Origin of the sequence: Faecalibacterium sp. I3-3-89 (genome assembly GCF_023347275.1) — a bacterium.
GTDB classification, from domain to species: Bacteria; Bacillota; Clostridia; order Oscillospirales; family Ruminococcaceae; genus Faecalibacterium; species Faecalibacterium butyricigenerans.
This window is the reverse complement of sequence record NZ_CP094468.1, coordinates 1,372,467-1,824,890: the sequence shown is the minus strand read 5'-3', so window position 1 is coordinate 1,824,890 and position 452,424 is coordinate 1,372,467. Positions and strand designations below refer to the sequence as shown.

General features: G+C 57.4%; 457 protein-coding genes, 2 tRNA genes, 11 pseudogenes, 1 riboswitch and 2 other annotated features (2 of these 473 running past the window's edge). Of the genes and pseudogenes, 340 read left to right on the top strand and 130 right to left on the bottom strand.

Annotation, left to right across the window (positions count from 1 at the left end):
- A protein-coding gene (locus MTP38_RS08740) for an alpha/beta hydrolase (protein ID WP_249233322.1) crosses the window boundary here: on the bottom strand, nt 1-85 show its 5' portion. The gene continues 656 nt to the left of window position 1, outside the view; only the first 85 of its 741 coding nucleotides appear in the window; the start codon lies at nt 83-85; its stop codon lies off the left edge, out of view.
- Here MTP38_RS08740 and MTP38_RS08735 point away from each other — a divergent pair.
- Nucleotides 86-763 (top strand): annotated as a pseudogene (locus tag MTP38_RS08735) (purine-nucleoside phosphorylase); the annotation flags it as partial.
- A gap of 66 nt (nt 764-829) precedes the next feature.
- Here MTP38_RS08735 and MTP38_RS08730 read toward each other — a convergent pair.
- Together MTP38_RS08730 and MTP38_RS08725 are read right to left on the bottom strand one after the other, a co-directional pair.
- A complete protein-coding gene (locus tag MTP38_RS08730) occupies nt 830-1,165 on the bottom strand; it encodes a type II toxin-antitoxin system RelE/ParE family toxin (protein WP_249233321.1) in 336 nt (111 codons plus the stop codon).
- A complete protein-coding gene (locus MTP38_RS08725; RefSeq protein WP_249233320.1) occupies nt 1,158-1,424 on the bottom strand; it encodes a type II toxin-antitoxin system Phd/YefM family antitoxin in 267 nt (88 codons plus the stop codon). Before MTP38_RS08725 ends, MTP38_RS08730 begins: the two co-directional genes overlap by 8 nt.
- A 363-nt stretch (nt 1,425-1,787) precedes the next feature.
- On the opposite strand from MTP38_RS08725, the gene MTP38_RS08720 reads away from it, so the two are divergent.
- Both MTP38_RS08720 and MTP38_RS08715 read left to right on the top strand, forming a co-directional pair.
- Nucleotides 1,788-2,255, top strand: coding sequence for an Hsp20/alpha crystallin family protein (locus MTP38_RS08720; RefSeq protein ID WP_249233319.1), 468 nt, complete (start codon nt 1,788-1,790; stop codon nt 2,253-2,255).
- A 148-nt stretch (nt 2,256-2,403) separates the two neighbouring features.
- The gene (locus tag MTP38_RS08715) at nt 2,404-2,583 is read left to right on the top strand and encodes a desulfoferrodoxin family protein (RefSeq protein ID WP_442900518.1); all 180 of its coding nucleotides are present in this window, start codon (nt 2,404-2,406) and stop codon (nt 2,581-2,583) included.
- Between the two features lie 72 nt (nt 2,584-2,655).
- Here MTP38_RS08715 and MTP38_RS08710 read toward each other — a convergent pair whose 3' ends face one another.
- The 3 genes from MTP38_RS08710 to yedE are packed head-to-tail and all read right to left on the bottom strand — an operon-like array spanning nt 2,656 to nt 4,245.
- The gene (locus MTP38_RS08710; protein ID WP_097778274.1) at nt 2,656-2,892 is read right to left on the bottom strand and encodes a DUF3343 domain-containing protein; all 237 of its coding nucleotides are present in this window, start codon (nt 2,890-2,892) and stop codon (nt 2,656-2,658) included.
- 9 nt (nt 2,893-2,901) lie between these two features.
- The gene (locus MTP38_RS08705; RefSeq protein ID WP_097778273.1) at nt 2,902-3,123 is read right to left on the bottom strand and encodes a sulfurtransferase TusA family protein; all 222 of its coding nucleotides are present in this window, start codon (nt 3,121-3,123) and stop codon (nt 2,902-2,904) included.
- 21 nt (nt 3,124-3,144) lie between these two features.
- A complete protein-coding gene (yedE, locus tag MTP38_RS08700) occupies nt 3,145-4,245 on the bottom strand; it encodes a YedE family putative selenium transporter (RefSeq protein ID WP_249233318.1) in 1,101 nt (366 codons plus the stop codon).
- A 166-nt stretch (nt 4,246-4,411) separates the two neighbouring features.
- Between yedE and MTP38_RS08695 the strand changes: the two genes are divergently transcribed.
- Nucleotides 4,412-5,308, top strand: a complete 897-nt coding sequence (locus MTP38_RS08695; protein ID WP_118528153.1) for a selenium metabolism-associated LysR family transcriptional regulator — start codon at nt 4,412-4,414, stop codon at nt 5,306-5,308.
- Between the two features lie 133 nt (nt 5,309-5,441).
- On the opposite strand, the gene MTP38_RS08690 is transcribed toward MTP38_RS08695, so the two are convergent.
- Nucleotides 5,442-6,323, bottom strand: coding sequence for a DUF5131 family protein (locus tag MTP38_RS08690; protein ID WP_442900517.1), 882 nt, complete (start codon nt 6,321-6,323; stop codon nt 5,442-5,444).
- 114 nt (nt 6,324-6,437) lie between these two features.
- Here MTP38_RS08690 and MTP38_RS08685 point away from each other — a divergent pair, with 114 nt between their 5' ends.
- Together MTP38_RS08685 and MTP38_RS08680 are read left to right on the top strand one after the other, a co-directional pair.
- Nucleotides 6,438-7,469 (top strand): macro domain-containing protein, encoded by a 1,032-nt coding sequence (locus MTP38_RS08685; protein WP_249233317.1) that lies wholly within the window; start codon nt 6,438-6,440, stop codon nt 7,467-7,469.
- Between the two features lie 90 nt (nt 7,470-7,559).
- Entirely contained in the window at nt 7,560-8,219 is a 660-nt protein-coding gene (locus MTP38_RS08680; protein WP_249233316.1) for a vWA domain-containing protein, read from the top strand.
- Between the two features lie 113 nt (nt 8,220-8,332).
- Here the strand turns inward: MTP38_RS08680 and MTP38_RS08675 are convergent, their stop codons facing one another.
- Entirely contained in the window at nt 8,333-9,925 is a 1,593-nt protein-coding gene (locus MTP38_RS08675; RefSeq protein WP_249233315.1) for a recombinase family protein, read from the bottom strand.
- A gap of 47 nt (nt 9,926-9,972) precedes the next feature.
- Nucleotides 9,973-10,536: a helix-turn-helix domain-containing protein gene (locus MTP38_RS08670; protein ID WP_117505100.1), complete on the bottom strand. Its 564-nt coding sequence runs from the start codon at nt 10,534-10,536 to the stop codon at nt 9,973-9,975.
- A gap of 185 nt (nt 10,537-10,721) precedes the next feature.
- Between MTP38_RS08670 and MTP38_RS08665 the strand changes: the two genes are divergently transcribed.
- The 11 genes from MTP38_RS08665 to MTP38_RS08615 all read left to right on the top strand — a co-directional run bounded on the left by MTP38_RS08665 (nt 10,722) and on the right by MTP38_RS08615 (nt 17,300).
- The gene (locus tag MTP38_RS08665; RefSeq protein ID WP_129872737.1) at nt 10,722-10,934 is read left to right on the top strand and encodes a helix-turn-helix transcriptional regulator; all 213 of its coding nucleotides are present in this window, start codon (nt 10,722-10,724) and stop codon (nt 10,932-10,934) included.
- A gap of 76 nt (nt 10,935-11,010) precedes the next feature.
- Nucleotides 11,011-11,502, top strand: coding sequence for an XRE family transcriptional regulator (locus tag MTP38_RS08660; RefSeq protein WP_249233314.1), 492 nt, complete (start codon nt 11,011-11,013; stop codon nt 11,500-11,502).
- A gap of 3 nt (nt 11,503-11,505) precedes the next feature.
- Nucleotides 11,506-11,694, top strand: coding sequence for a hypothetical protein (locus tag MTP38_RS08655; RefSeq protein ID WP_117505095.1), 189 nt, complete (start codon nt 11,506-11,508; stop codon nt 11,692-11,694).
- A 7-nt stretch (nt 11,695-11,701) separates the two neighbouring features.
- Nucleotides 11,702-12,295: a transglycosylase SLT domain-containing protein gene (locus MTP38_RS08650; RefSeq protein ID WP_249233313.1), complete on the top strand. Its 594-nt coding sequence runs from the start codon at nt 11,702-11,704 to the stop codon at nt 12,293-12,295.
- Complete coding sequence (locus MTP38_RS08645; protein WP_249233312.1) at nt 12,296-12,523, top strand: hypothetical protein; 228 nt, start codon at nt 12,296-12,298, stop codon at nt 12,521-12,523.
- A 15-nt stretch (nt 12,524-12,538) separates the two neighbouring features.
- Nucleotides 12,539-12,736, top strand: coding sequence for a DUF6011 domain-containing protein (locus MTP38_RS08640; RefSeq protein WP_249233311.1), 198 nt, complete (start codon nt 12,539-12,541; stop codon nt 12,734-12,736).
- An 89-nt stretch (nt 12,737-12,825) separates the two neighbouring features.
- The gene (locus MTP38_RS08635; protein ID WP_249233310.1) at nt 12,826-14,418 is read left to right on the top strand and encodes a D-Ala-D-Ala carboxypeptidase family metallohydrolase; all 1,593 of its coding nucleotides are present in this window, start codon (nt 12,826-12,828) and stop codon (nt 14,416-14,418) included.
- Between the two features lie 17 nt (nt 14,419-14,435).
- The gene (locus MTP38_RS08630; RefSeq protein WP_243114925.1) at nt 14,436-14,792 is read left to right on the top strand and encodes a serine/threonine protein kinase; all 357 of its coding nucleotides are present in this window, start codon (nt 14,436-14,438) and stop codon (nt 14,790-14,792) included.
- Nucleotides 14,793-14,807: 15 nt separating this feature from the next.
- Complete coding sequence (locus tag MTP38_RS08625) at nt 14,808-15,062, top strand: phage holin (RefSeq protein ID WP_117504969.1); 255 nt, start codon at nt 14,808-14,810, stop codon at nt 15,060-15,062.
- Nucleotides 15,063-15,638: 576 nt separating this feature from the next.
- A complete protein-coding gene (locus tag MTP38_RS08620) occupies nt 15,639-16,733 on the top strand; it encodes a hypothetical protein (protein WP_249233309.1) in 1,095 nt (364 codons plus the stop codon).
- Nucleotides 16,734-17,090: 357 nt separating this feature from the next.
- Nucleotides 17,091-17,300, top strand: a complete 210-nt coding sequence (locus MTP38_RS08615; protein ID WP_249233308.1) for a hypothetical protein — start codon at nt 17,091-17,093, stop codon at nt 17,298-17,300.
- A 41-nt stretch (nt 17,301-17,341) separates the two neighbouring features.
- Here MTP38_RS08615 and MTP38_RS08610 read toward each other — a convergent pair whose 3' ends face one another.
- The 13 genes from MTP38_RS08610 to MTP38_RS08550 form a co-directional block, all read right to left on the bottom strand.
- Nucleotides 17,342-17,551 carry a helix-turn-helix transcriptional regulator gene (locus MTP38_RS08610; RefSeq protein WP_249233307.1) on the bottom strand — a complete coding sequence of 70 codons (210 nt, stop codon included), beginning with the start codon at nt 17,549-17,551 and terminating at the stop codon, nt 17,342-17,344.
- Between the two features lie 135 nt (nt 17,552-17,686).
- On the bottom strand, nt 17,687-17,827 hold the full coding sequence (locus MTP38_RS08605; protein WP_129872799.1) for a protein phosphatase: 141 nt from the start codon (nt 17,825-17,827) through the stop codon (nt 17,687-17,689).
- A 138-nt stretch (nt 17,828-17,965) separates the two neighbouring features.
- Nucleotides 17,966-18,427 carry a hypothetical protein gene (locus MTP38_RS08600; RefSeq protein ID WP_249233306.1) on the bottom strand — a complete coding sequence of 154 codons (462 nt, stop codon included), beginning with the start codon at nt 18,425-18,427 and terminating at the stop codon, nt 17,966-17,968.
- A 13-nt stretch (nt 18,428-18,440) separates the two neighbouring features.
- Nucleotides 18,441-18,647: a hypothetical protein gene (locus MTP38_RS08595; RefSeq protein ID WP_129872801.1), complete on the bottom strand. Its 207-nt coding sequence runs from the start codon at nt 18,645-18,647 to the stop codon at nt 18,441-18,443.
- Nucleotides 18,629-19,051 carry a hypothetical protein gene (locus MTP38_RS08590; protein WP_249233305.1) on the bottom strand — a complete coding sequence of 141 codons (423 nt, stop codon included), beginning with the start codon at nt 19,049-19,051 and terminating at the stop codon, nt 18,629-18,631. The genes MTP38_RS08595 and MTP38_RS08590 overlap by 19 nt, the downstream gene beginning before the upstream one ends.
- Nucleotides 19,052-19,061: 10 nt before the next feature.
- Entirely contained in the window at nt 19,062-19,448 is a 387-nt protein-coding gene (locus MTP38_RS08585; protein ID WP_249233304.1) for a hypothetical protein, read from the bottom strand.
- Nucleotides 19,448-19,777, bottom strand: a complete 330-nt coding sequence (locus tag MTP38_RS08580) for a hypothetical protein (protein ID WP_249233303.1) — start codon at nt 19,775-19,777, stop codon at nt 19,448-19,450. Before MTP38_RS08580 ends, MTP38_RS08585 begins: the two co-directional genes overlap by 1 nt.
- Nucleotides 19,777-20,316, bottom strand: coding sequence for an LPD11 domain-containing protein (locus tag MTP38_RS08575; RefSeq protein WP_249233302.1), 540 nt, complete (start codon nt 20,314-20,316; stop codon nt 19,777-19,779). Before MTP38_RS08575 ends, MTP38_RS08580 begins: the two co-directional genes overlap by 1 nt.
- Before the next feature lie 12 nt (nt 20,317-20,328).
- Entirely contained in the window at nt 20,329-20,598 is a 270-nt protein-coding gene (locus tag MTP38_RS08570; protein WP_249233301.1) for a hypothetical protein, read from the bottom strand.
- 31 nt (nt 20,599-20,629) lie between these two features.
- Nucleotides 20,630-20,809 carry a hypothetical protein gene (locus tag MTP38_RS08565; protein WP_249233300.1) on the bottom strand — a complete coding sequence of 60 codons (180 nt, stop codon included), beginning with the start codon at nt 20,807-20,809 and terminating at the stop codon, nt 20,630-20,632.
- Between the two features lie 14 nt (nt 20,810-20,823).
- Nucleotides 20,824-21,246 (bottom strand): hypothetical protein, encoded by a 423-nt coding sequence (locus tag MTP38_RS08560; RefSeq protein ID WP_249233299.1) that lies wholly within the window; start codon nt 21,244-21,246, stop codon nt 20,824-20,826.
- A gap of 73 nt (nt 21,247-21,319) precedes the next feature.
- Nucleotides 21,320-21,478, bottom strand: coding sequence for a hypothetical protein (locus MTP38_RS08555; protein ID WP_249233298.1), 159 nt, complete (start codon nt 21,476-21,478; stop codon nt 21,320-21,322).
- 22 nt (nt 21,479-21,500) lie between these two features.
- A complete protein-coding gene (locus tag MTP38_RS08550; protein WP_154251261.1) occupies nt 21,501-21,668 on the bottom strand; it encodes a hypothetical protein in 168 nt (55 codons plus the stop codon).
- 209 nt (nt 21,669-21,877) lie between these two features.
- Between MTP38_RS08550 and MTP38_RS08545 the strand changes: the two are divergent.
- The 17 genes and pseudogenes from MTP38_RS08545 to MTP38_RS08470 form a co-directional block, all read left to right on the top strand.
- Nucleotides 21,878-22,639, top strand: a pseudogene (locus MTP38_RS08545) (ADP-ribosylglycohydrolase family protein); the annotation flags it as partial.
- Nucleotides 22,640-22,804: 165 nt separating this feature from the next.
- Complete coding sequence (locus MTP38_RS08540; protein WP_097785016.1) at nt 22,805-23,629, top strand: purine-nucleoside phosphorylase; 825 nt, start codon at nt 22,805-22,807, stop codon at nt 23,627-23,629.
- A 373-nt stretch (nt 23,630-24,002) separates the two neighbouring features.
- On the top strand, nt 24,003-24,512 hold the full coding sequence (locus MTP38_RS08535) for a carboxymuconolactone decarboxylase family protein (protein WP_097778866.1): 510 nt from the start codon (nt 24,003-24,005) through the stop codon (nt 24,510-24,512).
- 24 nt (nt 24,513-24,536) lie between these two features.
- Nucleotides 24,537-24,659 (top strand): annotated as a pseudogene (locus tag MTP38_RS13720) (cysteine synthase A); the annotation flags it as partial.
- A gap of 115 nt (nt 24,660-24,774) precedes the next feature.
- Nucleotides 24,775-25,236, top strand: coding sequence for a pyridoxal-phosphate dependent enzyme (locus tag MTP38_RS08530; protein WP_249234681.1), 462 nt, complete (start codon nt 24,775-24,777; stop codon nt 25,234-25,236).
- Nucleotides 25,237-25,473: 237 nt separating this feature from the next.
- The gene (locus MTP38_RS08525) at nt 25,474-25,938 is read left to right on the top strand and encodes an Hsp20/alpha crystallin family protein (RefSeq protein WP_156057597.1); all 465 of its coding nucleotides are present in this window, start codon (nt 25,474-25,476) and stop codon (nt 25,936-25,938) included.
- A 237-nt stretch (nt 25,939-26,175) separates the two neighbouring features.
- Entirely contained in the window at nt 26,176-27,210 is a 1,035-nt protein-coding gene (locus MTP38_RS08520; RefSeq protein WP_249233296.1) for an alcohol dehydrogenase, read from the top strand.
- Nucleotides 27,211-27,381: 171 nt separating this feature from the next.
- Nucleotides 27,382-29,121 carry an adenine deaminase gene (gene ade, locus MTP38_RS08515; protein ID WP_249233295.1) on the top strand — a complete coding sequence of 580 codons (1,740 nt, stop codon included), beginning with the start codon at nt 27,382-27,384 and terminating at the stop codon, nt 29,119-29,121.
- Nucleotides 29,122-29,315: 194 nt separating this feature from the next.
- On the top strand, nt 29,316-29,573 hold the full coding sequence (locus tag MTP38_RS08510) for a hypothetical protein (RefSeq protein ID WP_249233294.1): 258 nt from the start codon (nt 29,316-29,318) through the stop codon (nt 29,571-29,573).
- A 210-nt stretch (nt 29,574-29,783) separates the two neighbouring features.
- Complete coding sequence (locus MTP38_RS08505) at nt 29,784-30,266, top strand: peptide-methionine (S)-S-oxide reductase (RefSeq protein ID WP_097774964.1); 483 nt, start codon at nt 29,784-29,786, stop codon at nt 30,264-30,266.
- 26 nt (nt 30,267-30,292) lie between these two features.
- Nucleotides 30,293-30,646, top strand: a complete 354-nt coding sequence (locus MTP38_RS08500; RefSeq protein WP_249233293.1) for a DUF554 family protein — start codon at nt 30,293-30,295, stop codon at nt 30,644-30,646.
- Nucleotides 30,643-30,978, top strand: coding sequence for a hypothetical protein (locus MTP38_RS08495; RefSeq protein WP_207676259.1), 336 nt, complete (start codon nt 30,643-30,645; stop codon nt 30,976-30,978). The genes MTP38_RS08500 and MTP38_RS08495 overlap by 4 nt, the downstream gene beginning before the upstream one ends.
- A 159-nt stretch (nt 30,979-31,137) precedes the next feature.
- Nucleotides 31,138-31,629: an HD domain-containing protein gene (locus MTP38_RS08490; protein ID WP_249233292.1), complete on the top strand. Its 492-nt coding sequence runs from the start codon at nt 31,138-31,140 to the stop codon at nt 31,627-31,629.
- A 2-nt stretch (nt 31,630-31,631) separates the two neighbouring features.
- A complete protein-coding gene (locus MTP38_RS08485) occupies nt 31,632-32,144 on the top strand; it encodes an NAD(+) diphosphatase (protein ID WP_249233291.1) in 513 nt (170 codons plus the stop codon).
- A 139-nt stretch (nt 32,145-32,283) separates the two neighbouring features.
- On the top strand, nt 32,284-33,477 hold the full coding sequence (locus MTP38_RS08480; protein ID WP_249233290.1) for a Fic family protein: 1,194 nt from the start codon (nt 32,284-32,286) through the stop codon (nt 33,475-33,477).
- A 21-nt stretch (nt 33,478-33,498) separates the two neighbouring features.
- Complete coding sequence (locus MTP38_RS08475) at nt 33,499-33,954, top strand: (deoxy)nucleoside triphosphate pyrophosphohydrolase (RefSeq protein ID WP_249233289.1); 456 nt, start codon at nt 33,499-33,501, stop codon at nt 33,952-33,954.
- Between the two features lie 11 nt (nt 33,955-33,965).
- Nucleotides 33,966-34,118, top strand: a complete 153-nt coding sequence (locus MTP38_RS08470; RefSeq protein WP_249233288.1) for a hypothetical protein — start codon at nt 33,966-33,968, stop codon at nt 34,116-34,118.
- On the opposite strand, the gene MTP38_RS08465 is transcribed toward MTP38_RS08470, so the two are convergent.
- The gene (locus tag MTP38_RS08465; protein ID WP_249233287.1) at nt 34,106-34,420 is read right to left on the bottom strand and encodes a hypothetical protein; all 315 of its coding nucleotides are present in this window, start codon (nt 34,418-34,420) and stop codon (nt 34,106-34,108) included. The genes MTP38_RS08470 and MTP38_RS08465 overlap by 13 nt on opposite strands.
- Nucleotides 34,421-34,455: 35 nt before the next feature.
- On the opposite strand from MTP38_RS08465, the gene MTP38_RS08460 reads away from it, so the two are divergent.
- Nucleotides 34,456-35,004 carry a DUF6551 family protein gene (locus MTP38_RS08460; RefSeq protein ID WP_330221130.1) on the top strand — a complete coding sequence of 183 codons (549 nt, stop codon included), beginning with the start codon at nt 34,456-34,458 and terminating at the stop codon, nt 35,002-35,004.
- Here MTP38_RS08460 and MTP38_RS08455 read toward each other — a convergent pair.
- The 11 genes and pseudogenes from MTP38_RS08455 to MTP38_RS08405 all read right to left on the bottom strand — a co-directional run bounded on the left by MTP38_RS08455 (nt 34,976) and on the right by MTP38_RS08405 (nt 39,338).
- On the bottom strand, nt 34,976-35,338 hold the full coding sequence (locus MTP38_RS08455) for a DUF4368 domain-containing protein (protein ID WP_249233285.1): 363 nt from the start codon (nt 35,336-35,338) through the stop codon (nt 34,976-34,978). The two genes, MTP38_RS08460 and MTP38_RS08455, sit on opposite strands and share 29 nt — an antisense overlap.
- A gap of 79 nt (nt 35,339-35,417) precedes the next feature.
- Nucleotides 35,418-35,708: a CD1845 family protein gene (locus tag MTP38_RS08450; protein ID WP_009901657.1), complete on the bottom strand. Its 291-nt coding sequence runs from the start codon at nt 35,706-35,708 to the stop codon at nt 35,418-35,420.
- Between the two features lie 175 nt (nt 35,709-35,883).
- A complete protein-coding gene (locus tag MTP38_RS08445; RefSeq protein WP_015564333.1) occupies nt 35,884-36,225 on the bottom strand; it encodes a plasmid mobilization protein in 342 nt (113 codons plus the stop codon).
- Nucleotides 36,225-36,407 carry a DUF4316 domain-containing protein gene (locus MTP38_RS08440; protein WP_023042373.1) on the bottom strand — a complete coding sequence of 61 codons (183 nt, stop codon included), beginning with the start codon at nt 36,405-36,407 and terminating at the stop codon, nt 36,225-36,227. The genes MTP38_RS08445 and MTP38_RS08440 overlap by 1 nt, the downstream gene beginning before the upstream one ends.
- 12 nt (nt 36,408-36,419) lie before the next feature.
- Nucleotides 36,420-37,043, bottom strand: a complete 624-nt coding sequence (locus MTP38_RS08435) for a hypothetical protein (protein WP_442900516.1) — start codon at nt 37,041-37,043, stop codon at nt 36,420-36,422.
- 99 nt (nt 37,044-37,142) lie between these two features.
- Nucleotides 37,143-37,484 carry a cysteine-rich VLP protein gene (locus MTP38_RS08430; protein WP_442900565.1) on the bottom strand — a complete coding sequence of 114 codons (342 nt, stop codon included), beginning with the start codon at nt 37,482-37,484 and terminating at the stop codon, nt 37,143-37,145.
- Nucleotides 37,485-37,544: 60 nt separating this feature from the next.
- A complete protein-coding gene (locus MTP38_RS08425) occupies nt 37,545-37,736 on the bottom strand; it encodes a hypothetical protein (protein WP_003500082.1) in 192 nt (63 codons plus the stop codon).
- Between the two features lie 2 nt (nt 37,737-37,738).
- Complete coding sequence (locus MTP38_RS08420; protein ID WP_249233283.1) at nt 37,739-38,386, bottom strand: DUF4366 domain-containing protein; 648 nt, start codon at nt 38,384-38,386, stop codon at nt 37,739-37,741.
- Nucleotides 38,373-38,639, bottom strand: coding sequence for a DUF4315 family protein (locus tag MTP38_RS08415; RefSeq protein WP_249233282.1), 267 nt, complete (start codon nt 38,637-38,639; stop codon nt 38,373-38,375). Before MTP38_RS08415 ends, MTP38_RS08420 begins: the two co-directional genes overlap by 14 nt.
- 22 nt (nt 38,640-38,661) lie before the next feature.
- A pseudogene (locus tag MTP38_RS08410) lies at nt 38,662-38,859 on the bottom strand (C40 family peptidase); the annotation flags it as partial.
- A 197-nt stretch (nt 38,860-39,056) separates the two neighbouring features.
- The gene (locus MTP38_RS08405; protein ID WP_249233281.1) at nt 39,057-39,338 is read right to left on the bottom strand and encodes a DUF6061 family protein; all 282 of its coding nucleotides are present in this window, start codon (nt 39,336-39,338) and stop codon (nt 39,057-39,059) included.
- A gap of 29 nt (nt 39,339-39,367) precedes the next feature.
- Between MTP38_RS08405 and MTP38_RS08400 the strand changes: the two genes are divergently transcribed.
- The 4 genes from MTP38_RS08400 (at nt 39,368) to MTP38_RS08385 (ending at nt 41,797) form a co-directional block, all read left to right on the top strand.
- Nucleotides 39,368-39,622, top strand: a complete 255-nt coding sequence (locus MTP38_RS08400; RefSeq protein ID WP_249233280.1) for a DUF6551 family protein — start codon at nt 39,368-39,370, stop codon at nt 39,620-39,622.
- Between the two features lie 85 nt (nt 39,623-39,707).
- Nucleotides 39,708-40,091 carry a type II toxin-antitoxin system PemK/MazF family toxin gene (locus tag MTP38_RS08395; RefSeq protein WP_227621904.1) on the top strand — a complete coding sequence of 128 codons (384 nt, stop codon included), beginning with the start codon at nt 39,708-39,710 and terminating at the stop codon, nt 40,089-40,091.
- Nucleotides 40,092-40,151: 60 nt separating this feature from the next.
- A complete protein-coding gene (locus tag MTP38_RS08390) occupies nt 40,152-40,361 on the top strand; it encodes a hypothetical protein (RefSeq protein WP_227621905.1) in 210 nt (69 codons plus the stop codon).
- A gap of 359 nt (nt 40,362-40,720) precedes the next feature.
- Nucleotides 40,721-41,797 (top strand): hypothetical protein, encoded by a 1,077-nt coding sequence (locus MTP38_RS08385; RefSeq protein ID WP_227621906.1) that lies wholly within the window; start codon nt 40,721-40,723, stop codon nt 41,795-41,797.
- A gap of 122 nt (nt 41,798-41,919) precedes the next feature.
- On the opposite strand, the gene MTP38_RS08380 is transcribed toward MTP38_RS08385, so the two are convergent.
- Nucleotides 41,920-42,261: a helix-turn-helix domain-containing protein gene (locus MTP38_RS08380; RefSeq protein ID WP_249233279.1), complete on the bottom strand. Its 342-nt coding sequence runs from the start codon at nt 42,259-42,261 to the stop codon at nt 41,920-41,922.
- Nucleotides 42,262-42,443: 182 nt separating this feature from the next.
- A pseudogene (locus MTP38_RS08375) lies at nt 42,444-42,545 on the bottom strand (sigma factor); the annotation flags it as partial.
- Nucleotides 42,546-42,557: 12 nt separating this feature from the next.
- On the opposite strand from MTP38_RS08375, the gene MTP38_RS08370 reads away from it, so the two are divergent.
- The 3 genes from MTP38_RS08370 (at nt 42,558) to MTP38_RS08360 (ending at nt 48,609) form a co-directional block, all read left to right on the top strand.
- Nucleotides 42,558-42,716, top strand: coding sequence for a hypothetical protein (locus MTP38_RS08370; protein WP_249233278.1), 159 nt, complete (start codon nt 42,558-42,560; stop codon nt 42,714-42,716).
- 403 nt (nt 42,717-43,119) lie between these two features.
- Nucleotides 43,120-46,332, top strand: a complete 3,213-nt coding sequence (locus tag MTP38_RS08365; RefSeq protein ID WP_249233277.1) for a hybrid sensor histidine kinase/response regulator — start codon at nt 43,120-43,122, stop codon at nt 46,330-46,332.
- 222 nt (nt 46,333-46,554) lie between these two features.
- On the top strand, nt 46,555-48,609 hold the full coding sequence (locus MTP38_RS08360; RefSeq protein WP_249233276.1) for a TIM-barrel domain-containing protein: 2,055 nt from the start codon (nt 46,555-46,557) through the stop codon (nt 48,607-48,609).
- A 294-nt stretch (nt 48,610-48,903) separates the two neighbouring features.
- Here the strand turns inward: MTP38_RS08360 and MTP38_RS08355 are convergent, their stop codons facing one another.
- Nucleotides 48,904-49,848, bottom strand: coding sequence for a bile acid:sodium symporter family protein (locus MTP38_RS08355; RefSeq protein ID WP_227621708.1), 945 nt, complete (start codon nt 49,846-49,848; stop codon nt 48,904-48,906).
- A 107-nt stretch (nt 49,849-49,955) separates the two neighbouring features.
- Nucleotides 49,956-50,215, bottom strand: a binding site (T-box leader).
- Between the two features lie 394 nt (nt 50,216-50,609).
- Between MTP38_RS08355 and MTP38_RS08350 the strand changes: the two genes are divergently transcribed.
- The 10 genes and pseudogenes from MTP38_RS08350 to MTP38_RS08300 all read left to right on the top strand — a co-directional run bounded on the left by MTP38_RS08350 (nt 50,610) and on the right by MTP38_RS08300 (nt 56,939).
- The gene (locus MTP38_RS08350; protein ID WP_044953414.1) at nt 50,610-50,987 is read left to right on the top strand and encodes a desulfoferrodoxin family protein; all 378 of its coding nucleotides are present in this window, start codon (nt 50,610-50,612) and stop codon (nt 50,985-50,987) included.
- A 111-nt stretch (nt 50,988-51,098) separates the two neighbouring features.
- A pseudogene (locus MTP38_RS08345) lies at nt 51,099-51,230 on the top strand (DNA/RNA nuclease SfsA); the annotation flags it as partial.
- A 313-nt stretch (nt 51,231-51,543) separates the two neighbouring features.
- The gene (locus MTP38_RS08340) at nt 51,544-52,527 is read left to right on the top strand and encodes a Gfo/Idh/MocA family protein (protein ID WP_249233275.1); all 984 of its coding nucleotides are present in this window, start codon (nt 51,544-51,546) and stop codon (nt 52,525-52,527) included.
- An 88-nt stretch (nt 52,528-52,615) separates the two neighbouring features.
- Nucleotides 52,616-53,092 (top strand): NUDIX hydrolase, encoded by a 477-nt coding sequence (locus MTP38_RS08335; RefSeq protein WP_055191196.1) that lies wholly within the window; start codon nt 52,616-52,618, stop codon nt 53,090-53,092.
- Between the two features lie 58 nt (nt 53,093-53,150).
- Nucleotides 53,151-53,918, top strand: coding sequence for an EFR1 family ferrodoxin (locus MTP38_RS08330; RefSeq protein WP_249233274.1), 768 nt, complete (start codon nt 53,151-53,153; stop codon nt 53,916-53,918).
- 27 nt (nt 53,919-53,945) lie between these two features.
- Nucleotides 53,946-54,572 carry an alpha/beta fold hydrolase gene (locus tag MTP38_RS08325; protein ID WP_249233273.1) on the top strand — a complete coding sequence of 209 codons (627 nt, stop codon included), beginning with the start codon at nt 53,946-53,948 and terminating at the stop codon, nt 54,570-54,572.
- A 32-nt stretch (nt 54,573-54,604) separates the two neighbouring features.
- On the top strand, nt 54,605-54,994 hold the full coding sequence (locus tag MTP38_RS08320) for a C-GCAxxG-C-C family protein (RefSeq protein WP_249233272.1): 390 nt from the start codon (nt 54,605-54,607) through the stop codon (nt 54,992-54,994).
- A gap of 220 nt (nt 54,995-55,214) precedes the next feature.
- Complete coding sequence (locus MTP38_RS08310) at nt 55,215-55,742, top strand: isochorismatase family protein (RefSeq protein WP_249233271.1); 528 nt, start codon at nt 55,215-55,217, stop codon at nt 55,740-55,742.
- 26 nt (nt 55,743-55,768) lie between these two features.
- Nucleotides 55,769-55,876: pseudogene (locus MTP38_RS08305) on the top strand (low molecular weight phosphotyrosine protein phosphatase); the annotation flags it as partial.
- A gap of 304 nt (nt 55,877-56,180) precedes the next feature.
- Nucleotides 56,181-56,939: a cyclase family protein gene (locus tag MTP38_RS08300; protein WP_223387926.1), complete on the top strand. Its 759-nt coding sequence runs from the start codon at nt 56,181-56,183 to the stop codon at nt 56,937-56,939.
- Between the two features lie 216 nt (nt 56,940-57,155).
- Here the strand turns inward: MTP38_RS08300 and MTP38_RS08295 are convergent, their stop codons facing one another.
- Nucleotides 57,156-57,992, bottom strand: coding sequence for a hypothetical protein (locus tag MTP38_RS08295; RefSeq protein ID WP_249233270.1), 837 nt, complete (start codon nt 57,990-57,992; stop codon nt 57,156-57,158).
- Nucleotides 57,993-58,280: 288 nt separating this feature from the next.
- Between MTP38_RS08295 and MTP38_RS08290 the strand changes: the two genes are divergently transcribed.
- The 5 genes and pseudogenes from MTP38_RS08290 to MTP38_RS08270 form a co-directional block, all read left to right on the top strand.
- On the top strand, nt 58,281-59,063 hold the full coding sequence (locus MTP38_RS08290; RefSeq protein ID WP_249234680.1) for a ZIP family metal transporter: 783 nt from the start codon (nt 58,281-58,283) through the stop codon (nt 59,061-59,063).
- Nucleotides 59,064-59,310: 247 nt separating this feature from the next.
- Nucleotides 59,311-59,922, top strand: a complete 612-nt coding sequence (locus tag MTP38_RS08285) for a class I SAM-dependent methyltransferase (RefSeq protein WP_249234679.1) — start codon at nt 59,311-59,313, stop codon at nt 59,920-59,922.
- A 22-nt stretch (nt 59,923-59,944) separates the two neighbouring features.
- Complete coding sequence (locus MTP38_RS08280) at nt 59,945-60,628, top strand: class I SAM-dependent methyltransferase (RefSeq protein WP_249233269.1); 684 nt, start codon at nt 59,945-59,947, stop codon at nt 60,626-60,628.
- A 19-nt stretch (nt 60,629-60,647) separates the two neighbouring features.
- Nucleotides 60,648-61,490 carry a class I SAM-dependent methyltransferase gene (locus MTP38_RS08275; protein ID WP_249233268.1) on the top strand — a complete coding sequence of 281 codons (843 nt, stop codon included), beginning with the start codon at nt 60,648-60,650 and terminating at the stop codon, nt 61,488-61,490.
- A gap of 20 nt (nt 61,491-61,510) precedes the next feature.
- A pseudogene (locus MTP38_RS08270) lies at nt 61,511-61,681 on the top strand (L-2-amino-thiazoline-4-carboxylic acid hydrolase); the annotation flags it as partial.
- A gap of 62 nt (nt 61,682-61,743) precedes the next feature.
- Here MTP38_RS08270 and MTP38_RS08265 read toward each other — a convergent pair.
- On the bottom strand, nt 61,744-62,877 hold the full coding sequence (locus tag MTP38_RS08265; protein ID WP_249233266.1) for an SLC13 family permease: 1,134 nt from the start codon (nt 62,875-62,877) through the stop codon (nt 61,744-61,746).
- Between the two features lie 65 nt (nt 62,878-62,942).
- The gene (locus MTP38_RS08260) at nt 62,943-63,875 is read right to left on the bottom strand and encodes an AEC family transporter (RefSeq protein WP_249233265.1); all 933 of its coding nucleotides are present in this window, start codon (nt 63,873-63,875) and stop codon (nt 62,943-62,945) included.
- Nucleotides 63,876-64,040: 165 nt separating this feature from the next.
- On the opposite strand from MTP38_RS08260, the gene MTP38_RS08255 reads away from it, so the two are divergent.
- On the top strand, nt 64,041-64,334 hold the full coding sequence (locus MTP38_RS08255; protein WP_249233264.1) for a carboxymuconolactone decarboxylase family protein: 294 nt from the start codon (nt 64,041-64,043) through the stop codon (nt 64,332-64,334).
- A 305-nt stretch (nt 64,335-64,639) separates the two neighbouring features.
- On the opposite strand, the gene MTP38_RS08250 is transcribed toward MTP38_RS08255, so the two are convergent.
- Nucleotides 64,640-65,863 (bottom strand): argininosuccinate synthase, encoded by a 1,224-nt coding sequence (locus MTP38_RS08250; RefSeq protein WP_249233263.1) that lies wholly within the window; start codon nt 65,861-65,863, stop codon nt 64,640-64,642.
- A 203-nt stretch (nt 65,864-66,066) separates the two neighbouring features.
- Between MTP38_RS08250 and MTP38_RS08245 the strand changes: the two genes are divergently transcribed.
- Nucleotides 66,067-66,819, top strand: a complete 753-nt coding sequence (locus tag MTP38_RS08245) for a DUF4866 domain-containing protein (protein ID WP_249233261.1) — start codon at nt 66,067-66,069, stop codon at nt 66,817-66,819.
- Between the two features lie 112 nt (nt 66,820-66,931).
- Here MTP38_RS08245 and MTP38_RS08240 read toward each other — a convergent pair whose 3' ends face one another.
- A complete protein-coding gene (locus tag MTP38_RS08240; protein ID WP_249233259.1) occupies nt 66,932-68,266 on the bottom strand; it encodes a threonine/serine ThrE exporter family protein in 1,335 nt (444 codons plus the stop codon).
- A gap of 22 nt (nt 68,267-68,288) precedes the next feature.
- On the opposite strand from MTP38_RS08240, the gene MTP38_RS08235 reads away from it, so the two are divergent.
- On the top strand, nt 68,289-68,516 hold the full coding sequence (locus MTP38_RS08235) for a hypothetical protein (protein ID WP_249233258.1): 228 nt from the start codon (nt 68,289-68,291) through the stop codon (nt 68,514-68,516).
- On the opposite strand, the gene MTP38_RS08230 is transcribed toward MTP38_RS08235, so the two are convergent.
- The gene (locus MTP38_RS08230; RefSeq protein WP_249233257.1) at nt 68,517-69,182 is read right to left on the bottom strand and encodes a Crp/Fnr family transcriptional regulator; all 666 of its coding nucleotides are present in this window, start codon (nt 69,180-69,182) and stop codon (nt 68,517-68,519) included. It abuts the gene before it with no gap.
- 98 nt (nt 69,183-69,280) lie between these two features.
- Here MTP38_RS08230 and MTP38_RS08225 point away from each other — a divergent pair, with 98 nt between their 5' ends.
- Nucleotides 69,281-70,000 carry a 4Fe-4S binding protein gene (locus MTP38_RS08225; protein ID WP_249233256.1) on the top strand — a complete coding sequence of 240 codons (720 nt, stop codon included), beginning with the start codon at nt 69,281-69,283 and terminating at the stop codon, nt 69,998-70,000.
- 21 nt (nt 70,001-70,021) lie between these two features.
- Entirely contained in the window at nt 70,022-71,635 is a 1,614-nt protein-coding gene (gene hcp / locus MTP38_RS08220) for a hydroxylamine reductase (protein WP_249233255.1), read from the top strand.
- Between the two features lie 123 nt (nt 71,636-71,758).
- Here hcp and MTP38_RS08215 read toward each other — a convergent pair whose 3' ends face one another.
- Nucleotides 71,759-72,715, bottom strand: coding sequence for a pyruvate kinase (locus tag MTP38_RS08215; protein ID WP_249233254.1), 957 nt, complete (start codon nt 72,713-72,715; stop codon nt 71,759-71,761).
- 253 nt (nt 72,716-72,968) lie between these two features.
- On the opposite strand from MTP38_RS08215, the gene MTP38_RS08210 reads away from it, so the two are divergent.
- Both MTP38_RS08210 and MTP38_RS08205 read left to right on the top strand, forming a co-directional pair.
- Nucleotides 72,969-73,409, top strand: a complete 441-nt coding sequence (locus MTP38_RS08210) for a GNAT family N-acetyltransferase (protein ID WP_249233253.1) — start codon at nt 72,969-72,971, stop codon at nt 73,407-73,409.
- A gap of 435 nt (nt 73,410-73,844) precedes the next feature.
- The gene (locus tag MTP38_RS08205) at nt 73,845-74,267 is read left to right on the top strand and encodes an alpha/beta fold hydrolase (RefSeq protein ID WP_249233252.1); all 423 of its coding nucleotides are present in this window, start codon (nt 73,845-73,847) and stop codon (nt 74,265-74,267) included.
- A gap of 152 nt (nt 74,268-74,419) precedes the next feature.
- Here the strand turns inward: MTP38_RS08205 and MTP38_RS08200 are convergent, their stop codons facing one another.
- The 3 genes from MTP38_RS08200 to MTP38_RS08190 form a co-directional block, all read right to left on the bottom strand.
- Nucleotides 74,420-75,097 (bottom strand): hypothetical protein, encoded by a 678-nt coding sequence (locus MTP38_RS08200; RefSeq protein WP_249233251.1) that lies wholly within the window; start codon nt 75,095-75,097, stop codon nt 74,420-74,422.
- Entirely contained in the window at nt 75,087-75,536 is a 450-nt protein-coding gene (locus MTP38_RS08195) for a MarR family winged helix-turn-helix transcriptional regulator (protein ID WP_227621020.1), read from the bottom strand. The genes MTP38_RS08200 and MTP38_RS08195 overlap by 11 nt, the downstream gene beginning before the upstream one ends.
- 218 nt (nt 75,537-75,754) lie before the next feature.
- The gene (locus tag MTP38_RS08190) at nt 75,755-76,876 is read right to left on the bottom strand and encodes an AI-2E family transporter (RefSeq protein WP_249233250.1); all 1,122 of its coding nucleotides are present in this window, start codon (nt 76,874-76,876) and stop codon (nt 75,755-75,757) included.
- Nucleotides 76,877-77,005: 129 nt separating this feature from the next.
- On the opposite strand from MTP38_RS08190, the gene MTP38_RS13715 reads away from it, so the two are divergent.
- From MTP38_RS13715 to MTP38_RS08100, 18 genes are all read left to right on the top strand, one after another.
- Nucleotides 77,006-77,299, top strand: coding sequence for a hypothetical protein (locus MTP38_RS13715; RefSeq protein ID WP_442900515.1), 294 nt, complete (start codon nt 77,006-77,008; stop codon nt 77,297-77,299).
- A 178-nt stretch (nt 77,300-77,477) separates the two neighbouring features.
- The gene (locus MTP38_RS08180; RefSeq protein ID WP_249233249.1) at nt 77,478-77,945 is read left to right on the top strand and encodes an Hsp20/alpha crystallin family protein; all 468 of its coding nucleotides are present in this window, start codon (nt 77,478-77,480) and stop codon (nt 77,943-77,945) included.
- A 123-nt stretch (nt 77,946-78,068) separates the two neighbouring features.
- On the top strand, nt 78,069-78,971 hold the full coding sequence (locus MTP38_RS08175) for a hypothetical protein (protein ID WP_249233248.1): 903 nt from the start codon (nt 78,069-78,071) through the stop codon (nt 78,969-78,971).
- A 103-nt stretch (nt 78,972-79,074) separates the two neighbouring features.
- Nucleotides 79,075-79,617: a nitroreductase family protein gene (locus MTP38_RS08170; protein WP_227621016.1), complete on the top strand. Its 543-nt coding sequence runs from the start codon at nt 79,075-79,077 to the stop codon at nt 79,615-79,617.
- Nucleotides 79,618-80,451: 834 nt separating this feature from the next.
- Nucleotides 80,452-81,126 carry a sugar transferase gene (locus MTP38_RS08165; RefSeq protein ID WP_249233247.1) on the top strand — a complete coding sequence of 225 codons (675 nt, stop codon included), beginning with the start codon at nt 80,452-80,454 and terminating at the stop codon, nt 81,124-81,126.
- A 944-nt stretch (nt 81,127-82,070) separates the two neighbouring features.
- Complete coding sequence (locus tag MTP38_RS08160; protein WP_249233246.1) at nt 82,071-82,679, top strand: DUF1972 domain-containing protein; 609 nt, start codon at nt 82,071-82,073, stop codon at nt 82,677-82,679.
- 89 nt (nt 82,680-82,768) lie between these two features.
- Nucleotides 82,769-83,899 carry a glycosyltransferase family 4 protein gene (locus MTP38_RS08155; protein ID WP_249233245.1) on the top strand — a complete coding sequence of 377 codons (1,131 nt, stop codon included), beginning with the start codon at nt 82,769-82,771 and terminating at the stop codon, nt 83,897-83,899.
- A gap of 3 nt (nt 83,900-83,902) precedes the next feature.
- Nucleotides 83,903-85,117, top strand: coding sequence for a glycosyltransferase (locus tag MTP38_RS08150; protein WP_249233244.1), 1,215 nt, complete (start codon nt 83,903-83,905; stop codon nt 85,115-85,117).
- A 79-nt stretch (nt 85,118-85,196) separates the two neighbouring features.
- On the top strand, nt 85,197-86,165 hold the full coding sequence (locus MTP38_RS08145) for a glycosyltransferase (protein ID WP_249233243.1): 969 nt from the start codon (nt 85,197-85,199) through the stop codon (nt 86,163-86,165).
- Nucleotides 86,166-86,319: 154 nt separating this feature from the next.
- Nucleotides 86,320-87,501: a radical SAM protein gene (locus MTP38_RS08140; RefSeq protein ID WP_055260470.1), complete on the top strand. Its 1,182-nt coding sequence runs from the start codon at nt 86,320-86,322 to the stop codon at nt 87,499-87,501.
- On the top strand, nt 87,501-88,511 hold the full coding sequence (locus tag MTP38_RS08135; protein WP_249233242.1) for an acyltransferase family protein: 1,011 nt from the start codon (nt 87,501-87,503) through the stop codon (nt 88,509-88,511). Before MTP38_RS08140 ends, MTP38_RS08135 begins: the two co-directional genes overlap by 1 nt.
- A gap of 2 nt (nt 88,512-88,513) precedes the next feature.
- Nucleotides 88,514-89,074: an acyltransferase gene (locus MTP38_RS08130; RefSeq protein ID WP_249233241.1), complete on the top strand. Its 561-nt coding sequence runs from the start codon at nt 88,514-88,516 to the stop codon at nt 89,072-89,074.
- 39 nt (nt 89,075-89,113) lie between these two features.
- Nucleotides 89,114-90,262, top strand: a complete 1,149-nt coding sequence (locus MTP38_RS08125; RefSeq protein WP_249233240.1) for a glycosyltransferase WbsX family protein — start codon at nt 89,114-89,116, stop codon at nt 90,260-90,262.
- A 34-nt stretch (nt 90,263-90,296) separates the two neighbouring features.
- Complete coding sequence (locus MTP38_RS08120) at nt 90,297-92,234, top strand: capsular polysaccharide synthesis protein (RefSeq protein WP_249233239.1); 1,938 nt, start codon at nt 90,297-90,299, stop codon at nt 92,232-92,234.
- Between the two features lie 29 nt (nt 92,235-92,263).
- The gene (locus MTP38_RS08115; protein WP_249233238.1) at nt 92,264-92,863 is read left to right on the top strand and encodes an acyltransferase; all 600 of its coding nucleotides are present in this window, start codon (nt 92,264-92,266) and stop codon (nt 92,861-92,863) included.
- 1 nt (nt 92,864) lies between these two features.
- A complete protein-coding gene (locus MTP38_RS08110; RefSeq protein ID WP_249233237.1) occupies nt 92,865-94,052 on the top strand; it encodes an O-antigen ligase family protein in 1,188 nt (395 codons plus the stop codon).
- 40 nt (nt 94,053-94,092) lie between these two features.
- Nucleotides 94,093-95,193 carry a polysaccharide pyruvyl transferase family protein gene (locus MTP38_RS08105; protein ID WP_249233236.1) on the top strand — a complete coding sequence of 367 codons (1,101 nt, stop codon included), beginning with the start codon at nt 94,093-94,095 and terminating at the stop codon, nt 95,191-95,193.
- A gap of 50 nt (nt 95,194-95,243) precedes the next feature.
- Nucleotides 95,244-96,779: a lipopolysaccharide biosynthesis protein gene (locus MTP38_RS08100; RefSeq protein ID WP_249233235.1), complete on the top strand. Its 1,536-nt coding sequence runs from the start codon at nt 95,244-95,246 to the stop codon at nt 96,777-96,779.
- Nucleotides 96,780-96,881: 102 nt separating this feature from the next.
- Here the strand turns inward: MTP38_RS08100 and MTP38_RS08095 are convergent, their stop codons facing one another.
- Entirely contained in the window at nt 96,882-97,940 is a 1,059-nt protein-coding gene (locus tag MTP38_RS08095) for a recombinase family protein (RefSeq protein ID WP_249233234.1), read from the bottom strand.
- On the opposite strand from MTP38_RS08095, the gene rfbC reads away from it, so the two are divergent.
- The 6 genes from rfbC (at nt 97,912) to MTP38_RS08065 (ending at nt 101,945) form a co-directional block, all read left to right on the top strand.
- Nucleotides 97,912-98,511: a dTDP-4-dehydrorhamnose 3,5-epimerase gene (gene rfbC, locus MTP38_RS08090; protein ID WP_249234678.1), complete on the top strand. Its 600-nt coding sequence runs from the start codon at nt 97,912-97,914 to the stop codon at nt 98,509-98,511. The genes MTP38_RS08095 and rfbC overlap by 29 nt on opposite strands.
- Before the next feature lie 166 nt (nt 98,512-98,677).
- Complete coding sequence (locus tag MTP38_RS08085; RefSeq protein WP_249233233.1) at nt 98,678-99,580, top strand: sugar phosphate nucleotidyltransferase; 903 nt, start codon at nt 98,678-98,680, stop codon at nt 99,578-99,580.
- A 6-nt stretch (nt 99,581-99,586) separates the two neighbouring features.
- Nucleotides 99,587-100,198: a VanZ family protein gene (locus MTP38_RS08080; RefSeq protein ID WP_249233231.1), complete on the top strand. Its 612-nt coding sequence runs from the start codon at nt 99,587-99,589 to the stop codon at nt 100,196-100,198.
- A 154-nt stretch (nt 100,199-100,352) separates the two neighbouring features.
- Nucleotides 100,353-101,051 carry a hypothetical protein gene (locus MTP38_RS08075; RefSeq protein WP_249233230.1) on the top strand — a complete coding sequence of 233 codons (699 nt, stop codon included), beginning with the start codon at nt 100,353-100,355 and terminating at the stop codon, nt 101,049-101,051.
- Nucleotides 101,052-101,056: 5 nt separating this feature from the next.
- The gene (locus tag MTP38_RS08070; RefSeq protein WP_249233229.1) at nt 101,057-101,548 is read left to right on the top strand and encodes a hypothetical protein; all 492 of its coding nucleotides are present in this window, start codon (nt 101,057-101,059) and stop codon (nt 101,546-101,548) included.
- Between the two features lie 67 nt (nt 101,549-101,615).
- Complete coding sequence (locus MTP38_RS08065; protein ID WP_249233228.1) at nt 101,616-101,945, top strand: hypothetical protein; 330 nt, start codon at nt 101,616-101,618, stop codon at nt 101,943-101,945.
- A gap of 154 nt (nt 101,946-102,099) precedes the next feature.
- Here MTP38_RS08065 and MTP38_RS08060 read toward each other — a convergent pair whose 3' ends face one another.
- Nucleotides 102,100-102,567, bottom strand: a complete 468-nt coding sequence (locus MTP38_RS08060) for an ImmA/IrrE family metallo-endopeptidase (RefSeq protein WP_249233227.1) — start codon at nt 102,565-102,567, stop codon at nt 102,100-102,102.
- Between the two features lie 100 nt (nt 102,568-102,667).
- On the opposite strand from MTP38_RS08060, the pseudogene MTP38_RS08055 reads away from it, so the two are divergent.
- From MTP38_RS08055 to MTP38_RS08010, 10 genes and pseudogenes are all read left to right on the top strand, one after another.
- A pseudogene (locus MTP38_RS08055) lies at nt 102,668-103,009 on the top strand (nucleotidyltransferase); the annotation flags it as partial.
- Between the two features lie 13 nt (nt 103,010-103,022).
- The gene (gene glmM, locus MTP38_RS08050) at nt 103,023-104,408 is read left to right on the top strand and encodes a phosphoglucosamine mutase (protein WP_442900514.1); all 1,386 of its coding nucleotides are present in this window, start codon (nt 103,023-103,025) and stop codon (nt 104,406-104,408) included.
- An 89-nt stretch (nt 104,409-104,497) separates the two neighbouring features.
- Nucleotides 104,498-106,366, top strand: coding sequence for a glutamine--fructose-6-phosphate transaminase (isomerizing) (gene glmS / locus MTP38_RS08045; protein ID WP_249233226.1), 1,869 nt, complete (start codon nt 104,498-104,500; stop codon nt 106,364-106,366).
- A gap of 22 nt (nt 106,367-106,388) precedes the next feature.
- Nucleotides 106,389-107,291, top strand: coding sequence for a sugar phosphate nucleotidyltransferase (locus MTP38_RS08040; RefSeq protein WP_249233225.1), 903 nt, complete (start codon nt 106,389-106,391; stop codon nt 107,289-107,291).
- The gene (locus MTP38_RS08035) at nt 107,292-107,909 is read left to right on the top strand and encodes a VanZ family protein (RefSeq protein ID WP_330221113.1); all 618 of its coding nucleotides are present in this window, start codon (nt 107,292-107,294) and stop codon (nt 107,907-107,909) included.
- Between the two features lie 192 nt (nt 107,910-108,101).
- Nucleotides 108,102-108,695, top strand: coding sequence for a hypothetical protein (locus MTP38_RS08030; protein WP_249233224.1), 594 nt, complete (start codon nt 108,102-108,104; stop codon nt 108,693-108,695).
- An 18-nt stretch (nt 108,696-108,713) separates the two neighbouring features.
- On the top strand, nt 108,714-108,905 hold the full coding sequence (locus MTP38_RS08025; protein ID WP_107000188.1) for a hypothetical protein: 192 nt from the start codon (nt 108,714-108,716) through the stop codon (nt 108,903-108,905).
- Between the two features lie 48 nt (nt 108,906-108,953).
- Nucleotides 108,954-109,274, top strand: a complete 321-nt coding sequence (locus MTP38_RS08020) for a hypothetical protein (protein ID WP_249233223.1) — start codon at nt 108,954-108,956, stop codon at nt 109,272-109,274.
- A 131-nt stretch (nt 109,275-109,405) separates the two neighbouring features.
- Nucleotides 109,406-109,789, top strand: coding sequence for an SMU1112c/YaeR family gloxylase I-like metalloprotein (gloA2, locus tag MTP38_RS08015; RefSeq protein ID WP_249233222.1), 384 nt, complete (start codon nt 109,406-109,408; stop codon nt 109,787-109,789).
- Between the two features lie 2 nt (nt 109,790-109,791).
- Nucleotides 109,792-110,379, top strand: coding sequence for a hypothetical protein (locus tag MTP38_RS08010; RefSeq protein ID WP_249233221.1), 588 nt, complete (start codon nt 109,792-109,794; stop codon nt 110,377-110,379).
- A gap of 157 nt (nt 110,380-110,536) precedes the next feature.
- Here the strand turns inward: MTP38_RS08010 and MTP38_RS08005 are convergent, their stop codons facing one another.
- The 13 genes from MTP38_RS08005 to MTP38_RS07945 all read right to left on the bottom strand — a co-directional run bounded on the left by MTP38_RS08005 (nt 110,537) and on the right by MTP38_RS07945 (nt 122,956).
- Nucleotides 110,537-111,721 (bottom strand): nucleotidyltransferase domain-containing protein, encoded by a 1,185-nt coding sequence (locus tag MTP38_RS08005; protein ID WP_249233220.1) that lies wholly within the window; start codon nt 111,719-111,721, stop codon nt 110,537-110,539.
- Between the two features lie 11 nt (nt 111,722-111,732).
- Entirely contained in the window at nt 111,733-112,686 is a 954-nt protein-coding gene (locus tag MTP38_RS08000) for a hypothetical protein (protein ID WP_249233219.1), read from the bottom strand.
- Between the two features lie 4 nt (nt 112,687-112,690).
- Nucleotides 112,691-114,406 carry an ABC transporter ATP-binding protein gene (locus tag MTP38_RS07995; RefSeq protein WP_249233218.1) on the bottom strand — a complete coding sequence of 572 codons (1,716 nt, stop codon included), beginning with the start codon at nt 114,404-114,406 and terminating at the stop codon, nt 112,691-112,693.
- Complete coding sequence (locus MTP38_RS07990; protein WP_249233217.1) at nt 114,403-114,774, bottom strand: hypothetical protein; 372 nt, start codon at nt 114,772-114,774, stop codon at nt 114,403-114,405. Before MTP38_RS07990 ends, MTP38_RS07995 begins: the two co-directional genes overlap by 4 nt.
- Nucleotides 114,775-114,838: 64 nt before the next feature.
- A complete protein-coding gene (locus MTP38_RS07985; protein WP_249233216.1) occupies nt 114,839-115,096 on the bottom strand; it encodes a PqqD family protein in 258 nt (85 codons plus the stop codon).
- 77 nt (nt 115,097-115,173) lie between these two features.
- Nucleotides 115,174-115,659 carry a hypothetical protein gene (locus MTP38_RS07980; RefSeq protein ID WP_249233215.1) on the bottom strand — a complete coding sequence of 162 codons (486 nt, stop codon included), beginning with the start codon at nt 115,657-115,659 and terminating at the stop codon, nt 115,174-115,176.
- A 268-nt stretch (nt 115,660-115,927) separates the two neighbouring features.
- Complete coding sequence (locus MTP38_RS07975) at nt 115,928-117,460, bottom strand: hypothetical protein (protein WP_015573038.1); 1,533 nt, start codon at nt 117,458-117,460, stop codon at nt 115,928-115,930.
- A gap of 131 nt (nt 117,461-117,591) precedes the next feature.
- Nucleotides 117,592-117,876, bottom strand: coding sequence for a DUF6809 family protein (locus MTP38_RS07970; protein WP_005944778.1), 285 nt, complete (start codon nt 117,874-117,876; stop codon nt 117,592-117,594).
- A 13-nt stretch (nt 117,877-117,889) separates the two neighbouring features.
- Entirely contained in the window at nt 117,890-118,267 is a 378-nt protein-coding gene (locus MTP38_RS07965; RefSeq protein WP_009259855.1) for a TnpV protein, read from the bottom strand.
- Nucleotides 118,268-118,271: 4 nt separating this feature from the next.
- On the bottom strand, nt 118,272-121,205 hold the full coding sequence (locus MTP38_RS07960) for a DUF4368 domain-containing protein (protein WP_249233214.1): 2,934 nt from the start codon (nt 121,203-121,205) through the stop codon (nt 118,272-118,274).
- On the bottom strand, nt 121,202-121,678 hold the full coding sequence (locus MTP38_RS07955; RefSeq protein ID WP_055214164.1) for a PcfB family protein: 477 nt from the start codon (nt 121,676-121,678) through the stop codon (nt 121,202-121,204). Before MTP38_RS07955 ends, MTP38_RS07960 begins: the two co-directional genes overlap by 4 nt.
- A 41-nt stretch (nt 121,679-121,719) precedes the next feature.
- On the bottom strand, nt 121,720-121,941 hold the full coding sequence (locus MTP38_RS07950; protein WP_002569164.1) for a DUF5348 domain-containing protein: 222 nt from the start codon (nt 121,939-121,941) through the stop codon (nt 121,720-121,722).
- Nucleotides 121,942-121,972: 31 nt separating this feature from the next.
- Complete coding sequence (locus MTP38_RS07945; RefSeq protein WP_055214162.1) at nt 121,973-122,956, bottom strand: DUF6017 domain-containing protein; 984 nt, start codon at nt 122,954-122,956, stop codon at nt 121,973-121,975.
- Between the two features lie 233 nt (nt 122,957-123,189).
- On the opposite strand from MTP38_RS07945, the gene MTP38_RS07940 reads away from it, so the two are divergent.
- Nucleotides 123,190-124,665: a recombinase family protein gene (locus tag MTP38_RS07940; RefSeq protein WP_330221112.1), complete on the top strand. Its 1,476-nt coding sequence runs from the start codon at nt 123,190-123,192 to the stop codon at nt 124,663-124,665.
- A gap of 104 nt (nt 124,666-124,769) precedes the next feature.
- On the opposite strand, the gene MTP38_RS07935 is transcribed toward MTP38_RS07940, so the two are convergent.
- Nucleotides 124,770-125,249 carry a flavodoxin gene (locus MTP38_RS07935; protein WP_249233212.1) on the bottom strand — a complete coding sequence of 160 codons (480 nt, stop codon included), beginning with the start codon at nt 125,247-125,249 and terminating at the stop codon, nt 124,770-124,772.
- A 184-nt stretch (nt 125,250-125,433) separates the two neighbouring features.
- Here MTP38_RS07935 and MTP38_RS07930 point away from each other — a divergent pair, with 184 nt between their 5' ends.
- The 9 genes from MTP38_RS07930 to MTP38_RS07890 all read left to right on the top strand — a co-directional run bounded on the left by MTP38_RS07930 (nt 125,434) and on the right by MTP38_RS07890 (nt 131,419).
- On the top strand, nt 125,434-126,015 hold the full coding sequence (locus MTP38_RS07930; protein ID WP_249233211.1) for a type IV toxin-antitoxin system AbiEi family antitoxin domain-containing protein: 582 nt from the start codon (nt 125,434-125,436) through the stop codon (nt 126,013-126,015).
- The gene (locus MTP38_RS07925; RefSeq protein ID WP_249233210.1) at nt 126,016-126,855 is read left to right on the top strand and encodes a nucleotidyl transferase AbiEii/AbiGii toxin family protein; all 840 of its coding nucleotides are present in this window, start codon (nt 126,016-126,018) and stop codon (nt 126,853-126,855) included.
- 122 nt (nt 126,856-126,977) lie between these two features.
- The gene (locus tag MTP38_RS07920; protein WP_442900513.1) at nt 126,978-127,544 is read left to right on the top strand and encodes a glycosyltransferase family 4 protein; all 567 of its coding nucleotides are present in this window, start codon (nt 126,978-126,980) and stop codon (nt 127,542-127,544) included.
- 86 nt (nt 127,545-127,630) lie between these two features.
- Nucleotides 127,631-128,212 (top strand): hypothetical protein, encoded by a 582-nt coding sequence (locus tag MTP38_RS07915; protein ID WP_442900512.1) that lies wholly within the window; start codon nt 127,631-127,633, stop codon nt 128,210-128,212.
- 92 nt (nt 128,213-128,304) lie between these two features.
- Nucleotides 128,305-128,958, top strand: coding sequence for a Pycsar system effector family protein (locus MTP38_RS07910; RefSeq protein ID WP_249233209.1), 654 nt, complete (start codon nt 128,305-128,307; stop codon nt 128,956-128,958).
- Between the two features lie 16 nt (nt 128,959-128,974).
- Nucleotides 128,975-129,724, top strand: a complete 750-nt coding sequence (locus tag MTP38_RS07905) for an adenylate/guanylate cyclase domain-containing protein (RefSeq protein ID WP_249233208.1) — start codon at nt 128,975-128,977, stop codon at nt 129,722-129,724.
- A gap of 73 nt (nt 129,725-129,797) precedes the next feature.
- A complete protein-coding gene (locus MTP38_RS07900; RefSeq protein WP_249233207.1) occupies nt 129,798-130,130 on the top strand; it encodes a hypothetical protein in 333 nt (110 codons plus the stop codon).
- A gap of 129 nt (nt 130,131-130,259) precedes the next feature.
- Nucleotides 130,260-130,643 (top strand): SMU1112c/YaeR family gloxylase I-like metalloprotein, encoded by a 384-nt coding sequence (gene gloA2, locus MTP38_RS07895; protein ID WP_249234675.1) that lies wholly within the window; start codon nt 130,260-130,262, stop codon nt 130,641-130,643.
- Between the two features lie 2 nt (nt 130,644-130,645).
- On the top strand, nt 130,646-131,419 hold the full coding sequence (locus MTP38_RS07890; RefSeq protein ID WP_249233206.1) for a hypothetical protein: 774 nt from the start codon (nt 130,646-130,648) through the stop codon (nt 131,417-131,419).
- A 115-nt stretch (nt 131,420-131,534) separates the two neighbouring features.
- Here the strand turns inward: MTP38_RS07890 and MTP38_RS07885 are convergent, their stop codons facing one another.
- Complete coding sequence (locus MTP38_RS07885; protein ID WP_249233205.1) at nt 131,535-132,362, bottom strand: alpha/beta fold hydrolase; 828 nt, start codon at nt 132,360-132,362, stop codon at nt 131,535-131,537.
- Between the two features lie 980 nt (nt 132,363-133,342).
- On the opposite strand from MTP38_RS07885, the gene MTP38_RS07880 reads away from it, so the two are divergent.
- From MTP38_RS07880 to MTP38_RS07835, 10 genes are all read left to right on the top strand, one after another.
- Nucleotides 133,343-133,738 (top strand): plasmid mobilization protein, encoded by a 396-nt coding sequence (locus MTP38_RS07880; protein ID WP_249233204.1) that lies wholly within the window; start codon nt 133,343-133,345, stop codon nt 133,736-133,738.
- The gene (locus MTP38_RS07875) at nt 133,710-135,371 is read left to right on the top strand and encodes a relaxase/mobilization nuclease domain-containing protein (protein ID WP_249233203.1); all 1,662 of its coding nucleotides are present in this window, start codon (nt 133,710-133,712) and stop codon (nt 135,369-135,371) included. The genes MTP38_RS07880 and MTP38_RS07875 overlap by 29 nt, the downstream gene beginning before the upstream one ends.
- 104 nt (nt 135,372-135,475) lie before the next feature.
- Nucleotides 135,476-136,177 carry a replication initiator protein A gene (locus tag MTP38_RS07870; RefSeq protein WP_249233202.1) on the top strand — a complete coding sequence of 234 codons (702 nt, stop codon included), beginning with the start codon at nt 135,476-135,478 and terminating at the stop codon, nt 136,175-136,177.
- Nucleotides 136,174-137,010 (top strand): ATP-binding protein, encoded by an 837-nt coding sequence (locus MTP38_RS07865; protein WP_249233201.1) that lies wholly within the window; start codon nt 136,174-136,176, stop codon nt 137,008-137,010. Before MTP38_RS07870 ends, MTP38_RS07865 begins: the two co-directional genes overlap by 4 nt.
- 33 nt (nt 137,011-137,043) lie before the next feature.
- Nucleotides 137,044-137,301 (top strand): DUF6870 family protein, encoded by a 258-nt coding sequence (locus MTP38_RS07860; RefSeq protein ID WP_249233200.1) that lies wholly within the window; start codon nt 137,044-137,046, stop codon nt 137,299-137,301.
- Between the two features lie 238 nt (nt 137,302-137,539).
- Nucleotides 137,540-139,213, top strand: a complete 1,674-nt coding sequence (locus MTP38_RS07855; RefSeq protein ID WP_249233199.1) for a recombinase family protein — start codon at nt 137,540-137,542, stop codon at nt 139,211-139,213.
- Nucleotides 139,214-139,229: 16 nt separating this feature from the next.
- The gene (locus MTP38_RS07850) at nt 139,230-140,807 is read left to right on the top strand and encodes a recombinase family protein (protein ID WP_249233198.1); all 1,578 of its coding nucleotides are present in this window, start codon (nt 139,230-139,232) and stop codon (nt 140,805-140,807) included.
- A gap of 15 nt (nt 140,808-140,822) precedes the next feature.
- A complete protein-coding gene (locus MTP38_RS07845) occupies nt 140,823-141,206 on the top strand; it encodes a TnpV protein (RefSeq protein WP_249233197.1) in 384 nt (127 codons plus the stop codon).
- Nucleotides 141,207-141,213: 7 nt separating this feature from the next.
- The gene (locus MTP38_RS07840; RefSeq protein WP_249233196.1) at nt 141,214-142,824 is read left to right on the top strand and encodes a recombinase family protein; all 1,611 of its coding nucleotides are present in this window, start codon (nt 141,214-141,216) and stop codon (nt 142,822-142,824) included.
- A gap of 114 nt (nt 142,825-142,938) precedes the next feature.
- A complete protein-coding gene (locus tag MTP38_RS07835) occupies nt 142,939-144,606 on the top strand; it encodes an AAA family ATPase (protein WP_249233195.1) in 1,668 nt (555 codons plus the stop codon).
- A gap of 173 nt (nt 144,607-144,779) precedes the next feature.
- Here MTP38_RS07835 and MTP38_RS07830 read toward each other — a convergent pair whose 3' ends face one another.
- On the bottom strand, nt 144,780-145,124 hold the full coding sequence (locus MTP38_RS07830) for a helix-turn-helix domain-containing protein (RefSeq protein ID WP_249233194.1): 345 nt from the start codon (nt 145,122-145,124) through the stop codon (nt 144,780-144,782).
- A gap of 541 nt (nt 145,125-145,665) precedes the next feature.
- On the opposite strand from MTP38_RS07830, the gene MTP38_RS07825 reads away from it, so the two are divergent.
- The 7 genes from MTP38_RS07825 (at nt 145,666) to MTP38_RS07795 (ending at nt 150,906) form a co-directional block, all read left to right on the top strand.
- Entirely contained in the window at nt 145,666-146,655 is a 990-nt protein-coding gene (locus MTP38_RS07825) for an AAA family ATPase (protein WP_249233193.1), read from the top strand.
- The gene (locus MTP38_RS07820) at nt 146,639-147,130 is read left to right on the top strand and encodes a hypothetical protein (protein ID WP_249233192.1); all 492 of its coding nucleotides are present in this window, start codon (nt 146,639-146,641) and stop codon (nt 147,128-147,130) included. Before MTP38_RS07825 ends, MTP38_RS07820 begins: the two co-directional genes overlap by 17 nt.
- Nucleotides 147,127-148,950, top strand: coding sequence for a recombinase family protein (locus MTP38_RS07815; protein ID WP_249233191.1), 1,824 nt, complete (start codon nt 147,127-147,129; stop codon nt 148,948-148,950). Before MTP38_RS07820 ends, MTP38_RS07815 begins: the two co-directional genes overlap by 4 nt.
- 14 nt (nt 148,951-148,964) lie before the next feature.
- Nucleotides 148,965-149,789, top strand: coding sequence for a hypothetical protein (locus tag MTP38_RS07810; protein WP_249233190.1), 825 nt, complete (start codon nt 148,965-148,967; stop codon nt 149,787-149,789).
- Complete coding sequence (locus MTP38_RS07805; protein WP_097792234.1) at nt 149,786-150,175, top strand: hypothetical protein; 390 nt, start codon at nt 149,786-149,788, stop codon at nt 150,173-150,175. Before MTP38_RS07810 ends, MTP38_RS07805 begins: the two co-directional genes overlap by 4 nt.
- Nucleotides 150,176-150,235: 60 nt before the next feature.
- Nucleotides 150,236-150,517 carry a helix-turn-helix domain-containing protein gene (locus tag MTP38_RS07800; RefSeq protein WP_181969019.1) on the top strand — a complete coding sequence of 94 codons (282 nt, stop codon included), beginning with the start codon at nt 150,236-150,238 and terminating at the stop codon, nt 150,515-150,517.
- A gap of 158 nt (nt 150,518-150,675) precedes the next feature.
- Nucleotides 150,676-150,906 carry a DUF6718 family protein gene (locus MTP38_RS07795; protein WP_249233189.1) on the top strand — a complete coding sequence of 77 codons (231 nt, stop codon included), beginning with the start codon at nt 150,676-150,678 and terminating at the stop codon, nt 150,904-150,906.
- Nucleotides 150,907-151,448: 542 nt separating this feature from the next.
- On the opposite strand, the gene MTP38_RS07790 is transcribed toward MTP38_RS07795, so the two are convergent.
- Together MTP38_RS07790 and MTP38_RS07785 are read right to left on the bottom strand one after the other, a co-directional pair.
- On the bottom strand, nt 151,449-151,850 hold the full coding sequence (locus MTP38_RS07790; protein ID WP_249233188.1) for a hypothetical protein: 402 nt from the start codon (nt 151,848-151,850) through the stop codon (nt 151,449-151,451).
- A gap of 276 nt (nt 151,851-152,126) precedes the next feature.
- Nucleotides 152,127-152,600, bottom strand: a pseudogene (locus MTP38_RS07785) (DUF4367 domain-containing protein); the annotation flags it as partial.
- 47 nt (nt 152,601-152,647) lie between these two features.
- On the opposite strand from MTP38_RS07785, the gene MTP38_RS07780 reads away from it, so the two are divergent.
- The 9 genes from MTP38_RS07780 to MTP38_RS07740 all read left to right on the top strand — a co-directional run bounded on the left by MTP38_RS07780 (nt 152,648) and on the right by MTP38_RS07740 (nt 160,984).
- Entirely contained in the window at nt 152,648-153,142 is a 495-nt protein-coding gene (locus MTP38_RS07780; protein WP_256466361.1) for a recombinase family protein, read from the top strand.
- Nucleotides 153,123-153,995, top strand: a complete 873-nt coding sequence (locus MTP38_RS07775; protein ID WP_256466360.1) for a recombinase zinc beta ribbon domain-containing protein — start codon at nt 153,123-153,125, stop codon at nt 153,993-153,995. Before MTP38_RS07780 ends, MTP38_RS07775 begins: the two co-directional genes overlap by 20 nt.
- The gene (locus MTP38_RS07770) at nt 153,992-155,029 is read left to right on the top strand and encodes a recombinase family protein (RefSeq protein ID WP_249233187.1); all 1,038 of its coding nucleotides are present in this window, start codon (nt 153,992-153,994) and stop codon (nt 155,027-155,029) included. Before MTP38_RS07775 ends, MTP38_RS07770 begins: the two co-directional genes overlap by 4 nt.
- Nucleotides 155,013-155,504 carry a hypothetical protein gene (locus MTP38_RS07765; RefSeq protein WP_249233186.1) on the top strand — a complete coding sequence of 164 codons (492 nt, stop codon included), beginning with the start codon at nt 155,013-155,015 and terminating at the stop codon, nt 155,502-155,504. Before MTP38_RS07770 ends, MTP38_RS07765 begins: the two co-directional genes overlap by 17 nt.
- A complete protein-coding gene (locus MTP38_RS07760) occupies nt 155,501-157,351 on the top strand; it encodes a recombinase family protein (RefSeq protein ID WP_249233185.1) in 1,851 nt (616 codons plus the stop codon). The genes MTP38_RS07765 and MTP38_RS07760 overlap by 4 nt, the downstream gene beginning before the upstream one ends.
- A gap of 13 nt (nt 157,352-157,364) precedes the next feature.
- The gene (locus tag MTP38_RS07755) at nt 157,365-158,183 is read left to right on the top strand and encodes a hypothetical protein (RefSeq protein ID WP_249233184.1); all 819 of its coding nucleotides are present in this window, start codon (nt 157,365-157,367) and stop codon (nt 158,181-158,183) included.
- 14 nt (nt 158,184-158,197) lie between these two features.
- Nucleotides 158,198-158,545: a hypothetical protein gene (locus tag MTP38_RS07750; protein ID WP_249233183.1), complete on the top strand. Its 348-nt coding sequence runs from the start codon at nt 158,198-158,200 to the stop codon at nt 158,543-158,545.
- Nucleotides 158,546-158,753: 208 nt separating this feature from the next.
- Nucleotides 158,754-159,743, top strand: a complete 990-nt coding sequence (locus MTP38_RS07745; RefSeq protein ID WP_249233182.1) for an Rpn family recombination-promoting nuclease/putative transposase — start codon at nt 158,754-158,756, stop codon at nt 159,741-159,743.
- Nucleotides 159,744-159,853: 110 nt separating this feature from the next.
- Nucleotides 159,854-160,984 carry a DUF1972 domain-containing protein gene (locus MTP38_RS07740; RefSeq protein WP_442900511.1) on the top strand — a complete coding sequence of 377 codons (1,131 nt, stop codon included), beginning with the start codon at nt 159,854-159,856 and terminating at the stop codon, nt 160,982-160,984.
- 97 nt (nt 160,985-161,081) lie between these two features.
- Here the strand turns inward: MTP38_RS07740 and MTP38_RS07735 are convergent, their stop codons facing one another.
- Nucleotides 161,082-161,291: a hypothetical protein gene (locus tag MTP38_RS07735; RefSeq protein WP_227620976.1), complete on the bottom strand. Its 210-nt coding sequence runs from the start codon at nt 161,289-161,291 to the stop codon at nt 161,082-161,084.
- Nucleotides 161,292-161,476: 185 nt separating this feature from the next.
- On the opposite strand from MTP38_RS07735, the gene MTP38_RS07730 reads away from it, so the two are divergent.
- From MTP38_RS07730 to MTP38_RS07710, 5 genes and pseudogenes are all read left to right on the top strand, one after another.
- Nucleotides 161,477-162,310, top strand: a complete 834-nt coding sequence (locus tag MTP38_RS07730) for a PfkB family carbohydrate kinase (protein ID WP_249233181.1) — start codon at nt 161,477-161,479, stop codon at nt 162,308-162,310.
- Nucleotides 162,311-162,320: 10 nt separating this feature from the next.
- Nucleotides 162,321-162,827 carry a tRNA (cytidine(34)-2'-O)-methyltransferase gene (locus MTP38_RS07725; protein WP_249233180.1) on the top strand — a complete coding sequence of 169 codons (507 nt, stop codon included), beginning with the start codon at nt 162,321-162,323 and terminating at the stop codon, nt 162,825-162,827.
- Nucleotides 162,818-163,708: a DegV family protein gene (locus tag MTP38_RS07720; RefSeq protein ID WP_330221111.1), complete on the top strand. Its 891-nt coding sequence runs from the start codon at nt 162,818-162,820 to the stop codon at nt 163,706-163,708. Before MTP38_RS07725 ends, MTP38_RS07720 begins: the two co-directional genes overlap by 10 nt.
- A gap of 113 nt (nt 163,709-163,821) precedes the next feature.
- Nucleotides 163,822-163,923, top strand: a riboswitch (PreQ1-III riboswitch).
- A gap of 7 nt (nt 163,924-163,930) precedes the next feature.
- Entirely contained in the window at nt 163,931-164,458 is a 528-nt protein-coding gene (locus MTP38_RS07715) for a QueT transporter family protein (protein WP_249233179.1), read from the top strand.
- Between the two features lie 279 nt (nt 164,459-164,737).
- A pseudogene (locus MTP38_RS07710) lies at nt 164,738-164,878 on the top strand (helix-turn-helix domain-containing protein); the annotation flags it as partial.
- A 139-nt stretch (nt 164,879-165,017) separates the two neighbouring features.
- Here MTP38_RS07710 and MTP38_RS07705 read toward each other — a convergent pair.
- Nucleotides 165,018-165,290 carry a hypothetical protein gene (locus MTP38_RS07705; protein WP_249233177.1) on the bottom strand — a complete coding sequence of 91 codons (273 nt, stop codon included), beginning with the start codon at nt 165,288-165,290 and terminating at the stop codon, nt 165,018-165,020.
- A 443-nt stretch (nt 165,291-165,733) separates the two neighbouring features.
- On the opposite strand from MTP38_RS07705, the gene MTP38_RS07700 reads away from it, so the two are divergent.
- The 6 genes from MTP38_RS07700 to MTP38_RS07675 all read left to right on the top strand — a co-directional run bounded on the left by MTP38_RS07700 (nt 165,734) and on the right by MTP38_RS07675 (nt 172,426).
- The gene (locus tag MTP38_RS07700) at nt 165,734-166,363 is read left to right on the top strand and encodes an XRE family transcriptional regulator (protein WP_249233176.1); all 630 of its coding nucleotides are present in this window, start codon (nt 165,734-165,736) and stop codon (nt 166,361-166,363) included.
- A 502-nt stretch (nt 166,364-166,865) separates the two neighbouring features.
- On the top strand, nt 166,866-167,591 hold the full coding sequence (locus MTP38_RS07695) for a YkgJ family cysteine cluster protein (RefSeq protein ID WP_249233175.1): 726 nt from the start codon (nt 166,866-166,868) through the stop codon (nt 167,589-167,591).
- Nucleotides 167,592-167,760: 169 nt separating this feature from the next.
- Nucleotides 167,761-168,789, top strand: a complete 1,029-nt coding sequence (locus tag MTP38_RS07690) for an ABC transporter substrate-binding protein (RefSeq protein ID WP_249233174.1) — start codon at nt 167,761-167,763, stop codon at nt 168,787-168,789.
- A gap of 240 nt (nt 168,790-169,029) precedes the next feature.
- Complete coding sequence (locus tag MTP38_RS07685; protein WP_227621296.1) at nt 169,030-169,977, top strand: ABC transporter permease; 948 nt, start codon at nt 169,030-169,032, stop codon at nt 169,975-169,977.
- Nucleotides 169,970-170,764, top strand: a complete 795-nt coding sequence (locus MTP38_RS07680) for an ABC transporter ATP-binding protein (protein ID WP_227621295.1) — start codon at nt 169,970-169,972, stop codon at nt 170,762-170,764. The genes MTP38_RS07685 and MTP38_RS07680 overlap by 8 nt, the downstream gene beginning before the upstream one ends.
- A 273-nt stretch (nt 170,765-171,037) precedes the next feature.
- Nucleotides 171,038-172,426: an alanine/glycine:cation symporter family protein gene (locus MTP38_RS07675; protein WP_249233173.1), complete on the top strand. Its 1,389-nt coding sequence runs from the start codon at nt 171,038-171,040 to the stop codon at nt 172,424-172,426.
- 40 nt (nt 172,427-172,466) lie between these two features.
- Here the strand turns inward: MTP38_RS07675 and MTP38_RS07670 are convergent, their stop codons facing one another.
- From MTP38_RS07670 to MTP38_RS07640, 7 genes are all read right to left on the bottom strand, one after another.
- Nucleotides 172,467-173,681: a carboxynorspermidine decarboxylase gene (locus MTP38_RS07670; RefSeq protein WP_249233172.1), complete on the bottom strand. Its 1,215-nt coding sequence runs from the start codon at nt 173,679-173,681 to the stop codon at nt 172,467-172,469.
- Complete coding sequence (locus tag MTP38_RS07665) at nt 173,681-174,940, bottom strand: saccharopine dehydrogenase family protein (RefSeq protein ID WP_249233171.1); 1,260 nt, start codon at nt 174,938-174,940, stop codon at nt 173,681-173,683. The genes MTP38_RS07670 and MTP38_RS07665 overlap by 1 nt, the downstream gene beginning before the upstream one ends.
- A gap of 38 nt (nt 174,941-174,978) precedes the next feature.
- Nucleotides 174,979-175,857: an agmatinase gene (gene speB, locus MTP38_RS07660; RefSeq protein ID WP_227621291.1), complete on the bottom strand. Its 879-nt coding sequence runs from the start codon at nt 175,855-175,857 to the stop codon at nt 174,979-174,981.
- Nucleotides 175,854-176,714, bottom strand: a complete 861-nt coding sequence (speE, locus tag MTP38_RS07655) for a polyamine aminopropyltransferase (RefSeq protein ID WP_227621290.1) — start codon at nt 176,712-176,714, stop codon at nt 175,854-175,856. Before speE ends, speB begins: the two co-directional genes overlap by 4 nt.
- Nucleotides 176,715-176,724: 10 nt before the next feature.
- Complete coding sequence (locus tag MTP38_RS07650; protein WP_227621289.1) at nt 176,725-178,194, bottom strand: aminotransferase class I/II-fold pyridoxal phosphate-dependent enzyme; 1,470 nt, start codon at nt 178,192-178,194, stop codon at nt 176,725-176,727.
- Nucleotides 178,195-178,895: 701 nt separating this feature from the next.
- The gene (locus tag MTP38_RS07645; protein WP_249233170.1) at nt 178,896-179,984 is read right to left on the bottom strand and encodes a sugar kinase; all 1,089 of its coding nucleotides are present in this window, start codon (nt 179,982-179,984) and stop codon (nt 178,896-178,898) included.
- 210 nt (nt 179,985-180,194) lie between these two features.
- A complete protein-coding gene (locus MTP38_RS07640) occupies nt 180,195-181,115 on the bottom strand; it encodes a radical SAM protein (protein ID WP_249233169.1) in 921 nt (306 codons plus the stop codon).
- 133 nt (nt 181,116-181,248) lie between these two features.
- On the opposite strand from MTP38_RS07640, the gene MTP38_RS07635 reads away from it, so the two are divergent.
- From MTP38_RS07635 to glpK, 4 genes are all read left to right on the top strand, one after another.
- Nucleotides 181,249-183,255, top strand: a complete 2,007-nt coding sequence (locus tag MTP38_RS07635; RefSeq protein ID WP_249233168.1) for a fructose-1,6-bisphosphatase — start codon at nt 181,249-181,251, stop codon at nt 183,253-183,255.
- Between the two features lie 252 nt (nt 183,256-183,507).
- The gene (locus MTP38_RS07630) at nt 183,508-184,791 is read left to right on the top strand and encodes a UDP-N-acetylglucosamine 1-carboxyvinyltransferase (RefSeq protein WP_227621285.1); all 1,284 of its coding nucleotides are present in this window, start codon (nt 183,508-183,510) and stop codon (nt 184,789-184,791) included.
- 114 nt (nt 184,792-184,905) lie between these two features.
- Nucleotides 184,906-185,697 (top strand): MBL fold metallo-hydrolase, encoded by a 792-nt coding sequence (locus MTP38_RS07625; protein WP_249233167.1) that lies wholly within the window; start codon nt 184,906-184,908, stop codon nt 185,695-185,697.
- Between the two features lie 37 nt (nt 185,698-185,734).
- Nucleotides 185,735-187,234 carry a glycerol kinase GlpK gene (gene glpK / locus MTP38_RS07620; RefSeq protein WP_249233166.1) on the top strand — a complete coding sequence of 500 codons (1,500 nt, stop codon included), beginning with the start codon at nt 185,735-185,737 and terminating at the stop codon, nt 187,232-187,234.
- 76 nt (nt 187,235-187,310) lie between these two features.
- On the opposite strand, the gene MTP38_RS07615 is transcribed toward glpK, so the two are convergent.
- From MTP38_RS07615 to MTP38_RS07590, 6 genes are all read right to left on the bottom strand, one after another.
- On the bottom strand, nt 187,311-187,439 hold the full coding sequence (locus tag MTP38_RS07615) for an oxaloacetate decarboxylase (RefSeq protein ID WP_227621282.1): 129 nt from the start codon (nt 187,437-187,439) through the stop codon (nt 187,311-187,313).
- 13 nt (nt 187,440-187,452) lie between these two features.
- Entirely contained in the window at nt 187,453-188,583 is a 1,131-nt protein-coding gene (locus tag MTP38_RS07610; protein WP_227621281.1) for a sodium ion-translocating decarboxylase subunit beta, read from the bottom strand.
- Between the two features lie 290 nt (nt 188,584-188,873).
- Complete coding sequence (locus tag MTP38_RS07605; protein WP_249233165.1) at nt 188,874-190,286, bottom strand: amino acid decarboxylase; 1,413 nt, start codon at nt 190,284-190,286, stop codon at nt 188,874-188,876.
- A gap of 6 nt (nt 190,287-190,292) precedes the next feature.
- On the bottom strand, nt 190,293-191,744 hold the full coding sequence (gene scfB / locus MTP38_RS07600) for a thioether cross-link-forming SCIFF peptide maturase (protein ID WP_249233164.1): 1,452 nt from the start codon (nt 191,742-191,744) through the stop codon (nt 190,293-190,295).
- A 69-nt stretch (nt 191,745-191,813) separates the two neighbouring features.
- The gene (gene scfA / locus MTP38_RS07595) at nt 191,814-191,960 is read right to left on the bottom strand and encodes a six-cysteine ranthipeptide SCIFF (protein WP_227621278.1); all 147 of its coding nucleotides are present in this window, start codon (nt 191,958-191,960) and stop codon (nt 191,814-191,816) included.
- Between the two features lie 114 nt (nt 191,961-192,074).
- Nucleotides 192,075-192,359 (bottom strand): DUF2508 domain-containing protein, encoded by a 285-nt coding sequence (locus MTP38_RS07590; RefSeq protein ID WP_227621277.1) that lies wholly within the window; start codon nt 192,357-192,359, stop codon nt 192,075-192,077.
- Nucleotides 192,360-192,636: 277 nt separating this feature from the next.
- Here MTP38_RS07590 and MTP38_RS07585 point away from each other — a divergent pair.
- From MTP38_RS07585 to groL, 5 genes are all read left to right on the top strand, one after another.
- A tRNA-Gln gene (locus tag MTP38_RS07585) sits at nt 192,637-192,710 on the top strand.
- Nucleotides 192,711-192,869: 159 nt separating this feature from the next.
- A complete protein-coding gene (locus tag MTP38_RS07580) occupies nt 192,870-195,173 on the top strand; it encodes an ATP-dependent Clp protease ATP-binding subunit (protein WP_249233163.1) in 2,304 nt (767 codons plus the stop codon).
- Between the two features lie 68 nt (nt 195,174-195,241).
- The gene (locus MTP38_RS07575; RefSeq protein ID WP_249233162.1) at nt 195,242-196,222 is read left to right on the top strand and encodes a diacylglycerol/lipid kinase family protein; all 981 of its coding nucleotides are present in this window, start codon (nt 195,242-195,244) and stop codon (nt 196,220-196,222) included.
- A gap of 209 nt (nt 196,223-196,431) precedes the next feature.
- On the top strand, nt 196,432-196,716 hold the full coding sequence (locus MTP38_RS07570) for a co-chaperone GroES (protein ID WP_015563875.1): 285 nt from the start codon (nt 196,432-196,434) through the stop codon (nt 196,714-196,716).
- Between the two features lie 54 nt (nt 196,717-196,770).
- Nucleotides 196,771-198,411 (top strand): chaperonin GroEL, encoded by a 1,641-nt coding sequence (gene groL, locus MTP38_RS07565; protein WP_249233161.1) that lies wholly within the window; start codon nt 196,771-196,773, stop codon nt 198,409-198,411.
- Nucleotides 198,412-198,776: 365 nt separating this feature from the next.
- On the opposite strand, the gene MTP38_RS07560 is transcribed toward groL, so the two are convergent.
- The 4 genes from MTP38_RS07560 to MTP38_RS07545 form a co-directional block, all read right to left on the bottom strand.
- Entirely contained in the window at nt 198,777-199,661 is an 885-nt protein-coding gene (locus tag MTP38_RS07560) for a DUF6414 family protein (RefSeq protein ID WP_249233160.1), read from the bottom strand.
- Nucleotides 199,662-199,715: 54 nt separating this feature from the next.
- On the bottom strand, nt 199,716-200,093 hold the full coding sequence (locus MTP38_RS07555) for a type II toxin-antitoxin system HicB family antitoxin (RefSeq protein WP_015538062.1): 378 nt from the start codon (nt 200,091-200,093) through the stop codon (nt 199,716-199,718).
- Between the two features lie 140 nt (nt 200,094-200,233).
- Nucleotides 200,234-200,425: a type II toxin-antitoxin system HicA family toxin gene (locus MTP38_RS07550; protein ID WP_112114942.1), complete on the bottom strand. Its 192-nt coding sequence runs from the start codon at nt 200,423-200,425 to the stop codon at nt 200,234-200,236.
- A 113-nt stretch (nt 200,426-200,538) separates the two neighbouring features.
- Entirely contained in the window at nt 200,539-200,841 is a 303-nt protein-coding gene (locus MTP38_RS07545) for a helix-turn-helix domain-containing protein (protein ID WP_249233159.1), read from the bottom strand.
- Nucleotides 200,842-201,014: 173 nt separating this feature from the next.
- Between MTP38_RS07545 and MTP38_RS07540 the strand changes: the two genes are divergently transcribed.
- From MTP38_RS07540 to MTP38_RS07490, 11 genes are all read left to right on the top strand, one after another.
- Nucleotides 201,015-202,433, top strand: coding sequence for an Eco57I restriction-modification methylase domain-containing protein (locus tag MTP38_RS07540; protein ID WP_249233158.1), 1,419 nt, complete (start codon nt 201,015-201,017; stop codon nt 202,431-202,433).
- Between the two features lie 1,029 nt (nt 202,434-203,462).
- Complete coding sequence (locus tag MTP38_RS07535) at nt 203,463-204,488, top strand: plasmid recombination protein (protein ID WP_249233157.1); 1,026 nt, start codon at nt 203,463-203,465, stop codon at nt 204,486-204,488.
- A 76-nt stretch (nt 204,489-204,564) separates the two neighbouring features.
- Entirely contained in the window at nt 204,565-205,857 is a 1,293-nt protein-coding gene (locus MTP38_RS07530; protein ID WP_249234673.1) for a virulence-associated E family protein, read from the top strand.
- A 212-nt stretch (nt 205,858-206,069) separates the two neighbouring features.
- Nucleotides 206,070-206,357, top strand: a complete 288-nt coding sequence (locus MTP38_RS07525) for an excisionase (protein WP_390508758.1) — start codon at nt 206,070-206,072, stop codon at nt 206,355-206,357.
- A gap of 106 nt (nt 206,358-206,463) precedes the next feature.
- Nucleotides 206,464-207,618: a site-specific integrase gene (locus MTP38_RS07520; RefSeq protein ID WP_249233156.1), complete on the top strand. Its 1,155-nt coding sequence runs from the start codon at nt 206,464-206,466 to the stop codon at nt 207,616-207,618.
- 342 nt (nt 207,619-207,960) lie between these two features.
- Entirely contained in the window at nt 207,961-209,559 is a 1,599-nt protein-coding gene (locus tag MTP38_RS07515; protein WP_249233155.1) for a peptidoglycan D,D-transpeptidase FtsI family protein, read from the top strand.
- 101 nt (nt 209,560-209,660) lie between these two features.
- Complete coding sequence (secG, locus tag MTP38_RS07510; RefSeq protein ID WP_249233154.1) at nt 209,661-209,909, top strand: preprotein translocase subunit SecG; 249 nt, start codon at nt 209,661-209,663, stop codon at nt 209,907-209,909.
- A 118-nt stretch (nt 209,910-210,027) separates the two neighbouring features.
- Nucleotides 210,028-212,148: a ribonuclease R gene (gene rnr / locus MTP38_RS07505; RefSeq protein ID WP_249233153.1), complete on the top strand. Its 2,121-nt coding sequence runs from the start codon at nt 210,028-210,030 to the stop codon at nt 212,146-212,148.
- Nucleotides 212,149-212,160: 12 nt separating this feature from the next.
- A complete protein-coding gene (locus MTP38_RS07500) occupies nt 212,161-212,643 on the top strand; it encodes a GNAT family N-acetyltransferase (protein ID WP_249233152.1) in 483 nt (160 codons plus the stop codon).
- A 184-nt stretch (nt 212,644-212,827) separates the two neighbouring features.
- Complete coding sequence (locus tag MTP38_RS07495; protein ID WP_249233151.1) at nt 212,828-214,600, top strand: oleate hydratase; 1,773 nt, start codon at nt 212,828-212,830, stop codon at nt 214,598-214,600.
- Nucleotides 214,601-214,868: 268 nt separating this feature from the next.
- Nucleotides 214,869-216,632 carry a bifunctional metallophosphatase/5'-nucleotidase gene (locus MTP38_RS07490; protein WP_249233150.1) on the top strand — a complete coding sequence of 588 codons (1,764 nt, stop codon included), beginning with the start codon at nt 214,869-214,871 and terminating at the stop codon, nt 216,630-216,632.
- 504 nt (nt 216,633-217,136) lie between these two features.
- Here the strand turns inward: MTP38_RS07490 and MTP38_RS07485 are convergent.
- Nucleotides 217,137-218,300, bottom strand: a complete 1,164-nt coding sequence (locus MTP38_RS07485) for a cation:proton antiporter (protein WP_249233149.1) — start codon at nt 218,298-218,300, stop codon at nt 217,137-217,139.
- A 376-nt stretch (nt 218,301-218,676) separates the two neighbouring features.
- On the opposite strand from MTP38_RS07485, the gene rpsF reads away from it, so the two are divergent.
- Genes rpsF through rpsR form a run of 3 tightly spaced genes read left to right on the top strand, consistent with a single transcriptional unit; the run spans nt 218,677 to nt 219,782 of the window.
- A complete protein-coding gene (gene rpsF / locus MTP38_RS07480) occupies nt 218,677-218,961 on the top strand; it encodes a 30S ribosomal protein S6 (RefSeq protein WP_015563883.1) in 285 nt (94 codons plus the stop codon).
- Nucleotides 218,962-218,991: 30 nt separating this feature from the next.
- On the top strand, nt 218,992-219,477 hold the full coding sequence (locus MTP38_RS07475; protein WP_227620734.1) for a single-stranded DNA-binding protein: 486 nt from the start codon (nt 218,992-218,994) through the stop codon (nt 219,475-219,477).
- Nucleotides 219,478-219,524: 47 nt separating this feature from the next.
- Nucleotides 219,525-219,782 carry a 30S ribosomal protein S18 gene (gene rpsR / locus MTP38_RS07470; RefSeq protein WP_227620735.1) on the top strand — a complete coding sequence of 86 codons (258 nt, stop codon included), beginning with the start codon at nt 219,525-219,527 and terminating at the stop codon, nt 219,780-219,782.
- 455 nt (nt 219,783-220,237) lie between these two features.
- Here rpsR and MTP38_RS07465 read toward each other — a convergent pair whose 3' ends face one another.
- Both MTP38_RS07465 and MTP38_RS07460 read right to left on the bottom strand, forming a co-directional pair.
- Entirely contained in the window at nt 220,238-221,113 is an 876-nt protein-coding gene (locus MTP38_RS07465; RefSeq protein ID WP_227620736.1) for a UTP--glucose-1-phosphate uridylyltransferase, read from the bottom strand.
- Nucleotides 221,114-221,156: 43 nt separating this feature from the next.
- Complete coding sequence (locus tag MTP38_RS07460; RefSeq protein WP_249233148.1) at nt 221,157-222,119, bottom strand: RING finger protein; 963 nt, start codon at nt 222,117-222,119, stop codon at nt 221,157-221,159.
- Between the two features lie 363 nt (nt 222,120-222,482).
- Between MTP38_RS07460 and prfB the strand changes: the two genes are divergently transcribed.
- A complete protein-coding gene (gene prfB / locus MTP38_RS07455; protein ID WP_249233147.1) occupies nt 222,483-223,604 on the top strand; it encodes a peptide chain release factor 2 in 1,122 nt (373 codons plus the stop codon).
- Nucleotides 223,605-223,882: 278 nt separating this feature from the next.
- On the opposite strand, the gene MTP38_RS07450 is transcribed toward prfB, so the two are convergent.
- Nucleotides 223,883-224,449: a DUF1836 domain-containing protein gene (locus tag MTP38_RS07450; protein WP_249233146.1), complete on the bottom strand. Its 567-nt coding sequence runs from the start codon at nt 224,447-224,449 to the stop codon at nt 223,883-223,885.
- A gap of 140 nt (nt 224,450-224,589) precedes the next feature.
- On the opposite strand from MTP38_RS07450, the gene MTP38_RS07445 reads away from it, so the two are divergent.
- The 22 genes from MTP38_RS07445 to MTP38_RS07340 all read left to right on the top strand — a co-directional run bounded on the left by MTP38_RS07445 (nt 224,590) and on the right by MTP38_RS07340 (nt 256,863).
- Nucleotides 224,590-225,426, top strand: coding sequence for a DegV family protein (locus MTP38_RS07445; RefSeq protein ID WP_249233145.1), 837 nt, complete (start codon nt 224,590-224,592; stop codon nt 225,424-225,426).
- Between the two features lie 74 nt (nt 225,427-225,500).
- Nucleotides 225,501-227,039: a cardiolipin synthase gene (gene cls / locus MTP38_RS07440; protein ID WP_249233144.1), complete on the top strand. Its 1,539-nt coding sequence runs from the start codon at nt 225,501-225,503 to the stop codon at nt 227,037-227,039.
- A 1,351-nt stretch (nt 227,040-228,390) separates the two neighbouring features.
- Nucleotides 228,391-229,812, top strand: coding sequence for an AAA family ATPase (locus tag MTP38_RS07435; protein ID WP_249233143.1), 1,422 nt, complete (start codon nt 228,391-228,393; stop codon nt 229,810-229,812).
- 584 nt (nt 229,813-230,396) lie between these two features.
- On the top strand, nt 230,397-231,425 hold the full coding sequence (locus MTP38_RS07430; protein ID WP_249233142.1) for a hypothetical protein: 1,029 nt from the start codon (nt 230,397-230,399) through the stop codon (nt 231,423-231,425).
- Nucleotides 231,426-231,927: 502 nt separating this feature from the next.
- Entirely contained in the window at nt 231,928-232,437 is a 510-nt protein-coding gene (locus MTP38_RS07425; RefSeq protein ID WP_249233141.1) for a hypothetical protein, read from the top strand.
- A gap of 434 nt (nt 232,438-232,871) precedes the next feature.
- Nucleotides 232,872-233,717, top strand: coding sequence for an amino acid ABC transporter substrate-binding protein (locus tag MTP38_RS07420; RefSeq protein WP_249233140.1), 846 nt, complete (start codon nt 232,872-232,874; stop codon nt 233,715-233,717).
- Nucleotides 233,718-233,759: 42 nt separating this feature from the next.
- The gene (locus tag MTP38_RS07415) at nt 233,760-234,407 is read left to right on the top strand and encodes an amino acid ABC transporter permease (protein ID WP_249234672.1); all 648 of its coding nucleotides are present in this window, start codon (nt 233,760-233,762) and stop codon (nt 234,405-234,407) included.
- Between the two features lie 14 nt (nt 234,408-234,421).
- Nucleotides 234,422-235,204, top strand: a complete 783-nt coding sequence (locus tag MTP38_RS07410; protein WP_249233139.1) for an amino acid ABC transporter ATP-binding protein — start codon at nt 234,422-234,424, stop codon at nt 235,202-235,204.
- Nucleotides 235,205-235,562: 358 nt separating this feature from the next.
- On the top strand, nt 235,563-237,266 hold the full coding sequence (locus MTP38_RS07405; RefSeq protein ID WP_249233138.1) for a hypothetical protein: 1,704 nt from the start codon (nt 235,563-235,565) through the stop codon (nt 237,264-237,266).
- Nucleotides 237,267-237,291: 25 nt separating this feature from the next.
- On the top strand, nt 237,292-239,463 hold the full coding sequence (locus MTP38_RS07400; RefSeq protein WP_249233137.1) for a hypothetical protein: 2,172 nt from the start codon (nt 237,292-237,294) through the stop codon (nt 239,461-239,463).
- Nucleotides 239,464-239,714: 251 nt separating this feature from the next.
- Nucleotides 239,715-241,070 carry an MATE family efflux transporter gene (locus MTP38_RS07395; protein WP_227620750.1) on the top strand — a complete coding sequence of 452 codons (1,356 nt, stop codon included), beginning with the start codon at nt 239,715-239,717 and terminating at the stop codon, nt 241,068-241,070.
- 575 nt (nt 241,071-241,645) lie between these two features.
- Nucleotides 241,646-243,865 carry an SF1B family DNA helicase RecD2 gene (gene recD2 / locus MTP38_RS07390; RefSeq protein WP_249233136.1) on the top strand — a complete coding sequence of 740 codons (2,220 nt, stop codon included), beginning with the start codon at nt 241,646-241,648 and terminating at the stop codon, nt 243,863-243,865.
- A gap of 219 nt (nt 243,866-244,084) precedes the next feature.
- Nucleotides 244,085-245,110 carry a rod shape-determining protein gene (locus tag MTP38_RS07385; RefSeq protein WP_227620752.1) on the top strand — a complete coding sequence of 342 codons (1,026 nt, stop codon included), beginning with the start codon at nt 244,085-244,087 and terminating at the stop codon, nt 245,108-245,110.
- A 146-nt stretch (nt 245,111-245,256) separates the two neighbouring features.
- The gene (locus MTP38_RS07380) at nt 245,257-245,628 is read left to right on the top strand and encodes an OadG family transporter subunit (RefSeq protein ID WP_227620753.1); all 372 of its coding nucleotides are present in this window, start codon (nt 245,257-245,259) and stop codon (nt 245,626-245,628) included.
- Nucleotides 245,629-245,643: 15 nt separating this feature from the next.
- Complete coding sequence (locus tag MTP38_RS07375) at nt 245,644-246,852, top strand: sodium ion-translocating decarboxylase subunit beta (RefSeq protein WP_249233135.1); 1,209 nt, start codon at nt 245,644-245,646, stop codon at nt 246,850-246,852.
- A 620-nt stretch (nt 246,853-247,472) separates the two neighbouring features.
- Nucleotides 247,473-250,106 (top strand): ATP-dependent helicase, encoded by a 2,634-nt coding sequence (locus MTP38_RS07370; protein WP_249233134.1) that lies wholly within the window; start codon nt 247,473-247,475, stop codon nt 250,104-250,106.
- Nucleotides 250,107-250,112: 6 nt separating this feature from the next.
- Entirely contained in the window at nt 250,113-250,892 is a 780-nt protein-coding gene (thyX, locus tag MTP38_RS07365) for an FAD-dependent thymidylate synthase (protein WP_249233133.1), read from the top strand.
- The gene (locus tag MTP38_RS07360) at nt 250,889-251,560 is read left to right on the top strand and encodes a dTMP kinase (RefSeq protein ID WP_249233132.1); all 672 of its coding nucleotides are present in this window, start codon (nt 250,889-250,891) and stop codon (nt 251,558-251,560) included. Before thyX ends, MTP38_RS07360 begins: the two co-directional genes overlap by 4 nt.
- A 26-nt stretch (nt 251,561-251,586) precedes the next feature.
- Complete coding sequence (locus MTP38_RS07355; protein WP_227620758.1) at nt 251,587-252,402, top strand: hypothetical protein; 816 nt, start codon at nt 251,587-251,589, stop codon at nt 252,400-252,402.
- Nucleotides 252,403-252,423: 21 nt separating this feature from the next.
- Complete coding sequence (mltG, locus tag MTP38_RS07350) at nt 252,424-253,548, top strand: endolytic transglycosylase MltG (protein WP_249233131.1); 1,125 nt, start codon at nt 252,424-252,426, stop codon at nt 253,546-253,548.
- 12 nt (nt 253,549-253,560) lie between these two features.
- Nucleotides 253,561-254,781: a peptidase U32 family protein gene (locus MTP38_RS07345; protein WP_227620760.1), complete on the top strand. Its 1,221-nt coding sequence runs from the start codon at nt 253,561-253,563 to the stop codon at nt 254,779-254,781.
- A gap of 54 nt (nt 254,782-254,835) precedes the next feature.
- Nucleotides 254,836-256,863: a DUF4357 domain-containing protein gene (locus tag MTP38_RS07340; RefSeq protein WP_249233130.1), complete on the top strand. Its 2,028-nt coding sequence runs from the start codon at nt 254,836-254,838 to the stop codon at nt 256,861-256,863.
- A gap of 70 nt (nt 256,864-256,933) precedes the next feature.
- Here MTP38_RS07340 and MTP38_RS07335 read toward each other — a convergent pair whose 3' ends face one another.
- From MTP38_RS07335 to MTP38_RS07325, 3 genes are read right to left on the bottom strand one after another with little or no spacing between them, the layout of a single operon-like run.
- A complete protein-coding gene (locus MTP38_RS07335) occupies nt 256,934-257,371 on the bottom strand; it encodes an aspartate carbamoyltransferase regulatory subunit (protein ID WP_249233129.1) in 438 nt (145 codons plus the stop codon).
- A 1-nt stretch (nt 257,372) separates the two neighbouring features.
- Nucleotides 257,373-258,314, bottom strand: a complete 942-nt coding sequence (pyrB, locus tag MTP38_RS07330; RefSeq protein ID WP_249233128.1) for an aspartate carbamoyltransferase — start codon at nt 258,312-258,314, stop codon at nt 257,373-257,375.
- 19 nt (nt 258,315-258,333) lie between these two features.
- Nucleotides 258,334-259,089, bottom strand: a complete 756-nt coding sequence (locus tag MTP38_RS07325; RefSeq protein WP_249233127.1) for a GntR family transcriptional regulator — start codon at nt 259,087-259,089, stop codon at nt 258,334-258,336.
- A gap of 190 nt (nt 259,090-259,279) precedes the next feature.
- Here MTP38_RS07325 and MTP38_RS07320 point away from each other — a divergent pair, with 190 nt between their 5' ends.
- A complete protein-coding gene (locus tag MTP38_RS07320; protein WP_249233126.1) occupies nt 259,280-259,825 on the top strand; it encodes a GNAT family N-acetyltransferase in 546 nt (181 codons plus the stop codon).
- A gap of 141 nt (nt 259,826-259,966) precedes the next feature.
- Here the strand turns inward: MTP38_RS07320 and MTP38_RS07315 are convergent, their stop codons facing one another.
- The 3 genes from MTP38_RS07315 to MTP38_RS07305 all read right to left on the bottom strand — a co-directional run bounded on the left by MTP38_RS07315 (nt 259,967) and on the right by MTP38_RS07305 (nt 264,172).
- The gene (locus tag MTP38_RS07315; RefSeq protein WP_249233125.1) at nt 259,967-261,334 is read right to left on the bottom strand and encodes an MATE family efflux transporter; all 1,368 of its coding nucleotides are present in this window, start codon (nt 261,332-261,334) and stop codon (nt 259,967-259,969) included.
- Between the two features lie 194 nt (nt 261,335-261,528).
- Nucleotides 261,529-262,761 (bottom strand): 6-phosphofructokinase, encoded by a 1,233-nt coding sequence (locus MTP38_RS07310; RefSeq protein ID WP_249233124.1) that lies wholly within the window; start codon nt 262,759-262,761, stop codon nt 261,529-261,531.
- 187 nt (nt 262,762-262,948) lie between these two features.
- Nucleotides 262,949-264,172: a 6-phosphofructokinase gene (locus MTP38_RS07305; RefSeq protein WP_249233123.1), complete on the bottom strand. Its 1,224-nt coding sequence runs from the start codon at nt 264,170-264,172 to the stop codon at nt 262,949-262,951.
- Nucleotides 264,173-264,543: 371 nt separating this feature from the next.
- On the opposite strand from MTP38_RS07305, the gene MTP38_RS07300 reads away from it, so the two are divergent.
- Complete coding sequence (locus tag MTP38_RS07300) at nt 264,544-265,548, top strand: GDSL-type esterase/lipase family protein (RefSeq protein WP_227620772.1); 1,005 nt, start codon at nt 264,544-264,546, stop codon at nt 265,546-265,548.
- A gap of 130 nt (nt 265,549-265,678) precedes the next feature.
- On the opposite strand, the gene typA is transcribed toward MTP38_RS07300, so the two are convergent.
- A complete protein-coding gene (typA, locus tag MTP38_RS07295; protein WP_227620773.1) occupies nt 265,679-267,502 on the bottom strand; it encodes a translational GTPase TypA in 1,824 nt (607 codons plus the stop codon).
- 214 nt (nt 267,503-267,716) lie between these two features.
- On the opposite strand from typA, the gene MTP38_RS07290 reads away from it, so the two are divergent.
- The 6 genes from MTP38_RS07290 (at nt 267,717) to MTP38_RS07265 (ending at nt 272,649) form a co-directional block, all read left to right on the top strand.
- Entirely contained in the window at nt 267,717-269,324 is a 1,608-nt protein-coding gene (locus MTP38_RS07290) for an MBL fold metallo-hydrolase RNA specificity domain-containing protein (RefSeq protein ID WP_249233122.1), read from the top strand.
- A 328-nt stretch (nt 269,325-269,652) separates the two neighbouring features.
- Entirely contained in the window at nt 269,653-270,573 is a 921-nt protein-coding gene (locus tag MTP38_RS13660; protein WP_269076667.1) for a hypothetical protein, read from the top strand.
- A gap of 12 nt (nt 270,574-270,585) precedes the next feature.
- A complete protein-coding gene (locus MTP38_RS07280; protein WP_249233121.1) occupies nt 270,586-271,698 on the top strand; it encodes a hypothetical protein in 1,113 nt (370 codons plus the stop codon).
- Nucleotides 271,699-271,719: 21 nt separating this feature from the next.
- Complete coding sequence (locus tag MTP38_RS07275) at nt 271,720-272,067, top strand: hypothetical protein (RefSeq protein WP_249233120.1); 348 nt, start codon at nt 271,720-271,722, stop codon at nt 272,065-272,067.
- Nucleotides 272,068-272,083: 16 nt separating this feature from the next.
- Nucleotides 272,084-272,227, top strand: coding sequence for an XkdX family protein (locus MTP38_RS07270; RefSeq protein WP_249233119.1), 144 nt, complete (start codon nt 272,084-272,086; stop codon nt 272,225-272,227).
- 2 nt (nt 272,228-272,229) lie between these two features.
- Nucleotides 272,230-272,649 (top strand): YcbK family protein, encoded by a 420-nt coding sequence (locus tag MTP38_RS07265; protein WP_249233118.1) that lies wholly within the window; start codon nt 272,230-272,232, stop codon nt 272,647-272,649.
- A 152-nt stretch (nt 272,650-272,801) separates the two neighbouring features.
- Here MTP38_RS07265 and MTP38_RS07260 read toward each other — a convergent pair.
- Nucleotides 272,802-272,876, bottom strand: a tRNA-Gly gene (locus tag MTP38_RS07260).
- A 213-nt stretch (nt 272,877-273,089) separates the two neighbouring features.
- Here MTP38_RS07260 and pyrH point away from each other — a divergent pair.
- From pyrH to MTP38_RS07220, 8 genes are all read left to right on the top strand, one after another.
- Nucleotides 273,090-273,800 (top strand): UMP kinase, encoded by a 711-nt coding sequence (gene pyrH / locus MTP38_RS07255; protein ID WP_227620779.1) that lies wholly within the window; start codon nt 273,090-273,092, stop codon nt 273,798-273,800.
- 85 nt (nt 273,801-273,885) lie between these two features.
- Entirely contained in the window at nt 273,886-274,440 is a 555-nt protein-coding gene (gene frr / locus MTP38_RS07250) for a ribosome recycling factor (RefSeq protein WP_227620780.1), read from the top strand.
- Between the two features lie 87 nt (nt 274,441-274,527).
- Nucleotides 274,528-275,241, top strand: coding sequence for a polyprenyl diphosphate synthase (gene uppS / locus MTP38_RS07245; protein ID WP_227620781.1), 714 nt, complete (start codon nt 274,528-274,530; stop codon nt 275,239-275,241).
- A gap of 135 nt (nt 275,242-275,376) precedes the next feature.
- Nucleotides 275,377-276,237: a phosphatidate cytidylyltransferase gene (locus MTP38_RS07240; protein WP_249233117.1), complete on the top strand. Its 861-nt coding sequence runs from the start codon at nt 275,377-275,379 to the stop codon at nt 276,235-276,237.
- Between the two features lie 22 nt (nt 276,238-276,259).
- Nucleotides 276,260-277,411 (top strand): 1-deoxy-D-xylulose-5-phosphate reductoisomerase, encoded by a 1,152-nt coding sequence (dxr, locus tag MTP38_RS07235; RefSeq protein WP_249233116.1) that lies wholly within the window; start codon nt 276,260-276,262, stop codon nt 277,409-277,411.
- A 13-nt stretch (nt 277,412-277,424) separates the two neighbouring features.
- Complete coding sequence (locus MTP38_RS07230) at nt 277,425-278,537, top strand: M50 family metallopeptidase (protein ID WP_249233115.1); 1,113 nt, start codon at nt 277,425-277,427, stop codon at nt 278,535-278,537.
- 13 nt (nt 278,538-278,550) lie between these two features.
- Entirely contained in the window at nt 278,551-279,597 is a 1,047-nt protein-coding gene (gene ispG, locus MTP38_RS07225; protein ID WP_227620785.1) for a flavodoxin-dependent (E)-4-hydroxy-3-methylbut-2-enyl-diphosphate synthase, read from the top strand.
- 116 nt (nt 279,598-279,713) lie between these two features.
- Entirely contained in the window at nt 279,714-283,967 is a 4,254-nt protein-coding gene (locus tag MTP38_RS07220; RefSeq protein WP_431834196.1) for a PolC-type DNA polymerase III, read from the top strand.
- 90 nt (nt 283,968-284,057) lie between these two features.
- On the opposite strand, the gene MTP38_RS07215 is transcribed toward MTP38_RS07220, so the two are convergent.
- Nucleotides 284,058-285,752 (bottom strand): DAK2 domain-containing protein, encoded by a 1,695-nt coding sequence (locus MTP38_RS07215; RefSeq protein WP_227620790.1) that lies wholly within the window; start codon nt 285,750-285,752, stop codon nt 284,058-284,060.
- 52 nt (nt 285,753-285,804) lie between these two features.
- A complete protein-coding gene (locus MTP38_RS07210) occupies nt 285,805-286,155 on the bottom strand; it encodes an Asp23/Gls24 family envelope stress response protein (protein ID WP_227620791.1) in 351 nt (116 codons plus the stop codon).
- Between the two features lie 511 nt (nt 286,156-286,666).
- Between MTP38_RS07210 and MTP38_RS07205 the strand changes: the two genes are divergently transcribed.
- Entirely contained in the window at nt 286,667-287,131 is a 465-nt protein-coding gene (locus tag MTP38_RS07205; RefSeq protein ID WP_227620793.1) for a CBS domain-containing protein, read from the top strand.
- Nucleotides 287,132-287,215: 84 nt separating this feature from the next.
- On the opposite strand, the gene MTP38_RS07200 is transcribed toward MTP38_RS07205, so the two are convergent.
- Nucleotides 287,216-288,634, bottom strand: a complete 1,419-nt coding sequence (locus MTP38_RS07200) for a hypothetical protein (RefSeq protein ID WP_249233114.1) — start codon at nt 288,632-288,634, stop codon at nt 287,216-287,218.
- Nucleotides 288,635-289,707: 1,073 nt separating this feature from the next.
- Between MTP38_RS07200 and MTP38_RS07195 the strand changes: the two genes are divergently transcribed.
- Nucleotides 289,708-291,486: a Na/Pi cotransporter family protein gene (locus tag MTP38_RS07195; protein ID WP_249233113.1), complete on the top strand. Its 1,779-nt coding sequence runs from the start codon at nt 289,708-289,710 to the stop codon at nt 291,484-291,486.
- A 48-nt stretch (nt 291,487-291,534) separates the two neighbouring features.
- On the opposite strand, the gene MTP38_RS07190 is transcribed toward MTP38_RS07195, so the two are convergent.
- Entirely contained in the window at nt 291,535-291,903 is a 369-nt protein-coding gene (locus MTP38_RS07190; RefSeq protein WP_249233112.1) for a hypothetical protein, read from the bottom strand.
- A 462-nt stretch (nt 291,904-292,365) separates the two neighbouring features.
- Between MTP38_RS07190 and MTP38_RS07185 the strand changes: the two genes are divergently transcribed.
- The 13 genes from MTP38_RS07185 (at nt 292,366) to MTP38_RS07125 (ending at nt 306,002) form a co-directional block, all read left to right on the top strand.
- Complete coding sequence (locus MTP38_RS07185) at nt 292,366-294,660, top strand: transglycosylase domain-containing protein (protein ID WP_249233111.1); 2,295 nt, start codon at nt 292,366-292,368, stop codon at nt 294,658-294,660.
- Between the two features lie 164 nt (nt 294,661-294,824).
- Nucleotides 294,825-295,265 (top strand): ACT domain-containing protein, encoded by a 441-nt coding sequence (locus tag MTP38_RS07180; protein ID WP_112114976.1) that lies wholly within the window; start codon nt 294,825-294,827, stop codon nt 295,263-295,265.
- Nucleotides 295,266-295,302: 37 nt separating this feature from the next.
- Nucleotides 295,303-296,538 (top strand): homoserine dehydrogenase, encoded by a 1,236-nt coding sequence (locus MTP38_RS07175; protein WP_249233110.1) that lies wholly within the window; start codon nt 295,303-295,305, stop codon nt 296,536-296,538.
- A gap of 23 nt (nt 296,539-296,561) precedes the next feature.
- Entirely contained in the window at nt 296,562-297,467 is a 906-nt protein-coding gene (gene thrB / locus MTP38_RS07170) for a homoserine kinase (protein WP_227621132.1), read from the top strand.
- A gap of 85 nt (nt 297,468-297,552) precedes the next feature.
- The gene (locus MTP38_RS07165; protein WP_249233109.1) at nt 297,553-298,752 is read left to right on the top strand and encodes an aspartate kinase; all 1,200 of its coding nucleotides are present in this window, start codon (nt 297,553-297,555) and stop codon (nt 298,750-298,752) included.
- 171 nt (nt 298,753-298,923) lie between these two features.
- A complete protein-coding gene (locus MTP38_RS07160) occupies nt 298,924-299,730 on the top strand; it encodes a M15 family metallopeptidase (protein ID WP_249233108.1) in 807 nt (268 codons plus the stop codon).
- Between the two features lie 20 nt (nt 299,731-299,750).
- On the top strand, nt 299,751-301,034 hold the full coding sequence (locus MTP38_RS07155; protein ID WP_249233107.1) for a M16 family metallopeptidase: 1,284 nt from the start codon (nt 299,751-299,753) through the stop codon (nt 301,032-301,034).
- Nucleotides 301,027-302,337 carry an EF-P 5-aminopentanol modification-associated protein YfmH gene (gene yfmH, locus MTP38_RS07150; protein WP_249233106.1) on the top strand — a complete coding sequence of 437 codons (1,311 nt, stop codon included), beginning with the start codon at nt 301,027-301,029 and terminating at the stop codon, nt 302,335-302,337. The genes MTP38_RS07155 and yfmH overlap by 8 nt, the downstream gene beginning before the upstream one ends.
- Nucleotides 302,334-303,377, top strand: coding sequence for a prolipoprotein diacylglyceryl transferase (lgt, locus tag MTP38_RS07145; RefSeq protein ID WP_249233105.1), 1,044 nt, complete (start codon nt 302,334-302,336; stop codon nt 303,375-303,377). The genes yfmH and lgt overlap by 4 nt, the downstream gene beginning before the upstream one ends.
- A 148-nt stretch (nt 303,378-303,525) precedes the next feature.
- A complete protein-coding gene (gene rplU / locus MTP38_RS07140) occupies nt 303,526-303,837 on the top strand; it encodes a 50S ribosomal protein L21 (RefSeq protein WP_227621138.1) in 312 nt (103 codons plus the stop codon).
- Nucleotides 303,838-303,854: 17 nt separating this feature from the next.
- On the top strand, nt 303,855-304,106 hold the full coding sequence (gene rpmA / locus MTP38_RS07135) for a 50S ribosomal protein L27 (RefSeq protein ID WP_015563948.1): 252 nt from the start codon (nt 303,855-303,857) through the stop codon (nt 304,104-304,106).
- A gap of 197 nt (nt 304,107-304,303) precedes the next feature.
- Nucleotides 304,304-305,587, top strand: a complete 1,284-nt coding sequence (gene obgE / locus MTP38_RS07130; protein ID WP_249233101.1) for a GTPase ObgE — start codon at nt 304,304-304,306, stop codon at nt 305,585-305,587.
- Between the two features lie 10 nt (nt 305,588-305,597).
- Complete coding sequence (locus MTP38_RS07125; RefSeq protein ID WP_249233098.1) at nt 305,598-306,002, top strand: Mini-ribonuclease 3; 405 nt, start codon at nt 305,598-305,600, stop codon at nt 306,000-306,002.
- An 80-nt stretch (nt 306,003-306,082) separates the two neighbouring features.
- On the opposite strand, the gene MTP38_RS07120 is transcribed toward MTP38_RS07125, so the two are convergent.
- Nucleotides 306,083-306,280: a hypothetical protein gene (locus tag MTP38_RS07120; RefSeq protein ID WP_227621141.1), complete on the bottom strand. Its 198-nt coding sequence runs from the start codon at nt 306,278-306,280 to the stop codon at nt 306,083-306,085.
- A 107-nt stretch (nt 306,281-306,387) separates the two neighbouring features.
- Between MTP38_RS07120 and MTP38_RS07115 the strand changes: the two genes are divergently transcribed.
- The 8 genes from MTP38_RS07115 to MTP38_RS07080 all read left to right on the top strand — a co-directional run bounded on the left by MTP38_RS07115 (nt 306,388) and on the right by MTP38_RS07080 (nt 314,932).
- Entirely contained in the window at nt 306,388-307,932 is a 1,545-nt protein-coding gene (locus MTP38_RS07115) for an RsmB/NOP family class I SAM-dependent RNA methyltransferase (RefSeq protein ID WP_249233095.1), read from the top strand.
- A gap of 172 nt (nt 307,933-308,104) precedes the next feature.
- Complete coding sequence (locus MTP38_RS07110; RefSeq protein WP_227621143.1) at nt 308,105-308,842, top strand: YebC/PmpR family DNA-binding transcriptional regulator; 738 nt, start codon at nt 308,105-308,107, stop codon at nt 308,840-308,842.
- A 322-nt stretch (nt 308,843-309,164) separates the two neighbouring features.
- The gene (locus tag MTP38_RS07105; protein WP_249233094.1) at nt 309,165-309,893 is read left to right on the top strand and encodes a CpsB/CapC family capsule biosynthesis tyrosine phosphatase; all 729 of its coding nucleotides are present in this window, start codon (nt 309,165-309,167) and stop codon (nt 309,891-309,893) included.
- Nucleotides 309,890-310,909 carry an LCP family protein gene (locus tag MTP38_RS07100; protein WP_227621145.1) on the top strand — a complete coding sequence of 340 codons (1,020 nt, stop codon included), beginning with the start codon at nt 309,890-309,892 and terminating at the stop codon, nt 310,907-310,909. The genes MTP38_RS07105 and MTP38_RS07100 overlap by 4 nt, the downstream gene beginning before the upstream one ends.
- A 33-nt stretch (nt 310,910-310,942) precedes the next feature.
- Nucleotides 310,943-311,728, top strand: a complete 786-nt coding sequence (locus MTP38_RS07095; RefSeq protein ID WP_249233093.1) for a YveK family protein — start codon at nt 310,943-310,945, stop codon at nt 311,726-311,728.
- 16 nt (nt 311,729-311,744) lie between these two features.
- Nucleotides 311,745-312,473 (top strand): CpsD/CapB family tyrosine-protein kinase, encoded by a 729-nt coding sequence (locus MTP38_RS07090; protein WP_249233092.1) that lies wholly within the window; start codon nt 311,745-311,747, stop codon nt 312,471-312,473.
- A gap of 17 nt (nt 312,474-312,490) precedes the next feature.
- The gene (locus MTP38_RS07085; RefSeq protein WP_249233091.1) at nt 312,491-312,979 is read left to right on the top strand and encodes a hypothetical protein; all 489 of its coding nucleotides are present in this window, start codon (nt 312,491-312,493) and stop codon (nt 312,977-312,979) included.
- Nucleotides 312,980-313,228: 249 nt separating this feature from the next.
- Nucleotides 313,229-314,932: a PASTA domain-containing protein gene (locus tag MTP38_RS07080; protein WP_249233090.1), complete on the top strand. Its 1,704-nt coding sequence runs from the start codon at nt 313,229-313,231 to the stop codon at nt 314,930-314,932.
- A 342-nt stretch (nt 314,933-315,274) separates the two neighbouring features.
- Here MTP38_RS07080 and MTP38_RS07075 read toward each other — a convergent pair whose 3' ends face one another.
- The 4 genes from MTP38_RS07075 to rpmB form a co-directional block, all read right to left on the bottom strand.
- Nucleotides 315,275-316,108, bottom strand: a complete 834-nt coding sequence (locus MTP38_RS07075; protein WP_249233089.1) for a sugar phosphate isomerase/epimerase family protein — start codon at nt 316,106-316,108, stop codon at nt 315,275-315,277.
- A gap of 18 nt (nt 316,109-316,126) precedes the next feature.
- Nucleotides 316,127-316,882 carry an esterase family protein gene (locus tag MTP38_RS07070; protein ID WP_249233088.1) on the bottom strand — a complete coding sequence of 252 codons (756 nt, stop codon included), beginning with the start codon at nt 316,880-316,882 and terminating at the stop codon, nt 316,127-316,129.
- Between the two features lie 19 nt (nt 316,883-316,901).
- Nucleotides 316,902-317,078, bottom strand: a complete 177-nt coding sequence (locus tag MTP38_RS07065) for a DUF4250 domain-containing protein (protein WP_227621152.1) — start codon at nt 317,076-317,078, stop codon at nt 316,902-316,904.
- Between the two features lie 76 nt (nt 317,079-317,154).
- On the bottom strand, nt 317,155-317,343 hold the full coding sequence (gene rpmB / locus MTP38_RS07060; RefSeq protein ID WP_005932647.1) for a 50S ribosomal protein L28: 189 nt from the start codon (nt 317,341-317,343) through the stop codon (nt 317,155-317,157).
- Between the two features lie 195 nt (nt 317,344-317,538).
- Here rpmB and MTP38_RS07055 point away from each other — a divergent pair, with 195 nt between their 5' ends.
- From MTP38_RS07055 to MTP38_RS06930, 26 genes are all read left to right on the top strand, one after another.
- Nucleotides 317,539-318,213, top strand: coding sequence for a site-2 protease family protein (locus MTP38_RS07055; protein ID WP_249233087.1), 675 nt, complete (start codon nt 317,539-317,541; stop codon nt 318,211-318,213).
- The gene (locus MTP38_RS07050; protein ID WP_249233086.1) at nt 318,213-318,944 is read left to right on the top strand and encodes a segregation and condensation protein A; all 732 of its coding nucleotides are present in this window, start codon (nt 318,213-318,215) and stop codon (nt 318,942-318,944) included. The genes MTP38_RS07055 and MTP38_RS07050 overlap by 1 nt, the downstream gene beginning before the upstream one ends.
- Nucleotides 318,941-319,483, top strand: coding sequence for an SMC-Scp complex subunit ScpB (scpB, locus tag MTP38_RS07045; RefSeq protein ID WP_227621155.1), 543 nt, complete (start codon nt 318,941-318,943; stop codon nt 319,481-319,483). Before MTP38_RS07050 ends, scpB begins: the two co-directional genes overlap by 4 nt.
- Entirely contained in the window at nt 319,480-320,208 is a 729-nt protein-coding gene (locus MTP38_RS07040; RefSeq protein ID WP_249233085.1) for a DUF2953 domain-containing protein, read from the top strand. The genes scpB and MTP38_RS07040 overlap by 4 nt, the downstream gene beginning before the upstream one ends.
- Nucleotides 320,209-320,293: 85 nt before the next feature.
- On the top strand, nt 320,294-320,701 hold the full coding sequence (gene ytfJ / locus MTP38_RS07035; RefSeq protein ID WP_227621157.1) for a GerW family sporulation protein: 408 nt from the start codon (nt 320,294-320,296) through the stop codon (nt 320,699-320,701).
- 105 nt (nt 320,702-320,806) lie between these two features.
- Nucleotides 320,807-321,643: a pseudouridine synthase gene (locus MTP38_RS07030; protein WP_249233084.1), complete on the top strand. Its 837-nt coding sequence runs from the start codon at nt 320,807-320,809 to the stop codon at nt 321,641-321,643.
- 158 nt (nt 321,644-321,801) lie between these two features.
- Complete coding sequence (locus tag MTP38_RS07025; RefSeq protein WP_227621159.1) at nt 321,802-323,121, top strand: carboxyl transferase domain-containing protein; 1,320 nt, start codon at nt 321,802-321,804, stop codon at nt 323,119-323,121.
- 50 nt (nt 323,122-323,171) lie between these two features.
- Nucleotides 323,172-323,555, top strand: coding sequence for a biotin/lipoyl-containing protein (locus tag MTP38_RS07020; protein WP_015563969.1), 384 nt, complete (start codon nt 323,172-323,174; stop codon nt 323,553-323,555).
- Between the two features lie 16 nt (nt 323,556-323,571).
- The gene (locus tag MTP38_RS07015; protein ID WP_227621160.1) at nt 323,572-324,975 is read left to right on the top strand and encodes an oxaloacetate decarboxylase subunit alpha; all 1,404 of its coding nucleotides are present in this window, start codon (nt 323,572-323,574) and stop codon (nt 324,973-324,975) included.
- Between the two features lie 208 nt (nt 324,976-325,183).
- Nucleotides 325,184-326,062 (top strand): YicC/YloC family endoribonuclease, encoded by an 879-nt coding sequence (locus MTP38_RS07010; RefSeq protein WP_249233083.1) that lies wholly within the window; start codon nt 325,184-325,186, stop codon nt 326,060-326,062.
- Nucleotides 326,063-326,083: 21 nt separating this feature from the next.
- Nucleotides 326,084-326,350, top strand: coding sequence for a DUF370 domain-containing protein (locus tag MTP38_RS07005; protein WP_227621162.1), 267 nt, complete (start codon nt 326,084-326,086; stop codon nt 326,348-326,350).
- Nucleotides 326,351-326,353: 3 nt separating this feature from the next.
- Entirely contained in the window at nt 326,354-326,926 is a 573-nt protein-coding gene (gene gmk / locus MTP38_RS07000; RefSeq protein WP_227621163.1) for a guanylate kinase, read from the top strand.
- An 18-nt stretch (nt 326,927-326,944) separates the two neighbouring features.
- Nucleotides 326,945-329,206, top strand: a complete 2,262-nt coding sequence (priA, locus tag MTP38_RS06995) for a replication restart helicase PriA (RefSeq protein ID WP_249233082.1) — start codon at nt 326,945-326,947, stop codon at nt 329,204-329,206.
- Nucleotides 329,207-329,233: 27 nt separating this feature from the next.
- Entirely contained in the window at nt 329,234-329,770 is a 537-nt protein-coding gene (gene def / locus MTP38_RS06990; RefSeq protein ID WP_158403297.1) for a peptide deformylase, read from the top strand.
- On the top strand, nt 329,770-330,690 hold the full coding sequence (fmt, locus tag MTP38_RS06985) for a methionyl-tRNA formyltransferase (RefSeq protein ID WP_249233081.1): 921 nt from the start codon (nt 329,770-329,772) through the stop codon (nt 330,688-330,690). The genes def and fmt overlap by 1 nt, the downstream gene beginning before the upstream one ends.
- Nucleotides 330,687-332,012, top strand: coding sequence for a 16S rRNA (cytosine(967)-C(5))-methyltransferase RsmB (gene rsmB, locus MTP38_RS06980; RefSeq protein ID WP_249233080.1), 1,326 nt, complete (start codon nt 330,687-330,689; stop codon nt 332,010-332,012). The genes fmt and rsmB overlap by 4 nt, the downstream gene beginning before the upstream one ends.
- A 15-nt stretch (nt 332,013-332,027) precedes the next feature.
- The gene (gene rlmN / locus MTP38_RS06975) at nt 332,028-333,068 is read left to right on the top strand and encodes a 23S rRNA (adenine(2503)-C(2))-methyltransferase RlmN (protein WP_249233079.1); all 1,041 of its coding nucleotides are present in this window, start codon (nt 332,028-332,030) and stop codon (nt 333,066-333,068) included.
- A gap of 13 nt (nt 333,069-333,081) precedes the next feature.
- Nucleotides 333,082-333,831, top strand: a complete 750-nt coding sequence (locus tag MTP38_RS06970; RefSeq protein ID WP_249233078.1) for a Stp1/IreP family PP2C-type Ser/Thr phosphatase — start codon at nt 333,082-333,084, stop codon at nt 333,829-333,831.
- Nucleotides 333,824-335,722: a Stk1 family PASTA domain-containing Ser/Thr kinase gene (gene pknB, locus MTP38_RS06965; RefSeq protein ID WP_249233077.1), complete on the top strand. Its 1,899-nt coding sequence runs from the start codon at nt 333,824-333,826 to the stop codon at nt 335,720-335,722. The genes MTP38_RS06970 and pknB overlap by 8 nt, the downstream gene beginning before the upstream one ends.
- Nucleotides 335,723-335,732: 10 nt before the next feature.
- The gene (rsgA, locus tag MTP38_RS06960; RefSeq protein ID WP_227621171.1) at nt 335,733-336,614 is read left to right on the top strand and encodes a ribosome small subunit-dependent GTPase A; all 882 of its coding nucleotides are present in this window, start codon (nt 335,733-335,735) and stop codon (nt 336,612-336,614) included.
- 306 nt (nt 336,615-336,920) lie between these two features.
- Nucleotides 336,921-337,568: a thiamine diphosphokinase gene (locus MTP38_RS06955; RefSeq protein WP_249233076.1), complete on the top strand. Its 648-nt coding sequence runs from the start codon at nt 336,921-336,923 to the stop codon at nt 337,566-337,568.
- 291 nt (nt 337,569-337,859) lie between these two features.
- Nucleotides 337,860-338,102, top strand: a complete 243-nt coding sequence (locus MTP38_RS06950; RefSeq protein WP_249233075.1) for a type II toxin-antitoxin system Phd/YefM family antitoxin — start codon at nt 337,860-337,862, stop codon at nt 338,100-338,102.
- A complete protein-coding gene (locus MTP38_RS06945) occupies nt 338,099-338,476 on the top strand; it encodes a type II toxin-antitoxin system death-on-curing family toxin (protein WP_249233074.1) in 378 nt (125 codons plus the stop codon). Before MTP38_RS06950 ends, MTP38_RS06945 begins: the two co-directional genes overlap by 4 nt.
- Before the next feature lie 129 nt (nt 338,477-338,605).
- Entirely contained in the window at nt 338,606-339,229 is a 624-nt protein-coding gene (locus MTP38_RS06940; RefSeq protein WP_249233073.1) for a hypothetical protein, read from the top strand.
- Nucleotides 339,230-339,919: 690 nt separating this feature from the next.
- Nucleotides 339,920-341,452 (top strand): DUF3794 and LysM peptidoglycan-binding domain-containing protein, encoded by a 1,533-nt coding sequence (locus MTP38_RS06935; protein ID WP_249233072.1) that lies wholly within the window; start codon nt 339,920-339,922, stop codon nt 341,450-341,452.
- A gap of 135 nt (nt 341,453-341,587) precedes the next feature.
- Nucleotides 341,588-342,982 (top strand): uracil-xanthine permease family protein, encoded by a 1,395-nt coding sequence (locus MTP38_RS06930; protein ID WP_227621080.1) that lies wholly within the window; start codon nt 341,588-341,590, stop codon nt 342,980-342,982.
- Between the two features lie 61 nt (nt 342,983-343,043).
- Here MTP38_RS06930 and bilS read toward each other — a convergent pair whose 3' ends face one another.
- The 6 genes from bilS to MTP38_RS06900 all read right to left on the bottom strand — a co-directional run bounded on the left by bilS (nt 343,044) and on the right by MTP38_RS06900 (nt 348,265).
- A complete protein-coding gene (gene bilS / locus MTP38_RS06925; RefSeq protein ID WP_249233071.1) occupies nt 343,044-343,535 on the bottom strand; it encodes a flavodoxin family protein BilS in 492 nt (163 codons plus the stop codon).
- Between the two features lie 52 nt (nt 343,536-343,587).
- Complete coding sequence (bilR, locus tag MTP38_RS06920) at nt 343,588-344,706, bottom strand: bilirubin reductase (protein ID WP_249233070.1); 1,119 nt, start codon at nt 344,704-344,706, stop codon at nt 343,588-343,590.
- Between the two features lie 4 nt (nt 344,707-344,710).
- Entirely contained in the window at nt 344,711-345,118 is a 408-nt protein-coding gene (gene bilQ, locus MTP38_RS06915) for a bilirubin utilization transcriptional regulator BilQ (protein WP_249233069.1), read from the bottom strand.
- A 161-nt stretch (nt 345,119-345,279) separates the two neighbouring features.
- Entirely contained in the window at nt 345,280-345,540 is a 261-nt protein-coding gene (locus MTP38_RS06910; protein WP_249233068.1) for a TIGR03905 family TSCPD domain-containing protein, read from the bottom strand.
- 78 nt (nt 345,541-345,618) lie between these two features.
- Nucleotides 345,619-346,476 carry a PHP domain-containing protein gene (locus MTP38_RS06905; protein WP_249233067.1) on the bottom strand — a complete coding sequence of 286 codons (858 nt, stop codon included), beginning with the start codon at nt 346,474-346,476 and terminating at the stop codon, nt 345,619-345,621.
- A 79-nt stretch (nt 346,477-346,555) separates the two neighbouring features.
- Nucleotides 346,556-348,265: a hypothetical protein gene (locus tag MTP38_RS06900; protein WP_249233066.1), complete on the bottom strand. Its 1,710-nt coding sequence runs from the start codon at nt 348,263-348,265 to the stop codon at nt 346,556-346,558.
- Nucleotides 348,266-348,739: 474 nt separating this feature from the next.
- On the opposite strand from MTP38_RS06900, the gene MTP38_RS06895 reads away from it, so the two are divergent.
- Both MTP38_RS06895 and MTP38_RS06890 read left to right on the top strand, forming a co-directional pair.
- Nucleotides 348,740-349,540, top strand: coding sequence for an aspartate dehydrogenase domain-containing protein (locus MTP38_RS06895; RefSeq protein ID WP_249233065.1), 801 nt, complete (start codon nt 348,740-348,742; stop codon nt 349,538-349,540).
- Between the two features lie 18 nt (nt 349,541-349,558).
- Nucleotides 349,559-350,479: an NAD(P)-dependent oxidoreductase gene (locus MTP38_RS06890; protein WP_249233064.1), complete on the top strand. Its 921-nt coding sequence runs from the start codon at nt 349,559-349,561 to the stop codon at nt 350,477-350,479.
- On the opposite strand, the gene MTP38_RS06885 is transcribed toward MTP38_RS06890, so the two are convergent.
- Entirely contained in the window at nt 350,453-351,079 is a 627-nt protein-coding gene (locus MTP38_RS06885) for an NTP transferase domain-containing protein (protein WP_249233063.1), read from the bottom strand. The two genes, MTP38_RS06890 and MTP38_RS06885, sit on opposite strands and share 27 nt — an antisense overlap.
- Nucleotides 351,080-351,185: 106 nt before the next feature.
- Between MTP38_RS06885 and MTP38_RS06880 the strand changes: the two genes are divergently transcribed.
- From MTP38_RS06880 to yqeB, 10 genes are all read left to right on the top strand, one after another.
- Nucleotides 351,186-351,968, top strand: a complete 783-nt coding sequence (locus MTP38_RS06880; RefSeq protein ID WP_249233062.1) for an FAD binding domain-containing protein — start codon at nt 351,186-351,188, stop codon at nt 351,966-351,968.
- 14 nt (nt 351,969-351,982) lie between these two features.
- Nucleotides 351,983-352,456 (top strand): (2Fe-2S)-binding protein, encoded by a 474-nt coding sequence (locus MTP38_RS06875; RefSeq protein WP_227621090.1) that lies wholly within the window; start codon nt 351,983-351,985, stop codon nt 352,454-352,456.
- On the top strand, nt 352,453-354,750 hold the full coding sequence (locus tag MTP38_RS06870) for a xanthine dehydrogenase family protein molybdopterin-binding subunit (protein WP_249233061.1): 2,298 nt from the start codon (nt 352,453-352,455) through the stop codon (nt 354,748-354,750). The genes MTP38_RS06875 and MTP38_RS06870 overlap by 4 nt, the downstream gene beginning before the upstream one ends.
- On the top strand, nt 354,750-355,448 hold the full coding sequence (gene yqeC / locus MTP38_RS06865) for a selenium cofactor biosynthesis protein YqeC (RefSeq protein WP_249233060.1): 699 nt from the start codon (nt 354,750-354,752) through the stop codon (nt 355,446-355,448). Before MTP38_RS06870 ends, yqeC begins: the two co-directional genes overlap by 1 nt.
- Complete coding sequence (selD, locus tag MTP38_RS06860; protein WP_249233059.1) at nt 355,448-356,506, top strand: selenide, water dikinase SelD; 1,059 nt, start codon at nt 355,448-355,450, stop codon at nt 356,504-356,506. The genes yqeC and selD overlap by 1 nt, the downstream gene beginning before the upstream one ends.
- Nucleotides 356,507-356,605: 99 nt before the next feature.
- On the top strand, nt 356,606-357,208 hold the full coding sequence (yedF, locus tag MTP38_RS06855) for a sulfurtransferase-like selenium metabolism protein YedF (RefSeq protein ID WP_249233058.1): 603 nt from the start codon (nt 356,606-356,608) through the stop codon (nt 357,206-357,208).
- On the top strand, nt 357,205-358,344 hold the full coding sequence (locus MTP38_RS06850; RefSeq protein ID WP_249233057.1) for an aminotransferase class V-fold PLP-dependent enzyme: 1,140 nt from the start codon (nt 357,205-357,207) through the stop codon (nt 358,342-358,344). Before yedF ends, MTP38_RS06850 begins: the two co-directional genes overlap by 4 nt.
- A 25-nt stretch (nt 358,345-358,369) precedes the next feature.
- Entirely contained in the window at nt 358,370-358,576 is a 207-nt protein-coding gene (locus MTP38_RS06845) for a DUF3343 domain-containing protein (protein ID WP_249233056.1), read from the top strand.
- Nucleotides 358,577-358,597: 21 nt separating this feature from the next.
- The gene (locus MTP38_RS06840) at nt 358,598-359,650 is read left to right on the top strand and encodes an XdhC family protein (RefSeq protein ID WP_249233055.1); all 1,053 of its coding nucleotides are present in this window, start codon (nt 358,598-358,600) and stop codon (nt 359,648-359,650) included.
- On the top strand, nt 359,640-360,455 hold the full coding sequence (gene yqeB, locus MTP38_RS06835) for a selenium-dependent molybdenum cofactor biosynthesis protein YqeB (RefSeq protein WP_249233054.1): 816 nt from the start codon (nt 359,640-359,642) through the stop codon (nt 360,453-360,455). The genes MTP38_RS06840 and yqeB overlap by 11 nt, the downstream gene beginning before the upstream one ends.
- A 298-nt stretch (nt 360,456-360,753) precedes the next feature.
- On the opposite strand, the gene MTP38_RS06830 is transcribed toward yqeB, so the two are convergent.
- The 5 genes from MTP38_RS06830 to MTP38_RS06810 all read right to left on the bottom strand — a co-directional run bounded on the left by MTP38_RS06830 (nt 360,754) and on the right by MTP38_RS06810 (nt 363,856).
- Entirely contained in the window at nt 360,754-361,593 is an 840-nt protein-coding gene (locus MTP38_RS06830; protein ID WP_249233053.1) for an SDR family oxidoreductase, read from the bottom strand.
- A 7-nt stretch (nt 361,594-361,600) separates the two neighbouring features.
- Complete coding sequence (locus MTP38_RS06825) at nt 361,601-361,912, bottom strand: AzlD domain-containing protein (RefSeq protein ID WP_227621100.1); 312 nt, start codon at nt 361,910-361,912, stop codon at nt 361,601-361,603.
- Entirely contained in the window at nt 361,909-362,691 is a 783-nt protein-coding gene (locus tag MTP38_RS06820) for an AzlC family ABC transporter permease (protein WP_249233052.1), read from the bottom strand. Before MTP38_RS06820 ends, MTP38_RS06825 begins: the two co-directional genes overlap by 4 nt.
- A 136-nt stretch (nt 362,692-362,827) precedes the next feature.
- A complete protein-coding gene (locus MTP38_RS06815; protein ID WP_249233051.1) occupies nt 362,828-363,154 on the bottom strand; it encodes a GlsB/YeaQ/YmgE family stress response membrane protein in 327 nt (108 codons plus the stop codon).
- A gap of 18 nt (nt 363,155-363,172) precedes the next feature.
- Nucleotides 363,173-363,856: an endonuclease III domain-containing protein gene (locus MTP38_RS06810; RefSeq protein WP_249233050.1), complete on the bottom strand. Its 684-nt coding sequence runs from the start codon at nt 363,854-363,856 to the stop codon at nt 363,173-363,175.
- 175 nt (nt 363,857-364,031) lie between these two features.
- Here MTP38_RS06810 and MTP38_RS06805 point away from each other — a divergent pair, with 175 nt between their 5' ends.
- From MTP38_RS06805 to nrdR, 34 genes are all read left to right on the top strand, one after another.
- Complete coding sequence (locus MTP38_RS06805) at nt 364,032-365,306, top strand: replication-associated recombination protein A (RefSeq protein ID WP_227621104.1); 1,275 nt, start codon at nt 364,032-364,034, stop codon at nt 365,304-365,306.
- A 48-nt stretch (nt 365,307-365,354) separates the two neighbouring features.
- Nucleotides 365,355-365,735, top strand: a complete 381-nt coding sequence (locus tag MTP38_RS06800) for a Fur family transcriptional regulator (protein ID WP_249233049.1) — start codon at nt 365,355-365,357, stop codon at nt 365,733-365,735.
- A 106-nt stretch (nt 365,736-365,841) separates the two neighbouring features.
- Nucleotides 365,842-367,224, top strand: coding sequence for a tRNA (N6-isopentenyl adenosine(37)-C2)-methylthiotransferase MiaB (gene miaB / locus MTP38_RS06795; protein WP_431834212.1), 1,383 nt, complete (start codon nt 365,842-365,844; stop codon nt 367,222-367,224).
- 226 nt (nt 367,225-367,450) lie between these two features.
- Entirely contained in the window at nt 367,451-367,858 is a 408-nt protein-coding gene (locus tag MTP38_RS06790) for a YlbF family regulator (protein ID WP_227621107.1), read from the top strand.
- Between the two features lie 126 nt (nt 367,859-367,984).
- Complete coding sequence (gene mutS / locus MTP38_RS06785) at nt 367,985-370,600, top strand: DNA mismatch repair protein MutS (protein WP_249233048.1); 2,616 nt, start codon at nt 367,985-367,987, stop codon at nt 370,598-370,600.
- 25 nt (nt 370,601-370,625) lie between these two features.
- A complete protein-coding gene (gene mutL, locus MTP38_RS06780) occupies nt 370,626-372,779 on the top strand; it encodes a DNA mismatch repair endonuclease MutL (RefSeq protein ID WP_249233047.1) in 2,154 nt (717 codons plus the stop codon).
- Between the two features lie 13 nt (nt 372,780-372,792).
- Entirely contained in the window at nt 372,793-373,713 is a 921-nt protein-coding gene (gene miaA / locus MTP38_RS06775; protein ID WP_442900562.1) for a tRNA (adenosine(37)-N6)-dimethylallyltransferase MiaA, read from the top strand.
- A gap of 6 nt (nt 373,714-373,719) precedes the next feature.
- Nucleotides 373,720-375,039, top strand: coding sequence for an HlyD family efflux transporter periplasmic adaptor subunit (locus tag MTP38_RS06770; protein ID WP_249233045.1), 1,320 nt, complete (start codon nt 373,720-373,722; stop codon nt 375,037-375,039).
- A 112-nt stretch (nt 375,040-375,151) separates the two neighbouring features.
- Nucleotides 375,152-375,622, top strand: a complete 471-nt coding sequence (locus MTP38_RS06765) for a cell division protein SepF (protein WP_249233044.1) — start codon at nt 375,152-375,154, stop codon at nt 375,620-375,622.
- Nucleotides 375,606-376,424, top strand: a complete 819-nt coding sequence (locus tag MTP38_RS06760) for a YlmH family RNA-binding protein (protein ID WP_227621113.1) — start codon at nt 375,606-375,608, stop codon at nt 376,422-376,424. The genes MTP38_RS06765 and MTP38_RS06760 overlap by 17 nt, the downstream gene beginning before the upstream one ends.
- A gap of 33 nt (nt 376,425-376,457) precedes the next feature.
- Complete coding sequence (locus MTP38_RS06755; RefSeq protein ID WP_249233043.1) at nt 376,458-377,222, top strand: DivIVA domain-containing protein; 765 nt, start codon at nt 376,458-376,460, stop codon at nt 377,220-377,222.
- Between the two features lie 99 nt (nt 377,223-377,321).
- A complete protein-coding gene (ileS, locus tag MTP38_RS06750; protein ID WP_330221110.1) occupies nt 377,322-380,117 on the top strand; it encodes an isoleucine--tRNA ligase in 2,796 nt (931 codons plus the stop codon).
- 80 nt (nt 380,118-380,197) lie between these two features.
- Nucleotides 380,198-380,674, top strand: a complete 477-nt coding sequence (gene lspA / locus MTP38_RS06745; RefSeq protein WP_249233040.1) for a signal peptidase II — start codon at nt 380,198-380,200, stop codon at nt 380,672-380,674.
- 3 nt (nt 380,675-380,677) lie between these two features.
- Nucleotides 380,678-381,610, top strand: coding sequence for an RluA family pseudouridine synthase (locus tag MTP38_RS06740; protein WP_227621116.1), 933 nt, complete (start codon nt 380,678-380,680; stop codon nt 381,608-381,610).
- Nucleotides 381,607-382,440 carry an HAD family hydrolase gene (locus MTP38_RS06735; protein ID WP_227621117.1) on the top strand — a complete coding sequence of 278 codons (834 nt, stop codon included), beginning with the start codon at nt 381,607-381,609 and terminating at the stop codon, nt 382,438-382,440. Before MTP38_RS06740 ends, MTP38_RS06735 begins: the two co-directional genes overlap by 4 nt.
- Nucleotides 382,441-382,506: 66 nt before the next feature.
- Nucleotides 382,507-382,857: a ComEA family DNA-binding protein gene (locus tag MTP38_RS06730; RefSeq protein ID WP_249233026.1), complete on the top strand. Its 351-nt coding sequence runs from the start codon at nt 382,507-382,509 to the stop codon at nt 382,855-382,857.
- A 34-nt stretch (nt 382,858-382,891) separates the two neighbouring features.
- Nucleotides 382,892-385,174, top strand: coding sequence for a polyphosphate kinase 1 (gene ppk1 / locus MTP38_RS06725; RefSeq protein ID WP_249233023.1), 2,283 nt, complete (start codon nt 382,892-382,894; stop codon nt 385,172-385,174).
- 98 nt (nt 385,175-385,272) lie between these two features.
- Nucleotides 385,273-385,812: a M23 family metallopeptidase gene (locus MTP38_RS06720; protein WP_249233019.1), complete on the top strand. Its 540-nt coding sequence runs from the start codon at nt 385,273-385,275 to the stop codon at nt 385,810-385,812.
- Entirely contained in the window at nt 385,809-386,258 is a 450-nt protein-coding gene (locus MTP38_RS06715) for a metalloprotease (protein ID WP_249233018.1), read from the top strand. The genes MTP38_RS06720 and MTP38_RS06715 overlap by 4 nt, the downstream gene beginning before the upstream one ends.
- Before the next feature lie 48 nt (nt 386,259-386,306).
- Nucleotides 386,307-388,169 (top strand): TIGR03960 family B12-binding radical SAM protein, encoded by a 1,863-nt coding sequence (locus tag MTP38_RS06710; protein ID WP_249233017.1) that lies wholly within the window; start codon nt 386,307-386,309, stop codon nt 388,167-388,169.
- Nucleotides 388,144-388,788, top strand: coding sequence for a TIGR03936 family radical SAM-associated protein (locus MTP38_RS06705; RefSeq protein WP_249233016.1), 645 nt, complete (start codon nt 388,144-388,146; stop codon nt 388,786-388,788). The genes MTP38_RS06710 and MTP38_RS06705 overlap by 26 nt, the downstream gene beginning before the upstream one ends.
- Nucleotides 388,789-388,992: 204 nt before the next feature.
- Complete coding sequence (gene rplS, locus MTP38_RS06700; protein ID WP_149793326.1) at nt 388,993-389,334, top strand: 50S ribosomal protein L19; 342 nt, start codon at nt 388,993-388,995, stop codon at nt 389,332-389,334.
- Between the two features lie 132 nt (nt 389,335-389,466).
- Entirely contained in the window at nt 389,467-390,009 is a 543-nt protein-coding gene (gene lepB / locus MTP38_RS06695) for a signal peptidase I (protein ID WP_249233015.1), read from the top strand.
- Entirely contained in the window at nt 390,006-390,929 is a 924-nt protein-coding gene (gene ylqF / locus MTP38_RS06690; protein ID WP_227621125.1) for a ribosome biogenesis GTPase YlqF, read from the top strand. The genes lepB and ylqF overlap by 4 nt, the downstream gene beginning before the upstream one ends.
- On the top strand, nt 390,926-391,570 hold the full coding sequence (locus MTP38_RS06685) for a ribonuclease HII (RefSeq protein ID WP_249233014.1): 645 nt from the start codon (nt 390,926-390,928) through the stop codon (nt 391,568-391,570). Before ylqF ends, MTP38_RS06685 begins: the two co-directional genes overlap by 4 nt.
- Nucleotides 391,570-391,938, top strand: coding sequence for a YraN family protein (locus MTP38_RS06680; protein ID WP_249233013.1), 369 nt, complete (start codon nt 391,570-391,572; stop codon nt 391,936-391,938). Before MTP38_RS06685 ends, MTP38_RS06680 begins: the two co-directional genes overlap by 1 nt.
- Nucleotides 391,939-392,042: 104 nt before the next feature.
- A complete protein-coding gene (thrC, locus tag MTP38_RS06675) occupies nt 392,043-393,503 on the top strand; it encodes a threonine synthase (protein ID WP_249234670.1) in 1,461 nt (486 codons plus the stop codon).
- A gap of 28 nt (nt 393,504-393,531) precedes the next feature.
- Nucleotides 393,532-394,215 (top strand): metallophosphoesterase, encoded by a 684-nt coding sequence (locus MTP38_RS06670; RefSeq protein ID WP_227620798.1) that lies wholly within the window; start codon nt 393,532-393,534, stop codon nt 394,213-394,215.
- A 216-nt stretch (nt 394,216-394,431) separates the two neighbouring features.
- A complete protein-coding gene (tig, locus tag MTP38_RS06665) occupies nt 394,432-395,748 on the top strand; it encodes a trigger factor (protein ID WP_249233012.1) in 1,317 nt (438 codons plus the stop codon).
- Nucleotides 395,749-395,899: 151 nt separating this feature from the next.
- On the top strand, nt 395,900-396,499 hold the full coding sequence (locus MTP38_RS06660; RefSeq protein WP_227620800.1) for an ATP-dependent Clp protease proteolytic subunit: 600 nt from the start codon (nt 395,900-395,902) through the stop codon (nt 396,497-396,499).
- Nucleotides 396,500-396,539: 40 nt separating this feature from the next.
- On the top strand, nt 396,540-397,868 hold the full coding sequence (clpX, locus tag MTP38_RS06655; protein ID WP_227620801.1) for an ATP-dependent Clp protease ATP-binding subunit ClpX: 1,329 nt from the start codon (nt 396,540-396,542) through the stop codon (nt 397,866-397,868).
- A 227-nt stretch (nt 397,869-398,095) separates the two neighbouring features.
- Nucleotides 398,096-399,376 carry an aminotransferase class I/II-fold pyridoxal phosphate-dependent enzyme gene (locus MTP38_RS06650; protein WP_249233011.1) on the top strand — a complete coding sequence of 427 codons (1,281 nt, stop codon included), beginning with the start codon at nt 398,096-398,098 and terminating at the stop codon, nt 399,374-399,376.
- Nucleotides 399,377-399,494: 118 nt separating this feature from the next.
- On the top strand, nt 399,495-401,828 hold the full coding sequence (secF, locus tag MTP38_RS06645) for a protein translocase subunit SecF (RefSeq protein WP_249233010.1): 2,334 nt from the start codon (nt 399,495-399,497) through the stop codon (nt 401,826-401,828).
- Nucleotides 401,829-401,972: 144 nt separating this feature from the next.
- Nucleotides 401,973-402,434 carry a transcriptional regulator NrdR gene (gene nrdR / locus MTP38_RS06640; protein ID WP_227620804.1) on the top strand — a complete coding sequence of 154 codons (462 nt, stop codon included), beginning with the start codon at nt 401,973-401,975 and terminating at the stop codon, nt 402,432-402,434.
- Nucleotides 402,435-402,758: 324 nt separating this feature from the next.
- On the opposite strand, the gene MTP38_RS06635 is transcribed toward nrdR, so the two are convergent.
- Together MTP38_RS06635 and MTP38_RS06630 are read right to left on the bottom strand one after the other, a co-directional pair.
- Nucleotides 402,759-403,127, bottom strand: a complete 369-nt coding sequence (locus tag MTP38_RS06635; protein WP_227620805.1) for a DUF4363 family protein — start codon at nt 403,125-403,127, stop codon at nt 402,759-402,761.
- 10 nt (nt 403,128-403,137) lie between these two features.
- Nucleotides 403,138-403,830 carry a DUF421 domain-containing protein gene (locus MTP38_RS06630; RefSeq protein ID WP_227620806.1) on the bottom strand — a complete coding sequence of 231 codons (693 nt, stop codon included), beginning with the start codon at nt 403,828-403,830 and terminating at the stop codon, nt 403,138-403,140.
- 71 nt (nt 403,831-403,901) lie between these two features.
- Here MTP38_RS06630 and MTP38_RS06625 point away from each other — a divergent pair, with 71 nt between their 5' ends.
- The 3 genes from MTP38_RS06625 to MTP38_RS06615 are packed head-to-tail and all read left to right on the top strand — an operon-like array spanning nt 403,902 to nt 407,167.
- Nucleotides 403,902-405,347 carry a spore germination protein gene (locus MTP38_RS06625; protein ID WP_249233009.1) on the top strand — a complete coding sequence of 482 codons (1,446 nt, stop codon included), beginning with the start codon at nt 403,902-403,904 and terminating at the stop codon, nt 405,345-405,347.
- Complete coding sequence (locus MTP38_RS06620; protein WP_249233008.1) at nt 405,348-406,199, top strand: hypothetical protein; 852 nt, start codon at nt 405,348-405,350, stop codon at nt 406,197-406,199. It abuts the gene before it with no gap.
- Nucleotides 406,196-407,167 (top strand): hypothetical protein, encoded by a 972-nt coding sequence (locus MTP38_RS06615; protein ID WP_249233007.1) that lies wholly within the window; start codon nt 406,196-406,198, stop codon nt 407,165-407,167. The genes MTP38_RS06620 and MTP38_RS06615 overlap by 4 nt, the downstream gene beginning before the upstream one ends.
- Here MTP38_RS06615 and MTP38_RS06610 read toward each other — a convergent pair.
- From MTP38_RS06610 to MTP38_RS06600, 3 genes are read right to left on the bottom strand one after another with little or no spacing between them, the layout of a single operon-like run.
- The gene (locus tag MTP38_RS06610) at nt 407,164-408,516 is read right to left on the bottom strand and encodes a sensor histidine kinase (protein WP_249233006.1); all 1,353 of its coding nucleotides are present in this window, start codon (nt 408,514-408,516) and stop codon (nt 407,164-407,166) included. The genes MTP38_RS06615 and MTP38_RS06610 overlap by 4 nt on opposite strands.
- Nucleotides 408,513-409,202: a response regulator transcription factor gene (locus tag MTP38_RS06605; RefSeq protein WP_249233005.1), complete on the bottom strand. Its 690-nt coding sequence runs from the start codon at nt 409,200-409,202 to the stop codon at nt 408,513-408,515. Before MTP38_RS06605 ends, MTP38_RS06610 begins: the two co-directional genes overlap by 4 nt.
- Complete coding sequence (locus MTP38_RS06600) at nt 409,199-410,998, bottom strand: Na/Pi cotransporter family protein (RefSeq protein WP_249233004.1); 1,800 nt, start codon at nt 410,996-410,998, stop codon at nt 409,199-409,201. Before MTP38_RS06600 ends, MTP38_RS06605 begins: the two co-directional genes overlap by 4 nt.
- 376 nt (nt 410,999-411,374) lie before the next feature.
- On the opposite strand from MTP38_RS06600, the gene hprK reads away from it, so the two are divergent.
- The 28 genes from hprK (at nt 411,375) to tyrS (ending at nt 439,022) form a co-directional block, all read left to right on the top strand.
- Entirely contained in the window at nt 411,375-412,310 is a 936-nt protein-coding gene (gene hprK, locus MTP38_RS06595; RefSeq protein ID WP_249233003.1) for an HPr(Ser) kinase/phosphatase, read from the top strand.
- A gap of 63 nt (nt 412,311-412,373) precedes the next feature.
- Complete coding sequence (murB, locus tag MTP38_RS06590; RefSeq protein ID WP_249233002.1) at nt 412,374-413,312, top strand: UDP-N-acetylmuramate dehydrogenase; 939 nt, start codon at nt 412,374-412,376, stop codon at nt 413,310-413,312.
- A gap of 19 nt (nt 413,313-413,331) precedes the next feature.
- On the top strand, nt 413,332-414,195 hold the full coding sequence (gene rapZ / locus MTP38_RS06585; protein WP_227620815.1) for an RNase adapter RapZ: 864 nt from the start codon (nt 413,332-413,334) through the stop codon (nt 414,193-414,195).
- A 15-nt stretch (nt 414,196-414,210) separates the two neighbouring features.
- Complete coding sequence (gene whiA / locus MTP38_RS06580; protein ID WP_249233001.1) at nt 414,211-415,161, top strand: DNA-binding protein WhiA; 951 nt, start codon at nt 414,211-414,213, stop codon at nt 415,159-415,161.
- Entirely contained in the window at nt 415,158-418,658 is a 3,501-nt protein-coding gene (locus tag MTP38_RS06575; protein ID WP_249234648.1) for a DNA polymerase III subunit alpha, read from the top strand. The genes whiA and MTP38_RS06575 overlap by 4 nt, the downstream gene beginning before the upstream one ends.
- A 177-nt stretch (nt 418,659-418,835) precedes the next feature.
- Nucleotides 418,836-419,810 carry a 6-phosphofructokinase gene (gene pfkA / locus MTP38_RS06570; protein WP_227620818.1) on the top strand — a complete coding sequence of 325 codons (975 nt, stop codon included), beginning with the start codon at nt 418,836-418,838 and terminating at the stop codon, nt 419,808-419,810.
- Between the two features lie 148 nt (nt 419,811-419,958).
- Nucleotides 419,959-421,953, top strand: a complete 1,995-nt coding sequence (ligA, locus tag MTP38_RS06565; protein WP_249234647.1) for an NAD-dependent DNA ligase LigA — start codon at nt 419,959-419,961, stop codon at nt 421,951-421,953.
- Nucleotides 421,954-422,086: 133 nt separating this feature from the next.
- Nucleotides 422,087-422,968, top strand: coding sequence for an ATPase, T2SS/T4P/T4SS family (locus MTP38_RS06560; protein ID WP_249234646.1), 882 nt, complete (start codon nt 422,087-422,089; stop codon nt 422,966-422,968).
- Entirely contained in the window at nt 422,965-423,417 is a 453-nt protein-coding gene (locus MTP38_RS06555) for a hypothetical protein (protein WP_249234645.1), read from the top strand. Before MTP38_RS06560 ends, MTP38_RS06555 begins: the two co-directional genes overlap by 4 nt.
- A gap of 13 nt (nt 423,418-423,430) precedes the next feature.
- Nucleotides 423,431-423,625 (top strand): stage III sporulation protein AC, encoded by a 195-nt coding sequence (spoIIIAC, locus tag MTP38_RS06550; protein ID WP_005934292.1) that lies wholly within the window; start codon nt 423,431-423,433, stop codon nt 423,623-423,625.
- Between the two features lie 11 nt (nt 423,626-423,636).
- Entirely contained in the window at nt 423,637-424,002 is a 366-nt protein-coding gene (locus MTP38_RS06545; protein WP_249234644.1) for a stage III sporulation protein AD, read from the top strand.
- Nucleotides 423,999-425,087 (top strand): stage III sporulation protein AE, encoded by a 1,089-nt coding sequence (locus MTP38_RS06540; protein WP_249234643.1) that lies wholly within the window; start codon nt 423,999-424,001, stop codon nt 425,085-425,087. The genes MTP38_RS06545 and MTP38_RS06540 overlap by 4 nt, the downstream gene beginning before the upstream one ends.
- Complete coding sequence (locus tag MTP38_RS06535) at nt 425,087-425,560, top strand: hypothetical protein (protein ID WP_249234642.1); 474 nt, start codon at nt 425,087-425,089, stop codon at nt 425,558-425,560. Before MTP38_RS06540 ends, MTP38_RS06535 begins: the two co-directional genes overlap by 1 nt.
- A complete protein-coding gene (locus MTP38_RS06530) occupies nt 425,557-426,060 on the top strand; it encodes a stage III sporulation protein AG (RefSeq protein ID WP_249234641.1) in 504 nt (167 codons plus the stop codon). The genes MTP38_RS06535 and MTP38_RS06530 overlap by 4 nt, the downstream gene beginning before the upstream one ends.
- Before the next feature lie 47 nt (nt 426,061-426,107).
- Nucleotides 426,108-426,728: a SpoIIIAH-like family protein gene (locus MTP38_RS06525; RefSeq protein WP_227620826.1), complete on the top strand. Its 621-nt coding sequence runs from the start codon at nt 426,108-426,110 to the stop codon at nt 426,726-426,728.
- Between the two features lie 109 nt (nt 426,729-426,837).
- Complete coding sequence (locus MTP38_RS06520; RefSeq protein ID WP_149793355.1) at nt 426,838-427,224, top strand: Asp23/Gls24 family envelope stress response protein; 387 nt, start codon at nt 426,838-426,840, stop codon at nt 427,222-427,224.
- 79 nt (nt 427,225-427,303) lie between these two features.
- On the top strand, nt 427,304-427,738 hold the full coding sequence (gene nusB / locus MTP38_RS06515) for a transcription antitermination factor NusB (RefSeq protein WP_227620827.1): 435 nt from the start codon (nt 427,304-427,306) through the stop codon (nt 427,736-427,738).
- Nucleotides 427,735-428,676, top strand: a complete 942-nt coding sequence (locus MTP38_RS06510) for a glycoprotease (protein ID WP_249234640.1) — start codon at nt 427,735-427,737, stop codon at nt 428,674-428,676. The genes nusB and MTP38_RS06510 overlap by 4 nt, the downstream gene beginning before the upstream one ends.
- A complete protein-coding gene (xseA, locus tag MTP38_RS06505; protein ID WP_249234639.1) occupies nt 428,664-429,887 on the top strand; it encodes an exodeoxyribonuclease VII large subunit in 1,224 nt (407 codons plus the stop codon). The genes MTP38_RS06510 and xseA overlap by 13 nt, the downstream gene beginning before the upstream one ends.
- The gene (gene xseB, locus MTP38_RS06500) at nt 429,865-430,089 is read left to right on the top strand and encodes an exodeoxyribonuclease VII small subunit (RefSeq protein ID WP_227620830.1); all 225 of its coding nucleotides are present in this window, start codon (nt 429,865-429,867) and stop codon (nt 430,087-430,089) included. The genes xseA and xseB overlap by 23 nt, the downstream gene beginning before the upstream one ends.
- A 22-nt stretch (nt 430,090-430,111) precedes the next feature.
- Nucleotides 430,112-431,002 carry a polyprenyl synthetase family protein gene (locus MTP38_RS06495; protein WP_249234638.1) on the top strand — a complete coding sequence of 297 codons (891 nt, stop codon included), beginning with the start codon at nt 430,112-430,114 and terminating at the stop codon, nt 431,000-431,002.
- 86 nt (nt 431,003-431,088) lie between these two features.
- Complete coding sequence (locus MTP38_RS06490) at nt 431,089-431,559, top strand: divergent PAP2 family protein (protein ID WP_227620832.1); 471 nt, start codon at nt 431,089-431,091, stop codon at nt 431,557-431,559.
- A gap of 124 nt (nt 431,560-431,683) precedes the next feature.
- Entirely contained in the window at nt 431,684-433,567 is a 1,884-nt protein-coding gene (gene dxs / locus MTP38_RS06485; protein WP_249234637.1) for a 1-deoxy-D-xylulose-5-phosphate synthase, read from the top strand.
- A complete protein-coding gene (locus MTP38_RS06480) occupies nt 433,564-434,367 on the top strand; it encodes a TlyA family RNA methyltransferase (RefSeq protein WP_249234636.1) in 804 nt (267 codons plus the stop codon). Before dxs ends, MTP38_RS06480 begins: the two co-directional genes overlap by 4 nt.
- Nucleotides 434,368-434,386: 19 nt before the next feature.
- The gene (locus tag MTP38_RS06475; protein WP_249234635.1) at nt 434,387-435,238 is read left to right on the top strand and encodes an NAD(+)/NADH kinase; all 852 of its coding nucleotides are present in this window, start codon (nt 434,387-434,389) and stop codon (nt 435,236-435,238) included.
- Nucleotides 435,239-435,259: 21 nt separating this feature from the next.
- On the top strand, nt 435,260-435,748 hold the full coding sequence (locus MTP38_RS06470) for an arginine repressor (RefSeq protein ID WP_249234634.1): 489 nt from the start codon (nt 435,260-435,262) through the stop codon (nt 435,746-435,748).
- Between the two features lie 16 nt (nt 435,749-435,764).
- Nucleotides 435,765-437,432, top strand: a complete 1,668-nt coding sequence (recN, locus tag MTP38_RS06465) for a DNA repair protein RecN (RefSeq protein ID WP_249234633.1) — start codon at nt 435,765-435,767, stop codon at nt 437,430-437,432.
- Between the two features lie 54 nt (nt 437,433-437,486).
- Nucleotides 437,487-437,735 (top strand) — a binding site (T-box leader).
- A gap of 66 nt (nt 437,736-437,801) precedes the next feature.
- Entirely contained in the window at nt 437,802-439,022 is a 1,221-nt protein-coding gene (gene tyrS / locus MTP38_RS06460) for a tyrosine--tRNA ligase (RefSeq protein WP_249234632.1), read from the top strand.
- 125 nt (nt 439,023-439,147) lie between these two features.
- Here the strand turns inward: tyrS and MTP38_RS06455 are convergent, their stop codons facing one another.
- From MTP38_RS06455 to asd, 5 genes are all read right to left on the bottom strand, one after another.
- Entirely contained in the window at nt 439,148-439,615 is a 468-nt protein-coding gene (locus MTP38_RS06455) for an ACT domain-containing protein (protein ID WP_249234631.1), read from the bottom strand.
- A 43-nt stretch (nt 439,616-439,658) separates the two neighbouring features.
- On the bottom strand, nt 439,659-440,945 hold the full coding sequence (locus MTP38_RS06450) for a CapA family protein (protein WP_249234630.1): 1,287 nt from the start codon (nt 440,943-440,945) through the stop codon (nt 439,659-439,661).
- 55 nt (nt 440,946-441,000) lie between these two features.
- Nucleotides 441,001-441,759, bottom strand: a complete 759-nt coding sequence (dapB, locus tag MTP38_RS06445) for a 4-hydroxy-tetrahydrodipicolinate reductase (RefSeq protein WP_227620841.1) — start codon at nt 441,757-441,759, stop codon at nt 441,001-441,003.
- 76 nt (nt 441,760-441,835) lie between these two features.
- The gene (dapA, locus tag MTP38_RS06440; RefSeq protein WP_227620842.1) at nt 441,836-442,729 is read right to left on the bottom strand and encodes a 4-hydroxy-tetrahydrodipicolinate synthase; all 894 of its coding nucleotides are present in this window, start codon (nt 442,727-442,729) and stop codon (nt 441,836-441,838) included.
- 45 nt (nt 442,730-442,774) lie between these two features.
- Entirely contained in the window at nt 442,775-443,857 is a 1,083-nt protein-coding gene (gene asd / locus MTP38_RS06435; RefSeq protein ID WP_249234629.1) for an aspartate-semialdehyde dehydrogenase, read from the bottom strand.
- A gap of 154 nt (nt 443,858-444,011) precedes the next feature.
- On the opposite strand from asd, the gene queA reads away from it, so the two are divergent.
- The gene (gene queA, locus MTP38_RS06430) at nt 444,012-445,067 is read left to right on the top strand and encodes a tRNA preQ1(34) S-adenosylmethionine ribosyltransferase-isomerase QueA (RefSeq protein WP_249234628.1); all 1,056 of its coding nucleotides are present in this window, start codon (nt 444,012-444,014) and stop codon (nt 445,065-445,067) included.
- A gap of 171 nt (nt 445,068-445,238) precedes the next feature.
- Here the strand turns inward: queA and MTP38_RS06425 are convergent, their stop codons facing one another.
- Nucleotides 445,239-445,451 (bottom strand): helix-turn-helix domain-containing protein, encoded by a 213-nt coding sequence (locus MTP38_RS06425; protein ID WP_227620845.1) that lies wholly within the window; start codon nt 445,449-445,451, stop codon nt 445,239-445,241.
- Nucleotides 445,452-445,732: 281 nt separating this feature from the next.
- Between MTP38_RS06425 and MTP38_RS06420 the strand changes: the two genes are divergently transcribed.
- The 6 genes from MTP38_RS06420 to MTP38_RS06395 form a co-directional block, all read left to right on the top strand.
- The gene (locus MTP38_RS06420) at nt 445,733-446,695 is read left to right on the top strand and encodes a PhoH family protein (protein ID WP_227620846.1); all 963 of its coding nucleotides are present in this window, start codon (nt 445,733-445,735) and stop codon (nt 446,693-446,695) included.
- A gap of 88 nt (nt 446,696-446,783) precedes the next feature.
- Nucleotides 446,784-447,275, top strand: coding sequence for an rRNA maturation RNase YbeY (ybeY, locus tag MTP38_RS06415; protein ID WP_015564134.1), 492 nt, complete (start codon nt 446,784-446,786; stop codon nt 447,273-447,275).
- Nucleotides 447,276-447,292: 17 nt separating this feature from the next.
- Nucleotides 447,293-448,225 (top strand): GTPase Era, encoded by a 933-nt coding sequence (gene era, locus MTP38_RS06410; protein WP_249234627.1) that lies wholly within the window; start codon nt 447,293-447,295, stop codon nt 448,223-448,225.
- Between the two features lie 199 nt (nt 448,226-448,424).
- A complete protein-coding gene (gene recO, locus MTP38_RS06405; protein ID WP_227620848.1) occupies nt 448,425-449,171 on the top strand; it encodes a DNA repair protein RecO in 747 nt (248 codons plus the stop codon).
- Nucleotides 449,172-449,206: 35 nt separating this feature from the next.
- A complete protein-coding gene (locus MTP38_RS06400; protein ID WP_249234626.1) occupies nt 449,207-451,618 on the top strand; it encodes an endonuclease MutS2 in 2,412 nt (803 codons plus the stop codon).
- 4 nt (nt 451,619-451,622) lie between these two features.
- Nucleotides 451,623-452,424, top strand: the 5' portion of a protein-coding gene (locus MTP38_RS06395; RefSeq protein WP_249234625.1) for an N-acetylmuramoyl-L-alanine amidase family protein. 35 nt of this gene lie beyond the right edge of the window; the window shows 802 of its 837 coding nt (coding positions 1-802); its start codon is at nt 451,623-451,625; its stop codon lies beyond the right edge, outside the window.

Below are 452,424 nucleotides of genomic sequence, written 5' to 3'. Positions count from 1 at the left end.
TGCCGAATGCGATGCAGACGGCCAGCAAAATGGCCAGCAGGCAGAGAAAAACTCTGCGGGGAAACGATTTTTTCTTCTGGTTCATATCCCCAACTTCCCGGTATCCACGGTGGCAGGACACAAAGGTGCATTGTTGGCTGGCAAGCTGGGGGACACGGAAGTCTACGCCATGGAAAGCCGCTTCCATTTCTATGAGGGCTACTCCATGAAGGAAGTCTGCTACCCGTTCAATGTGTTCAAGCTGTTGGGCGTGGAAAAGGTGGTGTTGACCAACGCCTGCGGCGGCATCAACCGGGAGTTTGCGCCGGGCACCCTGATGCTCCTCACCGACTTCATCAACATGATGGGTACGAACCCGCTCATCGGCCCCAACGACGAGCGCTTCGGCCCGCGTTTCCCGGACATGACCGAGCCGTACAGTCTGGAACTGCGGAATCTCGCCAAACAGACCGCCGACGAGCTGGGCATTTTCTATCAAGAGGGCGTTTATCTGGGCTTCATGGGGCCATGCTACGAAACGGCCGCCGAGATCCGTGCCTTTGCGGGCGTGGGTGCCGATGCTGTGAGCATGAGCACCGTGCCGGAAACCATGGTCTGCAATTATCTGGGGATGAAGGTGCTGGCCGTCAGCTGTATCACGAATATGGCTACCGGCATCCAGACTGTGAAGCACAGCCACGCCCGCGTGCTGGAGATCGCCAATCGGGCCGGGGAGACCCTGTGCCGCTGGCTGGGCGCGGTGATCCAGAAGATGGAAGGGTGAGAACGCCTTTTTCCGAGAGACTCATAAACAAAAAATCCCATCCACACGTTATGTGGATGGGAAAAATTATTTGTCGGCAGAAGATTCTTCATGCAGAAGTCGCTTGAATAAGAGCGGATAGTTGCTTGCACCATGGGCAATGTGATAGACATAGACGGTATCTGCAATTTGCCGGTAAATACAGATATACTTTCCTGCAATCACATAGCGATAACCGTTTTTGAGAAGTTCTCTGTCTTCTGGCAGGGAGCCAGACAAGGGGAATGATTCCAAACGGGAAAGGGTATCTAAGATCAGGTTGGTGATTTTGCGGGCTGAATTGGGGCCTACAAGATTCATGTGAAGAATTGCAATTTCTTCCAGTTCACGCTGTGCAGGCTCCAGAATGATCAGTTTAGCCACGTTGATAGAGCGCCTCCAGCCGCTTTCTGGATTCGTCCAGAGTGTAGGACGGTGCTCCGGAAAGACGAGCATCCTCGGCGGCTTCCAGCTTTGCGCGAAGCCGGATGGCTTCTTCCCGCTGCTCAAATGCCTCAATGCTCATAACGACCAAATCACCTTCGCCGTTTTTGGTGATATAGATCGGTTCTGCTTCGTGATGCGCCAGATCGGAGATGGCTCCGTAATCATTGCGAAGAGTGGTCGAGGATTTAATGATCATATTCATCCCTCCTTGAATGATTCTATGATAATTCTATCAGAATAATCATAGAAGTTCAAGCCGAAACAGGATGGTTCAGAAACGAAAAAACGCTGTGGTCTGTGTAAGACCAGAAAAAGAATGAATACAGGACGGAAAATCCGAAAGATTGCATGAAAATTTATCGAAAAATTATCTTTCCGTGAATTTTAGCGCTCTACACTTGACACTGCTAACAAACGGTGCTATAACAGTGGCGTGCTCAGGAGGAAGGGCAAAAGAGAGAGCCGCAAGGTGATCGAGCGGCTCCCCGGAAAGCCTTTCCGAATGAACAACATAAAGATTTTTTACCCGACCCGAACGCCGGGATTGGAGGAATGATTTATGTTTATGCCTGCTGTTTTCCATGAGAATCTGTTTGATGATCTCTTTGATCCGTTCTGGAACGATGGTGCGCTGGAGCGTGCGATGAACCGTGAAGAGCGCGAGACCTTCGGTAAGCGCGGTGCAAACATGATGAAGACCGATGTGAAGCAGACCGAGAACGGCTACGATGTGGCCGTGGACCTGCCGGGCTGCAAGAAGGAAGACGTTCAGATGGAACTGAACGACGGTTACCTGACCATTCAGGCCGTCCGTAATCACAGCAATGATGAGAAGGATGAGAAGGGTCATTACATCCGCCGCGAGACCTTCTCCGGCACCTGCGCCCGCAGCTTCTATGTGGGCGAGGGCGTGAAGAAGGAGGACATCCACGCAAAGTTCGAGGATGGCATCCTGCACATCCAGTTGCCTGCACCCCAGCAGCAGAAGGCTCTGCCTGCAAACCCCAATCTCATCGAAATTGAATAACCGTTATGCCAGTGTGAGGAACACCGGCGCATAACCCAAGCCCCTGCGAGCAATTGCCCGCAGGGGCTTTTGCGTCTGTGCCTTTTCTTACGGGTGGCAGTATGCTATACTTGTGACAATAAATCGGAAGTTGCAGGGGGTAACAGAGATGAAAAATAGGATAATCGGTGTTATCCAGTGGCTCTATGTGGAAACGGCGCAGGGCGGCCACATCCGTTATCTCCATCCGCGCGAGGCACCCAGAGCGGCTTTTGAGCTGGGCGACGAGACACCGGTGGCGGTCTATGCCTACTGCAATCTGCATGGCCTGTGGACGACAAAACTCTGATAAAACAATAAGTCCCCTCCGCGCAGATACCCAGAAAGCGAGATCCGGGTCTGCACGGAGGGGACGATTTTGTTATAGCAGAACTTCTTTGGTCTGTTCGATTTCAACAGGGCACTCTGCAAGCAGGCCGGAATGCTGCCGGTACGCATCCGGTTCCATCCGCCATGCGATCCCGCAGCCAGCAGAAAGTTCCCGCGGAACAGGGATCAGCCTGCCGGGAATCCCGTTCTGTTTGCAAAAGGCTTCCAGTTCCATGACCGCAGAAGTAGTGTAGAATGTCAAAACCTGATAGGGCTTTTTTGCTCTCATACGCTGCCGTTATGCCTGAAAGGTGATCTCAAAACAGCCATCCGCCCGCGTGGTCGTCTGACCGTCCTTGTGTTCATATTCCAGCATTTTTTCAATGTTTTTGCGGGTGTGCGCTTCATCACCGAGAACGCGGATCATCTCGCCCGGATGCTCTTCCATCGCATCCATCGTCAGCAACACCGGTTCAGGGCAGGAAAGGCCGCGAACGTCCACTTCAACAAATTTAGCCATTGTGCTTTCTCCTTTTTCAGATCACTTTGCCGCTTTTTTACGGCGCAGGTTGGTTGCTGCAATCACAAACAACAGTACAATGCAAACGATGACTGCAATCTTGCCAGGCATGGCCGGGCCGCCGGGAACAGCGGCATCGGTCGCTGTGGCAGCTTTGGCGGCGCTGCCGATCAGATTAAAATTGTGTGCAAAAGCGGCACCCAGAAGCATACCGAGGAACGTTACCGCGCTGTCGGAGGAACCCTGCCCTGCAAGGATCAGCTGACGCAGCGGGCAGCCACCGGCCAATACCGCTGCAAAACCGACAACGTACATGCCAAGGATGTTCCACAGATGTTGCGAATGTGCAATGGGCTGGCCGGAGAAGCTCAGATGGAAATTGCCGGTGGCAATATTATAAATGGTCATGACCGCAAACAGCGCGGCAATAATGCTGAGCAGGTCGAAATTCTTCATCAGGATCACATCGCGGATGCTTCCGGCAAAGCACATACGGCTTTTCTGTGCGAGGGCACCGATGACCAATGCGACCACCAGTGCCAGCAGCAGCGGAGCGTGCTTGCTGCCGGGGCCTTCCGTGCTTGCCGCATAAGCGCCCGTTGCCACACCAATCACCAGCAGAGCAGCCAGCAGAACCGGCAGCACCGCACCGCTGAGCGACTTGGTTTCATAGGCTCTTCCCAGAGAAAAGCCTTTTTTCAAAAAGCAGGAGCCAGTGGCGACACCGCCAGCAAAGCCGATGAGCGCCACATACGCATTCAGGTCACCGGCAGACATCCGTAGCACCATGCGCAGCGGGCAGCCCAGAAAGACCAGTGCACCGATCATCATAACGGCACCCAGCAGAAAACGCACCATCGGCGCAGAACCGGCGGTAGAGCGATACTCTTTGGTTGCCATGGAAATCAGGAACGAGCCGCAGACAAAGCCGACGATCTCAGGGCGGAAATACTGAACGGGTGCAGCGGTGTGCAGTTTGAGCGCGCCTGCCGCGTCGCGGATGAAACAGGCCACGCAGATTGCCATGTTGGCCGGGTTGCCAGACATGGCCAGAAGCATGACCAGAAGTCCGATGACCACACCGGACAAGGCCAGCTTCCATGTTTTGTCGAATAATTTCATGATTGCCTCCTTTTTTAGCGGGTGAACTTTACCAGTTCAGTATAACACACACGATTTTTCAGGTGAAATTGATTTTATTGATAATCCGTATGTACTTATTGATATAATCAATGAACGGAACTATAATAAAAGAAAAAGCCTTTTCAGCACAAAAAAGGAGCGCAGCATGGATATCCGCCAACTGGAAGCCTTTGTGTATACCGTAAAATACCAGAGTTTTTCCCTTGCGGCTCAAAAGCTTTATCTTTCGCAGCCGACCGTCAGTTCGCATATCAACAATCTGGAAAAAGAACTTCATACGCAGCTTTTGAAGCGAACGACCAAGAGTTTGTCGGTCACGCCCGCAGGGCAGACCCTTTACAACTACGCAGCTGAGATCCTGAATCTCCAGCAGAAAGCGATTCTGGAACTTTCCGATAAAAATCAGAAGCTGCTGCACATCGGTGTTTCCTCCGTTCCGTCCCTCTATCTTCTGCCGGAACTGCTGTCGGCGTACCATCAGGAAATGCCGGATGTCCGCTTCCGTACCAGCTGCTCGGACAGTCTGGATGTTATTCGGAAAGTAACAGATGGAACCTGCGATATCGGGCTGGTCGGCACGAAAATTTCGGATACACCCTGCCGCTTTCTGCCGGTCACTTCGGATGAACTTGTGATCGCGGCCCCGGCTACACCGCATTTTCAGGCCTGTCTGGAATTGAAAGATCCGGTTTCCATGCTGCTGAAAGAACCGTTTCTCCTGCGGGAGGATACTTCGGGGACAAAACAGGAAACGCTCTATTATCTGAAAAACCGGGGGCTTTCGCTGGACGATCTGAATGTGATTGCTGTGATGGATGATGCCGCTTCGCTGATCCGCTGCATCACACTGGGGATGGGCATCTCCATCCTTTCCCGCGCAACGGTTCAGAACGATGCACAGCTTGGAAAGCTGTTGATCATTCCTCTGGAACAGTCGGCTTTCTTGAGGAAACTCTATATCGTGTATTCTTCCACACAGTTTATGTCGGAACAGACGGCGCACTTTTTTGCGTTTATGAAGCAGTTCTATGCCATTTCCTGAAAAAGGAACCGATGGCTCCCGGCCTGTGGATGACAAAACTCTGATAAAACGAAACGTCCCTTCCGCGCAGATACCCGGAACGTGAGATCCAGGCCTGCACGGAGGGGACGGTTTTTATAGGAGAGCAGTTCTGTCACAGGCATTTGCCGCAATTGCTGCAGCCGTTGCAGATAAGTCTGCTGCCGCAAGTGGCGCAGTTAGAGCGGAAGTGTGGCACATACAGCTCTTCCTGCGGGATGGGGTAACCCCAGTCGTCCACGAGGTCAAAATGAATGGGCCTGCCCTGATAGTTCATGCCGGATTTACAGGCCATTCGGCTTTGCAGCTGCTTGTTTGGCAGGTGGTAGCGCCTGCCGTCCTTGATGAACACGGTGCCGGTCTCGATAAAGCAGAAGGTCACGTTGGCATCCACGCATTCCTGCCGGAGAGACTTGACCCAATCAAAATTGCAGGGGCGGGCACCATCATAGTTTTCGCCGCCGCAGATGACCTGCTCGATCTGCCCGGCGGAAAGGTACTGCCGGATACTCACCGGTCCGATGAAGGGCGCGCACATGATGCCCTTGTGCTTGAAGGGCAGGTCAAACAGAATGGGAATGCGCTCATCGGCGCGGCGCTGATTTTCACAGGTGACGTTGAAAAAGATGTTGTCCCAACCGCTGCCCCAGTCCGGCGGCAGGCACTCCCGTACCCGCTGCGGCCGTTTGGTGAGCAGAAAAAACACCACATCGCTGCGCTGGCGCATGATGTCCCACGCCTCAGCCCGCCACGGGTCGGCTTCTTCCAAGAAGAAATCCGAGGTCATGCAGACCCGGATCTGCTCACCACTCTGGATTTTGTAGTGTCCGGTGCGGTCTTTCTGGAGCGGATAGGAAAAGCCGCTTTTCGTTTTGTAGATCTCGGCTCCGTTCTGGTCCCGCATCCGGTCGAGAAAATACATGTAGCAGTTCTGGCAGCCCTCGCTGCACTTGACGCAGCCGTGCCATGGATTCCAGATGTCGTGCAGAAAGCTCACCTTCTTTCGGTACCTATTATTATAATAGCTGCGCGGACAGGAAACAAGAGCACCCCTTGCACCGCCCCATCGGATGTGATAGGATGAAGAAAACCATGTGAGGGAGGAACCACCATGCCGTTTCTGATGATCCGCAACGACATCACCAAAGTGGCGGCGGATGCCATCGTCAACCCGGCGAACCGGAACCTTTTGCAGGGCAGCGGCACCAGCCGTGCCATCTATCAGGCGGCAGGGGAGCAGGAGCTGACCGCCGCCTGCGAAGCCATCGGCCGTTGCGATTTGGGCAGAGCCGTGTGTACTCCGGCATTCGGGCTGTCGGCAAAGTACGTTTTCCATGCAGTCTGCCCGGCGTGGCACGGCGGCGGGTTCGGCGAAGCTGAACAATTAGCCGGTGCATACCACTCCGCATTGGAATTAGCCGCAGAATACCACTGCGAGAGCGTGGCTTTCCCGCTGCTGTCCAGCGGAAACTATGGCTACCCCAAAGAACAGGCCTTCCGCATTGCGATGGACACCATCACACAGTACGTCATGGAGCACGACCTGACCGTGTATCTGGTGCTTTACGACCGGGACTCGCTGGCCGTGAGCCGGAAGCTGTTCGCCTCGGTGGAGGAGTACATTGACGACCACTATGTAGCACAGAACGATGAAAGCTACGGATTTGGCCGTCGGCGCAGAGAATTGTCAGAGCGGCGGAGGCTTCTGGAAGAAGATGCCGCCGTGCCGATGCTAGGTGCAGTTCCGGCACCCGCCGCGGCACCCAGGACAGCCCGCAGTCTGGAAAGCCTGATGGACAACCTTGGCGAGAGTTTCACCACCCGGCTGCTGCGGCTCATTGACGAGCGGGGGCTGAAAGACTCCACCGTGTACAAGCAGTCCAACATCTCCCGGCAGCATTTCTCCAAAATTCAGTGCAACCGCGAGTACAACCCCAAAAAGAAGACTGTGCTTGCCTTTGCGGTGGGGCTGCATCTGTCGGAGGATGAGACCATCGACCTGCTTAAAAGCGCAGGCTATGCCTTCTCCGATGGCTCCAAGCGGGATTGGATCGTGCGGTATTGCCTGAAACACAAAATCTATAACATCAATCAGGTCAATACGCTGCTGTTTGAATACGATCAGGAACAGCTGGGAGCGTAATTTGTCGCCTGCCCGTTGACCTTTTGCCCTCCGGTTTGTGGTATCCTTTTGCCAACGAAAGCGATACACCACAAAACGGAGGGCATTGTTGTGAAGAAAAATCTTACCGAGCTTGTTTTCATTCTGGACCGTAGCGGTTCCATGGGCGAGCTGGAGCAGGACACCATCGGCGGGTTCAATGCTATGCTGACCCGGCAGAAGGAGCAGGAGGGCGAGGCCAACGTGACCACCATCCTGTTTGACCACGAGGTACAGCTGCTGCACGACCGCTTTCCCCTGCACGCCGTTGCGCCGCTGACCGAAAAGGACTACTACGTCCGGGGCTACACGGCGCTACTGGACGCCATTGGTTATGGCATGGAAAAGATGGTGAATATCCAGCGCCATCTGCCGGAGGACGAGCGTGCCGAAAAGGTCATCTTTGTCATTACCACGGACGGGCTGGAAAACGCCAGCAAACGGTTTAGCTATGAGAAGATCCGCCGGATGATCGAGCAGGAAAAAGAGCAGTACGGCTGGGAGTTCCTGTTCCTCGGTGCCAACATGGATGCTGTGAAGGAAGCTGCCCGCTTCGGCATCTCGTCCGACCGGGCTGTGCGGTTCGAGAATGACGCACAGGGCGTGGCGGTCAACTACCACGTTGTCAGCGAGACGGTTTCCCGGATGCGGGAAGCACCCTGCTGCGCGTCCATCGGCGCAGAGTGGAAAGAACAAATCGAAGCTGATTTCCAGAAGCGGCATCATAGGTAAGGGAGGAAACAGCCATGTTAGGAGCAATCTTGGGTGACATCGTGGGCAGTCCCTATGAGTATGGCTAAACAGGATAACTATAAGAAAGAGAGGGCCGTTTCGGTCCTCTCTTTTCATTTTTCGGATTTTGGGATGCGCGGGTATATCTCTATGATGAAACCATCAGGGCTTTTTTTGCGCTTCTCGTTTAGCTTCTGGTAGACGACCTTTTCAAGCACCTCTTTCAGGAGGGCGTTTTTCTCCTCGGCCGTTTCGAGCAGCGGGTACACATCGAGCAAATTCTTGACTTTAGGGATGATGTCGCGGCGGCTGGTCTCCCGGAGCTTCTCCTCGGTCAGCTCGCGGGAGCAGCGAGTGACGCTATCTTTTGCGGCAGCGATTTTGTCGGAGAGCATCCGGGAGCGGGACAGAAAGGTATCTGTGTCGTAGATGCCCTGCTCGAGGAAGTCGTGGGTACGTTCGAGCTGCTGCTGTAATTTACGGAGCTCGGCCTCCGCGCTGACGAGAGCTTTTTCACGGACGCCGACCGACGACACGGAGGACGACGCGGCAGCGGAGCTCCACTCGAGCTCATACCCTTTCATCCACTCGGAGAGACCCTGTATGACACGCTCCTCGACGATAGGGAGATAGCTCGAGCAATTCGGGCAGCCGCGACGAGGACAGCGCACGACCGGCATATCTGGATGGACGGGGTTTATCATCCGCATCATCTGCCTGCCGCACTCGGAGCAGACGAGCAGACCGGCCAGAGGATTCCGGACGACCTTTTCCTTGTGCGTGGAAGTATTCTCACTCCGGGTGAGCTTATCGTTTGCAAGTTCAAATGTTTCCTTCGGAACGAGCGGAGGATGAATGCCTTTGAACACGCACTCTTTCTCTGGGTCGGCAGGACCGCGCACAGAAACGACCTTGCCGTCAACCACTTTCTTCTTCGTCTCACGACTGCCCCAGCGCACCATGCCAATGTACGTCGGATTCTTTATGATTCCGCGAATGGTGATTCTTGCCCATTGTGAACCGGACGGAGACGGGATGTGCATATCGTTGAGCCTCGTGGCGATTGAACCCAGAGACAGCGGGCGAGCGGAACCGTCCTCGTCCTGCAATCCGACCGTGTACAGGTCGAAAATCATACGGACTATTGCGGCCTGCTCCTCGATGGGCTCGAGTGAGCAGCCCTTTTCGTTTTTGAGCTTTACCCGACGATAGCCAAAGGGGGCCAGACCGGACGGCCATTTTCCCTCTTTGGCGGAGGCGAGGCGACCGCGCTGCAACCGGCGGTTGATGATTTTGTACTCGCGGCGGCTCATAAACAAGCCGAACTCAAAATACTCCTCGTCGAACTCGTTGTCTGGGTCATACGTTTTTATAGGGGTTATTATTTTTGTCCCGGAGAACTTGAATGTCTGCGCGATGATGCCTTGGTCGATGGTGTCGCCGCGCGCCAGACGCTCGACCTCCATGACGAGGACGCCGGACCAGACGCCCTGCTCAACCTCGGAGAGAACCCGTTGCATCATTGGGCGGGCAGCGATGGTGTCACCAGAGACGACCTCACGGTAAATATCGGTCACGTTGAGATGCTGCCTTTTCGCCAGCTCGAGCAGAGTGTGCTCGTGCCGGGAGAGTGTTTCTCCCTCGCCGTGCGCTTCGGCCTCGAGGTCGGAACGAGACTTGCGCAGGTATATGAGATACTGCTCCATGATGACCTCCAAACAAAAAGACCCGCGCCGGAGCGCAGGCCGAAAGGTTACTTGTTGCTATCCTTTAAGGCCGCAACGTCAGCCTGCAAGAGGCTGTCAAGGATAGAGGCGGTTTTGGCCTTGAGCGTGTTCTGCTTCTCCATAATCTGCGGGAAAGCATCTGCCAGGTCTCCCCCGCAATCCGCGAGGATGCTCTTTATCTCGCCGCGACCGGTTTGCAGCTCAGAGAACAGCTCGCGATACAGGGCCATCTCTGCTGCGTTCTGCGCGTTCATGCACCGGGAGAGCAGCACATAGACCGAATCGAACGTCGAGGAGACGACGGCGCGGAGCTCTTTCGGGAGGGCGTCATATCTGCGCTTGAAGTTTGCATTGTCCTGACGGAACGCCTCGTTACCGTGTGCGCGCTCGTCCTCGCGGCCCAGCAGATAGTCAGTGGTTACCCCGAAATAGTCCGCCATCTGGCAGAGCAGGGCGAAATCTGGCTCTTTGCCCTCGGTCTCGTAGCCGGAGACCGTAGTGCGCTGCTTGCCGCAGAGGCGGGCAAACTCGGCCTGCGTCAAATCCTTCTCCTTGCGGAGCGCGACCAACCGTTCAGAAAACTTATCCATACAGACGTACCTCCCTAAGACTTTTATATTGTATCACAAAAATCCCCTCACGGGGACAAATGACGCTAATTGCGTCACGAAAAGCAGAAATTTTTGAAAAAAACTTGACTTTGACCCAATTAGGGACTATAATAAACCACAGAAAGACCCCAAAAGGGTCACACAGAAAGGAGGAGACAGGCGGAATGCGGAAAAAGCTGCAAACGCTCCGGGAGGGAGCGGGCTACACCCAGCAGACTTTCAGCGAGAGGCTGGGCGTGAGCCGGAGCCACTACGCACAGATTGAGAGCGGAGACAAGAATCCGTCCCTCAAGCTGAGCCTGAAAATCAAGCAGGCCCTCGGCTATCCCTACGACGACCTTTTTTTTAACCCGAAGCGACCCGTTTCGCGTCATTGATACGAAATAATGACGCCAAAAGCAAACATTTTGCGTTTCCTTGTAAATATTTTAACCGAAAGGAGGCACGGAATAAATGCCTAAAATGGCAACGAAAGCCGCAGATAACGTGTTCTACAGGGCACGAATCGCAGCGGCATCGTGGAACGACCGGTTAGGCAGCAGAGAGGGTGCGTCAGAGGTGACCGGCATCGACCGGACGCGGCTCGCAAACATCGAGCTCGGAACCATCAACCCGCACCCGGAGGAGGTCCTGATGCTGTCGGACACCTACAACGCGCCGGAGCTGCAAAACCATTTCTGCTCGCACCTCTGCCCGCTCGGCATCGGGACAATTTCACCGATTGAGCTGGAAGAGCTCGAGCGGGTCACATTGCAGCTCATTTCGGCAATGAAGTCGTTGCCGGAGGTCAAGGACGGAATCATCGACATCGCGGCCGACGGCGTCATCGACGCGAAAGAAAAGCCGCGCATGGAACAGTACCTTGAAGTTCTCGACGAGATAACGAACAAGGCTCAGACCTTGAAGCTCATTTACAGAAAGCAATTCGGAAAACAGGAGGTGTAAAAAGTGTTGGAGGCGAAGCAGAGCGGGAACGTCGTGGAGGACTTCACCATCGGGAACACCCGAATCAAGATTTGCGACGACTTCTGCCGGACCCGGACGAGCGGAGAGGTCAAAGAAATCCTCGACCGCGTCGCACGGAGGACGGTCGGCTCGCTCACGGCAGCCGCCACACCTGATTATGGATGCGCTTAAAAGAAAGATGGAGATTGCGGCCGTTGCGTTTTTCTGCACAGTCACCGCACTTATTGCGGCTTACTCCTGCGCGACGACGGCCGCAGCAAACCTCGCACAGCAGACAGCGGCAGCACCGGCAACGGAATATGTGACGCTCGCCTACATGGAGGTGCAGCCAGAGGCAGAACAGGAGCCGGAGCTCCTCTACGACGTACCCATGAGCGACGAGCTGCAACGGTACGTCCGGGAGCAGGCGGAGCGGCAGGGCGTCCCGTTTGAAATCGCCATCGCCGTCATCGAGCGGGAGAGCAGCTACCAGCCGGATGCGGTCAGCGACACCGGAGACTTCGGCCTTATGCAGATTAACATCTGCAATCACCGCTGGCTCTACGAAGAACTCGGAATTACGGATGTGATGGACCCGGAGCAGAACATCGAGGCTGGCTTATACATCCTCGGGCGGGCGTTCCAAAAGTACGACGACCCGGACAAGGCTCTCATGGCCTACAACATGGGCGACAGCGGCATGAAAGCCGCGTGGAGCAAGGGCCAGCACAGCAGCAAATACAGCCGCGCAGTCATTGAGACGGCGCAGGCCCTCAAGAGAAAGGAGCACTAAATGGACTGGAAGATTCACAGAGCAATTCTCATTGCGGCCATCTGGATTGCAGAGGTCCTCTCGGCCGGTATCTGCGGATTCATCGCCGCGCTGGCACTCATTCCGGCCAGCTACGCAGCGCGCGGCTACTTCGCCTTTGGTGGCGAGTGGCTTATCGTGCTCGGCGTCACGCTGCTTGCGTTCCACGTCATCAACAACGCATTCTTCAAGATGCTCAAGAACCACTGAAAGGAGGTGAACCACATGGCTGAACAGAACCTTTTCTGCCTCTGCGGCAGATGCTCGCGCAAGCTGCGCAGCGCGGCTGCCCGTCGCGTCGGTATGGGCTCGACCTGCTGCCGCAAGGAGACAGGCAAGACCATCGCCCAGTTGCTCAAGGAGCTGGACGAGCAGGAGGCCGCAGCAGCGGCAGAGCAGCAGGAGCCGGATACACAGGCATAAAAAAAGAGCCGCGCTCGAAAGCGCGACCCTCTTGTCGGACAAGCCTATTGTATCTCGCTCCACATCAAAAGTCAACAGGAGCGTGAATTATGAACGAACAGAACAATCACGCTGCGCTCACCATTGCGCAGCAGTACCCGCCAGCTCAGTACAACCTCCTCGTCCCGATGCAGACCGTGACGGAGATTGCCGACATCCAAAAGCCGGTGATGAACTCCGTGAGCATCAGCACCAACCTCAACGACGGCGAAATCTATGAGATGGAGAAGGCCAAGGACGAGTGGCGCGACAGCAAGGGGTACGTCCACAAAGCGACCCCGGCCAAGTACGCCCTCACCAAAAAGGGCCTCACCAAGCTCATGCGAGCCGCAGGCATCAAGATTCTTTCCAGCCGCCCGGTCGTCCCGTCCACCTGCCAGAAGTGCGCGGAGGTCAACCGCAGCATCGGAAAGCCGATTCGCTGCGGAGGCTGCCCCAACAAGGACGTCAAGCACGAGGTCCGAATCAGCGTCCCGCAGCTTACCGGCGAGAACGTCACCATCGTCGCCCACAAGGAAATTGCGGTCGAGGATGTGACGGCCGGGATGACAGAGAAGCAGCGGGCGGAGTTCATGAAGTTCCGCAGCGAGATGTGCGAGAGCAAGGCCCTCAACCGCGCCCTCCGCACCGCGATGCAGATTAAATCCAGTTACCTTATCGAGGAGTTCAAAAAGCCCTTTGTCGTGGCATACCTTGTCCCGAACCTTGACAACCCGGCCGTCCGCGAGGAGGCGGTAAAGTCCATGTTTGGCGCGGCGAATGACCTGTACGGCAGCCGCCCGAAAACCAGCCATACGGTCTATGTGGACGATGACGACGAGGGGTATGCGCAGCCGGAGCCGGATTTTGAGGTCGTACCGGAGCAGCCCCAGCAGGAGCAGCAGCCCGAGAGACCGGCGCAGCGGCCTCGCCAGCAGCAGCCCGCGCGGTGGTACACGCAGAATTTTCCGTACTCAAACAGACTGATAAAGGAGACGGTGAGAATGAGCGTAATTACCTTTAAGCCGAACGACCACACGAAAATTACCACGGATTTCGAGCGGTACGAGTTCGCCTGCCCGTGCGGATGCACGGCGCAGATGATTGACCCGGAGCTCGTCCAGAAGATGCAGACCATCCGCACCAAGCTCGGCAAGGCCATCAAGGTTACGTCAGGCTACCGGTGCGTGAAGCACAACGCAGACCCGAAAGTCGGCGGCAGCCGGACGAGCCGCCACCTCTACGGCATTGCGGCCGACTGGCGCACGAAGGACCGGAGCGTCAACCCCGTCGCCCTCGGCATCATCGCGGCCGCGCAGGGCTTTGGCGCGGTCGGCATCTACTGGCACGACAAGGCCGCCATTGTCCACACCGACACGCGCGGATGCAAGGCTACATGGCTTTGCGTCCAGCCCGGCGTGTATCCCAGCACCACCTACAACAAGTTTGTCCTGCCGACCATCGAGCAGGGTTGCGAGGGAGCCGCTAACCGCGCAGCTACGGTTATGCTGCAGCGGCTCCTCGGCATCCCGCACGACGGCAGTTTTGGCCCGGCTACCACAAAGGCACTGATGACGGCCCAGCGTAAGCACGGCCTCGTCCCTGATGGCATTTGCGGCCCCAAGAGCTGGACTGCCCTGTCAGGCGCAGACAAATATCTGTGAGGGAGGAGGTGATACCAGTGGAAACATGGCAAATTCTCGTCACCGTTGGAGTGCCGTCTGGAATCTTTGGCTTTGCTGTCTGGCTGATTGAGCGCAAAATCGAGCAGCACGAGAGAAAGCGGACCGAAGAAGCCAAGAAGCGCGAGAACATTGAAGCCCAGCGCGAAAAGAGCAGAGAGGAGCTGCAAATCTGCATCTATGAAACTTCTCTCGCCGCCATCGCCCTCGGCGAGGCCACCGCAAAGGCAGTTCAGCGCATCCCTGACGCGCACTGCAATGGTGATATGCACGCAGCCTTGGACTACGCCTCTAAGGTCAAACACGCACAGCGGGAAGTCGTTTCCCGCTGCGGAATCAAATCCATTGTCGAATGAGAGGAGAACGCTATTATGAAGTACAATAACAAAGTTTCCGCCGCCACCATCGCCCGTACCGCTGCTCTGCTGCTGGCTCTGGCAAACCAGATTTTGAGCGCGTTCGGCAAGTCTCCGCTGCCCATCGAGAGCAGCACGGTGGAACAGCTCGTCACCACGGGCATCACCACCGTTACGGCCCTGATTAACTGGTGGTACAACAACTCCTTCACGCAGGCCGCTATCGAGGGCGATAAGACCTACGAGAACGTCAAGAACCAGATTCACTAAGGACGCCCCAGCAGCTACCACATAACAGCACGAGCCTCCCGGTATTCCTCGCACAAGAGGGCCGGGAGGCTCTTTTTTTATTGCTGTTTTTTGCAATATCTTCCACGGAAACGCACTTAAAACAGCATTTCCGGCGCGGTTATTCTCGTAAAAAGACATTTTCGGGACAGAAATGCACTTTTTGATACATTTTCTATCATTTCCGTGGATAACCGCAGAAAAACGGCGCGGAAATACCAGAATGACCCGAAAAGTGGAAAACTAGGTGGAAAAAGTTGATAAAAGGGTCACACGAGACAGCACACGCAGTTGTCCCAAAATACCGCGAAAAACAATATAACCGGAGCGGAAATACCGTTTTGAACACATATCCGCGCGGATATGCACTGAAAACGGCATTTCCGGGTATTTCCGGCGAATCAATCGACAAAGTAGAGTAGAGTAAAGAAGAGTAGAGGAGAGTATATATTATACTCAGCGATTTTGCAATCGCTGGCGCGAAAGCCGTTGCCATTGTCCCTGTTAGGTGCTATCATAAAAGCACGACCACCAACACAGGACAGGAGGACAACAGTTATGGGAAACACAACTGCGTCCCTCACCCACGAACAACTGTTCGGGGGGGGGGTAACAAGTAGCGGCGCGCGATTCGTAGACCCGGCCAGCATCCCAATGGACGAGGTACGGGAGAGGCTGAAACAGCAGTGCGCGTACAAGCCATCGCTCGAAATCAACTTCGTAATGAGCAGGGATTCCAAGATTGCTTGCTTTTGGGGAAAGCAATTCTACATCACGGACGATTCATTCACCCCGGAGCTTGTCTACGAAACAGAATCCTTTGTAAACGCGGCCTCCATTTCAGACGGCTCAAGATACGCCGTGTGCCAGACAGCGCACAACGCCCGGAACGACGAGGACAGCGGAACATTCGCTGTGATAGATGTTCTGCACAAAAAGGTACTAGGAAAATACCACACAGAGCATGGCTGGAAGTACATGACACGCCTGTATGTGGACGAACGGGAAAAGTGCTTTTGGGCATACTTTGGCGATGACAAAGAAAAGGTGAGCTTTGCGGACCGCGTGAAAGAGGAGCCGTCGCCGGAGCAGAAACCGGAGCAGCCCAAAAAAGAAAACCCGGCAGCGGAGCCGAGCCAAAAGCAGAACAAAAAGGCGAACATCATAGCCATCGCTGTTGCTGTGTTCTTTGCGTTCATGCTTTTTGGCGGATTCGACCTTATAGCACCCCGAAAGAGAACAACCAGCACAACCAGAGTATCGACGCCGGAGACGAACCGGAGCGTCCTCGAAGAAACCGCACTGAACGCGCTGGACAAAGAAAGCGCAGCCTACATATCGTCGATTGATGCATTCTATTACAGCGGCAAGTACACGCTCACCATCCGAACCGTTTCCTCTGGCGGCCTGTATCTCCCGATAGTGGCAGAGCAGACGGCGCAGGCAGTGTTCGACAAAGCGGCAGAGCTCGGCATCACGCTTTCGGAGTACAAGGTCGAGGAGTTCAGCGAGGGCAACAGCAGCAAGGTGGAAAACCTGATGCTTTGGAAAAGCGCGGATGGTGTAACCGGAACCTACACAGACGACACCGGCAGCAGCCCGTACATCGAGACAGATGTTACCATCGAGAGGCTGGCGGAAATCGTGAGATGACCCAGCAAGTGACAAAAGCCTCCTGCGGAGACCCGCAAAGCGTCGTGGTGGCTAGGCGGCAAACTTTACGGCCAGACCACAAAAGCCCGAAATCGAGGCCCCGGAGCCGTGCTCGTGACGTTCTACGGCTCAACGCAGGAGAAAGCACTCCGAAAAGCTACAGGCAAATAGCCAGCAAGTTAAAATCAGCCTGCGGGAGACGGCCCACAGGGAGGTGATGGAGAGGGCTGCACGGGGACCACGAACAGCCCTCCCGTCACAATGGCTGCTCCGAAACACCCGCAGCGGGAAGAACGGCGCGCGCAAATCCTGTATGCGCGGCAGCGGCTCGACCGCTGGCGGGCATAGGAGGCAAGCATGGAACAGTCTATTTATGAGATCTACATGGAGCAGGTCAACCCGCAGGACACCCGCGAAATCATGCAGGCAGAGGACACGCTCACCGCGCTGCTCAAGCTGGTGGAAAACCGCGAATTGCGCGACGCCATCGACCGCGCAGCAGGCCGCGTTGCCTACCTCCGAGAAGTAGCGGCATTTGAGGCCGGTTACGGCTTTATGCCCGAATAACAAAAAGGGAGGCCCGGCACAACGCCGGGCCTCCTGATTCATTATAGCCCAAGATAATCCTCAATGCTCATGCCGAGCGCAGCGGCGACGGCATGAATCTGGTAAACATCGCGCGGGACCCGGCGACCGGCCTCCCACTCCTCGAGTGTCCGCAGCGGGACGCCAGAGAGCTGCGACAGCCGGGTGCGGGTCAACCCGCGAGCCTCGCGCAGCCCGGTGATGCGAACGGCAACAGGCGTTAAAGCTGACATCTTGAAATCCCCCTTGAATCTGCTATAATAGAAATGCCGGAGAAGTGAGGCATCTGCAAGCTGTTTCTCACTCCCCCGGCGTTTCAGAACTCTGGCCGCCGTCATCGGCCTTTGTTCTTCATCGGAGAGCCCTGCTTACTTGTTGAGCAGGGCTTTTACTTTTTCCACGGCCTCCTCGAGCGTTTTGCTGTTACGCATAAGCTCGAGAATTTCACGGGTCCGGTTCTCCTTTGCCTCGTCGCGAAGCACCTCGGCGGTATTCATTTCGTCGTCCATTTTGTTTCCTTTCTGGCCTTGCCACCTTACTCATTGAGGAGCGGCCCCCTCAACTGACTATATTATACCACACAAGCGCGTGGAAAGCAAGAGCAAAATGGCAAAAACTTGAAATATTTTTGCGTACCTGTGAAAGATTTACTGCTCGATGTACCGAAAGAGAAAACCGCCCGCATGGGGTAACTTTCCCTTGCATACCTTTCCGATTGCGCTGTCATCCAGACCGGTAGCACGGGAGGCAGCAGCGATACTCGGATACTCATGTATGACCTGATTTGTCTTGCGGTCAATCTGGCAGACCGGAGCGAGCGTTGAGCCGTGATAGGCCCGGACGCTCCGGCCGTATCCGTCGCCCGGTTCGGGAGCTGTCTTGCCGTTCCACTTTGCGCCGGATGCAAGACCACCGAAAAGAAAACCCTGCATCTCGTAGGCGCGGGACAGACGCCCCAGCAGCGTGTCGAGCTGGTCACGCTGGTTGCGGTCGAGAGACTTGAGGAACGTGTCAATCTCCTTTTCGGCCTCGACAACCTCCTGAATCCCGACGTGCAAAACGTCGTTTTGCTCATACTTCTCATACAACGTCCGATAGACAGCAGCCACGGTACAGGCCTCCTTACATCCCGGCTATAACATCGGCGAGCTCCTCGGGAGAAGCATTCACCCAATCTGCGAGCTCTTTCTTTGTCTCCTCGTAATCTTCCAGCACGACGGCAGCAGCCTCATTCTGCCCGTCGATTGCCCGCCCGGAGGACAGGTCATCCGCAGCGACAAGACGCAGGATGGCGACGGCGCGCCGGAGGCTCATTTTCTTTCTTCCCATTCTGCGGACACCTCCCCATCTTTGTAAAAGAGCTTTGCACGGCGCAGGCGGAACGCCTCAAGAATGAGCGTGAAAGCCGTGTCACACGTTCCAGACACCATCTCAAAACCCGGCATTTCCCACAAACTAGCGTTGTAAAAAGCGGCAGCCAACTCGACGATGATGCGCTCGTTCTGGCTCAAATTGAAAGCCTCCTCTGCGGCCGTGAACATCATGTAGTCCTCGCCGATGACGGCAATGCGGAGCTCCGGCCAGCGCGTGAGCGCGGAGAGCAGGTACAGGGACGCGCCCCAATACGGATTGACGCGCCCGGATTCGGGATTTACGATGTGCGGAATCCGCTGAAGCTCAGACAGGAACGCGGCCTTGTGCTCCGGGCTTTTGTATGTGATATTGATTTCCATGCGAACCTCCTTACATATCGACCGAAACGAAGTGATAGGCGTACCAGCGGCCACGACGGCGGAAGAGCTTGACGCCGGTGGTGAAGAACTGCCCGCCGCAGCCCAACTCGTCGAAAAGGCGGTAGGACCGGTACATCTTGAACCACAAGAGAGCCCGCTCCTCGGAATAGTCGGCGGTGTAGTCGGGCAGCTCAACAAGCTCAACGAAAGAATCGAGCTCGTCGCGGACGATGCGGTAATCGGAATCCCGATGGATGTACTCCCGGATGTCGCGCTTGAGCTGAACGACGAACTCCTCGACACGCTCGCTGTGCGCCGGACCGGGAAACCGCTCGAATATGAGCAGGTCGTTGTACGCCTCTTTGAGGCTGTCATAATCGTGGATATCGCGGGACATTAGGCTCCCTCCCTTTCTTCCTTTGCCTTGCGGAGCTCCTCGAGAAACTCGGGGAGCGGCAGCCGCTCGAGCTGATACTCCCGGCGCGCGGCCGGAGACAGGCCGTTGAGCCATGTCTCGTACTTTACCCGCTCCTGCTCTGCGCAGGCCCGGATGCTTGCGAGAGCATCCGCAGGCGGGTAATCCTCGCCGACGTACCAAGTGATTTTTCCCTCGTTGGAGATGTGAGCGACCATCTTGAAATCGCCGTCCTCCATCACGGCGGAGTTGCAGACTGTTACGCCGTTTCCGAGACAGCCAAGGAACAACTTGAAATTCTGGGCAGCCATCAGTAAATCTCCTCCTCAAGCATCTTTTTGCTGAACCGCTCAATCTCCTCGAGAGAGGTCCACTCCGGCTTCTCGTCGTCGGAAAAGCTGTCCCACAGGATGCGCATGGCCTGAATATGATTCTCAACGCAGCAGCCCCAGAGGTACTTGCTAAAACGCGAGCCGCAGCCGAGGAAATACTTGCAGTCCTGAATACAGCGGCTCAAGAGCCTGTAGCGGAACTCGGCATCGGAGCCGACAAGGTCAGTAGCGATGTTGCCGAAATAATGAAATTCCGCGTCGCCAGTGAAGTAGAGCGTGACGCTGGCTTCAAGGCTGCGCGGCCAGCCGTCCGGATACGGACGGGTCGAGCCGTCGGAAAAGCGGGTCATAGCGGTTGCAGTCACCCCGATGGCGGCCTCGTTCTCACGGGGACGGCAGAAGAACGTGCGAATCTGGACGCGCTCGCACTCCATGGAACCGGCATTCCCGATACTGTCAGGGAACAGGGACACGGCCGGGTCATACCCGGCAGCTTTCAAACGCTCAAGAACGGTCATCAGAAGAACCTCCTATTCAAACGTATACACATAGCCGTTGTACGGAAAGGCAGCGGCAGCGGCGGCCGCCCGGGCGACCTCCTCGGCGAACTTCTTCGCCTCCTCCGGCGGAACCGTCCCAATGGAGGGCCAGCTCACGCCAAGATGAACAGCGCCGTCAGGAGACGGCCGGAGCTCAAAGACCTCCACATTCCCGTGGATGCGGTTCTCGTCCTGCACCTTGCGGAGAGCGGCGAGAAAATCCTCAAAGAACACGGCAGGGAAACTACTTTCGTTTGTCATAAAATACTCCTTTCAGACCTTGCTGTGGCCATCACAAGATGGGCTTCGTCCAGCCGGTCCACCAGCAGTCGAAATCTTTCAGAATCTTCTCTCGGTTCTCCGGGGTGTCAGGCAGATTGTAGCCGGAGCGGGAGTTGCCGATGAAAAGTTCCCCGAAATCGTTCAGCCCACACGAGACACCGGTACGGCTGTCCTCTTTGAAAATAAGCATGATGCAATCCCTCCTTAGTCTCTGTTCTCGCGCTTCCACATGAGGAAGTTCTGGTAATCATCTGGCCCCATCGAGACCGGCTTGGTCGTGTTGATGAAATCGGGGCAACCGAAGCAGACGAGCTCGTCGGGGTTGCTGCGGGTCTGCGTCAGAACTTTGGCAGGGACGACGGTCTTCAGCGCCTTTCCGGACGGGACGCCCGGAACCTCGATGCGCCGGAGCAGCATATTGAAGTCGTAGTACCAGTCGAGATTCATGTACCGCTCCTCGCTGTCCGTGCTCTCGATTTCCTTGATGTACTCGGCCAGAGCACCGCGCACATCAAGACGAACCGGAGCGACGCTGTCGTCGTAGCTGTCGTAGAGGGTGATGGTCTCGGCCTTGCCGAAACGAACGGTCAGGGCGGCAACGCTGCCGGTGTACTTGTAGAGCTCCATAAAAACCTCCTACCCGAAACGGGTCTTACTGCTTGCTTAACGTCCCTAAAAGGGACACACGAAAGCAAAAAAATTAAGCGACCTCAACCATACCAGCCAGACCGTAGAGGAGCTCGTGGTCCTCAAAGGAGATGCGCTCTTCCTCGAATGCACGGTCAATCTGCCAGTAGCACTCGTCGCGGTCGTTTTCGTTCTGGATTGTGGCGATTGCCTTGACCAACTTTTTGAACATATCGTTACCCCCCTATCGACCATCAACCGAAATACTTGCTTGCGAACTGAGCCTTGCTGAGGGTCTTCATGTCGTAGACGTACTCGACAGCGTCTGCAACGTCCATGTCGGCACCGGTGACGAGCTCATTGACCAGAGCGGTGAAATTGTTTTCGCGGATGAACTGCTTCATGGATTCGAGAGTTTTCATAATCTTCCTCCTACCCTTTTCGGGTCACGTTCGTTCTTACACCCTTATTATAGACCCTAAAAGGGACAATGTCAAGTAAAATCTGGCAATTTGTGGCAAAAAGTTTTCGAGAATGACGCTTTTTGCGGCATTATGCACGAAACGGCGGCAGAACAGAAAGAAAGCAGGAGCCCGGAGGCCCCTGCTGATATAGTTATCCTGTTTATCCTAATGAATTTGACCACAACAATTACAAGCACAAGGATTTTCCGCTGCTGAGCGAGAAATCGCACTTCACCGATGATACCGTCATGGCCGTTGCGGTGGCACGGGGATTGATTGCAGGTAAAGGCATCCCGGAGAGAACATTTGAAGAAACAAAGAGCGAGATGCGCATTTGGGGAGAAACATACCCTCATGCCGGTTACGGCGGGATGTTCCGCCGGTGGCTGCACGCAGAAAATCCGAAGCCCTATGGTAGTTTCGGCAACGGCTCGGCTATGCGGGTGTCAGCAGCGGGCTGGCTGTTCGATACGCTGGACAAAACATTGGAAATGGCAAAAGTGACCGCTGAAGTCACCCACAACCACCCGGAGGGCATCAAAGGCGCGCAGGCCACGGCGGCAGCGATTTTTCTGGCCCGTACCGGCCACAGCAAGCCGGAAATCAAACAATATGTGGAGCAGACCTTCGGTTATGACCTGAACCGTACCTGCGATGAAATTCGGCCGACCTATCATCATGTGGAGACCTGTCAGGAAACTGTGCCGGAAGCAATCATTGCTTTTCTGGAAAGCGTCAGTTTTGAGGATGCACTTCGCAATGCGGTCTCTCTGGGTGGCGACAGCGACACCCTTGCCTGCATCACCGGCGGCATTGCCGAAGCCTTTTATGGGATGCCGCAGGAACTGCGGGACGAGACTTTGAAACGTCTGCCGGAGGATATCCGGGAAGGATATGAACTGTTTCGGTGGAACATCGGCCAGAGATAAGACATTCGGAGAACCAAGGAGCAGATACAACACACTAGTGATGTGAAGTATCTGCTCCTTGGTTTTTAATAAGACTCGATGAAGGGCGTCTTGCATCGGCCTGAAAAATCCGATATACTAAACCCAGAGAGTATATCGAATTTTTTGGGAAAAGGAGAGAACGGTATGGAACATCTTTATGAAAAGGCACTGGAAAGTGCGGAATATATCAAGACGCACACGAAAAAGCGCCCGAAGATCGCGGTGGTGCTGGGCTCCGGCCTTGGCAAGCTGACCGCGGACTTTACGGACACGGAAGAACTGTCCTACAAGGATATCCCCAACTTCCCGGTATCCACGGTGGCAGGACACAAAGGCGCATTGTTGGCTGGCAAGCTGGGGGACACGGAAGTCTACGCCATGGAAGGTCGCTTCCATTTCTATGAGGGCTACTCCATGAAGGAAGTCTGCTACCCGTTCTATGTGTTCAAGCTGTTGGGCGTGGAAAAGGTGGTGTTGACCAACGCCTGCGGCGGCATCAACCGGGAGTTTGCGCCGGGCACCCTGATGCTCATTACCGACTTCATCAACATGATGGGCACGAACCCCCTCATTGGCCCCAACGATGAGCGCTTCGGCCCCCGCTTCCCGGACATGACCGAACCTTACAGTCTGGAACTGCGGAACCTTGCCAAGCAGACCGCCGATGAACTGGGCATTGCCTACAAGGAGGGCGTTTACATGGGCTTTATGGGCCCTTGCTATGAAACGGCGGCTGAAATTCGCGCCTTTGCGGGGATGGGAGCCGATGCCGTGGGCATGAGCACCGTGCCGGAAACCATGGTCTGCAACTACATGGGCATGAAGGTGCTGGCCGTCAGCTGCATCACTAACATGGCCACCGGCATCCAGACGGTCAAGCATAGCCACGCCCGCGTGCTGGAGATCGCAAATCAGGCAGGCGATACCCTGTGCCGATGGCTGGGTGCGGTGATTCAGAGAATGGAGTAAAAAAGATATACCGTGAATGATTGAAAGCCATCAATCAAAATTTCCGGGCATCGCTACGGACGGCAGAGGAACGCCCCGTAGCTGGTACAGGCAGTCAAGGAAAAACGCGGTGCGACCATCTGCAAAGACCTGAAGGGCATCAAGGCCGATACGGTGCTGTGCCCCTGCCTGGAGTGCGTCCGCAATGCAGTGCTGGCCTTGGGTGCTGGATGAGCAGTCGAAAATATGAAACAGGCGTGCAGAAAACAACCCTTCTGATCACTTTTTGCTGAAAAATTGCTGCGAAAAGTAATATACCTATTGACATGGTATGTAAATGGGTATATGATACAGGCAATTCGTCGAACAAAAAAGTGAAAGGAAGGGTTTTGTTATGCCCAGAATCAGCGAAATCAACCCGGAAACTGCACCGGAAGCGATCCAGAAAATCATTGCAGACCATCTGGCGGACGGCCACGCTCTGACCGCAGAAAAGCGCACATTGCTCCACAATGCAGCGGCATTCAATGCTGTGGAGGCCGGTTCTTATGCGCTGGATGATGAACTGCAGCGGCTCATCGGCAAACGTGCAGCCGATTTTTACGAATATGCTATTTCCCAGAAAAACGGCTGCCTTGTGTGCAGCATTTACTTCCAGAATCTGCTCAAGAAAAACGGCATCGACTTTGAGAATTTTGCATTCACTCCCAAAGAGGAGATCCTGATCGAATACGGTCAGGCCATTGCAGAGGACCCCAAGCATGTGCCGGAAGAGCTGTTTGCAAAGCTGAAGGCAAACTTTACGGAGGAAGAGATCGTGGTCATCACGGCGATGGGCGTGATGATGATCGCCAACAACTACTTTAACGACATTCTGGATGTGACGCCGGACAAGCTGGTTTGAGCCGAAAATCGGGAGGGGAGAGCAATGGCAGGACTGGTGCATTCCATCGAGGAACTGGTGGGGCGCACCCCGCTGATGGAGCTGGACCGCTTTGAGCGGCAGCAGCAGTGCGGGGCGCACCTGCTGGCAAAGCTGGAGTTCTTCAACCCAACCGGCAGTGTGAAAGACCGGGCTGCGCTTTCCATGCTCAATGCTGCGGAAGAAGCCGGACTGCTGAAACCCGGCGAACCCCGAGGCGCATTACCGCACCACTGGGCCGGAGATCTGGCAGGATACAGAAGGCCATGTGGATATTCTGGTCTGCATGGCGGGCACCGGCGGCACGGGTTTTGGCACAGCAAGTTATCTGCGCAGCCGCAACCCGAATCTGCAAGTGGTTCTGGTGCAGCCCCATCCGGACTCCCGCCTGACCCCGGAGCACCCGGATGCGCAGATCATAGATGGCGTTTTGCCGGCGTATGATGTGCCGGAAAGCGCACTTTCCGACTATCTGCGGCCAGACTGGAGCGATGCGTGCATCAATGTCCGCACCGAGGAAGCCTACGAAACGGCCCATGAGGTGCTGCGGGCGGAAGGACTGTTTCTGGGCACATCGGCAGCAGCGGCTTTGCACGCAGCGGTGCAGGTGGGCCGCAGACCGGAGAATCAGGAAAAGAACATCGTGGTCATCGTCCCGGACAACGGCATGAAATATCTGTCTGCGCCGATGTACCGGCAGAAATGATAAAAACACGATGATACGACTGAGTTCCGAAAAGATTGCATAGGATTTTATAAAAGTGTTATTCTTTCATGAATTTTAGCACTCTCCTATTGACACTGCTAATAAATGGTGCTATAACTATGGCGTGCTCAGGAGGAAGGGCAAAAGGAGAGCCGCAAGGCTCCCCGGAAAGCCCTTCTGAATGGACGCTTCAGATTTTTTGCCCCGACCCGAACGCCGGGATTGGAGGAATGATTTATGCTTATGCCGACTGTTTTCCATGAAAACCTGTTCGATGATTTCTTCGATCCGTTCTGGAATGACGCTGCACTGGAACGTATGATGAACCGTGAGGCTCGTGATACCTTTGGTAAGCGCGGTGCAAACATGATGAAGACCGATGTCAAACAGACGGACAACGGCTACGAAGTAGCTGTTGACCTGCCGGGCTGCAAGAAGGAAGACGTTCAGATGGATCTGAACGACGGCTACCTGACCATTCAGGCAGTGCGCAGCCACAGCAATGACGAAAAGGATAAGAAGGGCCGCTATCTGCGGCGCGAATCCTTCTCCGGCACCTGCGCACGCAGTTTCTACGTGGGCGATGTGAAGAAGGAAGACATCCACGCAAAGTTCGAGGATGGCGTCCTGCACGTCGAGCTGCCTGCTCCTCAGCAGACGAAGGCTTTGCCTGAGAACCCGAATCTGATTGCAATCGAGTAAAACGCCGGTCGTGTGCGCCAAGGCACAACGCACATAAGGTGGCCCCGGAGAGCTGTAACAAGCTCTCCGGGGCCATTTTTGTTTCGCTATCTTTTCCGCAAGGGAAAAACATGGTATACTGAGAACAGCAACTCAGAATTTATGGAGGTACCTCACTATATCCTGTGAGCCGGGTGAGCGGCTGACTTTTGCGGTATACTCCGTTCGGAAATATCAAAGCGCATGGAGGTAAAAAGCATGCTGACCTATACCTATGTTTCAGAGGGAACATTTGCCCTGATGGAAAAACCAAAGCCGGTGCTGCAGCACGAGCGGGACGCCATTGTAAAGGTGACCCTTGCCAGTATCTGCTCCAGCGATCTGCACATCAAGCACGGCAGCGTGCCCCGGGCGGTGCCCGGCATCACGGTAGGGCACGAGATGGTGGGCATCGTAGAAGAAGTGGGCAGTGCGGTGACCAATGTGAAACCCGGCGACCGGGTGACGGTGAACGTGGAGACCTTCTGCGGAGAGTGCTTTTTCTGCAAAAAAGGCTTTGTGAACAACTGCACCGATCAAAACGGCGGCTGGGCGCTGGGCTGCCGCATCGACGGCGGGCAGGCCGAGTATGTCCGGGTGCCCTTTGCGGATCAGGGACTGAACAAGATCCCGGACAGCGTCACCGATCGGCAGGCGCTGCTGGTGGGCGATGTGCTGGCCACCGGCTTTTGGGCGGCACGCATCTCGGAAATCACCCCCGAGGATACCGTGCTGATCCTCGGTGCAGGGCCGACCGGCATCTGCACGCTGCTGTGCGTCATGCTGCACAGCCCCAAGCGCATCATCGTCTGTGAAAAGGACGCAAGCCGCCTGCAGTTCATCCGTCGGCACTACCCGCAGGTGCTCACCGTGCAGCCGGAGGACTGCGCCACCTTTGTGCGCGCCAACAGCGACCACGGCGGGGCCGATGTGGTGCTGGAGGTGGCAGGGGCGGACACTACCTTCCGGCTGGCGTGGGAGTGCGCAAGACCCAACGCCATCGTGACCGTGGTGGCGCTGTACGACAAGGCACAAACCCTGCCGCTGCCGGAGATGTACGGCAAAAACCTCACCTTTAAGACCGGCGGCGTGGACGGCTGCGATTGTGAAGAAACGCTGCGTCTCATCGCAGAAGGCAAGATCGATACCGAACCGCTCATCACCCACACCTACCCCCTGCGCCGGATCGCAGAGGGCTACGAGCTGTTTGAAAAGAAACGGGACGGCGTGATCAAGGTGGCAGTGGAGTGCTGACGGTCTGCGCCAAGGCACAACGCACATAAAGTGGCCCCGGAGAGCTGCAGCAAGCCCTCCGGGGCCATTTTTGTTCCTGGCATCTTTTCCGCAGCGGCAAGGCGTGGTAGAATAATGGCAGAACCAATCCACAGGTGAGAAAATCGAACTTCAAAGAGAGGAGATGTTTCTATGCAGTCTGATGAGCTGAAACGCAGGATCTCGGCAGGCAGAGGAGATGCTCTGGCCGATCTGGTTTTGAAAAATGCCAGAATCGTCAATGTGTTTACCGATGAGATCGACACCGCTGACATTGCCATCAGCGGAAACCGGATCGTGGGTGTGGGTGCGTATCATGGCCGGAAAGAAGTTGATCTGCACGGCAAATATGTCTGCCCGGGCCTGATCGATGGGCATATCCACATCGAAAGCTCCATGCTCTGTGGTCCGGCTTTCGAGCAGGCAGTGCTGCCCCACGGTACCACTGCGGTGGTCACAGACCCACACGAGATCTCGAATGTTGCGGGGCTGGAAGGCTTGGACTTTATGCTGGAAACGACAAAAAATCTGACCCTTTCGGTTTATTTCATGCTGCCCTCCTGTGTTCCGGCCACGGATCTGGATGAATCCGGTGCGGTGCTGAACGCAGAACAGCTCCGGCCTTACTACGGCGATCCCCGTGTGCTGGGGCTTGCGGAACTGATGAATGCCTATGGGACGGTGCGCTGTGACCCGAAGATCCTGCAGAAGATCCGCGACTGCACCGAAGCGGGAAAGATCGTGGATGGCCATGCACCGCTCTTGAGCGATAAGGACCTGAATGCTTATATTGCGGCAGGCGTTCAGTCCGATCACGAGTGCTCCAACATCGAGGAAGCCATGGAAAAATTCCGGCTCGGACAATACATCATGATCCGGGAAGGAACGGCTGCCAAAAATATGGAGGCCCTGATGCCGCTGTTCCGGGAGCCCTATTGCAGCCGCTGTATGCTGGTGACGGATGATAAGCACCCCGGTGACCTGCTGGACAGCGGCCACATCGATTCCAACATTCGTAAAGCGATCCGGCTGGGCGCAGACCCAGCAGTGGCCGTCAAAATGGCAACGCTGGTTCCGGCACAGTATTTTGGATTCAAGCAGCACGGTGCCGTGGCACCGGGGTATGCTGCCGACCTCATTGTAGTATCGGATTTTGAATCCTTTACGGTCGAACAGGTTTACAAGAATGGCACGCTGGTGGCCGAGCACGGAAAAACGCTGAAACCCGCACCGCTTGACATCGACCGTGTGAGATTTTCCCACGTTATGGATTCCTTTGATCTGGATGAGATCACACTGCAGGACCTGGAACTTCGGGAAAGCGGGGAGCAGGAGCGTGTCATCTGCCTGAACCGGGGCGAGCTGCTTACGGAGGAAAAAATCATCCCGTTCCAACGGCATCCGGGCAAAGCTCCCGGTGTGGATCCGGAACACAACATCGTAAAACTGGCCGTTTTTGAGCGGCATCATCACTCCGGCCATGTGGGCATTGGCTTTTTAGGAAACTTCAGCCTGAAATGCGGAGCCGTTGCATCGAGCATCGCACATGATTCCCATAACCTGATCGTGGCAGGGGACAACGATACCGATATGATGCTGGCCGGCAACACTGTGCGGAAAAACAAAGGCGGACTTGCGTTTGTGGCAGATGGACAGGTCGTGGCAGAACTTGCGCTTCCGGTGGCCGGATTGATGAGCACCGAAAGCGCAGAGAGCGTTGCGGCGAAAATGCAGGCGCTGAACGATGCCCTCAAGGCACATGGTGTAGCGGAAGATATCGGTATCTTTATGACCCTCGCCTTCGTCAGCCTTCCGGTCATTCCAAAACTCAGACTGAATACATACGGCATCATCGATGTAGCGCAGCAGAAAGTCGTTCCGGCTGTTTTTTAATACGCGATAACAAAAATACTGCCGGAGATCGACCCGAATGGTCCGTCTCCGGCAACAGAACAGTTCGTTCCTACTCTTAGAAGCGAGCCGCATCAAGAGAAAAATTGACGGAAATTCTTATTTGATAAATCGGAATTTGCTACGTTGGTTCATCAAGTACTCATCGTCCAACTTTTTTGCATAGGAGGTTCACCATGCTGGAACGATTCTTCAAGTCACAGGTAGCAACGGTTTCGGATTCAACCTATTGTCACCGTATTACAGATGCTTTGACAGCGGCTGGAATCAAATGCTATTGCAAAACCAAAGATATGAATCAGCGAAGTGTTTTTGACGCAACACGGATGCGAGCACAAATCGGAACTTTTGGAATAAAGCCTCAGTATATTACAGAGATTTTTGTAGACAAAGAAAATGCAGAACTTGCTTCTCATATCATTCGTACCCTGTAAAATTCACGTTTGTGGAAGTTATAAAGGGGTGCATCATGGAAATCGAGTATGAGCGAGATGGCTTTCAACAATATGATAATTACTCTGCAATGGTGCGGAAGCACTTTTTGTGAGTTGGTATGATGGATCGATTTGCAGCTAGCAAGGAAACCGTAAGGAGTACAGAGCATGGATGCAAACTGTACCAGTAAAAGAAGGAAAGTCAAGAGTATGGAAACGGTATACATTGCAGGCGGGTGCCTTTGGGGCGTCCAGCATTTTTTTGACACGGTGCCCGGTGTACGGACGACCGAAGCCGGGAGAGCCAACGGAACAACAAACACGCTGGACGGCCCGTATGATGGATACGCAGAGTGCGTTAAAGTGGTCTTTGATGAGAAATGTACCAGTGTTACAGAGCTTATGGAGCATCTGTTTGAAATCATCGACCCGTACAGCCTGAACAAACAGGGCGTTGATGTTGGAAAAAAGTATCGCACGGGGCTTTACAGCACAAATCCCGGACATCTGGAAGAAGCAAGAGCCTTTATTGACAGCCGGAAGGACCGGGATAAAATCGTTGTGGAAGTGCTGCCGCTGACGAATTACGTCCGGAGTGCAGAGGAGCATCAGCACCATCTGGAGCGGTACCCGGAAGATTGCAGCTACTGTCATATCCCGGATGAAGTCTTAAACAAATACAGGAATCAGTAAGCAAAGAAAAAACGAAAATGCGGGGATTGGGAACGATCATCAATGCGCTGGCCATTGTGATGGGCGGTGTGCTGGGTATTCTGTTCAAATGCTTTCTGAAAGAGCGCTATCAGGATACAATCATCAAAGCCACGGGCTTTTCCGTGGTGTTTCTGGGAGCGGCGGGAACGCTCTCCAAGATACTGACGGTTAGGCCAGACGGAACTTTGAGCACCGGTGGCTCTATGGTCATGATTCTATCGCTGGCGTTGGGTGCGCTGCTGGGTGAACTTATGGATCTGGATGCACAGTTTGAACGCTTTGGCGAGTGGCTCAAACACAAGACTGGAAGTGACGGGGATTTTATGAATCGGAACTTGACGAGGAGTGTGATTGTATGAAAAAGAAGCTATCTGTTATAGCTGTAATCATCTTGGTTCTTGCGATATGTGTATCGGCGTGGTTTTATGGATACTACAATCACAAAAGCAACGACAATCTTCCCACTCTGGCGGCAATCGCAGAAATGAGTGAAGCCGATGTTAATAACCTTTTGCCTGGGTATCATATTGACCAGCTTAGAGAGGTATGGGGGAAGCCTGATACCAGTGAAAACGGCACAGCATGTTGGAAAATAGGAAATGATACCATTCTCGTTGTGAGTTATAAAAATAATGGTATAGTTGCGATTTGTGGTCTTAAAGACGATAGCGGTACCTCCATAGGAGAATAACAAATTCGCGTTTGTGGAGCGAAGCGGAACAATGAAAGCCCCAGTGGGGCTTTTAAGTGACAGAACGGTCTTGCGGCAGCAAGATGGAGGGGCCTCGCCCCGACAAGTTCGCGTTTATCAAGGTGAACATTTAAGTATTAAAAACGGGAGTGAAAACAAATGATGACCATTGCACAGATCATGGAAAAGATGATCGCCTTTTCCGAAGGGAATATCCATGACATCACGCACCTGAGCTGTGTGTGGACCTATGCCAAAACCATTGGTGAGCTGGAGGGGCTGGACGCAGACACGCAGTTTATTCTGGAGGTGGCGGCCATCACCCACGATATCGCCTGCCCGCTCTGCCGCAAAAAGTACGGCAACACCAATGGTAAATATCAGGAGCAGGAGGGTGCCCCGCTGGTGCGGGAGTTCTTGGCGGATACCGGCATGACAGCAGAACAGATCGACCGTGTGGCCTATCTGGTAGGGCACCACCATAGTCCGGCGCAGATCAACGGCATTGACTATCAGATTCTGATTGAGGCAGATTATATCGTCAATGCGTCCGAAAGCGGGTACGACCAGCAGGCAATCCGAACCTTTATGGAACATACGATGAAAACGGCAGCGGGTATCCGGCTGACGAAAGCAGTGTTTGGAGTGTAAAAATGATTCAGAAGCATTGCGTTGAATGCGGTACGGCATTGATTGAAAAAGAACTGGAAGAAGAGGGCATTGTGCCTTACTGCCCGAAATGCCAGCAATACCGTTTCCCGATGTACAATGTGGCGGTCAGCATGATTGTTGTGGATGAGGAGACCGGGAAAATTCTGCTCATCCAGCAGTACGGCAAGCCCTCTTATATTCTGGTGGCTGGATATGTGAACCGCGGTGAGGCAGAAGAACACGCCGTGGTGCGGGAAGTCCGGGAAGAAACCGGGTTGGAAGTAGAGCACCTCCGGTTCAACCGTACCAAGTTTTTTGAGCCGTCCAACACGCTGATGTGCAACTTTACGGCTTTCGTCAGAACCGCAAAGGCGCTGCATATCAACCACGAAGTGGACCGCTGCAAGTGGTTCACCCCACAGGAAGCCAGAGAAAACATCCGTCCCAACAGCCTTGCAGCGGAATTTTTGAATGCGTATCTGGACGAAGTGGGGAATAAGCCGATGGAGATGTGATTCGTGGCTGTGCCACGGGAATTTTGACGGAAAGTATGGAAAAAAGTTGGTTCGGCCTGTTTCGGTTGACTTTTTTTATAAAGAATCGATATATTGATACTATGTAGTATCAACAAGTATCAACTGCGAGGTGGACAGAATGGATGGGGCACAGTTTGCCAAAATGCTTTCAGATAAGCATTTGTTTGAACTCAATCGGATGGAATACAAGTACTCGACTGTCAGCGTCAAAGAATTTGCCGAATTGCTGCGGCAAAACTTTGCGCAGCCTCTGCCGTTGACTGATTTTTCTGGAAATAAGCTGTTTTACCTGCCGAACCTCGCGCAAATTTCAACAAATGGTATGAAGCAGTTGCTCTCTGTCCCTGTCAGTGGACAAAACTTCGGTTTGTCGGCGATGACCGAGGAAATTTATGCTACTTTTCAAATTGAAAGTATCCGCTCGACCCGCAGCAGTATCCGTTATATCCTCGATGGCTATGCCCCTCGTGGTGAACAAGAAGCCCGCATCTATGGTATGAAGTGCGGACTGGAGTTTATCGCGGATCGTCAGAATAGGATCACCGAGGAGAATCTGCATCACCTATATCAGATCAGCACAGAGGATTATCTCCCGGATGAAGATCGATTACTGCCAAACCACTTTTATCGGCATGGCGAGGTTTTTATTGTGGGCGGTGAAGAACCCAGACCGGGACTTCCGGCAGAGCGGCTTCCCGGTGCCATGAAATGTCTTGTCGATTTTGCGAATGCCAATGACGGCATCAATGAGCTGCATAAGGCTGCCATTCTGCACTTTGCTTTTGCATACTACCACCCCTATTTTGACGGGAATGGACGCACTGCACGGCTATTCCACCTCTGGTATCTTGTTCAGCAGGGCTATCCTGCGGCACTGTTCACGCCGTTTTCCCGATACATCGCTGAAAACAAGGACACATATTATAAAGCCTACGAACGCGTGGAGAGAAATGCTCTGATTTCCGGCTATACGGATGTGACTCCCTTTCTGTTCTACTTCTGCAATGAGGTCTATAACCGCCTGCAGGTGGATGCAGTCCCGCCGAAAACTGATCTTGAGGTATATCAAACTGCTCTTGCGGAAGGAAAAATCACAGAAAAAGAACGGCTGCTCTGGGAGTATGTTCTGTCTGCTTATGGTGCAGAGGAGTTTACCACAAAGCAGCTGGAAAAGGATTTCCGAAACGCTGCGTATGCAACCATTCGGACGTTTGTGATGAAATTCCATGAGATGGGGCTGCTTACAGCAAGAAAAGCAGGAAACAGGGTGTTCTATCGTGTCGGTGGGACTTCTGACGGTCGGCCATTATAATGAATCCAAAAGGAGAACGTTATGAAAACGATTCGTGTTGTGGCCGCTGTGATCTGCGACTCCATGCAGGAAAAGCGCAAAATCTACGCCACTGCCCGCGGTTATGGCGACTATAAAGGCCAGTGGGAGTTTCCGGGCGGCAAAATCGAGCCGGGAGAAACCCCGCAGCAGGCTCTGAAGCGGGAAATCGAAGAAGAACTGGACACGGAAATTGCTGTGGGGGATTTAATTGGTACACTCGAGTACGATTATCCGACGTTTCATCTTTCCATGGACTGCTTCTGGTGTGAAGTGGTTTCCGGCGAGCTTGTGCTGAAAGAAGCGGAAGCTGCACGGTGGCTGACAAAAGATGACATTGATTCCGTTCCGTGGCTCCCGGCGGATCAGACTATTTTGGATGTTATCAGAAGTTCAATGCAGTCAGTGAAACCACTCCATACCAGCGAATATGACAACGAACCTCTGCAGAGATGCTGAATATTCCCAGAATGAAAGATGAACTGCGCCGTCCCATGACGCTGCTGGTGAAAGCCGCTATTCCGAAAAATTGTAAAGAAGAGACCTCCAAACCTTTTTCCAAGCAGAAAGAGATTCGGAGGCCTTTATTGGTTGATTTAGCTAATTCTGTTCACGCAAGCTGATGCAGGACCTGCCGGACGCTGTAACCGTCTTTCTTGAAATCGGAGAACAGAGCATCGATGCGGGTAGGCGTCACGCAGATCAGATTCATCGGTGAGGGCAGTTTTTTCAGAGCGTCCAGCGGGATCTTCTTGAAAGCAGCATGGGCGTTGTACTCCTCCGAGAAAGGCTCGACCATCGCCGCAATGCCGGTGACCTGCAGGCTTCTGAGATTGCCAAAACCATCATACTTGTCGTAAATGGCAAGGCAGACGTGACTGTTCTTTTCCAGTCCGATGAACTTTCTCCCGCCTTCCGAGAACATCCAGAACTTGCCGTCATGTCGAAAAGGTTGCTCATATTGCGGAAAACTTTTCGGAGTACGTTGCAAACGAACCGAAGGTCAGCTTCCGGGACGGGCGCTTCTACATCTTTGATGGACAGAACACGGTAGAAGCACGTCGAACCTGCAACGGTGGTATGGAATTGCCCATCCGCTGCAAGGTCTTCTATGGCCTTACCAAAGAAGACGAAGCAACGCTGTTTGCGATTCGGACCGGCAATGCTACCTGCCTGACGGCGGGCGAACGCCTTCGTGCAAATCTGGTGGCCGAAAACCCGGATGCACTTTACTTTGTGGGGATCACGTCGAATGCCGGTGTGGAATTTGCCTATGACGGCATCCGGGCACCCTGGAAAATCTACTGCATCGAAACGGCATACGAGCTGTACAAGCAGTATGGCTGTGAGCGCTACGTCGAGATGCTTCACATCATCAATGAGGCGTGGAAGGGCAATGTGGATTCCTACCTTGCCGGTGTAATCCGTGGTGTGGCCCGCTTCTGTAGGATAGTTCTCGGAGGTGACTTTTCTGACATTGTTACTCGATGGCATCCAATGGGCCGATAAAGCGGTAGAAAATCTGGATTTTCTGGACGTATTCGCCATCGACCTTTTCCGCTTTGGATACCAGAATCTTGTCAATCAGCTGATGCAGAATCTTATAGTTCAGTTCGGTGATGCCAGCGTACTTGCTGACTTCATCAATAAAATCCTGAATCTTGTCCAGCTGATCGTGTTCAGCACGGCCTTCCCGCTCGTACTGCTCAATCTTTTCGGTCAGTTCAGCCTGTTCTTTGTCGTAGCGATCTGCAAGCATTTGAAAACGTTTCTCCGGGAGAAGTCCCTTTGATACGTCCTCATAAAGTTTTGCATGGCGCTGTAACAAAGTTGTGGTAGCCAAAAATCATTCCTCCTTTCCATGAGAAAGGGGCGGCCCATTCAGACCGCCCCGACTTCGGGCCAGTATGGCCCGAGGCTGCTTAACTTGCCAGAAACCGGTACAGAGCGGATTTGCCTCCGTCCAGCGCCCAAAGAAGGGAGCCCGCCGCCGCTTGCAGTCCATACGGCGAAAGAAGGAAGGCAAGAAACAGAAATACAATCCCGCCTATGGGCGTCGGCGTGAAAAAGAGAGCGACACCCAGCACCGCCAGGATCACAGAGGCAATCGTCAGCAGGACGGCACAAATATCAAACAGGAATACCAGCAGAGCCGCCAGAAGGGACAACGCCAAAGCAAAGGGAGCAACCAATATTTTCAGCAGTATCTTCATCTTCAAAACCTCCTTTATCTATCCTTCCTACCTCTATTTTATCATGCCTGCCCGGGGACATAAATGTTGCGAAAGATTAGTGAATCCTGTCCCAAACCTTCGGGGCATACTGGCCCGAAGTGGTAAAAAAAGAGCAGGACGGCAGGTCCCAACATCGGAACCTGCCGCCCTCTATTTACTTTGCCACCAGCTCGGAGAGCTCCCGCAGCACCTTTGACACCTCGCCCCACAGCTTTTCATAGTCCCGCTTCAATCCGTCGATTTCCTCCGGGTACACGCCATAGGTATGTGCGTGTATGGCAACCTGATTGAGATTGTTAGAACAGCGCCGTTGCAGAGAGATCAACTCTTTTACGGGTGCAAGGTCGATGTGCAGGATATACCCATTCAGAGCCATTTTCCGTACATAAGCCCCGGCGTTGGAAATGCCCACCTCGGCCATCCGTTCATGGATGGCTGCCAGCTCGTCCGGCGTTACCATGACGTGCAGATGGACATTCCGCTTGCGGTTCTCCATCAGCGTTCCAGCTCCCGGCCTTTCCGGCGCTCTTTGGGCTCTTTTACCTTATCAAGCGGTTTTGCGTCCAGCTCCGGGGGCGTGGGTTGGATGGGCGTGTTGTTGGGTACGCCGTCGATCATGTTGCAGTTCTGCTCCGTGGAGAGCTCGGCGGTTTTCAGATAGTTGTCTTTTTCGTGCATGGAGATCCTCCTTTATCGTTCCTCATGGTTTTTATGGCTCCGCTTCTGACCGGGCTCCTTTTGGGGTTCCTGCCCTCTGGTTCCTTCTTTGAGCCGGGCAGTAATGGATGGGCGCACCCGGTCAGGATTGCCCGGTGCTGGTTTCAGCTCATAATCCTCCATCTGCTTTTCGGTCAGCGGCTTTGCGTAGGTCAGTTCGCCCCATGCCATCAGCCTGCCGTCTGCCACACGACGCCGCCTGTCGTCATCGTAGTTGACGATGGAAAGAGGCTGGTTATCCGGCGGCTTCGGGTAAGTTCCTATGTCCACGGGCCGCTGGGTGGAATAATAGCGGTAAACGCCCTCCGGTCCCAGCTCGGTATGCTTGACCGCCGCATGGTAAAGCTGCTGATAGTCGTCCACCCGGCGGTCAAAGTCCCTCTGCGCCCACGCCTGACTGGTTCCATAGCGGCCCCAGTAGTAATCCCGATGGCCGTTTTCCCCCTCGGTAAACTGCCAGGTCACAAAGGGGCTCGGCGCTCCCGGATTATGCCCCAGCGCAAAGCCGTGTCCGGTTTCAAAGGTGGCAGCTTTCAAAATCACATATCCTTGTACTGTCTCCAAGAGATCCCTCCTTTCTGTGCCTCGGACCAACATGACCCGAAGTGCTGGATGTTACGAAATAAGAGGGCAGACCGGGGAGGAATGTAATAAGATATTCCCATCCCGGAAACACCCTCAAAAAAGCCCGGAATGTCAAGCCTTTGGAGGCGGCAAATCGTAACAGCCGCCCGGCCTTTTCTCCCGCATTTTCCTCATGCGTTCCCGGCTTTTCCGTCGGTTCCCTTCGGCCTTGCAGGCGTCGGAGCAGTAGGCTTGACGCCCCTCGGGCAAAAACGCCTTTCCGCAGACCGCACAGACCCGCAACTCCGGGGAGATGCCTTCCGTTGTCAGCGCCGCTTGAAGCTCCGGGTTAAGGGGCAGGACAGCCTCACGGAAATAACGGCAGTATGCCCCTGTCCAGCACTTGTGCAGCATATAGCAGGCACAGTCAAGAGGAAGGCACAGGCTGCTTTCCCTGTCATAGTTGGCACACATTCCCGTGACAAGGGAACGGATTTTCTTCTTCTCGTCACGGGTCAGCTCCCGGGAGTCCATTCAGGACTTCGGGCCACGATGGCCCGAAGGGCGGGGCTCCACGATCAGCGCCCGGAACTTCTTCCGGCACTGTTTTTTCTTTCCTTTGCACTCCTTGTAGTAACGGCATCCCTTACAAGGGTCGTCATTGTCCCAGCCGGGGTGCGGTACTTCCTTCATCATTCGTTCAAAAGGGCTGCTTGTAAAATTCATTCTCATTCCTCCGTATCTTCCTCCCACGGCGGGGTATCTTCGTCCTCGGGTTCCTCTGTGATCTCCTCCAGCTCTCCGTCCTCATATTCGCAGTAATCATCTTCCAAATCCGGGGCCTCATGCTTCGGCTTGTAAATCTTGAAATAGTAACCAATCCCACCGCCGGCCAGCACCACCGCACCGATCAGGAGCAGAGAGAGAAGGGGGCTATCCTTTTTCTCCGGCTCGGGTTCCGGTACTTTCTCCACCGGTTCGGTGGGCTTTGGCTCTGGCTCAGGGGTCACTTCTTTGGGCGGTTCCTTACCCTGTTCGGCAAGAGGCAGAAGGTCGTCTGTGGTAACGGTATTGAGGAAATAGACGTTCTCGCTGGTTTTCTGTTTGTCGATCACCAGATAAAACACGCTCTCGTCTGCTGTGGTGATGGTGTAGAACTCTTTACCGTCCTCGTCGGTGGCGTTGTCCACCACGGTTCCCGTCCCGTCCGGGGTAAAGGGGTTCTGGGTTTCCGGCTCCGCTTCGGTTTCTGCCGGGGCGGGAGCTGTCTCCGGCTGCGGCTCGCTGCTCTGGGCGTAGGCCGGGACCGTAAAGATCAGGCAACACAAAAGGCTGGCAGCCATCGCCGCCAGCCTGCGGTATTTAGTTTCCTTCATGGGCTGTGTCCTCCTTTTCGGGTGCCTCCGGCTTCGGGTCAGTATGGCCCGAAGCGGTAAGGCTGTTTTTGGGGTCATTCAGAAATGCCATCAGCTGGGCGGGCGTCAGTTTAAGGGAGCGCACCGCCTGCACGATCTGGCTGTTTTCTTCCTCCTGTTTCTGCTTTTCCAGCTCCCGGATTTTGGCCTGCCATTCGGCGGCCTTCTCCCGGGCTTTTTCCAGTTCCTTATCGAGCTTGTCGATTTTGTTCATGCAAGGACTCCTTTCCTCTGGCTCACAAACGCCCGAAGGCATAGAAATGTGTCTGCCAGTAGCTTGAATTGATGTTTGCGTATTGGATGGGCGAACCACAATGGAGCATCATCCCGTCGCCCACATAAATCCCCACATGGGATACAGGGCCGGGGCTGTCATAGGTTCCCGTGAAAAAGATAATGTCGCCGGGCTTTGCCTCGGAGGGGGAAATGATAGCAGTGTCACAAAGCTTTATTGATAGTAACTCGGAAACATATAGAATCGGCCTTATGTGTTCTAATGATTTGCGCATCTAAATCAAAAGACAGTCGATGGTACGGTTCGGAGCGAAGCATCAACAAATCAACAGCCCTCTATTTGCAACGATTGCAAGTAGAGGGCTGTTTTGTCTGCTTTGGATATTTTAATTAAAGGTCAACCTTCTAACCTGCCATGGTCACAGCCAAGTGAGAGATAATGCTCAATCTCACCACTCAGCACAAGCTGGACGTACTCCAAGGGCTTATTGTATAGCAGCCAGTCCAGCTCCGCTCGCTGTGCCGGAGTGTTGCCGTACTCGTCCTCGATGGCGATGCAGTCAATGGCAAGGGTAGTGCCATCTGCGAACCGGGCTTCCACCCGGTTGGTGTCCATGTTGTAGTGGCAGGAAAGCACTTTTTGAGAGTGATTAGGGTCGAAATTCTGATTTCGTTTCATTTAAATAGCTCCTTTAATGATTTTAAAATTTGATTTTCAACGATATGAGGTCTCTTTTTTTCTTTCTCTTAAGTCACCCAACCGCACTGCCCTGCATCATCTCCGTATACGAGGGCGAGTACAGCCGGGAGCGCCTGGTGCAGCAGCTGGCAAGGACACATCCGAAAACCATCACGCAGCTGGCACAGAAAGACACCGGCAGTTCTGCAAACCGCCACATGCGGCAGATTCTTCGCATCTATAACGGTGCCAGCCGTGAGATGAGCCTGCCGCTGAAAAACTGACAATTTCGTTCTACCTCCTGAACAACAGCCGTCGTGGTATTCGTCTGCGGCGGCTGTTTCTTACATAAAAAGGAGGTTGATTTTTATGTTACCGAACAATTGGAGATATCTCAGAGGGGACATCTACTATGCAGACATGGAGCCGCATATCGGCTCGGAACAGGGCGGGAAACGCCCTGTGGTAGTTCTGCAGAACAACATTGGAAACCGTCATTCGCCTACATTGATCGTTGCAACTGTTACCACCCGGACGGAAAAGAAGAAAAACCAGCCCACCCATGTGCTGGTGGATTCCAACCCGGCCTTTGAAGAACCGTCCATGATTCTTCTGGAGCAGATCTTCACGATCGATAAATCCTGCATCGAACGCTTTATGGGCTATGCCAGCAAGGCTGAAATGCTCCGCATTGATATGGCTTTGCTGGTCAGTCTGGCTCTGAATGTTCTGAGCGGAAACCGCAGCGAATAGCGGACAACCAGTAACCCGTAAAAATGAGGTGATAGCGATGTAATCGGAGGTGAGTGAGCCATGCGAAAGAGTGCCCCCATTGAAGTGGTGGTACATTACCCCAAAACGAAAGAGGGATGGGACGAACTCGGAAAACGGGTCGCAACCGCCCACGCCAACTATGTGATCGAAAAAATCGACCGTCTGAACTGCCCCACATGGCAGAAGCTCGAATTGCTGCAGGCGGTGATCGATACTACCAAAGGAACCTACAAACCCAAAGAACACTAAAAGCCCGGTTGGCAGCCGAGCCGATAAACAAAGCCCCACGCTCAACATATGCTTTTCTGCTCTGACCAGAGACGGTCAGATTTAGAGGCAGTGTTGAGCGTGGGGCTTTTTGTGTTACATAAGTGTTTTGAAATGCTGCCGACACAACAAAACGGTTGATTATTGGCGGCCAATATGGTATCCTATGGCATTGCATAACACGCAAAACAGTTCCACTTTTTGCTGAAAGAGCGTATCGAAACCGTCCTGATGGAGCAGCAGAAAAAGCTTTTTGAAAAGTAAAAGCTCTTGCGTCCCGTGAAAAAAGAAGGTAATATAAATACAGAGCAAGACACAGAACGCAGGGAGGGATGAAAACCATGTTTTACGAGATCATGCACCGGGAAAGCTGTGTGGCACAACTCAGCACGACAGGGGAATGCAGGGTCTGCCTCGAGGATTTCATGCCCTATGATCTGGTTCTGGTGGAATCGGATGATTTTGACGAGCGCATCAATAATGTAACGAACTTTTACTATTGGTGCGCCTCCCGGATGTTGACGTTGGATCGCACCTACGCCAAGGAAATCCTGAACAGTATCGGTGCATCGCAGAGTGTTACGGACAGGGAACGAGCACAGATTGCATTATCCTACCATTGTCTGTCTTTGCTGGATGTGTTCTGGGTGAAAGAAGAAAACGAGAAGATTCGATTCGAGGATATCAACCTTTTTGCACACTCCTTAAACAATGCGCTTGTGGATATTGCGCTGCGGGGGCACCAAATGACGGTGACAAACGCCCATCTTCTGGCAAATGACCTGTCTACGGGCGGCTTGTACCCCAAGGCGTGGGTGCGAAAAGAGGATGGCTTCTATCTTTACAAGGATGGTGGCAGGGAAGCGGTGGAACGTGAAGTGCTGGCAAGCAAAATCTGCCGGTGCTTTGACTGCCATCAGGTACTGTATGAGCAGGGGATGTTTGAAAATGAGCCGGTTTCTATCAGCAAAATCATGACATCTCAGCGATACAGTCTTGTGACCTATGCAGCCTATGACGTCTACTGCACGAACCATGATTGGAACACGCTGGATAAGATCTTAGAGTTGGATGCTCCCAGCTACTATATGATGAACATTCTGGATTATCTGGTGGGCAATACCGACCGTCATTGGGAAAATTGGGGTCTGCTGGTAGACAACGAAACCAATCAGCCCATCCGTCTGCATGACCTGATGGACTTCAACCGGGCGTTTCAGCAGTACGACACGCCAGAAGGCGCAAACTGTCTGACCGTGGGAAAACGCCATCTGAGCCAAAAAGATGCTGCAGTGGAAGCGGTGCGGAACATCGGACTGAACCAAGTCCGTCAGGTGGAGCACACCGTATTCTCCGAGCATTCGGCATGGAAAGCAACATTTGAAGAACGACTGCGTGTTTTACGGAACGCCATGTAAGTCAGAGCGAATATCAGAATAATTGAAACAGAATGATTCCATAACGAAAGCCCGTCTGCGCTGCCACATATCGTGGCTTGCAGACGAGCTTTTTCGTTTGGCCGGAGAAAAATTACCATACCTCACATGCGAAGCATAGAAAGAAAATCGGGCCCAAGATTTTCGGCCAGAAGCCGGAAACACTTCTGACTGATGGTCTTTTGTCCACTTTCCCAGCAGCGGATGCTTGTCCTGCTGACCTTTGCATGGTCGGCAAGCTGCCTGCGGGTCCAGCCTTTGGATTCCCGGTAGCGTCGGAGCAGCTCTCCACCGCCGCGGTGCAGGAACAGGGTGTAGTCATCCAGAAGGTCTTCCACCGGGATGCTGTAAAGGGCGGCGAGCTTGTCCGCAAGTTCCGGCGTAAAGCTGCGGTGAAATGTGCCGCTTTCCAGATCCCGATAGAGCCATTCCTCCATGCCAACCATGGAAGCAACCTCTTTTTGCAGCAAGTCAAGACCATAGCGGCACCAACGCAGACGGTCCCATGGGTCCGGGATGTCGGTGTGAGAGTGGGGATTCTCTTTTCCATCCCAAAGTGCGCTGGGGAGAGGATAGCATTCTCAATGCATCGGCTGGCGTAAGTCGAAAATCTGGCCCGGCGGGTGGAGTCGAAGGTGTCCACGGCCTTCATCAGGCCGATGGTGCCGATGGAGATCAAATCGTCCTGCTCACCGGGGAGAGCGTAGTATTTTTTGGCGATGTGGGCCACGAGGCGCAGGTTATGACGGATGAGCTTTTCCCGGGCGGACGGGTCGCCCTCCCGCAAAGCGGAAAAGGTCTTGATCTCCTCCTGCGGGCTGAGCGGGCGGGGAAAGCTGCCGCTTTCCAGATGAAGCGCAAGAAACAGAAACTTTGTGGCAAAAAACTGCAAAAGAGATAAAAACATGGCGAGCCCCTCCCCAAAGCATCATAAATTGTTACTATAATTTATGAAGGAGGGCTTGCCCTTTTTCCTGACGTCGGGCAGGCACACCGTCAAAAATGGTCTCCCGCTCCTGAAAATGTTGATCTGGTCCGAGTATACCGCATCGCAGGGGCGGCTGTCTATACGGATAGCCGGATCGTGGAAAAGTACAGGGATCAACTTGCGCAAATTTTTACGCAGATTGGCCTCTCTTTTTTACACAGCCAATGCCAATTAGCGCTTGAAATCGAAACGCTGCGCAAGTATACTATACTAGTTATACTGTACAAGCTTGATCACAAATCAGTATGCCAGTTGGCCATAAAAGACATACCAGAATTGAAGTGCGCGGCAGAATCAAAACCCTACGAGGATGAAAATGAAATTCGATAGAAGACTTACAGATGAAATCTACACTTCCGATACGGTAAGGCTGGGAAAAGATGCATTTCAGGCCATGCAGGAGACGATCTATCATAATAGCGGTGTCAGAACCATTACCGGGTACTATGATGCCGAATTGTCGATCCTGTCGGTCAGTGATCTGTTGCTGCATAATCTGAACCACAGCTATGCATCCCTGATGGAGCAGACAAAGGGTTCGCTGAAGAATCTTTTCTATAAGAGAGATGCCGCATTCCTTGACAATGCACGCTTTCGTCAGATTCAGGGCGGAGGAGAAAGCCAGTTCCTCACGGCAGATGGGGCTCCCGTCTATGTGCGTCTTTACAAAAAAGATGCAGTCGATACGGATGGAACACCGATCTGGGTCATGTCAGTACAGATGAACTGGGCGTATGAGAACCTTGCGTTAGTCAACGAATCCATTCATTCCGCGCTGTGGTATTTTGAGTGCAATGAAGACGGTGAGATCGTTCATGTGAACTGGAGTCATGCGTTCCGGCAGATCCTTGGATATCATGACATTCTGGATTTTCCGAACAAACTGGATTCGTGGTCGAACCTTCTGCACCCGGAGGACTATGACCGGGTGATGAAGCTGCTTTTGGAAACGATCGCGGACAAAAGCAACGCCACGAAGTTCAGCGTAGAGTACCGACTGAAAATGCAGGATGGCCAATACCAGTGGTTCCGGACATCGGCGGAGGTGATACGCCGTCTGGATGGCTCGGCCAATCGAATTGCCGGAATCATCAGCAACATTGACGCGGAAAAAAGAAGCCGGATGCAGGCGCAGCGGGCAGCGGCATTTCACCGTGCATTTACCAGCGCAAACCTCTGTGAATACTATGTAAATCTGGAAAAGAACACCTTTGATACGTTCAAAGTGGAGCCTTCTTTGATGACGGCCTTTGAGCAGAATCACACATGGGATGGACTGGTCAGATTCTTTGTGGACAACTATGTGGTTGAAGAGGACAAAAAGTCTGTAACGGATTTCTACAATCGCGCCTACATCACGGAAAAATTAAAGGGGCTTGAGACGGAGCTGCGTCAGGAGTGCCGCATCGTTCTGAATGGGGAAGAACGATGGGTCAGCAACGTGGTCATGCGCGGCGAGATCGAAGATTCCGAATATGCGATGATTTTTCTGCGGGACATCACAGAGTCCAAAGCAGAGACGGCACGGCGGATGCAGATGGCCTCAGATAACGCATCGATGGATCTTTTGATCAAGAGTATGGTGCGTCTGCTGGATCGCTTTGTCGTCTGCGATCTGGAGAATGACCGGTATCGGTTCTATAGTCTGCAAGGTGAAATGATATACGCGCCGACGGGAACATACCATGGTTTTGTGGAGCAGGTGGCTGTAAGGTATAAGACGTTGGAGCCATTGGCGGCGATGGACGCATTGTTCTCACCGGAAAATATCCGAAAGAATCTGCAGGGCGAGAACGACATCTACAAATTTGAATACTGCTCCATAGACGAAAACACCTATAAGATCGGTTCCTTCATTCCGCTGGAGTGGGATGGAACAAAGCTGGTCAAAGCACTGTTGGCATCTATGGATGTGTCACAGGAGAAAAAGGCCGAGATCGAATCCCATAAGGCACTGAAGGATGCGTACCGGGCAGCGGAAAACGCAAGCCGCGCCAAGACGGAATTCCTCTCCAATATGTCCCATGATATCCGTACACCGATGAATGCAATCGTTGGCTTGACCGCCATTGCGGGTGCGAATATCGAGAGTCAGGACAGGGTGGTCGAGTGCCTTGGCAAGATCACAAAATCGAGTCGTCATCTGTTGGGACTGATCAATGAAGTGCTGGATATGGCCAGAATCGAGAGCGGGCGAATAAGCCTTGCCGAGGAGGATTTCAGCCTGCCGGAGCTGGTCGATAACCTGCTCACCATCACAAAACCGGCAATCGACGAGCACCACCATCAGCTCGAAGCCCATGTTGAGCACATCGAGCACGAAGCTGTCTGCGGCGACAGCCTGCGCATCCAGCAGGTCTTTGTGAACCTGATGAGCAACGCCGTCAAGTACACCCCGGATGGAGGAAACATCACCCTTACGATCAAGGAAAAACCGAACGGCTTCTCGGAGCTTGGCTGCTACGAGTTTTCCATCGAGGACAACGGCATCGGTATGACGCCGGAATTCCAGAAGATCATGTTCGAGCCGTTCAGCCGGGCAGACGATCACCGGACGACCAAGGTGCAGGGCACCGGTCTTGGCATGGCCATTGCAAGAAACATCGTCAACCTGATGAATGGTGACATTCAGGTCGAAAGCGCTCCCAACAAGGGAACGAAGATCACGGTCACGGTCTATCTGAAGCTTCAGAAGAACGAGAAGGAACAGGAAAAAGAACTGCTCGATCTGCCGGTACTGGTCGTGGACGATGACAAGACCTGCTGCGAAAGCACCGTTGCGACCCTTCAGGAGATCGGCATAGCGGGCGAATGGGTCCTGACCGGTAAGGAAGCTGTGGAGCGCTGCTATGCGCGTCATGAGACCAACAGTGACTATTTTGCGGTGATCCTGGACTGGAAGATGCCGGAAATGGACGGTATTGCAACCGCCAGAAAAATCCGGGAACGGGTAGGAGAAGATGTCACGATCATCATTCTGACTTCCTTTGATTTCAGCGAGATCGAAGAAGAAGCCAGAGCGGCGGGCGTGAATGCGTTTATGGCAAAACCACTGTTCCGTTCCCGTCTGACAGCAACTCTGCGGCAGTTTACATCCGGGAAGAAGGAGGAAAACGCCCGGAACTATCTGGAAGACTTTGCGAAGGAAAACTATGCAGGTAAGCGGATCCTTCTTGTGGAGGATAACGAGCTGAACCGTGAAATCGCAGCCGAGATCATAGGCATGACGGGCGTGACCATCGACAGCGCCGAAAACGGAAAAATTGCAGTCGAAAAGGTGATGGAAGCGCCAGAAAAGTGGTACGATCTCATTTTTATGGACATCCAGATGCCCATCATGAATGGTTACGAAGCCACTGCTGCGATCCGTGCGCTTGCCGGCAGCCGGGGCAAAGTGCCCATCATTGCCATGACGGCAAATGCCTTTGCCGAGGACGTGCAGCTGGCAAAGAACACCGGCATGAACGAGCATATCGCCAAACCGCTTGATTTGAATAAGCTGAACGATGTGCTGAAACAGTGGCTGTGATCTGTGCATTGCAGAAAGGCGCGTGATATCTGGGCAAACAGGAACATCACGTTTCAAGGATCTTGTATTGAAATAGCTGCACAACCGCAGCGATTGGGTTGAAAATAAGGCTGAAGCCCCAATTGCTCCAGCCAACGTCAGAGTTTCTTGATTGTCCATCAAAAATACGTTGGTACGTTTTACACTGTGACGATTCAAAAAACAAAGGAGAGGTGTTTTGCTATGATTTACAAAAAGCAATACGGTCAACCGTTTGATACCGAAAGTGTAGTGGGTTCTTTTTTGCCCATGATGGAAACGATACCCTATCTGACCAAGGAGCCGGATGGTTTCTCCTATGCCATGGAACCGCAGGATGTTCTGTATGGTCTTGGCGAAAACGTCCGTGGTATCAACAAGCGCGGGTGGGTGTACGAAAGCAAATGCTCCGATGACGGCAACCATACCGAGGGCAAATCCTCGCTGTACGGTGCTTATAATTTTATGATCGTGTCCGGCAAGGATACATTTGGCGTTTTTATCGACTACCCGGGCAAGGTCACCTTTGACTGCGGCTACACCGACATGGATACCTTACGCATCACGGTGGCCGAGGAAAATTACGATCTCTACATCATTGAGGGCGAGAGCCTGACCGATATTGTGCACCAGTTCCGCCAGTTGGTGGGGCGCAGTTATATTCCGCCCAAATGGGCTTTTGGCAACGCCCAGAGCCGCTGGAGCTACATGAACGAGGACGAGGTCCGCGAGGTGGTGGCAAATTACCGTGCCAATCATATGCCGCTGGACGCTGTGGTTCTGGATATTGATTACATGGAGCGCTACAAGGACTTTACGGTGGATGTGCAGCGCTTCCCGCGTTTTGCAGACTTTGCCGCCGAGATGAAAGCGCAGGGCATTCATCTTGTCCCCATCATCGATGCAGGAGTCAAGGTCGAAGAGGGATATGATGTGTACGAGGAGGGCGTGAAAAACGGCTACTTCTGCACGAATCAGGATGGCACCCCCTTTGTAGCCGGTGTGTGGCCGGGACGGGTACACTTCCCCGATATGCTCAACCCGGAAGCCCGTGCTTGGTTTGGCAGTCAATATAAAGTCCTGCTGGATCAGGGGATCGAGGGCTTCTGGAATGATATGAACGAGCCTGCTATCTTCTACGCAGAGGAAAGACTGAAAAAGACCTTTGCTAAAATTGGGGAATACGACAAGCAAAACCTGGATATTTCCAGCTTTGCTGCTTTTACCGGCATGGTGGCAGAGCTTTCCAACAACGAAAACGATTATAAGATGTTCTACCACAACACCAAACAGGGGCGTATGCGGCACGACAAGGTACATAATCTTTTTGGTTATAACATGACCCGTGCTGCAGGCGAGGCTTTTGAGCGGCTGGAGCCGGACAAGCGCATTTTGATGTACTCCCGTTCTGCCTGCATCGGGATGCACCGGTATGGCGGCATCTGGACCGGCGACAACCATTCTTGGTGGAGCCACATTCTGCTTGCGCTGCGCATGATGCCCTCCCTGAATATGTGCGGCTTCCTGTACGAAGGCCCCGACATTGGCGGCTTTGGCAGCAATACCACGGAGGATCTGGTGCTGCGCTGGTACGGCATGGGCATCTTCTCTCCGCTGCTGCGGAACCACTCTGCCAAGGACACCCGCCGGCAGGAGCCCTACCGCTTTAAAAACAAGGCCGCCTTTGCCGGTATTTTACAGCTGCGCTACCTGCTGCTGCCCTACATTTACAGCGAGTACATGAAGGCTGCTCTGCACGACGGCATGTACTGTATGCCGTTGGCGTTCGCCTTCCCGGAGGACGACTTTGCCCGCCGGGTGGAGGATGAGGTGATGATCGGTGAAAGCCTGTTGATCGCCCCGGTATATGAGCAAAATGCCCGAGGTCGGTATGTTTATCTGCCGGAGGAGATGCTGCAGGTGCGGGTAAAGTGCAGCGAAAGCAACCGCATCGAAACCAGCGTACTGCCGGCAGGCCATCATTACATTCCGGTGGAGCTGGATGAAGTGGTGTTCTTTATGCGCAAGGGACACCTTCTGCCCCTTGCCAAGGACGGCAAAAAGATCCAGAGCGTTGCCGATGTGGATTTTGCAGATCTGCGCCTGCTTGCCTATGCTCCCGATGGTGCATCCTATGAATACTATACCGATGACGGCGAGACGAAGGATTATGATAAGCCGGAACATTTTGTGCATATCACGCTGGATGCGGATGGAAACGCAAAGAGCGATCGTGCTACGGTCAAAGTAGAAGGATAATCGTCAGTCATTACGCAGTTCCTACAGAGTGACAGCGTTTCAGCTTGAAATGCTGCCACTCTTTTTTGTTGTCTGAATCACAGATAAAATGTACGTGCTATCTGGGCCAAAAAGTCCAGAGCGGCGAGATCGACGCCAGCCGTGCGACGGTGATCGAAGATACCGGCATTGGCTGGGGCGCAAACCATATCTGGGCAAGCAGGAACATCACGTCTCCAGAATTTTGTACTGAAAAAAGGGGCTGCTGCACAGGGAACAGACCTTGTGCAGCAGCCCCTTATGGTATGTAGTAACTCAGTCCTTCTTCTCGGCGGTGCGGGCAAAGAAGTTGGCGAGGACGGCACCGGAAATGTTATGCCACACAGAGAACACAGCGCCGGGGATGGTTGCCAGCGGATACTGTGCAAAGTGGGCGGCAGCCAGAGAGGTGGCCAGACCGGAGTTCTGCATTCCGACCTCGATGGAAATTGCACGGCACTTGGTGGAATCCAGCTTCAGCAGCTTACCCACGCCAAAGCCGGTGAGGTAGCCCAGCAGGTTGTGCAGGATGACCACGGCAAGGATCAGCAGGCCGCTGGTCATGATCTTGGCGGAGTTTGCGGACACAACAGCGCAGATGATGAGCACGATGGCGGTGGTGGAGACCAGCGGCAGCACACGGACGGCATTTTGGGTGAAGGCATGGAAGAAGTGGTTGACCACAAAGCCCAGTGCGATGGGCACCAGCACCACCTTGACGATGGACAGGAACATATTTACAGGGTTCACATTCACGCGCTGGCCGGCATACAGCAGGGTCAGCAGCGGGGTGAGGAAGGGCGCCAGCACGGTGGAAACTGCGGTCATGCCGACGGACAGTGCAACGTCGCCCTTGGACAGATAGGTCATCACGTTAGAGGAGGTGCCGCCGGGGCAGGTGCCCACAAGGATGACGCCGATAGCCAGCTCGGTGGGCAGGTGGAACAGCTGCGTCAGCGCCCATGCCAAAAAGGGCATCAGGGTGAACTGCGCAATGCAGCCGATGATCACGTCTTTCGGGCGGCTGAACACTACCTTGAAGTCCTCCGGCTTCAGGGTAAGACCCATGCCGAACATGACGATGCCCAGCAGGGTGTTGACCCATGCGGTCTTTACCACACTGAAGGTGCCGGGGAACAGCAGAGCCAGTGCCGCCACCACAATGACGATGGCGGCCATGTACTTGCCCACAAAGTCGCTTACTTTTTCCAATGTTTTCATGATGAAATCTCCTTTTTCAAAACACTTATTTTTGCGGATGCAAAGGCAATGAAACATCCGGAAAATGGCTTTCCCGCAAACAAAAACGCCTTTGTCCCCTACGGTTCGTAAGAGACAAAGGCGCATAAACTCCTCTGCGGTACCACTCTTATTGCCGGTGCAAAGCCCGGCCCCTCAGTGCGCATCCAACAATGCGCGGCCCGTGATAACGGGGGCCTGCCGTTCCCGCTTACTGGGGCGTAGATGCCGCCCATTCAGCCGGAAAGCTCGGAGAGGATCTTCCCACGGACGCCCTGCACTGCCTTGCACCATCCGGCAGCTCTCTGCAGCATTCTTTCCGGGTACTCTTTCTCGTCATAGCCGAATATTTCACTGCCACGGAGTATACTCTTCTGCCGGGTCGAAGTCAAGAAAAACGACCCTTCTAGTTTTTCATCCGGCTCACGCCAAGAGTGAAGCCAGCTCATGCAACGGCTGCTTTGTCGTTCCCTGCGGGTATTCGCCCTTACCGTGCCGGTGGCACGGGTTATGCCCAGTACATGACGGCTTTCAACCGCAACAATGGCGGAGACGGCAGCGGCTGCGGCTGTCTCATCGCCATTGCGGTGGTGGTCGTGCTGGTGCTTATTGCCATGGGAAGCTGAGGGGCATTCCCATAGCACAAGGCTGTCTTACGTGACCCGGTCACAGAAAATCTAACTAGGAAATGTTATCATATAGCCATAGAAAACACCAACAACATTCCGATGGAGGATTTGAATATGAAGGCAAAGTTTTATATCTGTGAGCACTGTGGCAATCTGGTCACCACCATCCACAACGCAGGCGTCCCGCTGGTCTGCTGCGGCGAAAAGATGAAGGAGCTGCTCCCCAACACGGTGGAAGCCAGCGGCGAAAAGCATCTGCCGGTGGCAGAGCTTTCCGGCAGCACCCTCACCGTCACGGTGGGTGCGGTGGAGCACCCCATGGTGGATGTGCACCACATCCAGTGGCTCTTTGTGGAGACGGAAAACGGCGGACAGCTCCGCTATCTTACCCCCGGGCAGGCACCCAAGGCGGTGTTTGAGCTGGGCGGCGAAAAGCCGGTGGCGGTCTACGCCTACTGCAACCTGCATGGTCTGTGGATGACAAAGCTGTAAGAAATAAACAGGCTCCTGCCAGTGGTTAAACGCTTGCAGGAGCCTGCTTTTTGCGTGTAACCAATGGTTCTGGCGCAGGCGTATCAGACAAAAATGAAAATGGAGTAAACATTGAAATACAGAGAAATCGTGGACGGCGTTTTTCTTGACCGTCCCAACCGTTTTATTGCCCATGTAGATGTGAACGGCACAGTGGAAACCGTCCATATCAAAAACACCGGGCGGTGCAAGGAGCTGCTTTTGCAGTTCAGCGTAAGCCGCCAGTCCGGCATTTTCCATCATTTGCAGGTAGGGCAGACCGTGGGCATCCCCGGCTTGTTCAATTTCCTTCATCTGCGCAGCCGTCACAATGCGATGTTTCATGTTGGCACCTTCTTTCTATCTCTATTATAATGGATGAGAATGTTTGGAACAAGATGAAAGATACCGGTGCATAGAATCTGTCCCTGGAGAGCTGGAACAAGCCCTCCGGGGGCATTTTTGTTTTTCACTATCTTTTCCGCAGGGGAAAACCATGGTATACTGAGTTCAAAGTGATAAATCGGGAGGTACCGTTATGAAGTGGGGAATTTTAGCGACCGGCACCATTGCCAAAAAGTTTGCATCTACGGTGGAACAGATGGGCGCAGAGGGGGAGCAGCTTGTTGCCGTGGGGTCACGGCATCTGGAAAGCGCGCAGGCGTTTGCACAGCAGTACGGCATTCCCCGCTGCTATGACTCCTACGAAGCCCTTGCCGCCGACCCGGAGGTGGAGGCCATCTATATCGCCACCCCCAACACCTTGCACTACGAAAACTGCAAGCTCTGTCTGGAGCAGGGCAAGCACGTTTTGTGCGAAAAGCCCTTTACCATCAGCCCGGAGCAGGCACGGGAGCTGTACCGTCTGGCAGAGGAAAAACACCTCTTTCTCATGGAGGCATTCTGGATCTGGCTGCTGCCGCTGTACGACCGCTTGCGCGAGATTCTTGCGGCTGGCACTATCGGGGAACTGAAGCAGATCACCTGTCAGTACGGCTTTGTGGCCTCCGGTGCCCGGAAGGACCGCAAGTTTGATTCCGGTCTGGGCGGCGGTGCGCTGCTGGATATCGGCATCTACAATCTGGGCTTTCTGCGCATCCTCACCGGACAGGACCCGGAGAAGGTGGAGACCAAAGAGGTGCACATCAACGAGTACGGCACCGACGATTACAGCCGCCTTGCGCTGACCTACCCCGGCGGCTGCAAGGCGGAGTCTGTCCAGACCATCGGGCAGGAGCTGGAGCGCAATGCCCGTATCGTTGGCACCAAGGGCAGTATTTTCCTGCCGGATTTCCAGCACGCCGAGACCATGACGCTGGAAGTGGAGGGCAAAGAGCCGGAGGTCATCCGCTGCCCGGTGGACATCAACGGCTTTGAGTATGAGATACGGGAAGCAAGCCACTGCGTCAAGCTGGGACGTACCGGCAGCGACCGCTACACCCCGCAGGACAGCCTTGCCCTGACCCGCCTGATGTACGACACCCGCATGAGCTGGGGCATGAAGTTTGCGGGCGAGGTGTAAGCGCACACCTTGCCGCGGGTCTTTTGCGTGCGAAAACCATGGTATACAGAGAGTGACAACAAAATTAGAATTTAGAGGAGGCAATGCAATGGATATTTCCTATAATTGTGAAAATCAAAAATTTAATTATAGAGTATGTGCCATGATAATCGCGGAAAATAAAATTTTAGCGATGCACGATGAACGTTCACCCTATTTTTATCTTCCGGGTGGAAGAGTTAAGATGGGTGAAACTGCTGAGCAAGCAGTGGTTCGGGAAGTTCAGGAAGAACTTGGTGTAACTCCAAAGATTACACGTCCATTATGGCTCAATCAGGCTTTTTTTACCGAAGATGTGGATAATTTACATTATCATGAACTGTGTATTTATTTTCTGGTGGATATTTCAGAGACAACTCTACTGGAAAGAGGAAACGTCTTTACTCTGACAGAAGGAAAGCATATCCATACTTTTGAATGGCTGGAGTTTGATAGATTGAAAGATGAATATTTTTATCCGCTTTTCCTGAAAAAAGCGATTTACGATCTTCCCGATGAATTCACCCTTCGCACGGAATTAGAGTAACAAATTCCGGTTTGCCGAGCAGACAGGTATCTGAATAACAAAAAATGAGGGAGCAGCCATGGTACTTTATTTTACGGGAACCGGCAACAGCCGGTATCTGGCGCGGCGCATTGCCGAAGGGTTGGAGATGCCGCTTTACGACCTGAACGCCTGCATCAAGGCAGGGGATACCACCCCGGTGCAGACCGGGCGTGACGTGGTGCTGGTCACGCCTACCTACGCATGGCGCATCCCCCAGGTGGTGTCGGAGTGGCTGGGCAAGACCGCGCTGACCGGGGCAGAGCGTATCTGGTTTGTGATGGACTGCGGCAGCGAAATTGGCAATGCGGCAGGCTATAACCGGCAGCTTGCGGCGCAAAAGCAGCTGCAGTATATGGGCACAGCCCAGATCATCATGCCGGAAAACTATATTGCCATGTTCAATGCGCCCCAAAAGGAGCAGGCACGGAGCATCGTGGAGCGGGCAGAGCCTGCGCTTCAGAAGGTACTGACCCGGCTCAGAGCCGGGCAGGAATTTCCTCCGCCGAGAGAGACCCTCTACGACCGCCTTATGAGCGGCCCGGTAAACCCGGTGTTCTATCGCTTCTTTGTAAAAGCCGATGCCTTCCGGGCAACGGACGCCTGCATCGGCTGCGGTAAGTGCGTGGAGTTGTGCCCCCTGAACAATATCCATCTGGAAAACGGAAAGCCGGTCTGGGGCAAAAACTGCACCCACTGCATGGTGTGCATCTGCTACTGCCCCAAAGAGGCCATCGAGTACGGCAAAAAGAGCAAAGGCAAGCCCCGGTATCACTTTGAAGCACTGGAAAAGAAGCGGGACGTATAAAGGAAAAACGATGATGGTAAAAAGCAGATGAAGTATTTATACTTACATGGATTAGGACAAAAACCAGACAGTTGGGACAGAGTGATAAAAGAAACGACGGTCTCGGATAGCAGCGCCAGCTTGAGTCTGGCAGAGATGCTGGAAGGAAAAGCGGCCACCTATAGGGAGCTGTATACTGCATTCTCAGAAGAGTGCAACAAGGAAAATGACGAAATCGTCTTATGTGGGCTCTCTCTGGGTGCTGTTCTGGCACTTAATTATGCAATAGACCATCCGGATAAAGTAAAGGCGCTTGTGTTAATTGCGGCACAATACAAAATGCCTGAAAAATTATTGAAATTCCAGAATATGCTGTTCCGCTTTATGCCAAATGCAATGTTCAAGCAATTTGGATTCAAAAAAGCAGATGTGATCAGTTTGTGCGGCACGATGGCAGAATTGGATTTCAGAGATTCATTGTGTAAGGTGTCTTGTCCTGTATTGGTCGTTTGTGGGGAAAAGGACAACGCAAACAAAAAAGTCTCAAAGGAACTTGCCAGTTATTTGAGCGATTCCTGCTATCGTGAACTTTTGAAAACGGGTCATGAAGCAAACATAGAAGCTCCGGAGGGATTAGCGGCAGTGTTACAGAGATTTTATGACAATGTCGAATAAACTACGATTCATCAAAGAAAGAGGACTGTAAAATGAACATCGAAGAACGGGCGGCACAGGCTGCCGCATGGAAAGCTACTGGACAGTGCAACTGTGCACAGGCGGTGCTGAAGGCATTTGAGGACAAGCTGCCGGTGGATGCCGACACCCTGATGAAGCTGGGCGCAGGCTATGCCGCCGGCATGGGCTGCATGGAGAGCACCTGCGGCGCACTGATCGGCGCTGTGATGGTGGCGGGCATCGTCACCGACGGCAAGGGCACACCCCGCATTTCCAAGGAACTGCTGCAAAACTTTCAGAAAAAGTGCGGTGCTACCATCTGCAAGGATCTGAAGGGGATAGAGAACGGCGCACCGCTGTGCCCGTGCCCGGAGTGCGTCCGCAACGCTGTTCTGGCACTGGGCGAGGTGCTGGGAGAGTAACAGGAGTATATAGTTTTCCGGTGGAGCTTGCAGCAAAGATTGCGGTACATACAGTTGCCAGATTTCTGCAGGAGAATCCGGGGCAGTTTGATTTAGTGGAATGGGTGCTATTTGATTCTCATACAGAATCGGTGTATGAAGCAGAAGTTACGCTCTATTATAATATACGAATTTAGTTTATTTGAATCAAAGCAAAAAGCTCAAAAAGGAGAGATTATTCATGGTTTTATTGGTTGTAGATGCACAGAATGGTATCGTGGATGAACGCTTATATGAGTTCAGAAAGTTTGTTGGTAATATCAAAAAGCTGATTGGAGCAGCTCGAGAACAAGGCATAGAAGTTATTTATGTACAGCATGATGATGGACCTGATACCGGATTCTCTATCGGGGATGATGAGTTTGAGATTTATTCCGAGTTTCAACCGATGCCTGATGAAAAACGGTTTATCAAGTCCGTATGCAGTGCGTTCAAAAAAGAGAGTGGTCTGCTTGAGTATCTGACTGCAAAGGAAGAAAAAGACGTGATGATTTGTGGCATTATGACTGATTTCTGTATCAATGCCACGGTAGAGGCTGGTTTTGAGCATGGCTTACACATGATTGTTCCTGCCTATGCAAATTCTACGCAGGACAATGAGTACATGACTAGGGAACAGGCTTACCATTACTATAATGAATTTCTCTGGCCTGAACGATATGCAGACTGCGTACCAATGGACAGGGCATTGGAATTACTCAAAAAATGATATAGCGTAAACGGTCTTTGCTGAATACCTTTCGCCCCGGCGATGTGGCAGACCCGTGGTACACCGGGGATTTTGAAGCCACATGGCAGGATGTGCTGGAGGGCTGCACCGCCCTGCTGGAAGAGCTGCGATAAAAGGGAAAGGGGATGACGAAACGTCATTGCAAGGGCGAACGGTTTGCTGACCTGTCGTTTGCCGGGGAAGTCTTTGATAGAATAAACCTATTGACATGGTACGAAAATGGGTTTATACTATTCCAAACACAAGGAAGGGAGCGCAGACAGATGAAACATACAGCAGATGCCCGGCACAGACTACCCGGGCGAATGCGCTGCTCCCAGACAAATTCCCGGCAGACAGACTGAGAAAAACAGGAAGATGCCGTTGTCTGGGAGAAGTGCCCGAACACACATCGTCACAATAAAAGGAGAACCGACAATGGCTGATTATAAACTGTGGAACGCACTGAAGAATGCTAAAAAATATCGCTGGGTGGAACTTTCTCACTCGCTGAACAACGAAAGCCCCTACTGGTCCGGCATCCCGGAAGGCTCTGTGGAGCTGGCAAAGACCGTGTGGGACTGGGGCAAGCCGGAACTGGAATGCCTGATCCAGACCTTCAAATTCCCCGGACAGTTTGGTACCCATATCGACTTCCCGGGGCACTTCATCAAGGGAAAGGCTCTGTCCGAAAAGTTTGATGTGAACGACCTGATCTTCCCGCTGGTGGTCATCGATATTTCCCAGCAGGCCAAGAAAGACCCTCGCTACGCTGTGACGGTGGAGGACATCAAGGCCTATGAGGCAAAGTACGGTCCTATCCCGGATGGTGCGTTGGTGGCTCTGCGCAGCGACTGGTATAAGAAGTGGCCGGATATGGATGCGCTGTCCGGCATCGACGCAGAGGGCAAAGAAAATGCCCCCGGCTGGTCGCTGGAAGCATTGGAGTATATCTACAAGGTGCGCAACGCCGCCGCCAACGGCCACGAAACGCTGGATACCGATTCCTCTGCGGTGGCGGAGGAAAAGGGCGACCTTGCCTGCGAACGCTATGTTCTGGACAACGACAAGCTGCAGGTGGAGGTGCTTGCAAATCTGGATAAAGTTCAGCCTGCCGGTGCGGTAGTCATCGTTTCTTATCCCCGCATTGAAGGTGCAACTGGTCTGCCCGCACGGGTCTGGGCCATTACCGAATAAGAGCGGAGAAGTGGGAAAATGTCCTTGCGGCGGGCAACGGCCACACCGCCGTCAAGCTGACCTTGCAGGAGCTGGAAGCAGCCGCCGGAGCCGAGGGCTGGGTGGATGTCTGCAAGGAGCCGAAAGGCGAATAAAAAGGGTCCATTCCGCAGCATTGCTGTTGGATGGACCCTTTTGTGTTATATTTTACAATAAATTAGGCAGTTTCCCGTGTATTCACAGCGCCACATTGACCGGCAGGACATACACGCCGTCGGCGGCGTAGAAAGTGATCTGAGTAATCGTCTTGCCGATGATGGATGCAAAGTAAGGATCATCGGCATTGAAGCCCAGCTTGGTACCATGCCAGATGTTGGCCAAATGTTGCAGGCCGTACTCACTGCCATCGGCGGTGGTCAGAACTACACCGTAGACCTTGTTGGTCTTGTAGTCCAGATCAAAACCGGAGATTTTCATCTCGTAGGTGGCGCGGTGACCGTTGGTATTCAGCTTCACAGTGGTGCCCTCTACGGTGGTCTCGGTGGCGTGGACCTTGCCAAACTCCCACTTGCCGCTCAGCAGGTTATACCATGCGGTGATGTAGTAGGCAGGGGTCTCGCTGAGCTTGTAGTAAGCGTAGCTCTCGTTCTCAAACAAGGCATCTGCGCCGGTGTAGGTGGTGGTGGATTCCTTGTCCTTCAGGGTAACGGTAATGTCGTAGCTGTCGGCATCGGTGACCTGCTTTGCATTCTTCAGCGCCCACGGGGTCAGCACCTTGACCGGGAAGGAAACGCCGGTGATGTCGGAGCCGTCCGCGTTGACGTGGTAGGAACCGGCGACAAGGTTGCCCGCACGGGGCTTGTTCTTGGTGGCGCTGGTCACAGCGTCGATCTCAGATGCGTTGTCCACACCGGCAGCCTTGTAGAAGTCGGCGTAGGGGATGTTCATCTGGACATAGCTGGAGGTCAGGCAGTTTTCCTGTTCTACCTCTTCCGCAGCGAAGGCCGGGACTGCCACAGCGCATACCAGCATAGCGGCCGCAAGTGCACCTGCAAATACTTTTTTCAATCTCATGGTAACACACCTCTATCTCAGTTTTGAAAAACAGTTAGCTTTGTCTAACAATTGATGCAAAAAATGCAGGGGCAAAACCCCTCAGATGGTTAGGCAGAACAAATTCACGAAGTAAAAATAGCACTCCCATCGGGTGTTGTCAAGTAGAAACCGGCAAGTTTGCAGAGGTGAATTTTTCGATGCAGGAAACGATCTGCATCCTCTATACCGCAAAGCCCTTGACCTTTTTGCCAGAGCGCAGTATACTGCTTGTATGGTTAGTTATGTTTAACTGCAAGGAGGTACTACATCATGCAAGACGCATTCTGGGGGATTTTGATCCCCTTTCTGGGCACAAGCCTTGGGGCAGGCTGTGTATTCTTTTTAAAAAAGTCCCTGAGCGACGGCATTCAGCGCGCCCTCACCGGCTTTGCCGCCGGAGTGATGGTGGCGGCATCGGTATGGAGCTTGCTGATCCCGGCCATGGAGCAGGCCGCAGATCTGGGCAGGCTGGCATTTTTCCCGGCGGCGGTGGGTTTCTGGCTGGGTATCCTGTTTTTGCTGCTGCTGGACCATCTCATCCCCCATCTGCACCAGAACAGCTTGCAGGCCGAAGGGCCAAAAAGCCAGCTCCAGCGCACCACCATGATGGTTCTGGCGGTGACGCTGCACAACATCCCGGAGGGTATGGCAGTGGGCGTAGTCTATGCCGGATATCTTGCCGGAACTGCTCAGATCACCGCCGCCGGGGCGCTGGCTCTTTCTCTTGGCATTGCTATCCAGAACTTCCCGGAGGGTGCCATCATCTCCATGCCACTGCGGGCAGAAGGAATGAAAAAAGGCCGGGCGTTCTGGGGCGGCGTGCTGTCCGGCATCGTAGAACCCATCGGGGCAGTGCTGACGATTCTGGCGGCAGGCATCGTGGTGCCTGCTTTACCCTATCTGCTCAGCTTTGCTGCCGGAGCCATGCTGTATGTGGTGGTGGAGGAACTGATCCCGGAAATGTCGCAGGGACAGCACTCCAACGTCGGCACGGTATTTTTCGCGGTGGGCTTCAGCGTGATGATGGTGCTGGATGTGGCACTGGGGTGACAGTTGGGGGTTCCCGAAAGAAAAATCTCTTTCGGAATCTCCGAAAATGCCTGAAATTCTTGACAGAGGAGACGGCAGGGCGTATTATTTTGGCAGAAGGACCGCTGAGAAGCGGCTTTTTATAAGACTGAAAGTTAGCTTTACCTAACTTACGGCGCGAGGAATTGCTGGCCTGTCACCCGGAGCAGTGGGCGCATCTGGTAAAAAGTATTGCATTGTGAACGGTAAACAGAAAGAGGGTGGCATTATGTCCTTTTTTGAAAACACCCGAAAGCCCGTAGGCCTTGGCGGGAAGATCATGGTTGCTATGATGAACTTTGGACACAGCGCAATGGCAGAATGGGGGCTGCGCTTTTTACAGCCTGCCCCGGATTCCATGGTGCTGGACTGCGGCTGCGGCGGTGGAGCGAACATTAAAACGCTGTTGAAACTGTGCCCCAACGGCAAGGTGCAGGGCATCGACTACTCAGCCGTCAGCGTGGAAAAAGCTCGAAAGATCAATGCCAGAGCCATTGCGGCAGGACGGTGTACCGTGCAACAGGCAAGTGTGGCAGAGCTGCCGTTTGAAGCGGAGCAGTTTGATGTGGTGACCGCCTTTGAAACGGTCTATTTCTGGCCGGAACTTGCGCAGAATTTCAGAGAGGTCTATCGGGTGCTGAAGCCCGGCGGGGTCTTTTTCGTCTGCAATGAAGCGAACGGCGAAACGACAAAAGACGACAAATGGATGCAGATCATTGATGGCATGGTCATCTATACGGATACTGCACTGAAAGAGTATCTGGAAAAAGCAGGATTTTGTCAGATCCAAAGCCACAAAAATAAAAAGGGCTGGCTTTGCGTTACGGCGCAAAAGCGGTGAAATAGCGTAAGGAGGACGGAGCATGGAACGAAAAGAAGCGATTCGCAGCGCCTACCGGCTGACAGGCGGCAACAATTTTTATGATGGTATGATCACCTGCTCCACCCTGAGCGGGAAAGCGGTGTGCCGTCTGGTGTGGGACATGAACAAGGCGGAAAATGATGCCTATCTGGAAAAGGCACTGTCCGGCATCCCGGAGCATTTTTCCGGCAAGCTGCTGGAGGTGCCGGTGGGAACCGGCATTCTGACCATGCCGCTTTACAAGACGCTGCCCAAAGCGGACATCACCTGTCTGGATTACTCGGCAGATATGATGGGGCAGGCGCAGGAAAAGGCGGACCGCCTGCACCTGAAAAATGTGATCTTTCAGCAGGGGGATGTGGGGGCACTTCCGTATGCGGACGGTGCATTTGACATCGTTTTGTCGCTGAACGGGTTTCATGCGTTCCCGGACAAAGAGGCCGCTTATCGGGAGGCTTATCGGGTGCTGAAACCCGGCGGAATCTTCTGCGGCTGCTTCTATGTGAAGGGCGAGCAGAAGAGGACGGACTGGTTTGTCCGGCACATTTATGAAAAGACGGGGTTCTTCACATCGCCCTACGAGACGGCTTTCAGTTTGAAAAAACGGCTGGAGAAACGGTACGCAACCGTAACACTTGGAACAGTGAAGAGTATGGCATGGTTTGTCTGCCGGAAAGCAGAATAAGGAGAACAGGAAGGAACCTATGAAATACAAAATCGAGAAAAACACCGTGCAGGAGACGCTGATCCTCCCGCTGTATTCCCGGAAGCTGTGCACCGAGCTGTATCCGAACCTTTACCGGGACGAAACGGCGGTGCGTCTGATCGACCAGATCGACTACGACTTTTCAGAGGCAGAGAAAAATTCCCGCAGCCTGATGCAGCGTTTCGGTGCGCTGGAGGTCGCCATGCGGCAGAATGACCTTGCGTGGGAGGTGCGGGCATACCTGAAAACGCACCCCTGTGCGGCAGTGGTCAATCTGGGCTGCGGGCTGGATAACACCGGCAGAGCCTGCGACAACGGCAGCTGTAAAATCTACAATCTGGACTTCCCGGATGTGATCGCCTTGCGGCAGCAGCTGCTGCCCGCCGGGGAGCGGGAGCAAAACATCCCCTGCGACCTGAAAGACCCCGCGTGGTTTGACAAGATCGATGCCTCCGGCGGGGCGGTGTTCTTTGCCTCCGGGGTGTTCTATTACTTCCTGACCCAGCAGGTCAAGGCGCTGGTGCAGGGGATGGCAGATGCTTTTCCCGGCGGGGTGCTGGTGTTCGATGCCGCCAACCGCACGGCGGTAAAGATAATCGCTAAAACGTGGCTCAGGACGGCGAAAATCAAGGATGTGGGAGCATATTTCGCGGTTTCGGATGCGAAAAGCGAGCTTTCCCCATGGGACAGCCGTTTGCAAGTGTCTAGCCGGGGCTATATGCTGGGGTACAACGATTTGAAAGATCCTTCCGTCAGCGGCTTTTTCCGATTTCTCGCCAAGGCCGGGGACAACGGGATGAAAATGCAGATCGTGAAGATCGGATTTGGAGACAGGCAATGAAATATGCCGGGATGCCCTTTGGGATGTGGATGCTGATGAAGAAGCTGGGTCTGTACAACCTGACCCCCGCCCTGTGCCATCTGGACTACACCATGAGCGAAGCGGGCGGTGTGACAAATTTTGTGCGGCAGTACACCCTTGCCTCCGGCGGACCCTACTGCGACTGCGGGTACAAAAAGAAAATAAATTAGGAGGAGTGTGCGATGCTTGTCAAGTCGATAACAGAGGAAGAAATTTACGGTATCGGCCACGCTCAGCGGAGCAAAAACCACACGCCCAGCAGGAGCGCAAGGAAGATCAGGTTGGACAGGGTGAACAGCCCAAAATACTGCTTCTTCCCCTGCGGCAGCTCCCGTGCAATCTGCCGGTAGGAAATAAGACTGGCCATGGATGCGATCAAAGTGCCAAGACCTCCCAGATTGGTGCCGATGATGAGGGCTTGTGTCTCTGCCGTGAACCCGGACAGCAGCAGGGCGGCGGGAACATTACTGGTGACCTGCGAAGCAAGAACCGCCACCAGCACTTCCCGGCCGGTCAGAAACTCCTGCAGCCAGCCGGAAAAGGCCGGAATGCGGCCAAGATTGCCAATGAAGATGAAAAAAGCCACAAAGGTCAAAAGCAGGGAATAGTCCACCGTCCGCAAGGTGTGTGGGTCTGCAAAAAGGGCGCAGACGAGTACAGCGGCAAAGGCAATGCCATAGGGCAGTGCCCGGATCACGGACAGCAGGCAGACGGCAAACAGAACCAGATACAGCAGGATGATCTTCTGATCCCCCTGAGATGCAGAAGAAGAAACAAGCTCGTCCACGGAAAGGGCGGCAGAGTTTTTCCGGCAGACCATTGCTGCCCAAGCCAGCAGCAGGAGCAGAGAGACCAGGGTGTAGGGCAGCATAAGAAGCACAAATCCCCCGATGCTCATGCCGCTTTTTCCGTAAAGATAGAGGTTCTGCGGGTTGCCGATGGGGGTCAGCATACTGCCAAGGTTTGCCGCAATGGTCTGCATACAGACCACCGGGATCAGAAGGGAGCGGCGGACATCCGCTCCCAGACGGCTCAGGACCACGAACGTAAAGGGAACGAAGGTCAGCAGGGAAACATCGTTGGTGATGAACATGCTTCCGAAAAAGCACAGCCCGACCAGTACCAGCGTCAGCTGAAAGGTGCTGTGGGTACGGGACAGCAATGCCCGTCCCAGTCCATCAAAAAAGCCCTGCCGCCGTAGCCCGGCCATGACTGTCATCAGGGAAAACAGGATCGCTAGCGTGCGCAGGTCGATGTAGCCGAGATACTGCGCATCCGGCGGAACAAAGAAGGCGGAGACGACGGCCAGCACAGCGGCTGCAGTGAGGACCGTTTCCTGCTGAATGAATTGTTTGAGTAGTTTCATAGAGACACATCCTTGTAGTTGTAAAGGCAGCCCTGCTACGGTGCCGGACGGCCTTTTTTCGTATTTCAGAGCAGCAGCTCAAACGACCCGATCATCAGCGGCATGGTCAGGATGGAAAGCAACGTGCTCAGGACATAGATCGCGCTGGAATGAGAAGCATCCCGGTCATAGAGCTGTGCCATGGAGGTGACTGTTGCACAGGCGGGGGTAATGGCAGAAAGGTAGACCGTCATCAGGATGGACTTGCCGTCCGGGATCCAAAGGGATGCGTGAACTGCCCAAAGCAGCAGAACGATGACCAGCGGAACACCCAGCAGACGCAGAAATACCGGCAGATAGTTGCGCGGGGTGCAGAAAACCTTTTTGAGGGGGACATCCGCAATGGCCATGCCTGCCAGCAGCATTCCCATGGGGCCGATCATATTGCCGACACTGCTCAGTGTGCTGGTGATTGGGGCGGGCAGCGAGATGTGCAGCAGGTACAGCAGAGCACCGGCTGCAATAGCGATCAGGTTGACATTGGTAAGGAGCTTGCGCCATTCCAGCCGGGCAAACCCCTGCAGGCAGGCGCTTGCATGGGTCCAGAGCAGTACCAGCTGTACAATGACAAAGGCGCAGGAGTAGACAACATATTCCTCCCCCAGCAGGGCCTGCACGATGGGAATGACCAGCGCGGCGGCATTGCTGTAAATGATATTGACCTGCTCCACGGCGTCCAGCTTGAGAGCTTTGCGGAACAGCGCATTCAGAAGCAGAAATACAACGTGCATTCCTACGGCGATGCCCATGGAATAAAGCAGCCCGGTGCGGATCTCCGGTGTATCCTTGATTTGAAAGGCGTTCAGAACGACACAGGGCATGACCAGATAGACAAAGACCACAGACAGCACCTTACTGTCCGATGCCTTCAACAAGCCGGCTTTTACAACGGCATATCCCATCAGCAGAATCAGAAATAGCTGCGCGATCTGCTGCATCAATAAAAGGCTGATTTGCATTTGGATCTCCTCTTTTGCAATTCGTTTTTGCAGCACCATCCTACTCCATTAGCGGGGCATCGTCAAGAGAAAACAGAGAAAAAACATGTTTCAGAAGGATGGCATAGAGCATTTTTATGCTCAAAGCAAAAACCTATTGACATAATATGTAAGTGGGTATATTTTATGGATAAAACATTCACCAACGGGAAAGGAAGGGGTTACAATGTCCAGAATCTGCTCAAGAAGAACGGCATCGACTTTGAGCATTTTGCCTTTACGCCTAAGGAGGAGATCCTGATCGAGTATGGTCAGGCCATTGCGGAGGATCCCAAGCATGTGCCGGAGGAACTTTTTGAAAAGTTGAAAGCGAATTTTACGGAGGAAGAGATCGTGGTCATCACAGCCATAGGTGTGATGATGATCGCCAACAACTATTTCAACGATATTCTGGACGTAGCACCAGACAAGCTGGTTTGAGCAGAAAGGTTGGGAGAAAAGGCAGTGGCAGGACTGGTGCATTCCATTGAGGAACTGGTGGGACACACACCGCTGATCCATCATAATATTCGCTAAAGTCAAAGGGAGTTCTGCCCGGACATTTGTCCGCGACAGAACTCCCTTTTTGATTCGCAGAGTAAACCACAAGCGATGCTTGTGCATTATAGCAATTCAACTTTTTAATGCAACAGCAACAGCGTTGAATTGCATATCGCAAATATGCTGTTTAAATGTTGCACTAATTTCTTGCCTTGCGATAAAAGCACAAACTGCTATAAGCTACTTCATTCCCCTTCTTTTTCGCTGTTTACGATGGCCTGCACCTTGGTGGGCAGACCATAGATGCTGATGAAACCGGTGGCATCGCTCTGCTTGTAGTCGCCGCCTGCGGCAAAGGTGGCGATGTCCTCACGATACAGAGAGTACGGCGACCAGACCCCTGCATTGATGAGATTGCCCTTGTACAGTTCCAGACGCACCTTGCCGGTGACATGCTCCTGTGTGGAGGTGACAAAGGCGCTCAGTGCCTTGCGCAGCGGGCTGAACCACTGGCCATCATACACCAGTTCGCCAAAGGTGATGGCCAGCTCACGCTTCTTGTGGGCGGTGAGCTTGTCCAGCGTCAGAGTTTCCAGCACTTCATGGGCCTTGTACAGGATGGTGCCGCCGGGGGTCTCATAGACGCCGCGGCTCTTCATGCCCACAAGACGGTTCTCCACTACATCGTACAGGCCGATGCCGTTGCGGCCGCCGATCTCATTCAGCTTTGCGATGATGGCAGCGGGCTTCAGCTTCTCGCCGTTCAGAGCCACAGGAGCGCCCTTTTCAAATTCCAGCTCCACAAACTCGGACTTGTCCGGTGCGGTCTTGGGACTGACACCCAATTCGAGGAAGCCGGCCTTATCGTACTGAGGCTCGTTGCCTGGGTCTTCCAGATCAAGACCCTCGTGGCTCAGATGCCACAGGTTCTTGTCCTTAGAGTAGTTGGTCTCCCGGCTGATCTTCAGCGGGATGTGATGAGCCTCGGCATAGTCGATCTCTTCATCGCGGCTCTGGATGTCCCACTCGCGCCACGGGGTGATGATCTTCAGGTCGGGTGCAAAGTGCATGATGGCCAGCTCAAAGCGCACCTGATCGTTGCCTTTGCCGGTGCTGCCGTGGCAGACCGCATCCGCACCCTCGGCGCGGGCAATCTCCACCACGCGTTTTGCCAAAATGGGGCGGGCAAAGCTGGTGCCCAGCAGATAACCCTCGTAATCTGCCCCGGCCTGCATGGTGGGAATGACGTAATCCTCCACAAATTCATCGGTCAGGTCTTCGATGTACAGCTTGGATGCGCCGCTTGCCTTGGCGCGCTCTTCCAAGCCTTCCAGCTCACCCTTCTGCCCCACATTGCCGCACACGGCAATGACTTCGCAGTTGTTATAGTGCTCTTTCAGCCACGGGATGATAATCGATGTGTCCAGACCGCCGGAATATGCCAGCACGACCTTTTTGACCTCAGACATAGGAACTGCCTCCGTTCAAACCAACTTATATACTTTTCGATTTCCCTCGTGCAATTTCATGATTGCAGTGTCCATTATACGGGCACTTGGAAAATGTGTAAAAAGTGTTCTGCACATAGCAGCAATATGAAAGCAGTATTTCACAGCGGGGCATTATGAATCTATAATAGTAGTTGGAAATAAACAGAAAGAGGGTCTTTTTGATGGCAACGATATTTTCAAGAGAAGAAAAGGCAGAGGCACTGTTCGGGGAGATCCTGAAAAATCCAGAAGCCTGCCGACGCCTGATGGATACCTTCAACGACTCGCTGGACATGGCAGACGCACTGGATGCGCCGACCGTGAGTGCACAGCAGTTTGCCGCAGCGCTGTTCAATGCCTACGAGAACAAGGATCTGTCTGCCTTTCTGATGGCGATCTGCCAGCACAGTATGTTTGACCTGCTACGGAACGCTGCCCTGATCCCGTTCAAATTCAACGCCGATGGCCAGCCGAACCCGGTGATCCTGACGGATGATGCCGGCGTTCTTTTGCCGAACAACAAATTTGCCGTGAGCAGCAAAGTATACGACCGGTTCATCCGGGTGTTCCAGAAGCAGGAAAAGGTAAAAATGTACCTTGCCAGCGGCTACTGCAAGTATCACGGCTACGACGAAGGTTCGATGGATGTGGTGGAGTACCACTACAACCAGCATTTGGGGCTGCTGCTGATCTACGAACTGCCGGACACCGTGAAGCAGAAGGTAACGGAAGCGGAGGCCTACTCCACCGTCTGGGATATCCAGATGAAGCTGCAGCACGCACTGCCCCGTTCCGTGGTCTACTATGGACAGGATACGCTCAAGGACGGCGGAACCCGCTACGATGAACTTGGCGTTTTTCTGCCGCTGGAACACTTTGCCGACCGGCTGGAACGCCATGTGGAAACTGCTACCAAGATCGTTTACGGCGAGTAAACGCCCTGTAAACGAACTCCCTTTATAAGTGATTACAGCAAAACAAAACGCAGCGAACCGTTAAAAGATTCGCTGCGTTTTGCCTTATATGGGAGAATGGAAATGCTTCACATCAGGTGCAATAACGGAAAGTCTTGTCAGTGACAATACGGGCGAAGATCAGCCCTAACGGCAGTGCCACGATGATGAGAATGGCATCTGCAAACCATGTGGCAGAGTCCATCAGAGACAGGATGCCCAGATTATAGATGGCACGGTAGAAATACAGTCCCGGTACCATAATAACGATGGACGGCACGGTGACGGAGATGCGGGGATAACCGGCGGCGCTCTTCAGGCAGGAGGCCAGCAATCCGGACAGCAGTGCGCCCAGAAACGCTGCAACAGCGGGCGGAAAGCCCGCAAGGCTCACCAGCTCCAGCCGGAACGTGTTCGTTACCGCACCGATAAGGGCGGCGCAGACTGCCAGGTTCCGGGGACTGTTGAACATGAGCGAAAAGCCGAACACACCGCCAAAACTTGCCAGCAGCCGGAACACGATCTCTTCCGGGAGTGTCAGGCTCAGGGCAGGGAACTGCACCGGCTGCAAATGCAGCAGCAGTGCCATGATCCAAGCCGTCATGGTTGCCACCAGAATGATGAGGACGGCGTAGGCCAGACGTTCCAGCCCGGAGCGCATATCCAGCTTGGCAAGGTCGATGCCGCTGGTAATGAACGGAAAGCCCGGAATGATGAAGAGCATGGAGCAGATATACCCCGCCTCATGCTGCGCCGATACGGCAAACAGCACCTCTGCCAGCTTCAGCAGGATGGCATACACGAGGCTTGCTGAACAGACCGACGCCGTAATGCCCAGAAACAGGGTGAAATGGTGCTTTGTCAGCTTGCACCGTACAAAGTTGCCGATGCCTGCACCGCAGAAGGCACACAGCATTTCCACAATGCCGCCGCCAAGCAGAAAGGTGAAGCAGCCGCAGGCCAGTGCAGCTGCAAAGCCCAGTGCGATGGGCGAATACAAGCCGTGGATGCGCTCGATCTCATCGAGGCGGCTGTGCAGTTCTTCGCCGGTCATAAATTTTCCTTCCCGGTCGAAGTCGTTGACGAAATGCTCCAGTCGGTTCAGCCGGGAGGTATTCACGCCCGTATTTGTCAGACAGAGTGACTGGGTATAACACTGGTCACCGTCAAAGCAGGTGAACTCAATGGACAACAGGCCGATGTCCGCTGTTGTTGTGACTCCCAGCTCCCGCGAAAGGGTGTTCATGGAGCTTCGGACACGCCATGCGCCGGTGCCGCATTCCAGCAGCATCAGCCCGGTGCGTCCAATGACGGAGGCTTTTTCCACAAGCCCCGCCTCGGTAATGGGGACGCCCTTGCTGGCCGACGCATAGTCGTGCCAGTAGATTTCCATGTGATTTTTGATGATCTCACTTTGCCGTTGTCCCATACCGGAAAGCCTCCTTTGTGATATGGGAATGTTGCAGCTGTTTCAAGACTGCGGTGCTATTATAAGGGAAATTGCAGGGCGGGTAAAACGTATCTTGGATATGCCGGCAATGTTCGTTTGGTATTTCAAAGAAGAAAATACGTTGCGTTTTTGGCGGCTCTGCGGTACGGCGTGTCCGGCAGCGGAGTTTGCCAAACTGGGATTTTCCCCCGGAACGACTTTTGCCGCCTGCGTGCGGCGTATAGAATGATCAACGAGTCAACAGCTCAAAATGATTCCGTTTGGTGACCAGCAACCCTTCCTTTTGCAGTTTGGAAAGCTCCACCGACATGGCGGCACGCTCCACGCAGAGAAAATCTGCCAACTGCTGACGGTCAAAGGGAATGTCAAAGGAGAGGGACGCCTGCCGGATGGACTCGGCGGACAGGTAGGACAGCAGCTTTTCGCGGGTGGTCCGCTTGCTGACATGGGTGATCTTATCGTTAAAAAGCAGTATTTTGTTTGCGAGAACGCTGACCAGATTGAGGATGAGCTTTTGGTGATGGTCGCAGGCGGTGGGGCAGGCGGTGAGCAGCCGCTTGACGTTCAGCAGCAGAATTTCGCAATCCTCCTCTGCCACCACACTGATGTTCAGGATGGCACCGGGGGTGGCGGCGTAAGGCTCCCCGAAAAAGTCCCCGGTGTTGCACTTGGACAGGATGTTGCGGTGTCCCCAAAGATCCTCCTGGATCACAAGGGTGGAACCGGACAGCATGAGCCCCATGACCTCTGTGGAATCTCCGGCACGGAAAATATAGGAGCCCCGGGGACGGGTGATTTTCGCTGCACTGACGCAGTGCAGGATGGACAGAATCTCATCATCGGTAAGCCCGGTAAAGAAGGGGCAGCTCCGCAGAACAGGCAAATATTTTTGCATAAAGGCTCTCCTTGTTAGAATTCAAACAGACAAGATAACCTTAGTATACTATAATAAGGCTGCAAATGCAAAAACACCCACAACAGGAGAGTATAGATATGATTCGGAAGATCATCCATATTGACGAAGAAAAATGCAACGGCTGCGGCTTGTGCGCAACCGCCTGCCACGAGGGAGCCATCGACATCATCAACGGCAAAGCAAAGCTGGTGCGGGAAAATTTCTGTGATGGCTTTGGCGATTGCCTGCCGGGCTGTCCCACCGGAGCCATCACCTTTGAAGAGCGGGAAGCCCCCGCTTACGATGAGGCGGCGGTGCAGGAGAACAAAAAGAAAAAGGAGCTGCAGGAAAAGATGAAGCATCTCCACGAGGGCGGCTGCCCCGGCTCCCGGATGCGGATGCTGGAACAGACGGAGGCTGCCGAAAGTGTGGCTTCTGCCCCCGTGCAGCCGGTCTCCCGGCTCCGCAACTGGCCGGTTCAGATCAAGCTGGCACCCGTCCATGCGCCCTACTTTGCGGGCGCAAAGCTCCTGATTGCAGCGGACTGCACGGCCTATGCCTACGCTAATTTTCATCAGGAATTTATGCGGGGCAAAGTGACCCTCATCGGCTGCCCGAAGCTGGACGCTGTGGATTACAGCGAAAAGCTCACCGAGATCCTGCGCAGCAACGACATCCAGAGCGTGACCATCCTCCGCATGGAGGTGCCCTGCTGCGGCGGCTTGGAGATGGCAGCGAAAAAGGCGCTTCAGACCAGCGGAAAGTTTATTCCGTGGCAGGTGGTCACCATCTCCATTGACGGAAAAATTCTGGATTAAGCAAATAGAGAGGAACTCAAGATGGAACGTAAAATGTTTTGTTTTCAGTGCGAGCAGACGGCAGCCTGCACCGGCTGTACCGGAAAAGCGGGGGTGTGCGGCAAGACTGCCGATGTCGCACAGCTTCAGGATGAACTGACCGGCGCTCTGATTGGGCTGGCCAGAGCCACGGACGGCGGGATGCAGGCGACGCCGGAGGCATGGCGTCTAATGATCGAGGGACTTTTCACCACGGTCACCAATGTGAACTTCAACGAAAAAACGATTCGGGAGCTGATCGGCCGGGTACACGCCGAAAAAGCACAGCTGGTACCCGACTGCTCGAGCTGTGCTGCCCCTTGCGGACGCACCAGTGACTACGACATGAACCTGCTCTGGAGCGCCGATGAGGATATCCGAAGCCTGAAATCCCTTGTTCTGTTTGGCGTGCGCGGCATGGCAGCTTATGCGCATCACGCCATGGTCTTGGGGTATACCGATGACGAGGTGAATCGCTTTTTTGCCAAGGCACTCTTCGCCATTGGTGAGGACTGGGGCATGGAGGAACTGCTGCCGATCGTAATGGGGGTTGGCGAGAAAAACCTCAAGTGCATGGCACTTCTGGATAAGGCCAACACCGAAAGCTACGGAACGCCCATACCTGTTACCGTTCCGCTGACCGTAGAAAAGGGGCCGTTCATTGTTGTCTCCGGCCATGACCTCCACGACCTGAAACTGCTGCTGGAGCAGACTGAGGGCAAAGGCATCAACATCTATACCCATGGTGAAATGCTGCCCGCTCACGGCTATCCTGAACTGAAAAAGTATTCCCATCTCAAGGGCAATTTCGGCACGGCATGGCAGAACCAGCAGAAGGAGTTTGCGGAGCTTCCCGCGCCGGTGCTGTTCACCACCAACTGTCTGATGCCGCCGAAAGCAAGCTATGCCGACCGGGTGTTCACTACGTCGGTGGTGTCCTACCCCGAAATGATGCACATCGGAGAGGACAAAGACTTCACCCCGGTCATCGAAAAGGCTTTGGAGCTGGGCGGTTACTCCGAAGACAAGCCCTTCACCGGCATCAACGGCGGCAGCACGGTCATGACCGGCTTTGCCCGCGGCACGGTGCTTGGCGTGGCAGATCAGGTCATTGAGGCGGTCAAGTCCGGCGCGATCCGGCACTTCTTCCTAGTTGCCGGCTGTGACGGCGCACGCCCCGGCCGCAACTACTACACAGAGTTTGTAAAGCAGACGCCTGCCGATACCGTAGTGCTGACCCTTGCCTGCGGCAAATACCGCTTCAACGACCTTGACCTTGGCACCATCGACGGTCTGCCCCGTCTGATGGATGTCGGACAGTGCAACGATGCTTACAGCGCCATCCAGATCGCTGTTGCCCTTGCGGATGCTTTCGGCTGCGGTGTGAACGACCTGCCGCTGTCCATGGTACTCTCCTGGTACGAGCAGAAGGCCGTGTGCATTCTGCTGACGCTGCTGTATCTGGGCATTAAGAATATCCGTCTTGGCCCCACGCTGCCGACATTCATTTCACCGAACGTCCTTAACTATCTGGTAGAAAACTATGGCATCGCGCCGATCACAACGCCGGAAGAAGATCTGAAAGCGTTGTTGAAATATAGCAATTCAACTCTTTAATGCAACAGCAACAGCGTTGAATTGCATATCGCAAATATGCTGTTTTCATGTTGCACTAATTTCTTGCCTTGCGATAATTGGGCGTTTTGTGAGAGGCACAATCCATTTTTTGGTTCGTTTTGGTTATTCCAAGGCGGTGCGGGCAGTGCGCACAAGATACTCCATGGCTTCCACCGGGTATTGCCCGGCGGCGGTCTCTCCGGTGAGCATCACGCTGGAAGCACCGTCTGCCACAGCGTTGTAGATGTCGCTGACCTCGGCGCGGGTGGGTACCGCCCGGCTGCACATACTGTCCAGCATCTGGGTCACCACCATAAAGGGCACCCCGGCAGACCGGCAGACTGCCGAAAGCTGTTTCTGGCACCGGGGCAGCTCCCACAGGGGCATGGCGTTGCCAAGGTCCCCGCGGGCAATGACCACTTCATCCACAAGAGGCAGGAACTCCGGCAGGGTCCGCACCCCCGCAAGGTTCTCGATTTTAGCAAAAATGCGGATCTGTCCGGCCCCGGCCTGTTCCAGCGCCCGGCGCAGGGTGCGGATGTCCTCGGCACCCCGCACGAAGGGCAGCATCACCCCGGTAACGCCGCAGGCTTCCGCCAGCTGCAGGTTTTGCAGGTCTGCCTCCGTCAATGTGGGGGAGGCCACCTCCAGCCCCGGCGCTGCAAGGCTTTTGCGGCTTTGCAGGGTGCCGCCCCGCACCACGGTACACTGCAGGGCAGCGCCGTCGGCTCTGGCCACCTGCACAAAGAGCCTGCCGTCATCCAGCAGGAGATCCTGTCCCGGCCGGGCCGCCTGCACCAGCGCCGCTGGGCAAGGGACACCCCCTTGCCCCAGCCGGAGGCTCTGACCCGGTTCCAGCACAAGGGGCCGGGTCAGCGTGCCGATGCGCAGCTCCGGCCCCTGCAGGTCGATGAGCAGCTGGGGGATGCCCACGGCGTGGATAATGTCCAGCCAGTCTTTGTGGGCCGAAAGAGGCCCGTGGGAAAGGTTCATGCGGATGCCCGTCATGCCAGCTTCCACCATGCGCTGCAAGGTCTCCGGCTGGGCACAGGCGGGGCCGATGGTGCCATAAAATTCCAAAAGATCACCCGGTTTCGTTTTTTCTTATTGTAACATGGAACCGGGCCGTTGAAAAGTGCCAAAACGGGACAAGCCGGAAAGCTCTCCCGAGTGGACGCTTCAGAGGTCGTGTGCGCCAAGGCACAACGCACATAGGATGCCCCCGGAGAGCCGCAACAAGCCCTCCGGGGGCATTTTTGGTTTTCGGTATCTGTTCCGCCGGGAAAAAGTGTGGTATACTGAAACCGACAACTCGGAATTTGTGGAGATAAGTATGATAGTACCTGTAAATGAAACAAATCTTCTTCAAGCCGCAACCATCCATTCAATATCCTGGAAGGAATCGCATCGTGCATTTTGTACTCCTGATTTCATAGAAACACACACGCCAGATCGGCAACGGGAGTATTTTAGAAACAAGGTGAACAACGGAACAAAGCTCTATATGCTTGTAGAAGAAAAACCAATAGGGGTTGTTTCTGTAATAAAGGGTTTAATAGAGGATCTTTATATTCTTCCAGATATGCAAAACATGGGTTATGGAACGAAATTGTTACTATACGCAGTAGGCCAATGTACGGATACCCCTACGCTGTGGATTCTTGAGAATAATATAAATGCTGAGAGACTCTATCGTCGAATAGGCTTTAAGGAGACAGGGAGAAAGAACGCAATAACAAATAAACTTGATGAGATTGAGTTCGCATTGACATAAATTCCAGTTTGCCGGGCAGACAGGCATCTGAAAAACCACACAAAAACGAGGGAGCAGCCATGGTGCTTTATTTTTCGGGAACCGGAAACAGCCGGTATCTGGCGCGGTGCATTGCCGAAGGGCTGGGCAAGACCGAGCTGACCGGGGCAGAGCGCATCTGATTTGTGATGGACTGCAGCAGCGAGATCGACAATGCAGCAGGACGTGTGAAGGAAAGCGGAAAACAGATGAAGTTTTTATACTTGCATGGGCTAGGACAAAAACCAGACAGTTGGAACCGAGTAATAAAAGAAACGAAGGTCTCAGACAGCAGCGTCAGCTTGAGTCTGGCAGAGATGCTGGAGGGGCAAAGCGGCCACCTATGGGGAGCTGTATGCTGCATTCTCAGGAAGGTGCGACAAGGAAAATAATGAGATCGTTTTGTGCGGGCTTTCCTTGGGTGCGGTTCTGGCACTTAATTATGCGATAGACCACCCGGACAAAGTAAAGGCACTGGTGCTAATTGCAGCACAATATGAAATGCCAGAAAAGTTATTGAAGTTCCAGAATCTGCTGTTTCACGTTATGCCGAATGCAATGTTCGAGCAATTTGGCTTCAAAAAAGCAGACGTGATTCGCTTGTGCGGCACGATGGCGGAATTGGATCTCAGGGATTCATTATATAAGGTGTCCTGTCCGGCATTGATCGTTTGTGGAGAAAAGGACAACGCAAACAAAAAAGCCTCAAAGGAACTTGCCAGTTATTTGAGCGATGCCCACTTCCATGAGCTTTTGAAAACAGGTCATGAAGCAAACATAGAGTCTCCAGAGGAATTGGCAATGGTGCTGCAGAGGTTTTATGATAATATTATCGGATAGTCTACGATCTACACCCTGAAGGATCGCTGTCTGAAATACAGTACATTTAGAATAGTGTTTTCTCCATTCTGCCGGTTGAATGGCGTTTGAAGTTAAAGAGGATCTTGCTGATCATATAATAACGATTTGCATTTGGCTCTTCTGTAACACAGTCACAGAAGCTGCAGACCCATGGCGATGATCCACATATAGGAGCAGGTCTTGGGGATCATCAGCAGGCCCACTTTGGGCTTGGTCTTACTGAAAAGGGTCACAGGCAGGTAGCAGCCGAAGGAGATGAGGATGGCTGCCACCATCCGGGTCATATGGTAGTCGCCAGTATTGCCGGAGATGGCGTACAGGATGATGACGCCGAGGCCGGTAAGGGCAAACACCGCGTTGCGCAGGATGGACAGGGTGGGGTTGCCCTCATCGGTACACCAGTTGTTCTGGGGCAGCAGGCAGATCAGGATGCGCAGGATGGCAGACAGCCAGATCAGGACTTCCACAGCTACGGGAGCCTGAAGCTGAGGGAAGGTGGCCTTCCAGACATACAGCAGGATGATATAGAATACCGTCATGGTGATGGAAGAGACCTGCAGCCCGATGCCGAGCTGCTTTTTGATTCGGTCGCTGCTGCCTCGCACGGCCCGGATGATCCGGGGCACCAGATGGAAGGCGTCACCGCCGCAGAGGGTCAGGGTCAGGACGCCATATAGGATAAAAAGGCTGCGGCCCTGAGCCATCGTGAAAAAGAGGATGCCTGCGATGAGATCAAAAATCAGATAGGCGGCATCGAACACCGCCTCCATCAGGTCGGGCATTTTGGGTTGGTAGGCTTTATGATTCATGATGTGTCATTCCTTTTATTTTAAGGCATTCTTCTGCGTTGTCGCATATCTTCTGGAATGCCTGTTTACAAGCTGCGATTTGAGGCTCTGAGAGTCCCTGAAACATATCTCTGGCAAACTGCCGCTGAGCCTCAAGCCCTTCGGCGATGATCGGCTGAGCCGACGCGGACAAATAGACATCGATATGCTTTTTGTTCCCGTCGGCGACCTTTTTTTCGATCAGTCCCCGCTCCTCCAGCACTTTCAGTGAGGTGGAGACATGAGATTTGGTGGAATTGCGCACCCGTACAATATCTGCGGCGGTATGGTACTGAGGATTATGGTATAAAAACATCAGGATATCATACTCCATCTGCCGGAGCTGATATTTCTGACATACGGATGACATCAGCAGCTCATAGTAGCAGGTAATGGCTTTGTGATGATCCCAAAAGTTCATAGATACCTCCTGTGATATATTGTTCTATTTAGAACGATTGCATTATATGCTATCCCCGCCGCTTTGTCAAGAGGAAATTTCTGCCGACGATGTTCTTGACCGGAAAATAGGACTCATTGCCCTGCGGAGCCTCTTCTGCCACGTCAACACAGTGAACAAAGAATAAAAAAACAGCGACCCTGGAGAGCGGTGGGAATCACTCTCCGGGGTCGCTGTTGTCAGGACAGGGTCTCTTTTGTATGCAGGCGTCGGAAGGCGTCCTCTTTTACAAGCTCAATGACCACCGCAGTCAGAGGGATAAAGAAGATGATGCCGATGATGCCAAAAAGCTTTCCGCCGATCATGGCGGCCACAAGGGTGTAAAACGGAGAAAGCCCCACGGACTTTCCCACCACGCGGGGATAGATGAACTGGTTCTCGATAAACTGCACGGCAAGGTAGACGATGAGGCAGCGCACCGCCAGCACAGGATCCACCAGAAGCACAAGGAACACACTGACCACGCAGGAGATCAGTGCTCCCACATAGGGGATGATGGCACAGATGGCGGTGAGCATCCCCACCAGACTGCCGTAGGGGATCCGGAAAACCGAAAATGCAAGGGTCATGAGGACACCGAGGATCACGGCCTCACTGCATTGTCCCGTCAGAAAGTTTGCGAAGGACTGACGGAACAGCCGACAGAATTTCAGCAGCCCGGCGGCGTGGCTGGGCTTCAGATAGGCGCATACCAGTGTGCGGGCGTGGTGGCAGAGACTCTCGGCCCCGAGGGACATATAGATGGAGATGATCAGGGCAAAAGATGCAGTTACCACGATGTTCACGGTGGCAGATACTGCCCCGACCGCATTGACCAGCACGGTGTCGATGCTGTTGGTGATCCTGTGCAGCAGCTGCTCCCAGTCGATGCCCTCCAGCCAGTGCATCAACCAGTCCATGTTGGTGTCCTGTGCGCTGAGATAGGCGGTCCAGCGAGGGATATTGGACTCGATCTGCAGATAGAGGCTGTGAAACGACTGCACAAGCTCCGGGATCAGCAGGGTGAGCGCCAGCACCAGCACAAGAACAACGCCGAGCAGGGTGATGAAAAAGCTGAGAAGATGGATGGCGCTGCCCGAGGGCTGCTTTTTGGCCCTGCGGAACAGGCTTCTCAGCCGCTTTTCCAGTCCGGCCATAGGCACGCTGAGAAAAAGCGCCAGAATGCCACCGGCCAGAATGGGCAGGATCAGATCGACAAGTTCGGCGGCAAAGGCCAGAACGGCAGAAAGCCGCAGCAGTGCGACAAAAAGCGTTACCCCCACAACGGTCACGAGCAGATATTGTTTTGTTTTTGGTTCCATGACGACATTCCTTTCCCGGAGCCTGTAGCTGCAAATTGCAAAAGCTCCTCTGCGGACTCTTTTATCGTATTGTAATGGGAAGGAACAGGCTTGTCAAGACGCCGGGAAGGGGAGTGGCGGCCCGCAGCGATGGCCCTGCCTGTCGGCCTTGGCTGTGCGCCCATCTATCCCGGCATCATCCATGCAACGCCGAGCCACTTTGGGGCGGATCGGTCGCAGGCAATCATTGGAGTCCAGATGGCAAGTGCATACGTCGGAAATTGTCTGATGCCGCTGCTGTATCCGCTCAGCGTGATGGTTCTGGATGTGGCTCTGCCCTGTGGGAAACGGCCTGCAAGAGGCGATACTTTAATAAAATACGTATCTGGGAAGAAAAATGAGGAAGATTGCATGAAAGATGATAAAAGTATTATCTTTTCGTGAATTTTAGCACTCTATGCTTGACACTGCTAATAAATGGTGCTATAACTATGGCGTGCTCAGGAGGAAGGGCAAAAGAGAGAGCCGCGAGGTGATCGAGCAGCTCCCCGGAAAGCTTTTCCGAATGAACAACATAAAGATTTTTTACCCGACCCGAACGCCGGGATTGGAGGAATGATTTATGTTTATGCCTGCTGTTTTCCATGAGAATCTGTTCGATGATCTCTTTGATCCGTTCTGGAACGATGGCGCGCTGGAGCGTGCGATGAACCGTGAAGAGCGTGAAACCTTCGGCAAGCGCGGTGCAAACATGATGAAGACCGATGTCAAGCAGACCGAGAACGGCTACGATGTGGCTGTTGACCTGCCGGGCTGCAAGAAGGAAGACGTTCAGATGGAACTGAACGACGGCTATCTGACTATTCAGGCAGTGCGCAGCCACTCGAATGACGAGAAGGACAACAATGGCCGCTACATCCGCCGCGAGACATTCTCCGGCACCTGTGCCCGCAGCTTCTATGTGGGCGACGCCGTGAAGAAGGAGGACATCCACGCAAAGTTCGAGGATGGCGTCCTGCACGTCGAGCTGCCTGCTCCTCAGCAGACGAAGGCTTTGCCTGAGAACCCGAATTTGATTGCAATCGAGTAAAACGCCGGTCGTGTGCGCAACGCACACAGAAAGCCCCCGGAGAGCTGTAACAAGCTCTCCGGGGGCTTTTTTGTGGGGCGGAAACGTGGTACAATAGGAAAGAACGAGAGAGAAGAGGGTGCGATGAAACAAGAAAAAGCCTATTATCACCTGCCCGGTTTGTTTGAGTTTTATGAGCTGTACCGGGAGTTTCTGCCCCTGTACCGGGGGCATCGGGAATATTTCTATGACTGGTGCAGCATTGGCTCCATTTACGGAGCACCGGCCGACTGCATCTGGGGCGGGGGACGCACCGGCTTCGGCGAGAATGACCCCAGAGAGGTCCTTGCACTGATGCAGGAGTATGGCATCTCGGCCCGGCTGACCTTCAGCAACTCCCTCCTCCGGGAGGAACATCTTTCGAACCGGAAATGCAATGCGCTCTGCGCCCTCTTTGCACAGAGCGGCGGGGTGGAGAATGGCGTCATCCTCCATTCGGAGCTGCTGCTGGACTACCTGAGGACGCACTACCCGCAGCTTTACCTCGTCTCCTCCACAACCAAGGTGCTGACGGATTTCCGACAGCTCCGGGACGAGACGGCCCGGGAGGAATTTCGCTATGTGGTGCCGGATTTCCGACTGAACAAGGCCTTTGAACAGCTGGACAGCCTGACGCAGCCCCAGAAGGACAAGGTGGAGTTTCTCTGCAACGAGTGCTGCTGGGTCGGATGCCGGGACCGGAAGCGCTGCTACGAGAATGTCAGCCGCAAAAATCTCGGCGAGGACTGCCCCGACCATATCTGCACTGCCCCGGGCGCGGGGGAGGGCTACCGTTTCTCGAAGGCGATGGAGAACCCCAGTTTCATCGGCGTGGAGGACATCCGGAGGACCTTCCTTCCGATGGGATTTTCCAACTTCAAGATCGAGGGACGGGGCCTCGGTAGCGCCTTGGTGCTGGAATTTCTGCTCTATTATATGGTAAGGCCGGAGTACCAGCTGCACGTCCGGGAAGCCATCTATCTGGACAGTATGCTCGACCTGTTCTGAGCGGCCCGGCCTCCGTTTCGAAAGCATCTTGACAAAGCCGGGCGGAGTTGTAATAATAGAGAGACAGTTATATCCAACAAACTGCCGTAAGGAGAAAACAATTATGGAAGCATTGGAATGCATCAAGACCCGGCGCAGCGTCCGCCGCTTTACCGAAGAGCCTGTGACCCCGGAGCAGGTGGCCGAAGTGGTGGCCGCTGCCGCTTATGCCCCCAGCTGGAAAAATACCCAGATCGCCCGCTATATTCTCGTGGAAGATGCGCAGAAGCGTGAGAAAATCGCCAGCGATTGTGTGCTGGATTTCACCTATAACGCCAACACGCTTTCCCATGCCCCCGCACTGGTTGCGCTGACGATGGTGACGGGACGCTCTGGTTTTGAGCGGGACGGCAGCTATTCCAGCCCGCTCGAAGGCCACTGGCAGTCCTTTGACGCCGGTATTGCCGCACAGACCTTCTGCCTTGCCGCGCACGCACTGGGCCTCGGGACGGTCATCATGGGCATCTATGACCCGGACAAGGTGGCAAAGGTGCTCTCCGTGCCCGAAGGACAGACAGTGGCTGCGCTCATTGCCATCGGTCATCCTGCACAGGATCCCGCCGCACCTGCCCGCAAGAGCGTGGAAGAACTGCTGAGCGTACAGTAAATGAGATGGGTCCGGCATTCTGGACACCTGCCACAAAGTAGATAACATCACCCCGGTTTCCCTTTTTGAAAGGCAGAAGCCGGGGTGATGTTATTCTATTTCTGACCAAACCCAACGGGCAGGTTACCGGAGCCGCCTGTTGGGTTTGCTGCATCTGGCAAAACAGCAAAATTATGATAGGATTTCTCCGTCAGCAAAGCCCCGGTGGATGCTTAATCGTCTACTAATTCTACTAAAATTGAATCTGTGGCTGTTTTTTGAAGCAAATTGGACAATAAATCACAAAAAGATTGACAATATCGACCAAAATTTTCTAGGGGGGGGGGTAGAATAGTGTCAAAACCCCTTGCGTACAAGGTAACACAATGGTAAAATAAACTTATAAATAGTTTTATCGCAAGGCAAGAAATTCGTGCAACATGAAAACAGCATATTTGCGATATGCAATTCAACGCTGTTGCTGTTGCATTAAAAAGTTGAATTGCTATAGGATGTCGAACGCACGGTATCTCCCACGAGCGAATGAGAGATACCCCTTAATTGCGGAAGGGGTGATAGGTGTGGCGTTTCGACGATTTGGACATCATCCGAGAACAGGCAAAGGTGCGCTAACTGGGATGGGACGGTGCGAGGAAAAGGTGCTTGATGGAAGAATTGCAAACAAAATGACCCTTGGCGAAGCAGTCGTCAGGGGCGTTTTGCGTGCCCTGACGTATGGGGCGCTGCGGATCGATGCCAAAAAGTGACTGCAAGTGCCTCTGCCGTTGAAGCTGGATAAGAGGACGTACAGTTGGAATCGTGTGTGAGATTACATAGTGTGAGTGAGGAGAAAAAATGAGCGTAGAGGTAACTGGAATCAATAAGCCGGCTGAAATTGACCGAAAGGAAAATCTGAGAGAGCACCAGCTCTATTGGATCGGACGTCGGACGCAGGACGTGATCTTGTCATCGCTGGCACTGGTGGTGCTGTCGCCTGTCATGCTGGCTACGGCCATTGCAATTGTGGTGGATGACCCGTCCGCAGGACCTGTCTTCAGTCAGGAGCGCATCGGCCGCAACGGAAAGCCCTTCAAGTTCTATAAGTTCCGCTCCATGTGCCCCAACGCAGAGGAAAAACTGGACGACCTGCTGGATCAGAACGAGATGGACGGCCCTGTGTTCAAGATCAAGGACGACCCCCGCATTACCCGCGTGGGCAAGTTCATCCGCAAGACCAGCATCGATGAGCTTCCCCAGCTGTGGAACATCCTGAAGGGCGATATGAGTATTGTTGGCCCCCGCCCGGCGCTGCCCCGTGAGGTGGAACAGTACGGCGACTACGAAAAGCAGCGCCTATATGTGACCCCCGGCTTGAGCTGCTATTGGCAGATTGCTCCGCACCGGAATGACCTCTCCTTTGAGGAGTGGATGGATCTGGACGTGAAGTATGTCAAGGAGCGCAGCTTCTGGGTGGATTGGAAGATCATTTTTAAAACATTTAAGGTGTGTTTGCTGGGACGTGGGGAGTAATGTCTACCTCAAACTTTCAGTGGCGGCATGATGGTCTACGGTGGCGTATAAAACTCATGCAAAATACCCCTACTGCGAGCCTGTTTTATTGCAGAGCAAGGGACGGACATGATACCTTCATTTTTCTGAAGAATTAGAGGTGGAGGTTGAAAGTGTTGAAAAGCCCAAAATCTATTTTTCTGGAAAAGTTTATTGCAGACAGAAGTAGGACATGATAACTGCATTTTTCCGGGGAATTAGAGGTGGTGAGGGGAAGATGATTGTTCATGTTGCAACAAAGATGGAATATGAACTTGTACAGTTTTAACAAAGTGAGTTGGTGTACGGGTTATGACAATAAGACCCAGCACTTTGTTGGTGAGCTGGCATGAAGGTGTCTACCATAAAGTTTCAGTTGAAGCGAAATAAGTGAGTAGCCCATGACAGGTCTACATAAAAGATTCAGCGGTGGTCGGAAAAGTGGACGGTCACTGTGAGAAAAATGATAACTACAGTGCGATAGATCATCTGGCATGGATGATGAACACACTGTTTGATATAGATTGATCGGCTCAATATGAGCCTTCCATATAAGTAAGATGAATTTCAGGAGGATATAGGATTATGAAAAAGGACTATAAAATTGCGGTTGCCGGTACCGGGGCTAGAGATATAATAGGGTCAACCAAGAAAACCTACGATAACTAAATGGTTTTGACGGCTTGAGTTGTCCTTCAAATGTTTTATTTGTTGAAAAACTGCAAGAAGCGGAAAATCCTGGGGGTTATATGTAGGAGGCTTTTGGAAGCTCTGTCTTGACCCACAAAAAGGAGCAACAAATAAAGATTGAAGGAGAGTTCAAGCCTACGGTGGATTGCCTTTGTGCGACCCACTGTAGGTTTGTTTTTATCCATAAGGGAATAGATGCAATATTAGCGATAAAAATGTGAGGATGGAATAGAGGAATGAATTCAAAAAAAGAAGTGCAGCACGTATACCTTGTCGGCGCGAAGTCATTGGGGGCTTACGGAGGTTATGAGACCTTTGTCTACAAGCTCACGGAGTATCACCAGAATAAAGAAAACATCAAATATCATGTTGCCTGCAAAGCCAATGGCGATGGTTGCATGGATGAGAGCAAGTTTGAGGGCGTGACAAAGATCAATGATCACGAGTTTGAATTTCACAATGCCCACTGCTTCAAAATAGATGTTCCTCAGATTGGCGCTGCACAGGCAATTTATTATGATGTTGCTGCACTAAAGGCTTGTTGCGAACATATCAAGAAAAACCATATCCCTCATCCGATAGTTTACATCATGGCTTGCCGCATTGGGCCTTTTGCTGGTCATTTTTACAGAGAAATCCATAAACTGGGTGGTACTGTGTTCTTGAATCCAGATGGGGAGTGTGAAATAATACGCGGCTGTCATAATAGGGACAAGGGGACGGCAGAGAATGAAAGGCTCCGCGACCCGAAGTTCATATTTTCTTACCCGAAGAATAAACGAATGATCTTTCTGTGTGGCAGAAATGCCGCACAGGAAGAAATCTCGACCATGAGGGTGGGGTGACAGCCAGCGGACAGGCAAGCGAGCCTATCCGCTCTTTGTGTTGACCGAGATGTTGATGAAGAAATTGAGTGGGATTGTGGGAAAGATTTATGAGTAAAAAACTTGCGATTGCAATGTTCGGACAGAAGCGATTATCGAGAGAAGGTGGAGTAGAGATCGTTGTCAAAGAGCTCTGCACCCGAATGGCACAGAATGGTTGTGACGTGACCTGCTACAACAGAGCAGGCCATCATGTGAGTGGTGCAGAATATGACGATGCTGGTAAAACAGAGTACGAGGGAATCCGTCAGAAATCTGTTCCGACCATTGAACGGCGCGGACTTGCTGCAGTCAGCTCCTCCGCATTTGCGGCACTTTATAGTGCATTTGGAAAATACGATGTGGTGCACATCCATGCCGAAGGACCGGCGTTCTTTGCATGGCTGCCGAAGATGTTTGGGAAAAGAGTTGTAGTTACCGTCCATGGCATTGATTGGCAGCGCGAGAAATGGCAATCAGGACTTGGTTCTAAGTTTATCCACCAAGGCGAAAAAAATGCTGCGAAATATGCGGACGAGGTCATTGTTCTGAGCAAAGGAGTGCAGGACTATTTTAAGGAAACTTATGGAAGAGAAACGCACTTTATCCCTAATGGCGTGAATAGGCCGCAGATTCGGGAAGCAAGTCTGATTACAGATAAGTTCGGGCTGAAAAAAGACTCATACATATTGTTCCTCGGTCGTCTGGTGCCAGAAAAGGGAATTCGATATCTGGTTGAGGCCTTCAAGAATGTCAAGACGGATAAAAAGCTGGTTATCGCAGGCGGCTCCAGTGATACGGATTCCTTTATGGAGGAATTGAAAGAACTGGCGAAGGGTGACGATCGGATTCTCTTTACCGGGTTTGTGCAGGGAGCAATGCTGGATGAACTATACAGCAATGCTTACATCTACACGCTGCCGTCTGATCTGGAAGGAATGCCATTAAGTCTGCTGGAGGCAATGAGCTACGGCAACTGCTGTTTGGTATCCGACATTCCAGAGTGCGCAGAGGTTGTGGAAGATAAGGCGTTGATTTTCAAAAAATCGAATGTAGAGGACTTGCGAGAAAAACTGCAAGAGGCTTGTGACCATCCTGAAATGGTTATGAAAATGAAGAAGCAGGCAGCTGACTTTATCTGCGAGAAATACAACTGGGATGATGTCGTAAAAGAAACGATGAAACTGTACAGGAGAAAATAATAGATGAGAGTATTGATAATAAATAAATTTCTATATCCAAACGGTGGATCAGAAACCTACATATTTAAGCTGGGTGAGGCGCTAGAGCAGCACGGACATGAGGTTCAGTACTTCGGTATGGAGCATGAAGGCCGCTGCGTGGGTAACCGGGTCAATGCTTATACATCTGATATGGACTTCCACGGCGGCAGCAAACTGAGCAAGCTGACCTACCCGATCAAGACTATCTACAGCAAGGAAGCAAGAGTGCAGCTGCGGAAAGTTCTGGACGACTTCAAGCCGGATGTCTGTCACTTGAACAATTTTAACTACCAACTGACTCCTTCCATCATCTTGGAAATCGTGAAGTGGCGCAAGGAGACCGGAAGAGATTGTAAGATCATCTTCACGGCACATGACTACCAGCTGGTCTGCCCGAACCATCAATTAAAGAACCCTATCACACATGAGAACTGTGAGAAGTGCCTCGGCGGTCATTTCATGAATTGTGTAAAGGGAAAATGTGTTCACGGTTCTACTGCAAAATCTATCGTTGGCATGATGGAGGCGGAGTTCTGGAAATGGAACGGAGCATACAAGTACATTGACAAGATTATTTGCTGCTCGGAATTCTTGAAAACCAAGATGGATACGAATCCGCTGTTTGCAACTAAGACAATCGCAATGCACAACTTCGTGGAGAAGGTAGAGCCTAAAAAGGTTGAAAAGAAAGATTACGTCCTTTACTTCGGCCGCTTCTCTGAAGAGAAGGGAATCAACACACTCGTTGAGACCTGCAATCTGTTGCCAGATATTCAGTTTATTTTTGCTGGTTCTGGCCCATTGGAAGACAAGGTCAATCAGCTGAAAAATGTTAAGAATGTTGGTTTCCAGACTGGCGATGCATTGGACAAACTGATTCGGGAAGCAAAGTTCTCTATTTGCCCTTCGGAAGTCTATGAAAACTGCCCGTTCTCTGTTATGGAGAGTCAGCAGCGTGGAACCCCTGTCATCGGCGCAAATATCGGTGGCATTCCTGAGTTGATTACAGATGGTGTGGATGGGCGACTGTTCACAAGCCGGGATTCCAAGCAACTGGCATCTATTATCAAGGAACTTTGGAATGATCCGACAGAGACCGATAAGTACGCAAAGGCGTGCCTTAACCTTGAGCGAGATGATCTTGAAGCTTATTGTAACAAGCTCATCCCGATTTATCTGGGAGGCGATTCTCTTTGAGTATCAGCGGATGGATTATCAGCTTCGATACCATTGATGAGTATTACGAGAAAACTATGAAGGTTTATAGGGGTGAAGCATGATTTATGTTTTGTATGATAAACCCAAGAAATTGGAAGATATGTCGTTTTTGACTGCGGCATTTGAAAAAGAGTACAAGGAAATTTATCCTGAGTGGCGCTGCACTTCTATCAAGCAGATGCTCTCAGTGTGCAGTACAACCGTAAAACGTACAAAGGCGGGAGATACCATTGTATGCTGGTATGACTTTATGGGAGTACTATGTTGGTGGCTGAGTAAGTTGACCAACAAGAAGATTAAGGTTATAGCAATCAATATTTTGCTCAAAGATAAAAATACAACGAAAAACAAGGTAGCAAAGTATCTTTATAAAAAGGCATTGTGTTCGAATTCTTTTGCGGCAACAGTTACGACCGCAGAGTATGGTTGCCATATCAATCAAATTTTGAATACAAAATCGAATTTTACGCTTTTGCATGATGTCTATCATCAAAATTATACGTTGAATAAGTCAGTAGAAACCAAGGCAAATACGGTTTTTTGTGGTGGCAGAAATGGCCGGGATTGGAAACTGTTATTTGAAGTAGCGAAAAAGCTTCCAAAGGTGATGTTTAATTGTGTTATGCCAAGTGCCCTGAAAGAACAGTTTTTGGATGTTATGGGTGATAATGTCTGCGTTAAAACAGATATCCTGGAAAGCGAATTTATGGAGTTTCTGTGCGAGTCACAACTTATTGCTATGCCGTTGGATACAGAAGCACCGGCAGGCTTGACTGTGTATTTTCAGGCGGCCGCAAATAATAAAATGATTATAACATCCGATACAGTTACGACAGAAGGATATTTATCAAATGGATGCGGAGTCTTATGTAAGAATACAGTAGAGGATTGGGTGGACAAAATTCAGTATTATCTTCTGCATACAAACGATGCAGATGTTTGTGCAGCAAAGTTTAAGGATTTCCTTGAGAGCGAGTGCTCCGAGAAAAAGTATGCCGAAACACTGTGGGGGATGCTTACGGAATGAAAGCAATCTTGTTTAAATAATGAAAATGCTTTGCTGGCATATATCTTCACAGCGATTGCAGTCATCTGTGGTTCGGTTGTGTTCTCGGTATGTGCCAAGTGGTTCTTAAATAAAGTCGAAACATTCTTAAAAGAGAGAGTTAGGAGAGTTAATCATGTCTGAAGAAAAGAAGTTAAATGGTACTGTCATCGTCACTTATCGCTGCAACGCTCGTTGCTCCATGTGCAACCGTTATAAGGCACCTTCCAAGCCGGAAGAGGAAATCAGCATCGAAACCATCAAGAAGCTGCCGAAGATGTACTTCACAAACATCACCGGCGGCGAGCCGTTCATCCGTACTGACCTGAAAGATATCGTGCGTGAACTGTACAAGAAGTCTGACCGTATCGTTATTTCCACGAACGGTTTCTTCACCGACCGTATCGTTGACCTGTGCAAAGAGTTTCCTCAGATCGGTATCCGTATCTCTATCGAAGGTCTGGAGCAGACCAACAACGAGATCCGTGGTCTGCAGAACGGCTACCAGCGTGGTTACGGCACACTGAAAAAGCTGCGTGAGATGGGCATGAAGGACGTTGGCTTCGGTATGACCGTTCAGGATAAGAACGCTCCTGACCTGGTTCCGCTGTACAAGATCTCTGACGAGATGGGCATGGAGTTTGCAACTGCTTCTCTGCATAACAGCTTCTACTTCGTTGAGGCGAAGAACATCATCCACGATCGTCCGATGGTCGCAAAGAACTTCGAGAATCTGGTCAATGAACTGCTCCGCAGCAACAGCCCGAAGAAGTGGTTCCGTGCATACTTTAATCACGGCTTGATCAACTACATCTACGGCCAGAAGCGTCTGCTGCCTTGCGACATGAGTTTCGACACCTTCTTCATTGATCCGTATGGCGATGTTATGCCTTGCAATGGTACCAAGGATAAGGAAGTCATGGGCAACCTGAACAATCAGACCTGGGATGAGCTGTGGAACAGCCCGGAAGCCGAGAAGGTTCGTGCGAAGGTTCGTTGCTGTGACCGCGATTGCTGGATGATCGGTTCTGTTTCCCCGGCTATGCACAAGTACATCTGGAAGCCTGCTACCTGGGTTCTGGTTCACAAGTTTAAGGCTCTGTTCACCAAGCATCCGTACAGCATGTATGAGCTGAAAATCTGCCGTGACTACCGTGATGGAAAAGTTACCAAAGAGGAACTGGATAAGTGCAGTACCTGCGATATGAACTGCGTGATCAACAACGGTCTGAGTGAGGCATCCAAGGAACAGCTGAAGCATAAGACTGGCGAGGAAATTGTGGATGCTGATATCGCACAGCAGATGGAGACAAAGTAATGGGTGAAAAGACAGCGGTAAGAACAAGAGAAAAATGGGTCGATGATGTAAAAGTCATTGCCTGTATATTGGTTGTACTGGGCCATTTCTTCCAAAGTATGACAAAGGCAAGTATTCTGCCTGAAAATGATTTGTATGAGTGGTTTGAAACGACGATTTACTACTTTCATGTGCCGCTGTTCTTTATTTGTAGCGGATATTTGTATCAGAAGTACAGCAAGGTAAACAGTGTTAGTAGCTGGTGCAAGAATGTGGCGAAAAAGGTGTTAGCACTCGGCGTACCCTATGCGACTTTTACGACTGCTACATGGGTGCTGAAAAAGATGTTCTCAAGCAGTGTCAATGACCAGATTGGTGGTTTAGGCGATACACTGCTCCTTCATCCAACTGCTCCGTACTGGTATCTGTACGCATTGTTCTTTATTTTTCTTGTTACGCCGACTTTTAGCAGTGTGAAAGCAGCCGCAGTTGGATTGGTAGTTGCAATAGTTGTGAAAGGCCTAATTTTGACTGGGGGGGGGTACAGCGTTTACGCAGTATCAACAGTTCTCTCAAACGAAATCTGGTTTGTGCTCGGTATGAGTATTTGCGTGTTTGATGTGCAGCTGAAAGGCAGAAAAGTACAAGGAACGATATGCGGATTGCTATTTATGATTTTGAGCATTGTGGTATATACGGCGGAAATTAGCGGTAGTGCAATTTCTTTTGCTATGGGATTATTGGCTTGTGTAGCTGTAATCCTTATTGTGGCAGGTTTTGAGGAAAAGTTTGGTAGAGGTATGGACTTTCTAGCAAAATACACAATGCCGATTTTCTTGCTGCACACATTGTTTGCAGCACCGCTGAGATCGATTCTGATGAAGATTGGCATTGAAAATGCTGTGATTCATGTAGTACTGGGGCTTGTAATTAGCTTTGCAGGTCCGATTATTGCAGCTTGGATTATGAAGAAAACGAAGTGGTTGGAGTTCTTCCTGTATCCGAATAAATTTATTAGAAAGGTATCGTAAGGATGGGACTTAAAGGAAAGGCCAAGGAAATCCTTGGATTGATGAGAGCAAAAATCTTTGGTGTAACTGCTGGACAGAATGTCTATATTGGCAAGCATTGCAGCTTAAAAGGAAAACGTCATATTACCTTGGAAGATTCCGTAACGGTACGTCCCTATACCCAAATCTGGTCGGGGGGGGGTACGGTAAGAATTGGAAAGGGATCCGAAATTGGTGAGCGATGCCGGATATCTATTGCCAATTCTCTGGATATTGGAGAGAAAGTACTCCTCTCGCCAAATGTGTACATAACTGATTGCGACCATGAGTATCGTGATATAAATGTTCCTGTGATAGATCAAGGAATTGTACAAAGAGGTCAGAAAGTATCCATTGGAGGAGGTTCTTACATTGGAATTAATGCGGTGATTGTAGGTAATGTAAAGATCGGTAACCATTGCGTGATTGGAGCCAATTCAGTGGTTACTAAAGATGTGCCGGACTATTGCGTGGCAGTTGGGAGTCCAGCAAAAATACTAAAGAGATATAATCTTGAGACCCAACTGTGGGAGCCGATTAGATAAAACGCCGTTTTTGTGTGCGGCTTGTTAAAGGAGAATAAAATGGAAAGCACAAAAAAAGCACGAGTGATTGCATTGTATCTGCCGCAGTATCACCCTGTGGCAGAAAATGATAAATACTGGGGAAAGGGATTCACCGAATGGACGAATGTGGCTAAGGCAAAGCCACTATTTAAAGGGCATTATCAGCCCAGAATCCCTGCAGATTTAGGATTTTACGATTTGAGATTACCTCAAGTGAGAAAAGAGCAGGCCGAGCTGGCAAAGGAAGCTGGCATAGAGGGATTTTGCTATTGGCATTATTGGTTTGGCAATGGAAAAGAAGTTCTTCAAATGCCATTTGATGAAGTAGTGAAGAGTGGAGAACCTGATTTCCCGTTCTGCTTGGGTTGGGCACTCCATGACTGGACAACGAAAACATGGGAAAAGGGTTCTTCTATTGCAAAAGACACAATGATTTTCAAACAGGAGTTTCCTGGAGAAGAAGACGATATTAAACATTTTTATCGCTTGTTAGATGCTTTCAAAGATAAACGCTACATTAAGGTTGATGGTAAGTTACTGTTTTCTATCCTTGTACCTAGAGCAATGCCGGAACCGAAAAGATTTATGGATTTGTGGAATCGTCTCGCAAAGGAAAATGGACTGCCAGGATTCCATTTTGTTGGAATAATTGATTCTATGCCGACTATTACAAAAGATAATATCAAAAATATTGATAAAGCAGTCGATAAGAATATTTCGGAGGTTAAGGCATTGGGCTTTGATGCAGTGGGAACTACAGATCAGAAGTATGCAGAGTTGAAGACGGGCGGTAAGTTAAGAAAAGTGTGCTTTGCTGCTATTAGAAAGGTATTTCCGGGAGCATTGCTGGATAAGTTTGATTACAGCAAGATTATAGACAATTTCTATTCTCCGTCTGATAGAAGAGATGATGTTTATCCGCAGCTTCTTGCAGGATGGGACCGTTCTCCAAGATCTGGAAGAAAAGCAATTATTTATTATAATAATACGCCGGAGACCTTTGAAAAGGCGGCAAGAAAAGCAGTTGAGTGTGTTGAAGATAAGGCGCCAGAGCATCGGATTGTATTCTTGAACTCTTGGAATGAATGGGGTGAAGGTGCTTACATGGAACCGGATTTGAAGTATGGAAAAGGGAAAATTAGAGCATTAAATAAAACTTTAAAGTAAAATGATTACGCTACAAACAGGAGGAGAAAGTGAAATGAAGGATGTCTTAGTGTCAATAGTTGTTCCCATATATAATCAGGAAAGGTATTTACACACGAGTATTCCCTGTTTGATGGAGCAGTCATACAAAAATATCGAAATTATACTTGTTAATGATGGATCAACAGATAGCAGCAAGGAGATTATTGAAAACTACAGTAAAGTCGATAAAAGAATATGTTGCGTTGATAAAAAAAATGGAGGTTTGGTTGATGCAACGATTGCAGGAATTCAAGCATCGCGTGGACGCTATATCGCTTTCTTGGATCCAGATGATCGTGTAGGAAAAGATTTTATTTCACGATTTATAGATGAACTAGATCAGGATTATGATTTTCTGGCCAGTGGATTTTATTATGATAACTGCGGTAGCTTAAATCCGTATTTTATTAGCAATACGGTTGTCTATGAAGGTAACGCCCTTAGGGAATTGAGAGATACTTATTTGTACTCTGAGAAGAGCGGAAGAGTTTCACAACAAGTTTTCTTTGCACGGTGGAATAAGTTGTATAAGGCTGAGACGGTAAAAACGGCGATAGAGACATTTGAACAATGTAAGGGGATAACATTAGGAGAGGATACGATTTTTACTTTCTTGGTGTTGATGCAAAGTAAAAAGGGAAAAAGCATTCAAGGCGTTAATTCGTATTACTACAATATTGGAAATCAGAACTCGATGATGAAAAGCAAAGACATCAGTGGGTATTTGAAAAAAGCAAATAAAGCGTATACAACATATGCGGAGATATTAACGGATAACGGAGGAAAAGTTAATAACGCATTGGTATTATATTTCTTCCTGATTGAATCTCTTTATACCGGCTTAAATAATAACCTTGATAAATTTAGGGAACTGTATAGAACTTTGAAAAATGATGACGTATATGCAGCGGCTTTAAAGTATATTTTCCACACGACATCAAGTTCAAGGCAAAAGGTATCGCTTGCAATGAGATTGTACTGCCCGTTTTCATCCATATACCTCTTCGCAATGAATAATTGTGTGACTGGACTGAAAAATATCCGCAATTATGCAAGAGAATCAAAGACGTTTATTCGAGACTGCAACCGTGTTGGATTAAAAAAGGGAATATATTTAGCAAAATTCAGAAAGCAACGTAGAACAGCATTCACAGATATAAATGCACTAATGCCAGAGATGGATTCTAGGATTTCTTCGATTATAAGTGACTTGAAGTTAAAGCCTGAACAGGAAACTGTAGAGAAGAATATTTTTGTGTTCTGGTGGGATGGATTCGAAAAGGCACCAAGTGTTGTGAAAAAATGCATAAAGTCGGTTGAAGACAATTATAGTGGTTTTAATGTAATACGGATTTCAAAAGATAACTATAAAAACTATACAGATATTGATCCGATGGTGTTAGAAGGGTTTGAAACCGGAAAAATATCAGTACAGACTTTTTCAGATATTCTTAGATTTAATCTGTTAAAGAATAACGGTGGCATGTGGATTGATGCAACTATCTTTTTTGTGAATAACTACGATTTGATTGGGAGACTTGGAGAGAATCAGTCATTTAATACACTTGAATTTGCAAGTAGTAGAGAATTTTTAAACTATAAGGGGTTCGCTTGTTCCTGGTCTGGATTTTTTATTGCATCGAAAAAGAATGGTTTGTTTGTAAGAACAATGGATGCGATTTTTAGAGAATACTATAAAAAATATGGTACTTACACATTATATTTCTTCATTGATGCGGCATTTATGACTTGCAAAATTAATGGCGTAGATGATGATGTACTGATGAAGAGTCAAAAGTGTGACGGTGATATGTTTTTGCTTTCTAGAGTGGGAAATTATCCGTATAACGAAGCATGTATGACTGAAATTGGAAAACTTCCACAGAAACTTGCGTGGAATATAGAGTTATCTAAAAACGAGAGAACTTTTTATACAGTGTTGTTGAATTAATATTTTAATCCTGAAAGGGACAGGTGTGTATGGAAATATTAAAATATATTATTCATCCTAGTAGAATTATAAAAATCGTTGAATGGGCTCAGATGAAGAGAAAATTCAAATCAATAGGAGAAAATTGCAAAATTGGGTTAAATTTTTCAATTGTAGGGCCAGAAGATATCACTATAGGAAATAATTTTGTTGGCGGTGACAATATTTCTTTGTGGGCTTGGGAAAGCTATAATGGGAGAAAAAGAAGTCAGAGGCCGAACCTAATTATTGGAGATAAAGTTACGGTCACAAATAATTGTGTAATCACATGTGCGAATAAAGTGACAATCGGAGATGGGACTTTATTGGGCAGAGGAACGTTTATTACTGATAATAGCCACGGAAAGAATGAAAGTGTTGAAGAGTTAAGGATTCTGCCTAGCAATAGAGAACTGTATAGTAAAGGACCAGTAAACATAGGTAGAAATGTGTGGACAGGTACAAATGTTTGCATTATGCCAGGAGTGTCGATTGGTGATGGTGCGATAATTGGAGCCAATTCAGTAGTAACTCATGATGTGCCAGCCGAAAGTGTTGCGGTTGGTGCGCCAGCAAGAGTAGTTAGGAGTTTGGGAAGTGATAAGGTATAGTATGAAAATAAGAAAAGATAGCGCTCTATTTTTTGCATTAACACTTCCATTATTTAAACCACTATCAATGGATTTCTTTCCGGTTACGAGTTCATTTTATTCGATCCTTTCTATAGTCACTTTTGTATATGTATTGTTGGAAACCATAAAGAATAAAATAAAGATTCATTTGGTAACGCAGTGCATGATTTTATTAGAAATAATTATTTTTATTAGTACTGCTATTAATTCTGGAAGTATGAGAAATGCAGTAGACAATGCAATCTTAATAGTGTATGCAGCGATTTTTATTAATTATTGTGCTGAAAAAAATCGAATGTTTTTGCTGATCAAAAGCATGATGCTACATTTAGAGTTATGTACATATATAAATCTGGTTACAGTGATAATGAAGCCAGATGGATTTTTTACAAGAACTATATCTGCTTATGGGAAAACGCAGGAATGGTTTTTGGGCTCTGATCATTACTTTGTAGTATGGGCGATACCAGCATTTTTAATAGCAATACTCTATTGTGAACTTACAGGAGATAAAAAAAGAAGTTATTTTCTTATTTGTGCAACCATTGTGACCCAGTTTATCAAAGGATCATCAACGGGTTTGGTAGGAGTTGTTATTTTCTTATTGTGGTTGGTAATTCCAATTATTCGTAAGGTTATGACTCCATTTAGATGTTTAATTGTGGCAATAGTATTGTTCGTTTCGATCGTTTATTTGCGAAATTCGGATTTTCTAGAGCCTATTATTGTAGGAATGCTAGGAAAAGATATGACTTTTACAAATCGATTGGAAATATGGGATAATTCTATTAAAGCAATTGGAAATAAACCTTTGTTAGGCTATGGAATTCTCTATACAGATGCTGTGATTGGATTACTTGGTCGAACAGAAAGCGGTTTTATTTGGAGAGGTGCAACGCACTGCCATAACCAATTTCTGCAGATTGGTTTAATGTCTGGAATTATTGGTTTGGTAGCATATATTGCGGCAATTGTTATGGCATTTTGGGGATGTAGAAGTTGTGATAATAAAAGAATGGGACAAGTAGCAACAATATGTTTGTTTATTTTTTGTGTAATTAGCATAACAGAAGTATACCAATATCCGCAAATGTATATGCTGTTCATATTACCGTGCTACTTAAATAATGTAGAGCTGTATACTATGAGCGATGTGCTAGAGAGATGAGCCAAATAGAGATAGATAAAAGAGAGGAAGGAAATGAAGAATGAAATATGATGTCGGCATATTAACATTTTGGAATGTTCCTAATTATGGAACTTTTGCTCAGGCATATGCGCTGCAAAAAGCAATAGCAGCAATAGATGAACAAAGAGATGTTCGCCAAATAGCTTATTTAAACAAGAAACACTATAATAGCTATTACGCAAAATTACCACCAGTAGGTGTTTTTGGAAGAAGTTTTTATAGAAAATTACCTTCTTATCTTAATAAAAATTCGCCGTATAATCTAAGAAAGAAAAATTTTTTAGATGCATATAAAGTGATTCCGCATACCGAAAATTTGTCGTCGAATGACTTAAGCAATACTGAATTCAATACTGTGATTTTGGGAAGCGATATTGTCTGGGATTATTCATTTGATTTATTTGATCATGATTCTTATTTGTTTGGAAACAATATTAAGGCAACTAATATTAGTGCGTATGCAGCTAGCTTTGGTACAATAAAAAGAAATAGCAAATACCCTCAGTATGTTATCGACGGTATTAAGAAAATGAAAAAGATATCAGTAAGAGATGAAAACTCAGCGGATATTGTCGAGGAAATAACCGGAGAGCGGCCGACAATTGTTTTAGATCCGACATGGCTTTGGAATTTTAATGAAGACAAAGCAATTCCAGAAATTGATTACAAGGATTATATGATTGTATATGGTCAGGATTTCAGTAAAAGAGCAATTGATCAGATAATAGAGTATGCGCAGTCACATGATTTGAAGTTGATTTGCCTCGATTGTAATAATGACAATTATGAATGGTGCGAAATCCTTCTAAAACAATACCAGCTTTCCCCGCTTGAGTGGATTGCTTTATTTAAAAATGCGACTACTATTGCTACAACGACATATCATGGATTAACGTTTTCGTTGATTTTTAAGAAAAGATTTGCTTTCTTTAAGACAAATTTTATTATGGACAAGGCAGGAAGCTTTCTAAGAGAACTTGGTTTGTATGATTTGTTTAACAAGGAAGGTGTAACAATAGAAGAAATGCTAGGATATGAATGGAATTACGAAAAAATTAATTCTGTTATAAATATGAAACGTAAAGAGTCATATGATTTTTTGAAGCAAATAATTGAATAGCGAAATCTAGGGGAGAGTATAGTAAGTTTCCATATTAAGGAGTATAAAAGGTGAAAATAAATCGAACAAAAAACGCAGCAAGAAATATGGTGATGGGATTTATAAATAAGATTATTGTTCTACTTTTACCTTTTTTAGTTAGAACGGCATTTATATACAGTCTTGGAGCAGAATACTTAGGCTTGAACAGTCTATTTAGTTCAATCTTATCTGTATTAAGTGTGGCGGAGTTAGGGTTTAGTAGCGCTGTTGTTTTTAGCATGTATGAGCCTATCGCCAAAAATCAGCAAGCAAAAATTTGCGCACTTCTAAATTACTATCGGTCAATTTATCGGGTAATTGGAACCGCTGTCTTAATTGGTGGAGTGGTTTTAATGCCATTTCTGCCGAGATTAATTAATGGAGAATGTCCGGATGAACTCAATATTTATATATTGTTTGCCATGTACCTGTTTAATACTGTTTCTAGTTATTGGTTTATGGCGTATAAAAAATCAGTTCTTGAGGCATTTCAAAGAAATGATTACATATCGTTGAATGATACGATAACAACAGGATTGACAAATGTTATTCAGTTAATTCTTTTGATAGTTTGGAAAAGCATTTATGTGTATTATTTTTATGTTGCAACTATGCTGATTTTAACTATTACGAATAACATTCTTAATGCAAGAATTGTGGATAAAAAATTTCCACAGCTTAGATGCAAAGGAAAGATAACATCGGAAGACAAAAAAGAAATCAAAAAACAGGTATCAGGTTTAATGGTTTCAAAAATATGCTTTATGACGCGGAATTCATTTGATAGCATATTTGTTTCAGCGTTTATTAGTTTGACGATGACTACTGTTTATAATAATTACTACTATATTGTGAATGCTATCGTAGGAGTAATGAATGTAATCACAAGTGCCATGATAGGTGGAATAGGAAATAGCATTGCTGCGGAATCAAAAAAGAAGAATTATAACGATTTTACAGTTTTTAATTTTATATATATGTGGATTTCAAGCTGGGCAACTGTTACGCTATTTTCTCTCTATCAAAACTTTATGGTTTTGTGGGTCGGTGAAGAATTGATGCTGCCTCTTTTGGCTCCAGCCCTCTTTTCAATCTATTTTTATGCTTTAAAAATGTGCGATATTAGAACAACGTATACATCCGCGGCAGGATTATGGTGGGAAAATAGATCGCGCGCAATATGTGAGACCGTTGCAAACATTATATTGAATTACCTTTTGGTTCAACTTTGGGGTGTTTATGGCATTGTCCTTGCTACAATTATTCCGCTGGTTTTGATCAATTTCGGATTCGGAGCACAGGTCCTATTTAAACATTATTTTACAGAAGAAAAAATCTCTAGGTATTTTATTGATAATTTGAGTTATGCTGTAGTTACAATAATCTCAGCAATAGTTACGTTTAAAGTTACGACTTTTATTGGCGAATACACGGTGCTGAATTTGTTTATAAGAGGAATCATTTGTTGTATTCTTCCAAACATTTTACTTTGGGTTGCATATTGCAAGAGCTTGAAATTCAAGATGGCAAAGGAGTGGGTGCTTACAAAAATAAAAAGAGATTAAGAATACCCTTCATAAAAGGGAGATACTAATCAAAAACTTGTCCAAAGAATATGATTAGCGCCTATTAGGAAAACACACTGTCAAAGAGGTTTGTAGCGGGGGTTAGCCCGCTACTGCGGTATCTTCCGTAGTGTTGATTTCAATGTACTCGGCAATCTTGCGGAGCTCGTCAGCAAATTTGAATTTCACGCTGATATTGCCGTTTTCATAGACCTTGATATAGTCCACAAGTTCAACCAAGATTTCACGGTTGAGGGCTTCAATGTTCTGATACTTCATAAAGGCTACCAGTGCAGGATGCTCGTTGTCCACACCGTTTGCCAGTTCTGCGCGTTCAGTGTTCAGCCGGGTAAGCACCGCGGAAATATCAGAAGTCTGCCGTTCATAGTCAGCCTTCATATCCCGGTATTCCTGCTGGGTGATTTCACCGTCTTTCCAGTCCTGATAAAGAGATTGCTTGTAGCGTGTTATCTTTGTCAGTTCCCTCTCTTTTGCAGCTATCAGATCGTCCAGTCGGTAAGACTGGCTTTTTTTGATTGGAGCGGAATTGATCTGCGTGACGATTTCCGAGTAGGAAACAGCCAAATGTACCTGATGCTGTACAGCGAACAAAACAGCAGCCTCCAGCCGTTCATGCTTGATTGAGTGCATGGTGCAGGCTGTCCGGGAACGGTTCTTGTAGGTTGAGCAAGAATAATATACATTGTTGTTCTTGCCAACGCATCGGGTAATGGCCCGCCCGCAATCGGCACATTTCAGAAAGCCGCTGAATAAATGTACCTCACGGCCTTTCGGGGAAGTACGGGTATCACGCTGTAAGAGAGCCTGTACCTTGTCGAAAGTTTCATAGTCGATAATGGCCTCATGCGTTCCAGCCACTTCCACCCATTCCTCGCGTGGAACAGCTTCAATCTGGTGTACCTTGTAGCTTTTCACCCGGCTTCGGCCTTGGGCTAAATCCCCGGTGTAGGTCGGATTGGTAAGAATGGAGTGGATCATGCGGACTCCCCACATAGGATCGTCATACCCTCTTGTCGAAACAGGCAAGCCCTTTTGTACCTTGTAAGCCGAGGGGCTCGGTACGCCGTGTTCGTTCAGGTACAGCGCGATAGCACGTTTTGATGACCCTTGAATTAAAGTTGAGAAAAATGTAGGTGACATTGAGGGGCTTTGCGTGATTGAGCCTGCTGTTCATGGTGATGCACGTGGCTATTTCATGGAAACCTACAACGAAAAAGATATGAAGGAAGCCGGCATCGATATTCACTTCGTACAGGATAATCAGTCTATGTCCACGAAGGGCGTGCTGCGCGGTCTGCATTTCCAAAAGCAGTATCCGCAGTGCAAGTTGGTGCGCGCCGTGCGCGGCACAGTGTTCGATGTTGCTGTTGACCTGAGAAGTGATTCTACGACCTACGGCAAATGGTATGGTGTTACCCTGTCGGCCGAGAACAAGAAGCAGTTTCTCATCCCGGAAGGTTTTGCGCATGGATTCCTGGTTCTGAGTAATGAAGCAGAGTTTTGCTACAAAGTCAACGACTTCTGGCATCCGAACGATGAGGGCGGCATGGCTTGGAACGATCCTGAAATCGGCATCGAGTGGCCGCAGCTGAAGGGCGAATACAAGGGAAGTGCAAGTGCAGAGGGCTACACTCTGGAAGATGGAACTGCGCTGAACTTGAGTGATAAAGACCAGAAGTGGCTGGGACTGAAGGATACCTTTAAGTTTTGATTAAAAAGCCGTGTGAGAGTTCACACGGTAGTTGCTCGGATAATCACACACCTCTTCGTGGTGAGCAGCAGGCAACGATCCATTTTGATCGGCTGAGATGTGAAAAACGAAACTTATAGTAAAAGAATATTGTCAGAAAAAGGTATGAAAAAACTATGAAAAAACTATGAATACAACATTACTTATCATGGCTGCTGGTATCGGTAGCCGCTTCGGAACAGGAATCAAGCAGTTGGAGCCGGTGGATACTTCTAATCACATCATCATAGATTACTCGATCCATGACGCAATTGAGGCAGGCTTCAATCATGTAGTCTTTATCATCCGTAAGGATATCGAGAAGGAGTTCAAGGAGGTCATCGGTGATCGTATTGCATCCATTTGTTCCTCTCACAATGTAACGGTAGACTATGCTTTCCAGGATATCAACGACATTCCGGGAACTCTGCCGGAAGGCCGTACAAAGCCATGGGGAACCGGTCAGGCTGTGCTTGCTGCAAAGAAAGTTCTTGATACACCGTTTATTGTGATCAATGCAGACGATTACTACGGCAAGGAGGGCTTTAAGGCTGTCCATGAGTATCTGGTGAATGGCGGAAAGTCCTGTATGGCTGGCTTCGTGCTGAAGAATACTCTGTCCGATAATGGTGGTGTAACCCGTGGTGTTTGCAAGATGGACGACCAGAACAATTTGACTGAGGTTGTGGAAACCAAGAATATTGTAAAAACTGCAACTGGGGCAGAAGCAGATGGCGTGGCTGTGAATGTAAATTCTCTGGTTTCCATGAACATGTGGGGATTGACTCCGGAATTTTTAGATGTACTGGAAGAGGGCTTCAAGGAGTTCTTCGAGAAAGAAGTACCGAGCAATCCTCAGAAAGCCGAGTATCTGATCCCAATCTTCATCGGTGAACTGCTGGAGCAGGGCAAGATGTCTGTGAAGGTTCTGAAGACCAACGACACCTGGTACGGCATGACCTACCATGAAGATGTTGCGGCCGTAAAGGATAGCTTTAAAAAGATGCTGGAGAACGGTGTGTACAAGGCTGACCTGTTCAGTGATCTGTAAACGACGATGAAAGAAACGATTGATTTACTCGGGAAGATTCTCACAAACATTCTGACGGCTCTCTACGAGCCGTTTGGATTCTCGCTCCTGATTTCCTTCCTGGCCTTGTTTTTCTACCTATATGCATATGAGCCTACACATGCGGGCAAGGGCTGGAAGAGCGCCATAGTGACTTGGTATCAGAAATTTAAAGAGAGTGCGTTTTTCCGGAAGTTGTTCCTATTGGTTTTCGTGACTTCGATGATCCTGTTTAGAACTCTGCTAAACCGTAATCTGTGGATGAATCCGTTGTCCAATGTCATGGGCGGATGGAGTATTTGGGAGACCGTGAACGGCGAGCAGAAGCTGACCACCGAGTGCATCGAGAACGTGATCATGATGGTGCCGTTTTCAGCAGTAGTGATGTGGACGTTCGAAGAAAAGGTGGGTCACGGTTGGAAGAAGAAACTGTGGCAAAGCAGTAAAATAGCATTTATCTTTTCTGTAAATATTGAGATGCTACAATTATTGCTTCGCTTGGGAACATTCCAGCTATCAGATATCTTCTATAACACAGTCGGCGGAGTAGTAGGTGGTTTGGTGTACTATGCGACGATAAAGGCAAGAAAGCGTCTGTAAAACTGGCTGAAATTGTGATATACTGGGAGCGGTAGCTCCCTACGCTGCTCGTAATAATCACACACCTCTTCGTGGTGAGCAGTAGGCAACGATCTAAGAATCAGGGATTCGGTGATCAGCTGAGATGTGAAGAAATTGAGAGGAGGAATAGCTCATGCATGTGTATAAAGAACTCAGTTTTGTGGGAAATAAACCGGGATTAGACAGCTTGGCAAAAAATATATATACTGTGTTTCCTGTGAATTGGATTAAGCCAAAACGTAATCAGATGTTGAAAGATTATATTCTTGCTGATTATGTCGGAGATCAAGCTCCTCATGCTGAGGTCTCAATTTATTATGGAAAAGATACCTGGCGTGACGGATATGTTAAGGTTTGTAATATTGTTCCACTACAAAAGAACCAGTTAACTATTGAGGAATATAATCAGTTGCTCGATTTATTTTATAATGATATAGCTAAAGTGTATGGTCAAACACATGATGATATTAAAGTTGTCGGACCGTCAACGGGTTGCTTTAACCCACTTGATTATATTTCTGAATCGGCACTAAATAAATTAACTTTATTTTGTAATACTGCAAATAAGTCTACTGGTTCATCGCATCCTTGTGATGAGGAACGTTGGTTTGATTTTATTTGTCAAACAGTGGATGATGGAAGAGTATTTGATTATGATACCTTGTCTAAATTTTTACAAGATGAGGAGTATTGGGGAAAGAAGGAAAAAGGATTTTTAGGTGTAATTGGACAGTTTGCATGGAGTGACGAGAATGCGCAGGAACTTGCATCTGAGTACGATAACTATGTTCGGATTCTTCAGTACTATAAGAAAACAAGACTGGGAGAATAATGGGCATGTTGGATGTTGTTTTGACAATTATTAACGTGATACTTGCAGTTGTTTCCGCTTTTGGAGCATGGAATTCAATTAAATATTTTCGGAAAAGCAAGAATCTTACAATTTTTGCACAGACAAACAAAGCATTAGTTGAAGTACAAAAAATGTTAATAAAGTTACCAGAAGCGTTGTCTGCTTCAAATTCTTCGAGACGGGGAAAGAAAGGACTTAGCTTACATAATACTTTATGCGATATCGGACAGGAGCTTAATGCAAATTTGACTGAAATCAACTCAAATATACCAACAGAATATTCAGATGCGATTCGTCAATTACAGAATAAGGATGGCTTTAACTTGCAGGCCTATATTAATTCGTATATTAGTGGCGAGGCAGTACAGAACAATGGTATTGATTCAGATGATTTCAATGTTTGTCAGGCGAGGCTTTTGGAAATACAAGACTATCTGAAAAAATCGGCACTGGAAACAGAAGAGAAATTGAAATAAAAATACACTAGAAGTTATATTGATTACAAAGCTATACTTAAACCAAAAAGGAAAGAGGTTATCACCTATGCCCAGAACTAAAGGTAGCAAGAATAAGCCGAAAACTGTGACCGCTGATTTTGCGACGCAGCTTGCAGAAAAGCAGTCCGCAAAGGAAGCACTCTCTGCTGAGATTGCATCCATTACCGCAAACATTGACACTTTGAAGGCTGACTTGAAAGTGAAGAAGGTTGCTCTGAAGAAGGCCGAAAAAGAAGTGGCAGCTCTGGAAGCAAAGAAGGCAAAGGCAGATGCTAAGGCTGCAGAAGAAGCAAAGAAAGCAGAAGCGGAATCCGTTCTGAAGAAATTGCTTGCCGAGGGCATGAGTGCTGATGAAATCCTCGCTAAACTGAAATAACAGAAAAACCCGTAATGAACGTTTGGCGAGCCTGTTCATTACGGGTTTTAGGATTACAGGAATACGGATTCATCCGGCAGCATCAAATCGATAATATTCCGGCAGGTTGAGCTGCTTGATAAATGCATGGTGCTGGGCGTGGTAGTGCCGAAGATCATACCCCCAGATGATGCAGTTCAAGAAGCTTTACCAACACCAGATTGATATGAATGCGTTTGGCATCGGCAATCTGAGCAGCATCCATCTTGCGTTTCGTCATCTGATAGACTTCCTCGCTGTCCAGCATCAGGTGGGATGCAAAAGCGTTTGGCTCATAAAGACAGATCTGCTTGTCTGTAATCGCCAGAGACTTATTCAGCGTGTGCAAGTCCATCAGAATCTGATGCTCCAGATAATGCCCCAGAGCGTACCCGCAGACCATCTGCTTTGTCTGCGAATCAAGATGACTGTTGATAAGAATCAATGGCTTATCAAAGTGGAGTGAAAGAAAACCCAGCACATCTTTGAAGCGAGGTGTTTCAAGGATGTCCAGGCTGCAGCTTCGCGCAATCCGTTTGATGTTGCGGGTGCCGGTATTTTGGACGAGGTCATTGGCTGCTTGGTAAATAAGAATGGAATCCATAATGTGCTCTCCTTTCGAGGATTTATAATATTTGCTCAGAATGTGGTTGATAAAAATGCTTAGAATAAACGAGGGGAAAATAAAAACAACATTACTTATCATGGCAGCTGGTATCGGCAGCCGATTTGGAACGGGTATTAAGCAACTGGAACCGGTGGATGCTTCTAATCACATCATCATGGACTATTCCATTCATGATGCAATCGAAGCAGGCTTCAATCATGTGGTATTTATCATCCGTAAGGATATCGAGAAGGAGTTCAAAGAGGTCATTGGTGACCGCATTGCCTCCATTTGCTCCGCTCATAATGTAACTGTTGACTATGCTTTCCAGGATATTAACGATATCCCGGGAACTCTGCCGGAAGGTCGTACAAAACCTTGGGGAACCGGTCAGGCTGTGCTTGCAGCAAAGAAAGTGATTGATACTCCATTCATTGTAAAGGAACATAAAAATGGGAAAGTATTTCGGAACTGATGGCTTCCGTGGTGAAGCCGGAATTACATTAACAGCAGACCATGCCTATAAAGTGGGTCGCTTTCTGGGTTGGTATTACAATGCTCTGCGTGAGCGCAATGGTGATACCGACCCTGCTCGCATTGTCATTGGCAAGGACACTCGCCGCAGCTCCTATATGTTTGAATATAGTTTGGTTGCAGGTCTGACTGCTTCCGGCGCAGACGCCTACCTGCTGCACGTCATTACTACGCCCAGCGTGGCTTATATTGCTCGTGTGGATGACTTTGACTGCGGCATCATGATCTCTGCCAGCCACAATCCCTACTATGATAACGGCATCAAGCTGATCGACTGCTACGGCGAGAAGATGCCCGAGGAAATCCTGCTGCTGGTAGAGGACTACATTGACGGAAAGCTCCATGTCTTTGATAAGGATTGGACGGAACTGCCGTTTGCTCATCGTGAGCACATCGGCTGCACGGTGGACTACGTGGCAGGCCGTAACCGTTATATGGGCTATCTGATCAGTCTCGGCATCTATTCCTTCAAGGGTGTCAAGGTCGGCTTAGATTGCGCCAACGGCAGTTCTTGGAACATTGCTAAAAGCGTTTTCGATGCGCTGGGTGCGGACACCTATGTCATAAACAATAAGCCGAACGGTCTAAACATCAACAATAATGCTGGCTCTACGCATATTGAGGGTCTGCAGAAGTTTGTTGTGGAGAAGGGTCTGGATGTTGGTTTTGCCTTCGATGGTGACGCCGACCGCTGCCTGTGCGTGGACGAGAAGGGTAATGTCATCACTGGCGACCATATCCTGTATATCTATGGCTGCTACATGAAAGAGCGTGGCAAACTGTTGACCAATACTGTGGTTACGACCGTTATGTCTAACTTTGGTCTGTACAAAGCGTTTGATGAGCAGGGCATTGGTTATGCTAAGACTGCCGTGGGCGACAAGTACGTCTATGAGTATATGGCAAAGAACGGCTGCCGTATCGGTGGTGAGCAGAGCGGCCATATCATTTTCAGCAAGTATGCAAGCACCGGCGATGGCATCCTGACCAGTCTGAAGATGATGGAGGTCATGCTGGCTAAGAAGAAGCCAATGAGCGAGTTGGCGGCACCGCTGAAGATCTATCCGCAGGTGTTGGAGAATGTTCGCGTGACCGATAAGAAGGCTGCACAGAATGATCCTGCTGTGCAGGAAGCCGTGTCTAAGGTTGCTGAGGCACTGGGCGATACCGGCCGTATTCTGGTTCGTGAGTCCGGCACTGAGCCGGTCGTTCGTGTGATGGTGGAAGCACCTGACCATGATACCTGCCAGAAGTATGTTGATGAAGTGGTCAATGTGATCTGCGAAAAGGGATATAAGGTATAAAGTCAATGACGACTCTGGCAGTGTCCGGAGTCGTTTTGTGTAAGTGGAAAAGTATCATAGAAAAATGAATAATAGGAGGGGCAAAACCTATGTGTGGAATCGTTGGATTTACAGGAAATCGACAGGCGGCACCGATCCTGCTGGATGGCCTGTCTAAACTGGAATATAGAGGATATGACTCGGCTGGATTGGCTGTCCGGGATGGAGAAGCACTGGCACAGGTCGTGAAAGCAAAAGGCCGTCTGTCCAATCTGATTGAGAAAACCGATAACGGTAATGCACTGAAAGGAACTTGTGGTATTGGCCATACCCGTTGGGCAACCCACGGTGAGCCGAGCCAGACGAATGCACATCCGCATGTTTCCGGTAACTGTAGCCGTTCCGGTTCCGGCACAGTGGAGTCTGAGGTTGTTGGCGTACATAACGGCATCATTGAGAACTATACCGAACTGAAAGAAAAACTGCTGAAGCACGGTTATACATTTTATAGTCAGACGGATACGGAAGTGGTCATCAAGCTGGTGGACTACTATTATAAAAAGTACAACCTCGGTCCTATTGATGCCATCGCTAAGACGATGGTGCGTGTCCGTGGTTCCTACGCTCTTGAGCTGATGTTCCGGGATTATCCGGGCGAGATCTGGGTAGCGCGTAAGGACAGCCCGATGATCATCGGCATTGCAGACGGAGAAACCTATGTGGCTTCGGATGTCCCGGCAATTCTGAAATACACTCGCAATGTGTACTACATCGGTAATCTTGAGTTCGCAAAGCTCGTTCCGGGTGAGGCTCACTTTTATGATCTGAATGGTGATGAGATCGAGAAGCAGACCACAGAAATCAAGTGGGATGCCGAGGCAGCTGAAAAAGGCGGCTTTGAGCATTTCATGATGAAAGAAATCCATGAGCAGCCGAAAGCTGTCCAGGATACCATGAATTCTGTAATCAAAGATGGAGCTATCGATCTGTCCGGTGTGGAAATCACCGAAGAGGAGATTAAGAACTTTGAGCAGATTTATATTGTAGCCTGTGGCTCTGCATGGCATGTGGGCATGGCTACTCAGTATGTGCTGGAAGATATGGCAGATATTCCGGTGCGTGTGGAACTTGCATCCGAGTTCCGCTATCGTAAGATGCCGCTCAATCAGAAGGCACTGGTGATTGTTGTCAGTCAGTCTGGTGAGACTGCGGATACACTGGCAGCACTGCGGATGGCAAAAGAAAAGGGCATTACCACAATGGCAATCATCAATGTAGTGGGTAGTAGTATTGCCCGTGAAGCAGACAAGGTGTTTTACACACTTGCTGGCCCTGAAATTTCTGTTGCTACGACTAAGGCATACAGCGCACAGCTTGCGGCCATGTACTGCTTGGCTGTTCAGTTCGCAAAGGTGAGAGGAAAAATCACGGAGGAGCAGTACAGCTACTATATTTCTGAACTTCTGACTTTCCCGGAAAAGATGCAGAAAGCTCTGGAAGATAAGGAACGCATCCAGTGGTTTGCTGCGAAGTATGCCAATGCACACGATGTGTTCTTCGTTGGCCGTGGCATTGATTATGCAGTCTGCTTGGAAGGCAGTTTGAAACTGAAAGAAATCAGCTACATCCATTCCGAAGCATACGCTGCGGGCGAATTGAAGCACGGAACCATCAGTCTGATTGAGCAGGGAACACTGGTCATCGGTGTGCTTACCCAGAGCGAACTCTACGAAAAGACTATCAGCAATATGTTGGAGTGCAAGAGCCGTGGCGCTTATCTGATGGGGCTCACTACTTATGGTAAGTATGAAATCGAAGATCAGGTAAACTTCACGGTATATGTTCCAAAGGTGGATGAGCACTTCGTTGGTAGTTTGGCAGTGATCCCGCTGCAGTTGCTGGGTTACTATGTGTCTGTAGCCAAGGGTCTGGATGTGGATAAGCCGAGAAACCTCGCAAAGAGTGTGACAGTGGAATAAAAGATAGCAAGAGGAAAAAGTTATGAAAACAACATTACTTATCATGGCTGCTGGTATCGGTAGCCGCTTTGGAACAGGAATTAAACAGTTGGAGCCGGTGGATGATGCTGGACATATCATCATGGATTACTCAATCCATGATGCGATTGAGGCTGGTTTCAACCATGTAGTATTTATCATCCGTAAGGATATCGAGAAAGAATTCAAAGAGGTCATCGGTGATCGTATTACCTCCATTTGCTCTTCTCACAATGTAACTGTGGACTACGCTTTCCAGGATATCAACGACATCCCGGGAGCTCTGCCGGAAGGCCGGACAAAGCCGTGGGGGACTGGCCAGGCCGTCCTTGCAGCGAAAAATGTGATTGATACTCCGTTCATTGTCATCAATGCAGATGACTACTATGGTAAAGAAGGCTTCAAGGCTGTTCATGAGTATCTTGTAAATGGCGGTGAGTCCTGCATGGCAGGCTTTGTGCTGAAGAACACGCTGTCTGATAACGGTGGCGTGACTCGTGGCATCTGCAAGATGGATAAGCAGAACAACCTGACCGAGGTTGTGGAAACCAAGAATATTGTAAAAACTGCAACTGGGGCAGAAGCAGACGGCATGGCTGTGGATGTGAATTCTCTGGTATCCATGAATATGTGGGGATTAACACCTGATTTTCTGGATGTACTGGAAGAGGGCTTCAAAGAGTTCTTTGAGAAGGAAGTCCCGGGCAATCCTCTGAAAGCAGAGTATCTGATTCCTATCTTCATCGGCGAACTGCTGGAGCAGGGAAAGATGTCAGTGAAGGTTCTGAAAACCAACGATACATGGTATGGTATGACCTATCATGAAGATGTCGCAGCAGTAAAGAACAGTTTCAAGAAGATGCTGGAGAACGGTGTGTACAAGACTGATCTGTTCAGCGATCTGTAAATGACGATGAAAGAAACGCTTGATTTACTCGGAAAGATTCTTACAAACATCCTGACTGCTCTCTATGAGCCGTTTGGATTCTCGCTTCTTCTTTCCTTCCTCGCAATGTTTTTCTATCTTTATGCTTATGAATCTATTGGAGCAGGAAAAGGCTGGAAGATTGCCATAATGACATGGTATCAGAAATTCAAGGAGAGTGTGTTCTTTCGGAAACTATTCTTCCTGGCCTTTGTGACTTCGCTTATTCTGTTCCGAACCCTGTTAAACCGTCAACTGTGGATGAATCCTTTATCCGATGTCATGGGCGGCTGGGGCATCTGGGGGACAGTGAATGGTGAACAAAAACTGACCACGGAGTGTATCGAGAACGTAATCATGATGGTGCCGTTTAGTAGTGTGGTTATGTGGACGTTCCAGGAGAAGATGGAGAAAGGCTTGAAGAAGATACTGTGGCAAAGCGGAAAGATAACATTTTGCTTTTCGGTAAGCATTGAGATGCTGCAATTATTGCTTCGTTTGGGAACATTCCAGCTATCAGATATCTTCTACAACACAGTAGGTGGAGTGCTCGGCGGTTTAGTGTATTACGTGGCGATGAAGGCAAGAAAGCATCTGTAAAACTGGATGAAATTGTGATATAATGGGGCAAATGAGACTGACCGTGTCTCAGGTGGTGCCCTGACTCTGGGGCCATGGAAAACCGTGGCTCTCACTGCTCTAATAATCACACACCTCTACGCGGTGAGCAGCAGGCAACAATCTAAGGATTGGCTGAGATGTGAAGATGTGATAATGAAAAGATGTGAATAGATGACAAACAGATATAATGTGAAGGTAAATGATCAGATATACCAAGTGGAAGTAGCCGATGTGGAGGCAAACACAACAAATAATGAAGAGTCAAGTGCTTCCATATGCTTTGAAGCAATAAAAGCTGAATATGACTATTGTGTAACACGTGCAGAAAAGCTAGAAAATAAGGTATATATTCTATTGGCGGCTTGTGCATTTATATTTGTCCTGTTGACAACACAAATCGAAAAAGCTGGAAATGTGAATTTGCCTCAAACGAAACCAGAATTATATGGGATAATAATCTATGCCATCTTACTTGTTATAGCTATTGTAAGTAATGTTGCGATGCTTATTATGTCAGTCAATCTATTAAGAAGCATGAGATTCGGACGATTAGATGCAGGACTTTTATTAACTGAAGGTCTGCCGGATGAAAAGGACACGACAGCGGTAAGATTTATCGGAAGTATTTACGCTCAGAACACAGATAACAATAATGCAATTTTGGAAAAGAAGTACACAGCATTTAACAAATGTGTTGGATTATTTTGTGTGAGCACGGTGGCGTTAATATCCCTTGCGGTGGTTAGCATTTTTATAGGAATATAAAAGAAAGAAGGAAAAACAATGTCAGATAAAGAAGATATTAGAAAAGCACTTGAGGCGAGCAGAAAAAGTGGACCGATGGATGAAAGTATGGTACGAGGTACAGCGGAGCTAAGCACAAAAAATGACGGTGGATATTATGCAGACGCTATACGAGGCACAAAATATCTTCAATTCTCTCAGGATGAAGAGGACTGTAAGGATAAGAAATAAGTACGGCTAAACAATACAATATGAACATAGAAATGAGGCCTACATATTATGCCCAGAACCAAAGGAAGCAAGAACCGCACCAAATCTGATATCGCGTCCCAGATCGCAGAGAAGCAGTCTGTCATCCAGACTCTTACCGCAGAGGTAGAGGTAATCCAGAAGGATATCGAAGAGAAAAAAGCCAACTTAAAAACTAAGAAATCTGAACTGAAGTCCGCAGAGAAAGAAGTAGCCAAGCTCGAAGCCAAGAAAGCCAAAGCGGATCAGAAAGCCGCAGAAGAAGCAAAGAAGGCTGAAGCCGAGAGTGTACTGAAGAAGTTGCTGGCCAGCGGCATGAGTGCGGATGAGATTCTGGAAAAGCTGAAATAAACAAGAACCCAAGAAAAAAATAAATGCCGTGTGGAAAAACTGAACTCCAGGAGTTCACACAGTATTTTTGAAGGTTGTTGTATAGTTTGTAACGAAAATAAAATGAGAATAAAAATGGAGTGTGAGAAAAAATGAATTTATCAAAAATACATCATATTGCAATCATCGTATCTGACTACGAAGCAGCTAAGGATTTCTATGTGAACAAGCTGGGATTCTCTGTCATCAGAGAAAACTATCGCTCAGAGCGTAAAGACTGGAAGCTGGATCTGCGTGTCAATGAACACACAGAACTGGAGATTTTCGCTGAGGAAAAACCGCCGAAGCGTGTGAACCGTCCCGAAGCCTGTGGCCTGCGTCATCTTGCATTCTGTGTGGAGAGCGTGGAGCAGACGGTGAGAAAACTGGCAGAAGTTGGGATTGAATGTGAGCCAATCCGTGTGGATGATTACACCGGCAAGAAGATGACATTCTTCCACGACCCGGATGGACTGCCGCTGGAACTGCACGAATAATTATGGGAGAGAAAAGAGCATATAAAGCCAGAAAGCCTGGCGGCGGCCGGAAAAAGTTAAAGCCGGAATACGATGCCAGGAAGAATCTGAAAAATCAGATGGATGCGGCTGTGGCGCTCTATGAGGAGGACTGCTCCCTCCAATCCATCGCCGATGTGCTAAACCTAAACCCAATCAAAGTGAGAAAGCTGCTCATCACAGCCGGTGTGTATGAATCAGAAGTGGCGGAGAAGGTACAGGACACGTTTGAGAGGTATCGAAAAAAGCAGGACTATAAAACTTCCATTTTCTCAACGGCAACAGTCCTTGGCCTATCCAAAGCCTCCGTCACATCGTACCTGCCTTATGAAAAAGGCGTGTACTTTCCAAACACAGCAGATAAAGAGAAAATCAGCGTAGGAGCAGAGCGGCAGCGGAGATACAGAGCGGTAAGAAAACTGAGAACCGAGCCGACAGAAGAGCATCTGTGGGAGGTGGTTCTTCTTTATGCAGGTGTGCGTTTCAAAACGTACTCAGGTTTACCCTTTACCTATGAAATACGAAAGGGCCGGAATGGGCAATGCAATTATGCGGAACTTTTAGAGCAGTGATGGCTGCTCACCCAGACAAAGCGCATTGAAACAGCGAAAAAACACGGGCATCCGTCTTGGTTGCCCGCGCATAAAAAGAATGATACACAGAAAGAGGGTGCACGGTGTTCTTTATATCATGCCTATGCTACTGCCGACAGCGATACTCTATACAGAATTATCTTCTGCTGACCGCTTTCAAAGCTTTTAACTCTTGCTGTAAATTCTTTTTGTTTGCAATACTTCTATACACTATTCGCCATACCCAGAAAAATGGCAGCGTCCACGGATGACTATAAACAAACGGATAATACAATTTGCAAAATTCTCTTCCGGGAAAAAGCCGTACACAGCAGTATTTTAGCTTCGTCCGGAGAGTGATATCTTCTGAGTCTTCCTGAAGCTCATGCAGACGATTGTTAACGCTGTTACCGACTGTTCCGTAAGTGGTCGCATCACAATAGTACAGCAGCATTTCCTTTTCATCCTCGGTCAGTTCGATCTCTGCCAGAGGCCGAACGGCAGAAAACAGCTTTTCTGCCAGCACACGGCTGTGCTGCTCATATTCTGCGATTCCAAGCTGCGTCAGCTTTTGTTCCACTTCGTCCCGATCCATGATGTCGCCCAGATGCCGCTCCATCACATAAATATCGGCCAGTGTGCGGACACCTGTTCCGCTGTGACTGTAATGCTTGTATGCGTGTGCAAGGGCAAATACATAAAAGTCTTCGGGCGTAAAGGCAAACTGATATACTGTTCCATCTACCGGCAGTAAGCGTTCTTTTACATTCTCATACTGTTCGGTATACTGCTCGGCCAATTCCTTATACATCCCGTGAAACAGGGAAACATGCATTTCAAAATTATAAATAGGCGCTTTTTCATATACATCGTGATTGCCCTTCCTGAAAGAAACAGTCTTGTAGCCCCGGTTTTGAAAAATCTCCCGCACCTGTTCACGTCCGGAAGGGTCAAACAAAATGTCGTTGTCCGCCATCTCCCGCATGCCGGGCTTCGGGTACCAGTCTTTCAGGATGCTGCCTTTCAGGGGCATATACCAGATGCCTTGTGTTTCCAGCTCATGCAGAATGGCCTTACGCTCGGCATCCAGCAGCATATTTTTTCGGATCGCCTTATTTTTGGCTTCGAGCCATTGCTTCTTTGTTGTTTCATCGGCATTTGCAAAAATCGCAGTTTTCTCCAATGCCATGCAGACCATGGAAGAGACCGAATGCTTTTTTGCCATGATCAGAAGCTGCTTCAGATCCGCATCGGCCAAAATTTCTTCTTGCGCAGAAGTGCCTTGGAGCGCACACGCCATCAAATAAAGCAGGTGTTTCCTTGTCTGGGTCATTGTACTCATTTTGCGGTTCCTCAATATTCATTCCAATGGCTGTAGATTTCGCTGATAATATCCCGCAGTTCTTTGAGCCGTGCTTCCTGCTGCTGTTCATAGCGGTCAAATTCTGCTTTGGCACGTTCTGTCTTTCCTTCTTTTTGTGCCAGAACCCAAAATGCTGTATCAGCATCACGGTATTCCAGCTTTTTTTCGGATACATATTCATCCAACACATTCAGACAATTTGTGATGTCCTTTTCTGCCAACGTATGATCGTGCAGACTATCAAGGTCAAAACAAATTGCCATGCTGGTGTGCGCAGAAACCAGCGTAGTTGTCAAACGGCTGCTGGAGACCGTGGCAAGAAGAGCCCCATACGGAAGATAAAGGATCTCGTCCTGTATGCCATCGTCCAGATTGGTACGGTATCGGAACAACGTCTGGTATCCGTGCTGTGCCAGCAACGCCCGATTTTCTTGTGTATCGTCTTGATTCCGTAAAAGAACAATCGGTTTCCATACGGTGGTGTATTCTGCGATCATTTCCTGAAGATCCGCTACTGTGTCCAGCGTATCATCCTGCATGGAATGAATAAACAGAACAAAATCATAATTTTCCGCAGCAGACGCTTTGATGATGTCCCGCAGCGTCTCTTTATCCAGTGAGCAATTCAGCAGGATCGTCGGGGTGAAGGCATGGCCTGCACTCAATTTCTTTACAAGCTCAATGTCCTTCGCGGAAGATACCCTGAAGCAGGGGACCGCACCGGATATATCCGTGTTGGCGGAAATTGCTTTCTCCCGCTTGTCTAATTCGGATTGGATCTCTCGGAGCTCCTGTTCATAAGGGGCGGCCTGCTGCTGCAATGCACGCATTTGTGACAGTCTCCGCCGTTCCTGCTGACGGTTCATCCATGACAGTCCGATCAGGAGCGCAGAACAAACAATGATCACACCAACCGCAAAGGTCTTGCTTTTCCAAAATTTCATAATGTTACCCTATTTTGCTTTTCTGTCGGATGCCATCTTTGGAAAAAGACAGCTCCCTGTCAAAAAATTCGGTCTGATCTGCGCGGTGCGTGACCATCAGCACCGTTTTATCAGTCATACGGCGCAGATTTTCCAACAACTGCTGCGCAGTTGCTTCGTCCAAGGCACTGGTGGCCTCGTCCAGCATCAGAATGGGATGCTCTGAGAACACGGCACGGGCAATGGCGATGCGCTGCATCTGCCCTTCAGAAAGCCCCTGCCCGTGTTCGCCCAGCATGGTATCCAGCCCTTTTTCCAGCTTCTGCACAAAATCCTCTGCGCAGGCAATGCGCAGGGCACGGAGGATGCCGGCATCATCCTGTGCTTTGCACGGGTCGCCAAAGGAAACGATATCCCGGATCGTACCGGAAAGCAGCTGATTGCCTTGCGGCACATAGGCGAACAGGCTGCGCCACGCCGCCGTGAGCGGTTGTGTGCCGCTGATGGTTTCCAGCGTGCGTGAACCGGCATCCAGCGGGTAAAGGCACATCAGCAATTTCAGCACCGTGCTTTTGCCGCAGCCGGACGGCCCGGTGAACGCGATGTACTCGCCCTTGCGGATGGTCAGGTCAATGTCCTTCAGTACCACAGGCATGGGCGGCTGTTCTTCCTCTGCGCGGACAGGCGGCTGATAGGTAAAGCTGGCGTGTTCCAGCCGGAGCGCCGTCAGCTTGGTGCGATAGAACTCCAGCACTTTTTCCTCTGCAAGCGGGTGCTCGCTGTCCGGTGCAAAGGCTTCCGCTTCCATCAGGCGCTCCGCGCTGGCAAGCATGGCGTAATAACGCGGCAGATACCCCGTAATGTTGGCAAACGGGCTTTGCACCTGCCCCACCAGCTGCATGATCGCCATCAGGTTTCCGTAGCTCATCGTTCCGGTCAGGATACCGTATCCGCAAAAGCCGATGCCCAGCAGATATGCGCCGTTCATCGCACCGGCAAACCCGATGTTGCACAGGTTGGAAAAGTTGCTGCGCTTCATCCGCGCGGCCTTGTGCTGTTCCATCAAGCTGGCCGCCTGTGCCGCAGTCTGCTGCTCCTTTGCAAAGGTGCGCACGATGAGCAGGCTTTCCAGCCGCTCCTGCAAAAAGACCCGCAGGGTGCCGTCCGCTTCCTGAATATTTTTGTGCAGGCGTTTCAGAATTTTCCGAAATCCATACGTCAGCGCAAGCATGGCTACACCGCCGGGCACCAGCACCCAGAAAAACCGCGGTTCCAGCCATAAGATGGCTGCCAGTGCGCCGAACAGCCGCACCAGCATTCCGATCAGACCGGGCACGATCTGCGTAACACCGCCTGCAATGATGGTGGTGTCCGATGTAAGGCGGTTCATCCACTCGCCGGAGTGCACCGCCGTGACCGACGCATAGTTCCCGGTGAGCAGTGCCGCAAAGAGCCGGTGCTTGAAGCGGTTTTCCACGGCGGCGCTGGTGTACTCACTCAAAAAGCGGCTCGCCGCGCTTAACACGATCTGCCCCAGCAGGATGCCCACCAGCAGCGCCAGCGATGCCCAAAAACCGCCCTGCACCCCGTCCACGGCCATGTTGATAATGCGCCGCAGTACAAAGGCAAAGGCGATGCTGGAAACGCTCAGCACCGCCTGTACTGCAACCAGAACGCCTACCAGAAGCTTGGCTTTTCCCGTTACGATGCTGAGCCATTGTAAGGTGTTTCTTTGTTTCATTGGCACAGCTTCCTTTTTATTCTTCCGGGCAGGTCACGGCACCACAGCACCGCCGCGCGCAGGTAGAACAGATCGCACCACAGATGCACATACAGTCGGTAGCGCTGATCCGTGACCGGGAGCTTTTGTCCATCCCGGATCACTGCCGTCAGCACGCCGATGATATGCCGGTCGGTTATGCCGGTCTCCCGCTGCCAGCGGTTGTCCCCGCAGAGGACATAATCGTTTTTGCGTACTTTCAAAATACGGTGGAGCACATATTGTCCGCTATCCCGGCGGTAGAGCGGCACATCGTATTTGTTCAGTCGTCCTTCCGGTTTGCGGGCGATAAGCAGCAGGTCTTTGCCCTGCCGGATCAGCGGCAGCATACTGTCGCCTACATTGCGGTAAAGCAAAAAGCCATTGTGCGCAATCTCCTCTTCAAAGGTCGATTTACGCATCCAGCGCACCGATTTTTTTCAGGTTGTTGATGACCATATCCACATCCTCGGCCATCACAGCGCGGGGTGCATCGTACTTTTTGCACATAGCGTCCAGAATGGCTTCCTTGGTGGTTTCGGTTTTGAGCTGGTCAATGATAAACGCGGCGGTGGCATTGCTGCGCACCATGCCGGCAAAGCCGCCGCCGGCTTCTACCATCACCTGCTCGCCGTCCATTTCCTGCGTGACAAATGTATCTTTCAGTTTCATATTTAAACGTCCTTTCTTAGAACGGTGTTTTTTCAAGAGAAGGCAGGCCGCCGAAACGACCTGCCTTCTGTAAAAGATCAGCTCAGTTCGGTCTGGCAGGGATGGTAGGAATAGCCTGGGCACCAGTTGTCGAATCCACAGCTGGTCGTGATAACATCCTCGGCCTCAAACTCGATGACTTCCATCTGAGCCTTTGTGTACTTTTCCATGCTTACACATGCCCTTTCGTTATTTCCCTCAACAACAAACTCTGCAATGTAATCATCAACCTCAACTATATCTCCACCACCACGGAAGAAATATCCAAAAGACAAGCCAGGGCGATTTACATAGACAGAAAAAGTGTGGTCTGTCTTGTCCTGTGGGTAAGAAATAAATGCAGCCATTGTGTCGGAAATGCTTCCATCAACAATCCAATCATCCAAAATTTTTTGAGATTGGCGAATGTCTGCTTCTAAACTGTTTGCGGTTTTACCAATGTCATTGTTTGCATAAAGGAAACCGAAAACCAACACACAAGCCAAAATAACACCCAAGAGGATTATGGGTAATTTCTTTTTCATAGAATCACATTCCTTTATCAAATTAAGATTCTTGATTTTCAAACTTGCTGGCGGCGAACGGTTTGTCAAAACCGTTTGCGGACGGCAAGTCCACAGGGGATAGCCGCTTTAGCGGCGCAAGGGGGTGTAGCCACCTTGACGGAACGAAGTGACGCAACATTCTCGGTCATGCAGTTTTCTTCTGCTGACTGGGAATGAAGCTCCGCAGGACGCACATACTCCCGATAGGAGAGTATAGAAGTGCGCCCTTAGAGTTCTAAGGGTATTTTTAGATAATTGGGAATGTTTCTTTGTCAAACTGCGTAACATTGAACACGATACGCCACTCGACATCATCACCAACCGGTTCAAAGTGCAGAGCAGAACAAGCAGCATGAAGTTTTTCTTGTGAATTTGTTCCATATATAACTGCTGTCGGACCATCTGCACCACCAATAACACCAACAACAAAACAGGAACTACTGCCAACTGGACGGAACGAATGATCGTCTGGTGTAACTTCTATCGGTCTATCGCCTTCATCACAGTCAAAAACCGAAATGTTCTCCATCGGTTCAGGGGTAAGTGTATAACTCATGGCAATATAATGTGTCGGATAAATCCAGCGATCAGAACCAAAACTATTTTGAGGAACTGTCTGCTGTTCTATTTCCTGCACGGTCAGTGTATGGGTTATTCCGCTAACAGGATGGGAAAACATAAATGAATCTCCGGGTGCGTGAACTTTGAAATGTGAGCCTGGAACTTGTCCTGGTTGCTGCTCCATTGTAAGAAAAAGTTTATTGATTTCAGGGTGATGCTTGGTTCCCCAAGGAAATACGTCTCTGCATATGACCCAGCCATAAGTACTATCCAGCCCATAATGGTCGATTGCCCATTTTGCTTCCAACTCATTGATAACGCCATCTGGCAGACAAGGATTAAAGCTCACAGCGCAGCCATGGGTTGTCTGTAATATTTTCTCGTTTAACTTCAAGCAAGGTTTGAAGTTAAAACAAAGTGGGTTTTCCCATTCCATCTGCATCTGTTGCTCACGGGTAAAATTTTCACATGAGTCATTTTCCCAGTCCAGATTCCATTTTTTCATGAAGTCACGGATGCTTTCTGAATCAACTCGCATACAAAAATCAACGACAAGTCCTTTGCTACATGAATAAGCTGCCGGAATTACCCAATGATATCCAGCCCAATCGAATTGTTTATCCAGCTTGATCTCTTTTCCGGCACGGTCTTTACCTCGATGTCCCCAGAAATCTCCATCAAAGTAGACCTTCCATTCAGGGGCAACCAATTCTGCCTCTGAAGTCATATCATTATCGTAATAATCTTCTGTGTATTTAATCTGACTGTAATCAAAGGAAGATTGCAGGTTTTTGATATATGTCCACGGTTGTTCCATAGGCAACAAATTCATCTTCTCTGAAATTTCCGATAAAGTTTGCTGTTGTTCCTGGGTTGTAGGGTTTTCATTGAGAAAGGCTTCAAACTGTGCTTCGTTCCACATCCACGCTTGTTCCACTGCCGCCACATCACCACAAGCCAGTATAAGCCGCAGAAAGTCGGTAAAATTTTCAGCTACTGGATGAACATAATCAGGAGAAGTATTCATGGGGCTGACAGAGAAAACCATCTCTCCAAATCCACGAATGAAACAGAAGTGGATACCATCTATCCCTGCCCATCCAAAAACCGATGCCCCTTTTGGGGTACAAAAATAATTTGTATTATCCTCACGGAGTTCAACTCCCACAGGACTTAAATCGACACCCCGCTGTAAAAATTTTTTCAAAATTCTATTCATTAAGCATCCCCCCATAAAATTAGTGCTATCACGCTCTTTATTGTAGTAAATTTTATCACAAGAGTGTGAATAAATCTACTGGCGAATGCTGAAACCGCCCGAACAGTTTCTTTCTGCTCAGGCGGCTTTCTTCATCTATTTTTCTTTCTTCTGCTGCACTTGTTCATGGGCTTCCTGCTGAACATCAGCCCAGCGGAAAAGCCATACTTGAAGTGACTTTCACTTTCTTCACATTGGGCGATTGCTGTCTGCGCCCGGAGTTCCTGCACCAGCTCATAGTCCTCTTTGCTGAGCCGCTGGGACAACTGCTCCATGAGCTTTTCACAGGCTATGACTGCCTTTCGGTATTCCGGTGATGTAGGTACAACTGTCTCGCAGGGATAAAACTCCCCATTATACATGGCTTCCAAAATCATAGCTTTACCTCTCTCAACAGTAGATTAGTTCCGTCTTGATGATTTCCTCTGCCCGGCAGCGGATGGAGTTCATTGACTGCACCCATAACATCTGATTTTCCGCTTTCATGGCTTCGGTCACGCCCTCGGCTTTCATCATCTGCCGGATAATCAAGTCCAGCCTGTCTGCCGCCTGCTCGTTCAGATCGGCAACGACGGTGTGGAGCCTGCCGGACAAAATTAGCTCGTTGTAAAGCATGGGACGGTGCAATTTCAGATAGGACTGGCGCAAGCGTCCCCAATGCCCAATAGGTCGGCGTTCCTCCGGCAGCTTCAAGTCCGGCACATAGTAGTCGCCCACCAACACATAGTCCATACCGTTCTCATGGATTCTCGGTTTCAACTCTTTCATAAAATCACGCTCCCTTTCTCGGTCCCAGCTGCGGCAAACTGCTCACCGGGATAAATACCCCTCTGGCAATATCCTCGGTGCGGATTGCCTGTTTTCTGGCTTCAATCTCCGCTTTTTTCTTGGCTTTCGTGCGCTCCTCATACTCTTTCTGTTTACCATTGGCTTTCCGCTTCAAGTAGTTCTGGTGGAGCCTGTCCTTGCGTTCCTCACGCTTGCGGATTTCCTCTAATTCCTCCGGGGTAAGCTCCACTTCGCCAAACGCAGGGGGAACGAAACGACCCACGAAATTGAAGTAAATCTCGACCTCCTGTGTGGTCTGAATACTGCCCTTGCGGTCACGCTCATGCACAAGGATTTTCTCAATAAACTCATTGAGCATGGCAATCGTCAGCTTGTCGAAGTTCTCATACTTGTCAATCAGAGCGATAAAACGGTCAGCGTCCTTTTCGTGCTTCTCGTAGCTCTTGATAGCCTTTTCCAGATCGGAGATTTCAACGGTAAGCTCGGACTGTTCCTTTTCATATTGAGCGTCCAGAGTGGCATATCTGCTGTCAGACAGCTTTCCTAAAATGTTGTCCTCATAGATTTTGCAGAGCAGGACTTCCAGCTCGGAAACTCTCTGCTTTGCGGTGGCAAGGCGTGTCCGCTGTTTCTTGACCTCTGCCGTCTGCTGGCTGGACTGCGCTTCCTGCACCACTCGGACAAACTCGGCTCTGTCATGCTTCGCATACTCGGCAATAGCTTTGAGCATTTCGGAAACAAGGGACAGTACCACATCTTCATTGATACGGTGCTGTGTCGTGCAGAGCTTTCCAACTGGGACTTTGCTGTATTGGGAACAGGTATATTGAGAAATACGCTTGCCGTTGTTGGTACGGTGGACATACATCTTGCCGCCGCAATCGGCACAATAAAGCAAGCCTGTGAGGGGAGCTGCTTCGCCCCAGCCGTCCGGGTAGCGTCTGACATTCCCACGGATTTTCTGCACAAGGTCAAAGGTCTGCTGGTCAATGATAGCTTCATGGGTATTCTCGAAAATTGTCCATTCGTCCTCCGGGACATAATGGCTTTTCTTGTCCTTGAAGTGCTTTCGGGTCTTGAAGTTGATGGTGTGTCCCAGATATTCACGCTTTTCAAGAATGTTGCAGATGGTGGAAGAACCCCAGCCGTACACATCTTTGAAGGTCTTATTTTTGTTCACGCCCTCGCCGTGCCGGGCAAGGTAAGCGGACGGAATGAGGACTTTTTCTTCTTTCAGCTTGCTGGCGATCTGATACGGACCGTAGCCGTCAATCGTCATGGCAAAGATGCGCTTGACCACCTCGGCGGCTTCGGGGTCAACCAACCATTGGTCTCTGGCTTCGTTCCAAAGATAGCCGTAAATGACCGTGCCTGTGAGGTGCTTGCCGGACTTGCCTTTGGACTGGAAAGTGGAACGGATTTTACGGCTGGTGTCTCTGGCGTAGTATTCGTTCATAATGTTGCGGAAAGGGGTAAAATCATCGTCCCCTCTGGCACTGTCCACGCCGTCATTGATGGCGATAAGGCGAACGCCACGCTGACGCAGGATTTCCATAATCTGACCGACTTTCAGATAGTCACGACCCATGCGGCTCATGTCCTTGATGCACAAATACTCCACATTCCCGGCTTCCACTTCTTTCATCATTGCTAAAAATCCGGGACGGTCAAAGCAAGTACCACTAATGCCATCGTCCGTGAAATGGACAATGTTTGTAAAGCCCTGCCGTGCGGCGAACTCCTCCAACATTGCCTTTTGATTGGATATGGAATTGCTCTCACGCTGTTGGTCATCATCTTTGCCAAAGTCATCACGGCTCAGTCGTTCGTACAGAGCTGTGATTTTCTCATTTTTTCTCATAACTTGCGCTCCTTTCTTCGGTTTTAGGTTGTGTGTTCTAAGAGACTTCCCAACCGCTTGATTAAGAAGTCTTTTAGAGCATACAACACCCGCCGCCAGTTTGTATTTTTTGTACTGCTTGACTGCAAAATGTTCCGGGTCTTTTTCTTCCAGACGTTCAAACATGAGGTCAACCGGGTTCTGGAAATCCTCGTCGTCCTCGCGGGCTTCCGACGCATTTATCATTTCAAGCAGCGTCGTGAAGTTCTTCTCGTCCTCCGGGGCTTCATACCAGATGTAGCCGATTAGCGCGGTGTAGTAGAGCTTTTCCGCTTTCACCCAGAAATCCTCGCCGGATTTTTCCCCGTCGCCTTTGGTGTTGGCGATAATGGTATTGACTAACTTCAAAATGTCCTTTTCGCTCCGCAGATAGGCAAAGGGATTGTATTTCATGGATTTTTTGAAGTTAATCGTATTTAGCACTTTGATACGGTATTTGTACCGCTGTAACATTTTCCCGGTTTCCAAAATCAGTGTTCCTTTCGGGTCAGTGACGATATACGACGTTGGAAAATCCTTTGACGTACATTGCATGAGCGACGGTTTCACAAAGAACCGGGTCTTGCCGCTGCCGGAACCGCCGATTACAAGGATATTTTTGTTTCTTGCGTATTTCGGCTGCTTCGGGCGGCTGTTCATGGTAAGCCGTTCCGTCTGCGTTAAGGGGATATTGTTCTCAAATACCGGGTCTGTGTACGGCTTTATGTCGTCAGCCCCGCCCCAACGCGCCGAACCGTATTCTGTCCCGCGGCGGTATTTCTTCGCGTTCTTGCCTTTGGTGTAGATAATCAGCCGGACAATGACCGCCCCCGCAATGCCTAAAGCTAAATCTGCCGGGTGGAAGCTCGGCGCGATACTGGAAAAGGCGGCGGTAAAACCGTCCCCAAGATGTAGCAGCTTTGCGCTTGCGTCCGCGCCGGGGGATAGACGGACAGCCGCGCCCACTTTATCAAAGAGCCAGACAAAGAGCAGATACGGGAGATTTAGGATAAGCAGCTTCTTGATTTCCGGCTTCATAGCGATACCTCCCTGTCTTTGTTCTTGACTTTCGCACGTTCCGCGTTCTTGCCCTGTGTGGCTTCTTTAAGGGTTGAGAGCAGCTTTCGGATAGAGGGCTTTTTCTCCTGTGTCAGCTTCTTTGCGGAAAACTCCTTAAAGGCTGCGGTCAGCACGTCCGCGTCCCGCCCCTTGAAGAAAACCAGATAGCGGGGCGGGCTTTCCGTCGCGTCCTTTTTCAGCGCAAAGTCGATACCGTACTTTTTCGCCGTACCCTCAAAGGCTTTGATATTGCCCTCGGTAATCTCAATGTTGGAAACGCCCGCGTTCTGCTTCATAAGCTGCTTTAAGCTCTGCTTTCCCTGTGGCGGTTTTGCAAGCTGCTTTTTGCCCTTTGACAGTATGGCTTTCATTGCCTTTTGGAGCGTCTGGGCGGTCAGCTTCCCGGTCTTGATGTAAAGGGCTATGGTCTTTTCGTTTACTTCGTCCTGCAATTTGTCGCGTCCTCCTTTCGCGTTTCTTTATGGGGCGGCGGTCAGATACGCACCCGCAGCCCGTTCAAGTCCTCGGCTCTGATACCCACAAGATACCAGTTGTCGCCGTACTCAATCCGGGTCGGCTTCCACTTGCCCCGCACGAATACGTCAAAGCACTCGCCGCAATGCAAGCCCCCGTAGTAGCTGTTTAAGTCAAAGCGGATGTCGTAACGGTCGGTGCGCTCGTCAAATACCAATGCTCCTGTCATTTTCTGTGCCATAATAAAATCCTCCTTTTGTGGTTGTGGGTGGTTACAGGCTTTCGCCCTCGTTGCATGAATAATAGTCCGGGTCGCCGTACTGCGGCTTTTTCGGTGACAGTGCGCCGCTTGCCATGTCATGGGCGACAAGGGAAGTGTAATAATTGCCGATAGTGGACGGGGCGTTGAAAAGGGCTGCTTTCAGATATTGCTTGATGTTGCGGATTTTCGTTGTGTTCTCCCGCATACAGTCAAGCACAAAGCGGATATGCTCGCCGTCCAGTTTCATAAACTTAGATTTCACAAGCTCTGCCGGGTAGTCGTCCCCCGCAATCCGCACCCGCTTTCTGGCGGTGCATACGGTTTCAAGCATGAGGTCTACAATCTCGTCAAGCCTGTCACTGTCAAACTTCATGTCCTGTTTGAGAATGTGGTAGTCGATATTGTCCTTGATGATTTCCCGGTATATATCAACTGCGCTCTGTGCTGTCGCTTCCGTTCCTTTCCGTTCCGGCGGAGTAGCCGCTTCTCTGCAAGGAGAGGGGTTAGGGGAAAGGATAGGAATGGAATGGGTACTTTGTTCATCAGTAATTATTTTTTCTTTTTTTGGTAAGTCAGTTCTTTGTATATCTTTATTTAATTGCGTTGGATTTTCCAACGTAGGTTTTTCCAATGTTGGTTTTTCCTGCGTTGGATTATCCAATGTTGGATTTTCCAATGTAGGTAAATCCGGCGTAGGCGGCTGCGGCTGCTCGAATATCACATAGTCCGCGCCCCGCAAGCGTCCTTTCTCGTCGCGCTCCCTTGACCGGACGATATACCCGGCGCGTTCAAGCTCCTTAATGGCTTCGCGGATAGCGTCTATCTTCTCCCGGTTGATAAGGGATAAGCCTTTCAAGGTGTAGTCCCAATCTTCGGGGAGTGACAGCATTTGCGACAACAGCCCCTTTGCCTTTAGGGAAAGCTCCTTGTTGCGTAGGTGGTGGTTGCTCATTACGGTGTAGCCCTTGTTCCGTTCCACTCTGAAAACTGCCATAGTTCATAGCTCCTTTGCTTTGGATTTGTTACGCAGTAGAAGCGCGGTTTCGGGGGATAAGGTATAAATCCCTTTCCGCGCCAGATACGCGCCCGCAAAACCGCTTGTAGCAAGGCTTTTTCTGCCCCTACTGCGTAACAAGGGCATGAAAAAAGCGGCGTTCCTGTTCTCCCGTATAGAGAGTAAGAAACGCCGCTTCTGCGTCGTATTCAGTTTTTAGTACAATACCCTGCTTGTCCGTCGCTCGAAAAACCTTGATTTTCCAGTGTTTTCAAAAGTATCGTTATCTAACGTCAGCTTTTAATCGTCCAGCTTTTCAGAAAATGATCGTGGATTTGAAGCAGGGCAATATAAAAGTCATCGTGGTAAAGGATTTATCCCGCCTTGGTCGTGACTATATCGGTGTTGGCGATTACATTGAGCAGATTTTTCCATTGATGGGAGTTCGGTTTATTGCTGTGAATAATTCCTTTGACAGCATGAAACTGAACAACGGAACGCCGGGAATCGAAGTGGCGGTCAGCAATCTGGTGAATAATATGTATAGCCGGGATATTGCGAAAAAGATTCGGGCTACTCTGGAAACGAACTGGAAGAACGGGAAAGCCACCTGCACGAATGTTCCTTTTGGATATGTGTGGAACAAGAAAGGTGGGCGGCGGTGGGAGATTGACCCGGAGGCTGCAGTCTGCGTGAAAAAAGTATTTGAATTAGCATTGTCCGGCCGCAATACAACGCAGATCGCCTACGGCATGAACGAATTAAATCTTCCTACGCCGGGATTGTATGCGAAACGAAAGAATCTGCTGATGGGCAGCAATCCTATTATTGCCCCGGACAGTGAAATGTTATGGAACGCGGCAATCGTGTGGAGAATCCTTAGACGGTATGAATACACTGGTGCGTTGGTTATGGGGAGAAGAAAGAAAATTGATGTGAATACTACCTCTGTTCGGACGCTCCCGGAGGATAAGTGGATCATCGCAGAAAACGCTCATGAGGCCATCGTGACAAAAGATGAATACTACCAGGCACAGAAAGCAATCCGTAACGTAACTCCAATTCAATATAAGGTGGGTGATGATTTTGCGTTAAAAGGAAAAATCTGCTGCGGAAACTGTAATCGGCAGCTTCGCCACGAAAGGCAATATGGGGAAATGGTTTTCTATTGCGGCTATAAACGGTCAGCCGGAAAGTTCTCTAAATGCTACGGCGGCTATTACAGAGAATATTCGGTGAATGCAAAAGTGGCTCGTGCGATAAAAACAGTATTCTATGCGCTGGATGTGGTAAATCAGGGAATGCAGGAAAAGCAGTCTATCACGGTGCGCTGCATGGACATTGAGGACTTGGAAAAGCAAGCGGAAGCCATTCGGGTAGAGCAAATCAAACTATATGAATCGTATGCGGACGGTGTGCTGCTGCGAGATGCGTACATAGAAAAGAAAAAGGCTCTTTCGGAAAAACTGGCTGCATTGCAGGATAGCATACGGACAGAAAAGGAAGAACAGGAGTGTGCCGATGAACTGGATGAAGAAATCCGCGCTCTAACAAAGCAGGCCAACGAGAAAACGTACATCGGTGGGCTGACAAAAGAGTGTGTGGATGCTTTTGTCAGCATGGTTTATCTGTATGACGACCAAACGATGAAAATAGAGTTCAACTGTGAGGATGTGATTCGGAGAGCGTTGGAAAAGTATGGCGCATAATTGGATGGAAGAAGTGGCATAAGAAAAAGAATACCCGTCTGGGTGAGAGGATTCAGAAAATCTTCTCGACCAGGCGGGTATTTCATTCCGCAGGAATGTGTCTATTAGAGGCTGAGGGCTTCTACCCATGCGGACAAGTCGGCTTTGCTGGAATAGGAATTGAACACCTTGCCATGCAGCAGTTTTGCACCGGGGCAGCTAGGAGCAAGCTTTTCATTGGTCTTGCCCATGTCGCTGCCGCCAGATGTGGCAAAGGGGATGATTGTTTTACCTTTCAAATCATAGCTTTCCAGAAATGTATTGATAATCGTCGGAGCAATATACCACCAAATAGGGAATCCGACAAAGATGGTGTCGTATTTGTCCATGTTATCGCGCTTGACGGCGATGGCAGGGCGAGAGGTGGGATCGCTCATTTCGATGGTGCTGCGGGATTTCTTGTCCATCCAGTTCAGATCGGCCTTGGTGTACGGAACTTCCGGCTGAATCTCAAAAATGTCTGCACCGATAGCATCGGCAAGATTTTCAGCAACCTTTGCGGTAACGCCGCTGGCGGAGAAGTAAGCAACAAGTCGTTTGCTCATGACAAATGCACTTCCTTTGATCGATTTTCATGGTTTAAGTATAGCACGTTGAATAGGGAGCATCAAGTAAGGCTGAGTGGACGAATGTGCTAATATTGCAAATGAAATAAGCACAAAAGAAAATTTGCGTTGACTTTCGTGCTTATTTAGAATACAATATAAGCACGAAGGTGAGGTGACGCTTATGATGAACATGAACAATTTGGCTCAAACACATGAGATTTTAACACCGCAGCTTGCAACAAAAGTAGGTTTAACGAAATTTGAGTTTTATAAATATGTAAAGGCCAATGAATACGAGCAAGTCGGACATGGCGTATACGCAGCAAAAGATACTTGGATTGACGAATTAGCAATGCTGCACCGCCGCTGCCCGATGGGAGTGTTTTCTCATGATGAAGCGTTCTATTATTATGGGCTGACAGATCGGGAACCGCTTGTTCATACACTCACGATTTATAGTGGATATAATGTTCATCGCTTGAAAGAGGATGGCTATAAGGTTTATACAGTAAAAAAGGAACTTCTTGACGTTGGCAAGCAAATCGTAAAAAGCAATCAGGGAAATGAAATTCCTATGTACGATTTGGAACGGACAATTTGCGACTTGGTGCGGAGTAGAAGTTCTATAGAAGTACAGGATTTCAATGCAGTATTAAAAGCGTATGTCGGGAGAAAAGATAAGGACCTTAATAAACTGATGAAGTATGCAAAGCTATTTCGAGTGGATAAGATCATCCGAAATTATATGGAGGTACTACTGTAAATGGGATTTACACCTGAACAGATAAAAGGGCGTATCAAGAGCGTTGCAAAACAGAACAATGCAGACGCAAGGACACTCATGCGAATCTATATGATGGAGCGTTTTCTGGAAAGACTGGCACAATCAGAATATCGGGATAACTTCATTATCAAAGGCGGAATACTAGTTACGGCAATGATTGGTGTTGCGCACCGTTCCACGATGGACATAGACACCAGCATGAAGAATCTAAATCTGTCTGCGGAGGATGCCTTGCGAGTTGTCAATCAGGTCAAAGATATTGACCTTGACGATGGTGTTTCTTTTGAGGTTAAAGATGTTTCCAATATCATGGATGAAATGGAGTATCCGGGAATCCGCGTTACCATGAACGCCAATGTGGGAAGATTGATTACGCCTTTGAAAATTGATATTTCCACGGGCGACGTGATTACCCCACGGGCAATCGAGTTCAATTATGATCTCTTGCTGGAAGATCGTTCTATCAGTCTATGGTCGTATAATTTGGAAACTATATTAGCCGAGAAGTTGCAGACGGTTTTAGCGAGGGGCATCTTAAATACCCGAATGAGAGATTTTTACGATATACGGATGCTGCTTGATACATACGAAGATAAAGTCAATAAGGCTGTTTTGAAAGATGCTTTTGCAGCAACTTGTAAAAAGAGAGGAACAAATCATCTGCAGGAGCAGGCCGAGGAGATTATCAAAATTATTGAAGCAGATGAACAGCTTCAAGTGCTGTGGAGAGCATATCAGAAGAAATACTCGTATGCAGCAGAAATTGATTATGCCAGTGTGATAAGCGGCGTAAGAAAATTGATGGATTGGATTCGATAAGTAACTATTGAAAATAGAATAGCGAGTAAAGCCCTACAAGGCTCAAGTTGGTTCAGAACTGACGGAAAGCCTTGTAGGGCTTATTTTTTTGCGATTTTTTCTAAAAAGTTTTTGCCCCTATCTTGACATCAGGGGGACTTGCTGCAGTCAGCTCCTCCGCATTTGCGGCACTTTATAGTGCATTTGGAAAATACGATGTGGTGCACATCCACGCCGAAGGACCGGCGTTCTTTGCATGGCTGCCGAAGATGTTTGGGAAAAGAGTTGTTGTTACCGTCCATGGCATTGATTGGCAGCGCGAGAAATGGCAATCAGGACTTGGTTCTAAGTTTATCCACCAAGGCGAAAAAAATGCTGCGAAATATGCGGACGAGGTCATTGTTCTGAGCAAAGGAGTGCAGGACTATTTTAAGGAAACTTATGGAAGAGAAACGCACTTTATCCCCAATGGCGTGAATAGGCCGCAGATTCGGGAAGCAAATCTGATTACGGAGAAGTTCGGGCTGAAAAAAGACTCATACATATTGTTCCTCGGTCGTCTGGTGCCGGAAAAGGGGATTCGATATCTGGTTGAGGCCTTCAAGAATGTCAAGAGGGATAAAAAGCTGGTTATCGCAGGCGGCTCCAGTGATACGGATTCCTTTATGGAGGAATTGAAAGAACTGGCGAAGGGTGACGATCGGATGTAACTGTTGACTATGCTTTCCAGGATATCAACGATATCCCGGGAACTCTGCCGAAAGGTCGTACAAAACCTTGGGGAACCGGTCAGGCTGTGCTTGCAGCGAAGAAGGTCATCAAGACTCCTTTTATTGTAATCAATGCAGACGATTACTACGGCAAGGAAGGCTTCAAGGCTGTACACGAGTATCTGGTGAATGGTGGCAAGTCCTGTATGGCTGGTTTTGTGCTGAAGAATACCCTGTCTGATAATGGCGGTGTGACTCGTGGTATCTGCAAGATGGACGAGGATAACAACTTGACTGAGGTTGTGGAGACCAAGAACATCGTAAAGACTGCTGATGGAGCAGAGGTAGATGGTGTGGCAGTCGATGTGAATTCTCTGGTCTCCATGAATATGTGGGGCTTGACTCCTGATTTTCTGGATGTACTGGAAGAGGACTTCAAAGAATTCTTTGAGAAAGAGGTGCCTAACAATCCTCTGAAAGCCGAGTATCTGATCCCAATCTTCATCGGTGAGCTGCTGGAGCAGGGAAAGATGTCCGTAAAGGTCCTGAAGACCAATGACACCTGGTACGGCATGACCTACCATGAAGATGTCGCAGCCGTAAAGGACAGCTTCAAAAAAATGTTGGCGGATGGCGTGTATAAGGCTGATTTATTTGCAGACTTGTGATATACTGGGAGCGGTAGCTCCCTACGCTGTTCGGATAATCACACACCTCTTCGTGGTGAGCAGCAGGCAACGATCTACGAATCAGGGATTCGATGATCGGCGAAGATGTGATAGTAGCTACGATAAATGAATTTGATAAACGGATTGTGAAAGGAATCGTCACAATGATGGGAACAATAATAGCAGATACATTGGATACAGAAGAACAAATAGAAGAGGCGAAAGCTTCACTGGATAGAATAAATGGCTGGATAAATAGTTGTGATTCAAAAGCAGGTACAGTGCTTGCATTGACAGGTGTTTTATTAACCATCATTTTCACAAATGATGGAGTGGCTGAAATGTACAACGTGTTGCAGAGTATTATACCGCCAGTAAATTTTTGTACAGTTTTATATATTGGATTTCTTGGGATTTCTGTACTCACGCTGTGCTATGGAATTGCGCGATTAATTACAACATTAATTGCAAGAATTGATGCTAACATTTACCAGCAACCTGAAATGATAACAGATTCGGTTTTGTTTTTTGGAAAGATAAGCGATAGGGCATCCTATCAGATTTTTCAAAATGATATATTAAGCATAAAAAAGGAAGATTATTTGAAAGATCTCCTTTCCCAAGTCTACATAAACTCGAAAATTGCAAATGAAAAATATGTGAACTACAATAAAGGGATTAAGTGGACGATAATTGGGTTTATTGCATTTATCGTAATGTTTCTAATTGGAATCTTCTTGTATTGAGGGATAGAAAAAACTAATGGCTGATTATGATTACAAAGCAGGTAAGCAAAGGCTAGAAGAAATTTTAGATAACGATATGGAGGTTGTTGAGCAAGATAAACTTCCAAATGACGATGATTTCACATTCACAAACGGCTACTATAGTTGGGTGAGTGCCATTTTTGTAGATATGCGTGATTCAACAGAATTGTGTGCAGATGAAGACAAAGAAAAATTAGCTAAGGTCTTTCGAAGCTTTTCCTCAGAGATTATTGAAATCTTGAGAGATGATGAAAAACTTCGAGAAATCGGCATTCGTGGAGATTGCGTGTATGCGGTATACACGAGCCCTTTGAAAACAGATATATATGAGTGTGCAGATAAGTGTTTTTATGTAAACACATTTATGAAGATGCTTAACCGACTTCTTAAACAACATAGTTTGCCGGAGATTAAAGTCGGGATTGGCTTATCTTCAGCTCAAGAATTGGTAGTTAAGGCAGGACGAAAAGGCGTTGGAATTAACAGTAAAATATGGATTGGTAAAGCTGTAACTAGAGCCTGCCACTATGCTAATTATGGAAATAAAGATGGAAATCCAGCAATTGTTTTTGGATCTTGCAGTTACAATAATATGATTGATCAGTTAATAAAGAATGATCCTGATAAGAACCCAAAAGAATGGTTTACATATCATAAAGATGAAGGAGAGGGAGATTATTACACTGCGAATATCATCAAAACTGGATTTGATAATTGGATAAGTTCTGGCATGAAAATTGATTAAAGAAAATGATGTTGCTCGCATACCCAACACAGTGCTATACTTAAACCATTAAAAAGGAAAGAGGTTATCACCTATGCCCAGAACCAAAGGAAGCAAGAACCGTCCAAAATCCAATATTACCAAAGACTACGCAACCCGGATCGCGGAGAAACAGGAATCCATCGCCTCTCTGACTTCTGGAATCACTTCCATCACTGCAAACATTGACACTTTGAAGGCTGATCTGAAAGAGAAGAAGTCTGCTCTGAAGAAGACCGAAAAAGAAGTGGCATCCCTGGAAGCGAAGAAGGCAAAGGCAGATGCTAAGGTCGCTGAAGAAGCTAAGAAGGCTGAAGCCGAGAGTGTGGTTAAGAAGCTACTGGCCAGCGGGATGAGTGCAGATGAAATCCTTGAAAAGCTGAAATAAACAAGAACCCAAGAAAAAATAAATGCCGTGTGGACAAACTGAACTCCAGGAGCTCACACGGTATTTTTGAAGGTTGTCATATAGTTTGTAACGAAAATAAAATGAGAATAAAAATGGATTGTGAGAAAAATGAATTTATCAAAAATACATCATATTGCAATCATCGTATCTGACTACGAAGCAGCTAAGGATTTCTATGTGAACAAGCTGGGATTCTCTGTCATCAGAGAGAACTATCGCTCAGAGCGTAAAGACTGGAAGCTGGATCTGCGTGTCAATGAGCACACGGAGTTGGAAATTTTCGCCGAGGAAGATCCTCCGAAGCGTGTGAACCGCCCGGAAGCATGTGGGCTGCGTCACCTTGCATTCTGCGTAGACAGTGTGGAGCAGACGGTGAGGGAGCTGGCGGAGGTAGGAATTGAATGTGAGCCAATCCGTGTGGATGAATACACCGGCAAGAAGATGACATTCTTCCACGACCCGGATGGACTGCCGCTGGAACTGCACGAATAATTATGGGAGAGAAAAGAGCATATAAAGCCAGAAAGCCTGGCGGCGGCCGGAAAAAGTTAAAGCCGGAATACGATGCCGGGAAGAATCTGAAAGATCAGATGGATGCGGCTGTGGCGCTCTATGAGGAGGACTGCTCCCTCCAATCCATCGCCGATGTGCTAAACCTAAACCCAATCAAAGTGAGAAAGCTGCTCATCACAGCCGGTGTGTATGAATCAGAAGTGGCGGAGAAGGTACAGGACACGTTTGAGAGGTATCGAAAAACGCAGGACTATAAAACTTCCATTCTCTCAACGGCAACAGTCCTTGGCCTATCCAAAGCCTCCGTCACATCGTACCTGCCTTATAAAAAAGGCGTGTACTTTCCAAACACAGCAGATAAAGAGAAAATCAGCGTAGGAGCAGAGCGGCAGCGGAGATACAGAGCGGTAAGAAAACTGAGAACCGAGCCGACAGAAGAGCATCTGTGGGAGGTGGTTCTTCTTTATGCAGGTGTGCGTTTCAAAACGTACTCAGGTTTACCCTTTACCTATGAAATGCGAAAAGGCCGGAATGGGCAATACACTAAGGAACTGTGGATCAATCGCAGAGAGAATAGTAAAAGCCTGGCGTGGAGTTCTGTGCTGCTGGCTCTGGGCAATATTAAAAAGGTAGGAGAAGTAGTTGAACGACCGAAAGCGCTGGGCGATATCCGGGGTGTGACCTATATATACGGAATGTTCTATCGATTCGGACCAAAAGAAAAGATGAAGAAAGCATTCGGAAAATCGTTCTGACACGGATGCCGCAGAGGGAGGAAGAAGCATCACCCAATGTTTGAGGTCATTGCGTGACCTGGAGATTACACAAAAAATCCGCCTGCGGAATGAACCACAGGCGGCTGAAATCACATTATAGCTTATTCAAAAAGTCTTCCAGAACACGGTTCCACTTTTCGGGGTACTCATAGAACATCAGGTGACCACCCATGACGTAGGTGTCGTAACCGGGAAGCTGTGCTTCGACAAAGGGCTTTGCAATGTCCTGCCAGTGTTCTGCAATGAACATCAGGCTGGGCAGAGTTGCACCGACATCTTTTGCGACTTCAAGATAGTTGGAGAACACAGCGTCGCAGAACAGCTGACGGCAGATCCAGTACGGCGTGCGGCCGGAAATATCCAGCAGATACTCCAGCTCATCAGGCTTCATCTTATGCTGGATCATGACGCCAGTCGCATACTCACTAAAGAACTCACGGCATCCCTGAGAAGAGGTCAGCACCTGCGTGGCGACCTGAGACAGCTCTTCAATCGTGCCCTCAGTCCACCACTTCGGGTCAGGGGAGAGCGGGAGCGGAGACATATCGATAGTCACAACGCCGCGCAGCTTGTCTTTGCCGAACTGCTGCACGTAGCTCCATGTGTCAAGGTTGCCCGTGCTCCAGCCAATCAGGACAATATCTTTGAGACCCAATGCATCAATCAGACCAGCTACATCGCGACCGTGAGTCAGGTAGTCGTTGCCATCCACGGTTTTTGCAGAATAACCTTGGCCGCGAGGATCGATAGCAATGACACGATACTCAGAGGAGAAATACTCCAGTTGGTTCTTGAAAATCTCACCAGAGAAGGTCAGGCCGGGAATGAAGACCAACGGCTTACCTTCGCCTTTTTCCAAGATATGTAACTCCACACCAGGGGCCACAGTGACATACTTGCTTTCAATACGATCTTTTGCCATGAGAAAACCTCCCAACAAAATCTATAAATCGAATTGGCTTGTCTGAATTATATATCTGGAAAAAGAGAAAAGCAATGGCTTGATAGAAACTGCACTGCTGTAATCTACAAAAATTTTCAGTGCATGAATATCAGTAACAGTTACACAATGTTAAAATAGCAATATGTCCACGATGAGCAGGCGCAACACCTGTCTGCCGCAGTATTTTTACTTTATAAGACATCTCTATGAATGACGGTAAGGTTCGATTTTGAACTTTGCCGTTTTTCTTTTTATTTAAAATTATAATTTTTTTCAGAACTGTATTCCAAAACGGCTCTGCGGATTCCTATTAGTGTAGGGGTTTTCAAAATCTTTTGTAAAACGGCTTTCCTCTAGTTTTATGAGTGGAAAATAAACAAAATCTATGTTCTAAAATTAGGTAGTTCAACAAAATTAAAAAAACTGGTTGCCATAAATCCATTTTAGATTGTTATAGGTAGAGGGGAACGTTGGAAAAATGAATTTTCTTTGAACTTTCAAAAGACCCGGTTTAAAAACACCCCTTAAAGTTTGTATAGGGTATAGGAAGTGTTTTCAAAAGTAAGCCAATTCACTACGGTATCACTGATGAAATTCCCCGATTCCTTACAAAGTCACATCGCACCTTGAAAATCGCATGAGCCACCCCAGCAGGATACCTACGGTACTGAATGTGCATTCTGCGCGTCTTACCAGAGAAAACGTCGGAGAGAATCGGGCAGGAACGGGCTGGGACAGAGTGGACGGTAGTTAAGAGCAAGATTCGCCTTTGTATACGAAATCGCTCCTACAGGCGATTTTTCTACGGCGGCATCTTGATGGGGATTGTGCTCCCCATACCCTCACATCGTGCAAAATCACATGATTTTGCCCATTGGTGGCCTGCTGCAGCAGGTCACAGCCGGAGTGCAGATGCACTGCCGGGAAAATCAAATTTTTGATTTTGGAAAGGAGACCCCATGCCACGGACGAAGAAAAAAGTGAAATCTATCGTAAAGACAAAAGTAATCTCCGCACGAGTTACAGAAACAGTACATGAACTTTTATACCGGCAGGCAGAAGATGCCGGGATGACCCTCTCTCAATTTGCAGCGCAGATGCTGATGAAAGGTCGCGTGAATACCTCGTATGTGTTCTATGTCCACCCGGACGAGATCGAAGCCATCACACGGGAGTTTGCCGCCATCGGGAACAACCTGAACCAGATCGCAGCGTTCTTCAACAGCGGCGGTATCCAGTCGCGCGCTATGCTCGAAAACATCAACCATGCGATTGCCTGTATTTTTGAGATGCGGGAACAAGTCGCAGAAATGGCAGGAAAGAACTATGGCAATCTTAAAGCATATCGCAAGTAAGAACCCCAACTATGGTGCTGCGCTGGAGTATCTGATTTTCAAGTATGACGAGCTTCGGAAAACTCCGATCCTTGACCAGAACGGAAATCGTATCATGCGAGATGAGTTTTATCTGGACGGTCTGAATTGTGAACCCTATTCCTTTGATGCGGCCTGCCAGCAGTTGAACCGCGAGTACCAGAAAAACAAAAACAAGAATGAAATCAAAAGCCACCATTACATCATCAGCTTTGATCCACAGGACAGCACAGAAAATTGTTTGACGGGTAAACGGGCGCAGGAGCTTGGACTGGAATACGCAAAAGCAAATTTTCCGGGGCATCAGGCATTGGTCTGTACGCACATGGACGGTCATAATGGCAGCGGCAATATTCATGTACATATCGTAATCAACAGTTTGCGAAAGCTGGATGTGCCTAAGCAGCCCTTTATGGAGCGGCCCATTGACTGCAAGGCAGGGTACAAGCACCATGTGACGAACGAATACCTGAAACACCTGCAGAAATCCCTCATGGATTTGTGCCAACGCGAATTTCTGCATCAGGTCGATTTGCTGGCACCATCCAGAACGGGTGTGACCGAAGCGGAGTATTGGGCACAGCGGCGGCTGGATGAGAAAAAACAGGAAATCGAAAAGGAAGGATTTACGCCCAACCCGACGAAATTTCAAACACAGAAACAGCTTATCCGGGATGCCGTTGCCGCTGCTCGTGAGAAAGCAATCTCGTATGAAGATTTTCAAGACATCCTGCAGGATGAATATGACATTTTCGTCAAAGCTCAACGTGGGCGTTACAGCTATCTGCCGCCGGAACTGAACAAGTTTATATCGGAATGTTCTTTAGGGGACAGCTGCAAAAGAGAATGTCTGGAAGGATTCTTTGTTCAGAACGCCGAGAAGAATCTGCGGTACAAGGAAGAACCCATACTGATCTTTACGACCAGAACCAGGCTGCGGCTCGTTGTGGACCTGCAGGAGAATGTCAAGGCACAGGAAAATCTGGCCTATGCACTAAAGGTCAAAATCAGCAATTTGCAGAAGATGGCTGAAACGCTGGTATGGGTACAGGAAAACAACATCAACGACCTGGCAGAACTGAACGATCTGTGTAAGACAGCACAGGCCAATGCGCAGGCTGCGTATGAACGGCTGTCACAGGCAGAGGATGAACTGTACAAAACCAATGAGCAGATTCATTATGCGGGACAGTACCTTTCTACCAAAGAGGTTCAGCAGCAATTTGCGAAGGCGATTTTTAAGAAAAAATTCCGTGCAGAGCATTCCAAGGAATTGGACGCCTATGCAGAATCCGTGAAATATTTCCGAGAAGAAAATGATGGAAAGCTGCCATCGCTGAAATCCTTGAAAAAACGGAAGGAAGAGCTGATCAAAGAAATCGTGGAAAAGAAAAAGGCATATGCTCCCCTGAAAGAAGAATCTCGGCGTCTGGAAATTGCATCGGATAATGTGTACAGCATCTTCCGAAAAACCAATGAGATGAAATCCGACCTTGCATGGAAACGCGAGTGGGAGGCCAATGTCCGCGAAAAGGCAAGGCAGGAGCAGGCTCGACAGGAACAGCGCGAACGGCAACCGCGAGCCAAGAAGCGCAGCTATGATATGAGCCTGTAATCAGCAGGGTCTTCCACCCCGCACCCCGGAACCCTGCCGGATGCGTAAGCCCGTGCAGAGCTTTCCCATTCGGCAGGGACTTTTGAAAACGACTAGGAGGAAGTTTGAGTAAAGAGTACATCAAAGCACAAACCCCACTGCCTGCGTATTTCCCTTATCCGAAATTTCTGCTGCAGATGAGCCTTTCCCATACGGCACGATTGACGTATGTTTTGCTGCTGGACCGCATGACCCTTTCGCAGAAGAACGGCTGGGTGGATGTGCAGGGCCGGGCATATGCGCTCTATCCGTTGGCAGGGCTGGCGGAAGATCTTCAGAGCAGCATTTCCAGTGTCACCCGTGCCCTGCGGGAACTGGAAGCCGCACGGCTGATCGAACGGCGGTCCAATGGCTTTTCCAAGCCAAACCAGATATTTCTCGGCGTTCCCCGGACTGCGCAGAAATGCGCAATCGAGATGGCCCAAAATGAGCAGCCTGATTGCTCAAAAGTGAGCAATACGGTTGCGCAAAACTGCACACCTAACCAAATAAATAAGAACAACCTAAGATTGAACCAACTGAATAGAACTAAAGAAGCGTATGGGCGATATCGGAATGTTTTTCTGGAAGATTATTCGGAACTGAAAAGCGAGGTAGCAGAGTTGGACGTTCTGATTGAAGACCTTTCAGCCTATATGCGGTCTACAGGCAAAAAGTACGCAGACCATGCGGCGACCCTGCGCAGCTGGTCGGCACGGAAGAAAAAACAACAGAAACCGGGAACAGGCATCCCGGACTATACCTACAATGAGGAGGAAAGTTTATGACGGAAACGATTCAAACAGCGATGGATAGGCTTATGACGACCGCTGCAGAACCGCAGGATTACATTGCAGAAGATGGGCTGCTGTACTGCGGCAGCTGCAATACCCCCAAGGAAGCGTTCTTCCCAAACGGAAGAATGCTGTTTGGGCGTGACCGCCATCCGGTTGAATGCCAGTGCCGACAAGAAGCCAGGGAAAAGCAGGAGGAAGAAGAGCGGGCAAGGCTGCATCACGAGAACGTGCGGCGGTTGAAGCTGCAGGGCTTTACCGACTGGGCGATGCAGCACTGGACATTTGAAAACGATCATGGGCAGAACCCACAGATGCATCTGGCGCAGCGGTATGTGGACTATTGGCCGGAAATGCGGGGAAAGAATGTGGGCCTGCTGCTCTGGGGCGGCGTTGGTACAGGCAAAAGTTTCATGGCGGGCTGTATTGCCAATGCCCTGATGGAGCAGGAAGTGGCGGTCTGTATGACGAATTTTGCCCGGATCATGAATGAACTGAACAACGCCTTTGCCGGACGAAATGAAGTTGTGGACAGGCTCTGCGGCTATCCGCTGCTTGTCATTGACGATTTCGGCATGGAGCGCGGTACGGAATATGCGCTGGAGCAGATTTACAACATCATCGACAGCCGTTACCGCAGCAGGAAACCGCTGATCGTTACCACGAACCTGACCCTGACGGAGTTGAAGAATCCGCAGGATACCGCTCACGCCCGTATCTATGACCGTCTGCTGGAACTGTGTACCCCGATTGCCTGCACAGGCCCCAGCATGAGAAAGGATATAGGACAGGCAAAATTGAACTTGCTGAAAACACTTCTGGCTTGAATGGGAGGAACGCGATTGCAAGAAAACGGTAGAATGAATTGGCTGGAGCAGATCCACCAGATGAAGAACCGGGACATCCGCACGATTGAGCAGTCTGAACTGCAGGAACTGCAGCAGGATGCAGTGGAACACGGACTGCCGCAGGAGGAAAGGCTGAAAAATCTGCTGGATAAGGTCCGAAATCCTTATTGCTATCTGGACAACGGAATTATTGTGAAGCTGAATTTCGCACCGAGAGGGAGCAGCACACTGTCTGAGCGAATTGGAAGGTGTTTTCAATCGGCCAGCTGAAAAGGCAGAGAATATTTCGGCAAGCTGCTGAAAAATCACACAGAAAAGTTTCGCACTTTAATGTGATAAAGCACTGGACAAAGGGTGACAATTCTGGTAAGCTGTTTGTGGGTAAGAAAATAGGAATGTGCCAGCTGAGTAAAGTTTGCTCGGCAGGCTTGTTCTACATAGAAAAATGTGGAGCCTTTCGCTTCTCTGACGAACAGTATTGCCGATTCGTTAAGGAGGTGGAAGGCTTTTGTTATACCCTGATATGAATTTGCAGAAGAGAACACAGCAAAGTACAACCCGATACCGTACAGCCTTGTACTTACGCTTATCTCGTGAGGATGGCGATAAGACAGAGAGCGACAGTATTGCAAACCAGCGCACCCTGCTGGAAGCCTATGCCGCAGACCACCCGGAACTGTGTATTGTGGATGAGTTTGTGGACGATGGTTACTCCGGCTCGAACTTTGAACGGCCTGCGTTCCAAAACCTGTTCAGGGAACTGGAACAAGGGACTATCAACTGCATTCTGGTGAAAGATTTGTCCCGCTTTGGACGGAATTACATTGAAGTGGGACGTTATCTGGAACGCATTTTTCCCGTCATGCGGGTCCGGCTGATTGCAGTGACGGACAACTATGACAGTCAATCTGCGTGGAAGACCAGCGATTCCATCATGGTCCCAATGCGGAACCTGCTCAACGATGCGTACTGCCGGGACATTTCCGTCAAAATCAAGAGCCAGCTTGCGGTCAAGCGGAAACGCGGTGATTTTGTGGGAAGTTTTGCAACCTATGGATACCAGAAGGACCCCGGCAATCATACCAAGCTGATCGTGGACGAACTGGCAGCGGAAACAGTGCAAGATATTTTCCGCTGGAAGATCAGTGGCATGAATAATCAGAGCATCGCAGACCGATTGAATGCGAAAAAGGTGCCGTCCCCGGCTGCACGAAAGTTGCAGAGCGGTGCAAAGCTGAGCCTGCATTTCCGCAAGAGCGATGAGCCTCCATGGTCCGCCAAAGCAGTGGACCGCATTCTGCACAACGAGGTCTATATTGGAAAACTGGTGCAGGGAAAGACAAGGAGACTGGACTATCGCTCCAAAAAGAAAATGAACGTGCCGATGAGGGACTGGGTAATCGTGGACAACACCCATGAAGCAATCATTCCGGCAGAGCAGTTTGAACTGGTGCGGCGGATTCTGGAAACAGAAACTCGCAGGCCGAACGATGCCGAAACGGTGGCCCTGTTTGCAGGCTTTCTCTACTGTGGGGACTGCGGCAGTCGGCTGGTACGCAGGTCGGCCAGCTATAAAGGAAAGCGGTACATCTATTATCAGTGCTCCGGCAGCAAACAGAACAAAGGCAGTTGCACGAGCCATAATCTGCGGGATGAAAAGCTCTATAACATTGTGCGGAATGCGCTCCAGATGCAGATCCAGATCGTGATGGAGGAAGCAGAGTTTGTAGAAGGCATCCGGCAGGCCCAGCAGGAACCCTACCGTGTGCGGCGCATCGAACGGCAGATTCGGCAGCTGACTGCAGAAAAGGCTCATACCCAGGGCATTAAGGAAAAACTGTACGGGGATTACGCAGAGAAAATCCTCACACGGGAGGATTTTTTGAACTACAACGAACTGTACAGCAAGCGGATCGAAGAGCATGACCGCAAAATCACAGAACTGGAAGCGGAACAGCGAAATTTACAGACTGCTCCAAACGCTTATCCGTTTCTGGATGTGTATCGTAAGTATCGAAAATTGGAAGAAATCACCCGCCCGATGATTGTCGAATTGATTGAGAAAATCGAAGTCTATGAGGGCAATCGGGTAGAAATTACGTTCCGATTCCACGATGAAATTGCGGACCTGCTGGAAGAACTGCATCAAAAGCAGATGGGGCAGCGTGAAGTGTCTGCTTAAAAGGAGGCTGTGACTTATGGCAAGAGTAAGCAAGAAAGTAAGTGCGGCGCAGCGTGAAGCAGAGAACGCACAACACCGTATCTGGAAAACCGCAATTTATGCACGGCTGTCCGATTTTGATGATGTGCTTCGGGATGCGGAATCGCTGGAAGTGCAGATTTCTTACATCAAGGAGTATATCAACCACCGGGATGATCTGATGCTGCTGGATGTGTTTGCGGACAAACGCTGCACGGGAACAAATTTTGATCGCCCGGAATTTGAACGGCTGCTGAAAGCACTGCAGGAGCGGAAAGTCAACTGCATTGTGGTAAAGGACTTCTCCCGACTGGGTCGTAATTTCGTGGAAACAGGTCAGTATCTGGAGCAAGTGTTTCCACTGTTTGGCGTAAGATTTATCGCCATCAATGATAATTATGACAGCCTGAACAGCCAGAGCCAGGATGGGATGCTGGTGCCGATCAAGAGCATGATCAATGAGCTGTACTCGAAAGACCTATCCCAGAAAATTCAGTCGTGTTTTCGTTCCAAAGAAGCACGGGGAGAAATCTATACTCCTGTTCCGTTCGGCTATAAAAAGGATCAGAAGAATCATTTGATTCTGGACGAGGAAGTCAGCGATGTGGTGATGCAGATTTTCTTCTGGAAGAAATCCGGCATGAAAGAGTACGAGATTGCAAAGAAGCTGTCTGCGCAGGGAATCCCAACACCTTTTACACGCCGCTGTCAGCTGGGATACCTGAAAAACACCTTGCGGGTAAAGGACCCAGCATGGCAGACCGTGTTCGTGACAAAGGTGCTGGAAAATCCAATCTACACAGGAACAATGGTCTATAACCGCATCGCCTACGATGAAACGAATCGGAAAATCGGGCAGAATCCACGGGAAAGCTGGCGGATGGTGCCGGACAGCCATCCGGCGATTATCAGCTGGGAATTGTTTGATGAAGTTTCCGCATTACGGGAAGCCGAGCAAGCAGTCAAGGAAGAGCGAAAAAAGTGGTGCAGACAGCGCAGAAAGAACAATCCGAACATCTTCAAAGGCAGAATCTTTTGCAAAAAGTGCGGAGAAAAAATGGTTTGTCATTGGCAAAGTGATGGTACGCTGTATTTTTACTGTGCATCTTGCCATATTTCAATTTCAGAGAAAGACCTCTGGAACGGCATTAACAAGGAGTTGCACCAGAGGATGGAAGAACACCGTGATTTGCAGAAGCTGGTACGGAAAAGCTCTGGAAAAAGCAAACTCCAATCAAAAGAAATAGCTACAAAACGTGAAATTGAACAGGCGTCAGGCAATATCGTTCGACTGGAATCACAGAAGCGCAGCGGCTACGAGCAGTATGTCCTTGGAAAAATTTCAAAAGAAAAGTTCCTGAAATTGAAGCAGGATGCAGAGAATGAAATTGAGGCATTCAGACAGACAAAAGCTGAAAACGAGAAAGAACTGGCCGTTGTTCAAGAAGAATTACAGCAGAAAAAGCAAATCGCAGGCAACACAGAGGTTCTTTTAACAGCAGATAATCTGCAGCAGTATGTAAAGAAAATTGAAGTGGATCACAAGAAAAATACTTACACGGAATTTGTGTTTTAACGAGGAGAACAGACGATGAAAGAGAAGATCTATGATGCCCGGACAGGAATGGAATATGTTTTGGTGGGTGATTATTATCTGCCAGCCTTGAAACTGCCACGGACCCGTCCGATTGGCCGCTGGGGGATGCTACACAAGGCGTACCTGAAACTGCGAAAACCAGCCTATTACCAGAGCTTGCTGCTGAGCGGAAAACTGGATACTGTTTTAGCAAATGTGGAAGAGCAGGCAGTGGAACGATATGAGGTTTTGATCGAGCAGCTGAGCCAGCGGGAGGGCGTATCGGAAAAACTGAAAGAAGAAAATCAGATGGAGTGGGTACGCCGTATGAGAAATCTGGAAAATCGTGCAGCAGAAATCGTAAAGGCAGAATTGATCTACACGTTTGAAAGGCGGTGAGCAGCAGATGATCGGAACCTATTACCGGCTTTCTCTTGCGGACGAGGATGTGGGTGCTGATAAGGCTGAGAGCAACAGCATTCAGGGCCAGCGCGGACTTGTAGAGGGATACATTATGGCTCGTCAGGAACTGGCAACAGAGCCGCGTCAGGAGTACGTGGACGATGGCTACTCCGGCACATCTACAAGCCGTCCTGCGTTTCAGCGGCTAATTCAAGATGCGCAGGACGGAAAGGTGAAAACGATTATCGTAAAGGACTTTTCCCGGTTCGCCCGTGATTACATTGAGGCAGGCGATTATATGGAGCGCATCTTCCCGCTGCTGAGCGTTCGCTTTATCTCTGTCAACGATGGTTACGACAGTGGAATGCAAATCGGAAACGATGTACGTGGACTGGAAGTAGCCATTAAGAACATCCTCAACGCATCCTACAGCCGGGATCTTTCCGCTAAAATCGCAGCAGCCGACCATGTGATGCAGAAAAAGGGAATGTATCTCGGAGGATACCGCCCGTTTGGATTCCTGCCGGACCCGAACGACTGTCATAAGCTAATTCTCGACCCGGTAGCCAGTCGATATGTGCGGTTGATTTTTGAACTGGCATTGCAGGGCAACAGAACGGGAACCATCGCAAAAATCCTAAATGAAAAGCAGATCCCGACCCCGGCAGCGTATCATGTGGCGGAAAGCCATGTGTACAGTGAGCAGAAAGCATGGGATCTGCAGCGCAGCCATTGGACAAGTGGAACGGTTTACCATGTTCTGAAAAATGAGAAGTATAAGGGAACCTATGTGGGCGCGAAATTCATTATGCCGGTTCCCTGTAAGCATCGGGTTCTGCGCGCTCCCTTGGAACAGCAGGTACGTATTGAGGACAGCCATGCCGCCATTGTGACCCCGGAGGAATTTGAACAGGCACAAATGGTCATTATGCTGCAGCATGGGAAGCACCAGGCCGGGAACTACACAAAACACCAGTATCCCTTGAAAGGCAAGGTCTACTGCGGCTACTGCCAGAAGCTGATGAAATATCGTGTACTCAAGAAGCTTGGTCCCTCGTTTAACTGCAGATTTTCGGCCACAGCGGTGGACAGCCCTTGCAAGCGAATCCCGATCTCCGAGGAACTGCTGGAACATATCGTCCGAAATGCGCTGACAGCGCAGATAAAGCAGGCAGAGTACGTACTGGAAATCCTGCACGAACGGGAACGCAAGGCGTTGATTTGCTTTTCCGCACTGGAACGGCAGGAAGAAAAGCTGAGTGCAGAAAAGGCAGAGATTGTAAAACAGCGCGTTGCACTGTATGAGCAATACGCCGACGGGAATATGAGTAAGGAAGAGTTCATCCGGCAGAGAGATGCCTACAGAGTGCAGGAAGATGAAAAGATGGAGCAGATTCAAAGGCTGCGTACCGAGAAAAATCAAGCTTTCCAGCCTGTGAAGAGGGACACCGATCATTTGCAGACTGTCATGAGTACTGTAGAAGAAGCAGGCGATGTGATGTACTTATCACAGAATGTGGTAGAAACTTTTATTGACCGCATCGAGGTTTTCAACGATGAACATGTGAAAATTCATTTTACATTTGAAAATGTGTTGGCAGACTATGCCGAATGAGTCGTAGCCAGAATCAATACAGTAAGCAGAGTTTTTCTTGTAAGAACATGAGATTCATGGTATCATAGAAGCAATAAAAAGTCTGTGTGTGGCTACGCGAAAGGAGCAGCAGAGATGAAAAAATTGAACATCCCAGTTGGTATTTCGGACTTTGAGAAGATTCGGAACGGTGGGTTTTATTATATTGACAAATCTGGCCTGATTGCGGAAATTTTGGACGAAAAAGCAGAAGTGACACTTATCACTCGACCACGGCGTTTCGGTAAGACGCTTGGCATGAGTATGTTAGAAAGCTTCTTTGACATCCGTAAAGACAGCAAAGAACTGTTTGATGGGCTGGAAATTGCAGAGCATCAGGTATTATGTGATGAGTGGATGAATCAGTATCCGACAGTCTTTGTTTCATTCCGACAGGTAGACGGTCTGGATTTTACTGGGGCATACGATATGCTCACAATGGTGATAGCGGATTTGTACAACAAACATCTTTATTTGCTTGATAGTAAAAGTGTTACAGAATTCCAAAAAACAGCGTTTGAGCATCTTGCACATGGCAATGGTTCTATAAAAGAAGTTAAGAACAGCCTTATGCTTTTGACAACGATGATGCAGAGCTATTATGCAAAGCCTGTAATTCTTCTTATAGACGAGTATGATGTCCCTGTAGCAAAAGCGAATAATAACGGTTATTATAATGAAATGCTCGATGTTATGAAAGGCTTGATGCAGGCTCTAAAAGACAATCAAGCACTTCAGTTTGCAGTTGTTACGGGCTGCTTAAAGATTGCGAAAGAAAGCATTTTTACGGGAACAAATAATTTTGTATCGGATACTATCACAAATTCTCGTCTGAACGAGTATTTCGGATTTGTACAGAGTGAGGTTGACCTGTTGCTAAAGGATGCTGACTTGACAACGCAGGCTGAGAGCATCAAGAAATGGTATGATGGATACCATTTCGGAGCCTTTGATGTTTACTGCCCGTGGGATGTAATGAATTATTTGCTGGAACTGCAGCGCAATCCGAAAGCTAAGCCTATCAGCTACTGGAAGAACACCAGCGACAATGCAATCATCCGTTCCTTTATTGACTATGCAGGCAGTACCATCACAAATAAACTTGAAACGCTGATGGCTGGTGGCTGCATCGTTCAGCGTGTGGATGAAAACCTGACCTATGATTATCTACATTCCTCAGAAGACAATCTTTGGAGTACGCTGTACCTGACAGGGTACTTAACCAAGGCGCGTGAAGAAGATTATAAGGGTGAGTTGCCGGATGGCATGGTTGCCCTTATGATTCCGAACGCAGAAATCAAAGAGATTTTTGAAACAACAGTCATCAAATGGTTCGATGACAGTACGAAGAAGTGGAATCGAAATGCTTTGTTCGATGCAGTCTGGAACGGTGATAGCGAGGGCATTACCAAGGAAATGAATGCTCTGCTCCGGCGCACCATTAGCTACCATGACTACCGGGAAGACTTCTATCATGCTTTCCTTGCGGGCATCTTCACAGGTGCCGGATATATGGTGGATTCCAATAAGGAGCATGGAGAAGGCCGAAGTGATGTGGTCGTTTACGATTCCATCAATGCCCGCGTTGCAATCTTTGAAGCAAAGTACACGAAGGTTTTGGAAAATCTGGAAAGTGAATGCGATATAGCCTTGCAGCAAATTGATGATCGGATGTATGCAAAGGAGTATGAGGATGATTACGATCAGATTCTTTGCTACGGTATTTCGTTCTTTAAAAAGCGCTGCATGGTAAAGAAAAAGTGATTCACAACAAATCTTAACTTGAATTCTGTATTATAACTTAAAATGAGTTAAAATACAGAAAAAGAATTATAAGAGAGGCTCGCATAAACCACAGACAGCACCCAAGATGATTCGAGGGTGCGTCTGCGACTTATGCGGGCCTTTTTATTTTGTGATTTTAATACGGATGGATGTTAAATTCCAAGGCTGACAAGAGTGGCCTTTAACTCACTCGCCGTGTGGATAATGATTTCCTGTTCAGTTTCGTTGCAGTCCAATAACAGACGATGCAATTCGGTGTTGGAAGTTGAAACGGAATAGTGAAGACTGTCTATCAACAAATCATCAACGGAAATGCAGAGGGCGTCGGCAATATCGACCAGAGTGGCAATGCTGGGGTGTTCTGTGCCTTTTTCAATTTTGGCCAGAAATTCACGACTGCGATTGATTTTAGAGGCTAAGGCTTCCTGGGTGATATTACCGCACTGCATTCTAAAATAACCAATGCGTTTTCCTAAAGCAACGTAATTGACGGACATAAGTAAATCTTCCTTTCAAATGCCCGCATAAGAGTACTTTTATTATCTGGCCTATGGAAAAACGAATCAAGAAGAACGAAAAGAACAGCCAACATAGAAGTCGGAATTCTTATTTTTCACCTCTAGCGGAGATGGCTTCTGAGGCCAAAATGTGAACCAGCAGTTCACATTTTGGGCAACAAGTGAACTGCTGGTTCACAGAAAAAATCATCTGACAGGTGTATAATAAAGCCATAAAATTAAACAGCACGATAATGTGAGTGAGAACGAAGTGAAAAAGTTACTGACGCTGTACAGCGGGGTTCAGTTAACAGATGTACTTTCGTTTTTGATTAGAAGAACTGTATAGAGAAAATGATGAAAATGTGACTCAGAATTTGGCGGGGCCACCCCCAGCGGTCGTGTGTTCTGAGGCAATTTTGTGAAGTGTTACATCACAATTTGCTGCACATGTGAAGTGCCACTTCACAGAAAAAATCATCTGATAAGTGTATAATAAAAGCATGAAATCAAACTGTAAAAATAAAGTGGGGGAAACGAAATGGAACGGCTGCTGACACTGTATAGCGAAGTCCAATCAACGGATGTACGGTGGCTGTGGTATCCGTTTATCGCAATCGGAAAAATCACACTGCTGCAAGGTGATCCTGGCGATGGAAAATCAACCATGATGATGAATCTGATTGCGGAACTTTCAACAGGAGGTAAGACCCCGGACGGTTGTAAAATCGGTACACCGCAAAAAGTGATTTATCAGTGCTCAGAGGATGGCGTTTCAGACACGATAAAGCCCCGTCTGGAACGCTGCGGAGCAGACTGCAGTAAGATTGCTTTCATCAATGAGGAAGTATATAACGGCCTTACATTAGACGATGAGCGCATCCGTCAGGCAATCATTGAATTCCGGCCGCGCTTGGTCGTGATCGACCCGATTCAGGCTTATCTTGGCAGTGATTCCGATTTGCAGATCGCAGGCAGGGCACGGAAACTTATGCGCCGCCTTGGAATGTGGGCTGCGGGCTATGACTGCGCCATCGTTCTGATTGGACACCTCAACAAAAAAGAAGGCTCCAAAGGGCTGTACCGCAGCCTTGGCAGTATTGATGTTGTGGCAGCAGCACGAAGCGTCCTGCAGGTGGAGCGAGATACCGAGAATCCTGATATAAGAATCGTACATCAAATCAAAAACAGTCTTGCGCCTACGGCAGAAGACATCCGCTTTTCCATTTCTGCCGACAAGGGCTTTCGATGGCTGGAATGCAGGCCACAGCTTTTTGAAAAACAACAGCCGGACGCCGAACCTAAATTTGATACAGAGCAACAGAAAGCTGCCTACTGGATCAAGCATTTCCTTGAAAAAGGCGATATGAGCGCAAATGAAATTTATTGCCGTCTGGACAATGAGGGTGTCAGCAAACGAGTGGCGCGGATGGTAAAAACGGAAATGGGAATCCACTGCTACCAGAAGAAGCGGAGATGGTATTGGAGTGTTCAGCTGGAAGAAGGTGCTATGAATGGACCGCAAGTATAAGGTTGGTGGCTATGTGAAACTTGCAAAACTGTGGGAACGCTCTAAGGATGCAGCGGTAGCCTATCACAGTTCCTACTATGCTGAAAAGTTTAGGGATGATGCGGATAAAAGGCTGGTTGGTGTCTATATTGACATCACAGGGAATAAGGAAATTTATAAACGCCCGGAAATGGTGCATCTGCTCAAAGATTGCAAAAAGGGTGCCGTCAATCTGATTTTTTCACAGACAAGGGCCTACCTTGCAGCGAATACCTGTGATTTCTGTTTTCTGCTGAAATATCTGTTTGATTTGCCGATGCGGGTGGACATTGTTACAGATGATGACGACCAGAGAATTGACACGATTCTTGATGTTGAGAATCAGCGTCAGAACCTGAAAGAATTGGCCGAAAAATATACATCAATCCGAAGGAAAGATTATCTTGAGTGGAGAATTCGACTGGAAGATGAAATGACAAAGGCTGAAGAAAAATGAACGTAGAACATATCCCAGCAAAAGATGTGGACATGCTGCCGTGTGGAGCAGACTGGCAGAGTAGGCATTTGGAGTCCGAAAAGAGAAAAGCTGAAATTCGGGACAGAATCCATAAGCAGGCAGAACAGGGCCAGAAAACGGCAAAAGACTACTTTCGTCCGGCGAAACCGACACCGTCGATTTACGACAGTGACCTGAAGCGTGTAGCGGTTTATGCCCGTGTCAGCACCTCTAGCGAAGAACAGATTTCTTCCATTGAAAACCAGACTCTATATTACACCAAAAAGATTGCAGAAACGGAAAACTGGAATTTGCAGGACATTTACAGCGATGAAGGAAAATCCGGCACATCGCTGCGGAAACGTGATGCGTTTAAACGCATGATGCGAGATGCCAAAGACCAGAAGATGGATTTGATTATCTGTGCCAGCATTTCACGTTTTGCTCGGAATTTTTCAGATTGCATGACGCAGATCGCGGCCCTGAAAACCATGCACCCGGCACATCCCATTGGCGTGTACTTTGAAACGGAAAACATCTACACGCTGAATCCAAGCAGTCAATACAGTCTTGACATTCAGGCTCTTTTGGCAGACTGGGAATCGGGCAACAAGAGCCGCCGGATGATCCTTTCGTATGATCAGCGCATTATGACAGGTCAGTACCCGGTGGCTGACCTGATGGGGTATCGGCATACTAAGGATGGCCAGTTGGTGATCGAGCCGGAAGAAGCAAAGACGGTGCGGTTTATCTTTCTGGCATTTATTCAAGGGTATAACTACGATCAGATTGCAATGATCCTGACGCAGAAAAAGCGCAGCACCCTGCGCGGCAGGCAGGAGTGGAACGGTGTGATGGTAGCAAACATCATGAAAAATGAACGCCGCTGGGGTGATCTGGAAGCCCGGAAGAGCATCGTGGTGGACTACAAGCTGGGCAAGGTCACAAAGAATAATGGGAATCGCTGCTCTGCCTATGTCCCGGAACATCACGAAGCGATTGTTTCGCCGGAGATTGCACGGGCTGCACATCTTGTGGCATCCAGCAGCAAAAAGTGCGGTGTGCAGGATATTGTGGTAATCCGACAGGGAGCATTGAAAGGCTTTGTGGGTATCCATCCGAACTGGAACGGTATCAATGCCGAAAGCATCCGCAGCCTTTGCCTGAGCACCTATCTGCCGGAAGAGGTGGCGAAACTGAACAAGATGGCAGAAATGCGGTCTGGAAAGAAGTTGGATATGGCATTGCCATCTGATTATTTGACTGTATCTGGCATATGTTTTATCAATCAAAGCAGCCCGATTATGACGATTTCTAAAAATGGAATCCGTTTCAGCAAGGCTTGCCACACCCGGCTGGACAACTGCGAATATGTGGAACTGCTCTATCATCCGATTCTGCAGGTCGTGATTTTACGAAAGAGCGATCATGGCTCTTCAACGGCGATGCACTGGCAAGATGACAATGACGTTCATAGTGCCTTTTCAGCCAGAGCGTTTTCTGGCCTGATCCTTCAAACGTTGAACTGGAGAAGGAATTGCCGCTATCGGTGCCGTGGTATCTGCCGAGGTCAGGGAAATGCAAAATTTCTGATTTTTGAATTAGATGAGTCCCGGATTTTGACTGGGAAAAATCAGTATGAACAAGAAAATTGTTCGATGAATCTGAAATGCCGGCTATATCGGAGTAAATGGGTTCAGAGCATTACAGTTAGTGATGTGATGGAATCTGGCCAAGTCGTAGAAAATCCCATGATTGGTGCAATTCCAAGCAGAAATGAAGTTCAACGTGAACTGGATGATCTTTTGATGTCGATGTAGGAGGAACTTATAGAATGGAAGAAAAAAGCAGGGCGCAGGAACTGAGCGTTCGGGAAATCTCCTTGATTCGTGAACTTGCACAGATACGGAAAGAACATAAAAGAGAACTGGAGTACGAAAAGTTCGATGGCTATGAACTTCCGCCGCGCACCCAGTTTTCCATGCTGAATAAACCTGCAGTGAGCATAAAATATGGCGTTATGAAATTCAATATGGCCTGTATCCGGCTTTTTGAAGGAATTAAGTATGTTCTTCCAATTCTGCATCCAAACAAGAAGCGGCTTGCGCTGATTATGTGCCCGGAAGAGGACAGTGCATCTGTTGAATGGGCAAGACAGAAGGACGAAAACTGGGTGAATAAGGATATTACCTCTTTGGAATTTGTGGAAAATATCTTCAAAATCATGAGTTGGAACCGAGAATGCCGCTATAAGATACTCGGACGAGTAGCGAACTCGGATCATGGCCTTTGTATGTTGTTCGATTTGGAAGAAGCAATCATGTTCACCCCGAAGCCACAGGAATATACGGATCCGCTTACTGGTGAAATGAAGAAAAAGCAGATGAAATTCTTCCCGGATGCCTATAAGAACCGTATCGGAAAATCTTATAATGACTATATTGCAGACCACCAGATGAACATGTTTGAAGACTTCATTGAGTATCAGGACTCTGCGGTATTGGATGAGCCTGTGCAGGAAGAGAATACAGTGCCGAAGCCACCAATGAGACAGAAAAGCGAACCACCGGAAAATACAGCGCTGCCCCATTTGCCGGAACAATCTGTGAATATGCAGCAATCGAGTTATGAGTCTGACGGGAGAGGAATGCCGACATGAATTCTGGACGAGTTATGAACCTGCGAGTGACAATTCCGGCGGAAAGCCGGAGAATGAATGTTGGGAAAGATGTTATCCGTATTCTTGGAAGTCCGGCCTATATCTGCGTTTTGCAGAGGAAAGATCGGAAGTCTATTGCAATCACGCCATGTGCTGCGGAGCATCCCATGTCCTTTAAGGTTCCGGACAGGCTGCTGACCGATGGGCAGTGTCGGATGATGATTAACGGAATACAGTTCATTCAGGTGTTGCTGGAAGCAAATGGTCTGGCAGCAGGAAAAGACCATCAGTTTAAAGGACGGTATGATGCCGAGAAAAATGCAGTTATCATTTCGCTTGAAAAAGATGAACAAAGTGCCCTCTCGCCTCAAAAGTGTACAACTTGACATCACGTCCATTTGGTCGTATAATACGTCCAAATGGACGTGATGAAGGGAGCTAATACTATGAGTGCCGGAATTTTAGATGGCTTTCAAACGATAATTCCAACGGCAGCGGCTGTCTTATCGGAAAAACGACAAATATTAAGGCTGACGCAACAAGAGGTTGCTGATCGCGCAAAAATAACATTACGTCAATATCAAAGGCTGGAATCTGGGGAAAGAAACATTTTGACTTCTTCTTTTGGCTTGGCGTGTCGAGTAATTGAAGCTCTTGATATGGATGTTTCTAAATTCTATCATGGTGACTATTACCTTGAAGAATTGAAAACTATTGAAGGCAAATGATTTGGTGACAGGGGAAAACATCAATTTAAATGACGGCATGATGCCGAAAAAAGAGCAATATAAAAAGAATTATCCCGTGGAAACAGGGAAGATAATGCGTGAAAAGTATGAAAATGGATTGATTCGGAATGAACATGAATTTAAGGAGGTGCTGAATAATGTGCTATTTAGTAGCAAAAGATCGTAATGCACATGGTTGTTTTGCTCTAAAAACGACGCATGGGAAGCATCTGGTGGAATTAAAAAGAGAATTGAACAGAGAAGTTGGATATAAGGGAGTACAGCTTGTAACTATCAGCAGGCCAACAGCGTATGGTGAGTATGCGCCTTACCACTTTGTGGATACAGAACAGGAATTTCAGACTCTTGTAAAGAGTCTTCGTCCATAAAATGCTGTGCGTGGGAGTGGCGTATTTCAGTTCGGGCGATTGGTGTGTGCTGGAATAATACCCTCTGTAGTCAGGTTAAGCCCCCGAATTATGAATAAGAAGATAAGCCCTACAAGGCTCAAATTGGTGTAAGAACCGATTGAAAGCCTTGTAGGGCTTTTTTTTACAAAAATTTTTGTTCCTTACTTGACAACCGCATATGGGCAACCAGAGAAAAGCCTGATTTCATGCGGGTTTGCGCGGCTTGACCTTTTCACCTCAACTTGTTTCTGCTTGTCATGGTGCGTTACGGCCAGCGTGTTTTCAGGAGTTAATGGCTTCTGGTTGCGCTCTATACTTAACCCACCACAGCGAAAGCTGATAGAGCAGAAAACAAAATAAGGAGGTACGAGGACAAGCCTGCGTATAGATTGTTGCTGCAATCTGTATACAGGCTTGTTGTTGTGCTATGAAGTGGGAAAGGTGAATAGTGAAAGACGAGCATGACAATTTAAGGAAAAAAACTGCTGGGATTGTGTATAAGCCTAGGACAAGAATAAAAACTATGGAATGACGGTTGGAGAGAAGTAATGGAAGAAAAAATCAGACTTGCGGTTTTTGGACAGAAACGTCTTTCTCGTGAAGGCGGGATGCTCGTAAAGAAGGATGTGCTTGTCCTTAATGGTCAGAAACTTGTCCAGGGTATGCAAGTCCATGAGCAGCTGATGCTCCAGATAATGCCCCAGCGCATAGCCGCACACCATCTGCTTCGTCTGTTTGTCCAGCTGGCTATTGATAAGAATCAATGGCTTATCAAAATAGAGCGAAAGTAAACCCAACATATCTTTAATGCGGGATGTTTCACTGATGTCCAGGCTGCAACTGCGCGCGATCTGTTTGATGTTGCGAGTTCCGGCATTTTGGACAAGTTCGTTGGCGGCTTGGTGAATAAACGCAGAATCCATAATGTGATCTCCTTCCGGGGATGGCATAGTGAATGGAACGGTGGTTTACAGGTTCATTATCCGGAACCGATTCACTTTTATTTTTTGTATTAAAGCAAGATGTTAATGTAAAGCAAACTATTAAACAGAGCAGCACTGTCAGAGGCGGTTTTTTAAATGTTTGCATTGTACGACTCAGAGAAAATGTCCAAAGTATCACTGGGATACAAAGTAGAATTAACATCATAAGTAGCATACCTCTTACTTTGAGACGGGTTGCTCGTATTAGCCGTCCAAACAGTCCACATAATAAAAGATGCTTTTATCATTGGCATCAACATAGGCATGAAGAAAGGATATTTCGTTATCATACCCTTGTTCATAATCCCGTTCAAAGCCGTCCGGTACATAATGGTCGCTATATCCATTCGGAAGCTGTTCCAACGGCTCACCATCCATCTGATACGTCAGCTGCATCTCAATGGGCAGAAATTTTTGAATCATCGTATAGACTGCCCTGCGGAACTCTGCACTTACTGCAAGCGCGCCGAGAGTTAAAATTACCAGCGTCAGGACCGCAATAAGAACTCGTTTCAGCACAGGGCGGCGTTTATGCAACGCCGCTTGCAGGCGGGCATCCCATCGGGATGTGTCTGGGTAGCGTTCCTTAAGCTGGGCCGGACTTGGCAGCTCGTCCAGTTCTTTCTGTGCATCTGCACGGAGTGCCATCATCAACGCTGCATCAAAAGAAACTTCTGTCCGCTCACTCATGGCTGTTCAGCTCCTTCCACAATAGTTTTCTTCCACGGAAAAGCCGCATGGAGGACATCAAATCCGGCAAAATCAACTGCATCATAGTCAAGGACTTGTCTCGACTTGGCCGTAACTACATTGAGATGGGAAAGTATCTGGAACAGATTTTCCCAATGATGGGGATTCGGTTCATTGCCATCAATGATAACTACGATAACGCAAACACTGAGAGCAGTGATTCGGATAGCATCGTGGTTCCCTTCAAAAATCTGCTGAACGATTCCTACTGCAGGGACATTTCCATTAAGGTTCGGAGCCAGTTGGACATTAAGCGGCGCAAGGGAGAGTTCATCGGCGGGTATGCAATGTACGGTTACTGCAAAGATGAACGGAACAAAAGCCGGTTGGTGGTGGATGAGTACGCAGCAGATGTTGTTCGTTCTATCTACCGCAGAAAATTGGAAGGCATGAGCGCAAAGGCTATTGCGGAACAGCTGAACAGCGAGGGGGTTCTGGCTCCCAGTGAGTACAAGCGTCTATGTGGATACCATCAACAATAAAAGTACACAGAGATTTTTTGCTGGGCAGGACAAACGTGACTTGTCGAAAGAGCAGTGGTATGTGGCAAAAAATACACATCCAGCCATCATTGCAAGGGATGATTTTGAAAAGGTGCAGGAGATTCTGACGAAGAATCAGAAGGTGTTCAAAACAGTAAGAGCTGAATCGGAACAGATTCGCACGGAGTATCAGAATGACCTTGCCGGAATGGTGTTCTGTGCAGACTGCGGCAGATCGATGGATTTTGATAGGCTTCCGCATGGAGCAGAAGAAAGTAAAAAGGTTTGTTACTATATTTGCAGAGCAAGGCAGGCGGATGATAAGTGCATCGGACACCAGATTACGGAAAAGTTGTTGAAAGCTCTGGTAATGGATCAGCTGCATCTGTTTATTGTTCGGCTTAGTGATAAGCGCAAAGTTCTGGAAGAGCTGCGAAAAATCGAAGATATGCAGAATCCTGTCTACCGTGCAAAAAGTGAGATTATGAGCCTGACGGATAAAGTTGGCCAGATGGCAAAGAAAAGAGAACAGCTTTATGCAGATTATGTGGCAGGCGTGGTGGATTCTGAAGATTATCAATTGATTCGGGAAGATTATTCCAAACAGTATGACGGCCTGCGAGCAGCACTGCAGAGAGCAGAAGCCAAAAAGGTGGAAGTAGAACAACAGATTAGAGAATATCTGAATATGACTTCCAACTTGGAAGAGCATCTGGATGATTTTGGATTTGATGCTCAGCTGGTAAAATCCCTTGTGCAGAGAATCGAAGTGAGTGCAGATAAGCGGATTCGCATTGTGTTTGGATTTCAAGATGTGTTTGCGGACCTTGGAAAGGAGAGTGCGGGAAAATGATTGCAGCGTATCAGCGCATTTCAAGGGCAGACGGTGATTTGGGTAAAGATGGAAAAGACAAGAGCAACAGCATCGAAAACCAGAAAGAACTGATCCAGCGGTATATTTCCCACAAAGAGAGTCTGCAAAATCTGCCTGTGATGGATTTTGTGGATGATGGTTACACAGGCAGCAATTTCGACAGACCGGGCTTTCAGAAAATGATGGATGGTGTGCGCAGTGGCGAGATTGATACCATTATCGTAAAAGACCTGTCTCGTTTTGGACGCGATTACATTGGTGTGGGCGAATACATGGAGCAGATTTTTCCACTACTGGGTGTCAGGCTCATCTCCATCAATGACAACTATGACAGCAGCAATTATAATGGTACAACCTTGGGGATCCGTCAGGCAATCATTGAATTTCGACCGCGATTGGTTGTGATCGACCCGATTCAGGCTTATCTTGGTAGCGATTCGGATTTGCAGATTGCAGGCAGGGCACGGAAACTCATGCGCCGTCTTGGAATGTGGGCTGCTGGCTACGACTGCGCCATCGTTCTGATTGGCCACCTTAATAAAAAAGAAGGTTCCAAAGGGTTGTACCGCAGTTTGGGAAGCATTGATGTTGTGGCAGCAGCACGAAGTGTCCTGCAGGTGGAACGGGATACCGAGAATCCTGATATAAGAATTGTACATCAAATCAAAAACAGTCTTGCGCCTACGGCTGAGGACATTCACTTTTCCATTTCTGCCGAAAAAGGCTTTCAATGGATGGAATGCAGGCCGCAACTTATTGAAAAACAGCAGCAGGATATAGAACTGAGATTTGATTCTGAGCAGCAGAAAGCCGTCTATTGGATCAAGCATTTCCTTGAAAAAGGCGATATGAGCGCAAATGAAATATATTGCCGTTTGGACAATGAGGGCATCAGCAAACGAGTGGCACGAATGGTAAAAACAGAAATGGGAATTCACTGCTACCAGAAAAAGCGAAAATGGTATTGGAGTGTTCAGCCGGAAGAAGGTGTTATGAATGGACCGCAAGTATAAAGTAGGCGGCTATGTGAAACTTGCAAAACTGTGGGAACGCTCCAAGGATGTAGCAGTAGCCTATCATAGTTCCTATTACGCTGAAAGGTTCAGAGATGATGTGGATAAAAGGCTGGTTGGTGTCTATATTGACATCACAGGGAATAAGGAAATTTACAAACGCCCGGAAATGGTACATCTGCTTCAGGACTGTAAAAAGGGAATAGTTAATCTGATTTTCTCGCAAACAAGAGCCTACCTTGCGGCGAATACCTGTGATTTCTGTTTCCTGTTGAAATATCTGTTTGACATACCGATGCGAGTGGACATTGTTACGGATGATGATGACCAGAGAATCGACACCATTCTTGATGTTGATAACCAACGGCAAAGTCTGAAAGAATTAGCCGAAAAATACACATCAATCCGTAAGAAAGAATATCTTGCATGGAAAGCACGACTAGAACATGAAATGGAAAAGGCAGATGGAAAATGAATGAAGGACAGTATGATTCAAAAAATGTAGAACATATTTCAATAGAAAATATCGAAGTTGTGTCCAATGGAATGGATTGGAAAAGCAGGCATTTGGAAGCTGAAAAGAGAAAAGCCGAAATCCGCGACAGAATCCATAAGCAGACTGAACAGGGCCAGAAATCTGCAAAAGATTATTTCCGCCCTGCAAAGCCGACCCCATCAATTTATGACAGTGACCTAAAACGTGTGGCCGTTTATGCTCGTGTCAGCACATCTAGCGAAGAACAGATTTCCTCTATTGAAAATCAAACTCTATACTACACCAAAAAGATTGCAGAAACGGAAAACTGGAATCTGCAGGATATTTACAGTGACGAGGGAAAATCGGGTACTTCACTGCGGAAACGAGATGCATTTAAGCGAATGATGCGAGATGCCAAAGACCAGAAAATGGATTTGATTATCTGTGCCAGCATTTCGCGTTTTGCCCGGAACTTTTCGGATTGCATGACACAGATCGCAGCTTTGAAAACCATGCATCCTGCACATCCCATCGGTGTGTACTTTGAAACAGAGAATATCTACACGCTGAATCCAAGCAGTCAATACAGTCTTGACATTCAGGCTCTTTTGGCAGACTGGGAATCGGGCAATAAGAGTCGCCGCATGATCCTTTCGTATGACCAGCGTATTATGACAGGTCAGTACCCGGTGGCTGACCTGATGGGGTATCGGCATACGAAGGATGGACAGCTTGTGATTGAGCCGGAAGAAGCAAAGACGGTACGTTTTATCTTTCTGGCATTTATTCAGGGCTATGATTACGAACAGATTGCAATGATCCTGACACAGAAGAAGCGCAGCACCCTGCGCGGCAGGCAAGAGTGGAATGGCATGATGGTGGCTAACATTATGAAAAACGAACGTCGCTGGGGTGATCTGGAAGCTCGGAAGAGCATTGTGGTGGACTACAAGTTGGGCAAGGTCACAAAGAATAACGGAAATCGCTGCTCTGCCTACGTTCCAGAACATCACGAAGCGATTGTTTCACCGGAAATTGCACGGGCTGCACATCTTGTGGCATCCAGCAAAAAGAAGTGCGGGGTGCAGGATATTGTAGTAATCCAGCAGGGAGCATTGAAAGGATTCGTGGGCATCCATCCGAACTGGAGTGGCATCAGTGTTGATAGTATTCACAGTCTTTGTCTGAGGGCCTATCTTCCGGAAGAGGTGGCGAAACTGAATGATATAGCAGAGATGAGGGCTGGAACAAAGCTGGAAAAGCCCCTTCGATCGGAATATCTGACGATTTCAGGCACTTGCTTTATCAATCAAAGTAGCCCGGTCATAACAATCTCAAAAAATGGAATCCGTTTCAGCAAAGCGTGTCATACCCGCTTGGACGACTGCGAGCATGTGGAACTGCTCTATCATCCGATTCTGCAAGTCGTAATCCTGCGAAAAAGTAATCGTGATGCTTCAACAGCGATACATTGGGAAAATAAGGATAAGATTTGCAGCAGCTTTTCATCCAGGGCATTTTCAGGGGTGATATTTGAAGCAATGAACTGGAAGTGGAGTTGTCGTTACCAGTGTCGTGGTATCTGCCGTGGAGAGGAAAATGCAAAGTTCCTAATTTTTGAATTGGATGAGTCCCGGATTTTGATTGGAAAAAATCAGTATGAACAGATTGAGGATCGTTCGATGAATCTGAAATGTCGGCTGTATCGGAGCAAGTGGGTTCAGAGCATTGCGGCCAGTGATGTGATGGAATCCGGCCAAGTCGTAGAAAATCCCATGATTGGTGCAATTCCAAGCAGAAATGAAGTTCAACGTGAACTGGATGACCTTTTAATGTCGATGTAGGAGGATTTGTGAAATGGAAGAAAAAAGCAGGGAACAGGAACTGAGCGTTCGGGAAATCTCCTTGATTCGTGAGTTAACGCAGATACGAAAAGAACATAAAAGAGAACTGGAGTACGAAAAATTCGATGGCTATGAGCTTCCACCGCGCACCCAATTTTCCATGCTGAATAAACCTGCAGTGAGCATAAAATATGGCGTTATGAAATTTAATATGGCCTGCATCCGGCTTTTTGAAGGAATCAAGTATGTTCTTCCGATTTTGCATCCAAACAAGAAACGGCTTGCATTGATTATGTGTCCGGAAGAAGACAGCGCGTCTGTTGAATGGGCACGGCAGAAGGACGCAAACTGGGTGAATAAGGATATTACCTCTTTGGAATTTGTGGAAAATATCTTCAAGCTCATGAACTGGAACCGAGAATGCCGCTATAAAGTGCTTGGACGGGTGGCTAATTCTGATCAGGGCCTTTGTATGTTGTTCGATTTGGAAGAAGCAATCATGTTCACACCGAAGCCACAGGAATATACGGACCCGCTTACTGGCGAAATGAAGAAAAAACAGATAAAGTTCTTCCCAGATGTCTATAAGGATCGGATCGGGAAATCTTATAATGATTACATCTCTGGTCATCAGATGAATCTGTTCGAGGATTTTATTGGGTATCAGGGCTCTGCTGTATTGGATGAGCCTGAACAGAAAACAGATACTATTTCAGTACCGATACCGCAATGTGAAGAATCTGAAAATATACCTTTGCCAGATTTGTCGGAACAGCCTGAAAATGTACAACGACCGGGCAGTGAGGTTGTTGAGAAAGGAATGCTGACATGAGTTCTGGACGAATTATGAATCTGATGGTGACGATTCCGGCAGAAAGCCGAAGAATGAATGTGGGAAAGGATGTTATTCGTGTCCTTGGGAGTCCGACCTATATTTGTGTTTTGCAGAGGAAAGATCGGAAGTCTATTGCGATTACTCCGTGCACCGCTGAACATCCCATGTCATTTAAGGTTCCAGACAGGCTGTTGACCGATGGGCAGTGCCGGATGATGATTAACGGAATACAGTTCATTCAGGCGCTACTGGAGGCAAATGGACTAGCCGCAGGAAAGGATCATCAGTTTAAAGGAAGATATGAAGCTGAGAAAAACGCAGTTATCATTTCACTTGAAAACGATGAACGGGAATGTTAGTCAAGGCGGGAAGGATCTTGAATATAGGTGTTGCTCTATTGAAATATTATGCTGAATTGAATTTAAACCAGAGTGGGCAATATGGACAAATCTATGCTGAAAAGTTTACATCTGTCAGCTTGATATGCAAAGTGTTTTATGGTAAGATGAAAGCACAATAGGGGAAGTATACTCTCCTCTTGAATCTGCTGTAAGGAAGTGAATGCCGATGGAAAATCAGCTTGCTCATGCGATAACGCAGACGGAATATGATTCGAGTTATGATAAGGCTGCCAAGAAGCTGCTTGCCAACAAACAGATTCTGGCACAGATTATGAAGAACTGTGTGAATGAGTACAGTGCCTGTTCCGTAGACGAAATTGCAGAGAAGTATATCGAAGGAACGCCGGAAGTGGGCACGGTTGGCGTTCATGTTGATGATACAAACAGACCCCAAAAAACTTCTGACGTAATTGTCGGAAGCAATAATGAGGATTCTACGTTGACGGAAGGAACCGTCAATTATGATGTCCGGTTCGATGCAATTGCACCGGCGTTAGAAGGTTCTACTGCACGGAAAGATGTGATACGTCTTATTATCAATGTGGAAGCGCAGACGGCTTTTAATCCGGGATACCCGTTGACAAAGCGAGCAATCTATTATTGCAGCAGGATGATCTCCGCACAGCATGGCCCGATATTCACGAACTCGGAGTATGGGAAAATCCGAAAAGTGTACTCTATCTGGGTTTGTACACACCCAACCAAGGAGTTCCAAAACACTCTGATTCGTTATTCTATCCGACCAGAGCAGTTGATTGGAAACGCTGTTGAAAAATCGGAAAACTACGATTTAATGAGTGTTGTAACGATTTGTCTGGGAGAACCGGATACGGAAAACTATACAGGTATTGTGAAATTTATGGATGTGTTGCTCTCTTCTTCCAGAGCAGCTACTGAGAAAAAGAAAATTCTTGAAGAAGAATTTGGCGTTGCAATGAACGAAGAACTGGAAAGGGAGGTGCTTGTTATGTGCAACCTTAGTCAGGGCGTAAAGGCCGAAGGCAGAGAAGAAGGCATCAACATTGGTGAGATGCGGATGCTGGTTAAACAGGTAAGAAAAGGCCGTGTGACGATTGAAGAAGCAGCGGAAGATGCTGGAATGACAGTAGAGGAATTTAAGAAAGTGATGGAAAATACCCCGCTGCAGGCGGTCTAAGATAAAAAGCATATAGAGTAAACTGTAAAGCCCTACAAGGCTCAGATCGGTTCGATACTGACTGAAAACCTTGTAGGGCTTATTTTTTTTTGCTTTTTTCAAATTTATTTGTGAAAAATGTTGTCCAAGACTTGACATCGGCCGGACATGAGTGGATGCGAGCTAAATGGTCTGCACCAATTCGGAAGTATTGGAAGATTTCTGAGCAGATGATGGTCAAGTATTGTGACCTTGCAATCTGTGATTCTGTGAATAGCCCGCTGAACGGCACTGGCCTGAAGCCTGTGACCCGCACCCTGAAGGAGATGGGCTACACCAACATCACGGTGGTCAAGGAGCAGGAGCAGCCGGACGGAAACTTCCCGACCTGCCCGTACCCCAACCCGGAGATCAAGGAAGCCATGGCACTGGGCATGGAGTATGCCAAAAAGTGCAACGCCGACCTGCTGCTGGCGACTGACCCCGACTGTGACCGTGTGGGCATCGCCGTCAAGAACAAGGCAGGGGAGTACGAGCTGCTGACCGGCAACCAGACGGGTATGCTGCTGCTGGACTACGTTTGCAGCCAGCGCGCCAAGCACGGTAAGATGCCCGCCGACCCGGTCATGGTCAAGACCATCGTCACCATGGACATGGGCGAGCAGATCGCCACCCACTATGGCCTGCGCACCATCAACGTGCTGACCGGCTTCAAGTTCATCGGGGAGCAGATCGGCAAGTTGGAACAGCAGGGAAAGGCAGACAGCTATGTGTTCGGCTTTGAGGAAAGCTATGGCTATCTGACCGGCTCCTACGTCCGCGATAAGGATGGCGTGGACGGTGCGTATATGATCTGCGAGATGTTCAGCTACTATGCCACCAAGGGCATCAGCCTGTTGGACAAGCTGGAGGAGCTGTACAAGACCTACGGCTACTGCCTGAACACCCTGCACAGCTATGAGTTCGACGGCAGCGCCGGTTTTGCCAAGATGCAGGACATCATGCAGGCATTCCGGGGCGGCATCAAGGAGTTTGGCGGCAGGAAGGTCGTCAAGCTGCTGGACTACGCGCCGGGTCTGGACGGCCTGCCCAAGTCCGACGTGCTCAAGTTCCTGCTGGAAGACAACTGCTCTATCGTGGTGCGCCCCTCCGGCACCGAGCCGAAGCTCAAGACCTATATCTCCGTCAGCGCAGAGAATAAGGAAGCCGCCGAGAAGGTGGAAGCAGAGATCCGCAAGAGCGCGGAAGCATATCTGAAATAAAATCGGCGGCACGGCGCAAAGCCTTCTGCCCCGACAGACAGCAGCACCCCGGCCTCCCTTAAAAAGGGAAAGCCGGGGTGCTGTTGTATCGGCCCGGTCAGCCGTCCATCCGGCGCTCGACGAAATCATCCACCATCTTGTCCAGCTGGCTCACGGCGTGTTCGGCGCCCTTCGCCAGCTTGCGGGCGGTGCGGCGCATCTGGCGCTGGCTGGTGTTGGTGGCCATGACGCCGGCAGCACCCAGTGCGGCCCCGGCGGCCATGCCGAGCAGGAGCGGGGCGGTGGAGCTTGCGTGTTCGTTTTTCATGGGAGAAACTCCTTTCGAATCGGAAATTTTGGGCGGTGAGGCTAGTATTTCCACCAAAGGATTCACTATACGCTTTTTTTGTGCAGGAAAATGTGGTATACTGTATCATATTCTGATAAACTGGGCTGGCTGTGGGCTGGCCCGGCTTATGGGAAAAGGCATATCCTGCGAAGGAGGTTTCTTTTTTGCTGAAGATAACAGAACCGAAAAAAGTTCTCTGTATCCACGACCTTTCCGGCGTGGGGCGCTGTAGTCTGGCGGTCATCCTGCCGGTGCTCAGCGTCATGGGCATCCAGCCGGTGGCCCTGCCCACGGTAATGCTCTCCACCCACACCGGCGGCTTTGGCGCTCCGGCTCGTCTGGACGGCTATGCCTACGGGGAGGCCGCGCTGGAGCACTACCGGGAGCTGGGGCTGAGCTTTGACTGCATCTACACTGGCTACCTCGGGGGCGAGGCGCAGGCCGCGCTGGCCGAGAAGGCCTTCGACCTCTGGCCCTCGGCCTACAAGGTGGTAGACCCCGTGATGGGGGATAACGGCAGGGCCTACACCACCGTCACCCCGGCCTTCATCGACCGGATGCGGCAGCTCTGCCGCCGGGCCGACCTTATCCTGCCCAACGCCACCGAGGCCGGGCTGCTGCTGGAAAAGCCCCTGCCCGACCCGCTGGACGAGGCGGGCGCACAGGCGCTGGCCGACGAGCTGGCGGCGGCGCTGGCCCCCAACGTGGTGGTCACGGGCTTACAGCTGGACAAGTACATTGCCTGCGCCGGTGCGGGCCGCGAACGCTTCGTGGTCAAAAAGCTGCACATCGCCCGCAATTTCCCCGGCACGGGCGACCTCTACGGCGCGGTGCTCATCGGCTCGCTGATTCAGGGCAACGCCCTGAGCGCGGCGGCAGACAATGCAGCAGAATTTGTGGCGCTGGCCATCCAGAAGACGCCCTATGATCAGGACACCCGCTTCGGCGTCTGGTTCGAGCCTCTGCTGCCCCGGCTGTGCCCGCTGCGGGAAGAGTGAGGCGGCGGATATGAGCGAAAAACCGACCCTGAACATCGTGCTGGTGGAGCCGCGCATCCCGCAGAACACCGGCAACGTGGCCCGCACCTGCGCCTGCACGGCCTGCCGCCTCCATCTGGTGGGGCCGATGGGCTTTGCCATCGACGACCGGAAGCTCAAGCACGCCGGGCTGGACTACTGGCACTATCTGGACATCAGCTATTATGATGGTCTGGACGACTTCTTCGCCCGAAACGCCGGGCCGTTCTACTACTTTACGACCAAAGCGCCCCAGCGCTACACCGACGTCGTCTACCCGGACGGGGCCTACCTCGTGTTTGGCCGGGAGGACGCCGGGCTGCCGGAAGCGCTGCTGGCAGCCAATCAGGAGCACTGCATCCGGATGCCCATGCGGGACACCTGCCGCAGCCTGAACCTGTCCAACAGCGTCGCTGTGGGTGTGTACGAGGTGCTGCGCCAGTGGGATTTTCCGGAGCTGCTGGACCACGGCCATCTGCGAGATTATGAATGGAAATGAGGGATACTATGAGCAAAATTGCGATTCTGACCGACTCCTCCTGCGACATCCCGCAGGAGCTGGCCGAAAAATACGGCATCGACATCATGGGCTTCCATATCCTGCTGGACGACGAGGATATTGTGGAGCGCGAGAAATACACCCCCGAGGAGTTCTACGACAAGATGCGGGCCGCTAAGGGCATCCCCTCCACGGCTGCCATCACCCCCATCCAGTTCTGTGAGAAGTACTGCCAGTATGTGGACGAGGGCTACACCGACGTCATCCATGTGCCCATCAACCGCTCCGGCTCCTCCACCTACAACAACGCCGTCATGGCGCAGGGGATGCTGCGGGAGGAGCGCCCGGAGCACCACCTGAACATCCACCTGCTGGACCCCCACACCTACTCGATGGTGTTCGGCTGGTATGTCTGCGAGATGGCCCGCAAGCTGCAGAACGGCGCAGAGCTTCGTCACGTCATCGGCGAGTTCGAGGCACAGATGAACAAGATGGAGGTCATCCTCGGACCCTACAGCCTCAAGCAGATGAAGAAGAGCGGCCGCATCTCCGCCGCTGCCGCCGTCATGGGCGAGCTGATGGGCATCCGCCCCATCATCACCCTCATCGACGGCAAGACCAAGGTGGAGAGCAAGGTGCGCGGCGACGACAAGGTCATACCCGCCATGATCGACCTGTGCAAAAAGCGCACCGAGGGCGTGGAGGACTTCGACTATATGATCGGCCACACCTCCATCCCGCAGGCCGTGGAGCTGGAAAAGGCCTGCCGCAGGGCGTTCGGCAAAGCCCCCCTCACCACCTTTGATCTGGGCGGCGTCGTCTCGGCCAACACCGGCCCCGACACCCTTGCGCTGGTCTATGTGGGCAAGCCCCGGGGCTGAGCCACGCTGGAAGACTGCTGCTGTGCGGCAGTCTTTTTTCGTGCAGCCGTTGCATCCCGGCCCAAACTATGATATAATTACTCAGGTTGTGCCTGCGGGCACGGTGTCTCAAAGAGCAACTTAGGATTTTAGGCTCCCCGGCGTGTCTCGAACCATGCCGGGCCACACCCACAGGGGCTGGCGGTCCCTGCGCGGTCAAAATCAAACCGCTGGAGTTATAGTATGAAGAATCAGAATCTTTCTGTCCGTAAACTGGCCCGCTGCGGCATGGTCGCAGCCCTCTACGTCGTGCTCTGCATGGCGCTGCAGCCGTTCTCTTACGGCGCGGTGCAGGTGCGTGTGGCCGAGGCCCTCTGCCTGCTGCCGGTGTTCGGCGCAGAGTACATCTTCGGCGTGGTGCTGGGCTGCTTCCTCGCAAACCTGCTCGGCTCCACCATCGTGGACGTCATCTTCGGCACGCTGGCCACCCTGCTGGCCTGCCTCGTGACCTACAAGCTGCGGAACATCCGCTTCAAGGGTCTGGCCGTCGCAGCCTCGCTGCCCCCGGTGGTCTTCAACGCCGTCATCATCGGCATCGAGATCGCGGTGATGTTCCCGGACCCCGCTTCCAGCGCACCCCTCTGGCTGGCCTGCATCACCAACGGCATCTCCGTGGGCATCGGCGAGCTGATCAGCTGCACCGTGCTGGGCGTCCTGCTGGTCCGCATCATCGAGGCCAGCCCTTCGGTCAGGAAGGTCTTCGAAGCCTGAATATAAGACGCTCCCGCGCCGTCCCGGCGGGCGTGCCTGATCGAGCAGGCCGCCTGTCCGGGCCTGAAAGGCTATTTTACCGAGTTGCTCGGCCTTTCGGGCGGCTGCGGCGGGAAGCGATACGATACGAAGCGCTGCGCGGGAGACCGTGCGGCGTTTTTTCTTTATAAAAGAGACGGAGGAGCGATGATTCTACCGCCCGTCGGTTGCGCGGGAGGATGCGGCCCGGTACAATAAGGCCAGAAAAGGGCGGCAGACGCCCGCAAGGAGGCAGAAGATATGTACGAACTGGACAAAGCCGCATTTGGCCGCTTTCTGGCTCAGCTGCGCAGGGAAAAGGGGATGACCCAGAAGGAGCTTGCCGCGACGCTGTATGTGTCCGACAAGGCCGTCAGCAAGTGGGAGCGGGGAGAATCCCTCACTTAAAGATATTGGTTATCATCGTATTGTTAGGCTGTTTCATAGTAGAGCCTCCTTCTTAAAAGAAACAGCCCACGCTTACAATACTTCTGCTTCCATTATACCGTAAGTGTGGGCTGGATTCAATTCGTTTTTATCATCAGGCGCATCGGTTAGCTGAATACTGAATCACATCTTCCAGCAGTGTGCCGACTGATTTTCCATTTTCTGCGAAATGTTCGGTCATTTTGATTTTGGTGTTGCCACAGTAAAAATAGAGCGTACCGTCTGGCTCTTTAACATAGTAAGACGTGTTCTCAAGAGTAGGTTCGGGACCCGCGTACTCCGAATCCTGCCATTCTTCGAGTAAATTGACAGGTGGTTCACAAATAGGCTCATAACAGGAGCAAAGGTCAATCGCATCGTTCATCATATCAGTACTTCTATTATCCATTCAGTATAGTCTTTCATAGAACCTCCGCTTCGAATATGTGCCCTTTATCCAAATTGATTGTCACATCGGCTAAATACGCATTACCAAGGTATTCAGTTTCCATGAGAAATCTCCTTTTTGTGCGTGAAACTATTCATAGGAAGCAGCTATGCTATGTGGCTTAGTCACTATGAAAGCTCGTTTACGCTGAGGTTGATGCTTCACGAAACCGTTCGGCATGGAGAACCGTACTCATTGATTCGTCCAAGCTAATTATATCGTTAACCGTAATAGCAATCAAGAGTTTATAAAGCGTGGCTTTGAATTTTGTGACATTGAATAAGTTATAGAAAAGCTTTTTGTGAAATATCATGTCAAAGTATTGTAAGCGTGGGTTACAACTTAATAAGTGGTATCTTTAATTAAGGGAAACGGGGCAGAGCGTGCCCGACATCTCGCTGCTGGTGCCGCTGGCCGAGCAGCTGAACGCGACGGTGGCCGAGCTTTTGCAGGGCCGCAGGGTAGAGGAGGAGCGGCGCTTCACCCGCGAGGAGACGGAGGAGCTTATCCGCAAGGCGCTGACCTTTTCGGCAGAGCCGCCGGAGCGCCGTCAGGCGCGGACGAAGAAGTATCTGCCGGTGTATGTCATCTGCTGCGTGCTGGGCGTCGCCGGAGCGCTGGCCGTCTGGGCGGCGGGACTGGCCGACATCGAGGGAGCGCTGGCTCTGCTCATCATCGGTGTGGTTTTTGGCGTCGTCTACGGGGCATATGCCATGTTCTGGATGGCCGAGACCCTGCCCCGCTACTACGACGAAAACCGCATCTGCAACTTTGCACAGGGTGCGTTCCACATCCACATCCCGGGGGTGTACTACAACAACCGCAACTGGAAGCATATCCTGCGGGCGTTCCGGGTCTGGTCGATGGCGTCGCTGGTGCTGGTGCCGCCCTGCACGGCGGGGGCTGTCCTGTTCGAGCGCGCTACCGGCTGGCAGGTGTGGGGCGCGGTGCTGGTGGTGTATATCGCCTCGCTGTTCGGGGCTATCGTGATACCGGCGAAGAGGTTTGAGTGAGGGAGAGGCTTTCGGAAAGGCTGTCCTTCGTACAACCTCTCAGGCGCTCCGCGCCAAGGCCGGGTTGCGGCACCCAGCGTCTGCTTCGCTGTCGCTTGCATCCTGCTGGCCGCTGCCCCAACAGCTCCTCCCTGTTTCCGCCGCTGGCGGCGGTCGTCGCCGTTGCCCCTAGTAGGGGAGCCTCTGGCGAAGAGGGAAAGCTTTGCGGAATGCCAAGGCCTCCCCTCGATAGGGGAGGTGTCAGCGCTTCAGCGCTGACGGAGAGGTTTTCCTTCCCCCCTCCGAGCCACGCAGGTTATCTGACCAAGTGACACTTTTCCATCGTTGCTATGTCGAAATATCCACTTGGCCAAGGTGGCCAACTGAGCATAGCTGACCAAGTGGGTCACTTGGCCAATCCATGTCACTTGGCCAAACGGACCAACTGGGGAAATATAACGTATCTATATTATTAAATGGTCACTTGGCCATATAATTCACCACAGTATACAGGAGAGATCATATGCTCAAGGATTCACAGCTCGACCTCTGCGGACGGGTCGATTTTGCCCGCACGGCCCCGCTGCTGGGGCGGGACGAGGCGTTTTCCTTCGCCTGCGCAGGCTGCGGCGACTGCTGCCGGGGGCGGGAGGACATCGTGCTGTCGGGCTTCGACCTCTGGCGCATCGCGGCCCGCCTCCGCCTGCCGCCCCAGACCGTGGCCCGGGCCTTCTGCCGGGCGTCCATCGGGCCGGTGAGCCATCTGCCGGTGCTGCGGCTGGCCCCCGTGAAGGAGGAGCGGAACAACTGCCCCTTCCTCACCGAAGACCACTGCGCCATCCACGACGCCGAGCCGCTGGTCTGCGCCCTCTACCCGCTGGCGCAGGAGATCAGCCGGGAAGGGGAGGTGCGCTACTTTTTGCAGCCCACCGGCTGCGGGGGAACGGTCTTTGCGGCGCGGGTGGAGGACTATCTGGCCCGCTACGATGTGCCCGCCCGGGAAAAGACCGACGTCCGCTGGGCACAGACCTGCATGGAGCTGGAGGACGTGGTGGAGCCGCTGGACGCTGCCCTCGAGCCGCCGCTGCGCCGCCGGATGCAGGCGAAGCTCTGGCAGGCCCTCTATTTCCGGTTCGACTACGGGCAGGCCTACCTGCCGCAGCTGGAAGCAAACCTCGTCTGGCTGGACGAAGCACTGCAAAAACTGACGGAGTATCAGCAGAGAAGAAATGCCTATCGAAAAAAGTGATGGATAGATGCACTCTAATCGATAATTAGGGCCGAAAGAGCGTTGCCAACGGAGGGAAATCGTGCTATACTTCACGAGTGTAAAGCAGAGATCGCTCTGCTGGACATTGAAATGCGTGTTTGCGCGGCATCCTGTGGCCGCGTGAGCGAAAAATGAGGGAGTAATCATTATGCGTAAAATCACTCGTCGTTCGTTTCTGGCTGCCGCCGCTGTCTGCGGCGCTGCTGCTGCCCTGACCGCCTGCGGCGGCTCTTCTGCCTCCTCCGCAGCGGCTTCTTCTGTGGCAAGTTCTGCCGCAGCAGGCTCTGCTGCCGCTTCCGGCGACAGCTACACCGTCGGCATCTGCCAGCTGGTGCAGCACGCCGCGCTGGACGCTGCAACGCAGGGCTTTGAGGACGCTCTGACCGCAGAGTTCGGCGACAATGTGAAGTTCGACTTCCAGAACGCACAGGGTGATTCCGCTACCTGCGCCACCATCGCCAACGGCTTCGTCTCCGCAGGCGTGGACCTCATCATGGCAAACGCCACCCCCGCCCTGCAGGCGGCACAGTCTGCCACCAACGAGATCCCCGTGCTGGGCACCTCCGTCACTGAGTATGGCGTGGCGCTGGGCCTGAGCGACTTCTCCGGCACGGTGGGCGGCAACATCTCCGGCACCTCCGACCTCGCCCCGCTGGATCAGCAGGCCGATATGATCGTGGAGTGGATGCCCGAGGCCAAGAAGGTGGGCCTGCTGTACTGCTCCGCAGAGGCCAACAGCCAGTATCAGGTGGATGAGGTCCAGAAGTATCTGGAGGCCAAGGGCGTCACCGCGACCCAGTACGCCTTCTCCGACTCCAACGACCTGTCCTCCGTCTGCCAGAAGGCCGCTGACGAGAACGACGCCCTGTATGTCCCCACCGACAACACCGTCGCCGCCAACACCGGCATCGTGGACGGCATCTGCCGCCCCGCCAAGAAGCCCGTCTTCGCCGGTGAGGAGGGCATCTGCGCCGGCTGCGGCGTGGCGACCCTGTCCATCAGCTACTACGATCTGGGCTACACCACCGGCGAGATGGCCGTCAAGATCCTGAAGGGCGAGGCCGACATCTCCACCATGCCCATCGAGTACACCGACGTGACCAAGAAGTACAACAAGGCCGTCTGCGACGATCTGGGCCTGACCGCCCCCGAGGGATACGAGGCGATCGAGGGGTAAAGAGGAACAACCTCTCCGGCACGGCTGCGCCGTGCCACCTCCCCTATCGAGGGGAGGCTTTGGCAGGACGGAAAACTTCATCTCTTCGCCAGAGGCTCCCCTCGGTAGGGGAGCTGTCGAGCGAAGCGAGACTGAGAGGTTGAACCATAATATAGCGGAGAAGGGCATTTTCCCGCCTTTCTCCGCTTTCCCGTATCAAGCGGGAAAATAAAAAAAGTGTAATTTACAGGAGGAATCATTTTGGAACTGCTTGCAAGACTGGCGAACCTGCCCGGCGCTCTGCCGGGTGCGTGCGCACAGGGCCTGATCTGGGGCATCATGGCCATCGGCGTTTACCTCACCTACCGCATCCTTGATGTGGCCGACCTGACCGTGGACGGCTCCTTCGGCACCGGCGGCGCAGTCTGCGTCATGTGCCTGCTGTCGGGGCAGAACGTCTGGGTGTCGCTCCTCGTGGCTGTGCTGGCGGGCCTTGCCACCGGCCTCGTCACCGGCCTGCTCCACACCTTCATGGGCATCCCGGCCATCCTTTCCGGCATCCTGACCCAGCTGGCCCTCTACTCCATCAACCTGAAGATCATGGGCAAGGCCAACCAGTCCATCAACGTGGACAAGTACGGCCTGCTCATCTCCCTGCGCTGGGTCAAGGAGTTTGCCCTCCACAACCCCATCATCATGGTCATCCTCGTGACGGCTGTGGTCATCGGCGTGCTGTACTGGTTCTTCGGCACCGAGCTGGGCTGCGCCATCCGCGCCACCGGCTCCAACCCCGCCATGTCCCGTGCACAGGGCATCAACACCAACTTCAACATCGTGCTGGGTCTGGCCGTCTCCAATGCGCTGGTGGCCCTGTCCGGCGCTCTCCTGAGCCAGTATCAGGGCTTTGCCGATGTCGGCATGGGCCGCGGCGCCATCGTCATCGGTCTGGCCGCCGTCATCATCGGCGAGGCGGTGTTTGGCCGCATCTTCCACAACTTTGCCCTCAAGATGATGTCCGTCTCGCTGGGCGCCATCATCTACTACATCGTCATCCAGCTGGTGCTGACCCTCGGCTTCGACGCAAACCTGCTGAAGCTCCTGAGCGCATCCGTCGTGGCCATCTTCCTCGCTGTGCCGTACTGGAAGGGCAAGTATTTCTCGAAGCCTGCGGCCAAGAAGGCAAACAAGGAGGGCGCAAAAAATGCTTGAGATCCAGAATGTTTCCAAGACCTTCAATGCGGGCACGGTCAATCAGAAGACGGCCCTGAACGGCCTGAACCTGAAGCTGAACGAGGGCGACTTCGTCACCGTCATCGGCGGCAACGGCGCGGGCAAGTCCACCATGCTGAACGCTGTGGCCGGTGTCTGGCCCGTGGACTGCGGCAAGATCGTCATCGACGGCGTGGACGTCACCCGCCTGAGCGAGCATCAGCGCGCCGCCTACATCGGCCGCGTCTTTCAGGACCCCATGACCGGCACTGCCGCCACCATGCAGATCGAGGAGAACCTCGCCCTTGCGGCCCGCCGCGGCAAGCCCCGCACCCTCCGCATCGGCATCACCAAGGCCGAGCGGGAGCAGTACCGCGAGCTGCTGAAGAGCCTCGATCTGGGCCTTGAGAACCGGCTGACCGCCCGCGTGGGCCTGCTGTCCGGCGGCCAGCGTCAGGCGCTGACCCTCCTGATGGCGACGATGAACAAGCCCAAGCTCCTGCTGCTGGACGAGCACACCGCCGCCCTCGACCCCAAGACGGCCCTGAAGGTGCTGACCCTCTCGGCCAAGATCGTCGAGGAGAACCACCTGACCACCATGATGATCACCCACAACATGAAGGATGCCATCAAGTACGGCAACCGCCTCATCATGATGCACGAGGGCCACATCATCTACGACGTCTCGGGCGACGAGAAGAAGAATCTGCAGGTCTCCGATCTGCTGGCAAAGTTCCAGATCGCCAGCGGAGGCGAGTTCGCCAACGACCGGATGATCCTGTCCTGATAAGCTCCACACCAAGCTCCTCCGCAAGGGGGAGCTTTTTGATTTTATAAGGAACCCGGGTTGCGGCTCCCAGCGTCTGCTTCGGCCCTTGGTGCGGGCCTCGCATCCTGCTGGCCGCGGCCCCAACAACTCCTCCCTGTTTCCGCCGCTGGCGGCGGTCGTCGTCGTTGCTTTTTTCTCCTGAACTTCATGACAGTGATTTACAAATCGAACAAAATATACTATAATAGGGAGGCGACAATTTCACAATAGGAAGCACTGGGAGGAAATGCTGTGCTGATTCAACTCATCGAGGGCGTCTACCGCCTGCTGTGGGGCGACCTGCTCACCCTGCATCTGGGGAGCGTGACCCTCACGCTCTCCTTTATGGTCATCCTGCTGCTGACGGCGGGGGTGTTCTTCACCCTCCGCACCCGCCTGCTGCCGGTGCGTTTGTTCCGGGATATGCTGGCGGCGGTCTGCGAAAAGAACGACAAGGGCAAGGGCCTCTCGTCCTTCCAGACGCTGGTGGTGTCCACAGCCACCCGGGTGGGCATGGGCAATCTGGTGGGCGTCGTGGCGGCGGTGTCTGTGGGCGGCGCAGGCGCGGTGTTCTGGATGTGGGTGACGGCCCTGCTGGGGGCGTCCACCTCCTTCGTGGAGTCTGCACTGGCCCAGAAATATAAGCAGCCCGACCCCCTCTACGGCGGCTGGCGGGGCGGCCCGGCCTACTACATCCACACCCTCGCCGAGCGCAGGCGGGGGAAAAAGCTCCGCCGCTCGGTGACGGCCTGCCTGTTCGCGGTGTCGGGACTCATCTGCTGGTGCGGCATCAGTCAGGTCGTCAGCAACTCGGTGAGCGAGGCGTTTCAGAACGCCTTCGCCATCCCGCCCCTGACGACGACGCTGGTGCTGACGGCGCTGGCGGCGGTCATCGTCCTGCGGAAGGAGGCCACCGTCAGGAGCCTTGACGTCATCGTCCCCATCATGGCGGGCTGCTACTTCGTCATGACCCTCTGGATCATCCTCACCCACCTGCCCCAGCTGCCCGGCGTTTTTGCCCGCATCTTCTCGGAGGCCTTCGGCCTGCGGCAGGCCGTGGGCGGCGGCTTCGGTGCAGTGGTGATGAACGGCATCAAGCGGGGCCTCTTCTCCAACGAGGCCGGCTCCGGCTCGGCCCCCTGTGCCGCCGCAGCCGCAGAGTGTGACGACCCGGTGAAGATGGGCCTCGTGCAGGCGCTGGGCGTCCTCATCGACACCATCGTCATCTGCAGCTGCACAGCCTTCGTCATGTTGCTGGCCCCCGAGAGCGTTACCGGCGGGCGGCAGGGCATGGACCTTTTGCAGGCGGCCATGGAGTATCATCTGGGCGGCTTCGGCGTGGTGTTCATCGCGGTGACACTGGCGCTGTTCAGCTTCTCCACCTTCCTCGGCATCCTCTACTACGCCCGCTGCAATGTGGCCTACCTCTTCGGCGACCGCTGGCTCTGGCAGACGGCCTACAAGGTGCTGGCGCTGGTGATGCTGGTGGTGGGCGGCATGGAGGCCTACACCGTGGTGTGGGACCTCGGCGATGTGGGCATCGGCCTCATGACCATCTTCAATATGCTGGCCCTCTACCCCCTGTCCGGCGAGGCCCTGACCGCCTTGCGGGAGTACGAAGCAAAAAAGAAGCTCAAGTAACTAAAAAAGCCATCGGCCCAGACAGCCGATGGCTTTCGTTTTATGCGCGGTGTCCCAGCCGCATCTTGAAGTCGTTGTAGCCGAACCGCACCAGCTCCCGGCAGGTGCCGTCCTCGGTCAGCGTCCAGATGGGTGGCAGAGGCATCCCGTTGAAGGTATTGTTCTTGCAGGTGGTGTAGATGGCCATATCGCCGAAAAGGAGCCTGTCGCCCTCGGTCAGGGGGGCGTCGAAGCTGTAGTCTCCCACGACATCGCCTGCGAGGCAGGTCGGCCCGCCGAGGCGGACGGTGACGCTCTTTTCGCCCGGCTCCCCTGCGCCCAGCAGAGGCGGGCGGTAGGGCATCTCGATGACGTCCGGGGTGTGGCAGGCGGCGGACATATCGAGGATGGCGAGGCTGGTGCTGCCGTTGTGCAGGGTGTCCAGCACCGTGGTGACGAGATAGCCCGCGTTCAGCGCCCACGCCTCGCCCGGCTCGAGATAGACCTGTACACCGTACTTCTCCTGCATCCGGGTGATGCAGGCTTCCAGCGTCGGAAGGGCATAGCCCGGGCGGGTGATGTGGTGTCCGCCGCCGAAGTTGAGCCACTTCAGGCCCGGCAGCAGGCTGCCGAACTTCGCCTCGACCGCGTCCAGCGTCAGGGCCAGCGCGTCGGCGTCCTGCTCACAGAGGGTGTGGAAGTGGAGGCCGTCCAGCAGGGAAGAGAGGCCCGGCTGCTTTTCCAGCGCGGCATCCCACTGGGCGCGGGTGGTGCCGAGGCGGCTGCCCGGGGCGCAGGGGTCATAGATGGCGTGGCCCTCCTGCGTCGAGCACTCGGGGTTGATGCGCAGGCCCACGCTCTTGCCCGCAGCCTTTGCCGCCGGGCCGAACTTTGCCAGCTGGGCGGGGGAGTTGAAGACGATGTGGTCGGCGTAGTGGAGCAGCTCGGCGAACTCGTCCACCCGGTAGGCGGCGCAGAAGACGTGGTTCTCCTTCTGGGGCAGCTCCTCCCTGCCCAGACGGCTCTCGTAGAGGCCGCTGGCCTCCGTGCCCGCCAGATAGGGCGCGAGGAGGGGGTAGAGGTCGAAGTTGGAGAAGGCCTTCTGGGCCAGCAGCATCTTGCAGCCCGTCCGCTGCTGGACGCCCAGCAGGATCTCGCCGTTGCGGCGCAGCTGGGCCTCGTCCAGCAGGTAGCAGGGGGTGGGCAGGGAAGCGAGGGCCGCTTCGGAGAGGTTTGCCAGCCCGGCGAAGGGCGGGCGTGTATCGAGCACCCGCATCAGTCCACCAGAGCCGGGCTGTGGCTCTCAGAGCGGGGCAGGCCGTACTTGTCCAGAGCGTCCAGATAGGGGTCCGGATCGAACTCCTCGACCGTGTGGACGCCCTTGGTGGTCCACTTGCCGGTCAGCAGCATCAGGGCGCCGCACATGGCGGGCACGCCGGTGGTATAGCTGATGGCCTGCGAGCCGACCTCTTTGTAGCACTCCTGATGGTCGCAGACGTTGTAGATGTAGTAGGTCTTCTCCTTGCCGTCCTTCTTGCCGGTGAAGATGCAGCCGATGTTGGTCTTGCCCTTGGTGCGGGGGCCGAGGCTGGCAGGGTCGGGCAGGAGGGCCTTGAGGAACTGGATGGGCACGATCTCCTGACCGTTGAACTGGATGGGCGTGGTGGAGAGCATCCCCACGTCCTCGAGGCAGCGCATATGGTCGAGATAGCTCTGGCCGAAGGTCATGAAGAAGCGGATGCGCTTTGCCTCCGGGATGTTCTTGGCGAGAGACTCGATCTCCTCGTGGTGGAGCAGGTACATATCCTTCTGGCCCACCTTGTCGAAGTCGTACTCCCGCTTGATGCTCATAGCCGGAATTTCCACCCAGTGGCCGTCCTCCCAGTAGCTGCCGGGGGCAGACACCTCACGCAGGTTGATCTCGGGGTTGAAGTTGGTGGCGAAGGCATAGCCGTGGTCGCCGCCGTTGCAGTCGAGGATGTCGATGGTGTCGATGGTGTCGAACTCGTGCTTCTTGGCGTAGGCGCAGTAAGCCTGCGTCACGCCCGGGTCGAAGCCGCTGCCCAGCAGGGCGGTGAGGCCGGCCTCCTCAAACTTCTTGGCGTAGGCCCACTGCCAGCTGTAGTCGAAGTAGGCGGAGAAGCCTGCCTCCTTGCAGCGCTTCTCGTAGACGGCGCGCCATGCCGGGTCGTCGGTGTTCTCCGGCTCGTAGTTGGCGGTGTCCATGTAGTTGACGCCGCAGGCGAGGCAGGCGTCCATGATGGTCAGGTCCTGATAGGGCAGGGCGATGTTCATCACGAGGTCGGGCTGGTAGCTCTTGATGAGGGCGATGACCTCGTCCACATGGTCGGCGTCCACCTGCGCGGTGGTGATGCGGGTCGTGGTCTTGGGGGCAAGCTCGGCGGCCAGCTTGTCGCACTTGGATTTGGTGCGGCTGGCGATGCAGATGTCGGTGAACACCTCGGGCACCTGGCAGCATTTGTGGATGGCGACGGAGGCCACGCCGCCGCAGCCGATGATCAGAACTTTGCTCATGATGGTTTCTCCTTTATGTCAAAATATTCATTCCTTCGTCAGGTCTGGAAGCCGGGCCAGCCCTTGTCCAGCGCGATGAGCAGCTCCCGCAGCACCTTGCAGGCCGTGGCCGTGGAGACGCCGGAGATGTCCAGCATGGGGGCCAGCTCGTTGAGGTCCGCGCCTACGATGTTGGCCTTGGCCACGGTGCGGATGGCGTCCAGCAGCTGCAGGAAGCTCACGCCGCCGGCCTCGGGGGTGCCGGTGCCGGGGAAGCAGGAGGGGTCGAGACAGTCGAGGTCGATGGTGAGGTAGACCGGCTCTTTGGTGGCGCAGAGCTGCTCGGTCAGCTCGGCAAGGCCGGTGAAGTCGAACTTGTGCATCTCGGTGTGCTGGGCGGCGAACTCGAACTCGGCCCGCTCGCCGCTGCGGATGCAGAACTGGTGGATGTGTCCGTCGCCCACCAGCTCGTGGCAGCGGCGGAGGACGCAGGCGTGGCTCAGCTTCGCGCCGAGGTAGTCGTCCCGCAGGTCGGCGTGGGCGTCGAAGTGGATGATGTGGAGGCCGGGGTATTTCTGCGCCACGGCCCGCACAGCGCCCAGCGTCACCAGATGCTCGCCGCCCAGCAGGAGGGGCAGCTTGCCGTCCTTCAGGATCTCCGCCGCCCGGGCCTCGATGTCGGCGAGGGCTGCCTCGCTGGAGCCGAAGCAAAGCTCGAGGTCGCCGCTGTCGAAGACGTCGAAGTCGGTGAGGTCGGCGTTCTGGTAGGGGCTGTAGGTCTCGAGGCCGAAGCTCTCGTGCCGGATGGCCGACGGGCCGAACCGTGCGCCGGGGCGGTAGCTGGTGGTGGAGTCGAAGGGGGCGCCGTAGAGCACGATGTCGGCGGCGCGGTAGCTGCTGTCGCAGCCGATGAAGGTTTCAACATTGGGTGAGATCATTTGGGTTCCTCCACTTCGCGCAGCATCTCCTCGAGGAATGCCGGCAGATAGAAGGCTCCGACGTGGAGCCGGGTGGTGTAGTAGCGGGTGCGCAGGTTCAGCGCCTTCCATGCGTCGGCGTCGAGGTCGTCGATGGGGTGGTATTTCTTGCTGGCAAAGCCGAAGAGCCAGTAACCGGCGGCGAAGGTCGGGATATGGGCCTGATAGACCCGGCTGACCGGGAAGGTGGACGCGATGCGCTTGTGGCTGCGCTGCATGGCGCTGGCGTCCTCGGTGTAGAAGGGGCTGCCCTGCTGGTTGACCATGATGCCGTCCTCTCGCAGGGCATTGAAGCAGCTGCCGTAGAACTCCCGGGTGAACAGGCCCTCAGAGGGGCCGAAGGGGTCGGAGGAGTCCACGATAATGAGGTCGTAGTCAGCCTCGCAGCGGCGGATGTACTTCAGGGCGTTCTCGAAGTAGATGTGCACCCGGCGGTCATCCATCCGGCAGGCGTTGCCGGGCAGATAGGCGCGGCAGGCCTCCACGACCTGCGGGTCCATCTCCACGAGGTCGATGCGCTCGACCCGGTCGTAGCGGGTCAGCTCCCGCACCACGCCGCCGTCGCCTGCGCCGATGACGAGGATGTCCTTGGCCTCCCGGTGGACGGCCATCGGGACGTGGACGATCATCTCGTCGTAGATGAACTCGTCCCGCTCGGTGAGCATGACGTTGCCGTCCAGCGTCAGCACCCGGCCAAACTCGGGCGTCTCAAAAATATCGATGCGCTGGTAGTCGCTCTGCTTGGAGTAGAGCTGTTTGTTGACCCGGATGCTGTGCTTGACGTCCGGGGTGTGAAATTCCGAAAACCAAAACTCCATCTGCTTCTCCTTATGCCAGAACATTCAGGTGCAGGATGTCCGGGTCTTCCGGGCCGGTCATGCTGCAGCCTTTGGCCTTGGCGTACTCGATATAGTTCAGTATCTCCTTGGTGATGCGCTCGCCGGGGGCAAGGATGGGGATGCCCGGGGGGTAGCACATGACGAACTCGCTGCACACCATCCCCTCGGTCTCCCGGAGGGGCAGGCTCTTTTTGGGGGCGTAGAAGGCCTCCTGCGGGCTGGCGGCGACCACGGGGTCGATGTACTCCTGGCTCAGCAGGCCCGCGCCGTCGGTGTGGTAGCGGCGCTTGATCTCGGCCAGCGCACTCACCAGACGCTCGATCTCCTGCGGGCGGTCGCCGATGGAGAGGTAGGCGAGGATGTTGCCGATGTCGCCGAACTCGATCTGGATGTCGTACTCATCCCGCAGGATGTCGTAGACCTCGATGCCGGCGAGGCCGATGTCCAGCGTGTGGACGCTGAGCTTGGTGGTGTCGAAGTCGAAGACCGAGTTGCCGTTGCAAAGCTCCTTGCCGAAGGCGTAGTAGCCGCCCACGGCGTTGATCTCCTCCCGGGCGTACTCGGCCATGTCGGCCACCTGATGGAACACCTGACGGCCCCGCAGCGCGAGGTTGCGGCGGGAGATGTCAAGGCTGGACATCAGCAGATAGCTGCCGGAGGTGGTCTGGGTCAGGTTGATGATCTGGCGCACATAGCCGGGGTGGACGTTGGGGCCGATGAGCAGCAGGCTCGACTGGGTCAGGCTGCCGCCGCTCTTGTGCATCGAGACGGAGGCCATGTCCGCGCCCGCCGCCATGGCAGAGACGGGCAGGCTGCCGCCGCCGAAGTAGAAGTGGGTGCCGTGGGCCTCGTCGGCGAGGCAGAGCATCCCGGCGTCGTGGGCCATCTTGACGATAGCGCGCAGGTCGGAGCAGATGCCGTAGTAGGTGGGGTTGTTCACCAGCACGGCCACGGCATTCGGATGCTCTTTGATGGCCTTTTCCACCTGCTCCCGCTTCATGCCCAGCGAGATGCCAAGGCGCTTGTCCACCTCGGGGTTGACGTAGACCGGCACCGCGCCGCAGAGCACCAGAGCGTTCAGCACGCTGCGGTGGACGTTGCGGGGCAGGATGATCTCATCGCCCCGCTTGCAGACTGTCAGCACCATGCTCTGCACCGAGCTGGTGGTGCCGCCCACCATCAGGAAGGCGTGGGCCGCGCCGAAAGCGTCGGCGGCCAGCTCCTCCGCCTCCCGGATGACCGATACCGGGTGGCAGAGATTGTCCAGCGGTTTCATGCTATTGACGTCCACGCCCACGCACTGCTGGCCCAGAAAGGCCGTCAGCTCGGGGTTGCCCCGCCCGCGCTTGTGGCCGGGCACGTCGAAGGGCACCACCCGCATCTGCCGGAACTGTTCCAGCGCCTCGTAGATGGGTGCGCGGCGCTGGTCCAGCCGGAACCTTGTACGGTTCTCACTCATGTTTTTTCCTCCGTCCCTGATTCCTGTTACCACCATGCGGACAAACAAAAAAGCGCAAGCCCTGCACGCGGAGTGCAGACTTGCGCTTTGAAAAACCGTTTGAATGCGCGGATAAATTCCCCGGGCAGAACACCGGAGCAGTATCGCAGCATGATTCAAAAGGACGGGATGACGAGAGTCTATATAGCAATTACACTTTTACTACTCTTATTGACCGTTTCACAAGTCTGCGCACGCTTTTTGCGCAATTTCATGGTTGTAAAGGAACCAACTTATAAAATATAGAGCTTAGCCGCAGGATAAGATCTGCTCTGCGGCAGGCGCTCCGACGCAGTGATCTGCGGGAGCGCAGTAACTCAATCAATAATGGCGGCTCACGCCGCCGGTCGGCAGTGGACCCGGCTGTCCGTATGGCCTTAGGGCGCAGCGGAAAAGTCGGATCTTCCGGTGCACCTAGCCCCCATGGGCGGTCCAAGGTTAATTGCTTTCAAAAGACTTCGACACGCTTCGTCTCTCAAAATCGTCTGTATTTTATCATGGAGAAAAAGATTTGTCAATGTTCTGGCAGGAAGAGCCGGGAAATATTTCGGATAAGTCATACTTATCACATCCCGGCGGGGAGTGCTGATGCAGCAAAAAACGGCCCTGATACGCTTTTTGGGCGTACCAGAGCCGTTTTGCAGCCATCCTGCGCCGGGGCGTCAGCGCTTGATGTCGTAGTTCATGTTCATGAGGTTGCGGATGGTGCTGACATCGTCGGTGATGTTGGCATCGCCGTGGATGGTGTGCTTGATGGCGCTGCTGGCCACCGCAAAGTTGATCATGTCCATGGCCTTGTAGTCATGGAGCATGGCGTAGATGAGGCCGCTGGCAAAGGCGTCGCCGCCGCCCACCCGGTCGAGGATGTTGAAGGTGAACAGCTTGCTCTCGAAGGTGTGGCCGTCGTACCACATAAAGGCCTTCAGGCTGTTCTCGCTGCCGCTGTGGGCGTAGCGGACGTGGCGGGCGATGCAGGTGAGGTTGGGGTAGCGCTCGATGAAGTGCTGGAAGATCTCGTCCTGCTGCTCATAGCTGGGCTGCAGGGGCACGCCGTCCTTCCAGTCGCCCTTGGAGTGGTCGTTCTCGTCCTTCCAGAGGTGGTACGGCTCGATGCCCAGCAGCACGTCCACATAGGGCAGGCACTCGGTACAGAAATCGCGGGCCTCCTCCCACGTCCAGAGGGTGGAGCGGAAGTTGCCGTCGAAGCTGACGGTCAGGCCCTTCTTCTTGGCGACCTTGAGCATATCGATGATGAGGCCGCGGCAGTTGGGGGCCAGAGCCGGGGTGATGCCGCTCAGGTGCAGCCAGTCGAAGCCCTCCAGCAGGGCGTCCAGATCGACCTGAGAGAAATCGTACTCGGTGATAGCGCTGTGCTTGCGGTCGTAGATGACCTTGGAGGGGCGGATGCCGTAGCCGGTCTCGAGGTAGTAAGTACCCAGACGGTTGGAGGGGGTCTCATTCGGCTCGGTGAGGATCATGGGGGTGCAGTGGACGTCGTTGGAGCGCAGCCAGCGCACGGCGCTCTTGCCGAGGCTGTTGTTCGGCACGACGCTGAAGAAGGTGCTGTCCACGCCGAGGTTTGCCAGCGCAAGGGCGATGTTGGCCTCACTGCCGCCGTAGCTGGCCTCGAAATTCGACGCCATGCGGAGCTTTTCGTAGTTCGGCGGGGTCAGACGCAGCATGATCTCGCCGCAGGTGATAAACTTTTGTCCGGTGGTCTCATGGCCCAGAATGGGGTTGAAATGTTCCATAACGGTCCTCCTGTTGCTCTTCTCGGGCATTGGCCCCCGGCCTCGCCTATACCATTTCGAGGCGGGGGACGTTTGGCGCTCAACAGGGCAGCCAGACCCTGAATGACGCACATCGTTGTATCCATTATAGTGCTTTCGGAAGCGTTTTGCAAGGAAAAGAAAGACACCGCGAGAGAAAATTTGGCGGGATTTTTGTGTATCATGACGAAATCAAATGCCCGTCAGGTCAAAACTCGGGGTATACTCTTCCCGGGCGCTGCTCTTCTGCTGCATATAGCCGTCCGTCAGCCCCAAGTCCATGGCCCGGTTGACCACCCGGCGGTACTCGTAGGTGGTGATGCGCCGCCCGATGCCGTGGTCTGCGGCCTTGTAGAAGGGGGTGTACTGGCTCATGACGCTGGGGATGAAGCAGCCGGGGTCGGCCTGATTCCACGCGGCCATCTGGTCGAGGACGGCGAAGCTGTCGTCGATGTGGCCGGGCAGGGCCAGGTGGCGGAGGATGACGCCTTTCTGCAATATGCCCTCGCCGTCGAACACCGGGTGGCCCGCCTGCGCCATCATGGCCTCGATGGCGGGCTTGGCCTGTGCGAAGTAGTCCGGCGCAGCGGAAAGCTCGGCGGAGAGGGAAGAGGATGCATATTTCAGGTCGGCCAGCCAGATGTCGATGGAGCCGCGCCACGCCTCCACGCTCTCCACCGTCTCGTAGCCGCCGGTGTTGCAGACGATGGGCAGATGCAACCCCCCGGCCCGGGCGAGGTCCAGCGCGGCGATGATCCATGGCCGCCACTGGCCGGGGGTGACGAGGTTGATGTTGTGTGCGCCCTGCCGCTGCAGATCGAGAAAGATCTCGGCCAGATGCTCGGGCGTGATCTCCCTGCCCAGCCCCTCGGCGCTGATGGGGTAATTCTGGCAGAAGCAGCACTTGAGGGTGCAGCCCGAGAAAAACACCGTGCCGCTGCCCCGGGTGCCGCTGATGCACGGCTCCTCCCAGAAATGCAGGGCCGCGCGGGCGGCTTTCAGGGTGCGGCCCGCCCCGCAGAAGCCCACCTGCCCGGCTGCGCGGTCGGCGCGGCAGCGGCGGGGGCAGAGGGTGCAGGAGGCCGGAGGCGTCACGGAAAGAATTTTAGGCATATCGTCCAACTCCTATGAGAAAGAATCATAATAAATTATCCGGGGCTATTATATCATTTTTGCCCCCGAAAGTGGTATACTAAGAATGAATATTGCATGTCATGCAAGAATACTACATGATCTGGAGGAAACCATGCGCACAGAAAACGAAGAGATCCGGGACAACCTGAAATATCTGAGCCTTCTGGCCCGGGACTATCCCTCGCAGGCAGCGGCTGCCAGCGAGATCATCAGCACGCAGGCGCTGCTCAAGCTGCCCAAGGGCACCGAACACTTCATGAGTGACCTGCACGGCGAGAACGAGGCGTTCGTACATATCCTGAACTCCGCCTCCGGCGTCATCCGGGAGAAGGTGGACATCGTGCTGGGGGATGCGGTGCCGGAGGATACCCGCGCCGAGCTGGCGACCCTCATTTATTACCCGAACGAGAAGCTGCCCCAGCTCAAGCAGCGCTGCGCCGACGAGGAGGCGCTGGAACAGTGGTACAGCGAGACCCTGCTCCGCCTCATCAACATCTGCCGTCTCGTCTCCTCCAAACACACCCGGGAGCACGTCCGGGCCTGCCTGCCCTCCAGCTGCGGCTACATTCTGGATGAGCTGCTCCACGCCCACTTCGAGGACCACGACAAGGACCTCTACTACGGCCAGATCGTCGGCAGCATCATCGAAAATGGCCGCGCCGATAAGTTCATCGTCCGCCTCTGCGAGCTGATCAAGCGGCTGGCGGTGGACAAGCTCCACATCGTGGGCGACCTGTTCGACCGCGGCCCCCGGCCGGACGTCATCCTCGACCTGCTGATGCGCCACCACGATGTGGACATCCAGTGGGGCAACCACGATGTGGTCTGGATGGGCGCTGCGGCGGGCAGCCCCATCTGCATCTGCACCGTCCTGAAAACGACCCTCGCCTACCACAATCACGGCATGGTGGAGGACTGCTACGGCATCAACCTCCGCCATCTGCAGCGGATGGCGGAGCAGTTCTACGGCGAGGATGACCTGACCATCTGGATGCCCCACACCGACGCCGCCCGCGGCCCCTACACCCCCGGGATGCTCCACCGCTGCGCCGTCATGCACAAGGCCATCACCATCCTGATGCTCAAGCTGGAGTGTCAGGTCATCGACCGCAACCCCGACTTCAAGATGGCGGACCGCGACTATTTGCGCCGCATCGACTGGGAGAAGGGCACCGTCGTAGTGGGAGGCAGGGAGTACCCCCTGCGGGACACCTCCTTCCCCACGGTAGACCCTGCCGACCCCACCGCCCTCAACAGCGATGAGAAGGTGGTGCTCCAGAAGCTGGTGCAGTCCTTCCGTCAGAGTGAGAAATTGCAACAGCACGTCGAGTTCCTCTATGCCAAGGGCAGCGTCTACCACATCGAGAACGGCAACCTGCTCTACCACGGCGCGGTGCCCATGACCAAGAAGGGGACGTTCGCCGTGGAGCGGTTCGAGGGCCACGCCTACTCGGGCCGCGCCCTCATGGACTACTGCGACGAGCGCGCCCGCCGGGGCTATTTCGCCCCCGAGGGCAGCGCCGCCCGCCAGAGCGGACAGGATTTCCTGTGGTATCTGTGGTGCGGCAAGCTCTCGCCCCTGTACGGCCGCAGCGCCATGACCACCTTCGAGCGGCTGTACGTCTCCGACCCTTCGACCCACACCGAGGTGAAGGACCCTTATTATACATGGTACAACGAAGAGGCCGTCTGCCGCAGCATCCTCGCGGAGTTCGGACTGCCCGGCACCAGCCACATCGTCAACGGCCATGTCCCCGTGCAGGAGAAGAAGGGCGAAAGCCCCATCAAGGGCGGCGGACGCCTCGTGGTCATCGACGGCGGCTTCTGCCGTGCCTACCACGAGAAGACCGGCATTGCGGGCTACACGCTGGTCTATTCCAGCCGCACCATGTCCCTGCGTACCCACCAGCCCTTCGAGAGCGCCGAAAAGGCCGTGAATGAGAACCTCGACATCCTTTCCCAGAAGAACATCCTCGAGACGGAGAACCACCGCATCCTCGTGGAGGAGACGGACGAGGGCGAGGTGCTGCGGGAGAAGGTCCACGACCTCAAGCAGCTGGTCCGGGCCTATCAGCTGGGCTGGATCAAGGAGACCCGCTGCGACGACAGCGTGTGGTGAGCGGCGCTTTTGTAAAATTTTTCTTAAAAAGAGACAAAATCGAAGGATATTCGAAAAGAAACTGGGCAAAACAGAAAATAATCGAGGAGCGTGCATTGGGGCTTTGCTTTTTGCTGGAAGTTGTGTATAATAAGATAGCTGTAAGTATACCGATTGGTTGTGAGCTTTGTACAGCGAGAAGGAATAAGCACCTTGAGTAATTCACCTTTGGGGGCCTGCGGGGAGCGGGCTTGTGACAAGGAGATCATAAAATTGGAAAAGTTTGTTATTACGGGCGGTAAGCCCCTGCACGGCGAAGTCATCATCTCCGGCGCGAAGAATGCGGCTGTGGGCATCCTGCCCGCTACGATCCTGGCAGCAGACGTCTGCGTCATCGAGAATCTGCCGGACATCAGCGATGTGGCGGTGAGCCTGAAGATCCTGAGCGTGCTGGGCGCGAAGGTGCGGATGCTGAACAAGAACACCTACGAGATCGACACCACCCACCTGACCGGCACCAACGTCCCGGATGACCTGTCCCGCCAGATGCGCGCCAGCTATTACTTCCTCGGTGCGCTGCTGTCCCGGTTCGGCAAGGCACAGGTGGCCATGCCCGGCGGTTGCAACCTCGGCCCCCGCCCCATCGACCAGCACCTCAAGGTGTTCAGCGCACTGGGCGCAGACGACAGCGTGGACTACGGCATGATCACCGTCCACGCCGAGGAGCTGAACGGCGCACACATCTTCTTCGATAAGGTGAGCGTCGGCGCGACCATGAACGGGATGCTCTCTGCCGTGATGGCAAAGGGCCAGACCATCCTCGAGAACTGCGCCAAGGAGCCCCATGTCGTCGATCTGGCCAACTTCCTGAATATGTGCGGCGCAGACGTGCGCGGCGCAGGCACCGACGTCATCAAGGTGCGCGGCGTCGAGCGGATGCACGGCTGCACCTACAGCATCATCCCCGACCAGATCGAGGCCGGCAGCTACATGGTGGCCGCCGCAGCCACCGCCGGCGATGTGCTGGTGAAGAACGTCACCCCCAAGCACCTCGAGCCGATCACCGCAAAGCTCCGGCGTGCGGGGGTCGAGGTGGAGGAATTTGACGATGCTGTGCGGGTCCGCCGCACCGGCGACATCCTGCCCCTCAAGATCAACACCATGCCCCACCCGGGCTTCCCCACCGATATGCAGCCCCTGATGGGCGTCCTGCTCAGCGTGGCGAAGGGGACTTCCACCGTCACCGAGAGCGTCTGGGACAACCGTTTCCGCTATGTGGACGAGCTGCGCAAGATGGGCGCGAACGTGCAGGTGGACGGTCAGGTGGCCGTGTTTGAGGGCGTCGAGAAGCTTTCTCCCGCCCCGCTGCGCGCCTCCGACCTGCGTGCCGGTGCAGCGATGGTGGTCGCGGCCCTGATGGCTGACGGCACCAGCGAGATCGAGGAGATCGGCCACATCGAGCGCGGCTATGAGAACATCGTCGAGAAGCTGCGCGGCCTTGGCGCAGACATCGAGAAGGTGGAGCGGGTGCCCGCTGCACTGGAACAGGCTATGTAATTGAGAAAAACCTCTCCGTCATCGTTTGCGCGATGCCGCCTCCCCGGACAAGGGGGAGACGCTGCATCAACGGACGTAAAGCAGACGGAGAGGTTTTGTTTGTTGAGGTTTATCATGTCTGAATTTATCTCGCTTTACTCCGGTTCGTCCGGCAACAGCAGTGTGGTGCGCTGCGGGCAGCGGTATCTCATCGTGGATATGGGCAAGGGCGTCCGGACCACCGGCGCGGCCCTCAAGGCGGTGGAGCTGGACCCCGCCGACTGCGACGGCATCCTTGTCACCCACGAGCACAGCGACCATGTGAAGGGGCTTTCCACCTTCCTGAAAAAGCATCCGCTGCCGGTGTACGGCGCGGAGGAGACGCTGGGGTTTCTGGAGGAGAACCATGTCGTCCCCCCCTCCTGCGATATGACGGCCCTGACGCCGGGCCGGGAAGCGGAGATCGGGGGATTCGGGGTCAAAGCCTTCCCCACCAGCCACGATGTGCCCTGCGTGGGCTACCGCATCCATACCCCCGACGAAAAGACCATGACCATCGCCACCGACCTCGGTGTGCTGACCCCCGTCGTACATGAAGCCCTCTCGGACTGCGACCTCGTGGCGCTGGAGAGCAACTACGACCTGCATATGCTCCGCAGCGGGCCGTACCCCTACTATCTGCGCGCCCGCATCGAGTCGGTGAGAGGGCACCTCTCCAACGACGAGTGTGCAGCCAAGCTGCTGGAACTCATTCAGGGGGGCTGCAAGAAGTTCGCGCTCTGCCACCTCTCGCAGGAGAACAACACCCCCGCGCTGGCCTTGCAGACCGTTTTTTCCACCCTCGGTGCGGCGGGCGTCGTGCCGGACAGGGAGTGCATCGTCCAGACCCAGCGGCGGAACGAGGTCAGCCCCGCGCTGGCGTTCTGAACCAGAAACCAAGAGCAGGAAAAGGAGAAAAGAGCCTATGTCGTACATCATGGCGCTGGACGCCGGAACCACCTCCAACCGCTGCATCCTGTTCAACAAGGCAGGCGAGATCTGCAGCGTCGCGCAGAAGGAGTTTGCCCAGTATTACCCGAAGCCGGGCTGGGTGGAGCACGATGCCAACGAGATCTGGGCCACCCAGCTGGGCGTGGCCCTCTCGGCCATGAACAAGATCGGCGCCCGGGCGGAGGACATCGCCGCCATCGGCATCGCCAACCAGCGGGAGACGACCATCGTCTGGGACAAGGAGACGGGCGAACCGATCTGCCACGCCATCGTCTGGCAGTGCCGCCGCACCAGCGAATACTGCGACGAGCTGAAGGCCAGAGGGCTGACGGAAAAGTTCCGGGCCAAGACCGGACTCATCCTCGACGCCTATTTCTCGGCGACCAAGCTCAAGTGGATCCTCGATAACGTCCCCGGTGCACGGGAAAAGGCCGAGGCGGGCCAGCTGCTCTTCGGCACCGTGGAAACGTGGCTCATCTGGAAGCTGACCTGCGGAAAGGCGCATATCACCGACTATTCCAACGCCAGCCGCACCATGATGTTCAACATCCACACGCTGGAATGGGACGACGAAATTTTGCAGGAGCTGAACATCCCCAAGCAGATGCTCCCCAAGCCGATGCCGTCCAGCGGCTTTTACGAGTACGCCGACCCGATGCACTTCGGCGGCGAGATCAAGATCGCCGGTGCGGCGGGCGACCAGCAGGCGGCCCTCTTCGGCCAGACCTGCTTTGCCTCCGGCGAAGCCAAGAACACCTTCGGCACCGGCGGCTTTCTGCTCATGAACACCGGCGAGACGCCCGTCACCTCCCGGAACGGCCTCGTGACCACCATCGCGTGGGGCCTCGACGGCAGGGTGGATTACGCGCTGGAAGGCTCGATCTTCGTGGCCGGTGCGGCCATCCAGTGGCTCCGCGATGAGCTGCGCCTGCTGGAAGAGTCCCGGGACTCGGAGTACATGGCCCGGAAGGTCCGGGACACCAACGGCTGTTACGTCGTGCCGGCCTTCACCGGCCTCGGCGCGCCCCACTGGGACCAGTACGCCCGGGGCACCATCGTGGGCCTTACCCGGGGCTGCAACAAGTACCACATCATCCGGGCCACGCTGGACAGCATCTGCTATCAGGTCAACGATGTCCTCCACGCCATGGCGGCGGACTCCGGCATCTCCATGAAGTCCCTCCGGGTGGACGGCGGCGCGTCGGCCAACGACTACCTCATGCAGACGATGGCCGACCTCAGCGACCTCGAGGTCAAGCGGCCCTGCTGCGTGGAGACGACGGCGCTGGGCGCGGCCTATCTGGCGGGCCTTGCCGTGGGCTACTGGCAGTCCACCGAGGACATCACCCGCAACTGGTCGGTGGACCGCGTGTTCCAGCCGGCCATCTCCGAGGAGGAACGGGCGAAGCGGATCAAGGGCTGGAACAAGGCCGTCCGCTGCGCCTACCACTGGGCGAAGGACGAAGAAGAGTAAGAACGAAAAAAGCCTCCGGCTCTGCACACTGGGTGCAGCCGGAGGCTTTTTGTATTATCGCATCAGGGATGGGGGGTCATTTCCGCCCGGTCAGCCGGTTCAGCAGCATCACGGCCAGAACGATGACGCCGATGACGAGCACGATGCCCAGCATTCCGATGACCATGATGGGCAGGGTGGTCATCCAGGAAGTAAGATGAAGCATTTCAGTCCCTCCTTTAGCTCATCAGGGTCAGGATCAGTCCGCCTGCGATGACGGAGGCGATCTGGCCCGAGACGTTGACGCTGATGGAGTACATCAGCAGGAAATTCTGGTTGTCCTCCTCGAGGCCCATGCGGTTGACGACGCGGCCGCTCATGGGGAAGGCCGAGATGCCCGCTGCGCCGATCATGGGGTTGAGCTTCTTGTCTGCCGGGAGGAAGAGGTTGATCAGCTTGGCGAAGAGGACGCCGCCGGCGGTGTCAAAGACGAAGGCCACGAGGCCCAGCGCAAGGATGAGCAGGGTGTCGGGCCGGACGAACTTGTCTGCCGTCATCTGCCCGGCCACGGTCAGGCCCAGCACGATGGTGATGAGGTTGGCGAGGATGTTCTGGGCCGTCTCGCTCAGGGCGTTCAGCACGCCGCACTCCCGCAGCAGGTTGCCGAACATCAAGAAGCCCACCAGCGCCACGCTGGCCGGGGCCACAAGCCCTGCGATGATGGTCACGACGATGGGGAAGAGGATCTTGGTCAGCTGGCTGACGCTGCCCTTCTGGTAGGCCATCCGGATGCGGCGCTCCTTCTGGGTGGTCAGCAGCTTGATGACCGGCGGCTGGACGATGGGGACCAGCGCCATGTAGCTGTAGGCCGCCACCATGATGGCGCCGAGGTACTGGGAGTTGAGGGTGTTTGCCACAAAGATGGCCGTGGGGCCGTCTGCCGCACCGATGACGGCGATGGAGGCTGCGTCCTTCAAATCGAAGAAGAAGCCTGCGAGGAAGAGGGTGAAGAAGATACCGAACTGTGCCGCCGCGCCGAAGAGCATCAGCCACGGCTTTTCCAGCAGCGGGCCGAAATCGATCATCGCGCCGATGCCGATGAAGAGCAGCAGGGGAAACAGCTCGTTGGACATTCCCGCCTCAAACAGAGCCGAGATGGGGCCGACGGTGTCGCCCTGTGTGATCGCGCCCGACAAGGGCAGGTTGACGAGGATGGCGCCGAAGCCCATCGGAAGAAGCAGGCTCGGCTCCATTTTTTTTGCGATGGCAAGGTAGATGAGGAGCGCGCCGATGCCCCACATTACCACCATCTGCCACGTCAGGTTCCCGAAATTAGAGAACAGACTGGCGAATGCATTCCAGAATTCCATGTCATTGCCTCCTTTGAAATTTGCGGTGCAATGACGAAAAAAAGAGACTTCGGCCACAGCACCAGATACTGTGACAAAAGTCTCAAGCGAACGCATGACATCGGGCATTTCTGCCGTGCTGACGCTGTCATGCAGCACCCCCATAAGGCGGGATGCCCTTTACTCCCTTTTATCCAGACTATTAAACCAGAACCGGAGAGGATTGTCAAGGAAAATGCGGGGTTCTTAGCCGATTTTTAACACTTGGGGGACACAAAAGGCCGGGCAGACAGCCGCCCGGCCTTTTGGAGTCAATTTTTTACGACGGCCACCCGCCCGATGCCATAGCGGGCAAAGAGGGGGAGAGCCTGCGCCGGGATGACTTCGCCGCTGACCACGATGGGAACAGCGGGCGGACAGGAGACCGCCGGTGCGGCGCAGATGCGGCCCACAGCCTCAGCAGCGGGCACCATCTCCTGTGGGGCGAGGACGGCCTCCCGGATGGCGGCGGGGCGGGGCTGCGCCTGAAGCGCCTCAGCCAGAGCCGCAAAGGCGGCGGCGTCGCTGTCCGAAGCGGGCGCAGAGGAAGATGCTTCGGCACAGAGAGCGTGGAGCGCTTTCTGGAGACGGGCGAAGTCCTCGGCAGAACTCTCAGGAGAGGGCATCAGCACCAGATAGCGGGGGTCGGCATACTCGCACTCCACGCCCTGCTCCCGCAAAGCCTGCGCCAGCTGCTGGCCCGAGAGGCCCAGCACGGCGGCGTCCAGCGTCAGCTTGAGCGGCTCACGGTGCGCCCCGGTGAGGGGGAGGGCCAGCCCGGGCCGGAAGGCATCCAGCTCCCGGCAGAGCATCCCCAGACGCCAGCGGCAGAGGGCCAGCTTCTCCCGGAAGTCGCCTGCCAGCCGCGCATTGGCGGCGTCCAGCGACTGTAAGATGAGGTAGGACGGGCTGGTGGAGCCGAAGAGGGCCAGCGCATTGCGCACAGCAGCTTCGTCGGCCTGCACCGACGGCCCGAGGTGGAGATAGGCCCCGCCGGTGAGGACGGGCAGGGTCTTGTGGGCCGAGTCACAGCAGAGGTCGGCACCCAGCTGGATGGGGTGGCGGCTGCCCTCCTTCAGAAAGTGGAGGTAGGCCCCGTGGGCGTTGTCCACCAGAAGGGGGACGCCGTGGGCGTGGCAGACCGCCGCCAGCCCGGCGATGTCCTGCACGAAGCCCAGATAGTCCGGGCTGGTGAGGTAGACGCCGAAGGGGGTACGGCCCTCGGCGGTCAGCCCGTCCAATGCGCAGGCGAGGGCCTCCGGCTCCACAGGGCAGGTGCAGAGCGCCCCGGCGGCGTCCGGCGCGGGCCAGAGCCACTGGATGTCGAAGTCCAGCAGGGCGGCTGCGTAGAGCAGGGCCTTGTGGGCGTTCCGCGCCGCCAGCAGGACGGGGCGGGATGCCCCCGCAGGCTGCATCTGGAGCGCAAGGTGGAGCATGGCCCGGATGCACTGGCTGCTGCCCTCGGTGCTGTAACAGGTGCGGGCGGTGCCGAAGAGCTGCGCGGCGTTGGCCTCGCTCCGGGCGATGATGCCTTCGGCCTCGTACAGCTCGTCCGCGCCCGCAATTTCGGTGATGTCCAGCGCCTCACAGCCCAGCGGGCCGCGGCCCTTGTGGCCCGGCATATGCATCCGGGTGGTGCGCTGCTGGGCGTAGCGGCGGACAAAATCAACGATGGGAGTGTCCATAGGCGCTTATTCGCAGGCTTCGCCGTCTGCGCAGGCGTTGCAGGTGGTGCCCAGCTCGATGGGCACCTCGATGCCCTGCGCGGCAAGCTCCTGATTTTCGGCGACCTTGATCATGATGGCGCACTCGATGCGCTTTTTGAACAGCTCACAGCCGTACTCGTAGACGCCGGTGATGCTGCCGGTGGCGTGGTAGGCGTTGGCCGCGCAGCCGCCGGAGCAGTAGAGCTTGGCCCAGCAGTCCTTGCACTCCGGGCGGGCGTAGGCGTTGCAGTGCTTGAACTCATCCCGCACGGCGGTGTTGGTGACGCCCTTCCAGATGTCGCCCATCAGGTACTTGGGGTCGCCGACGAACTGGTGGCAGGGGTAGAGGTCGCCCCACGGGGTAACGGCCATGTACTCGGTGCCGGAGCCGCAGCCGGAGATGCGCTTGTAGATGCAGGGGCCGCCGGTGAGGTCGATCATGTAGTGGTAGAAGGTGAAGCCCCGGCCCTCGCGGTCGCGCTTGATCATCTCTTTGGCCAGGATCTCGTACTGCTCCTTCAGGATGGGCAGGTCCTCGGCGGTGAGGGCGCTGGGGTCGGTGGGCTTCGAGACCACAGGCTCCATGCTCAGCTCGGTGAAGCCGAGGTCGGCCATGTGGAAGATGTCGTTGGTGAAGTCGGTGTTGTAGTGGGTGTAGGTGCCGCGCATATAATAGTTCTTGTCGCCGCGCTTTTTCACGAACTCCTGAAATTTCGGGACGATGGTGTCATAGCTGCCATGGCCGGCGTAGTCCTTGCGGAAGCGGTCGTGGACCTCCTTGCGGCCGTCGAGGCTCAGGACGACGTTGTGGCACTCCTTGTTGCAGAAGTCGATGACGTCGTCGTCGATGAGCACGCCGTTGGTGGTCATGGTGAAGCGGAAGTTCTTGTTGTGGATCTTTTCCTGCTCGCGGCAGTAGGCCACCAGCTTCTTGACCATGTCGAAGTTCATCAGCGGCTCGCCGCCGAAGAAATCGACCTCGAGGTTGCGGCGGGTGCCGGAGTTCTCGATGAGGAAGTCCATGGCCCGCTTGCCCACCTCGAAGCTCATCAGGGCGCGGTCGCCCTGATAGCGGCCCTGGGAGGCGAAGCAGTAGGAGCAGTTGAGGTTGCAGGTGTGGGCGACGTGGAGGCAGAGAGCCTTCACCACCGTCTGGCGGTTCTTGAAGTCGAAGGCCATGTTCTCGTAGACGTCGGGTGCCCACAGCTTGCCTGCGGACTCCAGAGAGGCCACATCCTCGAGGCACTGGCGCAGGTCGGCCTCGGTGACGTCGGGGCGGGAGCCGTACTTGGCCAGCAGAGCGGCCACGATCTCGTCGGCAGAGTGCTCTTTGTACATCGCAATGACGTCGTAGGCCACGTCGTCCACGACGTGCACCGAGCCACTGCAGGTGTCCAGCACGATGTTATATCCGTTCAGTTGATACTGGTGTACCATTTCATTCTCCAATCTATTGTTGCCATAAAAAAATGCCGCCCTGCAAAGGCGGCATAGGGTCTGCAATGATTACTTATTGCTGTTCTCGCACTGCTGGTTTGCGACGCCGCAGGAGGTCTTGCAGGCAGACTGGCAGGAAGTCTGGCACTCGCCGCAGCCGCCGGTCACGACGCTCTTGGTCAGGTCACGAGTAGCGATAGTCTTAATACGTTCCATAATTGAAAACCTCTCTAAGCTCCAAAGTTTTGCATACAGCGCTCTGTATACAGTGTTATCTTTATGTATGATAACACGATGTGGGGATTCTGTCAAGATTCCGCGCGGCGTTTTTTAGCCCAGAGGCTGATACTTTTTCAGGATGGTGTGCAGCCCCAGCTCCCGGGCGCGGGCCAGCAGGTAGCGGTAGCGGCACAAAAGGGCCTGCCGCTCGTAGATGCGCTGTTCGATGAGGTCGGAGTCCACCTCGAGGTCGAACATCATCGCGTTCCGCCGCAGGCAGAACAGGCACTCTTTCAGCTCTTCCTCCAGCTCGGGGTCATAGCGCTCGTGCTCGCTGTCGCGGGGGATGCGGGGCGAAAGCAGCGTCTGGGCGGTCTTGGGATGGGCTTGCAGCATAAGGCGTCCTCCTTTTGAAGTTTGTGTACCATAAAATAAAGGCAGAATAACATAGTTTACTTTATTATATGGTGCAGAGGACGCGGAAAATGCCAGATTCTGGATGACGCAAAAAGAGACCGCCGCCTCCGGGTGCAAAGGACGAAAAATTATCTCGGAAGTGCGTCTGTTTCCCAAAATCCGCAAATTTTTTCAGATTTCCGCTTGACAAAGCGCCCGGAGGCGGGTATAATAGCACACGTTGACCGGCTCGACGCCGCGAGACAAAACCGAATAATGGGGATTTGCATAGTGGTAGTGCGGTAGACTCTGACTCTACTTGTGGGAGTTCGATTCTCTCATCCCCAACCAAGAAGCCATCTGATTCGCTCAGATGGCTTTTTTGTTTTGCTTTGGGGCCGGTGTGACACAAACTTCTGATTTTTTTCCGGCGGGCGGGGCTATACTGTTCTTTGATGCAACAGGGCAATACAGAAGACAGGAGCCATGCAGAAGATAGGAGCCACGCAAATGAGCATTTGGGATGCATTCGGCAAAGGACGGTACAAGGGGTTTTCCCGGGAGGCGGGGCAGCTGCTGGACAAGGCGGTGGAGCTGGCCGGAGGGCTGGGCTGCAAAAAGGCGGACACCGGCCATCTGCTGTGGGCGATGCTGCAATCAGACGGCGGCCCGGCGGCCCGTTTTCTGGCCGGGAAGAACATCTCGGAGCTGGAGGTGCGGCGGCAGCTTTCCGCCGGGCGGAGCGGCACGGCCCTCCGGCTGGCTCGGGGCGACATGGCGGCAGACCTGCGCCGGGCGATGGACTACGCCGTCATCGGGGCGCAGAACGCCCACCTGAGCCGGGCCGAGCCGGAGCACCTGCTCTGCGCCATGCTGGAAGACGCCGACTGCGCCGCCGGGGTCATGCTGGCTTCGATGGGCGTCCAGCTCACCGAGGCGGTGCGTGAGTGCCGCCAGCTCTCGGGGCAGTTCATCCTGCCCATCCAGCCCCGGACGTCCCCGCCTATGCCGCGAGGGAGCCGGGCCAGCGACAAATACTGCCGCGACCTGACCCGCCGGGCGGCGGACGGTGAGCTGGACCCGGTGTTCTGCCGGGAAAAGGAGCTGGACCGGATGGTAGAGATACTATGCCGCCGCCAGAAAAATAACCCCTGCCTCGTGGGTGAGCCGGGCGTGGGCAAGACCGCGCTGGCCGAGGGTCTGGCCCAGCGCATCGCCGACAAGCAGGTGCCCCGGATGCTACAGGGCCGTCGGCTGTTGGCGCTGGATATGGCCAGCCTCGTGGCGGGCACCAAGTACCGGGGCGACTTCGAGGAGCGGTTCAAGAACCTGCTGGAAGAGCTTGTCCGGGACGGCAGCGCCATCCTCTTTGTGGATGAGTTCCACACCATCGTGGGCGCAGGCGCGGCAGAGGGGGCCATCGACGCGGCCAGCATCTTAAAGCCGGTGCTGGCCCGGGGCGAGCTGCAGCTCATCGGTGCGACGACGAATCAGGAGTTCCGCACCCACATCCAGAAGGACGCCGCCCTCGAGCGCCGCTTCGGGCGGGTGCAGATCGAAGAGCCGACCCCGAAGCAGGCGGTGGAGATTCTGGAAGGGTTGGCCCCCCGCTACGAGCGCTACCACGGCGTCCGCCTGCCCAATGAGGCCCTGCGGGAGGCGGTGGAGCTTTCGGTGCGGTACCTGCCGGGGCGCTGCCTGCCGGACAAGGCCATCGACCTTGTGGACGAGGCCTGCGCAGCGGTGCGCATCCGGGCCGAGCGGGAGGGGGAGAAGGACCCCGTCCTGAGCCGGAAGGAGATCGCCCGGGTGGTGGCGCAGGCCAGCGGCGTGCCCGCCGAGCGGGTGAGCGAAAAGGAGCGGGAGCGTCTGGCCCGCCTCGAGGAGCGGCTGAACGCCGAGGTGGTGGGACAGAGCCGGGCCGTGGCGGCGGTGGCCGGAGCCATCCGGCGCAGCCGAACGGGACTGGGCGAGCCGGGCAGGCCCATCGGGGCGCTGCTCTTCCTCGGGCCGACCGGCGTGGGCAAGACGGCGCTGGCAAAGGCGCTGGCCGAGAGCTGGTTCGGCAGCGGGAAAGCCCTGCTCAAGTTCGATATGTCGGAGTATCAGGAGCAGCACACGGTGGCCCGTCTGCTGGGTGCACCTCCGGGCTATCTGGGCCACGACGAGGGCGGTCAGCTCACCGAGGCCGTCCGCCGCCGCCCCTACAGCGTCGTCCTCTTCGACGAGATCGAAAAGGCCCACCCCGACATCCAGAACATCCTGCTGCAGATGCTGGAGGACGGCCAGCTCACCGACTCCATGGGCCGGAAGGCCGATTTCCGGAACACCATCGTCCTGCTGACGTCCAACCTCGGGGCACGGTTCCTCGCGGGGCAGAGCGCACCGCTGGGCTTTGGGGCGGGCAGCGAGGCCGCCTTTGAAAAGCAGTCGGAGGCCGCCGTCGCCGAGGCGAAAAAGTGGTTCCGGCCCGAGCTGGTGGGGCGGCTGGATGAGCTGATCGTCTTCCACCCGCTGGAGGAGCAGAGCCTCTGCTCCATCGCCGAAAAGCTGCTGGGCCAGCTGGAAGAGCGTGCGGCCCGCAGCGGCTACCAGCTCACCCACACAGCTCGGGTCGGCCCAGCGCTGGCTGCAAAGGCCCGCTCGCCCTACGGGGCGCGGGAGCTGCGCCGACAGGTGGACCGTGCCGTGGAGCAGGCCTTCGCCGACCAGATCGCCTCCGGCAGCGTGAGCCTCGGCCAGCGCTGGACGGCAGACTGCACCGCCGACGGCACCATCGTGGTGGAGGAGACGCAGACGGCGGGCGTCAGGTGAAAAGCTCTTGCATCTGCTCTGGTTTTCCGCTATGATAGAGGGCAGGAATCACCAGAGGAGGAAGCCGAATGCGCTATCTGTTTTTGCTCAACCCCACCGCAGGCAAGCGGGACTGCACCACCGGGCTGACCCCGGCCATCCATGCCGCCGCCGGACGGGCGGGCATCCCGCCGGAAAAGCTGCAGGTCGTCGTGACCCAGTACGCGGGCCATGCCCGTGCGCTGGCTGCGGAGGCGGCACACACCGCCGAGGCCGAGGGCGAGCCGGTGCGCATCTGGACGGCGGGCGGTGACGGCACCTTCAATGAGGCGCTGACGGGTGCCAATGGGTGCGCCCTTGCCGCCGTGGGGTGTCTGCCCTTCGGCAGCGGCAACGATTTCCTCCGCACCTACGGCACGAGGGAGGAGTTCAGCGACCTTGACGCGCAATTCGCGGGCGGGGCGGTGGACATTGATTTGATGGAGACCGACCTCGGCCTCTCGGCCACCATCTGCGCCGCCGGGCTGGACGCACAGGTGGCCTACGGCATCCCCCAGTTCCGGCGCATCCCCTTCTGCGGCGGCGAGATGGCCTACGCCCTCTCCATCGTCAGGCAGCTCTGCGGCCACATCGGCCGGAAGGTGGCGTTCACCATCGACGGCGAGGAGCTGACGGTGGACTGCCTGATGTGCGCGGTCTGCAATGGCCGCACCTACGGCGGCGGCTTCTACGCCGCGCCAGAGGCCCGGCCCGACGACGGCTGGCTGGACGTCTTTATCATCCGCAGGGTGGGCCGACTGACCATCGCCCGGCTGCTGGGGATGTACAAGGGCGGGAAGCACTTCCGGGATGGTGCGCTGACCGAGCAGGCGAAGCCTTACTTCCTCTACCGCCGGGCCAAGTGCGTCTCCCTGCGCCCTGCGGATGGGCGAGGCCCCATCGTGGCGACGGCGGACGGCGAGTGCGCCCCCTGCGAGGCCATCACCGCCCGGCTCAGGCCGCTGGCGGGGCACGTCCTGCTGCCAAAGCCCGCCTACGAGCGGTTCATGGCTCAGCGTGCCAGCGTATAAACGGAAAGACTGCGAAGCGCCCTGCCGGGGGCGCTTTTTTGCTGTCATAAAATATTAACAAAGAAATTTGCAAAAACCCTTGATTTTTCTGCCTGAGATGAGTACAATACACTTAGCACTCAGGGAAATGGAGTGCTAAACACCCGGAGGAGGAAGCCCCGGGCCATGAAAAAGTTTCACTTTTATTTTATAATAGGAGGGCAAGAACGATGAAGATCATTCCTCTTGCAGACCGTGTTGTTATCAAGACTGTTGAGGTCGAGGAGACCACCAAGGGCGGCCTCATCCTGACCGGCAGCGCCAAGGAGAAGCCGCAGGTGGCACAGGTCGTGGCCGTCGGCCCCGGCGGTGTCGTGGACGGCAAGGAAGTCAAGATGACCGTCAAGGTGGGCGATAAGGTGCTCACCAGCAAATACTCCGGCACCGAGGTCAAGGTGGACGGCGAAGAGTGCACCATCGTGCGTCAGGCCGACATCCTGGCCATCGTGGAGTAAGCGTCTTTCCCTCATCACTGGATCATCAAGCTTTTATAAAGGAGCGATAAGAATATGGCTAAGCAGATCAAGCAGGGCGAGGAAGCCCGCAAGGCACTGTGTGCCGGCATCGACACTCTGGCAGATACCGTTAAGATCACCCTCGGCCCCAAGGGCCGCAACGTGGTGCTGAGCAAGAAGTTCGGCGCCCCCGTCATCACCAACGATGGTGTCACCATCGCCAAGGAGATCGAGCTGAAGGACGAGTTCGAGAACATGGGCGCACAGCTGGTGCGTGAGGTCGCCACCAAGACCAACGACGCCGCAGGCGACGGCACCACCACCGCTACCGTTCTGGCACAGGCAATGGTCACCGAGGGCATGAAGAATGTCACCGCCGGTGCAAACCCGATGGACATCCGCCGCGGCATGAGCAAGGCTGTCGCCAAGGCTGTCGAGACCATCAAGGCCCACAGCCAGAAGGTCAAGGACTCCAACGACATCGCCCGCGTCGGCACCATTTCTGCCGGTGATCCCGAGATCGGCCGCCTCATCGCAGAGGCCATGGAGAAGGTCACCTCCGACGGCGTCATCACCATCGAGGAGAACAAGACCACGGCTGAGACCTACAACGAGATCGTCGAAGGTATGCAGTTCGACCGCGGCTACCTGACCCCCTATATGGTCACGGATACCGACAAGATGGAGGCTGTGCTGGACAACGCCGCCATCCTCATCACCGATAAGAAGATCAGCGTCATTCAGGATCTCGTCCCCCTGCTGGAGCAGGTGATGCAGAACGGCATGAAGCTGCTGATCGTGGCAGAGGACATCGAGGGCGAGGCGCTGTCCACCCTGATCGTCAACCGCCTGCGCGGCACCCTGAATGTCTGCGCCGTCAAGGCCCCCGGCTTCGGCGACCGCCGCAAGGAGATGCTGCAGGACATCGCCATCCTGACCGGCGGCACCGTCGTGTCTGCTGACCTCGGCTACGAGCTGAAGGACACTACCGTCGATATGCTGGGCCACGCCCGTCAGGTCAAGGTCACCAAGGAGAACACCACCATCGTGGGCGGCGCAGGCGACAAGGACGCCATCGCATCCCGCATCGCACAGATCCGCAACCAGATCGAGGCTGCAACCAGCGACTTCGACCGCGAGAAGCTGCAGGAGCGTCTGGCAAAGCTGGCGGGCGGCGTGGCCGTCATCAAGGTCGGCGCTGCCACTGAGGTCGAGATGAAGGACAAGAAGCTCCGCATCGAGGACGCTCTGAACGCCACCAAGGCAGCTGTTCAGGAGGGCGTCGTCGCTGGCGGCGGCACTGCCCCCATCAACGCCATCCCCGCAGTCCGTGAGCTGTGCGACACGCTGGAAGGCGACGAGCGCACCGGCGCAAAGATCGTCCTGAAGGCTCTGGAGGCTCCTCTGCGCCAGATCGCCAAGAACGCCGGCCTCGAGGGCAGCGTCATCATCGACAAGATCGTCTCTGCCAACAAGCCCAACTACGGCTTCGACGCCCAGAATGAGGTCTACGTGGAGGATATGATCGCCGCAGGCATCGTTGACCCCACCAAGGTCACCCGCTCCGCTCTGGAGAATGCAGCTTCCGTCGCTGAGATGGTGCTGACCACCGAGAGCCTCGTGGCCGACCTGCCCGAACCCCCGGCTGCTCCTGCTGCCGGCGGCGATATGGGCGGCATGGGCGGCATGTACTAATAACAGCCTAAAAACCGCATGAATCCTTGATTTTTGGAGCGTGCAAAAGCGGATTTACGCCAAACTTACGCCACTTACGCCAAAAATCAAAGCGCACTATAGGGTAACAAAATCGGCACTCGCTGAAAAGCGGGTGCCGATTTTTTGCGTCTGGGAGTATTGAAGAATCGTGAGCCTGCTGGTGGATTCTGCGAGAGACAGACTGTCAGCGGCTTTATTGTTGACGAAGAACAAAGGTAGAGATACAATAAGCCAAAATCCTAAAATGCCAAACAACCCAAGTGTCTGAAGGAAAAAGAGAATGCCATTGTGGATGCGTTGGAGTTCTCTATAAATGGACGGATATAAGCCGAAAATATTTACCGTCATGCATAAATGGCAACAGGGATAACAATTACGGCAGGCCCTGAGATTTCCGTCTTTAATTCAGGGAGATTGTATTGCTTCATGTCTTCATTTTGAAGACATAAAAACATATCAGCGAGAAGATCATGTGGGAGAATGGACAGTGTTGTTTTTCTTAAAAGATCAATGCTTTCTGTTTTGTCGGCACAGATTGCAATAACTTTTCCAAGGACCTTGAAATGTCCACCGAGAATTTCGGAAATATTATCATTTGACAGATACTGTTCTTGAGCAGATAAAACAACAGTCCCTGCCGAATCAGATAAGATGAAATCTACCGTTCCACTGTGTTTGAGTTCGCTGGCAAAGGATTTGATTTTTTTCATGGTTTCATCTTGCTGCTGCTTTTGTGCTTTAGCCTGCGTCTTTGCGTTTAACTGAGGTTTTTCTGCAAAAATATCAGCCATTCTCAGCATATCCACAAAAATATCCATACAATTGATTAGCGGATTTTTTTGAAGTTCTCCTTCCACCTCAATAAAATCACCGATTTTCATATTTGAGATGTCGAATCCAGATTTTAGGATATTCGCATCTGTGAGGAATGCTCGGAATTTGGATAACAAAGATACATTTGTGTGTACTTTTTCTTTGGTTGTGTTTTCAGTTTCTCCACAGTTTCCAGAATGGGACAATTCACCTTTTAGATCGATTTTGAGCAGTTTACTTAAGATTGAAGCGGACGTAGAAACTTCTGCTTCAATTTTTTGAGCATTACTGTTCTCTTTATGATCGGAATAGCTTACCTGACTTACTGTAGAAAAGCCATCTTCGATGATTGCAAGCATATCCAAAACTATCTTTTCATTGATATATACAGGTATCATCAATTGATTTACGTCCATATTCGTTTTCTCCTTTCCAACGGTACTTATTTGCGTTGAACATTAAAATTGTTATTATGCCAGATGGAGTTTCTCTTTCAGCGCATCCTGAAGGACGCCGGAAAAGTTGATGTGTGCCGATTCGGCGGCATCGTTGAGCCAGCCGGGAATGGAAAGGGTTTTCTTTACGGGTCTGTACCGCTTTTCGTACTCTTCCATATCGAAAGGCACCATCACCACAAAATCTTCCGGGTCAACGTGAAGCGCAGAAGGGACAGAAGGCTCCGGGCAGACTTTGCAATCTTCCAGCATAAGGCCGATGGCATCCTGTGCCATGCGGACAGCTTCGTCCATGGTATCGCCTTGGGTGAAGCAGCCCTCAATATCGGGAATCTCAACAGAGTACCCGGTTTCTTCCGGGTGAAAAATTGCAGGATAGAAAATAGCGTTCATAATGTGACCTCACCTTTTATAATTCAACAAACAATCAATGTACCTTCACTTAACAGGCCTACATTATTGGTTGGAAATTGTAGAATAGTCTATGCAGTGCTTTGCAGTTTCAGAATATGAAGTCTACAATCATCATATTCTTACTTTTTGAGTCCGGCCAATTTGAGAATGTTTTTCTCGGTACCGGGCTTCAGATCCTTTGCGTGAAATGGAACGACAGTGGTTTTGTTGGTAGTTGGGTTATGGTACTTATAGTGTGACCCATTTGCACTGACTAAAACAAAGCCGTTCTGCTCCAGCAAGCGAATCATTTGCTTGGGAGTCATCGGCATGGCGGGTGCCCCTCCTTTCTTTCAGGATTACAGTTTTATTGTATACGTATTTTACGTATTTGTCAAGAGGGCAAATAAGCCGCCCAACGACCTTTACGGTCTCGCTGGGCGGCTTATTTTTTGCGTTTCCAGAGCAAATATTCTTCGTAGCGGTGCATCTCGTTTTGTTCTTCTTCGGTCAGGCGCTGGCGCTGTTTGCGGGCTTCGTCCGAGGGGTCGATGTCGGTCAGGCCCAGCAGGTAGTCGGCGGAGGTGCCGTAGAGCTTGCAGATGGCAAGCAGCACATTGCTGAAGGGGTAGCTCTTTCCCTGTTCCCACGCACGGATAGACCAAACGGAGATACCAAGCTTGTCCGCAAGGGTCTGCTGTGTGTCATTATTCAGTTTGCGGAGTTCTGCCAATCGTTCCCCAAGCATAGCTTGACCACCTTTCCTTATTACTAGTATATGAATCGCTCCTACTTTTGACGAAAAGTGGCTGTACAATACTAGACAAGGCAAAAAGTAGCTGTATAATACTAGTATAAGGCAGAACTAGTACAAAAATACTACTTCCGCCGCAACGCTAAGGCAAAGCGAGGGAATCCCCGTTGGAACAACTGATCGACTTTCACGCACCGGAAGTGCAGGCGGTGCTGGATACACTTCTAAAAGACCGCTCCACCGGTAAAAACATCATCTGGGCCACCGACCCGCCGGAAGAGCTGCAAACGGTAATGTACGAACCTGTCACGGATAGATCCCAGATCACCACCCAGCAGCTCGGGCTGACCCACTACGAGGTGGTGCTGCCCCGGATGATGAAGCAGACCGACACCCAGCAGCAGCGCACCCGCAAAAAAGGCGAGGTGTTCAGCCCCGCATGGGTCTGCAACAAGATGAACAACGCACTGGATGCCGACTGGTTCCGTGGGCTGGGGGCAGAGGAGAGCGCCGGGCAGTTCACGGTGGAGCTGCCCCAAGGTTGGCAGACGGTGGAAACGCCGGTGCAGTTCCCGGCTTGCGGGGGCAGGACTCCGGCATGGGTGCAGTATGTGCAGAACCGCCGCTTGGAGGTGACCTGCGGCGAAGCCCCTTTTCTTGCATCCCGGTACGATGCCGCCACCGGTGAGATGATCCCGGTGCCCCGGCGCATTGGCATTCTGGACCGCAAGCTGCGGGTGGTAAGCGAGAACGCCGCCACAGAGGACGAGTGGCGCAAATATGCCACCCATGCGGTGCAGTCCACCTACGGCTACGAGTATCAGGGAGATAATCTTTTGCTGGCACGGGTCAACCTTCTGCTGACCTATGCAGAGCATCTGCAAGCCCGCTGGCAGCGCAAACCCACAAAAGAAGAGTTACAGCCTATCGCCAACATCATCAGCTGGAACCTGTGGCAAATGGACGGCCTGCACCTGTCCGTGCCCGGCGGCAAGCCCCAGCCGGAGACAGAACAGCTTGACCTCTTTTCCATGTTCGGAGCGGCAGAGCCGCAGCTGCCCACGGTATCCTGCAAAGTGAAAAACTGGCGCAAGGGCAGCCATGGAACGACCCAGAACTTTGAAACCATTCAGGAAGGGAGTACCAGCATGAAGTTTGATTATGTCATCGGAAACCCGCCGTATCAGATAAGTGATGGCGGTGCCGGCGTAAGTGCAACGCCTATCTATAATCGTTTTATCGAAGCAATCAAAACTACACATCCCGGCGCAATTTGCTTGATTATTCCTGCAAAATGGTACTCCGGAGGTAAAGGACTAGATAAGTTCAGAGAGGAAATGCTAGGAGATAGGCATATTTCAACATTGGTTGATTATTCTAATTCGCTAGATGTTTTTCCGAATGTAGATGTTGCAGGTGGCGTTTGCTATTTTGTCTGGAAAGAAGCATATAACGGTAAGTGTAAGTATACAAACTATCGTAATGGAAAAGCTACAACAGCATACAGAGATTTGAATGAGTTTCAAACATTTATTCGCTATCCAGTTGCATCCGAAATGGTGCGGTGCAAGCCCGCCGCCGGATGATTCCCCACTCCTAGGGTGCCGAGGGCGAATATGGGAGACCTATATCATATTGACGCAGATGGACTGTAAGTCTATCTGCGATGGGGGAGCCGGAACAATTTCCGGCTCTCGTTACATTGCTCCGGACGAGCTGTCCTTCAGGACAGCTTGCCCGGAGCAAGAGTGCAGAGGGCGCAGCCCTTTGCCCCGGTGATATGATGCTGTGCGTCATATCCTACTGGGTATTATCTGGCGCAAAATGGCGGCAGATCCAGCAGCTCCGCTGCTGCGCACTCTCCCGGCAAGCTGTTGAAATGAAAGAAGCTCCTGCTAAACCTTATACCAAAATCAGGAAAAAGTAATCAAAACGGGTTCACCTAGGGGCCAATAATAGGCCTGCGAAGCCCACGACTTTAGTGATTTCAGGTGCTATGATAATTGCAGAGATACAGCATCTTAATGATTTTCCGCAAAGAAAGAATAGCGATGCAACAAGAAATGGGAACGATGCTTCCTACTTTCACTGAAAATTAGGAACTCACAGTTCCTGTTCGACTATGAGTTTCTCTGTTATACTTTTCTTGCAGAGCGAAAGCAAACTCTTCTAAGCAGAAAGCGACAAACGCCATGATCTCCCACTGAGGGAAGGAGCGGTAGGCCACTTTCTTTGCAGTATAACAAACACATAAATCCTTTTCCGAAAGGATTACCTCTTGATTCCGAGAGAAGATTTCAAGACACGGTCTTGAAATGCGAGACCCGTTGCTTAGAAGAATTGTATCACTCCTGTGATTTGATCGCACGAGTGGCCGTACACAAAAAATACAGGAAAAGAGGGATGTCTATCTGAAATTAACACGACACAACGGACGAGCCGGAACCCACGGCACTTACAACCCCAAGCACAACGACCGCAGTTTCAATCTTGCCAACAGTGAGCACATCGACCCGGAACGAGTCAAGGGCAACATCTACTGGGACTGCTTCCACGGTTTCCGTTCGGCTCTCGCTCCACCCGACCCGAATGATCTGGCGGTGACCTTCTCGGATGTGGAACGGCAATTCTACGAGACCCACTACACGGCCTTCATCGAAAGCCAGAACGAGCGCAACGCCAAGATCCGGCACACAGAGCGCAACCGCTCCATTCCCGACCTGCTGTCCAGCCGCAAGACCTGCCCGGAAGAGACCATCTATCAACTTGGAACGCTGGATGAACACGCTTCGGCAGAGGACTTGCTGAACATCGTCACCGAGTTCATTGAGGAGTTCAAGGTCAAGTATGGCGAACACGTTCATGTACTGGACTGGGCATTGCATCTGGACGAAAGCACACCCCACATCCACGAGCGTCATGTGTTCGACTGCGAAAATAAGTACGGCGAGGTGGCACCCCAGCAGGAAAAGGCATTGGAAGCACTGGGCTTCGAGCTGCCCGACCCGGACAAGCCCCTCAGCCGCCGGAACAACCGCAAGATCACCTTTGATGCCGCCTGCCGAAAGATGCTGTTTGAGATCGCCAAGCGGCATGGGCTGGATCTTGAAGAAGAAGCGGAGTACGGAAACCGCAAATATCTGGAAAAGCAGGACTTCATTCTTGCCAAGCAAAAGAAGCAGCTTGCCGCCCAGCAGAGCAAGCTGAACGAGTTGACCCTGAAAGTTTCGGACATGGAGACCCTGCTGGAAGATGTTTCAGCTGCGGCCTACGACAAGGCGGTGGAGGTCGTGACGGACGTGGTACGCACCGAGACCCGCACGGAAGATATGCGGATGATCGAGGACACGAAGAAGTGGGTGCTGTCCCCGAAACGCAAGGCTCCGCAGTCCACGAGAGAGTATGCCGCCCATCGGTTGGACACCGTGCTGGACAAGTTCCTCAAGACTATGCAGACCACCGCTACACGTCTGCAAGAGAAGCTGCTGAAGCCGGAAGTTCGGCAGAAAGGCAAAGAACAGGTCAAGGAGAAAGCACGGGATTCCGTTCTGCAACTGCTGAGCCGCTTGCAGGCAGAACAGGCACAGCGGAAGCTATCTACGCCGCCTACCGCCGAAAAGTCAGAAAATCGTTTTCAATAATAGTATGAGGTGATGTTTATTGAGCAAAGAAGTCAACGAAGAACGCACTCCCCGAACTGTTGCCGATGTGAAGGAAATGCTGGCCAAGCACTCCAACGGAGAGATCCAGCGAACGATCCAAAACTGTATCACGATTTTGCAGAACGACCATGTGCTTGCCGATGCCATCCGGCTAAACCTGTTGAGCGAGCGCATCGACATCGTAAAGCCTGTGGGCTGGCCTCGCTCCGGCAAGACCCTGAACGATACCGATATGAAGTATATCCTGCGGAGAATGGAGAAATACGGTATTTCCAGCGAGAAGAAGATCGAATCAGCCATCCGCATCGTTGCCAACGAGAACCGCTACCACCCCATCCGAGACTACCTGAACGGCCTGAAATGGGATGGGACGGGGCGGATAGCCCATGTCCTGCACCACTTTCTCGGTGCTGCGGAGGACGAGTACACTTGCGAAGCTATGAAGATATTCCTGCTGGGAGCCATCAAGCGGGTGTTCCAGCCGGGATGTAAATTTGAAACCATGCTCTGTCTGGTGGGCGGGCAAGGTGCGGGAAAGTCCACCTTTTTTCGGCTGCTGGCGGTCAAGGACGAGTGGTTCTCAGATGACCTGCGGCGGCTGGACGATGACAATGTGTTCCGCAAACTGCAAGGCCACTGGATCATTGAAATGTCGGAGATGATCGCCACTGCCAATGCCAAGAGCATCGAGGAAATCAAGAGTTTCCTCAGTAAACAGAAGGAAACCTATAAAGTTCCCTATGAGACCCATCCTGCTGACCGTCTGCGCCAGTGCATCTTTGCTGGCACGACCAATCGGCAGGATTTTTTGCCCCGTGACCGCACGGGCAACCGCCGCTTTATCCCCATCCCGGTGGATGCGGAACTGGCTGAGACCCACATTTTGGACAACGAGGAGGAATCTCGCGCCTATATCGACCAGCTTTGGGCAGAAGCCATGACCATCTACAACAGCGGCAACTACAAGCTGGCGTTCAGCCCCGCCATGCAGGAAACCCTGCAAGCCCATCAGCAGGACTTCATGCAGGAAGATGCACAGGCGGGCATGATCTACGCCTTTTTGGAGGACTACACGGGTGACCGGGTGTGTTCCAAGCAGCTCTATGCGGAGGCGCTAGGCAACACCAATATCCCGGCTGAGTGGGAGACCCGTGCTATCTGCGAGATCATGAACACCGGCATTTCGCGCGGCGATATTCAAGGCTGGCAGGCACACAAGACCGCCAAGCGTTACCCGAAGTACGGCGTTCAGAAAGGCTGGAAGCGCGTAACCAGCCCCGAAACCGGGGCTGAAGATTTCTCCGAAATAACGGATGCGGAAGCCCAGCAGCTGGGTTTTCCCTTCTGATGGACAGCGGTTACACGGTCAGTTACAGGTTCGGTTACAGCTCAGTTACGGCGCAAAAGCCGCATGGCCGCTGCGTTTTCCGCTTTCTGTAACCATGTAACCTTAAAAAGAGAAGAAAAAGTATAAAGCCCACCGGATGCCCTGTGTGCAGAAAAAGAGAGTTTTCCTGTCCGGTTACAGGCGTTCGGTTACAAGGAATTGGAGGTCTGCCTATGAAGGAAGTTCGCGTTTGCGAAGCAATGAAGTCCCCGGTGGAGACTTCAAGCGACGGAACGGTCTTGCATCAGCAAGATGGAGGGACCAAGTCCCGACAAGTTCCGATTTGGGAAAAGAGCAATTTAACGCTGGAGGAAGCTGCGGCTTATTCCGGCATTGGCATCAATAAACTGCGTGAGATCACCAACGAGGATAAGTGCAAATTTGTCCTTTGGGTGGGCAACAAGCGTTTGATCAAGCGCCGCTTGTTTGATTACTTTATCGAGCAGGCGTATTCTATTTGAGAATGATGCAACGTCTTTTCTATTCGATATCGGTGGAAATCGCATGGTCGGTATGGTATACTAAAATTAACCCCTATATGCGCTTTTCACAGAAAGGAGCTTCTAAATGCCTGAAAAGCGCAAGGATAGCAAGGGCCGTGTTTTGAAGGATGGCGAAAGCCAGAGAGCAAACGGCACCTACGACTATCGTTATACCGATATCCACAAGAAACGGCGTTGTATTTACGCTAAATCCCTGACAGAGCTGCGGAAAAAAGAGGAAGAACTGTGGCGCGATCTGGCAGACGGCATCGACTATGCTGCCGGAGAGATGACAGTGGCTGATCTGGTTGACCGCTATATGAACCTGAAACGTGGGTTGAAACCCAATTCACTTCGGTCATACAACACAGCGGTCAAGCGGATTCATGCTGACCCTTTCGGGCAAAAAGCCATTAAAACGGTAAAATTGTCCGATGCGAAAGGCTGGTTCGTGTTTCTGCATGACAGCGGTTTCAAGCAAAACACCATAGGAATCCTGCAAAGCGTTGTCAGACCGGCGTTTGAGATGGCGGTGGAGGATGACATCATCCGCAAGAATCCATTCAAGTTCAAGCTGTCGGACGTTGTGCCGAAGGACGCTTATGTGCGCAATGCCCTGACCAGAGAACAGCAGGAGAAATATCTGCAATTCGTTCAAGACTATGGCGGAAACTATTATGATGATATCGTCATTCTTATGGGAACCGGCTTGCGTGTGAGTGAGTTGTATGGCCTGACACGAGCAGATATCGATTTTGAACGGCACTGTATCCATGTCCGGCGGCAGCTTTGCCGGACGGCTGAAAAGCCCTACTTTGTCACACCGCCGAAAACAAAAAGCGGTATCCGCAATGTTCCCATGACAGATACCGTTTGTGCAGCGTTGCGGCGTGTAGTAAAAGCAAGAGCGTCCACGAAAGTGGAAGCGCTGGTGGATGGTTGCAGCGGATTCCTCTTTCTGGACAAGTCCGGAATGCCGAAGGTGGCAATGCACTTGGAAAACTATATGCGTGGCGTGCAGGGAAAGTTTGAGAAGGCGTACAGCAAACCTGTTCCGCGCATTACACCTCATGTGCTGCGACACACCTTCTGCACCAATGTTCAGCAGGCCGGGCTGGATGTAAAAAGCCTGCAATACCTGATGGGACACTCCAATGCCAGTGTGACGTTGGATGTCTACACGCACAGCAGCTTTGAATCGGTTGAAAGAGCCTTTGAACAGATCGCCGGCAACCTGTGATTTTCGACGCATGAAGCGGAATTGCTTACGCCGAAACTTACGCCAAAACTTACGCCAATCACCCGGTAAGTGGCGTAGATTTGCGTAGAAAAGCGTGGATCGTGCAAAAACGGAGAATCTGGAAAAATCGGCTTGTGGCCTTGATAATTCTACAAAAGTCTACGTTTCCGGATATGCGTGATTCGGCTCCAAAAGTGTGGTTTGGAAGGGCGGCATGTACTAAGCCGCAGGCCCATCCCATCCCGATGTCTTTTGAGGCAGGGTCTCTTCGGAGGCCCTGCCTCTTTTGCGTAACAGCCCCCTTTTCTGCCCATACTACGGGGCAGGGAAGGGGGCTGTTTTATGTCGGGCCGGAGGGTGCTTGCGCTGTATGGGGCGCTTCTGCTGGGGTTTGCGGCGGTGGTCTGCCGGTTGTACTGGCTCTGCTCGAACACCGGATACGCAGCGCGGGCATCGGCGCAGAGCGAGGCCGTCCTGCGCCTGCCTGCGGCGCGGGGGAACTTCTACGACTGCGACGGCCTGCCGCTGACGGGGCTTTCGGAGCAGTGGCTGGCCCTCTGCTTCCCGGGGGAGGGCAGTTATGCGCGGCTCTACCCCTACGCGGACGCCGACGGGCAGGCGGTGCTCTACCGGGAGCGGAACGCCTCCCGGCCCTTCCTGCTGGAGGTGGCGCAGGATGTGAGGGGGCTGGGCGTGCGGTGCTATGCTGTGCCCCGGCGGTACGCCGCCGCCCCGCTGGCGGAGCATCTCATCGGCTATCTGGACGGCGAGGGCCGCGGCGCGGCGGGCCTCGAAGCGGCGCTGGACGACATCCTTTCCACCGGCGGGCAGGACATCCTCCGGTGCGCGGTCACGGCGCAGGGGCGTCTGCGGCGGGGCAGTGAGCCGGTGCTGGAAAAGGCACCCGCCGCCGCGCAGGGGGTGCGGCTGACCCTCTCCCGCAGCATCCAGCGGGCCGCAGAGGGGGTGGCGGAAGAGAGCATGGCCGCTGGGTGCATCCTGATCCTGGAGGCCGGCAGCGGCAAGGTGCGGGCCTGCGTCAGCCGGCCCGGCTTCGACCCGGCCCATGTAGGCGAGAGCCTGACGGCCCCGGACAGCCCGCTCCTGAACCGCGCCCTCTCGGCCTATGCGGTCGGCTCGGTGTTCAAGCCGGTGGTGGCGGCTGTGGCGCTGGAAGCCGGGGAGGGGGACTTCGTCCGAGACTGCCCGGGGTATGACAGCCGGAACGGACAGGTCTACCGCTGCGCCGGAAGCGTGCCCCACGGCCTTGTGGGGCTGGACGGCGCGCTGGAAAAGAGCTGCAACGGCTACTTCATCGAGCTGGGGCGGCGTCTCGGGCCGGAGCGAGTCCGGCAGATGGCGGCGGCGCTGGGCTTCGGGAAGGGGCAGGACATCGCGGCGGGGCTGCGGGCCTCGGCGGGCGTCCTGCCCGAGGCGGAGACGCTGGAAAACGAGGGGCAGTTCGCCAACTTCTGCTTCGGGCAGGGGGAGCTTCTGGCGACGCCCTTACAGGCGGCGGGGATGATGAACGCCATCGCGGCGGGCGGCGTCTACCGCACCCCCCTTTTCGTGGAGTGTGTCGTGGACGAGGCCACCGGCGAGGAGCTTGCGCCGCTGGCCCACGGCTCGGCCCGGCGGGTGTTTTCCGAAGAGACGGCAAAGAGGCTGCAAGGCCTGCTGGCGGGCGTCGTGGCGGAGGGGACGGGCCAGCAGGCGGCCCCTGCGGAGGGCACTGCCGCCGGAAAGACCGGTACGGCCCAGACCGGACAGTTCCGGGAGGGCGAGGAGCTGAAAAATTACTGGTTCGCGGGCTTTTACCCGGCGGACAGGCCCCGCTGGACCATCGTGGTGATGCAGGACGCCCAGACCGAGCCGGAGATGTCCAGCGCCGCGGTCTTTGCCCGCCTGTGCGACGCGCTGGCGGCGGGAGAGGACGGGTAATTTTGCGTTTTTGCTTGCTTTTTTGGCCGGGGTATGTTACTATATACTCGTATTTGTATGTTTGTACCCCAAAATTGATAATAAAAGGAGCGTTTTCATCCATGGCAGTCATTGAAATCGTCGGCGGCGTCATCCTGCTCGTCGTCTCGGTCGCCATCTTTGCCCTTACCCTGATGCAGCACACCCACGGTCAGGGTCTGTCCGGTGCCATCAACGGCAGCGCTTACGGCGCAAACAACACCCGTCTGACCCCTGCGGATCAGATGCTGGCGAAAGTGACCCGCGTCGCCGGTGTCGTCTTCTTTGTGGTGGCCATTCTGGCCTGCGTGTTCGCAAGCCGTCTGGCCTGAGTACGCGCCCGCAGCCCCGTGATGAAAGCGGGGCTGTTTTTCTGTTTGTATGGATAAGAGGGAAGAGCCGCGCCCCGGTGGGAGGGCGGGCCAAGGTAGTTAAGGAGAAAGAAAATCTATGTCAATGCGCGATAAGATCGAACACGCGATCCAGAACCAGCCCTGCACCGTCAAGGAGCTGAAGCAGAAGTTCGGCGGCGAGCGCGGCGCAGACCGCAAGGTGATGGAGGCTCTGGACGAGCTGGTGCGGGAGGCCGTCGTCTGCCAGCGTCAGGGCGTGTTTTTCACCGTCCGCTCCGGCCGTGCCGACAAGGCTCTGCTGTGCAAGGTGGTCAAGCTGGGCAAGAACTTTGCCTTCGTCATGCTGGAGGACGGCACCAGCGACATCTTCATCCCCGGCCGCTTTACCAAGGGCGCCATGCCCGGCGATGAGGTGCTGGTGGAGAAATTCGAGCATCCCCGCATGGAGGGCAGCGACGAGGGCACCATCCTCGCCGTCCTGACCGAGAAGAACGATCTGGTGGGCACGGTGCGCCGGGTCGAGGGTCGTCTGCGCTTCGTGCCCGACGACTGCCCGGCCATCACCATGCCGCTGGCCCGGGACTGCGAGGGCGGCGCAAAGGACGGCGACAAGGTGGCCGTCGAGATCCTGAACCGCGGCAACCGGCAGGAGGACCACCGGGTGGGCGTCGCCATGCGTTTCGGCAGCTCCGACGAGGCCAAGCGCTGCGCCAAGGCCCTGCTCTACGCCAAGGACATCCGCACCCGCTTCCCGGATAAGGTCCGGGAGGAGGCCAAGAAGTTCGAGGGGGCAGAGATCTCCGAGAAGGACTGCGAGGGCCGGATGGACCTGCGCGCCCTGCCCATCTTCACCATCGACAGCGCCGAGACCAAGGACATCGACGACGCCGTCAGCCTGACCCGCACCTCTGACGGCGGCTTCGAGCTGGGCGTCCACATCGCCGACGTCTCCAACTACGTCAAGCCCGGCACCGAGCTGGACAACGAGGCCTTCAGCCGCGCCACCAGCGTCTACTACGCCGATCAGGTGGTGCCCATGCTGCCCAAGGCCCTGTCCAACGGCATCTGCAGCCTGAACGAGAACGAGCTGCGTCTGGCCTTCTCCTGCCTGATGCGTCTGGACAAGGACGGCAACCTGACCGATTACCGCTTCGTCAAGTCCATCATCCGCAGCCGGGTCAAGGGCGTCTACGCCGAGATCAACGCCCTGCTGGCCGGGACGGCGGACGCCGAGATCAAGGCGAAGTATGCCGACGTCATCGACCAGCTCCCCGCCATGAAGGAGCTGTACGGCCACCGCGCCCGCCTGCGGAAGGAGCGGGGCTGCATGGACATCGAGAGCGGCGAGGTCAAGCTCATCCTCGACGAGAACGGCCGCTGCATCGACGTCAAGAAGCGCACCTCCGGCGAGAGCGAGAGCATGATCGAGGAGTTCATGCTGCTGGCCAACCAGTGCGCCGCCCACTTTGCCCGGGTCAAGCAGATCCCCTTCGTCTACCGCGTCCACGAGGAGCCGAACGCCGAGAAGCTGGAGCGTCTCCACGCCCTGCTGCAGGCCTGCGGCATCAACGACCACTTCGCCAAGGAGGTGCCCACGCCCAAGGAGCTGAGCGCCATCCTCGAGGGGGTGCGGGGCACGCCGTATGAGCAGATCATCAACACCGGGATGCTGCGCTGTATGTCCAAGGCCTTCTACGAGGAGAAGCCCAAGGGCCACTACGGTCTGGTGCTGAAGGACTACGCCCACTTCACCAGCCCCATCCGCCGCTACCCCGACCTCGCCATCCACCGCATCATGACCGACCTGCTCAAGGGCACCGAGAAGGAGACCATGATCCTCCGCTACACCGACTTTGCAGAGCGCGCCTCCAAGCAGTCCAGCGAGCGGGAGGTCGTCGCCATGCAGATCGAGCGGAAGGCCGAGGACTGCTACAAGGCCGAGTATGCCCGCCGCCATCTGGGCGAGTGCTACGAGGGCACCATCTCCGGCGTGACCCAGCGCGGCCTCTTCATCGAGCTGGACAACGGCGTGGAGGGCTTCGTGCCCGCTTCCAGCCTGACCCCCTCCGGCACCAGCCTCACCGAGGGCGTCCGTCTGACCGACCCCGCCTCCGGCAAGAGCTGGAGCCTCGGCGACAAGATGATGATCACCATCGTCCGCGCCGACGTCAATCTGGGCAAGATCGACTTCGAAGTCGCCCCTGCCGCCAAGAACTGAGGAGGGGAAAACATGAGCATCCGTCATGCAGTCCCTACCGATGTGGACACGCTGGCCGACATCGAAGCGGCATCCTATCCGCCCGCCGAGGGGGCGTCCCGGCAGAGCATCGCCGGGCGGGTGGCCGTCTACCCGGACCATTTCTGGCTGCTGGAGGAGGACGGCGGGGTGAAAGCCTTCGTCAACGGCCTCGTCACCGACCAGCCCGACCTCACCGACGCGATGTACGACGACCCCCATCTCCACACGCCGGAGGGCAGCTGGCAGATGATCTTCAGCGTCGTCACCGCCCCGGCCCATCGGCGGGAGGGCTGTGCGTCCCGTGTTTTGCGGCAGGTCTGTGCCGACGCAAAGGCCGCTGGCCGCAGGGGCGTCGTGCTCACCTGCAAGGAGAGGCTCATCGGCTTCTACGCCCGGTTCGGCTTCGTGGACGAGGGCGTGTCCGCCTCCACCCACGGCGACGTCGTCTGGCATCAGATGCGCCTGACCTTCTGAACCTGTTTCTGTTCCGCCCCCGGTGCGCTGGGGGCGGATTTTTTATGCAAACGGGGCGGTTTGCTGAAAAGTGCGTCAACTGGATGGTTTTGCTTGTTGTCCGCGGCGGGTGCGCAGGGTATACTGTTGCCATAAGGACGGCACAGAGATGTCGAAAAAGCGACCGAAACAGGGAGGTTTCTCTATGTACTATTCCAGTGGCAACTATGAGGCTTTTGCAGCGCCGAAAAAGCCGGAGGGCGTCGATCACAAATCGGCTTATCTCATCGGTTCCGGTCTGGCGGCCCTGACGGCGGCCTGCTATCTGGTGCGGGACGGCCAGATGAAAGGCGGGCATGTGCACGTGTTCGAGAAGGACCCCATCCCCGGCGGGGCCTGCGACGGCTATAAGTACGACGTGGGCTATGTGATGCGGGGCGGCCGCGAGATGGACAACCATTTTGAGGTCATGTGGGACCTGCTGCGCTCCATCCCGTCTCTGGAGACCGAGGGGGCCAGCGTGCTGGACGAGTATTACTGGCTGAACAAGGCCGACCCCAACTACTCCCTCTGCCGCGCGACGGTCAACCGCGGCGAGGACGCCCACACCGACGGCAAGTTCGGCCTGTCCGATAAAGGCGCCATGGAGATCATGAAGCTCTTCTTCACGCCCGACGAGGCGCTGGAGGACAAGAAGATCACCGATTACTTCGATGACGAGGTGCTTGGCTCCAACTTCTGGCTCTACTGGCGGACCATGTTCGCCTTCGAAAACTGGCACAGCGCCCTCGAGATGAAGCTCTACCTCAAGCGCTATATCCACCACATCGGCGGCCTGCCCGACTTCACCGCCCTCCGCTTTACCCGCTACAACCAGTATGAGTCCATCATCCTGCCCATGGTGGCCTACCTGAAGGACCATGGCGTCCAGTTCCACTACGACACCAAGGTGGTGGACGTCCAGTTCAGCCTTGAGCCGGGCAGAAAGCAGGCTGTGGGCGTTACAGTGGACCACAAGGGCGAGGTGACGACCATCGGCCTGACCGAGAACGACCTGCTCTTTATCACCAACGGCGGCTGCGTGGAGAGCTGCACCGTGGGTGCACAAAACAAGGCGGCGGGCTTCGACCCCGCCATCCGGCCGGGCAACGGCTGGGATCTGTGGAAGAAGATCGCGGCGCAGGACCCCGCCTTCGGACACCCGGAAAAGTTCTGCTCGGAGCCGGAGCGGAGCAACTGGGAGAGCGCCACCATCACCACGCTGGACGAGAAGATCCCGCAGTATATCCAGAAGATCTGCAAGCGCGACCCCTTCAGCGGCCGCACCGTCACCGGCGGCATCGTCACCGTGAAGGACTCCAGCTGGCTGCTGAGCTGGACCCTCAACCGCCAGCAGCAGTTCCGCGACCAGCCCCGGAACCAGCTCTGCGTCTGGGTCTACGGCCTGTTCAGCGACAAGCCCGGTGACTACGTCAGGAAGCCCATGCGGGACTGCACCGGCCGGGAGATCTGCATGGAGTGGCTGTACCATCTGGGCGTGCCGGTGGAGGACATCGCCTCGATGGCCGAGAACAGCGCCAACACCGTGCCGGTGATGATGCCCTATATCGACGCCTTCTTCATGCCCCGGGCCAAGGGCGACCGCCCCGACATCGTGCCCGAGGGGGCAGTGAACTTCGCCTTCCTCGGCCAGTTCGCCGAGACGGCCCGGGACACCATCTTCACCACCGAATACTCCATGCGCACCGGCATGGAGGCCGTGTACACCCTGCTGGACATCGACCGGGGCGTGCCGGAGGTCTGGGGCAGCACCTACGACGTCCGTGCTCTGCTCGACGCGACGGTCAAGCTGCGGGACGGCAGGAAGCTCACGGACATGGAGCTGCCCCTTATGGGCCGCATCGCCCTGAAGGAAGCGCTGAAAAAGATCGAGGGCACCGACCTCGAAAAGCTCCTGCGCCGCTACAACGCCATCTGAGCACGGCTCATTTTCAGAACGATATTCCTCCCGAACACAGAAGACCGGATGCTGCACGCCTGAGGCAGGAAGCAGCGCCCGGTCTTTTGTGCTGATTTGCGCGAGATTTCATAAAAAGTCGTACCCATAAAGGAGATTATTGTACAGGATGACCAGATTTGGGCTTGCCCTTTCGGCGGTTCTGTGGTAAGCTTAGAGCAAAGAGTGCGGCACGGCAGAAGAGAGGCTGTGCCGCCAAAGGTCCGGAACATAAAGGAGGTCATTTCTCGTGAAACACTTTATTTCTCGCCGCAATTTCCTGAAGGCCGCCGGTGTCACCGCCGCTGCCTCGGCCATGGCCGCTGCCGTCCCGCAGGCTTCTGCCGGCTGGCTGACGGGCAAGGACGCCGCCGTCACCATCCTGTACACCAACGACGTACACACCTACATTGATAACAAGTCCCCCAAGCTGACCTATGCCGCCATCGCCGCCCTGAAGCAGGGCTATGTCGATGAGGGCAAGCCCGTCCTGCTGGTGGACGCAGGCGACCACATTCAGGGCACCGCCTACGGCTCGATGGACGACGGCGCGACCATCATCGAGCTGATGAACGAGGCGGGCTACGATGTGGCCACGCCGGGCAACCACGAGTTCGACTACGGCATGGCCCGCGCCAAGGCCGTCATCAAGGAAGCGGACTTCCCCTATGTCTCCTGCAACTGGGTGGACCTGCGCACCGGTCTGCGCGTCCTGCCCGCCGTCAAGCTGTTCCCCGCAGGCGGCAAATGGATCGCATTCGTGGGCATCACCACCCCCGAGTCCTTCACCAAGTCCACCCCGGCCTACTTCATGAACGCCAAGCAGACCAAGTACATCTACGACATTCTGGGCGGTGACGACGGCAAGAAGCTGTACGATGCCGTGCAGAAGGGCATCGACAAGGCCAAGGCACTGGGCGCAGACGTCATCATCGGTCTGGGCCATCTGGGTGTTGACCCCTCCTCCTCTCCGTGGACCAGCGAAGAGGTCATCGCCAACACCACCGGCTTCGACGCCTTCATCGACGGCCACTCCCACACCGTTATGGAGAACAAGCAGGTCTATGACGCTGCCGGTAAGGCCGTCACCCTGACCCAGACCGGCTCCTACCTCGCCAACGTCGGCAAGATGACCCTCGCCGAGGACGGCACCATCACCACCGAGCTGATCTCCACCGCAGACGTCTCCGACGCCGCCGTGGCCGCTACCGCCGCAACGTGGGTCAAGGAAGTGGACGAGATGCTGGGCGAGCAGATCGCCGTCACCGACATCAACTTCTACATCAGCGACCCCGCCACCGGCAAGCGCCGCATCCGCTCGGGCGAGACCAACCTCGGCGACTTTGTGGCCGACGGCATCTACACCTACTTCAACGAGATCGAGCAGCTGGACTGCGACATCGCCATGATGAACGGCGGCGGCATCCGCACCGACGTGAGCGCGGGCGCCTGGTCCTTCAAGACCTGCAAGCAGATCAGCCCCTTCGGCAACGTGGCCTGCCTGATGGCCGTCACCGGCCAGCAGATCCAGGATGCGCTGGAGTTCGGTGCCCGCTTCGTCGGCCCGGAGGGCAAGGAGAACGGCGGCTTCCTGCACGTCGCCGGTGCGACCTATGAGATCCACACCGACATCCCCAACACCGTCCGCACCGACGACAAGAACGTCTGGCAGGGCAGCGCCACCGGCACGCCCCGCGTCCAGAACGTGCGCATCTACGACCGAAAGACCGGCACCTATGAGCCGCTGGATCCGAACCGCACCTACGCGCTGGCCGGCATGAACTACACCCTGCGCAATCTGGGCGACGGCTTCGCCATGTTCGACGGCGCAGAGCTGATCAAGGACTATGTCGCGGAGGACTACCTCGTCATGTCCACCTACGCCATGATCTTTGACGGCGCGACCGAGGGTATGCCGGTTCTGGCAAGCGCCAACAGCCCGCTGGCAAGCTACCCCGGCTACCTGCTGGATTATGAGGATCCGTATGGCGCAGGACGCATTCAGGTCGTCTGAGGGATTTAGAGCGTAGCCCTCTCAGTCACCTTCGGTGACAGCTCCCCCGGCAGCGTCCTAGCCCTCTCCGTCTGCTTCGCAGCCACCTCTCCCATAGGGAGAGGCACTGGCGTGCCGGTGAGGCCCACGCGGGACGAGCAAAGTTTGATTTTATCGTAAACAGTAGTGCCCTGCTACAGAGGGCAGCAGCTTCTAGACAAGAGAACTTTGTCAAGCTGTTGTGAATCTCTGTGGCAGGGCACTATATTTTATGCCATATTGGGCTTTCAGCAGTCAGCGGAAAGCGGCCCGACACGCCAGTGGCTCCCCCTTTGGGGGAGCTGGCGAGCGGAGCGAGACTGAGAGGGCAAGGTCGTTACAGAAAAACAAAAACACAGCGATAGCATCGCTCTGACAAAAGCCGGTGCGTATCGCTGTGTAGATGCTCTTGGAAGACGGGCTTGCCCTCTCCGTCACCTTCGGTGACACCTCTCCCAAAGGGAGAGGCTTTCCTCCTGCGGCGGCTTAACCCTTCGCAAACAACCCCTTCAGCACCAGAGGGGTGATGATGGAGGAGACGACGATGAGGAGGATGACTGCCGTGAAGAAGACGGAGTCCACCACCCCCACGCCGAGGCCCTTCTGGGCCACGATGAGGGCCACCTCGCCGCGGGTCATCATGCCGACGCCCACCTTGAGGGAGTCCGGCCAGCTGAAGCGGCAGACTTTCGCGGCAAGGCCGCAGCCGATGATCTTGGTGATGAGGGCCACCACCACGAAGCAGACGCTGAAGAGCAGGATGGTGGGGGTGAGGCCGCTGATGTCGGTCTTGAGGCCGATGCTGGCGAAGAAGACGGGGGAGAAGAGGGTGTAGCTGCTGATGTCCACCCGGCGCTCGATGTAGGACGCATCCTCAAGGGAGCAGAGCACGATGCCCGCGATGTAAGCGCCCGTGATGTCGGCGATGCCGAAATACTGCTCGGCGATGTAGGCCATCGCAAAGCAGAAGGCAAGGCTGACGATGGTGATGCGCTGGGTGTGGGGGTTGCGATGGTCCAGCCAGAGCATGGCCTTGTGGATGATGAGGCCAATGACGATGGCGGCCGCGAAGAAGAGGATGGTGTCCATCAGCACCTCCACGAGGCTGGTGTCCGAGCCGCCGCTGGCACCCAGCACGCAGGTGAGCACCACGATGCCGATGACGTCATCAATGACGGCGGCGCTGACGATGGTGGTGCCGAGGAAGCTCTTGAGCTTGCCCAGCTCCTGCAGGGTGGCCACGGTGATGGAGACGCTGGTGGCCGTCATGATGGTACCGATGAAGAGGGCACGGTAGAACTCGGTGCTGCCCACCGCCGCAAAGCCGTAGAAGAGGCTGTAGAGCAGGGTGCCGCCCGCCAGAGGCACCGCCACGCCCACGCAGGCGATGAGGGTGGCGATGGGGCCAGCCCGCATCAGCTCCTGCAGGTTGGTGCCGAGGCCGGTGTTGAACATCAGCAGCACGACGCCGATCTCGGCGAAGATGGCGATGGAGTCGCTGGGCTGGACGAGATTCAGCAGACAGGGGCCGATGACGAGGCCCGCGATGATCTCGCCCACCACCTGCGGTGCCCGGCATTTGCGGGCCAGCAGCGCAAAGAACTTGGCGCTGATGAGGATGATGGCGAGGTTCCTGAAGATGGAATACATAGATGATCCTTCCTTTGACGTTAGCAATCGTCCCGCTCCCCGAAGAGGCCCTGCCCCGCGCAGGCGGGCGGAAGGGGAGAAGAACGCTTTTTATTATAGTCCTCCTCTTGCCGGAATGTAAAGGAAAACCGCCTCAGAAACGGCCAAGAATACCATGTAAAGAAGATATGACAGGCATACCGGGAAACCATAAAGAGAATGGCAGGGCGGAATGCGAAAAAAATCGCGCAGAAAAGCTTGACAATTTTCGCTGGGCTTGCTATAATAAGTTGCTGTCTGAACAGACACGCCGCACAGCCTGCGCGACGCCGCGCGGTCTGTGTACCCTTGGCCTCATAACCTTGAGGCCCTTAAGTCCAAAAGGAGGTGCTACAAAATGGCAAAGTACGAAACCATGCTGATTACCAGCGCTGCTCTCGACGAGGAGGCTTCTTCCGCCCTCATCGGCAAGTTCAAGTCCCTGATCGAGGCAAACGGTACCATCGATTCCATCGATGAGTGGGGCAAGCGCCGTCTGGCCTACCCCATCAACGATGAGGAGGAGGGCGTCTACACCGTGATCAACTTCACCGCCGATCCCAGCTTCCCCGCTGAGCTTGACCGTGTGTACAAGATCACTGAGGGCGTTATGCGCAGCCTGATCGTTGCCCACGAGGAGTAATCTTTTCGTGACGAAAAAGGAGTCCGTATTATGTTGAATGTTGTAGCGATCATGGGCCGCCTCGTGGCGGATCCCGAGCTTCGCACCACCCAGAACGGCACCAATGTGTGCAGCTTCCGCATTGCGTGCGACCGCAACTTTGCCCGTCAGGGCGAGCAGCGTCAGGCCGATTTCATCGACATCGTCGCATGGCGCCAGCAGGCAGAGTTCGTCTCCAAGTATTTCCAGAAGGGCAGTCTGATCGCCATCGAAGGCAGTCTCCAGACCCGCCAGTATCAGGACAAGAACGGGAACAACCGCACGGCTGTGGAGGTCGTGGCAAACAACATCAGCTTTGCAGGCCCCAAGAACTCGAATGGCAGCAATCAGGGCGGCAGCAGCTATCAGAATGCTGCGCCGTCCTACCAGAACGCAGCGCCTGCCCGCCCGGCTGCTGTGGAGGCAGCTCCCAGCTACTCCGCCGGAAACGCAGACGACTTCGCCGTCATCGACGACAGCGACGATCTGCCGTTCTGATCCCGAACCGGTGTGAACCGTAAAAATCCAACAGGAGGTAATAAGCAATGGCTTTTGAAAGAACCGAAGGCTCTCGCCCCGCGCGCCCCATCCGCCGCGGCCGCAAGAAGGTTTGCAGCTTCTGTGTCGATCGCATCGACACCATCGATTACAAGGACGTGCCCCGTCTGCGTAAGTACGTTTCTGAGCGTGCAAAGATCATTCCCCGCCGTGTGACCGGCACCTGCGCTTTCCATCAGCGCGCCCTGACCGTGGCCATCAAGCGTGCTCGTCACGTTGCCCTGATGCCCTACGTCAGCGACTAATCTGAACTTATCAACCCAATCAAAATAATCAGCGATCAGCAAAGCGCCCCCGCCGATGACAAGGCAGGGGCGCTTTTTTTGCGGGGCGGCTTGACTTTTCCGCAGAATCGCATATAATAAAGATGTAAAGGTAATTGTAGAGCGATCCATTTCGTCTCACAAAGAAGAAAGAACCCCCTCGGAGCTGGTTCCTCCAAGGGGGTCCTTCTTTTGTTAGTGCTTACGGCCCGAGAACCATCCGTCAAGCCACTTGCAGATGTAGTAAGATGCTACATTCGCTGCGACGGACAGCATAAAGGTAATAAGAATATCCATTTCGCCTCACCCCCTTCCCAATAAAATGGGCGGAGTCAGACCGCAAGACTATTATAACATACGATATGACAAAAAGATACAGCAAAAAAGCGCCCGGCACCTCGTGTGAGATGCCGGACGCTTTCGCTTTCTTTGGTCGCTTACAGCGTCTTGCAGAACTCCTTCAGGTAGGCGCGGAAGGCCTCACCGATCTCGGGGTGCTGCAGGGCCAGCTCCACCTGCGCCTCCACGACCTTGAGCTTGTTGCCCATGTCGTAGTGCTTGCCGGTGAACTCCACCGCCGTCATGCCGCCGTGGCTGCGGGCATACTCGGCCATGGCGTCGGTCAGCTGGATCTCGCCGCCTGCGCCGGGCTTGGTCTGGGCGAGGATGTCGTAGATCTCGGGCGTCAGCAGGACGCGGCCAAGGATGGAGTAGTTGCTGAACTCCTGCCCCTTCTTGGGCTTCTCGATCATGTCGTCCACGAAGAAGTAGTTGTCGTGGATGGGGGTGGTCTTGAGGCTGCAATAGCGGCTCACGTCGGCCCATGGCACGGCAGACACGCCCGCGACCGGGCGGCCGAACTCCTCGTAGGCGCGGATGAGCTGGGCGCAGACCGGGTCCTCGCCCCAGATGACGTCGTCACCGTAGATGACCACGAAGGGGTCGTCGCCGGTGAAGGGCTTGGCCATGCTGACGGCGTGGCCGAGGCCGAGGGTCTGGTGCTGGCGGACGAAGAAGATGTTGGCCAGATTCGAGATGCCGAGGCACTCCTCCAGCATCTTCTCCTTGCCGGGGACGGCCAGCTTTGCTTCCAGCTCGGGGCTGCGGTCGAAGTGGTCCTGAATGATGCCTTGATTCCGGCTCACGATGATGAGGATGTCGGTGATGCCGGAGCGGACGGCCTCCTCCACCAGATACTGGATGGCGGGCTTGTCCACGAGGGGGAGCATCCCCTTGGGCATGGCCTTGGTGGCGGGCAGGACGCGGGTGCCGAGGCCCGCAGCGGGGATGACTGCCTTGGTGACTTTTTTCATGATTCAAACTCCTTCACTATAATCGTCTTACGGCTGGGTGCGATCAGCCGTAAAAAGCGTTGAACAGGGCCTGCAGGTCGGGGCCGAGCAGCAGGGTAAAGAGGCTGCCGCCGACGGTCAGGAGCAGGATGCAGAGAAAGACCGCCCCGAAGCTGACGCCGCCCTGTGCGCGGAGGACAGCCTGCCGCTGGCGGGCGTCGGGGAACTCGGACTGGATGCGGCGGATGCGGCTGGCCGCGCTGCGGCGGTAGAGCCATTTGCCGTACATCCCCCGCACCAGCATCAGCAGGAAGCTGAGAAGGGAGCAGACCCGGGCAAGGACCGTCAGGGCCGAGGCGCTGAGGGCCGGGGCGAAGCTGCTGCCCGAGAGCTGGAGCATCTCGATGAAGGTGGGGGCCGCCAGCAGCATTTCGGCGGCAAGGAAGCCGAAGGCCGGCTTCCACGCCTTGCGGTAGAAGAAATAGAACGGCCCGAACAGCAGCGCCGAGAAGCTCATGGAGATCTTGCTCTTTTGCAGCTGCATCCGGCTGTAGGCCGCCAGATAGGCGGGGGCGGCGGGGCCGATGTAGTCCAGCCAGTCCTGCCGGGCGATGCCGTCCATCCGGGCCTCTTTGCCGAAGGCCTCCTCGAAGAACTCCTTCTCGGGGTCGGCTGCGCCGCCGAACTGGCGGTACATCCGGGAGTAGTCGAAGCTGTCCTCCGTGGTGTCGGAGACAGGGGACGGCTCCTGCTCCTCGGGGGGGAGCACTGCGCCGCAGCAGCGGCATTTTTCTGCATCCCGCAGGGTGCGCTCGCCGCAGGCCGGGCAGGTGCGGAGCTGGCTCTCCTCGTAGGGGAACTTCCACTCGTAACCGGCGGCATGGGCGGGGCGGTGGATGCACTGGCCCAGCTTCTCGTAGCAGGTGCGGTGATAGGGCGCGCCGCAGTCGGGGCAGACCACGATGTCATCCTGAAGGGTGAGCGGCTCGCCGCAGCCCTCACACGGACAGCCATAGTATTTTGGCATAACATCCTCCAATGATTATGGTAGTTATCAGTATTATACACTCAAAAGAGAGAAAAGAAAAGCCAGAAATCTTCAAATTTCCAGCACGATGGCATTTTTTCCTCTTTACTTTATCATGGATTCTGGGTATACTAATGAAGTATCTGTGTATAAACTGTATCTTTTGGGAATAACCGTGTGCTCGGTCAGGCTGTCCTTCGTACAACCTCTCAGACGCTCCGCGCCAGCTCCCCTAGTAGGGGAGCCTCTGGCGAAGAGGTGAGGCTTTACGAAATGCCAAGGCCTCCCCTCGGTAGGGGAGGTGGCACGGCGAAGCCGTGACGGAGAGGTTATCCTAGAGTTTGAGACGAGAGGAATAAAACGATGATCACCACGGACGAACTGAAAGTGCAGCTGGCCGACTACGGCAAGGCTGTGAAAGACCTGGAAGAGGCGCTGGCCATCGACGCCTCCCGCAAGCGCGTGCAGGAGCTGGAGCACACCATGTCCCGCCCCGGCTTCTACGACGACGCGGAGCTGAGCAAGAAAGTCTTCGACGAGGTCGGCGACCTGAAGGGCAAGCTGAACCGCTTCGAGAAGCTGCAGGGCCTCTACGACGACGCCGAGACCATGCTGGTCATGCTGGACGAGGAGTACGACCCCGAGATGGTGCCCGAGGCCGAGGAGGCCGTCAACGCAGTGGGCAAGGCGGTGGACGAGCTGCAGCTGATGACCATGCTGAACGGCGAGTACGACCACAGCAACGCCATCCTGACCTTCCACGCCGGTACCGGCGGCACCGAGGCGCAGGACTGGGCCGAGATGCTCTACCGGATGTACAACAAGTGGGCGCAGGCCCACGGCATGACCGTGGAGGTGCTGGACTATCAGGACGGCGACGAGGCCGGCATGAAGAGCGCCTCCATGATGGTCAAGGGCGCCAACGCCTACGGCCTGCTCAAGAGCGAGAACGGCGTCCACCGTCTGGTGCGCGTCTCGCCCTTCGACGCCAACGCCCGCCGTCAGACCAGCTTTGCCTCGCTGGAGGTCATGCCCGAGCTGGACAACACCATTCAGGTGGACATCCGCCCCGAGGACATCGAGATGCAGGTCTACCGCTCCTCCGGCGCAGGCGGCCAGCACATCAACAAGACCTCCTCCGCCGTCCGACTCATCCATAAGCCCACCGGCATCGTGGTCAGCTGCCAGACCCAGCGCAGCCAGTTCCAGAACCGCGACTACGCCATGGAGATGCTGAAGGCAAAGCTCTACCAGATCGCCAAGCAGCAGCATATGGACAAGATCGACGACATCAAGGGCGTCCAGAACGAGATCGCATGGGGCCACCAGATCCGCTCCTACGTCTTCATGCCCTACACCATGGTCAAGGACCACCGCACCAACTACGAGACCGGCAACGTGGACGCTGTCATGGACGGCGACCTCGACGGCTTCATCTTCGCCTACCTCAAGGCCGCCAGCCGTGGGGAGCTGCAGGATGCATAAGGTCTAAGGACTGGATAAAACAGAAGCACCCATCCTTTCCCGTGAAACGGGAGGGTGGGTGCTTTTTTGCTGAATAACCTCTCCGTCACGGCTGACCGTGAGCCGGAGCGAAGATAACCTCTCCGTCAATGCTTCGCATTGCCACCTCCCCTATCGAGGGGAGGCCTTGGCATACCGGAAAGTTTCGCCTCTTCGCCAGAGGCTCCCCTACTAGGGGAGCTGGCGCGGAGCGCCTGAGAGGTTGTACGAAGGACAGCTTGACCGTGAGCCGGAGAGGGCTATTCCAGATCCCCCAGTATCCCCGGCCAGAGGGCCTGCTCCTGCCGCATGGCGACGAAGCAGCAGTCGAGGTACATTTTATTCACCGCCGCGACGATGGTGCCTCGCAGCAGCCGTTTTTCGTCGTTGGCGTCGGGGTCGAGGTCGCGGATGGAGGAGCTGGCCCCGAAGATGAAGGGCAGGCAGTTCTCCACCTCGTCGCAGAAGGAGTCGTAGGCCTCGGCGGCGGTGCAGTGGGCGCGCTGCATCCGGAACAGCATCTCGATGTTTTCCAGCGAGAGGACGTTCTTGGACAGCACGATGTAGAGGAGAGCGGCCAGCTGCTCGCGGGAATACTTCTTTTTGACGGGGTGGGAGATGACTCCTTTCTTGACATAATTGCTCACCATCGAGGGGGTAAGCTCCACCCCGGGGAAGCCCCGGAAGCAGCTGTTGACCAGCTGTACGCTCTGGTCGAGATAGAGGCCCACGGCGGGCAGCTCCCGATAGCGCGGGAGGCTGAAGCCGGCGGCGCAGGCCGTGACACGTCGTTTCATTTCCTGATCCATGCTGGTAGTATAGCGCATTTTCACCTCCGGGTCAACCGTTTATGAAAGCCTTGTAAAGAATTTTGCAAATCACTTGACAGGGTTTTGAAAAGCTGATATAGTGGACTCATCGAACGTAAAAAATGCGGCGGACACCCGCCGGAATGGAGATAGATGAGATGAAACGAATCGTTGTGGACTCTTCTGCCAGCCTGTATCAGCTGGACGGCGTGGATTTTGCCGCCGTCCCCCTCAAGATCGTGACCGACGAGCGGGAATATCTCGACGATGGCACGCTGGACGCCGTGGAGATGGCGACCACCCTGCGGACCTACAAGGGCAAGACCAGCACCTCCTGCCCCAACATCGGCGACTGGCTGGAGGCCTACGAGGGCGCGGACGAGATCTACGCCATCACCATCACCGGCACCCTGTCGGGCAGCTGCAACGCCGCCCAGCTGGCCGCCGAGGAGTATCAGGCCGAGCACCCGGGGGCACAGGTCTTTGTGCTGGACAGCCTCTCCGCAGGGCCGGAGCTGGTGCTGCTGGCCGAGCACATCCGCGACCTGCTGGCCGAGGGGATGGCCTTTGACGACGTCTGCGAGGAGATGCTGCGCTACCGCCGCCACACCCACCTGCTCTTCTCGCTGGAATCGCTGGCAAATCTGGCCCGCAATGGCCGGGTGAAGCCCGCCGTGGCCGCTGTGGCGCGGATGCTCAACATCCGGGTCATCGGCAAGGCCAGCGATGTGGGCGAGCTGGACGTTTTGTGCAAGACCCGGGGCGAGCACGGCGCACTGGAGCGCCTCGTGCTGGAGCTGAAGGGCCACGGCTACGCCCACGGCAAGGTGGTCATCGCCCACTGCGGCAACCCCGCCGCCGCCGAGCGCCTGATGCATATGGTAAAGGCGGTCTTTGAGGGGGCGCAGGTGCGCGTGACCGAGTGCGGCGGCCTGTGCAGCTACTACGCCGAGCTGGGCGGTCTCATGGTGGGCTTCGAGGACGCAGACGCCTGAGCTTGAATTATTCCATCCGCTGCGCTATACTATTCCCATAAAAATGCTGCCGCAGGGCAGCAGGGGAGGCGCAGATGTTCTTTCGGCTGCCGGTCGTCCGGTTCTTCAATCGTGTCATCAACAGGGCCATGGTCACAGTGGCCCTTGTTTTGCTACAGATCGGCTGGCTGCTCTGGGCCTTCTTCTCCCTCACGGCCGGAAAGGTGTGGGTGAATGCGGGGCTGAACGTCCTCAGCCTCTTCATCACCCTCTACCTCGTGCGGAAGGACGAGAACAGCGACTACAAGATCATCTGGCTCGTCCTCATCGGGCTGATGCCCCTGCTGGGCGGGGCGCTCTATCTGGCCTTCGGCAACAAGGCCCCTGCCAAGCGGATGCGCCAGCGGATGCAGGCGGTGGAGCGCCAGCACACCGCCGACCTCGCCCAGCAGCCGGGCCAGACCGAGGCCCTCGACCCCGCCAGCCGGGGGCTGTGCCGCTATATCGCCGACTACGGCCCTTACCCCGCATGGAAGGACACCACGGCGAAATACTACCCCTGCGGCGAGGAGATGTACCCCGACCTTCTGGCCGACCTCGAGAGGGCGGAGCGGTTCATCTTCCTTGAGTTCTTCATCGTCCGCACCGGCAGGATGTGGGGCGGGGTGGAGGACATCCTCGTCCGCAAGGCCGCCGAGGGGGTGGACGTCCGGCTCATCTACGACGATTTCGGCAGCCTCTTGGGCCTGCCGTCGGACTTCGTGGTGCGGATGGAGCGGGCGCACATCCGGTGCATCCCCTTCAACCCCGTGGTGCCGCTGGTGTCGCTGGTCATGAACCACCGCGACCACCGGAAGATCGTGGTGGTGGACGGCAGCGTGGCCTACACCGGGGGCATCAACCTCGCGGACGAGTATATCAACGCCGAGGAGCGGTTCGGCTACTGGAAGGACGCGGCCCTGCGCACCGAGGGCGCGGCGGTGTGGAACTTTACGGTGATGTTCCTCGAGCACTGGAACGCCTTCCGCCCCAGCGAGACGGACTACACCCCCTTCGCGCCCCGGCCCGAGGCCCTGCCCGACCGGTCGGACGGAGTGGTGCAGCCCTACGGCGACAGCCCCCTCGACGAGGAGGCGCTGGCCGAGACGGTCTATCTGAATATCATCCATCAGGCCCAGCGGTACGTCTATATCTACACCCCCTATTTCGCGGTGGGGGAGACCATGCTGGAGGCCCTCAAGTCGGCGGCCAAGCGGGGGGTGGACGTCCGGCTGGTGCTGCCCGGCATCCCGGACAAGAAGCTGGTCTACCGGCTCACCCGGTCGTACTATCTGCCCCTGCTGCGGGCCGGGGTGCGCATCTACGAGTTCAGCCCCGGCTTCCTCCACGCCAAGTGCTACGTCAGCGACGACCGCGCCGCCGTAGTGGGCAGCATCAACATGGACTACCGCAGCCTCTACCTCCACTTCGAGTGCGGGGCGCTGCTGCTCTACAACAGCCAGATCGCCGTCCTCCGGGACGACGTCCTCCGCACCCTGCCCGCCTGCCGCGAGGTGCATCTGGCCGACTGCCGCACCTCCCTCCCGGGCACGCTGCTGGATACCGTGCTGCGGCTGCTGAGTCCGCTGATGTAAAGTTTCTGTGCAGCGCTTGACTTTTGCGGAGAATCGCATATACTAAAGATGACGGATGTGGAAATAAATACGTCATCAGGCAACACCAAAAGAAAAGACCCCCTCTCGGAGCGGCAATCTCCGAAAGGGGGTCCTTTTTAGTGCTTGCGGCCCTTCAGCCATCCGTCAAGCCACTTGCAGATGTAGTAAGACGCTACATTCGCTGCGACGGACAGGATAAATGTGGAAATATACGCCATTGGGCAACACCTCCCTTCCGAACAATGTCGGCGGGCAAGGCCGCAAGACCAGTATAACACACTTTTCGACGAAAAGGAACAGAAACGGGCGCATTGCGGCGAGGTCTGCCGGTCGGCTCTGTAAACTTTCCGCACAGCGCTTGACTTTTGCGGGGAAGGGCATATAATAAAAGTGGAATCGTGAGAAGTTCCACTGACTTCACCAAATGAAAAGCCCCCAAGGAGCTGCAACTCCAAGGGGGCTTTCCGCTTAGTCGGGCTTGCGGTCCTTGTCGAGCCGGTCAAGCCACTTGCAAATGTAATGGGAGATCACATTTGCTATGACCGACTCCAAAATCGTGAGAATATGGATCACTGCCTTCACCTCCCTTCCGAACAATGTCGGCGGGCAAGGCCGCAGGCTTATTATAGCACACTTTTCGACGAAAAGGAACACAAACGAACACATTCCGCCTGCCCGCGGGCGAAAGCCTCTCCCTATGGGAGAGGTGGCATTGCGAAGCAATGACGGAGAGGGCTAGCCCGTCTCCCGAGAGCCGCCGCGCAGCGATAAGCAGGCCCTCCGTCAGAGCGATACTATCGCCGCGCTTATGATTCTCCGTCAGCATCCTTGCCCTCTCAGTCTCGCTCCGCTCGCCAGCTCCCCCAAAGGGGGAGCCTTTGGCAAACCGGTCAGCTCTGTAAAGTTTCTGCACAGCGCTTGACTTTTGCGGGGAATCGCATATAATAAAAACAGAAAGTGTAAAGATAGTCCATTGGCTTCACCCCCAATGGAAAAGCCCCCTCGGAGCTGCAACTCCAAGGGGGCTTTCCTTTTTAGGCTTTGCGGTTCTTGTCGTACTTGTCAAGCCATTTGCAAATGAAGTGAGACACAACATCTGCTGCGACAGATACTAAAAGTGTAATAAGATAGTCCATTGTTTCACCCCCTCCCGTAAAGGATTACGGGGTGAACCGCAAGACCAGTATAACACACTTTTCGACGAAAAGGAACACGAACGAACCCCGCATCCCCACTTTTCCGTGCAAAAAAGCGCGGAAAGCTTTCCTTGACGACACAACCTTTCGTAGTTATAATTGGAGCAACGAAACAACACGAAAGGAGCAATTCTATGCAGGAAAAAAAGACCGAGCGCGCCCCGGGCAGCTACGAGGACTTCGTGGCCTACCTCGGCACGGTGCGCACCGAGGAGGAGCTGTTCTCCCCGCTGACCTACTGGTTCGTGGGGCAGAACTGCCCCGAGGACGTCTGCTTCCGCCCCCAGCTGGTGGAGGCGCGGGCCAAGGAGCTGGGCTTCTGGCAGGGCCTCACCTTCAAAGTCGAGCACTGGATGACCACGAGCCGGGCCGAGGCGGAGGCCGCGGGCCGCGAGGCGTTCCAGAGCCGCATCGGCGAGGACTACGCCGCCTACCGCGAAAAGGCCGAGGCCGCCCGGGAGCGGGCGCGCCGCCGCCGCCTCTCTTCGCCCTTCCTCTACATCCCAAAGTGCCTCGACGACATCCCCGTCCGGGACGTGAGCTGGCTGGTGGAGGGGCTGCTGCCGCAGGGCGAGGTGTCCCTGCTGGGGGCCGACGGCGGCACCGGAAAGGGCATCTGGCAGGCCCAGCTGGTGGCCTACGTCACGGCGGGAAAGACCTCCGGCTTCTTCCCCCAGCCCCCCGGACAGACCGGCCGGGTGCTCATCTTCGCCGGGGAGGACGACCCCTCCAAGGTGCTCAAAGCCCGCCTGATGGCGGCGGGGGCCGACATGAGCCGGGTGATGGTACAGACCAGCGACGCCTACTTCTCCCGCACCGGCAACCCCCTGTGCATCCCGGACAAGAGCTTCGCCAAGTACATCGAGAGCGCCGCCCCCGCCCTCGTCCTCATCGACCCGCTCCAGAGCTTTCTGCCTGCGGGGGTGGAGATGGTCAGCCGCAACCAGATGCGGGCCGCCCTGCTGCCCCTCAAGGCCCTCTGCGCGCGGCTGGGCTGCGCAGCCCTCATCGCCATGCACACCAACAAGCGCTCCAACGTCTCGGGCCGCGCCCGCCTCGCCGACAGCTCGGACATCTGGGACATCGCCCGCAGCGTCCTCATGATGGGCCGGGACAAGAACAGCGGCCAGCTCTACCTCAGCCACGAGAAGAGCAGCTACGCCGCCCCGGCCCGCACGGCCCTGCTCCACATCGAGCAGACGCAGGTGGAGGGCGTGACCACGGCGGTGGCCGTCTTTGACAGCCGCACCGACAAGAAGGACGCCGACTTTGTGGAGGAGCGCCGCGTCCGCGTCGCCCAGACCAAGGCCGACACCGCCCAAGCCATCCTCGACGTGCTGGCCGAGGCAAAGCTGGGCAGTATGCCCAACACCCAGCTCCGGGCCGAGGTGGTCAGGGAGACGGGGTGCAGCGAGAAGACCTACAATCGTGCTTATGGTGAGCTGGTGAAGAGCGGCGAAGTGGTCAAACGAGTCATCCGACAAAAGGATGGAACGAACTCGTGGTATTCTTCCTCATCATACTGTTGTAAATTAGATGACCAAGTTCCAATATAATAACGTATATAAGTAATATTTTTGATGTTGGCCAACGTGGCCAAGTTGCTTTTGCTGACCAAATTCCAACTTGGTCTTTGGGCTTGAAGTTGGCCAGCATGACCAAGTTCGTTTTACGGCGTTGGTACGCTGATATTTTGAAACTTGGCCAGATAACCTGCGTGGCTCGGGGGTGGCGATTCCGCAGCGGCTCACGGTCAGGCTGTCCTTCGTACAACCTCTCAGTCACCTTCGGTGACAGCTCCCCTAGTAGGGGAGCCTCTGGCGAAGAGGGCAGGTTTCCGTGTAAAGGCGAAACTTTCCGGTATGCCAAGGCCTCCCCTCGATAGGAGCAACGGCGACGACCGCCGCCAGCGGCGGAAACAGGGAGGAGCTGTTGGGGCAGCGGCCAGCAGGATGCAAGCGACAGCGCAGCAGACGCTGGGAGCCGCAACCCGGGCTGTGGCATCGCGCAAGCGATGACGGAGAGGTTATCCCCGCCGCAGCCATGACGGAGAAGCTGGACAAAGGCGGGCCTCCCGTGTATGAACCCCCGCAGGGCGGGGCATACTGCTCCCAAAGAGATGAAAGGGAGCGTATCGCGTATGACACACAGACAACAAGCCCTCCTGAGCTGGGCCGCTGCGGCGGCTGTGCTGCTGGCTGGCTGCCGCGGGGGCAGCCGCCCGGGGAGCATGAGCGGCTCGTCCGGCTCCACCGGCAGCGCCGTCACCACCCAGACCTCCGGCTGGCAGACCGGCCTCGGCGTCCTCACCGAGACCTCGGACGAGGGCCGCACCGGCACCATCCACACCATCGCCGCCGCCGTCCTGCTGGACGGGGAGGGGAAGGTGGCCGACGTGATGCTGGACGAGCTGGAGGTGGAGCTGTCCGCCGACGGCAAGGGGGCCGTCACCATGCCCACCGACTACCGCACCAAGCGCCAGAAAGGGGACGACTACCCGCTGGCGGCGGCGTCCTCCCTGAAAAAGGGCTGGGCCGAGCAGGCCGACGCCTTCGCCGACTACCTCACCGGCCTGACACCCCAGCAGGCCGCCCGGCTGGAAACGGACAAGGACGGCAGGGCCGCCGACCCCGACCTGCTCTCCGGCTGCACCATCCGGGTGGACAAGTACCGGGACGCCGTGGCGAAGGCCTGCGCCAGCGCCGCCCCCCTCGGCGGGGCCAAGGGCGACCGGGTGAGCCTCGGCGTGGTGGCGGAGAACGCCTCCTCGGACGTCACCGCCACCGACGATAAGGACCTGAACGCCGAGGTAGAGCTGACCTTCGCGGCCCTGACACTGGACGCCGACGGCCGCATCACCAGCGCCATCGGCGACATGGCCGAGCCTGCCCTCACCGTGGCCGCCGACGGCGGCATCACCGCGCCGGAGGCCATCCGCACCAAGCTGGAGCTGGGCGACGGCTACGGGATGCGGGGCGCCTCTGCCCTCGGCAAAGAGTGGTACGAGCACAGCGCGGGCTATTGCAGCTACCTCAAGGGCAAGACCGAGGCCGAGGCGGCGTCCATCCCCGCCGACGGCTCCGACCCCGACCTCGCGGCCCTCTGCACCATCTCCATCGGCGCCTTGCAGAAGGCCGTGGGGGATGCGTTTGAGAATGCGGGGCTGTGACAGAGTAGCCCTCTCAGTCTGTAAACTTTCCGCGCACTGCTTGACTTTTGCAGGGAAGGGCGTATAATAAAGATAGCAAACGTATAAATTACCCATCGGGCAACACCAAAAGAAAAGACCCCCTCTCGGAGCTGCTATCTCCGAAAGGGGGTCCTTTTTTAGTGCTTGCGGCCCTTCAGCCATCCGTCAAGCCACTTGCAGATGTAGTAAGATGCTACATTCGCTGCGACAGACAGCACAAACGTATAAACGTATACCATCAGGCAACACCTCCCTTCCGAACAATGTCGGCGGGCAAGGCCGCAAGACCAGTATAGCATACTTTTCGACGAAAAGAAACAGAAACGAACACATTCCGCCTGCCCGTGAGCCTCTGGGAGCCTTTTCACCCCCAAACCTGCGCGAAAGGGCCTGAAACCTGCGTGAATCGCACTTGCGGGAGGCGGCGGGGCAAGTTATAATAGAATTACCGAAACACACCGCACGAATGGAGGAAACGACCATGAAGCGAACGAAACTTTTAGCCCTTGCCCTCGCGGGCGTGATGGCGCTGGCCCTGATGACGGGGTGCTCGGACAGCAGCTCCAAAGCCAAGCAGGTGGAAGAGTGCTTCCGCTCCCTAATGAAACAAAGGGGTGACTATCAGAAGGACGAGACGCTGGACAAAAAGCTCGAGGGCATCGCACAGCAGTTCCAGCCGGACTGGCTGGCTGGTGAAAATCTGCTGACCGATGAGGCACAGAACATCATTGAAGAGGAATTGAAGGACTATGTGATTACAGGCAGCGTTTGGCTTTGGTATGGAGAAGTGAAGCCGGGTCAGAGCGCGCTGGCGCAGGCGGAGAGTATGAAGCAATGCAGGGGGATAAGGTATGATTCTTATGGGGAATACTCCGGCCCGCAGCAGCCTATGTGCGCCATAGCCTTTACAATGACGGACAAGAAGAGCGACGGCCACCGCTATTACCTCGCACTGGAAACGAACGCCACCATCAAGACCCCGCAGACTTGACACAGGAGGAGAGAGACTACTGCTTGGTGGTGCTTGTGTTGGCCTGAGTGGAGGGCTGAGGGGATAACCTCTCCGTCATCGCTTGCGCGATGCCACCTCCCCTATCGAGGGGAGGCCTTGGCATACCGCAAAGCTTCACCTCTTCGCCAGAGGCTCCCCTACTAGGGGAGCTGTCACCGAAGGTGACTGAGAGGTTGTACGAAGGACAGCCTGCCCGTGAGCCGCAGCCGTGCCGGAAAGGCACGGCTTTGTTCAATTTTCCTATGTCCCTCCCTCGAATACAGGCGGAAACCGTCAAAACGCAAAAAAATCGCTTTCCCTCTTGCCAAACGGGGCAAAACGCGCTATTCTATAGTCACAGTTTAACGGTTTAGCACGGTAAAGCGGTAAAACGAAGGCCGCGCCTGCTGACCCCTGAGGGAGGAACTTTGCATATGAAACGTCTGGTCTCTGCTTTTCTGGCCGGTGCGATGGCGCTGAGCCTTGCCGCCTGCGGCGGTGCCGCATCCACCTCCACGGCTGCTTCTTCTGCCGCCGCCTCGGCCTCTGCCGCCCCGGCAAGCTCTGCCGTCGCCGACAGCGACCTCGCCTACATCCAGTCCAACGGCAAGATGGTCGTCGGCTACACCGTCTACGAGCCGATGAACTACACCGACGCCGACGGCAGCTTCACCGGCTTCGACACCGAGCTGGCCACCGCCGTCTGCGAAAAGCTGGGCGTCGAGCCGGAGTTCGTGGAGATCAACTGGGACACCAAGGAGACCGAGCTGGCCGCCAAGAGCATCGACTGCATCTGGAACGGCCTGACCCTCACCGATGACCGGGAGGAGAACATGGCCTGCACCAAGCCCTACGTCAAGAACGCGCAGGTGGTCGTGGTGAAGGAGGGCACCGACTACACCTCCACCGCCGACCTCATCGGCAAGACCGTGGTGGCCGAGGCCGGTTCGGCAGGCGAGACCACCATCACCGAGAATGCCGACCTCTCGCAGGCCGACTACATCGCAAAGTCTGTCCAGACCGACTGCCTGATGGAGGTGGCCGCCGGGACTGCGGACGCCGCCATCCTTGACCTGACGCTGGCCTCTGCCATGATCGGCGAGGGCACCGACTACGCCGACCTCAAGATGGTGGACGAGCTGAATGTGGAGGAGTACGGCGTGGCCTTCCGCAAGGGCAGCGACGTCCCCGACGCCGTCAACACCGCCTTCGACGAGCTGAAGGCCGACGGCACCATGCAGGCGCTGGCCGACAAGTACGGCCTGACCCTCGCCGACTGAGATACATTATTATAATAAGATAGGTGTAGTGATCCTGTGACTGTGATTCTCGAGCGTCTGACCGGCGCATTCGCGCTCAACTGTGAGCTGTTTTTCCTGACGCTGCTCTTCTCGCTGCCGCTGGGCCTTGTGGTGGCCTTTGGCTCCATGAGCCGGTGCGCACCGCTGCGGGGCGTCGTCAAGACCTTCGTGTGGGTCATCCGGGGCACCCCGCTGATGCTCCAGATCATCGTCATCTACCTCGGCCCGGGCCTGCTGGGCATGACGAACCCCTGGCCCTCCGGCGCTTCGGGCCGTCTGGTGGCCGCTGTGGTGGCTTTCGCCATCAACTACGCCTGCTACTTCTCCGAGATCTACCGCGGCGGCATCGAGGCTGTGCCCAAGGGCCAGACCGAGGCCGGGCAGGTGCTGGGCATGACCAAGAGCCAGATCTTCTTTAAAGTCACCCTCTTGCAGGTGGTCAAACGCATCCTGCCCCCCATGGGCAACGAGGTCATCACGCTGGTGAAGGACACCTCGCTGGCCAATGTCATCGCCAACAAGGAGATCATCATGATGGCGAAGGAATACAGCGCCAAGGGCCTCATCTGGCCGCTGTTCTCGACCGCAATCTTCTTCCTCGTCTTTGTCGGCGCGCTGACGCTGCTGCTGGACTGGGCCGAGAAGAAGATGGACTATTTCCGCTGCTAAGGAGGATAGGAACTATGGCATTACTCGAAGCCTCCGGCATCGGGAAAAACTTTGGGGAGACGAAGGTGCTGAAAGACATCTCCCTCACCCTCGAGCAGGGCGAGGCGCTGGCCATCATCGGCTCCTCCGGCTCGGGCAAGACGACCCTTCTGCGCTGTCTCAACTTCCTTGAGCGGCCCGATACCGGCGTCATCCGGGTGAACGGCGAGACCATGTGGGACGCCGCCGACCCCGCCACCCAGCGGGAGAGCGAGGTGCGGAAAAAGCGCCTCCACTTCGGCCTCGTGTTCCAGAACTTTAACCTCTTTCCCCAGTACACCGCGCTGGAAAACGTGATGCTGGCGGGGGAGCTTCTGGCCCGGGAGCAGCCCGGCTACAAGGCCGACAAAAAGGCCGTCCACGCCCGCCTCGAGGCGCAGGCCCGCGATTTGCTGGCCCAGATGGGCCTGTCGGAGCGGGCGGGCCACTACCCCCATCAGCTCTCCGGCGGCCAGCAGCAGCGGGTGGCCATCGCCCGTGCGCTGGCCCTCCACCCGGACATCCTCTGCTTCGATGAGCCGACCAGCGCCCTCGACCCCGAGCTGACCGGCGAGGTCCTCCGCGTCCTGCGCGACCTCGCCGACCGCAAGACCACCATGATCATCGTCACCCACGAGATGCACTTTGCCCGGGACGTGGCCGACCGCATCATGTTCATGGACGGCGGCGTCGTGGTGGAGGAAGGCCCGGCCCGCCAACTCATCGACCACCCGCAGGAGGAGCGCACGAAGCAGTTTTTGGCGCATTACTCCGAATAAGATAGGCTATGGCCCTCCCCGCTCGGGAGGGCTTTTTTGCGTATGCGGCGCATGGTCAGGCTCTCCTCCGTCCAACCTCTCAGTCACCTTCGGTGACAGCTCCCCTAGTAGGGGAGCCTCTGGCGAAGAGGACAGGTCTCCGGGTAAAGGCGAAACCTTCCGGAATGCCAAAGCCTCCCCTCGATAGGGGAGGTGGCACGCCGTAGGCGTGACGGAGAGGTTTAGCCCCTTTTGTGCCACTCACGCCGAAAACACCCCAATTCGCGCAGGTTTTATTGACATCCTCTTGATTTTTTGGTAAATTTGCATCAAGAAAGACCGGTTCTCGAACGACAAACAGACCAGAGGAGGACATACTATGAGACTGAAAAGCGCACTCCGGCGGGGCGTAGCCGCCGCCGTCATCGCGGGCATCGTGGTAAGCTCCGGCATCCCGGCCTATGCGGGAACATGGGACATCGCCGACGGCGACATCACCGTGAAGGCGGGCGACGCCGAGGGGCCGAACAACGTCAAGCAGGGCGATAACGACTTCGTAAAAGATGAGGGCGACACCGTCATCACCGGCAAGTCGGAGGAGCACACCGTCACCATCGACACCTCCGAGGGCAACGTGGACGTCACCTTCGACGACCTGAAGATCGACGTCAGCGGCAAGAAGGAGGGGAATGGCAGCGATGACAGCCCTGTCCGGGAGAGCAATGCCGCCGTCACCGTGCAGGGCGACCACGATGCGACCATCGAGCTGGACGGCAAAAACGAGCTGAAGAGCGGCAGCTACAATGCGGGCCTCGAGAAGAACGAACACGAGTCGGAGGGCACCCTGACCATCAAGGACGACAAGGGCAAGGACGGCTCCCTCACCGCCGAGGGCGGCGACGGCGGCGGCGCAGGCATCGGCGGCGGAAAGGAGAGTACCGGCAGCAGCATCACCATCCGGGGCGGCACCATCGAGGCCGTGGGCGGGAGCAGCGCGGCAGGCATCGGCGACGGAGCAGGCCGCGCGTCGGACGACACCGACGACCCGAACCCGGGAAAACTCTACATCTGCGGCGACGCCGAGGTGACGGCCAAGGCGGGGAGTCAGATGACGGACGCCAAGGCCCCGGCCATCGGCGGAACGTACGGCGAAGTGCCCACGGAGTCCCTTTCTGACGCCGACCACAAGGTAACGGGAGGACGCTTGACCCGCTACGGCCCCGACGGCACCGTGATGGAGGGGATGGGCTACGACTACACCTCCACCCCCACGCCCCAGCCGGACGAGGACGACGACGACGACGATGATGACGTCCAGCCCCCGGCACAGGAGAATGCCCCCGAACCCCTGCCCGGCGGCATGGTGGTCAAGGGCTTCTTTTCCAGCCGGGTCACCATCCAGCGGCTGGACCTTTCGGGGGTCACGGAAAGCGGCATCGGCCCCATGGTCGGCGGCGTAAAGGCCTCCGACACCGGAGAGGTCCTCGCCCCGGGGGGTGCGGTGCTTATTGAGAGCGCCGCCCCCCGCTCCACCGTCACCACCGACATCCCCAGCCTCCGGGAGGACGGCGTGGAGGACATCTTCTTCCGGTATCAGGACACCATGACCCACTATAGCGTGGACAAGATGGCCGACGCGGCGGGCGAGGACGCTGACGTGGAGCTGAAGCAGAACAGGGAGGACATCAGCCTCCGGCTGGACGGCGAAACGCGGGATGACCTGTCGGAGCGCTTTCGGGAGTTGTGGATACCAGAGGTGGAGGAGTGGCTGATATTGACCCACGAACACGAAGAGGTAGAGCGAAAAACGAGTGAAGAACTCAGACGTGAACTCGACGAATTACTGAAACAAAAGCGGGAGATGGACTTCCAACTCGCGAAAAAAAGGGCCGACCACCCGAGTTTGGATTGGTGGCTCGAGCCTGCGAGAGAGGAAACGCCGAGGATCGGGCTTGACGAGTCCCTGAAACAGCTGGCTTCCCAATTTGAGGCCATCGCTCCCGAGGAGGATAAGAAGCCACTGCTCGTTCCGGTCTACTCCCCTCGCACGGAGCGCCTGAGCCGCAGCGACGGCATTGCATGATACACAGAACGAAAGGAGACGTACTATGAGACTGAAAAGTGCACTCCGGCGGGGCGTAGCCGCCGCCGTCATCGCAGGCATCGTGGTAAGCTCCGGCATCCCGGCCTACGCGGCCCAGTGGGACATCGCCGACGGCAACATCACCGTGAAAGCGGGCAGCACGGAAGGCACGAACAGGGTCACACAGGGCGAAAAGGATGTGGAGGACACCGACACCGTCATCACCGGCGAGTCGAAGGAGAACACCGTCACCATCGACACCTCCGAGGGCGACGTGGACGTCACCTTCGACGACCTGAAGATCGACGCCAGCGATAAGGGCGAAGCTGCTGTCCGGGTCGAGGGCAATGGCGATGCGACCATCGAGCTGGACGGCAAAAACGAGCTGAAGAGCGGCGGCTACAATGCGGGCCTCGAGAAGGACGGCCACGAGCCAGAGGGCACCCTGACCATCAAGGACGACAAGGGCAAGGACGGCTCCCTCACCGCCGAGGGCGGCGACAACGGCGGCGCAGGCATCGGCGGCGGAATGGAGAGCACCGGCAGCAACATCAAGATCACCGGCGGCACGATAGAGGCCGTGGGCGGCGAGGGCGCTGCCGGTATCGGCGGCGGTGTGTACGGCCAGGGCCGCGACATCGAAATTTCCGGCGGCAAGGTGTCGGCCACGGGCGGCGATGCGAATGAAAATCTGCATCCCTCCCGCTCCGGCGCGGCTGGCATCGGCGACGGCGCAGGCACGGAAGGCCGCGAGATAGACCCGGATGCGCCGCCCAGCAACCCCGACAACCCCAATCACATCATCATCTCCGGCGACGCCGAGGTGGAGGCCAAGGCGGGCGCAAGCACCGGCGGCAAAACTGCGGCCATCGGCGGCGGAGATGTCGGCGAGATCTCCAATGACGCCCTCTCCAGCGGCCACAACGGCAGTCTGACTCGCTACGACCCCGACGGGAACAAGAAGGAGGACTACAGCTACGACCGGCGGACGCCCTCCCAGCCGGAGCAGCCGGACAAGCCGGACAAGCCGGACAAGCCGGACAAGCCGGATAAGCCGGAACAGCCCGATGATACCGAGAACAACGACGACGAGGACGACGCTCCGGACACGCAGGCTGGCGAGGTGCCGGGCCGTGTGAAGCAGATGTACGAGGCCATGGGCGTGATCACCCATCCGGATGGCACACAGGAGCTTGCAGATGTGACCACGGCAGAGTATGACCCGGTCAACAAGGTCCTGCGCTTCGATGCCCACGGCACACTCTTTCGGATGACAGGCGACTCGCTGCGGGAGCTTGCAAAGGAGGTCGATGAACTCCGCGTCCGATTCCTTGATGGGGAAGGGCAGGAGATGGAGGCAGTCATTCCGCTGGCCCGGATCAAAGATCTGGTCGGCATGAATGGTGCATTCGAACTCGAACTGTCTCATGAAGGGCGTTATCGGTTCTATGTTGTGGGGCAGACGGGATATGATCGAAAAACATTCTCGGATGAGACCGCCCTGCGCCAAAGCGGCAGGGAACTGATCCTCGTGTACCGCGTTGGCGATGAGGAGCAGAAAGCGCAGGAGACCGCCCGGGTGGAGGAGGCGATCGCCCGCCGTAAGCAGGAGAAAGAGCAATGGGGAACGGTCCTCTCCGGTCGGGAAGGCGGCTCCCTGAGCGGACTGCCCGGGCTGACTCAGCCGGGAACGGGTGCCGTCGGTGACCTCAGCGGGCTGACGACTCTCTCGCCGGACAGCCTTACCACGGCCCAGCGGCCGAAGCAGCCCGCCTCCGACCAGACGGTGTGGAAGACATTTACCGGTAACATCGTAAAGCTCGCGGGCGGGAAGCAGGACAGCAGGAAGGACGCCCCGGCCCCCTCCGTCGGTGACCTCAGCGGGCTGACGACTCTCTCGCCGGACAGCCTCACCACGGCCCCGCAGCCGGAAACAAGCGCTCAGCAGCCGGAAACAAGCGCTCAGCAGCCGGAAGTAAGAGGATGGGTAAAGGACAGTCAGGGTAAGTGGATATGGCTGTCGGGCCAAGAGAGCGTCCAGCAGCCAAACTGGAAACCAAACTGGAAACCAAACAAATGGGTAACGCTCCATGACTATGGTCCGTGGGATCCCTTTCATGAGTCCGCATATTATGACTTATATTATGACTCCGCAGGGGAGTACGATTCTGCATGGATGTACGATTATGAAGGCTGAGAGCGTGCGTAATGAGGGAGCGCGGCAGGAGGGTCTTGCCGCTCCACTGCGCACAATCACCAAAAACCGCCGATAGAAAATAGCAATGTTGTACGAAGAAATCTGCCCAAAACCCCTTGCAAAATCACGATGAGCTGAGTATAATACCACTCATGAAACGCAAAACGTCCTGCCCCTCGTCCGGCAGGGCGTTTTTGTCGGCAAAAATCCGGCAAAGAAATGTTAAGTGACCGCCCGGGGAGGGGCTTTGTATGACAAAAGACATGACACAGGGCAGTCCGCTCAGGCTCATCCTTGCCTTTGCGGTGCCGCTGATGCTGGGCAGCCTGTTCCAGCAGTTCTACAATCTGGCCGACACCATCATCGTGGGCCGCTTCGTGGGCGTGGATGCGCTGGCGGCGGTGGGCAGCGTGGGCGGCCTGAACTATCTGGTGCTGGGCTTCGTCAACGGCATCGCCTGCGGCTTCTCCATCCCCATCTCGTGGACCTTCGGCGCGAAGGACTACCGCGAGATGCGGCGCTACACCGCCAACACCGTCTGGCTGAGCCTCTTTTTCGCTGCTGTGCTCACGGTGGTGACGGTGGCCCTGACCCGGGCGGTGCTGGTCTGGACCAATACCCCCGACAACATCATCGACATCGCGGACATCTACATCCGCACCATCTTCTGGGGCATCCCCTTCACCCTGCTGTACAACGTCACCAGCGCCCTCATGCGTGCGCTGGGCGACAGCAAGCGGCCGCTGTACTTCCTCCTGGTGGCCAGCGTGCTGAACATCGGCCTCGACCTGCTCTGCATCCTCATCTTCCGGATGGGGGCCTTCGGCGCGGCCTTCGCCACCGTGTTCAGTCAGGCGGTGGCGGGCATCGGCAGCCTCGTCTACATCGTCCGCCACTACCCGGAGCTGAAGTGGAGCGGGGAAGAGGGCCGTCTGAGCGCCAGCCACTGCCTCAAGCTCTGCAACATGGGCATCCCCATGGGCCTGCAGTGCAGCATCACCGCCATCGGCAGCGTCGTGCTGCAGGGCGCGGTGAACGGTCTGGGCAGCAGCATCGTGGCCGCGCAGACCGCAGGCGGCAAGGCGGCCCAGTTCCTCTCGGTGCCGCTGGAGAGCATCGGCACCGCCATGACCACCTACGCCAGCCAGAACATGGGCGCCCACGACCTGAAGCGTGTGGACAAGGGCGTCACCACCGCGCTGGGCATCGGCTGCGTCTACAGCGTGGCCTCCTTCCTCATCCTGCGGGTGATGGACGTGCCCCTCATCAGCCTCTTCCTCGAGAGCAGCGAGGTGGAGATCATGGCCAACGCCCGGAGCTTCATCTTCTGGAACAGCCTCTTTTACATCCCGCTGGCCGTCCTCATCATCTACCGCTACACCATTCAGGGTCTGGGCTACTCGGGCCTTGCCATGTTCGCAGGCGTGGCCGAGATGGTGGCCCGCGTCATGGTGGGCTGCTGGTTCGTGCCCCTCTGGGGCTACTTCGCGGCCTGCATCGCCAACCCCGTGGCATGGTTCTTCGCCTGCTTCTTCCTCATCCCGGCCTACTTCGCCGTCCGCAAGCGCCTGACGAAGGAGCTTGCCGCAGCGCGGGTGGAGGATTGAGGGGGAGCGGAACTTCTGATAGCTTCACCAAACGAAACGCCCCCAAGGAGCGGCAGCTCCAAGGGGGCTTTTTTGCGCCTTTCGCTCATGGGCAGCTTCGCCGTTACCCGGAAACCTGCCCTCTTCGCCAGAGGCTCCCCTACAAGGGGAGCTGTCACCGAAGGTGACTGAGAGGTTGTACGAAGGAGAGCCTGACCGTGAGCCGCTGCGGAGCTGAACCTCTCCGTCACGCCTGCGGCGTGCCACCTCCCCTACCGAGGGGAGGCCTTGGCATACCGCAAAGCCCCGCCTCTTCGCCAGAGGCTCCCCTACAAGGGGAGCTGGCGCGAAGCGCCTGAGAGGTTGTACGAAGGATAGCTTGACCGTGAGCCGCTGCGGAGCTGAACCTCTCCGTCACGCCTGCGGCGTGCCACCTCCCCTACCGAGGGGAGGCCTTGGCATACCGCAAAGCCCCGCCTCTTCGCCAGAGGCTCCCCGATGAAGACCAGCCTGACCTTCAAAGCTCCCCCATATTTACAAATCCCCCCAAAACCGCTATACTATATATAGTTGTGTCAAAACGAGGAGGCGGGACGATGGAGCGGGAGCTGGAACAGCTGGAAGGCACGGTGGAGGACATCATCTACCAGAACGAGGACAACGGCTACACCGTGTTCGAGGTATCGGGCGGCGGTGTGGTAACGGTGGTCTGCGGCGTGGTGGGGGAGCTTCATGCAGGGGAGAGCGTCGTCTGCCGGGGGCGGTACGAGAACCACGCCACCTACGGGCGGCAGTTCCACGCACAGGAGTGCGAGACCGATATGCCCAAAGACCTCGAGGCCGTCTATGCCTTCCTCGCCAGCCGGTCGCTGCCCTACATCGGCGCACGGACGGCGGACAAGATCATCGACAAGTTCGGCGCGGCGGCGCTGGAGGTCATCGCCAACGACCCCGCCCAGCTCACCCTCATCCCGGGCATCTCGGCGGACAAGGCCGACCGCATCCAGCAGGAGTTCAAGCGGATGTTCGGGATGCGGGAGCTGATCGCCTATCTGGCCCAGTTCGAGATCAGCCCCCGCCGGGCGATGGAGGTCTTCCGCACCTTCGGCCCGGGGGCCATGACGGCCATCCAGCAGAACCCCTATCTGCTCTGCGGCGAGCCGCTTCAGCTGGACTTCCGCCACGCCGACAGCATCGCCCAGTATTACCAGATGGCGGGGGACTGTGCCCAGCGGCTGGAAGCCGCCCTCCTGCGCACCCTCCGCCACAACGCGGGCAACGGCCACACCTGCCTGCCCCGCGCCCAGCTGCTGGCCACAGCCTCGAACTTCATCCACCAGCCCCCCGAAAAGCTGGACGAGGCCCTCGCCCGCTGCCTCGGGGCGGAGACGCTGGCGGAAAAGACCTTCGACGGCACGGAATATATCTACCTGCCCGACCTTCTGGCCGCCGAGCAGGACATCGCCGACCGTCTGGCCCTGCTGACGAAGCGGGGGAAGCAGACGGCCCACGGCCTCGACAAAAACATCCAGATCCTGGAGCTGGCGCAGGGTTTCGCCTACGCGCCCCTGCAGCGGGAGGCCATCCGGAAGGCCATGACCGAAAACTGCCTCGTCCTCACCGGCGGCCCCGGCACCGGCAAGACCACCACCGTCAACGCCATCCTGCAGCTTCTGGAAGATCAGGCCGAGCGGGTGGCCCTCTGCGCCCCCACGGGCCGGGCCGCCAAGCGCCTGAGCGAGCTGACGGGCCGCAAGGCCTCCACCATCCACCGTCTGCTGGAGGTGGACTACACCGGCGGCGTGGTCAGCTTCATCCACAACGACAAGAACCTCCTCAAATGCGATGTGGTCATCCTCGACGAGATGAGCATGGTGGACGTCAGGCTGTTTCAGGCCCTCATCGCGGCCCTGCGGTACAGCTGCCGCATCATCATGGTGGGCGACGCCGACCAGCTGCCCAGCGTCGGCCCGGGCAACATCCTCGGCGAGGTCATCCGCTCGGGGCTGGTGCCCACGGTCTGCCTCAACGAGATCTTCCGGCAGGCGGCCCAGAGCCTCATCGTGGAGAACGCCCACCACATCATCTCGGGCGAACCGCTGAAAAAGGGCGGCAAAACGGACGATTTCTTCTTCCTTGAGTCGGACGGCGACGCGGCGCAAAAGCTCGTCTGCGACCTCGTGACCACCCGCCTGCCCCGCAGCTACCAGTTCGACCCGGTGAAGGACATTCAGGTGCTCTGCCCCACCAAGCTCGGCCCCACCGGCACGCAGGCCCTCAACGTGGAGCTGCAGGCCCTGCTCAACCCGCCCCAGAAGGGCAGGCCGGAATTGCAGAGCGCGGCCCGGGTCTTCCGGGTGGGCGACAAGGTGATGCAGGTGCGCAACAACTACGAGATCACATGGCAGCGCATCGGCGGAGAGCAGGGGGTAGGGGCGTACAACGGCGACATCGGCATCGTGGAGTCCATCGACCCCCGCAGCCGCTCGATGGTGGTGCGGATGGACGACCGGCGGCTGGTCTACCCCGCCGAGAACCTCAACGAGCTGGAGATCGCCTATGCCATCACGGTGCACAAGAGTCAGGGCAGCGAGTTCCCGGCGGTCATCCTCCCGGCGGCGCAGGTGCCGCCCCGCCTGTGCTACCGCAACCTCTTCTACACCGGCGTCACCCGGGGCCGGAAGCTCTGCATCGTGGTGGGCCGCCGGGACGTCGTCAACCGGATGATGTCCAACATCCGCCAGAACCTCCGCTACAGCGGCCTCGCGGCCCTGCTGGCGGAGGCTCTGTCGCCGGAGAATCTTCCGGTCATATGATGCTTTCCGAGAGCGAGTGCCTCGCCCAGAGCATCCTTGCCCTCTCAGTCATCGCTTTGCGATGCCAGCTCCCCCAAAGGGGGAGCCTTAGGCAAAGCCTCCGCAGAGGGTTTCTTTTTCCCCTCAGATATGCTATACTATAATGTGTTTTGATGACCCTCGCCCGGAGATGGGCGATCGCAATAGAGAATGGGGCAGCAGAGAAAGGAATTCACGACTATGGCACAGAACGACATCGGTATCGATCTTGGTACGACGACCATCATCATCGCGCAGGAGGGGCAGGGCGTCGTCCTCAACCAGCCCAGCGTAGTGGCGGTGGACACCCGCAAGAACTGCGTGCTCGAGGCAGGAGACAAGGCCCTCGCAATGGTGGGCCGCACGCCCAACTACATCTCCGCCATCTTCCCGCTGAAGGACGGCGTCATCAGCGACCACACCATGACCCGCGAGCTGATCTGCCGCTTCGTCAATCAGGTCTACAGCTCCCACATGGTCAAGCCCCGGGTGGCCGTCTGCGTGCCCGCCGCCATCACCGGCATCGAGAGCGACGCCGTGGTGGAGGCCGTCATGGCCGCCGGTGCCCGTCAGGTTTACCTCATCGATGAGCCGATCGCCGCCGCCCTCGGCTCCGGCATCGACATCACCGTCCCCGATGGCCGGATGATCATCGACATCGGCGGCGGCACCACCGACATCGCCGTGCTGAGCCTCGGCGGCAAGGTCAAGGCCACCAGCGTCCGCGTCGCGGGCAACCACTACGACGAGGAGATCCTCAAGTTCGTGCGCAACAAGTTCAGCATCGCCATCGGCCAGCGCACCGCCGAGAACCTGAAAAAGAACGTGGCCTGCTGCCCCCAGAAGGCCGACTTCAACGAGACGATGGAGATCAAGGGCCGCAGCCTGCTCACCGGCCTGCCCGTCCGGGTCAACGTCTCCACCGCCGACCTCTACGAGCCGGTCATGCGCCTGAGCGAGCAGATCGGCACCGCCGCCCATCAGGTGCTGGAAAAGACGCCCCCCGAGCTGGCCGGTGACATCTACCGCAACGGCGTTGTCCTCACGGGCGGCGGCGCACAGCTCCACGGCCTGCCCGAGTACCTCAGTCAGGAGCTGAAGGTGGAGGTGACGGTCTCGCCCGACCCCGTCAACTGCGTGGCGCTGGGCACGGCCATGAGCCTGCGGATGGGCGACAAGCTGGAGACCGGCTTCACCGACGCCACCCCCCGCATGGGCCGCCGCTGAGGGCTTGTTCACAGTCTGGTGAAGAAGAACATGATTTTTGTTCATAGTTGTTGAATCGACCCGGAAAATATTGTATAATACTTTCAAATCGGTTTTTGCTGTCCGCCCGGCGGTCGGCAAAGAAAAAAGTAACTAGGAGGAAGACCATGGATTTAGGTTATGATGTGATCGTTACCATAACCGGTATTGTGCTGGTGTTTCTGATCCTCGTCCTGCTGATGGCCATCATCACGCTGGAGGGCAAGATCTTTGACGCCATGAACAGCAAGAAGGCAGCCGCCAAGGCTGCGTCTGCTGCAAAACCGGCTGCTCCTGTGAAACAGGCCGCTGCGCCCGCTGCCGCACCCGCAAAGGCTGCTGCCCCGCAGGTGGAGGCAGGCATCCCCGGCGACGTTGTGGCAGCCATCATGGCAGCCATCTACTCTATGGGCAACGGCAAGTACGTGCTGAAGGCAGTCCGCCGCGGCAAGAATGGCTGGGGCAAGGCTGGCGTCAACGACACTACCGCGCCCTTTTAACACAGGAGGAAAAACATGACTCAGTTTATTGAGACTCTGGTCGGTATTTTCCAGAGTTCCGGCTTTGCCCGGTTCGGTGAGCCGGGCGGTATGCTCTACGCCGTGATGATCTGCGTGGGCTGCTTCCTGCTCTACCTTGCGATCGTCAAGGAGTTCGAGCCTCTGATCCTGCTGCCTATGGCCTTCGGCATGATTCTGGCCAACCTCCCCGGCAGCGGCGTCATCCATATGCAGTATTTCGTCGGTGACGGCCTCGAGCACCCGATGTGGATCGAGATCCTGAACAACGGCGGTCTGGCCGATATGCTCTACATGGGCGTCAAGCTGGGCATCTACCCGCCGCTGATCTTCCTCGGCATCGGCACCATGACCGACTTCGCCCCCCTGATCTCCAACCCCAAGAGCCTGCTGCTGGGCGCTGCCGCTCAGTTCGGCATCTTCGGCACCTACATGGGCGCTCGTCTGCTGGCCGCGACCGGTCTGGTGGACTTCACCCAGAAGCAGTCTGCCGCCATCTCCATCATCGGCGGCGCAGACGGCCCCACCGCTATCTTCGTCACCTCCCGTCTGGCTCCTGAGCTGCTCGGCTCCATCGCCGTCGCGGCCTACAGCTACATGGCTCTGGTGCCCGTCATCCAGCCCCCCATCATGAAGGCTCTGACCTCCAAGAAGGAGCGTACCGTCGTGATGAAGCAGCTGCGCACCGTGACCAAGACCGAGAGGATCATCTTCCCCATCATGGTCGCCATCATCGTCTCCCTCATCGTGCCCGATGCCGCCGTTCTGGTCGGTATGCTGATGCTGGGCAACCTGATGAAGGAGTGCGGCGTCGTGGATCGTATCCAGAAGACCGCTGGCAATGAGCTGATGAACATCATCACCATCTTCCTTGCCCTGTCCGTCGGCTGCACCACCTCCGCCAACACCTTCCTGAACAACCGCACCCTGTTCATCATCGTGCTGGGCCTCATCGCCTTCTCCTTCGGCACCGCTGCCGGTGTCATCTGCGGCAAGGTCATGTACATCCTCACCGGCGGTCAGGTCAACCCCCTGATCGGCTCCGCAGGCGTTTCCGCTGTGCCTATGGCTGCCCGCGTCTCTCAGAAGGTGGGCCAGAGCGAGAACCCCTCCAACTTCCTGCTGATGCACGCCATGGGCCCCAACGTGGCCGGCGTCATCGGCTCCGCCGTCGCTGCTGGTATCCTTATCAACATCTTCGGCTAAGCATTTCCTGAATATCTCCGCTCCATCGTGGCATTTTCCGCGATGGGGCGGTTTTTGTTTTGGGGCTTCGGGGAGACGGGCTTGCCCTCTCCGTCTGCTTCGCGGCGGCTCTCTCGCAGCAACCTAGCCCTCTCAGTCACCTTCGGTGCCACCTCTTTCGCAGCGGCCTTGCCCTCTCAGGCGCTTCGCGCCAGCTCCCCCAAGGGGGGGGAGCCACTGGCGTGCCGGGCCACTTTCCGCTGGACGCCTAAGGCCCGACAGGACGCAAAAGGGCGGGCCTCGCTTACGGGGGCAGCGGCTTCTGGACAAGAGCACCTTGTCAAGCTGTCGTGAATCTCTGTAGCAGGGCACTACTGTTTCAGGGAGTGCAAGCTTTGCTCGTCCCGCGTGGGCCTGACCGGCACGCCAGTGCCTCTCCCTATGGGAGAGGTGGCATTGCGAAGCAATGACGGAGAGGGCAAGGCCGCTGACGAGGAATCGCAGGCGCAGCGATAGTATCGCTCTGACGAAGGGCCTCCACCCCGACGAGTTTCCTCTTATTATGTACAACTTTTTCGAAATGTGATATACTATAAATCAAGTGGTTTATCCAGAAATGAACGAAAAGAACAGGTGAAACAATGGCAACAGATCTCGCACAACAATTCTGCGCTTTGCGTGATACCTATATCGAAAAGCAGTTCGGACGGCTGAACGAGATGCAGCGGCAGGCGGTGTTCACCACCGACGGCCCGCTCCTCATCCTCGCGGGAGCAGGCAGCGGCAAGACCACTGTGCTGGTCAACCGCATCGCCAATCTCATCCGCTTCGGCTCGGCCCACGGCTCGAAATGGACGCCCCGGGAGGTCACGGAGGAGGACGTGAAGGCCCTGCGCACCGCCATCATGACCGGCACCGACGCCCCGGCGTGGCTGGACGGGATGCTCCGCCAGAACGCCGTCCGCAGCTGGAACGTCATGGCCATCACCTTCACCAACAAGGCTGCCGGAGAGCTGAAAGAGCGCCTGCGCCGGATGCTGGGCGGGGAAGAGGGGGACGAGGTCTTCGCCTCCACCTTCCACTCCGCCTGCGTGCGCATCCTCCGCCGCTGGGCCGAGGAGATCGGCTACCCCCGCAGCTTCACCATCTACGACACCGACGACGCCCAGCGGGTCATGAAGACGGTGTACAAGGAGCTGAGCGTGGACGACAAGTTCTTCCCCATCAAGAGCGCCATCAACCAGATGAGCCGCTGGAAAGACCAGCTCATCAGCCCCGAAGAGGCCCTGCGCACCCCCGCCCGGGACACCAAGGGCGCCCTCGCGGCCAAGGTCTACGCCGCCTACGAGCGGAAGCTCAAAGAAGCTGGTGCCTTCGACTTCGACGACCTCATCTACCAGACGGTCATCCTGCTGTCGGAGCACGAGGACGTCCGTGAGTTCTACCAGAACAAGTACAAATACCTGCTGGTGGACGAGTATCAGGACACCAGCGTGGCCCAGTTCCGCCTCGTCAGTCTCCTCACCGGCCCGGAGAAGAACATCTGCGTCGTGGGCGACGACGACCAGAGCATCTACCGCTTCCGGGGCGCGACTATCGAAAACATCCTCAACTTTGAGCGCATCTATAAGGGCACCAAGACCATCCGCCTTGAGCAGAACTACCGCTCTACCTCCAATATCCTGAACGCCGCCAACTGCGTCATCCAGCACAACACCGAGCGGAAGGGCAAGACCCTCTGGACCAAGAACGGCGAGGGCGACAAGGTGCAGGTCTACACCGCCGAGAACGAGCAGGATGAGGCCATGCACATCGCCGACGTCATCGGCCAGCATCTCAAGGCGGGCGGCCATCTGGCCGACCACGCCATTCTCTACCGGATGAACGCCCAGTCGGCCCCCATCGAAAGCTATTTCACCCGCGCCGGCATCCCCCACAAGATCGTGGGCGGCCAGCGCTTCAACGACCGCAAGGAGGTCAAGGACATCCACTCCTATATGTCCATCGTGGCCAACCCCCGGGACGACATCCGCCTCCGCCGCATCATCAACGAGCCTGCGCGTAAGATCGGCGCAACGACTGTCGAGGTCATCGCCGACCTCGCGGCCCAGCAGGGCGTGAGTATGCTGGACGTCATCTCGCAGGCCGACCAGTACGCCAAGCTCAGCCGCGCCATCGCGCCGCTGTATAAGTTCTGGGACATCTGCCAGAAATTGCAGGAGTCGCTGGAAACGAAAACGCTGGACGAGTTCGCCGCCGATGTCATCGAGCTGACGGGCTACCGCGCCATGCTGGAGGCCGACGCCGCCAAGGGCCATGAGGACGCCGCCGACCGCCTGCAGAACCTCGGCCAGCTGGTCAACAACGTCAAGAGCTACTGCGACCAGCACGGGGAGGAGGCCTCCCTGGAGGGCTACTTGGAGGACATCGCCCTCATCAGCGACATCGACAGCTACAACGAGAGCGCCGATCAGGTGGTGCTCATGACCATCCACTCCGCCAAGGGCCTCGAGTTCCCCTATGTATTCCTCATTGGCATGGAAGAGGGGGTCTTCCCCAGTGAAATGAGCAAGTATTCCGAGGCCGACCTCGAGGAGGAGCGCCGCTTGGCCTATGTCGGCATCACCCGCGCCAAGAAGGAGCTGTACATCTCCAACAGCCTCACCCGGATGCTCTATGGCCGCACCCAGCGCAACGAGCCGAGCCGCTTCCTCCGGGAGATCGAGCCGGAGTACCTCGAGGAGACCCGCAGCCCGGTGCTGGAGCAGCGCTCCCGTCTGGGCGGCTGGGGCAGCAGCTGGGGCAGCGACACCGTCCCGGGCGGCGCGTCGGGCTACTCCGGCCCCTCCGGCTGGGGGCGTTCGGCCTCCGGCCGCGGCGGCTACCTTAGTAAAGAATATAACGCCCCTTCGTCCGGAAACCGCGGCTTCGGCGCGGACTATGCGGGCCGGGGCAGTACTGCGTCGGGCTATGGCAGCAGCTCCGGCCCGTCCGGCTTCGGCAGCGGCTATGGCCGCCCGACGGCCCCCAAAGCGCCGGTCCGGCCCGCAGGCGGCGGCGTAAGCCCGGCTCCTGCGCCCCGTCCCGCCTCCACCGGCCCCAAGCACTACGAGCCGGGCGACATCGTGGAGCACAAGGTCTTTGGCCGGGGCGAGGTGCTGAAGGTCAAGCCCGCCGCAGGCGACCAGATCGTAGAGATCCGCTTCGAGAAGGTGGGCGTGAAGAAGACCATGGCAAACTATGCGCCCCTTGTGAAGATAACGACGGAGGAATGAGAAAAAATGATGACTGTCCGATTGATCGCACACACGCCGGAGCCGGAGAAGGTGGTGGCGGCGGCGGCGAAGCTCTGCTACTCCGACGCCCACATCACCGACCTTCTGGACGGGCTGGATGAGGAAAAGACCGCCCGCTTCCTGACCATGCTCAGCGACGTGGGCCACGCCAGCCCCATCGAGCACGCCAGCTTCACCTTCGGCATCGAGGGGGTGAGCCGCACCCTGCTGGCCCAGATCACCCGCCACCGCATCGCGTCCTTCAGTGTCCAGAGCCAGCGGTACGTCCGTCTGGACGATTTCCGCTACGTCATCCCGCCCGAGATCGAGGCCATCCCCGAGGCAAAGGCGGCTTTCCTCGAGAGCATGGACGAGGATGCCAAGCGCTACCTCGACCTTGTGAAGAAGCTGGAGGAGGGCCACACCGCCCGCCTGATGGCCGAGGGCCTGCCCGAAAAGCAGGCCCGGGCCAAGGCCTCCAAGCAGGCCAACGAGGACGCCCGCTTCGTCCTGCCCAACGCCTGCGAGACCAAGATGGTCGTGACCATGAACGCTCGCAGCCTCCAGAATTTCTTCCACCTCCGCTGCTGCAGCCGCGCCCAGTGGGAGATCCGGCAGCTGGCCGAGGAGATGCTGCGGCTGGTCTACCCGGTGGCACCCCATCTCTTCCGCACCGCTGGCCCGGCCTGCGTGTCCGGCCCCTGCCCGGAGGGCAGGATGTGCTGTGGCCGCACCGCTGAGGTCCGCGCCCGGTACGCCGCGCTGAAAGGGGAGAGAGCAGAATGAGCAAGGGCAAGCTTCTCGTCCTCGAGGGTCTGGACGGCTCCGGCAAGGCCACGCAGGCAAAGCTTCTGGCCGCCCATCTGGCCGGGAGCGGCCGCAGGGTGATGGAGATCACCTTCCCGGACTACGAGAGCGATTCCAGCGCGCTGGTAAAGATGTACCTCTCCGGCCAGTTCGGCAGCAGGCCCGACGACGTCAACCCCTACGCCGCGTCCAGCTTCTACGCCGTGGACCGGTACGCCAGCTATAAGACCAAATGGGGCAGCTTCTATGAGGCGGGCGGCATCGTCATCGCCGACCGCTACACCACGTCGAACGCCGTCCACCAGTGTTCCAAGCTCCCGCCCGACCAGTGGGACGGCTTCCTCCGCTGGGCCTTCGAATATGAGTACCAGCTTTTAGGCCTGCCCGCGCCGGACGCCGTCGTTTACTTACAGGTAGACCCCGCCGTGAGCCAGAAGCTCATGACCGGCCGCTACCACGGCGACGAGAGCAGGAAGGACGTCCACGAAAAGGACACCGAATATCTGGCCCGCAGCCGCCGCGCCGCCGAGTACTGCGCGGAGCATCTGGGCTGGGCCACCGTCCACTGCACGGTGGACGGGGCCATGCGCACCATCGAGGACATTCAGGCCGAGGTGCAGGCGCTGGCCGGAAACGTGCTCGGATAACCGCGAAAAAAGGAGGGATACTATCGATGTATCGTTTGATGCAGCCGTCTGAAGAGGCGGCAGTCGTGGCACTGTGGCAGGCAGAGCGGGGCGACAGCGCCGCCTTTGCCAAGACCGCTCTGGAACAGTTCGCCGGGGTGGAGAATGTCTATGTCGCCGAGGAGAACGGACGGCTCGAGGCCGCTGCGCTGGCCGTTCCGGTCACCCTCAGGGGCCGCAGCGGCAGCTATCTTTATGGCCTGTGCGGGAAGGGTGAGCTGCTCCTCGCGGGCCTCGTGGACTATCTCTGCGCCCAGCAGAAGCTGCGGGGGGCGGGCTTCACGGTGGCTGTGCCGCAGGGGCAGGAGCAGGCCGCTCTGCTGGAAAGCAAGGGCTTCCGCTGGGCCTTCCCCCTCCGCTGCCTGCCCCGGGAGGTGTCCCGCAACCTGTGGAGTCAGGCCGAGTTCGACTCCGTCACCGCCCGCAAGCTCTGTGAGCTGCGGGAGCGCTTCTGCCCCGATACCGTCCAGCTCCCGCCGGAGCGGATGGCCGTCGTGCTGGGCGACCTCTACGCCCGGGGTGCCACCATCGTGTCCAGCGGGAAGGGCTACGGCGTCTATTTCCGCCGGGAGGACACCCTCTACTTTGTGGAGATGATGGCCGAGGACGACCGCTCTGCCGAGGTGCTGATGGAAGCCGCCCGGGAGAAGGAGGTCATCGTGGAGCGCGCCGTCATCACGGTGGGCGCGGCCCAGAACCTCTTCCTCGGCGAGGGCAGACGGCAGGATTACGGCATGATCCGGTTCGACGCCGAACCCTTCGACGTGGAAGAAAGCTATATGCGGCTGATGATGGAGAGCTGAACGGACGATAAAGGAGTGCGTATGGCACAACAAGGAAAGAAGAAAAAAGACGGAGCAGCGAAAGTTATTTTGGCTGTGCTGCTGGTCGTGATCCTGACGGCGGGCGGCTGTCTGCTGGCCGCGAAGAAAGAAATAAACGGCAGCGCGTCTGCCCAGAGTGCGGTGAGCGTGAGCATCCCGCAGGGCAGCGGCGTGGCCGCCATCGCCAACCGCCTCAAGGAGGCGGGCGTCATCCGGTACCCCCACCTCTTCCGCTGGTATGTGGGCCGGCAGGGCGCGGCAGCGAAGCTCCAATACGGAGAGTTCGAGCTTGCCCCCGGCAGCTCCTACGATGCTATCATCGCGGCCCTCTCTGCCTACGCGCAGGCCGACAGCGTCCGGCTGACCTTCCCCGAGGGCACGACGGCCATCGCCATCGCCCGGAAGATGGAGGACGCGGGGCTGTGCAGCGCCGAGGACTTCCTTGCGGAGGCCAACACCGGCGATTTCAGCTCGTACCGGTTCTGGCAGTACGTCCCGGACGACAAGGACGCCCCCGACCGCTTCCTCAAGTGTGAGGGCTATCTTTTCCCGGACACCTACGACTTTTTGAAGGACGACACCGTCCATCATTATGTGGAGACGTTCTATGCCCACTTCGATAAGCAGATCACCGACGAGATGTATGCGGCGATGGACGAGCAGGGGATGACCCTGCCCGAGGTGGTGACGCTGGCGTCCTTCGTGCAGGAGGAGGCGGGCAACGCGCAGGACGACAACGTGGCGCAGGTGTTCCGCAACCGTCTGGCCGAGGGTTCGCCCTACCCCAAGCTCCAGAGCAACACCTCCAGCTACGTCCAGAGCGACGCCGACAACAACTATCTCTGGAACTGGGTCGCGCCCTATTACGGCGGCTGGGACAGCATCCCGGAGAACATCCGGACGGCCTACGACACCTACACCTGCACCGGCCTGCCTGCCGGACCCATCTCCAACCCCGGCATCGCGGCCCTCCGTGCCGCCCTCGCCCCCCAGCCCGACGAGGAGGCAGAGGACGCCTATTTCTTCGTCACCGACCGCAAGGGAAACTACTACTACGCCCGCACCTACGCAGACCATCAGAAAAACTGCGATGCGGCGGCAAAAGTCAATAAAAGCTTAACGTAAAAGAGGAATATCATGTTACAGATACCGGAACTTCTGGCCCCGGCGGGCGACCTCGAGCGCCTGCGGTACGCCATCAACTACGGCGCGGACGCCGTCTACTGCGCCCTGCCCGAGTTCGGGATGCGCTCTGCACCCACCAACTTCACCCCCGAGCAGCTGACAGAGGGCGTCATCTACGCCCACGCCCGGGGCCGCAAGGTCTACCTGACCATGAACACCCTGCCCACCAATGAGGAGGCCGACCGCCTGCCGCAGGCCATCAAGGACGCGGCTGCCGCCGGTGTGGACGCCTTCATCGTGGCCGACCTCGGCGTTCTGGACGCCTGCAAGACCTTTGCGCCCGACATCGACGTCCATATGTCCACCCAGACCGGCATCACCAACTGGGCCGCAGCCCGCGCCGCCTACAACATGGGCGCGAAGCGGGTGGTGCTGGCCCGGGAGATGACCTTACAGGACATCGCCACCCTCCGGGACAAGACCCCGCCGGAGCTGGAGATCGAGGCCTTCGTCCACGGTGCCATGTGCATGAGCGTGTCGGGCCGCTGCCTGCTCTCCAACTACATGGCGGGCCGCGACGCCAACCGGGGCCAGTGCGCCCAGCCCTGCCGCTGGAAGTATTATCTCAGCGAGGAGACCCGCCCGGGCCAGCTCTACGAGATCGGCGAGAACGAGGACGGCAGCTACATCCTGAACGCCAACGACCTGTGCACCGCCCCCTTCCTCGACCTCATCTGCAAGGCGGGCGTGGACAGCCTGAAGATCGAAGGCCGCGCCAAGACCTTCTACTACGTCGCCAGCGTGACTGCCGCCTACCGCCGCGCCCTTGACCAGTATCTGGCCGACCCCATGAACGAGAGCTTCGAGCTGCCGGAGGAGGTGCTGGCCGAGCTGACCCGCACCAGCCACCGCCACTATTCGCCGGGCTTCTACTTTGGCAGGGAGCAGGCCCGTCAGGCCACCGACAGCGCCACCTACATCCGCGAGTGGGAGTTCGTGGGCACCGTGGACGGCTGGGAGAACGGCGTCGCCAGCTGCCAGCAGCGGGGCAAGTGGAGCCTCGGCGACACGCTGGAGGCCCTCTGCCCGGATGGCCGCAGCATCCCGCTGACCCCCGCGTGGATCAAAAATGAGGCCGGTGAGCTGGTGGAGTCCACCCCCCACGCCATGGAGCACTACACCATCCCCACCCCCGAGCTGCCGCCCCTGAGCCTGCTGCGGCGGAAGGTCTGAGGGATACTGCAAACACAACGGATGTACGAAAGCAACAGAAAAAGAGGGCCTGCTATGAGCAGTGTGGTAAGCAGCAAGATAACCGGAAAAGAATATCCGCTTTCCAAGATATTCAGCTCGGATTTTGAGTATCATATCCCGGGCTACCAGCGCCCTTATGCATGGACGGAAGATGAAACGGGCGCGCTGTTCGATGATTTATATGGATTTTTCCAGACAGAGAACACCGAAAATTTCTTTCTGGGTAGCATCGTCCTTATCAAGGATGAACAGAACCGCTATGCCGATGTCATCGATGGACAGCAGCGCCTGACGACACTGTCCATCCTGTTTGCAGTTCTTGCCGACACATTTGACAACGAAGACTATAAGATGGACTGCAAAAAATATTTGCAGGAAAAGGGCAATGTATTGGAGGGCATCGAGGCCCAGCCGAGATTATTCCTCAAGGAAAAAGACCAGCCGTTTTTCCATAAGTACATCCAGAATATTCAGCTGGACGCATTGGGGCAGCTGGATCCGGCGGTGTTGGACACCGAGGCAAAGCTGCATATCCAGAAAAACTGCGCTGTGCTTCGCAAGAGTTTTGCTGAAATGTTCAGCAATGACGATGATCGGCTAAGATTTACACAGTTTTTGCTGACCCGTTGCTATCTGGTGGTCGTTTCGACGCCGAGTCAGGAATCCGCGTTCCGTATTTTTACGGTCATGAACAGCAGGGGACTCGACTTATTGCCGACAGACATCATCAAATCGACTGTTATTGGAAGTCTTCCCAAAGAAAAACAGCAGGGCTACACGGAAAAATGGGAAGGGCTGGAGGAGTTGACAGGACGTGACGGGTTCAATGAAGTGTTTACTCACACCCGTACTATATTTGTAAAGGAACGCCAGAAAAAGACCCTTCGGGAAGAGTTTGAAGAATACGTGTTAAAGACGGTATCCCCGGAACAGCTGATCGATGACTATCTTGTACCCTATACGAATGCCTACGTTCAGCTGAAAAATTGCGAGTTCACTGCTACGCATCATGCAGACGAGGTAAACGGGCTGCTTTTCTGGCTGAACAAGACCAATAACTCCGACTGGATGCCACCTGCTATCAAATTTCTCGCAGAGCACCCGAATGATTCGGAATACGTTCTCTGGTTTATCCGAAAGCTGGAAAGGCTGGCATCTTATCTACTGGTGACCGCGCAGGACGTCAACCACCGCGTAGACCGGTATAAATGGCTTCTGGTGGAAATGGAAAGTCGGCCTGACAGCACGCTGGCTGATCCACTGAGAAACATTGAGCTTACTGACTGGGAAAAAGAACAATTCCAGCAGACACTGGATGGCGAAATTTATACGATGACCGCACAGCGCCGTAACTACATCATCCAGCGGCTGGACTCTTTCATGAGTGACGGCGGGGCATCGTATAATCAGAAGCTGTTTACCATCGAGCATGTCCTGCCGCAGCATCCTCCTGTCCATGGCAGTTGGCTGGAACTCTGGCCGGATGAGCAGGAGCGTAAATATTGGCTCAACCGCATCGCAAATCTTGTGCCGCTGACCCGGCAGAGAAATTCTGCGGCACAGAATTATGGCTTCGCGACCAAAAAGGAAAAATATTTCCAGTCAAAAGGCGGCACGAGTTCCTATGTTCTCACGACGCAGGTCATCAATGAGCCTGTATGGACGCCGGATGTTGTGAAAAAGCGGCAGGCGATGCTGAGCGAAGTGTTTGCAGAAAAGTGGGAGTTGAATCCTTCCCGGCAAAGTGGGACGGACGGAGGTCTGTTTCTGCTGGCTGGTCGCGGGAGCAGCGCTATGGGGTATCCTATCGATAAAGACTGTTTTCTGGTATTGAAGGGCAGCCGCATTGCCCCAGATGTGACGAGTGGATTGCCGCAGAACTATGTGGAACAGAGAAAAACTCTGCTAGGGATCGGTATAATACAGAATAACGTATTTGCCGAGGACAATGTATTCACCAGTGCCTCTGCTGCAGCATCTATTATACTTGGCCGTTCGTCCAATGGCCGCAGAGAATGGGCGAAGCTTGATGGCCGCACGCTGGCACAATCTGGACATTAAAAATCACATCATAACGTAAAAGCGCCCCCGTCAGTGCATGGCTGACGGGGGCGCTTTGATCAGTGGGAGATCATTCCGGCTTGACCTGCAGCTCCTGCTCACAGTAGATGCAGCGATACTTGCCGTTGGAGCTGAGCTCGAAGATCTGGTCGCACTCTTCCTCGATGGAGGAGATGCAGCGGGGGTTCTTGCACCGCACGATGTTGACCAGACGCTTGGGGGGCTGGGGCTTTTCCTTCTTGATGGCCCGGCCATTTTCGATGATGGTCACGCTGATGTCGGGGTCGAGATAGGCCAGCACGTCGAGGTTGAGCCAAGAGGCGTCGCCCTCCACCTTGATGATGTCCTTCCGACCCGATGCAGCTTTGTGGCTGCGGGCGTTCTGGATGAGGGCCACACTGGAGGTGCGGTTGCCCTTGATGCCCAGCAGGTCCATCAGGCCGATGGCCGTGCCTGCCTTGATATGGTCGATAACGATACCGTTCTGAATCTCATCAATGTTCAGCATTTCAGTTGTCCTCCTTGTCTGTCTTGGGGTCCTTGAGGCCCAGCAGTGTCATGATAAGTGCCATCCGGACGTAGACACCGTTCTGCACCTGCTCGAAGTAGGCGGCGCGGGGGTCGTCGTCCACGTCCAGCGCGATCTCGTTGACGCGGGGCAGGGGATGCAGCACCGCCATGTCGGGCTTGGCGAGGGCCATCTTGTCCTTGGTGAGGATGTAGCTGTTCTTCAGGCGGATGTAGTCCTCCTCGTTGAAGAAGCGCTCCTTCTGGACGCGGGTCATGTAGAGGATGTCCAGCTCGGGCATGGATTCCTCGAGGCTGCGGGTCTCCTTGTAGGGGATGTGGTTGGCCTCGAGGACGTCGGTGATGATGTAATCGGGCACGCGCAGCTCCTCGGGGCTGATGAGGACGAAGCGGATGTTCTCGCAGCGTGCCATCGTCTTGATGAGGGAGTGGACGGTGCGGCCGAACTTCAGGTCACCGCACAGGCCGATGGTCAGGTCGTGGAGACGGCCCTTGCGGCGGCGGATGGTCATCAGGTCGGTCATGGTCTGGGTGGGGTGCTGGTGTCCGCCGTCGCCTGCGTTGATGACAGGGATGCGGGAGTACCGGCTGGCCCGCAGCGGTGCGCCCTCCTTGGGGTGGCGCATGGCCACGATGTCGGCGTAGCAGGACACGACGCGGATGGTGTCGGCCACGCTCTCGCCCTTGGATGCGCTGGACACGTTCTCACTGGGGAAGCCAAGGACATGGCCGCCGAGGTTCAGCATCGCGGCCTCAAAGGAGAGACGGGTGCGGGTGGACGGCTCGTAGAACAGGGTGGCCAGCTTTTTGTGGGCGGCCACATCCTGATAAGCGGCCGGGTCGGCGCAGATGTGGTCGGCCAAATCCAGCAGAGAGGTGATCTCCTGCTGGCTGAGATCCAACGGATCGATCAGATGACGCATATTGTTTTGTTTCCCTCCGTCAAAGAAGCTTTCGAAGAATCGAGAAGTCGAAGAAATTCGTGTAGTAGCTCAGCGAACGCATGACGGGATGGCAGAGCCGGTTGTAGCAGATCTCATCCAGCAGCAGCATGGCCTCGCCGGGGGCCAGACGCATGGCGGCGCGGATGGATTCGTCCCCGCAGCTGGCCTTGAGGTGGGCCACATTGGAAGCCACCTGCTGGCGGCACTCCCGCTCCAAGACCTCGAATACGTCGCCCGACAGGTCGATGCGGGTGAAGTCCCGGCTGCCGAAGAGGGCGCGGGGCAGGTAGTCGATGGAGTAGATGACGGGGGTGGTGTCGGCGAGGATGCGCTTCTTGATGCAGATCACCTCGTCGCCCGGCTCGAGGGCCAGCTCCCGGGCCAGCTCTTCGTTGGCACGGACGGGATAGATCTGGATGCCGTCGGCGTGGGGGTAGCTGCCAAAGCTGCGGATGAGCGGGTAATACTCCAGCTTCTGGTCCAAGCGGCTGCGCAGGCCCAGCACGCTCCGGTTGACCACTGTGCCGATGCCGCGCACTCGCTCGATGTAGCCCGCACGCTCCATCTCACTCAGTGCGTCTCGGATGACGGTGCGGCTGACGCCGAGTTCGGCGGCAAGGTCCACCTCCGCAGGCAGGCGGTCGGCCTGTGCATAGCGGCCGGTGCGCAGTTCCTCCAGCAAGGCGCTGACGATGCGGTCGCTGATGACAGCGCCGCCCAAGCGGCTGGAAGGGGATAAGCTGGGATCTCTCATGGTTCGTTTCCTCCGGTACACGGGCAGGGCGGCCCTGCCTGGACTTCAGAAAAAGCCCTGCCCGGGCACAAGGATGCCCGGCAGAAACTTTTTCTACAAGTATTATAACATAAATTGACAATGTTTCAAACGGCATTTATACTGGAATCGACCGGAAAGTATGATTTTATTTTGGAGGGATAGAGCAAGAATGGAAGTTCTTCTGCACAAAGGGTGCGGCAGGCCCGAAAGCCGCACCATGACCCTGCGCCCCGCCGGGCCGGAGGATGCCGCCGCCTTCTACGCTTTGCAGAACGAGGTGCGGGCCGGGATGCCCCATCCGGAGCAGTTCGTGCCCGACACGCTGGAAAATATCGCCCGCTATCTGCGGGACGACCTGTGCATCGGCGGCTGGGACGGCGGGCGGCTGGGGGCCTACTTCATCCTGCGCTACTGCGGGCAGGACGAGCACAACTATGCCGCCTTCATGGGCATCCCCAGACCCGCGTGGGACGGCTGGGCCAACGCGGACAGCGCCATCGTCCATCCCGACTACCGGGGCAACGGCCTGCAGCGGAAGCTGCTGGAAGCAGCCCTGACCCGGCTCCGCCCCGGCATCGTGGGCATCGGGGCGACCGTCAGCCCCGACAACCAGTACAGCCTCCGCAACGCCCTCGCCTGCGGCTTCGAGATCGTCTGCCGCCGGGAGATGTACGGCGGCTATGACCGGTATCTGCTGGCGAAGACCCTGAAGTAAGAGGCCCGCTTAAAGCCTCTCCCCTTGGGAGAGGGCAAGGATGCTGCCGAGAAACAAAAAACACAGCGATAAGATGGCTCTGAAAAAGCCAATGCTTATCGCTGTGTTGCTGTTTTATGGGGACGAGGCCTGCCCTCTCGGTCATGCCGCCTTCGTCAGGGAAATCTCCTGCTTCATCTTATGCCGCACCACCAGCAGGCAGCCGAGGTGCACCAGCGCCGTCAGGATCCAGCTGATGGGGTAGCTGAGATAGAGGGTGGTGGTCGAGCGGAACAGCTGGAAGATGGTGGCGATCCAGACCAGACGGAGCAGGCAGCTGCCCACGAGGCTGACCACCATCGGCAGGACGGAGTAGCCCCGGCCGCGCAGACAGCTGGCCAGCACGTCCATGCAGCCGCAGAGCAGGTAGGTGGTGCAGATGATGTGCATACGAGCCAGACCGGCCGCGACCACGGCCTCGTCGGAGGAGTAGAAGTGGAGCAGCTGCTCGCCCAGCAGGGAGGCACCACCGCCCAGCACGAGGCCGGTGACGGCGGCGCAGAGCAGACAGTTGCGCATGACGCGGTCGAGGTTGTCGTAGCGGCGTGCGCCCATGTTCTGGCTGGTGAAGGTGACGGCGGCCTGCGCGAAGGCGTTCATGGCCGTGTAGACGAAGCCCTCGAGGTTGGAGGCGGCCGAGTTGCCCGCCACGATGGTGGAGCCGAAGGAGTTGACCGCCGACTGGATGACGACGTTGGAGAGGCTGAACACGGTGCTCTGCAAGCCGGCGGGCAGGCCGATGCGCAGGATCTGGCCCAGCGCCCCCGCGTGGAAGCCCAGATGGCCGAGGTCGAGGTGGAGCGGGCCTTTCTCCTTCACCAGCAGGGCCGTGACCATGCAGGCGGAAACGGTCTGGCTGATGATGGTGGCCAGCGCGACGCCCGCCACGCTCATGGAGAAGAGGATGACGAAGACGAGATTCAGCACCACATTGATGGCGCCCGCCACGGCCAGACAGAACAGAGGCCGCTTGGTGTCGCCCACGGCACGCAGCAGCGCCGAGCTGAAGTTGTACAGCATGGTCATGGGCATCCCGATGAAGTAGATCTTGAGGTAGAGGGTGGACAGGTCGATGACGTCCTCAGGGCAGCTCATCAGCTCCAGCAGGCCCCGGGCCGCGAAGATGCCCACCACGGCCAGAAAGAGGCCGCTGACGAGGCCCAGCGTCACCGACGTCTGGACGGTGGTGTGGACGCCCTCCTCGTCCTTTGCGCCGAAGCAGCGGGCCGCGACGACGTTCGCGCCCAGCGACAGGCCCACGAACAGGTTGACCAGCAGGTTGATGAGTGCGCCGTTGGAGCCCACGGCCGCCAGCGCCGTGCTGCCCGCAAAACGGCCCACGACCACCACGTCGGCCGCATTGAACAGCAGCTGCAGGACGCTGGATGCCGCCAGCGGCAAGGAAAACAGGATGATCTTTTGCAGCATGGGGCCGCTGGTCAGATCGCTGGTCCGGGAATTTTGTGTCATGGAAATACTCTGCCTCCTCGAAAATCAGAAGATCACTCACGAAAAAACGCGCCGTCCAACAGCGGACGACGCAGATATATCTATATTATAATACAGGCTTGTGTAAAATACAAGCAAAAAACAGGTAAATTCGAGTCGTTTCCGTACAAAAAAGCACCCCCGCAGATGCAGGGGTGTCATTGCGAAACAGAAGCTTACTTTTGGGTCTTCATGTAGATGTGGTGAGGCAGACCGGCGATGTACAGCGGGGTCAGCTCAGCCTGAATGAGAGGCCGTGCGTAAGCGAGGAAATCTTCGGTCATCTGGGTATGATTCTCGTTCATCCAGCTCAGCGGCACCTTCTTCTCGAGGTTTGCCACTTCGCTGATGGGGTGCAGCTCGGTGGTGCACTGGTAGGGGCTGTTGGAGATGCGCTTCAGGGCCACCATCTGGCCGGTGACGCCCTCAAAAGCAGCCTTGGCGGCAGCACCGCCGACCTGATAGGCCTCGGTGATGTCGGTGCGGCTGGTCAGGTGTCCGGCGCAGCGCTGCAGGGTGGAAAGCTCGATGCAGCGGGTCTTGGTGTCCAGATTGCGGGCCACCACGTTGGCCAGATAGCGGGCGGTGCCGGTCAGGGCCTTGTGACCGAAGGCATCCACTGCATGGACGTCATCTGCCAGCTCGCAGACGTAGCGGCCGTCCTCCAGCTTGACGCCCTCCGACACGGCGATGACGATGCTGGGCTTCTTCTCCTGCATCGTCCGCACCTTCTCGACGAAGTGCTCCACGTTGAAGGGGACTTCCGGCAGGCAGATCATATCCACGCCCTCGCAGTCGTCGCTCTTGGCCAGCGCGGCGGCGGCGGTCAGCCAGCCGGCGTTGCGGCCCATGATCTCCACGACGGTGACGTACTTGGTGCCGTAGACGGTGGCGTCACGGATGATCTCCTTCATCACCACGCCGATGTACTTGGCCGCAGAGCCGTAACCGGGGGTGTGATCCGTGACCATCAGGTCGTTGTCGATGGTCTTGGGCACGCCCATGAAGCGGATGTCGCTCTGGATGCGCTCGCCGTACTCCGCCAGCTTGCCGATGGTGTCCATCGAGTCGTTGCCGCCGATGTAGAAGAAGTAGCCGATATTCAGCTTCTCGAGGATGGCGAACAGCTTCTTGTACACAGTCTCGTCGGTGTGCCAGTCGGGCAGCTTGTAGCGGCAGCTGCCGAGGAAGCTGGAGGGGGTGCGCTTGAGCAGCTCGATGTCAAGGTCATCGGTCAGCAGGGTGGACAGGTCAACGACCCGCTCCTCCAGAAGACCGGCCACGCCGTTGCACATACCGTAGACGATGTCTGCGCCACGGCTCTTGCAGCTCTCGAACACACCCGCCAGACTTGCGTTGATGACAGAGGTGGGGCCGCCGGATTGGCCAACGATTGCATTTTTACCCATGATGATTTCTCCTTTTTTGTTTTTCTGTTTCGGCATTATTTTATCGCAAGGCAAGAAATTAGTGCAACAGTCAAACAGCATATTTGCGATATGCAATTCAACGCTGTTGCTGTTGCATTAAAAAGTTGAATTGCTATAAACGTGCAGGTGCACGAAAACAGACGCGGGGAAAGGAAAAAGGCGATCCTTACAGATGGATGTGGCGGGGCGTGCCGTTGACGTAGACGGGAGTGACCTCGTCGAGGATCAGCGGGCGGGCGTACTCCTCGAACGCCGCCGTCACCTGCATCCCGTCGGGGGCGATCCAGTCCAGCGGCACCTTCTTCTCAAGGTTTGCCACCTTCTGGACGTCCACTGCCTCGGTGATGCACTGGTAGGGATATTCGGATACGCGCTTGAGCGCGATCATTTTGCCCGTCTCACCGGCAAAGGCTGCTGCCGCCGCAGCGCCGCCCACGGCGTAAGCCTCGTTCACGTCGGTGCGGCTGGCCAGATGGCTGGCGCAGCGCTGCAGCGTCGAGAACTCGATGGCGCGGCTCTTGCAGTTCAGCTTGTCGTGGATGAGGTCGGACAGATAGCGGCTGGTGCCGCTGAGGATGGCCTTGTGGCCGAAGGCGTCCAGCTGGCCTGCCGTGGAGACGAGGTCGCACAGATAGGTGCCGTCGGCGGTCTTGACGCCCTCGCTGGCCGCGATGATGACATTGGACTTCACCCGCTGCAACTCGTCCACCTTGGCGAGGAACTTGTCCGGCTCGAAGGGGACTTCCGGCAGAAGGATGAGGTCGGGGCCGTCGCAGTCGTCGCCGCCCGCCAGACAGGCCGCACCGGCCAGCCAGCCGGCGTGACGGCCCATGATCTCGGCCACGGTCACGCTCCGGATGTCGTAGACGGAGGAGTCGCGGATGACCTCCTTGAGGATGGTGGCGATGTACTTGGCCGCAGAGCCGTAGCCGGGGGTGTGGTCGGTGAGGCAGAGGTCGTTGTCGATGGTCTTGGGCACGCCGATGAACCGCACCGCGCTGCCCACCTGTGCGCCGTAGCGGCTGAGCTTGGCAATGGTGTCCATCGAGTCGTTGCCGCCGATGTAGAACACTGCGCAGATGTCGTACTTGTCAAACAGGGTGAACAGCTTGACGTAGGGCGTGGAGTCTGCCTCCGGCTCGGGCAGCTTGTAGCGGCAGCTGCCCAGATAGCTGGACGGCGTGCGCTTGAGCAGCTCGATGCTGAGCCGGTCGTCCAGCAGGACGTTCAGCTCCACAAGCTCCTCCTTCAGCAGCCCCTCGATGCCGTGCTTCATGCCGTAGACTTTGTCTGCGCCCAGACTGCAGGCTGCCTTGTAGACGCCCGCGAGGCTGGAATTGATGACGGCGGTGGGGCCGCCGCTCTGGCCGATGATCACATTCTTGGCCATGAGAACCTCCTTGTATCATTTACCGATAAATTGGACTTCCTGTGCGCCGCAGCGCCGCTCCGCGCCCTGCCCCTTCCGAGGCCCGCACACCCTGCACAGTGTACAGGCGGGGGCAGAGCCAACAATCGGCAGCCGCAACTCGCACAAAAATTCTAGCAGGTCGTGCAAGCACTTCGAGAAATGTGTGCAAAAACCTGCTCTACTCCTATTGTAACCGTTTTGCCTGTTGTATGCAAGCCCTAATTGGTTGCAGAGGCAAAAAAATTATGATAAAATAGGGTTCACACAGCGCTGACGGGCCGCAGCGGGGGATAACCCGCCCCATCCCGGGCAGACTATCATCAGAACCAAACGAAAGCGGGAACACCTTTATGGGCATTTCACATGAGTATCACAGCACCAGCCGGAGACGGCGGGGCGGCGCGGGAGGCCTCGCACGGCTCGCAGGGGCCGCAGCGGGCATCCTGCTGGTGAGCTTCGCCATCACAGTCATCCTCGAGCACGGGCAGAAGCAGACCGAAGAGCTGCCAACAGTGACGGCCAACGGCACGGCGCAGAATATCCTCGCCCCCCTGCCGATGCAGGGCGGGGCGGACAGCAGCGCCGACAGCACCGCCCCGGCAGCAGACGGCACCGCCGCCGTGACCTTGGAGCAGTTCGGCCCGGCCCGCCAGACGGCGGGGGCCTACAGCGTCAGGGCCTACGACAGCAGCGTCATCCGCCAGCCCGCCTGCGGGCAGGTCGATCTGAGCTACTTCTCCGACGCGGCCTTCCTCGGCGACAGCCTGACCGTGGGCTTCTCGGATTACAGCATCAACCTCGGCGGCGCGCTCATCTGCGGCTACACCGGCGTCGGCCCGGACGCCATCGTCAACCGCAGCGCGGTCAAAAGCAGCGTGCGTGGGCCGGAGGTGGCGCTGGATGTGCTGGCCGCCGCCCAGCCCAAGAAGCTGTATATCCTGCTGGGCACCAACACCCTGACCACCGTGGGCGCGGCAGACCGCTTCCTCGCCTATTACGGTCAGATGCTGGATGTCCTGCGCCAGACGCTGGGCGAGGGGTGCGTCATCTATGTCCAGTCCATCCCGCCCGTCCGCCCCGAGGCGGCCGTGGAAAAGCCGGGCCTTGCCTCGGACATCATCCGCTCGGTGAACGAGCAGCTGGCCCTGCTGGCCGCCGACAAGGGCTGCGTCTACCTCGACCTGTGGGAGACGCTGGCCGACGGCGAGGGCAACCTGAAAGAGGTGCTGGCTGCGCCGGACGGCGTCCACTTCTCGGCGGGCAACGGCTACGGCGCGTGGGTGACGTATCTGCGCAACCACGCCAAGTACGCGGCGGACAACGTCTGGACGCCGGGCAGCGCCTACGCAGGCTGAACATCAGAATAAGAAAAAACATCCGCAGTGCGCCCGTTCCGGGCCGCTGCGGATGTTTTGCTGCAAAAAGATCCCGCCCTCTGCATCCGGGATGCAGGGGACGGGATCGCTGCTTTTATAGGGGAAGAGCTTACTTCAGCTTGCTCTTTGCCTTCATGCGCTGCTCGTGGTTAAGGATCTGCTTGCGGATGCGCAGGTTCTCGGGAGTGACCTCCAGCAGCTCATCCGGAGCAAGGAACTCAAGGCAGCCCTCAAGGCTCAGCTTGCTGATGGGGATGAGGCGCAGGGCGTCGTCAGAGCCGGAAGCACGGGTATTGGTCAGGTGCTTGGTCTTGCAGACGTTGACGTCCACATCCTCGCCGGAAGCGGTGTAGCCGATGACCATGCCCTCGTAGACCTTCTCGCCCGCGCCCACCAGAAGGGTGCCGCGCTGCTGGGCGTTGAACAGGCCGTAGGTGACGGCCTCGCCGGTCTCGAAGCTGACCAGAGAGCCGGTGGAGCGGTTGGCGATCATGCCAGCCCAGACATCATAGCCGTCGAAGATCTGGTTGATGATGCCCTCGCCGTGGGTGTCGGTCAGGAACTGGTTGCGGTAGCCGAACAGGCCGCGGCTGGGCATACGGAACTCCAGACGCACGCGGTCGGTGCCCAGAGACTCCATCTGCTGCAGGATGGCCTTGCGCTGGCCCAGACCGGTCATGACAGCGCCCTGATACTGGGTCGGGACGTCGATGACGACGTGCTCCATAGGCTCGTAGGTCTTGCCGTCGATGACCTTGGTCAGGACGTGCGGGGGAGAGACCTGCAGCTCATAGCCTTCGCGGCGCATGGTCTCGATGAGGATGGACAGATGCATCTCGCCACGGCCCATGACGCGGAAGGAATCGGTGGTGGCAGAGTCCTCCACCTTCAGGGCGACGTCCTTCAGCAGTTCCTTCTGCAGACGGTCGCGGATCTGGCGGCTGGTGACGTACTTGCCCTCGCGGCCGGCCAGCGGGCTGTCGTTGACGGAGAAGGTCATCTCGACGGTGGGGTCGTTGATCTTCACGAAGGGCAGCGGCTCCACGCTGGAGGGGCTGCACAGGGTGTTGCCGATGGTGACGTCCGGCAGGCCGGAGAAGGCCACGATGTCGCCTGCGGTGATGTTGTCGCAGGGCTGACGGCCATTGGCCTGGAAGTCATACAGCTTGGTCAGACGGCCGCGCATCTTCAGGTCGGGGTTGTGCCAGTCGCAGACGACCACTTCCTCGCCCACCTTGGCGACGCCGTTCTGGATGCGGCCGATGCCGATGCGGCCCACGAACTCGTTGTAGTCCACGGAGGACACCAGCATCTGGAAGGGAGCCTCGGGGTCGCCCTCGGGGGGCCGGATGGTGCTCAGCAGGGTGTCGAACAGGGGGACCAGATCGGTGCCGGGCACATCGGGGTCGAGGCTTGCGGTGCCCTCACGGCCGCAGCAGAACAGCATGGGGCAGTCCAACTGCTCATCGGTAGCGCCCAGATCCATCAGCAGGTAGAGCACCTCGTCGATGACTTCCTTGATGCGGGCATCGGGGCGGTCGATCTTGTTGATGGCCACCACGAGGCTCAGGTTCTGCTGCAGAGCCTTCTGCAGCACGAAACGGGTCTGGGGCATGCAGCCCTCGGCAGCGTCCACCAGCAGCAGGACGCCGTTGACCATCTTCAGCACGCGCTCGACCTCGCCGCCGAAGTCGGCGTGGCCCGGGGTATCGACGATATTGATCTTGACACCCTTGTAGGTGCAGGAGCAGTTCTTGGCCAGAATGGTGATGCCGCGCTCACGCTCGATGTCACCGCTGTCCATGACACGCTCTGCCACGACCTGATTGTCGCGGAAAGCGCCGCTCTGATGCAGCATCGCGTCCACCAGCGTGGTCTTGCCGTGGTCAACGTGAGCGATGATAGCGACATTGCGCAAATCGTTACGAACCATAAAATACAACCTCTCTATTTGGAATCTCTGTAGAAGTTACGTCATACGATTTAAGTTTATATCATCCGGGGGTGGTTTGTCAAGATTGTATAAAAAATTTTTGATGGTTTCGGCGTTTTGCCCGAGAATCGGCCTTCGATTTGGGCGGCATTGCGGGGCAAAACGTGTTATACTTAGTATACCAAAGTTGGATAAACCCGTTGGAGGTGTGTCTATGAAACTGACGTTTTTGGGTGCCAACCACGAAGTGACCGGCAGCTGTACCCTTTTGGAAGCGGCGGGACAGCGCTTCCTCATCGACTGCGGGATGGAGCAGGGCAAGGATGTCTACGAGAACCAGCCCATCCCTGTTGCACCGGGCGAGATCGACGGCGTGCTGGCCACCCATGCCCATATCGACCACACGGGCCTGCTGCCCCTGCTGGTGCGCAACGGCTTCCGGGGCAGAATTTATGCCACCAAGCCCACGGCAGAGCTGTGCAGCATCATGCTGCGGGACTCGGCCCACATTCAGGAGTTCGAGGCCGAGTGGAAGAACCGCAAGGGCCAGCGCTCCGGCGCGGAGCCGGTGGAGCCGATGTACACCATTCAGGACGCCGAGGCGGCCATCGCGCTGTTCCGGGGGTTCGACTACAACAAAGAGGTCGAGCTTGCCCCCGGCCTCGTCATCCGCTTTGTGGATGTGGGCCATCTTCTCGGCTCGTCCAGCATCGAGATCTGGGTGACGGAGAACGGCGCGACCACCAAGCTCGTCTTCTCCGGCGACATCGGCAACCTCCATCAGCCCATCATCAAGGACCCCACCTACCTGAAGGATGCGGACTATGTCTTTATGGAGTCCACCTACGGTGACCGCTGCCACGGCCCCAAGCCCGACTATGTGGGCGAGCTGGCGAAAATTTTGCAGCGCACCTTCGACCGGGGCGGCAATGTGGTCATCCCGAGCTTTGCGGTGGGACGCACGCAGGAGCTGCTCTACTTCATCCGTGAGATCAAGGAGAAGAACCTTGTCACCGGCCACGGCTGCTTCCCGGTCTATATCGACAGCCCGCTGGCCATCGAGGCCACCCGCATCTTCAAGGATACCGACCCCTCCTGCTTCGACAAGGAGGCCAACGCCCTGCTGGCCAAGGGCATCGACCCCATCCAGTTCCCGGGCCTGAAGGTCAGCGTTACCAGCGACGAGTCCCGTGCCATCAACACCGACCCCGTGCCCAAGGTCATCATCTCGGCCAGCGGAATGTGCGAGGCGGGCCGTATCCGCCACCACCTCAAGCACAACCTCTGGCGGAAGGAGTGCACCATCCTCTTCGTGGGCTATCAGGCTGTGAGCACGCTGGGCCGCTCCCTGCTGGAGGGGGCAACGAACGTCAAGCTCTTTGGCGAGTCCATCGAGGTGCAGGCCGAGATCTGCCAGCTTACCGGCCTTTCGGGCCACGCCGACAGGGAGGGCCTGCTGAAGTGGGTGAACTCCTTCGAGCCGAAGCCCAAGCGGGTCTTCGTCATCCATGGCGAGGACGAGGTGGAGAATATCTTCACCCAGACCCTCACCGAGCAGGGCTTCACCGCCTGTGCGCCCTACAACGGTGAGCAGTGGGCCATCGGGGCCGAGGGTGCTGTCTGCCTGAAGGAAGGCACCCGCACCCGCATCGAGCACCGCGTCAGCGAGGGTGCAGCCCGTGCGGCCACCGTCTTCCAGCGGCTGCTCAGCGCAGGCAAGCGCCTGCTGCGGGTCATCGAGCACAACGAGGGCGGCGCCAACAAGGACCTCGCCAAGTTCGCCGACCAGATCAACGCCCTCTGCGACAAGTGGGACAGATGAGCAGGATGCCCCGGCCGCAGTAAAATCGAATCAGATGCCCCGGCCCGAGCCGATGTGTACGCACACGGCCCGGGCCGTTTTTTTTGCCTGCGACAGGGGCAAAGCGCGATTTTCTGCGCGTTTTCGCACAAGTTTCCGACTATTTCGCAAAATCTGTTGACTTCGCAGCGGCGAGATGCTACCATATGGCACAAGAAAAGACGAAAATGACAAGCAATGGTTGTTGATTGCGCTCAGGAGCCGCTTGGCATTTTTGTCCCGGCGGGTGTGATGGCAGAAGCGCCCCTGCCGGAAAAGCATCTGCCGAATCAAAAAAGGAGGTCTCTGGATGATAGAATACAAGCTCTCGCTTGCGTCCTCCGGCGCAGTAAAGACGCCGGGCAGCATGGATGCGCTGCAGCTCGGCTACAGCAGGAACTGCGGCGTCTACCGGCTGAGGGTGAGCGCCGCCGACGAGTGGAAGGGGATGACCCTCCGGGCGTTCTGGCACACGCCGGGCGGCAGCCCGCCCGCATCGCTGGTGGAGGATGGGGTGGTGGAGGTGCCCGCGCTGGTCACGGCAGTGCCCGGCGAAGGATGCATCACCTTCGAGGGCAGCGACGGCGTCCGCACCCTCACCAGTGCCGATCTGCGCTACCGGGTGGCCGCAAACTCCGGCACAGAGGACGGCACTCTGCCGCCGCCGGGCACTCCGGCATGGCAGCAGCTGGTGGGTCAGCTGGAAGGGGCCGGTGCCGACGTGGAGAAGAGCGCTGCGCGGGCCGAGACGGCCCAGAGCAGCGCGTCGGACAGCGCCGCCGCTGCGGCCCGCAGCCTGAAGACTCTGCAAGAGGGCATCGCCTCGGGAAACTTCAAGGGCGAGAAGGGCGACCCCGGTGCACGGGGCGCACAAGGCCCGAAGGGCGACACAGGCCCGCAGGGGCCGAAAGGCGAAAAAGGCGATACTGGCCCGGCAGGCCCCGCCGGTGCGACCGGCCCGCAAGGCCCGAGGGGCCAGACGGGCGCGGCGGGAAAGGCGGTGGAGGTGGATGCCACCCTCGCCGTGTCAGGCGCGGCGGCAGATGCCAAGGCCGTCGGCAGCGCGTTGGCCGGGAAAGCCGCTGCCAGCCATACTCACAGCTACGCCGGTTCTTCCTCGGCGGGCGGTACGGCCAACAGTGTCAACGGATTCACCTTTGCGGCCCAGACGGCCGACCCCGGTGCAGGCAGCAGCCTTGCCACCAACAAGGTGCTCATCGTGTATGCGTAAAGGGGGCAGAAGATGGCAAAGGGGATCTATGTAGGTGCGGGCGGCGTCGCCCGCAGGATGAAAAAAGCCTATGTCGGGGTGGCGGGCAAGGCCCGTGCAGTCCGGAAGATGTACGTTGGCGTCGGGAACAGGGCGCGGCTGTGCTACAGCGCAGAGCCGGAGTATGCCGGGACGGGTGTGCCTCTCGCGGCCCCGAAGTACGGCGCAAAGGCCGCAGCGGCAGGGAACAGTGCGCTCATCGGGGGCGGACGCTTCGCTGGCACGGCCTCGAACGCGGTCTGCAATACGGTGGACGCTTACGACACCTCCCTCACACGGACGGCCCCGGCGGCGCTGGGGGACAAGAGGTATCTGCATTCTGCCGTGCCGCTCGGGGCGCATGCTCTGTTTGCGGGCGGGACTGCTACGCCGACCGCCCGAGGGGGCTATAACACGGTGGATTCCTACGACGCCTCCCTCACCCGGACGTCAGCCGCCGCGCTGAGCAGGATGCGGACGAGGATGGGCTGCACGGTGCTTGGCTCCCGTGCGCTCTTTGCCGGAGGCGGACAGGGCGGCCTTACCACGGGCGGCGCTTTCACGACCGTGGACGTCTACGATGAGGCCCTCACCCGGACGGCGGGCACGCCGCTGTCCACCAAACGGTTCTTCCCGGCGGGCGCGACCGTCGGGAGCCATGCCCTCTTTGCAGGCGGCACCCCCAAGGATGGCAGTCTTGTGGTGGACGCCTACGACGCTTCCCTGACCCTCACGGCAGCGGCAGACCTGAGCAGTGCCCAGAACAGCTATGCCGCGGCGGCGGTGGGCGGATATGCCCTCTTTGCGGGCGATACGGCCGATGCGGATGTCTACGACGCCTCCCTCACCAAAACAACGGTCAGCATCCTCAGCGCGGCAAGACAGCCGGATGCGGTGACGGCCGGTGGGTATGCATTTTTCGCAGGCGGCGATGAGTCCGGCACGGTGGATGTCTGCGACGCCTCGCTGACCAGAACGACCATCACTGCTCTGAGCGAGGCGAGGGACAGCATGGCCGCTGCCGCCGTCGGGGACTATGTGTTGTTCGCGGGCGGCAGGAACACGGAAAGCCTCTACCATGACACCGTTGACGTTTATACCATATAAGGAATAAGGAGGAAACTCAGAATGGCACGTTACAAGATCTACGACAACAGCTCCGATGTGATCACCCCGGTGGGCGAGGTGCTCACCGCCGAACAGTGGCTCGACCGCTACCCGTGGGGCCGCTTTGCGAAGATGATCGTGGGCGGCGGCGTCATCAACGGCAGCGTGGCCCTCATCTTCGACGAGGCCGTGGAGCGCTGCCGGAAGGCAGGCTGTGACTTCAGCGGCTGCACCACCGACGAGGACTACCTCGCCGCCATGGAGGCCTTTGAGGATGCCCCGCCTGCGGACACCGGCGTCTCCGACCAGACCCGCATTGCGGACGCGCTGGAAGACATGGTGGCCCTGAGCCTGCCGGATGCAGAATAAGAAAGGAGACGAAAACATGAGCAACAAGGAAAAACTGGCCGAACGCTGGGAGCAGGGCCGCATCTCGGAGGCCATGCTGCGGGTGTATGTCCGTAAAGGCATCCTCTCCAAGGCGGAGTTTGAAGAGATCTGCGGGAAGAAGGGCGGAGCGGAGGACTGAAGATGTCGATTTGTGAATACAGCCTCCGCCGGGACTCCACCCGGCAGCTCTCGCCCAGCTTCAAGGTGCGGGAGTTCGGCTGCAAGGGCAGCGACGTCGTGCTCCTCGACGAGGAGCTTGTGGTGCTGCTCCAGTGCATCCGGGAGCACTTCGGAAAGCCCCTGCATATCACCAGCGGCTACCGCACCGCTGCCCACAATGCTGCCGTCGGCGGCAGCAAGTCCAGCCAGCACCTGCTGGGCCGGGCGGCGGACTTCTGGGTGGAGGACACCCCGGTGGCCTCGGTCGCCGCCTACGCCGAGACCCTGCTGCCCGGGCGGGGCGGCATCGGGCGCTACCCGAAGGATGCCTCCCACCCGAAGCGCCGCACCGGCTGGGTGCACATCGACACCCGGGCAGATAAGAGCCGGTGGAGTATGTGAGGACAATAACATTATAATATAACAGAAAAGCGGCCCTCTCCCTGTTTTTCGGGGAAAGGGCCGCTTTTGGGTCTCCGGAATGGAATATGGCCAAAAGTGGGGCCAGAGCATAAAGAAAGACGCTGATTCTTTACGAACCAGCGTCTAAAAATTGGAGCGGGCAATGGGAATCGAACCCACCTCCTCAGCTTGGAAGGCTGATATACTAGCCGATGTACGATGCCCGCATATTCGATTTTGCCGGGATGCAAGCAGTATTATAGCATGTTCCGGGGCAAATGTCCAGTCTTTTTTTGCGCAAAGAGGGCCGGGGGAGAAACCTTTGCCGAAGAGCTGGCGTTTGCCTGTTTACTTTGGAGCAGTTTTATTGTAAAATAGACAAGAGATAAAAACGGCAGCGCACAGCGCGGCCAAATCTGATACAGGTGGTGTATGTTATTATGGCATTGAAATATCAGCGTATCCTTCTGAAGATCAGCGGCGAGGCACTCGGCGGCGAGAAGGGCACCGGCTTCGACGAGCCGACCATGGACGCGATCTGCGGCGGCGTGAAGAAGGCCCATGAGCTGGGCGTCCAGATCGGTATCGTCGTGGGCGGCGGCAACTTCTGGCGCGGCCGTTCCAGCGGCAAGATGGAGCGCACGCTGGCCGATAAGATCGGTATGCTGGCAACGGTGATGAACGCACTGGCCGTCTCCGACAAGCTGGAGCAGCTGGGCGTGCCGACGGAGGTGTTCACCTCCATCACCATGCCGCAGGTGGCCCCGGCCTTCACCCGCAAGGATGCGCTCCGTGCGATGGACGCGGGCAAGATCGCCATCTTTGGCGGCGGCACCGGCAACCCCTTCTTCTCCACCGACACGACTACGGCCCTGCGCGCCGTTGAGGTCAGCGCCGACATCATGTTCAAGGCCACGATGGTGGACGGCGTCTACGACAAGGACCCCCACAAGTACCCCGACGCCAAGAAGTACGAGACCCTCACCTTCACCAAGGTGCTGGAGGACCGTCTGGCAGTCATGGACGGCACCGCAGCCACCCTCTGCCGGGACAACAAGCTTCCCATCCTCGTGTTCGATCTGGCCGACCCCGACAACATCGCCCGCGCCGTGCAGGGCGAGAATGTGGGCACGCTGGTCTACGAGGGCTGAGCATACCGCCCCGCTTCCGACAATAGAATGAACCAGACGCGTCCTGCGGCTGGTGAAAATTGATAACAAACAGGAGACTAGGACAATGAGCAGCAACACCAAGGCATTTGAAGACAAGATGAAGAGCGCAGTCGAGCATCTGGAGCGCGAGCTGAAGACGGTGCGCGCAGGCCGTGCCAACCCCGGCGTTCTGGACAAAGTGACCGTGGATTACTACGGCTCTCCCACCCCCATCCAGCAGGTGGCTTCTGTGGCTGTCAGCGAGGCCCGCACCCTGACCATCACCCCGTGGGACCGCACGCTTCTGCGTGCCATCAGCAAGGCAATCCTCGCCAGCGATGTGGGCATCAACCCCATCGACGACGGCCAGACCATCCGCCTGAACTTCCCGGCCCCCAACGAGGAGCGCCGCAAGCAGCTGGCAAAGGAAGTCTCCAAGATGGGTGAGGAGGCAAAGGTCGCCGTCCGCAACGTCCGCCGCGACGCGATGGATAAAGCCAAGGCCATGAAGAAGGCCGGTGAGCTGACCGAGGACACCCAGAAGACCATGGAAGAGGATGTCCAGAAGCTGACCGACAAGTATGTGAAGAACATCGACGCTGCCGTGGAAGAGAAGCAGAAGGAGATCATGTCCGTCTGAGCCTGACCGCTGTAAGCAGGAAGGTGCCGTGCGCTGAGAGAAGGTGCGCGGCACTTTTTGCCAGACGAATCGTAGAGGAAGAAGAGCATGGAACATCCAAAGGATTTTGCAAAGGGACTGTCCATCGGCATCATCATGGACGGCAACGGCCGCTGGGCCAAGAGCCGGGGCCTGCCCCGCACCGCCGGGCACAAGAAGGGCGCACAGGTCTTTCAGGACATTGCGGACTACTGCGATGAGCTGGGCGTGGAGTCGGTGTATTTTTACGCATTCTCGACCGAAAACTGGAAGCGCCCCGCCGAAGAGGTGGGCGCGATCATGCGGCTGTTCGGCGAATACCTCATCAAGGGCTTCGACTACGAGAACCGGAACGTCCGCATCTGCTTCATGGGCGACCGCACGGTGCTGGAGCCTAAGCTGCAGGAGCTGATGAACAAGCTGGAGCGGGACTCTGCCTGCAAGACCGGCCTGACCATCAACATCGCCATCAACTACGGCGGTCGGCCGGAGATTGTCCGCGCAGCCCAGCGCCTCGCGGCCAAGGCGGCTGCGGGCGAGCTGAAGCCGGAGGACATCACGGAAGATGCCCTCTCGGCCCAGATGTACACGGCCGGCCAGAAGGACCCCGACTTCATCCTCCGCCCCAGCGGGGAGAAGCGGCTCTCCAACTTCATGCTCTGGCAGGCGGCCTATTCGGAGCTGGTGGAAATGGACGTCCTGTGGCCCGATTTCACCCGCGGCGACCTCGACGCCGCCATCACGGAGTTCAACCGGCGCTCCCGCCGTTTCGGCGGCCTGTAAGGCGTTTCACACCCAGATGCCGCGCAGCCTGCGCGGCCCCCGGCGGGCGTCCGGTATTTCCTCGGGCGCTGATGCCGCTGCCTCTGCCGCAGCAGGGGAGCGGCTCCCGGACGAAACAAAGGAGAACATGAAACTATGAAAACACGAATCATCACAGCTGTGGTGGGCCTGTTCGTCCTTGCGGGCGTCCTGTTCACCTTCAATACGCTGGTGTTCAATCTGGTCATTGCGGCCATCACCCTCATCGCCCTCCATGAGATCTACTCTGCGCTGGGCTTCGAAAAACAGGACTGGCCGCTGCTGGGCATTCTGGTGCCCTACACCCTGCTCGTCATGCTGTCGAGCTACAGCATCTACCGGGCGATGGTGATGCCCGCCTCCTTCTTGGTGGTGCTGTTCTACGCCATCTATCTTGTGGTGCGCAACGGCGTCATCAGCTACCAGAAAGCCAGCGGCCTTGTAATGTTTTCGGGCATCGTCATCTTCTGCTTTTACTCCTTCATCCGGCTCAAGGAGCTGCTGCCGGTAGAGAAGTTCGGCTACGACGCCATCTTCTTCATCCTGCTCATCCTCTGCTTCGCATGGGGCGGCGACACCTGCGCCTACTTTGCGGGCCGCGCCTTCGGCAAGCATAAGCTCTGCCCGGTGGTCAGCCCCAAAAAGACGGTGGAGGGCGCTGTGGGCGGCGTGCTGGGCACAATGGTGTTCGGCGTACTGGTCACGGTCATCTACTCGGTGGCGGCAGACCGGATGGAGGCGTTCACCCGCTCCAACATCGGCGTGTCCATGTATATCATCATCGCGCTGCTGGCCTGCGTGGCCGCAGTGCTGGGCATTTATGGCGACCTGTTCGCCAGCGTGGTCAAGCGCCAGTGCGGCATCAAGGACTATGGCACCATCTTCCCGGGGCACGGCGGCATCCTCGACCGCTTTGACAGCGTGATGTTCATCGCGCCCTTTGTCACGATGGTGGTCATCGCAGTGTTCTACTACTAAAAAGAACAGGAGGTAGCGCTTTATGGCTAAAAAAATCACGCTGCTGGGTTCCACCGGCTCCATCGGCACCCAGAGCCTCGACGTTATCCGCGCCCAAGGGTATGAGGTGTTCGGTCTGTCGGCCCACAGCCAGGCGGATAAACTCTTACAGCAGATCGAAGAGTTCCACCCCAAGTATGTCTGCATGACCAGCGAGGCCGGGGCAGAGAAGCTCTCGGCTGCACTGGCGGGCCGCGCCGACGCGCCCAAGCTCCTGACCGGCCCCGAGGGGCTGAAGACCCTCGCCGCGATGGATGGCCCGGACGTGGTGCTGAACAGCGTGGTGGGCATCGCGGGCCTCGGCGCCAGCCTTGCCGCCATCGAGAGCGGCCATGACCTCGCCCTCGCCAACAAAGAGAGTCTCGTCACCGGCGGACATCTCGTGACGCAGGCGGTGGCAAAGCACGGCGTCAAGCTGCTGCCGGTGGACAGCGAGCACTCGGCCATCTTCCAGTGCTTGCAGGACAGGGAGAGCGCCAAGAGCCTGACGAAGATCCTGCTGACGGCCTCCGGCGGCCCCTTCTTCGGGATGAAGACCGAGGAGCTGCGGGGCAAGACCAAGGCCGACGCCCTCCGGCACCCCAACTGGAACATGGGCGCGAAGATCACCATCGACAGCGCCACCCTGATGAACAAGGGCCTTGAGCTGATCGAGGCAGTGTGGCTGTTCGGCCTCCCCCCCGAGAAGATCCAGATCGTCGTCCAGCGCCAGAGCATCGTCCACTCGGCGGTGCAGTACAGCGACAACTCCATCATCGCCCAGCTGGGCGTGCCGGATATGCGCATCCCCATCCAGTATGCGCTGACCTACCCGGCCCGTGTGCCGGGCGTCGTGCCGGAGCTGGACTTCACAACCCTCAAGCTGCTGACCTTCGATGTGGCCGACGAGGAGACCTTCCGCTGCCTTGCCGCCTGCAAAAAGGCCATCAGGAAGGGCGGTCTCGGCCCCTGCGCTGCCAACGGTGCCAACGAGGAGGCCGTCAGGCTCTTCCTTGAGGACAAGATCGGTTTCCTCGACATCGGCCGTCTGGTGGAGGCCGTCGTGGACAGCGACAGCTTCGGCGGCAGCTACAGCCTCGCGGATGTGTACGAGTGCGACCGCATGGCCCGCGCCTTTGTGAGAGCACACCTGTGAGATAGGAGAAAGAATGTCAGTTTTCATCACCTTTGCGGCTGCGCTGCTCATCTTCGGCGCAGTCATCGCCATCCATGAGTTCGGCCATTTTGCGATGGCAAAGCTCTGCGGCGTCCAAGTCAACGAGTTCTCCATCGGCATGGGGCCGGCCCTCATCAAGACCTACCGCAAGGGCACCCAGTACACCCTGAGGCTCCTGCCCGTGGGCGGCTTCGTGGCGCTGGAAGGGGAGGAAAGCCCCGAGAGCACGCAGGCCGAGGGCGGGAACGAAGAGGATGCCGCCCCGGCCATCCCGCCGGAGGTGCTGGCACAGCGGACGGGCAAGCCTCTGAACGAGGCCGCCGTCTGGCAGCGGATGCTGGTGATGGCAGCAGGCGCGGTGATGAACTTCGTGCTGGGCTTTGTGGTGCTGCTGTTCCTCATCTCGCTGCGCAGTGAACCCATCACCAGCAAGGTCATCTATGCCGTGGAGGACAATGCCCTCTGCGGTCAGACCGGCCTGCAGGCCGGGGACGAGATCGTGGCCGTCAACGGGCGGCACTGCTTCGTGGCCAACGATATGCTCTACGAGCTGATGCGCACCGAGAGCTACCGTGCGGCCTTCACCGTCCGCCGGGACGGGAAGCTGGTGGAGCTGCCCGATGTCCAGTTCGACACATGGCAGGATGCACAGAGCCAGACCCACATGACGCTGGGCTTCACGGTCTACGGACTCAAAAAAACACCGAAGAACGTCTTGAAAGAAGCGGCCAACAGCGTCATCTACTATGGCCGGATCATCTACACCTCGCTGGCCGACCTGCTGCGGGGCCGCGAGAGCATCAACGACCTGTCCGGCCCGGTGGGCATCGTGACCGCCATCGGGCAGGCCGCCAGCTACGGCTGGGAGGATGTTTTCGAGCTGCTGGTGCTCATCACCATCAACCTCGGCGTCTTCAATCTGCTGCCGTTCCCGGCGCTGGACGGCGGCAAAATCGTCTTCCTGCTCATCGAGGCAGTCACCGGCCATGCTGTGCCGGAAAAAATTCAGGGCAGTCTGACCGTCGCCGCCTTCGCGCTGCTGTTCGGCCTGATGCTCTTTGCAACGTACAATGACATCGTCCGGCTCGTGACCGGAGTGATCTGAAAGGGGAAGTACCATGCGGCAGCTGAAGCGTGAAGTCAAGATCGGAAATGTGACCATCGGCGGCAAGAATCCCATCGCCGTGCAGACCATGCTGAACGTCCCGGTGGAGGACATCGAGGGCAATGTGGCACAGGCCAAGCGCTGCGAGGCGGCGGGCTGTCAGATCCTGCGGGTGACCTGCCCCAGCGCGGCGGATGCCAAGTGCATCGAGGCCGTCAAGAACGCCGTCAATATCCCCATCGTGGCAGACATTCACTTCGACTACAAGGCGGCTCTCGCCTGCGCCGACGTGGGCGTGGACAAGATCCGCATCAATCCGGGCAACATCGGCGACGACGACCGGGTGAAGGCGGTGGTGGACGCCTGCCAGCAGAAGAACATCCCCATCCGCATCGGCGTCAACGGCGGCAGTCTGGAAAAGCACATCCTTGCCAAATATGGTGCGCCTGTGCCCGAAGCGATGGTGGAGAGCGCGCTGTACCACGTCCGCCTGCTGGAAAAGTTCGATTTCAACAACATCGTGATCTCCATCAAGAACTCCAACGTCCCCCGCATGATGGAGGCCTACCGCCAGCTCAGCGCCGTGACGGACTACCCGCTCCATGTGGGCGTCACTGAGGCGGGCACCTACCAGATGGGCTTGCTCAAGAGCGGCATGGGCATCGGCGGGATGCTGCTGGAGGGCATCGGCGACACCATCCGCGTCTCGCTGGCGGCCGACCCCGAGAAGGAAGTGGAAGCGGGCTACAACATCCTGCGCGCCGTCGGCTTCCCGGTGGCCGGCCCGGAGGTCATCACCTGCCCGACCTGCGGCCGCACCCAGTACCCCTGCACCGAGATCGCAAACGAGGTGGAGCGGCGGCTTCAGGGCTGCAAGAAGTCCATCAAGGTGGCCGTCATGGGCTGTGTCGTCAACGGCCCCGGCGAGGCCCGGGAGGCCGACATCGGCATCGCCGGCGGCAAGGGTGAGGCGGTGCTTTTCGTCCACGGCGAACCTGTCCGGAAGCTGACGGGAGAAAATATCCTCGACCAGTTCATGGAGGAGATTTATAAACTGTAAGCGCAAGATCAACTTACTGCCACGCCCATCCCGGGCGCGGCAGTTTGTGCTGTTATCTGATAGAAAAAAGGAGTACCACTGTGACACCACTTGTTTCCCAGCTATGGCCGCAGTTTATGGCGGACCCGGACTTTGCGGCCTGTTTTGGCCGTGTGGTCGTCGAGCACGCCCAGATGCTGCGGCAGGAGCGGCAGGTCATTTTCACGCTGCGCAGTTCTGCCCCGCTGGACAAGGGGCTGTGCGCACGGCTGCTGGCCTCCCTCGCGCCCGACTATGAGGGCTTTGAGCTTCGCATCCACAACCTCTTCGGCTACGCCGCGCTGGACGAGAGCGGACTGCGGGAGCTGATGGAGGAGATGAAGCGGGACGGCGTGCCCATCAACGGCTTCCTCGACCGCTGCCGCATCACCATCACCGGCCAGAACATCACCATCGGCGTCTGCCATGGCACGAAGTTCTTGCAGGAGATGCAGTTCGAGCGGCTGCTGGCGGAGCGTATCGCCGCCCACACCGGCGTGAAGCCCAAGGTGACGCTGGAAAGCAGCGTGGGCGAGGCCGAGCAGCGCCAGATGGAAGAAAAGCTGGAGCGCAAAATTGCTCCTCCTGTCGTCAAATTCGAGCGGAAGAATACGGCGCCCTCCATCAAGGTGGAGGGCCTCGACCTCACGGACAAGCCTGTTACCATCTTCCACGGCAAGATGTTCTCCCCCAAGAACCTCACCCCCCTCAAGGACTTGGGCGGCGAGGGCGGAAAGTGCATGATCTGGGGCGATGTTTTCTTCACCGAGGTGAAGGGCAGCTTCCGTAAGATCTATACCGTCTCCATCACCGACTACACCGGCTCCATCAACCTGAAGATCCGTGCGCAGGAAGGGGAGGACTGCTCCAAGTGGGAGTCCATCCCCAAGGGCACGACGGTCGTGGTGCGGGGCGACTGCTCCTACGACAAGTATGAGCATGACTATATCGTCTGGCCCTACGATGTCCTCTTCGTCGAGCGCAAAAAGCGGGAGGACAATGCCCCCGTCAAGCGGGTGGAGCTGCATCTGCATACCAAGCTGTCCAGCATGGACGCCTTCTGCGACCCCGGCGGCATCGTCAAGCTGGCCCATCGGATGGGCCACCCGGCCATCGCCATCACTGACCACGGCGTCTGTCAGGGCTATCCCGAAGCCATGCTGGCGGCGGACGCCATCCACAAGACCGACCCGGACTTCAAGCTCATCTACGGCTGTGAGGCCTACTTCGTCGATGACATGATCCCCTGCGTCTACGGCGTGAAGGACGAGCCGCTGAACGGCGAGTTCTGCGTCTTCGACACCGAGACGACGGGCCTCGATCCGGGCGTGGAGTACCTGACCGAGATCGGTGCAGTCATCGTGCGGGACGGCGAGGTGGTGGAGGAGTTCGACACCTTCGTCAAGCCCGGCAAGCCCATCACGCCCAAGATCACGGAGCTGACCGGCATCACCAACGAGATGGTGGCCAATGCCCCCGGCGAGGCCGAGGCGCTGGAAGCCTTTCTCAAATTCGTGGATGGCCGCATCCTCGTGGCCCACAACGCCCACTCCTTCGACATCCGGTTCCTTCGCGCTGCCGCCAAGCGGAGCGGCATCGAGTTCGAGCCGACCTATATCGACACCCTGACCATGGCGCAGGCCATGTACCCCGGACTCCACAACTACAAGCAGGGGACTATCAACAAACATCTCGAGCTGCCCGCCTACGAAGCCCATCGCGCCTGCGAGGACTCTGCCGCGCTGGGCCGCATCTTCTGCGTCATGCTCAAGGATCTGGAGGAAAAGCAGGTCACAGCCGTCAGCGGCATCAACACCGGACTCGGCGGCAACCGTGAGGTGCTGAAAAAGAAGTATTACCACCTCATCATCCTCGTGCGCAACCAGATGGGCCTGAAGAACCTCTACAAGATCGTCAGCGAGGCCCATGTCAACTACTTCTTCAAGAAGCCCCGCGTGCCCCGCAGTCTCCTCAACAAGTACCGCGACGGCCTGATTTTGACCTCGGCCTGCGAGGCGGGTGAGCTGTACCGCGCCATCGTGGAGGGCCGCTCCTACGAGGAGCTGAAGAAGATCGCCTCCTATTACGATGTTCTGGAAGTCCAGCCGCTGGGCAACAACGCCTATATGGTGCGGGACGGCAAGGTGGAGAGCGAAGAGGTCATCAAGGACTTCAACCGCACCGTTATCCAGCTGGGCGAAGACCTCCACAAGCCCGTCATCGCCACCGGCGACGTCCACTTCACCGAGCCGGAGGACGCCATCTACCGCTCTGTTTTACAGGCGGGCAACGGCTTCAAGGACGCGGACAATCAGCCGCCCCTGTTCTACCGCACGACGGAGGATATGCTGGACCAGTTCCGCTATCTGCCCAAGGAGAAGGCCTACGAGATCGTCGTGACCAACCCCCGCAAGATCGCGGCCAGCATCGACGGCAGCGTTCGCGCTATCCCGCGCGGCACCTATCCGCCCAGCATCGAGGGCGCAGAGCAGCAGCTCCGGGACGCCACATGGGCGCACGCCAAGCGGGATTACGGCGACCCGCTGCCCGAGATCGTGGAGAAGCGGCTGCAAAAAGAGCTGGACTCCATCTGCGGCCACGGCTACGCCGTCCTGTATGTCATCGCGGTCAAGCTGGTGGCCTACTCCAACGCGGGCGGCTATCAGGTGGGCAGCCGCGGCTCGGTCGGCTCGTCGGCTGTGGCCCACTTCTCCGGCATCTCGGAGGTCAACAGTCTGCCGCCCCATTACCGCTGCCCCAAGTGCAGGCACAGCGAGTTCATCACCGACGGCAGCGTGGAGGACGGCTTCGACCTGCCCGACAAGAACTGCCCCGCGTGCGGCACCCGGATGCTGGTGGACGGCCACGACATCCCCTTCGAGACCTTCCTCGGCTTCTACGGCGACAAGGAGCCGGATATTGACCTGAATTTCTCGGGCGAATATCAGTCCAACGTCCACCGCTACACCGAGGAGCTGTTCGGCAAGGCCAACGTCTTCAAGGCGGGCACGGTCTCCGGCATTCAGGACAAAACAGCCTATGGCTACGTCAAAAAATATCTGGATGAGCGGGGGAGAACGGTCAACCACGCCGAGGAGAACCGCCTGACGCTGGGCTGCACCGGCGTCAAGCGCACCACCGGCCAGCACCCCGGCGGCATGGTCGTCGTGCCCGACACCTACGAGATCTACGACTTCTGCCCCATCCAGCACCCGGCGGATGACGTGGCGGGCGGTCTGCTGACCACCCACTTCGAGTTCAAATACCTTCACGACACCCTGCTCAAGCTGGATGAGCTGGGCCACGATATGCCCACCTTCTACAAGTATTTCGAGGAATATACCGGCATCCCGGTGGACAGCATCCCCATGAACGACCCCAAGGTCTACAGCCTGCTCACCAGCCCGGAGGAGCTGGGCGTCACGCCGGAGCAGATCGACAGCCAGACTGGCACCTTCGGCATTCCCGAGATGGGCACGAACTTCGTGCGCGGGATGCTTGTGGAGGCCCGGCCCAAGAACTTCTCCGAGCTGATCCAGATCTCGGGCCTGTCTCACGGCACCGACGTCTGGACGGGCAACGCTGACGAACTCATCCGCAGCGGCACCTGCACCATCGCGGAGGTCATCGGCTGCCGCGACAGCATTATGCTCTACCTGCTGCGCAAGGGCCTCGAGCCGAAGATGGCCTTCGACATCATGGAGGCCGTCCGTAAGGGCAAGGTGGCCAAGGGCGGCTTCGCGCCCGGCTGGGAGGAGGCCATGCGGGAGCACGAGGTGCCGGACTGGTATATCGAGAGCTGCCGCAAGATCAAGTATATGTTCCCGAAAGCCCATGCCGTGGCCTACCTGATGTCGGCCATCCGCCTCATGTGGTTCAAGCTCTACCATCCGCAGGCATTCTATGCGGTCTATTTCACTGTCCGCGGCGATGACATCGACTACGAAGCCGCCGTGGGCGGTGCGGCGGTGGCCCGCGCCCACATGAACGAGGTCAAGCGCCGCCTGAAGGAGGAGAAAAATGCCAAGGACGAGGACGTCCTCGTCTCGCTCCAGCTGGTCAACGAAATGCTGGTGCGGGGCTACGAGTTCCTGCCCATCGAGCTGGGCAAGAGCCGCGGCTCGAAGTATGTGGTGGAGGACGGCAAGGTGCGCCTGCCCTTCTGCTCCCTGAAGGGTCTGGGCGGTGCCGCCGCCGATGCGCTGGAAAATGTGACCATCCACGGCGAAGAATACCTCTCCATCGAGGAGCTGCAGCAGGCCTCCGGCGTCGGCAGCAGCATCATCGACCGCCTGCGTCAGGTGGGCGCTCTGGGCGACCTGCCCGAGAGCAGTCAGGTGAGCTTCTTCTGAAATAGTACAACAAAAACGACCTCTGCGACCGGATGACCGGAAGCAGAGGTCGTTTTGTGTTGCGGGTATTGCTTTGAACAGGGGAGAGGCTTACTCCACGCTGATCATATAATAGTAGACCGGCTGGCCGCCGCGGATGTGGCTGACCTCGACGTGGTTGGGGCACTTGGCCTTGACGATCTCGGTCACCTTCTCGGCATCCTCGTCGGAGACGTCGCAGCCGGAGATGATGGTGACGAAGCTGGAATCCTTCTTGCACATACCGCGGGCCAGACGATAGGTGGCCTTGGTGATGTCGTTGGAGGTGGAGACGATCTTGCCGTTCTCCAGCGCCATGATCTCGCCCTTCCGGATGCGCTTGCCGTCGTACTCGCTGTCGCGGGCGGCGTAGGTGATGAGGCCGGTGGATACCTTGTCGGCGGCGGACATCATGTTGATGGTGTTGGCCTCGACGGTGGCGGAGGGGTCAAAGTTCAGCAGAGCCGTGATGCCCATGGGGACGGTGCGGGTGGGCAGGACGACCACCTGACGGTCGGCCAGCTTTTGGGCCTGCTCGGCAGCCATGATGATGTTCTTGTTGTTGGGCAGGACGAAGACGGTCTTGGCCGGGACACTCTGGACGGCGGCGAGGATGTCCTCGGTGGCGGGGTTCATGGTCTGACCGCCGGAGACGACCGCGTCAGCGGACAGGTCAGTAAAGACGGCCTTCAGGCCCTCGCCGGCGGCGACGGCAACAAAGCCGTAGTCGCGGCTGGGATCGACGGCAGCGTAGATGAACTCGCTGGCCGGGTCGGGCTTCTTCTCGGCAGAAGCCTGCTTCTCGAGGCTCTTGCCCTGCTTCTGGCGGGCAAGGAACTGCTCGTGCATATTCTCGATCTTGAAGTTGGTGAGGTAGCCGTACTTGATGGCCTCGCTCAGGATCTTGCCGGGGTCGGCGGTGTGGACGTGGAGGTTGATGACGTCGTCGTCCTCGATGCAGACCACGCTGTCGCCGTTGGACTCGGCGAAGGCACGCATCTTTGCAGCGCTTGCGCCCTCGTTCTTGTTGATGAGGAACTGGGTGCAGTAGCCGTTCTTGATGTCCTCGACCTTCATCAGGTCATCGGTAAAGACGCCCTTGCCCGCGTTCGCGGTGGAGAGCTTGGCCTTGTTGGGGGCAGCCTCGCCGCCGGCCACGATGTCCTCCCCGTGGAAGACCTTGCCCATGCCCTCAAAGATGATCATGATGCCCTGACCGCCGGCATCCACGACACCGGCTTTTTTCAGGACGGGCAGCAGGTTGGGGGTGTCCTCCAGAGCCTTCTGGCCCGCAGCGAGGACGACGTCCCACAGCTCGGCCACATCCTCCTTGCCGCAGGCGGCAGCTTCCTCCGAAGCCACGCGGGCCACGGTCAGGATGGTGCCCTCGGTGGGCTTCATGACGGCCTTGTAAGCGCCCTCGACGCCCTTCTTGAGCGCAGAGACGATGTCGGCGGCGTCGGCCTCCTTCTTGCCCTCCAGAGCCTTGGAGAAGCCGCGGAACAGCAGGCTGGTGATGACACCGGAGTTGCCGCGGGCGCCGCGCAGCATGGCGGAGGCGGCGGTCTTTGCGGCCTCGCCCACGGTGCAGCTGTCGTCCATGGCCTGCAGCTCACGGACGGCTGCGCCGACGGTCATGCCCATGTTGGTGCCGGTGTCGCCATCGGGGACAGGGAAGACATTCAGCTCGTCCACGCGGGAGCGCTGATTGTTGATGTTGTTTGCGCCGGAAATGATGGCGTCGCGCAGGATCTTACCAGAAATCATTGCTTTTTACTCCTTATATCTTCCCGGTATCCCCCGGGCGGGCTTTGTCTCGTCAGGCAACCACGTCATCGACCGATACGACCACGCGGGCGACCTTCAGGCCGGTGGCCTGCTCCACCTCGTCCTTCACGCGGTGCGAGATGGCACGCGCGGCGGTGGAGATGTTCAGCCCGTAGCTGACGGCAATGTGCAGCTCGATCACGAGACGGCCCTCTTCCTGTGTGACACGGACGCCCTTGGCCGAGTCGTCCACGCCGCGCACGGCGCAGCGGACACGGTCGGTCAGATCACGGGGGGCCATTGCGGCCACGCCGTAGCATTGTTTGGTTGCTTCGCCCACGAGCGTGGAAAAATACTCGGCTGAGAAGCTGACATCTCCCAGCGGAAAACGGGAAGTGATCATAGTCGCTCTGCTCCTTTTATTCATGATTGTACCCCTGTCCGCACGGCGGCGGGGCGGCGCGCAGGCCCAAAGGGCGGCGTACCGCTCTTATTATACAACTTTCTTCGGAAGCTGTACAGCACATAATTGCAGACGCAAAGGGGAAAAGTCTGGCACGGATCGCCGGCTTCGGCCTGTTTCGACACCGCGAGCCGGTATACTGGAAGACAGACGAAGCCGCCAAGGGCCGTATTCCTAGTGTTAGTATAGCACAAAATCCTTCGCTGTGCATCCATTTCGTGAATATTTATCCGACGGAACAAAAGGTGATTGTGAATAAAATATAAAACATGGCGCAGGCATCTTTATCTTACTATGAAAAAGTGCTAAAATCTAAAGTGGAAAGAGTAGGACTGTATCCGGCGCAGGATGCAGGAATATTTGATCAAGGTGATGAAGACAGGAATTTGCTGCGGCTGCACAGGAGCTGCGGCCCCGGCGGCGGAAAAAGTTCATAATAGGAGTTGTTTTCATGAATATTCTGTTTTTCCTTTCCCCCAAGCAGGACCTGATGTATGTGTACGATGACTTCACCCTTCGCCAGACGCTGGAAAAATGGGAGAACAACCGCTACGCATCCATCCCGGTGCTCAACCGCAAGGGCGAGTATGTGGGTACCCTGACGGAGGGGGACATCCTGTGGGGGCTGAAGAAGTTCCATGGCCTTGACCTTGAGGCGGCGGAGGATGTGCCCATCCGGGACTTCGCCCATAAACGGGACTACAAGGCCGTCACCGTCACGACGAGCATGGACCAGCTCATCGAGGCGGCCATGAACCAGAACTTCGTCCCCGTGGTGGACGACCGGGGGATGTTCATCGGCATCGTCCGCCGTCAGGCCATCATCCGCTATTGCTACGACCGCTCCCGCGCTGCCGCCTCAGAGCAGCGCAGAAAGCCCGAAAAGCGTGTCCCGGCTGCGGCTGGGGTGCGGTAAAACGGGAAAAGGCCCCGCCGCTCTGCATGAAATGTGCAGGGCAGCGGGGCCTTTCTATGCCTGTGGGAAGAGGAGAGTGGCGCTTCAGCCCACGGTGAGGCTGGAATCGGTGAACCGGTGGGTCAGGACAGCCTCGGCATCCTCGCCGCCCATCGCCAGCAGCTCGTCCACCGAGAGGGTGGTGGAGCAGAGGATGGTCTGGAAGGTGATGGTGTCGATGCCCTCAGCCCGCAGCTGACGCAGGGTGGCCAGCGAGGCCCGGAGGGAGGCTGTGAGCCGTCCGACGCAGACGGTGAGAGTATTGCCGCTCTGGGTGCTCGTGTAGGAGATGCGCTGGCCGTCCTTGTCGGTGACAGTCAGGCCGGGGAGGGGAGAGGCGGGTGCGGACGGGGTGGCAGAGCCGCCGTCAGAAGAGGAAGAAGACTCCTCGGGGATAACAGGCTCAGGCTCTTCCGGCTCCACAGGACGGGGGATGGGGCTAGAGACCTGCTTGGTTTCGCCATTAGCGTCGGTGGCGGTGACTTTTGCGCCCGGGCCCAGCTTGTCCTTGATGGTGTCGAGGTCAAGCTCATGGCCGGCCCACGAGATGGCCTTGCCGTTGGGCCTACCGGCCTTGGCGGTCAGCTCGAGGCTGCCCGACAGATCGATATCGTTGCTGATGATGCCGTCGCTGCCGCCGTTGCTGTTTTTGCCGTTACCGCCAGCGGCGTTGACCGTACCGCCGGAGATGGCGACACGGGCGAAGCTGCAGATGCCGTAGCCGCCGACTTTGCCGCCGTTGCCGCCAGCGGCGTTGACCGTACCGCCGGAGATGGTGACGCCGCCGCTGCGGATGCCGTCGCCGCCGTAGCCGTCTTTGCTGTCGCCGCCAGCGGCTTTGACCGTACCGCCGGAAATGGTGACGTCGCCGCTGTCGCTGCGGATGCCGTCGCCGCTCACATTGCCGCCGTTGCCGCCGTTGGCAGTGACCGTACTACCGCCGGAAATGGTGACGTCGCCGCTGTCGCTGCGGATGCCGTCGCCGCCGTAGTCGTCTTTGCCGTCGCCGCCGTTGGCAGTGACCGTACTACCGCCGGAGATGGTGACGCCGCCGCTGCTCCAGATGCCGTCGCCGCCGTCGCCGCCGCCGCCGCTGCCGCCGTTGGCAGTGACCGTACCGCCGGAGATGGTGAGGCTGCCGCTGCTATAGATGCCGTCTGCGCCGCTGCCGCCTTGGGCCGTCAGGCTGTCATTTTCGCCGCCGGAGATGGTGAGGCTGCCGCTGCTGGAGATGCCGCTGCTGTAGATGTCGCTCTTCAGCGCGTTGTCGCCATCCAGCTCGATATTGGTATTGCCCTCGCCAGTCACGCTCACGGCGGCTTCGCTCCGGCTGCTGGTGTCGATGTTCACATCCTTGAGTGTGACCTCTACCTTATCGTCCTTATCTTTGGCCTCGATGGTCACGGTGTTGGAAGAAGCTTTGTCCTTGTCACTATTTGTGATAACGGTGTTGGTGTCTTCCACCTCCGGATTCTCCCCTTGTGAGACCTTGTTCGTCCCTTCGGTCTCACCTGCTCTCACGGTGATGTCACCTTCTTCGATGTACCATTCCTTTGCAAAGGCCGGGGCGGTAAGGGTAGTGAGCATTGCGGCAGTCAGGATAAGCGCCGCTGCCCGCTGAGAGGCCGGACGGGGTGAATCGTTACCCCCCCCGTATGGAGAGGCCGACCCAGAACACGCATCGCAAGCTTACGATAAGACAGCATACAAAAACCTCCTTTGAATGGTGAAAATAAATGGTAAAAACGGGGAACATCTGATTATTCTGAATGTACCACATCTGCGGGGGAAAAATCAAGAAAACCTGCGCGAATCGCCCTGTTTCCTGCGTGAACGAAGGAGTTCGGACAGATTTTGGCTCTCCCTTTAGGCTCTCCCTTTGGGAGAGCTGGCACCGAAGGTGACTGAGAGGGCAAGGACGCTGACGGAGAGGAACAGGCGCAGCGATAGCATCGCTCTGTCAAAGAACCTGCTTATCGCTGCGTAGCGGCTCTCGGGAGACGGGCTTGCCCTCTCCGTCATCGCTTGCGCGATGCCACCTCTCCCAAAGGGAGAGGCTTTTCTGCGCCTTTTTGCTCAAAAAACTTCCTGAAGATACATTTTATTGGACTTTTATTCTGCTATACTCCTGTCAGAACAAAAAGACACAGGAGGGAAGAGGAATGAAAGACGTAGAGCTGCGATATGTGGGCGGTCATGTGGAAGTATACACGGAGGCGGGGGCGTTCCTGTTCTCGGCGGACACCCTGCGGGAGGCGATGGAAGAGCTGGACGTTGCCTGACGCATTCCCGGGAATACCGGACGGCGGGTTAGAAAACACTAACGTAAAATCGAAGTAAAATCAAAGAAAAGAACAGTGCAAAAGAGGGCGGGAATTTTAAAATTCCAGTCAAAAAGGTGATTTTCCTGTAAAATAATGCTTGTTGAGCCGGGGGGGTCGATGATATAATAAAAAGGACGGCGTTTTGCATACGGAGAGCTGGGCGAAGCCGTCTTGTGCAATGGAGCAATAGGAAGATTTTAGGAGCATTGTTTTATGGACATTACACACATCACCTCTCTGCTGGGCGGTATTGCGCTGTTCCTGTATGGTATGTCGATCATGGGCGCCGGCCTCGAAAAGCTGGCCGGCGGCAAGATGCAGGGCGTATTACAGAAGCTGACCTCCTCCACCATCAAGGGCGTTATTTTCGGTACGCTCATCACCGGCGTGATCCAGTCGTCCGCCGGTACGGTCGTCATCTGTGTCGGCCTTGTCAACTCCGGCATCATGACCCTTACGCAGTCGGTAGGCGTTATCATGGGTGCAAACATTGGTACGACGGTCACGGGCCAGCTCATCCGCATGGCGGATATTTCGGGCGACAGCCTCATCCTGACCCTCATCCAGCCCAAGACGTTTGCGCCGGTGGTGGCGTTTATCGGCTGCATTTTTTATGTCTTTATCCGCAGCGCGAAAAAGAAGAACATCGGCCAGATCATGCTGGGCTTCGGCATCCTGTTCACAGGCATGAGCCTGATGGACACCGGCGTGTCCCCCCTGCGGGAGAGCGCCATGTTTCAGGAGCTGTTCGTCACCATGACCAACCCCATCCTCGGCGTTCTCGTGGGTGTGGTGGTCACGGTCATCATCCAGTCGTCCTCGGCGTCGGTGGGTATCCTGCAGGCTCTGTCCAGCACCGGCCTCGTCACCTTCAGTTCGGCCATCCCCATCGTGCTGGGTGCCCACATCGGCACCGCGTTCACCCCGCTGCTGACCATCGGCGGCTCCTCCAAGGACGGCAAGCGCGCCGCCCTCATCCACCTGTACTTCAACATCATCGGCAGCGTCATCCTGCTGGCGCTGGTCTATGCGCTCCAGTTCACCATCGGCATCCCCATGTGGGGCGATGTGATGAACAAGAGCAGCATCGCAAACATCCACACCATGACCAGCGTCATTGCGATGCTGTTCTTCCTGCCCTGCAGCGGTGTGCTGTCCAAGCTGGCCATGATGACCGTGCCCAGCAGCGCCGAGGAGGCGCAGGAGATGAGTATGCCTGTGCTGGATGAGCGTCTGTTCAAGAGCCCGGCCGTGGCTTTGCAGCAGGCCAAGAATGCCGTCGTCAAGATGTCCCGCCGTGCGGCCCGCAACGTCGGTCTTTCCACCCCGCTGCTGCTCAAGATGGACGAGGACGTGGTGAGCGCCATTGATGTCCGCGAGAACCTCATCGACCGGATGGAGGTCGAGATCTCAAACTACCTCATCAAGCTGGCGGATCAGGAGCTGGGCGACGCGGAGAGCCACGAGGTGACAGAGCTGCTCAACTTCGTCACCGAGTGTGAGCGCATCGGCGACTACGCCGTGAACATCAAGGAAAAGGCACAGGAACTGGCCGATAAGGAAGTTACCTTCAGCGAGATGGCCCAGCAGGAGCTGAAGCTTCTGGACAAGGCGCTGGAAAAGATCCTGACCCTTACGGCGGATGCATTCGAGGCGGACGATGGCCGGATGGCCAGTCAGGTGGAGCCGCTGGAGCAGGTCATCGACATCCTTGTGGAGAAGCTCCGCGCCCAGCACATCAAGCGCCTGAAAGACGGCATCTGCTCCATCGATACCGGTGTCGTCTTCCTCGATGTGCTGAACAACGCCGAGCGTATCTCCGACCACTGCTCCAACATTGCCGCCCGTCTGGTGGGCATGGAGGCAGGCGAGGACTACGACTCCCACACCCTCAAGAATATGATGCACCACAACCCCACGAAGGAATATATGCTCAACTACGAGCAGTGCCGCAAGGATTATCTCATCCCGCTGGAACAGCTCGAAGCCTGATGAAAGACGCAAAAAGCCTGACCGTCCGCAAGCGGTCAGGCTTTTTGCTTATCCGCCGAGGTCCTCCAGCTGCGCCCGCAGGGCGGTCTCCCCGGAGACGTAGAAGCCCTGCTTGAGCCGGATGGCGTCGGCCTCGGGCAGGAGGTTGACGTAGATGCCGGTGCGCAGGAGGCGCTTGTCGGGCAGGCCATTCTCCGTGCAGGTGTAGACCACCACCCGTCCGCCCTCGTCGCAGAGGTAAAAATCCGTGCTGCTCTGCCCGGCGCGGCCCTGTGCAGCCAGCCCCGGCTCGGAGGCGGGCGTTTCTGTGCCTGAGTCGGCAGGGAAGGGGAGCTTGGGCAGGGCCATCCAGAACAGGCTGAACACGATGGTGAAGATGCAGACGGCATAAAAAACGCAGAGCCAGACCTTGCGCATGGCAGTGGACTCCTTTCGGGGCAGAATGATGTTTCAGACGGTAGTATGTGCAAAAAACAACAGCCTCAGACAGAAGCGCAGAATTTTCACACCCGGGTGCTGTACTTTGGCGGGGCAGATGTGCTATACTAATATCGTATCCGGTCGATTTGCCCCTTGCAGAAGAGGATGGCGAGGACTATAATGTATTATTATGGCTGCGGGCGGACTCGTCCGCAGCAGGATGAACAGCGAACAGCACCCTTCGGCGGTGCTTTGATGCGAAAATTGCGATAGGAGGGGATCCTTATCTCAAACAACGAAAGACGAAAGATCCGCAGCAACGGTGCTCTCCGGGAGAGACGCCCCGCCGAGGAGACGCCCCGCCGCAGCCGTGCGCCGCGGGAGCCGGAGGAAAAGAGCGGCCACCCCGTCCTGCGGTTTCTGGGCCGCACCCTCGTCACCCTCGTCTGTCTGGGCATCATGGCAGGCAGTCTGGCGGCGGTGGGCGCAGTCTACTATGTGGTGCAGGCCACGGCCAACGACGGCGACCTGCTGGACCTCGACAACATCGAGCTGAGCCAGTCGAGCCTTGTGGTGGCCACCGACCCGGACACCGGTGCACAGGTGGAGTACGCCACCCTGCGCTCCTCGAACAGCCACCGCGTCTGGGCCGACCTCGAGCAGATCCCGACCAACCTACAGTATGCATTCATCTGCACCGAGGATAAGGACTTCTACACTGAGCCGGGCGTCAACTTCAAGCGCACCATCGGCGCGATGATCAACGAGTACCTGCTGCCCATCTACAGCTCCAAGCAGGGCGCTTCCACGCTGGAGCAGCAGCTCATCAAGAACCTGACCAGCGACAAGAGCGCCAGCGGCATCGAGGGTGCACTGCGCAAGCTGCGCGAGATCTACCGCGCCCTCATCCTGAGCCGCAGCTATTCCAAGGAGACCATTCTGGAAGCGTATCTCAACACCATCAGCTTCACGGGCACCATTCAGGGCGTCCAGACGGCGGCCAATGAGTACTTCAACAAGGATGTCAGCCAGCTGACCCTCTGGGAGTGCGCGTCCATCGCTTCCATCACCAAGAATCCGACCAACTACAACCCCTACACCAACCCCGAAAACCTCATCCACCGCCGCAACTTCCTGCTCTACAATATGTGGCAGCAGGGCGTCATCTCGGAGGATGATTACCGCAACGCAGCGGCGCAGCCGCTGATGCTGGCGGAGGAGGATGGCAGCAAGAAGAGCAGCTCCACCACCTCCTACTTCACCGACGCCCTCTTCAACGAGGTGGTGAAAGACATCATGGCCAAGGAGGGCGTGGACGAGTCCACCGCCCAGAGTATGCTCTACACCGGCGGCTACACCATCGAGGCCACCGTGAACCCCAAGCTCCAGACCGCGATGGAGAATCTGATGCTCAACGCCGACGACGCCTACTTCCCGGCCGGCTGGCATGAGGAAGAAGTGACCAGCATCTCGGACGACGATGTGCAGGTGTACAACGAGGACGGCACCCCCAAGACCCGCACCGGCGAGGACGGCACGGTCTACTACTACCGCAACGTCCGCACACAGGCCGCGATGGTCACGCTGGACTACGACGGCAATGTGCTGGCCATGGTGGGCGGTCTGGGCGAAAAGACCAAGAGCCTCTCCCTGAACCGCGCCTACGGCGTCACCCGGCAGACCGGCTCCACCATCAAGCCCATCGGTGCGTATGCGCTGGGCATCGAGTATGGTCTGGTCAACTGGTCCACCATGCTCAACAACTCGCCTCTCTACCTCAAACAGGATATGGTCATCCGCGACGAGGACTACTGCCGGAAGAACGGCCTGATGGGCCTGACCGACAAGCAGCTGAAAGCCTATCCCAACGCATGGCGCAGCTGGCCCCGCAACTACGGCGGCAACTACGGCGACAACTCCGACCTGCCGCTCTGGAACGGCCTTGCCCGCTCGCTGAACACCATCGCCATCCGGGTGGGCGACCTCGTGGGCGCAAGCAACATCTTCAACTTCGTCTACAATACCTTGCAGCTCAATACGCTGGACCCGGTCAACGACGTGGGCCTTGCGCAGATGGTCATGGGCAGCCAGACCCACGGCGTCACCCCGATGGCGCTGGCGGCGGCGTTCCAGATCTTCTATGACGGCGAGTACACCACACCCCATCTCTACACCCGCGTCCTCGACCGCGACGGCAACATCTATATGGAGAGCAACGACACCAGCTATCAGGCCCTGACCCCCCAGACGGCTTATGTCATGAACCGCCTGCTCAAGAACGTCCTGTTCTCCAGCGTCGGCACGGCCAGCGGCCGCTACCCCAACTCCAATGGTATGGAGGCCTTCGGCAAGACCGGTACGGCCAGCGACGAGAAGGACCTGTGGTTCGTGGGCGGCACGCCCTACTACGTCACCGCCGTGTGGTGGGGCTATGATGCGCCTTACGACATGACCAAGACCCTCGGCAAGCAGCAGGCTAAGACCCGCACCTGTGTCATGGCATGGAAGGCCCTGATGGAGCAGGTGCAGGCAGACCTGCCCTATAAGGCATTCCCGGCGGCAGGCGGCGTCGTGGAGCGCAGCTACTGCACCCAGAGCGGACTGCTGGCCAGCGGCTCCTGCCCCAGCACCGCAGTGGGCTACTACCGCGCCGACGACCTGCCCGATGTCTGCAACTACTCCCACGGTCAGGCCGCTGTGTCCAGCGCCCCCCTCACGTCGGAGCCGGATACCACCAACCTCGACACCGACTGAGCGAAAAAACTCATACTTTTGCGGCATCGGATAGCAATTCCGGTGCGCTGAGAGGGCACTTCACGGCACAAAACTGGATAATCTGCCAAAATAGCATCCGACCCCTTGCAATGCGGGGAGTCGGATGCTATTATATTTTCTGCAAGAACACTTGTGTTTGTGAGGTGAACAAGTTGGAACGCCGTTTTTATCTGGTGGACGCGCAGGTGCTGCCGGAAGTCTTTCTCAAAGTCGTCCGCGCCAAGGAGCTTCTGGCCAGCGGGGAGGCGCGCAGCATCTCGGCTGCGACCCGCAGCGTGGACCTGTCGCGCAGCGCATTTTATAAATATAAGGACTGCATCTTCGACTCGGAGAATGGCCGCGAGGTCATCACCGTTATGGCGACCCTGCGGGATGAGACGGGCGCGCTGCAGAGCCTTCTGGCCGGCATCAGCGCCGCCGGTGCTAGCATCGTGACCATCAACCAGTCTACCCCGGAGAACGGTGCGGCGCTGGTGGCTGTCACCATCCGCACCGACACCATGCAGATGACCCCCGAGGAGCTGACCGAAAAGCTTTCGCGTCAGCGGATGGTCGTGGGCGTACACTGCGGATACAATCTGTGAGAGTATATTGATAGAAAACAGGAACGAGGGCTGTATCATGGCAAAAATCGCGATCTTGGGCTTTGGCACGGTGGGCAGCGGCGTGTACGAGGTGCTCTGCCGCAACGCCGCAGGCGTCTCCCGCCGCGCAGGCGAGCCGGTGGAGGTCAAGTACATCCTTGACCCCAAGGATTTCTCGGCTCATCCGGCCGCACAGCTGTTCATCAAGAACTTCGATACCATTCTGGAAGACCCGGAGGTGAAGGTCGTCGTCGAGACCATCGGCGGCACCCGCTTCGCCTACCCCTACGTCAAGGCCTGCCTCGAGAGCGGCCGGAGCGTCTGCACCTCCAACAAGGAGATGGTGGCCACCTACGGCGCAGAGCTGCTGGCTCTGGCCAAGGCCCACGGCTGCGCCTTCCTCTTCGAGGCCTCTGTGGGCGGCGGCACCCCCATCATCACCCCGATGCATCAGTGCCTCGCGGCCAATGTCATCACTGAGGTGGAGGGCATCGTCAACGGCACCACCAATTTCATGCTCACCAAGATGGTGCGGGAGAATTTGGGCTTTGACGAGGCACTGAAGATCGCGCAGGAGCTGGGTTACGCCGAGACGAAGGACCCCGGCGATGATGTGGACGGCCGCGACGCCTGCCGCAAGATCGCCATCCTGTCCTCGCTGGTCTGCGGCCATCAGATCTACCCCCAGAACATCCCCACCCGCGGCATCCGGGACATCACGGCGGGCGATGTGGCGGCAGCGGAAAAGCTGGGCTGCGTCATCAAGCTCATCGCATGGATGAAGCGGGGCGAGGACGGCAGCGTGGCTGCGGGCGTCGAGCCCTGCCTCGTGCCGAAGGTGAACCAGCTGGCCGGCGTGGACGACGTCTTCAACGCCGTCCTCGTGAAGGGCGATATGCTGGGCGATGTGGTCTTTTACGGCAAGGGCGCAGGCAAGCTTCCCACCGCCAGCGCCGTGGTGGCCGACGTGGTGGACGCCCTCAAGAACGGCTCCAAGGTCCACGACAGCCTGTTTTGGCAGCCCGCCGAGCCGGTGGAAGGGATGCTCACCGACCCCGCGCCTGCCGCATACTATGTGCGTGTGGAGGGCATCGCCCCGGCCGTGGCCGAGGCCATCTATGGCAAGGGCCATGTGGTGGATGAGCACTTCGACGGCTGTGCCTACTTCGTGGACAGCGCCGACGGCAAGGCTCTGGCCGAAGCGGCCCGGAAGGTGGAGGCCGTGGGCGGCAGCGTGAAGCTGGTGCTCCGCCGTCTGCCCGAGGAAGTCTGAGCGGAAGAGGAGAGGGAACAGCTATGAAGATCAAAGTTTCCGTCCCGGCGACCAGCGCCAATATCGGCTCCGGCTTCGATGCACTGGGCCTCGCGGTGACGCTGTACAACACGGTGACATTTGAAGAGAGCGACCATCTGGACATCTCGGCGGCGGACGGCACCCGTATCCCCCGGGGCGAGAGCAATCTGGTCTATCGCTCGGCCAAGGGCCTGTTCGACAAGGTGGGCAAGACCATGCCGCCCCTCAAGCTCGTCCAGACCAACGCCATCCCCATGGCCCGGGGCCTCGGCTCGTCCTCGGCCTGCATCATCGCGGGCCTGCTGGGCGCGAACCGGATGCTGGGCGATGTGCTCAACACGCAGGAGCTGCTGACGCTGGCCACCTCCATCGAGGGCCACCCCGATAACGTGGCACCGGCCCTTCTGGGCGGCCTGACCAGCAGCGTCTTCGAGGACGGCGTGGTCTACTCCGTCAAGCGGGACGTGGACGAGAGCCTCTGCTTCGCGGCCATCGTGCCCGACTACAAGCTGCTGACCGAGGCCGCCCGTGCGGCCCTGCCGAAAGAGGTCACTCACAAGGATGCGGTGTATAACCTGTCCCGTGCAGCCCTCATCCCGGCGGCGTTCTGTGAGGGACGCCACGACCTGCTGGCCATCGCCACCGAAGATAAGCTCCACCAGCCCTACCGGATGCCCCTGATGCCCGGCTCGAAGGAAGTCTTCGACATGGCGCGGCTCTGCGGCGCAAAGGCGGTATACGTCTCGGGCGCGGGCAGCACCGTGATGGCGGTGGCAGAGAAGGCCAGCGCCGAAAAATTCTACTCCAAGCTGGAAAAAGGCCTCGAGCTGCTGGAGGGCTTGGACGGATGTGAAGCATTTACACTGCTGCGGCTGGATGCCGACAACACCGGTGCGACAGTGGAATGATAGACAGGGAGAGGAAGTGCAAGACCGCTTCCGCCCGGTGTACCCCTCAGACACTGAGGGAGCAAAAAGAGGAGAGTGACAAGATATGGCGTTGATCGTACAGAAGTTCGGCGGTTCTTCGGTGAAGGACCGGGACCGTATCTTCAACGTGGCCCGCATCGTGGCCAACACCCACAACGCGGGAAATGACGTGGTCGTGGTGGTGTCCGCACAGGGCGACACCACCGATGACCTTATCGCAAAGGCAGCAGAGATCACCCACAACCCTTCTGCCCGTGAGATGGATATGCTGCTGGCCGCAGGCGAAGAGATCAGCATCTCCCTGCTGGCCATGGCCCTGAACGAACTGGGCTGCCACGCCACCAGCCTGACCGGCTGGCAGGCGGGTTTCCGCACCGACCGTGCCTACACCAAGGCCCGCATCACCAAGCTGGAGACCGAGCGCATCTCTTCGGAGCTGGAGCGCAACCGCGTCGTCGTCGTGGCAGGCTTCCAGGGCCTGAACAAGCTGGACGACATCACCACGCTGGGCCGTGGCGGCTCGGACACCAGCGCCGTCGCCATCGCGGCAGCCCTGCACGCCGACCGCTGCCAGATCTTCACGGATGTGGAGGGCGTTTACACGGCCGACCCCCGCAAGGTGCGCAACACCCGCAAGCTGGACGAGATCACCTTTGACGAGATGCTGGAGCTGGCCTCTCTCGGCGCACAGGTGCTCAACAACCGCAGCGTGGAGCTGGCCAAGAAGTATAATGTGGAGCTGGAGGTCCTCTCCAGCCTGAACCCCGTGCCCGGCACGGTCGTCAAGGAGGTTGTAAAAGACGTGGAAGGTATGCTGATCAAGGGTGTCGCAAAGGACACCGATGTTGCTGTTATCACTATCCTGAATGTTCCCGATGAGCCGGGCACCAGCTTCAAGATCTTCGGCCTGCTGGCCCAGAAGAACATCAATGTGGACATCATCCTGCAGTCCACCGGCCGCGACGGCAAGAAGGACATCAGCTTCACCTGCGCTGAGAGCGAGGCGGAGACTGCCATGCGCGCCCTGCGCGAGGGCGCACACTTCGATCAGATCACCTGCGACGAGACCTGCGCCAAGGTGTCCATCGTGGGTGCCGGTATGCAGAGCCACAGCGGCGTGGCCTCCAAGATGTTCGAGGCCATGTCCAACAACAACATCAACATCAAGATGATCTCCACCAGCGAGATCAAGATCTCCTGCATCATCGACCGCGAGGACGCCGATAAGGCAGTCAGCGCCATCCACGATATGCTGTTCGAGTAAAAAAGGCTATAGAAGCCGCCGTGCCGTGCGCTCTGCGCCGGTGCGGCGGCTTTTTTGCGTACACAATTTTTTTACAGGGCCTGCCGTTTACACCCGGAGAAAAGGGGTGTATAATGTAACTATCTGCCTGCACCCCGGGCGAACGCCGAACAAGAGGAAGGAAGCTGCATCATGGAGCAAAATCGACCCGAACCCCGCCGCACGCTGCCGCCGGCCCAGCGCCGCCGGAGACACCGCATCCGCCTCGTGCGCAACTGGACGGTCTTTCTGCTCAGCTGCGGCGCGATGATGGCCGTGATGACCGGCGGCATCCTCTGGCTGCTGCCGAAGGCCTACGCCCTCATCGCGCCGCCGACGGCTTTCGAGGCCCGGGAGTATACGGGCGGCGCAGAGACAGACCTCTCCGACGCCCGTCTTGTGCTGGTGAATGGGAACCTGCCCCTGGCGGAAGAGCCGACGCCGGAGCTTGCCGTGGCCGACGAGGCCACCGGCGTTTCGCTGGAGGCCGAGGCCGCCGCAGCTTACCGCCAGATGGCGGAGGCTGCGCGGCAGGATGGGATCGAGCTGGTGCTGACGGCGGGCCATCAGGACGCCGCCGCCCGCCAGAGCGCCTATGAGGCCGCAGTCCAGAGCTACCGGGAGGCCGGAAGCAAGGAAGAGGCCGCTGCCGCCAAGGCCGCCACCGTCCAGCCCGCGCCGGAGGCCAGCGAGTACGCCACCGGCTACGCCGCCGACATCCTCGCAGCGGACAGCCTTGAGGAGAACACCGGCTTCGCCGACACCCGCGCCTACGAGTGGCTGGAGGCCTATGCGGCCGAGTACGGCTTCATCCTGCGTTGGCCGCAGGAGCGTCAGGCCGCCACCGGCATGGTGTTCGAGCCGTGGCACTGGCGGTATGTGGGCAGGGACAACGCCCTCGCCATCCGTGCCTCGGGCCTCTCGCTGGAAGAGTATCTGGCGCTGGAACAAACGAAATAACACAAAAGGACGATAGAACATTGAAACGAACCCAGATCGCGCCCGGCGTCCATCTCTCGTATGACGCCGCGCAGAAATTCAATCGCTGCCGCATCAGCATCCACTTTGCGTTCCCGGCCCGCCGCGAAACGGCCACGGCCCACGCACTGCTGCCGCTGGTGATGGAGCGGGGCTATGCCGACTGCCCCGATATGACCCAGCTGACCAAGAAGCTGGCCCGCCTCTATGGTGCCGACCTGACGGTGGACGCCCGCCCGATGGGATGCAGCCACAACCTCTGCGTCAGCATCACCGGCATCAAGGACCAGTTCGCGCTGGAAGGGGAGAAGCTGACGCAGGAGTACGCCGCACTGGCGCTGGGCACAGCCTTCCACCCCTATTTCGTGGGCGGAACCTTCGACCCTGAGGCCGTGGGCATCGAGAAACAGATGCTGAAAAAGGCGCTGGAAGACGAAGTGAACGACAAGCGGCTCTACTGCCAGCGGCAGGCCAACCGGGAATTTTTCGGCGACAGCCCCGCCGGTGTCCGGCAGGAGGGCTATCTGGAAGAGGTAGACAGCCTGACGCCTGAGATGCTGACCGAGGCTTATGACGAGATGCTCCGGACGGCGAACATCGAGCTGATCGTGCTGGGCTGTGACGAGGCCAGCACCGCCGCTGTGCAGGATGCCCTGCTGGCCGAGCTTTCGGCCCTCGACCGCGTCCCGCTGCCCCGGGCGGAGAACATCGCCATGCCCCGGCGGGAGCCGGTGCGCCGAGTGGAGCACTTCGACACCACGCAGGCCAAGCTCTGTATGCTCTTCACGCTGGGCCAGCCCATGCAGCCCGGCCAGCTGGCCGCAGTCCGGCTGGCGATGGCTCTCTACGGCGGCAGCGTCACCAGCCGCCTCTTCCTGAACGTCCGGGAGCGGGACCATCTGTGCTATTACTGCTCGTCCTCTTTCCAGAGCTTTACGGGCAGCATGGCCGTCAACAGCGGAGTCGAGCACGCGGACGCGGCCCGGGCCGAGGCAGCCGTGCTCAAAGAGCTGAAAGACCTCTGCGACGGCCCCATCACCGACGAGGAGCTGGAAGACTGCCGCCGGGGCCTGCTGGCCGGGATGAACGGCCTCGAAGATACGCTGGGCGGCATCGAGACGTGGTACTATATGGAGGTGCTGCGGGGCGGCCCGGTGCAGACGCCGGACGACGCCCGCCGCGCCCTGCTGGCCGTGACCAAGGAAGAGGTGCGGGACATCCTCCGGCAGTTCACCCTGTCGGTGAGCTGCCTGCTGACGAGAGAGGAGGGAGACGAGAATGGCTGAGAACACCCGGAGCGTGCTGGAACGCACCGCCGCAGACCAGTGGCAGACCCTGCCCTCGGGGCTGACTGTCCTCGTCCGCCCCATGCCGGGCTACTCCGGCACCCATGTCATCTATGCAACCCGCTTCGGCTCCATCGACCGGGACTTCCGGCTGGGGGAGCGGGAGGTACATCTGCCCGCCGGTGTGGCCCATTTCCTCGAGCACAAGATGTTTGAGGATGAGGACGGCGACGCCTTTGCAAAGTTTGCCAAGACCGGCGCCAACGCCAATGCCTTCACCGCTTTCGACCGCACCTGCTATCTCTTTACGGCCACAGAACAGCTGGACGAGAGCCTTGACGTGCTGCTGGGCATGGTGGGACGCCCCTACTTTACCGAGCAGACCATCGCCAAGGAGCAGGGCATCATCGGGCAGGAGATCAAGATGTACGATGACAGCCCTGACTGGCGGCTCATCACTGGCCTGTGCGAGTGCCTGTACCACAGCCACCCCATCCGCAGCGACATTGCGGGCACGGTGGAGAGCATTGCCGAGATAACCCCCGGGATGCTCTACGACTGCTGCAGGGCTTTCTATGCCCCGGGCAATATGGTGCTGGCCGCAGCGGGCAACACCAGCATGGAGCAGATCCTCGCGGCCTGTGCCCGCCACGGCCTGATGGACGAGCGCCCGGCGGAAAAGGTGGAGCGGCTGCTCCGCCCCGAACCCATGACGCTGGCGGCGGCGGAAAAGACCATCGCCATGCCCATCGCCAAACCCTGCTTCGGTCTGGGCTTCAAGGAAGAGCCGCTGCCCTTCGGCGACCTGCGCAGCGAGATGCTGTACGAGCTTATCCTCTGCTGCATCTGCGGCGGGATGTCGCCGCTCTACCGCCGCCTCTACGACGAGGGCCTGACCAACCCGGGCTTCGGCGGCGAGGTGCTGCGGGTGGAGGGGTGCTGCTGCATCCTCTTCACCGGCGAGAGCGACGCCCCCGACACCGTCCGCCAGCTTCTGCTGGACGAGATCGAGCGGGTGCGGCGCGAGGGGGTTGACCGGGAGATCTTCACCCTCTGCAAAAACGAAAAATACGGCCAGCTCATCGAAAATCTGGAAAATGTCGAGGATTCGGCCAGCCAGATGGCGGATTTCGCGCTGGCAGGCCAGACCGTGGCCCAGCAGATCACCATGCTGGCAGGCCTGACGGCAGAGGATGCCGACGCGGCCCTGCAGCACATCCTCCGCCCGGAGCGGATGGCCATGATGCGCATCGAGCCGGACGGCACGGTCGGCGATGAGGAAGAAGAGGAGACAGAAGAATGACGAATCTGGTACAGTTCCCGGGCCTTGGCCTCAGCTTTGAGCTGGACCGTGTGGCCTTCAGCATCGGCGGGGCCGATATTTATTGGTATGGCGTCTGCATCGCCTTCGGCCTCTGCCTTGCGCTGGTGTTCGCGTTCCGCCGCTGCACCGAGTTCGGCATCGACGCCGACGCGATGGTGGACGTCATCCTCGTCGGTGTGGTGCTGGGCATCGCCAGCGCCCGCCTGTATTATGTGGCGATGGCACCCTATAATTATGATACCATCTGGGATGTGCTGGCTGTCCGGGATGGCGGTCTGGCCATCTACGGCGGCATCATCGGCGCTTTCGTGTTCGGTGGTCTGGCCTGCAAGTGGCGGGGTGTGCCGGTGCTGCCCATGTTCGACCTCGCCGGCATGGGATTCCTCATCGGACAGGGCTGCGGCCGCTGGGGCAACTTCTTCAATCAGGAGGCCTTCGGCTGCAACACCACCCTGCCGTGGGGGATGTTCAGCGAGGCGACGGAGGAATACCTGATGGGCAGCACCGTTACGGTGCCCAAGGGCGTCACCATCGACCCCGCGATGCCCGTCCACCCCACCTTCCTCTACGAAAGCATCTGGTGCTTCGTGGGTCTGGCCCTGCTGACGGCGTACATCAAGAAGCGGAAGTTCAACGGCGACATCGCCCTGCGCTATCTCATCTGGTACGGCGCAGGCCGCTTCTGGATCGAGGGCCTCCGCACCGACAGCCTGCTGCTGGTGCCGTCGCTGGGCCTGCGCGCCTCCCAGCTAGTGGCGGCAGCGGCCGTCGTGGGCGGCGTGGCGCTGGAGATCTTCCTGACCCGGAAGTATAAAGGCAAGCCGCTCATGGTGACGTTGGCCCTGACGGCGGAGAACCGCACCCTTCTGGCGAAGGTGCACAAAGCGCAGCCGGAGCTTGTCCTTGAGCAGGAGCAGCTGGTGGCGTCCAGCCCCCGCAAGCTTTTCATCGAGCGCACCAACGCATATAACGAGCAGGTGAAGCAGATGCTGAAGGAGAAGCTGGCGGAGAAAAACTGAAAATATTTCCGAAAAAGCGGGATTTTCCTCTTGAAATCCGCACGCTTTTTTGCTATACTATTCTAGCCGCTTGGTGTGGGCGCCTCAAATGGCCCCTGTGAGGGCCTGCCTTTACGACCAGCGAGTACAACGAAAAGGAATGAACAAAATGTACGCAATCATTGTTACCGGCGGTAAGCAGTACCGCGTGGAGCAGGGCGACATCGTCTACATCGAGAAGCTGGACGTTGAGGCCGACTCCGAAGTGAAGTTTGATCAGGTTCTCGCTGTCGGCGAGGAGGGTTCGGTCAAGGTTGGCGCTCCTGTTGTTGAGGGCGCTTCCGTTTCTGCTAAGGTCATCAAGAATGGCAAGGGCAAGAAGCTGAACATCATCACCTATCGCGCAAAGAAGCACAGTGCTCGCCGCATGGGCCATCGTCAGCCCTTCACCAAGGTTGAGATCACTGCGATCAACGGCTAAGTAGGAGGTATATTACAATGGCACATAAAAAGGGCGTAGGCAGCACCAAGAATGGCCGTGATTCTGCGGCTCAGCGTCTGGGCACCAAGCGTGCAGATGGTCAGTTCGTTCTGGCCGGCAACATCCTCGTTCGCCAGCGCGGCACTCACATCCAGCCGGGTGAGAATGTCGGCAAGGGCAGCGATGATACCCTGTTTGCTCTGGTCGATGGCACCGTTCGTTTCGAGCGCGTGGGCAAGAGCGGCAAGAAGTGCAGCGTCAAGCAGTAACTTCTTCCTAAAATCTGCAACACAGAGAGCCGGACCCTCGTGGCCCGGCTCTTTTTGATGAATTTCTTCTTCCTTGATCTGGCTCCCCTCGCTGGGGGAGCTGGCCGCGCCAAAGCGCGGACTGAGAGGTTATTTTCCAATAAAAGCGCAAAGAATAAGCGCTGAGAAGAATCTTTTCTGAGAACAGGAGGGCCTGTATGGCAGCACAAACCAATTTTATCGACATCGCCACCATCTGGCTCCATGCGGGCAAGGGCGGCGACGGCGCTGTGAGCTTCCATCGTGAAAAGTTCGTGGCCGCTGGCGGCCCGGACGGCGGCGACGGCGGACGGGGCGGCGACATCATCTTCGTTGTGGACGACCACCTCACCACCCTGATGGATTTCCGCTACAAGCGCAAGTACACCGCTGACGAGGGCGGCAAGGGCGGCGCGAGCCTCTGCCACGGCAAGAACGCCGAGAACCTTGTCATCAAGGTGCCGCTGGGCACCGTCATCAAGGACGCCGAGAGCGGCCTTGTCATCGCCGATTTGTCCGACCACACCCCCGTGACCGTGGCCAAGGGAGGCCGGGGCGGCTATGGCAATGCCCATTTCGCCACCCCCACCCGCCAGATCCCCAAGTTCGCAAAGCCCGGTATGCCCGGCGAGGACATTCAGGTGACGCTGGAGCTGAAGCTGATCGCAGATGTGGGCCTCATCGGCTTCCCCAATGTGGGCAAGTCCACCCTCATCTCCACCATCAGCGCCGCCAAGCCGAAGATCGCCAACTACCACTTTACCACGCTGGTGCCCACGCTGGGCGTCGTGTCGGTGGGGGAGGGCGCAAGCTTTGTCTGCGCCGACATCCCCGGCCTCATCGAGGGTGCCAGCGAGGGCATCGGTCTGGGCCATGACTTCCTCCGCCATGTGGAGCGCTGCCGCCTGCTGCTCCACGTCGTGGATGTCTCCGGCAGCGAGTGCCGCGACCCCATCGAGGACTTCGAGAAGATCAACGAGGAGCTGGCAAAGTTCAGCCCTGCGCTGGCCGAGCGTCCCCAGATCGTGGTGGGCAACAAGTGTGACCTCGCCACCGAGGAACAGATCGACACCTTCCGCAGGTATGTGGAGGAGAAGGGCCTGACCTTCGTGCCCATCTCCGCCGCCACCATGCAGGGCGTGAGGGAGCTTCCGGGTCTGGTCTACAACCGCCTGAAGGACATCCCCGCCATCCCCGTGTTCACCCCCGAGTACAAGAAGCCGGAGGCAAAGGCTGGCAGCCGCGAGTTCACCATCAAGCGGATGGAGGCTCATGTCTGGAGCGTGGATGCGCCGTGGCTGGAGTATATCCTTGCCGGCAGCAATGTGGACGACTACGAGAGCCTGCAGTATTTCCAGCGTCAGCTGGGTGAGAGCGGTATTCTGGACGCTCTGGTCCAGAAGGGCGTGCAGGAGAACGACACCATCCTCATCGGCGAGTATCAGTTCGATTATATCTTCTAAGAGGTATCCTATGAACGAACCCGAAAAGATCGACCCCCGGGAGCTGAGTCCGCTGGCGCTGGCCTTTGTGGGCGACAGTGTGCTGGAGCTTCTGGTGCGGCAGCGGCTGGTGGAGCACCACCGGCTGTCGGCGGGAAAGCTCAACGCCGAAAAGGTCAAGTACGTCTCGGCCCGGGCGCAGTTCCGGGAGGAGCAGCTGTTGGAGCCGCTCTTCACAGAGGACGAGCTTGCCGTCTTCAAGCGGGGCCGCAATGCCAGCAAAGCCAGCGTCGCCAAGCACGCCTCCCCGGAGGAATATCGTGCCTCTACCGGCTTCGAGTGCCTGCTGGGCTGGCTGTATCTGAACGGCCAGCTGGGCCGGGTGCAGGAGCTGTTCGAGACGCTGTGGCAGTCCTTCGACCCCAACGAGAAGTAAGAAAAAACGCGAAAGCCCACTGCTTTCTGCACTGGGGAACAGTGCAAGGAGAGCAGTGGGCTTTTTGGGGTCACTCCGCCTTATCGGCTGTTGCGGGCGGAGTTGTGGGCCGAGTTCTTGCCGCCCTCATCGTCGGCACCCTTGGTGTACTGGTTGGGGTGCTTGTGCTCGTTGGTGGCAGAGTTCTGGCTGGAACTGGTGGTGCGGCTGTTCGTCTGATTGGTGGTGCGGTTCTGGTTCTTGCAGTTGGTGCTGCGGTTCTCGCTGCGATTTTCCATCGTATCGTCGCTCCTTTCGATTTCGGGAGGCGCTTTGCGCTCCCTGCCCATAGTTTGACCGGCTGCGGCGGCTTTATGCACCGCAGCCCGAAGGAGGTTTTGCAAAAATGCCTGCCGAATATTTTGAAGCCCGGGAGCGCGCCCTGCTGGGCGAACGGTACGAGCGGCTCTACGCCGCCCCGCAGGAGACGGCGGCCCGGGGCGTGACCGTCTCCGCACTCCGCACGACCCCGGAGGAGTTTGCGGCCCGGGCAGACTTCCCGCTCCGGCCCTCGCCCTTCTGCAAGGCGGCGTTCGTGGTGGAGTGTCCCGACTTCAAGCCGGGACGCCACCCCTATCATCACGCAGGCGTCTTTTACTCGCAGGAGCCGTCGGCCTCGTCCGCCGCGCCGCTGCTGGGCGTCCGGCCCGGGATGCGGGTGCTGGACCTGTGCGCCGCCCCCGGCGGTAAGAGCAGCCAGCTCGCCGCCGCCCTGCGGGGGCAGGGGCTTCTGGTCAGCAACGAATACGTCGCGGCCCGGGCGGAGATCCTGAAAAGCAACCTCGAGCGGATGGGTGTGCCCAATGCTGTGGTGCTCAACGAGACGCCCGCCCGCATCGCGGCGGCTCTGCCGGAGTTTTTTGACCGGGTGCTGGTGGATGCGCCCTGCTCCGGCGAGGGGATGTTCCGCAAAGAGCCTGCCGCGCTGGCCCAGCACTGTGAGGCGCTGGTGAAGCAGTGCGCGGAGCTTGGCGCAGACATCCTCGACAGCGCCGCCGCGGCCCTTGCACCGGGCGGGGAGCTGGTCTACTCCACCTGCACCTTCGCACCCGAGGAGGATGAGGGGCAGGTGGCAGCGTTCTTACAGCGCCACCCGGAGTTCGCGCTGGCCGACGTGCTGGGCCATGTGGACTACACCTTCGGCAGCGAGGGCGAGGCCAACCGCACCGGCGGACTGCCGCTGGATGTGAGCAAGGTGCGCCGTATCTGGCCCTGTCAGGGCGGCGAGGGCCACTTCATGGCCCGGCTGGTCAAGGCGGGCACGCCCCGCGCCCTGCCTGCCCCCGGCGGGTACACGCCGGAAGAACAGCTCTGGCTGGCCGCTGCCGCCGAGGCAGGCCGAAAGGCCAAGGGCGGCAAGCCCCAGAAAGGCGGCCGACCCGCCGATGCCCGCAGCGCACGGCGGGAGAACAGCCGCGCCTGCCGGGAGGCCGCGCAGGGCCGCAGCGTCCGCAGCCGGGACGGCGGGGCAGGGGAGGCAACGCCCGCCCAGAGCCTCGCCGCGTGGCGGGAGTTCGCGGAGGAATATTTCCCGGAGCTGGCCGGACGGCCCGCCGTGGTGCATGGCGGAGGCGTCCTGCTTCCGGCGGCCTTCCCCCAGACGAATCTCCACGTCCTGCGGGCGGGCGTCTTTGTGGGCAGCGTGCAGAAGGGCCGCTTCGTGCCGGAGCACCATCTGTTCACGGCCTTCGGCGCGCTCTGCAAGAACCGCGAGGAGCTGACCCTCGCCGACCCGCGGACCGTGGAATATCTCTCCGGCCGGGAGGCCGAAGCCCGCACCGCCGCCGACGGCTGGTGCTGCGTGACGGTGGACGGCTGGCCGCTGGGCGGCGGAAAAGTGTCCGGCGGCAGGGTCAAAAACCACTACCCCAAGGCGCTCCGGCTGCTGTAAAACGCAGTTTTTGGCAGAATAGGCCCGAAAACCAGCAGCACAAGGCTTGAACGCCGATGGCTGTTGTGATAGAATAATAGAGTTAGATTTTGTGTGCTGCCACAATGCGGGCGACCACAGCCCGTCTGCCCGCAGGCGGAGATCACTGATAAAATACAGGAGGCTCTTTCCCATGTCTGGACATAGCAAATGGAACAACATCAAGCGCAAGAAGGAAAAGACCGACGGCGCGAAGGCAAAGGTCTTTACCAAGATCGGCCGCGAGATCAGCGTCGCCGTCCGCACCGGCGGCCCCAACCCCGCTTCCAACAGCAAGCTGGCAGACCTGATCGCCAAGGCAAAGCGTATGAGCGTGCCGAACGATAACATCCAGCGCATCATCAAGAAGGCCGAGGGCGGCGATAAGACCGAGTACGAGGCAATCACCTACGAGGGCTACGGCCCCGGCGGCGTCGCTGTCATGGTGGAGACCCTGACCGACAACCGCAACCGTACCGCTGCCGACCTGCGCCACTACTTCGACAAGAACGGCGGCAATCTGGGCGCCATGGGCTGCGTGGGCTTCCTGTTCAGCCAGAAGGGCGTCATCGACATCTCTCTGGAGGACAAGGACGCCGACGAGGCCATGATGGACGCTCTGGATGCCGGTGCAGAGGACTTCGACGCAGGCGAAGAGGCTGCGGAGATCACCACCGACCCCGAGAACTACTCCGCTGTCGTCAAGGCTCTGGAGGAGAAGGGCTACGAGATCCTCTCCGACGATCTGGCCATGGTCCCCATGACCACCACCCGCCTGACCGACCCCGACCAGCTCAAGCTGATGGGCAAACTGCTGGATGCCCTCGAGGACAACGACGACGTCCAGAACGTCTGGCACAGCCTCGAGAACGAAGAGGATCTGCCGGAATAAACTTCCGCAGGCCGGAGGAATGCTGATTCGAAGCCGTTTTTTGTACTGCGAAGCACAGAAAGCGGCTTTTTGGCTTACGAAGGCCAAAAATCGGGAGCAGTCAAATATAGCAGTTTGCGTATTTAATGCACAAGCAACATCCGCAAACTGCATATCGCAAATATGCTATTTTGATAGGCACTATTTTTGAAAATTGCGATAAAAAATGCCGTAGAGAAGCATTTCCGCGGAATTGCCTGTTGCATCCTAGATTTTTCTATGCTAGAATGTGAGAAAGTGAGGAAGAGAAATCCATAAAAATGCGGAAAGGCGGTGATGCGGTATGGAGTCGGGAGCGCTGATCGAACTGCACGCCCATATCCTTCCGCAGATGGACGACGGAAGCGAGAGCGTGGAGATGTCGCTGGCGATGCTTCAGGCGCTGGCCGGGATGGGGGTCGGGACGGTCTGTGCGACCTCCCACTACTACACCCGGGAGAACAGCGTCACCATGTATCTGGCGCGGCGGGCGGCGGCCCTGAACGCGCTGCACAGCGCTATCCCGGCAGGGAGCAGCCTGCCCCGCATCCTTCCGGCGGCGGAAGCAGCCTATTTCCGGGGGATGGAAGAACATCACCCGGAGCGGCTCTGCATCGAGAACACCCGCACCCTGATGCTGGAGATGCCCTTTTCGGAGTGGACCGACCAGCAGGTGGAGACGGTGGCGGTGCTGTCGCTGGATTTACATTTCAATGTCGTGCTCGTCCATCCCGAGCGGTTCTGCTTCAGCTCGAGTAACCGCCGTCGGCTGGAAGAGCTGGCCAAGCTGCCGCTGGCCCTTCAGGTGAACGCGGATACCCTGCTCCGCTGGGGGACCCGTCGGCAGGGGCTTGAGCTTCTGGAGCTGACGGCGACGCCGCTGCTGGGCAGCGACTGCCACGACATGACAAAAAGACCGCCAAATCTGAAAGGGGGAAGAGAGATGGTGCGGCGCAAGCTGGGCGAAGCGTTCCTTGCACAGATGGATGAGAACGCCCGTCGGCTGACGGCACCGACTCTCGCGCAAGTGTGAGGTTCCGAGAGGAAAAACGACTCCGCCGGAAGGACGTCCTCAAGGCGGGCGTGGCGGCGGCAGTGGCGCTGGCACTGCTGGCCGGCGGCGCAGCGGCCCTCCATTTCTGGGAGAACGACCGCTATGCGACCGGCTCCGACGAGGTGGGCAGCGCCGTCATCGCGGCCCCGGAGGAGCAGAAGGAGATCACCTACGACGGCAGCACCTATCGTCAGCGCTCCGGCCTTGAGACGTACCTGATCATGGGCATCGACGTCAAGGGCAAGGCCGTGGCCGTGGACAGCTACGAGGGCGGCGGACAGGCCGACGTCCAGATGGTGCTGGTGGTGGACGACGCCAACAAGACGTGGCAGGTGCTGCAGATCAACCGCGACACCATCACGAAGGTGCCGGTGCTGGATGTTCTGGGCGGGGTGGCGGCGTATGCCGACGAGCAGATCGCGCTGGCCCATTATTACGGCAATGGCCGGGAGAACAGCTGCGAGAACACCGCGCTTGCCGTCTCGATGCTGCTGGACGACCAGCCCATCGACGGATATTTTGCATTGAACATGGACGCCGTGGGCATCGTCACCGACCTTGTGGGGGGTGTGACCCTGACCGTCACCTCGGATTTCTCCGAGATCGACCCCACGCTGGTGCAGGGCGAAGAGGTGACGCTGGACGGCGAGAAGGCGCTGACCTATGTGCGCAGCCGCCACCACATCGACGACCAGACCAACATCGCCCGCATGGCCCGTCAGCGGCAGTTCCTCGCCGCGCTGGAAGAAAAGCTCCGGCAGCAGGACAGCCAGTTCGCAGCCGAAGCCTATACGGCGCTGGAGGACTACATGGTGACGGACATCGCCAGCGGCACGGCCGCAAAGATCGGCGAAAAGCTCAAGCAGTACAAACAGCTCGACACCCTGACCATCGACGGCGAGAACGTCATCGAGAACGGCTACTGGGCCTACCATCTGGACGAGTCCAGCCGGGAGGCGACCGTCTTACAGCTGTTTTATGAAAAAGTACGATAAGGGAATAGGAAACTGGAAAGGTAGGATCAATCAGTGGGCAAGGAACAACAGGCACTCAATCCGGCGGCCATCAACGGCGCAGAGACAGAAGAAGAGATCGATCTCGTAGAGGTATTCTACCTGCTGTGGGGGCACATCCTGCAGATCATCGCCTGCTTTCTGGCGGGCGCACTGCTGGCGTTCGGCTTTACGTATTTCTTCGTGACGCCGATGTATCAGGCCTCGGCCAGCATCTACATCGTGTCTGCCTCCAACAACTCCATCGTCAACCTGACCGACCTGCAGATCGGCTCTCAGCTGACGGCGGACTATCAGGAGCTGATGCTCAGCCGTCCGCTGCTGCAGGATGTCATCAAAAATCTGGACCTCGACACCAACTACCGCAGCCTTGCAGGGCAGGTCAGCATCACCAACACCAATGACACCCGCATCCTCAAAGTGACCGTCACCGACAGCGACCCCGAGCGGGCGGCAGACATCGCCAACGAGCTGATCAAGCAGGCCCGCATCTACCTGCCCGAGATCATGGAGACGGAGACGCCCAACGTGGTGGAGGACGCTGTGGTGCCCACCCAGAAGTCCAGCCCCAGCTACGCCAAGAATACGGTGCTGGGCGCACTGCTGGGCGCTGTGCTCTGCTGCGGCGTGCTGCTGGTGCAGTACCTGATGAAGGACAGCTTCGATACGCCGGACGATGTGGCCAAGTATCTGGGCGTCCAGCCGCTGGCTACCATCCCGGAGGTCGATCTGGGCAGCTTCAACCACAATGACACCAAGAAGAAGAGCGCCTTCCGCTGGAACGACGTGATGAGCAGATAAGAGGGGGAGAACGACCATGAATAAGCTTCAAATCGGCAAGATGCCGCAGCTCCCCTTCGAGGTGAGCGAGGCCATCAACCAGCTGCGCATCAATCTGAGCTTCTGCGGCAGCGATGTCAAGACCATCATGATCACCAGCAGCACGCCCAATGAGGGCAAGAGCTTCGTGACCATGCAGCTGTGGCGGATGATCGCCGAGCTGGGCACGCCCGCCGTCCTCATCGACTGCGACTTCCGCAAGTCGGAGATGCGCAGCAAGTACGGGATGTCCACCTCCGGCCAGCTCATCGGCGGCGTCCATTATCTGGCGGGCAAGGCCGAGCTGGATGACGTCATCTATGAGACCAACGTCCCCAACGGGTATATCATCCCGGTGGCAAAGACCGTGACCAACCCCACCATCCTGCTGGAAAGCGAGCGCTTTGCGCAGATGATCGAGCATTGCCGCCAGCGTTTCGGTGTCGTGCTCATCGATACGCCGCCCCTCGGCAGCGTGGCCGACGCCATGAACATCGCCACCCACTGCGACGGCACCGTTCTGGTGGTGCGCGGCGGTGAGACGCCCCGCAAGGTCGTGGGCGATTCGGTCCAGCAGCTCAAGCGCACCGGAGTGCCGCTTCTGGGTGTCGTGCTGGACCGTGCAGAAATGAATAGTAAGTCGAGCCTGTATTATAAACGCTACTACAAGTCCGGCTACTATTATAAGGGATACGGCAGCGAGAAATCGCAGCCTGTCCAGAAATAAATATGGAGGTAATCGTTATGAAAAAGAAATTCGTAGTAGCAGTCGCCGCTGTGGTGATGGCAGCTGTCATGAGCGTTTCTGCTTTCGCAGCCGACGACGTGAAGGTGCCCAGCATCACCGGCGACGCCACCGGCCCTGCCAGCGAAATTTTTGTTCCTCAGTCTAACGCTGAGGCCAGCGCAACGGCCAATGCTGCTTATAATACCCTCGCTTCTACCGAGGGCAGCGTTGCCGATAAGCTGACTGCCCTTGCAGGCGGCAAGGCTACGGCTGACGCCGCAGCAGCAGCAGGCGTCAAGTCTGCAAATGACCTGTCCGTCCGTGCCATCGGTGATGTGCTGGTGGAAGGCGAAGTCTCGGTCAGCGTCAATGGGATCGGCAATGTTGCAGTCATCATGTATCTGGACAGCAACGGCAACTGGGTGGTCACTACCGCTCGCGTTGTGAATGGCCGCGTCATCTTCAGCGTGCCTTACCCCACCACCGTCGTCATCCTGTCTATCTAAAATGGACTCCTGAGCAGCATTCCGGGCAGGAGGGGGCGTTTATCTCCGGCCCGAAACGGCTCTGAGGGATGGGAAAGACCCAACCGAATGAAAAGGCCCACGGCTTCGTGCTTTCTGCACGGGCCGGGGGTCTTTTTGCGTTTGCGGAAAGAAGAGGGGGCTTTTTGGGGCAGTTAAGAAAGGGCGATACCATTTTTGCGCAGGCTATGCTATAATAAAAAGGAAACAAGAGGATGGGGAGGGGCCGACATGGAGCGAAAGCGCATTTGTCCATACTGTATGCAGGAGCTGGAAGAGGGGAGGGCACAGTGTCCCCACTGCGGCCGGGAGCTTGCAGGGCGCAACCCGGCGGGCAGTCTCCCCGCGGGCACGGTGCTGGCGGGCCGGTATACGGTGGGGGACATCAAGAGCGTGGACGGCGAGGGCATCCTCTACCGGGGCGTCGAGAATACCGGGCTTTTCCGCGTGACCATCAAGGAGTATATGCCCCTGACGCTGGCCGCAGAGCGGGGGAAGGACTGCATCCTCCGCCCGAAGCCCGGCAGCGAGGTGCTGTTCAAGACCACCCGGATGGACTTTGCCGACCTCTACCGCTTCATCCAGCGCATCACCCCGGCCAACGGCCTCGAGGCGGTGCTGGACGTCTTTGAAGAGAACAACACGGTCTACGCCGTCATGGAGAACCCCGGCGGCTGTCCGCTCCAGAAGTGGCTCGAAGAGCACGGCACTGTGACGCCGCAGCAGGCCTGCGCGATGCTCGAGCCGGTGTTCCGGGGGGTGGAGGCCATGCATCAGGTGGGGCTTGTGCACCGGGGCATCTGCCCGGCCAACATCCGCATTCTGGACAATGGCCGCGCCCGGCTGACGGGCTATGCGACGGTGGGCCTGCGGACGGCGGGCAGCGGCCTCCACGAGCAGCTGTACGAGGGCTACTCGGCCCCGGAGCAGTATTCCACAGCGGAGTTCGAGGGCCGCTACACCGACGAATACAGCCTTGCGGCGGTGTTCTACCGGATGGTCTGCGGGGTAAGCCCCGTCCCGGCGGCCCAGCGCCTCGTCTCCGACTCCAACCCCAGGGCCCGCACCGTCTCCTCGGCTGTGCCGCCCTACGTCTCGGAGACGCTGTATCTGGGCCTCCGCCTCAAGCCGGTGGAGCGCATCCAGACCGTCCAGCAGCTCTTCCGCGCCCTCTCGGAGCGGGAGTATGCCGAGGAGCTGGCCGGGAGTCTGGCCCCCCGGACGTCTCCCGCCCCGCAGGAGACGAGAGCGCCCGCAAAGGCCGAGCTGCTCAGCGTCCGCAACCTGCTGGCCGGCATCCTCATCCTGCTGAGCGTCCTCATTGTGCTGATCCTCTGGGGGCTTCTGAGCCGCCAGAACGACGCCCGCCCCGCGCCCTCGGAGCCGGACTCCGTCAGCGAGGCCGCCAGCGAGCCGGTAAACGAAACCGTCGCCCTGACGCCAGATCTCGTGGGCCGCGACTATGACGCGGAGGTGCGGAACAACCGCAGCTATATCAACGACTACCTCTTCTATGTTACGCTGGAATACAGCAACACGGTGGAGAAGGGCCGCATCATCCGGCAGACGCCGGAGGCGGGCGAGGTCATCCAGAAGGGGGACACCATCAGCCTCGTGGTCAGCCGAGGCCCCCAGATGATGGAGATGCCCGACATCATCGGCCAGACGCAGGACAGCGCCGTGCAGGAGCTTGCCGCCAAGGGGCTGAACGCCACCTGCTTCACGGTGGTCAACGACGGCTCGGAGGCCGCAGGCTGTGTCGTCTCGGCCAGCGAGGACGCCGGGACGATGGTGGAGGTGGGCACCACGGTGGTGCTCTATATCGCGGGCGATGCCGCCAGCGCCCCCGGCAGTACCGAAACGCCGCCTGACACCGAAGGCCCCGCCGTCGGCGGTGACGCCGTGCAGGATGGCATTGAATACGATACGGATTAAACAAAAAACATCTGCAATACGGTCTTCGGGAATCGAAGAAGTGTTGCAGATGTTTTCGGTTTTATGAAAAGCCTCTCCCTTTGGGAGCAACGGCGACGACCGCCGCCAGCAAGACGCAAACGAAGCGCTGCGGAATGCCAAAGCCTCTCCCTTTGGGAGAGGTGTCATCGCTTGCGATGACGGAGAGGGCAAGCCCGGCACGAAAGAGCCGCTGCACAGCGATAAGCAGGTCCTTTGTCGGAGCGATATATCGCAGTGTAAGAGCTGTTTGGCAGCGTCCTTGCCCTCTCAGGCGCTTGCGCGCCAGCTCTCCCAAAGGGAGAGCCTTTCGTGGGCGGGGCTTCAGAAAAAGCTCTTCATGAACGCAATATCGCTGGCGGCGCGGGCCGGGACAGCCTCCTCCCGCAGGACGGGGAGGACGGGCTGGGGCAGGGCGCGCAGCATCTCGAAGCCGCCTTTGTAGTCCACGCAGGAATCCTCGAGGCTGGTGGAGTAGAGGGTGCCGTCGGGCTGGAAGTTCTGGCCCTTGAAGTGGACGGCCACGATCTTATCGCCGTACCAGCTGCCGACCTTGTCCCAGATGCGGCGCTGGGCGTCCACCGAGGCGTTCTCGGGGCCGACGTAATTCGCAAGGTCGCAGATGACCCGGAGGTTGGGGCTGGCGATGGTGTCCAGCACCATCCGGACGGCCTCGGGGGTGTTCATGGAATGGTAATAGACGCACTCCACCGCGAAGAGCACGCCCTGCTCTTCGCAGATGGGGATGATCTCGCCGAGGCTGCGAAGCAGGGCCTCCTGCGCCTCTTTGCGGCTCACGGTGGGCTGCTTTGCCATGTTGGTGGTCTCGCTGCCCATGCAGCCGGCCCGGAGAGCCTTTGCCACCGGCACCTGACTCAGGGCCTTCGCCACCTCGGCGCGGCGCTTGTCCTCGTCTGCATAGCCCAGCTCGACGTAGGTGCCGTCTACGGCGATGGACACGCCGCTCTTCTGGACGGCGGCGTTGGTGGCGTCCACCAGCGCAGGGGTCACGTCTGCATAGCTCTTGACCCCCTCCACGGCCTTGGTGTAGGCCAGCTGGGTGCAGCGAAAGCCTGCGTCTCCGATGGAGCAGAGCAGCTCTTCCACGCCGTGACGGCCAAAATCATGGCCTCGTGCGCCGACGATAAATTCAGACATCCCGCATCCTCCTTACGCTCAGCCGAACAGACGCTCGGCAAACATCCCGAACTCCTTGCCCCACCAGTACCAGTCGTGGGAGACGTCGCCGCCCCAGACTTCGAGGTGGCAGGGCAGGCCGGTCTCCTTCAGGGTGTCGGCCAGCGCCTGCGTGTCGGCGAGGGCGTCGCCCTCGTAGCCGCCCTGACCCACGCAGAGCAGGAGGGTGTTCTCCTCGGCCTTGGCCAGCAGGTTTTTGTTGCAGATGCCGTTCTTCCGCAGGGCGGCGAGGGGGCTGCTGCGGAGGACAAGGTCGTCCTCACAGCCGCCGAGGAAGCGGCTCATGTCGTACAGGCCCGACAGACCCACCGCGCCCGCAAAGACCCCGGGGCGGCGCAGGCGGCACTGGACGGCCTGATAGGCGCCGGTGTCCACGCCAGCGCACCAGATGAGGGGAGGCTTTTTGGCCTCCGGGGCGTTCAGCGCGGCGATGCGGGGGGCAAGCTCGGCAGTCAGGTAGACGAAATACTTTTCCTGCATCTCGGCCCGGCGGCGGGGCGTCTCGTGGCCCGCCAGCAGGCTCTCGGCGTCGATGCTGTCGGCGCAGAAGAGCTGCATCTTTCCCTCGTGCAGCAGCCGTGCTGCGGCCTCGGGCATCCCGTTGTTCTCCCAGTCGTAGAAACGGCCGCCCCGGGCGGGCAGTGCCAGCACCGGCACGCCGCCGTGGCCGTAGACCTTGAACTCCATCGCGCGGTCGAGCACCGCGCTCCACTCTTTGTAATAAGTGCCTTCCATCCTGAAAAGCTCCTTCCTGTCAGATGAATTGATTGCGTGCTGCGTCGTAGGCGTAGCCCACGGCGGAAAGCGTCTTGCACAGGGCGTCCCTGTCTGCGTCCATGTCGTCGCAGAGGGCGTCGAGGCTGGGGTAGAAGTCGCGCAGCTTGAGGTTGACCACGCTCAGCAGCATGATCGGGTCGCTCGGCAGTGCCATCTCAGTTTCCTCCCAAAGTCCGGTGATAAAATAAAAAGCCGGCCACTCGACAAAGTGACCGGCAATACGCATCAGCTTAGACAGCGCGGGTGACTTTGCCAGCGCGCAGGCAGCGGGAGCATGCGTAGATATACTTGGGAGAACCCTCCACGACCGCCTTGACACGACGGACATTCGGCTTCCAGGTACGGTTGGAACGGCGATGAGAGTGAGAGACCTTGATACCGAAGGTAACACCCTTGCCGCAGCATTCACACTTAGCCATGGTACTTGCACCTCCTACAGTGAAGTTATGGAATCAAAATAATCAGCTTGACTATTTTACCAGAACAGCCGCCAAAAAGCAACCCCCTTTTCAATTTTTTTGCGGCTTTTTTTCGTCTGAGGGCCAAACGCTTGTCTAAACACGAAAAAAATAGTACAATAAACTCGTATATCTTATAGAAAATAGGAGAACACCATGACCCCAAGAATGTTTTATACCCTCGCACGGGTGCTGGCCGCTCTGACCGTCATCCCCTTCCACGAGGCAGGCCACGCGCTGGCTGCATGGCTGCTGGGCGACCCCACGGCCAAGCAGCAGGGGCGGCTGTCGCTGAACCCTTTCCGCCATTTCGACCTGCTGGGCACGCTGTGCATGGTGTTTGCGGGCGTGGGCTGGGCAAAGCCTGTCTCCACCGACCCCCGCAACTTTAAAAACCCCAAGCAGGGCATGGCCCTCACCGCGCTGGCCGGCCCGGTGGCGAACCTGATTTTGGCCTACCTGTCGATGGTGGTCTGGAAGCTGCTCTATTATTGGGCACCCGTCAACGAAGCGACGATTTTTTTGGCGCTCTTCCTGCAATACTTAGTGTACATGGACGTGAGCCTCGCGGTGTTCAACCTCATCCCCGTGCCCCCGCTGGACGGCAGCCGGGTGCTGCTGGCGGTGCTGCCCGAGCGCATCTACTTCGGGATGATGAAGTATGAAAAGGTCATCCTTGTGGTGATGCTCGCGGCGGTCTGGAGCGGCGTTCTGGACGGCCCGTTGAGCGTGATGAACAGCGTGGTGTGGGACCTGCTGGACGCAGGCACCCAGTACATCGACAGCATCGCCTATTCGGCCTACTACGCATCTCTGGGGGCGGTGATCTGATGGCGGAGGAGCTTACCTTTCATCTGGAGGAGTTCGAGGGGCCGCTGGAGCTGCTTCTGGCGCTGGTAACGAAGCACAAGATGGACCTGCACAACATCCCCATCCTTGCGCTGATCGACCAGTACACCCGCACCGTGGAGGCCGCACAGGCCGTGGACCCTGACGTTTCCAGCTCCTTTATCGAGATGGCGGCCCATCTCGTGGAGATGAAGAGCTACCTGCTGCTGCCCCGCAGCACCGAGGGTGAGCGGATGAAGCAGGAGCTGACCGGCCAGCTCATCGAGTACGACCAGTGCCGCCGGATGTCGGCCGCGCTCCGCGCCGCCGCCGAGGCGTCGCCCACCTTCGTCCGCCCGCCGCTGCGGCTGGAACGGGACGAGACTTACGCTCTCAACCATCTGCCGCAGGTGCTGGCCGACTGCTGGGAGGGGCTGATGGGCCGCACGCCCGCCCGGCGCGTCCCGACACAGGCGGTCTTTGAGCCGCTGGTGGCCGCCCCGCAGGTGTCGGTGAGCAGCCGGGTGGTGTACATCCTGCGCCGCCTCATCGCGGGCGGCGCGGCCCGGATGAGCCAGCTCTTCGCCCGCAGCCAGAGCCGCAGCACCAACGTGGCCACCTTTCTGGCGCTGCTGGAGCTGGTGCGCGGCGGGCGCGTCACCCTCGGCCCGAAGGGGGAGCTGGCCATGCAGCGGGGACGCCTGCCCCGTGAAAAGGCAAAGGAGGAAGAATGAACCAGAAACAGACCAAAGCCGCCGTCGAGGCGATGCTTTTTGCGGCGGGCGACCCGGTAAGCGCCGATAAGCTCGCCGCCGCCGTCCAGCTGCCCCAGACCGCAGTGGAGACTGCGCTGGAGGACCTGCGCGCCCGCTATGCCCGGGAGGATTCGGGCCTCTGCCTGCTCCATCTGGACACCCGCTGGCAGCTGGCGACCAAGACCGAGTGGGCCGACTGCGTCCGCCGCCTGCTGGACGCGAGGCGCTCGGTGCCCCTCGGCCCGGCGGCGATGGAGACGCTGACGGTCATCGCCTACAATCAGCCCGTCTCCCGCGCCTTCATCGAGCAGGTGCGCGGCGTGGATTCCTCGTCCAGCGTCAGCAGCCTTTTGCAGAAGGGGCTCATTGAGGAGGCGGGCCGCCTCGATCTGCCCGGCCACCCGGTGAGCTTCCGGACAACGGACGTTTTCCTGCGGTGCTTCGGCCTTTCCTCGCTGGCGGACCTGCCGCCCGTGCGGGGCCAGAACGAGGGAGCGGAAGGGGAGGCGGTCCGATGATGGCGGTGCTGGGGGCGCTGGGCTGGCTGCTGCTGACCCTGCTGAAGATCGTGGGCATCCTGCTCCTTATCGTATTGGTGCTGCTGGCCCTCGCCCTGCTCTGCCCGTTCTGCGCCGACTTTTGCTGGGAGAACGGCGTCGTGACGATCCGGGCCGGTGTGCCGGGCATCACCCTGCCGGTGTTCCGGTGGCCCGCCCCGCCGCCTGCGGGACCGGAGGAGCCGAAGGGCTTTTTCGGGAAGCTGAAGGCGAAGCTCCGGGCCAGCCGCGCGGAGCGGCGGCGGAAAAAAGCCGCCGAACGGGCCGCGAAAGAGGCGAAGAAGCCCAAAAAAGAGACGCCGCCCCGCAAGAAAGCGAAGCTCACCCTCAACATCCTCGTGACCATCCTGCGGGGGGCAGGGCGGCTGACGAAAGCCGTCTTCGGCTCCCTGCGGGTCACGAAGATCCGGGTCTGCCTCGGCGTCCGGGGCGAGGACCCCGCCGAAGCCGCCCGCGCCTACGGCAGGCTGAATGCGTGGCTCTACCCGTCTCTCGGCGTCATCGACCGCTTCGTCTACCTCGACTTCGAGGAGCTGCGCATCCTGCCGGACTTCGGCTCTGCCGAGCCGACGGTGGCCGACCGCGTCTCGTTCCGCCTCAGCGCCCGGCTGCTGTTCATCGTCGCAGCGGCGGTGCGGGTCCTGTACGAGTTCTGGCGCGAAAAAGTGCTGGACGTCTTCCTATAAAATGTGTTACAATAAACTCGTATGGTTATCCTTTGAAAAGGGAGCCTGCGGGTTTCCCGGAAAATAATAAGAGGAGGCCGATTTTATGGCTGAGCATCCGATTCAAGGTTTAATGAACGTCACAATGGACAAGATCCGCCAAATGGCAGACTCCAACACCATCATCGGCAAGCCCATCAAGACCGACGACGGCACCACCATCCTGCCGGTGTCCCGCATCTCCTTCGGCTTTGCGTCCGCAGGCACCGACTTTGACGGCAAGAACGCCGCCAACAAGGACCTGTTCGGCGGCGGCAGCGGTGCGGGCGTCAACATCCAGCCGGTGGCTTTTCTGGTGGTGAAGGACGGCTGCGTGCGCACCATCCAGCTGTCCGACGGCTCCAACACCATCGACCGCGCCCTGACCATGCTGCCCGAGCTGGTGGACAAGGTCAGCGCTCTGCTGAAAAAAGAGGAGAAGCAGGGGACTGCCGCTCCGAAAGCGGAGGAATAAACCCATCTACGCCGTACCTGCGGCCCGCCCGGGCCGCAGTGACTGAACTGAGGCTGCCCAAGCAGCCCTATTTGAGCGCCGGGAGGCGCACAAGGAGATTTTATTATGGCAGAAGAACGCATCCAGAAGATCATGAGTGAGCAGGGCCTGTGCTCCCGCCGCGCCGCCGAGCAGATCATTGCGGAGGGCCGCGTAAAGGTCAACGGCCACCCCGTGAAGGTGGGCGACAAGATGGACCCCAACCGCGACGTCCTCCACGTGGACGACGAGCGCATTTATATCCAGAAGAACCAGCAGATGTACTATCTGGCCCTGTACAAGCCCCGCGGCTATGTCACCACCGCCAGCGACGAGCTGGGCCGCAAGACGGTCATGGACCTCGTGACGGACATCCCGGCCCGCCTGTACCCCGTGGGCCGTCTCGACAAGGACAGCGAGGGCCTGCTGCTGATGACCAACGACGGCGCATTCGCACAGGCCGTCACCCATCCGTCGGGCGGCATCTCCAAGCTGTACCGCGTCACCGTCCAGCCCCGGGCCGACGAGAGCCAGATCCTGAAGCTCAGCTCCGGCGTCGTGCTGGATGACGGCACCAAGACCATGCCCTGCGCCATCAATGTCGTCACCGACGAGCCGGGGCGCACCGTCATGGAGATGACCCTGAAAGAGGGCAAGAACCGCGAGATCCGCCGGATGTGCGAGGCAGTGGGCCTCGAGGTCATCCGCCTGAAGCGGAACGCCGAGGGCGTCGTCAAGCTGGGGATGCTTCAGCCCGGCAAGTACCGTGAGCTGACCAAGGCAGAGGTGAACGGCCTGCGTGCCGCTGCGGCCAAGGGCCGTGCACAGACCCGCTCGGCAGCGCTGCAGTCCAAGGCAGCGGCCCGCCGCCCCTGCGGCCCGGTGGGCGGGAACAAAGCCGCCGTCGGCAAAAAGCGCAAGTAAAGCGGCTTCTGGGCAATGTGTCCGATATTTCCTCTCTTTTTGCCAAACTTGTGACATTCTCTGAAAAAAAGGAATGGAACAAGGCTTGAGAATCTTGGGGAAATCGGGTATAATATACCTAATTTTGAAACTCACACAGATAAGCAGGAGGTCTTACCATGGCTTCAAAGAGTACCAAAGGAGAAATCCTCGCCAAGTTTTTTGATGACGGGGAATACACCGCTCTGTTTGCGGACGGCGCGGTGAGCGCTGCCAGCGGCTATGCTGCAGGTCAGCAGGCTTACGCCGTCTTCCAGAACGGCGAGGCTGTTTCGGTCAAGGACGTTGAAAAGAACATCAAGGTCCTTGAGCTGGCTGCCCAGACGGGCTGCCCGGTCGTCACCTTCTACGACTCCGTCGGCGCAAAGCTGGCTGAGGGTCTGGACGTTCTGAACGCTTCCGCCAAGCTCAACGCCACCATCGCCAAGGTGTCCGGCGTCGTGCCTCAGGTGGCCGTCGTTCTGGGCGTTTGCGGCGGCACCAGCGCCCTGAGCGCTGCCAACGCAGACGTCTGCATCATGGCAGAGGGCGCAGAGCTGTTCTTCACCGCTCCCTTCACCGCCGCTGCCAAGGGTGACAAGGTGGCTGATGCCGGCTCTGCTGCTGCTGCCGCAAAGGCAGGCGTGGCCGCCATCGTGGCCGCTGACGCTGCTGAGGCTGCGGAGAAGGCCGCCCACATCGTGGGTCTGCTGCCTGCCAACAACCTGACCGGCCCCGCCATCTTCGAGTTCGAGCAGCCTACCGCTGTTCTGGCTGCAAATGCCGAGCCTGCAAAGGCCGCTGCTGCCCTCATCGATAAGGACAGCGCTGTGGAGATGTACGCCGGCTTCGGCAAGAGCGTCTACACCGCCTTTGCCACCATCGGCGGCAACGCTGTGGGCGTCGTGTCCACCGGCAAGCAGCTGTGCCACAACTGCGTGGCCAAGGCTTCCCGTTTTGTCCGCCTGTGCGACGCATTCAGCGTCCCGGTGCTGACCATCGTGAACACGGAGGGCTTCGTGCCCAGCACCACCGATGACATCGCCGGCGGCATCCGTGAGGCTGCCCGTCTGGCTGCGACCTATGCCGATGCTACCACCGCCAAGGTCGCGCTGATCGCCGGTAAGGCCGTCGGCCCTGTGTACACCGCACTGGCCGCAGCCGACCTGAAGATCGCCGTCAAGGGCTGCACCGTCAGCGCCCTCGAGCCTTCCGCAGCCGTCTCCGTGCTGTACAAGGACGAGATCGACGCCTCCGACAACATCGTCGCCGCCACCAAGGCCAAGGCTGCTGCCTATGTGGCTGAGGTCTGCAGCGCAGACGCTGCTGTGGCCGCAGGCGCTGCTGACATGACCTGCGAGGCCGCCAACGCCCGCGCAAGCGTCGTGGCTGCTTTCGAGCTGCTGAGCACCAAGCGTGCTGCCCGTCTGCCCAAGAAGCACGGCAACATGGCTCTGTAAGAAAACGTACATCTAACGAATCGATTTGGATTTTTCAGGAGGATTCTTCCATGAAGTACTACAACATTTCCGTCAATGGCGTTGCTTACAGCGTCTCTGTCGAGGAGACCGCTGCCGGCGCTGCTCCCGTGGCTCCTGCTGCTGCACCCGCACCCAAGGCCGCTCCGGCTCCTGCCGCCGCTGCTGCTCCCGCCGCACCCGCTGCTCCTGCTGCCGCAGGCGCTGTTGAGGTCAAGGCTCCGATGCCCGGCAACATTCTGGACGTCAAGGTCGCTGCCGGCGCTTCCGTCAAGGCTGGCGATGTGCTGGTCATCCTCGAGGCCATGAAGATGGAGAACGAGATCGTTGCTCCTCAGGATGGCACCGTTGCTTCCATCAACGTGCATAAGGGCGACACCGTCAACTCCGGTGACACTCTGGTTTCCATGAACTAAGAGAGAGGTGACAACAATGGCTAAAAAGCCCATCAAGATCACGGAAGTCGTCCTGCGCGATGCCCACCAGTCTCTGCTGGCCACCCGTATGACGATGGACGAGATGCGTCCCATCCTGCCCGAAATGGACAAGATCCCTTACTTCTCCGTCGAGTGCTGGGGCGGTGCGACCTTCGACAGCTGCATCCGCTTCCTCGATGAGGATCCGTGGGAGCGTCTGCGCATCCTGCGCAAGGAGCTGCCCCACCAGAAGCTGCAGATGCTGTTCCGCGGCCAGAATATGCTGGGCTACCGCCCCTACGCGGACGACGCCGTCGAGTACTTCGTCAAGAAGTCCGTCGCAAACGGCATCGACGTCATCCGCATCTTCGATGCACTGAACGATGCCCGCAACCTGCAGACTGCCATCAAGGCCGCCAACAACGAGGGCGCACACGTTCAGGGCTGCATCAGCTACACCCTCAGCCCCGTCCACAACAACGAGTACTACGTCAAGTACGCCAAGACCCTCGAGGAGATGGGCGCAAACTCCATCTGCATCAAGGATATGGCCGGTCTGCTGACCCCCTACACCAGCTATGAGCTGGTCAAGGAGCTGAAAAACACCCTGTCCATCCCTGTGGACATCCACAGCCACTACACCGCCGGTCTGGCTTCCATGTCCCTGCTGAAGGGCATCGAGGCAGGCGCGGACATCGTGGATACCGCCATGAGCCCCCTGAGCGGCGGCACCAGCCACATGGCCACCGAGAGCCTCGTCGCCGCCCTGCAGGGCACCGATTATGACACCGGCCTCGACCTCAAGCAGCTGAATGTCGTCCGTGCATATTTCGCAAAGCTGCGCGAGAAGTACATCGCCAACGGCCAGATCAGCCCCAAGTCTCTGGGCGTGGACGCAAACACCCTGCTGTATCAGGTGCCGGGCGGTATGTTCTCCAACATGCTCAAGCAGCTGAAGGATGCCGGCAAGGAAGACAAGCTGGACGAAGTGCTGGCTGAGATCCCCCGCGTCCGCGAGGATGCAGGCTATCCTCCGCTGGTCACTCCCACCAGCCAGATCGTCGGCACGCAGGCTGTCTTCAACGTCATCCTCGGCGAGCGCTACAAGATGGTCACCAAGGAGTTCAAGGGCCTCGTCCACGGCGACTACGGCAAGACTCCGGCTCCCATCAGCCCCGAGTTCACCAAGAAGATCCTCGGCGACGAGAAGCCCATCACCTGCCGCTTTGCTGACACCCTCGCACCTGAGATGGACAAGCTGAAGGCTGAGGCTGCAAAGTGGGCTACGCAGGAAGAGGACGTACTGACCTACGCCATGTTCCCGCAGGTCGCTCCCAAGTTCTTTGAGAAGCGCAATGCCAAGGCACAGGGCGTGGATGCAGACCATGCAGATTTTGCAAATAAGTCTCATCCCGTCTGATAAAACAGCATAAGCACCCAAGCCCCTCGCAGTGCTGCGGGGGGCTTTTTGCGTCCACTTTTTTATCTTCCCGGCTTGCAAAAAAGCGGCTATCAGAGTAGAATAATAACATATGTATCGTAACATGGGCTTGTGTACCCAAACGCGGATACATATACCGTGATCTGTCCGCATATCCACCCATAAAAAGAGAGGGAACGTACCGCATATGATCCTGAGCATGACCGGTTTTGGCCGGGGGACTGCTGTGTGCAATGGCCGCGAGATCGCGGTCGAGCTGCGCAGCGTCAACTCCCGGTATTTCGAGTATTCTTCCCGCATTCCCCGCAGCTGCAACTACATGGACAGCCGCCTGAAAAAGCAGCTCAACGAGCGGGTCTCCCGCGGCAAGGTCGAGCTGAGCATGACCGTCCAGAACGTGGAGGCTGCCGACGCCGTCGTCACCGTGAACATGGAGCTGGCCCGCAGCTATCAGCAGGCCCTGCGCAGTATTTCGGAAGAGCTGCGCATCAAAAACGACATCACGACCTCGGGCTTGGCCCGCTTCCCTGACGTGCTGGCCACCCGCCACGCCGACGTGGACGAGGAGCAGCTCTGGGCGGATGTCTCCGCCGTGACGGCGCAGGCACTAGACAATTTCATCGCCATGCGTGCCGCCGAGGGCGCAAAGATGAAGGCCGATGTGGAGAGCCGCCTTAGCTTCCTCGAGGAGTGCGTGGGGAAGGTGGAGACCCTGAGCGCAGGCCGGGTGGAGGCCTACACCAACCGCCTTTACGAGAAGCTCAAGACCATTCTGGAGGACCGGAACATCGACGACGCCCGCGTCCTGACCGAGGCCGCCATCTTTGGCGACAAGACCGCCGTGGACGAGGAGACCGTCCGGCTGCGCAGCCACATCGCCCAGTACCGCTCCATTCTGGAGCTGGACGAGCCGGTGGGCCGGAAGCTGGACTTCCTGACGCAGGAGCTGAACCGTGAGACCAACACCATCGGCTCCAAGTGTCAGGATCTCGACATCACCCGCATCGTGGTGGATATGAAGGCGGAGATCGAAAAGATCCGCGAACAGATCCAGAATCTGGAGTAACCAGAATACGGAGGAGTTCAGATGAAGCTCATCAACATCGGCTTTGGCAATCTGGTCAGTGCCGGGCGGGTGGTGGCTGTGGTCAGCCCCGACTCCGCGCCGGTCAAGCGTCTGGTGAAGGAGGCGCGGGAGCGGGGGATGCTCATTGATGCATCCTATGGCCGCAGCACCCGGGCCGTGCTCGTCATGGACTCCGACCATGTAGTCCTTTCGGCCCTGACGCCCGAGACGGTGGCAGGCCGCGCAGCGGGCCAGCCGGAAGGGAAAACGACAGAAGAGGAGCAGTAAAAAATGGAAAACGAAAAGTACCTGTTTGTCGTCTCCGGTGCCGCCGGCACGGGCAAGGACAGTGTGGTCAAAGCCCTGCGCACGGCCCACCCCGAGATCGAAAAGACCGTTTCCGCCACCACCCGTGCACCCCGCCCCGGGGAGCAGGAGGGCGTGGACTACTACTACCGCAGCGTAGAGCAGTTCCGGCAGCTCATCGACACCGATCAGGTGGTGGAGCACAACTTCTACAACGGCAACTACTACGGCACCCTCCGCGAAGAGGTGGATAAGCGCCTCGAGGCGGGCAAGCTGGTGGTGCTGGTCATCGACGTCCACGGCGCGGCCAACATCCGCCGGATGTTCCCGGGCGCGACCACCATCTTCCTGCTGCCGCCGTCTGTGGAGGAGCTGGAGCGCCGTCTGCGGGGCCGCGGCACCGAGACGGAGGCAAGCATCCTCGAGCGCCTCGACACGGCGAAAAAAGAGCTGGCAGAGCAGGATAAGTTCACCCTCACCCTCGTGAACGACGAGGTGGATGCCTGCGCCGAGAAGCTCTACGGCATCATCCGGGAGCGGGCAGGCCTCGACAAATAACAATTCAAGGAGCCGCGAATGCCAAAAACGGTAGGCGTTGCCGTGAGCAACGCGACCTTTCACTTCGACAAACTCTACACTTACGCCGTCATGCCCGACCAGCAGGAGGCCGTCCGCCTCGGCAGCATGGTCCTCGTCCCCTTCGGGCGGGGCAGCAAGGCCCGGATGGGGGTCGTGCTGGCCTGCGACGAGGAGCCGGAGCACGCAAAGCTCAAATACCTCTTCGACGTGGCCCCTGCCTCGGCCTGTCTGACGCCGGAGCTGCTGCGGCTGGTGCATTTTTTGAAAGAGCGCACCTTCTGCACCTACTACGAGGCCGTCAAGGCCGTCATCCCCTACGGCGCACAGTACAAGCCCGCCCTTGCGGCGGACGGCGTGACGCCGGTGCTCCAGAAGCAGCTGACCCGCCACACCGAGAACTGCTATAAGCTGGTGGGGACCTTGCAGCAAAAACCCAAGCCCACGGCCAAGCAGCTGGCGGCGGTGGCTCTGCTGGGCGGGGGAGAGCGCACCCAGAACGAGATGGAGGCCCACGGCATCAGCCGGGCAGTGCTCGACAACCTCTGCGCCAAGGGCGTCGTCGAATGCAGCAAGGTGAACAAATCCATCGACCTGTATTCGTCTATCCCGCTGAAAAACGAACCCATCCGCCTGACGGCAGAGCAGCAGGCAGCCTTCGACGCCCTGCTGCCCGGCCTTGAGGATGCCGCGCCCCACTCGGCGCTGCTCTACGGTGTCACCGGCAGCGGCAAGACGCTGGTCTTTCTGAAGCTCATCGAGCGGTGTCTGGCGCTGGGGCGGCGCGCCCTCGTGCTGGTGCCGGAGATCAGCCTGACGCCCCAGATGATCCTCCGGCTGAAGGGCCAGTTCGGGCGGCGGGTGGCTGTCCAGCACTCGGCGCTGAACCACACCGAGCGGCTGCTGCAATGGCAGATGATACAGGACGGCGGTGCAGACATCGTGGTGGGGACCCGCAGCGCCATCTTCGCGCCGCTGGAAAACATCGGTCTCATCATCATCGACGAGGAGCAGGAGCACACCTACCGCTCCGAGTCGTCGCCCCGCTATGCCGCCCACGAGGTGGCCCGGCAGCGTGCGGCGGAGAATGGGGCGCTCCTCCTCCTCGCCAGCGCCACCCCCAGCACCGAGAGCTTCTACGCGGCCCGGCAGGGCCGCACCCAGCTCGTCCGGCTCACCCAGCGCTACGGCGGCAACCCGCTGCCCAGCGTGAAGATCGTGGATATGCGGGCTGAGCTGGCGGCGGGCAACCCCCGGGAGATCAGCCTTGCGATGGAGGACGCCATCCGGCGCAACCTCGACGCGGGCAAGCAGACCATCCTGCTGCTCAACCGGCGGGGCTATCAGACCATGGCTCAGTGCGACGACTGCCGCGAGGTGCTCAAGTGCCCCAAGTGCAGCGTCCCCATGGTCTACCACAAGGCGGGCCACAAGCTGCTCTGCCACTACTGCGGCACCCAGCTGGACCCGCCCCCCAAGACCTGCCCCGCCTGCGGCGGAAAGCTGCTCTACCGGGGCTTCGGCACCCAGAAGGCCGAGGAGGAATTGGCGGAGCTGTTCCCCGAGGCCCGGGTGCTGCGGATGGATCAGGACTCCACCGCCGCTAAGGACGCCCACGAAAAGCTGCTGGCGAAGTTCGCCCGGCACGAGTACGACATCATGGTGGGTACCCAGATGGTGGCCAAGGGCCTCGACTTTGAGGATGTGACCCTTGTGGGGGTGCTGGGCATCGACTCGCTCCTCTTCGCGCAGGGTTTCCGGGCCTACGAGACGGTGTTCAGCCTCATCACGCAGGTGGTGGGCCGCTCCGGCCGGGCCAAGGACCCGGGCTTTGCCATCATCCAGACCACCGACCCTGACAACCCCGTCCTGAACCTCGCCGCTGCGCAGGACTATGACGCCTTTTTCGAGCAGGAGATCGCCTACCGCAGGTTAGGACTTTACCCGCCCTTCTGCGGCCTCTGCGTCGTGGGCTTCTCCGGGCCGAAGGAGATCGAGGTGGCCCGGGCCGCAGCCCGCTTTGCGGCGCTGCTGGGCCGTCAGGCCGCGCAGCAGCCCGACCTGCCCCTGCGGGTGCTCGGCCCCACCCCCGGCAACATCGAAAAGATCAACGAGAACTACCGCTACAAGCTCACCATCAAGTGCCGGGCGGACAGGCGCTTCCGCGACCTTGTCCGCCAGACCCTCGGCCTCTACGAGCAGGAAAAACTGCCCGCTAAGGCTACTGTGGCCGTGGATATGCACTCGGACGGTGATATTTGAGATAAGAATGATTTGGAGGTATACTTCATGGCTATCCGCAACATTGTGAAAGAGGGCGACCCCATCCTGAATAAGGTCTGCCGCCCTGTGACCAACTTCGACGACCGTCTGGCCACCCTGCTGGACGATATGCGCGAGACGATGATCGCCGCCGACGGCGTGGGCCTCGCAGGCCCGCAGGTGGGGATGCTGCGCCGCGTCTTCGTGGTGTGGGACACCACCGACGCCCCCGAGGAGATCCCCGAGAACTACGAGTACAAGTTCATCGACTTCGTGAACCCTGAGATCCTGGCCGTGTCCGAGGACGAGGAGACTGCCTACGAGGGCTGCCTGTCCTTCCCGGGCCACAACGGCGCGGTCACCCGCCCGGTGGCTGTCAAGGTGCGTGCACAGGACCGTCACGGGGAGTGGTTCGAGCTGGAGGCCGAGGACCTGCTGGCCCGCTGCATCCAGCACGAGAACGACCATCTGGACGGCATCACCATCATGGAGTCCAGCGAGTTCTTCTATGAGGACACCGAGGAGGGCCGCGCCGCTGCCGCCAAGAAGAAGGAGAACGACTGATGCGCATTCTGTTCATGGGCACGCCCGACATCGCGGCGGACTGCCTGAAGGCCCTGTATGAGGCGGGCCACGACATCTGCGCGGTCTACACCCGGCGCGACAAGCCCGTGGGCCGCAAGCAGGTGCTCACCGAGCCCCCGGTGAAGGAGGTGGCGCTGGCCCACGGCACCCCCGTCTTTCAGCCCCGCACCCTGCGGGACGGCGGCGAGGACGAGAACATCCGCGCACTGGCTCCGGAGCTCATCGTGGTGGTGGCCTATGGCTGCATCCTGCCCAAGTCGGTGCTGGAAGCCCCGAAATATGGCTGCATCAACCTCCACGTCTCTCTGCTGCCCAAGTACCGCGGCAGCGCCCCGGTGCAGTGGGCCGTGCTGAATGGCGACGCCGAGACGGGCGTCTCCATCATGCAGATGGACGAGGGCCTCGACACCGGCGATGTGCTGGCCTGCGAGAAGATCGCCATCGACCCCGAGGAGACCAGCGGAGAGCTGTTCGACCGGGTGACGGCTGTGGGTGCCCGCGTCCTCTGTGAGACGGTGCCCGCCATTGCGGCGGGTACGCTGAAGGCTGTGCCGCAGGCCCACGAGAACGCCTCTGCGGCCCCCATGCTGAGCAAGGAGATGGCCGAGTTCCACCTGACCGAGAGCGCCGTCCACATCCACAACTGGGTGCGGGGGATGAATCCGTGGCCCGGCGCATGGTTCGTCACCTCCGGCGGCAAAAAGCTCAAGGTGACGGAGTGCCGCGTGGCAGACAGCCACGGGGAGGCCCCCGGCACGGTGCTGGCGACCAAGCCCCTGACCGTGGCCTGCGGTGAGGGTGCCATCCAGCTGCTCCATGTCGTGCCGGAGGGCAAGAAGCCCATGGACGGCACTTCCTTCGCGGCTGGTCTCCGCCTCAAGGCGGGGGATACCCTGTGAGCGGCCCGAACCCCCGCGCGGCGGCGGTGGCGGCGCTGGTGCGGCAGGAGCAGGACGGCTTTTCCAACCTCATCCTCGACGCAGAGCTGCGCCGCCAGAAGCTGGAGGGCCGGGATAAGGCCTTCGCCAGCGCGATCTTCTACACCGTCCTCGAGCACCGGGGGACGCTGGACTATATCCTCGGGCAGTTCCTGCCCAAGGGTCTGGCCAAGCTCGACCCGCAGGTGCGGGAGATTCTCCGCGCCGCGCTGGCACAGGCGCGGTATATGCAGGTGCCCGCTTCGGCGGCGGTCAATGAGGCGGTCAAGCTGACCCGCACCTTCAAGAAGGCCAGCGCCTCCGGCCTCGTGAACGCCGTGCTGCGCCGTGCCATCGCCTACGACCTCGACACCGCCGTCTTTGCCGACGCGGTGGAGCGGCTGATGGTGCTGGGGTCGGCGGGCCGGGATGTGGCCGCCTTCCTCCACGCCAGCTACCCCGACGAGGCGCTGGACATCCTGACCCACACCGCAGACGGCGGCCTGACCAGCCTGCGGGCCAACCCCCTGAAAGGGACGCCGGAGGCCCTCTGCGAAAAACTGCTGGCATCGGGGGCGAAGACCGCCGCGCCGGGCCTCGTGCCGGGCAGCGTTCTGGCCCGCTTCGAGGGCAGCCCGGCAGAGAGCGGGCTGTTCCGGGAGGGATACTTCCACGTCGAGGGGCAGGCCAGCCAGCTTGCCGCCCTCTGCGTGGAGGCAAAGCCCGGCGACACCGTCCTCGACCTCTGCGCCGCCCCCGGCGGCAAGAGCCTGCTCCTCATCGAGGAGATGGAGGACGAGGGGCGGCTGGTGAGCTGCGACGTCAGCGAGAACCGCGTCCAGCTCATCCGGAAGGCCGTGGAGCGGATGGGCTTTGCCCATGTGGAGCCGCGGGTCTCGGACGGCACCAAGCCGGACGCAGACCTGCCCATGGCCGACCGCATCCTTGTGGACGCCCCGTGCAGCGGCCTCGGCATCCTTGCCAAGAAGCCGGACATCCGGTACAAGACCCTCGAAAAAGCGCGTCACGATGAATTATTGGCCACCCAGTCGGCCATTCTGGATACAGCCGCCGCCCATCTCAAGCCCGGCGGGCGGCTGGTCTACTCGACCTGCACCATCGACCCCTCCGAGAACGAGGAGCAGGTGAGGGCCTTTGTGGGCCGTCACCCGGAGTTCCGGGTGGTGACGCCGGAGGTGGCCTTCCCCTCCGGGATGACGGTGGGGGACTGGGGCGCGCTCTCGGTGCCCACCCGCACCGGCATGGACGGCTTTTTCCTCTGCGCGATGCAGAAAGTTCCCTGATAAAAGGAGATTCCAATGGATACAAAACGCTGTATATCCTCCCTGACGCTGGAACAGCTGACGGCGGAGCTGAAAGCGATGGGCCAGCCCGGCTTCCGGGCCAAGCAGATCTTTCACTGGGTGCACCAGAAGCTCGTGACCGACTTTTCGGCCATGACCGACCAGCCCAAGACCCTGCTGGCAAAGCTGGAAGAGGCCTTTTACATCGCCGCGCCCATCATCGAGCGGCGGCAGGAGGCCAAGGACGGCACGGTGAAATACCTGCTGCGGATGGCCGACGGCAACTGCATCGAGACGGTCGTGATGCGCTACCACTACGGCAACACGGTCTGCGTGTCCACGCAGGTGGGCTGCCGGATGGGCTGCCGCTTCTGCGCGTCCACGCAGGCGGGCCGCGTCCGCAACCTCGAGGCGGGCGAGATCTGTTCCGAGATCTATACCGCCCAGAAGGACATCGGAGAGCGCATCTCTCACATCGTGCTGATGGGCATTGGCGAGCCGCTGGACAATTTTGACGAAGTGATGCGCTTTCTTGAGAACATCTCTTCCCCCGAGGGCGTCAACATCGGGATGCGGAACATCAGCCTCTCCACCTGCGGCCTCGTGCCGAAGATCGACCAGCTGGCGGAGAAGAAATTGCAGCTGACCCTCTCCGTCTCCCTCCACGCCCCCAACAACGACATCCGCAGCGGCATGATGCCCGTCAACGATGCCTACCCGGTGGAGGTGCTGATGCAGGCGGTGCGCCGCTATCAGGACACCACGGGCCGGCGGGTGAGCTTCGAATACTCGATGGTACGGGGGGTCAACGACTCGGACGCCTGCGCCAAGCAGCTGGCCGACCTCATCCGGGGCATGGGCGCCCACGTCAACCTCATCCCCATCAACCCGGTGGACGGCAGCCCCTACTCGGCCACCGACGCGGCCAACGTCCGGCGCTTCCAGCAGAAGCTGGAGAGCCTCGGCGTCAACGCCACCGTCCGCCGCCGTCTGGGCAGCGAGATCAGCGCCGCGTGCGGCCAGCTCCGCCGCGACGAGATGAACGGCAAAGCCTAAAAAGGAGAAGCCTATGAAACTTGCAGGAAAAACAGACGTCGGCAGCGTCCGGCAGGAGAATCAGGACGACTACCGGGCGGGGGAGCTGCCCGGCGGCGCGGCATGGGGGCTTGTGTGCGACGGCATGGGCGGCGCAAGAGGAGGCCGTGAGGCCTCGCTGAGCGCCTGCGATGTCATCGAGCACTGCTTCCTTGAACAGTACGCCCAGTGTCTGCCCGGCGACGAGGAGAGCTTCCTGAAGCGGGCGCTCATCAGCGCCAACCGCTTCGTCTTCCAGAAAGCCTCCCGGGTGGAGGAGCTTGCGGGGATGGGCACCACGGCGGTCTGCGCCCTCGTGCGGGGCGGGACGGCCTACCTCTGCCACGCGGGCGACTCCCGCGCCTACCTCTGCCGGGAGGGGAAGCTCACCCAGCTGACCCACGACCACTCCTATGTGCAGGAGCTGGTGGACTGCGGCACCATCACCCCCGAGGAGGCCGAGCATCACCCCCAGAAGAACATCATCACCCGGGCGCTGGGCGTGGACTACCGCCTTGAGCCGGAGTTCACCAGCTGCCCCGTCCAGCAGGGCGACCTGCTGCTGCTCTGCACCGACGGCCTCACCAACGTCCTGCCCAAGGACAAGATGGAGGAGCTGCTGACCAAAGGCGGGTTCTACGACATCCCCGACCGGCTGGTGGACGCCGCCAACGCGGGCGGAGGCCCCGACAACATCACCGCGCTGCTGCTGGGTGTGGAGCCGCTGGAGGTGAAGCATGGATAATCTCATCGGGAAGACGCTGGATGGGCTTTACACCATCCGGGAGCTGATCGGCACCGGTGGGATGGCCAACGTCTATAAGGCTGTGGTGACGGCCCCCGGCGGGCCTGTGCCGGAGGGGACGGTCGTGGCCGTCAAGGTGCTGCGGCAGGAGCTGATGCACGACGCCGACCTTGTCCGCCGCTTCAAGAACGAATCCAAGGCCATCTCCCTGCTCAACCACCCCAACATCGTGAAGGTGTATGACGTTTCCGTCAGCGAGAACTTACAGTATATCGTCATGGAGTGTGTGGAGGGCATGACCCTCCGGGAGTACCTCAACGAGCGGGGCGGTAAGATCACCAGCCGCGAGACCGTCCACTTCATCGGCCAGATCCTCCGCGCCCTCGACCACGCCCACCGCAACGGCGTCGTCCACCGGGACATCAAGCCCCAGAACATCATGCTGCTGGACAACGGCCAGCTGCGGATGATGGACTTCGGCATCGCCCGCATCTCCCGGGCGGAGAACCAGATCCAGAACGGCCGGAAGGCGATGGGCAGCGTCCACTATATCAGCCCCGAACAGGCGAGGGGAGACGAGACCGACCCCAAGAGCGACCTGTACTCGGTGGGCGTCATGATGTACGAGATGCTCTCGGGCAAGCTCCCCTTCGACGCAGACGACATGGTGGAGGTGGCCCGCAAGCAGATCACGGACGACCCGAAGCCGCTGGCCGAGCTGGCCCCCGAGGTGCCGCTGGGCCTCGTCCAGATCACAGAGCGCGCCATGGCAAAGCTGCCGGTGAACCGGTACGCCAGCGCCGCCGAGATGCTGGAAGCGCTGGACGCCTATGTGCGCGACCCGTCCATCACGTTCGACTATCAGTATGTAAAAGAGGAAGTCCCCGAAAAGGCGGTGAATGAACCTATGGCAGAAAAGCGGACCATCCGCAGACCGCCCGAGGCGCAGAAAACGCGCACCAAGGCGAAAAAGAAGAAGCCCGGCGCCTTTATGCCGGTGCTGCTGGGCATCACGGCGGCCTTTGCGCTGGCCTGCGCGGCCCTGTGCTGGGTCATCCTGAGCGACTCGAGCAACATCATGAACAAGAAAGCCGACATCGTGCTGAGCGATTTCAGCGGCATGACGCAGGACGAGGTGAACGCCTCCCCGCAGGTGGCCTCCGGGCAGGTGGTCGTCAACTGGGAGCAGGAGTACAGCAACGACTACGCCGCCGGTCATGTCTACAAGCAGTCGCCGGTGGCGGGCCGCACCGTCCGCGAGGGCCAGAGCGTGACCCTCACCGTCAGCCTCGGCGTCCATTACGTCACCGTCCCCGACCTGACCAACTATGTGCAGGCCGACGGCGAACAGCAGCTCAAGGATCTGGGCGTCTCGGTGCTGGTGACGCAGGCCGTGGATGAATCGGTGGCCGCAGGCTCCATCATCCGCACCGATCCCGCCGCAGGCAGTCAGGTGGCCGCAGGCACCACCGTCGTCATCTACGTCAGCCGCCCGCAGGTGGCCACCACCACCAAGGTGCCCAGCCTCATCGGCATGAGCGTGAACGACGCCCGCACCCTGCTGGTGCAGAAGAAGCTGGGCCTCGGCGGCCAGACCGAGCAGTACAGCGACCAGCCCGTGGGCACCATCATCAGCCAGTCGCCCGGCGAGGGCGCATCGGCCAAGCTCAACACCCGCGTCAGCGTGGTGGTCAGCGCAGGGCCGGAGCCTGCACCGGAACCGGAAGCCCCCAGCGAGAGCACCAGCAGCTCCGGCGGCGGCTGGTGGAGCGGCCTGTTCGGCAGCGGCAGCTCGTCCTCGTCCAGCACTGCCGCCAGCGAGAGCAGCAGCGCCTCCTCCGGGAGCACCGGCGGCGGCCTCGGCGACTGGTGGACGTCGTGGCTGGGGTAAGGGAGAGACTATGACAGGTTATATCACAAAAGGCATCGGCGGATTTTATTACGTCAAAACGTCGGAAGGCATCGTGGAGTGCAAGCCCCGGGGCATCTTCCGCAAGCAGAAGCTCACCCCCGTGGCGGGCGATGTGGTGACGCTGGAAACGGAAAACGGCGCGGCGGTCATCGCGTCCATCGCGCCCCGGCGGAACGTCTTCGTCCGCCCGCCGATGGCCAACCTCGACGTGCTGTTCCTCGTGGCCAGCACCACCCAGCCCACCCCCAGCACCCTCGTGCTGGACAAGCTCTCGGCCATCGCCGTGGACAAGGGCGTCCAGCCCGTCATCGTCTGCACCAAGGGCGACCTCGCCGAGGCGGAGTTCCTGCGCAGTGCCTACGAGAAGTCCACGCTGCCCTTCATCCGCATCGACCACCGGACGGGGGAGGGCCTCGACGAGATCCGGAACTGGATCAATGGCCGTCTCTGCGCCTTCTGCGGCAACTCGGGCGTGGGCAAATCCACCCTCCTGAACGCCCTGCTGCCCGATGTGGAGCGGGAGACCGCTGCCATCAGCCAGAAGCTGGGCCGGGGCCGCCACACCACCCGCGAGGTGACGATCTTTGAAGCCTTTGGCGGGCGAATCGCCGACACCCCGGGCTTTGCCAGCCTCGAGGCCAGCCGGGCGGGCTTCATCCCCAAGGAGAACCTGGAGCACGCTTTCCCGGAGTTCGGCCCCTACCTCGGCGAGTGCCAGTTCACCGGCTGCTCCCACCGCTCGGAGAAGGGCTGCGCCGTCCGGGCCGCGCTGGCCGAGGGCAAGCTCTCCCAGACCCGCTACGACAGCTACTGCGCCATGTACGACGAGGTCAAGGACGTGAAGGAATGGCAGAGGCCGAGGGGAGTGTAAGGCAAAGCCTTCCCGTGAGCAAAAGCCTCTCCCTTTGGGAGAGGTGTCTGCGAAGCAGACGGAGAGGGCAAGCCAGTTACGACAGAGCTGCTGCGCAGCGATAGGCGGCCTTTTTGTCAGAGCAATACGATCGCTGTGTGGAGCTGTCTTGTCAGCGTCCTTGCCCTCTCAGGCGCTCCGCGCCAGCTCCCCCAAAGGGGGAGCCACTGGCGAGCCGGGCCACTCTGAACTGCCCGCTGAAAGTGTAATTTTACGCAAAAGGGTGGGCCTCGCTTACGGGGGCAGGCCCTAGAAAGAAGGAAATCAATGTCCCGCTGTGTTATTTTGTCGGCCTGCCCCGTCAGCCCTGCGCTGGCGGCGGCGCTGCGGCCCGACGACACCATCATCGCCTGCGACGCGGGCTACCGCAACTGTGAGCCGCTGGGCTGCCGCCCCGACATCATCGTGGGCGACTTCGACACCGCGCCCTGCCCGGCGCAGGAGGACGGCATCATCGTCCTGCCCCACGTCAAGGACGACACCGACACCGAATATGCGGCAAAGCTGGCCTCCGAGAAGGGCTTCGACGAGGCGCTTTTGCTGGGTGCGCTGGGCGGCAGACGCCTCGAGCACACGCTGGCGAACCTCTGCACCGGCCTCGGCCTTGAGCAGCGGGGCGTCCGGGCCACGCTCCTCGACGAGCGTAGCCGCATTACCTTCGTGATGCCCGGCGAGACCCGCCGCTACCCGAAGGGCAAATACTTCTACCTCTCCGTCTTCCCGATGGAGGGCAGGGCCGAGGGCGTCTCGGAGCGCGGCTCGTTCTACGAGCTGACGGACGCCGTCCTCACCGCAGGCTACCCCCTCGGCGTCAGCAACGAGTACGCCGACGGCTCCGACTGCATCACCATCTCCACCCGGAAGGGTGCGCTGGTGGTGGTGGAGACGGTGCCGGATGGCCCGATCCTGAGCTGAGAGTCACATTCTGCGCCCCGCCCGCCTATAATGGCATAGAAAACGAGAGAAAGGTGGTCGGCGCTATGCAGGTGGTCGTGCTCAAAAGCCCCAAGTGTCTGAGGGGGCTGCTCCGCAGACTGTTCGGGATAAAAAAGGAAACGCAGGACTAAAGAAAACAGAAGCCGCCGTGCCGCCCGGGAAGACCGGGGGCGCGGCGGCTTTTTCTGCGGTCTGGGAGTGGAATGATAAATCTAGGTTGAATTTATCCTACGATTTGAGTATACTAAAGACAGAAGGGAGTCTGATGTTATGAATATCAATACGGATACGATGGTGCCCATCTCGGTCGCAAACCAGAATTTTTCCAAAGTTGCGCGTCTGGTAGACCAGTTCGGCTCAGCGGTCATCCTGAAAAACAACGCACCCCGGTATATCATCTACGAGTTCAATCAGGCAGATGCCATGCAGGCCGCAGCAGACGACGATGTACTGGCTTCCTCGCTGAAGCTGATGGATCGCAACAAGCGTGTCTATGAGGAGCTTGCCAAATGAAGGTGTTGACCAAACGGCAGATACTTCTGCTGCATTCGGCACTGATCCGACAATCCGGCGGATCGGATGGCATCCGGGACGAGGGGCTTTTGGACTCGGCTGTCAGCACACCGTTCCAGACCTTTGCCGATCAGGAACTCTACCCCTCTCTGTTGGAGAAGGCCGCCCGGCTGGGGTTTGGATTGATCTGCAACCACCCGTTTATCGACGGCAACAAGCGGATAGGTACGCACGCGATGCTGGTCTTTCTGGACATCAACCAGATCACATTGTCCTATGAAGACGATGATCTGATCGAAACGATCCTGCGCGTGGCGTCGGGAACACTGGACTATAACGGTCTGCTGGGCTGGCTGCAAGAACACTTGGAGTAAAGCGGCCTTTTTCACCCCCCAAATCTGCGTGAAAGGCCTTGAAATCTGCGTGAATCGCACTTGCGGGGGGCGGCGAGGCAAGTTATAATAGAGCTACCGAAACACATCGCACGAATGGAGGTAACGACCATGAAACGGAAAAAATTCCTTGCCCTCGCCCTCGCGGGCGTGATGACCGCAGCGACCCTCACCGCCTGCGCACCGCTGGAGGACCTCTACGACTGGTTCTTTGGCAGCGGGAGCGGCAGCGCTTCCCACGGCAGCGAAAAGGGCCTTGTGAGGGAGTCCGAGGAGCTTAACAATAAGCTCGAGCCGCTCAAGGCGTATTTGGAACTTTCTGAAACCACAGTAAGCGACAAGGCCAAGGAGACGCTTGAGGCAGTGGCAAAAAAATTTGACGCGGAATGGCTCATCGACGGCGAGTTGGTGAACAAGCCGGCTATAGATGCTGCGCTCGGATCCATCATGAAAGACAAATTGTTAAACCAGCAGTTATGCGTGGACGTGATGGAATGGCCTTCCTCCGACGGGACAGCGGTTACTGATCCGGGTCACAGGATGATTTACGTAGGTAGCTATAAGGATCGAGGGCCTGATCCTGATACTGGTGTGCCTTCCTATGACTCTCGTCTGACAAAGTATTCTTTCTTAAAAGCTCAATTGAAATCCCTCAATATAAATAACGCTGAACTATACGCTGGTACGTTCCAGAAAGGCGATAAAACATACGCCGCGATGGTCATCATATTTTAGGAGCGAAAGCAGTGATTAGGCTCTGCTTTACACACCCTTTTCCGGAAAGAAAGCTTTTCCCCCTCGGAGCGGGCTAGCCCTCTCAGTCTCGCTCCGCTCGCCAGCTCCCCCAAAGGGGGAGCCACTGGCGTGTCGGTCAGGCCCACGCGGGACGAGCAAAGCTTACTCTATCCGAAAACGGTAGTGCCCTGCTACAGAGATTCACAACAGCTTGACAAGGGATATTGTCCCGAAGCTGCTGCCCTCTGTAGCAGGGCACTATTTTTTGCGCCATATTGAGCTTCCAGCGGTCAGCGCAGAGTTGCCCGACATGCCAATGCCTCTCCCTTTGGGAGAGGTGGCATTGCGAAGCAATGACGGAGAGGGCAAGCCGCGGGGAGAGCCTTTTCAACTGCACGATACGGCTCCACTGCGGTGGAACAAGTGGCGAAGTTCCTATAAATTAAACGATACATCATTAAATATCAGTTGTTCGCCAACGTGGCGAAGTTCCCCCGATTGGCGAAGTACCTATTTCGCCAGCTGGGCACAAGTTCGCCACCTTGGCGAAGTTTGTTTTATGGCGTTGGTACGCTGATATTTGGGAACTTCGCCAGATAACCTGCATGGCTCGGAGGTGCAGCTCCGTCATACCGCCCTTCCTGCCCGCATACACTTTCCCAAGAGCAAGGACAGGAAAGGAGCATCACCATGGAGCTGAAAGTGTTCCGGGACGTTCTGCCTGCGGCGGGTGCGGACTGCACGGCCAAGGCAGAGCTGCCCCTTGAGACCGAACTTCTCATCTCGGACTATCTGCCGCCGGTGCAGCGCATCGTCAAGTGCTTCGCGCAGCCGGTGGTGCTGCAAAAGCAGCTGGCCCCCGGGCGGCTGACGCTGGAAGGGTATCTGCGCTGCACCGTCTATTATCAGGGCGAAGAGGGGGCGGGCCTGTGCCAGACCGAGCAGAAGCTGCCCTTCACCAAGACCCTCGAGCTGCCCAGCTTCGGGGCCACCGCGTGGACGGCCTGCGTCGAGGGCCAGACCGAGTACCTCAACTGCCGGGCCGTCAACTCCCGCCGCATCGAGGTGCGGGGGGCCTATGGGCTGGTGGTGAGCGTCCACGCCCAGCTGTCCACCGAGGTCATCACAGCCCTCAGCGAGGGCGGCATCGAGCAGAAGCTGACGACCCTTGGGGGCGTGCGGCGGGCCGCCACCCTCGAAAAGCTCGTCACCATCGAGGGGGCGCTGACCTTCCCCAAGCCCCCCGCCGCCATCCTCGACATCACCGGCACCGCCGAGGTGAGGGAGCTGAAGCGGATGCAGGGCAAGGCCGTGGCGAAGGGGACCCTCCGCGCCCTCTGCGCGTGGCGGGCCGAGGGGGACGCCGCCCTCCTGAGCCAGACCGCCGAGCTGCCCTTCCATCAGATCGTGGACGTGGAGGGGCTGAGCGAGGACTGCCAGTGCCTGTGCACCCTTGCGCCGGTGGGCTTTGCCGCCGCCGAGGGGGAGACCGCCGAGGACGGCAGCGCCTCCACCACCCTGACGGCCACCGCCCTGCTCCGGCTGAGCGGCTGGCGCCCCTACCAGCTCCAATGCGTGGCCGACGCCTTTTCCACCCGCTTCGCCGCCGAGGTGACGCCCCAGACCATCGCCACCGAGGGGCTGCTCTGTACGCTGGACGAGACGACGGTGCTGCGGGGGTCCGGGCCGCTGCCCGATGCGGGCGCGCACATTCTGGCCTGCTTTGCTTCCTTCGGGCCGGTGAGCCTGACGCGGAGCGAGGGGAGGGCCGCGCTGACGGCCCGGGCCGTGGTGTCGGCTTTCGCCGAAAACACCCTCGGGGAGATCGAGTGCTACGAAAAGGCGCTGGACTACGCCCTGCCCCTGCCCGCCGATCTCCCGCCCGACGCCCAAGCCTACCCTGAGTGCTGGCTGACAGTGCAGGACGTACAGTGCACCAGCGCGGGCGGTGCGCTGGAGGTGTCCCTCACCGTCCGGGCCGAGGGCGCAGTGCTGGTGCGGCAGACGTGGCCGCTGGTGGGCGGGGTGGAGCTGGGCGACCCGCTGGCCCCCGCCGACCCCGAGGTGTCGCTGCGCATCTGCTATGCGCAGGCGGGGGAGGAGCTTTTCGCCATCGCCAAGCGCTACCACGTCTCGCCGGGCCAGATGCTCGCCGCCAACGACCTGCCCGAGGGCACAGAGCGCCTCGATGAGGCTCAAAGACTGCTGGTGCCGGGGGTGTAGGGGGAGCGGGAGAAGTACGACTTATGACGAAAAGAGGAAGAAAAACTTCGAAAACATCTACCGTTTCCGCCGCTGGTCTGCTATAATTTTCTATGCTTGTTACAAAACCCGGAAGTGAAGCAAAGGAGCTAGGATATGATAAAGAGCGCTGAACTGGAAAATTCGGCATATGATTTCGAGGCGAAGATGCCGCTGCGCCACGCCGTCCCGCTGGGCCTGCAGCACGTTTTCGCCATGTTCGTGGGCAACCTCACCCCGCTGCTCATCATCACCAGCGCCTGCGGCATCGCAGGCGGTGAGTTTGCAGACCTGCAGGTGAGCCTGCTGCAGAACGCCATGTTCGTGGCGGGCATCGTCACGCTGGTGCAGCTGTACGGCCTTGGCCCGGTCGGCGGCAAGGTGCCCATCATCATGGGCACCAGCTCGGGCTTCCTCGGCGTCTTCAACAGCGTCGCGGCCACCATGGGCGGCGGCGTCACGGCCTACGGCGCCATGATGGGCGCATCCATTCTGGGCGGCCTGTTCGAGAGTGTGCTGGGCGTCTTCCTCAAGCCCCTGCGCAAGCTCTTCCCCCCGGTGGTCACGGGCACGGTGGTGCTGTCCATCGGCCTGTCCCTGATCTCCGTGGGCGTCAACTCCTTCGGCGGCGGCAACGCGGCCAAGGACTTCGGCTCGGTGGAGAACCTGCTGCTGGCCCTCTTCGTGCTGGTGGTCATCCTCTTCTTTAAGCACTGGACGAAGGGCTTCCTCAGCTCCTCCTCCATCCTCGTGGGCATCGTCGCGGGCTATCTGGCCGCCATCGTCATGGGCTTCGTCCTGCCCACCACCGGCGTCACCGCCGAGGGCGTGGAGTTCACCAAGGCATGGGTGCTGAACTGGCACAAGGTCGCCGAGGCCAGCTGGTTCGCCATCCCGAAGCTGGTGCCCGTTAAGATCGTCTTTGACCTCCGCGCCATCCTGCCCGTCATCATCATGTTCATCGTCACCGCTGTGGAGACGGTGGGCGACATCTCGGGCGTCATGGAGGGCGGCATGGGCCGTGAGGCCACCGATAAGGAGCTGTCCGGCGGCATCATCTGCGACGGCCTCGGCTCCACCGTGGCCGCCTGCTTCGGCGTCCTGCCCAACACCTCCTTCAGCCAGAACGTGGGCCTCGTGGCCATGACCAAGGTGGTCAACCGTGGCGCACTGGCCACCGGCGCCATCTTCCTGATGCTCTGCGGCCTCATCCCCAAGCTGGGCGCACTTATCTCCATCATGCCGCAGGCCGTTCTGGGCGGCGCAGCCGTTATGATGTTCTCCTCCATCGTGGTGTCCGGCATCCAGCTCATCACCAAGGAGAAGATGACCCCCCGCACCCTGACCATCGTTTCTGTCGCGCTGGGCGTGGGCTACGGCATGGGTGCGAACGCCAGCATCCTCGCCAACACCCCCCAGTTCGTCCAGCTCATCTGCGGCGAGAGCGGCATCGTGCCCGCCGCCTTTGTGGCGATCATCCTCAACTGCCTGCTGCCGCGGGAGGAGAAGTAACTCTTTCTCTGGAACATAGCAAAGCCCCCTTTCGGAACGCTCCGAAAGGGGGCTTTGTTTGTCACCGAACGGCCTGCTTCAGCCGCGCCAGATCGTCGGCATCTGGGTGAGAGAGGGCCTTGTCGAAATTCTCGATCAGCATATCCAGATTCGGCATATGGATGGGCTGCTTCTTCATCGCTTCATACCGCTGGCGCACCGACAGCGGCATCTTGCCCTGACACATGAAGCTGCCGATGAGGGTGTTGCTGCGGTCGAGAGACTTTTGGACGGTCTTTAAGATCTTGTTGAAATAGCCCTCGCTGCCGCCAAAGCCTGCTGTGCCGAAGAGAAAGACCTTCTTTCCGTGCAGCTGTTCCAGAAATTCCAGAATTGCGGCGTCGGCGGTGCCTTTGTCCGTCCAGAAGCCCACATAGAGGGTGTCGGCGTCCAGAGCAGCAGGGTCCGGAGCGCCGAAATAAGCGCAGGTGTCCTGCGGCAGACTGTCGTGGAGGGTGTCTGCCAATAATTTCGTGTTGCCTGTTTTGCTGCTGAATACGATGGCGTAGCGCATAGATTCTCCTTTGGAGCCGTTGGCTCTCTGAAATGATGATGGTACGGGCGGCTCAGGCTTCTTTCACCCGCAGCGCATCGTAGATGCAGCGGGTGCCCTGATGGGCCATCAGCCCGCCCAGACACTTTTTGTTGCAGCGGACACAGCGGTGGATCTGTGCCGCCTGTCCGTTTTTCAATTTGTTCACTAAGTCCGGGTCAGCCAGAAGCGGACGGCTCATGGCGGCGCACTGGATGCGCCCGCTGGCGAGCTGCTGCTCCACGAAATCGGGGTCGTTCAGGCCGCCGACCCCGCAGAGGGGCAGGGCGGTATACTGCCGCACCTCGTCGCAGAACTTGAGGAAGCACCCCGGCTGTCCGAAATAGGGATGGCTGGCCGGGGGGATGGTATCCTCCAAGGCCGAGTGGTTCGCCAACGTCACATGGAAGCTGGTGACGCCCGCCTGTTCCAGCAGCGGGACGAAGACCGAAAGCTCTTCCTCCGCCACACCGGCGTTGCCAAAGTGCGGGCCCTCCTGCCGGACGGCCAGCTTGTAATCAATGGGCATCCCCGGGACAGCCGTCCGGACGGCCCGGACGGCCTCCACCGCAAAGCGGGCGCGGTTCTCTGCGCTGCCGCCGTATTCGTCGGTGCGATGATTGAAGAGGGCCGAGCTGAAGCTGCCGCACATCCGGTCGCCGTGCACCTGCACCATGTCGAAGCCCGCCTGTCTGGCCAGCAGGGCGGCTTTCCCGAAGCCGTCGAGGATGTTCTGGAGCTTGCGCTTGGGCAGCTTGGTGATGTAGGGGCCGACGGCTTCGTTCAGCTTCTCCCGCAGCTGGTCGGGGGTGAGCTTCTTCGTCAGGAGGGCGGGAAGGTACTTGAACATCGCCAGCAGGTCGGAGTCGCTCTGGTGGAGCTGGGCGCAGAGCTTGCAGTCTGCGGCGTGGGCGATCTCTGCGAGCTGCTGATAAAAGGCAAAGCCCTTGGCATCGAAGAGCGACTTCTCAAACCTGCTTTTGCCCACCGGGACATCCCCGACGATGATCATGGCGCAGCCGCCCTCGGCGAGTGCGCGGTATTTTGCAAGGGTCTCCTCGTCCGACAGGCCGAAGGTGGTGGGCGCAAAAAGAATGCGGTTCTTCAGCCGCAGCCCGCCGTAATCGACGGGGCTTAAAATCGTTTCGTACATCGTTTCACCCTTTCTTTTTTGCTGCTTTTTGCAGGAGGGCTAGCAGCTGCTGCCGCTCCGGGGCCGTCAGCCCGCTCAGCGCCTCCGCGTCCCAGTCGGCAAAGACCCGGTGACAGACCATAAAGGCCTGTTCGCCCTGCGAAGTCAGCCGCAGACGGTAGCTGCGCCCCGGCTTTTCCCTCGTCAGAAAGCCGTCCTCGACCAGCTTGACAAGGCTGCGCTGGGAGTGTCCCCAGTCCAGATGCAGCTCCTTGGTCAGCTCCGAGGGGGTGCAGTCCGGGTGCTTTCCGACGTAGAGGATGAAATACATCTGCCCGAAGTTCAGGCCCAGCTCCTGCAGGCGCTGGCTCGTATAAGCGGCGAAGGCTCTGTGCAGGGTCAGGATGCAGGAGGATACGGTATAAGGCTCCATGTGCTCAGCTCGCTTTCTTCTGCTTTCTTATCTAGGATGGAATGCAGTATAGCACATTAACTTGACAAAGTCAAGTAATGCGGCATCAAAAATCGCCGGGGGTGCTGTCGGGCAGCTCCCGGCGATCTTGTACAGCGATATTCCGGCGCGAAGACCGCTTTTTACAGCTCCGCCAGAGCGCGCTTGAGATTCTGGGCGATCTGGTCGGGGCAGCTGGTGGGACGGGGGCCGCAGGTCGTGCCCTCCATCCGGGCGATGGCGTCCTCCACCTTCATGCCCTTGAGCAGGCGGCTGATGCCCTTCAGGTTGCCGTTGCAGCCGCCGACGACTTCGATGGACTCGATGGTGTGGTCATCGTTCAGCACGATGTGGGTCTCTTTGGAGCAGGTGCCCTTGTTGGGGTAGCTGAAAGACTTGCTCATATTCATACATCCTCTCTCTATGGCCGATTGACAGTCGTATTATACACCCGCAGGGCAGAAAATGTCAATGTGACCCAGTCACAGTGTGCCGCCCCGGCGCTGGCGGGCCAGCGCTTCCACCCGGGCGATCTGGTCGTCGGCGGTGACGCAGGCCCCCACAGGGTGGGGCTTGCCGTGGTTCGCGCCGTGGAAGTCGCTGCCGCCGGTGACGATGAGGCCGTGGGCCGCGCAGAGGGCGGCGCACTCGGCCCTGTCCTCGGGGCTGTTGCGGGGATGGTCCACCTCGATGCCGTCGATGGCCCCTTCGGCCACCAGCTCCCGCACAAGGGGCATACTCTTGTACACCGTCGGGTGGGCGAACACCACCACCGCCCCGGAGGCTCTGGCTGTGGCCAGCACCTCCCGCACCGGCGGGTAGGCGGGGGAGTGGAGGCATCTGCCCCGAGGCTCCCAGCCGAACAGCTCATGGTACAGCCCGGTGTAGATGCCGTCGCACAGGCCCAGCTGCTGCAGCGCCTGCATGATGCCGCTCTTGAAGAGGACGCCGCTGTCCTGCGCGTACTCCAGCGCCTGCTCGGTGCGGAACTGGGGGTAGAGCGCCTCGATCTCCCGGCAGCTCTGCAAGGCGCACTCGTTGCGGCGCTGGCGCATGATGTCGCAGTGCCGCCGCAGGGCGGGGCTGTCAGGGTCGGGCCAGAAGGCCAGAATGTGGACGCGGTGGCTCCGTTGGAAGTCGTAGCCGGTCAGCTCGGCGGCGGGGATGAGCCGCACGCCGTCCTGCACCGGGTGGTCGTAGGCGTACTGTGCGCTGAGGATGGTGTCGTGGTCCGAGAGGGCCAGAGCGCTCAGGCCCAGCCGTGCTGCCATCAGGGGCAGACGGTGGATGGGCACAGAGCCGTCAGAGCAGGTGGAATGGGTGTGAAGATCGCCAGCCATAGTTTCTATTCCCTCGATTTGCGTGTGATTTTTCTACGCCCATAGTGTAGCACAAAACGAATCGGGGGACAAGAGCGCCTCAGCCCACGGTGAGGCTGGAAGCGGTGAGCCGGTGGGTCAGGACGGCCTCGGCGTCCTCGCCGCCCATGGCCAGCAGCTCATCCACCGAGAGGGTGGTGGAGCAGAGGATGGTCTGGAAGGTGATGGTATCGATGCCCTCAGCCCGCAGCTGACGCAGGGTGGCCAGCGAGGCCCGGAGGGAGGCCGTGAACCGCCCGACGCGGATAGAGAGGACGTTGTTGCCCCGGATGCTGGTGTAGGAGATGCGCTGGCCGTCCTTGTCGGTGACGACGAGACCCGGGAAGACCGACTCCTGCACAGAGGCGTCCGCAGAGCCGCCGCCCGACGCGGAGGGAACCGCAGGAACAGGGTCGGTGGGGAGGGTGATGTTGTTGCCCTCGGAGTTGTAACGGGTGATGGAGCTGCCCTCAGCAAGGCCGGAGAACTCCTGCTCGATGCCGTTGGCACCGATGGCAACATTGTCTTTTCCAGCGGTGGCTGTGATAGTCACTTTGCCCTCGAGGGTGATGTCGGCATCTGCATCGCTTTCGCAGCCAGCACCGATGCCCGCGCCGCCAATAACGATTTCTTCCTCTTCATCTGTACCGCCGCCGACCGCTTTGACGGTGGGACTGCCGTTCGCATTGCTCTTGATGGTGATTTGATTGCCATTGTTATTGCTGCTGTTTTTAGCGCCAGCACCGCCGCCGATGGCCGCGCCGCCTGCGCCTCCGGCAGCGTTGACTTTGGTGTTGCCCTCGATGGTCACATTGCCGAGACCAAAAATACCACCGCCGATACCTGCGCCATAAGCGCCGCCCTGCACATTGTCGATTTCGGCATTATCCTTGATGACCACGTTACCGTTGCCGATTTTATCGGGGGAACTAAATGCGCCGCCGCCGATGCCTGCCGCACCGTAGCCGCCGGTCACATTCTCAATTTTTGCATTGCCGGAGATCGTCACATCACCGTCGTGGCCATAACCGCCGCCAATGCCTGCACCGTATTTCGTGCTGGATGCATTTTTAATAACAGCGTCGCCGGTTACCGTAACGGTCGCACCGTTATAATAACCACCGCCGATGCCCGCGCCGCCGCCACTGTCATCACCGTCACCACCGCCTACGGCAGTGATGGTGCCGCCGCTGATGGTCACATTGCCGCTGCCGTTGCAGCCGCCGCCGATGCCAGCGCCTAAATAACCGCCGGTCGCATTGATCTCGCCGCCGGTGATCTCTACATAAGCCGTACCGTCCGTGCCGTTGCCGTCGGAACCACTGCCAATGCCTGCACCCCAATCGTCACCGGTGGCCGTGATATTGCCGCCAGTGATCTTTACCTGAGTGTCATTGCTGCCAGCGCTGCCGATGCCTGCGCCTTTGAATCCACCGGTAGCGTCCAGACTGCCGTTCTTATCTTTGTCCTGAATGGTCAGTTCGCCGCTGGTGTCGGTCTTGTTGTACTCCAATCCGGCATGGCCAGCGCCGCTCTTCAGCTCGTTGTCGCCATCCAGCTCGATATTGGTATCGCCCTTGCCGGTCACGCTCACGGCGGCTTCGCTCCCTCTGCTGGCGTCGATGTTTACATCTTTGAGCGTGACCTCTACCTTATCGTCCTCGTCTTTGGCGTCGATGGTCACGGTGTTGGAAGAAGCGGTGTCCTTGTCATGATTTGTGATGACGGTGTCCTTATCGTTGTCGACCGTATCCTTGCCGGTCTGCTCCACCTTGTTGGTGCCGGCCTCGGTACCTGCCGAGATGACGATGTCGCCATCCTCAATATAATAGGTGCCTGCAAAGGCGGGGAAGGCCGCCCCGGTCAGCAGAGCGGCAGTCAGGATAAACGCCGCTGCCCGCTGAGAGGCCGGACGGGGTGAATCGTTACCCCCCCCGTATGGAGAGGCCGACCCAGAACACGCATCGCAAGCTTACGATAAGACAACATACAAAAACCTCCTTTGAATGGTGAAAATAAGTGGTAAAAACAGGGAACGTCTGACTGTCCTGAATGTACCACATTTGCGGGGAAAAATCAATAAAACCTGCGCGAATCGCCCTGTTTCCTGCGTGAATGGAGAAGATACGACCAAAAGAATGCCTTTTGGCGAAGAAGAAGCGCCACTTTTGCTTTTCCGGGGTAGACATGGTATACTGGGAAAGGAAAAACCCGCCGATCAGGCGGGAAAAAGGAGAATGGTATCATGAAAACGAAATTTGGCATCGTGGGCTGCGGCTTCCTCGGAAATATTGTGGCCGACGCGTGGAAGAGGGGCCTGCTGGAAGACTACGAGCTGGTGGGCGTCACCAGCCGCACCTTCGCCTCGGCAGAGAAGACGGCGTCCGCCGTGGGCTGTGCGGCCTGCGCGGACGTGGACGCCCTGCTGGCGCTGGAGCCGGAGTACATCGTGGAGGCGGCCTCGGTGGAGGCGGTGCGGGCCATGGCGGTGCCGGTGCTGCGCCGGGGCGTGAGCCTCGTGGTGCTGTCCATCGGTGCGTTCGCCGACCTCGCCTTCTACGAGGAGGTCAAGCAGGCGGCCCGGGAGGGCGGGGCCAAGGTGCATCTGGCCAGCGGTGCCATCGGCGGCTTCGACGTATTGCAGACCGTCACCCTCATGGCTGAGGCCCAGAAGCTGGACGAAAAGGCCGGTATCGAGACCCACACCGGCGCGAAGGGCTTCCGCAACACCCCCGTCTGGGCTGACCATCTGCTGACCGACACCGAAAAGACCACCGTTTTCACCGGCAGTGCCAAGGAGGCCATCGCCACCTTCCCCCGCCGGGTGAACGTCGCCGTGGCCACCTCGCTGGCCACCACCGGCCCGGACGTCACCGGCGTGACCATGCACTCCGTCCCCGGCTGGGTGGGCGACGACCACTGCATCACCGCTGAGATCGAGGGCGTCAAGGCTGTGGTGGACATCTGCTCCTCCACCAGCGCCATCGCCGGGTGGAGCGCCGTGGCCCTGCTGCGCAACCTCGCCTCGCCGGTCTGCTTCTATTAAATAAGGAGGGAAAGCGCTATGTTCCAGAAACTGGTCGCCATCGAGCCGGTCAGCCTCATCCCCTCGGCGGAAGAGGCCCTGCATCAGTACGCTAGGGAGGTCGTGCTCTTCCGGGACGTCCCCGCCGACGCGGACGAGATCGTCCGCCGTATCGGGGACGCCGACGCGGTGCTCCTGAGCTATACCTCCCGCATGGGCCGGGACGTCATCGCCCGCTGCCCCGATCTGTGCTACATCGGGATGTGCTGCAGCCTCTACTCCGAGAAGAGCGCCAACGTGGACATCGCCTTTGCCCGGGAAAAGGGCATCCGGGTGCTGGGCATCCGGGACTACGGCGACCGGGGCGTGGTGGAATATGTCCTCCACGAGCTGACCGGCCTGCTCCACGGCTTCGGGATGCCGATGCTCCGGGACGAGCCGGTGGAGATCTTCGGCCTCCAGGTGGGCGTCGTGGGTCTGGGCGTCTCGGGCCGGATGATCGCCGACGCGCTGGCCTTCCTCGGCGCGGACATCTCTTATTACAGCCGCAGCCGCAAGCCGGACGCCGAGGCTGCGGGCATGAAGTACAAGCCTCTGGACGCCCTTCTGCGGGACAGCGAGGTGGTCTTTACCTGCCTGAACAAGAACGTCCTGCTGCTGGGCGGGCCGGAGTTTGAGGCGCTGGGGGAGGGCAAGGTCCTCTTCAATACCTCCATCGGCCCCGGCTTCGACTCCGCCGCCCTCGAAGCGTGGCTGGACAAGCCCGGCACCCACTTCTTCTGCGACACCTACGCCGCCGCCGGCCCGGTGAGCGAGGGCTTCTTCGCCCGTCCCAACGTCCACAGCCCGGGCGTCTCGGCCGGACGCACCAAGCAGGCCTTCGTGCTGCTGAGCGAGAAGGTGCTGGCAAACCTGAAAAAGGCGCTGGACGGCTCAGAGGAAACGCTTCAGCGCCTCTAAGCGCTCCACCGTATCCGCATCTTCCAGCTCCTCGGCGCTCTGGGCGTACACGGCCCGGACGCAGCCGGGGTGCTGGCGGATGACTACGCCGCCGCCCTTGCCCTCGGGCAGGGCGCGCAGGGCGTCGAAATGACCGCTTCCGAACAGGACGGGACTCCCCAGCAGAGGCTCTGCGCCCCCGGCGCGCCAGCCCAGACGGAGGATGACCCGTTCTGTTTCTTTTTGCGCGTGGAAGTCGCGCACCATGGCCTCGAGGCTCTCCCGCCGCAGCAGCGGCTGGTCGCCGGGCAGGAAGATGCACCCCCCGAGGCCGGGGCACTCGCCCAGCAGCGCGTCAAGGCCGAGGCGGACGGTGTCGTTCCGGCCCGGCAGGCTGTGGAGGACGGTCGCTGCACCCGCCGCCCGGGCGAGACGCGCCACCTCCGCCGACCGGGTGACGACCACCCGGGCCGCAAGGGCGGGGGAGGCCGTGACGGCCAGCGCCCGGGCGATGAGGGGCGCGCCGCCGAAGTCGGCCAGAAGCTTATCCGAGCCGAAGCGCACCGCCCGCCCCGACGCCATGATGACGCAGCCCACCGCCGCCTGCTTCGTCTGTTCCATCGTCTCGTCCTCCCCTGCATGGAAAAGTTGAATCGCTACAGTGGCATTATAGCGGATTTTGTGATAGAATAAAAGCAAAAGGCCAAAAAAGAGAGGAAACAGCAAAATGATGACCATTCGGGAATACAAAAAGGCCGAAAGTCTCGAGGAGGCGTGGCAGCTCAACCAGAAAAAGCAGAACCGTGTCCTCGGCGGCATGATCTGGCTCAAGATGGAGAACATCAATGTGGGCACTGCCATCGACCTGTCGGGCCTCGGCCTCGATACCATCGAGGAGACGGAGGAGGGCTTTGCCATCGGTGCGATGGTGACGCTGCGCCAGCTCGAGCTGCACGAGGGCCTCGCCGCCTACACCGAGGGCGCAGTGCGGGAGTCGGTGCGCCACATCGTGGGCGTCCAGCTGCGCAACCTCGCCACCGTGGGCGGCAGTCTTTACAGCCGCTTCGGCTTTTCGGACGTGCTGACCATCTTCCTTGCGCTGAACGCCTCGGTGGAGCTGTACAAGGGCGGCGTCGTGCCCCTTTCGGAGTACGCCCAGCGCCCCTATGACCGGGACATCCTCGTGCGGGTCCTCGTGCCGAAGGAGCACGCCCGCTTCTGCTACCAGTCGGTGCGCAACAGCCAGACCGATTTCCCGGTGCTGACCTGCGCCGCCGCCCGCCTTGCCGACGGCAGCATCCGCGCCGCCCTCGGCGCACGCCCGGGCAAGGCTGTGCTCTACACCGCCGCACCGCAGGCAGGGGAGACCGCCGAGGCCTTCGCCACCCGCTTCGCCGCTGAGGTGAAGGCAGACATCAAGACCGAAAGCAACATCCGGGGCAGCGCCGCGTACCGCCGCCATCTGGCCAGCGTGCTGACCAAACGCGCCGTCTGCCGTCTGGAAGGCTGAGGAAGGGGAACACCATGCAGATCACACTTACCTTAAATAATAAGAAGCTCACCGCCGACGTTGCGCCTGACGCGCTGCTCATCGACTTTGTGCGCAGCCACGGCTGCCTGAGCGTCAAGCGGGGCTGCGAGACCTCCAACTGCGGCCTGTGCACCGTCTTTCTCGACGACAAGCCGGTGCTGTCCTGCTCTGTCCTCGCCGTCCGGGCCGACGGCCGCAGAGTGACCACTCTCGAGGGCCTGCAGGACGAAGCCGCCGAGTTCGGCGCCTTCATCGCCGATCAGGGCGCAGAGCAGTGCGGCTTTTGCAACCCGGGCTTCATCATGAACGCCCTCGCCCTCTTCCGGGAGAAGGAATATCCCACCGAGGAGGAGATCAAGGAATATCTCGCCGGAAACCTCTGCCGCTGCTCGGGCTATGAGGGCCAGCTGCGGGGCATCCAGAACTTCCTCGCATGGAAAAAAGCCAAGAAGGAGGCGGCAGAATGAATACGGTCAACAGACCCTTCCGCAAGAAGGACGCCATGCAGCTGGTGACGGGCCAGCCCGTCTATATGGACGACCTCGTCCCCGCCGACTGCCTCATCGTCAAGCTCCTGCGCTCCCCCCACGCCAACGCCATCGTGAAGAGCATCGACACCGCTGTGGCCAAGAAGGTGCCCGGCATCGAGGCCATCTTTACATGGGAGGATGTGCCGCAGGACGCCCGCCGCTACACGCAGGCAGGCCAGACCTACCCGGAGGCCAGCCCCTACGACCGCCTCCTCATCGACCGCCACGTCCGCTTCGTGGGCGACGTTGTGGCCATCGTGGCGGGCAAGGACGACAAATGCGTCGATAGGGCGCTGAAACTGATAAAGGTCGCCTATGAGGTGCTGGAGCCGGTGCTGGACTATCACACCGCCAAGGACAACCCCATCCTCGTCCACCCCGAGGACAACTGGGAGAGCCTGTGCCCCGTGGGCGCGGACAACAAGCGCAACCTCTGCGCCCACGACGAGTGCAGCGACGGCGACATCGACGGGGTGCTGGCTGACTGTGACATCGTCATCGACCATGTCTACCACACCAAAGCCTGCCAGCAGGCCATGATGGAGACCTTCCGCACCTATTGCAGCATCGACCTCTATGGCCGTCTGAACGTCCTCAGCTCGACCCAGATCGTCTTCCACGCCCGCCGCATCATTGCCAACGCCCTCCACATCCCGAAGTCCATGGTGCGGGTGACGAAGCCCCGCATCGGCGGCGGCTTTGGCGCGAAGCAGACCGCCGTCTGTGAGGTCTACCCGGCGTTCGTGACGTGGAAGACCAAAAAGCCCTCCAAACTCATCTTCACCCGGGAGGAGAGCCAGATCGCCTCCACCCCCCGCCACGAGATGGAGATCCACCTCCGCCTCGGCGCGGACAGGGACGGCACCATCCGCGGCCTCGACCTCTACACCCTCTCCAACACCGGCGCTTACGGCGAGCACGGCCCCACGACAGTGGGCCTTTCGGGACATAAATCCATCCCCCTCTACGGCAGGGCCGAGGCCTTCCGCTTTACCTATGATGTGGTGTACACCAACCATATGTCGGCGGGTGCCTACCGGGGCTATGGTGCGACGCAGGGCCTGTTTGCGGTGGAATCCGCCGTCAACGAGCTGGCCGCAAAGCTCCATATGGACCCCTTCAAGCTCCGGGAAATGAATATCGTGAAGGAGGGGCAGGTCATGCCCGCCTACTACGGCGCGGTGAACACCAGCTGCGCCCTCGACCGGTGCCTTGCGAAGGTCCACGAAATGATAAACTGGGACGAAAAGTACCCCCGCCGCGATATGGGCAACGGAAAGATCCGTGCCGTCGGCATGGGCATGGCGATGCAGGGCTCCGGCATCTCCGGCATGGACGTGGGCAGCGCCACCCTGAAGATCAACGATGAGGGCTTCTATACCCTCCTCATCGGCGCTGCCGATATGGGCACCGGCTGTGACACCACGCTGGCCCAGATCGCCGCCGAGGTGCTGGAATGCGGCATGGACGACATCACCGTCTACGGTGCCGACACCGACACCTCCCCCTACGACTCCGGCTCCTATGCGTCCAGCACTACCTACATCACCGGTAAGGCCGTCGAGAAGTGCGCCCTGAAGCTGCGCGGTCAGATCTGCAAGCTGGGCGCGCAGCTGCTGGGCTGTGGGGAGAGCGACGTGGAATTTGACGGTAAGACGGTGTTTGTCTCTGCCGACCCCGCCCGGAGCGTCCCGCTGGCCGACATTGCCACGGCCTCCATGTTCGGCCACGATGTGCCGCTGGAGGTCACGGAGACCCATATGTCGCCCCTGTCGCCTCCGCCCTATATGGTGGGCGCGGCTGAGGTAGAGGTGGACACCGAGACCGGCGAGGTGAAGCTGCTGGAGTTCGACGCCTGCGTGGACTGCGGCACCCCCATCAACCCGAACCTTACCCGTGTGCAGGCCGAGGGCGGTCTGCTGCAGGGCATCGGTATGACCCTCACCGAGAACATCACCTACGACCAGCGGGGCTGGCCCATGGAAAATTCGCTCATGCAGTACAAGATCCCCACCCGCGCCGACGTGGGCCATATCCGGGTCGAGTTCGAGAACAGCTATGAGCCGAACGGCCCCTTCGGCGCGAAATCCATCGGCGAGGTGGTCATCAACACCCCGCTGCCCGCCATCTCGGACGCCATCTACAACGCCATCGGCACCCGCTTCTACGAGCTGCCCATCACCCCTGAGAAGGTCGCTATGGCTGTGGCCGAACAAGCAGGCGAAGTCTGATGAACGGCCTCGAAGCGCTGCCCTTCCTGCGGGAGAAGGGCCATGTCGTCTCCCTCGTGGGGGGCGGCGGAAAGACAACGCTTCTCTACGGGATGGCCCGCCTCTGCGCCGCCGAGGGGCAGAGGGTGCTGGTCTCCACCACCACCCATATCCAGCGCCCCAGCGCGCATTACGCCCCCGATGAGGCCGTGCGGGATGCCCTCTGGCAGGCCGGGACCTATGCCGTGGCGGGTTCGCCCGCCGAAAACGGCAAGCTGACCCAGCCGCCCGGCCTGTCCGGATGGATGGCCGGGGCCGATACCGTCCTTCTCGAAGCCGACGGCGCGAAGCATCGCCCCTGCAAGGCCCCGGCGGCCCATGAGCCGGTGCTCCTGCCCGAAAGCGACATCGTGCTGGCCGTGGCCGGGCTGTCGGCTCTGGGCAGGCCCCTCGCGGAGGTCTGCTTCCGGCTGGATGCGGCCTGCGCCCTGCTGGGCGTGCCGCCCGAAGCCTCTCTGACGCCTGAGCGGCTGGCAAAGCTGCTGGCAAGCGGCGCAGGCGGGAGAAAGAATGTCGGCACCTGGGCATTTTATGTCATCCTCAATCAGGCCGACGACGCCCCGCGCCGCGCAGCGGGGGAGAGAACGCTGACGATTCTGAAAGAAACCTACAATGCATCGGGATTTTTGACCCATTTTGAGGAAGGAGAGAGGGCCTGATGGCACAGGAGGATAAAATCATCTTCTGCACGGGCGGCGGCTGTACCGCCAAGCTCGGCGCAGGAGTGCTGAGCCATATTCTGGAAAAGCTGCCCCGGGGCGAGCCGGACCCGAACCTTCTGGTGGGCTATGACAGCCGGGACGACGCCGCCGTCTACCGCATCACCGACGAGATCGCGCTGGTGCAGACGGTGGACTTCTTCCCGCCCATGGTGGACGACCCCTATACCTTCGGGCAGATCGCAGCGGCGAACGCCCTCAGCGACGTCTACGCCATGGGCGGCGAGGTGAAGACCGCACTGAACCTTGTCTGCTTCCCGGAGAGCATGGACCTGAACGTCCTCGGCGAGATCTTGCGCGGCGGCGCGGAAAAGGTGGCCGAAGCGGGGGGCATCCTCGCGGGAGGGCACTCCATCGCCGACACCGGCGTGAAGTACGGCCTGTCCGTCACCGGACTCGTAGACCCCCGCCGCCTTACCGCCAACGACACCGGAAAACCCGGCGACAAGCTCATCCTGACCAAGGCGCTGGGCGTCGGCCTCATCTGCACCGCCAACCGGGTGGGCGAGGCCGCCCCCGGCGCGATGGACGCTGCGGTGGCCTCCATGACGACCCTGAACAAGTCCGCGGCGGAATGCAGCCGCCGGTACGCCGTCCACGCCGCCACCGACGTCACCGGGTTCAGCTTCCTCGGCCATCTCCATGAGATGATGGGCGGGCGGCTGTCCTGCCGGATCGGCGCCAGTGCCGTGCCCGTCCTGCCCGGTGCATGGCAGGCAGCGGACGACTGTCTTTTTACCGCCGCCGGTCAGCGAAACCGCAACCACACAGGCCCCTTCGTCCGGTTCGAGGGGGTGCCCTTCGCCATGGAGGAGATCCTTTTCGACCCTCAGACCTCGGGCGGCCTGCTGCTGGCGGTCGCGCCGGAGGACGCGGCTCCGCTCGAGACAGAGCTGAAGGGGGTCGGCCTGCCCGCAGCCATCGTGGGCGAGATCACAGAGAGACAGGACACCGAGATATTGGTGTCTTATCCGGAATATAGCAAACCAATTTTTTAATGCAACGGCAACAACATTGGTTTGCATATCGCAGATATGCTGTTACGGTTGCGCTAATTTCTAGCCTTGCGATAAAACGTACGATAGAGAGGAAAAATTATGCTGAGAGTAGATGCCAGAGGAGACGCCTGCCCGCTGCCCGTGGTCAAGGCAAAGAAAGCCATCGCCGCGCTGGCTGGCGCAGGCGAGGTGGAGGTGCTGGTGGACAATGAGATCGCCGTCCAGAACCTGACGAAAATGGCCAAACAGAAGGGCTGCCAGTCCACCGCAGAGAAGCTGGGCGAGCGGGAGTACCGCGTCCTCCTCACGGTGGGCGAGCCGGTCGAGGCCGAGGCGGAAGCCCCGGTCTGCACCCCCGACGCCCGCACCGACACGGTAGTGGCCATCGCGTCCGACAAGATGGGAGAGGGTGCGGAGGAGCTGGGCAAGACCCTGCTGAAGGCCTTCGTTTTTTCGCTGACCCAGCAGGACAAGCTGCCCAAGACCATCCTCTTCTACAACGGCGGCGCTCACCTCACCTGTGCAGGCTCGCCCATGCTGGATGACCTCAAGGCACTGGAGGCCGAGGGCGTCGAGATCCTGACCTGCGGCACCTGCCTGAACTTCTACGGCCTGACCGAGCAGCTGGCCGTGGGCGGCGTGACGAATATGTACGTCATTGCAGAAAAAATGCTCACTGCCGGGAACGTGGTCAAGCCGTGATCTACCTTGATAACGCCGCCACTACCCTTCAGAAGCCGCCCTGCGTGGGGCAGGCTGTGCTGGATGCACTGGCCCATGGGGGAAACCCGGGCCGTGGTGCCCATGAGCCGACCCTTCACGCAGCCCGCCTCGTCTACCGCGCCCGGGAGGCTCTTGCAACACTTCTCCATGCCGAAAGCCCCGACTGCATCGCCTTTGCGGCCAACGTGACGCAGGCGCTGAACACGGCGCTCTCCGGTCTTGTCCGCCCCGGCGACCACGTCATCACGACGGTCTGTGAGCACAACTCGGTGCTGCGCCCCCTCTACCGCCTGCGGGAGCAAGGGGCACAGGTCAGCTTCGTGGAGGTGGACAACGCCGGGCGGCTGTGCTACGACCAGTTCGAACGGCTTCTCCGCCCAAACACCCGCTTTGTGGCCGTGACCCACGCCTCGAACGTGACCGGAAATCTGACCGACCTTGCATTCGTCTCTGCTTTTGCGGAAAAGCACGGTCTTACGCTTATCGTGGACGCGGCCCAGACCGCAGGCGCGCAGCCCATCGACGTACAGGCACTGGGGGCGGATGTCCTCTGCTTCACCGGACACAAGGCACTGCTCGGCCCACAGGGCACAGGCGGATTGTATGTTCGGCCCGGCCTCGCCGTCCGTCCCCTTGTGGTGGGTGGCAGCGGCATCCATAGCTTCGATGAGGCCCACCCGTCCCAGATGCCCACGGCACTGGAAGCGGGGACTCTGAACGTCCCCGGTCTCGCAGGCCTCGGGGCAGGGGTGGAGTGGCTCCTGTCGCAGGGCGTCGAGGCTCTGCACAAAAAGGAGCTGGCCCTGACGTACCTGTTTTATGAGCGGATCGTCCATGCCCCCGGCGTGAAGGTCTACGGCAGCTTCGCCGAGGCCGACCGCGCCCCCATCGTCTCGCTGAACTTCGGCGGGGAGGACGCTGCCCGCGCCGCTGACATCCTCTGGGAGGACTATAAGCTCTGCGTCCGGGCCGGGGCGCACTGTGCCCCCCTCATCCACAAGGCCCTCGGCACGGCGGAACAGGGGATGGTGCGGTTCAGCTTTTCCCATCAGAACACCGAGGCCGAGGTGTTCGAGGCTGCCGAGGCGGTCTGTCAGCTGGCCGAGGAACTGTGAGATGCGGAAAAAGAGACAATATATCGTGCTTTCATTTGCCTCCACCGCCCGCGCGATGGGCTGGGAGAAGGAGTGCGCCGCCCGGGGCATCCCGGGGCGCATCATCCCGCTGCCCAGCGAGATCACGGCGGGCTGCGGCCTCGGCTGGCGGATGCTGCCGGAGGACTGGGAGGCTTGGAACCCCCGGCTGGACGGTGCAGGCTACGACGCCGCAACGCCGGTCATGCAATAAAACTCCATAAGGAGAAGTTCTATGTCGATTCGTGAGTTTGCACAAGCGCTGCGTACCACGCAGGGCCAGCATATTCTGGCATCTGTGCTGGAAGGCCCCGAGCAGGGGCAGCGGCTTTTGCTCTGTGAGGGTGTGCCGGTCTGGCCCCCGAAGCCCGAGGGTCTGCTGGCCCGGAATCTCCCGGCACTGGCCGGGTGTGGAGCCAGCGGCCTCCTGACGCTGGAGGGCGTGCGTGTCTTCGTGGAAAAGTTCGGCGGTACGTCCCGGCTTGTCCTCTGCGGCGGAGGCCATGTGGCCGAGAGCGTCGTCCGGCTGGCCGTCATGCTGGGCCTGCCTGTCACCGGGCTGGAGGAGCGCCCCGACTACGCCGACGCCCTCCGCCGCGCGGGGGCGGAAACGGTGCTCTGCGGCCCCTACGCGGAGACGCTCGCCCGGGTGGAGGGCAGCGCGGAGACCTACTTTGTCGTAGCTACCCGTGCCCACGCCTTCGACGTGGAATGCCTCACGGAGATATGCAAAAAACGATCTGCCTACGTCGGTATGCTGGGCAGCAGGAGCCGCGCGGCCCTCGTCCGGCGTCAGCTCACCGAGGCCGGGGCCGACCCCGTGCGGGTCGAGGGGCTCCATGCCCCCATCGGCCTTGCCATCGGGGGACAGACCGCGCCGGAGATCGCCCTGTCCATCCTTGCCGAGATCGTCCAAGTGAAAAACAGCCGTCAGCAGACCGAGGGCTTCCCGCCCGCCCTGTTGAACGCGCTGGACGCCTGCGCCGGGCAGGAACCGCCCCCCGTCCTCGTGACTATCGTTTCCCGCCACGGCTCGACCCCCCGGGAGGTGGGCGCAAAGATGCTGATGCTGCCGGATGGGAAGTGCGTCGGCAGCGTGGGCGGCGGCATCATGGAGTACCGCATCCAACAGCTTGCATCCAAAATGCAGGCAGGCGAGGCCGCACCCTGTCAGCTGGCGGAGTATTCGGCCAGCGCACAGGAGGACGACGCGGCGCTTGCAGCCTGCGGCGGTTCGATGAAGGTATTTTTGCAGCTGCTCAAGGAGGAAAAGAGCAATGAAGCGTGATGAAGTCATCCTTGTGCGGGGCGGCGGCGACCTTGCCACCGGCACCATCCACCGGCTGTGGTCGGCGGGGCTGAAGGTGCTCGTGCTGGAAGCGGAACAGCCCGCCGCCATCCGCCGTCAGGTCTCGGTAAGTGAGGCCGTCTATGAGGGCGAGGCGGTCGTAGAAGGGATGCGCGCCACCCTCGTGCAGACGCTGGACGAGGCCGTGGTCATCTGGTGCCGCGGCGATGTGCCGGTGATGGTGGACCCGAAGGGAGCGTTGATCCCGCAGGTGCGGCCCGCCGTTGTCGTGGACGCCATCCTTGCGAAGAGAAATCTCGGCACGACGCGGGATATGGCCCCGCTGACCATCGCCCTCGGCCCGGGCTTCACTGCGGGGGAGGACGTTGATTTCGTGGTGGAGACCAAGCGCGGCCATCGTCTGGGACGCATCATCCGGGAGGGCATCGCCATCCCGAACACCGGCGTCCCCGGCGTCATCGGTGGCTACAGCGCAGAGCGGGTCGTCCGCGCAGCGCGGGAAGGCATCTTCCATGAGCTGCGCGCCATCGGCGATGTTGTGGAGCCGGGCGACGTCATCGCCGAGATCGAGGCCTTTGACGGCACCCGCACCCCGGTCACGACCTGCATCGGGGGTATCCTGCGGGGCCTGCTGCGGGACGGGTATCCCGTCACGATGGGCTTCAAGGTGGCCGACGTGGACCCCCGCCGCGAGGAGCTGGAAAACTGCTTCCTCATCTCGGACAAAGCCCGCTGCATCGCCGGAAGTGTGCTGGAGCTGGTGGCAGAACAACTGTGGAAATAAGCAAAACAGGCTCTCCTTTTGGGAGAGCTGGCGCGAAGCGCCTGAGAGGGCAAGCCCGGCTCGAAAGAGCCGCTGTGCACAGCATGATTTTTGGCCTTTGTTATAGCAATATTATCGCTATGTGTGTGCTTCCCGGTCAACTTCCTTGCCCTCTCCGTCATCGCAAGCGATGACACCTCTCCCAAGGGGAGAGGCTTTCTGCATAGCGGAATTTTGTAAAAAATAAAATCATCTGCAAGTGCCGCTCCGACTCGAAAAACCGAGAGAAGCATTTGCAGATGATTTTTTTGTTTTGGAATCAAATGTCCGTCCCGTGATCTGCAAGGCACTGCCGGAATGCCTCCTGTGTAGACCGGAACACGATGCCATGTTCTTGCAGCTTTTGCCCGTCCATCACGAGGTTTCGGACAAAGTCCGCCTCTTCGATGCGCACATCCACTTGGAGCAGGTGTGCGAAATACAGCGCAGTATCGACCATATCCTTGTCGTTTCCGCTGCCGAAGTTGTAGACGCCGCCGGGCAGCGCCATCGCGGGGAGAAGGTTTGCGATGACCTCCCGCACATAGCCCACGCCCCGGTGGTCGCGACGGGAAAAGTGCAGCACTTCGCCGGTCTTCGCGGCCTGCAGAAGGTTCAGCGGCAGATTGCCCCGGATGGGCAGCCGACCGCCCGGGAGATCATACATCCACGGCAGACGGAGCGCCACAGCGTCCGGGCAGCGGGTCATCACCCGCGCCTCAGCCTCAAGCTTGTGCCGACCGTAGATATTGGCGGGGGAGAGGGGCAGCGCTTCGGCCAGAGGCCCGGGCTGCTGTACCCCTGCGTAGACCTGATCGGAGCTGAAGGAGAGCAGCTTTGCGCCGGTCTCCGCTGCCGCCGCTGCCACCCACTCGGGCAGCAGGACGTTGGCCCGGAAGGACTCCTCCGGATGCTGCTGGCAGACCTGCGTGTTGGAGAGGGCTGCGGTGTGGACGATAACGTCCGGGCGCTCTGCGGTGATGAAGCGGCGCACGGCGGTCTCGTCGGCGGTACGCAGAAAATCGGGCGGAAAGGCGGAAAGCTCGAACCGGCCGCGCCACATCTCCAGAATGCGCGCGCCTACGAAGCCGCCTGCGCCGGTCACAAGGATCTTTTTCATCGGGTCGTCACCTCACAAGAAACAGCTCCAGCACAAAGACGACGGCACAGCAGGCCACCGACACCTGAAACAGGCTGGCCCCGTACCATGCCGCAGCGATGCCCACCACCAGCGCTGCCGCACCGGCCACCGGGCTTTGGGTGGCGTTGACGATGGCCGGGAAGGTCATGACCGCCAGCGTGACGTAGGGGACATAGTAGAGGAAGGACTGGATGAACTGGTTCCGGATGGGCTTGCGGATGAGGGTCAGGGGCAGGATGCGGATGGTGTAGGACACCGCGAACATCACCGCGATGTAAAGCCAGTTGCTGCGGATCATTGTTCAGCCTCCTCACTCTGGGTCTTGATGGGGAACAGCAGCGCTCCGGCACAGGAGATCGCCACCGTCAGAAGGATGGTGCGGGTGCCGTCCGAAAGGGCGGAGATGCCCGGTAGGTAGGTGCAGACGAAGCTCAGCGCAAAGCTGAGGACCACCAGCCCGGCGACGACCTTATCCTTCCGGGCCGGGGGGATGATGATGGCGAGGAACATCCCGTAGAGCGCCACGCTGAGGGCGCTGACGGCCCGCAGAGGCAGCAGATTGCCCGCGATGATGCCCAGCGCCGTGCCCGAGGCCCACGCCGGGGCGGCCAGCGCGATAGCGCCGTAGGTGTAGAAGGGGTTCAGGTAGCCGGGCCGGGCGATGGTGATGCCGAACAGCTCATCGGTGACGTCGTAGCCGATGATGAGGCGGTGGAAGAAGGGGGTGCCCGGGGCGAACCGCTGGGCCAGCGCACAGCTCATCAGCAGATAGCGGGCGTTGGCGATGAGGGTGATGATGGCCACTTCCAGATAGGTCGCACCGCTGGCGATGAGGGCGAAGGCGGCGTACTCGCCGGCCGAAGCGTTGTTGAGCAGGCTGGCCACGAAGCCCTGCAGGGGCGTGAAGCCCGCCGTCCGGGCCGCGATGCCCAGCGAGAAGGACACCGCAAAATATCCCAGCGCAATGGGCACACCGTCCCGCATCCCCTCGCAGAACACCTTGCGGCTGAAGGCGTAGGGCCTGGAGAGCTGTGCGGAGCGGAGGGTCTGTCTCGACGACTCATGCGTTGTTTCCATGAGAAAAGCTCCTTTCCAATTTCAAACACAACGCTTATTATAGCATAGTTTGCCGGAAAATGACATTCGATTCCACTGAGACGAAAAAGCCGCAGCTTTCACCCCCGAAAGCTGCGGCTTTTTCAAGACAGACGGCTCAGTGGAACAGCTTGTTGTCGATCCAGATGCAGACACAGGCGCCCACGACCGAGATGACGAAGGAGCTGAAGCTGCCGGTGGCGTAGATGTGGAACATCCCGAACAGAAACTCGCCGACAAAGCTGCCCAGAACGCCCAGAACGACATTGCGCAGGAACGAAGTCTGCGTGCCCATAAAGCGGCTGGCAAGATAACCGGCCAGTGCGCCGACCAGAATGCCGATCAGCAGGGAAAAGAAGAGGCCGATGATCGAAAAAAGCCCCATCAGGCAGCCGAACAGGGCGACCATAACGGCGAGGATAAGTAAGATCGTCAGAGTGAACATAAGCAAAACCTCCTTGCTTTATCCAATGGATGCCGCTTCTTCCCGCGCATAGCGGCAGATGTCAGAGAGACAGCACTTTTCGCATTCGGGCTTCCGGGCGCTGCAGACGGCACGGCCATGCATCACGAAGCGGTGGCACAGGTCGCTGCCCTCCTCGGGCGGGATGATCTTCCACAGGGCCATCTCCACCTTCTGCGGCTCCTTGATGCCATCCACGAGGCCGATCTTGTTGCACAGCCGGATGCAGTGGGTGTCGGTGACGATGGCGGGCTTGCCGAACACATCGCCCATGATGAGGTTGGCGCTCTTGCGGCCCACGCCGGGCAGGGTCAGCAGCTCGTCGAAGGTGGTGGGCACCTTGCAGCCGTAGTCGTCCCGGAGCCTGCGCATACAGGCCGAGATGTCCCGGGCCTTGCTGCGGCCCAGACCGCAGGGCTTGACGATGGCCTCGATGTCCTCCGGCTCGGCTTCGGCCAGCGCGGCCACCGACGGATATTTTTCAAACAGGTCCTGCACCACCACGTTCACCCGGGCGTCGGTGCACTGGGCCGCCAGACGGACGCTTACCAGAAGCTGCCACGCATGGTCGTAGTCCAGCGTACAGTCTGCGTCGGGGTATTCGGCCTTGAGCCGCCGGATGACCTCCAGCGCCAGTTCCTTCTTGGCCGTCAGGTCTTCGGCGGCAGCGGTCTTTCCACGCATACGCTCTCCCTCGATTCTTGACTGGAATGGTACAAGCATATCACGTTTTGCGAAATTTGTAAATCCTTTGCGGATTATCTGAGAATCATTTTTATTATTTCTCTTGCCCCGGCGTGTAAAATGCGCTATACTAGAAAAAAGAACGAACCGCATCCTATGCTTGGAGGGAAGACCCATGAACGAACCGCTGGCGCAGCGTCTGCGCCCCAAAACGCTGGCCGATGTCTGCGGCCAGCAGCATCTTCTGGCCGAGGGGCAGGTGTTCCGCCGCACCATCGAGAGCGGCCGCATCCCCAACATGATCTTCTACGGCCCTTCCGGCACGGGCAAGACCACCGTGGCCCGAATCATCGCCGAGAACAGCGGGATGACCCTCCATAAGCTCAACGGCACCTCCTGTGGCACTGGCGACATCAAGGCCGTGCTGAAGGACATCGGCACACTGGCCGGGGCAGGGGGCATCCTGCTCTACCTCGACGAGATACAGTACCTCAACAAAAAGCAGCAGCAGAGCCTCTTGGAGTGTATCGAGGACGGCTCTGTCACCCTCATCGCCTCCACGACGGAGAACCCCTACTTTTACATCTATAATGCGCTGCTGTCCCGCTGCACCGTGTTCGAGTTCAAGCCTCTCTCTGCCGCCGATGTGGAGCGGGGCATCCGCAACGCCCTGAAAAAGCTCTCGGCGTCCGAGCCGCAGCCCGTGACGATGGACGAGGACGCCTGTGCCTACCTCGCCGAGAGCGCGGGGGGCGATCTGCGCAAGGCGCTGGGCTGCCTCGATTTCGTGGTGACGGCGGCCCCTGTGGACGAGGGGGAAAAGCACGTCACCCTCGGGATGGTGCAGCAGGTCACCCGCCGCACCGCCATGCGGTACGACCGGGACGGCGACGACCACTACGACATCGTCTCAGCCTACCAGAAGTCCATGCGCGGCTCTGACCCCAACGCCGCCCTCCACTATCTGGCCCGTCTGCTGGAAGCAGGCGACCTGCCCTCGGCCTGCCGACGCCTCATGGTCTGCGCCTGTGAGGATGTGGGCCTTGCATACCCGCAGATCATCCCCATCGTCAAGGCGGCGGTGGACGCCGCCAACATGGTGGGCCTGCCCGAAGCCCGTCTCCCGCTGGCGGATGCCGTCATCCTCGTGGCCACCAGCCCCAAGTCCAACAGCGCCCACGACGCCATCAACGCCGCCATCGCCGACGTGCAGGCGGGCCGCACCGGCCCCATCCCGCGCCAGCTCCAGAACAAGCACTTCGACGGCGAGGATGCGGCAGTCAAGGGCCAGAACTACAAGTACGCCCACGATTTTGAGAACCACTGGGTCGAGCAGCAGTATCTGCCGGATGTGCTCAAGGATGTGAAATACTATACGTTCGGAGACAACCGCACCGAACAGGCTGCCCGGGCCTACTGGGCAAAGATCAAGGGGGAGGACAAGCTCTGACCCCGGCCTTGATCCGGCCCCAAAACGATAAGAAAGAGGAGAAAGACCATGCGTTATTCCAAGCAGCGCGAGCTGGTATTGCAGAAGGTGGAGCAGCTGTGCGACCACCCCACCGCAGAAGAGATTTTTGACCTTGCGGCCAGGGAGTGCCCCGGCCTGAGCCTCGGCACCGTCTACCGCAACCTCAACAGCCTCGTGGAGGCGGGCCGCGTCCGCCGCGTCTCCATCCCGGGCAAGGCCGACCGTTTCGACCACACGCTGGGCTGGCACAGCCACCTCTACTGCAACTGCTGCGGCGGTGTCGTGGACGCCGACGTGGACGAAAAGCAGGTGATGAAGCTGGTGCGCCACCAGAAGGGCGTCGTGGAGGACTGCGCTGTGGTGCTGTTCGGCCTGTGCGAGGCCTGCGCCGCCAAGCAGGCACAGTAAAAATAAGCTCTTGCCCTCCAAGGCCAAAAAGGGTATACTATAAGGAGCTTTTTATAGTATAACGATGTCTGCCGCCGGTGCGCGGCGGCAGAGAAGGATGGTTCCATTGGAGTACATAGCATTTGAACATAACAACGCGGCGGCTGAGCTGGTCAAGCTGGCCTACGACACCCCGCCGCTGGCTTTCGTCCACAGCTACGGCTGTCAGCAGAACGTCAACGACGGCGAGCGCATCAAGGGCGTGCTGATGGATATCGGCTACGGCCTGTGCGACAAGCCCGAGGATGCCGACCTCATTCTCTTCAACACCTGCGCCGTCCGTGAGCACGCCGAGCAGCGCGTTTTCGGCAACGTGGGCGCCCTCAAGGGCCTGAAGGAGAAAAAACGCGGCCTCATCATCGGACTCTGCGGCTGCATGGCCAACCAGAAGCACGTCGTGGAGAAGCTGCGCCAGAGCTACCCCTACGTTGACCTCGTCTTCGGCGTGGACGGCATCGACACCCTGCCTCAGCTCATCGCCCAGAAGCTGCAAAAGCACAAGCGGGTGCTGATGGAGCCGGCCCAGCGCCCCGTCATCGTGGAGAATATCCCCATCCGCCGCGAGAGCGAGTTCCGCGCATGGCTGCCCATCATGTACGGCTGCGACAACTTCTGCACCTACTGCATCGTGCCCTACGTCCGCGGCCGCGAGAAGAGCCGGAAGCCCGGCGACATCCTCGCCGAGTTCAAGGGCCTCGTAGAGGCAGGCTACAAGGAGATCACCCTGCTGGGCCAGAATGTCAACAGCTACGGCAAGGGCCTTGAAGAGCAGGTGGATTTTTCCGACCTGCTGAACCTGCTCTGCACCGTCCCGGGGGACTATCACATCCGCTTCATGACCAGCCACCCGAAGGATGCCAGCTTCAAGCTCATCGACACCATCGCGGCGCAGCCGAAGATCTGCAAGCACCTGCACCTGCCGGTGCAGTGCGGCTCGGATCGGCTGTTGGTCCAGATGAACCGCCACTATACCGTGGAGCACTATCTGGAGCTGATCGAGTACGCCCGGAAGAAGATCCCCGGCATCACCTTCTCCAGCGACATCATCGTGGGTTTCCCCGGTGAGACGGAGGAGGACTTCCAGAAGACCCTCGAGCTGGTGCAGAAGGTGGGCTATATGCAGCTGTTCACCTTCATCTACTCCAAGCGCACCGGCACCAAGGCCGCCGACCTGCCCGACCCCACCCCCCGCAAGGAGAAGACCGACCGGATGACCCGCCTGCTGAAGCTGCAGGACGACATTGCAATGGCCCTCGTCAAGGCGCAGGTGGGCCAGACTGTCCGCGTCCTCGTGGAGGGCTATGGCCGGAACGAAGGCACCCTCTCGGGCCGTCTCGACAACAACCTCACCGTCGAGTTCAAGGCCGACCCGGCCCTCATGGGCAGCTATGCGATGGTGCATCTCACGGATGCCCGCGCCACCGTCCTGCTGGGCGAGCTGACCGAATAACGATATTCTGGATATACTATCCTAAGGTGTATCTGAAAACAAAGAAAATGACGAATATTTCGCAAGCACAAGCGGGATTTAAGGCAAAGAGCCGCAGGAATCCTTTGTGGATTTCAAGGCTGTTTAACGCAAAATCCAGCTGTGCTTGTAGAAATAGACTAGATTTTCGACTTTTCAGATACACCCTAATAGAATATAGAACACAGGAAAAAAGGAGACTATTACAATGGATTGCATCGACCTCTTCAAGCGTGCCGCGATGGCACTTCAGACCGACCCCCGCTATCTGGCCATGGACCAGGCCCGCAAGATGAACGATAAGGACGAGGAGCTGCAGAACCTCATCGGCGAGTTCAATCTGGCCCGGATGGACCTGAACAACGAGATCGGCAAGACCGAGCGCAGCGATGCACGCATCGCCGAGCTGAACGAGAAGGTGAACGACCTCTACGGCAAGATCATGGCCGACGAGGGCATGGTGGCCTACAACGAGGCCAAGCGCGACTGCGAGAACCTCGTGAACTATATCGACGCCATCATCAACACCGCCATGAACGGCGGCGACCCCATGACCGTGCAGGAGCCTTCCGCTTCCTGCACCGGCAGCTGCTCCACCTGCGGCGGCTGCCACTAAAGGCATCCCCATCCAAGGCTTACAAAACGCGGCTGTGCAATGCAGGGCCGCGTTTTGCTTGCAAAAGACGGTTTTGGATGCCAAACCCACACCCACGCGACAACAAGGGGAGGAAGGTGAACGGTCATGGCAGAGCTTTCGCCCATGATGCAGCAATATCTTGAGATAAAAAAACAACATAAGGACGAGATCCTTTTCTATCGCATCGGCGATTTCTACGAGATGTTCTTCGACGATGCGCTCACGGCCTCGCGGGAGCTGGACCTGACCCTTACGGGCAAGCAGTGCGGCCTCGAGGAACGTGCGCCCATGTGCGGCGTGCCCTTCCACAGCTACGAGGGCTATGTGGCCCGCCTCATCGCAAAGGGCTATAAGGTCGCCATCTGCGAGCAGGTGGAAGACCCGGCCAAGGCCAAGGGCCTCGTCAAGCGGGACATCATCCGGGTGGTCACGCCGGGCACCGTCATCGAGAGCAGTATGCTTCAGGATGACAAGAACAACTACATCGCCAGCATCTTCCTGAAGGGCGGTGCGGCGGGCCTCTGCTTTGCTGACGTCTCCACCGGCACGGCCCACATCACCGAGCTGAAGCGGGAAAAGATCGCCCCGGCGGTCATCGCAGAGCTTTGCCGCTACCACCCCAGCGAGGTGCTGATGAACCCGGGTCTGCTGGACTGCCGGGAGATCACCGCCTACCTCAAAAAGAACATGATCTGCGCCGTCGAGCTGGTGGAGGAGGAACGGTATGCCCCGGGCCTCGTCTCCATCGCCCTCGAGAACCAGTTTGGCCGCGACTGGCCTGCCAAGACCGGCATGGCCGAGGACGGTCTCGTCCGCTTTGCGATGGCGGCGCTGCTGGAATATCTCCACGATACCCAGATCAAAGGCGTCGAGCGGCTCAAGACGGTCATCACCTACAACGAGGCTCAGTTCATGAGTCTGTCGCCGGTCACACGGGCCAACCTTGAGCTGACCGAGACGCTGCGGGGCCGCGAAAAGCGGGGGACGCTGCTCTGGGTGCTGGACAAGACCAGCACTGCCATGGGCAAGCGGATGCTGCGCAGCTGGATCGAGCAGCCGCTGGTGTCCAGCGCTGCCATCAACCGCCGCCTCAGCGCGGTAGAGAGCCTCGTGAACCAGACCATGCAGCGGGGCGACCTCATCGAGCAGCTCCACTACATCGCCGACCTCGAGCGCCTCATGACCCGTGCGGTCTATGGTTCGGCCACGCCCAAGGAGATCTACACGATGGCCCAGACCTGTGAGCGCCTGCCTGACCTGCGGGCGCAGGCCGAGAGCTGCGGCTGCCCTGAGCTGACCGCCCTTGCAGGTCAGATCGATCTGCTGGACGACGTCAAAACAGCCATCCTCGCAGCCATCGACCCGGATGCCCCCTCCACCCTGAAGGACGGCGGCGTCATCGCCAAGGGCTACCACTCCGAGGTGGATGAGCTGCGCTCCATCCGCGACAACACCAAGGGTGTCCTCGCCCAGCTGGAGACGCGCCTGCGGCAGGAGACGGGCATCCCCAAGCTGAAGATCGGCTACAACCACGTCTTCGGTTACTTCATCGAGGTCAGCAACTCCTATAAGCAGATGGTCCCCGAGACCTACATCCGCAAACAGACCCTCACCTCCGGCGAGCGCTACATCACGCAGGAGCTGAAGGAGCTGGAAAACAAGATCCTCGGCGCACACGAGCGCCTTATCGCACTGGAGCACCGGCTCTTTGCCGAGCTGCTGGAAAAGATCGGCGGTCAGCTCGACCGCATCCAGCGGACGGCCAACGCCGTGGCCGAGCTGGACGTGCTGGCGGCGCTGGCGCAGGTGGCGGCAGAGAACAACTACTGCCGCCCCGTGGTGGACGACAGCGACGAGCTGACCATCACCGAGGGCCGCCACCCGGTGGTGGAGCAGATGCTGAAGGGGAGCCTCTTCGTGCCCAACGATACGAAGCTCAACTGCACCACCGACCGCTGCCTCATCATCACCGGCCCGAATATGGCAGGCAAATCGACGTATATGCGTCAGAACGCGCTGATCGCGCTGATGGCCCAGATCGGCTCCTTCGTCCCGGCGTCCAGCTGTCATGTGGGCGTCGTGGACGCCATCTTCACCCGCATCGGCGCATCGGACGACCTCGCCGCCGGACAGTCCACCTTCATGGTGGAGATGACTGAGGTGGCCGAAATCCTGAAAAACGCCACCCCCAAGAGCCTCGTCGTGCTGGACGAGATCGGCCGCGGCACCTCCACCTTCGACGGCATGAGCATCGCCCGCGCCGTGGTGGAGCACATCTCCGACCCGGCCAAGGGCCTCGGCTGCAAGACTCTTTTCGCCACCCACTACCACGAGCTGACCGATTTGGAAGGGTCCATCGAGGGGGTCAAGAACTACAACATCGCCGTCAAGAAGCGGGGAGAGGACATTACCTTCCTCCGCCGCATCGTCCGCGGCCCTGCCGACGACAGCTACGGCATCGAGGTGGCGAAGCTGGCCGGTCTGCCCGGCACTGTGACCCGCCGCGCCCACGAGGTGCTGCGTGCATTGGAAGCTTCTGCCCCGAAAAATAAGGTGGAGCAGATGGACTTCGACGCCTTGCAGGAGTATTCCTCGCCCGTCGTCCCCAGCGAGATGATGGAAAAGCTCGAGGCGCTGGACGTGGAGACCCTGACCCCCATCGAGGCGCTGAACTTCCTCTATGAGCTGAAAAAGACCCTGAGCGGCAGCCTGAAGGGCTGAGTTTATCTGAAACGGAGGGAAATGAATGGCAGAGATACACGTTCTGGACAAGCACACCGCAGAACTCATCGCCGCCGGTGAGGTGGTGGAGCGGCCCGCGTCGGTCGTGAAGGAGCTGCTGGAAAACGCCATCGACGCAGGCGCGTCCCAGATCACCGTCTCCATCGAGTCGGGCGGCGTCCGCCTCATCGAGATCAGCGACAACGGCACCGGCATCGAGGCGAAATACATCCCTACAGCCTTCATCCGCCACGCCACCAGCAAGATCCGGACGGAAGACGACCTCAACAGCATCCACACGCTGGGCTTCCGGGGCGAGGCACTGGCCTCCATCGCCAGCGTGGCCCGGGTCGAGCTGCTCACCCGTACCGAGGCCGACGAGTGCGCTTCCCTCTACCGCATTGAGGGCGGGGAAGAGCAGCCCATCGAACCGGGTGCCCGGGGCGTCGGTACCACCATCCGCGTCCGGGACCTCTTCTTCAACACGCCCGCCCGGATGAAGTTCCTCAAAAAGGATTCCAGCGAGGGCACCTTCGTGGCCGACCTCGTGGGCCATGTGGCCCTTAGCCACCCTGAGGTGAGCTTCAAGTTCCTCCGCGAGGGCAAGCTGCAGTATGTCACCCCCGGTGACGGCCAGCTCCGCAGTGCGGCTTACGCTGTGCTGGGCCGGGAGTTCAGCCGCGACCTGATGGAGGTGGACAACCGTGAGGGCGTCTACCGGGTCTGGGGCCTGATCACCCAGCCCCGCAGCTGCCGCGCCAGCCGCAGTATGCAGTATTTCTATATCAATGGCCGCTACGTCCGCAACCGCACCATGATGGCGGGCATGGAGATGGCGTTCAAGGGCACCATGATGCAGGGCAAGTTCCCTGGAGGGATCTTGCTTCTTGAGATGCCTGCCGACCTCGTGGATGTGAATGTCCATCCGGCCAAGACGGAGGTCCGATTTGCCCGGGAAAACGACATCTTTGACCTTGTCTACCACGCCGTCAAGCTGGCTCTGAGCCAGCCGGGCACGGGGGAAAGACGATTCGTTTTCGACGAAGATAAAGACAACGATGCATCCCAAGAATCAAAAAACAGCGAAACGAAAGAAAATATAAATGTAAAGAATAACTGCTTTACAGGGCTTTCCGCAGTCATTTCGGGGCAGGCAGAGCCGGGAAGCCTGCCGCACCCGACCGAAAGCCCCCTCCGCCCTGCGGCGTCGGCAGTGCCCCGCCCGGCACAGCCCTCTGCCCCGGAGCAGGACATCCTCCCGCTGCCTGCAAAAGCCCCGGAAACGGCGGCTCCGGAGTCGGAGCACAGCTGGACAACGGTTGCAGCCGATGCACTGCTGCCGATGGACGCCGCTCTCCACAGCCCGGAGCCTCCGGTGCAGGACAGCACCCTTGAGCCGCCGCCCTTCCGGGCTGCGTCCAGCGAATCCCAGCTGGATGTGGAGCCGGACATCGACCTGCCGGACGTCACCCGCGACCACATGGCCGCGTGGGAGCCGGCCCCGGTGGGAGCGGAACGCCCGCCGCTGCCGTCCCTGCCCGATGTGCCGGACGCGCCGCAGCAGAGCACGGCCCCCGAGCAGCTGGGCTTTGCTGTGCAGGACGGCCCTGAGCCGCTGCGGTATGTGGGGGAGCTTTTCCGCACCTATATCCTCGCGGAGCGGGGCGATGAAGTCTGTATCATCGACAAGCACGCCGCCCATGAGCGCCAGCTCTTCGAGAAGCTGGCTGCGAACTACGGCGACGTCCCCAGCCAGCTCCTGCTGGAGCCGCTGGTCATCGAGCTTTCGGCGGAAGAGAAAACGGCTCTCCTTGCGAACCTCCCGCTGCTGGAAAGCGCGGGCCTCGAGGTGAGCGATTTCGGCGGCAGCTCGGTCTGTCTGCGCTCTGTGCCTGCCGACGTAGAGCAGGGGAGCGCCGAGGACCTGCTGGTGGAGCTGGCGGCAAAGCTGGCTCACGGCAGCCGCGACGCCCTGAATGAGCGGACGGAATGGGTGCTCCACTCCATCTCCTGCCGCGCCGCCATCAAGGCGGGCGACCACACCTCGCCGCAGGAGCTGATGGCGCTGGCCGAGAAGATCCTTTCCGGCGAGGTGCCACCCTTCTGTCCCCACGGACGCCCCTGCGTCCTGAAACTGACCCGAAAGGAGCTGGAAAAGCAGTTTGGCCGAATCGTGTAACAAAAAGCATCCGGTGCTGGCCGTCGTAGGCCCTACGGCCACCGGCAAGACCGCCCTCGGCGTCACGCTGGCCGAGACGTTTGGCGGCGAGGTCATCAGCGCCGACTCGATGCAGCTCTATAAGGGTCTGGATGTCGGCACGGCAAAGGTCACGCCCGACGAGACCCACGGCATCCCCCACCACGCGGTGGACCTCCTGACCCCCGATGAGCCGTTCAGCGTAGCGGATTTCGTCGCGCTGGCCGGGCGGCTCGAAGTGGACATCTCCGCCCGGGGCCGTCTGCCCATCCTTGTGGGCGGTACGGGACTCTATGTTCAGAGCTTTTTATATGGTGTGCGCTTTGCCGCCGAAAAGACGCCGGATGGCCTGCGGGAGCAGCTGGCCGCCGAGCTGGCCGAAAAAGGCCCGGAAGCCATGTACAAGGAGCTTCAGGAGGCCGACCCGGAGGCCGCTGCCGCCATCCACCCGAACAATCAGGTGCGGGTGCTGCGGGCGCTGGAACACTTCCGCGCCACCGGCAAGCGTCTGAGTGAACAGAAAGCCCAGTCCCTCCCGCCCGAGCGGCCCTATCGCTCGCTGGTGCTGGGGCTGGATTTCCCCGACCGCGCCCAGCTCTACCGCCGCATCGACCTGCGGGTGGACAAGATGCTGGATGCCGGTCTGCTGGACGAGGCGAAGCTGGTCTACGACCACCGCCAGACCTACCGCACGGCGGCGCAGGCCATCGGCTACAAAGAGTTTTTTCCCTTTTTTGAGGGGACGGCTGCGCTGGAGGAGTGCGCCGACAAGCTCAAGCAGGCCTCCCGCAACTACGCCAAGCGTCAGCTGACGTGGTTCCGCCATATGGACGGCGTGGTCTGGCTGGACGCCTCCGCGCCGGACGCTGCGGCCCGGGCTGTCCGACTGACCCGAGAATTTTTAGCGAAAGGGTGACCTTTTATGGCCGATAAAACGCATTCAGAACCCGGAACGCCGGGTGTGCTGAGCCGTCTGGCGGGCATCGCTGTGGTGGCGGTGGTTCTGGCGGGCATCTATGTGGGCTATCAGGCCTTACAGGTGCTTTTCCCGCCCAGCACCTACGAGACCGCGATGCTTGCCACGGTGGCGGATACCGTGAGCGCCGACGGCGTCCTGCTCTTCGACGAGACCTACATCTCCGGCAGCGGGACGCTGGGCTACCTCGCCGCCGACGGCGAGCGCGTCTCGGCGGGCGCTGCGGTGGCCGAGATCTACAGCAGCCCGGAACAGGCGGGCCTCCGCCAGCAGCTCACGGCCCTGAACGACCAGATCGAGCTGCTGCAGCGGTCTCAGAACACCACCGCCACCCAGTTGGACTCCCTGAGAAAAGAGCGTTCCGGTGCACTTTATGACCTGATGGATGCGCTGGACAGCTCCGCCTATGACGAGACGGCGCAGGGCGAGGAGAATTACATCCTCGCCCAGAACAAGCTCTGGGTCATCACAGGGGAAGTCTCGGATTTTTCGGCCCAGATCGCGGCCCTCACTCAGCAGTCGGCGCAGGTGCAGGCTCAGCTGGGCGCGCCCACCCAGATCGCCGCCCCCCAGACCGGCTACTTCATCCGCAGCACCGCCGCCAGACGGCTCAACGCCGGGGCGGACGACATCCTCGCGCTGGATGCTGCCGGTCTTGAGGCCTATCTGAACTCCGACCCGGAGCTGCCGCTGGACGGCTGCGCGGGCAAGCTCGTCTCGGGCTTTACGTGGAGGTATGTCGGCCTCTGCTCGGCCAAGGAGGGGGAGAAGCTGCTGGGGGACAACGGCAAGCCCCTGACCCGCTCGGTGAAGATCAAGTTTCCCGGCCAGATGGAAACGCCCCTCAAGGCGTCGGTGTCGGAGGTGAGCATCGACGAGGCCAGCGGCTTGGCCCGCTTCGTCGTTACCTGCGAGGTCATCAACGGCGATGTCCTCCGCCTCAGCCGGGCCAAGGCCCAGATCATCGTGGACGAGACTACCGGCCTGCGCATCCCCATCGAGGCTGTCCATTATTTAAAGGAAGACGGCACCGAGTCTGAGACGCAGGGCGAAAATTACATCCCGGGCGTCTACGTCAAGTACGGCAATCTCGCCCGCTTCTGTAAGATCGACCCTGTGGACAGCGCTCATCCGCTGGTGACGGATGGCGACTACTGCATCGTCATGCCCAGCAGCACCGATAAGACCAAAACCATCAGCGAAGTCCGCCTTTATGACGAGATCATCGTCTCGGGACAAAATTTGTATGATGGAAAGCTTTTATAGTTATTGACATCTGATGCAAAAAATCAGATAATAGAAAAAGCTATTAGCAGCTCTTTGTTCACAAAGGGGTGCCGGGCGGCGTGAGCTGCCTGAATGAAAGGAGCAAGTTTCTATGTCTTTTGTGGATAGTCTGAAAAAAGGACTTTTTGGCAGTGAGGACGATTACGACGATCAGTACATGGACGACGGCCCTCAGATGGTGAATAACAACAACGGCATCGGCACCGCAGGTGCCGACGAGGAGGACGCCCCCGAGGAGGCCGCGGCCCCCAAGCGGAACGGCAAGGTGGTCAACATCCATGCCACCACCCAGCTGAAGGTCGTTCTGGTCAAGCCCGAGCACTTCGAGGACGCCAGCACCATTGCAGACCACCTGAACAACAAGCGCACCGTTGTGCTGAATCTGGAGTCCACCAACAAAGAGGTCTCCCGCCGTCTGGTGGACTTCCTCTCCGGTGTGGCCTACGCCAACAACGGCCAGATCAAGCGGGTGGCCAACAGCACCTTCATCATTACCCCCTACAACGTAGACATCATGGGCGACCTGCTGGACGAGCTGGAGAACAATGGCGCGTTCTATTGATGCACAGCCCGGCGTGCGGGGCTTCGTCCCGGCGCAGAACGATGAGGAACGCTTCCTCATGCGCCATGTGGAGGATCTGGCCCGCGCCGCCTTTGGCCGGGGCATCGCCCGCTATTCGGCCTTTCTGAGCGACCGGGAACAGCAGCTGGCGCAGGCGGCACTCAACCGCGCCGACGCGCCGGAAGAGAGCTGCCGCTTCGAGGGCGGCTGGCCCGGGGCAGAGCGCCGGGTGCTCTGCCTTGAGCCGGAGGACTGCTATCCGGCCTGCCCGGTCTGCTGCGTCCGGCTCAGATGCCGCGGGCTGGCCGGGGCACAGCTGCCCGTCCACAAGGACTATCTGGGCAGCCTGATGGGTCTCGAGCTTCGCCGGGAGGCGCTGGGCGACATCGTCCTGCCGCCGGAAGAGCCGGGCACCGCCTATGTGTTCGCGCTGGAGCCGGCCGCAGACCTCATCTGTCAGGAGCTGCGCAGCGTGGGCCGCACCGAGGTGACGGCCCAGCTGCTGGCACTGGACGAGGTGCCGCAGTTCGCCGAGGCCGAGCGCCGTTTGCAGACGGCCACCGTGTCGTCCCTGCGTCTGGACGCTGTGCTGGCGGCCATGCTGCGGTGCAGCCGGGGCATGGCCGCAGAGCTTGTGGCGGCGGGACGGGTGGAGATCAACCATCTGCCCGCTTCCAGCGCCCACGCGCCGGTGTACCCATCGGATGTGTTCACCGTGCGGGGCAAGGGGCGCTTCCGCCTGACGGCTCTGCCGGGCAAGAGTAAAAAAGACCGACAAATCATCGAGTTCTTCCAGTATTGATGCGAAGGACCGGAATAAATGGAGGAGATCACTATGCTGACACCGCAGGACGTGCGCGCTGTCCAATTCGAAAAGAATCTCCGCGGCTACCGCACCGAGGACGTGGATCGTTTTCTGGATAAGGTAGAACAGCAGCTCGAGCAGGATGCAGGACAGATGGAGGCGCTGCGCAAGCAGGTGGCCGATCTGACTGCGGAGAACGAGACGCTGCGCCGCAGTATGCAGAGCTATGAGGCCGACGGAGATATGCTCAAGAGCGCCCTCATCAATGCCCAGCGGATGGGTGAAAATGTCATCCGCGAGGCCAACCAGAAAGCCGAGGACATCCTGCACCGTGCGAATCTGCGCGGCGACGACATCATCCGGGATGCCAACGAGCTGCTGCAGAAGGCCAGCGACCGCGCCGATGAGATCATCAGCGAGGCCAACGACAAGAAGCTGGCTGAGGAGCGGGAGTATGACCGTGTCCGTCTCGAAGTCACCCGCTTCAAGTCCGACGTGCTGAACCTCTACCGCACCCACGTGGAGTCCCTGAGCCGTCTGCCGGAGTTCCAGCAGAAGGAAGAGGCGGCCGCGCAGGATGCAGACGAGGAGCTGCCCGAGGCAGAGGCTGCTGACGCTGAGAACGCAGCAGAGACCGCACCCGCTGCGGACGCCCCCGAGGCCGAAGCTGCCCCCGCCGCCCCTGCTTCCGATAAGGGCGAGGACTTCTGGGAAAAGGATGAATCCCAGCTCAAGCTCGACCCGCCCCCCGCAGACCCCAACGCTGCATTTCAGGGCGTGAGCTTCAGCGAATAAAAAACCATGCATCGACAGCAAAACGCTGTTTTCGATAATCATCAGGCGCACAACTGCGCTGCTTGCGATTGCAAAACCAATAGAGGAGAGTGTAAACCAGTGGCTAAGAATAAGTCTCAGTACGATAGTACTCTGAACCTGCCCAAGACCCTGTTTGAGATGCGTGCCGGTCTGCCCAAGAAGGAGCCGGTCATGCTCAAGGATTGGGACGACAACGACCTGTACAACCAGCTCATGAAGCACAATGAGGGCAAGCCTCAGTTCATCCTGCACGATGGCCCTCCGTATGCCAACGGCAACATCCACATGGGCACCGCGCTGAACAAGATCATCAAGGACATCATCATCCGCGAGAAGAACATGGAGGGCTTTCAGGCTCCCTATGTGCCCGGCTTTGATACCCACGGCCTGCCCATTGAGCTGAAGGCTCTGTCCTCCGTCGGCGAGAAGAAGAAGGACATCTCCAAGCTCGAGCTGCGCCAGATCTGTGAGAAGTTTGCCACCGAGCACATCGACATCATGAGCGACCAGTTCAAGCGTCTGGGCGTCATCGGCGACTTTGAGCATCCCTACCTGACCCTCAAGCCCGAGTTTGAGGCACGTCAGATCGAGATCTTCGGCGAGATGGCCAAGAAGGGCTACATCTACAAGGGCCTGAAGCCGGTCTACTGGTGCCCCGACTGCCGCACCGCTCTGGCAGAGGCCGAGATCGAGTACGGCGAGGACGAGTGCGACTCCATCTTCGTCCGTTTCCATGTTTCTCAGGATCCCAACGGTGTGCTGGCAAAGCACGGCATCCCGATGGAGAAGACCTACTTCGTCATCTGGACCACCACCACTTGGACCCTGCCCGCCAACGAGGCCATCTGCCTGAACGGCCAGTTCGAGTACTCCTTCGTCAAGATCGGCGATGAGTTCCACATCATGGCCACCGACCTCGTCAAGAGCGTCATGGATTCCTGCCACATCACTGATTACGAGGTGGTGGGCGAGCCGGTCAGCGGCGCTGAGTTCGAGCTGATGCGCTACAACCACGTCTACCTGCCCAAGGAGGGCTGGGTCATCCTCGGCGACCACGTCACGCTGGAAAGCGGCTCTGGCTGCGTCCACACCGCCGGCGGCCACGGCGTCGATGACTTCAACGTCTGCCAGAAGTACCCCCAGATCCCCATCACCGTCCCTGTGGACGACGGCGGCTATCTGACCGAGCAGGCCGGCAAGTACGCTGGTCAGCGCGTCTGGGCTTCCAACAAGACCATTCTGGCCGACCTGACCGCCTCCGGCGCTGTCATGGGCCAGCTGCACATCAAGCATCAGTATCCGCACTGCTGGCGCTGCCACAACCCCATCATCTTCCGCGCCACCGAGCAGTGGTTCTGCTCCATCGCCAAGTTCCGTGAGGACGTCTACAAGGCCATCGACACCGTGACCTGGATGCCTGACTGGGGCCACGACCGGATGCACGGCATGGTCCGTGACCGCAACGACTGGTGCATCAGCCGCCAGCGCACTTGGGGCGTGCCCATCCCGGCCTTCTACTGCAAGAAGTGCGGCACCTACCACATCACCGATGCCACCATCAAGGCTGTCAGCGACCTGTTCCGCAAGGAAGGCTCTGACGCATGGTACAAGTACGACGCCGAGCAGATCATCCCCGCCGGTGAGGTCTGCGAGAAGTGCGGCGCATCCGAGTGGACGAAGGACACCGACATCATGGACGTCTGGTTCGACTCCGGCTCCACCCACGCCGCCGTTCTGGAAGAGCGGCCTGAGCTGCGCTTCCCGGCCGATATGTATATGGAGGGCGGCGACCAGTTCCGCGGCTGGTTCCAGTCCAGCCTGCTGACCAGCGTTGCAAGCAAGGGCTGCGCACCCTACAAGTCCGTTCTGTGCCACGGCTGGGTCGTGGACGAGCAGGGCAAGCAGATGCACAAGAGCGCCGGCAACGGCGTCGAGCCGAGCGAGATCATCAAGGACTACGGCGCAGACATCATCCGCCTGTGGGTGGCTTCCTCCGACTACACCGTTGACGTGCGTGCAGGCAAGAACATCTTCAAGCAGCTGAGCGAGGCCTACCGCAAGATCCGCAACACCGCCCGCTTCATTCTGGGCAACCTCGACGGCTTCGACCCCAACACCGACTGCGTCTCCGATGACCAGCTGCAGGACATCGACCGCTGGGCACTGGCTGCGCTGGATGACCTCATCGTCAACACCAACGCAGGCTATGCCGTCTACGACTTCAACAAGGTCTACCATGCGGTCTACAACTTCTGCGTCGTGGCCATGTCCAACTTCTATCTGGACGTCACCAAGGATCGTCTGTACTGCACCAACGGCACCGGCCGCAAGGCTGCACAGACCGCGATGTACAAGATCCTCGTCGCTCTGGACAAGATCATCGCCCCCATCCTCTGCTTCACCAGTCAGGAGATCTGGGACTTCCTGCCCAAGACCGAGGGCATGAACAAGTACGTCGTCTTCGAGGATATGCCGAAGGCCGGCCAGTATGCAGCCGACGACGCCTTCAAGGCCAAGTGGGCACAGCTCATCGCTGTCCGCGACGAGGTCAAGAAGGTGCTGGAGCAGGCCCGTGCCGACAAGCAGATCGGCGCTTCTCTCGAGGCTTCCGTCACCCTGTACTGCAATGATGCCGTCTATGCGCTGCTGAACAGCATCCCGATGGACGAGCTGGCCGACCTGATGATCGTCTCCCATGTGGAGCTGGTCAAGGGCGAGGGCGGCGCAGCCAGCGCAGTCGAGGGTCTGGGCGTTGCTGCTGCACACGCCACCGGCGACAAGTGCGAGCGCTGCTGGAAGTACTCTGCCGACATCGGCACCCACTCTGCTCACCCCACCCTGTGCGCACGCTGCGCCAGCGTTGTGGAGGGCTGATCCATTTTAGATCTCTGGCGGCGCACCCGGCGCAAAAGGGGGCGCCGCCTTTTTCAAAAAATCAAGCGTTGGGAGAAACTATGGCATACGTCATTCTGAATCTGGTCTGTGTGGCCGCGCTGGTGGGCATCGATCAGGCCATCAAGCTCTGGGCCGTTCAGGCGCTGGCTCCGGTGGAGTCCATCACCCTCATCCCCCATGTGTTGGAGCTGCGCTTCGTGCTCAATCAGGGCATGGCCTTCAGCCTGCTCAGCGGCAGGCAGCTCTTCCTCATCCTCACCACCACCGCCGCGCTGCTGTTGGTGGCCTATATGCTGTTCTTCCGCAGCCGGGGCAAGCTGCTGCAGCAGACGGCGTTCATCCTCGTGCTGGCGGGCGGCATCGGCAACCTCATCGACCGGGTGCTCAACGGCGAGGTCGTGGACTACATCAACCCTCTGTTCATCGACTTTGCGGTCTTCAATTTTGCCGACATCTGCGTCTGCGTCGGTGTGGCGCTCTGGGTGCTGGTCATCCTGCTGGAAGAGGTGGACGACAAGCCCTCGAAGGAGCGCTGAAGCATGGAACAGCGTGAATTTATCGTGGAGGCGGAGGCCGCAGGCCAGCGCATCGACCGCTTCCTCAGCGGGGAGGACACCGGGCTTTCCCGCAGCGCGCTGCAGGGCCTCGTGGCCGAGGGCCATGTGCTCTGCAACGGCAGGAGCATCGCCAAGAGCCTCAAGCTCAAGGCGGGGGATACCATCCTGCTGGAGATCCCCGACGCAAAGCCCATCGAGGCCGTGCCGCAGGACATCCCGCTGGACATCGTGTATGAGGACGACCATCTTCTGGTGGTGAACAAGCCCAAGGGGATGGTGGTCCATCCGGCCCCGGGCAACCCGGACGGCACGCTGGTGAACGCCCTGCTCTGGCACTGCAAGGGCAGCCTCTCGGGCATCGGCGGCGAGATACGCCCCGGCATCGTCCACCGCATCGACAAGGACACCAGCGGGTTGCTGGTGGTGGCGAAGGACGACGCCACCCACATCGGCCTGTCCCAGCAGATGGCCGTTCACAGCGTGGAGCGGGCCTACCAGACCGTCGTTTACGGCGGCTTTGCACAGGACGAGGGCTTTGTGGAGGCCAATCTGGGCCGCTCCAAGACCGACCGCAAAAAGATGGCGGTCTACCCGGCCAGCGAGCCGCACACCAAGTATGCCTACACCGGCTACAAGGTGCTGGAGCGCTTCGGGGGCTTCACCCTGCTGGAGTGCCGCCTCAAGACGGGCCGCACCCACCAGATCCGCGTCCATATGGCGTCCATCCAGCACCCCGTGGCGGGCGACCCTGTGTATGGCCCGCACAACTGCATCACCAAGCTCCACGGCCAGTGCCTCCACGCCAAGACGCTGGGCTTCATCCACCCCATCACGGGGGAGCAGCTCCGCTTCGATTCGGAGCTGCCGGAGTATTTCACCCACTTTATCGCATCGCTCAGGAGGGGGACTGTATGACAAAACTTCTCGATTCTGCGCTCGTGCTCTGCGATCTGGACCACCTTCTCTTGGCCGGTGACGGCAATATGCCGCAGGTCGTCCGGGACGTGCTGCAGCTGTTTTCCAGCCGGGGCGGCCGCCTGACCGTCTTCACCCAGCGCTCGCCCCGGGCTGTCCGCGCCGTGCTGGGCGGGGTGCGCCTCGCCGCGCCTGCGCTGACCTGCGGCGGCACGCTGGCCTACCGGTTCTCGGAGGGCGGCGGCCAGCCGCTGTGCAGCTTCGCGGGCTGTGAGGAGTCCATCTTCAAGAAGCTGCCCGCTGCGGTGGGGCTTGGCATCGCGCTGCAGATGGCCGACGGCTCCACCCGTGTGCTGCGGATGAGCACCGCCCTTGAGCGCCATCTGCGCCGGGAGTTCACCCCCTTTACCCTGTGCAGCCCCGCCGATGTCCGGGGCGAGGACGTGCTGCGCATCCTGCTCTATCAGGACCGCCAGCAGCTGCCCATTCAGGCCCTGCTGGAACGGGCGCTGGGGGACAATGCCGCCATGCTGCGCTCGGAGCGCATCGGCATGGACGTCATGGTGCTGACGCCGGGCACGGTCTCGGCGGAGGCGATGCTGGGGGCGGTCTGCCTGCCCATCAACTGCACCGCAGACCAGCTCACCGTCGCCGCCGGATGCGGCCAGATGCTGGAGCTTGTCCGTCAGGCTAGGCAGAGCGTCGTCCCGGCCGATGCCCCGGTGGAGCTGCGCCTTGCCGCCAGTCAGACGACCCTGACCGACCACGACACCGGCGCGGCGGCAGAGTTTTTCTACGGCCTTGTGCGAAGTGCTGAAGCTGCTTCGTAAAAATTGTGTAAAGTCTCCTGCAAATTTTCCGCAGGAGACTTTCTTTTTGGAGGGATTTCTAGTACAATGAAAGAAACTATGTCCGCGCCCCGCCAGCGCCGCTTTCTGGCGCTGGCAGCAGCGGCGGCAGCGTGCATCGTCGGGCTGGCACTGTGGTACGCCGTGCCGCCCGCCCCGGTGCAGGATGCTCCGGCGTCCGCGCCGGAGGCGCTGCGGGAGTCCTTCCGGGTGGACCTCAACACCGCCGGGGTGGACGCGATGACCACCCTGCCCGGCCTCGGAGAAAAGAAGGCGAGAGCGATCTTGGAATACCGCCTCACCCACGGCCCCTTCCGGAGCCTCGGCGAGGTGGCGCAGGTGCCGGGCGTTACGCAGGATATGATAGACGGATGGCAGGGCCTCGTCTATCTGAGCTGAGGGGAGACCCCCCTCGCAGGAAAGAGGAATCATCATGAGTGAAGAGAGCATCTTTATCAACCGGGAACTGAGCTGGCTGGATTTCAACCGCCGCGTGCTGGTGCTGGGCAAGGATAAAAATGTCCCGCTGGCCGAGCAGCTCAAGTTCCTGTCCATCTATGGCTCCAATCTGGACGAGTTCTTCATGGTGCGCGTCGGCTCGCTCCAAGAGCGGGCAAACCTCATGCGCGGCAAGAAGGAGAAGCGGGAGAATAAGACCAACATGACGGCGGAGGAGCAGCTTGCCGCCATCATGCCCAAGACGGCCCAGCTTCAGGAGGACTGCGACAAATATTACGCCAAAGCGCTGGAAAATCTGGCCGCCTGCGGCTACCGCAAGGTGGACTTCGATAAGCTGACCAAGGAGGACGAGCATTTCTGGAAAAAGTATTTCCAGAGCGAGCTTTTCCCCATCCTCAGCCCCCAGATCGTGGACAGCCGTCATCCTTTCCCGTTCCTGCGCAATAAGGAGATCTACCTCGGCGTCCTCCTCCACGAAAAGCACTCTGCGGAGAACACCCTCGGCATCGTGCCCATCTCGAGCCAGATGGAGCGGATGCACCTCGTCCGGAAGGACAACGAGACGCTTTTTGCCCTGACGGAAGAGCTGGTGCTCCACTATGCGGCTCTTATCTTCGGTAAGGAGAACGTGCAGGAAAAGTGCCTCTTCCGGGTCACCCGCAACGCCGACATCGACGTGAAAGAGGGGATGATGGACCATGACATCGACTACCGCGAGATCATGGCCGACCTGCTCAAGCGCCGCCGCAAGCTGGCCGCGGTGCGGCTGCAGGTCATCCCTGCCGCGCCGCAGGTCACGCAGCTGCTGTGCAGCCGCCTCGAGCTGACCCACAAGCGGGTCTTCGTCCAGAAAAGCCCCCTTGACCTGAGCTTCTTCTTCAAGCTCACGAGCCGGATGGAGTCCGACGGACACCCGGAGCTGTTCTATTCGTCGGCCCGGCCCATGCTGCCTCCGCAGGACTACGACCTCACCGCCGAGGTGGAAAAGCATGATGTGCTGCTGAGCTATCCGTACCAGTCCATCCGCCCCTTCATTGCGATGCTCAAAAAGGCCGCGCAGGACCCCGACGTCATCTCCATCAAGATGACCCTCTACCGGATGGCCCGGGAGTCCCAGATCGTGCAGGCCCTCGTGGAGGCTGCCGAAAACGGCAAGGAGGTCGTGGCGCTGGTGGAGCTGCGCGCCCGCTTTGATGAGCAGAACAACATCGACTGGTCGAAGCACCTCGAGGAAGCGGGATGCACCGTCATCTACGGCTTCGACGACTACAAGGTGCACTCCAAGCTGACCCTCATCACCAAAAAGAGCGCCCATGGCTACTCCTACATCACCCAGATCGGCACCGGCAACTACAACGAGAAGACCAGTGAGCTTTATACCGACTACTCCTTCATCACCGCCGACCTCGGCATCGGCGAGGAGGCTTCCAATGTCTTCCAGAACCTCGCTGTGCAGAAGCTGACGGAAGAGAGCGAAAAGATGCTGGTGGCGCCGCTGCGATTCAAGAGCGTCCTGCTGGACGAGATGGACCGGGTCATCAACGCCGCCCGTCTGGGGCGTCCGGCCTCCATGATCCTCAAGAACAACTCCATCTCCGACCGGGATATCATCCTGAAGCTCGAGGAGGCCAGCTGTGCGGGGGTCCGCATCGACATGATCGTCCGTGGCATCTGCTGCGTCCGCGCCGGTGTGCCCGGAAAGACCGAGAACCTCCACATCCGCAGTCTCGTGGGCCGCTACCTTGAGCATGGCCGCATCTACAGCTTCTTCGATGGGGTCAACACCCGCACCTATATCGCCTCCGGCGATTTCCTCACCCGCAACACCGAGTGCCGCGTGGAGGTGGGCGTCCGGGTGGAAGACCCCGTCCTGAAGGAAAAGCTGGACAGCATCCTCCGGCTTCAGCTCAGCGACAACGTCAACGCCCGCGAGATGCAGCCGGACGGCAGCTACCAGAAGGTCAAGCCCGCCCCCGGCGAGCCGCTGGTGAACAGCCAGATGGGGATGTACGACCTTCTCCGGGACGACTGGACCGCCCGGGACAAGGCAGCTGCGCCCGTTGAACCGCCGAAGCCCAGCAAGGCCCCGGAGAAGCCTGCCGCACTCGCAAAGGCTGTACCTCAGCCCGCCGCTCCCGCCCCGGCAGAAAAGCCGCAGGCGAAGGCCGCTCCTGCACCCATGCCCGTTGTCGTCACCGAGAGCCGCTCCCGCAGCACCGGCTTGCTGGGCCGTCTGCTCGGATATTTCCGGAAATAATGAGACCTGCTGCCGTCAGCCCCAAAGCTGGCGGCAGCTTTTTTGTGTTCTGGCTGCCCCTTCTGCTGCATACAGTGCAGAGAGCAGGAGGGACGCCGATGCGGACAAGACAGCAGAGCACAAAGGGGTGGGTCATCTTCGCGGCGTTCTGCGCCGTTTTGTTCTGTATGACTGTGCTGCGGGCCTGTGCCGCCAAGACTGCGCCGGAGGGCTGCTCGCTGGAACGGGTGCGGCCGACGCAGGCCGTCTGCTTCCCACTGGGGACGAATGGATGGCGCGTCTCGGACGCCTACGGCTGGCGCACCGACCCCCTCACCGGCGAAGAAACCTTTCACCGGGGCACAGACCTCGCCTGCGCGGAAGGGACGCGGGTGCTGGCCGCGATGGACGGCGTCGTATCTGCCGCCCGGCGGAGCACGACCTACGGCAACTATCTCCGCCTGAGCCACAGTGGCGGGCAGGAGACGCTTTACGCCCACCTCCAATACCTCTTCGTCCGGGCCGGGGAGGTAGTGCAGGCGGGCCAGCCGCTGGGCACAGCAGGGGAGACTGGCCGCTCCACCGGGGCACACCTCCATTTCGAGCTTCTTGAGCAGGGCATCCGCTATGACGCCGGGGCGCTGCTGGGTCTGCCATGAGGCGGCTCGTCCGGGCAGGGCCGCTGGTCTTCCGTGACCCGCTCTTGCTCTGCGGGGCGCTGTATCTGCTGCTCTGGTCCGACGCCAGCGGCTTTCTGCGCATCGGCCTGTATGCCGCTGTCCTCCATGAGCTGGGGCATATCCTCGTCTATCTGGCCCTCTTCCGCCGCCTGCCGGTCATCGAAGTGACCATGACCGGCTTTTGTATGCGGACGAGGGGGCAGGCCCTTACCCGGGGGCAGACCTTTCTTCTCGCTGCCGCCGGGCCGGGGACGAACGCTCTGCTGGCCGCTGTCTGGGCGGTGCGGATGGGGCAGTACGCTGCCATCCGGGACAGCGCCTTTCTCGCGGCCAACGTCCTCACCGGGGCATTCAATCTCCTGCCCATCCCGCCGCTGGACGGGGCGCAGATGGTGCGCTGTCTGTTGCAATCCTCCTCAAAATAGGGTACAATAAGGAAACATGAAATCCGTATTGTCAAATGGAGGAGCTTGATGTTTGATCCGAAACTGAAAGAAGCGCTGTCCCGGGTGCAGAAGCCGGGCCGTTATACCGGCGGCGAACCGGGCAGCGTGTATAAAAATAAAGATGAGGTGGACGTCCGCTTTGCGTTCTGCTTCCCGGACACCTACGAAGTGGGAATGTCTTTTCTGGGCGAAAAGATACTCTATGAGCTGCTGAACAGCCACAAGAACTGGTGGTGCGAGCGCGCCTTCATGCCGTGGCTGGATATGAAGGCGGAGATGGAGCGTCTGGGTCTGCCCCTCTACACGATGGAGAGCAAAGACCCTCTCACCGACTTCGATGCCGTGGGCTTCACGCTCCAATATGAGCTGTCCTACACCAACATCCTCGCCATGCTGGAGCTGGCGGGCATCCCGTTCTATTCGAAAGACCGCGACGAGCGCTGGCCGCTCATCGTGGCAGGCGGCCCCTGTGCCTGCAACTCTGAGCCCATCGCGGATTTCTTCGACGTCATCCAGCTGGGCGAGGGCGAGAACCAGCTGCCCGGTATCTGTGCCGAGATCGAAAAGGCGAAGAAGGAGGGCGGAGTCTCCAAGAAGGAGCTGCTGCGCCGCATCGCCAAAATTCCCGGCGTCTATATCCCGGCGTTCTACGATGTCGAATACTGCGAGGATGGCCGCGTCAAGTCCATCACCCCCAACGAGCCGGGCATCCCGGCCGTCGTCACCAAGGCCATCATCAAGGACCTGAACGAGTTTGCACCCCCGACCAACTTCGTCGTCCCCATGGTGGGCGCGATCCAGGACCGCGCCAGCGTCGAGGTGCTGCGGGGCTGCGTGCGGGGCTGCCGGTTCTGTCAGGCCGGTTTCCTCTACCGCCCCATGCGCCAGCGCGACGCCAGCCTGCTGAATAAGGCAGCGCAGGACCTCTGTGCCAACACCGGCTATGAGGAGCTGAGCCTTTCCAGCCTGTCCACCTCCGACCACAGCCAGCTGGAAGAGCTGCTGGACGACCTGAACGAGTGGGCACCGAAAGAGCACGTCAGCCTGTCGCTGCCCTCCCTGCGGATGGACAACTTCTCCCAGAGCCTCATCGAAAAGACCACCAAGGTGCGCAAAAGCGGCCTGACCTTTGCCGCCGAGGCCGGCACCCAGCGCCTGCGCGACGTCATCAACAAGAACGTCACATGGGACGAGATCGAGAAGACATGCTCGCTGGCCTTCGCCAACGGCTACACCTCCGTCAAGCTCTACTTCATGATGGGCCTGCCCACCGAGACGATGGAGGACATCGAGGGCATCGCCGAGACGGCCCAGAAGGTGGTGGACCTCTACTACTCCAACCCCAAGCACGCCAAGGGCCGCGGCGTGCAGGTGACCATCAGCTGCGCCTGCTTCGTGCCCAAGCCCCACACTCCCTTCCAGTTCGTCCCCATGGACACCGAGGAAATGCTCAAGGCCAAGCAGAAGCATCTGCTGGAGAGCGTCCACAGCCGGAAGATCAAGGTCAACTACCACGACAGCACCACCAGCTTCCTCGAGGGCGTCTTCGCCAAGGGTGACCGCCGCTTGGCCCCGGTCATCCTCGAGGCCTACAAGCGGGGCTGCTACTTCGACGGCTGGGAGGAGTGCTTCCAGTACGACACATGGCTGAAGGTCTTCGAGGACATGGGCATCGACCCGAAGTTCTACTGCCAGCGCCCCATCGGTCTGGACGAGGTGACGCCGTGGAGCCATATGGACTATGGCATCACCCACGAATATCTGGTGCGGGAGTACAACAAGGCCCTCGCAGCCCAGACCACCCAGCCCTGCAACCGTGCCTGCCACGGCTGCGGCGCCAATCATCTGTTAGGAGGGCCGTGCTTTGATTACAGTCAGGATCTCGTTTAAGAAGAGGGACGAAGCCTCCTACATCTCCCTGCTGGATCTGCAGCGGGTGATGCAGCGGGTGCTCAAGCGCAGCGGACTGCCGGTGTGGCACACACTGGGCTTCAACCCCCATATCTATATGACCTTTGCCTGCCCGCTCTCGCTGGGGCAGGAGAGCGAGTGTGAATGCGTGGACGTAAAGACCGAGGCCGAAGCCCCCGACTTTGCCCAGTGGCAGACGGCGCTGAACGCCATCATGCCCACTGGCATCGAGGTCTACCGGGTGGAGCCGGTAAAGATGAAGGCCGACGCCATCGCCTACGCCTGCTACCGCATCCGCTACCCGGCCTCTGCTGCGCCGCTGCTTGAGCAGTACAACACCCTCGACAGCGTGCCGGTGGAGAAGAAGAGCAAGCGCGGCGTCCGGATGGTCGAGATGAAGGACTACGTCCCCGCGCTCACGCTTGAGCCGGAAGGGGAGGACGTGAGCTTTGCCGTCTGTCTGCCCGCTGCACAGGAGCTGAACCTGAACCCTTCGCTGCTGACGGCGGCGCTGGAAGCAAGATTCGGCCTGTCTGCGGCGAGCGCCTCCATCCTGCGCACCGAATTCCTGACGGCGGACAAGCAGAAGTTTCAGTAAGAACGGCCCGGCGGGGCCGGAATGAAAATTTCCCGCATGAATTTGCATAAAACCCTTGCTTTTGCGGGCGGTTTGTGCTATCCTATTAAGGCGTTAGTGTCCGCTGAGACCACAGCGGGGTTAATGACACATATCATTAAACGGGCGGTCCTCTGACGGCAGTTCGCCGTGCATGAACGTCTAAAAACAAATGGAGGAATTAAAATGGACGCACTGAAGATCATTTCTGAAGGCAGCATCAAGGCTGAGAAGCCCCAGTTCAACGTCGGCGATACCGTCCGCGTTGATGTTCGTATCAAGGAAGGCGAGCGCGAGCGTATTCAGGCCTTCGAGGGCACCGTCATTGCAAAGAAGCACGGCGGCGTCGCAGAGACCTTTACCGTTCGCCGCGTTTCCTACGGCGTCGGCATCGAGCGTGTCTTCCCCATCAACAGCCCCTTCGTCGAGAAGGTCACTGTTGTCCGTAAGGGCAAGGTCCGCCGCGCAAAGCTGTTCTACCTGCGTGGCCGCACCGGCAAGGCTGCCAAGGTCAAGAGCGATATTTGATGATTCCCCGTTTCAAAGCGGGAGAAAAGGGGGCAACTTGTTTGTCCCCTTTTTTCTGTTATACGGCGCTTTTGGCGCAGGGACAGAGAAAATAAAAACGGGCGCAAGCCCGGACAAAGAGGTGCATCGGATATGGAACAGTCACAGCCTGCTGCCCGTGGGCAGAGCCTGCTGGAATGGTACGAAGCGCTCATTTCGGCGGCGCTGGTGTTGGTGCTGGTGTTCTCCTTCTTTTTCCGCATCATTCAGGTGGATGGCGAGTCGATGGTGCCTACGCTGGAAAACGGAGACAAGCTCATCGTCTGGGGCGCAGGATACGAGCCGCAGCGGGGCGATGTGGTCATCGTGGACAGCTACACCAGCTATGGCCGGCCGCTGGTCAAGCGGGTCATCGCCAAGGGCGGCGACACCATCTCCATCGACTACGCCGCCGGCACCGTGAAGGTGAACGGCAAGGTGCTGGAAGAGGATTACATTGCAGAGCCGACCTATCTGGGCTATGACGTGGAGTTTCCCTACACTGTGCCGGAGGGGACGGTCTTCGTTATGGGAGACAACCGCAACGCCTCGCTGGACAGCCGCTCGAGCTATGTCGGCTGCATCGACGAACAGGATATACTGGGCAAAGTGCTGCTCTGCTTTTTGCCCTTTTCGGATTTTGGAGTAGTAAAATGAACAATCAGGACACCCGGTTTGCAAACCAATATACCATCCAATGGTTTCCGGGCCATATGACCAAGACGCTGCGGATGATGGAGCAGGAGATCCTGCACGTTGACGCCAGCCTTGTGCTGCTGGACGCCCGCATCCCGCTGTCCAGCCTCAACCCGGAGATCGAGCGCATCACGGCCCGCAAGCCCAAGCTCTATGCGCTGAACAAGGCCGACCTCGCCGACCCCGCCGTGACGGAGGAGTGGATCCGCTACTTCCACGAGGCCGACGCAGGCTGTGTGGCCATCAGCGCCAAGCAAAAGGGCGGCGCGAACGCCGTCAAGGCCGCCATCGAGAAGGAGCTGTCCGGCCTGCTGGCCCGCCGTCAGAACCGCGGCATGGGCGGCGCGAAGACGCAGGTGATGCTCTGCGGCATCCCGAATGTGGGCAAATCCACCTTCATCAATACCTTCGCAGGCTCGGCCCGTGCCAAGGCGGCCGACCGTCCCGGCGTGACCAAGGGCAAGCAGTGGGTCAGCACCGAGAAATTCGACCTGCTGGATATGCCCGGCGTGCTCTGGAAGAAATTCGATTCCAAGACCATCGCCTCGAATCTGGCCTTCATCGGCTCCATCAAGGACGACATCCTTGACGTCGAAGAGCTGGCTATGAACCTTCTGGATGAGGTGCGCCGCAACTATCCCGACCTCGTGGCCCAGCGGTACAAGCTGGACGCCGAGACGCTGGCTCTGCCGCCCTACGAGCTGATGGAGGCCATCGGCCGCAAGCGCGGCCTGCTGGTGCGGGGCGGCGAGGTGGACACCGAGCGCTGTGCGATCATGCTGGTGGACGAGTTCCGCGCCTGCAAGTGGGGCCGCATCTCCCTCGAGCGCCCGCCCCAGCGGGACGATATGGCGGACTTTGCCGAGGAGGACGAGGAATGAAGCGCCGGACAGACGAGGAGATCTCTGCGCCGCTCTATGCCTATGATGCCGACATCCGGGCGCAGTACGGCTGCTTTGCAGGCGTGGACGAGGCGGGCCGCGGCCCGCTGTGCGGCCCGGTCTGTGTGGCTGCCTGCATCCTTGACCCCGAGGCTCCGGTCTACGGCATCAACGACTCGAAGAAGCTGACCGAGAAAAAACGGGAGGCCCTCTTCGAGCAGATCATCGAAAAGGCGCTGGCCTATAAGATCGTCTTCGTCGGCCCGGATGTCATCGACCGCGACAACATCCTCAACGCCACCATGGGCGGGATGCGTCAGGCCGTGGAGGGGCTGGACATCGTGCCCAACCTCGTCCTCGTGGACGGCAACCGGACTCCGGCAGGGCTGACCATGCCCGCACAGCCGGTGGTGAAGGGCGATGCCACCAGCGCCAGCATCGGCGCGGCATCAGTGCTGGCGAAAGTCAGCCGTGACCGCTATATGCTGGAGCTGGACAAGCAGTATCCCCAGTATCAGTTGGCGAAGCACAAGGGCTACGGCACAAAGCTGCACTATGAACTCATTGCACAGTACGGCATCCAGCCCTTCTACCGCCGCAGCTTCCTCAAAAAACAGGGCTACTGGCCCGAAGGCAAGTGATGGGCCGGGCCGAGACGGGCCAAAGAGGAGAGGCCGCCGCGGCCCGCTTCTACCAGAAGCAGGGGGCAGAGCTTCTCGGCCATAATTATCACACCCGGATGGGGGAGATCGACCTCATCCTGCGGGAACCGGACGGGACACTGGTGTTCTGCGAGGTCAAGACCCGCGCCAAAGACTCTCTGGATACCCCTGCCGCTGCGGTGAATGCCGCGAAGCAGAGGCGTATCATCGCATCTGCCGCATTGTATCTCCAGAGCACCCGTCAGAGCGACGAACCGGTGCGTTTCGACGTGGCTGAGGTCGTCCCTCTTGACAGCGGGCGCTGGATGGTACATATTATAAAGGGTGCTTTCTGGGCAAAAAGCTAGACGCGCACAGAAAAACCCGGTGGGAAAAGGCAGAAAACGGCCTCGGGCCGCTGCCGCAGGATGAGGCCGAGTGATGGGCCTTCTGGCAAAAAGGAGCGATAATGATGAAATTTTTCAGCACGAGAGACCATGACCGCATTGTGACCGCCTCTCAGGCGATCGCACAGGGCCTGTCGGATGAGGGCGGTCTGTTCGTCCCGGAACGCTTTCCGCAGGTGGACGTCAGGGCGCTGTGCCAGCTGGATTATCCCGCGCTGGCCGCTGCCGTCGTCAGCGAATATCTGACCGACTACTCCAAGAACTTCCTCGCTGAAGCCACCCGCACCACCTACGGGGAGGCGTTCGGCGGCAAGGCAGGCTATCTGGCCCCGGTGGAAGGGGATACCTATGCCCTTGAGCTGTGGCATGGCCCGACCTGTGCGTTCAAGGACTACGCCCTCCAGCTGATGCCCAAGCTTCTCGTGGAGGCAAAGAAGAACCTCTCCCGCACCGAAAAGACCCTCATCCTCGTGGCCACCAGCGGCGACACCGGCAAGGCTGCGCTGGATGGCTACCACGACATCCCGGGCGTCGAGATCGCCGTGTTCTACCCCACGGGCGGCACCAGCGAGATCCAGCGCCTGCAGATGGCGACGCAGGAGGGGGCGAACGTCGCGGTCTACGCGGTGCGGGGCAACTTCGACGATGCCCAGACCGGCGTGAAGCGGGTCTTCGGCGACAAAGCCATCGCGGCCAAGCTGGCCGAGCGGAACATCCGCCTTTCCAGCGCCAACTCCATCAACTGGGGCCGCCTTGTGCCCCAGATCGTCTACTATTTTGCCGCCTACGCCCAGCTGCTCAAGGCCGGGAAGATCGCCTTCGGCGACGAGGTGGATTTCTGCGTGCCCACCGGCAACTTCGGCGATATTCTGGCGGGCTATTATGCAAAGCAGATGGGTCTGCCCGTGGGCAGGCTGGTCTGTGCCTCCAACCAGAACAATGTCCTGACCGACTTCCTCTCCACCGGTACTTACACCGCCAAGCGGGAGTTTTATAAGACCACCTCGCCCAGCATGGACATCCTCGTCTCCTCCAACCTCGAGCGTCTGCTCTACCACGTCACCGGCAGCGATGTTGAGGTGGCCGGTCTGATGAAGAGCCTGAATGAGACAGGCAGCTACACCGTCCGTCCCGAGACGCTGGCGGCGATCCGGGAGAGCTTCGACTGCGGCTGGAGCAGCGAGGAGCAGGTGGCAGGGGAGATCCGCGCCCGCTACGAGAAGGACGGCTACCTCTGCGACACCCATACCGCTGTGGCGTTCCACGTCGCTGCCCAGAAGAAGCGGGACGGCGTGCCGATGGTGGTGCTCTCCACCGCCTCGCCCTTCAAGTTCCCCCGCAGCGTGCTGGAGGCTCTGGGTCATACCGCACCGGAGAACGATTTCGAGGCCATGCAGGCGCTGGAAGAAGCTACCGGCCGGACCGCGCCCGCAAGCCTTGCTGCCCTGCGGCAGAAAGCCGAGCGGTTCAGCACCGTCATCGACCCGGCGGGGATCGCGGAGGTGGCGCTGGGCTATCAGGCGTGATGAAAACCAGAACAGGAGTAAATAAACTATGGCACTTTTTGTGCTTGGCGATACCCACCTCTCCCTAGGTGCCTCCAAGCCGATGGACGTTTTCCCCGGCTGGAACGGCTATGTGGAGCGGCTGGAACGCAACTGGCGCAAGCTCATCAAGCCCGAGGACACCATCGTCCTTGCAGGCGACATCAGCTGGGCCATGCGGCTGACCGACACCCGGAAGGACTTCGCGTTCTTGCAGCAGCTGCCGGGGCAGAAGCTCATCATGAAGGGGAACCACGATTATTGGTGGACCACCGCCAACAAGATGAACGCTTACCTGAAGGCCGAGGGCTTTGACACCCTCCACATCCTGCACAACAACTCCTACGCCGTGGAGGGTTACGCCATCTGCGGCACCCGGGGCTGGCTGTTCGATGTGGGGGAGGCCCACGACGAAAAGGTGATGAACCGGGAGATCGGGCGGCTCAAAATGAGCCTTGACGCCGCAGAGCCGGGGCTGGAGAAGCTGGTGTTCCTGCATTATCCGCCGGTCTACACCGGCACCAGTGCCCCTGAGATCGTGGCGACGCTGAAGGCCTACGGCATCCGGACCTGCTACTACGGCCATCTGCACGGCAACGCCATCCGGTACGCCGTACAGGGCGATGTGGACGGCATCCGCTACAAGCTCGTCAGCGCCGACGGCCTGAAGTTCTGCCCCTACCGCATCAACTGAGGCCGGGACGGAAAGGTCAGAAATAACAAAAAGTCAAAATTTGGGGTGGCAATTCTATCACAAGCGTGTTATAATAGGTTGTGACGCGATTGTTGCACCCAATTTGAGCGCGCGCGTCCCCGCATTTCGCAACAGCAAGGACGCGGTGCGCGGTTGCAGGCGGCAGTTTTCCCGCTGCCCCAACGCAATACAATATTTGAGTGGAGGATACACAAAATGAATTTCATCAAGTGCGAAAAGCTCGAGAAGAGCATGGCAGAGCTGCAGTTCTCCATCGACGCTGAGGCCTTCAAGGCAGCAGTTGCCGATGTCTTCAAGAAGGAGGGCAAGAAGTACCCTGTTCAGGGCTTCCGCAAGGGCAAGGCTCCCAAGGCTCTGATCGAGAAGATGTACGGCGCTGATGTCTTTACCTATGACGCCATCAACGAGCTGTTCCCCGCAGCTTACGAAGAGGCTGTCAAGGCTGCCGGTATCGAGCCGGTGGGCCGTCCTGAGGTCTCCGTCGATTCCGCCAGTGAGGCTGAGGGCGCTACCCTGACCGTCAAGGTCGCAGTCAAGCCCGAGGTGAAGATCGGCGCTTACAACGGTCTGACTGTCGAGAAGACGGTCCATACTGTTTCTGACGAGGCTGTCGAGGCCGAGCTGAAGCGTGTGCAGGAGCGCAACGCCCGTGAGCTGACCCGTGAGGGCGCTGCTGAGAACGGCGACATCGTTGACATCGACTTCGAGGGCTTTGTGGACGGCGTTGCATTCGAGGGCGGCAAGGCAGAGCACTACAGCCTGACTCTGGGCAGCGGCAGCTTCATCCCCGGCTTCGAGGATCAGATCATCGGCCACGCTGCTGGTGAGGAGTTCGACGTCAACGTCACCTTCCCCGAGCAGTATCAGGCTGCCGAGCTGGCTGGCAAGCCCGCTGTCTTTAAGATCAAGCTGCACGAGGTCAAGTACAAGGAGCTGCCCGCTCTGGACGACGAGCTGGCAAAGGACTGCTCCGAGTACGACACTCTGGACGAGTTCAAGGCTTCCATCCGCAAGAACAATCAGGAGCAGCTGGACAAGCAGGATGATCTGGCCGTCGAGAACGCTCTGGTCGATCAGGTCATCGAGGGCATGGAGGCTGAGATCCCTCAGGCCATGTATGATGTCCGCATGGACGAGCTGGTCAACGACTTTGCTTTCCGTATGGAGCAGCAGGGCCTGCGCCTCGAGGACTACCTGAAGTATATGGGCCAGTCCGTCGATCAGTTCCGCGCTTCCTTCATGCCGCAGGCTGAGAAGCAGGTCAAGATCCGTCTGGCTCTGGAGGCTGTCGCAGCTGCCGAGAACATCGAGGCCACTGAGGACGAGCTGAATGCCGAGGTCAAGCGCATTGCTGACCAGTACAAGATGGAAGAGGACAAGGTCCGCGAGCTGATCAACGTGGATGAGGTGAAGCACGATCTGGCCATCAATAAGGCGATCGACTTCATCAAGAGCCACGCAAATGTCGTGGAGAAGGCCGCTGAGGCCGAGAAGACCGCTGACGCTGAGTAATTCCGGCGCACAAGGTCATGCAGGGCAGGGGAAGTCCCCGGCTCTGTAAGTGAAGGTTGTTGAAATTGACCGATACGGCTACGGCCCTGTGTGCTTGCCGTATCGGTCAATTTTGCAAATACAATAATTTTTCATTCAGGAGGCGAACCCTATGAGTTTTGTTCCTTACGTTGTCGAGCAGTCGGCGCACGGGGAGCGTTCCTATGATATTTTCTCCCGTCTGCTGAACGACCGCATCATTGTGCTGAGCGAGGATGTCAACGATACCTCCGCCAGCCTTGTCGTGGCACAGCTGCTGTATCTGGAAGGGCAGGACCCCGATAAGGACATCAGCCTGTATATCAACAGCCCCGGCGGCTCCATCAGCGCAGGTATGGCCATCCACGATACCATCCAGTATATCAAGTGTGACGTCTCCACCATCTGCATGGGCATGGCCGCCTCGATGGGTGCGTTCCTGCTGGCCAGCGGCACCAAGGGCAAGCGCTTCGCCCTGCCCAACGCCGAGATCATGATCCACCAGCCCCTCATCGCCGGCGGTCAGGGCGGCGGTCTGTCCGGACAGGCTACCGACATCAAGATCCATGCCGACCATCTCGTCCGCACCCGCGCCAAGATGAACCGGCTGCTCAGCGAGTACACCGGCCAGCCGCTGGAAAAGGTGGAGCTGGATACCGAGCGCGACAACTTCCTTTCTGCGCAGGAGGCCAAGGAATACGGCCTCATCGATGAGGTCATCACCCACCGCTGAGCGGCAGAAAGCAATACACCCAGGATAAGGAAAAACGGTTATGGCTAATAACAATTCCGGCAGAGATAAAAACGAAAAGGATCTGGTCTGCAGCTTCTGCGGCAAACATCAGGATGAAGTGGAGCGGATGATCATCGGTCCCGGCGTGAACATCTGCAGCGAATGCATCGGCCTCTGTGCCGATCTGCTCTCGGACAAGCCGGATCACGCGGGCAGCAGCTCCCGCCCCAGCCGCGGCAGTGCCAGCCGGGCGCGCATCCAGCCGTCTGACGAGCTTTCTATCAACATCAAGACCCCTGCGGAGATCAAGGAGGGACTTGACCAGTACGTCATCGGTCAGGACGAGGCCAAGCGTGTGCTGGCCGTCTCGGTCTACAACCACTACAAACGCATCCTGAGCGGCAAGGGCGCCGACGTTGAGCTGCAGAAGTCCAACGTCCTGCTCCTCGGCCCCTCCGGTGTCGGCAAGACCCTGCTGGCCCAGACACTGGCCAAGATGCTGGGCGTGCCCTTCGCCATCGCAGATGCCACCACCCTGACGGAGGCCGGCTATGTGGGCGAGGACGTGGAGAACATCCTGCTCAAGCTCATTCAGGCCGCAGACTTCGACGTCCAGAAGGCGCAGATCGGCATCATCTATATCGATGAGATCGACAAGATCACCCGCAAGAGCGAGAACCCCTCCATCACCCGTGATGTGGGCGGTGAGGGCGTCCAGCAGGCTCTGCTGAAGATCCTGGAGGGAACGGTCAGCAATGTTCCCCCGCAGGGCGGCCGCAAGCACCCTCAGCAGGAGTTCATCCAGATCGACACCACCAACATCCTCTTCATCTGCGGCGGTGCCTTCGACGGTCTGGACAAGTATATCCTTCGCCGCACCGATAAGTCCGCTCTGGGCTTCGGCAGCAGCCTGAAGGACAATTCCAGCGAGGCCCAGAAAGCCCTGCTGCAGAAGGTCGAACCCCACGACCTCGTCAAGTTCGGCCTCATCCCCGAACTGATCGGCCGTCTGCCGGTCATTACGGTGCTGGATGATCTGGACGAGGATGCGCTGGTGCGTGTCCTGAAGGAGCCTCGAAACAGTCTGGTCAAGCAGTACAAAGAGCTGCTGGCCATGGATAATGTGGAGCTGAACATCACCGATGAGGCCCTCCACGCCATTGCGCGGAAGACCATCGAGCGCAAGACCGGTGCCCGCGGTCTGCGCAGCGTGATGGAGAACATCCTGATGCCCGTCATGTACAATGTGCCCACAGACCCCACCATCATCCGCGTCACCATCGACGAGGATACGGTAGAGGGCGGCGAGGCACACATGGAGTACGGCGCAGTGCGCAAGCGTTATAAGAACCAGCCTTCCCTGAGCTGAGCGGCAGCGCGCAGCAGGGGAGAACAGGCCCCGCTGAAAGCTTTTTACTTTTTGGCGGGGTCTTTTTGTGCCATCCGACTTGTTTCCGAGGTCAAATTGTAGTAAACTATAAAAGTCTGGAACTGTGAGGGTAAAAATCGGAGCGGCCCACTGGCATGAACCTGCTTCGCAGAGATACAGTACCGGACCCTGTGGGAAATAGAACGTACGATAAAGGAGTGTGTGTTATGGCAAATTATTTTGAGATGACCCGCGACGAACTGGCTGCCGAAAAGGCGGCTCTGGAAGAAGAGTACAAAAAGTTTCAGGCGATGGGCCTGAAGCTGAACATGGCCCGCGGCAAGCCCGGCCCTCACCAGATGGATCTGGCAATGGGTCTGCTGCAGATGACGGATTACACCACCGACGCCGGCACCGACGCCCGCAACTACGGCGATCTGGAGGGCCTGCATGAGGCCCGCGAGCTGTTCGCCGACGTGATGGGCGTGAAGCCCGAGGAGGTCTTTGTGGGCGGCAACTCCAGCCTGCAGCTGATGTACAACCTCATCTCGATGGGCTACAGCTTCGGTTTCCCGGAGTCTCCCTGCCCGTGGTCTCAGGTGGAGAAGCGGAAGTTCCTCTGCCCGGTGCCCGGCTATGACCGCCATTTTTCCATCACCGAGGAGTTCGGCTTCGAGCTGATCAGCGTCCCCATGACCCCAAACGGCCCCGACATGGACGTCGTCGAGAAGCTGGTGGCCGAGGATGACACCATCAAGGGCATCTGGTGCGTGCCGCAGTATTCCAACCCCGACGGCTACACCTACAGCGATGAGACCATCGACCGCTTTGCTAAGATGAAGACCGCCGCCCCCGACTTCAAGATCTTCTGGGATGAGGCTTACATCGTCCACCATCTGACGGAGGAGATCATCGAGACCCCCGTCCTGCTGAACGAGTGCAAGAAGTACGGCAACGAAGACCGCGTCTTTATGTTCACCTCCACCAGCAAGATCACCTTCCCGGGCGCTGGCGTCTCCGCTCTGGCTTGCAGCGAGGCCATGATGAAGTACATCTGCAAGCGCTTCTCGGTCATGATCATCAGCTACGACAAGATGAACCAGCTGCGCCACGTCCGCTTCCTCAAGAACAAGGAGGGCGTTCTGGCCCACATGGCAAAGCACCGCCGTCGTCTGGTGCCCTGCTTCGATGCCGTCAAGACAGCCTTCAACGAAGAGCTGACCCCCTGCGGCGACATCGCCCACTGGACGAACCCCAAGGGCGGCTACTTCATCAGCCTCTATGTCATGCCCGGCTGCGCAAAGCGGGTGGCTCAGCTGTGCAAGGAGTGCGGCCTGACCCTCACCGGCGCAGGCTCTGCATACCCCTACCACAAGGACCCGGATGATTCCCACCTGCGCATCGCGCCCACTTATCCCAGTCTGGATGAGGTGGAGACCGCATCCGACCTGCTCTGTGTCTGCGTCCGTCTGGCAGCAGTCGAGAAACTGCTGACGGAAAAGGACTGATCTTTCCACTGCACAAATCTCCGCTGTGCTGCCGCTCAGACGGCGCAGCGGAGATTTTGAAGTTGTTTCCAAGACCGGAAAGCAGCTTCATATTATATTTGGAGGTTTCCCGATTCATATGAAAACGAAAGGCAAAGCATGGCAGCTTATCCTCACGGTGCTTGTGATCGCGGCGTTCGTCTATACGGCGTTCTTCGGTGTTGCGGTCAAGTACGGTGATGTGACCACCACCTACATCAAGGGAGCGAAGGACATCCGCTTCGGTGTGGACATCAAGGGCGGCGTCAACGTCACCTTCGTCCCCTCCGACGGCTACGACGCCACCGACGACCAGCTTGAGGCTGCTCAGCTGGTCATCGAGAACCGTCTGGTCGCCCTCAACGTGACCGACTATGAGCTGTATGTGGACAACAACTCCGACAGCCTCATCCTCGAGTTCCCGTGGCAGTCGGGCGAGACCGAGTTCGACCCCGAAGCCGCCATCGAGGAGATCGGCACCACCGCCTACCTGACCTTCCGGGAGGGGAGCAGCGCAGACGGTGCGCTGGTGCTTGACGGCTCGATGGTGGAGAGTGCTGCTGCCCAGTACGGCCCCGTCAACGGCAGCAGCTCCGAGTACTATGTGGCGCTGAAGTTTACTGACGAGGGTGCCAAGGCATTCGGCGACGCCACCACCCGTCTGTACCAGAACGGCGGCAGCATCAGCATCTGGCTGGACGACGAGAACGTCAGCACCGCCAGCGTCAACGCCGCCATCACCGACGGCTCTGCCATCATCACCAGCTCTGCGGCGAATCCCTTCACGCAGGAAGATGTCGTCAAAATGGCCCGCCAGATCAACTCCGGCTCTCTGCCCTTTGCGCTGAGCGTGGACAGCTACTCCACCATCAGCCCGAGTCTGGGCGAGAACAGCCTGAGCGCCATGGTGCTGGCCGGTGTCATCGCCTTTGCCCTCATCCTCGTGCTCATGACGGCCCTCTACCGTCTGCCCGGCTTCCTCGCCTGCATTGCGCTGGCCGGTCAGGTGGCGGCCACGCTGGCCTTCGTCTCCGGCTACTTCCCGGTGTTTGAGAGCTTCACCCTGACCCTGCCCGGCATCGCTGGCATCATCCTCGCCATCGGCATGGGCGTGGATGCCAACGTCATCACCGCCGAGCGCATCAAGGAGGAGCTGCGCAGCGGCAAGAGCCTCGACGGCGCGCTCAAGAGCGGCTTTGCCCGCGGCCTGACCCCCATTATCGACGGCAATGTGACCATCGTCATCGTTGCGGTCGTCCTGATGGGTGCCTTCGGCCCCTCGGACGGCTTCTTTGCCAAGGCCCTGCACTTCGTCTTCTTTGCTTTCGGCCCCTCGACCGCAGGCACCATCTACGCCTTCGGCTACACGCTGCTCACCGGCGTGCTGCTCAACTTCGTGTTTGGCATCTTTGCCACCCGTACCATGATCCGGGGCGCTGCTTCCATCAAGGCCCTGCGGAACCCCCGTCTCTACGGTGCGGATGCTCCCGGTAAGACTCCCACCGAGAAGAAGCAGGTCAACTTCGTTGGTCTGCGCAAGCGTTTCCTGACCTTCTCCGCCTGTCTGATGGCGGCGATCGTCCTCTGTGCGGTGGTGCTGGGCGTCCATCTGGACACCGAGTTCACCGGCGGTGCGATGATCACCCTGAGCTACGAGAACAGCTTTGAGATGTCTGCCGTCCAGAAGACGGCCTCCGAGGCGCTGGGCAGCAACGGCCTGACCCTGCAGACCGGCGAGAACGTCGCAACAGGGGAGCAGGCCCTGAAGATCTCGATGCCCGGCACCGAGACTGTCACCACCGACGAGGTGCAGACCCTGCTGGACTCTCTGAACGAGAGCTACCCTGACAACTCCTTCGCACAGCTCTCTCTGAGCAATGTCAGCGCCGCAATGGGCATGAAGTTCCTCCAGAAGAGTCTGGTGGCCGTGGTGTTCGCGCTGGTGCTCATCCTCGCCTACATCGCATACCGCTTCAAGAGGATCGGCGGCCTGACCGGCGGCATGATGGCCGTTCTGGCCCTGCTCAACGACCTGATGGTGGTGTTCGGCACCTTCGTGCTGCTGCGTGCCCCGCTGGATGGCAACTTCATTGCGGCGATGCTGACCATCCTCGGCTACTCCATCAACGATACCGTCGTCGTCTACGACCGCATCCGTGAGAATCGCAGCCTGCTGGGCAAGAAGGCCAGCTTCGAAGAGCTGGTCAATCACTCTGTCAACCAGTCGGCCCGCCGCACCATCATCACCACCGTCACCACTGTGATGGCGCTGGGCGTGATGTGCGTCGTCTCCAAGCTGTATGGTCTGGACAGCATCTTTACCTTTGCCTTCCCCCTGATGATGGGTATGCTCAGCGGCGTGTACACCTCGCTGTGCGTCTCCACCTCCGCTTGGGTGGCATGGAGCGAACGCAAGGGCGCAAAGAAAAACTGAGCCGCTGGACCCTGATGCAAATCTGTCCCGATTTTTTATCGCAATTTTCAAAAATAGTGCCTGTCAAAACGGCATCTTTGCGACATGCAGTTTGCGGATGTTGCCTGTGCATTAAAAACGCAAACTGCTATAGGAGGAACGACCATGAAATGCCCCTATTGCGGCGATGAGGAGTCCAAAGTCATTGATTCCCGCCCCACCGAAGACAGTGAGCGCATCCGCCGCCGCCGGGAGTGTCTGAACTGCCATATGCGGTTCACGACCTACGAGGTGGTGGAGACAGTGCCGCTCATCGTCATCAAGAAGGATAATTCCCGCGAGCCGTTCGACCGACAGAAGCTGCTGAACGCCATGCTTCGCGCCTGCGCCAAGCGCCCGGTGAGCTACGAAGCGCTGGAACGCGCCGTCAGCAGCATCGAGCAGACCCTGATGAGCACCTACGACCGCGAAGTGACCAGCGTGCGCATCGGTGAACTGACCATGCAGGAGCTGAAAAAGATCGACGAGGTGGCCTATGTCCGCTTTGCCTCGGTCTACCAGCAGTTCGCGGACGTCGAAAGCTTCTTCAATGAGCTGAAAAAGCTGATGGGCGACCGCAAGAAATAATCTGGCTCCAAAGCCATAAGCGCCTCATTCTCTGCCGCAGGGCAGGGGATGGGGCGCTTTTTTGTGCACGTTGTATCCGGACGGGAAGGGTCTTTGGGGAATTGCCGAAGATGCCCCATATAAAAATCTATATAGGGTGCAGATAGAGGGCGATGATTTCAGAACGAGGCATTTAATATGAAAAAATGAATGATGAACCGATTAAAATTGCGGCAACTCTCTGCATAAAATCCGGTTTATAGCTCTTATTTCTCGGCAGGCTGGGGCAAATAAATTTCAGATAACGAAGATTACACGAAATAAAAACGAGTCTCGGAGATTTAATTAAACGAATCTCCGGGAAAGCCATTCCAGAGTTTCCACCTGAACCTGTGCCCGGCGCAGTTCGCCGAGGGCTTCCTCGGGAGCATTCATCTCGAGGTGGCCGTCGGCGGCACGGAGAGCGCTCTCCAGTTCCGTGAAGTCCTGCGTGCGGAGAAGATGGTTCATCCCTTCCCGCATCTCGTCGCAAAGCTTTGCTCCCTCGGCCAGAGCCTGCCGTGCGGCAGGGAGATCCTCGTCCCGGAGGGCCTCCACGGCGTCGTCGATGTCATCCGAAATATCCTCGGCAAATTTCTGCACCCGCCAGCTGCTGTAGAAGGCGATGCTCAGCAGCACTGCCACGATGCACAGACACGCATAGATCCGTTTCATTCCGTACCTCTCACCGGGAGCTGCCCTTGCGGCGGCTCTCTTTTTTCAGCAGAAAATAATCCTCCGTCTCGTTGCCGACCAGAAGCAGGATCTCTTCCGGCAGCAGGGTGTTGGCCTGCGCGGTCCGCTCGAGCCAGCTTCTGTCCTTGCCGCACCATTGGAGGTTGTCCTCGAGGACTTGGCCGTCCAGCACGAAGGGGATGGTGGCGTGGCTGTGCTCGACCTTCAGCCGCAGGTCAGCGAGGGTGGCCGTCTCCTTTTCGGGGCGGAGCGCTGCCGAGAGACTGCCGTTCGTCTCGACCACGGCGTAGGAGACGTCCCGGGGGTCGAAGATATTCTTGCCCCGCAGGGCCTCCATCAGGTCGGCGGTGGTCAGCCGGAGGGTGCGCAGAGCATTCTGGTCGATCTGTCCATCCAGAATGACCGTCTTGGGGCGACCGGACATCAGATTGAAAAATTTCTGGCTGCGAAAGCTCAGCGCTGACCCCAGCAGCTCCAGAGCTGCAATGAGGAAGAGGGGGATGAGGCTGGCCGTCACCGGCACTTCCTCCGACTCGATGGAGATGGACGCCAGATTGGAGATGAGGATGGTGGACACCAGCTCTTCGGGCTGCAGCTCGCCCAGCTGACGCTTGCCCATCAGCCGCATGGCGAACAGGACGCAGAGGTAAATGAGCAGGGTGCGGAAAATCAGAAGCTTCACAGAAGGCCCTCCTTGTGGGTTGAATAAGCGACTCCGACGGGGGAATACTGGCAGGCAAAGGGGGATACCGTATGCTGCAGCTTTCCTCGTTGCTGGATGAGAATCTGGAGGCGCTCAACGCTAGGTTTGGCGCTTCGGCGGATTTTTATGCCAAGCGCATCGAGCTTTATCACTGCCCGGGGGCCATCGTGCTCTTCGACAACATGGCCAGCCTCGAAGCGCTCTGGGCGCTCCTGCTGGACGCTGCCACCCGTCATACGCCCGGCCTCGAGCCGGAGCGGCTGGCCCACAGCGGCGCACAGGTCTATGAACTTCTGATGCACCACTCCGGTCTGCCCGCCGAGAACAGTTCGGTCAAGGAGATGGAGGACCTCGTCCGCCGCCTGACCGCCGGCATGGCGGTGCTTTTGCTGGATGGGTGCAAAAAGGGCATCGTCTTCTCGGTACAGGGCCTCAAGTCCCGGTCGGTGGAAGAACCCTCCGGAGAAGGAAACCTGCGTGGCTCCCGGGAGGGCTTCGCCGACCTTCTGCGGGTCAATCTGAGCCTGCTGCGCCGCCTCATCCGCACCGACACCCTTGTGATGGAGACGGCACAGGCCGACTGTGCCATGAAGACCGAGTACGCCATCTGCTATTGCAGGGACAGAGCCAGCAGGCAGGCGGTGGCCCGGGTGCGCCGGACCCTCCAAGAGGCAAAGCCGGAGCTTTTGCTGGACTCCAGCTACTTCGTGCCGTGGCTTTTCCCGGCCAGATGTCGGCTGTTCGCTCCGGTGAGCTACACCGAGCGCCCGGCTTCCGCCGCGGCAAAGCTCTGTGAGGGGAAAATCGTTGTTTTAGTCAACGGCAGTCCCTCGGCGCTGGTGCTGCCCTCCCTCTTCTGCGAAAATTTCGACTGCCTCGACGACTACGCGACTACGGCGCTCTTTTCGTCCTTCCTGCGCATCCTGAAATATGGTTCGTTCTACCTCAGCATCTTCCTGCCGGGGGTCTTCGTCTGTCTCGCAGTCTACCTGCCCGAGCTTATCCCGCCTCAGCTGCTCTATAAAATCGAGGCGGCGGAAAAGGCCACGCCGCTTCCGCTGTTCGCGGAGATGCTGCTGGTCATTCTCCTGCTGGAGATCATCCGGGAGGCCGGGCTTCGGATGCCCCAGACGCTGGGCCACTCGGTGAGTCTTGTGGCGGCGCTTATCATCGGCGATGCCGCCGTCGGGGCCGGGCTGATGAGCACACCGGTCATCCTTGTGGCCAGCATCACGGCCATCTCCGTCTTCGTCACCCCTTCGCTGTACGAGCCTGCCACCCTGCTGCGGCTGGGTGTCACGCTGGCGGCGGGTCTGGCCGGGCCGGTGGGGCTGGTGTGCGCGGCTCTGGGGGTGCTGGCGGCGCTGACGTCCCTCTCCGCGATGGGGGTGCCCTACCTTTCGAGCGTTGTCTTTTCAGGGGATGGTATCATCCGCCGCAACTACCGGGCGCTGTCCCGCCGCCCATTCGCCATCTGGAAAAGGAGGGGGTCTTAAATGCAGCAGAGAGAGGGGTTTTCAGCCCGGACGCTGGCCCTCAGCACTGCGGCAGCAGAGCTGGGCCGCGTCATCCTCAGGGCAGGGCAGAGCGGCTCTGTCCGCGCCGCCCTGCTGGGGAATGTGCTGGCGGCAGCGGCGTTGATACTCCTTGCGGTGTTCGTTTCCTGGAATGCCGCCCGACTGCGCCGTCCGGGCTTTGTCGGTAACTGCTGCTGCGCCGCCTTCCTGTTCTGGTATCTCTGGGAGCTTGTCCGCACGGCGGCTATGATCCAGCAGATCTGCTGGGAACAGTTCTCGTCGATGGCCTTTTTCGGCCTGCTGCCGCTGCTCCTCTGGGCTGGATGGAGCTTCGGCTGTGAGCTGTATGACCGGATGGCCGCTGTCCTCGGGGCATTCGTGGTGCTGGGGAGCTTATTCTGCCTGCTGGGGCTGGCAGGTCAGCTGGAATGGCAGAATCTCGTGATGGGCGAGGCAGGCAGGTCGTTCGCATTACCAGATGCGTTTTTTTACCCCGAATATTTCTCGTTTCCACTTCTTTGTATGGGCGAAAATACTTCGAAAAACAGTCAAAAATCAGCGCTGTGGCTTCCGCTCATCCCTGCAATCATTTCTTCCGGCTATACGCTGGGGCTGGCGCTTTTGTTTGGTGCGCCGCAGGACTATCCGGGCTATGAGCTTCTGCGGGCGTGGAGCTTCGGGGGCATCTCCCGCTTCGATGCCGCATTCCTGCTCCTCTGGCTGGCGGCGGCGGTCTTTCGTCTCTGTTTTCTTGTCCGCACAGCGCGGCTGCTCTGTGAGCGGCTTGCCGGGCGGCCCTCAGGCACAGCTGGCGCGGAGGCTGCACGATGAGCCGCCGGAAAGGGCTGCGGCTTCTGGCCGCAGGCGTGCTGACCGTCTGGCTCTGCCTTTTTCTCCACTGGGACAATACCGAGAAAAGCATGATCCGCACCCTTCTCGTCGAAACGAAGGACGACAGCTGGACGGTGGGCCTGCTGTACCAGTTCCCGGAGGCCTCCGCCGATTCCTCCGAGGCCGAAGCCGCCATCCGCCTCTGCGTGGGCCGCGGCCCACAGCTTTCCGCTGCCATCGCTGCCGCCGAAAAAGCCCTGCCTCAACGGGCGGACTGGCGGCTCTGCGAATATCTTTTTGTCGAGCAGGACTCGGTGCGGCGTGCGCTGCCTGTCTGTGAGGAGCTGTTCCTGCATCAGCCCTGCGGGAGGCTGGCGTCCCGGATGTTCGGGGCGGGCTTTTCGGTGGAGACGCTGGAAGAGCGGGCCGGGGCGTCGGATGTCCTGCCCGAAAATCTCCTGCAATGCGTCAAAAATTCCGCGCCTTCCGCGCCCCGGCTGTATGAGCAGGGCGGCGGCTTCGTCCTGCCCATCGTGGAGCTGGAAGAGGAGGGGGCACACTGCAGGCCCGAGGCTCTCGTCGTGACCCCAGAGCAGACTGCTCAGCTGACCGAAGCACAGACCGAGATGGCACTGTTATTGCAGGGCAGGAGCCGGACGACTGCCGGGGAGCACCGCTTTATGCTGAGCGCGGGAACGCTCCGCCTGCACCGGGCCTTCTGCGGCGTGGAGCGGGAAGGGGAGGGATTTCTTCTCCGGGTGAATGCTCTCGCCCGAGGTGAGCTGCCCCCGGACGCGGAGAAGGAGCTGAAAACACTCTGCGAGGATACCATCCGCCGCTGCTGGGCGCTGGGGCTGGATGTTTCCGGCCTCGGGGCCTATCAGGCCCTGCGGGACGGAGATCTTGGCCTCACAACAAAAAACGTCTGCCCGGAGATCCGGGCAGACGTAAGGCTTATGCAGTTTTAAGAATTTACAGACTCAAAGATAACGGTGATGGTCGTTCCCTCGTTCACGGCGCTATCCAGTTTGATGCGGGCGTTATGGATGCGGGCAATGTGCTTGACGATGGCCAGACCCAGACCGGTGCCGCCGGTGGCCTTGCTGCGGCTCTTGTCCACCCGGTAGAAGCGCTCAAAGACGCTGGCCTGCGCCTCCTTCGGGATGCCGATGCCATTGTCCTTCACGGTCAGAGTGCAGTGACCGTCCCGGGTGCAGGCCGTGATGATCTGGACCTTGCCGCCGGGACGGTTGTAGCGGATGGCGTTGTCGCAGAGGTTCTGGCACAGCTCATCCAGCAGGCTCCGGCTGCCCGTCACGGGGGCGCTCTCGCCGAGGTAGGTCAGGGAGATGTAAGAGCGGCGGGCGTTGACCTTCTGGCGCTCCACACACTCTCGGGCCACATCCAGAAGATCGACCGTCTCCATGGTGGGGGAAGCCCCCGTCTCGCTGACGTTGTCGAGGTTCGAGAGCTGGAGAATATCGTTGACCAGCTGGATCATCCGGCTGGCCTCTACATGGATCTTGTGGGCAAAATCCGGGGTGTCCTCGGACTTAGCGATCCCGGTCTCGATCAGCTCGGCATAGCCGGAAATGCTGGTCAGGGGCGTCTTCAGCTCATGGCTGACGTTGGCCGTGAACTCCTGCCGCATCTTCTCGTTGTTTTCCCGCAGCATCCGGTCGGAATGGATGCTCTCCGCAAAGGGGATCAGCTCTTTGTAGGGAACATTCTCCTGAATGTGGTCAAGGTCGTCGGTCATCTTCAGCACGGGCTGAACGAGGCTCTTAGTCAGCAGCCCAGCGATGATGGCGGCGGCACCCATCATCAGAAAGCAGCTCAGAACGATGGCGGGCAGGGCAGCATCATAGATGGACCAGATGGTCTCGGAGTCCTGCGCCACACGGAGGATGTCCCCGTCGGGCAGCAGCATGGCGTAATAATAAGTCTCATAGCCCATCGTCTGGGAGTCGCGGCAGTCACGGCCGACGCCGCTTTTCATGGCCTGCTGGATCTCAGGGCGGCGCAGATGGTTCTCCATCGGCTGGTCCGTCGCAGACTCGAAGAGCACGCTGCCGTCCGACGCGATAAGGGTGATGCGCAGCGAGCCGTCCACATAAGCCTTCAACTGGCTTGGGTCATCCACCTGTGTGCACCCGGCGGCCACGAGATCGGCCTCCCGCTCGAGGGCTGTCCACGCCTGCGCACGGAAAGCCTTGTGGAACACAAAAATGCAGAGTGCAGCGGTGCACAGCAGGCCGGCAAAGCCCATCAGAAACAGCAGATAACTTATTTTTTCTTCCATGCTGCGTGGTTTCATTGCTCAAGCTCCTCCTCACTGTCGGTCAGCTTGTAACCGACCTTCCGCACCGTGCAGATGTACTTTCCGGCATCGCCCAGCTTCTTGCGCAGGGTGCGGATGTGCATATCCACAGTCCGGCTCTCCACCGAGATGTCGGTGCCCCACACCACCTGCAGGATGGTCTCGCGAGTGACGACGAGATTCGTATTTTCCAGCAGCAGCCGGAGCAGGCTGTACTCTTTGTAGGTCAGCTCTACCGGCGTGCCGCTGACGGTGACGCTGTGGCGGGCGTTGTCGAGAAGGATCTCCCGGAAGCTGTAGACGTTGGGCCGTGCCTCCGGCTCAGCCCGGCGGAGTGCTGCACGCACCCGGCTCAGGAACTCCATGATGCCGAAGGGCTTGGTGATGTAGTCATCTGCGCCGCAGTCAAGGCCGCGCACCGTGTCCAGCTCGCTGGACTTGGCCGTTATCATGATGATGGGCAGACGCCGCAGGGAGGGGGCGGCGCGCAGCTTTTTCAGGATGGAGAAGCCATCCTCGCCGGGCAGCATCACATCCAGAATGACCAGCTCCGGCGGCGTGGTGCGGACGGCCTGCCAGAACGGCTCCGAGGACTCAAAGCCCACGGCCTCGTAGCCGTTGGACTGCAATGCATATTGTTCCAATTCACGGATGGCTGCATCGTCTTCTACGATATAGATCATGCCTGTTTATCCTCCGTTTCATCCGGAGCAGCTTCATTGGGGAAGAGGTAGCGCTCGCGGTAGCGGTTCAGACGGCGCTGGAACTGCTCGCTCTCCTTGGTGGAAGCGTGGCCGCTGCGCAGGTCGTTGAGGTAGGCGTGGGTGTCGAAGCTGTCCTGCGCTACCTCGATCTGGGCGACGGCCACGTTGCTGCAGTGGTCGCAGACGCGCTCGTAATTGGTCAGCAGATCCTCCAGCACGAAGCCGTACTCGATGGAGCAGCTGCCGGCCTGCAGACGGGCGACATGACGCGCCTTGATGGCGCGCACCAGCTCGTCCACGACGGTCTCCATAGGCTCCACCTTGCTGGCCAGATGCAGGTCGTCCTTGCGGAAGGCGTCGGTGGTGCGGTTCAGCACATCCTGCACGGCATCCTCAAGCACCTGCAGCTCTTCGCGGGCGTCGGCGGAGAAGTTGATCTCTTTGGCGTGCATCTCCTGTGCAGATTCCAGAAGGTTCACGGAATGGTCACTGATGCGCTCGAAATCGCTGATGGTGTGGAGCAGGGTGTTCACGCTCTGACTGTCTGCATGGTTCAGCTCACGGCTGGAGAGCTTGACCAGATAGGTGCCGAGTGCGTCCTCGTACTGGTCCACCTTGCTCTCCTCGTCCCGGACCTTCTGGGCCAGCGTGTCGTCCCATGTATGGGTCAGGCTCATGGCCTGCATGACGCCCACACGGGCCAGCTCGGCCATATCGGCGGTGGCAGAACGGGCGCGGGCCACCGCCACAGCGGGGGTGTTCAGCAGACGATCGTCCAGCAGGGCAAAGCTCTCTTTCTGGGCGTCGTCGGGGATGGTGAGGATGGCCAGCCGTTCCAGAACATTCGCAAAGGGGAGCAGGATGAGGGTGGCTGCGATGTTGAAGGCAGAGTGCACGACGGCAATGCCCCATGCGGCGATGGTCTCATTCACAAAGTCGAAGTGCACCACAGCGTTCAAGCCGTAGAAACCGGCCAGAAAGACCATGACGCCGATGATATTGAAGTAGAGATGGACCATGGCGGCGCGGCGGGCGTTCTTGTTCGCGCCCACAGAGGAGAGCAGCGCCGTCACACAGGTGCCGATGTTCTGGCCCATGATGATGGGGATGGCGCTGCCGTAGGTGATGACACCGGTGGCGCTCAGGGCCTGCAGGATGCCGACGCTGGCACTGGAGCTCTGGATGATGCCAGTGACCAGTGCACCCACCAGAACGCCGAGGATGGGGTTGGAGAAGCGGACGAAGAGGTTGGTGAACCATGCCTCGCCCTGCAGCGGCTCGACGGCATTGGACATGGTGGTCATGCCGGTCATCAGGATGGCAAAGCCGATGAGGATGGTGCCGACGCCCTTTTTCTTCTCGCTCTTGCCCATATAGAGCAGGATGCCGATGAAGGCGAGGAGCGGGCTGAAGGAGGTGGGCTTGAGCATCTGGATCCAGATGCTGTCGCCCTGCAGGCCGGAGAGGCTCAGCAGCCAGCTGGTGACGGTGGTACCCACATTGCTGCCCATGATGATGCCGATGGCCTGATGCAGCTCCATGATGCCGCTGTTGACGAAGCCGACCACCATGACAGTGGTGGCGCTGGAGCTTTGGATGATGGCGGTCACGCCGAGACCGAGGAAGAAGCCCTTGATGGGATTGTCGGTCAGCTTGCTTAAAATTTTCTGTAAGTGTCCGCCGGCCTGTTTTTCAAGGGCTTTGCCCATGATGTCCATGCCGAACAGGAACAAAGCCAGACCGCCCAGCAGAGAAAAGACATTGAATAGAGTCATGTTTTTACTCCTCACTTGTTGAAGCTTACGTTTACACATCGGCATCGACGGCGAGGACGGTACACGGATATGTCCTAACTTTTTACATGACCTTGCACCGCATTTCACCGGTCGTATCCCTGATTATGAGTATACGGGTTGAATGTAAAATCGGAAACCGGCGAAATGTAAAAGCCATGTAAAATGTAAAGAAAAAGTAAACTCTACCCCTGTCTCCTATTATAAAGGTTTGGCCCTCGGATGCAAGCCCTGAGACAAAACCAGAAAAGATTCCTGCAAGAATTGTTGTTTTTGCCGTCCATCTTGATTATAATATAAGGAAGGATACGCTGTGCCGCCGTCTTGGGGCACACAGAGGATGCAGGAGGAAAAACGAATGGGGAATTTCGCTGTTTCGCTCAAGCGGCTGGTCGAGAAGGTCAGCCTTGAGGTCACTTATGCGCCGTGCGAGCTGGACAAGATCAGCGTCGAGATCGCTGAAGTCAACCGCCCGGGTCTGTTTCTGACCGGCTACTATGACTACTTCGACAAGCTGCGCTTGCAGATCATGGGCCTCGCGGAAATGAACTTTCTGGCCGGGCTTGCCCCCGAAAAGCGCCGCGAGCGCCTCGACCAGCTGTTCCGCCAGCAGCCGCCAGCCGTCATCGTCTGCCGCAGCGAGGAGTTGGAGCCTTTTCCGGAGATGCTGGAGCTGGCGCAGCAGCACAAAGTGGCGCTGCTGCGCTCCAACGAGATGACCTGCACCCTGATGGGCAGCCTCATCAGCGTGCTGAACCTTGAGCTTGCGCCCCGCATCACCCGCCATGGCGTGCTGGTGGAGGTCTACGGCGAGGGCATCCTGATCCTGGGCGACAGCGGCATCGGCAAGAGCGAGCTGGCCATCGAGCTGGTCAAGCGCGGCCACCGCCTCGTCGCCGACGACGCCGTGGAGCTGCGCAAGCTCTCCAACCGCCAGATCATGGGCACTGCGCCGGAGAACATCCGCCACTTCATCGAGCTGCGCGGCATCGGCATCGTCAACGTGGCCCGCGTGTTCGGCGTGGGCGCGGTCAAGGTGAGCGAGAGCCTCGACCTCGTCGTCCAGCTGGAAGCGTGGGACCCCACCAAGAACTATCAGCGCACCGGTCTGGAGAGCGAGTACTACGACATTCTGGGGGTCAACATCCCCAGCACCATCATCCCGGTTTCTCCGGGACGCAACCTTGCCGTCGTGCTGGAAACGGCGGCCATTAACAACCGTCAGAAGAAGATGGGCTACAACGCGGCAAAAGAGCTGCTCATCCGTCTGGGCCTGAACGACACCATGGACTGAGCGCAGGCATTGCACACCGCCCGGTGCTCACCAAAAACGTCTGATTTCCAAAGAGGAGTACGAATGGAACGATTGAAAGAGGCTTTGTCCGCTGCGGGCATTGCATACAAGGAGAATGAGCCGCTCTGTGCCCACTGCACCTTCCGCATCGGCGGCCCGGCAGACCTGTTCGTCCTGCCGGAAAACGAGGAGCAGCTCTGTGCCGCCATCCGGATGGCAAAAGAAGCAGGGGTCAGGAGCTATCTGCTGGGCAACGGCAGCAACATCCTGTTCGAGGATGCGGGCTACCGCGGGGCTGTCATCAACGTGTCGGCCATGAAGAGCGGCATCGGCGTTATCGAAAATATCAGTTTCCCGGGGAAAGACCCGGCTCTTACTTACGATGCGGTCGTCGTGGGGGCCGGTCAGATGCTCTCGTCCCTCTGTATGGCGGCGCTGGAAAACAGCCTCACCGGACTCGAGTTTGCCTACGGCATCCCCGGCACGGTGGGCGGTGCGGTCTACATGAACGCCGGTGCCTACGGCGGCGAGATGAAGGATGTGCTGGCCTCGGTGCGGTATCTGACCGGGGAGGGGGAGATCGTCGAAGCCCCGGCGGAGCAGCTCGACCTCCGCTACCGTCACAGCATCTTTGAAGAAAACGGCGGCTGCATCCTCTCGGCAAAGTTCTATCTCGCCAGAGGCAGTGCCTCTGACATCCGGGCCAAGATGGACGACCTGATGGCCCGCCGACGGGACAAGCAGCCCCTCGACAAACCGAGCGCCGGCAGCACTTTCAAGCGGCCGGTGGGCGCGTTTGCGGCGGCCCTCATCGACCAGTGCGGGCTGCGGGGCTATCGCCACGGCGGCGCAGCGGTCAGCGAGAAGCACTGCGGCTTCGTGGTCAATCTGGGCGGGGCGACCTGCGCAGATGTGCTGGCGCTCTGCGACGAGGTGCGCGCCATCGTAAAGGAAAAAACCGGCTACGACCTCGAAAAAGAGATCCGTGTGGTCGCAGCCTGAACAGAAAGAGGACAAGAAGATGAAGCTATTGATCGTCAGCGGCCTTTCGGGCGCTGGAAAATCCGTCGCCATGAATGCGCTGGAGGACATCGGCTTTTTCTGCATCGATAACATCCCGTCGGCGCTGCTGCCCAGCATCACGGCCTTCTCGAAAGCGGGCGACAACCAGCTCAAGCGGGTGGCCCTCTGCATGGACGTCCGCGGCTGCCGCACGCCGGAGGAGATCGAGCACGCGCTGGACCAGATGGACGAGCAGGGGGTAGAGTATGAGATCCTTTTCCTCGACGCGCCGGACGAGGTGCTGATGCGCCGCTACAGCGAGACGCGCCGCCGCCACCCCATCAGCATCGCCGAGGGCCTCTCCACGCGGGAGGCTTTCCGGAAGGAGCGTGCTATCCTGCAACCCCTCAAGGAGCGGGCCGATTATACCATCAATACCGGCCTGCTCTCCACCTCCCAGAACAAAGAGCGGATCTGCGACCTGTTCAACCCGAACGGCGGGGCCAAGAACGCCATGCGCCTGACGGTCATGTCCTTCGGCTTCAAGTTCGGCGTCCCGCCGGAGGCCGACCTCGTGCTGGATGTCCGCTGCCTGCCCAACCCTTTCTACGTTCCGGAGCTGAAGCACAAGACGGGACTCGATCAGGAAGTCGTCGATTTCGTCATGGGCCATCCGGAGGCGCAGGAGCTGCTGAAACGCTATGAGTCGTTTCTGGAATACGCTCTTCCGCTCTACGTCAAGGAGGGCAAGAGCCAGCTCACCATCGCGGTGGGCTGCACCGGCGGCAAGCACCGCTCCATCACGTTTGCGCGGAAGATCGCGGAATACTGCGACGCGCTGGGCTATCGGCCCGGCGTCCAGCACCGCGACGCCGTCCGCTGAAAGGATCACCATATCATGAGTTTTGCATCCCAAGCGAGGGAGGAGATCGCCCGCCGCAGCTTACAGAAGGACTGCTGCGTCCGTGCCGCTGCCTACGGCATCGCCTGCTTTGCCAAGTATTTTGACGCCAGCGGGCTGGTGCTTCAGACGGAGCAGGAGCTGACCACGCAGGTGGCCGCGCAGCTGTTTGCACGCTGCGGTGTGCAGGGCGAGATCGTCCGGAAGGAGCGCCCCAGCGGGGTGGTGTATGAGTTCAGCATCCGCGCACCGGAGCAGGTGGCGCGGATGCACGAGCTTTTCGGCACCACCGGCACCGAGACGAGCCTGCAGATCGACCCCGGGCTCATCCGCTGCCAGACCTGCGTCAGCGCCTACATCGGGGCGGCTTTTTTGTGCAGCGGCACCGTCACCGACCCCCAGAAGGAGTACAGCATCGAGTTCCTCACCAGCCGCACGAACCTTGCCCGCGACTTCGAGGCGCTGCTGGCGGAGCATGAATTTGCGCCCCACCGCACCCGCCGCAACGGCGTGAACCTCGTTTACGTCAAGAGCTGCGACAATGTGGAGCGCATCCTTTCCTTTATGGGGGCGGCGGATGCCTCGACCCGGCTCAGCGCCCAGAAGGCCGTCAAGCAGGTGCGCAACCAGATCAACCGACACACCAACTGCGACACTGCAAACCTCAGCAAGACGGCCCGCGCCAACGCCCAGACCCTCAAGGCCATCCGCTTTCTGGACGAACAGGGGGCGCTGGAAACGCTGCCGGAGGCGCTGCAGCAGGCGGCGGCCCGGAGGCTGAAATATCCCGACCTGTCGCTGGCGGCGCTCTGTGCCAGCTTCGACCCGCCCATGAGCAAATCGGGTCTTTCCCACCGGATGAAAAAGCTGGAAGCTCTGGCCGACGCACTGCGCCAGCGGCTTGCAGAACAGAGCAGCAAAACGGACACAGAGGAGGTGCGGGCATGAGCGAAGGCAGCCGCGCGGGGAGAGACTTCGTCCATCTCCACATCCATACCGAATACAGCCTTCTGGACGGTGCCTGCCGCATCGACCAGCTCATGGACCGTGTCAAGGAGTGCGGCCAGAACGCCGTCGCCATCACCGACCACGGCGTCATGTACGGCTGCGTCCAGTTCTACAAAGCGGCCCAGAAGGCAGGCATCAAGCCCATCATCGGCTGCGAGGTCTATGTGGCCACCCGCACCCGCTTCGATAAGGTAAATAAGATCGACGGCAACAACCATCTCATTCTCCTGTGCAAGAATGAGATGGGCTACAAAAACCTCATCAAGATGGTATCTGCGGCCTTTGTGGAAGGTTTTTACTCCAAGCCCCGTGTGGACAAGCAGCTCCTCGAACAGTACCACGAGGGCCTCATCTGCCTGTCGGCCTGCCTTGCGGGTGAGATCCCGCAGGCCATTCTGGCCGGAGATTATGAGAGGGCCAAGTCCACGGCGCTGTGGTATCAGGACCTGTTTGGCAAGGGAAACTATTACATCGAGCTGCAGGACCACGGCCTCGAGGAGGATAACATCGTCCTGCCCCAGCTCATCAAGCTGGCCCGGGAGACCGGCATCCCGATGGCCGCCACCAACGACGCCCACTATCTGCGGAGGGATGATGCCAAGATGCAGAGCATCCTGCTCTGCATCCAGACCGGAAAGACCATTCAGGACGCCGACCGGATGGAGTTCCAGACCGATGAGTTCTACGTCAAAACCACCGATGAGATGTATGATCTGTTCGCAATGGTGCCGGAGGCCTGCGCCAACACCCAGAAGATCGCAGACGAGTGTAAGTTTGACTTTGATTTCGGTCACACCAAGATCCCCTATTACAAAGCCCCGAACGGGATGGACAATCAGGCATTCTTCGAGAAGCTCTGCTGGGACGGCCTCGAGCGCCGCTACGGCCCCGATGCTCCGCAGTCCAACAAGGACCGGCTGACCTACGAGATCGGCGTCGTCAAGTCGATGGGCTACACCAACTACTACCTCATCGTCTGGGACTACATCAACTACGCCAAAAGTCAGGGCATCCCGGTCGGCCCGGGACGTGGCTCGGGTGCGGGCAGCATCGCGGCCTACTGCGTGGGCATCACTGACATCGACCCCATCCGCTACAACCTCATCTTCGAGCGTTTCCTGAATCCTGAGCGCGTCAGTATGCCCGATTTCGACGTTGATTTCTGCTACGAGCGCCGTCAGGAGGTCATCGACTACGTCAACCGGAAGTATGGCGCGGACCATGTGGCCCAGATCGTCACCTTCGGTACGATGGCGGCCCGCAACGCCATCCGCGACGTGGGCCGCGTGATGGGACTGCCTTACCAGAGCGTGGATGTCGTGGCAAAGCAGGTGCCCATGGAGCTGAAAATGACGCTGAAACGCGCATTGGAAGTCTCGCCGGAGCTGAAGCGGATGTACGACAGCGACCCGCAGGTCACAGAGCTGATCGATACCGCCCTGAAGGTGGAGGGAATGCCCCGCCACGCCTCTACACACGCGGCTGGCGTCGTCATTACACCGGAGCCGACGGACTACTATCTGCCGCTGGCCACCAACGACGGCCTGCCCGTTACCCAGTTCAACATGACCGAGATCGAAGAGCTGGGTCTGCTGAAGATGGACTTCCTTGGCCTGCGCACCCTGACGGTCATCCGGGACGCCGAGCTGGCCGTCCAGAAAAAAGACCCCTCCTTCTCCATCCGGAAGCTGGATTACGACGATGCGGCGACGTATAAGATGCTGGGACAGGGTGAGACGGAGGGCGTGTTCCAGCTTGAATCCTCGGGCATGAAGCAGGTGCTGGTGGGTCTGCAGCCGCAGAACCTTGAAGATGTCATCGCTCTCATCAGTCTTTACCGCCCCGGCCCGATGGACTCCATCCCCACCTATCTGCGCAACCGCCACGAGCCGGACAAGATCAGCTATAAGACACCCCAGCTGGCGCACATCCTCGACGTGACCAATGGATGTATCGTCTATCAGGAGCAGGTCATGCAGATCTTCCGCGAACTGGCGGGCTTCTCCTTCGGACAGGCTGACAATGTCCGCCGCGCCATGAGCAAAAAGAAGCACGCCGTGATGGAGGCAGAGCGGGAGCATTTTGTCCATGGCTGTACCGAGCCGGGCCACGAGTGCCCGGGCTGCGTCGCCAACGGCATCTCCGAAAAAGTCGCCAATGAGATCTACGATGAGATGTCGAGCTTTGCTTCCTACGCATTCAACAAGAGCCATGCGGCCTGTTATGCCTACGTCGCATTCCAGACGGCCTACCTCAAGTGTCATTACCCCAGCGAGTTTATGGCCGCATTGCTCACCAGCGTGCTGGACAATACCGACAAAGTCATTGAGTATTCGGGTGAGTGCGCCCGCCTTGGCATCAAGGTGCTTCCGCCGGACGTGAACATCTCGAACGGCGGATTCACGGCGGATGACGGCAAGATCCGCTTCGGCCTGAACGCCGTCAAGAATGTGGGTCGCAACCTCATCGAGCGGGTCGTGGAGGAGCGGAAGGAAAAGCCCTACGCAAGCCTCTACGATTTCTGCAAGCGGATGCACGGCACCGAGCTGAACCGCCGGGCCGTGGAGTGCCTCATCAAGGCGGGTGCGTTCGACGGCATGGGCATCAACCGCCACAGCCTTGTGGAGGCCGTGGACGGCATCATCAAGAGCGTGGAGAGCGACTCCCGCCGCAACCTCGAAGGGCAGCTCGACCTGTTCTCGGTGATGAGCGGCGAAGCGGAAGCTGCTGATGACAGCTACGAGATCAAGCCGTTCCCGGAGTACAGCCACACCGAGCTGCTTCAGCAGGAAAAAGAGGTCAGCGGACTCTATCTGTCTGGTCATCCGCTGGATGCCTACCGGGAGCAGTCGGCCCGCTTTGCCTCCAACAGCATCAAGGAGCTTACCGGCGAGGATGCCCATAGGCTGGACGGCGATCACGTCCGTATCGTGTGTACCATCGTCAAAAACCGGATGATGACCACCAAATCCAACACCATGATGGCCTTTACCAGCGTGGAAGATCTGACCGGCACGATGGAGATCATCGTCTTCCCGCGGGTTCTGGATACCTTCCGTGACGCGCTCAAAGAGAACGCCGTCGTGGTCATCGAAGGCCGTCTCTCGGTGCGGGAGGATGAGCCGTCCAAGCTGATGGCGGAGAGCATCCTGCCCATCGAGGGCTATGACCCCAAGCGTCCGCAGGCCAACCGCCCGAACCTCATGCGGGATGCTGCCCAAAGGCTCTATATCCGTCTGCCGTCCCGCAGCTGCCCGGAGTACGCGAAGGTCATCAATCTTCTTGAGATATTCGATGGCGATATGCCAGTCATTTTCTATCTCGAGGACGTCAGGCAGAAGCTTGCCGCACCCCGGAGGCTGTATGCTTCGGGCCACCCGCTGCTGTTTCAGGAGCTGAAGCGCCTGCTTGGCGAGCACAATGTTGCAACAAAATGACATTTCTGTGCACCAATCTTTACAAGCACGCTGTTTCCAAATGGCTGACTTTGTGATATAATTGTCTAAGGCAAGCCATAGCAAATATGTTGCATCGAACCGGGCCGCATCTGTGGAAGAAGGGGATGCGCACGCCCCGAGTGGTATGTGAAGAAACAAATTGGAGGGAATCTCTCTATGGAAAAGCAAATCAAGACGATCGGTGTTCTGACCAGCGGCGGCGACGCCCCCGGTATGAACGCAGCTGTCCGTGCCGTGGTCCGTACCGGCCTGCACAAGGGCTTCCGCATGATCGGCATCCAGCGCGGCTACAACGGCCTGCTGAACGGTGAGTGCTTCGAAATGAACCTGCGCAGCGTCTCGAACATCATCTCTGCCGGCGGCACCATCCTTTACACCGCACGCTGCCTTGAGTTCAAGACCAAAGAGGGTCAGGATAAGGGTGCAGCCAAGTGCCGCGAGCTGGGCATCGATGCGCTGGTGGTCATCGGCGGCGACGGCTCCTACCGCGGCGCCCGTGAGCTGGCACACCGCGGCATCCCGATGATCGGCCTGCCCGGCACCATCGACAACGATATTGCCTGCACCGACTACACCATCGGCTATGATACGGCGATGAACACCGCGCTCGAGATGATCGATAAGCTGCGCGACACCACCCAGAGCCACGACCGTTGCAGCGTCGTCGAGGTCATGGGCCGCAACGCAGGCTACATCGCCTTGAACGTCGCCATCGCCTCCGGTGCTATGGCTGTGCTGCTGCCGGAGAAGGAATTTGATATGCAGCGCGACATCCTCGACAAGATCGTCGAGACCCAGCGCACCGGCAAGCGCCACTTTATCGTCATCGTCGCCGAGGGCATCGGCCACTCGCAGGAGATCGCCAACGAGATCCAGGCCCGCACCGGCATCGACACTCGCGCCACCATTCTGGGCCATGTCCAGCGCGGCGGCTCTCCCACGCTCCGCGACCGCGTGAATGCTTCTGCAATGGGCTACCACGCTGTCTGCCTGCTCGAGCAGGGCAAGTACAACCGCATCGTCGGCATGAAGGGTGAACAGCTGGTGGACTACCCCGTGGACGAGGCGCTCGAGATGACCAAGAGCATCGACCCGGTCCTCGTGGACGTCTGCAATACCATCTCCATCTAAAAAGCAAGAATACTGCAGGGCTGCATTTCCCCGCAAAAGGGGAGGGCAGCTCTGTTTTTTCGTTTACGAAATGCCCCGTTTTGTGGTATACTATCGCATGAGAAATAAGACGCGGGCGTGATGCCGTGTCAGGCAGGAGAGTGGAACTGTGGAACTGGAACAAGCCAGAAAGCGCGTCGAGGAACTGCGCGCTGTTATCGAGAAGAATAACCGCCTTTATTACGATCAGGATGCCCCCGAGCTGGAGGACTTCGAATACGACGCCCTGACCCGGGAGCTGAAGGAGCTGGAAGCGCAGTACCCCGAGCTGGTCACGGCCGCTTCGCCCACCCAGCACGTCGGCGGAACGCCCAGCGGTCGCTTCCAGAAAGTGACCCATGCGGTCAAGATGGAGAGCCTGCTGGATGCATTTTCCTACGATGAACTGCGTGATTTTGACCGCAGAGTGCGGGATGCAGGCATTGAACCGGAGTATGTGGTCGAGATCAAGATCGACGGTCTTTCGTGCAGCCTCGAGTACGAGAACGGGGAGCTGGTGCGTGCTTCCACCCGAGGCGACGGCGTGGTGGGCGAGGATGTCACTGCCAATGTCCGGGCCATCAAAAAAATCCCGAAGAAGCTGAAGAATGCCCCCGAGTTTCTCGAGGTGCGCGGCGAGGTCTATATGCCCCACGAGGCGTTCCGGCATCTCTGTGCCGAGCAGGAATTGCAGGGCGCCGCTCCCTTCAAGAACCCCCGCAACGCCGCTGCCGGTTCGCTACGCCAGAAGGACGCGAAGATCACCGGGAGCCGGGGCCTCTCGATCTTTGTATTCAATGTCCAGCAGGTGCGGGGCAAGGAGCTGTCCACCCACGCAGAGAGCCTCGATTACCTCAAGAGTCTCGGCCTTCCGGTCTCGCCCCGCTACCATGTCGTCCACGACATCGAGGATGCCATCCGGGAGATCGAGCAGATCGGACAGAATCGCTCAAAGCTCGATTTCGACATGGACGGTGCGGTCATCAAGGTCAATGATTTCGCCCAGCGCGCGCAGATGGGTTCTACCAACAAATTCCCCCGGTGGGCCATCGCCTTCAAGTACCCGCCCGAGGTCAAGGAGACGACCCTGCGCAGCATCGAGGTGGCTGTGGGCCGCACCGGCGTGCTGACCCCGACGGCCTGCTTCGACCCCGTCTTTCTTGCCGGTACGACGGTGGCCCGTGCGACCCTCCACAACGAGGACTTCATCCGCCAGTTCGGGCTTTGCATCGGTGACACCATTCAGGTGCGGAAGGCCGGCGACATCATCCCGGAGGTCATCGGCGTCGTCCACCACCCGGAGGATGCCGCGCCCTACCAGATGCCGGAAGTCTGCCCGTCCTGCGGGGCACCGGTCGTCCATCTTGAGGACGAAGCCGCCCTGCGCTGCGTCAACCCCGAGTGCCCGGCCCAATCTCTGCGCAACATCATCCATTTTGCCTCCCGCGACGCCATGGACATCGACGGTCTGGGCACGGCGGTGGCGACCCAGCTGGTGGACAAGGGCCTTGTCCACTCGGCGGCAGACCTCTATGACCTGACCCTCGAGCAGCTGCTGACGCTGGAAAAGTTCAAGGAGAAGAGCGCAACGAACCTTCTCCACGCCATCGAAAATTCCAAGCAGAACAATCTGGACAAGCTGCTGTTCGGTTTTGGCATCCGCAACATCGGAGACAAGGCCGCCGCCCTGCTGGCCGAGCACTTCGGCACGCTGGAAGCCATCCGGGAGGCTGACATCGAAACGATCAGCGAGATCGACGGCTTCGGCGGCGTGATGGGGCAGAGCGTGGTGGAGTTCTTCGCCAAGGACGGCACTACCGACCTTGTCCACCGTCTGGCCGACGTTGGCGTGAACATGACGTGGAAGGGCGAGCCGAAAGGGGATAAGCTGGCGGGCAAAACGCTGGTCGTCACCGGCACCCTTGAGAGCCTCTCTCGCAATGAGGCAGAGGCCCTCATCGTCAAGAACGGTGGCAAGGCCAGCGGTTCGGTCTCCAAGAAAACGGCCTATGTCGTAGCCGGTGCGGCGGCAGGCTCCAAGCTGACCAAGGCGCAGACCCTCGGCGTGCCCGTGCTGACGGAAGCGGAATTCCTCGCTATGCTGCGGGACGAACCGGAAGCTTAACATAAACACAGAACAGGCCCAGAGGCCCACGCAGTGGAGAACCGCTGCGTGGGCCTTTTTGCGTTCTAAAAGCGCCGCCGCCGCATACAGTAGGAGCAAGAAGCCAAAGCGACGAGACGGAAGGAGAAACGAGATGGACGAGTATTACCGGGCCGTTCAGGCCCTGCCTGCATGGCTGGCGCGGCCTCTGAGCGCCCTGCCGCCGGACATTGCAGAACAGGTACATGAGATACGCCTTCGGGTAGGCTGCGGGGTGCAGCTGACCATCGGGGGCAGGCCCTGCTGCCCGGCGGGACTGCCCGCTCTGCAAAAGCTCCGGCTGACGCCGTTGCAGATGGAGGAGATCTTCCTCACCCTTTGCAGTGGGTCGGTGCACAGCTACGAGACAGAGATCGCGGCAGGCTATGTCACCCTCGGGTGCGGATGCCGCGCCGGGCTGGCCGGGCGGTTCTACTGCCCGCCGGGGCAGAGCGCCGTTTTGCAGGAGCTGCGCTCGGTCAACATCCGTGTGGCCCGCAGCCGGGAGTTCCCTCTGCCGCAGAAGCTCCGGGCTATTTTGCAGCAGCGCTTTGTGGGGATGCTCCTGATGGGGGAGCCGGACAGCGGCAAGACGACCCTCCTGCGGGGCATCGCGCGAGAATTGGCAAGCCGGGAAAGAGCGGTGGCCGTCATCGACGAGCGGCGGGAGATATTCCCCTCGGAGGAAACAGCGGCCCTGCCTCTCGACATCCTCAGCGGCGTGCCGAAGGGGCAGGCAGTGCAGATGGCTCTGCGCACTCTCTCGCCGCAGGTGATATTACTGGACGAGCTGGGCGGGATGGACGAGCTTTATGCCCTCGAACAGGGGCTGTTCAGCGGGGTGGAGTTCATCGCCACTCTCCATGCCGCCAGCTGGGAAGAAGCCGCCCGCCGCCCGCAGGTGCAGTATCTCCAAAAATGCGGTGCGCTCCATGCAGCGGTACTGCTGAAGGGCCGCACCGCGCCGGGCCAGCTGAAAGAGGTGCGGTTCTCATGAAGACGCTGCGGATCGTCGGGGCACTGTTCTGGCTGGGCTGCGGCTGGTGCGCAGGAGATGCGGCCTGCCGGAACGCCCGGCGGCATCTGGAGGCGCTGGAAGAGACGCTCCTGCTCTTGCAGCGGGTCCGGCAGGAGATCGATTACCGCCGCACCGACCTCACCCTGCTGTTCCGCAGGCTGGAACGGGAGGGGGCTGTCCGGGGCGAGAGCTTTCAGGCTCTTTGCCCGCCGCCCGGGCTGACCCGCCCGGAGCGGGACTGCTATATCGAGTGCTTTTCGGACATTGGACGGGCGGAGGCCGGGCAGGAATGCCAGCGGCTGACGTTTTATCAGGAGCGGTTCAGGGTATTTTTGCGTCAGGCAGAGGAACGCACCCGCCCTCAGCTGGAGCTTTGCCATAAACTGGGCGTTGCCGCCGGGCTGGCAGCGGCCATCCTCTGCCTCTGAAAGGGGAATGTGTATGGAAATCGACCTGATCTTTAAGATCGCGGCCATCGGCATCATCGTCGCGGTGCTCAACCAGCTTCTTATCCGCTCGGGCCGGGAGGATCAGGCGATGATGACCACGCTGGCAGGGCTTGTGGTAGTGCTGTCCATTTTAGTCAAGCAGATCAGTGTGCTCTTCGTCACCATCAAGTCCCTCTTTGCGCTATGAGCGCCCTCACGATGCTGGGGCTTGCGGTGGTGGGAGCCGTCCTGTACACCCTGTTCCAGAAGAGCGCCCCGGCTTTCGGGCTGTTCGTCTCGATGGGGGCGGCAGTCCTCGTGCTGTGGAAGATCAGCACAGCGGCCGAGATCGTGCTTGCCGGCCTTGAGAGACTGGAACAGCGGGCAGGCGGCGACGCCTTTTCCTGCCTGCTGCGGTGTACAGGCGTTATCCTGCTGGCCGACTACGCCCGCGCACTCTGCGAGGAAGCCGGGGCCGAATCGCTGGCGTGGTGCACGGCACTGGCAGGCCGGGTGCTGGTGCTGGCGGCGGCGTGGCCCCTGCTGGAAGAGATCGGCCAGAAGATCGGGAGCATTGCGGGATGAAATGGGACAAGTTTTTTCGCTTCGGGCTGGCCATACTGTTTTTGTGGACGAGCCTTGCGCTCGCGGCCCCGGCGGCGCGGGCCGCTTCGGATACGATGCTGCCCGGGAGCGCCCTCTGGGAGCCGTATTTACAGCAGAGCCGCATTGATCTGGAGGACGCCGTATCCTCGCCGTGGGAGCCGCTGAAAAGCTTTCTGCCCCAGTCCTTGGGGGCAATGGTGCAACAGACGGCCCGGAACTATACCTCGGTCCTCCTGTTCCTGACACTGACCGCGGTGCTGGGGCTTCTGGCAGGAGAGTGTGCCGACAGCGATCTGCTGGATCTGGCTGCGGCGGGCGGCTGTGGTGTCCTGCTCTGGGGGAATCTGGTGGAAGAGGCACAGACGCTCTGCGCGCAGATGGAGAGCTGGCGCAGCTTCTTGCTGGGCTTTCTGCCCGTCTATGCAGGCGTCCTCACGCTGGGCGGCGAAGCGGCGGCAGGCAGCGCAGCCAGCGGAACGCTGCTGACGGCGCTCTGTTTTCTGGCACAGCTGGCCGCAGCCTTCGTGCAGCCTCTGCTCCACTGTTATCTGATGCTCAGCATGGCCTGCTGCATCAGCGCAGAACCGGCGCTGGGCGTCTTCTGCAAGGGTGTCGGCAGTGCCCTCCGCCAAGCGCTGGGCTGGGCCGGGAAACTGCTGGTCGCTCTGCTGGGCTTGCAGCGGGCTGCGGCGTTCCAGCTGGACCGCTTTTCGCTCCGCACCGGCCAGCTTCTGGCCGGGAGCGTGCCCATCATCGGGCAGACTCTCAGCAGTGCGTCGGAGTCCATCCTTGCAGGGGTGCAGATGCTCAAGAGCGGGCTGGGGCTGGCAGCGCTGTCGGTGCTGGGGGCAGAATTCGTGCCGCTCTATCTGGGGCTGATGATCCAGCTGGCCCTGCTTATGGGGTGCAGTCTGCTTTGCAGCCTGACGGGCATCTCGCGCTGCCGCGCCCTGTTCGACTGCTTCGCCGAGGCGGTGCGCTGTATGGCAGCAGCTGTGGCCCTCTTCTTCGGGCTGGCAGCGGCAGGGGTGGCTCTGCTTTTTATGGTAGGAGGTGGTTCGTGATGCAGGCGCTGGAGCGTGCGGCGGCGGTCTTCTGTACAGCCTGTATCTGTGCCGAGCTGGCGGCCCGCTTTGTGGGGCCGGGCTGGGGGCAGAAGTGCATAAAAGCGGTGGCGGGGCTATATATTCTAGTAGCCTTTGCAGATGCCCTCCCCGGCGCAAAAGCCCAGCTCACCGCGCCGAAGCTGCCGCAGGCGGAGACTGCTTCGGTGGGCAGTCTGGAGGATGCCATCCTTGCGCAGACGGAAGAAGAGCTTTCCCGACGATTGGAGGATGCCTGTCTCCGCGAGGCAGGCATCCGGGTGAAACTGCGCATCACCCTATGCCGGACCGCGGAGGGCGTGACGGCATCCGCCGTGCAGGTCGTCCCGCAGGGCGCCCTCACCGATGCCCGGAAGCAGGCGGTGGAGAAACTGCTGACAGCACAGCTTCAGCTTGAACCGGAAAGCATATGCTGGGGGGAGGCTGTGCCATGAAAAACAAGCTCTTTTTGCGGCTGAAGGACCTTGTGCAGAAGGAGAACCGCGCCCGGCTGGCGGTCCTGCTGGGGGCTGCGGCGATGCTGCTCCTCCTGCTGTCGGAGCTGTTCACCCCTTCGGAGAAGCCTGCAGCGGCCAGCGCTGCCCCGGCGGATGAGAGCGCCTACCGTCAGCAGCTCGAGCAGCAGCTTTCCGACCTCATCGCGCAGGTGGAAGGTGCAGGGAGGACCACCGTGATGATCACGCTGGAAAGCGGGGAGGAGACCATCTATGCTCTGGACACGCTCTCGGGACAGACCCAGCAACAGCAGACCCATGTGCTGCTGGACGATGGGACGGCGCTGGCGCAGACGGTCTGCACGCCCAGAGTGTGCGGAGTGGCTGTGGTATGCGAGGGCGGGGGAGATGTCCGGGTCGCCGTCCGCATCACCGAGCTGGTGGGGGCGCTGCTGGATGTTCCGTCCAACCGCATCTGCGTAGAGCAGCGCCGGGAATGATTTTTTGCAGCTATGAGAACCATGAAATATGCAAGGAGGAGACACGGATGAGAGCTATCACCAAAAATACACGCAGGGTCACTGCGCTGACCCTTGCGGCGGCGCTGGTCGTGGCAGTATACCTCAACTGGCAGTACGCCCGCACCGGCATCGGGGTGGATGAGGAGGCCGTCAACGTCTCGGCGGTGGCCGTGGAGGGAGAGCCGGTGGCTTCGCCTGTCACCGACGGGCTGATGACGGAGGCCGAGGCCGTATCCAGCGCCAACAAGAATTACGGCGAGGCCCAGCTTGTCAGCGTAGCCAACGATGCAGGGGCAAAATTCTTCGAAGAAGCCCGTCTCAAGCGCCAGAAAGCCCACGATGAAGCGATGGACACCATCCAGAAGACTCTCAAGACCTCGGGCCTCTCCGCCGAGGAGAAAAAGGACTGCACCCGGCAGATGACCGCAAACCTCGAGGACCTCAACGCCGAGAACGAGATCGAAACGCTGGTCAAGGCGAAGGGCTTTGCCGACTGCCTCTGCTTTTTGCAGTCCGGCCGGGCAGACCTGACCGTCATGACCTCCGGCGACGCCCTGACCGCGGCACAGGTGGCTCAGATAAGAGACATCGTCCTCAGCAAGAGCGAGGTGACTGCGCAGAATATTACTGTGGTGGAAGTGAAGTAAGGTGTTGTATAAAACCGGAGAAAATGGTATAATGACATCAAAGGTTTTGCAAAGGGCTTTGCCTTTTGCATGGATCGCACAAAATAAAATGGGCGTTCGCTCATTTTGGATGGAGGGCCATAGAATGGATTTACAGAATATGGATCTGAAGGGCGGCAGTCTGCAGATCTCCACGGAGGTCATCGGCAAGATCGCTCGTTGTGCAGCGCTGGAGATCGAGGGCGTGGCAGAAGTGTCCTGCGGCAAGCAGAACCGGAAGGTGAAAGACCTTCTGGAGCGTGCCAACGTCCAGTCGCCCGTCACCGTAGAGATGCGGGATGGCACGGCAGAGATCACTCTGGAAATTGTGGCGGCCTTTGGCGCACGCATCCCGGCTGTGGCCGAGAAGGTGCAGGAGAACGTCAAGTCTGCCGTCCAGAACATGACCAATGTTACGGTCAGCCGTGTTGACCTTGTCATTGCCGGTCTGGCCCCGGCGGCTGAGCCGCAGGCCTGAGCCGAGAACGAAAACGAAAACAAAGATGCGGTCAGCCTTCCCGCAAAAGGGAAGGCTTTGCCGCTGTGAGAGGAACATTATGGAAAATATTCTGCCCCGCCGTGAAGCACGCGAAAATGCATTTCTGCTGGCATTTTCTCAGACCTTTGGTGACATCCCCCTGCAGGAGGCTCTGGACAACCACCACGAGTGCGACGAAGAGCACCCCGTGGATGTGTTCGGACAGCGTCTGCTGCGGGCCTACTACGAGCACTCCGCCGAGGTGGACGACCTCATCAGCGCCCATCTGCGCAACTGGACGATGGAGCGCCTGCCCCGCGTGAGCCTGACTGTGCTTCGTCTGGGTCTGGCCGAGATGCTGTACGGCGATGAGAAGAAGCCCGGCGTTGTCATCAACGAGGCCGTCGAGCTGACCAAAAAGTATGGCGCAGACGAGGATTATCAGTTCGTCAACGGTCTGCTGGGCACTGTGGCACGGGAACAGGGTCTGGACGCAGAGTCCGAGCAGCTGTGAGCAGTTATACGCTGGGCATCGACACCAGCAACTATGCAACCTCTCTGGCCGTCTTTGATACAGCCGGAGAGGTTGTTTGCGCAAAAAAGCGTTTTCTTCCGGTCAAGGAGGGCCAGCTTGGCCTGCGCCAGAGCGATGCGCTGTTTCATCACACGGCGGCTCTGCCTGCGATGATGGCAGAGCTGGGCGGCGAATTTGACCTGACCCAGATCTGTGCCGTGGGCGTGTCGGAAAAGCCCCGTCCGGTGGAGGGCAGCTATATGCCCTGCTTTCTGGCAGGCGTCAGCGCCGCTGAGGCATTCGCTTTGGCCCGGGGGATCCCTCTTGTCCGCACGACCCATCAGCAGGGCCACGCAGCGGCGGCACTGTTTGCCGCCAAAGGGGAGACGCTCTTCCGCGAGAAAACGCTGCTCTTCCACATCTCCGGCGGCACCACCGACCTTCTCCTCTGCGATGAGGTGAAGCATATCGAGACGCTGGGCACAAGCTCCGACCTCTACGCCGGACAGGCAGTGGACCGTGTGGGCGTCAAGCTGGGCTTTGGGTTCCCGGCTGGCGCGGAGGTCTCCCGTCTGGCCGCTGAATGTGAGGAGACCATCAAACCGAAATCCAGCGTCCGAGGGATGGAATGCAGCCTTTCCGGGCTGGAGAACCAGTGCAACGCCCTGCTGGCGGCGGGCAAAAGCCCCGCCTATGTCTGCAAATACTGTCTGCTCTGCGTGGCGGATACGGTGGTCAGGATGACCAAGGCTGCCCAGAAGGAATATCCCGGGCTGACGGTGGTCTGCGCAGGCGGCGTCATGAGCAGCGACATCATCCGCAGCTGGGTGCAGCAGCGCCTTCCGCAGGTGTATTTTGTGCCCGGACAGTATTCCAGCGACAACGCCATCGGCGTGTCCATTCTTGCGGCACGGGAGGCCGGTCTATGGCTGAAGTGATCTCTGTCTCTGCCCTGAACCAGTACGTCAAGACCCTGCTGGATGCAAACGACATCCTGTTTGATCTGGCGCTGCGGGGCGAGATCGCAAACTTTGTACAGAATGCCCGCAGCGGCCACTGCTATTTTTCCCTTCGGGACGCAGCTGCCAGCGTCAAGGCGGTGATGTTCCGCTCGGATGCAAGGCGGCTCGGCTTCCGGCCTGAGGAAGGCATGAAGGTGGTCGTGCGCTGCCGTGCTACTCTTTACGAGCGGGACGGCGCGTTTCAGGTCTACGTCAACGAGATGTTCCCGGACGGCATCGGCGCGGCGCAGCTGGCCTTTGAGCAGCTGAAAGCCAAGCTCGAGCAGGAGGGACTTTTCGCGGCAGAGCATAAAAAGCCTCTGCCCGCTTACCCCAAATGCATCGGCATCGTCACCAGCAAGACCGGTGCGGCACTGCAGGACATCCGCAATGTCATCAGCCGACGCTGGCCGGCAGCAAAGCTATTGCTCTGCCCGGTCAGCGTGCAGGGCTTTGAGGCCGCGCAGCAGGTCGCCGACGCCATCGGGCGGCTGGACCGGAGCGGGAAAGTGGATGAGATCATTGTGGCCCGGGGCGGCGGCAGCCGGGAAGACCTCTGGGTCTTCAACGCCGAGGTCATCGCCCGGGCGGCGTACCGCTGCAAAGTGCCGCTCATCAGCGCCATCGGACACGAGATCGACTTTACCATTCTGGATTTCGTGGCGGACCGCCGTGCACCGACGCCGTCGGCAGCGGCAGAGCTAGCGGTTCCCGACCGTGCAGAGCTTCTGCGGGTACTGCTTCAGCTGGAACAGCGCTGCCAGAGCACCTTGCAGAGCCGTTTTGCTGCGGCATCGGGGCGTCTGGAAAGGGCCGGGCAGCAGCTTTCCCGCGACATGACCCGCCGGACGCTGACCGCCGGGCAGACAAAGCTCGAGGCATACCAAAAAGAACTTGAGGATGCAGCCCGGAGCGGCATCCAGAAGCGAACAAATCAGCTTCGTCATGCTGCCGCGCTGGCCGACTCCCTCAGCCCCTACCGGGTGCTGGGGCGCGGCTACGCGATGGTATACGACAGCAAAAACAGGCTGTGCAGCGCGGACGCCCTTTCTACGGGCGACCGGATCACCCTGCGCGGCGCAGCGCATACGGCAGAATGTACGGTCTTGTCCGTGGAGGAACTGAATGAGAGCACCCAAAAGCTTTGAGGACGGCATGGCCCGTCTGGAAACCATCCTGAGCCAGATGCAGAGCGAGGAGACGACCCTTACGGAGTCGGTCAAGCTTTATGCAGAAGCGGCTTCGCTGATGGAATACTGCCATGCTGCGCTGGAAAAGGCGTCGCTCCAGATGGAGGAGATCGACGCTGCCCGCAGCGAAAAGGCAGAGGCAGAACCCAAAGAATCATAACAGCCCGCAGGGAGGAATCATAATGGAGAGCACCGAGTATAAAAAGCAGTACGGCGAATATCTGGCCCGTGCAGAAGAAGCCCTGAACCGGGCGTGCGAGCGCTATCTGCCCGAGGAGTCTGAGGTCTGCCGTGCGGCACGCTACAGCCTGATGGGCGGCGGCAAACGCATCCGGGCCGTGCTGGTGCTGGCCGTGTGCGATATGCTCCACGGCAGCGCCGAGGCGGCGGAACAGTTTGCAGCGGCCGTTGAAATGCTGCACTGCTATTCGCTCATCCACGACGACCTGCCCTGCATGGACAATGACGATATGCGCCGGGGCAAGCCCTCCTGCCACAAGGCATTCGGAGAGTCTACTGCCATGCTGGCGGGCGATGTGCTGCTGACGGAGGCCTTCGAGGCTGTGGCCGGTGCGCCCGCTCCGGCATCGGTCTGCGTCTGCGCAGCACAGGCGCTCGGCGCAGGGGCCGGGAGCCGGGGCATGGTGTACGGACAGGAGCTTGACCTGAAATACGAGGCGCTCGCCGCTACGGAAGAACAGCTCCGCCTCATCCACCGCCACAAGACGGGGGCGCTCATCAATGCGGCCATCCAGATGGGCGGCGCGGCGGCACAGGCCGACGAGGCCCAGCGCAAAGCGCTGGAAGCCTACGCCTACGGCATCGGCCTAGTGTTCCAGATCGTGGACGATGTGCTGGATGTGACCAGCACCGCCGAGCAGCTGGGCAAGCCCATCGGCAGCGACAGCGAGAACGGTAAGACGACCTTCGTCACCCTGTTCGGCGCGGACGGAGCGATGCAGCTGGCGGAGAAACTGAACGATGAGACCTGTGTGGCGCTGCATAACGCATTCGGCGAAAAGAGCGCTTTTCTGGAGCAGCTGGCCCGCACGCTGCTGGCCCGCCGCAGCTGAGCATCGTATCTGGGACGATAGGGCAGATGCGGCGCTTATGACGTCGGCTGCGGGAATGCGATAAAATTCAAGAAGGAGAACAAACAATGCAACTGATCAAGGAATTGTTCTCGGTCAACGAGATACTGACGGTCTCCATCGTAAGCTGGTTCGTCGCGCAGGTGCTGAAGACGATCATCAACTTCATCCTGCTGGGCAAATTCCAGCTCGAACGGATGTGGGGCGATGGTGGCATGCCCAGCGCCCACAGCGCCACGGTCTGTGCGATGGTCATTGCCGCCGCCCGCAGCGAGGGCATCAGCTCGGCTATCTTTGCAGTGGCCAGCGTAGTCGCCATCATCACCATGCACGATGCAATGGGCGTGCGCCACGAGACCGGCGAACAGGCAAAGGTGCTCAACCAGATGATCGAGGAGTGGATCGACATCAGCGAAAAAAACGCTCCCTTCCTTCAGAATATGCATCTGAAGGAGATGGTCGGACACACGCCGCTGCAGGTCATGGCAGGCATGGTCGTCGGCGTCGTCGTCGGCTTTTTGTATCCGATGCACCTCTAATAAGAAGTTGTTTTCATAAGCAGTGCCCCATCCGGGCGGTTTTTCAGAAGACCACCCTGCCTGCAAAAATGACTTCTGTGTTGAAATCATCCGGAATTTGAAATGTGAGGAGGACGGTCACTTTATGCATCCTTCACTGCTTCAGAATATTTCACAGCCAAGTGACCTGAAGCGCTTGAACAGTGCACAGATCCAGCAGCTCTGCGGGGAAATTCGTCAATTTCTGCTGGACAGCGTATCCAAAACGGGCGGACATCTTGCTTCCAACCTCGGCGCAGTCGAGCTGACGGTCGCGCTCCATCGCATCTTTGAGACCCCCCGGGATGCGTTCGTTTTCGATGTGGGCCATCAGTGCTACACCCACAAACTGCTGACCGGACGGTACAAGCGCTTCGGCACCCTGCGGCAGCTGGACGGCCTTTCGGGTTTCCCAAACCCGAATGAGAGCGTTCACGATGCTTTTATCGCCGGGCACGGCAACACCGCCCTATCGGTCGCCATCGGCATCGCATGGGCCAAAAAGCTCAAGGGCGAGCCGGGCCATGTGGTGGCCATCATCGGCGATGGTGCCTTTACCGGCGGCATGGTCTACGAGGGAATGAACAACATCGGCAAGCTGGACAATCTGATGGTCATTCTCAATGACAACAAGATGTCCATCTCCCACAATGTCGGCGCACTGGCAGGGTATCTGGGCCATCTGCGCACCACGACCCGTTATTTCACGGCAAAGGAGAACGTCAACAGCTTTCTGAGCGGGGTGCCGCTCGTCGGTGCGCCCATCAAGACTGCCCTGCAAAACAGCAAAAAAGTGGTGCGCCGGGCCATGTATCACTCCACGATCTTCGAGGATATGGGATTCCATTATTTCGGCCTCATCGACGGCCACAACGAGCCGGAGCTGGAGCGCATCCTGCAGACGGTCTGTGCCCAGCCCGGGCCGACGCTGCTCCATGTTGTGACAAAGAAGGGCAAGGGCTATGCCCCGGCGGAGTCGAATCCCGGCAACTATCATGGCGTCTCGAAGTTCGATCTGGCAGGCATCCCCGACCCGGAGATCGCCCCGGCGGAGTCGTTCTCGAATGCCTTTGGCCGTGCGCTCAGTGAGGCCGGAGATGCGGACGATACCCTCTGTGCCATCACGGCGGCGATGAAATATGGCACTGGTCTGCAATTTTTCAGCCACGCCCACCCGGAGCGCTTCTTTGACGTCGGGATGGCTGAGCAACACGCCGTGACCTTCGCCGCCGGCCTTGCCAGCAAGGGGATGCTGCCGGTGGTCTGCATCTATTCGACCTTCCTGCAGCGCAGCTATGACCAGATCATCCACGATGTCAGCCTGCTGCGGGAGAATGTTGTCTTTGCCGTTGACCGCGCAGGTTTTGTGCCCGGCGATGGGGAGACCCATCAGGGCATCTACGACCCGACCTTCCTCAGTCAGGTCGGAATGCCCATCTACTCGCCCTCGAACTATGAGGAGCTGCGGTACTGGCTGGCCATCCTGCTGCGGCATGAGATGCAGGGGCCTCGGGCCATCCGCTACCCCCGCGGCGGCGAGAGCAAGGTCTTGGCCGGATACGGCTGCACGGGCAGGGAGTACGACAAGCTCGTCTCTCTGCCGGGTGCAAAGACTGCGCTGGTGAGCTATGCGGATGAGGTGGAGGATGCCCTTGCCGCCGCAGAGCTGCTGGCAAAAGAGGGTGTCCCCTGCGATGTGTATAAGCTGGTCCGCATCTTTCCGTTCGGGAAAGAGCTGGTGCAGGAGCTTTCAGCCTACTCCATCGTCCTGATGGCAGAAGAGTGCGCAGCCTGCGGTGGCATCGGCGAACATCTGGCCCGCGCTCTGCAGGATGCAGGCTGGTGCGGCCGGTACATCCACCGCGCGGTGAGGGAGCTGAGCCTGCCCCACGCGACGGTGCCCCAGATCAAGCAGGCGACCGGGCTGGATGCGGTGCATCTGGCCGAGGCCGTGCAGGCGGCAGACCCGAAAGGAGAGAAAACACTTTGAAAATTCGTTTGGACCAATATCTGGTGCAGCACGGTATGATCCAGAGCCGTGAGCGCGCCAAGGCTCTCATCATGGCCGGTGTCGTCTTCGTCAACGAGCAGAAGGTGGACAAGGCTGGTGAGATGATAAAGGAAGATGCCAAGGTCGAGGTGCGCGGCCACGACATCGGATACGTCAGCCGGGGCGGACTCAAGCTGGAAAAGGCGATGCAGTGTTTCCCGCTGACCCCCCGCGGCAAGGTCTGTATGGACATTGGTGCGTCCACGGGCGGCTTTACCGACTGTATGCTGCAGAACGGTGCCGTCAAGGTCTATGCTGTGGATGTGGGATACGGCCAGCTGGCATGGAGCCTGCGCACCGACGAGCGTGTCGTGAATATGGAGCGGACCAACATCCGCAATGTCACGCCGGATATGCTGGCCGAGCCAGTGGAGTTCTTCAGCGTAGACGTGTCTTTTATCTCGCTGCATCACATCTTTCCGGTGGCGCAGGCCATCACGACGCCGGACGCGATGGGCGTCTGTCTGGTCAAGCCCCAGTTCGAGGCAGGCCGTGAGAAGGTGGGCAAAAACGGTGTCGTCCGTGACCCTGCCACCCACCGCGAGGTGCTGCACAACGCCATGGGCTATGCCGCCGCAAACGGCTTCGTTGTGCGGGGGTTGGATTTCAGCCCAGTCAAAGGCCCGGAGGGGAACATCGAGTATCTGATGTTCGTCCAGAAGAGTGAGCAGCCCGGCGTGCTGGATGATTCCGTCGCCGAGCAGGTCGTGGCCGCAAGCCATAGCTCGCTGGACAAATAAATCGGCTGGGAGACGTCATATGACCGTTTACATTTCGCCAAACCCCGGCAAAGAGCAGGCGGTGGCCACCGCCCAGCGGGCAGCACAGCTCCTGCTGATGCAGGGGGCCACCGTCCTGATGCGGGATGACCTGAACGAGACCTGCTGCGCCGATGGGGTGCAGTACCTTCCGCTGGAAGAGTGCCTCCCGCGTACCGATGTTATCCTGACCATCGGCGGCGACGGCACCATCCTGCATGAGGCGAACCTTACGCTTCAATACCAGAAGCCCATCCTCGGCATCAACATCGGCCGCTGCGGCTTCCTTGCCACCTGCGAGGTGGATGAAATGGAGGAAAAGCTTGCGGCGCTGGTGCGGGGCGAATATCTGCTGGACAGCCGGATGCTGCTCTATGTGCGGGTGCTGGGCGAAGAGAACTGGGAGGGCCATGCCCTCAACGACGTGGTCGTGACCAAAGGCCGCCTGCAGCAGGCCATCGATTTCAGCATCTACTGCGACGACATCCTTGTAGAGCATTATCGCGGAGACGGCGTCATCGTAGCGACGCCCACCGGCTCTACGGCCTATTCACTGGCGGCAGGCGGGCCGATCCTTGACTCGCAGACCAAGGGCATTGTCGTCACGCCCATCTGCCCCCACAGCCTGACCAGCCCGGCAATGGTCTTTGCACAGGAGCGGAAGATCAACATCTGTGTCGGGCAGGTGGTGGACAACGAAGTGTTCCTGAGCTGCGATGGTGCGGCGGAATATCCGCTCAGCGCCGGTTCGACGGCAGAGATCCGCCTTTCGGACCAGATCGTGCAGCTCGTCACCTTCAGCAGGGCGGACCAGTTTCAGGCCATCGACCAGAAACTGCGCAGCCGGAGATAACAACAAGAGGAGGCAAGGAATATGGGCCGAAACAATCCAGCTGAGTCAAAAGGAAAGGCGGAACGTCAGCAGACGATCCTCCGACTGATCCAGGAGAACCCCATCAGCCGTCAGGAGGTGCTGCTTGAGCACCTGCGTCAGGAGGGCTTCGAGGTGACACAGGCGACTATTTCCCGGGACATCCGGGAAATGTGTCTCGTCAAAGCCGCCACCGCAGACGGCTACCGCTATGTTTCCAGCCACAACGAAAGCCTCAACCCCAAGATGCAGGGCCGGTTCGAGACGATCTTCCGCGAGTCGGTGCTGGGTGTGGATTTTGCCGGGCATGTCGTGCTGGTAAAATGCTATTCCGGCATGGCGAACGCCGCCTGTGAAGTGTTCGACGCCCTGAAGTGGAAAAATGTCGTCGGCACCCTTTCTGGCGATGATACGTTCCTGATCGTGGCCCGTTCGGAGCGGGACGCCAAGACCATCTGTTCGGAACTGACCCGTCACATCGGGCAGAAATAAACGCGGGAGTGAAACTATGCTGAGCAGCCTGCAGATCGAAAATGTTGCAGTTATCCAGAAAGCCAATGTCCATTTTGAAAAGGGCCTCAATGTCCTGACCGGTGAGACGGGCGCAGGCAAATCCATCCTCATCGACTCCATCAACGCTATTCTGGGCAACCGCGCCTCCAAGGATCTCGTGCGCACCGGTGCGGCCAAGGCTGTCATCCGGGCTGCATTTGAGGATGTGCCGCCTTCCGTCCTTGACAGTCTGGAAAAGGCAGGCTACGAGCGCTCCGAAGCGCTGCTGCTCAGCCGCGAGATCACCGCCGAGGGCAAGAGCACCTGCCGCATCAACGGGATGCCTGCCACCGCCGCTGTCCTGCGGGAGCTTTGCGGCGGACTTATCAACATCAATGGCCAGCACGACTCGGTGGGTCTGCTGAATCCAGCCCGGCATGAGGGCATTCTGGACGCTTACGCCCAGAACAGCGCGGAATATCAGGCATACTATGCCATCTATCGGGAGCTGGTGGGGGTCAAGAAAACGCTGGACGCCATGATCACCGACGAGGGCGAAAAGCAGCGCCGCATCGACCTGCTGAGCTATCAGGTGCAGGAGATCGACGATGCGGCGTTGACGGCAGGGGAGGAGCAGACGCTGGAAAGCCGCCGCAAGGTGCTGGCGAATGCTTCCACCATCCGGGACCGCATTGCCCAGTGTTACGCGCTGCTCTCGGGCGGCGACGAAGCCCCCGGTGCCGTTGACCTTCTGGGCGAAGCCTCCAACGCCGTGGATGCAGCGGCCCAGCTCGACGGAGAGCTGTCTGCCGGTGCGGGCCAGCTGCTCGACCTCTATTACACCGCAAAGGATGTCGCCGCCGACCTCATCGGCCGTCTGGACGCTTACGACACCAACGACGCAGAGCTGGACGAGATCGAGCAGCGCATCGATCTTATCTACAAGCTCCGGCGGAAATACGGCGATACAGTAGAGGACATCCTCGCGTTTGGCGAGCGGGCACGGCAGGAGCTGGAGATGATACAGTCCTCGCAGGAGAGGGTGGAGCATCTGCAGAAGGAGCAGCGCCGTCTCTATACCCTCGCGCGGGAAAAGGCGGAGCTTCTGACCCAGACCCGGCTGAGGGCGTTTGAAGAGCTGAACAAGCGCATCTCTGACACATTGGACTTTCTGAATATGCCGGGCGTGCGGATGACGCTCCGCCATACGCGGGGGCCGCTGGCCAGTCACGGACAGGACAGCATCGAGTTTTATATCTCTACGAACCCCGGCGAAGCCCCGAAGCCTCTGGCAAAGATCGCCTCAGGCGGCGAGCTGAGCCGTATCACCCTCGCCATCAAGAATGCGATGGCCGACAAGGACGCTGTGCCGACCGTCATCTACGACGAGATCGACAGCGGCGTTTCCGGCAAGGCGGCCAGCCGCATCGGTGAGGTGCTGCGCCAGAGTGCCGAGGGTCATCAGATCCTTTGCATCACCCACACGGCTCAGATCGCTGCGCTGGCAGACTGCCATCTGCTCATCCAGAAGAACATCACGAATGAGCGTACCTATACCGAGATCCACCCGCTGGACGAGAATGGACGGGTGGAGGCGCTGGCCCGCCTCATCTCCGGCGACCATGTCACAGAGCTTTCGCTGGCCAACGCCCGAGAAATGCTGGGCTGGAGCGCCGGGAAATAAGCAGGCGCTTTTGTGCTTGACATTCCCGAAGGGATGTGCTAAACTGAATCTCGTTGAAAGGCGAAGATGGGAACCGAGTACCCTGATGCGCTCTGCCCAGAGAGGCCCCGGCTGGTGAAAGGGGCTGCGGAGACGCAGGTGAAATACCTCCCGGAGCTGCAGGCTGAACGACGAGTAGGCTGTGCCGCGTGCGAGCGTTACAAACGCAGGAGTGTCACTCTACTCTGGGGTGTGCACTCGTGAGGCCGTTTCTGTGAAGAGGCGGCAAACAGAGGTGGTACCGCGAATTTTATCGCCCTCTGCCAATTTATTTTGGCGGAGGGCGTTTTGTTTTTCCCTCTGCCCCGACAAAACAGGAGGAAATTTCTTATGACTCTGTACGAAGAACTGAAAGCACGCGGTCTGGTGGCCCAGATCACCGATGAGGAGATCATCGACCTCATCAACAACGGCAAGGCTACCTTCTACATTGGCTTCGACTGTACCGCCGACAGCCTGACCGCCGGACATTTCATGGCCCTGACCCTGATGAAACGCCTGCAGATGGCAGGCAACAAGCCCATCGCCCTCATCGGCGGAGGCACCACCATGATCGGCGACCCCTCCGGCCGCACCGATATGCGCAAGATGCTGACCAAGGAGGACATTGCCCACAACGCTGCCTGCTTCAAGAAGCAGATGGAGAAGTTCATCGACTTCTCTGAGGGCAAGGCCCTGATGCTGAACAACGCCGACTGGCTGCTGAACCTGAACTATGTCGAGCTGCTGCGCGATGTGGGCGCCTGCTTCTCCGTCAACAATATGCTGCGTGCCAAGTGCTACGAGCAGCGCATGGAGAAGGGCCTGTCCTTCCTTGAGTTCAACTACATGATCATGCAGAGCTACGACTTCTACTATATGTTCCAGCACTACGGCTGCAATATGCAGTTCGGCGGCGATGACCAGTGGAGCAATATGCTGGGCGGCACTGAGCTGATCCGCCGCAAGCTGGGCAAGGATGCCTACGCTATGACCATCACTCTGCTGACCGATTCTCAGGGCAAGAAGATGGGTAAGACCGCCGGCAACGCCGTCTGGCTCGACCCCAACAAGACCAGCCCCTTCGAGTTCTATCAGTACTGGCGCAACGTCGGCGATGCAGATGTCATGAAGTGCATCCGGATGCTGACCTTCCTGCCGCTGGAGCAGATCGATGAGATGAGCACCTGGAAAGATCAGCGCCTCAACGAGGCCAAGGAGATCCTTGCCTTCGAGCTGACCAAGATGGTCCACGGCGAGGAGGAGGCCAACAAGGCGCAGAACGCAGCCCGCGCACTGTTCAGCGGCGCTGCCGGAGACACCGAGCATATGCCCGGCACCCAGCTGACCGAGGCCGACCTGACCGATGGTGCCATCGGCATCCTGACCCTGATGGTCAAGGCTGGTCTGGCTGCTTCCAACGGCGAGGCCCGCCGTCTGGTTGTGCAGGGCGGCGTTCTGGTGGATGGCGAAAAGGTCGCTGCCCCCACGGCAAGCTTCACCGCCGAGCAGCTGTCCAAGGGTATCGTCATCAAGAAGGGCAAGAAGGTCTACCACAAGGTGAGCCTGTAAGCTTCTGGTAAAACAATAGCCCCGGCTGTCTTCTCTCTGTGACAGGAGAGGGGACAGCCGGGGCTTTTTCATACAAAAATCTCCCCTGTCCCGCACAGGACAAGGGAGACTCGTTTTTATTCAGGTCACAGCTCGTAAGCCTTCTTCAGGACTTCATAGGCCGCATCCTCATTCTCGGAACGGACAAGCAGGGAAATGTCAAGGTCGCTGGTAGTGATGAGCAGCACCTCGATGCCTGCCATTGCCAGAGCATTCAGGGCACGCGCGGCAACACCGCAGCTGGTGACCATCTCTTCTCCGAAGAGGTTCAGCTTGGAGTAGCCCACGCTGATGAGGGGAGAGGCCTTGGCATCCTTGTCGAGATTCGCGGCAGAGATGGCCTTCATCACCAACGGCAGATCGCTGCTGGATGCCGTGAAGCTGAAGTCCATGCTGGTACCGTGGGGGGCGCTCTGGCTGATCATATCCACCACAACGCCGGTGTCGGCGAAGATCTGCAGATAACGGGCCATCGTGTTGCCCTTGAACTCGGCGTCCTGCACGCTGATCATCATCAGGCTCGGCTCGATATTGATTTTGGAAACACCGTACATAGTAAACACTCCATTCTGCCCATCGGGCGTTCTGATTCAAACTTTATGCAAGCTCCAAAAATTCGCTGTTGATGTAGGTCTGTGCCGTCTGGCGGATGTAATCGTATCCGAAGTTTGGGTAGGCAGCGCGGACGCCATGGGCCTTTGCAAGCTCCGGCGTATAATCCCGGAACAGATAGGTGCGGACGTTGGACTTTCCGGCGTCATAGTGGGTCACTGTCACATGGAGCTTCGGGCCGCGCACCGCGCAGCGGACGCTGCCGTCCGGCTCGACGGTCTGCTCCAGACCCAGCGTCAGGACCGCGCCGATGAGCTGGTCGGGCTTGCTCTGGGTGCTCAGGAAATTTCCCAGCGAATAGGCCACAAAGACGTTCCGCCCATCGGCTGCGGTGCGCCATTCGGCGTCCTGCAGAACGTGCGGGTGGGTGCCGATGATCACATCCGCGCCCCAGTCGGCCAGAGACTGAGCTAAGGTGCGCTGTGCCTGCGTGATGTTGTGGCTGTCCTCGACGCCCCAGTGTACGCCGACCACCACAAAATCGGCCTCCTGCCGGGCCGCCCGCACCTGCTGCTCCATGACATCCTGCTGGCTGGTGTAGATGATGTTTGCGGTCATCTTGCTGTTCCGGGGGATGCCGTTGGTGTGCTCGGTGTAGGAGAGGTACGCGATCTTTACGCCGTCCACGGTCTGGATGGGGATGCGGCCATAGTCCGCCTCGCCCTTCCACAGGCCGGTGGTGATCACATCTTCGGGCATCGTCTCCCAGAACCGGAGGGTGGCGGCAATGCCCGCAGCCCCCTTGTCGTAGGTGTGATTGTTCGAGAGGCTGAACACCCGGAAGCCTGCCCGGTAAAGCGCTTCGGCGCACTCGCCGGGAGTCGAGAAGCAGGGGTAGGTAGAGGGCGCAAGCTCTTTGCTGCAGAGCGTCTCCTGATTGATCCAGTTGATGTCCTGCTGTGCATAGAAATCAAGCAGATTCGCGTAGCAGTAATCGAAGCTGTATCCTTCGCCCTCTGCAGCCCGCCGGGCGGCCTGCGAATAGATGGGCGCATGGATGAGGTTGTCTCCTGTAGCCGAGAAGCACAATGTCGTGACGACAGGCTGCGGCTCAGGCACAACAAGCTCCTCCGAAACAGCAGGGGACTCCACCTCCGTTGCCGGAGGAACTGCATCCACGATGCGGCGGGGCCAGAGGCGCAGAGAGAGCAGCGCCGATACGGCCACCAGCAGGACCCCCAGTGTGTACAGGGTGACGCCCTTATGCAAGGTGTGCTTTTGGGCGGAACGCCGACGGCGGGGAGGGGCTGCGTGCTTTGCGTGCTTGGCCATAGGCTCGTCTCCTGACGCACGATACCGTGCCTTATGATGCCATGCGCAGAACAGCTTACATCTCTGCGATCATGTTACTCATATTGTACAGGCCCGGCTCCTTTTTTGCAAGGTAAACGGCAGCATTTATCGCGCCATTTGCAAAAATATTGCGGGAGTATGCCGTGTGGCGGAGGGTGATGACCTCGTCCGGGCCGCAGAACAGCACCTCGTGGTCACCCACGATGCTGCCGCCGCGCACGGCGCTGATGCCGATCTCCTTGGGGTCGCGCTTCTGACGGACGGCAGAACGGTCATAGACGTAGTGGTAAGCGCCGTTGTTCTCCTCATTGATGGCGTCGGCCAGCATCAGAGCCGTACCGCTGGGAGCGTCCAGCTTGTTGTGATGGTGCTGCTCGACGATCTCGATGTCATAGTTTGCACCCAGAATGGCCGAAGCGCGCTTGCACAGCTCGGACAGGACGTTGATGCCCATGGACATATTGGCACTCTTGAACACCGGGATGCTGCGGGAGAGCTGGACGATCTTCAGCTGCAGCTCCTCGGACAACCCGGTGGTGCAGACCACGATGGGCAGCTTGTGAGCCTCGCAGTAGGGCAGTGCCTTCTCGACTGCCGCCGGGGCGCTGAAGTCGATGACGACATCACCTTTGCCGTCCAGCTTGTCCAGACTGTCGTATACAGGGATGCCGTTCAGCTCGCCGTCCTTCATGTCGATACCGGCCACGACGCGGCAATCCTCCCGCTGGGCGATCATCTCGCACAGCACATGGCCCATCCGGCCGCCGATGCCCTGAATGATAATATCGGTCATTGTCAATATCCTCTTTTTTCTCATACGGCAAAATGCCCGGGACACACTGCGCCGGGCATTTTGCACATAAAATCGTTTATTCCTTGATGACTCCCGCAGCCTGCAAGGCCTGCTCGATCTGCTCCTTGTGAGCGTCGCTCGGCTCCACGAGGGGCAGGCGGCACTCACCGGCCTCCCAGCCCAGCACGTTCATGGCATACTTGACCGGGATGGGATTGACCTCACAGAAGAGAGCGTCGCACAGCGGCAGCATCTCCAGCTGCAGTGCGCGGGCTTTTGCCGTGTCGCCGTCGAACCATGCCTTGCAGCAGTTGTGCACCAGCTCCGGCTTGACGTTGGAGACGACGCTGATGACGCCCTTACCGCCCAGAGACAGCAGAGGCACCACCTGATCGTCGTTGCCGGAGTAGATGTTCAGTTCGTCGCCGCAGAGGGCTGCGATCTTCGCCACCTGACCGATGTTGCCGGAGGCCTCCTTGATGCCGTTGATGAGGGGGTGCTTGCTCAGCTCCTTGGCCGTCTCGGGGGCGATGTTCAGGCCGGTGCGGGAGGGCACATTGTACAGGATGACCGGGATACCGCCGGCCTCAGCCATTGCGGTAAAGTGGGCCACAAGACCAGCCTGAGAGGTCTTATTGTAGTAGGGAGTCACCAGCAGCAGGGCGTCTGCACCGCAGGCAGCAGACTTTGCGGCCAGAGCACAGCCGTGGTCGGTATCGTTAGAACCGGCACCGGCGATGACCGGCACACGGTGGTTTACGAGATCCACGGTGTACTTGATGGCGGCCAGCTGCTCTTCGTCGGTCATGGTAGAGCATTCACCGGTGGTGCCGCAGATGACGATGGCGTCGGTGCCGCGGGCGATCTGATCCTCAACGATGCGGCCCAGCTCGTCAAAATTGATACTGCCGTCCTCGTACATCGGGGTGATGATGGCAACACCTGCACCGGTAAAAACAGGATTCTTCATAGCAAAAACTCCTTTGCAGCGCGTTGGTTCTCAAAAACGCGCAGATCAATCGAAATAGCCCTTGGCTGCCAGCAGCTCGGCCAGCATCACAGCTCCGCCTGCCGCACCGCGCAGGGTGTTGTGGCTCATGCAGGCAAACTTGTAGTCAAACAGGGTATCTTCCCGCAGACAACCGATGCAGACCGCCATGCCGTGCTCAGTGTTGCGGTCCAGCTTGGGCTGGGGACGGTCGTTCTCCTCAAAGTAGTGGAGGAACTGTTTGGGTGCGCTGGGCAGCTCCAGCTCCTGTGCGGGACCGCGGAACTCCGCCCATGCCTTGAGGATTTCTTCCTTGCTGGGCTTCTTCTCGAAGCTCACGAAGACAGCGGCGGTGTGGCCGTCGGAGACCGGCACACGGAAGCACTGAGCGGTGATGACCGGCTTTTCAGCGTTGACGATCTGGTCGCCCTCGATGTGTCCCCACAGCTTGAGCGGCTCGCGCTCGCTCTTCTCTTCCTCGCCGCCGATGTAGGGGATGACGTTGTCAATGATCTCGGGCATCCGGTCAAAGGTCTTGCCTGCGCCGGAGATAGCCTGATAGGTGCAGACAAGCGCCTTGCTGACACCGAAATCCTTCATCAGGGGGTGCAGGGCGGGGACATAGCTCTGCAGGCTGCAGTTGGACTTGACCGCGATAAAGCCGCGCTTGGTGCCCAGACGCTTGCGCTGAGAGGGGATGATCTCGATGTGGTCGGCGTTGATCTCCGGCACGACCATCGGGACGTCCGGGGTGAAGCGGTTGGCGCTGTTGTTGGAGACGACGGGGCATTCTGCCTTAGCGTAAGCCTCCTCCAGAGCCTTGATCTCGGCCTTGGGCATATTGACGGCACAGAAGATGAAGTCCACCTGAGAGGCGACCTCCTCCACCTTGGAGGCATCCAGCACGACCATCTTCTTGACGCTCTCCGGCATCGGAGTGGTCATAGCCCAGCGGGAGCCGACGGCTTCCTCATAGGTCTTCCCGGCGCTCCGGCCGGAAGCTGCCAGAGTCGTCAGCTTGAACCAGGGGTGATTTTCGAGCAGAGTAACGAAACGCTGGCCCACCATACCGGTCGCACCGACAACACCCACTTTATACTGTTTATCCATTTCCAGCACCTTTCCTTTCAAAAAAAAGCAAATTCACATAAGACCCCGCTTGCAAAGCAGACGTCTATGCAATATAATAGATACCGTCTATACAGATTTTATGATAACATTGATACGGCATTCGTGTCAATCATCGGAAAGGCAAATGCTAAGTATGTTAAAAAGAGATTTTTGGTATGATTTACCCAAAGAGCTGATCGCACAGGAGCCTGCGTGCCCCCGCGACGCGGCCCGGCTGATGGTTTTGAACCAGAAGGATGATAGCATCCAGCACCACATCTTCCGCGATCTGCCCGAATATCTTGAGCCGGGCGACCTGCTGGTGGTCAACAACTCCAAAGTCCTGCCGGCCCGTATCGTGGGCGTCAAGCAGCCCACCGGCGCGGTCTGTGAGCTGCTGCTCCTGCGTCAGGTGAAGGGCGACCAGTGGGAGTGCCTTGCAAAGCCCGGCAAGCGGATGCAGCCCGGCACCAAGGTCAGCTTCGGCGACGGCAGCCTGACGGCCATCGTGGACGAGACGCTGGAGGACGGCAATAAGTTTGTCACCTTCTATTATGACACCGAAACGCTCTACGAAAAGCTGGACGAGTTCGGCAAGATGCCGCTGCCGCCCTATATCACCAAGCAGCTGGAAGACCAGAGCCAGTACCAGACCGTCTATGCCAAAGAACTTGGCAGTGCTGCCGCCCCCACGGCGGGCCTCCACTTCACACCGGAGTTGATGGACACCATCCGCGCCAAGGGCGTCAACATCACAGAGGTGACGCTGCACGTCGGTTTGGGCACCTTCCGCCCCGTGCAGGAAGACGAGATCGCCGACCACAAGATGCACAGCGAGTGGTACTCCGTCAGCGAGGAAACGGCAAAGCTCATCCATGACACCAAAGCTGCGGGCCACCAGGTCATCGCCGTGGGCACCACCAGCTGCCGCACGCTGGAAGCTGTCGCCGCAAAGTATGGTGAGATCCGAGCTTGCAGCGGCAACACCGACATCTTCCTCTATCCCGGTGTTAAATTCAACTGCATCGACGGTCTCATCACCAACTTCCATCTGCCCGAAAGCACCCTCATCATGCTCGTGTCGGCCCTCTATGGCTACGAAAAGACGATGGCCGCATATAAAGTGGCTGTTCAGGAGCGTTACAGATTCTTTTCTTTTGGCGATGCGATGTTTATACGAGGCGGGAACGACCCGGAAGATAAAAAGTGATGAAAAAGTCCAGAATCCATGCGGGTTTCTGGACTTTTTTCTTATTCAAATGTTTTGTACGAAAATCGCAGCTCTATTCCGTTTTTGAGCAAAATTGAGGTGGTAAGCCCGTCTTTTATGCAAAAGTTTGAAGCCGAACGCTTATCAAGAAGCTGCCGGGTCAGGAAGAACTTATTCACACTCGAACAAGTCGCGGGGCGTAAGGTCAAGAATATCACAAAGACCGAAGACCATCTCTGCTTTGGGGAAACTTGCACCGCTTTCATAATTGCAGACTGCACTGGTGGTAATGCCAAGCTTTTCTGCAAGTGCCTGCTGTGTAAGTCCCGCACGCTTTCGGGATTCACGGATAAGGATCGCTGCGCGTGTGGGTTCACGAGACATATCATTCACCTCGACCAAGAATTTTAAAAGCCTACTAACAAATTTATATCATTTTTGAGTATAAATAACAAGAAGTTTCCGTGCACCCGTTGCGATGACCACGAAATTTCTGAAAACGTCCTTATAAAACGCCTTTTGGTCCTGTCCAGCCGACGGCGGCTGGGCGCTCTGCCAAACCGCCAGAGACGGTTGAAAAATTTTGTGCAATTTTCATAGTTTTCTTCACGCTATTTTGGTGGTACAATAGAGGCAGAATCCAAGTAACTTTCAGGAGGAGCCGCATGGCAGAAAAGAGCATTGAATTAGACAGTGTGGAGATCGCAGCCGCCGTATTCGGGAACTGTGACCGAAACATCCGAATGCTGGAGAAGGAGTTCTCGGTAACAGCGGTATGCCGCGGCACGATGCTACGCATCTCGGGCGAACCGGCAAATGTCGCCGCCGCTGCCCGCGCGGTGGAGGGGATGCTTCTCCTTATTGAGAATCACACGCCTCTGGAAGATCAGACGGTGCGCTATTGCCTGAGCCTTGCACACGACGGCGAAGAAAAGCGCGTCCGGGAGCTGACCGAGGACTTTGTGACTGTGACGGTCAAGGGCCGCCCCATCCGTCCCAAGACGCTGGGCCAGAAGGAATATCTCAACGCCATCCGAAACAACGCCATCACATTCGGCGTCGGCCCGGCGGGTACCGGCAAGACCTATCTTGCCGTTGCAATGGCAGTCAAGGCTTTTAAGGCAAAGGACGTCTCCCGCATCGTGCTGACCCGCCCGGCGGTAGAGGCAGGCGAGAAGCTGGGCTTTCTGCCGGGAGACCTACAGCAGAAAGTAGACCCCTATCTGAGGCCTCTGTATGATGGCTTGTTCGATATGCTGGGTGCGGAGACCTACGAGCGTTTGGTAGAAAAGCAGATCATCGAAGTGGCTCCGCTGGCCTATATGCGCGGCCGGACACTGGATGATTCCTTCATCATTCTGGACGAAGCTCAGAATACCACCCCGGAACAGATGAAGATGTTCCTGACCCGTATGGGCGTCGGCTCCAAGGTCGTCGTCACCGGCGATGTCACCCAGATCGACCTGCCCGACCGCACCCGCAGCGGCCTTGTGGACGCATTGCAGGTGCTCAAGGGTGTGAACGGCATCGCACAGTGCTACTTTACCGAAAAAGACGTGGTGCGTCACCGTCTGGTGCAGGAGATCATCAAGGCCTACGAGGCAGCAGCGCACCCTTCCAAACACTGAGCCAATAAAAAACCGGCGGCACGGAACGATACGCAAAAAGCCGGAGCATCCATGGAATAGAATGTAAAACGAAAGGAGCGGACGATTTATGTCCAATAAAGTTTTGATCACCAATTCCCAGAAAGCCATCAAGGTTCCCTCGGGCCTTCGCATCCTCATCCGCCGCGCCTGCAACGCCGTGCTGGAATACGAGCACTTTGATGACCCGGCAGAGATCAGCGTGACCTTCGTGGATAACGCTGCCATTGCCGAGCTGAACAATCAGTACCGCAACAAGCCAATGCCCACCGATGTGCTGAGCTTCCCGCTGGGTGAGAATGGCGTCTATGATGTAGACGAGAACAACGGCTGTAAGATGCTGGGCGACATCGTCATCAGCATGGAGCGCGCACAGGAGCAGGCAACGCTCTACGGTCATCCGCTGCAGAGAGAGGTCGCGTTCCTGACGGTTCACTCGATGCTCCATCTGCTGGGCTATGACCACGAGAACGGCGGTCTGGAAGCCATGCGGATGCGCGAGAAGGAAGAAGCCGTCCTCACGCAGCTGGGCCTGCCCCGCACGGTGAGCTACACGGAATAAAAGACAGGAGTTCTATTTTGAAAAACGAAACACCGATCCAGAGCCATTATGATACATCCTCTGTGTTCGTGGCGGTCATTGGCCGCCCGAACGTGGGCAAATCCAGCCTGACGAACCTGCTGGTGGGGGAAAAGGTGGCCATCGTCACCTCGAAGCCTCAGACCACCCGCACCCGCATCACCGGTGTCATCACTCGTGGGCCGCTGCAGTACGTTCTGCTGGACACTCCCGGTGTGCACAAGCCTCATAACAAACTTGGTAAGCGGATGGATAAGACAGCCAGCGACTCCATCGCTGATGTTGATGTGTCCATGATGCTGTTCGAGCCTTATGGTGCCCTGAACGAGTCAGAGATGGTTCTGATCGAGGCCCTGAAAAAAGGCGGTCCGGCGATCGCGGTCATCAACAAGACCGACCTCGTCAAAGACCCGGCGGACCTTGAGGCCCGCAAGGCGGAGCTGAAAGCGCTGGGCGTGTTCGACGACGTCTATACGGTCAGCGTCCGCGATAACGACCGCTGCGAAGAATTATTCGATGCTCTGAGCCGCTATGCAGTGGAAGGCCCTCACTATTTTGACGATGACGCTTACACCGATATGCCCGAAAAGGAGCTTGTGGCGGAAGTTATCCGGGAAAAGGCACTGCTTTATATGAGGGACGAGATCCCGCACGGCATCGCGGTCGTGGTCGAGCGCTTCAAAGAGCGCCCCGGTACAGACCTTGTGGACATCGACGTGAACATTTACTGCGAGCGGGAGAGCCACAAGGGAATGGTCATCGGAAAGGGCGGCGCGATGCTGAAAAAGATCGCCAGCGCAGCCCGCACCGACTGCGAAGAGTTCCTCGGCTGCCGTGTCAATCTGCAGTGCTGGGTAAAGGTCAAGGCAGACTGGCGTGATAACGAATTCATGCTCAACAACTTTGGCTTCAAGCAGCAGCCCAACCGCTGAGTTCCATAACAGGACAGATTTCCCGGGGATAGCGCAGTACCATAGAGGTGACACTATACCGTATGGAAGGAGCGTTGTCCGATGAAGGTGGAACTCAGCTGGCAGGCTTTTGCCTGCACCGGTGATATTCTGTGTTATCTGGACTACAGGCGGCAGCTTGCCCAACAGCGGCCCACCGCCCCGGCAGGAGAAAAAACAGATGGATACCATTGTGACGCCGGGCCTTGTCCTGAAGGAGACTCGGTATAAAGAATCAGACCGGATCATCACGCTCTTGACACCGAGGCTGGGCATCATCTCAGCCTCGGCGCAGAGCAGCCTGCGGCTGAAAAGTAAACTGTTCAGCGCCTGCGGGCTTTTTTGTTACTCAGAGTTCGTGCTTGTTCCCGGACGGAATATGTATACGGTACGGGAGGCAGACGTCAAAAATGTCTTTCACGGCATCTCGTCCTCCATCGAGGGGATGAGCCTTGCCATGTATATGGCAGAGATGGCCTCGGCCCTTTCGCCGACCGGAGAGGAGGCAGAAAAGGAACTGCGTCTTCTCCTCAACTGCTTTTACATGATAAGCGAGAAAAAAACAGACCTCAAGGTCATCAAAGCGGTATTCGAGCTGCGCACCATGAGCGAGTGCGGATTTCTGCCTCAGCTGGTCTACTGCCGCGACTGCGGCACCTACGACGGCCCGGCCTTTTACCTCGACCCGGCGGAAGGCTGCCTGCTCTGCGAGGCCTGTGCTCAGAAGGCAGGGAAGAAGTGCAATCTGGATGCTGGGGCGCTGTTTGCGCTGCGGCATATCTGTCTGGTCGAGGATAAGAAGATATTCGGCTTTCGCATCTCTGTGGGCAGTCTGGCAAAGCTTGCGGCCGTATCAGAACAGTATGCTCTGACGCATCTGGACAAGCCGTTGAAGAGCTACGACTTCCTGAGATCTGTTCTGTCGTGAAAAATCAAAAAATCGATTTAGTATAGGGAATTACTATGGAAACAAGTTATTTGAAAACGCTGGAGCTGGACAAGATCATTGCCCGGGCAGCGGAAGGGTGCGTGTGCAAGGAGTCGCGCGAAAAGCTCCTTGCGCTCGAGCCTCAGTGCGACCCCGATGAAGTGCGGTATGCGTTGGAACAGACCGACGCCATCAACTCGCTGCTCATCAAGAATGGTTCGCCCCGTTTCGGCGGGGTAGAGGGCGTCAGTCAGCTGGCAGCCCGCGCAGTCAAGGGTGGCGTCCTCTCGATGGGCGAGCTTCTGATGGTCGCAGGCGCACTCCGCAACTTCCAGAACCTCGTCAGCTGGTATGGTTCCTCGGAGCACGACGCCCTGCCGACCGATGATCTGTTCTACGCGCTGGCCCCTCAGCCCGGCTTGGAACAGCAGATCTCGAGCGCCATCCTTGCGCCGGATGCAATGGCAGATACGGCCTCGCATACCCTGAACGACCTGCGCAAGAAGATCCGTGCAACGGAAAACAGCATCCGCGACCGTCTGGAAAGCATGGTCCGCAACATGGACACCTCCAAGCATCTGCAGGAAAGCGTCGTCTCCATCCGGAATGGCCGTTATGTCGTGCCCGTCAAGAGCGAGTATCGCGGTGAAGTAAGCGGCATCATCCACGATGTCTCGTCCACTGGCGCGACCGTTTTCGTTGAGCCGCAGGCCGTCGTGGAGGCGAATGCGCGCATCCTGCAGTACCGCGCACAGGAAGCGCAGGAGATCGAGCGCATCCTTGTGGCATTCACCGGTCAGGTCGCAGCCATCGAGCCGCAGTTCCAGTATAGCTACAAGGCAATGCTGGAGATCGACGTCCTGCTGGCAAAGGCCCGCCTTGCGCTGGACATGAAGGCGTTCAAGCCCACTGTCCGTACAGACACCTCTTTTTCCCTCATTCGGGCGAGACATCCGCTCATCGATGCAAAAAAATGTGTGCCTGTCGATATTTCACTGGGCAGGGACTACGATTCGCTCATCATTACCGGCCCCAACACCGGCGGCAAGACTGTCACACTGAAAACGGCTGGTCTGCTTTGTGCAATGGCGCAGTGCGGCTTCCTCATCCCGGCGGATGAGCGCAGTGAGATCTGCGTCTTTGATGAATTTCTTGTGGACATCGGCGATGAGCAGAGCATCGAGCAGAGTCTGTCTACCTTCTCTGGTCATATGAAGAAGATCACCGGCATCCTCGAGCTTGCCATGCCCCGCACGCTGGTGCTTCTGGACGAGCTGGGTGCAGGTACCGACCCGGCGGAGGGCGCAGCGCTGGCGGTTGCGATCATCGAAGAACTGCGCCGCCGCGGCGTGCTTCTGATGGCGACCACTCACTACGCAGAGCTGAAGGTGTTCGCTCTCGAGACAAAGGGAGTCGTCAACGCCAGCTGCGAGTTTGATTTGGAGACGCTGCGCCCGACCTACAAGCTCAGCGTGGGCGTGCCGGGCAAATCCAACGCCTTCCTCATCAGCGAAAAGCTTGGCATCCCGGAGCGGGTCATTGAGGCGGCCCAGCAGCATCTTTCGGCAGAAGACAAGCGTCTGGACGCCGTTCTGGGCCAGCTGGACGATTTGAAGCTGCAGCTCAAGGCCAGTCAGGACGAGGTCGAGGGCCTGAAGAATGAGGCTGCACATCAGCTGGATGCTGCCCGTCAGAAGCGCGACGAACTGATCCAGCAGGGTGAAAACGAGCTGGAAGCTGCCCGTGCCAAGGCCCGTGCACTGGCGCAGGAGGTGGAGAGCAAAGCCTACGCTTTGACCGATGAGCTGCGCCAGCTCCAGAAAGACGAGCGGATGAACACCCAGCAGAAGGCACAGCGTGCCCGCGAAATCGCCAAGAAAGAGTCCGAGAAGCTCTTTATGGGCACGGAGGTGGTGCATAACCCCGTCAAGGAGTTCGTGCCGCTGAAGGAGGTCAAAGTAGGGCAGGAGGTCTGCATTGCAGAGCTGAATCAGCTGGCTACGGTGCTCTCGCTGCCGGATAAAAACGGTGATGTGCTGGTGCGTGCCGGCATCATCAAGACCAAAGTGCCGCTCAAGGGCCTCAAGCAGCCGGAAAAGCTGGTCAAGGAGGCGAAGCCTCAGACCAAGGCCCAGCAGCGCTACTCCCGCCTGACCGGCGATGTCAATCGTCCCAACGGCAGGGTAGAGAGGGTACAGCGCACCGCAAAAATGGAGTGCAACCTGCTGGGTCTCACGGTGGACGAGGCTCTGCCGGAGGTGGATTCCTTCATCGACCGCGCTATCCTGAACGGACAGACTGTGGTGTATCTCATCCACGGCAACGGCACCGGCGCACTGCGCACCGCCATCCACAAGCATCTGAGGGGCAACCGGATGGTCAAGAGCTTCCGTCTGGGCCGTTATGGCGAGGGTGAAAGCGGCGTCACCGTCGTTGAGCTGAAGTAAAGCAATGGCAGCCGGACGTTCAAATCCAAAACACACCCGTAGAAGGAAACAGCGCGGCCCATCTGCCGCGACGGTCATCAGCCTTCTGGTGTGTGTCGTCTGCTTTGGTGCAGCGTTTCTGCTCTGGAATGCTGCGCTGTCTGGTGCGGACAGGAATGAGACAGGGGAGTCTTTTCGGCCTGTCGTTGGTGACCCGCCTTATCGGGTCTGTATCGACGCCGGGCATGGCGGAAGTGACCCGGGCGCAAGGGGAGTCGTTGAAGAAAAAGAGATGACGGCTCAGACGTCTGAGGCACTGCTTACGCTGCTGGAGGCTGATCCCAATTACATCCCTCTGCGTTCCCGCGAACGCTATGACATTACTGCAAAGCCCAGCGAGAGGGCAGAGTCCATCAACGCCCAAAGCCCGCAGCTGCTTCTCTCCATCCACGGCAATTCAGCGCCGGAGGGTTCTGCCGCGTCGGGCTTTGAGTGTTATCCGTCTGTTCCGGGCCGTACATGGCATCAGGAAAGCTACTACTTTGCCCAGCAGCTGTCACAGGGGATGGGGGCCGCAGGCGCAAGGCTGCGCGGCCACGGCGGCATCCGATACATCTATTATCAGGGAGAGGTAAAGCAGCTTGTAGAGAGCACCTACACCGAGGTGAGAGGCGAGCGAAGCTTTACGCTGCTGGAAGATGTAAACTGTCCGGCCGTTCTGGCAGAACAGTGCTTTGTGACCAGCGAAGAAGATGTGGCACGGTTCGGCAGTGAGGACGGCTGTAAAGCCGTGGCGCGGATCTACTATGAGGCCATCTGTGCATACT

Coding starts and splice junctions, on each gene's coding strand:
- MTP38_RS08725 (WP_249233320.1), bottom strand. CDS start 1,424: ATGATCATTAAATCCTCGACCACTCTTCGCAATGATTACGGAGCCATC.
- MTP38_RS08720 (WP_249233319.1), top strand. CDS start 1,788: ATGTTTATGCCTGCTGTTTTCCATGAGAATCTGTTTGATGATCTCTTT.
- MTP38_RS08715 (WP_442900518.1), top strand. CDS start 2,404: ATGAAAAATAGGATAATCGGTGTTATCCAGTGGCTCTATGTGGAAACG.
- MTP38_RS08710 (WP_097778274.1), bottom strand. CDS start 2,892: ATGAGAGCAAAAAAGCCCTATCAGGTTTTGACATTCTACACTACTTCT.
- MTP38_RS08705 (WP_097778273.1), bottom strand. CDS start 3,123: ATGGCTAAATTTGTTGAAGTGGACGTTCGCGGCCTTTCCTGCCCTGAA.
- yedE (WP_249233318.1), bottom strand. CDS start 4,245: ATGAAATTATTCGACAAAACATGGAAGCTGGCCTTGTCCGGTGTGGTC.
- MTP38_RS08695 (WP_118528153.1), top strand. CDS start 4,412: ATGGATATCCGCCAACTGGAAGCCTTTGTGTATACCGTAAAATACCAG.
- MTP38_RS08685 (WP_249233317.1), top strand. CDS start 6,438: ATGCCGTTTCTGATGATCCGCAACGACATCACCAAAGTGGCGGCGGAT.
- MTP38_RS08675 (WP_249233315.1), bottom strand. CDS start 9,925: ATGGAGCAGTATCTCATATACCTGCGCAAGTCTCGTTCCGACCTCGAG.
- MTP38_RS08670 (WP_117505100.1), bottom strand. CDS start 10,536: ATGGATAAGTTTTCTGAACGGTTGGTCGCGCTCCGCAAGGAGAAGGAT.
- MTP38_RS08665 (WP_129872737.1), top strand. CDS start 10,722: ATGCGGAAAAAGCTGCAAACGCTCCGGGAGGGAGCGGGCTACACCCAG.
- MTP38_RS08660 (WP_249233314.1), top strand. CDS start 11,011: ATGCCTAAAATGGCAACGAAAGCCGCAGATAACGTGTTCTACAGGGCA.
- MTP38_RS08650 (WP_249233313.1), top strand. CDS start 11,702: ATGGAGATTGCGGCCGTTGCGTTTTTCTGCACAGTCACCGCACTTATT.
- MTP38_RS08645 (WP_249233312.1), top strand. CDS start 12,296: ATGGACTGGAAGATTCACAGAGCAATTCTCATTGCGGCCATCTGGATT.
- MTP38_RS08640 (WP_249233311.1), top strand. CDS start 12,539: ATGGCTGAACAGAACCTTTTCTGCCTCTGCGGCAGATGCTCGCGCAAG.
- MTP38_RS08635 (WP_249233310.1), top strand. CDS start 12,826: ATGAACGAACAGAACAATCACGCTGCGCTCACCATTGCGCAGCAGTAC.
- MTP38_RS08625 (WP_117504969.1), top strand. CDS start 14,808: ATGAAGTACAATAACAAAGTTTCCGCCGCCACCATCGCCCGTACCGCT.
- MTP38_RS08620 (WP_249233309.1), top strand. CDS start 15,639: ATGGGAAACACAACTGCGTCCCTCACCCACGAACAACTGTTCGGGGGG.
- MTP38_RS08615 (WP_249233308.1), top strand. CDS start 17,091: ATGGAACAGTCTATTTATGAGATCTACATGGAGCAGGTCAACCCGCAG.
- MTP38_RS08610 (WP_249233307.1), bottom strand. CDS start 17,551: ATGTCAGCTTTAACGCCTGTTGCCGTTCGCATCACCGGGCTGCGCGAG.
- MTP38_RS08605 (WP_129872799.1), bottom strand. CDS start 17,827: ATGGACGACGAAATGAATACCGCCGAGGTGCTTCGCGACGAGGCAAAG.
- MTP38_RS08595 (WP_129872801.1), bottom strand. CDS start 18,647: ATGGGAAGAAAGAAAATGAGCCTCCGGCGCGCCGTCGCCATCCTGCGT.
- MTP38_RS08590 (WP_249233305.1), bottom strand. CDS start 19,051: ATGGAAATCAATATCACATACAAAAGCCCGGAGCACAAGGCCGCGTTC.
- MTP38_RS08585 (WP_249233304.1), bottom strand. CDS start 19,448: ATGTCCCGCGATATCCACGATTATGACAGCCTCAAAGAGGCGTACAAC.
- MTP38_RS08580 (WP_249233303.1), bottom strand. CDS start 19,777: ATGGCTGCCCAGAATTTCAAGTTGTTCCTTGGCTGTCTCGGAAACGGC.
- MTP38_RS08575 (WP_249233302.1), bottom strand. CDS start 20,316: ATGACCGTTCTTGAGCGTTTGAAAGCTGCCGGGTATGACCCGGCCGTG.
- MTP38_RS08570 (WP_249233301.1), bottom strand. CDS start 20,598: ATGACAAACGAAAGTAGTTTCCCTGCCGTGTTCTTTGAGGATTTTCTC.
- MTP38_RS08565 (WP_249233300.1), bottom strand. CDS start 20,809: ATGCTTATTTTCAAAGAGGACAGCCGTACCGGTGTCTCGTGTGGGCTG.
- MTP38_RS08560 (WP_249233299.1), bottom strand. CDS start 21,246: ATGGAGCTCTACAAGTACACCGGCAGCGTTGCCGCCCTGACCGTTCGT.
- MTP38_RS08555 (WP_249233298.1), bottom strand. CDS start 21,478: ATGTTCAAAAAGTTGGTCAAGGCAATCGCCACAATCCAGAACGAAAAC.
- MTP38_RS08550 (WP_154251261.1), bottom strand. CDS start 21,668: ATGAAAACTCTCGAATCCATGAAGCAGTTCATCCGCGAAAACAATTTC.
- MTP38_RS08540 (WP_097785016.1), top strand. CDS start 22,805: ATGGAACATCTTTATGAAAAGGCACTGGAAAGTGCGGAATATATCAAG.
- MTP38_RS08535 (WP_097778866.1), top strand. CDS start 24,003: ATGCCCAGAATCAGCGAAATCAACCCGGAAACTGCACCGGAAGCGATC.
- MTP38_RS08525 (WP_156057597.1), top strand. CDS start 25,474: ATGCTTATGCCGACTGTTTTCCATGAAAACCTGTTCGATGATTTCTTC.
- MTP38_RS08520 (WP_249233296.1), top strand. CDS start 26,176: ATGCTGACCTATACCTATGTTTCAGAGGGAACATTTGCCCTGATGGAA.
- ade (WP_249233295.1), top strand. CDS start 27,382: ATGCAGTCTGATGAGCTGAAACGCAGGATCTCGGCAGGCAGAGGAGAT.
- MTP38_RS08510 (WP_249233294.1), top strand. CDS start 29,316: ATGCTGGAACGATTCTTCAAGTCACAGGTAGCAACGGTTTCGGATTCA.
- MTP38_RS08505 (WP_097774964.1), top strand. CDS start 29,784: ATGGAAACGGTATACATTGCAGGCGGGTGCCTTTGGGGCGTCCAGCAT.
- MTP38_RS08495 (WP_207676259.1), top strand. CDS start 30,643: ATGAAAAAGAAGCTATCTGTTATAGCTGTAATCATCTTGGTTCTTGCG.
- MTP38_RS08490 (WP_249233292.1), top strand. CDS start 31,138: ATGATGACCATTGCACAGATCATGGAAAAGATGATCGCCTTTTCCGAA.
- MTP38_RS08485 (WP_249233291.1), top strand. CDS start 31,632: ATGATTCAGAAGCATTGCGTTGAATGCGGTACGGCATTGATTGAAAAA.
- MTP38_RS08480 (WP_249233290.1), top strand. CDS start 32,284: ATGGATGGGGCACAGTTTGCCAAAATGCTTTCAGATAAGCATTTGTTT.
- MTP38_RS08475 (WP_249233289.1), top strand. CDS start 33,499: ATGAAAACGATTCGTGTTGTGGCCGCTGTGATCTGCGACTCCATGCAG.
- MTP38_RS08470 (WP_249233288.1), top strand. CDS start 33,966: ATGAAAGATGAACTGCGCCGTCCCATGACGCTGCTGGTGAAAGCCGCT.
- MTP38_RS08465 (WP_249233287.1), bottom strand. CDS start 34,420: ATGTTCTCGGAAGGCGGGAGAAAGTTCATCGGACTGGAAAAGAACAGT.
- MTP38_RS08450 (WP_009901657.1), bottom strand. CDS start 35,708: ATGAAGATACTGCTGAAAATATTGGTTGCTCCCTTTGCTTTGGCGTTG.
- MTP38_RS08445 (WP_015564333.1), bottom strand. CDS start 36,225: ATGGAGAACCGCAAGCGGAATGTCCATCTGCACGTCATGGTAACGCCG.
- MTP38_RS08440 (WP_023042373.1), bottom strand. CDS start 36,407: ATGCACGAAAAAGACAACTATCTGAAAACCGCCGAGCTCTCCACGGAG.
- MTP38_RS08435 (WP_442900516.1), bottom strand. CDS start 37,043: ATGTTGGTCCGAGGCACAGAAAGGAGGGATCTCTTGGAGACAGTACAA.
- MTP38_RS08430 (WP_442900565.1), bottom strand. CDS start 37,484: ATGTGTGCCAACTATGACAGGGAAAGCAGCCTGTGCCTTCCTCTTGAC.
- MTP38_RS08425 (WP_003500082.1), bottom strand. CDS start 37,736: ATGAATTTTACAAGCAGCCCTTTTGAACGAATGATGAAGGAAGTACCG.
- MTP38_RS08420 (WP_249233283.1), bottom strand. CDS start 38,386: ATGAAGGAAACTAAATACCGCAGGCTGGCGGCGATGGCTGCCAGCCTT.
- MTP38_RS08415 (WP_249233282.1), bottom strand. CDS start 38,639: ATGAACAAAATCGACAAGCTCGATAAGGAACTGGAAAAAGCCCGGGAG.
- MTP38_RS08405 (WP_249233281.1), bottom strand. CDS start 39,338: ATGAAACGAAATCAGAATTTCGACCCTAATCACTCTCAAAAAGTGCTT.
- MTP38_RS08395 (WP_227621904.1), top strand. CDS start 39,708: ATGTTACCGAACAATTGGAGATATCTCAGAGGGGACATCTACTATGCA.
- MTP38_RS08390 (WP_227621905.1), top strand. CDS start 40,152: ATGCGAAAGAGTGCCCCCATTGAAGTGGTGGTACATTACCCCAAAACG.
- MTP38_RS08385 (WP_227621906.1), top strand. CDS start 40,721: ATGTTTTACGAGATCATGCACCGGGAAAGCTGTGTGGCACAACTCAGC.
- MTP38_RS08380 (WP_249233279.1), bottom strand. CDS start 42,261: ATGGTTGGCATGGAGGAATGGCTCTATCGGGATCTGGAAAGCGGCACA.
- MTP38_RS08370 (WP_249233278.1), top strand. CDS start 42,558: ATGACGGATGAGCTTTTCCCGGGCGGACGGGTCGCCCTCCCGCAAAGC.
- MTP38_RS08365 (WP_249233277.1), top strand. CDS start 43,120: ATGAAATTCGATAGAAGACTTACAGATGAAATCTACACTTCCGATACG.
- MTP38_RS08360 (WP_249233276.1), top strand. CDS start 46,555: ATGATTTACAAAAAGCAATACGGTCAACCGTTTGATACCGAAAGTGTA.
- MTP38_RS08355 (WP_227621708.1), bottom strand. CDS start 49,848: ATGAAAACATTGGAAAAAGTAAGCGACTTTGTGGGCAAGTACATGGCC.
- MTP38_RS08350 (WP_044953414.1), top strand. CDS start 50,610: ATGAAGGCAAAGTTTTATATCTGTGAGCACTGTGGCAATCTGGTCACC.
- MTP38_RS08340 (WP_249233275.1), top strand. CDS start 51,544: ATGAAGTGGGGAATTTTAGCGACCGGCACCATTGCCAAAAAGTTTGCA.
- MTP38_RS08335 (WP_055191196.1), top strand. CDS start 52,616: ATGGATATTTCCTATAATTGTGAAAATCAAAAATTTAATTATAGAGTA.
- MTP38_RS08330 (WP_249233274.1), top strand. CDS start 53,151: ATGGTACTTTATTTTACGGGAACCGGCAACAGCCGGTATCTGGCGCGG.
- MTP38_RS08325 (WP_249233273.1), top strand. CDS start 53,946: ATGAAGTATTTATACTTACATGGATTAGGACAAAAACCAGACAGTTGG.
- MTP38_RS08320 (WP_249233272.1), top strand. CDS start 54,605: ATGAACATCGAAGAACGGGCGGCACAGGCTGCCGCATGGAAAGCTACT.
- MTP38_RS08310 (WP_249233271.1), top strand. CDS start 55,215: ATGGTTTTATTGGTTGTAGATGCACAGAATGGTATCGTGGATGAACGC.
- MTP38_RS08300 (WP_223387926.1), top strand. CDS start 56,181: ATGGCTGATTATAAACTGTGGAACGCACTGAAGAATGCTAAAAAATAT.
- MTP38_RS08295 (WP_249233270.1), bottom strand. CDS start 57,992: ATGAGATTGAAAAAAGTATTTGCAGGTGCACTTGCGGCCGCTATGCTG.
- MTP38_RS08285 (WP_249234679.1), top strand. CDS start 59,311: ATGTCCTTTTTTGAAAACACCCGAAAGCCCGTAGGCCTTGGCGGGAAG.
- MTP38_RS08280 (WP_249233269.1), top strand. CDS start 59,945: ATGGAACGAAAAGAAGCGATTCGCAGCGCCTACCGGCTGACAGGCGGC.
- MTP38_RS08275 (WP_249233268.1), top strand. CDS start 60,648: ATGAAATACAAAATCGAGAAAAACACCGTGCAGGAGACGCTGATCCTC.
- MTP38_RS08265 (WP_249233266.1), bottom strand. CDS start 62,877: ATGAAACTACTCAAACAATTCATTCAGCAGGAAACGGTCCTCACTGCA.
- MTP38_RS08260 (WP_249233265.1), bottom strand. CDS start 63,875: ATGCAAATCAGCCTTTTATTGATGCAGCAGATCGCGCAGCTATTTCTG.
- MTP38_RS08255 (WP_249233264.1), top strand. CDS start 64,041: ATGGATAAAACATTCACCAACGGGAAAGGAAGGGGTTACAATGTCCAG.
- MTP38_RS08250 (WP_249233263.1), bottom strand. CDS start 65,863: ATGTCTGAGGTCAAAAAGGTCGTGCTGGCATATTCCGGCGGTCTGGAC.
- MTP38_RS08245 (WP_249233261.1), top strand. CDS start 66,067: ATGGCAACGATATTTTCAAGAGAAGAAAAGGCAGAGGCACTGTTCGGG.
- MTP38_RS08240 (WP_249233259.1), bottom strand. CDS start 68,266: ATGGGACAACGGCAAAGTGAGATCATCAAAAATCACATGGAAATCTAC.
- MTP38_RS08235 (WP_249233258.1), top strand. CDS start 68,289: ATGGGAATGTTGCAGCTGTTTCAAGACTGCGGTGCTATTATAAGGGAA.
- MTP38_RS08230 (WP_249233257.1), bottom strand. CDS start 69,182: ATGCAAAAATATTTGCCTGTTCTGCGGAGCTGCCCCTTCTTTACCGGG.
- MTP38_RS08225 (WP_249233256.1), top strand. CDS start 69,281: ATGATTCGGAAGATCATCCATATTGACGAAGAAAAATGCAACGGCTGC.
- hcp (WP_249233255.1), top strand. CDS start 70,022: ATGGAACGTAAAATGTTTTGTTTTCAGTGCGAGCAGACGGCAGCCTGC.
- MTP38_RS08210 (WP_249233253.1), top strand. CDS start 72,969: ATGATAGTACCTGTAAATGAAACAAATCTTCTTCAAGCCGCAACCATC.
- MTP38_RS08200 (WP_249233251.1), bottom strand. CDS start 75,097: ATGAATCATAAAGCCTACCAACCCAAAATGCCCGACCTGATGGAGGCG.
- MTP38_RS08195 (WP_227621020.1), bottom strand. CDS start 75,536: ATGAACTTTTGGGATCATCACAAAGCCATTACCTGCTACTATGAGCTG.
- MTP38_RS08190 (WP_249233250.1), bottom strand. CDS start 76,876: ATGGAACCAAAAACAAAACAATATCTGCTCGTGACCGTTGTGGGGGTA.
- MTP38_RS13715 (WP_442900515.1), top strand. CDS start 77,006: ATGGCCCTGCCTGTCGGCCTTGGCTGTGCGCCCATCTATCCCGGCATC.
- MTP38_RS08180 (WP_249233249.1), top strand. CDS start 77,478: ATGTTTATGCCTGCTGTTTTCCATGAGAATCTGTTCGATGATCTCTTT.
- MTP38_RS08175 (WP_249233248.1), top strand. CDS start 78,069: ATGAAACAAGAAAAAGCCTATTATCACCTGCCCGGTTTGTTTGAGTTT.
- MTP38_RS08170 (WP_227621016.1), top strand. CDS start 79,075: ATGGAAGCATTGGAATGCATCAAGACCCGGCGCAGCGTCCGCCGCTTT.
- MTP38_RS08165 (WP_249233247.1), top strand. CDS start 80,452: ATGAGCGTAGAGGTAACTGGAATCAATAAGCCGGCTGAAATTGACCGA.
- MTP38_RS08160 (WP_249233246.1), top strand. CDS start 82,071: ATGAATTCAAAAAAAGAAGTGCAGCACGTATACCTTGTCGGCGCGAAG.
- MTP38_RS08155 (WP_249233245.1), top strand. CDS start 82,769: ATGAGTAAAAAACTTGCGATTGCAATGTTCGGACAGAAGCGATTATCG.
- MTP38_RS08150 (WP_249233244.1), top strand. CDS start 83,903: ATGAGAGTATTGATAATAAATAAATTTCTATATCCAAACGGTGGATCA.
- MTP38_RS08145 (WP_249233243.1), top strand. CDS start 85,197: ATGATTTATGTTTTGTATGATAAACCCAAGAAATTGGAAGATATGTCG.
- MTP38_RS08140 (WP_055260470.1), top strand. CDS start 86,320: ATGTCTGAAGAAAAGAAGTTAAATGGTACTGTCATCGTCACTTATCGC.
- MTP38_RS08135 (WP_249233242.1), top strand. CDS start 87,501: ATGGGTGAAAAGACAGCGGTAAGAACAAGAGAAAAATGGGTCGATGAT.
- MTP38_RS08130 (WP_249233241.1), top strand. CDS start 88,514: ATGGGACTTAAAGGAAAGGCCAAGGAAATCCTTGGATTGATGAGAGCA.
- MTP38_RS08125 (WP_249233240.1), top strand. CDS start 89,114: ATGGAAAGCACAAAAAAAGCACGAGTGATTGCATTGTATCTGCCGCAG.
- MTP38_RS08120 (WP_249233239.1), top strand. CDS start 90,297: ATGAAGGATGTCTTAGTGTCAATAGTTGTTCCCATATATAATCAGGAA.
- MTP38_RS08115 (WP_249233238.1), top strand. CDS start 92,264: ATGGAAATATTAAAATATATTATTCATCCTAGTAGAATTATAAAAATC.
- MTP38_RS08110 (WP_249233237.1), top strand. CDS start 92,865: ATGAAAATAAGAAAAGATAGCGCTCTATTTTTTGCATTAACACTTCCA.
- MTP38_RS08105 (WP_249233236.1), top strand. CDS start 94,093: ATGAAATATGATGTCGGCATATTAACATTTTGGAATGTTCCTAATTAT.
- MTP38_RS08095 (WP_249233234.1), bottom strand. CDS start 97,940: ATGTCACCTACATTTTTCTCAACTTTAATTCAAGGGTCATCAAAACGT.
- MTP38_RS08085 (WP_249233233.1), top strand. CDS start 98,678: ATGAATACAACATTACTTATCATGGCTGCTGGTATCGGTAGCCGCTTC.
- MTP38_RS08080 (WP_249233231.1), top strand. CDS start 99,587: ATGAAAGAAACGATTGATTTACTCGGGAAGATTCTCACAAACATTCTG.
- MTP38_RS08075 (WP_249233230.1), top strand. CDS start 100,353: ATGCATGTGTATAAAGAACTCAGTTTTGTGGGAAATAAACCGGGATTA.
- MTP38_RS08070 (WP_249233229.1), top strand. CDS start 101,057: ATGTTGGATGTTGTTTTGACAATTATTAACGTGATACTTGCAGTTGTT.
- MTP38_RS08065 (WP_249233228.1), top strand. CDS start 101,616: ATGCCCAGAACTAAAGGTAGCAAGAATAAGCCGAAAACTGTGACCGCT.
- MTP38_RS08060 (WP_249233227.1), bottom strand. CDS start 102,567: ATGGATTCCATTCTTATTTACCAAGCAGCCAATGACCTCGTCCAAAAT.
- glmM (WP_442900514.1), top strand. CDS start 103,023: ATGGGAAAGTATTTCGGAACTGATGGCTTCCGTGGTGAAGCCGGAATT.
- glmS (WP_249233226.1), top strand. CDS start 104,498: ATGTGTGGAATCGTTGGATTTACAGGAAATCGACAGGCGGCACCGATC.
- MTP38_RS08040 (WP_249233225.1), top strand. CDS start 106,389: ATGAAAACAACATTACTTATCATGGCTGCTGGTATCGGTAGCCGCTTT.
- MTP38_RS08035 (WP_330221113.1), top strand. CDS start 107,292: ATGACGATGAAAGAAACGCTTGATTTACTCGGAAAGATTCTTACAAAC.
- MTP38_RS08030 (WP_249233224.1), top strand. CDS start 108,102: ATGACAAACAGATATAATGTGAAGGTAAATGATCAGATATACCAAGTG.
- MTP38_RS08025 (WP_107000188.1), top strand. CDS start 108,714: ATGTCAGATAAAGAAGATATTAGAAAAGCACTTGAGGCGAGCAGAAAA.
- MTP38_RS08020 (WP_249233223.1), top strand. CDS start 108,954: ATGCCCAGAACCAAAGGAAGCAAGAACCGCACCAAATCTGATATCGCG.
- gloA2 (WP_249233222.1), top strand. CDS start 109,406: ATGAATTTATCAAAAATACATCATATTGCAATCATCGTATCTGACTAC.
- MTP38_RS08010 (WP_249233221.1), top strand. CDS start 109,792: ATGGGAGAGAAAAGAGCATATAAAGCCAGAAAGCCTGGCGGCGGCCGG.
- MTP38_RS08005 (WP_249233220.1), bottom strand. CDS start 111,721: ATGAGTACAATGACCCAGACAAGGAAACACCTGCTTTATTTGATGGCG.
- MTP38_RS08000 (WP_249233219.1), bottom strand. CDS start 112,686: ATGAAATTTTGGAAAAGCAAGACCTTTGCGGTTGGTGTGATCATTGTT.
- MTP38_RS07995 (WP_249233218.1), bottom strand. CDS start 114,406: ATGAAACAAAGAAACACCTTACAATGGCTCAGCATCGTAACGGGAAAA.
- MTP38_RS07990 (WP_249233217.1), bottom strand. CDS start 114,774: ATGCTGCCGCTGATCCGGCAGGGCAAAGACCTGCTGCTTATCGCCCGC.
- MTP38_RS07985 (WP_249233216.1), bottom strand. CDS start 115,096: ATGAAACTGAAAGATACATTTGTCACGCAGGAAATGGACGGCGAGCAG.
- MTP38_RS07980 (WP_249233215.1), bottom strand. CDS start 115,659: ATGAAAAAGAAATTACCCATAATCCTCTTGGGTGTTATTTTGGCTTGT.
- MTP38_RS07975 (WP_015573038.1), bottom strand. CDS start 117,460: ATGAATAGAATTTTGAAAAAATTTTTACAGCGGGGTGTCGATTTAAGT.
- MTP38_RS07970 (WP_005944778.1), bottom strand. CDS start 117,876: ATGATTTTGGAAGCCATGTATAATGGGGAGTTTTATCCCTGCGAGACA.
- MTP38_RS07965 (WP_009259855.1), bottom strand. CDS start 118,267: ATGAAAGAGTTGAAACCGAGAATCCATGAGAACGGTATGGACTATGTG.
- MTP38_RS07960 (WP_249233214.1), bottom strand. CDS start 121,205: ATGAAGCCGGAAATCAAGAAGCTGCTTATCCTAAATCTCCCGTATCTG.
- MTP38_RS07950 (WP_002569164.1), bottom strand. CDS start 121,941: ATGGCACAGAAAATGACAGGAGCATTGGTATTTGACGAGCGCACCGAC.
- MTP38_RS07945 (WP_055214162.1), bottom strand. CDS start 122,956: ATGGCAGTTTTCAGAGTGGAACGGAACAAGGGCTACACCGTAATGAGC.
- MTP38_RS07935 (WP_249233212.1), bottom strand. CDS start 125,249: ATGAGCAAACGACTTGTTGCTTACTTCTCCGCCAGCGGCGTTACCGCA.
- MTP38_RS07930 (WP_249233211.1), top strand. CDS start 125,434: ATGATGAACATGAACAATTTGGCTCAAACACATGAGATTTTAACACCG.
- MTP38_RS07925 (WP_249233210.1), top strand. CDS start 126,016: ATGGGATTTACACCTGAACAGATAAAAGGGCGTATCAAGAGCGTTGCA.
- MTP38_RS07910 (WP_249233209.1), top strand. CDS start 128,305: ATGATCGGCGAAGATGTGATAGTAGCTACGATAAATGAATTTGATAAA.
- MTP38_RS07905 (WP_249233208.1), top strand. CDS start 128,975: ATGGCTGATTATGATTACAAAGCAGGTAAGCAAAGGCTAGAAGAAATT.
- MTP38_RS07900 (WP_249233207.1), top strand. CDS start 129,798: ATGCCCAGAACCAAAGGAAGCAAGAACCGTCCAAAATCCAATATTACC.
- gloA2 (WP_249234675.1), top strand. CDS start 130,260: ATGAATTTATCAAAAATACATCATATTGCAATCATCGTATCTGACTAC.
- MTP38_RS07890 (WP_249233206.1), top strand. CDS start 130,646: ATGGGAGAGAAAAGAGCATATAAAGCCAGAAAGCCTGGCGGCGGCCGG.
- MTP38_RS07885 (WP_249233205.1), bottom strand. CDS start 132,362: ATGGCAAAAGATCGTATTGAAAGCAAGTATGTCACTGTGGCCCCTGGT.
- MTP38_RS07880 (WP_249233204.1), top strand. CDS start 133,343: ATGCCACGGACGAAGAAAAAAGTGAAATCTATCGTAAAGACAAAAGTA.
- MTP38_RS07875 (WP_249233203.1), top strand. CDS start 133,710: ATGGCAATCTTAAAGCATATCGCAAGTAAGAACCCCAACTATGGTGCT.
- MTP38_RS07865 (WP_249233201.1), top strand. CDS start 136,174: ATGACGGAAACGATTCAAACAGCGATGGATAGGCTTATGACGACCGCT.
- MTP38_RS07860 (WP_249233200.1), top strand. CDS start 137,044: ATGAATTGGCTGGAGCAGATCCACCAGATGAAGAACCGGGACATCCGC.
- MTP38_RS07850 (WP_249233198.1), top strand. CDS start 139,230: ATGGCAAGAGTAAGCAAGAAAGTAAGTGCGGCGCAGCGTGAAGCAGAG.
- MTP38_RS07845 (WP_249233197.1), top strand. CDS start 140,823: ATGAAAGAGAAGATCTATGATGCCCGGACAGGAATGGAATATGTTTTG.
- MTP38_RS07840 (WP_249233196.1), top strand. CDS start 141,214: ATGATCGGAACCTATTACCGGCTTTCTCTTGCGGACGAGGATGTGGGT.
- MTP38_RS07835 (WP_249233195.1), top strand. CDS start 142,939: ATGAAAAAATTGAACATCCCAGTTGGTATTTCGGACTTTGAGAAGATT.
- MTP38_RS07830 (WP_249233194.1), bottom strand. CDS start 145,124: ATGTCCGTCAATTACGTTGCTTTAGGAAAACGCATTGGTTATTTTAGA.
- MTP38_RS07825 (WP_249233193.1), top strand. CDS start 145,666: ATGGAACGGCTGCTGACACTGTATAGCGAAGTCCAATCAACGGATGTA.
- MTP38_RS07820 (WP_249233192.1), top strand. CDS start 146,639: ATGGACCGCAAGTATAAGGTTGGTGGCTATGTGAAACTTGCAAAACTG.
- MTP38_RS07815 (WP_249233191.1), top strand. CDS start 147,127: ATGAACGTAGAACATATCCCAGCAAAAGATGTGGACATGCTGCCGTGT.
- MTP38_RS07810 (WP_249233190.1), top strand. CDS start 148,965: ATGGAAGAAAAAAGCAGGGCGCAGGAACTGAGCGTTCGGGAAATCTCC.
- MTP38_RS07805 (WP_097792234.1), top strand. CDS start 149,786: ATGAATTCTGGACGAGTTATGAACCTGCGAGTGACAATTCCGGCGGAA.
- MTP38_RS07800 (WP_181969019.1), top strand. CDS start 150,236: ATGAGTGCCGGAATTTTAGATGGCTTTCAAACGATAATTCCAACGGCA.
- MTP38_RS07795 (WP_249233189.1), top strand. CDS start 150,676: ATGTGCTATTTAGTAGCAAAAGATCGTAATGCACATGGTTGTTTTGCT.
- MTP38_RS07790 (WP_249233188.1), bottom strand. CDS start 151,850: ATGGATTCTGCGTTTATTCACCAAGCCGCCAACGAACTTGTCCAAAAT.
- MTP38_RS07780 (WP_256466361.1), top strand. CDS start 152,648: ATGGAGGACATCAAATCCGGCAAAATCAACTGCATCATAGTCAAGGAC.
- MTP38_RS07770 (WP_249233187.1), top strand. CDS start 153,992: ATGATTGCAGCGTATCAGCGCATTTCAAGGGCAGACGGTGATTTGGGT.
- MTP38_RS07765 (WP_249233186.1), top strand. CDS start 155,013: ATGGACCGCAAGTATAAAGTAGGCGGCTATGTGAAACTTGCAAAACTG.
- MTP38_RS07760 (WP_249233185.1), top strand. CDS start 155,501: ATGAATGAAGGACAGTATGATTCAAAAAATGTAGAACATATTTCAATA.
- MTP38_RS07755 (WP_249233184.1), top strand. CDS start 157,365: ATGGAAGAAAAAAGCAGGGAACAGGAACTGAGCGTTCGGGAAATCTCC.
- MTP38_RS07750 (WP_249233183.1), top strand. CDS start 158,198: ATGAATCTGATGGTGACGATTCCGGCAGAAAGCCGAAGAATGAATGTG.
- MTP38_RS07745 (WP_249233182.1), top strand. CDS start 158,754: ATGGAAAATCAGCTTGCTCATGCGATAACGCAGACGGAATATGATTCG.
- MTP38_RS07735 (WP_227620976.1), bottom strand. CDS start 161,291: ATGAAAAACGAACACGCAAGCTCCACCGCCCCGCTCCTGCTCGGCATG.
- MTP38_RS07725 (WP_249233180.1), top strand. CDS start 162,321: ATGAGCGAAAAACCGACCCTGAACATCGTGCTGGTGGAGCCGCGCATC.
- MTP38_RS07720 (WP_330221111.1), top strand. CDS start 162,818: ATGGAAATGAGGGATACTATGAGCAAAATTGCGATTCTGACCGACTCC.
- MTP38_RS07715 (WP_249233179.1), top strand. CDS start 163,931: ATGAAGAATCAGAATCTTTCTGTCCGTAAACTGGCCCGCTGCGGCATG.
- MTP38_RS07705 (WP_249233177.1), bottom strand. CDS start 165,290: ATGATGAACGATGCGATTGACCTTTGCTCCTGTTATGAGCCTATTTGT.
- MTP38_RS07695 (WP_249233175.1), top strand. CDS start 166,866: ATGCTCAAGGATTCACAGCTCGACCTCTGCGGACGGGTCGATTTTGCC.
- MTP38_RS07690 (WP_249233174.1), top strand. CDS start 167,761: ATGCGTAAAATCACTCGTCGTTCGTTTCTGGCTGCCGCCGCTGTCTGC.
- MTP38_RS07680 (WP_227621295.1), top strand. CDS start 169,970: ATGCTTGAGATCCAGAATGTTTCCAAGACCTTCAATGCGGGCACGGTC.
- MTP38_RS07670 (WP_249233172.1), bottom strand. CDS start 173,681: ATGCGGGTGCTCGATACACGCCCGCCCTTCGCCGGGCTGGCAAACCTC.
- MTP38_RS07665 (WP_249233171.1), bottom strand. CDS start 174,940: ATGAGCAAAGTTCTGATCATCGGCTGCGGCGGCGTGGCCTCCGTCGCC.
- speB (WP_227621291.1), bottom strand. CDS start 175,857: ATGATCTCACCCAATGTTGAAACCTTCATCGGCTGCGACAGCAGCTAC.
- speE (WP_227621290.1), bottom strand. CDS start 176,714: ATGGAGTTTTGGTTTTCGGAATTTCACACCCCGGACGTCAAGCACAGC.
- MTP38_RS07650 (WP_227621289.1), bottom strand. CDS start 178,194: ATGAGTGAGAACCGTACAAGGTTCCGGCTGGACCAGCGCCGCGCACCC.
- MTP38_RS07645 (WP_249233170.1), bottom strand. CDS start 179,984: ATGGAACATTTCAACCCCATTCTGGGCCATGAGACCACCGGACAAAAG.
- MTP38_RS07640 (WP_249233169.1), bottom strand. CDS start 181,115: ATGCCTAAAATTCTTTCCGTGACGCCTCCGGCCTCCTGCACCCTCTGC.
- MTP38_RS07635 (WP_249233168.1), top strand. CDS start 181,249: ATGCGCACAGAAAACGAAGAGATCCGGGACAACCTGAAATATCTGAGC.
- MTP38_RS07625 (WP_249233167.1), top strand. CDS start 184,906: ATGTCTGAATTTATCTCGCTTTACTCCGGTTCGTCCGGCAACAGCAGT.
- glpK (WP_249233166.1), top strand. CDS start 185,735: ATGTCGTACATCATGGCGCTGGACGCCGGAACCACCTCCAACCGCTGC.
- MTP38_RS07615 (WP_227621282.1), bottom strand. CDS start 187,439: ATGCTTCATCTTACTTCCTGGATGACCACCCTGCCCATCATGGTCATC.
- MTP38_RS07610 (WP_227621281.1), bottom strand. CDS start 188,583: ATGGAATTCTGGAATGCATTCGCCAGTCTGTTCTCTAATTTCGGGAAC.
- MTP38_RS07605 (WP_249233165.1), bottom strand. CDS start 190,286: ATGGACACTCCCATCGTTGATTTTGTCCGCCGCTACGCCCAGCAGCGC.
- scfB (WP_249233164.1), bottom strand. CDS start 191,744: ATGGTACACCAGTATCAACTGAACGGATATAACATCGTGCTGGACACC.
- scfA (WP_227621278.1), bottom strand. CDS start 191,960: ATGGAACGTATTAAGACTATCGCTACTCGTGACCTGACCAAGAGCGTC.
- MTP38_RS07590 (WP_227621277.1), bottom strand. CDS start 192,359: ATGCTGCAAGCCCATCCCAAGACCGCCCAGACGCTGCTTTCGCCCCGC.
- MTP38_RS07580 (WP_249233163.1), top strand. CDS start 192,870: ATGAGCATTTGGGATGCATTCGGCAAAGGACGGTACAAGGGGTTTTCC.
- MTP38_RS07575 (WP_249233162.1), top strand. CDS start 195,242: ATGCGCTATCTGTTTTTGCTCAACCCCACCGCAGGCAAGCGGGACTGC.
- MTP38_RS07570 (WP_015563875.1), top strand. CDS start 196,432: ATGAAGATCATTCCTCTTGCAGACCGTGTTGTTATCAAGACTGTTGAG.
- groL (WP_249233161.1), top strand. CDS start 196,771: ATGGCTAAGCAGATCAAGCAGGGCGAGGAAGCCCGCAAGGCACTGTGT.
- MTP38_RS07560 (WP_249233160.1), bottom strand. CDS start 199,661: ATGGACGTAAATCAATTGATGATACCTGTATATATCAATGAAAAGATA.
- MTP38_RS07555 (WP_015538062.1), bottom strand. CDS start 200,093: ATGAACGCTATTTTCTATCCTGCAATTTTTCACCCGGAAGAAACCGGG.
- MTP38_RS07550 (WP_112114942.1), bottom strand. CDS start 200,425: ATGCCGATGACTCCCAAGCAAATGATTCGCTTGCTGGAGCAGAACGGC.
- MTP38_RS07545 (WP_249233159.1), bottom strand. CDS start 200,841: ATGCTTGGGGAACGATTGGCAGAACTCCGCAAACTGAATAATGACACA.
- MTP38_RS07530 (WP_249234673.1), top strand. CDS start 204,565: ATGCTGGCCAAGCACTCCAACGGAGAGATCCAGCGAACGATCCAAAAC.
- MTP38_RS07525 (WP_390508758.1), top strand. CDS start 206,070: ATGAAGGAAGTTCGCGTTTGCGAAGCAATGAAGTCCCCGGTGGAGACT.
- MTP38_RS07520 (WP_249233156.1), top strand. CDS start 206,464: ATGCCTGAAAAGCGCAAGGATAGCAAGGGCCGTGTTTTGAAGGATGGC.
- MTP38_RS07515 (WP_249233155.1), top strand. CDS start 207,961: ATGTCGGGCCGGAGGGTGCTTGCGCTGTATGGGGCGCTTCTGCTGGGG.
- secG (WP_249233154.1), top strand. CDS start 209,661: ATGGCAGTCATTGAAATCGTCGGCGGCGTCATCCTGCTCGTCGTCTCG.
- rnr (WP_249233153.1), top strand. CDS start 210,028: ATGTCAATGCGCGATAAGATCGAACACGCGATCCAGAACCAGCCCTGC.
- MTP38_RS07500 (WP_249233152.1), top strand. CDS start 212,161: ATGAGCATCCGTCATGCAGTCCCTACCGATGTGGACACGCTGGCCGAC.
- MTP38_RS07495 (WP_249233151.1), top strand. CDS start 212,828: ATGTACTATTCCAGTGGCAACTATGAGGCTTTTGCAGCGCCGAAAAAG.
- MTP38_RS07485 (WP_249233149.1), bottom strand. CDS start 218,300: ATGTATTCCATCTTCAGGAACCTCGCCATCATCCTCATCAGCGCCAAG.
- rpsF (WP_015563883.1), top strand. CDS start 218,677: ATGGCAAAGTACGAAACCATGCTGATTACCAGCGCTGCTCTCGACGAG.
- MTP38_RS07475 (WP_227620734.1), top strand. CDS start 218,992: ATGTTGAATGTTGTAGCGATCATGGGCCGCCTCGTGGCGGATCCCGAG.
- rpsR (WP_227620735.1), top strand. CDS start 219,525: ATGGCTTTTGAAAGAACCGAAGGCTCTCGCCCCGCGCGCCCCATCCGC.
- MTP38_RS07465 (WP_227620736.1), bottom strand. CDS start 221,113: ATGAAAAAAGTCACCAAGGCAGTCATCCCCGCTGCGGGCCTCGGCACC.
- MTP38_RS07460 (WP_249233148.1), bottom strand. CDS start 222,119: ATGCCAAAATACTATGGCTGTCCGTGTGAGGGCTGCGGCGAGCCGCTC.
- prfB (WP_249233147.1), top strand. CDS start 222,483: ATGATCACCACGGACGAACTGAAAGTGCAGCTGGCCGACTACGGCAAG.
- MTP38_RS07450 (WP_249233146.1), bottom strand. CDS start 224,449: ATGCGCTATACTACCAGCATGGATCAGGAAATGAAACGACGTGTCACG.
- MTP38_RS07445 (WP_249233145.1), top strand. CDS start 224,590: ATGAAACGAATCGTTGTGGACTCTTCTGCCAGCCTGTATCAGCTGGAC.
- cls (WP_249233144.1), top strand. CDS start 225,501: ATGTTCTTTCGGCTGCCGGTCGTCCGGTTCTTCAATCGTGTCATCAAC.
- MTP38_RS07435 (WP_249233143.1), top strand. CDS start 228,391: ATGCAGGAAAAAAAGACCGAGCGCGCCCCGGGCAGCTACGAGGACTTC.
- MTP38_RS07430 (WP_249233142.1), top strand. CDS start 230,397: ATGACACACAGACAACAAGCCCTCCTGAGCTGGGCCGCTGCGGCGGCT.
- MTP38_RS07425 (WP_249233141.1), top strand. CDS start 231,928: ATGAAGCGAACGAAACTTTTAGCCCTTGCCCTCGCGGGCGTGATGGCG.
- MTP38_RS07420 (WP_249233140.1), top strand. CDS start 232,872: ATGAAACGTCTGGTCTCTGCTTTTCTGGCCGGTGCGATGGCGCTGAGC.
- MTP38_RS07410 (WP_249233139.1), top strand. CDS start 234,422: ATGGCATTACTCGAAGCCTCCGGCATCGGGAAAAACTTTGGGGAGACG.
- MTP38_RS07405 (WP_249233138.1), top strand. CDS start 235,563: ATGAGACTGAAAAGCGCACTCCGGCGGGGCGTAGCCGCCGCCGTCATC.
- MTP38_RS07400 (WP_249233137.1), top strand. CDS start 237,292: ATGAGACTGAAAAGTGCACTCCGGCGGGGCGTAGCCGCCGCCGTCATC.
- MTP38_RS07395 (WP_227620750.1), top strand. CDS start 239,715: ATGACAAAAGACATGACACAGGGCAGTCCGCTCAGGCTCATCCTTGCC.
- recD2 (WP_249233136.1), top strand. CDS start 241,646: ATGGAGCGGGAGCTGGAACAGCTGGAAGGCACGGTGGAGGACATCATC.
- MTP38_RS07385 (WP_227620752.1), top strand. CDS start 244,085: ATGGCACAGAACGACATCGGTATCGATCTTGGTACGACGACCATCATC.
- MTP38_RS07380 (WP_227620753.1), top strand. CDS start 245,257: ATGGATTTAGGTTATGATGTGATCGTTACCATAACCGGTATTGTGCTG.
- MTP38_RS07375 (WP_249233135.1), top strand. CDS start 245,644: ATGACTCAGTTTATTGAGACTCTGGTCGGTATTTTCCAGAGTTCCGGC.
- MTP38_RS07370 (WP_249233134.1), top strand. CDS start 247,473: ATGGCAACAGATCTCGCACAACAATTCTGCGCTTTGCGTGATACCTAT.
- thyX (WP_249233133.1), top strand. CDS start 250,113: ATGATGACTGTCCGATTGATCGCACACACGCCGGAGCCGGAGAAGGTG.
- MTP38_RS07360 (WP_249233132.1), top strand. CDS start 250,889: ATGAGCAAGGGCAAGCTTCTCGTCCTCGAGGGTCTGGACGGCTCCGGC.
- MTP38_RS07355 (WP_227620758.1), top strand. CDS start 251,587: ATGTATCGTTTGATGCAGCCGTCTGAAGAGGCGGCAGTCGTGGCACTG.
- mltG (WP_249233131.1), top strand. CDS start 252,424: ATGGCACAACAAGGAAAGAAGAAAAAAGACGGAGCAGCGAAAGTTATT.
- MTP38_RS07345 (WP_227620760.1), top strand. CDS start 253,561: ATGTTACAGATACCGGAACTTCTGGCCCCGGCGGGCGACCTCGAGCGC.
- MTP38_RS07340 (WP_249233130.1), top strand. CDS start 254,836: ATGAGCAGTGTGGTAAGCAGCAAGATAACCGGAAAAGAATATCCGCTT.
- MTP38_RS07335 (WP_249233129.1), bottom strand. CDS start 257,371: ATGCTGAACATTGATGAGATTCAGAACGGTATCGTTATCGACCATATC.
- pyrB (WP_249233128.1), bottom strand. CDS start 258,314: ATGCGTCATCTGATCGATCCGTTGGATCTCAGCCAGCAGGAGATCACC.
- MTP38_RS07325 (WP_249233127.1), bottom strand. CDS start 259,089: ATGAGAGATCCCAGCTTATCCCCTTCCAGCCGCTTGGGCGGCGCTGTC.
- MTP38_RS07320 (WP_249233126.1), top strand. CDS start 259,280: ATGGAAGTTCTTCTGCACAAAGGGTGCGGCAGGCCCGAAAGCCGCACC.
- MTP38_RS07315 (WP_249233125.1), bottom strand. CDS start 261,334: ATGACACAAAATTCCCGGACCAGCGATCTGACCAGCGGCCCCATGCTG.
- MTP38_RS07310 (WP_249233124.1), bottom strand. CDS start 262,761: ATGGGTAAAAATGCAATCGTTGGCCAATCCGGCGGCCCCACCTCTGTC.
- MTP38_RS07305 (WP_249233123.1), bottom strand. CDS start 264,172: ATGGCCAAGAATGTGATCATCGGCCAGAGCGGCGGCCCCACCGCCGTC.
- MTP38_RS07300 (WP_227620772.1), top strand. CDS start 264,544: ATGGGCATTTCACATGAGTATCACAGCACCAGCCGGAGACGGCGGGGC.
- typA (WP_227620773.1), bottom strand. CDS start 267,502: ATGGTTCGTAACGATTTGCGCAATGTCGCTATCATCGCTCACGTTGAC.
- MTP38_RS07290 (WP_249233122.1), top strand. CDS start 267,717: ATGAAACTGACGTTTTTGGGTGCCAACCACGAAGTGACCGGCAGCTGT.
- MTP38_RS13660 (WP_269076667.1), top strand. CDS start 269,653: ATGATAGAATACAAGCTCTCGCTTGCGTCCTCCGGCGCAGTAAAGACG.
- MTP38_RS07280 (WP_249233121.1), top strand. CDS start 270,586: ATGGCAAAGGGGATCTATGTAGGTGCGGGCGGCGTCGCCCGCAGGATG.
- MTP38_RS07275 (WP_249233120.1), top strand. CDS start 271,720: ATGGCACGTTACAAGATCTACGACAACAGCTCCGATGTGATCACCCCG.
- MTP38_RS07270 (WP_249233119.1), top strand. CDS start 272,084: ATGAGCAACAAGGAAAAACTGGCCGAACGCTGGGAGCAGGGCCGCATC.
- MTP38_RS07265 (WP_249233118.1), top strand. CDS start 272,230: ATGTCGATTTGTGAATACAGCCTCCGCCGGGACTCCACCCGGCAGCTC.
- pyrH (WP_227620779.1), top strand. CDS start 273,090: ATGGCATTGAAATATCAGCGTATCCTTCTGAAGATCAGCGGCGAGGCA.
- frr (WP_227620780.1), top strand. CDS start 273,886: ATGAGCAGCAACACCAAGGCATTTGAAGACAAGATGAAGAGCGCAGTC.
- uppS (WP_227620781.1), top strand. CDS start 274,528: ATGGAACATCCAAAGGATTTTGCAAAGGGACTGTCCATCGGCATCATC.
- MTP38_RS07240 (WP_249233117.1), top strand. CDS start 275,377: ATGAAAACACGAATCATCACAGCTGTGGTGGGCCTGTTCGTCCTTGCG.
- dxr (WP_249233116.1), top strand. CDS start 276,260: ATGGCTAAAAAAATCACGCTGCTGGGTTCCACCGGCTCCATCGGCACC.
- MTP38_RS07230 (WP_249233115.1), top strand. CDS start 277,425: ATGTCAGTTTTCATCACCTTTGCGGCTGCGCTGCTCATCTTCGGCGCA.
- ispG (WP_227620785.1), top strand. CDS start 278,551: ATGCGGCAGCTGAAGCGTGAAGTCAAGATCGGAAATGTGACCATCGGC.
- MTP38_RS07220 (WP_431834196.1), top strand. CDS start 279,714: ATGGCGGACCCGGACTTTGCGGCCTGTTTTGGCCGTGTGGTCGTCGAG.
- MTP38_RS07215 (WP_227620790.1), bottom strand. CDS start 285,752: ATGATTTCTGGTAAGATCCTGCGCGACGCCATCATTTCCGGCGCAAAC.
- MTP38_RS07210 (WP_227620791.1), bottom strand. CDS start 286,155: ATGATCACTTCCCGTTTTCCGCTGGGAGATGTCAGCTTCTCAGCCGAG.
- MTP38_RS07205 (WP_227620793.1), top strand. CDS start 286,667: ATGAATATTCTGTTTTTCCTTTCCCCCAAGCAGGACCTGATGTATGTG.
- MTP38_RS07195 (WP_249233113.1), top strand. CDS start 289,708: ATGGACATTACACACATCACCTCTCTGCTGGGCGGTATTGCGCTGTTC.
- MTP38_RS07190 (WP_249233112.1), bottom strand. CDS start 291,903: ATGCGCAAGGTCTGGCTCTGCGTTTTTTATGCCGTCTGCATCTTCACC.
- MTP38_RS07185 (WP_249233111.1), top strand. CDS start 292,366: ATGGCAGGCAGTCTGGCGGCGGTGGGCGCAGTCTACTATGTGGTGCAG.
- MTP38_RS07175 (WP_249233110.1), top strand. CDS start 295,303: ATGGCAAAAATCGCGATCTTGGGCTTTGGCACGGTGGGCAGCGGCGTG.
- thrB (WP_227621132.1), top strand. CDS start 296,562: ATGAAGATCAAAGTTTCCGTCCCGGCGACCAGCGCCAATATCGGCTCC.
- MTP38_RS07165 (WP_249233109.1), top strand. CDS start 297,553: ATGGCGTTGATCGTACAGAAGTTCGGCGGTTCTTCGGTGAAGGACCGG.
- MTP38_RS07160 (WP_249233108.1), top strand. CDS start 298,924: ATGGAGCAAAATCGACCCGAACCCCGCCGCACGCTGCCGCCGGCCCAG.
- yfmH (WP_249233106.1), top strand. CDS start 301,027: ATGGCTGAGAACACCCGGAGCGTGCTGGAACGCACCGCCGCAGACCAG.
- lgt (WP_249233105.1), top strand. CDS start 302,334: ATGACGAATCTGGTACAGTTCCCGGGCCTTGGCCTCAGCTTTGAGCTG.
- rplU (WP_227621138.1), top strand. CDS start 303,526: ATGTACGCAATCATTGTTACCGGCGGTAAGCAGTACCGCGTGGAGCAG.
- rpmA (WP_015563948.1), top strand. CDS start 303,855: ATGGCACATAAAAAGGGCGTAGGCAGCACCAAGAATGGCCGTGATTCT.
- obgE (WP_249233101.1), top strand. CDS start 304,304: ATGGCAGCACAAACCAATTTTATCGACATCGCCACCATCTGGCTCCAT.
- MTP38_RS07125 (WP_249233098.1), top strand. CDS start 305,598: ATGAACGAACCCGAAAAGATCGACCCCCGGGAGCTGAGTCCGCTGGCG.
- MTP38_RS07120 (WP_227621141.1), bottom strand. CDS start 306,280: ATGGAAAATCGCAGCGAGAACCGCAGCACCAACTGCAAGAACCAGAAC.
- MTP38_RS07115 (WP_249233095.1), top strand. CDS start 306,388: ATGCCTGCCGAATATTTTGAAGCCCGGGAGCGCGCCCTGCTGGGCGAA.
- MTP38_RS07110 (WP_227621143.1), top strand. CDS start 308,105: ATGTCTGGACATAGCAAATGGAACAACATCAAGCGCAAGAAGGAAAAG.
- MTP38_RS07105 (WP_249233094.1), top strand. CDS start 309,165: ATGGAGTCGGGAGCGCTGATCGAACTGCACGCCCATATCCTTCCGCAG.
- MTP38_RS07090 (WP_249233092.1), top strand. CDS start 311,745: ATGAATAAGCTTCAAATCGGCAAGATGCCGCAGCTCCCCTTCGAGGTG.
- MTP38_RS07085 (WP_249233091.1), top strand. CDS start 312,491: ATGAAAAAGAAATTCGTAGTAGCAGTCGCCGCTGTGGTGATGGCAGCT.
- MTP38_RS07080 (WP_249233090.1), top strand. CDS start 313,229: ATGGAGCGAAAGCGCATTTGTCCATACTGTATGCAGGAGCTGGAAGAG.
- MTP38_RS07075 (WP_249233089.1), bottom strand. CDS start 316,108: ATGTCTGAATTTATCGTCGGCGCACGAGGCCATGATTTTGGCCGTCAC.
- MTP38_RS07070 (WP_249233088.1), bottom strand. CDS start 316,882: ATGGAAGGCACTTATTACAAAGAGTGGAGCGCGGTGCTCGACCGCGCG.
- MTP38_RS07065 (WP_227621152.1), bottom strand. CDS start 317,078: ATGGCACTGCCGAGCGACCCGATCATGCTGCTGAGCGTGGTCAACCTC.
- rpmB (WP_005932647.1), bottom strand. CDS start 317,343: ATGGCTAAGTGTGAATGCTGCGGCAAGGGTGTTACCTTCGGTATCAAG.
- MTP38_RS07055 (WP_249233087.1), top strand. CDS start 317,539: ATGACCCCAAGAATGTTTTATACCCTCGCACGGGTGCTGGCCGCTCTG.
- MTP38_RS07050 (WP_249233086.1), top strand. CDS start 318,213: ATGGCGGAGGAGCTTACCTTTCATCTGGAGGAGTTCGAGGGGCCGCTG.
- scpB (WP_227621155.1), top strand. CDS start 318,941: ATGAACCAGAAACAGACCAAAGCCGCCGTCGAGGCGATGCTTTTTGCG.
- MTP38_RS07040 (WP_249233085.1), top strand. CDS start 319,480: ATGATGGCGGTGCTGGGGGCGCTGGGCTGGCTGCTGCTGACCCTGCTG.
- ytfJ (WP_227621157.1), top strand. CDS start 320,294: ATGGCTGAGCATCCGATTCAAGGTTTAATGAACGTCACAATGGACAAG.
- MTP38_RS07030 (WP_249233084.1), top strand. CDS start 320,807: ATGGCAGAAGAACGCATCCAGAAGATCATGAGTGAGCAGGGCCTGTGC.
- MTP38_RS07025 (WP_227621159.1), top strand. CDS start 321,802: ATGGCTTCAAAGAGTACCAAAGGAGAAATCCTCGCCAAGTTTTTTGAT.
- MTP38_RS07020 (WP_015563969.1), top strand. CDS start 323,172: ATGAAGTACTACAACATTTCCGTCAATGGCGTTGCTTACAGCGTCTCT.
- MTP38_RS07015 (WP_227621160.1), top strand. CDS start 323,572: ATGGCTAAAAAGCCCATCAAGATCACGGAAGTCGTCCTGCGCGATGCC.
- MTP38_RS07010 (WP_249233083.1), top strand. CDS start 325,184: ATGATCCTGAGCATGACCGGTTTTGGCCGGGGGACTGCTGTGTGCAAT.
- MTP38_RS07005 (WP_227621162.1), top strand. CDS start 326,084: ATGAAGCTCATCAACATCGGCTTTGGCAATCTGGTCAGTGCCGGGCGG.
- gmk (WP_227621163.1), top strand. CDS start 326,354: ATGGAAAACGAAAAGTACCTGTTTGTCGTCTCCGGTGCCGCCGGCACG.
- priA (WP_249233082.1), top strand. CDS start 326,945: ATGCCAAAAACGGTAGGCGTTGCCGTGAGCAACGCGACCTTTCACTTC.
- def (WP_158403297.1), top strand. CDS start 329,234: ATGGCTATCCGCAACATTGTGAAAGAGGGCGACCCCATCCTGAATAAG.
- fmt (WP_249233081.1), top strand. CDS start 329,770: ATGCGCATTCTGTTCATGGGCACGCCCGACATCGCGGCGGACTGCCTG.
- rlmN (WP_249233079.1), top strand. CDS start 332,028: ATGGATACAAAACGCTGTATATCCTCCCTGACGCTGGAACAGCTGACG.
- MTP38_RS06970 (WP_249233078.1), top strand. CDS start 333,082: ATGAAACTTGCAGGAAAAACAGACGTCGGCAGCGTCCGGCAGGAGAAT.
- pknB (WP_249233077.1), top strand. CDS start 333,824: ATGGATAATCTCATCGGGAAGACGCTGGATGGGCTTTACACCATCCGG.
- rsgA (WP_227621171.1), top strand. CDS start 335,733: ATGACAGGTTATATCACAAAAGGCATCGGCGGATTTTATTACGTCAAA.
- MTP38_RS06955 (WP_249233076.1), top strand. CDS start 336,921: ATGTCCCGCTGTGTTATTTTGTCGGCCTGCCCCGTCAGCCCTGCGCTG.
- MTP38_RS06950 (WP_249233075.1), top strand. CDS start 337,860: ATGAATATCAATACGGATACGATGGTGCCCATCTCGGTCGCAAACCAG.
- MTP38_RS06945 (WP_249233074.1), top strand. CDS start 338,099: ATGAAGGTGTTGACCAAACGGCAGATACTTCTGCTGCATTCGGCACTG.
- MTP38_RS06940 (WP_249233073.1), top strand. CDS start 338,606: ATGAAACGGAAAAAATTCCTTGCCCTCGCCCTCGCGGGCGTGATGACC.
- MTP38_RS06935 (WP_249233072.1), top strand. CDS start 339,920: ATGGAGCTGAAAGTGTTCCGGGACGTTCTGCCTGCGGCGGGTGCGGAC.
- MTP38_RS06930 (WP_227621080.1), top strand. CDS start 341,588: ATGATAAAGAGCGCTGAACTGGAAAATTCGGCATATGATTTCGAGGCG.
- bilS (WP_249233071.1), bottom strand. CDS start 343,535: ATGCGCTACGCCATCGTATTCAGCAGCAAAACAGGCAACACGAAATTA.
- bilR (WP_249233070.1), bottom strand. CDS start 344,706: ATGTACGAAACGATTTTAAGCCCCGTCGATTACGGCGGGCTGCGGCTG.
- bilQ (WP_249233069.1), bottom strand. CDS start 345,118: ATGGAGCCTTATACCGTATCCTCCTGCATCCTGACCCTGCACAGAGCC.
- MTP38_RS06910 (WP_249233068.1), bottom strand. CDS start 345,540: ATGAGCAAGTCTTTCAGCTACCCCAACAAGGGCACCTGCTCCAAAGAG.
- MTP38_RS06905 (WP_249233067.1), bottom strand. CDS start 346,476: ATGGCTGGCGATCTTCACACCCATTCCACCTGCTCTGACGGCTCTGTG.
- MTP38_RS06895 (WP_249233065.1), top strand. CDS start 348,740: ATGAAAACGAAATTTGGCATCGTGGGCTGCGGCTTCCTCGGAAATATT.
- MTP38_RS06890 (WP_249233064.1), top strand. CDS start 349,559: ATGTTCCAGAAACTGGTCGCCATCGAGCCGGTCAGCCTCATCCCCTCG.
- MTP38_RS06885 (WP_249233063.1), bottom strand. CDS start 351,079: ATGGAACAGACGAAGCAGGCGGCGGTGGGCTGCGTCATCATGGCGTCG.
- MTP38_RS06880 (WP_249233062.1), top strand. CDS start 351,186: ATGATGACCATTCGGGAATACAAAAAGGCCGAAAGTCTCGAGGAGGCG.
- MTP38_RS06875 (WP_227621090.1), top strand. CDS start 351,983: ATGCAGATCACACTTACCTTAAATAATAAGAAGCTCACCGCCGACGTT.
- MTP38_RS06870 (WP_249233061.1), top strand. CDS start 352,453: ATGAATACGGTCAACAGACCCTTCCGCAAGAAGGACGCCATGCAGCTG.
- yqeC (WP_249233060.1), top strand. CDS start 354,750: ATGAACGGCCTCGAAGCGCTGCCCTTCCTGCGGGAGAAGGGCCATGTC.
- selD (WP_249233059.1), top strand. CDS start 355,448: ATGGCACAGGAGGATAAAATCATCTTCTGCACGGGCGGCGGCTGTACC.
- yedF (WP_249233058.1), top strand. CDS start 356,606: ATGCTGAGAGTAGATGCCAGAGGAGACGCCTGCCCGCTGCCCGTGGTC.
- MTP38_RS06840 (WP_249233055.1), top strand. CDS start 358,598: ATGTCGATTCGTGAGTTTGCACAAGCGCTGCGTACCACGCAGGGCCAG.
- yqeB (WP_249233054.1), top strand. CDS start 359,640: ATGAAGCGTGATGAAGTCATCCTTGTGCGGGGCGGCGGCGACCTTGCC.
- MTP38_RS06830 (WP_249233053.1), bottom strand. CDS start 361,593: ATGAAAAAGATCCTTGTGACCGGCGCAGGCGGCTTCGTAGGCGCGCGC.
- MTP38_RS06825 (WP_227621100.1), bottom strand. CDS start 361,912: ATGATCCGCAGCAACTGGCTTTACATCGCGGTGATGTTCGCGGTGTCC.
- MTP38_RS06820 (WP_249233052.1), bottom strand. CDS start 362,691: ATGGAAACAACGCATGAGTCGTCGAGACAGACCCTCCGCTCCGCACAG.
- MTP38_RS06815 (WP_249233051.1), bottom strand. CDS start 363,154: ATGTTCACTCTGACGATCTTACTTATCCTCGCCGTTATGGTCGCCCTG.
- MTP38_RS06810 (WP_249233050.1), bottom strand. CDS start 363,856: ATGCGTGGAAAGACCGCTGCCGCCGAAGACCTGACGGCCAAGAAGGAA.
- MTP38_RS06805 (WP_227621104.1), top strand. CDS start 364,032: ATGAACGAACCGCTGGCGCAGCGTCTGCGCCCCAAAACGCTGGCCGAT.
- MTP38_RS06800 (WP_249233049.1), top strand. CDS start 365,355: ATGCGTTATTCCAAGCAGCGCGAGCTGGTATTGCAGAAGGTGGAGCAG.
- MTP38_RS06790 (WP_227621107.1), top strand. CDS start 367,451: ATGGATTGCATCGACCTCTTCAAGCGTGCCGCGATGGCACTTCAGACC.
- mutS (WP_249233048.1), top strand. CDS start 367,985: ATGGCAGAGCTTTCGCCCATGATGCAGCAATATCTTGAGATAAAAAAA.
- mutL (WP_249233047.1), top strand. CDS start 370,626: ATGGCAGAGATACACGTTCTGGACAAGCACACCGCAGAACTCATCGCC.
- MTP38_RS06770 (WP_249233045.1), top strand. CDS start 373,720: ATGGCCGATAAAACGCATTCAGAACCCGGAACGCCGGGTGTGCTGAGC.
- MTP38_RS06765 (WP_249233044.1), top strand. CDS start 375,152: ATGTCTTTTGTGGATAGTCTGAAAAAAGGACTTTTTGGCAGTGAGGAC.
- MTP38_RS06760 (WP_227621113.1), top strand. CDS start 375,606: ATGGCGCGTTCTATTGATGCACAGCCCGGCGTGCGGGGCTTCGTCCCG.
- MTP38_RS06755 (WP_249233043.1), top strand. CDS start 376,458: ATGCTGACACCGCAGGACGTGCGCGCTGTCCAATTCGAAAAGAATCTC.
- lspA (WP_249233040.1), top strand. CDS start 380,198: ATGGCATACGTCATTCTGAATCTGGTCTGTGTGGCCGCGCTGGTGGGC.
- MTP38_RS06740 (WP_227621116.1), top strand. CDS start 380,678: ATGGAACAGCGTGAATTTATCGTGGAGGCGGAGGCCGCAGGCCAGCGC.
- MTP38_RS06735 (WP_227621117.1), top strand. CDS start 381,607: ATGACAAAACTTCTCGATTCTGCGCTCGTGCTCTGCGATCTGGACCAC.
- MTP38_RS06730 (WP_249233026.1), top strand. CDS start 382,507: ATGAAAGAAACTATGTCCGCGCCCCGCCAGCGCCGCTTTCTGGCGCTG.
- ppk1 (WP_249233023.1), top strand. CDS start 382,892: ATGAGTGAAGAGAGCATCTTTATCAACCGGGAACTGAGCTGGCTGGAT.
- MTP38_RS06720 (WP_249233019.1), top strand. CDS start 385,273: ATGCGGACAAGACAGCAGAGCACAAAGGGGTGGGTCATCTTCGCGGCG.
- MTP38_RS06715 (WP_249233018.1), top strand. CDS start 385,809: ATGAGGCGGCTCGTCCGGGCAGGGCCGCTGGTCTTCCGTGACCCGCTC.
- MTP38_RS06710 (WP_249233017.1), top strand. CDS start 386,307: ATGTTTGATCCGAAACTGAAAGAAGCGCTGTCCCGGGTGCAGAAGCCG.
- rplS (WP_149793326.1), top strand. CDS start 388,993: ATGGACGCACTGAAGATCATTTCTGAAGGCAGCATCAAGGCTGAGAAG.
- lepB (WP_249233015.1), top strand. CDS start 389,467: ATGGAACAGTCACAGCCTGCTGCCCGTGGGCAGAGCCTGCTGGAATGG.
- ylqF (WP_227621125.1), top strand. CDS start 390,006: ATGAACAATCAGGACACCCGGTTTGCAAACCAATATACCATCCAATGG.
- MTP38_RS06685 (WP_249233014.1), top strand. CDS start 390,926: ATGAAGCGCCGGACAGACGAGGAGATCTCTGCGCCGCTCTATGCCTAT.
- MTP38_RS06680 (WP_249233013.1), top strand. CDS start 391,570: ATGGGCCGGGCCGAGACGGGCCAAAGAGGAGAGGCCGCCGCGGCCCGC.
- thrC (WP_249234670.1), top strand. CDS start 392,043: ATGAAATTTTTCAGCACGAGAGACCATGACCGCATTGTGACCGCCTCT.
- MTP38_RS06670 (WP_227620798.1), top strand. CDS start 393,532: ATGGCACTTTTTGTGCTTGGCGATACCCACCTCTCCCTAGGTGCCTCC.
- tig (WP_249233012.1), top strand. CDS start 394,432: ATGAATTTCATCAAGTGCGAAAAGCTCGAGAAGAGCATGGCAGAGCTG.
- MTP38_RS06660 (WP_227620800.1), top strand. CDS start 395,900: ATGAGTTTTGTTCCTTACGTTGTCGAGCAGTCGGCGCACGGGGAGCGT.
- clpX (WP_227620801.1), top strand. CDS start 396,540: ATGGCTAATAACAATTCCGGCAGAGATAAAAACGAAAAGGATCTGGTC.
- MTP38_RS06650 (WP_249233011.1), top strand. CDS start 398,096: ATGGCAAATTATTTTGAGATGACCCGCGACGAACTGGCTGCCGAAAAG.
- secF (WP_249233010.1), top strand. CDS start 399,495: ATGAAAACGAAAGGCAAAGCATGGCAGCTTATCCTCACGGTGCTTGTG.
- nrdR (WP_227620804.1), top strand. CDS start 401,973: ATGAAATGCCCCTATTGCGGCGATGAGGAGTCCAAAGTCATTGATTCC.
- MTP38_RS06635 (WP_227620805.1), bottom strand. CDS start 403,127: ATGAAACGGATCTATGCGTGTCTGTGCATCGTGGCAGTGCTGCTGAGC.
- MTP38_RS06625 (WP_249233009.1), top strand. CDS start 403,902: ATGCTGCAGCTTTCCTCGTTGCTGGATGAGAATCTGGAGGCGCTCAAC.
- MTP38_RS06620 (WP_249233008.1), top strand. CDS start 405,348: ATGCAGCAGAGAGAGGGGTTTTCAGCCCGGACGCTGGCCCTCAGCACT.
- MTP38_RS06615 (WP_249233007.1), top strand. CDS start 406,196: ATGAGCCGCCGGAAAGGGCTGCGGCTTCTGGCCGCAGGCGTGCTGACC.
- MTP38_RS06610 (WP_249233006.1), bottom strand. CDS start 408,516: ATGAAACCACGCAGCATGGAAGAAAAAATAAGTTATCTGCTGTTTCTG.
- MTP38_RS06605 (WP_249233005.1), bottom strand. CDS start 409,202: ATGATCTATATCGTAGAAGACGATGCAGCCATCCGTGAATTGGAACAA.
- MTP38_RS06600 (WP_249233004.1), bottom strand. CDS start 410,998: ATGACTCTATTCAATGTCTTTTCTCTGCTGGGCGGTCTGGCTTTGTTC.
- hprK (WP_249233003.1), top strand. CDS start 411,375: ATGGGGAATTTCGCTGTTTCGCTCAAGCGGCTGGTCGAGAAGGTCAGC.
- murB (WP_249233002.1), top strand. CDS start 412,374: ATGGAACGATTGAAAGAGGCTTTGTCCGCTGCGGGCATTGCATACAAG.
- rapZ (WP_227620815.1), top strand. CDS start 413,332: ATGAAGCTATTGATCGTCAGCGGCCTTTCGGGCGCTGGAAAATCCGTC.
- whiA (WP_249233001.1), top strand. CDS start 414,211: ATGAGTTTTGCATCCCAAGCGAGGGAGGAGATCGCCCGCCGCAGCTTA.
- MTP38_RS06575 (WP_249234648.1), top strand. CDS start 415,158: ATGAGCGAAGGCAGCCGCGCGGGGAGAGACTTCGTCCATCTCCACATC.
- pfkA (WP_227620818.1), top strand. CDS start 418,836: ATGGAAAAGCAAATCAAGACGATCGGTGTTCTGACCAGCGGCGGCGAC.
- MTP38_RS06560 (WP_249234646.1), top strand. CDS start 422,087: ATGGACGAGTATTACCGGGCCGTTCAGGCCCTGCCTGCATGGCTGGCG.
- MTP38_RS06555 (WP_249234645.1), top strand. CDS start 422,965: ATGAAGACGCTGCGGATCGTCGGGGCACTGTTCTGGCTGGGCTGCGGC.
- spoIIIAC (WP_005934292.1), top strand. CDS start 423,431: ATGGAAATCGACCTGATCTTTAAGATCGCGGCCATCGGCATCATCGTC.
- MTP38_RS06545 (WP_249234644.1), top strand. CDS start 423,637: ATGCTGGGGCTTGCGGTGGTGGGAGCCGTCCTGTACACCCTGTTCCAG.
- MTP38_RS06540 (WP_249234643.1), top strand. CDS start 423,999: ATGAAATGGGACAAGTTTTTTCGCTTCGGGCTGGCCATACTGTTTTTG.
- MTP38_RS06535 (WP_249234642.1), top strand. CDS start 425,087: ATGCAGGCGCTGGAGCGTGCGGCGGCGGTCTTCTGTACAGCCTGTATC.
- MTP38_RS06530 (WP_249234641.1), top strand. CDS start 425,557: ATGAAAAACAAGCTCTTTTTGCGGCTGAAGGACCTTGTGCAGAAGGAG.
- MTP38_RS06525 (WP_227620826.1), top strand. CDS start 426,108: ATGAGAGCTATCACCAAAAATACACGCAGGGTCACTGCGCTGACCCTT.
- MTP38_RS06520 (WP_149793355.1), top strand. CDS start 426,838: ATGGAGGGCCATAGAATGGATTTACAGAATATGGATCTGAAGGGCGGC.
- nusB (WP_227620827.1), top strand. CDS start 427,304: ATGGAAAATATTCTGCCCCGCCGTGAAGCACGCGAAAATGCATTTCTG.
- xseA (WP_249234639.1), top strand. CDS start 428,664: ATGGCTGAAGTGATCTCTGTCTCTGCCCTGAACCAGTACGTCAAGACC.
- xseB (WP_227620830.1), top strand. CDS start 429,865: ATGAGAGCACCCAAAAGCTTTGAGGACGGCATGGCCCGTCTGGAAACC.
- MTP38_RS06495 (WP_249234638.1), top strand. CDS start 430,112: ATGGAGAGCACCGAGTATAAAAAGCAGTACGGCGAATATCTGGCCCGT.
- MTP38_RS06490 (WP_227620832.1), top strand. CDS start 431,089: ATGCAACTGATCAAGGAATTGTTCTCGGTCAACGAGATACTGACGGTC.
- dxs (WP_249234637.1), top strand. CDS start 431,684: ATGCATCCTTCACTGCTTCAGAATATTTCACAGCCAAGTGACCTGAAG.
- MTP38_RS06475 (WP_249234635.1), top strand. CDS start 434,387: ATGACCGTTTACATTTCGCCAAACCCCGGCAAAGAGCAGGCGGTGGCC.
- MTP38_RS06470 (WP_249234634.1), top strand. CDS start 435,260: ATGGGCCGAAACAATCCAGCTGAGTCAAAAGGAAAGGCGGAACGTCAG.
- recN (WP_249234633.1), top strand. CDS start 435,765: ATGCTGAGCAGCCTGCAGATCGAAAATGTTGCAGTTATCCAGAAAGCC.
- tyrS (WP_249234632.1), top strand. CDS start 437,802: ATGACTCTGTACGAAGAACTGAAAGCACGCGGTCTGGTGGCCCAGATC.
- MTP38_RS06455 (WP_249234631.1), bottom strand. CDS start 439,615: ATGTACGGTGTTTCCAAAATCAATATCGAGCCGAGCCTGATGATGATC.
- MTP38_RS06450 (WP_249234630.1), bottom strand. CDS start 440,945: ATGGCCAAGCACGCAAAGCACGCAGCCCCTCCCCGCCGTCGGCGTTCC.
- dapB (WP_227620841.1), bottom strand. CDS start 441,759: ATGACCGATATTATCATTCAGGGCATCGGCGGCCGGATGGGCCATGTG.
- dapA (WP_227620842.1), bottom strand. CDS start 442,729: ATGAAGAATCCTGTTTTTACCGGTGCAGGTGTTGCCATCATCACCCCG.
- asd (WP_249234629.1), bottom strand. CDS start 443,857: ATGGATAAACAGTATAAAGTGGGTGTTGTCGGTGCGACCGGTATGGTG.
- queA (WP_249234628.1), top strand. CDS start 444,012: ATGTTAAAAAGAGATTTTTGGTATGATTTACCCAAAGAGCTGATCGCA.
- MTP38_RS06425 (WP_227620845.1), bottom strand. CDS start 445,451: ATGTCTCGTGAACCCACACGCGCAGCGATCCTTATCCGTGAATCCCGA.
- MTP38_RS06420 (WP_227620846.1), top strand. CDS start 445,733: ATGGCAGAAAAGAGCATTGAATTAGACAGTGTGGAGATCGCAGCCGCC.
- ybeY (WP_015564134.1), top strand. CDS start 446,784: ATGTCCAATAAAGTTTTGATCACCAATTCCCAGAAAGCCATCAAGGTT.
- recO (WP_227620848.1), top strand. CDS start 448,425: ATGGATACCATTGTGACGCCGGGCCTTGTCCTGAAGGAGACTCGGTAT.
- MTP38_RS06400 (WP_249234626.1), top strand. CDS start 449,207: ATGGAAACAAGTTATTTGAAAACGCTGGAGCTGGACAAGATCATTGCC.